This is a genomic window from Vibrio cholerae (assembly GCF_008369605.1).
Classification (GTDB): Bacteria; Pseudomonadota; Gammaproteobacteria; order Enterobacterales; family Vibrionaceae; genus Vibrio; species Vibrio cholerae.
Window position 1 is genome coordinate 357,501 of sequence record NZ_CP043554.1, and the last position, 461,373, is coordinate 818,873.

General features: G+C 48.5%; 396 protein-coding genes, 18 tRNA genes, 3 rRNA genes, 2 other RNA genes and 1 other annotated feature (2 of these 420 running past the window's edge). Of the genes, 278 read left to right on the forward strand and 141 right to left on the reverse strand.

Annotated elements, in window-relative coordinates; translation table 11 throughout:
• From F0316_RS01820 to rrf (F0316_RS01835), 4 genes are all read left to right on the forward strand, one after another.
• Positions 1-2,267 (forward strand): 23S ribosomal RNA (locus tag F0316_RS01820); it begins 620 nt to the left of the window's first position.
• Between the two features lie 129 nt (positions 2,268-2,396).
• Positions 2,397-2,512, forward strand: a 5S ribosomal RNA gene (gene rrf, locus F0316_RS01825).
• 48 nt (positions 2,513-2,560) lie between these two features.
• Positions 2,561-2,636, forward strand: a tRNA-Thr gene (locus tag F0316_RS01830).
• 42 nt (positions 2,637-2,678) lie between these two features.
• Positions 2,679-2,794, forward strand: a 5S ribosomal RNA gene (gene rrf, locus F0316_RS01835).
• A gap of 58 nt (positions 2,795-2,852) precedes the next feature.
• On the opposite strand, the gene F0316_RS01840 is transcribed toward rrf (F0316_RS01835), so the two are convergent.
• From F0316_RS01840 to leuA, 5 genes are all read right to left on the reverse strand, one after another.
• Positions 2,853-3,644, reverse strand: a complete 792-nt coding sequence (locus tag F0316_RS01840) for a DUF547 domain-containing protein (RefSeq protein ID WP_148523451.1) — start codon at positions 3,642-3,644, stop codon at positions 2,853-2,855.
• Positions 3,645-3,744: 100 nt separating this feature from the next.
• The gene (gene leuD, locus F0316_RS01845; RefSeq protein ID WP_069216917.1) at positions 3,745-4,347 is read right to left on the reverse strand and encodes a 3-isopropylmalate dehydratase small subunit; all 603 of its coding nucleotides are present in this window, start codon (positions 4,345-4,347) and stop codon (positions 3,745-3,747) included.
• Between the two features lie 15 nt (positions 4,348-4,362).
• Positions 4,363-5,766 carry a 3-isopropylmalate dehydratase large subunit gene (leuC, locus tag F0316_RS01850; RefSeq protein ID WP_000030313.1) on the reverse strand — a complete coding sequence of 468 codons (1,404 nt, stop codon included), beginning with the start codon at positions 5,764-5,766 and terminating at the stop codon, positions 4,363-4,365.
• Between the two features lie 57 nt (positions 5,767-5,823).
• Complete coding sequence (gene leuB / locus F0316_RS01855; RefSeq protein ID WP_000132137.1) at positions 5,824-6,915, reverse strand: 3-isopropylmalate dehydrogenase; 1,092 nt, start codon at positions 6,913-6,915, stop codon at positions 5,824-5,826.
• A 111-nt stretch (positions 6,916-7,026) separates the two neighbouring features.
• Positions 7,027-8,577, reverse strand: coding sequence for a 2-isopropylmalate synthase (gene leuA, locus F0316_RS01860; protein WP_001064850.1), 1,551 nt, complete (start codon positions 8,575-8,577; stop codon positions 7,027-7,029).
• 382 nt (positions 8,578-8,959) lie between these two features.
• Here leuA and F0316_RS01865 point away from each other — a divergent pair, with 382 nt between their 5' ends.
• The 7 genes from F0316_RS01865 to ilvN all read left to right on the forward strand — a co-directional run bounded on the left by F0316_RS01865 (position 8,960) and on the right by ilvN (position 17,291).
• Entirely contained in the window at positions 8,960-9,595 is a 636-nt protein-coding gene (locus F0316_RS01865; RefSeq protein WP_000175326.1) for a TetR/AcrR family transcriptional regulator, read from the forward strand.
• A gap of 129 nt (positions 9,596-9,724) precedes the next feature.
• Positions 9,725-10,258, forward strand: a complete 534-nt coding sequence (locus F0316_RS01870; RefSeq protein ID WP_033837886.1) for a phosphatase PAP2 family protein — start codon at positions 9,725-9,727, stop codon at positions 10,256-10,258.
• The gene (locus tag F0316_RS01875; RefSeq protein ID WP_001903894.1) at positions 10,255-11,343 is read left to right on the forward strand and encodes an MJ1255/VC2487 family glycosyltransferase; all 1,089 of its coding nucleotides are present in this window, start codon (positions 10,255-10,257) and stop codon (positions 11,341-11,343) included. Before F0316_RS01870 ends, F0316_RS01875 begins: the two co-directional genes overlap by 4 nt.
• A gap of 305 nt (positions 11,344-11,648) precedes the next feature.
• Positions 11,649-12,608 (forward strand): transcriptional regulator LeuO, encoded by a 960-nt coding sequence (leuO, locus tag F0316_RS01880; protein ID WP_140416966.1) that lies wholly within the window; start codon positions 11,649-11,651, stop codon positions 12,606-12,608.
• A gap of 175 nt (positions 12,609-12,783) precedes the next feature.
• On the forward strand, positions 12,784-14,589 hold the full coding sequence (locus F0316_RS01885) for an AMP-dependent synthetase/ligase (RefSeq protein WP_084981097.1): 1,806 nt from the start codon (positions 12,784-12,786) through the stop codon (positions 14,587-14,589).
• A 484-nt stretch (positions 14,590-15,073) separates the two neighbouring features.
• Positions 15,074-16,795: an acetolactate synthase 3 large subunit gene (locus tag F0316_RS01890; protein ID WP_060780603.1), complete on the forward strand. Its 1,722-nt coding sequence runs from the start codon at positions 15,074-15,076 to the stop codon at positions 16,793-16,795.
• A gap of 1 nt (position 16,796) precedes the next feature.
• Complete coding sequence (ilvN, locus tag F0316_RS01895) at positions 16,797-17,291, forward strand: acetolactate synthase small subunit (RefSeq protein WP_001215918.1); 495 nt, start codon at positions 16,797-16,799, stop codon at positions 17,289-17,291.
• Between the two features lie 231 nt (positions 17,292-17,522).
• Here ilvN and serA read toward each other — a convergent pair whose 3' ends face one another.
• The 5 genes from serA to F0316_RS01920 form a co-directional block, all read right to left on the reverse strand.
• Positions 17,523-18,752: a phosphoglycerate dehydrogenase gene (gene serA / locus F0316_RS01900; RefSeq protein ID WP_001151637.1), complete on the reverse strand. Its 1,230-nt coding sequence runs from the start codon at positions 18,750-18,752 to the stop codon at positions 17,523-17,525.
• A 253-nt stretch (positions 18,753-19,005) separates the two neighbouring features.
• The gene (rpiA, locus tag F0316_RS01905; RefSeq protein ID WP_000189749.1) at positions 19,006-19,662 is read right to left on the reverse strand and encodes a ribose-5-phosphate isomerase RpiA; all 657 of its coding nucleotides are present in this window, start codon (positions 19,660-19,662) and stop codon (positions 19,006-19,008) included.
• 109 nt (positions 19,663-19,771) lie between these two features.
• Positions 19,772-20,356: a 5-formyltetrahydrofolate cyclo-ligase gene (locus F0316_RS01910; RefSeq protein ID WP_000132454.1), complete on the reverse strand. Its 585-nt coding sequence runs from the start codon at positions 20,354-20,356 to the stop codon at positions 19,772-19,774.
• 3 nt (positions 20,357-20,359) lie between these two features.
• Positions 20,360-20,543, reverse strand: a non-coding RNA gene (gene ssrS, locus F0316_RS01915) — 6S RNA.
• Between the two features lie 12 nt (positions 20,544-20,555).
• The gene (locus tag F0316_RS01920) at positions 20,556-20,864 is read right to left on the reverse strand and encodes a cell division protein ZapA (RefSeq protein ID WP_000070442.1); all 309 of its coding nucleotides are present in this window, start codon (positions 20,862-20,864) and stop codon (positions 20,556-20,558) included.
• Positions 20,865-21,105: 241 nt separating this feature from the next.
• Between F0316_RS01920 and F0316_RS01925 the strand changes: the two genes are divergently transcribed.
• Genes F0316_RS01925 through F0316_RS01935 form a run of 3 tightly spaced genes read left to right on the forward strand, consistent with a single transcriptional unit; the run spans position 21,106 to position 24,151 of the window.
• Complete coding sequence (locus F0316_RS01925; protein WP_000042179.1) at positions 21,106-21,681, forward strand: YecA/YgfB family protein; 576 nt, start codon at positions 21,106-21,108, stop codon at positions 21,679-21,681.
• Positions 21,682-21,701: 20 nt separating this feature from the next.
• Positions 21,702-22,910 (forward strand): 2-octaprenyl-6-methoxyphenyl hydroxylase, encoded by a 1,209-nt coding sequence (gene ubiH, locus F0316_RS01930; RefSeq protein WP_149560161.1) that lies wholly within the window; start codon positions 21,702-21,704, stop codon positions 22,908-22,910.
• An 11-nt stretch (positions 22,911-22,921) separates the two neighbouring features.
• Positions 22,922-24,151, forward strand: coding sequence for an FAD-dependent 2-octaprenylphenol hydroxylase (locus tag F0316_RS01935; RefSeq protein ID WP_001914041.1), 1,230 nt, complete (start codon positions 22,922-22,924; stop codon positions 24,149-24,151).
• An 85-nt stretch (positions 24,152-24,236) separates the two neighbouring features.
• Here F0316_RS01935 and F0316_RS01940 read toward each other — a convergent pair whose 3' ends face one another.
• Both F0316_RS01940 and ygfZ read right to left on the reverse strand, forming a co-directional pair.
• Positions 24,237-24,443: a DUF1107 domain-containing protein gene (locus F0316_RS01940; protein WP_001235990.1), complete on the reverse strand. Its 207-nt coding sequence runs from the start codon at positions 24,441-24,443 to the stop codon at positions 24,237-24,239.
• 633 nt (positions 24,444-25,076) lie between these two features.
• Positions 25,077-26,048, reverse strand: coding sequence for a tRNA-modifying protein YgfZ (ygfZ, locus tag F0316_RS01945; protein ID WP_149560162.1), 972 nt, complete (start codon positions 26,046-26,048; stop codon positions 25,077-25,079).
• A gap of 152 nt (positions 26,049-26,200) precedes the next feature.
• On the opposite strand from ygfZ, the gene F0316_RS01950 reads away from it, so the two are divergent.
• Positions 26,201-26,461, forward strand: a complete 261-nt coding sequence (locus F0316_RS01950) for an FAD assembly factor SdhE (protein WP_000287742.1) — start codon at positions 26,201-26,203, stop codon at positions 26,459-26,461.
• 49 nt (positions 26,462-26,510) lie between these two features.
• Positions 26,511-26,855, forward strand: a complete 345-nt coding sequence (locus tag F0316_RS01955) for a hypothetical protein (protein ID WP_000925735.1) — start codon at positions 26,511-26,513, stop codon at positions 26,853-26,855.
• Between the two features lie 24 nt (positions 26,856-26,879).
• Here the strand turns inward: F0316_RS01955 and nadB are convergent, their stop codons facing one another.
• Positions 26,880-28,487, reverse strand: a complete 1,608-nt coding sequence (nadB, locus tag F0316_RS01960) for an L-aspartate oxidase (protein WP_172626034.1) — start codon at positions 28,485-28,487, stop codon at positions 26,880-26,882.
• 505 nt (positions 28,488-28,992) lie between these two features.
• Here nadB and rpoE point away from each other — a divergent pair.
• From rpoE to F0316_RS02035, 14 genes are all read left to right on the forward strand, one after another.
• Positions 28,993-29,565 carry an RNA polymerase sigma factor RpoE gene (rpoE, locus tag F0316_RS01970; protein WP_001005346.1) on the forward strand — a complete coding sequence of 191 codons (573 nt, stop codon included), beginning with the start codon at positions 28,993-28,995 and terminating at the stop codon, positions 29,563-29,565.
• 31 nt (positions 29,566-29,596) lie between these two features.
• Positions 29,597-30,217: a sigma-E factor negative regulatory protein gene (locus F0316_RS01975; RefSeq protein WP_000763844.1), complete on the forward strand. Its 621-nt coding sequence runs from the start codon at positions 29,597-29,599 to the stop codon at positions 30,215-30,217.
• Positions 30,214-31,179 (forward strand): sigma-E factor regulatory protein RseB, encoded by a 966-nt coding sequence (rseB, locus tag F0316_RS01980; protein WP_000734779.1) that lies wholly within the window; start codon positions 30,214-30,216, stop codon positions 31,177-31,179. Before F0316_RS01975 ends, rseB begins: the two co-directional genes overlap by 4 nt.
• A complete protein-coding gene (locus tag F0316_RS01985) occupies positions 31,176-31,646 on the forward strand; it encodes a SoxR reducing system RseC family protein (protein ID WP_000988005.1) in 471 nt (156 codons plus the stop codon). The genes rseB and F0316_RS01985 overlap by 4 nt, the downstream gene beginning before the upstream one ends.
• Positions 31,647-31,758: 112 nt before the next feature.
• On the forward strand, positions 31,759-33,552 hold the full coding sequence (gene lepA, locus F0316_RS01990; RefSeq protein WP_000680632.1) for a translation elongation factor 4: 1,794 nt from the start codon (positions 31,759-31,761) through the stop codon (positions 33,550-33,552).
• Between the two features lie 91 nt (positions 33,553-33,643).
• Positions 33,644-34,540, forward strand: a complete 897-nt coding sequence (gene lepB / locus F0316_RS01995; RefSeq protein WP_000024071.1) for a signal peptidase I — start codon at positions 33,644-33,646, stop codon at positions 34,538-34,540.
• 31 nt (positions 34,541-34,571) lie between these two features.
• The gene (rnc, locus tag F0316_RS02000) at positions 34,572-35,249 is read left to right on the forward strand and encodes a ribonuclease III (RefSeq protein WP_001885893.1); all 678 of its coding nucleotides are present in this window, start codon (positions 34,572-34,574) and stop codon (positions 35,247-35,249) included.
• Positions 35,242-36,216 (forward strand): GTPase Era, encoded by a 975-nt coding sequence (gene era, locus F0316_RS02005; RefSeq protein WP_000774938.1) that lies wholly within the window; start codon positions 35,242-35,244, stop codon positions 36,214-36,216. The genes rnc and era overlap by 8 nt, the downstream gene beginning before the upstream one ends.
• A 69-nt stretch (positions 36,217-36,285) precedes the next feature.
• Positions 36,286-37,011, forward strand: coding sequence for a DNA repair protein RecO (recO, locus tag F0316_RS02010; RefSeq protein WP_001279487.1), 726 nt, complete (start codon positions 36,286-36,288; stop codon positions 37,009-37,011).
• Positions 37,008-37,739 carry a pyridoxine 5'-phosphate synthase gene (pdxJ, locus tag F0316_RS02015; protein WP_000095364.1) on the forward strand — a complete coding sequence of 244 codons (732 nt, stop codon included), beginning with the start codon at positions 37,008-37,010 and terminating at the stop codon, positions 37,737-37,739. Before recO ends, pdxJ begins: the two co-directional genes overlap by 4 nt.
• 3 nt (positions 37,740-37,742) lie before the next feature.
• Positions 37,743-38,123, forward strand: a complete 381-nt coding sequence (gene acpS / locus F0316_RS02020; protein WP_000635064.1) for a holo-ACP synthase — start codon at positions 37,743-37,745, stop codon at positions 38,121-38,123.
• Positions 38,124-38,379: 256 nt separating this feature from the next.
• A complete protein-coding gene (locus tag F0316_RS02025; RefSeq protein ID WP_000621298.1) occupies positions 38,380-39,672 on the forward strand; it encodes a hypothetical protein in 1,293 nt (430 codons plus the stop codon).
• A gap of 9 nt (positions 39,673-39,681) precedes the next feature.
• On the forward strand, positions 39,682-40,092 hold the full coding sequence (locus F0316_RS02030) for a hypothetical protein (RefSeq protein ID WP_001271111.1): 411 nt from the start codon (positions 39,682-39,684) through the stop codon (positions 40,090-40,092).
• Entirely contained in the window at positions 40,085-41,377 is a 1,293-nt protein-coding gene (locus F0316_RS02035; protein WP_000132093.1) for a GGDEF domain-containing protein, read from the forward strand. The genes F0316_RS02030 and F0316_RS02035 overlap by 8 nt, the downstream gene beginning before the upstream one ends.
• Here F0316_RS02035 and barA read toward each other — a convergent pair.
• A complete protein-coding gene (gene barA / locus F0316_RS02040) occupies positions 41,365-44,148 on the reverse strand; it encodes a two-component sensor histidine kinase BarA (protein ID WP_000194270.1) in 2,784 nt (927 codons plus the stop codon). The two genes, F0316_RS02035 and barA, sit on opposite strands and share 13 nt — an antisense overlap.
• Before the next feature lie 171 nt (positions 44,149-44,319).
• Here barA and rlmD point away from each other — a divergent pair, with 171 nt between their 5' ends.
• The 5 genes from rlmD to eno all read left to right on the forward strand — a co-directional run bounded on the left by rlmD (position 44,320) and on the right by eno (position 52,129).
• Positions 44,320-45,642 carry a 23S rRNA (uracil(1939)-C(5))-methyltransferase RlmD gene (rlmD, locus tag F0316_RS02045; RefSeq protein ID WP_000090458.1) on the forward strand — a complete coding sequence of 441 codons (1,323 nt, stop codon included), beginning with the start codon at positions 44,320-44,322 and terminating at the stop codon, positions 45,640-45,642.
• A 63-nt stretch (positions 45,643-45,705) separates the two neighbouring features.
• The gene (gene relA, locus F0316_RS02050) at positions 45,706-47,922 is read left to right on the forward strand and encodes a GTP diphosphokinase (protein ID WP_000226858.1); all 2,217 of its coding nucleotides are present in this window, start codon (positions 45,706-45,708) and stop codon (positions 47,920-47,922) included.
• A 99-nt stretch (positions 47,923-48,021) separates the two neighbouring features.
• Complete coding sequence (mazG, locus tag F0316_RS02055; RefSeq protein WP_000019237.1) at positions 48,022-48,837, forward strand: nucleoside triphosphate pyrophosphohydrolase; 816 nt, start codon at positions 48,022-48,024, stop codon at positions 48,835-48,837.
• Between the two features lie 274 nt (positions 48,838-49,111).
• Positions 49,112-50,749: a CTP synthase gene (locus tag F0316_RS02060; RefSeq protein ID WP_000210846.1), complete on the forward strand. Its 1,638-nt coding sequence runs from the start codon at positions 49,112-49,114 to the stop codon at positions 50,747-50,749.
• Between the two features lie 78 nt (positions 50,750-50,827).
• The gene (gene eno / locus F0316_RS02065) at positions 50,828-52,129 is read left to right on the forward strand and encodes a phosphopyruvate hydratase (protein WP_000036741.1); all 1,302 of its coding nucleotides are present in this window, start codon (positions 50,828-50,830) and stop codon (positions 52,127-52,129) included.
• 101 nt (positions 52,130-52,230) lie between these two features.
• On the opposite strand, the gene F0316_RS02070 is transcribed toward eno, so the two are convergent.
• Positions 52,231-53,442, reverse strand: coding sequence for a multifunctional CCA addition/repair protein (locus tag F0316_RS02070; RefSeq protein ID WP_033928836.1), 1,212 nt, complete (start codon positions 53,440-53,442; stop codon positions 52,231-52,233).
• A 92-nt stretch (positions 53,443-53,534) separates the two neighbouring features.
• Between F0316_RS02070 and F0316_RS02075 the strand changes: the two genes are divergently transcribed.
• A complete protein-coding gene (locus tag F0316_RS02075; protein ID WP_033928835.1) occupies positions 53,535-55,124 on the forward strand; it encodes an AAA family ATPase in 1,590 nt (529 codons plus the stop codon).
• Positions 55,124-55,894, forward strand: a complete 771-nt coding sequence (locus F0316_RS02080; RefSeq protein WP_033928833.1) for a general secretion pathway protein GspB — start codon at positions 55,124-55,126, stop codon at positions 55,892-55,894. The genes F0316_RS02075 and F0316_RS02080 overlap by 1 nt, the downstream gene beginning before the upstream one ends.
• A gap of 73 nt (positions 55,895-55,967) precedes the next feature.
• Here F0316_RS02080 and F0316_RS02085 read toward each other — a convergent pair whose 3' ends face one another.
• The 3 genes from F0316_RS02085 to F0316_RS02095 form a co-directional block, all read right to left on the reverse strand.
• Positions 55,968-56,576 (reverse strand): TIGR04211 family SH3 domain-containing protein, encoded by a 609-nt coding sequence (locus tag F0316_RS02085; protein ID WP_000733229.1) that lies wholly within the window; start codon positions 56,574-56,576, stop codon positions 55,968-55,970.
• Between the two features lie 166 nt (positions 56,577-56,742).
• Positions 56,743-58,005, reverse strand: a complete 1,263-nt coding sequence (locus F0316_RS02090) for an inorganic phosphate transporter (RefSeq protein ID WP_000404204.1) — start codon at positions 58,003-58,005, stop codon at positions 56,743-56,745.
• 142 nt (positions 58,006-58,147) lie between these two features.
• Positions 58,148-58,828: a TIGR00153 family protein gene (locus tag F0316_RS02095; protein ID WP_001911782.1), complete on the reverse strand. Its 681-nt coding sequence runs from the start codon at positions 58,826-58,828 to the stop codon at positions 58,148-58,150.
• 205 nt (positions 58,829-59,033) lie between these two features.
• Here F0316_RS02095 and F0316_RS02100 point away from each other — a divergent pair, with 205 nt between their 5' ends.
• The 4 genes from F0316_RS02100 (at position 59,034) to hldE (ending at position 66,757) form a co-directional block, all read left to right on the forward strand.
• Complete coding sequence (locus F0316_RS02100; RefSeq protein WP_000447090.1) at positions 59,034-60,551, forward strand: CYTH and CHAD domain-containing protein; 1,518 nt, start codon at positions 59,034-59,036, stop codon at positions 60,549-60,551.
• Between the two features lie 484 nt (positions 60,552-61,035).
• On the forward strand, positions 61,036-62,292 hold the full coding sequence (locus F0316_RS02105) for a methyl-accepting chemotaxis protein (RefSeq protein ID WP_000224551.1): 1,257 nt from the start codon (positions 61,036-61,038) through the stop codon (positions 62,290-62,292).
• Between the two features lie 124 nt (positions 62,293-62,416).
• Positions 62,417-65,263 (forward strand): bifunctional [glutamate--ammonia ligase]-adenylyl-L-tyrosine phosphorylase/[glutamate--ammonia-ligase] adenylyltransferase, encoded by a 2,847-nt coding sequence (gene glnE / locus F0316_RS02110; RefSeq protein ID WP_149560164.1) that lies wholly within the window; start codon positions 62,417-62,419, stop codon positions 65,261-65,263.
• A gap of 63 nt (positions 65,264-65,326) precedes the next feature.
• Entirely contained in the window at positions 65,327-66,757 is a 1,431-nt protein-coding gene (gene hldE / locus F0316_RS02115) for a bifunctional D-glycero-beta-D-manno-heptose-7-phosphate kinase/D-glycero-beta-D-manno-heptose 1-phosphate adenylyltransferase HldE (RefSeq protein ID WP_000805771.1), read from the forward strand.
• A 117-nt stretch (positions 66,758-66,874) separates the two neighbouring features.
• On the opposite strand, the gene tolC is transcribed toward hldE, so the two are convergent.
• Positions 66,875-68,191, reverse strand: coding sequence for an outer membrane channel protein TolC (gene tolC / locus F0316_RS02120; RefSeq protein WP_000735334.1), 1,317 nt, complete (start codon positions 68,189-68,191; stop codon positions 66,875-66,877).
• A 231-nt stretch (positions 68,192-68,422) separates the two neighbouring features.
• Between tolC and nudF the strand changes: the two genes are divergently transcribed.
• The 6 genes from nudF (at position 68,423) to parC (ending at position 75,432) form a co-directional block, all read left to right on the forward strand.
• Complete coding sequence (gene nudF / locus F0316_RS02125) at positions 68,423-69,049, forward strand: ADP-ribose diphosphatase (RefSeq protein WP_149560165.1); 627 nt, start codon at positions 68,423-68,425, stop codon at positions 69,047-69,049.
• A 6-nt stretch (positions 69,050-69,055) separates the two neighbouring features.
• A complete protein-coding gene (locus tag F0316_RS02130) occupies positions 69,056-69,502 on the forward strand; it encodes a DUF1249 family protein (RefSeq protein WP_000080926.1) in 447 nt (148 codons plus the stop codon).
• 30 nt (positions 69,503-69,532) lie between these two features.
• Positions 69,533-70,345 carry a 3',5'-cyclic-AMP phosphodiesterase gene (cpdA, locus tag F0316_RS02135; protein ID WP_170831658.1) on the forward strand — a complete coding sequence of 271 codons (813 nt, stop codon included), beginning with the start codon at positions 69,533-69,535 and terminating at the stop codon, positions 70,343-70,345.
• 1 nt (position 70,346) lies between these two features.
• The gene (gene yqiA / locus F0316_RS02140; protein ID WP_000126995.1) at positions 70,347-70,934 is read left to right on the forward strand and encodes an esterase YqiA; all 588 of its coding nucleotides are present in this window, start codon (positions 70,347-70,349) and stop codon (positions 70,932-70,934) included.
• A gap of 328 nt (positions 70,935-71,262) precedes the next feature.
• The gene (gene parE, locus F0316_RS02145) at positions 71,263-73,143 is read left to right on the forward strand and encodes a DNA topoisomerase IV subunit B (RefSeq protein WP_055029068.1); all 1,881 of its coding nucleotides are present in this window, start codon (positions 71,263-71,265) and stop codon (positions 73,141-73,143) included.
• 3 nt (positions 73,144-73,146) lie between these two features.
• Positions 73,147-75,432, forward strand: a complete 2,286-nt coding sequence (parC, locus tag F0316_RS02150) for a DNA topoisomerase IV subunit A (RefSeq protein WP_149560166.1) — start codon at positions 73,147-73,149, stop codon at positions 75,430-75,432.
• A 48-nt stretch (positions 75,433-75,480) separates the two neighbouring features.
• Here parC and yacG read toward each other — a convergent pair whose 3' ends face one another.
• The 8 genes from yacG to nadC all read right to left on the reverse strand — a co-directional run bounded on the left by yacG (position 75,481) and on the right by nadC (position 82,667).
• Complete coding sequence (gene yacG, locus F0316_RS02155; RefSeq protein ID WP_000162865.1) at positions 75,481-75,678, reverse strand: DNA gyrase inhibitor YacG; 198 nt, start codon at positions 75,676-75,678, stop codon at positions 75,481-75,483.
• Positions 75,679-75,835: 157 nt separating this feature from the next.
• Positions 75,836-76,576 (reverse strand): cell division protein ZapD, encoded by a 741-nt coding sequence (gene zapD / locus F0316_RS02160; RefSeq protein ID WP_000207194.1) that lies wholly within the window; start codon positions 76,574-76,576, stop codon positions 75,836-75,838.
• A 31-nt stretch (positions 76,577-76,607) separates the two neighbouring features.
• Positions 76,608-77,216 carry a dephospho-CoA kinase gene (gene coaE / locus F0316_RS02165; RefSeq protein ID WP_000011557.1) on the reverse strand — a complete coding sequence of 203 codons (609 nt, stop codon included), beginning with the start codon at positions 77,214-77,216 and terminating at the stop codon, positions 76,608-76,610.
• Positions 77,213-78,088, reverse strand: coding sequence for a prepilin peptidase (locus F0316_RS02170; protein WP_000418747.1), 876 nt, complete (start codon positions 78,086-78,088; stop codon positions 77,213-77,215). Before F0316_RS02170 ends, coaE begins: the two co-directional genes overlap by 4 nt.
• 57 nt (positions 78,089-78,145) lie before the next feature.
• Positions 78,146-79,372, reverse strand: a complete 1,227-nt coding sequence (locus F0316_RS02175; protein ID WP_119779472.1) for a type II secretion system F family protein — start codon at positions 79,370-79,372, stop codon at positions 78,146-78,148.
• A 42-nt stretch (positions 79,373-79,414) separates the two neighbouring features.
• Positions 79,415-81,103 (reverse strand): type IV-A pilus assembly ATPase PilB, encoded by a 1,689-nt coding sequence (pilB, locus tag F0316_RS02180; protein WP_149560167.1) that lies wholly within the window; start codon positions 81,101-81,103, stop codon positions 79,415-79,417.
• A 6-nt stretch (positions 81,104-81,109) separates the two neighbouring features.
• On the reverse strand, positions 81,110-81,532 hold the full coding sequence (locus F0316_RS02185; RefSeq protein WP_000649339.1) for a pilin: 423 nt from the start codon (positions 81,530-81,532) through the stop codon (positions 81,110-81,112).
• A gap of 244 nt (positions 81,533-81,776) precedes the next feature.
• Positions 81,777-82,667, reverse strand: a complete 891-nt coding sequence (gene nadC / locus F0316_RS02190) for a carboxylating nicotinate-nucleotide diphosphorylase (protein WP_000665267.1) — start codon at positions 82,665-82,667, stop codon at positions 81,777-81,779.
• A 297-nt stretch (positions 82,668-82,964) separates the two neighbouring features.
• On the opposite strand from nadC, the gene ampD reads away from it, so the two are divergent.
• Positions 82,965-83,510, forward strand: coding sequence for a 1,6-anhydro-N-acetylmuramyl-L-alanine amidase AmpD (ampD, locus tag F0316_RS02195; RefSeq protein ID WP_000567318.1), 546 nt, complete (start codon positions 82,965-82,967; stop codon positions 83,508-83,510).
• Positions 83,511-83,804: 294 nt separating this feature from the next.
• On the opposite strand, the gene fldB is transcribed toward ampD, so the two are convergent.
• The gene (gene fldB, locus F0316_RS02200; protein WP_000690112.1) at positions 83,805-84,323 is read right to left on the reverse strand and encodes a flavodoxin FldB; all 519 of its coding nucleotides are present in this window, start codon (positions 84,321-84,323) and stop codon (positions 83,805-83,807) included.
• A gap of 137 nt (positions 84,324-84,460) precedes the next feature.
• Between fldB and xerD the strand changes: the two genes are divergently transcribed.
• The 3 genes from xerD to recJ are packed head-to-tail and all read left to right on the forward strand — an operon-like array spanning position 84,461 to position 87,936.
• Entirely contained in the window at positions 84,461-85,369 is a 909-nt protein-coding gene (gene xerD / locus F0316_RS02205) for a site-specific tyrosine recombinase XerD (RefSeq protein WP_001287472.1), read from the forward strand.
• Between the two features lie 16 nt (positions 85,370-85,385).
• Positions 85,386-86,138 carry a bifunctional protein-disulfide isomerase/oxidoreductase DsbC gene (gene dsbC, locus F0316_RS02210; protein ID WP_000115049.1) on the forward strand — a complete coding sequence of 251 codons (753 nt, stop codon included), beginning with the start codon at positions 85,386-85,388 and terminating at the stop codon, positions 86,136-86,138.
• Positions 86,139-86,196: 58 nt separating this feature from the next.
• On the forward strand, positions 86,197-87,936 hold the full coding sequence (recJ, locus tag F0316_RS02215) for a single-stranded-DNA-specific exonuclease RecJ (RefSeq protein WP_000570151.1): 1,740 nt from the start codon (positions 86,197-86,199) through the stop codon (positions 87,934-87,936).
• Positions 87,937-87,980: 44 nt separating this feature from the next.
• Here recJ and F0316_RS02220 read toward each other — a convergent pair whose 3' ends face one another.
• Positions 87,981-89,885, reverse strand: a complete 1,905-nt coding sequence (locus tag F0316_RS02220) for a bifunctional metallophosphatase/5'-nucleotidase (RefSeq protein WP_000751244.1) — start codon at positions 89,883-89,885, stop codon at positions 87,981-87,983.
• A 483-nt stretch (positions 89,886-90,368) separates the two neighbouring features.
• Between F0316_RS02220 and pdhR the strand changes: the two genes are divergently transcribed.
• From pdhR to lpxC, 19 genes are all read left to right on the forward strand, one after another.
• Entirely contained in the window at positions 90,369-91,139 is a 771-nt protein-coding gene (gene pdhR / locus F0316_RS02230) for a pyruvate dehydrogenase complex transcriptional repressor PdhR (RefSeq protein ID WP_000331318.1), read from the forward strand.
• A gap of 49 nt (positions 91,140-91,188) precedes the next feature.
• Positions 91,189-93,849, forward strand: coding sequence for a pyruvate dehydrogenase (acetyl-transferring), homodimeric type (gene aceE, locus F0316_RS02235; RefSeq protein ID WP_001281964.1), 2,661 nt, complete (start codon positions 91,189-91,191; stop codon positions 93,847-93,849).
• Between the two features lie 18 nt (positions 93,850-93,867).
• On the forward strand, positions 93,868-95,760 hold the full coding sequence (gene aceF / locus F0316_RS02240) for a pyruvate dehydrogenase complex dihydrolipoyllysine-residue acetyltransferase (protein ID WP_172625946.1): 1,893 nt from the start codon (positions 93,868-93,870) through the stop codon (positions 95,758-95,760).
• Positions 95,761-96,027: 267 nt separating this feature from the next.
• On the forward strand, positions 96,028-97,455 hold the full coding sequence (lpdA, locus tag F0316_RS02245) for a dihydrolipoyl dehydrogenase (protein ID WP_000031534.1): 1,428 nt from the start codon (positions 96,028-96,030) through the stop codon (positions 97,453-97,455).
• Between the two features lie 173 nt (positions 97,456-97,628).
• Positions 97,629-98,030: RNase P RNA component class A (rnpB, locus tag F0316_RS02250), an RNA gene on the forward strand.
• A gap of 181 nt (positions 98,031-98,211) precedes the next feature.
• Complete coding sequence (gene rsmH, locus F0316_RS02255; protein ID WP_000127220.1) at positions 98,212-99,162, forward strand: 16S rRNA (cytosine(1402)-N(4))-methyltransferase RsmH; 951 nt, start codon at positions 98,212-98,214, stop codon at positions 99,160-99,162.
• A 9-nt stretch (positions 99,163-99,171) separates the two neighbouring features.
• A complete protein-coding gene (ftsL, locus tag F0316_RS02260; protein ID WP_001137975.1) occupies positions 99,172-99,492 on the forward strand; it encodes a cell division protein FtsL in 321 nt (106 codons plus the stop codon).
• Positions 99,489-101,231: a penicillin-binding protein 3 gene (locus F0316_RS02265; protein WP_000725937.1), complete on the forward strand. Its 1,743-nt coding sequence runs from the start codon at positions 99,489-99,491 to the stop codon at positions 101,229-101,231. The genes ftsL and F0316_RS02265 overlap by 4 nt, the downstream gene beginning before the upstream one ends.
• 16 nt (positions 101,232-101,247) lie before the next feature.
• Positions 101,248-102,735, forward strand: a complete 1,488-nt coding sequence (gene murE / locus F0316_RS02270) for a UDP-N-acetylmuramoyl-L-alanyl-D-glutamate--2,6-diaminopimelate ligase (protein WP_162796422.1) — start codon at positions 101,248-101,250, stop codon at positions 102,733-102,735.
• Positions 102,732-104,090 carry a UDP-N-acetylmuramoyl-tripeptide--D-alanyl-D-alanine ligase gene (locus tag F0316_RS02275; protein WP_149560169.1) on the forward strand — a complete coding sequence of 453 codons (1,359 nt, stop codon included), beginning with the start codon at positions 102,732-102,734 and terminating at the stop codon, positions 104,088-104,090. The genes murE and F0316_RS02275 overlap by 4 nt, the downstream gene beginning before the upstream one ends.
• On the forward strand, positions 104,087-105,169 hold the full coding sequence (gene mraY / locus F0316_RS02280; protein WP_000587839.1) for a phospho-N-acetylmuramoyl-pentapeptide-transferase: 1,083 nt from the start codon (positions 104,087-104,089) through the stop codon (positions 105,167-105,169). Before F0316_RS02275 ends, mraY begins: the two co-directional genes overlap by 4 nt.
• 23 nt (positions 105,170-105,192) lie before the next feature.
• Positions 105,193-106,515 (forward strand): UDP-N-acetylmuramoyl-L-alanine--D-glutamate ligase, encoded by a 1,323-nt coding sequence (murD, locus tag F0316_RS02285; protein ID WP_172625947.1) that lies wholly within the window; start codon positions 105,193-105,195, stop codon positions 106,513-106,515.
• Between the two features lie 16 nt (positions 106,516-106,531).
• Positions 106,532-107,728 (forward strand): cell division protein FtsW, encoded by a 1,197-nt coding sequence (ftsW, locus tag F0316_RS02290; protein WP_114774357.1) that lies wholly within the window; start codon positions 106,532-106,534, stop codon positions 107,726-107,728.
• Positions 107,715-108,776, forward strand: a complete 1,062-nt coding sequence (murG, locus tag F0316_RS02295; RefSeq protein ID WP_001038920.1) for an undecaprenyldiphospho-muramoylpentapeptide beta-N-acetylglucosaminyltransferase — start codon at positions 107,715-107,717, stop codon at positions 108,774-108,776. Before ftsW ends, murG begins: the two co-directional genes overlap by 14 nt.
• 13 nt (positions 108,777-108,789) lie before the next feature.
• Positions 108,790-110,250: a UDP-N-acetylmuramate--L-alanine ligase gene (gene murC, locus F0316_RS02300; protein ID WP_149560171.1), complete on the forward strand. Its 1,461-nt coding sequence runs from the start codon at positions 108,790-108,792 to the stop codon at positions 110,248-110,250.
• Between the two features lie 181 nt (positions 110,251-110,431).
• Entirely contained in the window at positions 110,432-111,214 is a 783-nt protein-coding gene (locus F0316_RS02305; RefSeq protein ID WP_000608980.1) for a cell division protein FtsQ/DivIB, read from the forward strand.
• Positions 111,207-112,469 carry a cell division protein FtsA gene (ftsA, locus tag F0316_RS02310; protein WP_000169466.1) on the forward strand — a complete coding sequence of 421 codons (1,263 nt, stop codon included), beginning with the start codon at positions 111,207-111,209 and terminating at the stop codon, positions 112,467-112,469. The genes F0316_RS02305 and ftsA overlap by 8 nt, the downstream gene beginning before the upstream one ends.
• A 30-nt stretch (positions 112,470-112,499) precedes the next feature.
• Positions 112,500-113,696: a cell division protein FtsZ gene (ftsZ, locus tag F0316_RS02315; RefSeq protein WP_000462806.1), complete on the forward strand. Its 1,197-nt coding sequence runs from the start codon at positions 112,500-112,502 to the stop codon at positions 113,694-113,696.
• 97 nt (positions 113,697-113,793) lie between these two features.
• On the forward strand, positions 113,794-114,711 hold the full coding sequence (gene lpxC, locus F0316_RS02320) for a UDP-3-O-acyl-N-acetylglucosamine deacetylase (RefSeq protein ID WP_000621097.1): 918 nt from the start codon (positions 113,794-113,796) through the stop codon (positions 114,709-114,711).
• 104 nt (positions 114,712-114,815) lie between these two features.
• Here the strand turns inward: lpxC and F0316_RS02325 are convergent, their stop codons facing one another.
• Positions 114,816-115,289, reverse strand: a complete 474-nt coding sequence (locus F0316_RS02325) for a DUF721 domain-containing protein (RefSeq protein WP_001204648.1) — start codon at positions 115,287-115,289, stop codon at positions 114,816-114,818.
• A gap of 353 nt (positions 115,290-115,642) precedes the next feature.
• Between F0316_RS02325 and secA the strand changes: the two genes are divergently transcribed.
• From secA to dapB, 3 genes are all read left to right on the forward strand, one after another.
• The gene (secA, locus tag F0316_RS02330) at positions 115,643-118,354 is read left to right on the forward strand and encodes a preprotein translocase subunit SecA (protein ID WP_054104085.1); all 2,712 of its coding nucleotides are present in this window, start codon (positions 115,643-115,645) and stop codon (positions 118,352-118,354) included.
• A 149-nt stretch (positions 118,355-118,503) separates the two neighbouring features.
• Entirely contained in the window at positions 118,504-118,902 is a 399-nt protein-coding gene (gene mutT, locus F0316_RS02335; protein ID WP_000821181.1) for an 8-oxo-dGTP diphosphatase MutT, read from the forward strand.
• A 114-nt stretch (positions 118,903-119,016) separates the two neighbouring features.
• Positions 119,017-119,826, forward strand: coding sequence for a 4-hydroxy-tetrahydrodipicolinate reductase (gene dapB, locus F0316_RS02340; protein WP_149560172.1), 810 nt, complete (start codon positions 119,017-119,019; stop codon positions 119,824-119,826).
• 87 nt (positions 119,827-119,913) lie between these two features.
• Here the strand turns inward: dapB and F0316_RS02345 are convergent, their stop codons facing one another.
• On the reverse strand, positions 119,914-120,042 hold the full coding sequence (locus tag F0316_RS02345; RefSeq protein ID WP_149560173.1) for a 1-deoxy-D-xylulose 5-phosphate reductoisomerase: 129 nt from the start codon (positions 120,040-120,042) through the stop codon (positions 119,914-119,916).
• Between the two features lie 266 nt (positions 120,043-120,308).
• On the opposite strand from F0316_RS02345, the gene carA reads away from it, so the two are divergent.
• Both carA and carB read left to right on the forward strand, forming a co-directional pair.
• Entirely contained in the window at positions 120,309-121,448 is a 1,140-nt protein-coding gene (carA, locus tag F0316_RS02350; RefSeq protein WP_000045131.1) for a glutamine-hydrolyzing carbamoyl-phosphate synthase small subunit, read from the forward strand.
• Between the two features lie 16 nt (positions 121,449-121,464).
• A complete protein-coding gene (carB, locus tag F0316_RS02355; RefSeq protein WP_001126441.1) occupies positions 121,465-124,695 on the forward strand; it encodes a carbamoyl-phosphate synthase large subunit in 3,231 nt (1,076 codons plus the stop codon).
• An 89-nt stretch (positions 124,696-124,784) separates the two neighbouring features.
• On the opposite strand, the gene F0316_RS02360 is transcribed toward carB, so the two are convergent.
• Positions 124,785-125,267 (reverse strand): hypothetical protein, encoded by a 483-nt coding sequence (locus tag F0316_RS02360; protein ID WP_149560174.1) that lies wholly within the window; start codon positions 125,265-125,267, stop codon positions 124,785-124,787.
• A gap of 305 nt (positions 125,268-125,572) precedes the next feature.
• Here F0316_RS02360 and F0316_RS02365 point away from each other — a divergent pair, with 305 nt between their 5' ends.
• Complete coding sequence (locus F0316_RS02365) at positions 125,573-127,096, forward strand: hypothetical protein (RefSeq protein ID WP_149560175.1); 1,524 nt, start codon at positions 125,573-125,575, stop codon at positions 127,094-127,096.
• 328 nt (positions 127,097-127,424) lie between these two features.
• A complete protein-coding gene (locus F0316_RS02370) occupies positions 127,425-128,210 on the forward strand; it encodes a TSUP family transporter (RefSeq protein WP_000423591.1) in 786 nt (261 codons plus the stop codon).
• Here F0316_RS02370 and F0316_RS02375 read toward each other — a convergent pair.
• The 10 genes from F0316_RS02375 to gltB (F0316_RS02420) form a co-directional block, all read right to left on the reverse strand.
• The gene (locus tag F0316_RS02375; protein WP_000923492.1) at positions 128,140-129,000 is read right to left on the reverse strand and encodes a LysR family transcriptional regulator; all 861 of its coding nucleotides are present in this window, start codon (positions 128,998-129,000) and stop codon (positions 128,140-128,142) included. The genes F0316_RS02370 and F0316_RS02375 overlap by 71 nt on opposite strands.
• Before the next feature lie 150 nt (positions 129,001-129,150).
• The gene (locus F0316_RS02380) at positions 129,151-129,771 is read right to left on the reverse strand and encodes a TRIC cation channel family protein (RefSeq protein WP_000381501.1); all 621 of its coding nucleotides are present in this window, start codon (positions 129,769-129,771) and stop codon (positions 129,151-129,153) included.
• A gap of 82 nt (positions 129,772-129,853) precedes the next feature.
• Positions 129,854-130,684, reverse strand: a complete 831-nt coding sequence (gene btuF / locus F0316_RS02385; protein ID WP_149560176.1) for a vitamin B12 ABC transporter substrate-binding protein BtuF — start codon at positions 130,682-130,684, stop codon at positions 129,854-129,856.
• The gene (locus F0316_RS02390; protein WP_000447406.1) at positions 130,685-131,638 is read right to left on the reverse strand and encodes a cobalamin biosynthesis family protein; all 954 of its coding nucleotides are present in this window, start codon (positions 131,636-131,638) and stop codon (positions 130,685-130,687) included.
• A 12-nt stretch (positions 131,639-131,650) separates the two neighbouring features.
• Positions 131,651-132,346 (reverse strand): 5'-methylthioadenosine/S-adenosylhomocysteine nucleosidase, encoded by a 696-nt coding sequence (gene mtnN, locus F0316_RS02395; RefSeq protein WP_000689865.1) that lies wholly within the window; start codon positions 132,344-132,346, stop codon positions 131,651-131,653.
• A 71-nt stretch (positions 132,347-132,417) separates the two neighbouring features.
• Positions 132,418-132,852, reverse strand: coding sequence for a DUF1499 domain-containing protein (locus tag F0316_RS02400; protein ID WP_001882072.1), 435 nt, complete (start codon positions 132,850-132,852; stop codon positions 132,418-132,420).
• 186 nt (positions 132,853-133,038) lie between these two features.
• Positions 133,039-134,451, reverse strand: coding sequence for an FAD-dependent oxidoreductase (locus F0316_RS02405; protein ID WP_149560177.1), 1,413 nt, complete (start codon positions 134,449-134,451; stop codon positions 133,039-133,041).
• Positions 134,452-134,469: 18 nt separating this feature from the next.
• Positions 134,470-138,933, reverse strand: a complete 4,464-nt coding sequence (gltB, locus tag F0316_RS02410; RefSeq protein WP_001240196.1) for a glutamate synthase large subunit — start codon at positions 138,931-138,933, stop codon at positions 134,470-134,472.
• A 527-nt stretch (positions 138,934-139,460) separates the two neighbouring features.
• Positions 139,461-140,930, reverse strand: a complete 1,470-nt coding sequence (locus tag F0316_RS02415; protein ID WP_149560178.1) for a glutamate synthase subunit beta — start codon at positions 140,928-140,930, stop codon at positions 139,461-139,463.
• The gene (gltB, locus tag F0316_RS02420; RefSeq protein WP_162806001.1) at positions 140,931-145,475 is read right to left on the reverse strand and encodes a glutamate synthase large subunit; all 4,545 of its coding nucleotides are present in this window, start codon (positions 145,473-145,475) and stop codon (positions 140,931-140,933) included.
• A 579-nt stretch (positions 145,476-146,054) separates the two neighbouring features.
• On the opposite strand from gltB (F0316_RS02420), the gene F0316_RS02425 reads away from it, so the two are divergent.
• From F0316_RS02425 to arcB, 3 genes are all read left to right on the forward strand, one after another.
• A complete protein-coding gene (locus F0316_RS02425) occupies positions 146,055-146,993 on the forward strand; it encodes a TIGR01212 family radical SAM protein (RefSeq protein WP_069730989.1) in 939 nt (312 codons plus the stop codon).
• Positions 146,994-147,060: 67 nt separating this feature from the next.
• The gene (locus F0316_RS02430) at positions 147,061-148,800 is read left to right on the forward strand and encodes a diguanylate cyclase domain-containing protein (RefSeq protein WP_149560180.1); all 1,740 of its coding nucleotides are present in this window, start codon (positions 147,061-147,063) and stop codon (positions 148,798-148,800) included.
• Between the two features lie 106 nt (positions 148,801-148,906).
• On the forward strand, positions 148,907-151,264 hold the full coding sequence (arcB, locus tag F0316_RS02435; RefSeq protein ID WP_060779836.1) for an aerobic respiration two-component sensor histidine kinase ArcB: 2,358 nt from the start codon (positions 148,907-148,909) through the stop codon (positions 151,262-151,264).
• Positions 151,265-151,322: 58 nt separating this feature from the next.
• Here arcB and arcA read toward each other — a convergent pair whose 3' ends face one another.
• A complete protein-coding gene (gene arcA / locus F0316_RS02440; RefSeq protein WP_001194426.1) occupies positions 151,323-152,039 on the reverse strand; it encodes a two-component system response regulator ArcA in 717 nt (238 codons plus the stop codon).
• A 314-nt stretch (positions 152,040-152,353) separates the two neighbouring features.
• Here arcA and F0316_RS02445 point away from each other — a divergent pair, with 314 nt between their 5' ends.
• Complete coding sequence (locus F0316_RS02445; RefSeq protein ID WP_019828698.1) at positions 152,354-152,737, forward strand: DUF3293 domain-containing protein; 384 nt, start codon at positions 152,354-152,356, stop codon at positions 152,735-152,737.
• Between the two features lie 29 nt (positions 152,738-152,766).
• A complete protein-coding gene (locus F0316_RS02450) occupies positions 152,767-153,252 on the forward strand; it encodes a putative 4-hydroxy-4-methyl-2-oxoglutarate aldolase (RefSeq protein WP_001204903.1) in 486 nt (161 codons plus the stop codon).
• Here the strand turns inward: F0316_RS02450 and F0316_RS02455 are convergent.
• The gene (locus F0316_RS02455; RefSeq protein ID WP_000035220.1) at positions 153,249-153,674 is read right to left on the reverse strand and encodes a hypothetical protein; all 426 of its coding nucleotides are present in this window, start codon (positions 153,672-153,674) and stop codon (positions 153,249-153,251) included. The two genes, F0316_RS02450 and F0316_RS02455, sit on opposite strands and share 4 nt — an antisense overlap.
• 407 nt (positions 153,675-154,081) lie before the next feature.
• Here F0316_RS02455 and thrL point away from each other — a divergent pair, with 407 nt between their 5' ends.
• From thrL to thrC, 4 genes are all read left to right on the forward strand, one after another.
• The gene (gene thrL / locus F0316_RS02460; protein ID WP_001925859.1) at positions 154,082-154,195 is read left to right on the forward strand and encodes a thr operon leader peptide; all 114 of its coding nucleotides are present in this window, start codon (positions 154,082-154,084) and stop codon (positions 154,193-154,195) included.
• Positions 154,131-154,249 (forward strand) — a sequence feature (Thr leader region). It overlaps the preceding gene by 65 nt.
• Positions 154,250-154,279: 30 nt before the next feature.
• Positions 154,280-156,739, forward strand: a complete 2,460-nt coding sequence (thrA, locus tag F0316_RS02465; RefSeq protein WP_057555015.1) for a bifunctional aspartate kinase/homoserine dehydrogenase I — start codon at positions 154,280-154,282, stop codon at positions 156,737-156,739.
• A 20-nt stretch (positions 156,740-156,759) separates the two neighbouring features.
• Positions 156,760-157,716, forward strand: coding sequence for a homoserine kinase (thrB, locus tag F0316_RS02470; protein ID WP_000118017.1), 957 nt, complete (start codon positions 156,760-156,762; stop codon positions 157,714-157,716).
• The gene (gene thrC / locus F0316_RS02475) at positions 157,713-158,993 is read left to right on the forward strand and encodes a threonine synthase (protein WP_000780993.1); all 1,281 of its coding nucleotides are present in this window, start codon (positions 157,713-157,715) and stop codon (positions 158,991-158,993) included. Before thrB ends, thrC begins: the two co-directional genes overlap by 4 nt.
• 80 nt (positions 158,994-159,073) lie before the next feature.
• Here thrC and grcA read toward each other — a convergent pair whose 3' ends face one another.
• Positions 159,074-159,451, reverse strand: a complete 378-nt coding sequence (gene grcA, locus F0316_RS02480; RefSeq protein WP_032474751.1) for an autonomous glycyl radical cofactor GrcA — start codon at positions 159,449-159,451, stop codon at positions 159,074-159,076.
• Between the two features lie 345 nt (positions 159,452-159,796).
• Here grcA and nfo point away from each other — a divergent pair, with 345 nt between their 5' ends.
• From nfo to F0316_RS02495, 4 genes are all read left to right on the forward strand, one after another.
• Positions 159,797-160,657, forward strand: coding sequence for a deoxyribonuclease IV (gene nfo / locus F0316_RS02485; RefSeq protein ID WP_000273042.1), 861 nt, complete (start codon positions 159,797-159,799; stop codon positions 160,655-160,657).
• 72 nt (positions 160,658-160,729) lie between these two features.
• Entirely contained in the window at positions 160,730-160,852 is a 123-nt protein-coding gene (locus F0316_RS20300; RefSeq protein ID WP_254898439.1) for a hypothetical protein, read from the forward strand.
• Between the two features lie 173 nt (positions 160,853-161,025).
• Positions 161,026-161,706 carry a uracil-DNA glycosylase gene (gene ung / locus F0316_RS02490; protein WP_000004498.1) on the forward strand — a complete coding sequence of 227 codons (681 nt, stop codon included), beginning with the start codon at positions 161,026-161,028 and terminating at the stop codon, positions 161,704-161,706.
• A gap of 89 nt (positions 161,707-161,795) precedes the next feature.
• The gene (locus tag F0316_RS02495) at positions 161,796-162,347 is read left to right on the forward strand and encodes a hemerythrin domain-containing protein (RefSeq protein ID WP_000979818.1); all 552 of its coding nucleotides are present in this window, start codon (positions 161,796-161,798) and stop codon (positions 162,345-162,347) included.
• Between the two features lie 143 nt (positions 162,348-162,490).
• On the opposite strand, the gene F0316_RS02500 is transcribed toward F0316_RS02495, so the two are convergent.
• Positions 162,491-162,670, reverse strand: coding sequence for a DUF3545 family protein (locus F0316_RS02500; protein WP_000343854.1), 180 nt, complete (start codon positions 162,668-162,670; stop codon positions 162,491-162,493).
• 692 nt (positions 162,671-163,362) lie between these two features.
• Here F0316_RS02500 and F0316_RS02505 point away from each other — a divergent pair.
• The 5 genes from F0316_RS02505 (at position 163,363) to F0316_RS02520 (ending at position 168,139) form a co-directional block, all read left to right on the forward strand.
• Positions 163,363-164,793, forward strand: a complete 1,431-nt coding sequence (locus tag F0316_RS02505; RefSeq protein WP_149560181.1) for an alanine/glycine:cation symporter family protein — start codon at positions 163,363-163,365, stop codon at positions 164,791-164,793.
• A gap of 163 nt (positions 164,794-164,956) precedes the next feature.
• Positions 164,957-165,730: a peroxide stress protein YaaA gene (yaaA, locus tag F0316_RS02510; protein ID WP_142610633.1), complete on the forward strand. Its 774-nt coding sequence runs from the start codon at positions 164,957-164,959 to the stop codon at positions 165,728-165,730.
• A 29-nt stretch (positions 165,731-165,759) separates the two neighbouring features.
• Positions 165,760-165,900, forward strand: coding sequence for a DUF5363 family protein (locus F0316_RS19825; protein ID WP_001913748.1), 141 nt, complete (start codon positions 165,760-165,762; stop codon positions 165,898-165,900).
• A complete protein-coding gene (locus tag F0316_RS02515) occupies positions 165,872-166,696 on the forward strand; it encodes a TatD family hydrolase (RefSeq protein ID WP_172625948.1) in 825 nt (274 codons plus the stop codon). Before F0316_RS19825 ends, F0316_RS02515 begins: the two co-directional genes overlap by 29 nt.
• A 186-nt stretch (positions 166,697-166,882) precedes the next feature.
• Positions 166,883-168,139, forward strand: coding sequence for a NupC/NupG family nucleoside CNT transporter (locus F0316_RS02520; protein ID WP_000051831.1), 1,257 nt, complete (start codon positions 166,883-166,885; stop codon positions 168,137-168,139).
• Between the two features lie 312 nt (positions 168,140-168,451).
• On the opposite strand, the gene F0316_RS02525 is transcribed toward F0316_RS02520, so the two are convergent.
• Positions 168,452-168,634 carry a hypothetical protein gene (locus F0316_RS02525; RefSeq protein WP_001911798.1) on the reverse strand — a complete coding sequence of 61 codons (183 nt, stop codon included), beginning with the start codon at positions 168,632-168,634 and terminating at the stop codon, positions 168,452-168,454.
• Between the two features lie 107 nt (positions 168,635-168,741).
• Here F0316_RS02525 and deoC point away from each other — a divergent pair, with 107 nt between their 5' ends.
• The 4 genes from deoC to deoD all read left to right on the forward strand — a co-directional run bounded on the left by deoC (position 168,742) and on the right by deoD (position 173,001).
• Entirely contained in the window at positions 168,742-169,521 is a 780-nt protein-coding gene (gene deoC, locus F0316_RS02530; RefSeq protein ID WP_001292544.1) for a deoxyribose-phosphate aldolase, read from the forward strand.
• An 87-nt stretch (positions 169,522-169,608) separates the two neighbouring features.
• On the forward strand, positions 169,609-170,955 hold the full coding sequence (deoA, locus tag F0316_RS02535; protein ID WP_149560183.1) for a thymidine phosphorylase: 1,347 nt from the start codon (positions 169,609-169,611) through the stop codon (positions 170,953-170,955).
• 17 nt (positions 170,956-170,972) lie between these two features.
• The gene (locus F0316_RS02540) at positions 170,973-172,193 is read left to right on the forward strand and encodes a phosphopentomutase (RefSeq protein ID WP_000816440.1); all 1,221 of its coding nucleotides are present in this window, start codon (positions 170,973-170,975) and stop codon (positions 172,191-172,193) included.
• A gap of 82 nt (positions 172,194-172,275) precedes the next feature.
• Positions 172,276-173,001 (forward strand): purine-nucleoside phosphorylase, encoded by a 726-nt coding sequence (gene deoD / locus F0316_RS02545; protein WP_000224887.1) that lies wholly within the window; start codon positions 172,276-172,278, stop codon positions 172,999-173,001.
• 81 nt (positions 173,002-173,082) lie between these two features.
• Here the strand turns inward: deoD and F0316_RS02550 are convergent, their stop codons facing one another.
• Positions 173,083-173,706, reverse strand: coding sequence for a YtjB family periplasmic protein (locus tag F0316_RS02550; RefSeq protein WP_000349084.1), 624 nt, complete (start codon positions 173,704-173,706; stop codon positions 173,083-173,085).
• Between the two features lie 102 nt (positions 173,707-173,808).
• Between F0316_RS02550 and serB the strand changes: the two genes are divergently transcribed.
• Positions 173,809-174,789: a phosphoserine phosphatase gene (serB, locus tag F0316_RS02555; RefSeq protein ID WP_000339691.1), complete on the forward strand. Its 981-nt coding sequence runs from the start codon at positions 173,809-173,811 to the stop codon at positions 174,787-174,789.
• Positions 174,790-174,993: 204 nt separating this feature from the next.
• Here the strand turns inward: serB and F0316_RS02560 are convergent, their stop codons facing one another.
• Positions 174,994-177,333: a PilZ domain-containing protein gene (locus F0316_RS02560; RefSeq protein WP_102786984.1), complete on the reverse strand. Its 2,340-nt coding sequence runs from the start codon at positions 177,331-177,333 to the stop codon at positions 174,994-174,996.
• A gap of 130 nt (positions 177,334-177,463) precedes the next feature.
• On the opposite strand from F0316_RS02560, the gene radA reads away from it, so the two are divergent.
• Together radA and fusA are read left to right on the forward strand one after the other, a co-directional pair.
• Positions 177,464-178,840, forward strand: coding sequence for a DNA repair protein RadA (radA, locus tag F0316_RS02565; RefSeq protein WP_032074635.1), 1,377 nt, complete (start codon positions 177,464-177,466; stop codon positions 178,838-178,840).
• Positions 178,841-179,110: 270 nt separating this feature from the next.
• Positions 179,111-181,198: an elongation factor G gene (gene fusA / locus F0316_RS02570; RefSeq protein ID WP_000774532.1), complete on the forward strand. Its 2,088-nt coding sequence runs from the start codon at positions 179,111-179,113 to the stop codon at positions 181,196-181,198.
• A 113-nt stretch (positions 181,199-181,311) separates the two neighbouring features.
• Here fusA and F0316_RS02575 read toward each other — a convergent pair whose 3' ends face one another.
• The 3 genes from F0316_RS02575 to chrA form a co-directional block, all read right to left on the reverse strand.
• Positions 181,312-182,997: an AMP-binding protein gene (locus tag F0316_RS02575; RefSeq protein ID WP_000615855.1), complete on the reverse strand. Its 1,686-nt coding sequence runs from the start codon at positions 182,995-182,997 to the stop codon at positions 181,312-181,314.
• Between the two features lie 205 nt (positions 182,998-183,202).
• Positions 183,203-184,357 carry an HD-GYP domain-containing protein gene (locus tag F0316_RS02580; RefSeq protein ID WP_060779845.1) on the reverse strand — a complete coding sequence of 385 codons (1,155 nt, stop codon included), beginning with the start codon at positions 184,355-184,357 and terminating at the stop codon, positions 183,203-183,205.
• A 135-nt stretch (positions 184,358-184,492) separates the two neighbouring features.
• On the reverse strand, positions 184,493-185,635 hold the full coding sequence (gene chrA, locus F0316_RS02585; protein ID WP_095481756.1) for a chromate efflux transporter: 1,143 nt from the start codon (positions 185,633-185,635) through the stop codon (positions 184,493-184,495).
• Between the two features lie 382 nt (positions 185,636-186,017).
• Between chrA and F0316_RS02590 the strand changes: the two genes are divergently transcribed.
• Positions 186,018-189,092 carry a beta-galactosidase gene (locus F0316_RS02590; RefSeq protein WP_149560184.1) on the forward strand — a complete coding sequence of 1,025 codons (3,075 nt, stop codon included), beginning with the start codon at positions 186,018-186,020 and terminating at the stop codon, positions 189,090-189,092.
• A gap of 11 nt (positions 189,093-189,103) precedes the next feature.
• Here F0316_RS02590 and F0316_RS02595 read toward each other — a convergent pair whose 3' ends face one another.
• Entirely contained in the window at positions 189,104-190,111 is a 1,008-nt protein-coding gene (locus F0316_RS02595; RefSeq protein ID WP_000201003.1) for a substrate-binding domain-containing protein, read from the reverse strand.
• Between the two features lie 158 nt (positions 190,112-190,269).
• Here F0316_RS02595 and F0316_RS02600 point away from each other — a divergent pair, with 158 nt between their 5' ends.
• Positions 190,270-190,614, forward strand: coding sequence for a tRNA-binding protein (locus F0316_RS02600; RefSeq protein WP_000376454.1), 345 nt, complete (start codon positions 190,270-190,272; stop codon positions 190,612-190,614).
• Here F0316_RS02600 and F0316_RS02605 read toward each other — a convergent pair.
• From F0316_RS02605 to F0316_RS02615, 3 genes are all read right to left on the reverse strand, one after another.
• Positions 190,611-191,162, reverse strand: a complete 552-nt coding sequence (locus F0316_RS02605; RefSeq protein WP_000275214.1) for a gamma-glutamylcyclotransferase family protein — start codon at positions 191,160-191,162, stop codon at positions 190,611-190,613. The two genes, F0316_RS02600 and F0316_RS02605, sit on opposite strands and share 4 nt — an antisense overlap.
• Positions 191,163-191,181: 19 nt before the next feature.
• Positions 191,182-192,123, reverse strand: coding sequence for a zinc transporter ZntB (locus F0316_RS02610; RefSeq protein ID WP_000394861.1), 942 nt, complete (start codon positions 192,121-192,123; stop codon positions 191,182-191,184).
• A 231-nt stretch (positions 192,124-192,354) separates the two neighbouring features.
• Positions 192,355-193,806 carry a RimK family protein gene (locus tag F0316_RS02615; RefSeq protein ID WP_149560185.1) on the reverse strand — a complete coding sequence of 484 codons (1,452 nt, stop codon included), beginning with the start codon at positions 193,804-193,806 and terminating at the stop codon, positions 192,355-192,357.
• A 203-nt stretch (positions 193,807-194,009) separates the two neighbouring features.
• Between F0316_RS02615 and F0316_RS02620 the strand changes: the two genes are divergently transcribed.
• The gene (locus F0316_RS02620) at positions 194,010-195,101 is read left to right on the forward strand and encodes a GNAT family N-acetyltransferase/peptidase C39 family protein (protein WP_000354940.1); all 1,092 of its coding nucleotides are present in this window, start codon (positions 194,010-194,012) and stop codon (positions 195,099-195,101) included.
• A gap of 162 nt (positions 195,102-195,263) precedes the next feature.
• Positions 195,264-196,448 (forward strand): NnrS family protein, encoded by a 1,185-nt coding sequence (locus tag F0316_RS02625; protein WP_001918833.1) that lies wholly within the window; start codon positions 195,264-195,266, stop codon positions 196,446-196,448.
• An 81-nt stretch (positions 196,449-196,529) separates the two neighbouring features.
• Here the strand turns inward: F0316_RS02625 and dapD are convergent, their stop codons facing one another.
• The 3 genes from dapD to F0316_RS02640 all read right to left on the reverse strand — a co-directional run bounded on the left by dapD (position 196,530) and on the right by F0316_RS02640 (position 199,207).
• Positions 196,530-197,561 (reverse strand): 2,3,4,5-tetrahydropyridine-2,6-dicarboxylate N-succinyltransferase, encoded by a 1,032-nt coding sequence (dapD, locus tag F0316_RS02630; protein ID WP_000312989.1) that lies wholly within the window; start codon positions 197,559-197,561, stop codon positions 196,530-196,532.
• Between the two features lie 307 nt (positions 197,562-197,868).
• Positions 197,869-198,177: a YebG family protein gene (locus F0316_RS02635; RefSeq protein WP_000268537.1), complete on the reverse strand. Its 309-nt coding sequence runs from the start codon at positions 198,175-198,177 to the stop codon at positions 197,869-197,871.
• A 115-nt stretch (positions 198,178-198,292) separates the two neighbouring features.
• A complete protein-coding gene (locus F0316_RS02640; RefSeq protein ID WP_000146408.1) occupies positions 198,293-199,207 on the reverse strand; it encodes a LysR family transcriptional regulator in 915 nt (304 codons plus the stop codon).
• Positions 199,208-199,317: 110 nt separating this feature from the next.
• Here F0316_RS02640 and F0316_RS02645 point away from each other — a divergent pair, with 110 nt between their 5' ends.
• The 4 genes from F0316_RS02645 (at position 199,318) to recD (ending at position 209,992) form a co-directional block, all read left to right on the forward strand.
• The gene (locus F0316_RS02645; protein WP_149560186.1) at positions 199,318-200,286 is read left to right on the forward strand and encodes a TDT family transporter; all 969 of its coding nucleotides are present in this window, start codon (positions 199,318-199,320) and stop codon (positions 200,284-200,286) included.
• 251 nt (positions 200,287-200,537) lie between these two features.
• On the forward strand, positions 200,538-203,984 hold the full coding sequence (recC, locus tag F0316_RS02650) for an exodeoxyribonuclease V subunit gamma (RefSeq protein WP_149560187.1): 3,447 nt from the start codon (positions 200,538-200,540) through the stop codon (positions 203,982-203,984).
• Between the two features lie 264 nt (positions 203,985-204,248).
• A complete protein-coding gene (gene recB, locus F0316_RS02655) occupies positions 204,249-207,875 on the forward strand; it encodes an exodeoxyribonuclease V subunit beta (protein WP_149560188.1) in 3,627 nt (1,208 codons plus the stop codon).
• Positions 207,872-209,992 (forward strand): exodeoxyribonuclease V subunit alpha, encoded by a 2,121-nt coding sequence (gene recD / locus F0316_RS02660; protein ID WP_149560189.1) that lies wholly within the window; start codon positions 207,872-207,874, stop codon positions 209,990-209,992. The genes recB and recD overlap by 4 nt, the downstream gene beginning before the upstream one ends.
• A gap of 29 nt (positions 209,993-210,021) precedes the next feature.
• On the opposite strand, the gene F0316_RS02665 is transcribed toward recD, so the two are convergent.
• Entirely contained in the window at positions 210,022-210,207 is a 186-nt protein-coding gene (locus tag F0316_RS02665; RefSeq protein WP_000859478.1) for a hypothetical protein, read from the reverse strand.
• A gap of 226 nt (positions 210,208-210,433) precedes the next feature.
• Positions 210,434-211,771, reverse strand: a complete 1,338-nt coding sequence (gene argA, locus F0316_RS02670) for an amino-acid N-acetyltransferase (RefSeq protein WP_000702681.1) — start codon at positions 211,769-211,771, stop codon at positions 210,434-210,436.
• A gap of 270 nt (positions 211,772-212,041) precedes the next feature.
• On the opposite strand from argA, the gene F0316_RS02675 reads away from it, so the two are divergent.
• The 4 genes from F0316_RS02675 to csdE all read left to right on the forward strand — a co-directional run bounded on the left by F0316_RS02675 (position 212,042) and on the right by csdE (position 214,974).
• Positions 212,042-212,446 (forward strand): DUF2850 domain-containing protein, encoded by a 405-nt coding sequence (locus tag F0316_RS02675; RefSeq protein WP_001140312.1) that lies wholly within the window; start codon positions 212,042-212,044, stop codon positions 212,444-212,446.
• A gap of 70 nt (positions 212,447-212,516) precedes the next feature.
• Positions 212,517-213,623, forward strand: coding sequence for a murein transglycosylase A (gene mltA, locus F0316_RS02680; RefSeq protein WP_149560190.1), 1,107 nt, complete (start codon positions 212,517-212,519; stop codon positions 213,621-213,623).
• A gap of 97 nt (positions 213,624-213,720) precedes the next feature.
• The gene (gene tcdA, locus F0316_RS02685) at positions 213,721-214,536 is read left to right on the forward strand and encodes a tRNA cyclic N6-threonylcarbamoyladenosine(37) synthase TcdA (RefSeq protein WP_001208552.1); all 816 of its coding nucleotides are present in this window, start codon (positions 213,721-213,723) and stop codon (positions 214,534-214,536) included.
• Between the two features lie 6 nt (positions 214,537-214,542).
• A complete protein-coding gene (gene csdE / locus F0316_RS02690; protein ID WP_172626035.1) occupies positions 214,543-214,974 on the forward strand; it encodes a cysteine desulfurase sulfur acceptor subunit CsdE in 432 nt (143 codons plus the stop codon).
• Positions 214,975-215,043: 69 nt separating this feature from the next.
• On the opposite strand, the gene csdA is transcribed toward csdE, so the two are convergent.
• The 4 genes from csdA to F0316_RS02710 form a co-directional block, all read right to left on the reverse strand.
• Positions 215,044-216,255: a cysteine desulfurase CsdA gene (gene csdA, locus F0316_RS02695; protein WP_095477927.1), complete on the reverse strand. Its 1,212-nt coding sequence runs from the start codon at positions 216,253-216,255 to the stop codon at positions 215,044-215,046.
• Positions 216,242-216,847, reverse strand: a complete 606-nt coding sequence (locus F0316_RS02700) for a DJ-1 family glyoxalase III (RefSeq protein WP_172625949.1) — start codon at positions 216,845-216,847, stop codon at positions 216,242-216,244. The genes csdA and F0316_RS02700 overlap by 14 nt, the downstream gene beginning before the upstream one ends.
• Positions 216,844-217,734: a 2-dehydropantoate 2-reductase gene (gene panE, locus F0316_RS02705; RefSeq protein ID WP_149560192.1), complete on the reverse strand. Its 891-nt coding sequence runs from the start codon at positions 217,732-217,734 to the stop codon at positions 216,844-216,846. Before panE ends, F0316_RS02700 begins: the two co-directional genes overlap by 4 nt.
• Positions 217,735-217,873: 139 nt before the next feature.
• Positions 217,874-218,674: a nucleoside-specific channel-forming Tsx family protein gene (locus F0316_RS02710; protein ID WP_001232267.1), complete on the reverse strand. Its 801-nt coding sequence runs from the start codon at positions 218,672-218,674 to the stop codon at positions 217,874-217,876.
• 327 nt (positions 218,675-219,001) lie between these two features.
• Here F0316_RS02710 and F0316_RS02715 point away from each other — a divergent pair, with 327 nt between their 5' ends.
• From F0316_RS02715 to F0316_RS02725, 3 genes are all read left to right on the forward strand, one after another.
• On the forward strand, positions 219,002-219,583 hold the full coding sequence (locus F0316_RS02715; RefSeq protein WP_000391276.1) for an LON peptidase substrate-binding domain-containing protein: 582 nt from the start codon (positions 219,002-219,004) through the stop codon (positions 219,581-219,583).
• 90 nt (positions 219,584-219,673) lie between these two features.
• Positions 219,674-220,258, forward strand: a complete 585-nt coding sequence (locus tag F0316_RS02720; RefSeq protein WP_000483036.1) for an RNA polymerase sigma factor — start codon at positions 219,674-219,676, stop codon at positions 220,256-220,258.
• On the forward strand, positions 220,255-220,935 hold the full coding sequence (locus F0316_RS02725) for a ChrR family anti-sigma-E factor (RefSeq protein WP_000120276.1): 681 nt from the start codon (positions 220,255-220,257) through the stop codon (positions 220,933-220,935). Before F0316_RS02720 ends, F0316_RS02725 begins: the two co-directional genes overlap by 4 nt.
• A gap of 87 nt (positions 220,936-221,022) precedes the next feature.
• On the opposite strand, the gene F0316_RS02730 is transcribed toward F0316_RS02725, so the two are convergent.
• The 4 genes from F0316_RS02730 to F0316_RS02745 all read right to left on the reverse strand — a co-directional run bounded on the left by F0316_RS02730 (position 221,023) and on the right by F0316_RS02745 (position 224,768).
• Entirely contained in the window at positions 221,023-222,411 is a 1,389-nt protein-coding gene (locus F0316_RS02730) for an AmpG family muropeptide MFS transporter (RefSeq protein WP_000250605.1), read from the reverse strand.
• Positions 222,412-222,479: 68 nt separating this feature from the next.
• Positions 222,480-223,028 carry a peptidylprolyl isomerase gene (locus tag F0316_RS02735; RefSeq protein WP_001140219.1) on the reverse strand — a complete coding sequence of 183 codons (549 nt, stop codon included), beginning with the start codon at positions 223,026-223,028 and terminating at the stop codon, positions 222,480-222,482.
• Complete coding sequence (locus F0316_RS02740) at positions 223,021-223,596, reverse strand: YajG family lipoprotein (protein ID WP_000737547.1); 576 nt, start codon at positions 223,594-223,596, stop codon at positions 223,021-223,023. The genes F0316_RS02735 and F0316_RS02740 overlap by 8 nt, the downstream gene beginning before the upstream one ends.
• 41 nt (positions 223,597-223,637) lie before the next feature.
• The gene (locus tag F0316_RS02745) at positions 223,638-224,768 is read right to left on the reverse strand and encodes a methyltransferase (protein ID WP_149560193.1); all 1,131 of its coding nucleotides are present in this window, start codon (positions 224,766-224,768) and stop codon (positions 223,638-223,640) included.
• A gap of 164 nt (positions 224,769-224,932) precedes the next feature.
• Between F0316_RS02745 and F0316_RS02750 the strand changes: the two genes are divergently transcribed.
• The 13 genes from F0316_RS02750 (at position 224,933) to F0316_RS02810 (ending at position 238,287) form a co-directional block, all read left to right on the forward strand.
• Positions 224,933-225,253, forward strand: coding sequence for a BolA family protein (locus tag F0316_RS02750; protein WP_000613858.1), 321 nt, complete (start codon positions 224,933-224,935; stop codon positions 225,251-225,253).
• A gap of 484 nt (positions 225,254-225,737) precedes the next feature.
• Entirely contained in the window at positions 225,738-227,078 is a 1,341-nt protein-coding gene (locus F0316_RS02755; protein WP_044127586.1) for a Na(+)-translocating NADH-quinone reductase subunit A, read from the forward strand.
• Positions 227,079-227,083: 5 nt separating this feature from the next.
• Entirely contained in the window at positions 227,084-228,331 is a 1,248-nt protein-coding gene (locus F0316_RS02760) for an NADH:ubiquinone reductase (Na(+)-transporting) subunit B (protein ID WP_000523294.1), read from the forward strand.
• Positions 228,318-229,091 carry a Na(+)-translocating NADH-quinone reductase subunit C gene (locus F0316_RS02765; RefSeq protein ID WP_000157902.1) on the forward strand — a complete coding sequence of 258 codons (774 nt, stop codon included), beginning with the start codon at positions 228,318-228,320 and terminating at the stop codon, positions 229,089-229,091. Before F0316_RS02760 ends, F0316_RS02765 begins: the two co-directional genes overlap by 14 nt.
• Entirely contained in the window at positions 229,091-229,723 is a 633-nt protein-coding gene (locus F0316_RS02770; protein ID WP_000092895.1) for an NADH:ubiquinone reductase (Na(+)-transporting) subunit D, read from the forward strand. Before F0316_RS02765 ends, F0316_RS02770 begins: the two co-directional genes overlap by 1 nt.
• A gap of 7 nt (positions 229,724-229,730) precedes the next feature.
• Positions 229,731-230,327: an NADH:ubiquinone reductase (Na(+)-transporting) subunit E gene (gene nqrE, locus F0316_RS02775; RefSeq protein WP_000401432.1), complete on the forward strand. Its 597-nt coding sequence runs from the start codon at positions 229,731-229,733 to the stop codon at positions 230,325-230,327.
• 33 nt (positions 230,328-230,360) lie between these two features.
• Positions 230,361-231,587, forward strand: a complete 1,227-nt coding sequence (gene nqrF, locus F0316_RS02780; protein WP_000103964.1) for an NADH:ubiquinone reductase (Na(+)-transporting) subunit F — start codon at positions 230,361-230,363, stop codon at positions 231,585-231,587.
• A 145-nt stretch (positions 231,588-231,732) separates the two neighbouring features.
• Positions 231,733-232,737, forward strand: a complete 1,005-nt coding sequence (locus F0316_RS02785; RefSeq protein ID WP_149560194.1) for an FAD:protein FMN transferase — start codon at positions 231,733-231,735, stop codon at positions 232,735-232,737.
• Between the two features lie 16 nt (positions 232,738-232,753).
• Positions 232,754-232,987 (forward strand): (Na+)-NQR maturation NqrM, encoded by a 234-nt coding sequence (gene nqrM / locus F0316_RS02790; RefSeq protein WP_001091359.1) that lies wholly within the window; start codon positions 232,754-232,756, stop codon positions 232,985-232,987.
• 108 nt (positions 232,988-233,095) lie between these two features.
• Positions 233,096-234,178, forward strand: a complete 1,083-nt coding sequence (dinB, locus tag F0316_RS02795) for a DNA polymerase IV (protein WP_149560195.1) — start codon at positions 233,096-233,098, stop codon at positions 234,176-234,178.
• Between the two features lie 245 nt (positions 234,179-234,423).
• Positions 234,424-235,194, forward strand: a complete 771-nt coding sequence (locus tag F0316_RS02800) for a YggN family protein (protein WP_001888598.1) — start codon at positions 234,424-234,426, stop codon at positions 235,192-235,194.
• Positions 235,195-235,257: 63 nt separating this feature from the next.
• The gene (locus F0316_RS02805; protein ID WP_149560196.1) at positions 235,258-236,775 is read left to right on the forward strand and encodes a diguanylate cyclase; all 1,518 of its coding nucleotides are present in this window, start codon (positions 235,258-235,260) and stop codon (positions 236,773-236,775) included.
• Between the two features lie 156 nt (positions 236,776-236,931).
• On the forward strand, positions 236,932-238,287 hold the full coding sequence (locus tag F0316_RS02810; RefSeq protein ID WP_000079385.1) for a sodium-dependent transporter: 1,356 nt from the start codon (positions 236,932-236,934) through the stop codon (positions 238,285-238,287).
• 68 nt (positions 238,288-238,355) lie between these two features.
• On the opposite strand, the gene F0316_RS02815 is transcribed toward F0316_RS02810, so the two are convergent.
• The 3 genes from F0316_RS02815 to F0316_RS02830 all read right to left on the reverse strand — a co-directional run bounded on the left by F0316_RS02815 (position 238,356) and on the right by F0316_RS02830 (position 242,568).
• Complete coding sequence (locus F0316_RS02815; RefSeq protein ID WP_134987292.1) at positions 238,356-239,444, reverse strand: succinylglutamate desuccinylase/aspartoacylase family protein; 1,089 nt, start codon at positions 239,442-239,444, stop codon at positions 238,356-238,358.
• Positions 239,404-240,294 (reverse strand): 30S ribosomal protein S6--L-glutamate ligase, encoded by an 891-nt coding sequence (gene rimK, locus F0316_RS02820; RefSeq protein WP_149560197.1) that lies wholly within the window; start codon positions 240,292-240,294, stop codon positions 239,404-239,406. Before rimK ends, F0316_RS02815 begins: the two co-directional genes overlap by 41 nt.
• 801 nt (positions 240,295-241,095) lie before the next feature.
• Entirely contained in the window at positions 241,096-242,568 is a 1,473-nt protein-coding gene (locus F0316_RS02830; protein ID WP_001288790.1) for an aminoacyl-histidine dipeptidase, read from the reverse strand.
• 877 nt (positions 242,569-243,445) lie between these two features.
• Here F0316_RS02830 and F0316_RS02835 point away from each other — a divergent pair.
• The 14 genes from F0316_RS02835 to pgpA all read left to right on the forward strand — a co-directional run bounded on the left by F0316_RS02835 (position 243,446) and on the right by pgpA (position 255,895).
• Entirely contained in the window at positions 243,446-244,738 is a 1,293-nt protein-coding gene (locus F0316_RS02835; protein WP_000890417.1) for an NCS2 family permease, read from the forward strand.
• Positions 244,739-244,775: 37 nt separating this feature from the next.
• A complete protein-coding gene (gene gpt / locus F0316_RS02840; RefSeq protein ID WP_000037415.1) occupies positions 244,776-245,240 on the forward strand; it encodes a xanthine phosphoribosyltransferase in 465 nt (154 codons plus the stop codon).
• 96 nt (positions 245,241-245,336) lie between these two features.
• Complete coding sequence (gene frsA / locus F0316_RS02845; RefSeq protein ID WP_001287570.1) at positions 245,337-246,584, forward strand: esterase FrsA; 1,248 nt, start codon at positions 245,337-245,339, stop codon at positions 246,582-246,584.
• Between the two features lie 133 nt (positions 246,585-246,717).
• Complete coding sequence (gene crl, locus F0316_RS02850; protein WP_001293331.1) at positions 246,718-247,107, forward strand: sigma factor-binding protein Crl; 390 nt, start codon at positions 246,718-246,720, stop codon at positions 247,105-247,107.
• A 120-nt stretch (positions 247,108-247,227) separates the two neighbouring features.
• Positions 247,228-248,361: a glutamate 5-kinase gene (gene proB, locus F0316_RS02855; RefSeq protein ID WP_000210573.1), complete on the forward strand. Its 1,134-nt coding sequence runs from the start codon at positions 247,228-247,230 to the stop codon at positions 248,359-248,361.
• 11 nt (positions 248,362-248,372) lie between these two features.
• Positions 248,373-249,623, forward strand: a complete 1,251-nt coding sequence (locus F0316_RS02860) for a glutamate-5-semialdehyde dehydrogenase (protein ID WP_000366562.1) — start codon at positions 248,373-248,375, stop codon at positions 249,621-249,623.
• Between the two features lie 99 nt (positions 249,624-249,722).
• Positions 249,723-250,172: a transcriptional regulator NrdR gene (nrdR, locus tag F0316_RS02865; RefSeq protein ID WP_000543544.1), complete on the forward strand. Its 450-nt coding sequence runs from the start codon at positions 249,723-249,725 to the stop codon at positions 250,170-250,172.
• A 25-nt stretch (positions 250,173-250,197) separates the two neighbouring features.
• Entirely contained in the window at positions 250,198-251,301 is a 1,104-nt protein-coding gene (ribD, locus tag F0316_RS02870) for a bifunctional diaminohydroxyphosphoribosylaminopyrimidine deaminase/5-amino-6-(5-phosphoribosylamino)uracil reductase RibD (protein WP_149560198.1), read from the forward strand.
• A gap of 4 nt (positions 251,302-251,305) precedes the next feature.
• Positions 251,306-251,959, forward strand: a complete 654-nt coding sequence (locus F0316_RS02875; protein ID WP_000493874.1) for a riboflavin synthase — start codon at positions 251,306-251,308, stop codon at positions 251,957-251,959.
• Positions 251,960-251,999: 40 nt separating this feature from the next.
• Complete coding sequence (gene ribBA, locus F0316_RS02880) at positions 252,000-253,109, forward strand: bifunctional 3,4-dihydroxy-2-butanone-4-phosphate synthase/GTP cyclohydrolase II (RefSeq protein ID WP_001122865.1); 1,110 nt, start codon at positions 252,000-252,002, stop codon at positions 253,107-253,109.
• Between the two features lie 265 nt (positions 253,110-253,374).
• Positions 253,375-253,845, forward strand: coding sequence for a 6,7-dimethyl-8-ribityllumazine synthase (ribH, locus tag F0316_RS02885; RefSeq protein WP_000864130.1), 471 nt, complete (start codon positions 253,375-253,377; stop codon positions 253,843-253,845).
• Positions 253,845-254,315 (forward strand): transcription antitermination factor NusB, encoded by a 471-nt coding sequence (gene nusB, locus F0316_RS02890; protein ID WP_000501296.1) that lies wholly within the window; start codon positions 253,845-253,847, stop codon positions 254,313-254,315. The genes ribH and nusB overlap by 1 nt, the downstream gene beginning before the upstream one ends.
• Before the next feature lie 90 nt (positions 254,316-254,405).
• A complete protein-coding gene (thiL, locus tag F0316_RS02895) occupies positions 254,406-255,380 on the forward strand; it encodes a thiamine-phosphate kinase (protein WP_001973101.1) in 975 nt (324 codons plus the stop codon).
• Positions 255,377-255,895, forward strand: coding sequence for a phosphatidylglycerophosphatase A (gene pgpA, locus F0316_RS02900; RefSeq protein ID WP_001283263.1), 519 nt, complete (start codon positions 255,377-255,379; stop codon positions 255,893-255,895). The genes thiL and pgpA overlap by 4 nt, the downstream gene beginning before the upstream one ends.
• 40 nt (positions 255,896-255,935) lie before the next feature.
• Here pgpA and F0316_RS02905 read toward each other — a convergent pair whose 3' ends face one another.
• From F0316_RS02905 to map, 3 genes are all read right to left on the reverse strand, one after another.
• Positions 255,936-256,319, reverse strand: coding sequence for a DUF3461 family protein (locus tag F0316_RS02905; RefSeq protein ID WP_000483924.1), 384 nt, complete (start codon positions 256,317-256,319; stop codon positions 255,936-255,938).
• Positions 256,320-256,594: 275 nt separating this feature from the next.
• Complete coding sequence (gene glnD / locus F0316_RS02910; RefSeq protein WP_001146858.1) at positions 256,595-259,225, reverse strand: bifunctional uridylyltransferase/uridylyl-removing protein GlnD; 2,631 nt, start codon at positions 259,223-259,225, stop codon at positions 256,595-256,597.
• A gap of 104 nt (positions 259,226-259,329) precedes the next feature.
• Positions 259,330-260,172: a type I methionyl aminopeptidase gene (gene map, locus F0316_RS02915; RefSeq protein ID WP_000023305.1), complete on the reverse strand. Its 843-nt coding sequence runs from the start codon at positions 260,170-260,172 to the stop codon at positions 259,330-259,332.
• Between the two features lie 340 nt (positions 260,173-260,512).
• Here map and rpsB point away from each other — a divergent pair, with 340 nt between their 5' ends.
• The 22 genes from rpsB (at position 260,513) to F0316_RS03025 (ending at position 284,047) form a co-directional block, all read left to right on the forward strand.
• The gene (rpsB, locus tag F0316_RS02920) at positions 260,513-261,241 is read left to right on the forward strand and encodes a 30S ribosomal protein S2 (RefSeq protein WP_000179228.1); all 729 of its coding nucleotides are present in this window, start codon (positions 260,513-260,515) and stop codon (positions 261,239-261,241) included.
• A 131-nt stretch (positions 261,242-261,372) separates the two neighbouring features.
• Complete coding sequence (gene tsf, locus F0316_RS02925) at positions 261,373-262,215, forward strand: translation elongation factor Ts (protein ID WP_000301490.1); 843 nt, start codon at positions 261,373-261,375, stop codon at positions 262,213-262,215.
• Between the two features lie 187 nt (positions 262,216-262,402).
• A complete protein-coding gene (gene pyrH / locus F0316_RS02930) occupies positions 262,403-263,134 on the forward strand; it encodes a UMP kinase (RefSeq protein ID WP_000210548.1) in 732 nt (243 codons plus the stop codon).
• A 53-nt stretch (positions 263,135-263,187) separates the two neighbouring features.
• Positions 263,188-263,745 (forward strand): ribosome recycling factor, encoded by a 558-nt coding sequence (frr, locus tag F0316_RS02935; RefSeq protein WP_000606619.1) that lies wholly within the window; start codon positions 263,188-263,190, stop codon positions 263,743-263,745.
• Between the two features lie 91 nt (positions 263,746-263,836).
• Complete coding sequence (gene uppS / locus F0316_RS02940; protein WP_001180543.1) at positions 263,837-264,589, forward strand: polyprenyl diphosphate synthase; 753 nt, start codon at positions 263,837-263,839, stop codon at positions 264,587-264,589.
• 17 nt (positions 264,590-264,606) lie between these two features.
• Positions 264,607-265,449 (forward strand): phosphatidate cytidylyltransferase, encoded by an 843-nt coding sequence (locus F0316_RS02945; protein WP_000813568.1) that lies wholly within the window; start codon positions 264,607-264,609, stop codon positions 265,447-265,449.
• A 48-nt stretch (positions 265,450-265,497) separates the two neighbouring features.
• A complete protein-coding gene (gene ispC / locus F0316_RS02950; RefSeq protein WP_001229026.1) occupies positions 265,498-266,706 on the forward strand; it encodes a 1-deoxy-D-xylulose-5-phosphate reductoisomerase in 1,209 nt (402 codons plus the stop codon).
• A complete protein-coding gene (gene rseP / locus F0316_RS02955; RefSeq protein WP_000129779.1) occupies positions 266,703-268,061 on the forward strand; it encodes a sigma E protease regulator RseP in 1,359 nt (452 codons plus the stop codon). Before ispC ends, rseP begins: the two co-directional genes overlap by 4 nt.
• Positions 268,062-268,109: 48 nt before the next feature.
• Complete coding sequence (bamA, locus tag F0316_RS02960; protein WP_001240969.1) at positions 268,110-270,521, forward strand: outer membrane protein assembly factor BamA; 2,412 nt, start codon at positions 268,110-268,112, stop codon at positions 270,519-270,521.
• 14 nt (positions 270,522-270,535) lie between these two features.
• The gene (locus F0316_RS02965) at positions 270,536-271,045 is read left to right on the forward strand and encodes an OmpH family outer membrane protein (RefSeq protein ID WP_000794125.1); all 510 of its coding nucleotides are present in this window, start codon (positions 270,536-270,538) and stop codon (positions 271,043-271,045) included.
• Between the two features lie 9 nt (positions 271,046-271,054).
• Positions 271,055-272,110, forward strand: coding sequence for a UDP-3-O-(3-hydroxymyristoyl)glucosamine N-acyltransferase (gene lpxD / locus F0316_RS02970; protein WP_000210026.1), 1,056 nt, complete (start codon positions 271,055-271,057; stop codon positions 272,108-272,110).
• A 105-nt stretch (positions 272,111-272,215) separates the two neighbouring features.
• Positions 272,216-272,647 carry a 3-hydroxyacyl-ACP dehydratase FabZ gene (fabZ, locus tag F0316_RS02975; protein ID WP_001027757.1) on the forward strand — a complete coding sequence of 144 codons (432 nt, stop codon included), beginning with the start codon at positions 272,216-272,218 and terminating at the stop codon, positions 272,645-272,647.
• A gap of 1 nt (position 272,648) precedes the next feature.
• Positions 272,649-273,437, forward strand: a complete 789-nt coding sequence (gene lpxA / locus F0316_RS02980; RefSeq protein ID WP_000581103.1) for an acyl-ACP--UDP-N-acetylglucosamine O-acyltransferase — start codon at positions 272,649-272,651, stop codon at positions 273,435-273,437.
• A 160-nt stretch (positions 273,438-273,597) separates the two neighbouring features.
• Entirely contained in the window at positions 273,598-274,737 is a 1,140-nt protein-coding gene (gene lpxB / locus F0316_RS02985; protein ID WP_001081520.1) for a lipid-A-disaccharide synthase, read from the forward strand.
• Positions 274,738-274,761: 24 nt separating this feature from the next.
• Complete coding sequence (gene rnhB, locus F0316_RS02990; RefSeq protein ID WP_001085474.1) at positions 274,762-275,382, forward strand: ribonuclease HII; 621 nt, start codon at positions 274,762-274,764, stop codon at positions 275,380-275,382.
• A gap of 38 nt (positions 275,383-275,420) precedes the next feature.
• Positions 275,421-278,900, forward strand: coding sequence for a DNA polymerase III subunit alpha (gene dnaE / locus F0316_RS02995; protein WP_001909664.1), 3,480 nt, complete (start codon positions 275,421-275,423; stop codon positions 278,898-278,900).
• Between the two features lie 54 nt (positions 278,901-278,954).
• Positions 278,955-279,914 carry an acetyl-CoA carboxylase carboxyl transferase subunit alpha gene (accA, locus tag F0316_RS03000; protein ID WP_000055726.1) on the forward strand — a complete coding sequence of 320 codons (960 nt, stop codon included), beginning with the start codon at positions 278,955-278,957 and terminating at the stop codon, positions 279,912-279,914.
• A 139-nt stretch (positions 279,915-280,053) separates the two neighbouring features.
• A complete protein-coding gene (tilS, locus tag F0316_RS03005) occupies positions 280,054-281,376 on the forward strand; it encodes a tRNA lysidine(34) synthetase TilS (RefSeq protein ID WP_149560200.1) in 1,323 nt (440 codons plus the stop codon).
• 35 nt (positions 281,377-281,411) lie between these two features.
• Positions 281,412-281,735 carry a c-type cytochrome gene (locus F0316_RS03010; RefSeq protein ID WP_000513614.1) on the forward strand — a complete coding sequence of 108 codons (324 nt, stop codon included), beginning with the start codon at positions 281,412-281,414 and terminating at the stop codon, positions 281,733-281,735.
• A 376-nt stretch (positions 281,736-282,111) separates the two neighbouring features.
• On the forward strand, positions 282,112-282,636 hold the full coding sequence (locus F0316_RS03015; RefSeq protein WP_001210058.1) for a phenolic acid decarboxylase: 525 nt from the start codon (positions 282,112-282,114) through the stop codon (positions 282,634-282,636).
• A gap of 159 nt (positions 282,637-282,795) precedes the next feature.
• Positions 282,796-283,134: a nitrogen regulatory protein P-II gene (glnB, locus tag F0316_RS03020; RefSeq protein ID WP_000717795.1), complete on the forward strand. Its 339-nt coding sequence runs from the start codon at positions 282,796-282,798 to the stop codon at positions 283,132-283,134.
• A 67-nt stretch (positions 283,135-283,201) separates the two neighbouring features.
• Positions 283,202-284,047 (forward strand): endonuclease/exonuclease/phosphatase family protein, encoded by an 846-nt coding sequence (locus F0316_RS03025; protein WP_114724802.1) that lies wholly within the window; start codon positions 283,202-283,204, stop codon positions 284,045-284,047.
• A 16-nt stretch (positions 284,048-284,063) separates the two neighbouring features.
• On the opposite strand, the gene F0316_RS03030 is transcribed toward F0316_RS03025, so the two are convergent.
• Together F0316_RS03030 and gloB are read right to left on the reverse strand one after the other, a co-directional pair.
• Entirely contained in the window at positions 284,064-285,662 is a 1,599-nt protein-coding gene (locus F0316_RS03030; protein WP_114724803.1) for a LysM peptidoglycan-binding domain-containing protein, read from the reverse strand.
• A 71-nt stretch (positions 285,663-285,733) separates the two neighbouring features.
• On the reverse strand, positions 285,734-286,492 hold the full coding sequence (gloB, locus tag F0316_RS03035) for a hydroxyacylglutathione hydrolase (RefSeq protein ID WP_000939287.1): 759 nt from the start codon (positions 286,490-286,492) through the stop codon (positions 285,734-285,736).
• Between the two features lie 37 nt (positions 286,493-286,529).
• On the opposite strand from gloB, the gene F0316_RS03040 reads away from it, so the two are divergent.
• The gene (locus F0316_RS03040; RefSeq protein WP_000801253.1) at positions 286,530-287,261 is read left to right on the forward strand and encodes a class I SAM-dependent methyltransferase; all 732 of its coding nucleotides are present in this window, start codon (positions 286,530-286,532) and stop codon (positions 287,259-287,261) included.
• Positions 287,262-287,337: 76 nt separating this feature from the next.
• Here the strand turns inward: F0316_RS03040 and rnhA are convergent, their stop codons facing one another.
• Positions 287,338-287,808 carry a ribonuclease HI gene (rnhA, locus tag F0316_RS03045; protein ID WP_001041876.1) on the reverse strand — a complete coding sequence of 157 codons (471 nt, stop codon included), beginning with the start codon at positions 287,806-287,808 and terminating at the stop codon, positions 287,338-287,340.
• Positions 287,809-287,864: 56 nt separating this feature from the next.
• On the opposite strand from rnhA, the gene dnaQ reads away from it, so the two are divergent.
• Together dnaQ and F0316_RS03055 are read left to right on the forward strand one after the other, a co-directional pair.
• Positions 287,865-288,608 (forward strand): DNA polymerase III subunit epsilon, encoded by a 744-nt coding sequence (dnaQ, locus tag F0316_RS03050; protein WP_001098047.1) that lies wholly within the window; start codon positions 287,865-287,867, stop codon positions 288,606-288,608.
• Between the two features lie 8 nt (positions 288,609-288,616).
• Positions 288,617-289,876: a TIGR03503 family protein gene (locus F0316_RS03055; RefSeq protein ID WP_000944348.1), complete on the forward strand. Its 1,260-nt coding sequence runs from the start codon at positions 288,617-288,619 to the stop codon at positions 289,874-289,876.
• A 146-nt stretch (positions 289,877-290,022) separates the two neighbouring features.
• On the opposite strand, the gene fadE is transcribed toward F0316_RS03055, so the two are convergent.
• Positions 290,023-292,467, reverse strand: coding sequence for an acyl-CoA dehydrogenase FadE (gene fadE / locus F0316_RS03060; RefSeq protein WP_000404358.1), 2,445 nt, complete (start codon positions 292,465-292,467; stop codon positions 290,023-290,025).
• 317 nt (positions 292,468-292,784) lie between these two features.
• Between fadE and lpcA the strand changes: the two genes are divergently transcribed.
• Both lpcA and F0316_RS03070 read left to right on the forward strand, forming a co-directional pair.
• Positions 292,785-293,360 carry a D-sedoheptulose 7-phosphate isomerase gene (lpcA, locus tag F0316_RS03065; protein WP_000284054.1) on the forward strand — a complete coding sequence of 192 codons (576 nt, stop codon included), beginning with the start codon at positions 292,785-292,787 and terminating at the stop codon, positions 293,358-293,360.
• 62 nt (positions 293,361-293,422) lie between these two features.
• A complete protein-coding gene (locus tag F0316_RS03070; RefSeq protein ID WP_149560201.1) occupies positions 293,423-294,268 on the forward strand; it encodes a class II glutamine amidotransferase in 846 nt (281 codons plus the stop codon).
• A 140-nt stretch (positions 294,269-294,408) separates the two neighbouring features.
• Here F0316_RS03070 and purN read toward each other — a convergent pair whose 3' ends face one another.
• Positions 294,409-295,047: a phosphoribosylglycinamide formyltransferase gene (purN, locus tag F0316_RS03075; RefSeq protein WP_000836541.1), complete on the reverse strand. Its 639-nt coding sequence runs from the start codon at positions 295,045-295,047 to the stop codon at positions 294,409-294,411.
• Between the two features lie 2 nt (positions 295,048-295,049).
• Complete coding sequence (gene purM, locus F0316_RS03080) at positions 295,050-296,090, reverse strand: phosphoribosylformylglycinamidine cyclo-ligase (RefSeq protein ID WP_095467190.1); 1,041 nt, start codon at positions 296,088-296,090, stop codon at positions 295,050-295,052.
• Positions 296,091-296,256: 166 nt separating this feature from the next.
• On the opposite strand from purM, the gene upp reads away from it, so the two are divergent.
• Both upp and F0316_RS03090 read left to right on the forward strand, forming a co-directional pair.
• Entirely contained in the window at positions 296,257-296,883 is a 627-nt protein-coding gene (upp, locus tag F0316_RS03085; protein ID WP_001887652.1) for a uracil phosphoribosyltransferase, read from the forward strand.
• A gap of 347 nt (positions 296,884-297,230) precedes the next feature.
• Positions 297,231-298,652, forward strand: coding sequence for a sensor domain-containing diguanylate cyclase (locus tag F0316_RS03090; RefSeq protein ID WP_042982057.1), 1,422 nt, complete (start codon positions 297,231-297,233; stop codon positions 298,650-298,652).
• A 95-nt stretch (positions 298,653-298,747) separates the two neighbouring features.
• Here F0316_RS03090 and rluF read toward each other — a convergent pair whose 3' ends face one another.
• From rluF to F0316_RS03105, 3 genes are all read right to left on the reverse strand, one after another.
• A complete protein-coding gene (gene rluF, locus F0316_RS03095) occupies positions 298,748-299,734 on the reverse strand; it encodes a 23S rRNA pseudouridine(2604) synthase RluF (protein ID WP_000082230.1) in 987 nt (328 codons plus the stop codon).
• Between the two features lie 65 nt (positions 299,735-299,799).
• A complete protein-coding gene (gene smrA / locus F0316_RS03100; protein WP_000076435.1) occupies positions 299,800-300,378 on the reverse strand; it encodes a DNA endonuclease SmrA in 579 nt (192 codons plus the stop codon).
• A gap of 180 nt (positions 300,379-300,558) precedes the next feature.
• Positions 300,559-300,699: a DUF3149 domain-containing protein gene (locus F0316_RS03105; RefSeq protein WP_000348347.1), complete on the reverse strand. Its 141-nt coding sequence runs from the start codon at positions 300,697-300,699 to the stop codon at positions 300,559-300,561.
• Between the two features lie 229 nt (positions 300,700-300,928).
• Between F0316_RS03105 and F0316_RS03110 the strand changes: the two genes are divergently transcribed.
• Positions 300,929-301,005: transfer RNA gene (locus F0316_RS03110), tRNA-Pro, on the forward strand.
• 173 nt (positions 301,006-301,178) lie between these two features.
• On the opposite strand, the gene F0316_RS03115 is transcribed toward F0316_RS03110, so the two are convergent.
• Positions 301,179-302,045 carry a TraB/GumN family protein gene (locus F0316_RS03115; RefSeq protein ID WP_172625950.1) on the reverse strand — a complete coding sequence of 289 codons (867 nt, stop codon included), beginning with the start codon at positions 302,043-302,045 and terminating at the stop codon, positions 301,179-301,181.
• 446 nt (positions 302,046-302,491) lie between these two features.
• Between F0316_RS03115 and F0316_RS03120 the strand changes: the two genes are divergently transcribed.
• Positions 302,492-305,143, forward strand: a complete 2,652-nt coding sequence (locus F0316_RS03120; protein WP_149560203.1) for a beta-N-acetylhexosaminidase — start codon at positions 302,492-302,494, stop codon at positions 305,141-305,143.
• A gap of 126 nt (positions 305,144-305,269) precedes the next feature.
• Here F0316_RS03120 and F0316_RS03125 read toward each other — a convergent pair whose 3' ends face one another.
• Both F0316_RS03125 and copA read right to left on the reverse strand, forming a co-directional pair.
• Entirely contained in the window at positions 305,270-305,710 is a 441-nt protein-coding gene (locus F0316_RS03125; protein ID WP_000831716.1) for a DUF411 domain-containing protein, read from the reverse strand.
• A gap of 8 nt (positions 305,711-305,718) precedes the next feature.
• Positions 305,719-308,439: a copper-translocating P-type ATPase CopA gene (gene copA / locus F0316_RS03130; protein WP_216364821.1), complete on the reverse strand. Its 2,721-nt coding sequence runs from the start codon at positions 308,437-308,439 to the stop codon at positions 305,719-305,721.
• A gap of 200 nt (positions 308,440-308,639) precedes the next feature.
• Here copA and gltX point away from each other — a divergent pair, with 200 nt between their 5' ends.
• Together gltX and F0316_RS03140 are read left to right on the forward strand one after the other, a co-directional pair.
• On the forward strand, positions 308,640-310,064 hold the full coding sequence (gene gltX / locus F0316_RS03135; protein ID WP_044127693.1) for a glutamate--tRNA ligase: 1,425 nt from the start codon (positions 308,640-308,642) through the stop codon (positions 310,062-310,064).
• A gap of 295 nt (positions 310,065-310,359) precedes the next feature.
• Entirely contained in the window at positions 310,360-311,325 is a 966-nt protein-coding gene (locus F0316_RS03140) for an OmpA family protein (RefSeq protein ID WP_000731531.1), read from the forward strand.
• An 87-nt stretch (positions 311,326-311,412) separates the two neighbouring features.
• On the opposite strand, the gene F0316_RS03145 is transcribed toward F0316_RS03140, so the two are convergent.
• On the reverse strand, positions 311,413-311,919 hold the full coding sequence (locus F0316_RS03145) for a Fe3+-citrate ABC transporter substrate-binding protein (RefSeq protein ID WP_001895039.1): 507 nt from the start codon (positions 311,917-311,919) through the stop codon (positions 311,413-311,415).
• Between the two features lie 615 nt (positions 311,920-312,534).
• On the opposite strand from F0316_RS03145, the gene F0316_RS03150 reads away from it, so the two are divergent.
• From F0316_RS03150 to F0316_RS03160, 3 genes are all read left to right on the forward strand, one after another.
• Complete coding sequence (locus F0316_RS03150) at positions 312,535-314,598, forward strand: TonB-dependent siderophore receptor (protein ID WP_123162893.1); 2,064 nt, start codon at positions 312,535-312,537, stop codon at positions 314,596-314,598.
• Positions 314,599-314,901: 303 nt separating this feature from the next.
• The gene (locus tag F0316_RS03155; RefSeq protein WP_000064345.1) at positions 314,902-315,717 is read left to right on the forward strand and encodes a siderophore-interacting protein; all 816 of its coding nucleotides are present in this window, start codon (positions 314,902-314,904) and stop codon (positions 315,715-315,717) included.
• A gap of 245 nt (positions 315,718-315,962) precedes the next feature.
• The gene (locus tag F0316_RS03160) at positions 315,963-323,216 is read left to right on the forward strand and encodes a non-ribosomal peptide synthetase (RefSeq protein WP_172625951.1); all 7,254 of its coding nucleotides are present in this window, start codon (positions 315,963-315,965) and stop codon (positions 323,214-323,216) included.
• Positions 323,217-323,345: 129 nt separating this feature from the next.
• Here the strand turns inward: F0316_RS03160 and F0316_RS03165 are convergent, their stop codons facing one another.
• Complete coding sequence (locus F0316_RS03165; protein ID WP_000739490.1) at positions 323,346-324,479, reverse strand: flagellar assembly protein FlgT; 1,134 nt, start codon at positions 324,477-324,479, stop codon at positions 323,346-323,348.
• Positions 324,480-324,639: 160 nt separating this feature from the next.
• On the opposite strand from F0316_RS03165, the gene F0316_RS03170 reads away from it, so the two are divergent.
• Both F0316_RS03170 and flgP read left to right on the forward strand, forming a co-directional pair.
• Positions 324,640-325,275 carry a FlgO family outer membrane protein gene (locus F0316_RS03170; RefSeq protein ID WP_000759070.1) on the forward strand — a complete coding sequence of 212 codons (636 nt, stop codon included), beginning with the start codon at positions 324,640-324,642 and terminating at the stop codon, positions 325,273-325,275.
• 7 nt (positions 325,276-325,282) lie between these two features.
• Positions 325,283-325,720 (forward strand): flagellar assembly lipoprotein FlgP, encoded by a 438-nt coding sequence (gene flgP, locus F0316_RS03175; RefSeq protein ID WP_001885771.1) that lies wholly within the window; start codon positions 325,283-325,285, stop codon positions 325,718-325,720.
• Positions 325,721-325,829: 109 nt separating this feature from the next.
• Here flgP and F0316_RS03180 read toward each other — a convergent pair whose 3' ends face one another.
• From F0316_RS03180 to flgA, 3 genes are all read right to left on the reverse strand, one after another.
• On the reverse strand, positions 325,830-326,255 hold the full coding sequence (locus F0316_RS03180; protein ID WP_000729365.1) for a flagella synthesis protein FlgN: 426 nt from the start codon (positions 326,253-326,255) through the stop codon (positions 325,830-325,832).
• A gap of 103 nt (positions 326,256-326,358) precedes the next feature.
• Complete coding sequence (flgM, locus tag F0316_RS03185) at positions 326,359-326,682, reverse strand: flagellar biosynthesis anti-sigma factor FlgM (protein WP_000907265.1); 324 nt, start codon at positions 326,680-326,682, stop codon at positions 326,359-326,361.
• Between the two features lie 130 nt (positions 326,683-326,812).
• The gene (gene flgA, locus F0316_RS03190) at positions 326,813-327,580 is read right to left on the reverse strand and encodes a flagellar basal body P-ring formation chaperone FlgA (protein WP_001892962.1); all 768 of its coding nucleotides are present in this window, start codon (positions 327,578-327,580) and stop codon (positions 326,813-326,815) included.
• 56 nt (positions 327,581-327,636) lie between these two features.
• Here flgA and F0316_RS03195 point away from each other — a divergent pair, with 56 nt between their 5' ends.
• From F0316_RS03195 to flaC, 15 genes are all read left to right on the forward strand, one after another.
• Positions 327,637-328,563, forward strand: coding sequence for a chemotaxis protein CheV (locus tag F0316_RS03195; RefSeq protein ID WP_000145786.1), 927 nt, complete (start codon positions 327,637-327,639; stop codon positions 328,561-328,563).
• 10 nt (positions 328,564-328,573) lie between these two features.
• A complete protein-coding gene (locus F0316_RS03200) occupies positions 328,574-329,401 on the forward strand; it encodes a protein-glutamate O-methyltransferase (RefSeq protein ID WP_000125387.1) in 828 nt (275 codons plus the stop codon).
• A 218-nt stretch (positions 329,402-329,619) separates the two neighbouring features.
• Positions 329,620-330,015 carry a flagellar basal body rod protein FlgB gene (gene flgB, locus F0316_RS03205; RefSeq protein WP_001007983.1) on the forward strand — a complete coding sequence of 132 codons (396 nt, stop codon included), beginning with the start codon at positions 329,620-329,622 and terminating at the stop codon, positions 330,013-330,015.
• A gap of 4 nt (positions 330,016-330,019) precedes the next feature.
• Positions 330,020-330,436 (forward strand): flagellar basal body rod protein FlgC, encoded by a 417-nt coding sequence (gene flgC / locus F0316_RS03210; protein WP_000051919.1) that lies wholly within the window; start codon positions 330,020-330,022, stop codon positions 330,434-330,436.
• Positions 330,437-330,453: 17 nt separating this feature from the next.
• Positions 330,454-331,161 carry a flagellar hook assembly protein FlgD gene (gene flgD / locus F0316_RS03215; RefSeq protein ID WP_000929365.1) on the forward strand — a complete coding sequence of 236 codons (708 nt, stop codon included), beginning with the start codon at positions 330,454-330,456 and terminating at the stop codon, positions 331,159-331,161.
• A 28-nt stretch (positions 331,162-331,189) separates the two neighbouring features.
• Positions 331,190-332,494, forward strand: coding sequence for a flagellar hook protein FlgE (gene flgE / locus F0316_RS03220; RefSeq protein WP_000122824.1), 1,305 nt, complete (start codon positions 331,190-331,192; stop codon positions 332,492-332,494).
• A gap of 182 nt (positions 332,495-332,676) precedes the next feature.
• Positions 332,677-333,426, forward strand: a complete 750-nt coding sequence (flgF, locus tag F0316_RS03225) for a flagellar basal-body rod protein FlgF (protein ID WP_000373284.1) — start codon at positions 332,677-332,679, stop codon at positions 333,424-333,426.
• A gap of 19 nt (positions 333,427-333,445) precedes the next feature.
• Positions 333,446-334,234, forward strand: coding sequence for a flagellar basal-body rod protein FlgG (flgG, locus tag F0316_RS03230; RefSeq protein WP_001182097.1), 789 nt, complete (start codon positions 333,446-333,448; stop codon positions 334,232-334,234).
• Between the two features lie 23 nt (positions 334,235-334,257).
• The gene (gene flgH / locus F0316_RS03235) at positions 334,258-335,034 is read left to right on the forward strand and encodes a flagellar basal body L-ring protein FlgH (protein ID WP_001911822.1); all 777 of its coding nucleotides are present in this window, start codon (positions 334,258-334,260) and stop codon (positions 335,032-335,034) included.
• 90 nt (positions 335,035-335,124) lie between these two features.
• Positions 335,125-336,210, forward strand: coding sequence for a flagellar basal body P-ring protein FlgI (locus F0316_RS03240; RefSeq protein WP_149560206.1), 1,086 nt, complete (start codon positions 335,125-335,127; stop codon positions 336,208-336,210).
• 10 nt (positions 336,211-336,220) lie between these two features.
• On the forward strand, positions 336,221-337,159 hold the full coding sequence (gene flgJ, locus F0316_RS03245; protein ID WP_000609502.1) for a flagellar assembly peptidoglycan hydrolase FlgJ: 939 nt from the start codon (positions 336,221-336,223) through the stop codon (positions 337,157-337,159).
• A gap of 178 nt (positions 337,160-337,337) precedes the next feature.
• Positions 337,338-339,212, forward strand: coding sequence for a flagellar hook-associated protein FlgK (gene flgK, locus F0316_RS03250; protein ID WP_000135479.1), 1,875 nt, complete (start codon positions 337,338-337,340; stop codon positions 339,210-339,212).
• Between the two features lie 12 nt (positions 339,213-339,224).
• Entirely contained in the window at positions 339,225-340,418 is a 1,194-nt protein-coding gene (gene flgL, locus F0316_RS03255) for a flagellar hook-associated protein FlgL (protein WP_001897485.1), read from the forward strand.
• A gap of 407 nt (positions 340,419-340,825) precedes the next feature.
• Positions 340,826-341,965 (forward strand): flagellin A, encoded by a 1,140-nt coding sequence (gene flaA, locus F0316_RS03260; RefSeq protein WP_000154828.1) that lies wholly within the window; start codon positions 340,826-340,828, stop codon positions 341,963-341,965.
• 554 nt (positions 341,966-342,519) lie between these two features.
• Positions 342,520-343,653, forward strand: a complete 1,134-nt coding sequence (flaC, locus tag F0316_RS03265) for a flagellin C (protein WP_000290380.1) — start codon at positions 342,520-342,522, stop codon at positions 343,651-343,653.
• Between the two features lie 293 nt (positions 343,654-343,946).
• Here flaC and F0316_RS03270 read toward each other — a convergent pair.
• The 21 genes from F0316_RS03270 to lolB form a co-directional block, all read right to left on the reverse strand.
• Positions 343,947-344,031, reverse strand: a tRNA-Leu gene (locus tag F0316_RS03270).
• A gap of 41 nt (positions 344,032-344,072) precedes the next feature.
• Positions 344,073-344,147 (reverse strand) — tRNA-Gln (locus tag F0316_RS03275).
• Positions 344,148-344,185: 38 nt separating this feature from the next.
• Positions 344,186-344,270 (reverse strand) — tRNA-Leu (locus F0316_RS03280).
• 43 nt (positions 344,271-344,313) lie between these two features.
• A tRNA-Gln gene (locus tag F0316_RS03285) sits at positions 344,314-344,388 on the reverse strand.
• A 17-nt stretch (positions 344,389-344,405) separates the two neighbouring features.
• Positions 344,406-344,491: transfer RNA gene (locus F0316_RS03290), tRNA-Leu, on the reverse strand.
• A gap of 22 nt (positions 344,492-344,513) precedes the next feature.
• Positions 344,514-344,590: transfer RNA gene (locus tag F0316_RS03295), tRNA-Met, on the reverse strand.
• A 25-nt stretch (positions 344,591-344,615) separates the two neighbouring features.
• Positions 344,616-344,700, reverse strand: a tRNA-Leu gene (locus F0316_RS03300).
• Positions 344,701-344,741: 41 nt separating this feature from the next.
• Positions 344,742-344,816 (reverse strand) — tRNA-Gln (locus F0316_RS03305).
• 26 nt (positions 344,817-344,842) lie between these two features.
• Positions 344,843-344,927: transfer RNA gene (locus tag F0316_RS03310), tRNA-Leu, on the reverse strand.
• A gap of 41 nt (positions 344,928-344,968) precedes the next feature.
• Positions 344,969-345,043 (reverse strand) — tRNA-Gln (locus F0316_RS03315).
• A 17-nt stretch (positions 345,044-345,060) separates the two neighbouring features.
• Positions 345,061-345,146: transfer RNA gene (locus F0316_RS03320), tRNA-Leu, on the reverse strand.
• Between the two features lie 23 nt (positions 345,147-345,169).
• Positions 345,170-345,246 (reverse strand) — tRNA-Met (locus F0316_RS03325).
• 77 nt (positions 345,247-345,323) lie between these two features.
• Positions 345,324-345,398, reverse strand: a tRNA-Gln gene (locus F0316_RS03330).
• 27 nt (positions 345,399-345,425) lie between these two features.
• Positions 345,426-345,510, reverse strand: a tRNA-Leu gene (locus F0316_RS03335).
• Positions 345,511-345,534: 24 nt separating this feature from the next.
• Positions 345,535-345,620 (reverse strand) — tRNA-Leu (locus F0316_RS03340).
• A gap of 28 nt (positions 345,621-345,648) precedes the next feature.
• Positions 345,649-345,725 (reverse strand) — tRNA-Met (locus F0316_RS03345).
• A 277-nt stretch (positions 345,726-346,002) separates the two neighbouring features.
• Entirely contained in the window at positions 346,003-347,094 is a 1,092-nt protein-coding gene (gene ychF, locus F0316_RS03350) for a redox-regulated ATPase YchF (protein ID WP_000505884.1), read from the reverse strand.
• 10 nt (positions 347,095-347,104) lie between these two features.
• The gene (gene pth, locus F0316_RS03355; RefSeq protein ID WP_000081943.1) at positions 347,105-347,695 is read right to left on the reverse strand and encodes an aminoacyl-tRNA hydrolase; all 591 of its coding nucleotides are present in this window, start codon (positions 347,693-347,695) and stop codon (positions 347,105-347,107) included.
• Positions 347,696-347,864: 169 nt separating this feature from the next.
• On the reverse strand, positions 347,865-348,809 hold the full coding sequence (locus F0316_RS03360; RefSeq protein ID WP_001113134.1) for a ribose-phosphate pyrophosphokinase: 945 nt from the start codon (positions 348,807-348,809) through the stop codon (positions 347,865-347,867).
• A gap of 30 nt (positions 348,810-348,839) precedes the next feature.
• Complete coding sequence (gene ispE, locus F0316_RS03365) at positions 348,840-349,712, reverse strand: 4-(cytidine 5'-diphospho)-2-C-methyl-D-erythritol kinase (protein WP_000581234.1); 873 nt, start codon at positions 349,710-349,712, stop codon at positions 348,840-348,842.
• Positions 349,709-350,326: a lipoprotein insertase outer membrane protein LolB gene (lolB, locus tag F0316_RS03370; RefSeq protein ID WP_000993148.1), complete on the reverse strand. Its 618-nt coding sequence runs from the start codon at positions 350,324-350,326 to the stop codon at positions 349,709-349,711. The genes ispE and lolB overlap by 4 nt, the downstream gene beginning before the upstream one ends.
• A gap of 158 nt (positions 350,327-350,484) precedes the next feature.
• On the opposite strand from lolB, the gene hemA reads away from it, so the two are divergent.
• The 8 genes from hemA (at position 350,485) to ybaK (ending at position 358,622) form a co-directional block, all read left to right on the forward strand.
• On the forward strand, positions 350,485-351,744 hold the full coding sequence (gene hemA, locus F0316_RS03375; protein ID WP_000054219.1) for a glutamyl-tRNA reductase: 1,260 nt from the start codon (positions 350,485-350,487) through the stop codon (positions 351,742-351,744).
• 29 nt (positions 351,745-351,773) lie between these two features.
• Entirely contained in the window at positions 351,774-352,862 is a 1,089-nt protein-coding gene (gene prfA, locus F0316_RS03380) for a peptide chain release factor 1 (protein ID WP_000647701.1), read from the forward strand.
• Between the two features lie 3 nt (positions 352,863-352,865).
• Positions 352,866-353,726 carry a peptide chain release factor N(5)-glutamine methyltransferase gene (gene prmC, locus F0316_RS03385; protein ID WP_041048865.1) on the forward strand — a complete coding sequence of 287 codons (861 nt, stop codon included), beginning with the start codon at positions 352,866-352,868 and terminating at the stop codon, positions 353,724-353,726.
• Positions 353,726-354,109 (forward strand): SirB2 family protein, encoded by a 384-nt coding sequence (locus tag F0316_RS03390; protein WP_000272895.1) that lies wholly within the window; start codon positions 353,726-353,728, stop codon positions 354,107-354,109. Before prmC ends, F0316_RS03390 begins: the two co-directional genes overlap by 1 nt.
• Before the next feature lie 15 nt (positions 354,110-354,124).
• Entirely contained in the window at positions 354,125-354,937 is an 813-nt protein-coding gene (locus F0316_RS03395; RefSeq protein WP_000933142.1) for a SirB1 family protein, read from the forward strand.
• A gap of 19 nt (positions 354,938-354,956) precedes the next feature.
• Positions 354,957-355,808: a 3-deoxy-8-phosphooctulonate synthase gene (gene kdsA, locus F0316_RS03400; protein ID WP_000400335.1), complete on the forward strand. Its 852-nt coding sequence runs from the start codon at positions 354,957-354,959 to the stop codon at positions 355,806-355,808.
• Positions 355,809-356,344: 536 nt separating this feature from the next.
• Complete coding sequence (gene ushA / locus F0316_RS03405) at positions 356,345-358,006, forward strand: bifunctional UDP-sugar hydrolase/5'-nucleotidase UshA (RefSeq protein ID WP_149560207.1); 1,662 nt, start codon at positions 356,345-356,347, stop codon at positions 358,004-358,006.
• A gap of 133 nt (positions 358,007-358,139) precedes the next feature.
• On the forward strand, positions 358,140-358,622 hold the full coding sequence (ybaK, locus tag F0316_RS03410) for a Cys-tRNA(Pro) deacylase (RefSeq protein ID WP_000186559.1): 483 nt from the start codon (positions 358,140-358,142) through the stop codon (positions 358,620-358,622).
• Between the two features lie 70 nt (positions 358,623-358,692).
• Here ybaK and F0316_RS03415 read toward each other — a convergent pair whose 3' ends face one another.
• Positions 358,693-359,946 carry a uracil-xanthine permease family protein gene (locus F0316_RS03415; RefSeq protein ID WP_000786152.1) on the reverse strand — a complete coding sequence of 418 codons (1,254 nt, stop codon included), beginning with the start codon at positions 359,944-359,946 and terminating at the stop codon, positions 358,693-358,695.
• Positions 359,947-360,166: 220 nt separating this feature from the next.
• Between F0316_RS03415 and F0316_RS03420 the strand changes: the two genes are divergently transcribed.
• Positions 360,167-361,330 (forward strand): DUF2066 domain-containing protein, encoded by a 1,164-nt coding sequence (locus F0316_RS03420; RefSeq protein WP_149560208.1) that lies wholly within the window; start codon positions 360,167-360,169, stop codon positions 361,328-361,330.
• A 163-nt stretch (positions 361,331-361,493) separates the two neighbouring features.
• Here F0316_RS03420 and F0316_RS03425 read toward each other — a convergent pair whose 3' ends face one another.
• From F0316_RS03425 to bepA, 4 genes are read right to left on the reverse strand one after another with little or no spacing between them, the layout of a single operon-like run.
• A complete protein-coding gene (locus tag F0316_RS03425) occupies positions 361,494-361,910 on the reverse strand; it encodes a DUF2069 domain-containing protein (protein WP_162813442.1) in 417 nt (138 codons plus the stop codon).
• 23 nt (positions 361,911-361,933) lie between these two features.
• The gene (gene wrbA, locus F0316_RS03430) at positions 361,934-362,494 is read right to left on the reverse strand and encodes an NAD(P)H:quinone oxidoreductase (RefSeq protein WP_000623698.1); all 561 of its coding nucleotides are present in this window, start codon (positions 362,492-362,494) and stop codon (positions 361,934-361,936) included.
• Entirely contained in the window at positions 362,491-362,841 is a 351-nt protein-coding gene (gene arsC, locus F0316_RS03435; RefSeq protein ID WP_149560209.1) for an arsenate reductase (glutaredoxin), read from the reverse strand. Before arsC ends, wrbA begins: the two co-directional genes overlap by 4 nt.
• Positions 362,842-362,863: 22 nt before the next feature.
• Positions 362,864-364,318: a beta-barrel assembly-enhancing protease gene (gene bepA, locus F0316_RS03440; RefSeq protein WP_000667946.1), complete on the reverse strand. Its 1,455-nt coding sequence runs from the start codon at positions 364,316-364,318 to the stop codon at positions 362,864-362,866.
• A 183-nt stretch (positions 364,319-364,501) separates the two neighbouring features.
• Between bepA and F0316_RS03445 the strand changes: the two genes are divergently transcribed.
• The 3 genes from F0316_RS03445 (at position 364,502) to mlp24 (ending at position 367,857) form a co-directional block, all read left to right on the forward strand.
• The gene (locus tag F0316_RS03445) at positions 364,502-364,738 is read left to right on the forward strand and encodes a sulfurtransferase TusA family protein (RefSeq protein ID WP_000433304.1); all 237 of its coding nucleotides are present in this window, start codon (positions 364,502-364,504) and stop codon (positions 364,736-364,738) included.
• Complete coding sequence (locus F0316_RS03450; protein WP_000462611.1) at positions 364,731-365,795, forward strand: AI-2E family transporter; 1,065 nt, start codon at positions 364,731-364,733, stop codon at positions 365,793-365,795. Before F0316_RS03445 ends, F0316_RS03450 begins: the two co-directional genes overlap by 8 nt.
• A 190-nt stretch (positions 365,796-365,985) precedes the next feature.
• Positions 365,986-367,857, forward strand: coding sequence for a methyl-accepting chemotaxis protein Mlp24 (gene mlp24 / locus F0316_RS03455; RefSeq protein WP_001212589.1), 1,872 nt, complete (start codon positions 365,986-365,988; stop codon positions 367,855-367,857).
• A gap of 101 nt (positions 367,858-367,958) precedes the next feature.
• Here the strand turns inward: mlp24 and bcp are convergent, their stop codons facing one another.
• Positions 367,959-368,426: a thioredoxin-dependent thiol peroxidase gene (gene bcp / locus F0316_RS03460; protein WP_001094790.1), complete on the reverse strand. Its 468-nt coding sequence runs from the start codon at positions 368,424-368,426 to the stop codon at positions 367,959-367,961.
• Between the two features lie 14 nt (positions 368,427-368,440).
• Positions 368,441-368,983, reverse strand: a complete 543-nt coding sequence (locus tag F0316_RS03465; RefSeq protein ID WP_000191995.1) for a glycine cleavage system protein R — start codon at positions 368,981-368,983, stop codon at positions 368,441-368,443.
• A gap of 277 nt (positions 368,984-369,260) precedes the next feature.
• Here F0316_RS03465 and dapA point away from each other — a divergent pair, with 277 nt between their 5' ends.
• From dapA to tnpA, 3 genes are all read left to right on the forward strand, one after another.
• A complete protein-coding gene (dapA, locus tag F0316_RS03470) occupies positions 369,261-370,139 on the forward strand; it encodes a 4-hydroxy-tetrahydrodipicolinate synthase (protein WP_000491214.1) in 879 nt (292 codons plus the stop codon).
• A gap of 57 nt (positions 370,140-370,196) precedes the next feature.
• Complete coding sequence (bamC, locus tag F0316_RS03475) at positions 370,197-371,216, forward strand: outer membrane protein assembly factor BamC (RefSeq protein WP_000672772.1); 1,020 nt, start codon at positions 370,197-370,199, stop codon at positions 371,214-371,216.
• A gap of 158 nt (positions 371,217-371,374) precedes the next feature.
• A complete protein-coding gene (gene tnpA / locus F0316_RS03485; protein ID WP_149560211.1) occupies positions 371,375-371,812 on the forward strand; it encodes an IS200/IS605-like element IS1004 family transposase in 438 nt (145 codons plus the stop codon).
• Positions 371,813-371,930: 118 nt separating this feature from the next.
• Here the strand turns inward: tnpA and F0316_RS03490 are convergent, their stop codons facing one another.
• From F0316_RS03490 to F0316_RS03505, 4 genes are read right to left on the reverse strand one after another with little or no spacing between them, the layout of a single operon-like run.
• Positions 371,931-372,143: a DUF2897 family protein gene (locus F0316_RS03490; protein WP_000404231.1), complete on the reverse strand. Its 213-nt coding sequence runs from the start codon at positions 372,141-372,143 to the stop codon at positions 371,931-371,933.
• Position 372,144: 1 nt separating this feature from the next.
• Positions 372,145-372,819, reverse strand: coding sequence for a M15 family metallopeptidase (locus F0316_RS03495; RefSeq protein ID WP_001961251.1), 675 nt, complete (start codon positions 372,817-372,819; stop codon positions 372,145-372,147).
• Between the two features lie 2 nt (positions 372,820-372,821).
• On the reverse strand, positions 372,822-373,955 hold the full coding sequence (gene dapE, locus F0316_RS03500; RefSeq protein ID WP_149560212.1) for a succinyl-diaminopimelate desuccinylase: 1,134 nt from the start codon (positions 373,953-373,955) through the stop codon (positions 372,822-372,824).
• A 30-nt stretch (positions 373,956-373,985) separates the two neighbouring features.
• Positions 373,986-374,333 (reverse strand): ArsC family reductase, encoded by a 348-nt coding sequence (locus F0316_RS03505; RefSeq protein ID WP_000156592.1) that lies wholly within the window; start codon positions 374,331-374,333, stop codon positions 373,986-373,988.
• 250 nt (positions 374,334-374,583) lie between these two features.
• Here F0316_RS03505 and F0316_RS03510 point away from each other — a divergent pair, with 250 nt between their 5' ends.
• A complete protein-coding gene (locus F0316_RS03510) occupies positions 374,584-374,871 on the forward strand; it encodes a winged helix-turn-helix domain-containing protein (protein ID WP_000423624.1) in 288 nt (95 codons plus the stop codon).
• Positions 374,872-374,937: 66 nt separating this feature from the next.
• Here F0316_RS03510 and F0316_RS03515 read toward each other — a convergent pair whose 3' ends face one another.
• Positions 374,938-375,294, reverse strand: a complete 357-nt coding sequence (locus tag F0316_RS03515) for a DUF2956 domain-containing protein (RefSeq protein ID WP_000799589.1) — start codon at positions 375,292-375,294, stop codon at positions 374,938-374,940.
• A gap of 143 nt (positions 375,295-375,437) precedes the next feature.
• Between F0316_RS03515 and F0316_RS03520 the strand changes: the two genes are divergently transcribed.
• The 18 genes from F0316_RS03520 to fliJ all read left to right on the forward strand — a co-directional run bounded on the left by F0316_RS03520 (position 375,438) and on the right by fliJ (position 394,367).
• Entirely contained in the window at positions 375,438-375,902 is a 465-nt protein-coding gene (locus F0316_RS03520; protein ID WP_149560213.1) for a DUF2919 domain-containing protein, read from the forward strand.
• A gap of 65 nt (positions 375,903-375,967) precedes the next feature.
• Positions 375,968-376,876: a Dyp-type peroxidase gene (locus F0316_RS03525; RefSeq protein ID WP_000477170.1), complete on the forward strand. Its 909-nt coding sequence runs from the start codon at positions 375,968-375,970 to the stop codon at positions 376,874-376,876.
• 123 nt (positions 376,877-376,999) lie between these two features.
• Entirely contained in the window at positions 377,000-378,136 is a 1,137-nt protein-coding gene (locus F0316_RS03530; protein WP_001251949.1) for a flagellin, read from the forward strand.
• A 288-nt stretch (positions 378,137-378,424) separates the two neighbouring features.
• Positions 378,425-379,558, forward strand: coding sequence for a flagellin D (gene flaD / locus F0316_RS03535; RefSeq protein WP_000290371.1), 1,134 nt, complete (start codon positions 378,425-378,427; stop codon positions 379,556-379,558).
• Positions 379,559-379,792: 234 nt separating this feature from the next.
• Positions 379,793-380,923: a flagellin B gene (gene flaB, locus F0316_RS03540; protein WP_000996996.1), complete on the forward strand. Its 1,131-nt coding sequence runs from the start codon at positions 379,793-379,795 to the stop codon at positions 380,921-380,923.
• A gap of 73 nt (positions 380,924-380,996) precedes the next feature.
• The gene (flaG, locus tag F0316_RS03545; RefSeq protein WP_000405330.1) at positions 380,997-381,458 is read left to right on the forward strand and encodes a flagellar protein FlaG; all 462 of its coding nucleotides are present in this window, start codon (positions 380,997-380,999) and stop codon (positions 381,456-381,458) included.
• A gap of 21 nt (positions 381,459-381,479) precedes the next feature.
• A complete protein-coding gene (fliD, locus tag F0316_RS03550; RefSeq protein WP_148548485.1) occupies positions 381,480-383,480 on the forward strand; it encodes a flagellar filament capping protein FliD in 2,001 nt (666 codons plus the stop codon).
• Between the two features lies 1 nt (position 383,481).
• Positions 383,482-383,787, forward strand: a complete 306-nt coding sequence (locus F0316_RS03555) for a flagellar protein FliT (RefSeq protein WP_000387035.1) — start codon at positions 383,482-383,484, stop codon at positions 383,785-383,787.
• Between the two features lie 10 nt (positions 383,788-383,797).
• Positions 383,798-384,208 carry a flagellar export chaperone FliS gene (gene fliS / locus F0316_RS03560; protein WP_001214990.1) on the forward strand — a complete coding sequence of 137 codons (411 nt, stop codon included), beginning with the start codon at positions 383,798-383,800 and terminating at the stop codon, positions 384,206-384,208.
• A 231-nt stretch (positions 384,209-384,439) separates the two neighbouring features.
• Positions 384,440-385,906 (forward strand): sigma-54 dependent transcriptional regulator, encoded by a 1,467-nt coding sequence (locus F0316_RS03565; protein WP_001190986.1) that lies wholly within the window; start codon positions 384,440-384,442, stop codon positions 385,904-385,906.
• A gap of 111 nt (positions 385,907-386,017) precedes the next feature.
• Positions 386,018-387,073, forward strand: a complete 1,056-nt coding sequence (locus F0316_RS03570; protein WP_001881834.1) for a sensor histidine kinase — start codon at positions 386,018-386,020, stop codon at positions 387,071-387,073.
• 2 nt (positions 387,074-387,075) lie between these two features.
• Entirely contained in the window at positions 387,076-388,509 is a 1,434-nt protein-coding gene (locus tag F0316_RS03575; protein ID WP_019829359.1) for a sigma-54-dependent transcriptional regulator, read from the forward strand.
• Positions 388,510-388,584: 75 nt separating this feature from the next.
• On the forward strand, positions 388,585-388,896 hold the full coding sequence (gene fliE / locus F0316_RS03580; protein WP_001234824.1) for a flagellar hook-basal body complex protein FliE: 312 nt from the start codon (positions 388,585-388,587) through the stop codon (positions 388,894-388,896).
• Positions 388,897-388,911: 15 nt separating this feature from the next.
• Positions 388,912-390,654 (forward strand): flagellar basal-body MS-ring/collar protein FliF, encoded by a 1,743-nt coding sequence (gene fliF / locus F0316_RS03585; RefSeq protein ID WP_149560214.1) that lies wholly within the window; start codon positions 388,912-388,914, stop codon positions 390,652-390,654.
• The gene (gene fliG, locus F0316_RS03590) at positions 390,647-391,693 is read left to right on the forward strand and encodes a flagellar motor switch protein FliG (RefSeq protein ID WP_001030089.1); all 1,047 of its coding nucleotides are present in this window, start codon (positions 390,647-390,649) and stop codon (positions 391,691-391,693) included. The genes fliF and fliG overlap by 8 nt, the downstream gene beginning before the upstream one ends.
• A gap of 92 nt (positions 391,694-391,785) precedes the next feature.
• Positions 391,786-392,586, forward strand: coding sequence for a flagellar assembly protein FliH (fliH, locus tag F0316_RS03595; RefSeq protein WP_000012402.1), 801 nt, complete (start codon positions 391,786-391,788; stop codon positions 392,584-392,586).
• Positions 392,587-392,589: 3 nt separating this feature from the next.
• On the forward strand, positions 392,590-393,909 hold the full coding sequence (gene fliI / locus F0316_RS03600; RefSeq protein ID WP_149560215.1) for a flagellar protein export ATPase FliI: 1,320 nt from the start codon (positions 392,590-392,592) through the stop codon (positions 393,907-393,909).
• 14 nt (positions 393,910-393,923) lie between these two features.
• Complete coding sequence (gene fliJ, locus F0316_RS03605; protein ID WP_000367979.1) at positions 393,924-394,367, forward strand: flagellar export protein FliJ; 444 nt, start codon at positions 393,924-393,926, stop codon at positions 394,365-394,367.
• A 20-nt stretch (positions 394,368-394,387) separates the two neighbouring features.
• On the opposite strand, the gene F0316_RS03610 is transcribed toward fliJ, so the two are convergent.
• On the reverse strand, positions 394,388-394,510 hold the full coding sequence (locus F0316_RS03610; protein WP_149560216.1) for a PTS glucose transporter subunit IIABC: 123 nt from the start codon (positions 394,508-394,510) through the stop codon (positions 394,388-394,390).
• A 35-nt stretch (positions 394,511-394,545) separates the two neighbouring features.
• Here F0316_RS03610 and F0316_RS03615 point away from each other — a divergent pair, with 35 nt between their 5' ends.
• From F0316_RS03615 to flhB, 9 genes are all read left to right on the forward strand, one after another.
• Positions 394,546-396,555 carry a flagellar hook-length control protein FliK gene (locus tag F0316_RS03615; protein ID WP_172625952.1) on the forward strand — a complete coding sequence of 670 codons (2,010 nt, stop codon included), beginning with the start codon at positions 394,546-394,548 and terminating at the stop codon, positions 396,553-396,555.
• A gap of 34 nt (positions 396,556-396,589) precedes the next feature.
• The gene (gene fliL, locus F0316_RS03620) at positions 396,590-397,093 is read left to right on the forward strand and encodes a flagellar basal body-associated protein FliL (protein WP_000796799.1); all 504 of its coding nucleotides are present in this window, start codon (positions 396,590-396,592) and stop codon (positions 397,091-397,093) included.
• 7 nt (positions 397,094-397,100) lie between these two features.
• Positions 397,101-398,150 carry a flagellar motor switch protein FliM gene (gene fliM / locus F0316_RS03625; protein ID WP_000130773.1) on the forward strand — a complete coding sequence of 350 codons (1,050 nt, stop codon included), beginning with the start codon at positions 397,101-397,103 and terminating at the stop codon, positions 398,148-398,150.
• A 70-nt stretch (positions 398,151-398,220) separates the two neighbouring features.
• Positions 398,221-398,631, forward strand: coding sequence for a flagellar motor switch protein FliN (gene fliN / locus F0316_RS03630; protein WP_001129786.1), 411 nt, complete (start codon positions 398,221-398,223; stop codon positions 398,629-398,631).
• Between the two features lie 3 nt (positions 398,632-398,634).
• A complete protein-coding gene (gene fliO, locus F0316_RS03635; protein WP_149560218.1) occupies positions 398,635-399,024 on the forward strand; it encodes a flagellar biosynthetic protein FliO in 390 nt (129 codons plus the stop codon).
• The gene (gene fliP, locus F0316_RS03640) at positions 399,002-399,901 is read left to right on the forward strand and encodes a flagellar type III secretion system pore protein FliP (protein WP_000831828.1); all 900 of its coding nucleotides are present in this window, start codon (positions 399,002-399,004) and stop codon (positions 399,899-399,901) included. Before fliO ends, fliP begins: the two co-directional genes overlap by 23 nt.
• Positions 399,902-399,913: 12 nt before the next feature.
• Positions 399,914-400,183 carry a flagellar biosynthesis protein FliQ gene (gene fliQ, locus F0316_RS03645; RefSeq protein WP_000187051.1) on the forward strand — a complete coding sequence of 90 codons (270 nt, stop codon included), beginning with the start codon at positions 399,914-399,916 and terminating at the stop codon, positions 400,181-400,183.
• 8 nt (positions 400,184-400,191) lie between these two features.
• Positions 400,192-400,974 carry a flagellar biosynthetic protein FliR gene (fliR, locus tag F0316_RS03650; RefSeq protein WP_000456297.1) on the forward strand — a complete coding sequence of 261 codons (783 nt, stop codon included), beginning with the start codon at positions 400,192-400,194 and terminating at the stop codon, positions 400,972-400,974.
• A 9-nt stretch (positions 400,975-400,983) separates the two neighbouring features.
• Complete coding sequence (gene flhB, locus F0316_RS03655) at positions 400,984-402,114, forward strand: flagellar biosynthesis protein FlhB (protein WP_000840984.1); 1,131 nt, start codon at positions 400,984-400,986, stop codon at positions 402,112-402,114.
• Between the two features lie 143 nt (positions 402,115-402,257).
• Here the strand turns inward: flhB and smrB are convergent, their stop codons facing one another.
• Positions 402,258-402,818: an endonuclease SmrB gene (smrB, locus tag F0316_RS03660; protein WP_000041524.1), complete on the reverse strand. Its 561-nt coding sequence runs from the start codon at positions 402,816-402,818 to the stop codon at positions 402,258-402,260.
• Between the two features lie 66 nt (positions 402,819-402,884).
• On the opposite strand from smrB, the gene prmB reads away from it, so the two are divergent.
• Together prmB and aroC are read left to right on the forward strand one after the other, a co-directional pair.
• Complete coding sequence (gene prmB, locus F0316_RS03665; RefSeq protein WP_000357782.1) at positions 402,885-403,817, forward strand: 50S ribosomal protein L3 N(5)-glutamine methyltransferase; 933 nt, start codon at positions 402,885-402,887, stop codon at positions 403,815-403,817.
• A gap of 229 nt (positions 403,818-404,046) precedes the next feature.
• Positions 404,047-405,132, forward strand: a complete 1,086-nt coding sequence (gene aroC / locus F0316_RS03675; protein WP_000918434.1) for a chorismate synthase — start codon at positions 404,047-404,049, stop codon at positions 405,130-405,132.
• 81 nt (positions 405,133-405,213) lie between these two features.
• On the opposite strand, the gene F0316_RS03680 is transcribed toward aroC, so the two are convergent.
• On the reverse strand, positions 405,214-405,837 hold the full coding sequence (locus F0316_RS03680; RefSeq protein WP_000927466.1) for a trimeric intracellular cation channel family protein: 624 nt from the start codon (positions 405,835-405,837) through the stop codon (positions 405,214-405,216).
• Between the two features lie 368 nt (positions 405,838-406,205).
• Here F0316_RS03680 and F0316_RS03685 point away from each other — a divergent pair, with 368 nt between their 5' ends.
• From F0316_RS03685 to F0316_RS03695, 3 genes are all read left to right on the forward strand, one after another.
• Entirely contained in the window at positions 406,206-406,736 is a 531-nt protein-coding gene (locus tag F0316_RS03685; RefSeq protein ID WP_001016498.1) for an elongation factor P hydroxylase, read from the forward strand.
• Positions 406,737-406,774: 38 nt separating this feature from the next.
• On the forward strand, positions 406,775-407,038 hold the full coding sequence (locus F0316_RS03690) for a YfcL family protein (protein WP_000582706.1): 264 nt from the start codon (positions 406,775-406,777) through the stop codon (positions 407,036-407,038).
• A 207-nt stretch (positions 407,039-407,245) separates the two neighbouring features.
• Complete coding sequence (locus tag F0316_RS03695; protein ID WP_149560219.1) at positions 407,246-407,773, forward strand: NADPH-dependent FMN reductase; 528 nt, start codon at positions 407,246-407,248, stop codon at positions 407,771-407,773.
• Between the two features lie 78 nt (positions 407,774-407,851).
• On the opposite strand, the gene mnmC is transcribed toward F0316_RS03695, so the two are convergent.
• Positions 407,852-409,867: a bifunctional tRNA (5-methylaminomethyl-2-thiouridine)(34)-methyltransferase MnmD/FAD-dependent 5-carboxymethylaminomethyl-2-thiouridine(34) oxidoreductase MnmC gene (gene mnmC / locus F0316_RS03700; RefSeq protein ID WP_162806064.1), complete on the reverse strand. Its 2,016-nt coding sequence runs from the start codon at positions 409,865-409,867 to the stop codon at positions 407,852-407,854.
• 126 nt (positions 409,868-409,993) lie between these two features.
• Between mnmC and fabB the strand changes: the two genes are divergently transcribed.
• From fabB to F0316_RS03715, 3 genes are all read left to right on the forward strand, one after another.
• Positions 409,994-411,205 carry a beta-ketoacyl-ACP synthase I gene (fabB, locus tag F0316_RS03705; RefSeq protein WP_000832701.1) on the forward strand — a complete coding sequence of 404 codons (1,212 nt, stop codon included), beginning with the start codon at positions 409,994-409,996 and terminating at the stop codon, positions 411,203-411,205.
• A gap of 203 nt (positions 411,206-411,408) precedes the next feature.
• Entirely contained in the window at positions 411,409-412,554 is a 1,146-nt protein-coding gene (locus tag F0316_RS03710; RefSeq protein WP_172625953.1) for a 4-phosphoerythronate dehydrogenase, read from the forward strand.
• Complete coding sequence (locus F0316_RS03715; protein WP_149560221.1) at positions 412,538-413,551, forward strand: aspartate-semialdehyde dehydrogenase; 1,014 nt, start codon at positions 412,538-412,540, stop codon at positions 413,549-413,551. Before F0316_RS03710 ends, F0316_RS03715 begins: the two co-directional genes overlap by 17 nt.
• An 82-nt stretch (positions 413,552-413,633) precedes the next feature.
• Here the strand turns inward: F0316_RS03715 and fcrX are convergent, their stop codons facing one another.
• Positions 413,634-414,086 carry a ferric iron uptake transcriptional regulator FcrX gene (fcrX, locus tag F0316_RS03720; RefSeq protein ID WP_001282826.1) on the reverse strand — a complete coding sequence of 151 codons (453 nt, stop codon included), beginning with the start codon at positions 414,084-414,086 and terminating at the stop codon, positions 413,634-413,636.
• A 365-nt stretch (positions 414,087-414,451) separates the two neighbouring features.
• On the opposite strand from fcrX, the gene F0316_RS03725 reads away from it, so the two are divergent.
• A complete protein-coding gene (locus tag F0316_RS03725; protein WP_001044404.1) occupies positions 414,452-414,952 on the forward strand; it encodes a DUF4442 domain-containing protein in 501 nt (166 codons plus the stop codon).
• A gap of 3 nt (positions 414,953-414,955) precedes the next feature.
• Here the strand turns inward: F0316_RS03725 and F0316_RS03730 are convergent, their stop codons facing one another.
• Positions 414,956-415,834 (reverse strand): LysR family transcriptional regulator, encoded by an 879-nt coding sequence (locus F0316_RS03730; RefSeq protein ID WP_001959153.1) that lies wholly within the window; start codon positions 415,832-415,834, stop codon positions 414,956-414,958.
• Between the two features lie 114 nt (positions 415,835-415,948).
• On the opposite strand from F0316_RS03730, the gene F0316_RS03735 reads away from it, so the two are divergent.
• Entirely contained in the window at positions 415,949-416,389 is a 441-nt protein-coding gene (locus F0316_RS03735; protein ID WP_044127230.1) for a CidA/LrgA family protein, read from the forward strand.
• 5 nt (positions 416,390-416,394) lie between these two features.
• Positions 416,395-417,084 carry an LrgB family protein gene (locus tag F0316_RS03740; RefSeq protein WP_000107910.1) on the forward strand — a complete coding sequence of 230 codons (690 nt, stop codon included), beginning with the start codon at positions 416,395-416,397 and terminating at the stop codon, positions 417,082-417,084.
• Between the two features lie 74 nt (positions 417,085-417,158).
• Here the strand turns inward: F0316_RS03740 and fldA are convergent, their stop codons facing one another.
• The 3 genes from fldA to F0316_RS03755 form a co-directional block, all read right to left on the reverse strand.
• Positions 417,159-417,686 carry a flavodoxin FldA gene (gene fldA, locus F0316_RS03745; RefSeq protein WP_000179037.1) on the reverse strand — a complete coding sequence of 176 codons (528 nt, stop codon included), beginning with the start codon at positions 417,684-417,686 and terminating at the stop codon, positions 417,159-417,161.
• 48 nt (positions 417,687-417,734) lie between these two features.
• Positions 417,735-417,956, reverse strand: coding sequence for a DUF2788 domain-containing protein (locus tag F0316_RS03750; RefSeq protein WP_000965050.1), 222 nt, complete (start codon positions 417,954-417,956; stop codon positions 417,735-417,737).
• A gap of 95 nt (positions 417,957-418,051) precedes the next feature.
• Positions 418,052-418,825, reverse strand: a complete 774-nt coding sequence (locus F0316_RS03755) for an alpha/beta fold hydrolase (RefSeq protein ID WP_149560222.1) — start codon at positions 418,823-418,825, stop codon at positions 418,052-418,054.
• 92 nt (positions 418,826-418,917) lie between these two features.
• On the opposite strand from F0316_RS03755, the gene seqA reads away from it, so the two are divergent.
• Together seqA and pgm are read left to right on the forward strand one after the other, a co-directional pair.
• Positions 418,918-419,451, forward strand: coding sequence for a replication initiation negative regulator SeqA (seqA, locus tag F0316_RS03760; RefSeq protein WP_000848402.1), 534 nt, complete (start codon positions 418,918-418,920; stop codon positions 419,449-419,451).
• 108 nt (positions 419,452-419,559) lie between these two features.
• On the forward strand, positions 419,560-421,206 hold the full coding sequence (gene pgm, locus F0316_RS03765; RefSeq protein WP_149560223.1) for a phosphoglucomutase (alpha-D-glucose-1,6-bisphosphate-dependent): 1,647 nt from the start codon (positions 419,560-419,562) through the stop codon (positions 421,204-421,206).
• Positions 421,207-421,261: 55 nt separating this feature from the next.
• Here pgm and F0316_RS03770 read toward each other — a convergent pair whose 3' ends face one another.
• A complete protein-coding gene (locus tag F0316_RS03770) occupies positions 421,262-422,029 on the reverse strand; it encodes a DUF1853 family protein (RefSeq protein ID WP_149560224.1) in 768 nt (255 codons plus the stop codon).
• 64 nt (positions 422,030-422,093) lie between these two features.
• Here F0316_RS03770 and F0316_RS03775 point away from each other — a divergent pair, with 64 nt between their 5' ends.
• On the forward strand, positions 422,094-422,852 hold the full coding sequence (locus tag F0316_RS03775; RefSeq protein ID WP_162796662.1) for a Nif3-like dinuclear metal center hexameric protein: 759 nt from the start codon (positions 422,094-422,096) through the stop codon (positions 422,850-422,852).
• Between the two features lie 51 nt (positions 422,853-422,903).
• Here the strand turns inward: F0316_RS03775 and F0316_RS03780 are convergent, their stop codons facing one another.
• Positions 422,904-424,193 carry a citrate synthase gene (locus tag F0316_RS03780; protein WP_000763930.1) on the reverse strand — a complete coding sequence of 430 codons (1,290 nt, stop codon included), beginning with the start codon at positions 424,191-424,193 and terminating at the stop codon, positions 422,904-422,906.
• Positions 424,194-424,588: 395 nt separating this feature from the next.
• Between F0316_RS03780 and sdhC the strand changes: the two genes are divergently transcribed.
• The 8 genes from sdhC to sucD all read left to right on the forward strand — a co-directional run bounded on the left by sdhC (position 424,589) and on the right by sucD (position 434,159).
• Entirely contained in the window at positions 424,589-424,981 is a 393-nt protein-coding gene (gene sdhC / locus F0316_RS03785; protein ID WP_000043019.1) for a succinate dehydrogenase cytochrome b556 subunit, read from the forward strand.
• Positions 424,975-425,319: a succinate dehydrogenase, hydrophobic membrane anchor protein gene (gene sdhD, locus F0316_RS03790; RefSeq protein ID WP_000238620.1), complete on the forward strand. Its 345-nt coding sequence runs from the start codon at positions 424,975-424,977 to the stop codon at positions 425,317-425,319. Before sdhC ends, sdhD begins: the two co-directional genes overlap by 7 nt.
• A complete protein-coding gene (sdhA, locus tag F0316_RS03795) occupies positions 425,320-427,086 on the forward strand; it encodes a succinate dehydrogenase flavoprotein subunit (protein ID WP_000155078.1) in 1,767 nt (588 codons plus the stop codon).
• A gap of 14 nt (positions 427,087-427,100) precedes the next feature.
• Positions 427,101-427,811, forward strand: a complete 711-nt coding sequence (locus F0316_RS03800) for a succinate dehydrogenase iron-sulfur subunit (RefSeq protein ID WP_000772966.1) — start codon at positions 427,101-427,103, stop codon at positions 427,809-427,811.
• Between the two features lie 88 nt (positions 427,812-427,899).
• Positions 427,900-430,710 carry a 2-oxoglutarate dehydrogenase E1 component gene (sucA, locus tag F0316_RS03805; protein WP_000551472.1) on the forward strand — a complete coding sequence of 937 codons (2,811 nt, stop codon included), beginning with the start codon at positions 427,900-427,902 and terminating at the stop codon, positions 430,708-430,710.
• A 28-nt stretch (positions 430,711-430,738) separates the two neighbouring features.
• On the forward strand, positions 430,739-431,953 hold the full coding sequence (odhB, locus tag F0316_RS03810; protein ID WP_002053240.1) for a 2-oxoglutarate dehydrogenase complex dihydrolipoyllysine-residue succinyltransferase: 1,215 nt from the start codon (positions 430,739-430,741) through the stop codon (positions 431,951-431,953).
• Positions 431,954-432,120: 167 nt separating this feature from the next.
• On the forward strand, positions 432,121-433,287 hold the full coding sequence (gene sucC, locus F0316_RS03815) for an ADP-forming succinate--CoA ligase subunit beta (RefSeq protein WP_001048578.1): 1,167 nt from the start codon (positions 432,121-432,123) through the stop codon (positions 433,285-433,287).
• Entirely contained in the window at positions 433,287-434,159 is an 873-nt protein-coding gene (gene sucD / locus F0316_RS03820) for a succinate--CoA ligase subunit alpha (protein ID WP_000025475.1), read from the forward strand. Before sucC ends, sucD begins: the two co-directional genes overlap by 1 nt.
• A gap of 106 nt (positions 434,160-434,265) precedes the next feature.
• Here sucD and znuB read toward each other — a convergent pair whose 3' ends face one another.
• Positions 434,266-435,048, reverse strand: coding sequence for a zinc ABC transporter permease subunit ZnuB (znuB, locus tag F0316_RS03825; protein WP_000571528.1), 783 nt, complete (start codon positions 435,046-435,048; stop codon positions 434,266-434,268).
• Positions 435,041-435,829: a zinc ABC transporter ATP-binding protein ZnuC gene (znuC, locus tag F0316_RS03830; protein ID WP_000996145.1), complete on the reverse strand. Its 789-nt coding sequence runs from the start codon at positions 435,827-435,829 to the stop codon at positions 435,041-435,043. Before znuC ends, znuB begins: the two co-directional genes overlap by 8 nt.
• Before the next feature lie 83 nt (positions 435,830-435,912).
• Between znuC and znuA the strand changes: the two genes are divergently transcribed.
• The 5 genes from znuA (at position 435,913) to F0316_RS03855 (ending at position 443,846) form a co-directional block, all read left to right on the forward strand.
• Entirely contained in the window at positions 435,913-436,797 is an 885-nt protein-coding gene (gene znuA, locus F0316_RS03835; RefSeq protein ID WP_002053233.1) for a zinc ABC transporter substrate-binding protein ZnuA, read from the forward strand.
• A gap of 202 nt (positions 436,798-436,999) precedes the next feature.
• Positions 437,000-440,344, forward strand: coding sequence for an AraC family transcriptional regulator (locus tag F0316_RS03840; protein ID WP_172625954.1), 3,345 nt, complete (start codon positions 437,000-437,002; stop codon positions 440,342-440,344).
• Between the two features lie 771 nt (positions 440,345-441,115).
• Positions 441,116-441,346 carry a FeoA family protein gene (locus tag F0316_RS03845; RefSeq protein WP_000777870.1) on the forward strand — a complete coding sequence of 77 codons (231 nt, stop codon included), beginning with the start codon at positions 441,116-441,118 and terminating at the stop codon, positions 441,344-441,346.
• The gene (gene feoB / locus F0316_RS03850) at positions 441,343-443,619 is read left to right on the forward strand and encodes a Fe(2+) transporter permease subunit FeoB (RefSeq protein ID WP_149560226.1); all 2,277 of its coding nucleotides are present in this window, start codon (positions 441,343-441,345) and stop codon (positions 443,617-443,619) included. The genes F0316_RS03845 and feoB overlap by 4 nt, the downstream gene beginning before the upstream one ends.
• Entirely contained in the window at positions 443,616-443,846 is a 231-nt protein-coding gene (locus F0316_RS03855) for a FeoC-like transcriptional regulator (RefSeq protein WP_000602537.1), read from the forward strand. Before feoB ends, F0316_RS03855 begins: the two co-directional genes overlap by 4 nt.
• A gap of 255 nt (positions 443,847-444,101) precedes the next feature.
• Here the strand turns inward: F0316_RS03855 and F0316_RS03860 are convergent, their stop codons facing one another.
• A complete protein-coding gene (locus F0316_RS03860; RefSeq protein ID WP_032471184.1) occupies positions 444,102-444,530 on the reverse strand; it encodes an HIT family protein in 429 nt (142 codons plus the stop codon).
• A 106-nt stretch (positions 444,531-444,636) separates the two neighbouring features.
• The gene (argS, locus tag F0316_RS03865; protein ID WP_001025277.1) at positions 444,637-446,370 is read right to left on the reverse strand and encodes an arginine--tRNA ligase; all 1,734 of its coding nucleotides are present in this window, start codon (positions 446,368-446,370) and stop codon (positions 444,637-444,639) included.
• A gap of 199 nt (positions 446,371-446,569) precedes the next feature.
• Here argS and F0316_RS03870 point away from each other — a divergent pair, with 199 nt between their 5' ends.
• Entirely contained in the window at positions 446,570-447,166 is a 597-nt protein-coding gene (locus F0316_RS03870; RefSeq protein WP_138039746.1) for a VOC family protein, read from the forward strand.
• On the opposite strand, the gene F0316_RS03875 is transcribed toward F0316_RS03870, so the two are convergent.
• Positions 447,163-449,934 (reverse strand): insulinase family protein, encoded by a 2,772-nt coding sequence (locus tag F0316_RS03875; protein WP_041048822.1) that lies wholly within the window; start codon positions 449,932-449,934, stop codon positions 447,163-447,165. The two genes, F0316_RS03870 and F0316_RS03875, sit on opposite strands and share 4 nt — an antisense overlap.
• A 198-nt stretch (positions 449,935-450,132) precedes the next feature.
• Between F0316_RS03875 and sixA the strand changes: the two genes are divergently transcribed.
• From sixA to F0316_RS03925, 10 genes are all read left to right on the forward strand, one after another.
• Positions 450,133-450,600 carry a phosphohistidine phosphatase SixA gene (sixA, locus tag F0316_RS03880; RefSeq protein WP_000708357.1) on the forward strand — a complete coding sequence of 156 codons (468 nt, stop codon included), beginning with the start codon at positions 450,133-450,135 and terminating at the stop codon, positions 450,598-450,600.
• Between the two features lie 331 nt (positions 450,601-450,931).
• Positions 450,932-453,025 (forward strand): flagellar biosynthesis protein FlhA, encoded by a 2,094-nt coding sequence (gene flhA / locus F0316_RS03885; RefSeq protein ID WP_000673273.1) that lies wholly within the window; start codon positions 450,932-450,934, stop codon positions 453,023-453,025.
• Positions 453,026-453,059: 34 nt separating this feature from the next.
• Positions 453,060-454,547, forward strand: coding sequence for a flagellar biosynthesis protein FlhF (flhF, locus tag F0316_RS03890; protein WP_001885028.1), 1,488 nt, complete (start codon positions 453,060-453,062; stop codon positions 454,545-454,547).
• 13 nt (positions 454,548-454,560) lie between these two features.
• The gene (locus F0316_RS03895; RefSeq protein ID WP_000182546.1) at positions 454,561-455,448 is read left to right on the forward strand and encodes a MinD/ParA family protein; all 888 of its coding nucleotides are present in this window, start codon (positions 454,561-454,563) and stop codon (positions 455,446-455,448) included.
• Entirely contained in the window at positions 455,441-456,175 is a 735-nt protein-coding gene (locus F0316_RS03900; RefSeq protein ID WP_001030417.1) for an RNA polymerase sigma factor FliA, read from the forward strand. The genes F0316_RS03895 and F0316_RS03900 overlap by 8 nt, the downstream gene beginning before the upstream one ends.
• 45 nt (positions 456,176-456,220) lie before the next feature.
• Positions 456,221-456,589, forward strand: a complete 369-nt coding sequence (cheY, locus tag F0316_RS03905; RefSeq protein WP_000697869.1) for a chemotaxis response regulator CheY — start codon at positions 456,221-456,223, stop codon at positions 456,587-456,589.
• Positions 456,590-456,644: 55 nt separating this feature from the next.
• Entirely contained in the window at positions 456,645-457,364 is a 720-nt protein-coding gene (locus F0316_RS03910) for a protein phosphatase CheZ (RefSeq protein WP_000624259.1), read from the forward strand.
• Between the two features lie 9 nt (positions 457,365-457,373).
• A complete protein-coding gene (locus tag F0316_RS03915; protein ID WP_001903359.1) occupies positions 457,374-459,755 on the forward strand; it encodes a chemotaxis protein CheA in 2,382 nt (793 codons plus the stop codon).
• Between the two features lie 26 nt (positions 459,756-459,781).
• Entirely contained in the window at positions 459,782-460,915 is a 1,134-nt protein-coding gene (locus F0316_RS03920; protein WP_000985860.1) for a protein-glutamate methylesterase/protein-glutamine glutaminase, read from the forward strand.
• 9 nt (positions 460,916-460,924) lie between these two features.
• A protein-coding gene (locus F0316_RS03925) for a ParA family protein (protein WP_000637668.1) crosses the window boundary here: on the forward strand, positions 460,925-461,373 show its 5' portion. 328 nt of this gene lie beyond the right edge of the window; the window shows 449 of its 777 coding nt (coding positions 1-449); its start codon is at positions 460,925-460,927; the stop codon falls past the right edge of the window.

The following is a 461,373-nucleotide window of genomic DNA, read 5'->3' on the forward strand; positions in this document are numbered from 1 at the left end:
AGCGAGTCTTAACTGGGCGCTCAGTCTCTGGATATAGACCCGAAACCGGGTGATCTAGCCATGGGCAGGTTGAAGGTTGAGTAACATCAACTGGAGGACCGAACCGACTAATGTTGAAAAATTAGCGGATGACTTGTGGCTAGGGGTGAAAGGCCAATCAAACTCGGAGATAGCTGGTTCTCCCCGAAAGCTATTTAGGTAGCGCCTCGGACGAATACTACTGGGGGTAGAGCACTGTTAAGGCTAGGGGGTCATCCCGACTTACCAACCCTTTGCAAACTCCGAATACCAGTAAGTACTATCCGGGAGACACACGGCGGGTGCTAACGTCCGTCGTGGAGAGGGAAACAACCCAGACCGCCAGCTAAGGTCCCAAAGTATTGCTAAGTGGGAAACGATGTGGGAAGGCTCAGACAGCTAGGATGTTGGCTTAGAAGCAGCCATCATTTAAAGAAAGCGTAATAGCTCACTAGTCGAGTCGGCCTGCGCGGAAGATGTAACGGGGCTAAGCAATACACCGAAGCTGCGGCAATATCTTTTAGATATTGGGTAGGGGAGCGTTCTGTAAGCCGTTGAAGGTGAATCGTAAGGTTTGCTGGAGGTATCAGAAGTGCGAATGCTGACATGAGTAACGACAAAGGGGGTGAAAAACCTCCTCGCCGGAAGACCAAGGGTTCCTGTCCAACGTTAATCGGGGCAGGGTGAGTCGACCCCTAAGGTGAGGCCGAAAGGCGTAATCGATGGGAAACGGGTTAATATTCCCGTACTTCTGACTATTGCGATGGGGGGACGGAGAAGGCTAGGTGGGCCAGGCGACGGTTGTCCTGGTTCAAGTGCGTAGGCTTGAGAGTTAGGTAAATCCGGCTCTCTTTAAGGCTGAGACACGACGTCGAGCTGCTACGGCAGTGAAGTCATTGATGCCATGCTTCCAGGAAAAGCCTCTAAGCTTCAGATAGTTAGGAATCGTACCCCAAACCGACACAGGTGGTCGGGTAGAGAATACCAAGGCGCTTGAGAGAACTCGGGTGAAGGAACTAGGCAAAATGGTACCGTAACTTCGGGAGAAGGTACGCTCTTGATGGTGAAGTCCCTCGCGGATGGAGCTGACGAGAGTCGCAGATACCAGGTGGCTGCAACTGTTTATTAAAAACACAGCACTGTGCAAAATCGCAAGATGACGTATACGGTGTGACGCCTGCCCGGTGCCGGAAGGTTAATTGATGGGGTTAGCGCAAGCGAAGCTCTTGATCGAAGCCCCGGTAAACGGCGGCCGTAACTATAACGGTCCTAAGGTAGCGAAATTCCTTGTCGGGTAAGTTCCGACCTGCACGAATGGCGTAATGATGGCCACGCTGTCTCCACCCGAGACTCAGTGAAATTGAAATCGCTGTGAAGATGCAGTGTACCCGCGGCTAGACGGAAAGACCCCGTGAACCTTTACTACAGCTTGGCACTGAACATTGAACCTACATGTGTAGGATAGGTGGGAGGCTATGAAGACGTGACGCCAGTTGCGTTGGAGCCGTCCTTGAAATACCACCCTTGTATGTTTGATGTTCTAACTTAGACCCATTATCTGGGTTGAGGACAGTGCCTGGTGGGTAGTTTGACTGGGGCGGTCTCCTCCCAAAGAGTAACGGAGGAGCACGAAGGTGGGCTAATCACGGTTGGACATCGTGAGGTTAGTGCAATGGCATAAGCCCGCTTAACTGCGAGAATGACGGTTCGAGCAGGTGCGAAAGCAGGTCATAGTGATCCGGTGGTTCTGTATGGAAGGGCCATCGCTCAACGGATAAAAGGTACTCCGGGGATAACAGGCTGATACCGCCCAAGAGTTCATATCGACGGCGGTGTTTGGCACCTCGATGTCGGCTCATCACATCCTGGGGCTGAAGTCGGTCCCAAGGGTATGGCTGTTCGCCATTTAAAGTGGTACGCGAGCTGGGTTTAGAACGTCGTGAGACAGTTCGGTCCCTATCTGCCGTGGGCGTTGGAAGATTGAAGGGGGCTGCTCCTAGTACGAGAGGACCGGAGTGGACGAACCTCTGGTGTTCGGGTTGTGTCGCCAGACGCATTGCCCGGTAGCTAAGTTCGGAATTGATAAGCGCTGAAAGCATCTAAGCGCGAAGCGAGCCCTGAGATGAGTCTTCCCTGATACTTTAAGTATCCTAAAGGGTTGTTCGAGACTAGAACGTTGATAGGCAGGGTGTGTAAGCGTTGTGAGGCGTTGAGCTAACCTGTACTAATTGCCCGTGAGGCTTAACCATACAACACCCAAGGGGTTTTGTAGTGGACTCAAAGCTAAGCGCATAAGAATGTGTGTGAGAACGAAGACAGCTTTCCAGAATTGTTGGTTATCACTTTTTAAGAAAAAGTGAAATCAAAAACAGAATTTGCTTGGCGACCATAGCGTTTTGGACCCACCTGATTCCATCCCGAACTCAGAAGTGAAACGAAACAGCGTCGATGGTAGTGTGGGGTTTCCCCATGTGAGAGTAGAACATCGCCAGGCTTTAATTTACAAAACACGTTACTTATAACGTGTTTTAAATTTTTGTGTGCTGATATGGCTCAGTCGGTAGAGCGCATCCTTGGTAAGGATGAGGTCCCCAGTTCGATTCTGGGTATCAGCACCATCTATTTCGATGCTTAGCTTAAAGCTGACATCACAAAATTTGTTTGGCGACCATAGCACTTTGGACCCACCTGATTCCATCCCGAACTCAGAAGTGAAACGAAGTAGCGCCGATGGTAGTGTGGGGTCTCCCCATGTGAGAGTAGGACATCGCCAGGCTTGATTTACGAAGCCGCTGTAGAAATACAGCGGCTTTTTGCTATTTCACTTTTCTGTATTATTTCTTTTCTTTCGCATCGTTCAGTTTCCAATCATATTGATAGTCGATGTTGCCTGAATAAAGGGATAGCTCAGGACGATACTGCGCAAGGTGAATAAGAAGATCTTCTTTATTACCAAAATCAACGGCAAACCAGTCATAAATAGAGGAGAGGATTAAGGTGTCATTGTTTAATGTTGCTCCCTTACTGCTATTGATAAAGGTATGTGCTGCATTACTAAGTAGTTGCTCTGAGTTTTGTGCGGTGAAGGCTTGGGATTGCAGATTTGGGCAGCCTAAGCTGGCACAATTGACCGCATAATGGGTTCGTGGATCTTTCCAGATAGGGCGTAAAATCTTGTGCTCAATATCATTGAGGGTGAGGGTTTGTCCTGCCACAGTAAAAACTTTTTCATCCCACGGTCCAAAACTGAATAGGCTCCCTAGTTTGGTTATGGACGCGACTGGGTAGTTATCCAAAATTAATTTCACTGTCAGAGCGTTGTAGAGATTAACCCAATAAGCATATTGCTCTTGGCGGTTAAATTCTCTTGGATCCAATTTTGAAAGTTGATCTAAGTAATCATTGAGTAGCGTTTTATCTTCCTTTGTTACTTCTGCATAACGAAAGAGGGCGTTCTCTCCCACTTGGACAAGATGGCGATCGAGGATGCTTTGCCAAGCTCGGTGAGAGACGCTTGCCGTATTACTGTCGTTGCTCGCTTGCCAATAAGACCAAAGCTCCGCCTTTGGCGCTGCGTATACTATGTTGGAAAAAATCAGAATACAGAAAGCGAAGAGTGTTTTCATATCAGAGTAACCTTATCGTGAGATTGTGATTAGCTAGACCCGATGGCAACGCATTTTCTTTCGCGATAAAAAAGGCTGCGATTTGGCAGCCTAGAAATGCTTATTTTAAGAAGCTCGGTATCTTGGCTTCATACTCCGCAATTTTTGCTTCGTGCTGTAGAGTCAGGCCGATATTGTCTAAGCCATTGAGTAGACAATGGCGACGGAAATCGTCAATCTCGAAATGGTAGGTTTTACTATTCGCGGTTACGCTCAGCGCTTCTAAATCGACGGTAATCGTTGCACCTTCCGTATCATGAACATAGCTAAAGAGCTCATCCACTTCTTGCTCGGTTAAACGAACGGGCACCATCTGGTTGTTGATCGAGTTACCATAGAAAATATCGGCAAAGCTTGGGGCAATCATGACTCTGATGCCGTAATCCGCTAATGCCCAAGGGGCGTGTTCGCGTGAGGAGCCGCAACCAAAGTTCTCTCTTGCGAGCAAGATGCTAGCGCCTTGGTAGCGAGGTTGGTTCATCACAAATTCTGGGTTGGCTTTTTCACCTGCATCGTCCAAAAATCGCCAGTCGTGGAACAGATGTTTGCCAAAGCCAGTGCGATTCACTTTTTGCAAAAACTGCTTTGGAATGATCGCATCCGTATCGACGTTGGCGGCATCAAGAGGAACGACTAAGCCGGTGTGTTGCTGAAATCCTGACATGGGGTTCTCCTTGAATTAAAACTGACGAATATCAACGAAGTGACCTGCAATCGCCGCGGCGGCTGCCATTGCTGGGCTAACTAAATGAGTGCGACCATCACGTCCCTGACGTCCCTCAAAGTTGCGGTTTGAGGTAGACGCGCAGCGTTCTCCTGGCCCTAAGCGGTCATTGTTCATGGCTAAACACATTGAGCAACCCGGCAAGCGCCATTCAAATCCTGCTTCAATAAAGATCTTATCTAAGCCTTCCGCTTCGGCTTGCGCTTTCACTTGTTCGGATCCGGGCACGATCAATGCTTGGACATGAGAGGCGACTTTTTTCCCTTTGGCTACCGCTGCCGCAGCGCGCATATCTTCGATGCGCGAGTTGGTGCATGAACCGACGAACACTTTATCGACCTTATAATCGGAGAGCATTTTGCCGGCTTCAAGTCCCATGTAAGCCAGAGCTTTTTCTGCTGAGCTGCGTTCAACAGGATCGGCAAACTGGCTAGGTGATGGGATTGGCTCATCAACGGCAATCACTTGGCCTGGGTTGGTACCCCAAGTCACTTGCGGTTTGATTTCACTGGCCTCAAGCGTCACGACGGCATCGAACTGTGCATCATCATCGGTTTTTAAGGTTTGCCAATAGTCGACTGCGGCATCCCAATCACTGCCTTGTGGGGCAAACTTGCGGCCTTTGATGTAGTTGAACGTAGTTGCATCAGGGGCAATCAAGCCTGCTTTCGCACCAAGTTCAATCGCCATGTTACACACGGTCATGCGACCTTCCATGGAGAGATCGCGAATCGCTTCTCCACAAAATTCCACGACATAGCCTGTACCGCCAGCGGCAGTTGTTTTACCAATGATCGCCAGTACGATGTCTTTAGCGGTGATGCCGGGAGCCACTTTACCACGCACTTCGATTTTCATCGTCTTAGCGCGGCCTTGCTTTAGGGTTTGGGTAGCCAGTACGTGTTCTACTTCTGAGGTGCCTATCCCAAAGGCAAGCGAGCCGAATGCACCGTGAGTTGCAGTGTGTGAATCGCCACATACAATCGTCATGCCGGGGAGGGTAATACCAAGCTCAGGTCCCATCACATGCACAATGCCTTGGTACTTGTGGTTAATGTCGTACAGCGTGACGCCAAACTCTTCGCAGTTTTTGGAAAGCGTTTGCATTTGGATGCGCGCCATTTCACCTGAGGCATTGATGTCTTTGGTGGTGGTGGAGACGTTGTGATCCATGGTCGCAAAGGTTTTGCTAACTTGGCGTACTGGGCGACCTTTTTCACGCAAGCCATCAAAGGCTTGTGGAGAGGTCACTTCATGGACTAGATGACGGTCGATGTACAAAATCGGCGTTTCACCCGGTGCGGCAACCACCACATGGGCATCGTAAATTTTTTCGTAAAGAGTTTTGGCTTTTGACATTGCTTCTTCCTTGAGCTCAGTGAGCTAAAGAGGAGTGGGGTAACCCCACTCTCAAACTTATGAATTCAAAATATAGCTTGCGATTTTATCGCCCATTGCTGAGGTCGATAGGGCTGGTTTATTGCCTGCGAGATCCGCCGTCAGTTCACCTGCTGCTAATGCTTGGCTAACCGCGTTTTCAATATCACGCGCTGCCGCTTCTTCGCCCAAGCTGTAACGCAGCATGAGCGCAGCAGAAAGGATCTGCGCGACAGGGTTGGCGATGTTTTTGCCTGCGATATCTGGCGCGCTGCCGCCTGCAGGTTCGTACAAGCCAAACTTGCTCTCATTCATACTGGCCGAAGGGAGCATGCCCATGGAGCCTGTGATCATCGCGCATTCATCAGAAAGGATGTCGCCAAAAATGTTCGAGCAGAGCATCACATCGAACTGTGCTGGATCTTTGATAAGTTGCATGGTGGCATTATCGATGTACATGTGTGAAAGCGAGACATCGGGATACTCTTTGGCAATCTCGCTGACCACTTCGCGCCACAGTATTGAGCTTTGCAGCACGTTAGCTTTGTCGATAGAGCAGACTTTCTTACGACGCAAGCGAGCCGACTCAAAGGCGATTCGCGCGATACGTTCAATTTCAAAACGGTGGTAAACCTCAGTATCGAACGCTTTTTCATGAGCGCCTTCACCTTCACGGCCTTTGGGTTGACCAAAGTAAATGCCGCCAGTCAGCTCACGCACCACCACAATATCGAAACCGCGAGCAGAGATATCAGCACGTAGGGGCGAAAAGGCTTCCAGACCTTGGTGGATCTGCGCGGGGCGCAAATTACAAAACAGTTGGAAGTGCTTACGCAGTGGTAGCAAAGCACCGCGTTCAGGTTGCTCGTTAGGTGGCAGATGTTCCCATTTTGGCCCTCCGACGGAACCAAACAAGACCGCATCCGCTTCTTCACAGGCACGCAGAGTGCTTTCTGGCAGTGGGCAACCATGGTTATCAATCGCAATACCACCAACATCGTGCTCTTCACGACTGAAACGAATGCCGTGTTTTTGCTCAATCGCATCCAACACTTTGTGGGCTTGTGCCATCACTTCCGGGCCGATACCGTCGCCGGGTAATACGGCAATTTTGTAATCTCTGTCTGTCATGCGAGTCCTTTATGATCGATTTTTAAGTTGTGTTTGTGTCGCCTAAGGTTCTTGAATACTGAAGCTACTCAGGGTTAGCAGTAACTTCAGTAGAGCTAAGGAGTATGAGCATTAAACCGTAGCGACGCTTTTTTTCTGTTTAATCTGGGCGATTTGATCCGCGCGATGAATGCTATTGATAACATGCAACAAGGCTTGACCGGAAGCTTCAACGATGTCGGTTGAGACGCCGGTACCGTGATATTTACGCCCTTTGTAGTTAGCGATGATATCCGCTTGACCAAGACCATCTTCACCTTCGCCTTTGGCGGTGAGATCGAATTTATCGAGTACAATCTCATACCCTGTGATGCGATAGATACACTGATATAACGCATCGACTGGACCATTACCAACAGCGGCTTCGCATTTTTCTTCACCGCCACACAGCAACTTAATACTGGTGGTGGCCATCACGCTACCCGATTGCACGCTCAAGTAATTGAGTTTGTAGAAGTCATCTTCTTCACGCAAATTGGAGAAATGCATCAAGGCCTCTAAATCGTAATCAAACACTTGGCCTTTGCGATCTGCCAGCTTCAAGAAGTCTTCATACAAGGCATCCAAATTGTATTCATTTTCGTTGTAGCCCATTGAATCCATATGGCTTTTCACTGCGGCACGCCCACTACGGCTAGTGAGGTTCAGTGCTTGGTTTTTGAGGCCTATCGATTCGGGAGTCATGATTTCGTAGGTATTTTTGTTTTTGAGCATGCCATCTTGGTGAATGCCCGAAGAGTGGCTAAACGCATTGGCTCCGACAATCGCTTTGTTGCTTTGAATCGGCATGTTGCAAAGCTGGCTGACAAGCTTGCTGGTACGGCTGATCTCGTCGTGTTTAATGCCTGTGGTTACCCCGAGCAACTCTTGACGGGTTTTGATGATCATCGCGATCTCTTCCAATGCGCAGTTACCCGCACGTTCGCCAATACCGTTGATGGTTCCCTCTACTTGACGAGCTCCCGCTTGAATAGCGGCAATCGAGTTGGCTACCGACATGCCTAAGTCGTCATGACAATGCACGGAGATGATCGCTTTATCGATATTGGGCACTCGGTTAAACAGCGTTTGAATAATGCCGCCAAATTCGCTCGGCACTGTGTAGCCGACCGTATCTGGAATATTGATGGTACGCGCACCGGCATTGATCGCGGCTTCGACCATACGGCACAAGTTATCGATAGGTGTGCGGCCAGCATCTTCACAAGAGAACTCCACATCATCCGTATATTGACGCGCATGTTTCACCGCTTTGACTGCCATTTCGACGACATCGTCATAGCTGCGGCGCAATTTGTCTTGTACATGGATAGTGGATGTGGAGATAAAAGTGTGAATACGAAAGGCTTCGGCGACTTTCAAGGCTTCTGCCGCGGCATCAATGTCTTTCGCAACGGCTCGCGAAAGGGCACAAACACGGCTATTTTTGATGTTTTTAGCGATGGTTTGTACCGATTCAAAATCGCCCGGAGAGGAAACGGGGAAACCTGCTTCGATAATATCTACCCCTAAGCGCTCCAGTGCGTAGGCGATTTGCAGTTTCTCTTTTACCGTCAGGCTGGCAGACAAAGCCTGCTCTCCATCGCGTAATGTGGTATCGAATATAATCACCTGATTGTTCATGTTTGCTTCCTCGCACTGAGAGTTAACGGCTAACTTCCTGAATATTGTTGTAAAAATCGGCTATAAAAAAACCCGCATCAGCTGCGGGTTTTTTATCTTGTGTGGTATTTTTCGTCCACAGCCTACCCGCGTGATGGTTCCACGATCAGTAGTAGGCCTAGCAGGAGAGAAAAACGCATTGTCATCTGTAACAATCCACACAATTAAGTTAACAGATTAGTACCGTACTCGACACAATGCGTCAACCCCAAAGTTGATTTTTTATTCATCTTGATAAGTATTTGAGTGTAACACTGAGAAACGAGCAGTTGAAAAGGCAGGTAATTTGAAGAAAAAGTATCCGAGTATTTATAATTCATCGACTGATGAATAAGGAACTCTGATGACATTACGTAAAGTCGGCCGACCAAGCCAACAGACTCAAGCTCGTGACCAGTTGATCATGCATGCCCGTGAGCTTTTCTCTGTCATGCCTTATGACAAAGTTTCGACACGTTTGATTGCGAGCAAAGCGGGCGTCGATATCAGTTTAATTCGCTATTATTTTGCGAATAAAGCTGGCTTATTTGAGACCATGTTGCGTGAAACTTTGCTACCGATGAAAGCGCAGCTCGGGTTGTTGGTTGCTGAGAGTAGTCACCAAAATCTGACCGATTTAATGCGTACTTATTATCGAGAAATGTTCAAAATACCGTATTTCCCACGTCTGATTATGCAGGTGATGAATACGCCTGGTAGCGATATGAAAAAGCAGTTGATTGAGAAAGTGGTTCTCGATATTACGCGTCCGATTCAGGAAACTTTGTTTGAGAAGCTGATTGAGCGAGGCGTGATTCGAGAAGGTATGGATCCGCAACTGTGCAAAATTTCTTACCTAAGTTTAATGATTTTTCCTTTTATCGCTCCGCCAGCCCTACTTAAGATTCATGGGGTTGAATTATCACAAACCTTCCTTGAAAGCTTGGTTGAGCACAACATTCAGCTAATGGAACAAGGGTTTATAACGAGAATGGGATAAGCTCTCAACATAGAGTGCATACCTAGGCTGACCGCTCGCTTGTCACCATTTCGACAAACAATTTTCACCTGACTGTCATTTGCTGCCGATAAGCTCAAAGCATCACCTCACCAGAAGGAAGGATGTGTGATGAGAGCTATGGAACCGATCGCTAAACTCGATTTAGCTTTTTCATTACTCTGCTTACAGCATAAGTACAATACGCGAGTCGCGAGGCTCAGTAAGTCAATTTCTCATACAGGAGATGGGCATCTTTACGCGCTGATGGGCATTCTAGCTTGGTGCTTAGATGAGACTCATGGGCTGCTGTTTCTCGCGGTTGGCTTGCTTGCGTTTGCTATTGAATTACCGATTTATTGGTTGCTGAAAAACAGTTTTCAGCGCCGACGTCCACAAGAACTTTCCGCCTTAGTCACGGCTTATATCACGCCGAGCGATCGCTACAGCTTACCGTCGGGACATACCGCCGCCGCCTTCGTCATGGCGACATTAATTGGTTATATCTATCCTCATTGGTATGCCGTCGCACTTTGTTGGGCAGGTTTAATTGGCTTGGCGCGAGTGTTATTAGGCGTGCATTTTCTAAGTGATGTGATCGCTGGAGCTTTGCTTGGGATGGGCAGCGCAACCTATGCAATGAGCGTAATGGAGAAAAGCATTTGAAAATACTGTATGGCGTTCAAGGAACCGGGAATGGGCATATTGCGCGTTCAAGAGCCATGTGTGCGGCACTTAAGCAGCAGCAAGTTGATGTGGATTATCTGTTCTCAGGACGTCCTGTTGAGAAGTATTTTTCAATGGAATGCTTTGGTGATTTTGCGACTCGACGAGGGCTGACCTTTGCCACCGAAAATGGCCACGTCAATTACGTTAAAACGTTACGTAAGAATAATCTGTTGCAGTTTTGGAAGGAGGTGAAGCGCTTAGATCTTTCTGGTTATGACCTGATTTTGAACGATTTTGAGCCAGTGACGGCTTGGGCTGCCAAATTACAAAATATTCCCTGTATTGGAATTAGTCATCAGAATGCCTTCTTGTATCCAGTGCCATTAAAAGGTGCTTCTTGGCTGGATAAAGCGATCTTGCGGCATTTTGCGCCAGCCCAGTACCATTTAGGTTTACATTGGTACCATTTTGAACAGCCGATTTTGCCTCCCATTATTTATGCGCCGGAGCAGCCGCTGAGTCAGCAGAACTTTATATTAGTCTACCTTCCATTTGAAAATGTGAATGAAATCTGTGAGTTACTGTATAGATTTACCAATATTCACTTCATTTGTTATCACCCCGAGGTGCCAGAAAACGAGTTGACGGAAAATGTCGAACTGCGTCGTTTGCATCATGGTGATTTTCAGCATCATTTACACCAATGCAGCGGAGTGATCACCAGTGGTGGTTTTGAGTTGCCTTCGGAAGCTTTAGCGTTAGGCAAAAAATTATTAATGAAGCCATTGGCTGGCCAATTTGAACAGGTGAGTAATGCGGCAACCCTTGAAACACTTGGGCTGGCAAGTGTGATGGAGTTTCTTGACCCTGCCTGCTTACGTCTGTGGCTTGATGAGAAACAGGCTGAGCGAGTGATCTATCCCGATGTGGCTCACTTTTTAGTTGAATGGATTCTCAAGGGGAAATGGGAAAATAGTGAAGTACTTTGTCAGCAACTTTGGCAAAAAGTCGATTTCCCCAGTTACGCAATTTTGGGTAATGAACTGACTAACTCAATGAGTCCTTCGTTAAAACATTTTTGACGTGAATATTAGTCTTCAGTAAAGGATGTATCTATTGTTCAAATTAATAATTAATAAAAACCCATTAAAAATGCATTTTTATAGATTTTTATAAAAATTAATCGTATTGATTATTAAGGCTTTTTTTAAGTAATGACTAAAATAAACTGACTTTTTGTCAATGCTATTGCATAGCTTCGAATGATTAGCCGATATTACTTGCCATCCACCAAATATCTGGGCGGTAAATATTACAAACAGCGCTTATCTTTCCACTGGCGATTTATGCATATTTATCGCTAGTGACGACACTGTGAGGCATGCAAATGTTAGATAAAAAAGACGCAATGAGTGCCATTGCGAGTTACCGCATGGAAAGCACCCTCCGAGGCGTAGACCTCAATCTGTTAACCGTTTTCGATGCAGTAATGCAAGAGCAAAACATTACGCGAGCGGCACACAACTTAGGTATGTCACAGCCTGCGGTCAGTAATGCCGTGGCGCGTTTAAAAGTGATGTTCAATGATGAGTTGTTTATGCGCCAAGGGCGTGGCATTCAGCCAACCCAGCGTGCTCGCCAACTGTTTGGCCCGATCCGTCAAGCTTTGCAATTGATCCGTAACGAGCTACCGAGTTCAGTTTTCACACCGGAAACCTCAACGCGTCTGTTTAAGCTCGCGATCTGCAGTCCTTGCGATTTACGCTTTGCTCCTCAGATCATGGCATCGATTGATGAATTAGCACCGAGTGTACAATTGCATTTGGATGCAGAGTTTGATCGCCAAATCGCAGAGCGCATGCGTTATCAAGAAATTGATTTTGTGATTGATTACGCTCGATTTGATGATCAAGGTTTTTCAAGCACTGAGATTTTCCAAGATGAGTTGGTGGTGGTGGCATCAAAACTTCACCCTCGTATCCAAGGAAGTATCACGGCCGAACAATTGAGTGCGGAAAAACACGCAAAATTGTCCAAAGTGCATGGGCAGCGTAGTTTCTCTGAACTGGCGTACCGTGATTTTGATTGCCAGTCTTATTACGAAGGCACCAGCCTGAGCAATGTGTTGTATGTGGTCGGTCAGTCTGAACTGGTGACCATTGCTCCACGTTGGATGGCGGAAAATGCGGCCAATCGTGATGAGTTGCAAATCCTCGCTTTCCCATTTGCTGAGTCCAAAATCTCGGGTTATCTGAGTTGGCATGAGTCGAGTGAAAAAGACAAAGGCCATATCTGGCTGCGTGACCAACTGATGGTGATTTGTGGCGAAGTAGTCGCGAATCGCTGATCCTTTGTTCATTCTATGTTTCTAAAGCCTTGGGCAGTAAAAACTGTCCAAGGCTTTTTTGTTACAGAATGAGTTTTAATCGATAACTTTGACGTTAGTCAGTTGTGTTTTGGCCTTTGAAATGTACACTTGTGCGCTGAAAAAGGCTTACAGGTGTAAGCTACAGGTAAGAGATATGACGAACTTAGATTTCCACATCGTTAAACGGATCCGCCAACGTATTGCCCAAGGGGGTGATAACGCCGCGCTAAAACATAAACAAAACGGCCAATGGCAAGCAATCAATTGGCACCAGTTTGGTGAACAATTGGATGAACTCTCGATGGCGTTGTTAGCTCAAGGCATCGGTGTACAGGACAAAATTGCGATTTTTTCCAACAACATGCCACGTTGGACGATTGCTGATTTTGCCGCTTTACAGATCCGTGCGGTAACGGTTCCTATCTATCCTACCAATACGCCAGAGCAGGCGGCTTACATCTTACAGAATGCGGATGTGAAAGTGGTTTTTGTGGGTGAGCAGGCACAATTTGATGCTGCACTCAGCCAATTTGAACAATGCCCAGAGCTGCGTCTGATTGTGGCTATGAATGCCAATATCGACCTCAAACAAGCCAGTTGTGCGATGCATTGGGATGAGTTTGTTGCTCAAAGTCACCATCAAGATCGAGCGCCGTTGGATGCCTTAATTGAGCAGGCCAACTATGACGATCTGTTTACCCTCATTTATACCTCAGGTACTACCGGGACGCCGAAAGGGGTGATGCTGGATTATCGTAATATCGGTGCTCAGCTAGAGGGGCACGATCAGCGCTTGAATCTGACTCAAGAGGATGTCTCACTCTGTTTCCTGCCACTCTCTCATGTCTTTGAGCGAGCATGGACGGCGTATGTGCTTTATAAAGGTGCGACCAACTGTTACTTGCAGGACGTGGCTCATGTACGTGAAGCTTTAGCTGAAGTCCGTCCAACCGTGATGTGTGCCGTACCGCGCTTTTATGAAAAGATCTTCTCAGCAATCCATGAAAAAGTCGCTAAAGCGCCGTTTGTACGCAAGGTTCTTTTTACTTGGGCTGTCAATATGGGGGCGAAAATGGCGGTGTGCCGTCAGCAGCAGCGCCAACCTTCTTGGATGCTTAAACAGAGCCATCAATTCGCTGACAAGCTGGTGTTGAGTAAGCTGCGCGCTTTGCTTGGGGGAAGGATCAATTTCATGCCTTGTGGTGGCGCTAAGTTGGATGAAACCATCGGCCGTTTTTTCCATGCAATTGGCATCAACGTCAAGCTTGGTTATGGCATGACCGAAACCACGGCCACGGTTTCTTGTTGGGATGACCACTGTTTTAACCCAGATTCGATTGGGCTTTCTATGCCGGGAGCTCAAGTCAAAATTGGCGAGAACAATGAAATTCTGGTTCGTGGTCCTATGGTGATGCGTGGCTACTACAAGCTCGATAAAGAAACCGCCGAAAGTTTTGATGAGCATGGTTTTCTGAAAACGGGTGATGCGGGTCATATTGATGAAAATGGTAATTTATTTATTACCGATCGCATTAAGGAACTGATGAAAACCTCAGGTGGTAAATATATTGCGCCGCAGGTGATTGAAGGGGCGATTGGCAAAGATCATTTTATAGAACAGATCGCGGTGATTGCCGATACGCGCAAGTTTGTCTCGGCTTTGATTGTGCCTTGCTTTGATTCATTGGAAGAGTACGCCAAAGAGCTGAACATTAAATATCATGACCGTTTGGAGCTTATCAAACATAGCCAAGTGCTGGAGATGTTTGAAAAGCGCGTTAACGATTTACAAAAAGAGCTGGCGAAATTTGAACAAGTGAAGAAGTTTAGATTGTTGCCAAAAGCATTTTCGATGGACAGTGGTGAGCTGACACCGACCCAAAAACTGCGTCGTAAAGTGATTAACGATCGCTATCAGGATGAAATCGAAGAAATGTACCAAGATTCTCCGAAAAAATAGCGCGATCAAGCTGTTATCTGAATGTTCTAAACACCTCTTGGCGAAAATCGCTCAGAGGTGTTTTTATATCTGCAATACGATGACCCATGCCCTTGCTACCTGAAGCGACAAGCTTCGCTCATGCCAATCACATTGTCTTTTGGTGTTGATGGAAGCGTGGAAGCCGATACTCCGGTGTGCTGGCAAAATAATCTACTTTTTTTTAACTGCTCAATGGTTGTTCGACCTAAAAGCAAGGTAAAGGTTGAAATGGAATGCTTAATCACCGTCTTATTTTCGAGTCTGCTGTAAAAGTGCGCAAATTGGGGTTAGACCAGTTGCTAAGAAAGCGTTACATTTGTTGCGTAACCTCGCGGCTGTTATGACAGACGCAGGACATAGCCGAAAGCGGAGCGTTTTCGAATTAGGCTACAAATAAGCCCTAAACTATGTAAAACCAACCCTTTTGCCGACCGAGCACAAGGTATGTTGGTAAGGAGACAAGATGGAAATGCTATCTGGCGCAGAGATGATCGTCCAATCTCTGATCAATGAAGGTGTGGAGCAAATCTTCGGATATCCCGGCGGTTCAGTACTCGACATCTACGATGCCCTTCACGAAAAAACCGACCAAATTAAACACGTTCTGGTTCGTCACGAACAAGCCGCAACACATATGGCTGATGGCTATGCGCGCGCCACTGGAAAACCGGGCGTAGTGCTCGTCTGCTCAGGTCCGGGCGCCACCAATACGGTGACTGGGATTGCAACCGCCTATATGGACTCGATTCCGATGATTGTGATCTCCGGTAACGTAGCCACTAATCTTATTGGTAACGATGCATTTCAAGAGTGCGATATCGTCGGCGTGTCTCGCCCTATCGTTAAGCACAGCTTTTTGGTGAAAAAAGCCGAGGATATTCCTGAAACCATCAAAAAAGCGTTTTACATCGCGTCAACGGGGCGTCCTGGTCCTGTGGTGATTGACGTGCCAAAAGATGTGATGAACCCGCTTAATAAGCTGCCTTATGAGTATCCTGAAACCATCAAAATGCGCTCTTACAACCCAACGACGGCTGGCCACAAAGGACAGATCAAAAAAGGGTTACGCGCACTGCTCGATGCGAAAAAGCCAGTACTGTACGTCGGTGGCGGGGCGATTATTGCTAATGCAGATCAGCAAATTCGCCAACTTGCAGAGGCTTTAAATCTGCCCGTGGTCAGTACTTTGATGGGATTGGGCGTTTTTCCTGGCACTCATAAAAACTCACTGGGTATGCTTGGCATGCATGGTGTGTATGAAGCCAATATGGCGATGCATAATGCAGATCTGATTTTTGGGGTAGGTGTGCGCTTTGATGACCGTACGACTAACAACCTAGAGAAGTACTGCCCCAACGCGAAAATTATGCATATCGATATTGACCCATCATCGATTTCTAAAAACGTGAAAGTCGATCTGCCGATTGTTGGTTCTGCCGACCAAGTATTGGATGGCATGCTCAAGCTTCTGGAAGAGAGCGCTGAGCGCAATGATGCGGCAGCATTGGATAGTTGGTGGAATGAGATCCAAGTGTGGCGTGATCGTCAGTGTTTGGCTTATGAAACCTCAGCAGAACGGATTAAGCCTCAGCAAGTGATTGAAACGCTATATAAAATCACGGAAGGTAAAGCAATTTTGGCCTCGGATGTGGGGCAGCACCAAATGTTTGCGGCACTCTACTATCCGTTTGATAAGCCGCGTCAGTGGATTAACTCTGGCGGGCTAGGCACCATGGGTTTTGGTTTACCTGCGGGAATGGGCGTGAAATTCGCCATGCCAGAAGAAGAGGTACTGGTCGTGACCGGAGATGGCAGTATTCAGATGAATATTCAAGAGCTATCGACCGCACTGCAGTACGACATTCCAGTAAAAATCATTAACCTCAACAACCGTTTCCTTGGAATGGTGAAACAGTGGCAGGATATTATTTATCAAGGTCGTCACTCTAACTCATACATGAGTTCTGTGCCGGATTTTGCGGCGATCGCAGAAGCTTATGGTCATGTTGGGATCCGTATTTCTCACCCTGATGAGCTGCAAGCTGGGCTGGAAAAAGCGTTAGCGATGAAAGATCGTCTGGTGTTTGTCGACATTAATGTCGATGAAACTGAGCACGTTTACCCAATGCAAATCAAAGGCGAAGGGATGGACAAAATGTGGTTGAGCAAAACGGAGAGAACCTAAGATGAGACACATTATTTCACTGCTATTGGAAAACCAACCGGGTGCGCTGTCTCGTGTTGTCGGGCTCTTTTCCCAGCGCGGGTACAACATTGAAACGCTAAACGTATCACCGACCGATGACGAAACCCTTTCACGGCTGAACATTACAACGAAAACCGATGAAATGCAGCTAGAGCAGATCCAAAAGCAGTTGCATAAATTGATTGATGTTTTGAAAGTGCAGGAAGTGACGGAGTGTGAACACATCGAGCGTGAGCTGATGCTGGTCAAAGTCAAGGCCTCTGGTTTTGCACGTGCGGAAGTTAAACGTACGGCGGATATTTTCCGCGGCCAGATTGTTGATGTCACAGCTTCACAATACACAGTGCAACTGGCCGGTACGAGCGAGAAACTGGATGCTTTTATTGAGGCGATTGCGGAAGTGACGGAAGTTATCGAAGTGGCACGAAGTGGTGTGGTAGGCATCGCGCGTGGTGAACGAGCGCTCAGAGCTTAGTTTATCTCCTTCCTACTTGAAGCTGCAGCGGTGTTGGCTACGTTGGTTCACCCCAATCACATAGTGTATCTATGCTTATGGGGATGAACTCACTTGCCGCCTGCCTGCAACTCCAAGTCGTTTGGATATAGTCTTTATAATTACAAGCAAAGCACAAATAAAAAACCAGCCGAAAGGCTGGTTGTTATATTCAGGATTCAGGATGGGTGAGCGATGTCGCCCACCCATCAATCAGTGCAGAATACGGGCGCGAATCGTGCCGTCGATCGCTTTAAGCTTAGTTAACGCTTCTTCAGAGCGAGCCGTTTCCACATCGATGACCACATAGCCGATTTCTGCGGTGGTTTGCAGATATTGAGCCGCGATGTTGATCCCTTCTTCGGCGAAGATGGTGTTAATTTGGGTCAAAATGCCCGGACGGTTGGCGTGAATATGCAGTAAGCGAGAGCAGCTACGATGCTCTGGCAGTGACACTTCAGGGAAGTTGACACTAGAGAGCGTTGAGCCGTTATCTGAGTATTTAGCCAGCTTGCCAGCCACTTCAATGCCAATGTTCTCTTGTGCCTCTTGGGTTGACCCCCCCACGTGTGGTGTCAAAATCACGTTATCAAACTTCATCAGTGGCGATTCAAACGGCTCTTTGTTTGATGCCGGTTCTTCTGGGAATACGTCAATCGCCGCCCCTGCAATATGACCAGATTCGAGCGCATTGCACAGAGCCGGGATATCGACCACAGTACCGCGTGCGGCGTTAATGAAGATAGCACCCGGTTTCATGCGTGCAAACTCTTCCGCACCCATCATATTTTTAGTGCCAGCGGTTTCCGGAACATGCAGTGATATGACATCACACTTATTGAGTAGCTCGCTTAAGGTATGCACTTGGGTAGCGTTACCGAGCGAGAGTTTGCTTTCAATGTCATAGAAATATACGTGCATCCCCAAGTTTTCAGCAATGATCCCCAACTGAGTACCGATATGACCGTAACCGATAATGCCTAGGCGTTTCCCCCGTGCTTCATAAGAGTTATCTGCACTTTTTTTCCAGATCCCACGGTGAGCAAGTGCGTTTTTCTCTGGAATTCCACGCAGTAACAGTAAAATTTCGCCGAGCACCAGTTCCGCCACACTGCGAGTATTGGAGAATGGTGCGTTAAACACTGGAATACCGCGTTTGGCGGCGGCATTAAGGTCGACTTGGTTAGTACCGATACAGAAACAGCCAATCGCCACCAGTTTCTCTGCCGCATTGATCACTTTCTCCGTCAGATTACTGCGCGAGCGGATCCCGACAAAATGCACATCTTTGATAGCTTCAATCAGCTCAGCTTCTTCCAGCGAGCCTTTATGGTATTCGATATTGCTGTAACCGGCCGCTTGCAAAACTTCCACCGAAGAGGGGTGAAGTCCTTCAAGAAGGAGGATCTTAATTCTGTCTTTTTCCAGTGAAACTTTGGCCATTTTATCGTCCTTAAAACTATGGGAAGGTGGGCTAACAGGCGCTTGGGTTCGAATGGTTCGAATTTTGGTCGTAATTTAGAAAAGCAAACGTTTTCCTTGTGCGCCTTCTGCTCACTAAATTAACAAACTTTTTTTGCTTTGGGTAAGAAAATTACGGAATAAGGCATAATTTTCTTAGAGAAAAGGATAAAAAACGGCACACAGCGGTGCCGTTTGTAAGCAAATAACGGAATATGGGGAGAAATGCCCGATATTACTCTTCGATTTTTGCACCTTGTGGTGTGCCAGTGATGACCACATCAGCCCCGCGATGAGCAAAGAGACCCACGGTCACAACCCCTGCGATGCCGTTGATCTTGCTTTCGAGATCTTTGGGATGGGTGATCTTCATGTTGTAGACATCCAGAATAACGTTACCGTTATCGGTGATCACACCTTCACGATACACAGGATCGCCACCGAGTTTTACCAGTTCGCGCGCGACATAAGAACGCGCCATTGGGATCACTTCAACAGGTAGAGGGAAGTTGCCTAGAACATCGACCGCTTTAGTGCCATCGACAATACACACAAATTTCTTAGCAATCGCAGCGACGATCTTTTCACGCGTCAGCGCTGCACCGCCACCTTTGATCATGTCGCGTTCTGGGTTGATCTCATCAGCACCATCGACATAGATGTCCAGTTCCGATACATCGTTACAGTCATAAACACGGATGCCGAGCGCTTCCAGTTTCGCAGTCGAAGCAATTGAGCTCGAAACCGCGCCTTTGATTTCGTCTTTGATAGTGCCTAAAGCATCGATGAAGTGATTAACGGTTGAGCCCGTACCAACACCGACAATGCTGCCTTTTTCTACGTATTTCAGAGCAGCCCAACCGGCGGCTTTTTTCATTTCATCTTGAGTCATGCCTATCTCCTGAGTATCGATTTGCGGGTATGTTGCGCGGCGCGATTATAACCCCAAACCGGAAGCAGAAGTAATCACTTAGGCTGAGCTAAACTGAGCAATTATTCGACTACCACTGCCAAACCTTGCTGGGGGTCACTATTTTTCGTAACGGAATATCCCAGCTTGCAGTGGGCAGCTGCTCGACTTGCTGGCAATCGTGCGCAAGACCAATCGGCATCGCGCCTTGCTGCGTTTTAAACCAAGGTGCGAGAGTGCGATCGTAATAGCCGCCACCCATTCCCAAACGTTGGCCTGATTGATCAAACGCCACCAAAGGAGTACCGATAATATCGAGCTCTCGAACCGGGCAGATCAAACGTTGGTCGAGTTTAGGCTCTGCGATCCCATAGCGATTTTTGTTCATTGGTGTGTGTGCTTGGTAGTGCAGAAACAGCAAGTGACCTTTTGCGAAAGGGTGTAAAACTGGGAGATACACTTGTTTACCTTGCTGCCAAAGCCATTCGATCAGTGGCTGGGTATTGAGCTCACCATCATTGGCAAGATACAGGGCAATACGCAGCGCGGCAGTCACTTCCGGTAAGCTGGAAAAGGTATGGATAAGTTGTTGGCTGGCCGTCTGTTGTTCAAACGCTGAGAGTGATTGTCGACGCTGACGAATTTGCAGGCGTAGGTGTGTACGAGAATCTGTCATAGAGGGAACCCCGGGATGCCGTTGAGGATCGTAGCCCTTGAACCATCAGGTTCAAGGCGGATCAGTAATGGTAACCGCAGGCTTCTCGGTACAAGCCGAGCTTGCTCAATAGCTACCCAATACCAACCCTGTTATGTTGCTTATCGGCTCAGGGACATAAATCCGCTGACGAACACCCCAGGGTAAATCAATGCTGTGTTTATTGCTTTCCTGGCTTCACATTTTTCAATGCAGCTTCTAATGAAGCGGCGAGCTGTTCCATGCGCTCGCTAAGTTGTGACTGAGTGCCCGCATTTTCTTGCTGTTTCGTTTGTAACTCGTAACAGATGTTGAGTGCGGCAATCGTCAACAGTTTCACCTCATTGGTGACTTTAGTTCGCTCTGCCATTTCTTTCAAACGATTATCGAGATCTTGCGCAGCTTGAAGCAAAGACGCTTCTTGACCTGCTGGGCAGTTTACCCGGGTCACTTTGCCCAAAATTTCAATGTCAACCGCTTGATTACTCATGATTAATGAACTCTTTTAGCATAACTAAAGATGAGTCAACTCAGGTGACCATCGAGGTGGAACTATAGGTAAACCCAAAACAAGATTCAAGCCTTTCCCGTCGCAACCCGAGAAATGGACGTTTGAAAACTCACGATTTGGACAATTTGTGCAAAAGCTAAGCACCAACTGCAGGCGAGCGTTTTCGCTCTGGCAATGAAGTGGTAGGATTGGGCTACCTTTCTCGGTTAGTGAATCCAATATGAGCAAAAATAGACTTCCTGCTTACCCAGCTTTAGCCAATGAGCTGCGTAGCGCTTCTCTCGGTATTAATCCTGCCGAGCTACAAGGGTTACTGACAGGGATGTTGTCCGGCGGTTTAAGCCTCAATGATAAAAGCTGGCAACCCTTGGTTTTCGATTACACCAACGATGGCATGGGCTGGCCAATTGGTGCATTAGCCAGCGCAGAGCAGATTCTACTGGCGATGAGTGCGCAGTTGGTGGATACCGATTTTGAGCTTTCATTGCTCCTACCTGAAGGTGAGGGCGAGGAAGCCTTGTTTGAGCTCGCGGATGCGGTTGCGGAATGGATTAACCACTTTATTTCTGGATTAGGTTTGAGTGGCGCTAATCTGAAGCACGCCTCTGTTGAAGCGAAAGAAGCATTAGAGGATCTGGAAGAGATGTCGAAATTAGGCATCGATGAAGAGGATGACTTAGCCGAGCAAGCAGAATTATTGGAACAAGTGATCGAACATATCAAAGCATGTGTATTGGTATTACATGCGGAATTTGGTGTCAAACCAGAGCAAGACATTAAGCCCACCGTTCACTAAGTCAACAGAAAGGAAGCGCAATGACGGACACCCAGCAGCCCAATATCAGTAAGCCTATCAGTTTTGATGTAATCATTGCGGGTGGTGCAATGGCGGGGGCAACATTAGCGCTCGCGTTGCAGCACCTCAGCCAAGGTAAACTGAAGGTCGCCGTGATAGAGGCGTTTGCGACCGATCATTCTGCGCATCCTGGTTTTGATGCGCGCAGCATTGCGCTCTCCTTCGGTACGGTACAGATTCTGCGGGAGTTACAACTTTGGCCGAGCCTACAGCCTTTTGCGACTTCGATTAAACATATCTATGTCTCGGATCAGTCTCATGCAGGGATGACGGATATTCACTGTGAGACGCTTGGGGTTAGCGCTCTAGGTTATGTGGTTGAACTGGCGGATGTGGGGCGCGTTTACGCCGAGCGCATGGCTCAGTGTTCTGCCATCCAACAATTTGTGCCAAGCCGAGTGGTGAATATTACCCGTGAACAAGAGTCGGTCACGGTCCAACTCAACACTAAAGAGACCTTGCAAGGTAAGCTGCTTGTGGCGGCAGATGGTGCGCTGTCGACGTGTTGCCAAGCACTGGGCCTTGCGATGCAGGAGCACGATTTTGAACAAGTCGCGCTGATCGCCAATATCACCAGCGCGCAACCTCATGCAGGGCGAGCTTTTGAGCGTTTTACACCGCATGGCCCCGTTGCCTTGCTACCAATGAGCCAAGATCGCTTGTCTTTAGTTTGGTGTCTGCCACCAGAGCAAGTTGCGCACTGGCTGCATTGCAGCGAAGCTGAGTTCTTACAAGGCTTACAACAAGTCTTTGGTTGGCGGCTTGGCGCCTTGACCCATGCAGGTGAGAGAAGTGTTTATCCACTGGTTTTGCGCTATCGTGAGCAAACGGTCTCTCACCGTTTTGCTATGGTGGGCAATGCGGCGCAAACCTTACACCCGATTGCAGGACAAGGTTTTAACCTTGGTATTCGTGATGTGGCGACTTTAGCCGAAGAGATTACGCGCAGCGACGATGCGGGTGAGTACGCGCTACTGCAGCGTTATTTTCAGCGTCGCCAAGCCGATCGCACGGCAACCATCAGCCTGACTACAGGATTAGTACACACTTTCTCGAATGACTGGTTAGCGATGCGAATGGGGCGTAACCTTGGTCTAATGGCGATGGATAATTTGCCGTTATTGAAAGCTCCGTTATTGCGCCGCACTCTCGGCATAGTGAACCGTTAATAGGTAAAAGAATGATGCAAAGCGTTGATGTTGTAATTATCGGTGGCGGTATGGTCGGCCTAGCGTTAGCGGCGGCTCTGAAAGAGAGTGACCTACGCATTGCTGTGGTTGAGAACCAATTACCGGAAGAGGCGCTAAACCCGCTGCCGGATGTGCGCGTTTCTGCCTTGAGTCGCTCAAGTGAGATTGTGCTGCGTAATCTTAATGCTTGGGCGGGCATTGAAGCGCGCCGCGCTGCGCCCTACATCGCGATGGAAGTGTGGGAGCAAGATAGTTTTGCGCGGATTGAATTTAAAGCCAATGAGATGACGCAGCCTAATCTGGGACACATTGTTGAAAACCGAGTCATTCAGTTGGCGCTGTTAGAGCAAGTTCAGCAGCAAGCCAATGTGACACTGCATGTGCCTGCGACCTGTCAGAGCATCGCCGTGGGTGAAAGCGAAGCATGGCTAACCTTGAGTAATGGCCAAGCCTTGAGCGCAAAATTGGTCGTAGGGGCTGATGGTGCAAACTCTTGGTTGCGTCGACAAATGGATATTCCTTTGACTCATTGGGATTATGGACACAGTGCCTTGGTGGCCAATGTGCGCACCAGTGATCCGCACAATAAAGTCGCGCGGCAGATTTTTACTGCCCAAGGACCGTTAGCCTTTCTCCCCATGTCTGAGCCGCATATGAGTTCGATTGTGTGGTCGACAGAGCCTTCACGCGCTGAGGCTTTGCTCAATATGAATGATGTGCAGTTTAACAAAGCGCTGACCGCAGAATTCGATGCACGATTAGGCCGCTGTGAAGTAGTGGGCGAGCGGCAGGCTTTCCCACTTAAGATGCGCTATGCCCGTGATTTTGTTGCGCCTCGGGTTGCTCTCGTCGGGGATGCCGCACACACCATTCATCCTCTGGCAGGGCAGGGTGTGAATTTAGGTTTACTGGATGCTGCCTGTTTGGCACAAGAGCTGCTGAGCTTATGGCAGCAAAATCGCGACATTGGTGATGAGCGTAATTTGCGCCATTATGAGCGCTGGCGGAAAGCGGAAGCTGCCAAAATGATTGCGGCGATGCAAGGTTTCCGCGATCTGTTTGAGGGGGATAACCCTGCTAAGAAACTGATCCGTGGGATCGGCATGCGTCTGGTTGGTCAATTGCCGGGTGCCAAAGATGAAATCATGAAACGCGCACTAGGCCTGAAGGGCGATCTGCCTGAGCTGGCGAAGCAGGTTTGGTTAGAGCGTGCCTACTGATTGAATAAAAAGTTGATCAAATAAAAAGGGTTGGCACTGCCAACCCTTTTTACATTAAATCGAATGCTATTGAGTGTTTGCTTGTTTATGCATAAGCGCAACGCAGCTTCATGATCTCTTGATTGACTTCTTTTACGGTCTGATAGTGGCGCTGATCCGCTTTCTCTGGCAGCTTTAACTTGCCATTATCGAACTCGAATTTACCGACGCCAAAGATATAAATCCTACCTTTAAACAGACGGCTCACGTGTTTAGCAATCATACCTGGTGTATAGCGCTTAAACAGTCTCATACTTCGATCCTTGCGTTGTTCTGGCACTGCTTAGTATAGAAAAACCTAAACAAAAATAGTGTGATAGGTTTGGTGGAATAAGCAGTACTTACTGATTATTTGGAATATCTGTGCAGAATGAATCAAAACTGCAGTCAAATATCCAGAATCGTGTGACCAAATTTACAAATTCTTCTGATGTTCTCAGCGGTAACTGATGAACAGCCCGTATTAAGCCAGCCTCTTATGACACTTTAAAGAATAGTCGTAAAAATTCTGAACAGGCAAGTTGATTGTAAAATAATTGTAAAAAAATGCCCGCATTTGGGCGGGCGAATAGTCACAGATGCATTACACAAAAAGTGGATAACTCGAATGCTCAGTTAATTCACTTTCTGTTGACGAGAGAGTGAGCAAACTTGGGTGCTCATTGCTCTCCTCAACGGTTTATAGCCTAGAGGATTGTTTTGATTTTGACTATTTATGTTTTTAATTTAATTTTAAATTCATAAATAAGTATTGGTTTGTTTGAAGAGACTCGCGTGAAGATGCAACGAACAATAGTGTGTTGCAGCGAAGCTGAGAAGGGAGCCTGATGAGGGAGAGTTTGAGCTGCCGATTCAGGCAGCTCAAGTCGGTTTTGATGAATGACCGCTATTCATCACTGAGTGAATAGGGTAGTGGTTGGATATGCCAACGGGTGTCTGGTTGAGCAGCTAGACGCAGCTCCACATCGTGCTCAAGATCGTTGGGCAGGACGATCAAACCGATCGCTATTGAATCGGTAAAACGATAATAAGTCAGTAGTGCGCCCGCGCTACGCCAGTTTTCTCCGACAGCGCGTTCAAGAACCACTGGCTCATCTTGGCTCAGTGGCGCACTCAGATTACCTTTGACTATGTACATGGCGCGCTTATTGATGCCGCGATACTTGGCGCGTGCCACAGTCTCTTGCCCTGTGTAACAACCTTTAGTAAAACTGATACCGTCAACGGCTTGCACATTGAGTGCTTGCGGAATGTGTTCATTTTGAGCCGTTTGGGTAACGACAGGCACGGCCTCTTCAATATCCATGCGTGTCCAGAGCGATTGCTCGACATGCAGTCCTTGCCAAGTATTGACGTATTGCTCCGCCTGTTCGGCATTCACCAACAGCAGCCAGCGCTGTGGACTCATACGCACGGCTGTACCGCCTGCGATACGGCGTACATCGCCAGTCGTTTCACTCACGGTATCAATCCAAGCGTCGGCTTGACTACCCATCACACCTAGAGCGATATCGCTGCTTTCGGTAATCGTCACTTTAGAGAAGATGGCGTATTTCTTCAGTTCGCGCAGTTCGACTTCCATCGCCGATTGCGGTTGAAACATTGCGTAGCCATCGTGATGATGAAACAAGCGAAATACCGACCATACCTTACCTTTGGCATCACAGTGTGCACCAAAGGTGACTTGCTGCTCTTGCAAAGAAACCACATTGCAGGTGACTTGGCCTTGCAGATACGCTTTTTTATCGGCACCGACCAGCGTGATGGCTCCCCATCCAGTGAGATGCGTGAGCATCAGTTCAGGGAGAGGATCGTGAGAAGAAAGATTGAGTACTGAAAAACGATTTTGCCAGTCCATGTTGTTCACCACTGAGGAAAAAAGTCTCGCTATGTTAATCTGGATCAACTTTTTTGTCAGCTTGAACAGGGACTGTGACTGAGTTACTAGTTGTCTGTCTGCACCCTTGTTACACTCCGAATCAAACAAAAACCATAAGGTGAGGAATACTGATGTACACCGCTGAACAAAAAGCGCGAATCAAATGGGCATGCCGTCGTGGTATGTTGGAGCTTGATGTGGTCATCATGCCGTTTTTCGAAGAGTGTTTTGATTCACTGACCGAGTCTGAGCAGGACGACTTTGTGGCTTTACTGGAAAGTGACGACCCTGATCTGTTTGCTTGGGTGATGGGACATGGCCGCTGTGAGAATTTAGGCCTTGCTGCGATGGTGGATAAGATTGTCGCTCATAACCTCAGCAAAGTCCGTTAAGCTTCTGTTTATCCCTTCCTTTTACGCTCAGATCATCGCGCTGCTGATTATGCTGTTGATGCTCTGGGCGTTATTCGTTTCTTCTATTCCCTTGGTGTTGGTGCCCTATTTTGCCGCTTGGATCTGGCGTGGTCATCTCCACAGCCAATGGATGCCGGCGAGTTTGGTCGGCAATGTGGAACTCACCTTTGCTGGCGTATTCGAGCAAGAGGAGCGGCGTGAAACCTTTCATTCGGTACATACGCTTTATGCTCCGCTGTTTATCTGCTTACAAGGGCAGGGCAAGCGTTGGTTTATCTGGCGTGATAGCTGCGATGAAGCCACCTATCGGCAATTGTTAGTACGATTAAAACGGGAGCTCAATGGCTCCCGTGATCGTGCGCAGATCTCTTGATTGCTGTTGCAAGCGGAGAGAGCGTTATTTTTCCGGCACAAGAATCGTTGGGCCACTCTCTGCCAGTTGATCTGGATAGTCCAACGTGTAGTGTAAGCCGCGACTTTCTTTGCGTTGCATCGCGCAACGCACCATCAATTCAGCGACTTGCAGTAAGTTACGCATCTCAAGGAGGTTGTTTGACACACGGAAGTTGCTGTAATACTCGTGGGTCTCCTGTTGCAGTAGCTGAATGCGGCGCATTGCTCGTTCCAAACGCTTGTTGGTGCGCACGATTCCCATGTAGTCCCACATAAAGAGGCGCAGTTCGTGCCAGTTATGCTGCAAAACCACTTCCTCATCAGAACAGGTGACTTGGCTTTCATCCCAAGCTGGGAGTGACTCTGGCATGCTTGCGTTGGGCAACTGAGCAATGATGTCTTGTGACGCTGACCATGCGTATACCACGCATTCTAGAAGAGAGTTTGAGGCCATACGGTTTGCGCCGTGTAAGCCGGTGTAGCTCACTTCGCCAATCGCATATAACTGCTTAAGATCGGTTTGACCTTGCGGATTCACCATCACGCCACCACACGTATAGTGCGCCGCAGGAACGATGGGGATCGGTTCTTTGGTCATATCAATGCCCAAATCCATCAAGCGTGAATAAATGGTGGGGAAGTGTTTTTCGATAAAGTCAGCAGGCTTATGGCTGATGTCGAGATACATACAGTCCGCACCTAAACGCTTCATTTCAAAGTCGATCGCGCGTGCCACGATATCACGCGGAGCCAGCTCCGCTCGTTCATCGAAATCCGGCATAAAGCGGCTGCCATCTGGGCGGCGCAAATAAGCGCCTTCACCACGCAGCGCTTCGGTAAGTAGGAAGTTACGTGCTTCTGGATGGTATAAACAGGTTGGGTGGAACTGGTTGAACTCTAGGTTGGCCACACGGCAGCCCGCACGCCACGCCATGGCAATGCCATCACCAGAAGAAACATCAGGGTTAGAGGTGTACTGATACACCTTAGATGCCCCGCCAGTCGCCAACACCACAAATTTGGCGCGAATCGTTTCTACGTGTTCCGCATTACGATTCCATACATAGGCGCCAACGACTTTGTTGGCATCACCGCCGATTTTATCTTCAGTGATCAAATCCAGCGCATTGTGTCTTTCAAGTACCGTAATGTTGGGATGGTTGTGGGCGTTATCTTGCAAGGACGTCTGCATCGCCATCCCTGTGGCATCAGCAGCATGCAAAATACGGCGATGGCTATGACCGCCTTCGCGGGTCAAGTGGTAGCGTGGGTGGTCGTTATCGCTGTCCTCTTCTTTATCAAAAGGAACCCCGCCATCAATCAGCCACTGCACGCACTCTTTGGCATGCTCGGCAATAAAGCGCACGGTTTGTACATCACAAATCCCAGCACCTGCAATTAAGGTGTCCTGCACATGCGATTCAATACTGTCCGATTCATCAAAGACTGCTGCAATACCGCCTTGTGCATAAAAAGTCGCGCCTTCACTGCGCGGCCCTTTGCTTAATACAATCACTTTTCCGTATTGAGCGACCTGTAAAGCAAGCGATAAGCCTGCTGCGCCACTTCCTATGACTAATACATCACATTGATGCTCTCGGTCTGCATTCATAAAATTGCCAATTCCCAAACTGTAGCGAGTCATCCAACTCGACATTTCTTTAAATTCCTCAAAGAGTTGTTTTCTTTAGAGGAAAAAAACACCGCATCGATTGAGCAGACATGCCACTGTGCACAATCAAGTGGCAAGAAATTATCGAAAAATTCGGATCGTTGATACGGTATAAGTCCTGCTATTATCATCGCGCTAAATGCAATAGTTTGTAAATCTTATTGTCATGTTAGCGGTTGCACTCTATTAATCCGCTGCATTCACCACTATATAAAGAGTGAAGCGCACGTGATGTATGGGGAATACCTATCTACGCGAGAGGCAACGGGTGAAAATGCTGCCTTGATAAGGTTTTGAGTAAAATATTTCACCCAATAATGAACTTTCTCGATAATGCCGAGTCTCTAAAGGTGCTCATGCAAGTAGTGGTGTCAATATTACAATTCGCATAATGAGTACCCATATCTGAGAAGGTAGGGGAATAACAATAGGAGTGACCGCTCGAATGAACGAGCAACTGACCGATCAAGTGTTGATTGAGCGAGTTCAGAATGGGGATAAGCAAGCATTTAACCTTTTGGTTTTGAGATATCAAAATAAAGTGTGCAACCTTATTTCCCGGTATGTAAGCAATTCCGGTGATGTGGCTGATGTAGCGCAGGAAGCGTTTATTAAAGCGTATCGAGCCATTCCAACCTTTCGTGGCGAGAGTGCGTTTTACACTTGGTTGTACCGTATTGCTGTTAATACCGCGAAAAATCACATTGTTGCGCAAAGCCGACGCCCACCCGCAAGTGATGTTGATGCTGAAGAAGCTGAATTCTATGAAGGTGGTGACGCATTAAAAGAATTATCGAACCCGGAGAACATTACGTTGTCCAAAGAGTTGAAGAAGACTGTGTTCGATGCAATTGATGCGTTACCGGATGATTTAAAAACGGCAATGACGTTGCGCGAGCTTGATGGCTTGAGTTACGAGGAAATTGCGGAAGTGATGGATTGCCCTGTTGGTACAGTGCGTTCACGAATTTTCCGCGCTCGTGAGGCGGTAGAGAAGAAAATCAAACCTCTTCTGTAACGCAAATTCCGTAATGACTATGGTGAATAGAATGGCTGACAAAGAAAAACTTTCAGCACTCATGGATGGCGAGATGATCGACAATGAGCTGATTTTAGGATTGGCTCAGGATCAAGATGCACGTGACACGTGGAAAAACTATCATCTGATCGGTGATGTACTCCGTGGAGAGGCACCGATTCACAAAGAATGGAATATCGCTGAAAGTGTCGCCTTGGCGCTGGAAAATGAGCCTGCGCACAATCCGCTACACCACTCAACGAACGTGATTGACTTGCAACAGGCAAGACTCGAAGCGCAGCCTAAACCTCAACAGGCTAAACGCCAGTTGCCTGCTTGGTTGTCTCAGTTTGGTCAAGTCGGTATCGCCGCTTGTGTCTCGTTGGCGGTTATTTTCGGCGTACAACAGTATGGCGGACAAAGCTCAGGTGTGGAAAATGAACTGCCTGTGCTGCAAACCATTCCTCTTGCTGGAAGCGCTGAGCCAGTGAGTTTGACTCGTGATTCGGTGGAAAAGCATGCGCCAGACAGCAGCATGCAAGAGCAACGTCGCCGCGTAAACGCCTTGCTGCAGGACTACGAACTGCAATTACGCCTAAACAGTGAGAATAGTGCTTCTCACCAACACCCAGTTGAATCGGTTGTGGAATGAAGAAACTTTTGATCAGTGCGCTGACACTGTTCTGTGTAAATTCAACTACCGCCTTTGCAGAGGAAGAGTCTGCAGAGGCGTTGTTGTATCAGATGAATGAAGCCAGCCAACATCTCAATTACGAACTCTCATACATCTTGGTTAAGAAAAACAGCATTGAGCCCTTGTTGTATCGTCATGCACGGCAAGATGATCAACAACTGGCGCATTTGGTGTACTTGAGCGGCCCCGTGCGTGAAGTGATCCGCCGGGGTGATGAAGTGAGTTACATCGAGCCGGGTGTCGAGCCTTTTACGATTGAATCGGGCAATATGGTGGCTCCAACCATCCCCATGTTGAACACGGATGTGGCGGAGTTGAGCCGCTACTATGACTTCGTGAAAGTCGGACGCGCCCGAGAAGCAGGGGCGGCGTGCCAAGTACTGCGCGTGGTCCCGAAAGATGGTTTACGTTACTCGTATGTTGTCTGGGTCGATGAAAAAAGTCATTTGCCTTTAAGGGCGGATTTGCTGGATCGCGATGGCGAAGTGCTTGAGCAGTATCGCACCATTTCATTTTCGGTCAGCGAGCGTTTGGCCGAAATCATGGCAGGGCTAAACAAGGTGCAACTGCCTGAAGTCCTTAAGTTGCCAAAAGGCAGTGTGCAAGAGACCTTCTGGCAAGTCACTTGGGTTCCTGATGGTTTTCAAGCCATGGAGCTGAATCGTTATCGTATGGCAATGACAGAGCGTTTGGTGGAAAGCCAGATGTATTCGGACGGCCTGTTTAATTTCTCAGTGTATGTCTCTGCCAGTGATAACTACTCACTCAAAGGTCAATTGGTTCGACAAGGCCGCCGTACTTTGCACAGTGTCGTCAAAGGTGAGAATGAAATTTCGGTAGTGGGCGATATTCCTCCTGCGACTGCGCAACGTATCGCTCAATCGGTGATGTTTGGTGTCGGTGGAGTGAAAGCGCAATGATGACGGCATTGGCTACGGTGACCAAAGTGGTACCCGCTCAACAAGGATTTCAAGTGACGCTGAGTTGTGAACAGCAAACCAGTTGCAGCAGTTGCCAATCCTCGAAAAGCTGCGGTACGGGCATCGTCTCTAAAGCGTTCGGTAACAAAACCCTATTCTGGCGTTTACAAACCACACAAGCCCTAGAAGCGGGTGAGGTGGTCGAGATTGGTTTGCCGGAAAAGAGCGTGCTGCAGTCGGCGGCGCTCGTCTATTTATTACCGCTGTTTTTCATGATGCTGGGTGCATGGCTTGGCGATCAATGGCTGGCCCCTATGTTGGGTTTTGGAGAGGGGATAGTGATCCTTACTGCACTGCTCTTTATTGCGCTCGGTGTATGGGTTGCCAAACATTATGCGAAAGTGCTGGAGCTACGCTCTCAGCAGCAAGTGGTTTTGTTACGAAAACTGGGTATCCCGGTTGCCTAAATTATGATGCGAACCCCAACGAAATTGGGTAGAATCGCCCAACTTGAATGAATAGCCGCCAACGCGGCTTTTCTATGTCCTTATTATTTAAGAGTTTAGTCATCCCAAACCTATGAAGCACATTCGTAACTTTTCGATTATCGCCCACATTGACCATGGTAAATCGACTCTATCTGACCGTTTAATCCAAGTCTGTGGCGGCTTGAGCGATCGTGAAATGGCCGAGCAAGTTCTTGACTCTATGGATCTGGAACGTGAGCGTGGCATCACCATTAAAGCGCAGAGTGTGACTCTCGACTATACAGCGAAAGATGGCCAAACCTATCAACTGAACTTTATCGACACCCCAGGGCACGTTGACTTCGCGTACGAAGTATCACGTTCATTGGCGGCGTGTGAAGGCGCACTGTTGGTGGTGGATGCGGGGCAAGGTGTAGAAGCACAAACCCTAGCAAACTGCTATACCGCGATCGAAATGGATCTGGAAGTCGTGCCCATTTTGAACAAGATTGACCTGCCGGCGGCAGAGCCAGAGCGTGTGGCGGAAGAGATTGAAGACATCGTCGGTATCGATGCGATTGATGCTGTGCGTTGCTCGGCGAAAACCGGTGTGGGCGTGGATGAAGTTCTCGAGAAAATCGTTTCTGCCATCCCTGCGCCACAAGGCGATCCTGATGCACCGCTGCAAGCGCTGATCATCGACTCATGGTTTGATAACTACTTAGGCGTGGTTTCTCTGGTTCGTATTAAAAACGGTAGCCTGAAGAAAAACGACAAGATCAAAGTGATGAGCACTGGCCAAACTTGGGGTGTGGATCGCTTAGGTATTTTCACACCAAAACAAGTGGATACCGATTCACTCGACACTGGCGAAGTAGGCTGGGTGGTGTGTGGTATCAAAGACATCATGGGCGCACCGGTGGGGGATACCCTGACCTTAGCGAAGAACGGTTGTGAAAAAGCGCTGCCGGGCTTTAAAAAGGTGAAACCTCAAGTGTATGCGGGCTTGTTCCCAGTCTCATCTGATGACTATGACAACTTCCGTGATGCACTGGGTAAACTGAGCCTTAATGACGCGTCGCTGTTTTATGAGCCAGAAACGTCGGCAGCGCTCGGCTTTGGTTTCCGTTGTGGCTTCCTTGGTATGCTGCACATGGAGATCATCCAAGAGCGTTTAGAGCGCGAATACGATCTCGACCTCATCACCACGGCACCAACCGTAGTGTATGAAGTGCTCAAGACCAACAAAGAGATCGTCTACGTTGATAGCCCAGCTAAACTGCCAGCCATCAACGATATCGAAGAGATCCGCGAGCCGATCGCGCGTTGTAACATTCTGGTTCCGGCGGATTACCTGGGTAACGTGATCACCCTGTGTATCGAGAAACGGGGTACTCAGGTGGACATGGTTTACCACGGTAACCAAGTGGCGCTGACTTACGACATCCCGATGGCCGAAGTGGTTCTGGATTTCTTTGACCGCTTGAAATCGACTTCTCGTGGCTACGCGTCACTGGATTACGGTTTCCAACGTTTTGAAATGTCGCACATGGTGCGTGTGGATGTGCTGCTCAACGGCGACAAAGTGGACGCCTTGGCGATCATTACCCACCGCGACAACTCGCAAACCCGCGGTCGTCAATTGGTTGAGAAGATGAAAGAGTTCATTCCTCGCCAGATGTTCGATATCGCGATCCAAGCGGCAATCGGTAACCACATCATCGCGCGCTCTACCGTGAAGCAGTTACGTAAAAACGTACTGGCGAAATGTTACGGTGGTGACGTGAGCCGTAAGAAGAAACTGCTGAAGAAGCAGAAAGAAGGTAAGAAACGTATGAAGCAGATCGGTAACGTTGAGCTACCACAAGAAGCGTTCCTTGCCATTCTGCATGTCGGCAAAGACTAATTTCTTTGCTGGCTTCAGACTTATTGGTTTAACACATGAGTGAAAGGGTTTCGGCTCTTTCACTTTCGTATTTTTTAGATAAGGGAAGTCAATGGCGAACACATTCTCACTGATTTTGGTGATCGTAACTCTGGTCACCGGTATCGTCTGGACACTGGAAAAGCTGGTGTGGGCGAAAAAACGCCAACAGAAACAAGCTCATTTACAGGCGCAAACACCCGATATGCCAGCCTCAGCGCTGGATAAAGTCGCGGCTCAGCCGTGGTGGATTGAAAACAGTGTCTCGATTTTCCCTGTTATTGCTTTTGTGCTGGTACTGCGCTCGTTCATTTATGAACCGTTCCAAATTCCATCCGGTTCGATGATGCCGACTCTGTTGGTTGGGGATTTTATTCTGGTTGAGAAATACGCTTACGGCTTGAAAGATCCGGTATGGCGCACTCAGTTAGTGGAAACGGGTAAACCTGAGCGTGGTGATATTGTGGTGTTCAAATACCCAGTGAACCCTGAGATCGACTACATCAAGCGTGTGGTGGGGATGCCCGGAGATACCGTACGTTACAGCGCAGGTAAAGAGCTGTGTATTCAGCACCAAGGCGAGAGCGAATGCCAAGCAGTTAAACTCTCTAACGTGCAAGAGAGCGAGTTTTACCAAAATGAGATCCCCCTGATCCAGCTGAACGAACAGCTAGGTAAGGTCGAGCACAATATTTTGGTTAACCCATTGAGCATTGATAACGTGGCGAATTATCGCCCACGCAGTGGCGTGAATGAATGGGTTGTACCACAAGGGCACTATTTTGTGATGGGTGATAACCGTGACAACAGTGCTGACAGCCGTTTCTGGGGCTTTGTGCCAGAGCAGAATCTGGTCGGAAAAGCTGTCGCTATCTGGATCAGTTTCGAGTTTGAACGCGCTGAAGACAGCGTACTTCCACGCTGGATTCCTACCGGAGTACGATTCAATCGTGTTGGTGGGATCCACTAAGCCAGCATGAGCTGGCAATAACGTTGAGATTATGACACCTCCAATGAATAAATTAACAAGTAAGCTCGGTTATACCTTTAAGGAGACTGAGCTGCTTAATCTGGCGCTGACACACCGCAGCGCCAATGGTAAGCACAATGAACGTCTTGAGTTTCTGGGCGATTCAATTTTAAGTTTTGTCATTGCTGACGAGCTCTATCGCCGCTTCCCGAAAGTGAATGAGGGAGATATGAGCCGCATGCGTGCCACCTTAGTGCGTGGTAACACGTTGGCGGAGCTGGGTCGTGAATTCGATCTGGGAGATTACTTAAAATTAGGTCCAGGTGAGTTGAAAAGCGGTGGTTTTCGCCGTGACTCGATTCTGGCCGATGCCGTAGAAGCCATCATTGGTGCGATCTACCTCGATAGTGATTTAGAAACCGCGCGCCGCATTGTGCTGGAGTGGTATCAATGTCGCCTTGAGGAGATCAAACCGGGCGCATCACAAAAAGACCCGAAAACTCGCTTACAAGAGTTTTTGCAAGGCAGAAGAAAACCGCTGCCCGTCTACACTGTGACTAATATTAAAGGTGAAGCGCACAACCAAGAATTTACGGTTGCGTGTGAAGTTGCAGGTATGGACACGCCTGTGATCGGTAAAGGCACCAGCCGCCGCAAGGCAGAGCAAGCGGCTGCAGAAACGGCTCTGGAGCAATTAACTCATGGCTGATCAAGAATTTGATATCGATGCATACTTTGCTTCTCGCAGCGAAGGCCAAACGGCGACATCGACACCAGAGGACCAACACTGCGGCTTTGTCGCGATTGTCGGTCGTCCTAACGTGGGGAAATCGACCCTGCTCAATAACCTGTTAGGGCAGAAAATCTCGATTACTTCGCGTAAACCGCAAACCACTCGCCACCGTATTATGGGTGTTGAGACGGAAGGCAAGTATCAAGCCATTTACGTGGATACTCCGGGATTGCACATTGAAGAAAAACGTGCCATCAACCGTTTGATGAACCGCGCGGCCTCAAGCTCGCTGAGTGATGTCAACTTAGTGCTGTTTGTGGTGGAAGGTACTCACTGGACCGCCGATGACGAGATGGTGTTCAACAAGCTGCAAAAAGCCAATTTCCCAGTGGTGCTTTGTGTGAACAAGGTCGATCAGGTCAAAGATCGTAACGAAGTGATGCTGCATATGCTAGAGCTTTCTAAGCGCATGCCGTTTGTCGATATCGTCCCGATTTCTGCTAAACAGGGCAAAAACACCGATGTGCTGAAAAAGCATGTTCGTGAGCACCTGCCGAAAGCTGTGCACCATTTCCCTGAAGAATATGTGACGGATCGTTCACAGCGCTTTATGGCCTCTGAAATCGTGCGTGAAAAGCTGATGCGTTTTACTGGCGAAGAGCTGCCGTATTCGGTGACCGTGGAAATCGAGCGTTTCGATTACAACCCAGATACCGATGGTTTCCACATCAACGCCCTGATTTTGGTTGAGCGTATTGGCCAGAAGAAAATGGTGATTGGTAAAAACGGCGAGAAGATTAAAACCATCGGCCGCGAAGCGCGTCTCGATATGGAAGAGCTGTTTGGCCGCAAAGTCTACCTAGAGACTTGGGTGAAAGTGAAATCCGGTTGGGCGGATGATGAGCGCGCCCTGCGTTCACTCGGCTATATCGACGATCTCTAAACACGAGAGGTGGCAACGGGGTTGCCACCTTTTTCATTTCTACCTTCAACTGCATGATAGAAAGGGAAAATGTCAGACGGACTGCAACGCTGTTTTGTTCTGCACCGCCGCCCTTACAGTGAATCGAGCTTAATTCTCGATGTGTTCAGTGAGGAGTACGGGCGAGTCAGCTTGATGGCCAAAGGCGCGCGCGGAAAACGCTCCAACCTCAAAGGTGCGCTGCAACCTTTCACTCCTTTACTGCTGAAATGGTCGGGCAATGGCTCGATGAAAACTTTGCGCCAAGCCGAACCGATTAGCCTCGGCTTACCGCTTTCCGGCGTCTATCTCTATTCGGCGATGTACATCAATGAGCTGGTGGATAGAGTGCTCATGCCAGAAGTCGCTAGCCCCGGACTATTCCATGATTATCTGTTTGCGCTCACTGAACTGGCGCAAAGCACCAATCCCGAGCCCGCGTTGCGCCGCTTTGAACTCGCCTTACTTGCCGCGATGGGGTACGGCGTAGATTTTCTGCATTGTGCAGGTACGGGCGAGCCAGTTTCACCAGACATGACCTATCGCTATCGTGAGCAAAAAGGCTTTATTGCCTCAGTACGTCGCGATAATCTCACCTTTCTCGGTAACGAGCTCATTGCAATCAGTGAACGGCGTTTTACCAGCAAAGAACAACTGCAAGCGGCAAAACGCTTTACACGTTTAGCCTTAAAGCCGTATCTTGGCGGCAAACCTTTAAAGAGTCGTGAGTTGTTTCGTCAAACAACTCTACCCAGAGCACGGAGTACAGAAGAATGAGCTCAATTTATCTTGGTGTGAATATCGATCACGTGGCGACTTTGCGTAACGCACGCGGCACACAATATCCCGATCCAGTGCATGCAGCGGAAATTGCTGAACGTGCGGGCGCGGATGGCATCACCATCCATCTGCGTGAAGATCGTCGTCACATCACAGATCGCGATGTCCGTATTTTGCGTGAAACACTGCAAACGCGCATGAACCTTGAAATGGCGGTGACGGATGAGATGGTCGAGATTGCGCTGCAAACTCAGCCAGAATATGTCTGCTTGGTGCCGGAAAAACGTGAAGAGTTGACCACTGAAGGCGGCCTTGATGTGCTAGGTCAGTTGGAGCGTGTCAAAGCGGCAACGGAAAAACTCACTGCGGCTGGCATTAAAGTTTCTCTGTTTATCGATGCCGATCGTGAGCAAATTGATGCGGCCAAAGCTTGTGGCGCACCTTTTATTGAGCTGCATACCGGGCACTACTCCGATGCGAAAAGCGATGTCGATCAGCAAAATGAGCTGAAGAAAATTGCAGCCGCAGCGGCTTACGCACACGATTTAGGCATTACGGTGAATGCGGGTCATGGCTTGACCTACCACAATGTCGCGGCGATTGCGGCCATTCCTGAAATTTACGAGCTGAACATCGGCCATGCGATCATTGGTCGCGCGGTATTTGATGGTTTAGCGAAAGCCGTCGCCGATATGAAAGCCATCATGGTTGCTGCGCGTCGATAACGTATGATCGTTGGACTCGGAACGGATATCGCTGAAATCGAACGGGTTGAGAAAGCGTTGGCGCGCTCAGGAGAAAACTTTGCGCGCCGCATTCTTACCGATTCTGAACTAGAGCAATTTCATGCTTCGAAGCAACAAGGGCGCTTTTTAGCCAAGCGCTTTGCCGCCAAAGAGGCGGCTTCGAAAGCCTTGGGAACCGGTATTGCTCAGGGGGTGACTTTCCATGACTTTACCATTAGCCATGATAAGTTGGGGAAACCTTTACTGATCTTGAGCGGTCAAGCGGCAAAGTTAGCCTCGCAGCTGCAGGTTGAAAATATTCATCTTTCCATTTCCGACGAACGCCATTATGCGATGGCGACCGTAATCCTTGAACGTCGTTAATGCGGCGTTCATGCTTTGGTTCATTTCAAATCTTTCATTTTCTGACTATATTTTCCTTACGTGCTTAATTTTCCCCAACGGAAGAATGAGTTTTCTGACTCTTTGCACCCAACGCGTATTTTTGTCTCACCAATCACTAAAATGAAAGATATTGGGTGATGTCATTAATCATCAATGACGATCGAAATGGAGAATATTTCACTTGGCGTGCAGGTTGGCGCCGTGGTGGAAATCGCGCTTGCTTAGGGATAACCCAATGATACGAAGCCTTTTTCAAACACGCCTGATGAGCGGTGTTGTCGGTCTATTAGCCATGACGAGCGGTGCTGCCTTAGCGGCCGACTGGAGCGTCTCTGGTTATGGTTCGATTGGTTATAGCTATGAAAATGAAGAGAATCTCGGTTTCCTGCGCAACATCGCTCAGCCAGATGATTATCAACGCAACGGATCGTTTAAGCCAGATAGCAATATTGGGGTTCAGTTTGATCTGCAGTTAGATCCGCAATGGTCAGTGACCACTCAGTGGGTAATGAAAGAGCGAGTCGAGCAGCGCTTCGATGATATTACTGAGCTGGCTTTTGTGCGTTATACGCCGGATGAAAATTGGGATATTCGCCTAGGGCGCCTTGGGCTTAACGCCTATATCGCCGCTGACAGCCGACGGATTGACTACGCCCACCTTTGGTTGCGCCCTCCCCAAGAGTTTTATGGCGGCATTTTCTATGATGCCATCGATGGGATTGATGTCACTTATCGCAGCCAATGGGATGAGATCACTTGGTCGTTAGGCGCGCAATATGGCCGAATTAAACAGAAACTGCAAAATACCGCTTCCAGCGAAATTTCTGCCACGCAATCCGATCAAACATTAGCTTTGGTGTTTTCACTCGAACAGGATCGTTGGTTTGGACGCCTCTCCTATGTGCATGTCGGGCAACTGAAGGTGGATCTAGACGGTAATTCTCTACTGGGTATTCAAGTCGTCAATCAACTGGCGCAAGCCGGGCTTGGCCCGATCAGCACCGAAGCGGCGCAGTTAGCTGAGCAAATCAATCTTCAAGAAGAAACCATTGAATATTGGCAATTGGGTTTTGGCTATCGAGGCGATCAGTGGTCACTCCAATCAGAAATTTATACCATCCTTGGTGAGAAAGCCGTGGTTCCTGAAGGGGTCGGTGGCTACGCCATTGCTGGGTATACTCTCGGCAATGTCACACCTTATGTTATCTACGGTCGGTTTAACCCGAAAAATCCGCCCTACCAAGCGCAGTCTGATTGGGGGTTATCCCCTGTCAATGGCGCGCAATTGGCAGAGGTACAGAAATGGTTGATTGGTGGCATTAACTCCACTTACATCGATCAGCAGACGTTTTCACTCGGAGTCCGCTGGGACGTCACTGCTCAGATAGCTTTGAAAGCACAATATGATTACATCCAGATTGCCGATAATGGTTATGGATTATGGGCCATTCCTTTAGAAGCGGATTTGCAGGGTCTGCAGGGGCGGGATGTGCAGCTGTTTTCTGTCAGCGTTAACTTTGTGTTTTAGGAGGACTCAATGCGATATTGGTTACTCCTCATTTTTTTCCTGAGTCCATGGGTTTCGGCTTCCGCTGAATTGTATGTGGTTGCTAGCCCGAAGAGTCCGATTATGGAGATTAATAAAGAGCAGTTATCCGCTTTATACCTTGGACGTAATCGCGTGGTGGGCAACACTTACATTAATCAGGTGTTAGATCGGAGTGGTACGGTGCGTCAGCGCTTCTTTTTGCAGGTGACCAATATGCAAGAGAGCCAAATCAACGCTTATTGGGCCAAACTGAAATTCTCAGGGCGGCTGCGTGCGCCGGAATCTGTGGTGAGTGAACAAGAGCTGATTGCCAAATTAGAAGAGAATCCGTTCTCGATTGGCTATACCGATCAAGTGCCCAGTGACGCGCTGAAAGTATTACTGGTGCTCTATGACTGATCAAACGCGCACTTCGCCACTGGTTAATCGCTTGCTAAAGATGATTTCACTGTGTGCGCTTGGGTATTTGCTGATCATTTTGGCCATCATTATTCCACGCGGCATACAGAGTGTTGAGCAGCAAAAACAAGAGCTGGAAGAGAAGCTTGCGCTCTCCTTGAGTAACTCGGCGGCCATTGCACTGTATGTGAATAATTACGATATTGCCTCAGAGGTGATGGATGCGCTGCTGCTCCATAAAGAGATCAATGCGGTTAAGTTAGCCAGCGTGGATGGCATTGTCTTTGAACGAACCACCATGCCCACAACCTACAAAGAGCAGAATTATTGGAGTGATGCGAACCGCTACCGATTAGATTCTCCCGTAGATGGTAATTTGATTGGCTATCTGATGATTCATGAGGATCATCAGGTGATTCGTCAGCAAGCCATTAATCAGATTCTTGATCAGATAGCCGTGGTTTTGATCCAGTTTCTCGTGACTTTTATTGCGCTTATCTGGATCGTTCGCCGCTTGGTCGGTAAACCCCTGACGGATCTTTCACAGGCGTTATCCGAAGTGCGCCCAGATCATGATCGCAAAGTGGCGGTAGCCGCAGAAGATCACCACAACGAGATTGGTTTGGTGGCCAAAAGCATCAATGAATTTATCGACGCTTCCCATCAAGCTTTACTGCGTGAGCGCGAGCTGCGTCAACAGATTGAACGTTGGGAAAGCTACTATCGTACCATTGCCGAACAAGACACGCTGACGGGACTAAAAAACCGTTTAGGTTGTGAGAAGTTCGTGCTCCGCAAACAGCGTGCTAGCACCACCATGGTACTGCTATTGATTGATTTGGATGGTTTTAAGCAGGTGAATGATACCTTGGGGCATGCGGCTGGCGATGAGGTATTACGTGAAATCGCTAAGCGTTTTTATGCCTTGGCGCAAACGCACTTTTCTGATTTTGTGGTCGGACGGCTCGGTGGTGATGAGTTTGCTATTTACATTCCGCTGGATGAATTTGTTGCCGAATCTATCGAGCGGTTTGCGGCTCAGTTGATCGAATCCTCCTCTGAGCCGATTGCATTGGGTCAGCAGAGTGCGCAAGTGGGTTGCAGTATTGGGATTAGTCATATGAACAGTCTGCACATTGACTTAGAAAAACTGCTGCTACAAGCCGATAAAGCCATGTACTGGGTCAAATACAGAGGCAAACATGGATATCATATTTATCGAATGGGGGAAGAGATCCTGCCTCTTCCCAGTGCGAAAGAACTCAAGCAGGATCAGTTCAGATAGTCGCGAGAGGCTTCGAGCACTTTCGCCATCTCATCTTGCAGCTCAAATAACTCAGGCTCTAACTCATCGATGCTCGCCCCATTGCGCAGCGCTTGCTCCAAACTGGCGCAGATTTTTCGCAGGCGCGGTACGCCGCTGTACGAACAACTGCCATGCAACTTATGGATATGATGCAGCAGATCGCTAGCGGGGTATTCTTCATCCTCAAGCGCAGTATTGACCACAGTTTCGACTTCCCGCAAATAATCGACCAACATGCCGAGCATCTCTTTGGCGAGATCCTCTTTATTGGCGGATTGGCGCAGCGCGACAGGCCAATCAATAATGGCCTCTTCTGCTGGCGGTGATGAGGGTAAGGCGTTAGATATGACCGCGGCACCATCGGGTGGGGTCACTTTCGCGACCTGTTTACTGCGCGTGTGCGGGCTCCAATGCACCAACACTTGTTGCAGAATATGCTCTTCAATCGGTTTGGTCAGGTAATCATCCATCCCCGCTTTCAGTAGACGGTCACGCTCGCCTGCCATGGCATGTGCGGTGACCGCAATGACTGGCGTATCACGATACCCTTTGAGCTGCTTGATCGCTTTACAAGCGGTCACTCCATCCATGTGCGGCATTTGAATGTCCATCAAGATGATATCGAACTGACGGCTCTGAGCTTGCTCAATCGCCTCCTGACCGCTGGTGCAAGAGACCACGTACTCAACCCGCTCTTGCAATAGCGCAGTGATGAGTTTGAGGTTGGCTGGATTATCATCGACCGCCATGACGCACAGCGGAAGCTTATCGGCTTGAGGTTTGGGCAAACTGGTATTGGCGAGTTGCGGCTGTTGCGCTGCCAAGGTTTGTAGCAGTTTTTTGCGAGATAAAGGCTTACTGATGCATTTTACTGGGTAGCGCTGCATCAATTGGTCGGCGAGCGCCAGTTCTGTGCTCGGCACACCGACAATCACATTGTGGGTCATGGCTAACGCGCGTTGCACCCAAAGCTCCACCAAGGTCGGATTGGTCTCTTTACTAGGCGCTAAGTTGAGCAGTACATAGTCGTAAACGTGTTGCTCTTCCGGAATCGCTGAGCGGTACGTCACTTCTAAACCACTTTGGACCAGCGTTTGCTGCACAATCGCAGCAGCTTGCATATTGGGCTCAATCAGCAGTAAGTGGCGATGATTGAGCGAGTCCGCGTTATAACCGTCATTGAGAGGCAGCTCTGTGGTATGCAGGCGCAGCGTGAACCAGAAGGTTGAACCTTGGTGCAAACGGCTGGTGAGGCTGATTTCTCCGCCCATATGGCTGACCAGTTTTTGGGTAATCACCAGCCCAAGTCCTGTACCGCCATAACGGCGTGAAATACTGGCATCCGCTTGGCTAAAGGCTTGGAATAACTGAGCTTGCTGGCGCTCAGAAATGCCAATTCCGGTGTCGCGCACCATAAATTGTAGGTCGATCACATCATCGCGTAGCGCGCGCATTTCCACGCTCACGTCTATATTGCCACGCTCGGTAAACTTAATGGAGTTACCGACCAAGTTGGTCAAGACTTGCTGAATCCGTAGCGGATCGCCCACCACGCCGCGCGGAATTTTCGGGTCAATCTTGAGGGTGATTTCTAACCCTTTTTCATGCGCGCTGGTGGCTTGCAGATTAACCACCTCTTCCAATACTTCTTGGAATTCAAACGGAATATTCTCCAAAGCCAGCTTACCGGCTTCGAGTTTGGAAAAATCTAAAATGTCATTGATGATGGTGAGAAGGTTATTGGCTGATTTTTCAATGGTTTGTAGATAATCTGCTTGGCTGTTGGTCAACTGGGTTTTCAGCATTTGCCGCGTAAAACCAATCACACCATTGAGTGGGGTGCGCAGCTCATGGGACATGTTAGCCAGAAATTCGGATTTCACTCGTGCCGCTTCTTGAGCGCGCTTTTTGGCAATATCGAGTTCAACGTTTTGAATCTCAAGCTGTTCAAGGGTTTCTCGGAGATCGGACGTCGCTTGGTCGATACTGTGCTGCATTTCGACATGGTATTCGGAGAGCGATACCGCCATCGCGTTGATGCCTTTTTTCAGCGTATCCAACTCGCCGTGCATTTTACCTTCAATCCGCACATCCAAATGGCCGCGACGAATGCGGTCGACCATATTTTTCATGTGAGTGATTGGGCGAGTCACATCGTACATCAAGCGCGAAGCAAATACCCCTGACAGCAAAATCCCGATCACTAGCACTAAACCAGCGGAAAAAATTTCCTGATACTGTTGTAAACGCAGTGAGGAGAGATCCAGTTCTATCGCAATATAACCCATCACCGGTGTGGCGGGATTGGCATCGCCATTGTCGAGCACGGTACGTTCAGAAATGATCGGCGTTCGTAATATCAGCGTGTTCTCGTCAATCGCGGAACTACTCAGAAACGGGATCGGCTTATCCTTGGGATACATCAGCTTTTCGAAATTGGGGTGGAAGTTCGAGGTGACAAACAGCTCATGATTGGCATCAAACACCGCGATGCTACGTACTAACTTAGAATTTTTACGGTGGGCATAGCTGATAATGCGTCGCACCGATTCTCGGCTTTGCATACGCAGCGCATCTTCACTGGCGATCGCTAATGGCTCAATGATGCTGGCACCGGAATTGATCACTTGAGTTTCTAAATCGTGATAACGGTTAAAAGAGAACAGAGCGCTAAGCAGCAGACCAATAATCAGGGTAGGTGCCAAAGTGAGCGTCATAACGCGGGCGCGCAAGCCATATCTTTGAGTCATTATTGTCTAAACATTGTGGTGTGGATATGGGAAAATACCCCGCACAAATCGGATTGCGTGGGGAAACGTTGACGTTAGCTTAATCAACTCCCTCATCTTCGACAATCTCCCCCGTGCAGAATAGTGATGCCGGGGCGAAAACAAATCTATTTCAACACTTGAGCACAGAGTATGGCACGTTTCTTTCAACCGAAAAAGCACAGCACGTTAGACACAAAGCATCAGCCGGTCACTATTGAACGGTTGGATCACCAAGGCAGCGGACTGGCCTTTTTACACAAGAAACCCTTGTTTGTTGACGGCGCTTTGCCGGGGGAAGAGGTGCTGATTCAGCTCACTGAAAACAAGAGCAAATACGCGCGCGGTCAACTGATTAAAGTGTTGAAACCCAGCGCTGAGCGTGTTGCACCTTTCTGTGCGCATTATGCGCAATGTGGTGGTTGTGATTTACAGCATCTTGACCGAGCGGGACAAATCCATCACAAGCAGCAAGCCTTAAGTCAATTAATGGTGAAGTTTGCAGGGCAGAGTCTTGCTCTGTCTGCGCCAGTTTGTTCTGATGATCAAGGCTACCGTCGTCGCGCACGCTTAAGCCTGATGTGGGATAAGAAAACTCAGCAACTACAATTGGGTTTTCGCCGCAAGCAGAGCAAAGCGATTGTTAATGTGACCGATTGCCCCGTGCTGGAGCCGAGTTTAAATGCGCTGTTGCCTGACTTGAACGCTTTGTTGAGTGAGTGGAGTCAACCTGAGCGGTTGGGGCATGTCGAATTGGTGAAAGGGGATAACACTCGCGTGTTGGTGCTGCGCCATTTAGGCGCGCTGATTGAACAAGATCAGCAGCGTTTGACTGACTTTGCTTCGCAAAACCAACTAACCTTATATCTGATGCCGGAAGCAGGCGAGTTGCAACATGTGCAAGGTGAAGCGCCATACTGTGAAGAAACAGGCAGCCGCTTAAGTTTCTTGCCCAGTCATTTTATTCAGGTCAATCGCGCGGTGAATCAGCAAATGGTCGCGCAAGCCTTGAATTGGCTTGAGGTTAGCCCACAAGAACGCGTGCTCGATCTCTTCTGTGGCTTAGGGAATTTCACGCTGCCGCTGGCCAAACAAGCGCAAGCGGTGGTGGGTGTTGAAGGTGTTGATGAGATGGTGCAACACGCCACTCATAACGCGAAATTGAACCAAATCAATAATGTGGCGTTTTATCAGGCCAATTTGGAACAAGATATGACGAGCGCCTCATGGGCGCAGCAGAAATTTGCTAAAGTACTGCTCGACCCAGCCCGCGCAGGCGCAGAAGGGATTGTGGATCAACTCTCTGCGTTAGGTGCCAAGCGGGTTGTGTACGTGTCGTGTAACCCTGCGACATTAGCACGAGACAGTCAAAGCTTGCTGAGCCAAGGATTTCGCTTAGAGAAACTGGGGATGCTCGATATGTTCCCGCACACCAGTCATCTCGAGTCCATGGCTTTGTTTGTGAAAAAGGGCTAGCGATTGAACTCCTGATACGAGCGTCAGTCGAAGGCTAAAAATACAATTATTAGGACGATATCAATGGTTGCGGTACGAAGCGCACACTTAAACCCAGACCAACAGTTTGAGCTAGAAACATGGATAGCCAGCCTGACCCAAGAGGGGAAAACGGCCGCTAAATTAACCGCAGTGTATCGCGATTGCGAGCAACTGTTGGCGGGCAATCCACAAGGGCCTCTGCTGCTTTGGCGTGGGCGGGAAATGATCGAAATTTTGATCACCCTATCGATGGACCGCCCAACGTTGGTGGCGGCTTTGCTATTTCCGATCGCCACCAGTGGTGTGCTGGATAATGAGTCGCTTGAAGAGGGATATGGCCGCGAAGTGGTTAAACTTATCCACGGCGTGGAAGAGATGGCGGCGATTGGCCAGCTCAACGTCACCATGCATGGCAGTGAAGCGTCAGCGCAAGTGGATAACGTGCGCCGTATGCTACTGGCGATGGTGGATGATTTCCGCTGCGTGGTGATTAAGCTTGCCGAGCGGATCTGCAACCTGCGTGAAGTGAAAAACGAGCCAGATGAAGTGCGCCGCGTGGCTGCCAAAGAGTGTGCCAACATCTATGCGCCACTGGCTAACCGCCTTGGCATTGGTCAGCTCAAATGGGAAATTGAAGACTACGCGTTTCGTTACCAACAACCGGATACCTATAAACAGATCGCCAAACAGCTTTCTGAGCGTCGTATCGTGCGTGAGCAGTACATTCGTGATTTTGTCAGCGACCTGCGTGCTGAGATGAAGCAATCCGGGATTAACGCTGAAGTCAGCGGTCGCCCGAAACACATCTACAGCATCTGGCGCAAAATGCAGAAGAAAAGCCTCGCTTTTGATGAGCTGTTTGATGTGCGTGCGGTGCGGATTATTGCTGATAAGCTGCAAGACTGTTATGCCGCGCTTGGCATTGTGCACACTAAATACAAGCACTTACCCAACGAGTTTGATGACTATGTAGCGAACCCCAAACCGAACGGTTACCAGTCCATTCATACCGTGATTTTGGGGCCGGAAGGCAAAACCATCGAGATCCAGATCCGAACCAAGCAGATGCATGAAGAGTCAGAGCTTGGGGTAGCGGCACACTGGAAATACAAAGAGGGCAGCAGTGCAGCACGCAGTGGCTACGATGAGAAGATCACTTGGCTGCGTAAACTGCTCGATTGGCAAGAAGAGATGTCCGATTCGGGCGAGATGCTCGACGAACTGCGCAGCCAAGTGTTTGATGATCGCGTCTACGCCTTTACCCCGAAAGGCGATGTGGTTGACTTACCTATGGGCGCGACCCCGCTCGATTTTGCCTACCACATTCACTCCGAAGTGGGGCATCGCTGTATTGGCGCGAAAGTGGCAGGACGTATCGTGCCTTTCACCCACAAATTGCAGATGGGCGATCAGGTTGAAATCATCACCGCCAAAGAGCCGAATCCATCACGCGACTGGTTGAACCCATCGCTTGGTTTCGTTCATTCAGGGCGTGCGCGCGCCAAGATTAATGCTTGGTTCCGCAAACAGAGCCGTGAAAAAAATCTCGAAGCGGGACGGGAAATTCTCGAAATCGAACTGGCGAAAATCGGTGCCAATCTCAAGCACGCCGAGGCGTATGCGCTCAAGCGCTTTAACGTCAATAGCGTGGATGAAATGTACGTTGGTATCGGCAGTGGCGATCTGCGTATCAATCAGATCGTGAACCATATCAATGCGTTAGTGAATAAACCGACCGCTGAGGAAGAAGATAAGCTCGCGCTGGAAAAACTGCAGGAAAACAAAACCCTAACACCGAATCGCCCGCATAAAGATGCGGTGGTGGTGGAAGGGGTCGATAACCTGATGACCCACCTTGCGCGTTGCTGTCAGCCAATCCCAGGCGATGAAATCCGTGGCTACATTACCCAAGGCCGTGGTATTTCGGTGCACCGCAGCGACTGCGAGCAGCTCGAGGAGCTTAGCCTTCATGCACCAGAGCGGATCATTGATACCGTATGGGGCAGTGGTTTTGTAGGCTCTTATCTACTGACCGTACGTGTTGAAGCGATGGAGCGCAGTGGCTTACTGAAAGACATCACGACTTTGCTGGCCAATGAGAAAGTCAAAGTGGCGAGTATGAAGAGCCGCTCCGACTATAAACGCCAAATCATCATCATGGATTTCGATCTTGAGGTGAACAACGTCGAAGCTTTAGCGCGCGTTTCTAAACGCATCGAGCAGATCAAAGATGTTATGTTGGTCAAACGCTTAGGTTAAATCCAACGCAAACAGCGAGGTGTGAAGTGAAAACTTCCACCTCGTTGCTTTTTCAACGTCAATACGTTTAGGCGCTCAATGCCTGATGTGAGGAAAGCCATGTCACACCCGATTGAACAACTCGAACAGATCATGCGCCGCTTGCGTGACCCAGAACAAGGTTGCCCGTGGGATAAAGAGCAAACCTTCGACACCATTGCACCTTACACCATCGAAGAAACCTTTGAAGTGGTGGATGCCATCACCCAGCGCGATTGGCCTAACCTGCGTGAAGAGTTGGGAGATTTGCTGTTTCAGGTGATTTTCTACAGCCAAATGGCCAAAGAACAAGGCCTGTTTGAGTTTCGTGATGTGGTGGAAACGGTCAACGAGAAACTGACCCGCCGCCATCCTCATGTGTTTGGGGATGCCACCTTTGAAAATGACGCGCAAATTCACGCCAATTGGGAAGCGGAAAAAGCCAAAGAAAAAGCGCAAGCAGGCAAAAGTGAGCAAAGTATTCTAGACTCTGTACCACGTTCGTTGCCCGCTTTATCGCGTGCCTACAAGATCCAGAAAAAGTGTGCTCAATACGGATTTGATTGGGATAGCCTTGGTCCGGTTGTCGACAAAGTGCACGAAGAAGTCGAAGAGGTGATGGAAGAAGCGCTGCAAGTGGATGTGGATACGCAAAAAGTTGAGGAAGAGCTAGGCGATCTTTTATTCGCAACCGTCAATTTAGTGCGTCATTTAGGTCATGATCCTGAAATGGCGCTGAGTAAAGCCAACGCCAAATTTGTGCGCCGTTTTCAAGGTGTTGAGGACAAAGCCAGAGCGAAAAATAAGCCGCTGCACGCGTTCACTTTGGCGGAACTCGACGGATTTTGGGATGAAGTAAAACTTGAAGAAAAACAGGCAATAAAGTCATTTTCCTGACGGAGTGTGAAAAATAACAATCAATCTACAGTCAAGCTTAATGGTTGATTAAGCAGCAAATTTGTCTTGTGCGAAAAAAGAGCGCGCTTTGAGACAAAAGTGACTCAGATAATGTGCCCAACACAGTGTTTGCTTCAATTTGGTTTGATTTGAAGCAAAAAATAAAAAATTGAGTGTGATAGATTTCACGTTGTGGCAATGGGGGCCTTCTGGTATAGTTTCGTCCCGTCCAGAAGAAATCCATTTCCCTCATTCAACCAATTTCAGGTTAAACATGACGACAAATTATATTTTTGTTACTGGCGGGGTTGTATCCTCTCTAGGTAAAGGTATTGCAGCAGCATCCCTTGCAGCGATTCTTGAAGCTCGTGGTCTTAAAGTGACCATGATGAAGCTTGACCCTTACATCAACGTTGACCCGGGCACCATGAGCCCAACTCAACACGGTGAAGTGTTCGTTACGGAAGATGGCGCAGAAACCGACCTAGACCTTGGTCACTACGAGCGTTTCATTCGTACCAAGATGACCAAGCGCAACAACTTTACCGCAGGTCGTGTTTACGCTGATGTTCTGCGCAAAGAGCGCCGTGGCGACTACTTAGGTGCCACGATTCAGGTTATTCCTCATATCACTAACGCGATCAAAGATCGTGTGATTGCGGGTTCAGAAGGCCACGACATCGCTATCGTTGAAGTTGGCGGTACTGTGGGTGATATCGAATCACTGCCATTTATGGAAGCGATCCGTCAGCTTGCCATCGAAGTGGGTCGTGAGCACGCTATGTTCATGCACCTGACGCTGGTTCCTTACCTAGCGGCAGCGGGCGAAGTAAAAACGAAGCCAACTCAACACTCAGTAAAAGAGCTGCTTTCTATCGGTATTCAGCCAGATATTCTGGTTTGCCGTAGCGATCGTATGATCCCAGCCAACGAGCGTAAGAAAATTGCTCTGTTCTGTAACGTGCCTGAAAAAGCCGTTATCTCAATGAAAGACGTGGATTCTATCTACAAGATCCCACAACTGATCCGCTCTCAAGGGTTGGATGATTTGGTGTGTGCACGTTTTGGCATTAACGCGCCAGAAGCGGATCTCTCTGAATGGGAACAGGTGATTTACGAAGAAGCGAACCCAACCGGTGAAGTGACTATCGGTATGGTTGGTAAGTACACTGAACTGCCAGATGCTTACAAATCGGTCAACGAAGCCCTGAAACACGCCGGTCTGAAGAACCGTCTGAGCGTGACCATCAAATACGTAGATTCACAAGACGTTGAAACCAAAGGCACCGATGTGCTCAATGGTTTGGATGCGATTCTGGTACCGGGTGGTTTTGGCGATCGTGGTATCGAAGGCAAAATCCGTGCAGCGCAATATGCACGTGAAAACAAAATTCCTTACCTTGGCATCTGCTTGGGTATGCAAGTGGCACTCATTGAATACGCGCGCAATGTAGCGGGTATGGAAGGTGCACACTCAACCGAATTCAATAAAAACACCAAATACCCTGTGGTTGGTTTGATCACGGAATGGGTAGATGGCGAAGGCAATGTCGAAGAGCGTAGCGAGAAATCAGATCTGGGCGGTACCATGCGTCTAGGTTCACAGCTATGCCACCTTGAGAAAGGCACTAAAGCGTACGAGTTGTACGGTAGCGCAACCATTCATGAGCGTCACCGCCACCGTTACGAAGTCAACAACCTGCTGCGTCCTCAGATTGAAAAAGCAGGTTTGAAGGTTTCTGGTCTGTCAGCAGATAAGAAGCTGGTTGAAGTGATTGAGAACCCTGCTCACCCATGGTTTGTGGCAGCGCAGTTCCACCCAGAGTTCACCTCAACCCCACGCGATGGTCACCCTCTGTTTGCTGGCTTTGTAAAAGCAGCGGGTCAGTTCCAACGCGGTGAATTGAAGTAAAAGGATACGGGTAGCCACTTTAGCAGTGTGGCTACCCTTTTAGTTTTGACATTTAAATTCAATTGAGAGGAAACATTAATGTCTAAGATCGTTAAAGTTCTAGGTCGTGAAATCATCGACTCACGTGGTAACCCAACGGTAGAAGCAGAAGTTCATCTAGAAGGTGGTTTCGTTGGTATGGCAGCAGCTCCATCTGGTGCTTCTACTGGTTCTCGTGAAGCGCTTGAACTGCGTGACGGTGACAAGTCTCGTTTCCTAGGTAAAGGCGTTCTGAAAGCGCTGGCTGCGGTTAATGGTCCAATCGCAGACGCTCTGGTTGGCAAAGATGCAAAAGATCAAGCAACTATTGACCAAATCATGATCGACCTAGACGGTACTGAGAACAAGTCAAACTTCGGTGCAAACGCGATTCTAGCGGTTTCTCTAGCAAACGCGAAAGCAGCAGCGGCAGCAAAAGGCATGCCTCTATACGAGCACATCGCTGAGCTGAACGGCACTCCTGGCGTATTCTCAATGCCTCTACCAATGATGAACATCATCAACGGTGGTGAGCACGCTGACAACAACGTAGACATCCAAGAGTTCATGATCCAACCTGTTGGCGCAAAAACTCTGAAAGAAGCAGTACGTATGGGCGCAGAAGTGTTCCATAACCTAGCTAAAGTACTGAAGTCTAAAGGCTACAACACTGCAGTGGGTGACGAAGGTGGTTTCGCTCCTAACCTGAAATCTAACGCAGAAGCGCTAGAAGTTATCGCTGAAGCGGTTGCGGCTGCAGGTTACAAACTGGGTACTGACATCACACTGGCGATGGACTGTGCGGCTTCTGAGTTCTACGACGCAGAGAAGAAAGAATACAACCTGAAAGGCGAAGGTCGTATCTTCACTTCTAACGGTTTCTCTGATTTCCTAGAAGAGCTGACTGAGAAGTTCCCAATCGTTTCTATCGAAGACGGTCTGGACGAGTCTGACTGGGAAGGTTTCGCATACCAAACTGAGAAACTGGGTAAGAAAATCCAAATCGTTGGTGACGATCTGTTCGTAACTAACACTAAGATCCTGAAGCGTGGTATCGACAACGGTATCGCTAACTCTATCCTGATCAAGTTCAACCAAATCGGTTCTTTGACTGAAACTCTGGCTGCGATCAAGATGGCAAAAGATGCTGGCTACACTGCAGTTATCTCTCACCGTTCAGGCGAAACTGAAGACGCAACTATCGCTGACCTAGCGGTAGGTACTGCTGCAGGTCAAATCAAGACGGGTTCTATGAGCCGTTCTGACCGTGTTGCTAAGTACAACCAACTGATCCGTATCGAAGAAGCTCTGGGTTCACGTGCTCCTTTCAACGGTCTGAAAGAAGTGAAAGGCCAAGCTTAATTTTAAGCGAGCGCCTTCGCGACTGTTGACGATAACAGTCTAGCGATAAAAAACGCCCTGCATTGCAGGGCGTTTTGCTTTCTACGGTTGCAGGCAACGAACTACAGAGCCTCGATTGCCGATACGCGCCGTTTATCCAACTCTTCTTTGATATGCTTGCCTTGAAAGCCATCCGCAATCACGGCTTGAACTTCTACGCCAAGGGCGGCGTGGTAGGCGCGCAGGAAAATCTCACGCTGTGGATAGGGCTCAGCTTCTAAACCTAAACGGCCACGATGATCTGCTTCACAACACAGTAGCACTTGCTCAAGACGCTCCGGTTTGCGCCACACATCCAAAAGCCCCAGCACTTTAAGCTTGGTAGCAGGCTTTAACTCGTCCGCACGATGGATATTGGAATGCTGCGCGCACACCGCGAGCGCTAAATCACGAAACTCATTAGGCACGCGAATGCGCTCGCACAATGATTCAATGATGTTAAGCCCGGTATGGCAGTGCAATTTATGGCTTGGCCATTCAGAAGGTGGGGTCACGCCTTTTCCTAAATCATGCACTTGCGCGGCAAAACGCACGAGAAGGGAGTCAGAAAGTTGTGCGGCTTGTTTGGCGACCATTAACGTGTGAATGCCGGTGTCGATCTCTGGGTGCCATTTTTCTGGTTGTGGCACGCCAAACAAGCGATCGATTTCAGGCAGCACCACCGCCAATGCGTCGCAATCACGTAACACCTGCAAAAACACTTCGGGATGATGGGTCGAGAGCGACTTATGCCACTCTTGCCACACACGCTCGGCGGTTAAGTGCTGCAACTCGCCCGATTGCGCAATCTTCGCCATTAACTGCATCGTCTCTTCGGCAACGGTGAAACCTAGGTGATGCAGCTTGGCCGCAAAGCGCGCCACGCGCAGCACACGCAAGGGATCTTCCACAAACGCGGGCGAAACATGGCGCAGCACTTTCGCGGCGAGATCGCGCTGACCGCCATAAGGATCAATCAGTTGCCCAGAGTTATCTTGCGCCATCGCATTGATGGTCAGATCGCGGCGCAGCAGATCGTCTTCCAAAGTCACGTCTGGAGCATAGTGGCAAGCAAAACCGGTGTAACCTACGCCGGTTTTGCGCTCGGTACGGGCAAGGGCATGTTCTTCTTTACTGTTCGGATGCAAAAACACCGGAAAATCTTTCCCGACGGCTTGAAAGCCTGCCGCTAACATAGCTTGTGGGCTACTGCCGACCACTACCCAATCACGGTCGTAAACCGGAAGTTGCAGCAATTGATCGCGCACTGCGCCGCCAACGAGGTAAATTTGCATCGTAGAGTCTCAAAAAATTGCATGAATGACATTGGCTAATCTTAGTCAGCAATGATACGTTGCACCCACTGCGATGAATAGGGTCAACAAGCATGTATCTGAACTTCTTTGGGTTTGACGAACTACCGTTTTCTATCGTCCCCAATGCGCGTTATCTCTACCTGAGTCAGCGTCATCAGGAAGCCATAGTACACCTGCAAGCCGGATTGGGCGATGGCGGCGGCTTTGCCATGCTCACCGGAGAAGTCGGGACGGGAAAAACCACTGTCGCGCGAGCGATTCTGGCGAGTTTGCCAGGCAAAACGCGCGCGGGGATGATCCTCAATCCCACTTTCTCGGATCTGGAGCTATTGGAAGCGATTTGTGATGAATTTGAGGTCAGCTATCCGAAGAAGGCGACCTTAAAGAAACTCACGCAAGTACTGCATGAGTTTTTGTTAGCCGAGCATGCGCAAGGCATACAAGTACTTCTGATGATTGATGAAGCGCAGCACTTGGCACCGGATGTGTTGGAGCAGCTACGCCTGCTGACCAATTTGGAAACCGAGAGCCATAAACTGCTTAAAGTACTGCTGATTGGCCAGCCCGAGTTGCAAGAAAAACTGCGTTTGCCGCAGTTGCGCCAGCTCGCCCAGCGGATCACTGGGCGCTACCATTTATTGCCATTGAATGAAGAGCAAACGGCCGACTACATCCGCTTTCGGATTGAGCAAGCCAGTGGTAACCCTGAGCTGTTTAATCGTAAAGCCTGTCAGTGGATTGCAGAGCAAACTCACGGTATTCCGCGCTTAATCAATCTGGTGTGTGATGCGGCGTTAAAGCAAGCGTATCAAGCGGGTGAACCAACGCTGAGCCTAGCGAGAATTAAGCTCGCCTGCCAAGAGGTGATGAGCTTTCAATCTTCTGTTTATCAAGTAGCCTCGGCCAAACCTCCTGTCCCTAAGCTCTCTTATCTCTCCAGCGCATTGGGGGGGATAGCTCTGGCCGTCGTACTGGCATGGCAATTACCGCCTCAGCTTGATCGGGTTATGCAACACTATTTTCCGTTACCTGAAGTGGTGCCGCCGACCGAACAGAGAGTTTTCCCGCAAGCGTTACGCACTGCGTTACTCAACTCCACGAGCAGCGAGCATGCCCTTGAAACTCTGTATGCGGTCTGGGGCTATCAAGCCTCGGTGCTGGAGCAGTTTTGCCAAACTCAAGCAGATGCGGTGCTTTGGTGTGAAGAGCAGACGGGCGATTGGTCAACGCTACAAACTTACGATTTGCCCGCTGTACTCACTTTAATGATGGATGATGTGCCCACTTACGCGGTGCTGTATCGCTTAACGGGCGATCAAGCGGAGCTGTTGGTGGGAGGCGAACGTTATCGTATTGCCCGCCAATGGCTAGAGCCGTTATGGAATGGGCAATTTGCTCTACTTTGGCAAGCTGGCTTTTCTAGAACATTAAAGCAGGGAATGCAGGGAGCCGATGTTGCCTTGCTCGAGAGCAAATTGGCGCAAGTGTTAGGTGAACCTGAACGCCCGCGTGAGCAATTTGATAAGGATTTGTCGCGTAAAGTTGAGTTATTCCAACGTTGGCAAAACATGCATGTTGATGGTATCGCAGGAAGACAAACCTTACGCCGCCTTGAGCTATTGACCCAGCAGCAAGCGCCGAGTTTGAAGGAGGAAGGCTAATGTCAAAAGTGATGAATGCCTTGAAGCAGTCTCAACAAAAGTATCTGCAAGCTCAGCCTGTCAGTCGTCGCACTTATACCGAACAAGAACCCACAGCGATGAATCCGTCACGCTGGTTGCATTTAGCGCTGTGGCTCGTGCCGGGGTTAGTGACAATAGGCGTGATGACTTACCAACGCTATGAACTAGTGCAGCAGGAAGTGGCTAATCGACAAACCGAGCCGACAACGGTGCAAGTTGATGCGCCATTAGAGCGTTTAGCGTATCCCGAATTTCAGGATCTGCAACCTACCTTTGTCGAATCAGGACTCGATGAACCCTATCCAGAAGAGGATGTGACCGCGCTAGCCGACAACATTGTGGCTCCACCGGCGACAATCCAAGCATCTGGTCAGCAGAGTGCGTCAAATCAGGCGTTGGGCGATCTCGATTTAACTCAGCTTTCCCCTGAATTAGCGTTGCGCGTGCAGGCGATTATGCGCGATCAATCCAGTGAACCTGCCACCCCTAGCACACCAACCTCTGCGGCGGTGTCATTAACCCAGCACAGTGATCGTTATCAAGGGCAGCTTCCCGCACTGAATTTTCAGATGCACGCTTTTTCCAGTAATGAACAAAAACGCTGGATAAAAGTGAATGGGGTAGAGTATCGCGAAGGGGATATGCTGACACCAGAAGTGAAGCTAGAGAGTATCAAACCACAAAGCAGTGTGATTATTTTTGGCGGAGAGGAGATTGAGATCCCGGCACTGTATGATTGGAAAGGGTAAAGGTATTGCTTTCAACGAGAAGAAAAACAAAACGGTCACATGAGTGACCGTTTTGTTATGTGATAAAAGTGGTCTATGCCCAACCCGCAGGATGGCGTTTACGGCGAGGAATAATATGTGGTAACACCAAGCCAAGCAGTAAACCGATACCAGCAACACCACCACCGTAGGTGAAGTATTTCAGTAACAGATCTTCTTTTTGCGTATCGAGCTTGGCGCGCAGTTCACGAATTTCGCTTTGTGAATCGGTCAACTGCTTGCTGATGTCGGCATAGTTACGCTCTAGATCGGCAATTTGTTGGTTACGCAGTTCAAGTGATTCCGCTAATCCTGCTTTTTCACTATCGGCATTTTGGCGAGCATTGGCTAACAGCTTTTTCACTTCCTCTAGCTCTTTTTCTAGCGCCGGTAAGCGCAGAGTATTGCTCACTTCACGAGTGATAAAACGGCTTTCAACCCAACCTGTACGGCCGCGCTCATCAGCAATGTGGCTATAACCACTCTCTTTGTTCACCTCAATCAGCTTCACCTTTTCTCCGGCGTCAATGCTGCCGAGAATACGGTATTGGTTACTTGGGCCTGAATGCATGTAAGTAAAGAGTTTGTCCGCGATGTAGCGGTCTTGCGCGAACGTTGGTGCAGCCAACATGGAAAAGAGCACCATGCAGATCAGTTTTTTCACAGTAAATCCCTTATTTTAAAGATAGATTTGGCGATAAGTCTCATAAAGTTTGTGGCAAATAGTATGCAGTTTTAGCAAGCGCTGCAACAAAGAAGGGAGGCTAAGCCTCCCTTTCTGTGCGTTTGAGTCAATAATGACAGTTCGCTAACACTGAGCTTACTGCGGCTTAGCCGACAAACACTGCTTGAATCGCGTAGAAGAAAACCACGGCTAAGAGTGCGCCTGCCGGTAGAGTGACGACCCAAGAGGCTACGATGTTACGTACCACTCCTAAGTTCAGTGCAGCAATACCACGTGCGAAACCAACACCCAGTACTGCACCAACCAGAGTTTGCGTAGTTGAAATCGGTAAGCCTGTGCCTGACGCCAGTACGACGGTTGAAGCGGTTGCTAGCTGGGCTGCAAAACCACGGCTTGGCGTCAATTCTGTAATGCCAGTACCGATGGTTGCCATCACTTTGTGACCTAATGTTGCGAGACCGACGACGATACCAAAACCACCCAGAGGAAGAATCCACCATGCGATAGAGCTCTTCGCGGCCACTTCACCCATGTGTTCAACGGTTGAAACCACCGCAGACAAAGGACCAATCGCGTTCGCTACGTCGTTTGAGCCATGCGCAAAAGCCATAGCACACGCGGTGATCACCATCAGGATACTGAAGATGCTTTCCACGCCCGCGAAACCATGGTCTTCATCGCGATTAGCAAATTTCTTCTGAATGTAGAGATAGCCGCCGACCATCACGATGGCAGAAACCACCGCGGACCACATCCAAGCTTCTGAGCTCGAAAGATGCAGGCCGACGTGTTTAAGACCTTTTTTGATGGTAACCAGAGCAATCACCATAGTGGTGATGAACATGTATACCGGCACGAAACGCTTGGCATTGATCAGCGGTTTTTCTGTATCGAAAATGAGGCGTTGTGCGCTGACAAAAATGAGGTACGCAAAGAAGCCTGAAATCACCGGAGTAATAATCCAACTGCCGACAATGCCTTTTACTGAGCTCCAATCGACCGCTTCTGTACCGACAGAAACGCACGCGAAACCAATAATAGCGCCGATGATAGAGTGAGTGGTAGAGACTGGCCAGCCCATGTAAGACGCCACCAGTAACCAAGTGCCTGCGGCAAGAAGCGCTGACATCATGCCGTAAATCAGAACATCGGGTTTATCTGCGAAGAGAGAGGTTTCAATCACCCCATTACGGATCGTTTCTGTCACTTCACCACCGGCTAAGTAAGCGCCTGCGAATTCAAAAATCATCGCAATAATAATGGCTTGTTTAACGGTGAGTGCTTTTGAACCTACTGAAGTGCCCATTGCATTGGCAACATCGTTTGCACCAATACCAATCGCCATCAAGAAACCGAAGACAGCTGCCACAATAATCAAGACGGTGCCGTAGTTCGCAAGGATTTCCATCGTAATACCTAGTTGTTGATAACAAGCGGAGCAACCCAAGCTTGTTTTTGACGCAGATAACGACCTTCAGCGTAGAAAATACTCATCGCCTAGCAGGTCGTCATACTGTGGTTGCTCTTCGTTATTTGGTTAACTTTTAAATTTAAGAACGAGAAAGCATAAGCTCTAAGCGAGCACCAACGCGCTGCGCTTGGTCGGCAATGCCGCCCACCCATTCCAGAATTTTGTACAAGAACATGACATCAATTGGATTCATTTTCGATTCGATGGCCATCAGCTGTTGGCGTAGGCGAATCTGCATGGAATCGGTGTCATCTTCAATCACATCCAGTTGATGGATCATTTCAGCCACGAGAGTTACCTCACGACCTTTGAATCCAGTTTCCAATAACTCGTCGAGCTCGTTGATCACATTCTGCGCTTGGTTAGCCGCATCTAAGCAACGTCTAACATAAGCAATGAAGTTTTCTTGGAGAGGCTCAGGGATGACAAGCTGACGGCCATATACACGGCCCGCAATGTCTTTGGCGAGGTTTGCTAATTTATCTTGTTGAGTCAGTAGTTCCAGCATGTCACTACGATCAACCGGCATGAATAGACCGCGAGGAAGTTTAAGGCGGATTTCACGCTTTAACACGTCAGCTTCTTTCTCTAGGTGAGAAATCTGTGCACGAATTTCGCCCGCTTTTTCCCAATCACCTTTGTTACAAACTTCAAAGAAATTGATCAGGTGTGAGCAACATTCATTCACACACACTACGTGGCGTTGCAAAGGCTTAATCGGGGACTTTGCAAATAACCCCATGATTGTATTTACTGGCATGGTCATTCAACCTAATAACTATAACCTTGAAATAACATACACCATAATATGGTGAAATGTTGAGCGTTGGCTATAAAGGCGCGCATGTTAACCCAAACACCGTCGCAATAAAACTGTTTTAGATCATGATTGGGCCGATATTTCTCTCTTGCTCCGGTGTCTATAAGGCAATATCCTGTCGGCATCTGCATCGAAAGGGATAACTATGGAAACCGAGATAGAACTGAAGTTTTTTGTTTCTCCAGATTTTTCAACCATCTTACGCGCGAAGATTTCTGAAACCAAAGTTCTTCAGCACAGCTGTCGGGAGTTAGGAAACACGTACTTTGATACCCCCGATAACTGGTTGCGTCAGCATGATATTGGACTGCGCATCCGTCGTTTTGATGAGGTGTATGTCCAGACGGTGAAAACCGCAGGTCGTGTGGTCGCCGGTCTACATCAGCGTCCGGAGTTCAATGCCGAACATCACAGTAATGAGCCCGATCTTTCGTTGCATCCTGCCGATATCTGGCCGCAAGGAAAAGAGCTGACTCAGCTACAAGCCGAACTCATGCCGCTCTTTTCGACCAACTTCACTCGTGAACAGTGGTTGATTAGCATGGCTGATGGTAGCCAAGTGGAAGTCGCCTTTGATCAAGGTCTTGTGGTGGCGGGTGATCGCCAAGAGCCGATTTGTGAAGTGGAGCTGGAACTTAAGTCTGGTCAAACCGATGCACTGTTTACCTTAGCGCGCCAGCTTTGTGAGCATGGCGGTATGCGCTTAGGGAATCTTAGCAAAGCCGCTCGTGGCTATCGCCTCGCCGCCAATTATTCGGGTGATGAAATCCAACCCATGGCCTTGGTCAGTGTCGATAAAAATGACACCGCCGAGTCTTGCTTTATCCGTGCACTGGAACATGCGCTGGCGCACTGGCATTACCATGAGCAAATCTATACCGAACGTGAAAACGTGGCGGCATTGCACGAAATTCGTCATGCAGTGAGTTACCTGCGCCAACTGCTTTCCGTCTACGGCGGCATCATTCCGCGCCGCGCCAGCGCGATTTTGCGCCAAGAGCTCAAATGGTTAGAGCAAGAGTTACAGTGGCTAAAAGAGTTTGAATATCTGGAAAGTTTGCAAGAAGACAAGGGTTACGCGCTGCGTAAACTGGATGCGCGTAAGTTTTTAGTCACCGCGTTGAAAACCTTGCAAGAGAGTCTGCCACAGCGTGAAGATACACTGCGTTTACTGAGCAGCGCCCGTTATACCGGCTTGTTACTGGATCTAAGTCGTTGGGTGCTGACGCGTGGTTGGCAGCCGTTTTTAGATGACAAAGCACGCGAAAAAATGGCGCAGCCGCTGGAAGCGTTTTCCGTAAAACAACTTGACCGCACATGGGCGGAGTTGATGGAAGCTTTTCCACCGGGTAAAACCTTAACCGTACAAGAATACCTCGATCAGCAGTATCGCCTAATGCGTAACCTTTACACTGGGGTGAGTTTTGCAAGTTTATACGATGCTGAAAACCGTCAGGCATTTCGGATGCCGTGGGCGGATTTGTTGCACGGTATTGATGATTTATTGCGCCTCAAACCATTAGAGCGTTTGGTGGATCTGCTACAAGGTGAAGAGCAAGATCAACTGAAACGTTGGCTGATTCGTCAAGAGAACTCCATTTTGCATGCGATGGAGCAAAGCCGCACGATGGGTGTTGAAGCGCATCCGTATTGGCGTGAGTAGCTCTGGTTAACGTATTGATATAGATAAATAAGGGAGGCGGGTGCTTCCCTTTTGTTTTTATCGCTTTTCCCCATCTTGGTGATACTTCACTATGCATGCCCACATCTCGTTATCGCGAGAAAAGACTCTAGATACGTCAGTTTATGCCGATAACACATAGTGAGTTTGATGAGTGATGGATAGAGACAATATCCCCTTCCTACTTGAAGCTGCAGTGGTGTTGGCTACGTTTGTTCATCCCAATCACATAGTCTGTCTATGCCCATGGATATGAACTCACTTGACGCCTACCTGCAACTCCAAGTCGTTTGGGTATAAGTCAAAGATCACAAATAGCGTGATGAATAAGAGAATTAGCGATAACAAACTGATGGGTTTTGTTTCATTTTTGATATTATCGGCTTTCATACGAGGCTCGAAATAATAGGTTGCTGATCTTTTGCATCCTCACTCAGTGGCAATCAAAAAGAATGGAGAACTGACAATGGCAACGATGTCGTTTAAGCCGTGGGAGCGGGTAATTACAGATGTTCGTCTCGTCCCGAAAATGGTGATGCTGATGGTATTCAGCACGGTGTTGATCATTGGCAAGCAGCTTTGGGACGCAGATATCTTTTACCAATCTTTATTGGCGGCTACCAACAGTGTGGAAGTCGCACAGCAGCACTACGATAACTATCTGGTGCAAGTGTTCTGGCAAACCTTGTTACTGATTGTGGTGTTTGTGGTGCTGTTGCTGTTTGCCGCGCGCGTCATGCTGCGACAAACTCAGTATCTGAGTGATGTGATCAAGCTGATGGCGCAGCGTAACCTCTCAGAGCCGATCAAAATGGATTGTAAAGATGAGTATGGGGATGTCGCGCGCGAGCTGGAGAAAACCCGCCGCCAGCTACAAGACCTGATCAAGTTGCAAATTGATGCCTCGCAAGAGCTGACCTCGCTCACTGAAGTGATGACCCTGAGCATGTCGGAGACCAAAGATTCAGCGCAAGAAGAGTTCAACGAAATTGACCAATTGGCTACGGCGATGAGTGAGATGTCGTCAACGGTTCAAACGGTCGCGGAACATGCGCAGAACGCCTCTTCCTTAACCGAAAATGCGTCTCAGCAGGCTCAAACCGGTCAGCAGTTTGTCAAAAGCACCATCAGTAAAATGAGTGAGCTTTCGAAAGACATCAGCTCTTCTGCGCAAGCCGTCAATCAGGTGGAAGAGCGAGTGGTGGCGATCAGCAGCGTAGTGGGCACGATTCGCAGCATTTCAGAGCAAACCAATTTGCTGGCACTGAACGCGGCGATTGAAGCAGCGCGAGCAGGAGAAGCCGGGCGCGGTTTTGCCGTGGTTGCCGATGAAGTGCGAAATTTGGCGCAGCGTACCCAAAATGCGACTGTTGAAATCCAAGAGATGATTTCACAGCTGCAAACTAGTGCCAATAGCGCTGTGAATTTAATGGAAAAAAGTGTGGTGCAAGCGGCGGATGGGGTAGAGCTCATCACCAACGCTGGTAGCGAGTTGGATGGCATCGTTAATCAGGTTCAATTGCTCAATGACATGAACTTCCAAATTGCCGCGGCAGCAGGTCAGCAAAGCAATGTGGCCGAAGAGATGAACGAAAACCTCAACAATGTGCGTGAGTTGGTGGAAGGTTCGGTCACTGTGATGACTGAGCTGCTCGAAACCTCAGAAATCATGCAAAGTAACGCTGAAGAGCTGGATAGAAAAATTACCGCATTTCGCGTGTAGACCGAGCTATTGAGCAAAACCGCAAAAAATTATTCGTCAAGCGCCCACAACTGCTCTGTGGGCGTTTTTTTTTCCGCCAGAGTTTGCGATATAACTAGTGAACATTCAAAGACAAGGAAGCATCATGTCACTGCCCAGATCGCTTTTACCGACCGCCGAATTGCATTATCAATCACTGATTTCTGAACATCCACACATCGCCAATTGGCCTTCGCCTGTACTGAATCAATTGCGCTATGTACTCGGTTTAAGCCAGTTTGTAGCCCAAACCTTGCAGCGCGATGACCAACTGTGTCAGGTGCTCCCCTCGTTATTAGCCGAGCCAAGCCGTGAGCAAGATTATCGCAGTGAATTAGCGCAGTGGCTCGCCGAGTGTCAGGATGAAGCGGTCGCGCAGAAGCGTTTACGCCAGTTTCGTAACCAAGAGATGGTGTATATCGCATGGCGGGATTTTTGTGCGAGCTGGACATTAGAAGAGAGCCTTTCTCACCTTTCCCAACTGGCGGAAGCGCTGATCTTTGAAAGCTATCAATGGCTCTATCAGCGCTGCTGTCTTGAAATGGGCACGCCTTGTAATGCGCAAGGCGAAGCGCAGCCCATGCTGATCATCGGAATGGGAAAACTCGGTGGCGGTGAGCTCAACTTCTCCTCTGATATCGATCTGATTTTCACTTATCCTGAAAATGGCGAGACGCAAGGCGCGCGCCGTTCGATTGCCAATGCGCAATTTTTCACACGCTTAGGTCAGCGCTTGATCAAGCTACTGGATCAATCCACACCGGATGGTTTTTGTTACCGAGTCGATATGCGCTTGCGCCCGTTTGGTGACAGCGGCCCACTCGCGATGAGCTATGCCGCATTAGAGGATTACTACCAAGAGCAGGGGCGTGACTGGGAACGCTACGCGATGATCAAAGCGCGAGTGATGGGGCGGGAAATGTACCCGCAATACCAAGAGCTGCGCCAGATGCTGCGCCCGTTTGTGTTTCGCCGTTATATCGATTTCAGTGCCATTCAATCCCTACGCCGAATGAAATCCATGATCAGCAGTGAAGTGCGCCGCCGTGGTTTGAGTAACAACATCAAGCTCGGTGCGGGCGGCATTCGTGAAGTGGAATTTATTGCGCAAGTGTTCCAATTGATCCGCGGTGGCCGCGAGCCAAGCCTGCGCAAACGCGGCTTGCTAGAAACTTTGGATGCGATTGCGGAGCTTGAACTGCTAACGCGCGAACAAGTGCAAGATTTGCGTGATGCTTACCGCTTTTTGCGCCGCTTAGAAAACTTGCTGCAAGCGATGGCCGATAAGCAAACTCAAACGTTACCGGATAAAGAAGACGATCAGCTGCGTCTGGCGATCGCAATCGGATTGGCCGACTGGCCAAGTTTACAGCGTGAGGTGAGCGAACACATGCAGCGCGTGCATCGCGTGTTTGCCACCTTGATTGGCGAAGAAGACGAAGAAGAGGAACACACGGTAGCTCGTCATTTCCATGAGCTGTGGGATATGGCGCATAAACCGGACGTGATTGAACACATCATTGAGCAGGATCTTGGGTTGAGCGAAGCAGGTGAGCAAATTCGCACCATCACCCAATTTAAAGATGATCTGGCTAAACGCACCATTGGCCCGCGTGGGCGCGAGGTGCTTAACCGGTTAATGCCGAAAGTGTATCAGGCCGTGTTTGCTCATCCCGATGCAGAATTTGGGTTGTCGCGCGTATTGGCATTGCTGCACAGTATTGCCACACGCACCACTTACCTTGAACTGCTCGATGAGCATCCCGCTGCTTTGGTGCAATTGGTGCGCTTGTGTACCGCTAGCCCAATGATTTCCGAGCAGCTCGCGCGTTATCCTATCTTGCTTGATGAGCTGATTGATCCACAGCATCTGTATAACCCAATTCCATTGGAGTCTTATCAAACCGAGCTGCGGGATTTTCTGGCGCGCATTCCAGAAGAAGATATGGAGCAGCAGATGGAAGGGCTGCGCCAATTTAAGCAGATTTCGATCCTGCGCATTGCCGCAGCAGATATCGCAGGCGTGCTTCCGGTGATGAAAGTGAGTGACCACTTAACCTATCTTGCCGAAGCGATTGTTGAGGCGGTTGTGAGCCAAGCATGGCTGCAAGTGAGCAGTAAATACGGTGAGCCGACCCATCTTAAACATCGCAATGGCCGAGGTTTTGCGGTGGTGGGCTATGGCAAAGTCGGAGGCTGGGAGCTGGGTTATAACTCCGACCTCGACATCGTATTTATGCACGACTGCCCAGTTGAGGTGAACACGGATGGTGAGAAAAGCATTGATGGCCGCCAGTTCTATCTACGTTTAGCGCAGCGCATCATCCATATTTTCTCTACCCGCACAGCCTCGGGCATTTTGTATGAAGTCGATACCAGACTGCGCCCCTCTGGTGCATCCGGTTTGCTCGTGAGTCCAACTGATGCCTTTGATGAATATCAGCGTCAAGAAGCATGGACTTGGGAGCATCAAGCCCTAGTTCGCGCGCGGATGATCTATGGTGATGCGCCGCTGCAACAAGCGTTTGCCAACACACGGCATCAGATTCTCTGTTTGCCCCGAGAGGAGCACAAGCTTAAACAAGAGGTGGTCGAGATGCGGATCAAAATGCGAGATCATCTCGGCGGTAAAAAAGCGGGGCGCTTTATGCTCAAGCAAGATGAAGGCGGGATCACCGATATTGAATTTTTAGCGCAATATCTGGTCTTACGCTTCAGTCATCAACAACCTAAGTTAACGCGTTGGTCGGATAACGTACGCATTTTTGAATCCTTGATGAACCATCAAGTGATGAGCGAGTCACAAGCGCTGGCTCTGACTCATGCCTACACCAGTATGCGCGACCAGATTCATCGCCGTAATTTACTCAATCAATCGGCCGATGTGCGAGATTCACAATTTGTGGTTGAACGTGAACAAGTGATACAAGCTTGGCAGCAGTGGCTCGGTTGAGCACTTCTGCCACCTTGGCGGCTGTGATAAACTCCGCCCCAATCTGAATATTGGAGATTGAGAATGAAACCAGTGCTACCTGACTACAGCAAAGCGGGTGTGTTAATTGTCGGTGATGTCATGCTTGACCGTTACTGGTATGGCCCAACGGGACGTATCTCGCCGGAAGCACCAGTACCTGTAGTGAAAGTAGAGCAGAGTGAAGAGCGTCCGGGCGGTGCCGCTAACGTTGCGATGAACATCGCTTCTTTAGGTGGTCACGCGCACATCATTGGTCTGACAGGGCAAGATGAGCCGGCGAATGTGCTTGCCAACAAGCTAACCTCACTGAAAGTCCATTGTGATTTTGTGGCGCTGCCGGATTACCCGACCATCACTAAATTGCGTGTATTGAGCCGCGGTCAGCAGTTGATCCGTCTCGATTTTGAAGACAAATTCGAAAACACGGATGCGCAGCTTATCTTATCGCGCATGGAAAGTGCGCTACCTAAAGTGCGCGCGGTGATCTTGTCTGACTACGCGAAAGGTGCGTTAGAGCACGTACAGCAGTTTATTCAGAAAGCTAAGGCAGCTGGTGTACCTGTGTTTATCGATCCTAAGGGCAGCGACTTTGAACGTTATCGTGGTGCATCGCTGCTTACGCCAAACATGTCTGAATTTGAAGCTGTGGTCGGCAAAGTCAAATCTGAGCAAGAGCTGGTTGAAAAAGGTTTTGCCCTGATTGAAAAGTTCGATCTCGGCGCATTACTGGTGACTCGTAGCGAACACGGTATGACGCTGCTGCGCCGTGGACTGGAACCTTTCCATTTACCCACCCAAGCCAAAGAAGTGTATGACGTGACAGGCGCCGGGGATACGGTGATTTCTGTGCTTGCGGCGTCGGTTGCGGCAGGTAAAGCGCTGGATGAAGCTTGTGCTCTGGCTAATGCTGCCGCCGGTGTGGTGGTCGGTAAACTGGGTACGTCTACTGTTTCTACCATTGAATTGGCGGAAGCTGTGCACGGCAGCAAAGACACTGATTATGGCGTGATCAGCGAAGATGCTCTGATTGAAGCCGTGAAAAAAGCGCAAGCGCGCGGCGAAAAAGTGGTGATGACCAACGGCTGCTTTGACATTTTGCACGCAGGCCATGTTTCTTACCTTAACCATGCAGCAGAGCTTGGCGATCGCTTAATCGTTGCGGTGAACACCGATGAATCGGTGAAACGCTTGAAAGGCCCTGGCCGTCCGGTCAACAGTACCGATCGTCGTATGGCGGTATTGGCGGGTCTTGGCGCGGTGGACTGGGTCGTGCCATTTAGCGAAGATACACCACAGCGTTTGATCGCAGCCGTACTGCCAAACCTACTGGTGAAAGGTGGCGACTACAAACCAGAAGAGATTGCGGGTGGCAAAGAAGTGATTGCCGCGGGTGGTGAAGTCAAAGTATTGAACTTTGAAGAAGGCTGCTCAACCACCGAAATCATCGAAGCGATCAAAGGTGGTCGTGGTTAACGTGGATTAATAAGTAATATGATACTTATCAACTACTTAAGCGACATATAGCAAAAGGGGCCAAGTGGCCCCTTCATTTATTTCATGATTTATTTCATGCAGCTCAAAAGAGATGGATTACTTCTTCGCGACTTTTAGGCCTGCGTTGACATCCATCACGTCTTGCTCACTCAGAGTACCAATCGCTTGGCGCAGTTGCAGCACACTGAGAATGTAGTCATAGCGAGCATTCGAGAGATTTTTGTTCGCATCATACAGGCGACGTGTGGCATCGAGTACATCGACAATGGTACGCGTACCAACATCAAAACCTGCTTCGGTCGCTTCCAGTGCTGACTTCGCAGAAATCACTGCCTGCTCATAAGCACGCAATGCACCAATTGAAGCGTTGATGTTGTTGTTGTATGCACGCACATCTTTAACCACTGAGCGGTAAGCGGCTTCCAGATCTTGGCTGGCGGCTACATACGCAAATTCAGCTTGTTTGGTCAGTGACGTGGTGTTGCCACCTGTGTACAGCGGCACTTTGAGGTTCACGCCGATTTTGAAATCGTTGTACTCTTCGCCTGAAGTGTTTTTCGCATTGTCGTTGCTATTGTTGCCATAGTTGTAACCACCATCTAAGGTCAGTGATGGCAGATGGCCAGAGCTGGCAAGCGAAATGTTGTCACGTGCGACATCTTGGCTGATACGAGCAGCAAGCAGCGATAAGTTTTGCTGTTGCGCTTTTTCGATCAACGCTTCGCTCGATTCGGTCGTACGACTCGCAGCAAAACGTTTGGTATCGAGCACCGCAAGCTTAGAGTATTCCTGACCCGTAATTTCACGCAGAGCTTCATAGCTATTGGTGAGGCTGTTTTCCGCCAACACTTCATCGGCTAATACACCATCGAATTGTGCCTGTGCATCATGTACGTCGGTAATCGCTGACAAACCGACTTCAAAGCGTTGTTTGGTTTGCTCTAATTGGCGACCCACGGCGGCTTTTTCGGCGCGCACGAATTCAAGGTTATCTTGAGCGCGGAGCACTTCAAAATAAGCCTTCGCCACACGTAAGATTAAGCCTTGTTGCGTGGCAGCGTATTGAGAGTCTGCTTGGCGGGCTTTTTTCTCAGCCGTGTCTAAGCTTACCCAGCTAGAGCGTTGGTACAGTTCTTGTGAAAAGTTGATGCCTGCAGAGAGAAGATCACTTTCGCGTGGGTCTTGATCACTGCGGTTGATGTTGTAACCCGCCGTCAGATTAATTTGTGGTAAAAGGGCACTACGGCTAGAAGTCACCGCTTCAAACGCAGCATCACGTTGAGCCGCTACGCTGAGTAATTGGGGATCATTTTCTTTTGCTTGGTTATAAATCTCTGCCAGGTTTTCTGCCCAAACGGCAGAGCTTAGTGTGCCTAGCGCAGCACTAACAAATAATGGAAGCAGTTTTTTCATCGGTCCTATTCCTGACGTGATGTGAAAGGATTTATTCCTCAAGAGTTTAACTCAAATTGATGGTAATTCACTCGAAACTTTGCACTTTTTTACACTTAACTATCCAACTGTGCAATAAAAATTATGAGCCACTTAAAAAATAAGATAATTTTTATATAAAAAGTTGAGCCATCACTTGGTAGTCGGCAAATTCCACGAGTAAACTATAAAGTTCATCAATAGGAGGTACGAATGCAAGACGCGAATCAGCAGCCAGTCTCTTTTAATAAGAAAGATGTCGAAATCCTTAATAAAGAGACACTGTTTAAAGGCTTTTTCCGCATGGTGAAGTACCGTTTTAAGCATAAACGTTTTGCGGGAGGCTGGAGTGTGCCTGTCGAGCGGGAAATGTTTGAACGTGGCCATGCCGCGGCGATGTTGCCGTACGACCCTATTCGTGACCAAGTGGTGATCATCGAACAGATCCGCGTCGGTGCGCTAGAACATGCACAGCCTTGGCAACTGGAAATTGTCGCTGGAGTGATTGATACCGATGAGAGTGCTGAACAAGTCGTGCGCCGTGAAGCGGTAGAAGAAGCAGGGCTGACTGTAGGCAGAATTGAAAAAATTACCTCTTATTATCCTTCTTCTGGGGGATGTTCTGAAAAATTGGATGTCTTTATAGGTGAAGTCGATTGTTCACAAGCGGGTGGCATTCATGGTTTAGACTGTGAAGGAGAGGACATCAAAGTGCATGTGATGAGTCGGACTGAAGCGTATCAATTGGTCAAAGATGGGCGAATTGAAAATGGGGCATCAATCATTGCCTTACAGTGGTTGGCGCTGAATTATCAGCCATTACAACAGCAATGGCTGTAACGAGTAATGAGTCAATTGACAGTTAAAAAACCGTATCATGTTGATCTCCCTGAATTAATGCGGGTATATGAGACCAACTACGCCAAACTGAATGCTCTGCTGCCTGCGCAGCCGGAGGTCGGAGAGGTGCGTTGTTACCAAGCTGCTCAAATGACCTATCAACTGCAAGTGCTAGAGGTCACAAAGTACACAACTTTGTTGGAGGTCTGTCAAAGTGATGACTTGTCAGTATTTCCATTGCCGACCATGTCTGTCAGGCTGTACCACGATGCTCGCGTGGCCGAGGTTTGCAGTAGTGAACAGTTAGGTCGAGTGCAAGCGCGCTATGATTATCCGAACGAAAACATGGTGCAACCCGATGAAAAAGCGCAACTGAATCGCTTTTTAGGCGATTGGCTGACTTTCTGCCTCAAGCATGGCATCAGTCGCAGTCCAATCACCCTATCACAATAAATAACAGAGTTAGGTTTACCGATTTTGAAAGTGTCGTCTCAATCAGAGGATTCATCAATCAAGCTTATTCAGATCACGGACACCCATTTGTTCGCGGTGGAAGATGGTAGCTTGCTCAGTGTGAATACGGCTGACAGCTTTGCGGCTGTGGTTGCGGCCATTGGTGAAGAGCAGGTCGAATTTGATGCTATTCTCGCCACCGGGGATATTTCGCAAGACCACACACCCGAGTCTTATCAACGCTTTGTGCGCGGTATTCAGCCGCTAAAAAAAGCGTGTTATTGGCTGCCCGGTAATCATGATTACAAACCGAGTATGCACAGTGTACTGCCCACTCAGCAAATTCAAGCCGTTGAACATGTGCTGCTGGGGGAGCATTGGCAAGTGGTGTTACTCGATTCGCAAGTGGTTGGCGTGCCGCACGGCAAACTGAGTGAGCAGCAGTTACAACTGCTGGATAACAAGCTGACCGAGTACCCAGAGCGTCACACTTTAGTGCTGCTGCACCATCATCCGCTCTTGGTGGGAAGCGCTTGGCTTGATCAGCACACACTCAAAGAGAGCGAGCGTTTTTGGGATGTCGTCGCCAAGCACAGTAATGTGAAAGCCATTTTGTGTGGCCATGTGCATCAGGATATGGATCGTATTCACCTTGGCGCGCGTGTGATGGCGACCCCCTCAACCTGTGTGCAGTTTAAGCCTAATTCACAAGATTTCGCGTTAGATAACTGCTCACCCGGCTGGCGTGAATTAACCCTTCACGCGGATGGACAAGTGAGCACCCAAGTGAAGCGACTTAAACAAGGCCGATTTTTACCTGATTTTAACTCGAACGGATACTGATATGACTGCTCGTCCTGCTTTGCTGCTCTACATCCATGGCTTTAACAGCTCACCGTTGTCACACAAAGCGCAAGTGATGCAGCAGTATTGCCAGCAGCACAGGCCTGATATCAAAGTCGTGGTGCCCAAGTTACCAAGCTTTCCAGCGCAAGCGGCGCAGCATCTGTTGTCTGTCGTGGAGCAATATCGCGCGCAATATCGGATCGGGTTGGTCGGTAGTTCATTAGGCGGTTATCTCTCCACTTGGTTAAATGCCCAATTTGGCTTTCGCGCGGTACTGATCAATCCTGCTGTGAAGCCTTACGAGTTATTAGCCGATTTTCTCGGTGAGCAGGTTAATCCTTACACCCAAGAGCATTACGTGCTCGAAGCGTGTCATATTGATGAGTTGAAAGCGCTCGATACGCCAGTGCTGAAACAGCCAAGCGATTTTTGGCTACTGCAGCAAAAAGGTGATGAAGTGCTGGATTATCGACAAGCGGTTGAGAAGTACCAAGCGGCTAAACTGACCGTGGAAGAGGGCGGTGACCACAGTTTTGTGGATTTTGAACGTTACCCAGAGCAGATTATTCACTTCCTTGAACTTTGATTGATGACTGACTTTTGTTGTTTTCGGATTCAATCTGCGTTTTGCTGCGCAAAGCCTCATAAATTTACCTGATCCTTGCGCTGTGCCCTTGACATCAGAGGGCGGCTTCCAGACTATGTTGCCCTTAGACTTTAGCGCCAACTGTGAGGCGGTGTAAGGGCAAAACGCGAGCTTGCTTGGTCAGTGTCCTCTCGCTCCCATCGTTCAGCTTGCTGAAATGAACACCTGAAATAATGCGATTTTTCGCACAAATTATGCACAAAAAATCAGGTTTTCACACGGCGCTGATAAAGTTACCAATCATTGAGCAAATAAAGCATTCCGTATTATGACTGAACAATATAATGCTGGGGCCATTGAGGTTCTCAATGGCTTAGAACCAGTGCGTCGCAGACCGGGAATGTATACCGACACCACGCGCCCCAATCACCTTGGGCAAGAAGTGATCGACAACTCCGTCGATGAAGCGCTGGCCGGATACGCCTCCAAAATTCAGGTAATTCTTCATGCCGATCAATCGCTCGAAGTGATTGATGACGGGCGAGGCATGCCCGTCGATATTCACCCTGAAGAGAAGGTCTCAGGGGTCGAGCTTATTCTGTGCAAACTGCACGCCGGTGGTAAGTTCTCCAACAAAAACTACCAATTTTCCGGTGGCTTGCACGGGGTGGGTATTTCGGTGGTGAATGCGCTCTCCAAACGGGTAGAAGTGGCGGTTCGCCGTGATGGTCAAGTGTATGAAATTGCCTTTGAACATGGCGATAAAGTGACTGAGCTGACGGTTACGGGGACTTGCGGTCGTCGCAATACCGGTACTAGCGTGCATTTCTGGCCAGACACCAAATATTTTGATTCACCGAATTTCTCTGTATCGCGCCTGATTAATAACTTGCGCGCCAAGGCGGTACTTTGCCCCGGTTTAGAAATCATCTTTACCGATAAGGTCAATAACAACGAGCACCGCTGGTTGTACGAAGATGGTCTAAAAGATTATCTGGCCGAAGGGGTGAAAGGTTATACCTTACTGCCGGAAGAGCCGTTTACCGGCGAATTTACTGCGCAAACCGAAGCGGCAACGTGGGCGGTGATTTGGCTACCCGAAGGTGGCGAGCTGATCACCGAAAGCTACGTTAACCTGATCCCAACCGCGCAAGGTGGTACCCATGTCAACGGTTTACGCCAAGGCTTGCTGGATGCGATGCGCGAGTTTTGTGAGTTCCGCAATCTGCTGCCACGCGGGGTAAAATTGACAGGCGAGGACGTGTTTGACCGCTGTGCTTATGTACTGTCGATCAAGATGCAAGATCCGCAGTTTGCTGGCCAAACCAAAGAGCGCCTCTCTTCACGCCAATCGGCGGCGTTTGTCTCCGGCGTGGTGAAAGATGCCTTCAGCTTGTGGCTTAACGAAAAACCGCAACTGGCAGAGCAGTTAGCCGAAGTTTGTATTGCCAACGCGCACAGCCGAATGCGTGCCAGCAAGAAAGTGGTGCGTAAGAAGATCGCTTCAGGCCCTGCCTTACCGGGTAAATTGACCGACTGTACAGTGCAAGACCTTAACCGCACCGAACTCTTCCTGGTGGAAGGGGATTCAGCGGGCGGCTCGGCGAAGCAAGCGCGGGATCGTGAATTCCAAGCGGTGATGCCACTGCGCGGTAAAATCCTCAATACGTGGGAAGTTTCTGCCGATCAGGTATTGGCTTCACAAGAAGTACACGACATCTCAGTTGCATTGGGGATTGACCCTGACAATGATAACCTCGAAGCACTGCGTTACGGCAAAGTCTGTATCCTTGCCGATGCGGACTCGGATGGTCTGCACATTGCGACCTTGCTCTGCGCCCTATTTACCCGCCATTTCCGAGCGTTGGTGAAAGCGGGTCACGTCTATGTTGCCATGCCGCCGCTCTACCGCATCGACTGTGGTAAAGAGGTGTTCTACGCACTCGATGATCAAGAAAAAGAGGGCGTGTTAGAGCGCCTGAGCCAGAAAAAAGCCAAAGTGAACGTGCAACGCTTTAAAGGCTTGGGTGAAATGAACCCGCTGCAATTGCGTGAAACCACGATGGATCCCAACACTCGCCGCTTAGTGCAACTGACCATTGATGATGCTGAAGCGACCGACGAAATGATGGATATGCTGCTGGGTAAAAAGCGTGCGGATGATCGCCGTACTTGGCTGCAACGCAACGGCGATATGGCAGAGGTGTAACGAATGTCTACAGAAATCAGCTTTGATGGCGTTGAACAGCTGCCGCTGCGCAAGTTTACCGAAGACGCTTATCTCAACTATTCGATGTACGTCATCATGGACCGTGCGTTGCCTTACATTGGCGACGGTTTAAAACCGGTTCAACGACGCATCATCTACGCGATGTCTGAGTTGGGTCTCTCGGCATCGGCCAAATACAAAAAATCAGCACGTACCGTGGGTGACGTACTGGGTAAATACCATCCGCATGGCGATTCGGCCTGTTACGAAGCTATGGTGTTGATGGCGCAGCCATTCTCTTATCGCTATCCGTTAGTGGATGGTCAAGGTAACTGGGGTGCACCGGACGATCCGAAATCGTTCGCGGCCATGCGTTATACCGAAGCCAAACTGTCAAAGTTTGCCGAGATTCTGCTTAGCGAATTAGGCCAAGGCACCGTAGATTGGCAACCAAACTTTGACGGCACCATGCAAGAGCCGAAAATGTTGCCAGCGCGTCTGCCGCACATTCTGCTTAATGGTGTCACCGGCATCGCGGTAGGTATGGCGACCGACATTCCACCGCACAACGTGCGTGAAGTGACGGATGCGACGATTCACCTCATCGATAATCCTAACGCGCCGCTGACCGATTTAATGCAGTACGTCAAAGGCCCTGATTTCCCGACTGAAGCGGAAATTATCACCCCAACGGTTGAGCTAGAGAAGATTTACCGCTCTGGCCGTGGCAGCATCAAAATGCGTGCTGTGTGGTGCAAAGAAGGCTCGGATATCGTGATCACCGCGCTGCCGCATCAAGTCTCTGGCGCGAAGCTGCTGGAGCAGATCGCCGCGCAGATGCGTGCTAAGAAACTGCCGATGGTGGAAGACTTACGCGATGAATCGGATCACGAGAACCCAACGCGTATCGTGATCGTGCCGCGCTCAAATCGCGTCGATTGCGATCTGCTGATGAACCACTTGTTCGCTTCAACGGATCTGGAAAAGAGCTTCCGCGTTAACCTGAATATGATTGGTCTCGACAATCGTCCTCAGGTCAAAGGCTTAGTGCAGATCTTGAGCGAGTGGATCTCCTTCCGCCGTGAAACGGTACGCTCACGTTTGCAATATCGCCTCGATAAAGTGCTGGCTCGTTTGCACATTTTGCAAGGTTTGCTGATCGCTTATCTCAACCTTGATGAAGTGATTGAGATCATCCGCAACGAAGACGATCCGAAAGCGGTGTTGATGGCACGCTTTGATCTGACCGATCTTCAAGCGGACGCGATCTTAGATACCAAGTTACGCCACTTGGCGAAACTGGAAGAGATGAAGATCCGCGGTGAGCAAGATGAGCTGGAAAAAGAGCGTAAAAAACTGGAAGAGCTACTCGGCTCTGAACGTCGCCTCAATAATCTGCTCAAAAAAGAGATCAAAGCGGATGCCGACAAGTTTGGCGATGATCGCCGCTCACCATTGGTCGAACGCGAAGAAGCCAAAGCGCTGACCGAGCGTGATTTGATGCCAAGCGAAGCGATCACCGTCGTGCTGTCTGAAAAAGGCTGGATCCGTCACGCCAAAGGTCATGATGTGGATTGCCAGAGCCTGAACTACAAAGCAGGCGATAATTACCTGACCCATGCCTGTGGTAAGAGCAACCAGCAAGCAGTGTTCTTGGGCAGTGATGGCCGCAGTTACTCGCTCGAATCGCACACGCTGCCATCAGCGCGCGGTCAAGGTGAGCCGATCACGGGGCGTTTGAACGTAGCGGAAGGCACCACGATTCGTCAGGTTGTTATGGGCGAAGAAGATCAGCTCTGGTTGGTGGGTTCAGATGCCGGCTACGGCTTTGTGTGTAAAGGCGATGACCTACTGTCGAAAAACCGCAGTGGTAAAGCGCTGATCAATTTGCCAGAAAACTCGGAAGTGATGACGCCACAAGTGATCGCCGATCTCGATAACGATGAGATTTTAGCCATTACTAACCAAGGGCGAATGTTGCTGTTCCCGATTAAGGATCTGCCGCAACTGAGCAAAGGTAAAGGTAACAAGATCATCAACATTCCTGCGGCGAAAGCGAAAACCCGTGAGGAAGTGCTGTCCAACCTGATGGTGTTGCCACAAGGCGCATCGATTACCCTGTATGCAGGCAAACGTAAGCTAGGCTTGAAGGTGAGCGATCTGGATAACTTCCGTGGTGAACGCGGTCGTCGTGGCGCTTTGTTGCCCCGTGGCTTGCAACGCGTGACCGCGATTGAGATTGAAACCTCAGCGGAGCCAGAGTCAACCCCGCATTCGGAAGATGAATAGACTAGAGGAGCCATTTGGCTCCTCTTTCTTTACTCTCAACCCCGTGAACTAATACTGATCTTCTGACCAGCCATCGCTGTCGGACATATCCGGTGCGCCGGGAATGGCTTTCTCTTCATCTGCCCATTCGCCAAAATCAATCATTTGACACTGCTTACTGCAAAATGGACGGTGTGGGCTCTGCTCGCCCCATTCCACATCGGTGCCACATTGTGGGCATTTCACTATGGTGAGTTTTTTGGTCATAACGCAGTCCTATTGAAAAGCAGCCATGGCTTATCCCCTTAAAACCGGCAACGCCAAGTTGTGTGGGGATACTTTTCATCAAAGCCAAGCTGATAATGTATTTTTGGTTCGCAACATTGTTTCGAGAAAAAGTCGTTTCGAGAAAAGGTCGCGAGTTTTAGCAGCACACCGCCAAATCAAAGGCGATATCTTGAGTGCAGGCTTGCCCGCTGTGAAAATCGATAAACTTGATAGCAAAACGGTTTTTGTGCCCAGAAATCATCGGGTACACACCGTATTCGAGCGGAATCGCAAGGCGTAGGATATTGGCATCTTCCGCATCACTTTGGTAGAAACCGTTGCTTGCCATGCGTGAGCGGTAGTGGCCGGTTTCGCGAGTCAATTTAAGCCAGAGTTTGAGTGCATTCGAAAGCGGCGTCACGGTTTGCATCCACTGCTGGGCATCACGCATTTTGCGATCCAGCGGCAGATGCAGCCAGTAGTGCAGCGCTGGCAGATCAAAACAGCAGGAACCACCCGGTAAATTAAAGCGCTGACGAATCGCACTCAGGAAACGGTCTTCCTTGAGTGATTGGCCAAAACGCTCGGCACTCATCAGATCCCGATGAACTTCATCGACTTCGGCGAGCAGCGAGTTAAGCATCTCTTGATCTACGCCTTCTACATGGAGCCAACTGCGGTATGTTAAGCGCTGCTTTTCCATATCTTTAGCCAGTTCACTTTTCAGTTGGATCTGCTCAAAAATCTCCAGCATATCGAACAGTGAGCGGAAAAAGAGCTGATGTTGAATCCCATCACTGAAAGTGGACGCTCGCTCCATCTGATTGAGCAGCGCTTCGACACGCAGGTAGATGCGCGTTTTTTCATTGAGAGGGTGTTCAAACTGGTGCGTAGTCATTGGGCTAGCCTTGGATTCTTTGCGCTTATTCTCACAAATTTTGCCTGCTCATGGCTAGATACTTTTGGTGCAATAGTGTGATTTGAGGCAAAAGTTTCTGGTTTTCTGCGTCATTTTTGAGCACATCATCAGCAATCGCCAAACGCTGAGCGCGTGAGGCTTGCGCAGCAAGGATAGCCTCAGCTTGTTCGCGAGATACCTTATCGCGCGCCATGGTGCGCTCAATCTGTATTTTTTCATCCACATCGACCACTAACACGCGATCGGCCATGGTTTGCAGCTGGTTTTCGACCAACAGGGGCACAATCAACAGCGCATAAGGTGAGGTCGTTTGGGTAAGCGCGTTGCGCATACCTTGGCGGATCATCGGATGCAGCAGTTGGTTTAGCCACGCTTTTTCATTAGGGGCGGCAAAGATGCGTTCACGCAGCGCGGCGCGATTGAGTGAGCCATCAGGGTGCAAGATGGCTTGCCCAAAATGGGCAGCAATCGCTTTTAATCCTTCGGTTTCCGGTTTAACCACGTCACGTGCGATCACATCGGCATCGACCAGATCAATGCCAAACTGATCATGAAATAGATTGGCGACCGTGGTTTTGCCACTGGCGATGCCGCCGGTCAATGCTACGACAAAACTCATAACGGTTGTCCTACCCAAGTGGTGAAGTACCAATCAATTACCTTATCGCCCCACAGCAAGGCAAACCATCCCGCGATGGCGAGATAAGGGCCAAACGGAAAGGCCATATCGATACCTTTTTTCTGCTGGCGCAGTTGGATTAAACCGAAAATCACCCCAACCACCGATGAGAGCAGTACGATGACAGGCAACTGCTGCCAACCCAGCCAAGCGCCGAGAGCGGCGAGCAATTTGAAATCGCCATAACCCATGCCTTCTTTACCTGTCAGCAGTTTAAATAGCCAGTAAATCGACCACAGCGAGAGATAACCCGCCATGGCTCCGATCACCGCATCACTGAGTGAAACCGGAGAAAAGCCAAGCAGTGCCAGCGCAATACCGCCCCACAGTAAAGGTAGCGTTAATTGGTCGGGCAGCAACAGGGTATCGAAGTCGATGAAGGTCGCCGCAATCAATACATAGCTGAAAAACAGCAGCGCCACGGCAAACACCCCGAACGGAAAGTGAGTAGCAATCACTAAGCTCATGAGGGCAGTGAGTAGCTCAATCAAGGGATAACGAGCGCTGATCGGCGCTTTACAGTGTGAGCATTGACCGCGCAGCGCCAGCCAACTCAGTAGCGGGATATTATCAATGACGCGAATCGGCGTTTGGCAGTGTGGGCAAGTGGAACGCGGCAAACTGAGGGTCAGTTTACCCTCTGGTGGCGTGATGCCATATTCAGGAAAACTCGCCGCACATTCCGCGCGCCATTCACGCTCCATGATTTTGGGTAAGCGATAGATCACCACATTGAGAAAGCTGCCGACAATCAAGCCAAACAGCGTGGCGAGCACCGGAAACAGCCAAGGGTAGAAGTAAAACAGTTCCATTCTCTTGCTCTAAGCGAAATGAGGGCGCGCTCAATGGGCACGCCGTTTGTCGCCATACTAACCCAATACACTCATTAAGTTAAAGATAGGTAAGTACATCGCCACCACTAAGCCGCCCACGACTGTCCCAAGAAAGACGATGATCAGTGGTTCAAGAATCTTGCCCAAGTTATCGACCGTGTTATCGACTTCAAATTCATAGATGGTCGCGACCTTGTTGAGCATGTCATCTAATTGACCAGACTCTTCACCGATCATCACCATTTGCAGCACCATTTCGGGAAAAGCTTCGGTATTGCGCATGGCAATGTACATCGGCATACCCGCAGCGGTATCGCGGTACACCTCATTAATCGCGGTTTCAAAGTGCACATTGCCGGAGGTTTTGGCCGTGGTTTTTAAACTGGCGAGGATCGGGATCCCCGCAGCAAAGCTGGTGGCGAGGGTGCGGCTGAATTTGGCGATGGACGCTTTGGCGAGTACATTGCCAATAATCGGAAATTTCAGCCCCAAGCGACTGGTTTTCAAACGGATCTGGAAGGAGTTTTTACGCAGCGCTTTCAAGCCAAAAATGGTTGCTGCGATGGCGATAAATGCCCATAAACTGTAAGCCTGCACCCAGTGTGAGAGTTTCAGCACTTGCTGCGTAAACCAAGGCAGTTCAGCACCAAAGCCTTTAAACATGCTTTCAAATTCTGGGATGACCATGGTGAGCATTAAGTAGGAAACTCCGAGCGCGACCAACACTACCATACTCGGGTAGATGAGCGCTTTGATCACCTTGGCGCGTAGCTGCTCGCTTTTCTCGCGGTAGGTGGCCAAACGCTCAAACACCTCAGGTAAGTTACCGGACATCTCTCCGGTTTCGACTAAGTCGACATACAAGGTATCAAAATGGGCGCTGGCGGTGCGCATCGCCTTGGAAAGCGGCGTGCCCGCTTCCACGCTTTTGGTGATTTGCGCCAGAATCGATTTCATCTCAGCTTTACGGTGATTATCGCCCACCAACTTGAGGGCTTGCACAATCGGTACGCCCGTGGTGAGCATGGTCGCCAACTGCCGAGTCAAAATCGTGATGTCTTTGCTTTTCACGCGATGGGTTAGGCGCGCCAATAAAGAGACACTGCCTTTTTTCAGTTTTTTGATCTGAATATGCTGATCTTTGAGCTTATCGCGCACCTCGATTTCGGAGATGGCGAGCATCTGGCCGGAAACTTTTTTGCCGTTGCTGTTGATGCCTTTCCAGCGATAATTTTTCAGAGGTAAGGTTTGGGTCGCTTTCATATTGAGGCTCGTGCTGACAGGTTAGGTTATCGAATAAAACAGTTAAAAATAGAGCACACGCTGCAGCTCGGCAAAGCTGGTGATGCCTTCGCGCAGCTTTTCAAGGCCGGACTCTTGCAACGTTTGCATGCCATTGGCTTTGGCTAAACGTTCAATTTGATGAATGCTGGCGCGTTGCATAATGGCCTCCGCCAGCTCGGTATTAAACGCCATCACTTCATAGATCCCAACGCGCCCTGAATAGCCGCCCGTACACTCGTTACACCCCGCCGCATTGGCTTCATACAAGATTTCATTGGGCTGAAACGCAAATTGGCTTTGCAATAGGGCAGAAGGGCGCACCGCGATTTTGCAATGTTTACATAGGCGGCGCGCGAGGCGTTGGGCGATGATTAAACTGAGTGATGACGCAAGGTTAAACGGCTCCACCCCCATATTGGCTAAACGAATTACGGTTTCAGCGGCTGAGTTGGTGTGCAGGGTGGAAAGCACCAAGTGACCGGTTTGTGCGGCTTTTACCGCGATTTCTGCAGTTTCCAGATCGCGTATTTCGCCGACCATCACTACATCAGGGTCTTGGCGCAGAAACGAGCGTAGCGCTTCGGCAAAGCCAAAGCCGATTTTCGGCTGCACTTGCACTTGGTTAATCCCAGAGAGGTTAATTTCCACCGGATCTTCCGCGGTGGAGATATTGATCTGTGACGTGTTAAGAATGCGCAGCCCAGTATAGAGCGAAACGGTTTTGCCGCTGCCGGTGGGGCCGGTCATCAAAATCATCCCTTGCGGTCTTTTGAGGGCGTTGAGATAGAGCTGCTTTTGCTGCGGGTTATAGCCGAGCTTATCAATATCCAGATTAGCGGCGCTGCTATCGAGCAGACGCAGCACGATTTTTTCTCCCCATAAAGTGGGAAGCGTGGATACACGCATATCAATGGCGGTATCGCGGCTTAGGCGCAGTTTAATCCGGCCATCTTGTGGCAAGCGGCGCTCGGCAATATCTAATTTGGAGAGAATTTTAATCCGCGCGGCTAAACGGCGGCTTAAATGGCTAGCCGGTTGCTGAGTTTCGACCAAGATCCCATCGCAGCGCAGGCGGATCCGATACTGGTTTTCATACGGCTCAAAATGAATATCCGAGGCACCTTTACGTACCGCATCGAGCAGCACTTGGTTGATAAAGCGACTGACGGGGGATTCATCTTGGCTGAGATCTTCAATAGATTGCAGCTCGTCATCACTGACTTTAACCAGATTGGCGAGCTCATCTTGGCTGATCTCTTTCCCTTGGTTGGCAGCGCCTTGAATCGAGCGGCCATACAAACGGCGAATCGCCGCTTGCAGCGCGCGGTGATCGGCCAGTGCCAGTTCAACTTGTAATCCTGTGGCAAAACGAAACTCTTCTTCGGCTTGCAGTAAGGTCGGGTCAGAGACGGCGAGCAGCAATAAATTGCCTTGCTTGGCAATCGGCAAGGCATCGTAGCGGGTAATCAGTTCACGCAGCCCAAGCTGTTGGCACAGGGGGGCGTAGTCGTAGCGGCTAAGGTCGGTTTCCGGCAAGCCGAAAATATGGCTCAGTTGTTCGGTGAGTTCTTGGGGGGAGAAAATCCCTAAACCAAGCAGCGCCTCGGGCACCGACGTCCCCGAGGCGCTAACCTGCGTAACCACCGCTTGTTCTTGCGTTGCGCTGATTAACTCAGCCTGACGCAAGATAGCAACAAGGTTGGTGAGCATTGGTTATTATTGGCAACCATCAATAGCCGGAACATTTGTAGTTTTCGCACATTTCCATCCAGTATCTTCTCTAGTGAAAGTCAAAGTATCATTACTTGTCATAGAGCTATTAGCACCAAATTCAAACTTAAGTGTTGGCTTGGAACTTACGAGCTCAGATGTGATAATGCCGAGGTTATTTGCACCACTTAATGATCCTAAATCTGTTGAAAGATTAGCTGCGGCCGTTATTCCTTTTTCTTGATAGAAAAGTTCAGCTGGGGTGATCAATGCTCTTAATGTTGCTAAAGCAGAAGCAGCCTCCGATTTTTTTACATAATCTTTATAAGCCGGAATTGCGACAGCAGCCAACACACCAATAATCGCCACCACAATCATCAATTCAATTAAGGTAAAACCTTGCTGTTGTTTGTTTTTATACGCTTTCATAATTCCCTCCGTAGGTGTTTGCGTATTAAGCGCAGTGAGCATATGCCTTGCTACCCAAGGGGGGAATCGAGTCGCGAGCGCTCTTCGAGTGAGTTAGGGTTTTAACCTATTGATTTGCAGCGTGAATACAAAAAACCGCGAGTGACTTAAAAGCTTATGCTGTGAAATGGGTGGGTAGAAAGAAAAACAGGAGACTTGAAGTCTCCTGTTAACTGTTTGAAATGTTTGAAGTTAGTCTCAAGTGTTACGACTTAAAACGCATCGACAGATCAAGGGCTTTGAGGTGTTTGGTCAGTGCGCCGACTGAGATGTAATCCACACCCGTCTCGGCACACTCTTTGAGATTATCCAGCGTGATATTGCCGGAGTTCTCCAGCGCGGCACGCCCGGCGTTAATCTTTACTGCTTCACGCATCATCTCAAGACTAAAGTTATCGAGCATAATGATGTCGGCACCGGCGCTGATCGCCTCTTCCAATTCGGCCAAGGTTTCGGTTTCCACTTCCACCGGTTTGCCGGGATTGAGCTGTTTCGCTGTGCTAATTGCCTGACGGATCCCGCCACAAGCAATAATGTGGTTTTCTTTAATGAGGTAAGCATCAAACACGCCGATACGGTGGTTATAACCGCCGCCGCAAGCCACAGCGTATTTCAGTGCGCTGCGCAGGCCGGGAATGGTTTTGCGGGTATCGAGCAATCGACACTGGGTGCCTTTGAGCTCTTGCACATAACGCGCCGTAGCCGTGGCGCAACCGGAAAGGGTTTGGATAAAGTTCATCGCGTTGCGCTCACCGGTGAGCAGAATACGCGCAGGCCCAGTTAAGGTACACAAGGTTTGGTTGGGCGTAAGCGTTTCACCATCTTGCACATGCCATTCAATGCTCACTTGGCCGCCGAGCTGCTTAAACACTTCATCCGCCCACAACTGGCCGCAAAACACCCCCGCTTCACGAGTGATGATGGTCGCGGTGCTGATGCGATCGGCTGGAATCAGGCTTGCGGTAATGTCGGCCGCAGGGTCAAGTATGCCACCTAAATCTTCCTTTAGGGTGTCGATCACGCTGCGGGTAATATCGGCAGGCAGTTGCTGTTTCAGGTACGCAAGGCGATCCTGACTGTTGTGAGTCTCTTTCATCGCAAGTCGAATGTCCGTGTTATTTGCTGTGTTAAACCAAACCGCGCCATGATACTGGCTGGCGCGTAGAAATTCAGCTTCTAATCTCGTAATTTGTTATGTGTAAGGTAGAATCGGGCGCAGGTTATCCTCTTCCTACTTGAAGCTGCAGCGGTGTTGGCTACGTTCGTTCACCCCAATCACAGAGTTTTCCTATGCTCATGGGGACTTACTTGCCGCCTAGCTGCAACTCCAAGTCGTTTGGGGATAGGTTGGGAGTCACTCTCCATCGACAAGATATCAAAGCAAGGAGTAAGGATGATTGATAGTCAAGGCTGGTACCGCCTCGCCAGAAAAGTACCTTCTCCACATTGTGATGTGCGCCATGATAGTGAGGATATTTCGCTACTGGTGGTGCACAACATCAGCTTGCCCCCCGGCCAGTTTGGCGGCCCGTACATTGAGCAGTTTTTTCTGGGCGAGCTGGATGCCAATCAACATTCGTTTTTTAAGGTGATCGCCAAGATGCGCGTCTCGGCGCACTGCGTGATCCGCCGTGATGGTGAGGTGGTGCAGTTTGTGCCGTTTCATCTGCGCGCGTGGCATGCGGGTGTTTCCTCTTTTGCAGGCCGAGCCAAGTGTAATGATTACTCGATTGGTATTGAGCTGGAGGGGAGTGATTTTGTGCCGTATACCGATGCGCAATATCAGGCGCTGACTGAGCTGACCCAAGCCTTGATGGTGCGCTACCCGCACATCACGTTGCCGCGCATTACTGGACATCAATATATTGCGCCGCTGCGTAAAACCGACCCCGGTTTGGTGTTTGACTGGCGGCGTTTTCGGGCTGGGTTGAAGTCATAGGTTTTAGTTGGTGCGGAATACCCCCTCCCAGCCTCCCCCTAGAAGGGGTAGGAGCAAAGGTTGCAGCTCTAGAAGGGGATGAGCCAAAAACTGTTCCCTCCCCTTTTAGGGGAGGGTTAGGGTGGGGTATTTAGCGCTCGCGGTGCTTAAGTTGCTGTGTTTTGCTTGGTTTGGTGTGAAATACCCCCTCCCGATCTCCCCCTATAAGGGGGAGGGGTAAGGGTGGTGCTTGGTTGAGTTCCCTCCCCTTTTAGGGGAGGGCTAGGGTTGGGTATTTAGCGCTCACGGAGGCGCTTAAATCGCGTCGTGATACTCGGTCAGCACTTGCTCGACCCAAGTCGCGATGCGTTCGTCACTCAAGTCATATTGTGAATCTTCATCGAGCGCGAGGCCGACAAAATGGCTGCCATCTTCAGTCAAAGCCTTGGAGGCTTCAAAGTGGTAGCCTTGATTCGGCCAGTAGCCAAGCAGGTTAGCTCCGCTCTTCTTGATCTGGTCGTGCAGCAGCCCCATCGCATCCAGATACCATTCGCCATAGCCTTCTTGATCGCCTAAGCCGAACAACGCGACGTACTTGTTTTTTAGCGACACGCCACCGATGTGATCCCATACCGCACTCCAGTCCTCTTGGATTTCACCAAAATCCCATGTTGAAATGCCCAGCAGTAAAAGATCGTAATCACTCATTAAAGTGAGAGGCGATTCTTTTACGTTGTGGATATCCACCAGTTCTTCACCCAGTATGGCGCGAATTTTCTCCGCGGTCATTTCGGTGTAACAGGTGCTTGAGCCATAAAATAGACCAATCTTCATCAATAATTTGTATCTGTCTGCGAAGGAATGGCAAATTCTAACCATAAAAATGATCGGAATGCAGCCAATATCCTGCATCCTGCGTATTTTTATGCTATTAAACGCCCAGTAAAAAGAGAGCTAGAGCTGAGGATAGAGTGAGCGAAGCCTTATCTCCCGACCAAGGGTTGGTGGAACAATTTTTAGATACCATGTGGTTTGAGCGCGGTTTGGCAGAAAATACCGTGGCGTCTTATCGTAATGACTTGAGTAAGCTATTAGAGTGGATGGCCCAGAACCAGTATCGGCTCGATTTTATTAGCTTTGCTGGTTTGCAGGAGTATCAAAGCTGGCTGTCGGAGCAAAATTACAAACCGACCTCGAAAGCGCGCATGTTGTCGGCGATTCGTCGCCTGTTTCAATATCTGCATCGGGAAAAGGTGCGCGCTGATGATCCGAGTGCGCTGTTGGTGAGCCCGAAACTGCCAACGCGCTTACCAAAAGATTTGAGCGAAGCGCAAGTTGAAGCTTTGCTGAGTGCGCCAGATCCGCAAAGTCCACTTGAGCTGCGTGATAAAGCCATGTTGGAATTGCTGTATGCTACGGGACTGCGTGTGACAGAGCTGGTCTCACTGACCATGGAAAACATGAGCTTGCGCCAAGGTGTGGTGCGAGTCATGGGCAAGGGCGGTAAAGAGCGTTTGGTGCCTATGGGCGAAAATGCCATTGAATGGATTGAAACTTTTTTGCAGCAGGGACGGTCTTTACTGCTGGGGGAGCAGACGTCGGATATCGTTTTCCCCAGTAGCCGCGGTCAGCAGATGACCCGGCAAACCTTCTGGCATCGCATTAAACACTATGCGGTTATTGCAGGAATTGATGTGGAAAAACTCTCGCCGCACGTATTGCGCCATGCGTTTGCCACTCACTTGCTCAATTATGGGGCCGATCTGCGCGTGGTGCAGATGTTGCTTGGGCATAGTGATTTATCCACGACACAAATTTATACTCATGTCGCCACTGAGCGGCTTAAACAACTCCACAACGAGCACCATCCAAGGGCTTGAAAATAAGGTGATTTTCATGAGCGTACTGCGCCGACTAACATGGCTGGCATTTCCTTTACTGAGTATGGCATTCAACGTACAAGCGAACACAGCACCAGCACAATTGAATAAAGCCGAGCTTGAGCAGCGCTTTGCCAAACTCGGATTGCAAGTGGAAGAGATCAAACCGTCTGATATCAATGGTTTGCTTGAAGTGCAAACGTCTGGCGGTGTGTTGTTCTCTTCGCCTGATGGTGAGCACTTTATCGCGGGTACTCTATATGCGCTGGATGGTAATGGCGGTTATGTTGATGTGCTGGCTAAACGCCAAGCGCCACTCAACGCCAAGAAAATTGCCGCATTGCAAGACAGCATGATTGAGTTTAAAGCGCCCAATGAGAAATACGCGATCACCGTATTTACCGATATCACGTGTGGTTACTGTGTGCGTCTGCACAGTCAGATCAAAGAGTACAATGATCTCGGCATTACGGTGCGCTATCTCGCCTACCCGCGTCAGGGGCCGCAAGGTCAAGTCGCGGATCAAATGGCGGCCATCTGGTGTTCTAACGATCCGAAAGCGGCGATGCACGATGCGAAAGTGAATCGTAAAACCATTACCGCCGATAAAGATATCGCCCAATGCCAAAAGACCATCGCGCAGCACTATATGCTGGGTCACGAGCTCGGCATTAGCGGTACTCCAGCGATTTTCTTACCCAATGGTGAGATGGTTGGCGGCTATTTGCCTGCGCCACAATTGCTGCAACGCCTGCAAGCCACACAATAGTTTTTCATTTTCGACTAATTAAGGAAACAGGCCAGAGGCAACTTTGGCCTGTCACAGCATGATAGAAATCCAGCGACGCCCCGAACCTGATCTCTCACTTCTCCCCGACCACATCGACCCACTATTACGTCGGCTTTACCTGAGCCGTGGTGTAAGCAACGTGGCACAACTTGAAAAAGCCGCCAAAGCGCTGCACTCATTCAAACAGTTACATGGTATTGATCGTGCGGTTGAGTTGCTGTTCGCGGCGATTGCTGAGCAAAAACGCATCATAGTCGTCGGTGATTTTGATGCCGATGGCGCAACCAGTTCGGCACTTTCCGTGCTCGCGCTGCGTATGCTCGGTAGTCGTAATGTCGATTACTTAGTGCCAAACCGTTTTGAAGATGGTTATGGTCTGAGCCCTGAAGTAGTTGATCAAGCGATTGAGCGTGGCGCAGAGATGATCATGACCGTGGATAACGGCGTTTCATCACTGGAAGGGGTGCGTTACGCCAAACAGAAAGGGCTGCAAGTGGTGGTCACCGATCATCACTTACCGGGACAAGAACTCCCTGAAGTCGATGCCATGGTAAACCCGAACTTGCAGCAGTGCGCTTTTCCTTCTAAAGCGCTGGCTGGGGTAGGGGTTGCTTTCTATTTGATGATGGCACTTTGCGTGCACATGCGTCAGCAAGGTTGGTTTGCAGCGCAAGGCATGGCTGAACCGAAATTGATGGAACTGATCGATTTAGTGGCTCTCGGTACGGTCGCCGATGTAGTGCCGCTTGATGACAACAACCGTATCTTGGTGCACCAAGGTTTGCAGCGTATTCGTGCGGGTTTAGCGCGTCCCGGTATTCAAGCTCTGATTGAAGTCGCCAAACGGGATGCGCGCCGTTTGGTCGCCGCTGATTTTGGCTTTGCGCTTGGGCCGCGGATTAACGCCGCAGGGCGTTTGGATGATATGTCGTTCGGCGTTGAACTTTTGCTGTGTAACAACATTCACGCTGCGCGGCGTATGGCGAGTGAACTGGACAGTCTCAATCAAACCCGAAAAGAGATTGAAGAGGGGATGAAGCAAGAGGCTGTCGCATTTTGTGAGCGCTTGCAACTGAGCGATGATCGCGAGCTGCCTTACGGTTTAGTGCTGTTTCAGCGCGATTGGCACCAAGGGGTGATCGGTATTCTCGCTTCGCGCATCAAAGAGAAATACCACCGACCCGTGATTGCGTTTGCCGAAGGTGGTGATGGCAAGCTAAAAGGTTCGTGCCGCTCGGTTCCCGGTCTGCATATGCGTGATGCTCTAGATAAAATTGATACGCAAAATCCGGGCATCATCCTCAAATTTGGTGGTCACGCGATGGCGGCTGGATTAACCATTGAAGAGCAAAATTTTGAACGTTTTTGCCGATTGTTTGACCAGCTAGTGCGTGAAGAGCTGGATGAAGCAGCACTCAAAGGCATCATCCTCAGCGATGGTGAACTGAAACCGGAAGAGTTTTCGCTGCATACCGCCGAATTACTGCGTGCTGGTGGCCCATGGGGGCAAGCGTTTCCTGAACCCCTGTTTGATGGCGAATTTAAAGTGCTGCACCAAAAACTGGTCGGCGAAAAACACCTCAAACTGATGCTTGAACCGCTGTATAAAGGCTTTCCAACCAATGTGATGATCGACGGGATTGCGTTTAATGTCGACCTACGTCGTTGGCCGGATGCCTCAGTCAAAACGGTACGTTTGGCGTACAAACTCGACATCAACGAGTTTCGCGGTAATCAATCATTGCAACTCATGATTGATCATCTGGAAGCGAAATGATTGAAAACAACGCCCTCTCTCATAAAAAGAGGGCGTTTTCGTTATTAAGGATTAAGTGCTTCCAACAAAATCAGTTCACGTTTTAGCGTGGTTTTTTCATTCTCTGGCGCACTTTCTAGGCGCGATAGGCGCTGCGTAATCGCCGCGTTTTTCGCTTCTGAGTTTTTCAAAATCAGGTCTTGGACATTAATTGATTCAATATTGGTGTAACGGCCATCAGCGCTGGCAGGGACATCCATTTTTCCACTATTAATCAGCTCTTTAACGATCTCCCGTTCCTTCTCAAATCCTTCTAAACCAGACAATTTCCAGCGTTGCATCGGTTTACCTTCATACTTACCTTGCTTTTGCTCGGTGAGGTATCGAATGGTGAGGTTGCGAATCGTGCCTTGTTCTTCTCCGTATTCAGCTTCAGTGTCAAACAGCACTGGGAATTGTTGTCCTTCCAGTACGCCGCCTTTCTTAGTGAGATGTCCCATACGGTAGCTATTCATGCCTAGACGAATTTCACTGTTGTCCTTTACTGGTGTGCCATCTGCAAATTTTAAGTCGGTAATACGTTCACCTGCTGGTTGAGTCAGATCGATGGTGTAAGTGACTCCCGCAAAAAAATCGTTAGTGGAGTATTTTGACGCACGACGTTCAGGGTTAAAGCTGTAAGTGACGTCACCGGGCTTGACGGAGTTGAAGTAGCCTGCCGACCATTCCATATATTGTTTCAACTCTTTGCCTGTCATTTGGTAAACCGTAATTTCACCGCCAGCATATTGGTAGTTGTAGGCGATGTCTTTGGCTTTGATCGAGCCAACGTCTAACTTGGCATTGTCGTTATCAATTTGTAGCGCAATCACATTGGCTTTGGGCGCATAGAAAAAGCTGGCTTCTTGGAATAGAGCACTGATGCCTGTGTCTTGCACATGCACTTGTGGGATGCCACGAATTTCGTTTTCTGGCACCAAGTTCACCCCACTCAGTTGGGCAATTTCGCGGTTCGCCATTTCACGTAAGCGTTTATGGTAAGGCTCGTAGAGCGACTCCATTTTGCTGTCAGAGGTAATGTCTTTGATTTTGTAGGTCAGACTATCTTTATTGATGAGAGTGAACTTGCCATTTTGCTCTTCAAATTGCAGGTCGATACGCGATAGCGCACGGCCGTATTTGTCAGGCTCGGTAATGATCACGCCATTCACCACGGCTTTATCAATCAGCGTATGCATGTGACCTGCTACAATCGCATCGAGCTCAGGGTTGCCGTTAGCTATGTCAGTAACACCGGTATTGGTGATGTCGTTTTCATTCTCAATCCCCATGTGTGCCACTAATACAATCGCATCTACCTGCGGATCAATTTGTTTGATGATCTTTTGCACTTCGAGAGTTGGGTTAGTGAAGGTCATGCCTTCGAGCCGATTTGTCCCTTCAGCAAACACTTGGGTCATTGGAGTATCCATACCGATCACCCCAATCTTGATGCCACCACGTTCAATAATGGTGTAACCGGGTAGGAAAGGATTACCATCAGGACGTTGGATGTTACCCGCCAGAGAGCGCCCTTTAAATTGAGTTAAGGAGCGATTAAGGACTTTGAGACCAAAGTCGAACTCATGATTACCGAGAACCCAAACGTCGTACTTCATTTCGTTGAAGCCCAGCATCATCGGATCAATCGCTTCATCTTTGAAGGTTTCAACAAAGTTGCCCTGAATGGTGTCGCCCGCATCAACCAAAATTACGTTAGGTTGCTCTTGGCGGATGGTTTTCACCTTGGTGGCAATTTGGCTCAAGCTGCCACTTAGATTGAGTTTATCCGCAGAGTAATCCCAAGGCATGAAATGGCCGTGCAGATCTGAAGTACCCAAAATGGTGACATTATGGATATCTCCATTGGCGGCCAAGGCCGGAAAAGCAAAGGAGAGCGCGATAGCGCTGGTTAAGATTGTTTTTTTCATTGTCAGTCACGTTATCAGTTAAAACCCCATGCATACTAACTAATTGAATAATAACTAAACGTGATTGGTGTTGGTAAAACAATGAAATAGCCTAATAGTTTGCATTGAGTTGTGAGATTTGAGCAACTTTATAGCGACGAAGATGATCCTATGTCCTCCTTCTCAACTGGATTTAGCGCCTCGCTAAAAAATCAGAAATATTTATCTTGCTAAAAAATCTTCATTTTTCTTCAAAATCAGCAGTGTACTGACACTTCTAGCCCATCAAGTCCCCATCTGTATATGAGTTGTAATTGGTCTGACCAATATTTTTGCTGTTTTAATCAACTATTGTTGCTGGATTGTTAGAGCGTGAGCGGTTCTATGATTTAGGTCAATTTTCGGCTGGACACTGGCGTTTTAATTATGTTAATTTCTGCACCAACTTAAAATTGGTATTACCAATTGCCAGCAAGAAGAATAAGAGTAGAAGAACAATAAATTATGGCTTATCAAAGGATCCGTCAGCCAAAGCTCTCCGATGTGATTGAACAAGAACTGGAGAGACTGATAGTGGAAGGAACACTCTCACCCGGTCAGCAACTTCCTCCGGAACGCGAACTGGCCAAACAGTTTGAAGTGTCTCGCCCCTCGATCAGAGAAGCCATACAACGCTTGGAAGCCAAACGCTTGCTTACCCGCCGTCAAGGTGGCGGTACATTCGTTAGTGACCGAATTTGGCAGAGCTTTTCTGATCCTCTGCTAAATTTATTGTCTAGCCACTCCGAAACTCAACTGGATCTGCTGGAAGCGCGTCATGCGCTGGAAGGTATTTGCGCCTATTTTGCGGCGTTGCGTGGTACCGAAGAAGATTTTGCTCGTATTCAGCACTGTGTCACGCGTATCGCGGAGGCTCAGGCATTGAATAATGTGGATGAAGAAGCAGAGCGGGTGATGGCCTTTTTGATTGCCATTACTGAAGCGGCGCACAACGTTGTGTTACTGCACATCGTACGCAGCCTGAGTCCACTGCTTGAGCAGAATATTCGTCAGAATTTTAAACTCTTACATCGCCGCCCTGAAGCGGTAGAGAAAGTAAGCAAACACCGGGCTAACATTGTGGATGCGATTGTTTCGGGTCAGCCGGAAAAGGCACGTGAAATGTCCCATTCTCACTTAGCTTATATCGAAGAAACGTTGTTGGATTTGACTCGTGAACAGACTCGCCGTGAGCGATCTCTGCGTCGAATTCAACAAGGTAATGAGCCGCAATAGCGGCCATTGCGATTCAACTTAAATCCAACCAACAGAAGGATAGATCGCCATGTCTGACATGAAGCATGACGTAGATGCACTGGAAACTCAGGAGTGGCTTGCTGCCCTTGAATCCGTTGTCCGTGAAGAAGGCGTAGAGCGTGCGCAGTACCTGCTTGAACAAGTACTGGAAAAAGCGCGTTTGGATGGGGTAGACATGCCAACAGGCGTGACCACCAACTACATCAACACGATTCCTGCGGCGCAGGAGCCTGCTTACCCAGGTGACACCACGATCGAACGTCGTATCCGTTCAATCATTCGCTGGAACGCGATCATGATCGTGCTGCGTGCATCGAAGAAAGATCTGGAACTGGGTGGCCACATGGCTTCTTTCCAATCTTCCGCTGCTTTCTACGAAACCTGTTTCAACCACTTCTTCCGTGCTCCAAACGAGAAAGACGGTGGCGACTTGGTTTACTATCAAGGTCACATCTCTCCAGGGATCTACGCGCGTGCTTTCGTTGAAGGCCGTTTGACCGAAGAGCAACTGGACAACTTCCGTCAGGAAGTGGATGGCAAAGGTCTTCCTTCTTACCCACACCCGAAATTGATGCCTGAATTCTGGCAATTCCCAACCGTATCTATGGGTCTGGGTCCAATTTCTGCGATTTATCAAGCTCGTTTCCTGAAGTATCTGAATGGTCGTGGCCTGAAAGACACCACGGCACAGCGCGTATACGCCTTCCTTGGTGATGGTGAGATGGACGAGCCAGAATCACGCGGCGCGATCTCTTTTGCTGCGCGTGAGAAGCTGGATAACCTATGCTTCCTGATCAACTGTAACCTGCAACGTCTGGACGGCCCTGTTATGGGTAACGGCAAGATCATCCAAGAACTGGAAGGTCTGTTCCGTGGCGCAGGCTGGAACGTTGTGAAAGTGATCTGGGGTAATGGCTGGGACAAACTACTGGCGAAAGATACCACAGGTAAACTGCTGCAACTGATGAACGAAACCATCGACGGCGACTACCAAACGTTCAAAGCGAAAGATGGCGCTTACGTTCGTGAGCACTTCTTCGGTAAGTACCCAGAGACTGCAGCACTGGTTGCTGACATGACTGACGATGAGATCTTCGCTCTGAAACGCGGTGGTCACGAATCATCTAAACTGTACGCGGCGTTCAAGAACGCTCAAGACACCAAAGGTCGTCCAACCGTTATCCTAGCGAAAACCGTTAAAGGTTACGGCATGGGTGATGCGGCAGAAGGTAAGAACATTGCGCACCAAGTGAAGAAGATGGATATGACCCATGTTCTGGCGATGCGTAACCGTCTAGGCCTGCAAGATCTGATCTCTGATGAAGAAGTGAAGAACCTGCCGTACCTGAAACTGGAAGAAGGCTCAAAAGAGTTTGAATACCTGCACGCTCGTCGTAAAGCGCTGCACGGTTACACGCCTCAGCGTCTACCTAACTTCACGGGTGAGTTAGTGATCCCTGCGCTGGAAGAGTTCAAGCCACTGCTGGAAGAGCAGAGTCGCGAGATTTCTTCAACTATGGCGTATGTACGTACTCTGAACATCCTGCTGAAAGATAAGAACATTGGTCAAAACATCGTTCCTATCATCGCGGACGAAGCGCGTACGTTCGGTATGGAAGGTCTGTTCCGTCAAATCGGTATCTACAACCCGCACGGTCAGAACTACACTCCACAAGATCGCGATATCGTTTCTTACTACAAAGAAGCGACGTCAGGTCAGGTACTGCAAGAAGGTATCAACGAGCTGGGTGCCATGTCATCTTGGGTTGCGGCGGCAACGTCATACAGCACCAACAACCTGCCGATGATCCCGTTCTACATCTACTACTCTATGTTCGGTTTCCAACGTGTTGGCGACATGGCGTGGATGGCGGGTGACCAACAAGCGCGTGGCTTCCTACTGGGTGCTACTGCAGGTCGTACCACGCTGAACGGTGAAGGTCTACAGCACGAAGATGGTCACTCGCACATTCTGGCGGGCACAATACCAAACTGTATCTCTTACGATCCAACCTTCGCTTACGAAGTTGCGGTAATCCTGCAAGACGGTATCCGTCGCATGTACGGTGAGCAAGAGAACGTGTTCTACTACCTGACACTGATGAACGAAAGCTACGCTCACCCAGCAATGCCTGCTGGCGCTGAAGAAGGTATCCGTAAAGGTATCTACAAGCTAGAAACGCACGCTGGTAACAAAGCAAAAGTTCAACTGATGAGCTCAGGCACCATCATGAACGAAGTACGTAAAGCGGCACAAATTCTGAGTGAAGAGTACGGCGTAGCGTCTGACGTTTACTCTGTGACTTCATTCAACGAGCTGGCGCGTGATGGTCAAGCGTGTGATCGTTTCAACATGCTGCACCCAGAAGCAGAAGTGAAAGTACCTTACATCGCACAAGTGATGGGGACTGAGCCTGCTATCGCAGCGACTGACTACATGAAGAACTACGCGGATCAAGTACGTGCGTTCATTCCTGCACAGTCTTACAAAGTGCTGGGTACGGATGGTTTCGGCCGCTCAGACAGCCGTGAAAACCTACGTCGTCACTTTGAAGTGAATGCTGGCTACGTGGTAGTTGCAGCGCTGAATGAACTGGCAAAACGGGGTGAGGTTGAGAAGTCTGTGGTTGCAGCAGCAATCAAGAAATTCGACATCGACACTGAAAAAACCAACCCGCTGTACGCTTAATTGAAGGTAGGAAAAGTAATGGCAATCGAAATTTATGTACCTGACATCGGTGCGGATGAGGTTGAAGTCACTGAGATTCTCGTCAAAGTCGGCGACAAAGTGGCTGAAGAGCAATCTCTGATCACGGTTGAAGGCGACAAAGCTTCTATGGAAGTTCCTGCGTCTCAAGCGGGTATCGTTAAAGAGATCAAAGTAGTGGCAGGTGACAAAGTGTCTACTGGCTCTCTGATCATGGTCTTTGACGCGGAAGGTGCAGCAGCGGCTGCACCAGCTCCTGCGCCTCAAGCGGCAGCACCAGTTGCTGCAGCTCCAGCGGCCGCTGCACTGAAAGAAGTGCAAGTACCAGACATTGGCGGTGATGAAGTTGAAGTGACTGAAATCATGGTCAAAGTGGGCGATGTGGTTGCGGAAGAGCAATCTCTGATCACCGTTGAAGGCGACAAAGCGTCAATGGAAGTACCTGCACCTTTCGCTGGTACGGTTAAAGAGATCAAAATCGCTGCGGGCGACAAAGTATCTACAGGTTCACTGATCATGGTGTTTGAAGTAGCCGGCGCTGCGCCAGTTGCAGCACCCGTTCAAGCTGCGGCACCAGCGGCAGCTGCTGCTCCAGCTGTTGCAGCACTGAAAGAAGTTCAAGTACCTGATATCGGCGGTGACGAAGTGACCGTAACGGAAATCATGGTTAACGTGGGCGACAGCATCAGCGAAGAGCAATCTCTGATCACCGTAGAAGGCGATAAGGCTTCTATGGAAGTACCAGCACCTTTTGCTGGAACTCTCAAAGAGATCAAAGTGGCTGCAGGCGATAAAGTGAAAACAGGTTCGCTGATCATGGTGTTTGAAGTTGCTGGCGCAGCGCCAGTCGCGGCACCAGTTCAAGCAGCAGCACCAGCACCTGCGGCAGCGCCTGCTCAAGCATCGGCTCCTGCGGCGGCTGCACCTGCAACAAGTGGTGAATTCCAAGAAAACCATGAGTACTCACACGCTTCTCCAGTAGTACGTCGTCTGGCTCGTGAATTTGGCGTTAACCTAGCCAAAGTCAAAGGCTCTGGCCGTAAGAACCGTATCCTGAAAGAAGACGTACAGAACTACGTGAAAGAAGCGCTGAAACGTCTGGAATCTGGCGCGCAAGCAACTGCTTCAGGTAAAGGTGATGGCGCAGCGCTGGGCTTACTGCCTTGGCCAAAAGTGGACTTCAGCAAGTTCGGTGATACCGAAGTGCAACCACTGTCTCGCATCAAGAAAATCTCGGGTGCTAACCTGCACCGTAACTGGGTGATGATCCCGCACGTGACCCAATGGGACAATGCAGACATCACTGAGCTAGAGAAATTCCGTCAAGAGCAAAACGCGATGGAAGCGAAGCGCGACACAGGTATGAAGATCACTCCGCTGGTGTTCATCATGAAAGCCGCTGCGAAAGCGCTGGAAGCTTTCCCTGCGTTCAACTCTTCTCTGTCTGACGATGGCGAAAGCTTGATCCTGAAGAAATACGTGAACATCGGTATCGCAGTGGATACACCAAATGGTCTGGTGGTTCCTGTGTTTAAAGATGTGAACAAGAAAGGTATCTACGAGCTGTCAAAAGAGCTGGCTGAAGTCTCGAAGAAAGCCCGTGGCGGTAAGCTGACTGCCGCTGACATGCAAGGTGGCTGTTTCACTATCTCTAGCCTAGGTGGCATTGGCGGTACAGCGTTTACCCCAATCGTTAACGCACCTGAAGTGGCTATTTTGGGTGTGTCTAAGTCTGAGATGAAGCCAGTGTGGAACGGCAAAGAGTTCGCGCCACGTCTGCAACTGCCACTGTCACTGTCTTACGATCACCGCGTGATCGACGGTGCAGAAGGTGCACGCTTCATTACTTACCTGAACGAGTGTCTAAGCGACATCCGTCGTCTGGTACTGTAAGCGCATTCTCGGGTGGCGAAAGCCACCCGATTTTATGGTTATCTGCCAATTTGACGTTGAAACTGATTTTCCGTTGAATTGTTGTCTAGCTCACAGGCTACATGGATTTACTTTTCACACCATTAACATCTCTGTAAACTGTTGCGGTCTGAAAGTAATCGTTTTACATGCTTGATTTGAAACATTCGTTTTTGATTCGTTTGTAAATAAAACAACTAGATAGAACACCCATCAGCCTGTTAGGGATATTGACTACAAGAGGTCGAAATGAGCAAAGAAATTAAAGCCCAAGTCGTGGTGCTTGGTGCCGGTCCTGCTGGTTACTCCGCCGCATTCCGCTGTGCAGACTTAGGTCTGGATACCGTCATCATCGAACGTTACAACACGCTAGGTGGTGTGTGTTTGAACGTTGGTTGTATTCCTTCTAAAGCACTGCTGCACGTGGCAAAAGTGATTGAAGAAGCCAAAGCGCTGACTGAGCACGGTATCGTGTTTGGCGAGCCAAAAACAGACATCGACAAAGTTCGTCTGTGGAAAGAAAAAGTGATCAATCAGCTGACCGGTGGTCTGGCTGGTATGGCAAAAATGCGTAAAGTGAACGTAGTCAACGGCTACGGTAAATTCACTGGCCCGAACACCATTGAAGTGGAAGGCGAAGAGGGCAAAACTGTCGTAACTTTCGATAACGCGATCGTTGCAGCAGGTTCTCGTCCAATCAAACTGCCATTCATTCCGCATGAAGACCCACGTATTTGGGATTCAACCGATGCGCTGGAACTGAAAGAAGTGCCTGGAAAACTGCTGATCATGGGCGGCGGTATCATCGGTCTGGAAATGGCGACTGTTTACCACTCACTGGGTTCTAAAATTGATGTGGTTGAGATGTTTGACCAACTTATCCCTGCTGCGGATAAAGATATGGTTAAAGTCTATACTAAACGCATCAAAGATAAGTTTAACCTGATGCTGGAAACCAAAGTTACCGCCGTTGAAGCGAAAGAAGATGGTATCTACGTTTCAATGGAAGGTAAGAGCGCACCAGCACAAGCTGAGCGTTACGATGCGGTTCTGGTTGCAATTGGTCGTGTACCAAACGGTAAACTGCTGGATGCTGAGAAAGCGGGTCTGGAAGTGGACGAGCGTGGCTTTATCCGTGTGGATAAGCAAATGCGCACTAACGTTCCGCACATCTTCGCGATCGGTGACATCGTGGGTCAACCAATGCTGGCACACAAAGGCGTGCATGAAGGCCACGTAGCCGCAGAAGTGATCTCGGGTAAGAAGCACTACTTCGATCCAAAAGTGATCCCATCCATCGCTTACACTGAGCCAGAAGTGGCTTGGGTTGGTAAGACAGAAAAAGAAGCGAAAGCAGAAGGCATCAACTATGAAGTGGCGACTTTCCCATGGGCAGCCTCTGGCCGTGCGATTGCTTCTGACTGTGCAGACGGTATGACTAAGCTTATCTTCGATAAAGAGACTCACCGTGTTATCGGTGGCGCTATCGTAGGTACTAACGGTGGTGAACTGCTGGGTGAAATCGGTCTGGCGATCGAGATGGGCTGTGATGCAGAAGACATCGCACTGACCATTCATGCTCACCCAACGCTGCATGAGTCTGTGGGTCTGGCCGCTGAAGTCTTCGAAGGCACCATCACTGACCTGCCAAACGCCAAAGCGAAAAAGAAAAAATAATTTCTGATTCACTGGTTTGGTTAAACAGTGTTTGATTGAAGAAACCGCTGCTTGCAGCGGTTTTTTTCGTCTTTGATTCCCAATTGAATGCAAAGTAAGCAGTTAAACCGAGATTTGATGCGCTGGCGGATTGTTTCTGGACTCTGCTCACACTTCTCGCTACAATCCGCCGCGGAGTTGACTGGGTAGTCGCTGCCTTATTGACGTCCCTTGGCCTATCGCCAGGGAGACTGATAAGGGGGAGGAAAGTCCGGGCTCCATAGAGCAGGGTGCCAGGTAACGCCTGGGGGGCGCAAGCCTACGACAAGTGCAACAGAGAGCAAACCGCCGATGGCCTCTCCTTCGGGATGGGATCAGGTAAGGGTGAAAGGGTGCGGTAAGAGCGCACCGTGCGACTGGCAACAGTTCGTAGCAGGGTAAACTCCACCCGGAGCAAGACCAAATAGGCCTCCACATAGCGTTGCTCGCGTTAGGAGGCGGGTAGGTTGCTTGAGCCAGTGAGTGATTGCTGGCCTAGAGGAATGGCTACTACCGCGCAAGCGGAACAGAACCCGGCTTATACGTCGACTCCACCTATTGCAGACCCATCATAGCCTTGTGTTATGGTGGGTTTTTTGCTTTTTGCTGACTCAGGTCGTAGCAAAACCATTAAACTTAGCGCAAAGTCACGTCCTGTATACGCTTATGGCTAGCGGTAGTGTCTGAAATCGGTACACTAACCCATATGACGGGCATGCCCAGCACAACGAGAAAATCATGACTGCTTCTTTCCAACACATCTCTGTATTATTGAACGAATCGATTGAAGGATTGGCGATCAAGCCGGATGGTATCTACATCGATGGCACCTTTGGCCGCGGTGGTCACAGTCGCACCATTCTCGCTCAGTTAGGCCCAGAAGGTCGTCTGTACAGCATTGACCGTGATCCGCAAGCGATTGCCGAAGCGCAGAAGATTGATGATCCGCGTTTTACCATCGTCCATGGCCCTTTCTCGGGTATTGCCGAATACGCACAGCGTTATGATCTGGTGGGTAAAGTCGATGGTGTGTTGTTCGACCTCGGCGTTTCTTCACCGCAGTTGGATGATGCCGAGCGCGGTTTTAGTTTTATGAAAGATGGTCCACTCGACATGCGTATGGATCCAACCAGTGGTATGCCAGTTTCCGCGTGGTTGGCACAAGCCGACTTGGATGACATCACTTGGGTGATTCGCGAGTTTGGTGAAGATAAACATGCGCGCAGAATAGCTAAAGCCATTGTCGAATATCGGGAAAACGAGCTCAACGAGCCCTTGACGCGTACTAGCCAGTTAGCAAAACTCATCTCCGACGCGGCGCCTAAAAGTTTCAAAGAGAAAAAGCACCCTGCCACCCGCGCTTTTCAAGCTTTTCGGATCTACATCAACAGTGAATTAGAAGAGATTGATACCGCATTGCGCGGCGCTTCTGACATTCTGGCTCCACAAGGCCGCCTGTCCGTGATCAGTTTCCATTCACTGGAAGATCGCATGGTGAAACGCTTTATGCGTAAAGAGAGCCAAGGCCCAGAAGTGCCACACGGCCTTCCTTTGACCCAAGAGCAAATTCGTGCGCTCGGCAGTGCCAAGATGAAAACCGTGGGTAAGGCACTCAAGCCATCGGATCAAGAAGTCGAACTTAACCCGCGTTCACGCAGCTCTGTTCTGCGCGTGGCAGAAAAACTGTAGAGGGTTACTATGCCTCGTCAGTCGCCGCCGAACCTCGCGAAGTTAATTGCCCTAGATCTACTGACGGTAGGTCGGGTGCCCTTGCTGCTTTTAGTGCTGATTTTTAGCTGCGCTATGGGCGTGGTGTTTATGACTCACCATACCAGACAGGCGATCAGCGCTAAAGATCAAGCCTTTATGGAGCGTGAGCGGCTCGATAACGAATGGCGTAACCTGATTTTGGAAGAAACTGCTTTGGCTGAGCACAGCCGAGTACAACAATTAGCAAGAAAAGATCTGGAGATGAAACGTCCAGATTCAGACAAAGAAGTCGTGATCAACCTTAAATGAAGAAGAAAGCCCCAGCCAAAGCCTCCCGAGTTTCTCCCCGTGTTACCACGGCTGAGCCTGCACCTATCTTTATCCGCTGGCGTTTCTATCTGCTGCTGTTTTTTGTGCTAACGGCGTTCTGCGCTTTGGTTGCACGAGTGGCTTATATCCAAATTATTGAACCTGACAATCTGATTAAAGAAGGGGATTTGCGCTCGATTCGCGCCAAAACCTTGCAATCAGCGCGCGGCATTATTTCTGATCGTAATGGCGAAGCGTTAGCGGTGAGTGTGCCAGTCGAAGCGGTCTGGGCCGATCCTGTCGCTATTTATAAAGAAGGCGGTCTGGTTGAGAAAGACCGTTGGTATGCGCTCGCCGATGTGCTCGGACTGGATCGTCAGGAGATGATGAAGAAAATCGAGGATAACCGTTCGCGCCGCTTTATCTATCTGCAACGTCAGGTGAGCCCTGCGATGGCCAAATACATCCGTGAACTTAAATTAGCGGGGATTGGCCTAAAAGAAGAGTCACGCCGCTATTATCCCGCAGGTGAGGTGAGTGCCCACTTAGTCGGGGTGACCGGAATTGATGGCCACGGTCTTGAAGGGGTAGAGCGCAGCTTTGATAGCACCTTAACCGGTGAGTCAGGTAAGAGCGTGACGCGTAAAGATAAGTTTGGGCGAGTGGTGGAAAACATTGCCCTAGAAGAGCGTGAAGAAGGTAAGCCTATCCAGCTCACCATTGACCAGCGCTTACAAGCGATCGCTTTTCGTGCCGTGAAACAGGCGATGGCGGATTATCGTGCTACTTCTGCATCGGCAGTGATGTTGGATGTGAAAACCGGCGCGGTACTGGCGATGGTGAATGCGCCTTCTTACAACCCGAATAATCGCAACGACTGGCAAAGTTTTAAAATGCGTAACCGAGTGATCACCGATGCGTTTGAGCCCGGTTCAACGGTTAAGCCTTTTGTGGTCTTGGCGGCGCTCGCCAATGGTATCGCCGACAAAAACACCATCATAGATACCGGAGATGGCACCATGCAGATTGGCGGTAGCCGCGTGCGTGATACCTCCAAAGTTGGCAAAGCCGATCTCACGCTGATTTTGAAAAAGTCGAGCAACATTGGTGTGGCTAAATTAGCCTTAGAAATGCCGTTAGAGGCGTTATTGGGCATGTATAGCTCGGTGGGCTTGGGCGAAATGTCTGGCTTGGATTTGGTGGGCGAAACGATCGGTATTTTCCCGAATCGCCGCCGTTGGTCACAGTTTGAAATCGCCACCTTATCATTTGGCTATGGTTTGGCGATTACGCCTATTCAGTTAGCTCACGCCTACGCGACCTTAGGCAACCATGGTAAATACCAACCTATTCATATTATTAAAGGTGATCAACATGGCGAGACGCGCCAAGTGGTTGATCCTAAATATGTCAATCAGGTGCTCGAAATGCTGGAAACGGTAACTCAGCCGGGCGGAACGGCAACGCGTGCGGCGGTACCGGGGTATCGTATTGCGGCCAAATCCGGTACGTCACGTAAAGCGATTGCGGGCGGTTATAGTGATGAATATTTTGCCTATACCGCAGGGGTGGCTCCGGTGAGCGACCCAAGAATTTCACTGGTGGTCATGGTCAATGAGCCGCAAGGCGACTCTTACTATGGCGGCGCAGTGGCCGGTCCGGTTTTCTCGGAAATCATGAAGGGCGCATTACAAATCCTCAACATTGCTCCTGATGAAAACCGCTTCCAAAACAAATAATAGTGTGAGACGGAACATGAACACGCATTCAGCGATCTCCGAACTGATCGCGCCATGGCTAGAGCTGACCGACCCTAAGTTGGCCGCGCTGGTCATTACTCATCTTGAACTGGATAGCCGCCTGATTAAATCGGGTGATACCTTTGTCGCTATTCAAGGCCATGCAGTGGATGGTCGCCAATTTATCGATAACGCCATTGCGCAAGGTGCCAATGTTGTGTTGGCAGAAGCCGATGCTCAGCATCTCAATGGGTGGGTTGAGTATCGTGCAGGTGTCCCCGTCATCTATTTGGCTGAACTTGGTCAACATCTGTCAGAGTTGGCTGGGCGTCTGTATGGCGGCCACCACAATCAACTGATTGGCGTGACGGGCACGAACGGTAAAACCACCATCACCCAACTGATTGCTCAATGGCTCGAATTGCTCGGTCATAAAGCTGCCGTGATGGGCACCACGGGGAACGGTTTTTTAAATGCGCTTGAACCTGCGGCCAACACCACAGGTAATGCACTACAAATTCAGGCTACTTTACGTGATTTAGCCGAACGCGGCGCGCAATATACAGCGCTGGAAACCTCGTCTCATGGTTTAGTGCAAGGGCGCGTGAAAAAGCTCCATTTTGTGGCCGGTGTCTTTTCCAATTTGAGCCGTGACCATTTGGATTATCACGGCACTATGGAGGCTTACGCCGCCGCGAAATTCTCTCTATTTAGTGAGCATGCCTGCCAAAACGCGATTATTAATGTCGATGATGCGGTCGGCGCGCAATGGGTCAAACAATTGCCGCAGGCGATCGGGGTTTCTTTAGTGGCGAAACCAAACACAGCGCAAGCCATCTGGGCGCGCGAAGTGGCATACGCTGAAAGCGGTATTACGCTGAACTTTGAGAGTTCGTGGGGAGAAGGCGAACTGCATGCACCACTGATTGGTGAGTTCAATGCCTGTAACTTGTTATTGGCGTTGGCAACCTTGCTCAGCTTGGGTTTTGAGAAAAGTGCACTGCTCGCCACTGCGCCAAAGCTGCGTCCTGTCTTAGGGCGGATGGAGCTGTTCCAACGTGAGCAAAAAGCCAAAATGGTGGTTGATTATGCGCACACGCCGGACGCTTTAGAAAAAGCACTGCGCGCGTTACGTGTGCATTGCGCGGGTCAGTTATGGGCGATTGTGGGGTGTGGCGGCGATCGTGATCGCGGTAAACGTCCGATGATGGCTGCGATTGCTGAGCAGTTTGCCGATCGCGTGATCCTGACCGATGACAACCCACGCAGTGAGTCGCCGCAAGCGATTGTAGCGGATATGGTAGCTGGACTGACTCACCCCGAGCGCGCTCATATCGAACACCACCGTTTCCAAGCCGCGAGTTATGCGCTTCAGCATGCAGGCGCACAAGACATCATCCTGCTCGCGGGTAAAGGACATGAAGATTATCAGGTGCTGGCCAACGAAACGATTCACTACTCGGATCGTGAAACCGCCCAACAGTTACTGGAGTTACAACCATGATTCGCGTAATGCTTTCTCAGCTCTGCTCAGTATTGAATGCTCGTTTAATTGGTGAGGATCGCGCGGTCAGTGCCGTATCGACGGACAGTCGTGTAATTCCCGCCGAAGCGCTGTTTGTTGCCTTGGTCGGTGAACGTTTTGATGCGCACGATTTTGCCTCTCAAGCGGTAACTGGTGGGGCGATTGCTCTGTTGGTGCAGCGCGAACTCGATGCAGAGTGTTCACAACTGGTTGTTGCCGATACCAAACAGGCCTTAGGTCAGCTTGGCTCTTGGGTGCATGCGCAGTGTCAAACGCCTACGGTCGCGATCACCGGAAGCTGTGGCAAAACCACGGTCAAAGAGATGGTGGCCAGCATTTTAAGCCAGAAAGGCCAAGTGCTTTACACGCAAGGAAACTTCAATAACGACATCGGCGTTCCGCTGACTCTGCTGCGCTCAACGGCCGAAGATGATTATGCCGTGATTGAATTAGGGGCGAATCATGTAGGTGAAATTGCCTACACCACCGCCTTGGTTAAGCCGGATGTTGCCCTAGTCAACAATGTAGCGGCAGCGCACTTAGAAGGTTTTGGCTCGATGGATGGCGTTAAACGCGCTAAAGGTGAAATCTATCAAGGGTTACAGGCGGGTGCCGTGGCGATTGTTAATTTAGACAGCAACGGTGGTGACTACTGGAAAGCGGTACTGGCGGACAAAACCGTGAAAACATTTTCCGCTACCGATCACAATGCTGACTTTTATCCACGTGATGTGCGGTTAAATGCGCTCGGTATAGCTAGCTTTACTTTGGTTACCCCGGTTGGTGAAGTGGCTGTTGAGTTGGGCATCATGGGCCAACACAACGTGGCCAATGCACTGGCTGCTGCGGCCTTATCACTGGAAATGGGCGCGAGCTTGGCGGAAATTGGTCAAGGTTTAGCGCATTTATCCAAAGTGAAAGGTCGAGTGGATATGGCACAGTTGCGTGACGATATCACGCTTATTGATGACAGCTATAACGCTAGCGTGCCAGCCATGAAAGCGGCGGTGGAGCTGTTAGGCAGCTTTTCCGCTGTACGCTGGTTAATTTTGGGCAATATGGCGGAGTTGGGTGATGAAAGTCTTGCACTTCATCAGCAAGTCGGTGAACATGCTGCACCATTCGGTTTTGAGTTTGTCCTGACGTATGGCAAGGACGCAAAAGTGATCAGCGACCTTTGCCAAGGGCATCACTTTGCTACTCATCAGGACATGATGACATTTATTGAGCAGCACATAGAACAACAGGGTCGTACTCAAGTATTGTTGGTGAAAGGTGCCAACAGTGCAGGGATGAGTAAAATTGCCGCTGCTCTCAAGGAGAAATTTGCATGATTATTTGGCTTGCTGAACTGCTCCAGCCATATTTTTCGTTTTTCCGTCTGTTCGAATATCTCTCATTTCGCGCCATTGTCAGCATTCTGACTGCGCTTGGGATCTCGTTGTGGATGGGGCCGCGCATGATTAAGCGCCTACAAATGCTGCAGATTGGGCAAGTAGTGCGTAATGAAGGGCCTGAATCTCACTTCAGTAAACGCGGTACTCCGACCATGGGTGGGGTGATGATCCTTGCCGCGATCACCATCACTGTACTGCTGTGGGCCGATCTGACTAACCCTTATGTTTGGGCTGTGCTTGCGGTACTGCTCGGTTACGGTGCGGTCGGTTTTGTCGATGATTACCGTAAAGTGGTGCGCAAAAATACCGATGGCTTGATCGCGCGCTGGAAATACTTTTGGCAATCTGCGATTGCTTTAGTGGTTGCGTTTGCTCTGTATGCGCACGGCCAAGATACGGCGGCAACGCAGTTGGTGGTCCCTTTCTTTAAAGATGTGATGCCACAGCTGGGCTTGATGTACATAGTGCTGACCTATTTCGTGATTGTTGGTACCAGTAATGCGGTGAACTTGACCGATGGTCTGGATGGCTTGGCGATCATGCCAACCGTATTGGTTGCAGCCGGATTTGCGGCGATTGCATGGGCGACCGGTAACGTTAACTTCGCGAACTATCTGCATATCCCTTATATTCCTCACTCTTCTGAGTTGGTGGTGGTGTGTACCGCGATGGTCGGTGCCGGTTTAGGCTTTTTATGGTTTAACACCTATCCAGCCCAAGTATTTATGGGCGATGTCGGCGCGTTGGCGTTAGGTGGCGCGTTAGGTACGATTGCGGTACTGGTTCGCCAAGAATTTGTGTTGGTGATCATGGGCGGCGTATTCGTGATGGAAACCCTGTCAGTGATTTTGCAAGTGGGCTCTTACAAACTGCGTGGACAACGTATCTTCCGTATGGCACCGATTCACCATCACTACGAATTAAAAGGCTGGCCAGAACCACGTGTGATCGTGCGTTTTTGGATCATCTCTATCGTTTTAGTATTGATTGGCTTAGCGACACTCAAAGTTCGTTAAGTGGATTAAGGATGTCAATTTCAATGGACCGTTGGCAAGGCATACAGCATGTGGTCGTCGTAGGGCTCGGGATTACCGGGCTCTCTGTCGTTAATTATCTGCGAAAATATCATCCGTCGGTAACCGTGCAGGTTATCGATACGCGCGAAACACCACCGGGGCAAGAGCAGCTTTCGTCGGACGTTGCACTGCACCGTGGCGGGTGGAATATTGAGTGGTTACTCAATGCCGATTTGGTAGTCACCAACCCAGGCATTGCGTTGGCGACGCCGGAAATCCAACAAGTGCTGGCTGCTGGAATTCCTGTTGTCGGTGATATTGAGCTCTTTGCATGGCATGTGGATACACCCGTTATTGCGATCACTGGCTCAAATGGCAAAAGCACCGTCACTGATTTAAGCGGTGTGTTAGCCAATGCTGCTGGTGTGAAGGCCGCGGTAGGCGGCAATATTGGGGTTCCGGCACTGGATCTGATTTCTCCAGACGTTGAACTGTATGTGCTTGAGCTATCAAGCTTCCAATTAGAAACTACCTCTAGCCTAAAACTGAAAGCGGCCGCGTTTCTCAATCTTTCTGAAGATCATATGGATCGTTATCAGGGGATGGAGGATTATCGCCAAGCCAAACTGCGCATTTTCGGTCATGCTGAAACCGCAGTGGTGAATGCCGATGATACTCAAACTTTTCCTGACCACGCGGCGCATCTGCAAGTGGTGATGTTTGGTGTCGAGCAAGCGGCACAATTTAGCCTTGCTCAACATCAAGGCCGCGAATACCTTTTTGCGCGCGATGAGGCCGTCATGGCGTGTGCTGAGCTGAGTTTAGTTGGCCGTCATAACGTGGCAAACGTACTTACCGTGTTAGCTTTGCTGGATTCTGCCGAAGTAAACTTCCGTTTGGCTTTGGATGCACTCAAGTCTTACACGGGTTTGACACACCGCTGCCAAGTGGTTGCCGATAATCACGGCATCAAGTGGGTCAATGATTCTAAGGCGACCAATGTTGCGAGTACGCTGGCAGCATTGTCGGGATTAAAAATCGAAGGCCAACTCTATTTGTTGGTTGGTGGCGTAGGTAAAGGGGCGGATTTCACGCCGCTCGCCCCCGTATTGTCGACATTGCCTGTGCAATTGTGCTGCTTTGGTGTGGATGGCCATCAATTTATGCCACTGCACCCTTCGGCTCGGTTTTATGACTCGATGGAGAGCATAATTCGCTCAATTCGCCCGCAATTAAAAAGTGGGGATATGGTGCTGCTCTCTCCCGCTTGTGCGAGCTTTGATCAGTTCAAAAACTTTATGGCGCGTGGGGATATTTTTGCCCAACTCGCTCGGCAATATGCATAAGCGTTAGGTAAGTCACTTGTTTTTATCCGGATCTTTCACAAAACTGAGCCACTGGTTGAGAACCCCCTCACCAGAGGCGCTGTTTGACCGTCAATTGGTCTGGATTGCTTTTGGCTTGATGCTGATTGGTTTGGTGATGGTGACATCAGCCTCATTTCCCATCAGTTCTCGCCTAACCGATCAACCGTTTCACTTTATGTTTCGTCACGCCATCTTTCTGCTGTTGGCTTTTCTCACCTCAAGCATGGTGTTACAAGTCCCTTTAGATCGTTGGATGAAATACAGCTCGTTACTACTCGGCATCTCCTTTTTCTTATTGATTGTCGTACTGGTCGTGGGCAAATCGGTCAACGGTGCATCACGTTGGATCCCGCTCGGTCTTTTTAACCTTCAGCCAGCGGAAGTGGCTAAGCTGTCACTGTTTATCTTTATGTCCGGCTATCTGGTGCGCAAGCATGATGAAGTACGGCAGACTTTCTTTGGCGGCTTTTTAAAACCTATCATGGTGTTTGGTACGCTCGCGGTGTTGCTGCTCGGTCAGCCGGACTTAGGTACCGTGATCGTAATGCTGGTGACACTGTTTGGCATGCTGTTTATTGCCGGCGCGAAACTCTCTCAGTTTTTGGCCTTGATGGTGGCAGGAGTGTTAGCGGTGGTCGCGCTGATTGTCGCTGAACCTTATCGTGTACGCCGTGTGACCTCGTTTTTAGATCCGTGGGAAGATCCCTTTGGTAGCGGTTACCAGCTGACTCAATCCTTGATGGCGTTTGGCCGCGGTGAGTGGTTTGGGCAAGGATTAGGCAATTCGATTCAAAAACTCGAATATTTGCCTGAAGCGCATACTGACTTTGTATTCGCCGTCTTGGCCGAAGAGCTTGGCTTTATCGGCGTGGTATTAGTGCTCGTGCTGATTTTCAGTTTGGTACTGAAAGCGATTTTTATCGGCAAAAAAGCCTTTCAACATGATCAGCAGTTTGGCGGCTACCTCGCGTTTGGCATCGGTATTTGGTTTGCGTTTCAGACCTTAGTGAACGTCGGTGCGGCAGCGGGTATGGTGCCCACCAAAGGCTTGACTTTACCACTGATCAGTTACGGTGGTTCCAGTTTAATTATTATGTCAGTGGCGGTGTCGATTTTACTGCGCATCGATCATGAATGCCGTTTAGCGGATCGCCACGCACCAGAAGAAATCACAGTTGATGAACAAGAATAAAAAATTAATGGTGATGGCCGGAGGAACCGGCGGTCACGTATTTCCCGGTTTGGCTGTCGCCAAACAACTACAGCAACAGGGTTGGCAAATTCGTTGGTTGGGAACGGCTGACCGAATGGAAGCGGAATTGGTTCCTAAGCACGGCATTGAGATTGACTTTATTCAAGTCAAAGGGCTGCGCGGCCAAGGGCTGATGCGCTTACTCAAAGCACCTTTCCAAATTGTGAACGCGATTTTGCAAGCGCGCCGCCATTTGCTGGCTTATCAGCCAGATGCAGTACTCGGCATGGGCGGTTATGTGAGCGGACCCGGCGGGATTGCCGCTTGGTTACTGGGTATTCCAGTGGTGTTGCATGAGCAAAATGCGGTTGCTGGGCTGACTAACCAATGGCTGGCTAAAATTGCACGGCGTGTATTTCAAGCCTTCCCCGGAGCATTTGCTGACGCGCCTGTGGTGGGTAACCCAGTACGTCAAGATGTCGTACAACTTGCCGCGCCAGAGCAGCGTTTTGCCACGCGTAACGGTGCCATTCGAATTTTAGTCATGGGTGGCAGCCAAGGTGCCCGTATCCTAAACCAAACCTTGCCAGCGGTGATGGCGGCATTAGGTGAGGGTTATGAAATCCGTCATCAAGCCGGTAAAAACAGCCAACAAGACGTGGCTGAGGCTTATGCTGCTGCTGGAGTGGAAAGCGCGCAAGTCACCGAATTTATTGATGATGTGGCAGATGCATACGCTTGGGCGGATCTGCTCATCTGTCGCTCAGGCGCATTGACCGTCTCAGAGGTCTCAGCGGCGGGCGTTGGGGCGATTTTTATCCCTTTCATGCATAAAGATCGTCAGCAAGCACTCAACGCTGATCATTTAGTGGCTTGTGGAGCCGCCAAAATGATTGAGCAGCCCGAATTGAGTGTGGAAAAGCTGACCCAGATGGTGCGCGAACTCGATAGAGCACAATTATTGTCCATGGCACAGAAGGCGCGCCAAGCCGCCAAATTAGATGCTGACAAGGTGGTGGCGCAAGCGATCATCGCCATTACCGAATAACGAGAACAGAATTATGACGATTAAACATACCCAAGACCTCGCCCAAATTCGCGCTATGGTGCCAGAGATGCGCCGTGTAAAAGCGATCCACTTTATTGGTATTGGCGGGGCGGGGATGAGCGGGATTGCGGAAGTGCTGCTCAATGAAGGCTATCAAATTTCAGGCTCCGATCTGGCCGCGAATGCGGTCACTGACCGTTTAGCTGACAAAGGCGCGACCATTTTTATTGGTCATGAAGCGCACAATGTTGCTCACGCAAGCGTGGTCGTGGTCTCGACGGCTATTAATGAACAAAACCCTGAAATCCAAGCGGCGCGTGAAAAACGCATCCCGATTGTTCGTCGTGCTGAAATGTTGGCAGAGCTGATGCGTTTTCGCCACGGTATTGCGGTCGCGGGAACTCACGGTAAAACCACCACGACGGCACTCGTCACTCAGATTTATTCTGAAGCAGGATTGGATCCGACCTTTGTGAATGGTGGTTTGGTGAAAAGCGCTGGCACGAACGCACGTTTGGGTTCTAGCCGCATTTTGATCGCCGAAGCGGATGAGAGTGATGCTTCATTCTTGCATCTGCAGCCAATGGTGACCATAGTGACCAATATCGAAGCGGATCATATGGATACTTATGGCGGCGATTTTGAAAACCTTAAACAGACCTTTATCGATTTTCTGCACAATCTGCCTTTTTACGGCCAAGCGATTTTGTGCATTGATGATCCGGTGATTCGTGAGCTTATTCCGCGTGTTAGCCGCCAAGTGATCACTTATGGATTCTCAGAAGATGCCGACGTGCGCATTGAAAATTACCGCCAGAATGGTCAGCAGGGCCAATTTACCGTGGTACGTAAAGGCAAAGCGAATTTGGATATCACGCTCAATATCCCCGGCCGTCACAATGCGCTGAATGCCGCTGCGGCTATTGTTGTGGCTACCGAGGACGATATTCGCGATGAAGCGATTTTACGCGCGATGGCCAATACCCAAGGCACAGGTCGCCGTTTTGACCATCTTGGAGAGTTTGAAACCGGGAATGGCGTCGCTATGCTGGTGGATGATTACGGTCACCACCCCACTGAAGTTGACGTGACGATTAAAGCGGCGCGTAATGGCTGGGCAGAAAAACGCTTAGTGATGATTTTCCAGCCGCATCGTTACACGCGAACTCGCGATTTGTATGATGATTTTGCCAACGTACTTGAGCAAGTTGATGTACTGATCATGCTCGATGTCTATGCTGCTGGTGAAAAGCCTATCGCAGGTGCTGATGGGCGATCTTTGTGTCGAACTATCCGCAGCCGAGGCAAAATCGATCCGATTTTTGTGCCGGATAGCCAAACCTTACCTTCGGTGCTTGCCAATATCTTGCAGGATGGTGACTTGGTACTGACGCAAGGCGCGGGCGATGTCGGGAAAGTAGCAAGGCATTTAGCCGCGCTTGAACTCAATATCGGGCGTATGCAACAGATTTAAAACAGCCTAAAGGTTGTCTCATTGGTGAATTCCTTGGTATCAAGCCCAGATTTCTGATGTTGGGTATTTGATACTTTGGATCACCTCAGTATAATCCGGAGGTTAAAGTCATTGCTTTAACCCTCTATGACGCTACGAAATAGGGAATCAAATTGCCAGTCGATAACAGGATCACCGGGCTTTGATCAACAAGGTACTTTTAGAAGGCCAGAGAATCACCCGCTCACCACAAGTTAAACAACATGCCTGTGGTGCGAGTTTTTTTCTGGTGGTGCTATTGCTGATAGGTGGTTTGCTGTATTCGACGATCAGTTGGATGTGGGACGAACAACGTCTGCCTCTCTCTAAACTCGTTTTACAGGGTGACTTACATTATGTTTCTGCTCTCGATGTTCAGCGGGTATTAGCACGCTTAGATCATATCGGGACATTTATGTCACAAGATATTAATGTTCTGCAAGAGAGTGTGCAGTCGATCCCGTGGGTTTCCCATGCATCGATAAGAAAACAGTGGCCAGATACGATTAAAGTCTATTTAACCGAATATCAGGTTGAAGCTCTGTGGAATGCGAATGCGTTATTAGATAAAAATGGCACGGTATTTTATGGCGATATTGCACGAGTAAATGGTGAATACGTCAAATTATATGGGCCAGATGGCACTGCGCCACAAGTATTAAAAGCATGGCGAGATTACAACCCGAAATTTGCTCAGCTAGGTTTAAATATCTCTTCATTAGTATTAAATGATCGACGAGCTTGGCAAATTATTCTCGACAATGGTATTCGTCTGGAATTGGGGAAAGAGTCATTAGAAGAACGAATATCGCGCTTCTTTTTGCTCTATAAACAATTAGGTAATAAAGCTGAACAAGTCAGCTATATCGACCTCAGGTATGATACTGGAGCCGCGGTGGGTTGGTTCCCTGAACAAGAGTTAACACAAGAGAAAAACGATGACTAAGACTGTCGATGACAACATTATTGTTGGTCTGGACATAGGCACTGCCACCGTCTCCGCTCTCGTGGGTGAAATACTCCCTGATGGTCAAATCAATATTATTGGCGCTGGCAGTAGCCCATCTCGCGGGATGGATAAAGGCGGCGTGAACGACCTTGAATCGGTAGTAAAATCGGTCCAACGGGCGATTGATCAAGCGGAGATGATGGCTGAATGTAAAATCAGCCATGTGTTCCTTTCGATTTCTGGACGGCACATTGCCAGCCGTATAGAGAAAGGAATGGGGACGATTTCGGATGAAGAAGTCTCCCAAGAAGATATGGATCGCGCGATCCATACAGCAAAATCGATCAAAATTGGTGAAGAACAGCGTATCCTGCATGTCATTCCACAGGAGTTCACCATAGATTATCAGGAAGGCATCAAGAATCCGCTGGGTTTATCCGGGGTTCGCATGGAAGTGAGTGTGCACCTGATCACTTGCCATAATGATATGGCAAGAAACATTATTAAAGCGGTTGAACGCTGCGGTTTAAAAGTTGAACAATTGGTGTATTCCGGTTTGGCGGCTAGCAACGCAGTGATTACGGAAGACGAGCGCGAGCTTGGGGTCTGTGTGGTTGATATTGGTGCTGGCACCATGGATATCGCCATTTGGACCGGCGGTGCCCTGCGTCATACCGAAGTATTTTCTTACGCAGGCAACGCGGTAACCAGTGACATCGCGTTTGCTTTTGGTACGCCAGTCAGTGATGCGGAAGAAATTAAAGTAAAATATGGTTGCGCACTGAGTGAATTGGTCAGCAAAGACGACACGGTCAATGTACCGAGTGTCGGCGGCCGTCCATCAAGAAGTTTGCAACGACAAACCTTGTCGGAAGTGATTGAGCCTCGCTACACTGAATTAATGGGGCTGGTCAATCAAACCGTGGATTCGGTGCAAGAATCCCTACGCAAAGAAGGCATCAAACACCATTTGGCTGCCGGCGTTGTGTTGACAGGGGGCGCAGCACAAATAGAAGGTTTAGTGGCATGCGCAGAACGCGTATTCCGCAATCAAGTTAGGGTGGGTAAACCGCTGGAAGTGAGTGGCCTTACCGACTATGTAAAAGAGCCGTATCATTCTACGGCAGTGGGATTGCTTCATTACGCAAGAGATAGTCAAATCAGCGACGATACTGAATATCAGGAACCTAAACGACCCTCTATGACAGGTTGGATAGGCCGCTTGCGCAACTGGATACAAAAAGAGTTTTAACCTGAGAGACAGGAAAAACGGAGATAACACATGTTTGAACCGATGATGGAAATGTCTGACGATGCGGTAATCAAAGTCGTTGGAGTGGGTGGCGGCGGCGGTAACGCGGTTGAACACATGGTGCGTGAATCCATCGAGGGTGTGGAATTCATGAGTATCAATACTGATGCTCAGGCACTGCGCAAAACGAGCGTTGGTACTGTTATTCAGATTGGTGGCAATATCACCAAAGGTCTAGGTGCAGGTGCGAATCCACAAGTGGGTCGTGATGCAGCACTAGAAGATAAAGAACGCATTAAAGAATTCCTAACTGGTGCCGATATGGTATTTATCGCAGCAGGCATGGGTGGCGGTACAGGAACCGGAGCTGCACCAGTGATTGCCGAAGTGGCAAAAGAGCTGGGCATTTTAACGGTTGCTGTAGTAACCAAACCTTTCAGCTTTGAAGGCAAAAAGCGTTTGGCTTTTGCTGAGCAGGGAATTGAAGAGCTATCTAAGCACGTTGATTCACTGATCACGATTCCAAACGAAAAACTACTCAAAGTGTTGGGTCGTGGTATCACGTTACTGGAAGCCTTTGCGAGCGCGAACAACGTACTTAAAAATGCAGTGCAAGGCATCGCTGAACTGATTACTCGCCCAGGCATGATTAACGTCGACTTTGCGGACGTACGCACTGTGATGTCGGAAATGGGTCACGCCATGATGGGTAGTGGTGTTGCAAGAGGTGAAGACCGCGCGGAAGAAGCTGCTGAAATGGCAATTTCAAGCCCGCTGCTGGAAGACATCGATCTTGCTGGTGCACGTGGTGTTCTGGTGAATATTACTGCCGGCCTAGATATGCGACTGGATGAATTCGAAACTGTCGGTAATACTGTTAAGGCGTTTGCCTCTGACAATGCAACTGTGGTTATCGGTACTTCGTTAGACCCTGATATGGCAGACGAAATCCGCGTAACAGTCGTGGCAACTGGTATCGGTAACGAGAAAAAGCCAGATATTACTCTCGTTGCAGGTGGGAAATCTAAAGTTGCACCTGTATCGGCTCCGGTGACTTCTCGCGTGGAAGAGAAAGCGGCACAGCCTTTGCATGAAAGAGTTGAAGTGAAAACTCAACCAGCAGCAGCGCCATCGCACTCTTCGGCAAGTCAGAGTGTCGCGCCAAAGCCAGAAAAAGAGAGCGGATATCTTGATATTCCGGCTTTCCTGAGACGTCAAGCTGACTAAAATATCAGCGTAATTTGACAGTGTTCAGAATTCTGGTAGGATGTCGGTCGGTGTTGTGCCGGCCGTTCATTGTGGCTAAATAAATCGAGGCAACTAGATGATCAGACAACGTACTCTGAAAGAAATAGTGAAAACAACTGGGGTGGGCTTACACTCTGGTCGTAAAGTTACGCTGACTCTTCGCCCGGCCGCAGCCAATACGGGGATTATTTATCGTCGTACTGACGTCAACCCACCAGTTGATTTTCCTGCCGATCCGGCTTCTGTGCGTGACACCATGCTTTGTACCGCTTTGGTTAATGATCAAGGTGTACGAATCTCTACCGTAGAGCATCTTAATGCTGCTTTAGCAGGGATGGGGATCGACAACGCGATTATCGAAGTGGACGCCCCAGAAATTCCAATTATGGATGGCAGTGCGAGTCCTTTTGTTTACTTGCTGCAACAAGCGGGTATTCAAACACTCAATGCACCAAAACGCTTCATCCGTATCAAGAAACCTGTACGCATTGAAGATGGCGATAAGTGGGCTGAATTTGTTCCATTTAACGGCTTCCGTATGGATTTCGAAATTGAGTTCAACCACCCAGCGATTGATGGCGATGACCAACGCCTCGTGTTTGATTTCTCTTCACAAGGCTTTGTGAAAGAAATCTCTCGTGCGCGTACCTTTGGTTTTATGCGTGATATCGAATATCTGCAATCACAAAACCTCTGCTTAGGTGGTAGCTTTGATTGCGCGATCGTGCTGGATGATTACCGTATCCTGAATGAAGAAGGACTGCGTTTCGATAACGAGTTTGTGACTCATAAAGTGCTGGATGCGATTGGTGATCTCTACATGGCTGGTCATGCGATTGTTGGTGAGTTCCGTGCCTACAAATCAGGCCACGGCTTGAACAACCAACTGCTGCGTGCGGTATTGGCCGATCAAGAAGCATGGGAATGGGCAACCTTCGAAGAAGAAGTGGGTTCACCTGTTGCTTTTGCTGAGCCGAACATGGTTCTCGCGTAAGCCATTCATAAAGAATAATCATAATAAAGCCAGACTGATGTCTGGCTTTATTTTTTCTTTTAAATTCAATGATATTTAAACTCTATTCGTTGAGTGTAACCTGTTCAATCGTCTTTCTGATTTGCTTTCGCTAAACGCGCTAAGCTCTGTAAGCGTTTTTTGACTTTATCTGAAGCTTGATCGGCAATCGCGAGCAGCACATGAGCGGCATGTTCAGAGAGCGGTGGGCGAGGATTTGCCGCCCGAGCATCCTCAGAGGTGATTTTGCTTTGCCGATACAACTCAGGATTGACTCGCACTTCGATACTGATCAAATGGCCAAACCCGTTTTGCCTAAGCTGAGTCAAAATATGTAAACGCTCATAATCGACTTTCATTTTGAGCGCTGCGCTGGCTGCTTCAAGCACCAAATTGCCACCGCGCACATTGGCGGCGCGCACTTGGGTTTTTAAGCCTTTGGGCAGGATTTCTTGTAATTGGCGATTAATAAGCAAAATCGCTTTTGCATGCTCTTGGATCTGCTTGAGTTTGGATGCCTGAATCAACTCATCGGTAGCGGTAGGGCGGTGATCACGCATCGGATTCTCCTTTGGCTGGTGTGACGCTATTCTAACGCGCTTCTTGGCGCACCGAAACGTACATCTTAGTTTGCTGAGATGAATTAAAAAGCGCGAGAAACCTTGTAAACATTGGGCTTAGTGCACAAAACCGCAAGCTCGTATTCAACAAATCATAGAGAACCTTGGTTGTTGAGACAAAAATTCCTTAAACTAGGCGGCACTTAATTAACTGCGTGCCTTGAAAATAAACGCTGTCATCACAATATCTCACACAGATGACTTATCTCAGTATCCTTAGTTGAAAATAGGTAGAGACTAAAGACATTCCAAGGTCGATAGACAGCGATTTAGCACAGAGAGATTCACAACAAATGATAACTAAGCTACTGACAAAGGTGATTGGCAGTCGCAATGACCGCACACTGCGCCGTTTACGCAAGATTGTAAAAGAGATTAATAACTACGAACCCGCCTTTGAAGCCCTCTCCGATGAAGAGCTAAAAGCGAAAACTGTCGAGTTCCGTCAACGCATTGAACAGGGCGAAAACCTTGATCAACTGTTGCCAGAAGCTTTTGCCACCGTGCGCGAAGCTTCTAAGCGTGTGTTCGGCATGCGCCATTTTGATGTACAGCTGATTGGCGGTATGGTGCTGCATGGCGGTCAAATCGCTGAGATGCGTACGGGTGAAGGTAAAACGCTAACCGCAACGCTGGCTGCTTACCTGAATGCCCTACCTGGTAAAGGCGTACACATTGTTACAGTCAACGATTACTTGGCCAAACGTGACGCAGAAACCAACCGACCACTCTTCGAATTCTTAGGCATGACCGTGGGCGTGAATATTCCCAACATGCCGCAGCCTGCTAAAAAAGAGGCTTACCAAGCCGACATCCTGTACGGTACCAACAACGAATTTGGTTTTGACTACCTGCGCGATAACATGGCGTTTCGCCCTGAAGATCGCGTGCAACGTGCTCGCTTCTTTGCTGTGGTCGATGAAGTGGACTCTATCTTAATCGATGAAGCACGTACCCCGCTGATTATCTCAGGTCCTGCGGAAGACAGTTCGGATCTCTACATCCGTATCAACAAGTTGATCCCGCTACTGCAAAAGCAAGATAAAGAAGATTCGGAAGAGTACCGCGGTGACGGTCACTTCACCGTGGATGAAAAATCTAAGCAGGTGCATCTGACCGAAACGGGTCAAGAGTTCGTTGAAGAGCTGCTAGTGAAAAACGGCATGATGCAAGAGGGTGATACGCTTTACTCTCCCGCTAACATTAGCTTGCTGCACCACGTTAACGCGGCATTGCGTGCGCATGTTCTGTTTGAAAAGAACGTCGATTACATCGTGACATCCGATGGTGAAGTGGTGATCGTTGATGAACATACCGGTCGTACTATGCCGGGTCGTCGCTGGTCTGATGGTCTGCACCAAGCAGTAGAAGCGAAAGAAGGGGTGAAGATCCAGAACGAAAACCAAACACTGGCATCGATCACTTTCCAAAACTACTTCCGTCTGTATGAAAAGCTGTCTGGTATGACGGGTACCGCTGATACCGAAGCGTTTGAATTCCAACAAATCTACGGTTTGGAAACGGTCGTTATCCCAACCAACAAGCCGATGGTGCGTAACGATATGCCGGATGTGGTGTATCGCTCCGAAGCGGAAAAGTTTGCCGCGATCATTGAAGATATCAAACAGCGCGTTGAGAAAGGTCAACCTGTGTTGGTGGGTACGGTTTCGATTGAGAAATCAGAATTGCTCTCCAATGCACTGAAAAAAGCAGGCATCAAGCACAATGTTCTGAACGCGAAGTTCCATGAAAAAGAAGCGGAAATTGTTGCTGAAGCGGGTAAACCTGGCGCAGTCACCATCGCAACCAACATGGCGGGTCGTGGTACGGATATCGTATTGGGTGGCAGTTGGCAGGCCAAAGTAGAGAAGCTGGACAACCCAACTCAAGATCAAATTGATGCGATTAAAGCTGAGTGGAAGCAAGTGCACGATCAAGTGTTGCAAGCGGGCGGCCTACACATCATTGGTACTGAGCGTCACGAATCTCGCCGTATCGATAACCAGCTACGTGGTCGTTCTGGTCGTCAAGGTGATGCGGGTTCATCGCGTTTCTATCTCTCAATGGAAGATACTTTACTGCGTATTTTCACCTCTGATCGTATGGCGGCATTGATCCAAAGCGGTATGGATGAAGGCGAAGCGATTGAGTCAAAAATGCTCTCTCGCTCGATTGAAAAAGCGCAGCGTAAAGTAGAAGGCCGTAACTTCGACATTCGTAAACAGTTGCTGGAATACGATGACGTAGCGAACGATCAGCGTAAAGTCGTTTACGAACTGCGTGATGAACTGATGAGCGCAGATGACATCAGCGACATGATCGCGCAAAACCGTGAAGATGTGCTGAACGCGGTGATGGATGAGTACATTCCGCCACAATCTCTGGAAGATATGTGGGATATCAAAGGGTTGGAAGATCGCCTAAAGAACGATTTCGATCTACCACTACCGATCCAATCTTGGTTAGATGCTGACAACAAGCTGTATGAAGAAGCGCTACGTGAGCGCATCATCGAGCAAGCGGTTGAGGTTTATAAAGCCAAAGAGCAAGCGGTTAGCCCTGCGGTGATGCGTAACTTTGAAAAATCTGTGATGCTGCAAACGCTAGATACACTGTGGAAAGAGCATCTGGCGGCGATGGATCACTTGCGTCAAGGTATTCATCTACGTGGTTACGCACAGAAAAACCCGAAACAAGAGTACAAGCGCGAGTCGTTTGAACTGTTTGAAGATCTGCTTGAGTCACTCAAATCGGATGTGATCACTGTCTTGTCCAAAGTCCGTGTTCAGCAGCAAGAAGAAGTGGAGCGTATGGAAGCTCAACGCCGCGCGCAAGCTGAAGAAGCGGCGCGTCATGCACAAGCGCAACACGCGAGTGCTGATGATGCTGAGCAAGACGAGTCGAACCAGCCAATGGTGCGTGATGAACGCAAAGTGGGCCGTAACGAACCTTGTCCATGCGGTAGCGGTAAAAAATACAAACAGTGTCACGGGCAAATTAACTAAGCCAGTTTCACCTTATTAAATAAAAGAGTCGCTAAGGCGACTCTTTTTATACCCAAACAACTTGAAGTTACAGCCAACACCGCTGTGGCTTTGAGTAGGAAAGGTATACAACTGAAATTCACGTCAGCCAGAAATACAGGAGTCGCCCCTTGAAACGCATCCACATTGTTGCAGGGATCATCTTCAACTCAGATCAGAGCGAAATTTTCATCACCAAACGTCCCGACCATCTGCATAAAGGCGGTTTTTGGGAGTTCCCCGGTGGTAAGGTGGAAGCGGGAGAAAGCCGAGAGCAAGCCATGGTTCGTGAGCTTGAAGAAGAGATCGGCATTACCGTGACGGAGCAACAAGCTTTCCAACATTTTGATTTCGACTATACGGACAAATCGCTGAGCTTCGATTTTATGCTCGTGACGGCTTTTGATGGTCAGCCTCATGGCCGTGAAGGCCAGCAAGGCGGTTGGGTGAAAATTGCCGATCTGGCCAATTACCGCTTTCCTGAAGCGAATGATCCGGTGGTGAAGCAAGTGATTGCTCAATTTGGTTAAGTGGTTTTTTCCTCGCTTGGCCAAGTCGTGAGGCTAGCCAGAGTGGAAGATAGTTGGTAGTTTAAGTCTACAAATTGGAACTGCCTCAAGGCAGTGGAGAATGGAGACAGCAAGATGGTTAGAATTGCGATTGCGGGTGCCGCAGGACGTATGGGACGCAATCTGGTAAAAGCAACACACCAGAATCCGCTTTCCGAATTGGGCGCGGGCTCTGAGCGTCCAGAATCCTCATTAGTGGGCGTTGATATTGGTGAGCTGTGCGGTATTGGTAAACAAGGTATTGTTTTAGTCGATAACCTAGAGCAAGCCGTTGAACAGTTTGATGTGATTATTGATTTCACTGCGCCTGCCAGCACCTTAGCTAACTTAGCCTTGTGTGAGCAGCATGGTAAAAAACTGGTGATTGGCACAACGGGCTTTACCGATGCTCAGCGCCAAACCATTGAACAATCAGCAAAGAAGATCCCGATTGTCATGGCGCCCAACTACAGCGTTGGTGTCAACTTGGTGTTTAAACTGCTGGAAAAAGCCGCCAAAGTGATGGGTGACTACTGTGATATCGAAATCATTGAAGCTCATCATCGCCATAAAGTCGATGCGCCTTCGGGTACCGCGATTGGCATGGGCGAAGCGATTGCCCATGCGATGGGTAATCAACTGAGTGATGTGGCGGTGTGCGCGCGAGAAGGGATCACCGGTGAACGTTCACGCAATGAAATTGGTTTTGCTACGATTCGTGCGGGAGACATCATTGGTGAGCATACCGCCATGTTTGCCGATATTGGTGAGCGAGTGGAGATCACCCACAAAGCCACTGACCGAATGACGTTTGCCAATGGTGCAGTCAAAGCTGCCATTTGGCTCGCGGAGCAACCCGCCGGTTTCTACACCATGACCGATGTGCTCGGATTGAATGACCTCTAAATACATAATTATGCGCCAGCGAACTGCTGGCGTTTTTTTTATCCTTAAAACTTGATTAAAAATCTTCTCATCCATTTTCAGCGAAAGCTAAGCTTGTTTTGTTGTTATTTTATCTTCTTGGTGTGTGTTTTGTGGTTTTGTCTCTATTTTTTGATAAAAACTTAGCTTGTTAACGATTGCTTTATGTGTGGTTGTTTTTTTGCCACCTATTTCCATTTTTTAAATGTTCTTTCTCACCGAGTGGGGGATGAATAGACAGGAATGACAGAGTAAAGATGTTTTTTTGGTGGTTTTGATGAATAAATTCATCAGACTCTCGTAAAGATAAATTAAATTTTTAGGCTTGTGTTGACAGCCTCCGATCACATCCCTAGAATATCGCCAATTTGTCTATAGCATCCTAATGCATGAACTCGTGGCTAGTAGGAAGACGAATTTGCAAAATAATTTATTTTTGATGCATTTTTATTCTGGAGGTTGTCTTGAGTAAATCAGCACTGTTAGTCCTAGAAGATGGGACAGTGTTCCGCGGAGTGTCCATCGGGGCAGATGGTATTTCCGTCGGTGAAGTCGTTTTCAATACCTCGATGACGGGGTACCAAGAAATCCTCACTGATCCTTCTTATTCCCAGCAAATCGTTACTCTTACTTATCCTCACATTGGCAATACCGGAACCAACTCCGAAGACGAAGAATCCACAGCGATTCATGCTCAAGGCCTTGTGATTCGCGATCTCCCTCTTATCGCTTCTAACTTCCGCAGTGAACAATCCCTCTCTGATTATCTCAAGTCACAAAACATTGTCGGTATTGCTGACATTGATACCCGTAAACTGACTCGTATCTTGCGTGAGAAAGGCGCACAGAACGGCTGCATCATGGCGGGCGATAATCTGGATGAAGCATTAGCACTGGCGAAAGCGAAAGAGTTTCCGGGCCTGAAAGGCATGGATCTCGCGAAAGTGGTTTCCACCAAAGAAGCGTATGCGTGGAAACAAGGCTCATGGACGCTAGAAGGCGGCCTACCTGAAGCGAAAGCGGACAGCGAACTGCCTTACCATGTTGTGGCTTACGATTTTGGTGCGAAGCGTAACATCCTACGTATGTTGGTGGATCGTGGTTGCCGCTTAACTGTGGTGCCAGCGCAAACCTCTGCAGAAGACGTGCTCGCCCTTAATCCAGACGGTGTGTTTCTATCCAATGGCCCAGGCGACCCAGAGCCATGTACTTATGCGATTGAAGCCACACGCGTTTTCCTTGAGAAAAACATTCCTGTTTTTGGGATCTGTCTAGGTCACCAAATTCTGGCACTCGCCTCCGGCGCGAAAACAGTAAAAATGAAGTTCGGTCACCATGGTGCAAACCACCCAGTGAAAGATTTGGATCGCGGTGTGGTGATGATCACCTCACAAAACCACGGTTTTGCAGCCGATGAAGCGACTCTGCCTGACAACCTGCGTGCAACCCACAAATCGCTGTTTGATGGTTCACTGCAAGGGATTCATCGTACCGACAAGCCAGCGTTTAGCTTCCAAGGTCACCCAGAAGCAAGCCCAGGTCCACACGATGCAGCACCGCTGTTTGACCACTTTATTGAACTGATTAAACAATTCCGCGCTTAATTTGGAGTAGTAGATAATGCCAAAACGTACTGACATTCAAAGCATCCTTATCCTTGGTGCGGGTCCAATTGTTATCGGTCAGGCTTGTGAGTTTGACTACTCAGGCGCGCAAGCGTGTAAAGCCCTGCGCGAAGAGGGTTACCGCGTTATTCTGGTTAACTCAAACCCAGCGACCATCATGACTGACCCAGAAATGGCCGATGCGACTTACATCGAGCCAATCCATTGGGAAGTGGTGCGTAAGATCATCGAAAAAGAGCGCCCAGATGCGATTTTGCCCACCATGGGCGGCCAGACTGCGCTTAACTGTGCGCTGGCACTGGAAAAACATGGCGTATTGGCTGAGTTTGGCGTTGAGATGATCGGCGCAACCGCCGATGCGATTGATAAAGCGGAAGACCGCTCACGCTTTGATAAAGCGATGAAATCAATCGGTCTCGAGTGTCCTCGCGCTGATACCGCAAAAAGCATGGAAGAAGCGTACAAAGTCCTCGATATGGTCGGCTTCCCATGTATCATCCGTCCTTCTTTCACCATGGGCGGCAGCGGCGGCGGTATCGCTTACAACCGTGAAGAGTTTGAAGAAATCTGTACTCGCGGTCTGGATCTTTCACCGACCAATGAACTGCTGATCGATGAATCGCTGATTGGTTGGAAAGAGTACGAGATGGAAGTGGTGCGTGATAAGAACGACAACTGCATCATCGTCTGTGCGATTGAAAACTTTGACCCAATGGGCATCCACACTGGTGACTCGATCACTGTCGCTCCAGCACAAACGCTGACTGACAAAGAATACCAAATCATGCGTAACGCCTCTTTGGCGGTACTGCGTGAAATCGGCGTAGAAACCGGCGGTTCAAACGTTCAGTTTGGTATCAACCCGAAAGATGGTCGCATGGTGATCATCGAGATGAACCCACGTGTATCACGCTCTTCGGCGTTGGCTTCCAAAGCTACGGGTTTCCCAATTGCGAAAGTGGCGGCCAAACTGGCGGTGGGTTTCACACTCGATGAGTTGATGAACGACATCACAGGCGGCGCAACGCCAGCTTCGTTCGAACCGACCATCGACTACGTAGTGACTAAGATTCCTCGTTTCAACTTCGAAAAATTCGCCGGTGCCAATGACCGCCTGACCACACAAATGAAGTCAGTGGGTGAAGTGATGGCGATTGGCCGTAACCAACAAGAATCACTGCAAAAAGCACTGCGCGGCTTGGAAGTCGGTGCGGCTGGTCTGGATGAGAAAGTGGATCTGGACGCGCCAGACGCTCTGACCAAAATTCGTTATGAGCTGAAAGAAGCAGGCGCAGAGCGTATTTGGTACATCGCTGACGCATTCCGTGCTGGTATGTCAGTGGATGGGGTATTTAACCTGACCAACATTGATCGCTGGTTCCTAGTGCAAATCGAAGAACTGGTGAAGCTGGAAGCGGAAGTAAAAGCCGGTGGCTTTGCGGGCTTGAACCAAGACGTACTGCGTAAGATGAAGCGCAAAGGCTTCTCTGATGCGCGTCTGTCTAAACTGCTGGGCGTGAGCGAAAACGAAATTCGTCGCTTGCGTGACCAATACAACATCCACCCAGTTTACAAGCGTGTGGATACCTGCGCGGCAGAATTTAAGTCAGACACGGCTTACATGTACTCTACTTATGATGAAGAGTGTGAAGCCAATCCGACTGACAAAGACAAGATCATGGTACTGGGCGGTGGTCCAAACCGTATCGGTCAAGGTATCGAGTTTGACTACTGCTGTGTACACGCCGCGCTTGCCCTGCGTGAAGATGGTTACGAAACCATCATGGTTAACTGTAACCCAGAAACCGTATCAACCGATTACGACACTTCAGATCGCCTCTACTTTGAGCCTGTAACTCTAGAAGATGTGCTCGCTATCGTGCGTGTTGAGAAGCCAAAAGGCGTGATCGTGCAGTACGGCGGTCAAACACCACTGAAGCTGGCGCGAGCGCTGGAAGCGGCGGGTGTACCGGTAATTGGTACCAGCCCAGATGCGATTGACCGTGCGGAAGACCGTGAACGTTTCCAACAAGCGGTACAGCGTTTAGGCCTCAAACAGCCAGACAACGCAACTGTAACCGCTATCGAGCAAGCGATTGAAAAATCGCGTGAAATCGGTTTCCCACTCGTGGTTCGTCCCTCTTATGTTCTGGGTGGCCGTGCGATGGAGATTGTGTACGATGAGCAAGATCTGCGTCGTTACTTCAACGAAGCGGTGAGCGTGTCGAATGAATCACCAGTCCTGCTGGATCGCTTCCTTGATGATGCAACCGAAGTGGACGTGGATGCGATTTGTGACGGTGAACGCGTGGTGATTGGCGGCATCATGGAGCACATTGAACAAGCGGGTGTTCACTCAGGTGACTCAGCCTGTTCTCTGCCGGCTTACACCTTGAGCCAAGAAATCCAAGACAAGATGCGTGAGCAAGTTGAGAAGCTGGCGTTTGAACTCGGTGTTCGCGGCCTGATGAACATTCAGTTTGCGGTCAAAGACAACGAAGTTTACCTGATTGAAGTAAACCCACGTGCTGCGCGTACTGTGCCGTTTGTTTCTAAAGCAACCGGTGCTCCGCTAGCGAAAATCGCGGCGCGCGTGATGGTTGGACAAACTCTGGAGCAACAAGGCTTCACCAAAGAGATCATCCCACCTTACTACTCAGTTAAAGAAGTGGTTCTGCCGTTCAACAAGTTCCCGGGTGTTGACCCACTGCTTGGCCCTGAAATGCGCTCAACCGGTGAAGTAATGGGTGTGGGTGCCACGTTTGCTGAAGCCTATGCTAAAGCAGAGTTGGGCTGTGGCTCGGTTTACCCTGAAGGTGGTCGTGCGCTACTTTCGGTGCGTGAAGGTGACAAACAGCGTGTGGTGGATCTGGCTTCTAAGCTAGTGAAACTCGGTTACCAGTTGGATGCGACTCACGGTACTGCAGTGATTCTGGGCGAAGCGGGCATCAACCCACGTCTGGTTAACAAAGTGCATGAAGGTCGTCCACACATTCTGGATCGCATCAAAAACCACGAGTACACCTACATTGTGAACACGGCTTCTGGCCGCCAAGCAATTGAAGACTCAAAAGTACTGCGCCGTGGTGCATTGGCTCACAAAGTGAACTACACCACCACACTGAACGCCGCCTTCGCAACTTGTATGTCACACACGGCGGATGCCAAAGCATCCGTCACTTCAGTACAAGAGCTGCATGCGCGTGTAAAAGCGAACCAAGCTTAATTGGTATTACAACAAGAGAGGCTCAAGGCCTCTCTGACAACCTCTTTGCCCGCTCGTCAGCGGGCTTTTTTATGCACGGATTTTGCGGTTCAGTTTGATGTAGCGTCTGTGGCTGCCAATGTCGCGGCTGTGTCGAGCTTGCCATCCTTATCAACCAAAACCAGACGTTGATGATCACTTGAGAGTTTGACCCATTTGATCTGCTCGATTTCTGGCTGACGCCAATTCAGGATAAACAGTGATGCATTCTCATCTTGCTCAAAGCCGCGCTCGGTATTGAGTTCCCCAAGCGTTACCTGCCCATCAACAGACATCCGATAGCCATCACCGTGACCAATGATCTCCAAGCTGACGGATTTACCATCCACCACGCCATAGTAGGTCACACCATCGAAGGCATCGTAGGCAATATCATCCATGCTGTGATCACAACTTTGCGTTGCCTGCTGGTAAGCACCTCCCGCATCTAAACAGCGATCTTGAGCGATAAACTCCCGTCCCCAAAATTGATAAAGCAAGCCGATGGAGACAAGGCCAATGCCCAGCAAAGCCGTGATGCTCTTTTTACTCATGAATATTTCTCTGTTGTTATGTGGTGAAAATTGCCATGCATCATAGTTAAGTTGTGGATGTTAGCCAAACATTCTTCTATAGATAGACGGAGAAGTAACAGTGTTTTCTCAAATAATAATAAATGTTTACGATCGTACTTGTTTAAATGTACATTTTTTATCAATTCCTCCCCTTTTTATACCTGTGAATATTTTAATCTATTTTAAATTTATTTAAGGTTATTTTTGTTGAAAATAAGAGAGAATTTCATAGAATGATGTGGTTTTTATTCTAAAATGTTCAATGTCTATTTGAGGAGATAATCTTGGGGTTAGATACGGCTTATATACCAGCAAGAAAGCAAGATATAGATTTTTTTGTTGGTGATGTTATACGGGAACCGGATTTACTGGATAGTAGAATACAACTCATAACTCAATCTAAAAAAGATAGAGACTTTTTGAGACAAAGTGTATACGCTAATATACTTTCTGAAAATGAAGAACAGTATTTTGATAAATGTTTAGGGGATTCTGCCTGTAGTATTTTGACGTATCTACACCCTTATTATTATGATAGGGGGCGTTCTCTTATGGATATGCTTTCTAATGAGGGTGGTCTTCCCCAATCTATTTCAGTGTTGTTTGATGATTTTTCTTTGTGCTTTCCAAACGTAAAACATTCTGGTGATTCTTACGATATAAATTATCGTTCTGGTATTTATATTAAAGAAGATAATGTCGGAAAGCTGTTTAGATTACTTTCTGACAAAGAGTTGTGGGAAGATTTAAATCTTGATGAGTCGAGCGGATTGTTATCAGCGCTAAAATATGCTGAAAAGCATGGGACAGGAATTGTTGAAGTATTTGATATTCATATTCCTATGACTGGTGAATTTTATTCTAGCATGTTTAATCTTCGAGCTGCATATCTAAATAATTTGGATAATGAGCTTGCTGAATGTGACTGTGTTAATACAGGATTTACGATAGGAATACCTGTACCTTCTTCTAGCATCATAACTTTTGATGATTTGGGTAAGATTATCTATGAATGGATGGATAATGAGTATCTATTACCCATGCATGAAAACTCTCCAGTGAAAGATAAAAAAATACAAGGTGTTATTTATATGTCACTAATATATGAAGACACTACACCAATTATCATAATTGGAACTAAACAAAATGTTTTTATTCATGATGCTGATGACTATTTTGAAAAATTAAGACTATCACTGTTTGAATGTTTAAATCAACATAATCTAGATATTAACTTTTTCATTTCAACTCATGGTGAAGGTGAGGTTCCAGAGGAAATACGCTCAATAGAAGAAGCGGAAGTTTTATATAGGATGAAACCAAGTTTTATATTTGGTGGCCATGAATGGTTTTTTATATTTGATAAACAATGTATTGAAATGAACCTTAGCCTAAAAGGTAATCTTGAAGTTTTATTGAATGGTAATAAAATAGACCAATATAAAGTGAGCTTATCTAAGGATCATCGAACTGTTTATTTTTCGGATGGTAACTGGTATACGATATTAGTTAAAAATACAAACGTTTTTTCAGGAGAGTTTGATATAAAGCTTCACAAAGGACTATTTTTACAAGCACACTTCAAGTTGCTTCAAGGTTCGAAAGTCTATCCTAAACTAAAAAATTTGCTATTGAAACTGGGAGAAATGCTGACGATCATATTCTTTATTATGATTTTTATTTTACCTAGACCATTCACAATGCTTCCATTGTTAATTCTGCTGATTACAATGTATAAATACAATAAGAGGCATCATCTAATGCTTATTCCGGTTGAAGGAGTAAATGATTCTGATGATTATGAGTAGTACAACGTAATGAAAATCTAAAGAATAGAATGTTTTATCCGATAAGAAACTATTATAATTGATATCATCAAACTAATTAAACTTGGCTATAGAGCTTCTTTGAGTATAGTAGATTATATTATAGTCATTATTCCTGTAGTGCTCACTGATGATTAATTTTTTAGTGACTAGGTTAAAAACTCGTAAGCTATATTGCCCAGTATTTAAGGATTGACTCTGGGCTTTATATCGATGAATAAATGGAATAGATTGTTGTCTTGCGTTTCGCTGTTTTGATGTTTTGAGCAGTGATACTGTTGGGCTTTGTCATTCAAGATGTTGATTAGAAATGGAACTTTCACTGGAAGTATTGGGGCTGCTGTTTTTAGTGGCGGGCGTTGCGGGATTTATTGATGCCATGGCGGGCGGTGGCGGTTTGCTGACTTTACCAGCCTTGCTGGCCGCAGGGGTTCCTCCGACTCAAGCTCTGGCGACCAACAAATTGCAAAGCTCCTTTGGTAGCTTTTCGGCCACGCTCTATTTTGTGCGCAAGGGCGTTGTGAGCCTAAAAGCGATGCGATTGGCGATTGCTTGTACTTTTGTCGGCGCGGCGCTTGGCGCAGAAGCGGTGCAATATATTGATGCCACTTTGCTAACCAGCCTTATCCCCCTGTTACTGCTCGGAATTTCGCTCTATTTCTTATTGGCTCCGACCACCAAAACGCACACAGGGCCTGCGCCTTTATCCGAAACCGCGTTTGCTTTCACGGTGGGTTTTGGTATCGGTTTTTATGATGGTTTTTTTGGCCCCGGTACTGGCTCAATTTTTACCGTCTGCTTTGTGGCTTTGGGGCATTTTAGTTTAGTGGAAGCCACCGCTCGCACTAAGGTACTCAATTTTACGTCCAACATTGCCGCGTTGACCTTCTTCTTAATCGCTGGTTTGCCGATTTGGGAAATTGGCTTAACCATGGCGGCAGGCGGATTTATCGGCGCTCGTATGGGCGCAAAAGTGGTGATCAGCAAAGGGCAGCGTTGGATCCGCCCGTTGGTGATCACCATGTCTATGCTGATGGCGCTAAAACTGCTTTGGGAACAGCATCATGCAGCGCTGTTATCAATGCTTGGACTCTAGAGCTGCGATACCGGCTGGCGCGCAGACAAATATGAATCGGCCGAGTAAGGTCTGCTAATTCAGCAAAATCAAAGCAGTGTTGGGGCTCAATTTTTAGGGTACTGACAATCGAGCGTGGCACTAGGGCGGGTAACATGCCGCCGAGCGCGAGCTGCGCCGCCGCGGTGTAAGAGTCCATCTCCATCGCGGGTCGAATGCCTTGTTTGTGCAGCATAGCCGCTTGATAGGTATTGGCGGGATTGGCCAAATCATTGGTGATAAGCTCGCTTGGCAGTGCGTGCAGCGGCGCTTGGCTAATCACGGTAAATGGCTCATCACCTAGATGAAAGGTCAGCAAACCGTGATTGGCGGGCAGATAACCGGCACAAAAGCCCAAGGTGGCTTTGCCAGACTGCACATTCTCGACAATTCGCGGTGTGTGGTTGGTGGTGATCACCCAATGCGGATCTTGCTTGCGATGTTGCCCCATCGTCTGGCCAATATAACCCGCGACTAACGTCTCCGAGCAATCCATACGCAGCAGCGTGTTATCTTCCAGTGTCTGCTGCTCGAAAATCAAGCCATGCAACTCATTAAAGGTGGGGCCGATGCTGGCAATTAATTGCTCGGCATCCGCGGTCAATTTGATATGTCGCCCCGCTGGAACAATCAGTTTCTTGCCGAGTTTTTTCTCTAAGTTCGCAATGCGTTTACTGACTGCCGACTGGCTGATATAGAGCTGACTACCGGTACGGCTCATGGTTTTTTCTTTGCTGAGCACCAGTAAGGTTTCAATGCCTTCGAGTAACATGTGTTGATGACAAATGGGAATAGATGCGTGGATTGTATGTGGAATCTCAAGCGAGGTCGTGCATTAAGCTCACAAAGTGAACTGAGCTTTAAATATGGGGAGATTTTCGGGATAGCGGCACCTCGCATCGGGCGTTAGGTGCCGAGCCTGTTATTTGGTCAGGGCAAAGGTTGGCAGAGAAAGGTGCCAGCGGATCGCTCCGAGACGAATTAAGAGCGTGGAAAAAACGCCAGAGAGCAGAGCGGTCGAACTGCTATAGCCCATCGCCAGTGCGGTAGTGTGGAAAATGCCACCGATAATACAGGCGGTCGCGTACACTTCACTGCGCAGCACCATAGGAATTTCTCGGGCGAGGACATCGCGGATAATTCCACCGCCGCAGCCCGTTATCACGCCCATAATGATCGCGATTAAGGCGGAATCTTGATAGATCAGCGCTTTTTCAACCCCGATCCCGACGAAAACCGCAAGGCCAATCGCATCGCACACGGGCAAAATCCACCACGCGAGTCTTTTCGGGCGACGCACCAGTAGCATGGTCAGGGCGCAGGTGATCATAATCACCCACAGGTAGTTGGTGTCTTTGATCCAAAATACCGGAGTGGCTCCGAGCGCCATATCGCGAATCGTGCCGCCACCAATCGCGGTCACGCTGGCGAGGACCATGACGCCAAACGGATCCATTTTCAAACGCCCCGCTAAGAGCACTCCAGAAACCGCAAAAACGGCAGTACCAAACATATCAATCAGATAAAGCAGAGAAGTATCCAAAGCGGTCTCACTATCTACACAACGATGAAAAATATCGAGCAGGCAAATTGGGGCGGATTTTACGAGATTTAATCCGCTAAAGTTACTGCTTTTGTGCAATTTTGAGGTATGTGCACACTTGCTCTACCGCATCTAGGGTTCTTGGGGTCGGGCGGTTTAACCAATCGGCATTGAGTGCCCAAACCTGATTGTTTTGCACGGCGCTGAGCTCTGCCTGCCAAGCTCGCCACATATGGCCGTTGGCTATCGCATGCTCTGAGGTAAAAATCACTTGCGGCTGTTTAACCAAGACTTGCTCTATGCTCACTTGCGGATAGGGCACCTCACTGTCGGCAAAAATATTGACGCCCCCACAGAGGCTAAATACTTCACTCGGCCAGTGACCTTGAGCCAAGGTAATGATGGGTTTTTCACTGAGTTGATAGAAATAACGGATCGGCTGATTGCTCGCGTATTGCGTGCGTAAATCCTGTAAACGTTGTCGAAAGTCGTGTGCCGCTTTTTGCCCAACCTCAGGGTTGGCCGAATAGTGACTCAATGCTTCGATATTATCGGCAATTTCATCCAGTGTTTTGGTTTGTGAATCGTAAATCGTAAAACCGAGTTGGCGCAGTTTGGTCAATTCACGCGGTGGATTGCCCGCCGGCCAAGCGATGATCAAATCGGGTTTGAGCGTCAGGATTTTCTCGATATTGATGGTTTGATGATTGGCGACGTGCTCCAGTTCGAGCGCTTGTGGCGGATAGTCGCTGTACTCGCTCACCGCAACCAACTTATCACCCAAACCGGCGGCATAAGCAATTTCTGTCGCGTGAGGGGCAAGGCTGATGATGCGCTCGGCGGGAAAAGGCGCAGCCAATAAGCTTGGGGTGATGAACAGAAACGTGCAGGCGATAAGCCGGATAACAAGCATTTATACTCCGCGATAAATCAGTAGTAACAGTAAACTTTCTAGCGCAATCCAGACAAAAATACGCCACGCGATAAGGCTTTGCACTTGCGCAATATGAATCGCCGCTGGGGCGATGCGCCCGCCAATTTTGGCGCGTACGCTTTTTTGCTCACCATAAATGGCAGGGCCGCCTAAGGCGAGCTGCAATTTATTGCCAACTGCACACAGTAGCCAAGCGGGTCCCGGCAGTGGCCAACTGCGGCTTTGTTTAAGTACCGCTTTGAAAATCGTCCCCGCTTGTTTACCGAGAATGATCAACAGACTAAATAGGCGCAGTGGCAACCAATCAAGCAGGGCGAGAATACGCACCGCAGTAAAACCAAACGGTTGGAAGGTGGCGCGCGACGGTGACCAAGCACGAGCCAGCTCGGCGATTAAGCGATACAAGAATGCGCCGCTGCCGCCCAGTACTCCATACCAAAACAGCACGCCAATCACGTTACGGCCAAAGCCCATGACTAAGGTTTCCACTCCCGCCTTGCCAAGCCCCAGCGCGGACAGTGTCGTGGTCTGGCGATTGACAAAAGGTTGTAATAAGGCGCGTGCTTGTGGCTTGTCCTCTTTCGCGAGAGCTTGTGCCAGTTGATTGGCTAAAGTCTCTTGGCGTCGCCAATCTAATGACAGAAGCAGCAGCGCTAAATCAAACAGTTGTGGTTGCCAGACTAAGGGTTTGAGTGCCCAAAGAAGTGCCATCGTCGGGAAAATCATCAACCCCCATGCGAGGGCGCCAGACAGGAGATTTTGTGCATAACTGGCTGGTGTGTTGACCTTACTTGCCAGCAGTTCAGCAAACTTGTGCCACAAAGTGACTGGATGCGCAGCATGAGGAATAGGCAGCAGCAGATGAAATAAGAGTGCGCCCCACATCACGAGGAGCGCACCATTGGCATAAAAGTGGGAAAACCCAGTTTCCATTAATGAACTCGCTTATTTGAGCAGTTCGACCATTTTCAGCACCATAGCGGAAGAGCTTTTGGCGGCCAGTGGCAAGAACTCTTCAAACGACAGTGGCGATTCTTTATCAGCAACGTCAGAAATCGCGCGAACCACCACAAAGGGCACCTTGAATTGGTGACAAGTTTGCGCAATCGCAGAGGCTTCCATTTCTACCGCAACAACGCTTGGGAAATGTTGGCGAATAAATTGCTGACGTTCAGCGGTGCACACAAACGCATCACCGGTACAGATAAGGCCGCGCACCGCATGAGTATTTGGCAATTGAGCCAGCGCTTGTTCCGCCACTGTCATCAATTTCTCGTCGGCTTTAAAGGCGGCGGGTTGGCCAGCCATTTGGCCAATTTCATAACCAAACGCAGTCACATCCGCATCGTGATGGCGCACTTCGCTTGAAATGACCACATCACCCACATTCAAACTTGCGTCAAAGCCGCCCGCAGAACCCGTATTGATCACCATATCCGGCGCATACTGGCTAATCAGCAAAGCGGTGCCTAATGCTGCCGAGACTTTACCAATGCCTGATTGCAGTAAAACGACGTCGACACCTTGGATTTGACCGCTGTAAAAAGTACAACCGGCTTGGTTAACTTCTTGCACGTCTTCGATGAGATCTTTCAGGATGGCGACTTCTTGTTGCATTGCGCCGATGATGCCGATTTTCATAGGGGCTCTCTTTCATCTATCAATAGGAAAACAGGCCGCAGTGTAGCATGAGCGAACGCAATCGATCGAGATTAGGGTTGCTCAAGTAAACCAGACAGCGTGAGCTTTTCGCGCAGCTCTTCAGCGCGGCGACGATTCACTCCAAAATCACTGTAGCCAATCCGCGATTCAGAGCGAACCCATAAGTGATCTTGTTCGATTTTGAGTTCCAGATCATCGACGAAGCGGAATACTTTGGAGGTGCATTCGATACGGAGATACTGGGCATTTTTTTCAGCGGTCACTGCACCAGGAAGAGAAAGGGCAATCCGTTCAACCTGCTCAATCGTGACCCCAGGGCGCAAAATAAACGGTGCAAGGTTAAATTTATCCCGCTCATCTTGAGTTGAAACACAGTTCGGTCGATTGGCGCAAGGCGTGGCGGTGCGGTCTGGCATAGAATCGACTCCCTGACTGCAGGCGGTAAGCGAAAAGGCAGCAATAATGGCATAAAACGATGGGTGCATGTTGGTAAGCTCACTCTCATCTCAGATCCCCCATTCACATGAGGTGGCAGATGGAGTGTCCGCCACTGCAAATCGTTTAGGGTTATCAATCTATTTTGTGCTCATTATAGGTAGCAAAAATAAAAAAGGATCCATAACACTATGAATCCTTTGTTGTTTACTTCGATCTAATCCCAAAACTGTGAGCTAGACTCCAAGATAGTCGAGAATTCCCTCGGCAGCTTTGCGTCCTTCATCAATGGCCGTGACCACTAGATCCGAGCCGCGAACCGCATCACCACCGGCAAAAATCTTGGGATTGGTGGTTTGATACTGGTAAGTCTGCTTGGCAGGGGCTTTGATGCGTCCCCATTGATCGAGCTCGACATCAAACGGTTCTAGCCAAGCCATTTTGTGCGGTTGGAAACCAAACGCCATGATGACGGCATCGGCAGGCAAGGCGTGCTCGCTGCCTGCGACCGGTTCAGGTTTGCGACGACCTGCCGCATCCGGTTCTCCAAGCGCGGTTTTGACCACTTTCACGCCAGTCACTTGGCCTTGGGCATTCACTTCAATTCCCAGCGGCTGCAAGTTAAACATGAATTCAACGCCTTCTTCTTTGGCGTTTTTCACTTCACGGCGTGAGCCTGGCATGTTTTCTTCGTCACGGCGATAAGCACAAATCACGCGAGATGCGCCTTGGCGAATCGAGGTGCGCACGCAGTCCATCGCCGTATCACCACCGCCGAGCACCACGACATTTTTTCCTGCCATATCAATGAACGGCGTATCACTTGCAAGCTCCATCACTTTATAGGTATTGGAGATCAAAAACGGCAGTGCATCATAAACGCCGGGGGCGTCTTCGTTGGCTAAGCCAGCGCGCATATATTGATAAGTGCCGACGCCGAGAAAAACCGCATCGTACTCATCCAGCAGTTGTTGCAGTGTGATGTCTTGGCCGACTTCGACATTGAGACGAAACTCGATACCCATCTCGCTAAAAATGCGGCGACGATTTTCCATTACCCCTTTTTCAAGTTTGAATGAGGGAATGCCAAAGGTGAGCAGACCGCCGATTTCGGGATAGCGATCAAACACGACAGGTCGTACCCCGTTGCGAACCAGAATGTCCGCGGCGGCAAGACCAGCTGGGCCCGCGCCGATGATCGCGACTTTTTTGTCGGTCCAGACCACGTTGGACATGTCGGGTTTCCAGCCCATTTCGAAGGCAGTATCCGTAATGTATTTTTCGATGTTGCCAATGGTGACGGCACCGAAATCCGCATTCAAGGTACATGAACCTTCGCACAGCCTATCTTGCGGGCAAACCCGGCCACACACTTCAGGCAGGCTGTTGGTCTGGTGCGCCAAATCGGCCGCTTCGAGAATGCGTCCTTCATTGGCGAGCTTTAACCACTGCGGAATGTAGTTGTGTACTGGGCACTTCCATTCACAGTAAGGGTTACCACAATCGAGGCAGCGATCGGCCTGCGCAGTGGCTTGTTGCTTAGTAAAGGGCTCGTAAATTTCGACAAACTCAATTTTGCGGATGTGCAGCGGTTTTTTGGCCGGATCCACACGATTGACATCGATAAATTGGTAAACGTTTTGGCTCATCAATCAGGCTCCTTCCAATTATTGTGCTTGCACGCGCAGTTCGGCTGCGCTGCGGCTCTGATGGCCGAGCAGGGTACGTAAGTCCGCTGCTTGTGGTTTGATCAGATAGAACTTCGGAATCCATTCATCAAAGTTCGCCAAAATTCGCTCTGCGTGGGCGGAACCAGTCTCTTCGAGATGTTCAGCAATCAACCCGCGCAGATGCTCTTGATGGATATACAAGTCGGTCAAGGCAACCGCTTCAACGGATTCATCATTGACGCGGCCTTGGAAATCGCCATTCTCATCGAGTACATAAGCAAAGCCGCCGGTCATACCTGCGCCAAAGTTCACGCCTGTTGCGCCTAAAATGGCGACGATGCCACCGGTCATGTATTCACAGGCGTTATCGCCAGCGCCTTCAATCACGGCAATCGTGCCGGAGTTGCGCACCGCGAAACGCTCGCCAGCTTTACCTGCGGCAAACAGTTTACCGCCCGTTGCGCCATACAAGCAGGTGTTGCCGATAATGGTTGCTTCGTTACACACAAAAGCGGTGCCTTGGTGAGGGCGAATCACAATCTTGCCGCCTGCCATGCCTTTACCGACGTAGTCGTTGGCATCACCGGTGAGATACAGCTCAAGACCACCTGCGTTCCAGACTCCGAACGATTGCCCTGCGGTACCATTGAGGACGACCTTGATGGGGGAGGTGGCGACGCCGAGATTGCCATAACGTTTCGCGATTTCACCTGACAGACGCGCGCCAATCGAACGGTCGGTGTTGATCACGTTGTAATAGAGCTCCAGCGATTGCTGGTTTTCCACGGCTGCTAGCGCATCTTCGACGATTTTCTGGTTAAGTGCCCCTTTATCAAACGGCGTGTTCGGTTCGGTGCAGTACAGTGGCAGATTTTGTGGTGACACAGGTGCTTCGAGCAGATCGGAGAGATCCAATTTGCTCTGTTTCGCGGTCATGCCTTCTACCACCTCCAACAGATCGGTACGGCCGATGAGATCGGTGAGCTTCTCAACGCCCAATTCGGCCAGATAACCGCGCACTTCTTCAGCTAACCCTTTGAAATAGTTCATCACCATCTCTGGCAGACCTTTGAAGTAATCTTTGCGCAGCGTTTCATCCTGCGTTGCCACACCGGTTGCACAGTTGTTGAGGTGGCAAATACGCAAGAATTTACATCCCATCGCCACCATAGGCGCAGTACCAAAACCAAAACTTTCCGCGCCTAAAATCGCTCCTTTGATCACATCCAATCCGGTTTTCAAACCGCCATCGACTTGTAGACGGATCTTGTGACGCAGACCGTTGGCGACCAAGGCTTGTTGCGTTTCCGCCAAACCGAGCTCCCAAGGGCTTCCTGCATATTTTACAGAGGTGAGCGGGCTGGCTGCGGTGCCGCCGTCATAACCTGAGATGGTGATAAGGTCGGCGTAGGCTTTTGCCACACCAGTGGCAATCGTGCCAACGCCCGGCTCAGAGACGAGCTTGACCGAGACCAAGGCCTTCGGGTTGATCTGTTTAAGATCGAAAATCAGCTGCGCCAAATCTTCAATCGAGTAGATATCGTGATGTGGCGGCGGCGAAATCAAAGTCACACCGGGAACGGAATAACGCAGTTTGGCGATCTCCGCCGTGACCTTATGTCCCGGAAGCTGACCGCCTTCACCGGGTTTTGCCCCTTGCGCCACTTTAATTTGCAGCACATCCGCATTGGTTAAATAGTGCGGTGTAACCCCAAAACGACCAGAGGCGACTTGCTTGATACGTGAGTTACGCTCAGTGCCAAAACGGCGTGGATCTTCACCACCTTCACCTGAGTTGGAATAGCCGCCTAAACGGTTCATCGCGGTAGCTAACGCTTCATGGGCTTCTGGGCTTAACGCGCCAATCGACATGGCGGCGGAGTCAAAGCGTTTGTAGAGATCGCTCGCGGGCTCGATATGCTCCAGTGGCAGCGGTTTATCCGAGGTTTTCAAACGCAGTAAATCGCGCAGCATGGCGACAGGGCGCTGGTTGACTTGCTGAGCAAACTCACGGTAATCCATGGTTTCGCCGGATTTGACCGCTTTTTGTAGTGTGCCAACCACATCTGGGTTGTAGGCGTGGTATTCGCCACCGTGAACGTATTTGAGTAAACCACCGTGTTCGAGAGGCTTACGTTTTGCCCATGCTTTACGCGACAGATTAAACAGATCTTGCTCAAAATCGTCGAAGTTCGCGCCTTGAATGCGAGTGGTAACCCCTTTAAAGCAGAGATCAACCACATCGCTGTGCAGCCCCACCGCTTCAAACAGTTGTGAGCAGCGATAAGAGGCGACAGTCGAAATGCCCATTTTGGACATGATTTTGTACAGACCTTTGTTGATGCCGTATTGGTAATTCTGCATCACTTCGCGATAGCTCTTTTGCAGCGCGCCATCATCAATCATTTTGCCCAGTGTTTCGTAGGCGAGGTAAGGATAAACGGCCGTGGCACCAAAGCCGATCAGCACCGCAAAATGGTGTGGATCGCGCGCGGCACCGGTTTCAATAATGATGTTGGCATCGCAGCGTAAATTGGCTTCCACCAGACGAGCTTGTACTGCACCGACCGCCATTGCAGCGGGAATCGGCAGACGATCCGCGGTTAATGCGCGGTCGGAGAGCACCACTAAAACGGTGCCTTCGCGCACCACTTGTTCGGCTTTGTCACACAAATCCAACACCGCTTGTTTGAGATTTTTCTCTTGCGGATCGAAGTTGATGTCAAGAATGGTGTTGCGATAGTGCTGATCGCTGAGCGTCAGTAGCTGCTGCATATCTGAGTAGAGCAGGATCGGCGAATCAAAGGTCACGCGATGGGCGTGACCATCGGTTTCGCAAAATACGTTCATCTCTTGGCCGATGCTGGTGGCCAGCGACATCACATGTTTTTCACGCAGTGGATCGATCGGTGGGTTGGTCACCTGAGCGAATTTTTGCCGGAAGTAATCGCTGATCAGGCGCTCTTTGGAAGAAAGTACCGCCATCGGCGTGTCATCCCCCATGGAACCGACTGCTTCTTGCGCCATATCGCCCAGCACGCGCAGGATTTGATCGATCTCTTCGTTGCTCATCGCAAACTGCTTTTGATAGGTTTTTAGCAAGTCTGCATCAAAGCTGCGCTCACCAACCTTATCGTCGGGCAACTGTGAAAAGGGCGTGAGTTTATAGACGTTATTTTCCATCCACTCACGATAGGGGTGACGGCTTTTTAGGTCGTTATCAATTTCGCTCGATTGCCAAATTTTGCCTTTGCGAGTGTCGATCACCAGCAGCTCGCCGGGGCCAACCCGACCTTTTTCAGACACTTCATCCGGTGCGTAATCCCAAATCCCGACTTCTGAAGCGAGGGTGATGAGCTTATCTTTGGTGATCACATAACGCGCAGGACGCAGGCCGTTACGGTCAAGGTTACACGCGGCGTAACGACCATCGGACAGCACGATCCCCGCCGGGCCATCCCAAGGCTCCATGTGTTTGGAGTTGAAATCGTAGAAAGCACGCAGATCCGGATCCATATCCGGATGGTTTTGCCATGCGGGCGGAACCAGCATGCGCATCGCACGGAAGATATCCATCCCGCCGGCTAAAAACAGATCCAGCATGTTGTCTAGGCTCGAAGAGTCCGAACCGGTTTCATTCACAAAAGGGGCAGCGCTTTGCAAATCGGGCAGCAGCGGTGACGCGAACTTATAAGCCCGAGCGCGTGCCCACTGGCGGTTACCTTCAATGGTGTTGATTTCGCCATTGTGCGCCAGATAGCGAAACGGCTGAGCCAGCGGCCAGCGTGGCTGAGTATTGGTGGAGAAACGTTGGTGGAACAAGCAAATCGCCGATTCCATACGCAGATCGGCTAAGTCGAGATAAAAGCGTGGTAGGTCTGCGGGCATACACAGGCCTTTGTAAACCAACACTTGAGTCGAGAGCGAGCAGATGTAGAAATCGCGATCATCCGTAATCTGTTTTTCAATGCGACGACGCGCAATATACAGACGGCGCTCAACATCGCGCTCACGCCAACCGGCCGGGGCGGAGATGAAGACTTGTTGAATATCGGGCAAAGAGTCGAGGGCTATCGGGCCAAGCACTTTCGGGTTGGTGGGCACTTTGCGCCAACCTGCCACGCTTAAGGTTTCTTTAGCGAGTTCTTGGTTAACAATTTGCTGTGCCAGCTGCGCTTTGTGTGGATCTCGGCTGAGAAACAGCATGCCAATCGCGTACTGTTTGCTGAGTTTCCAATGTTGCTCTTCTGCGATCAGGCGCAAATAAGAGTCAGGTTTTTGCAGCAACAGACCACAGCCATCACCTGTTTTACCATCGGCGGCGATACCGCCACGGTGAGTCATGCGATCAAGTGCTGAAATCGCGGTACGAACGAGTTTGTGACTGGCTTGCCCTTCCATGTGCGCGATCAAGCCGAATCCACAGTTGTCTTTTTCAAGACTTGGATCGTATAGAGCCATTGCAATTCTCCCTTTGCATCTCTGTCATCCAGACAGTAAATGACTATTCCCTTACTCCTTGAAACAGCCTCGGTATTGGCGGTGTCTGTCTACTCCAATCACATAGTTATCTATGCTGATGGGGATTCATCCACTTCCGTTTAACGATGGCTTCAAGTGGCTTGGGTATAACTATTCATTTAAATCTTTATAATTTGAATATTTAACTAACATTTCAGGTTAATTAATTAACATTTTTGCGGGATTTTATTTTCACCGAATTCACAACCTATAGCTTATTGTACAAAAGGTCAAGTTATTGGTTGAAAATAGGGTTTGCAGGGTATTTGCCGAGGAATACTTCAAATAATGTCATTATATTCAATGGGATAGTTTTCTCTCAGTTACAGATAACTCAAGGTTTTATCCCGTGTGATGAGAATAGGCATAAAAAAGGCCAGCAGGGAGTGCTGGCCGAAGTAAAACAATATGGAAGGAAACGGTTCTGTTGACACGGATGAGGATGCATCACCCGCGCCAACAGAGGATTATGCTGACAGCATGAGTGAGTCCGCTTTTGCCTCAAGATGGGTATTGCCCATCAAGAAGGTGTCAACGGCTCGCGCACATTCGCGCCCTTCGTTGATACAGCGCACCACCAAGGATTGGCCTGTACGCATATCACCTGCGGCGAATACGCCTTTTTGGTTGGTCGCAAAATCTTGCGTCGCCACATTGCCGCGCTCATCAAGCTTAATCCCCAACTGAGCAAGCACGCCGTGTGGCTCTGGATGCAAGAAGCCCATCGCCAGAAATGCCATATCACAAGGAATGACGCGTTCACTGCCTGCCACTTCGTCAAAGCTTGGTCGCTCACCGGGGGCTGCATCTTTCCAAACGATGTCAGCGATGCGTAGACCCGTCACTTCACCTTGTTCATTACCAATGAACTCTTTGGTGAGGATGTTCCAATGACGCTCACAGCCTTCTTCATGAGAGGTAGAGGTGCGCAGAATCATCGGATATTGCGGCCAAGGCATATTCACTGGGCGCTTTTGCGGTGGGATCGGCATGATCTCCACTTGAGTGATACTCGCAGCGCCGTGGCGGTTAGAGGTGCCGACACAGTCGGAGCCAGTATCGCCGCCTCCGATCACTACCACATGTTTGCCTTTAGCGTGGATCTCTTCCCCTTTCAGATCCATGCCATTGGCTCGGCGGTTATTTTGCGCGAGGAACTGCATCGCGAAGTAAACGCCTTTCAGATCACGTCCGGGAATGCGCAGATCACGTGGTACGGTTGAGCCGCCCGTCAGCAATACCGCATCAAACTCCTGACGCAACTGTTGAGCGTTGATATCTACACCGATATGCGCATTGACCACGAACTTAACGCCCGCTTGCTCCATCAGATTGATTTTGCGATCGATCACATCCATACCGAGTTTGAAATCGGGAATGCCAAAGCGCAGCAAGCCGCCGACTTTTTCATCCCGCTCAAACACGGTCACGCTATGACCCGCGGCATTCAACTGCTCCGCCGCGGCCAGCCCCGCAGGGCCTGAGCCAATGATGGCGACCGTTTTTCCGGTGCGTGAACGTGGCGTTTTCGGCTTGGCATAGCCTTCTTGGTAAGCACGTTCCACAATGGTTTTTTCAATGTTACAGATGGTGATCGGATCTTGGTTGATGCCAAGCACACAAGCGGTTTCACAAGGTGCAGGGCAGACACGACCGGTAAACTCTGGGAAGTTGTTGGTCGAGCTCAGAATATTCCAAGCCTCTTCCCAACTGTCGCGATACACTGCATCGTTAAACTCGGGAATGATGTTGCCAATCGGGCAGCCGTTATGACAAAACGGCACGCCACAATCCATACAACGTGAAGCTTGCTGATTGATCTTCTTACCAAACTCTTGGTTAAGAACAAACTCTTTGTTGTTTTTGATGCGCTCTGCCGGGTCGATTTTTTTCGGCAGTTCACGACCAAATTCTAAAAATCCGGTAGCTTTACCCATTTATACCGCCTCCGCTGCTAATGTGGCTTGTTGCTCCTGTGCTTTACGCTTTTGCAGTACCGCTTTGTAATCACGCGGCATGACCTTGACCATCGTGGCTAGGCTTGCGTCAAAGTTGGCAAGGAAAGCTTTGGCCACTTCACTTCCTGTGAATTGAACATGCTTGGTTAACATCTCTTTGAGTAGGGCTCTGTCTTCCGCTTCGATAGGGTCCAGATCAACCAATTCTGCATTGAGCTTAGATTGGAAGTCGCCAGATTTATCCCACACGTAAGCCACGCCGCCACTCATACCTGCGGCGAAGTTACGGCCGGTTGAACCGAGGATCACTGCGACACCGCCGGTCATGTATTCACAGCCGTGATCGCCGATACCTTCCACCACCACTTTGGCACCTGAGTTACGCACGCAGAAACGCTCGCCCGCTAGGCCGCGAATGTAAGATTCGCCAGAGGTTGCGCCGTAGAAACAGACGTTACCGACCACAATGTTCTCTTCCGGAACTATGGTGGCGTTACGGTTCGGGTAGAGCACCAGCGTGCCACCAGAAAGACCTTTGCCCCAGTAGTCGTTAGCATCGCCTTCCACTTCAAAGTAAACGCCTTTAGTGAGGAATGCCCCGAAAGATTGTCCCGCACTGCCGTTGAATTTCACCTGCATTGGCTGTGGTAGACCTTGGTCTTTGTAAACCTTACAGATTTCGTTAGACAACATGGTGCCGGTACTGCGATCGGTGTTGATGATCGATAACTCTGCTTTGACCGCTTCACCACGCTCAAGGGCAGGCGTTGCTAATTGGATCAAGGTGCGATCCAGTACGCTTTCGAGCTGGTGGTTCTGCTGAGTCTGGCAGTAAATACCATCTTCGCTGCGCGGCTGCTCAATAAAGAGGATCGGCGACAGATCGAGGTTTTTGTACTTCCAGTGGCCAATATCATCACGCACTTTGAGTTTGTGCGCTTGGCCGACCATTTCGTTAATGGTGCGGAAACCGAGCTCAGCCATGATTTCACGCAGGCCTTGTGCCATGTATTGGAAGAAGGTCACAACGTCATCCACACGGCCAGCAAAACGCTCACGCAGAGTTTTGTTTTGTGTGGCGATACCGACAGGGCAAGTGTTTTTATGACACTTACGCATCATGATACAGCCTTCAACCACCAGTGCAGCGGTGGCCACGCCCCATTCTTCAGCGCCCAACAGTACCGCAATCGCGATATCGCGTGGGGTTTTCATCTGTCCATCGGCTTGCACCACAATGCGGTTACGCAGGCCGTTTTTGAGCAGAGTCTGGTGGGTTTCTGCCAGACCCAGTTCCCAAGGTAAACCGGTATGACGGATAGAAGAGATGGGTGATGCACCCGTACCGCCATCGTGACCGGCAATCAGTACTACGTCAGCTTTGGCTTTAGCCACACCCGATGCGATGGTGCCGACACCGGCTTCAGAAACCAGTTTGACGTTGACCCGGCCTTTGCGGTTGGCGTTTTTCAGATCGAAAATCAGTTGGGCTAAGTCTTCGATAGAGTAAATGTCGTGGTGCGGTGGTGGCGAAATCAGGCCGACTCCCGGTGTGGAGTGACGAGTTGCCCCGATCCATTCATCGACTTTATCACCCGGTAGCTGGCCACCTTCGCCCGGTTTCGCCCCTTGCGCCATCTTGATCTGGATTTCATCCGCGTTGGTCAGATAGTAAGAGGTCACGCCGAAACGGCCAGATGCCACTTGCTTGATCGCTGAACGCTCTGAATCACCGTTGGCATTAGGCTCAAAACGCATTGGGTCTTCACCACCTTCACCGGAGTTGGATTTCGCGCCTAAACGGTTCATCGCAATCGCCAGTGTGGAGTGCGCTTCGTAAGAGATAGAACCAAACGACATCGCACCGGTTGCAAAGCGCTTCACAATGCTCTCGATTGGTTCCACTTCCTCAATCGGAATGGAACCGGCTGGATTTTTCACAAAATCAAGCTGGCTGCGCAGAGTAACGGCTTTATCGCCTTGGCTATCCACCGCGGCTGCGTACTTCTTGAACTGCTGATAATTTTTGTGGCGAGTCGATTCTTGCAGCAGGTGAATCGTTTCTGGGTTGAACAGATGCTGCTCACCACGCTGTTTCCATTGATACACGCCGCCGACATCCAGCACTTGCAGTGGGATTTCACGCGTTGGGTAGCCAATGCGATGACGAACTAACACTTCTTTAGCGATGTCGTCGAGGGTCAAACCTTGAATACGGGTGATAGTGCCAGTGAAGTATTTATCGACCACCGCTTTACTGATCCCGAGCGCTTCAAAAATCTGTGCACCGTGATAAGACTGCAGCGTCGAAATCCCCATTTTAGAGAAGATCTTCAAAAGACCGCCGTTCACGCCTTTGCGGTAATTCTCGAAGTATTTCTCTACCGATACGTCGGCATCAAGTTTCTTCTGACGCTTGAGGTCAACAATGGTTTCCACCACTAGATACGGGTTGACTGCGTTTGCACCGTAGCCGAGTAGAGTTGCAAAGTGGTGCGTTTCACGCGCATCACCAGTTTCCACCACAATGCCGCATTTCGAACGCAGACCTTTGCGGATCAGGTGATGGTGCACCGCACCGACAGCCAGCATGGCTGGGATCGCGGCGTGGTTGGAGTTTACCGCGCGGTCGGTCAGCAAAATGATCGAATAGCCATCAATCACCGCATCTTCCGCGTATTGGCAAATACGTTTCAGAGCGCGTTCGAGCTTGCCCGGTTCATCGCTGGCACGAAACACGATATCCAAGGTTTTGGCTTGCAAGTGCTCGTTATCAATTGCACGGATTTTCTCAAGCTCAGCATTAGAAATGACCGGCGATTCCAATTCGACCTTACGACAGTGCGCTGGGGTTTCTGCCAGCAAGTTTTGATCGCGACCGATATAAGTGTTGAGCGACATCACCATGCGTTCACGGATCGGGTCGATCGGTGGGTTGGTCACTTGGGCAAACAACTGCTTGAAGTAGTTGGAGAGATGCTGAGATTGGTGTGACAGCACGGCGACCGGCCAGTCTGCCCCCATCGAACCGAGCGGCTCATAACCGGTTTGCGCGAGAGTCAGAATGATGTCATTGACCTCTTCGCTACTCACCCCAAACGCTTGTTGGCGATGGAGGAGACGCTCTGGCGACGGTTGGCTGTGTACGTTGTCGGCATCCGGCAGTTTTTTCAAACTGAGTAGGTTTTCTTCTACCCATTTTTCATAAGGCTGCGCCGAAGCGATACCGTCTTTCACCTCTTCATCCGAGATGATGCGGCCTTGTTCTAGGTCGGCAACAAAAATACGTCCCGGTTGCAGACGACCACGGTATTCCACATTGGCCGGATCAATTTCCACGACGCCAGATTCGGAAGCCATGATCAGAAAATCGTCTTTGGTGACGGTATAACGAGACGGACGCAGACCGTTACGATCCAGCGTGGCGCCCACTTGTACCCCATCGGTAAAGCACACTGATGCTGGGCCGTCCCAAGGTTCCATGACGTTAGCGTGGTATTGATAGAAGGCGCGGCGCTTGGGATCCATCGCTTTGTTTTCTTGCCATGCTTCTGGGATCATCATCATTAGAGCGTGAGGCAAGCTGCGACCGGAAAGCACCAGCAGTTCGAGTACCATGTCAAAGTTAGCAGAATCGGATGCGCCTTCTTGGCAGATAGGTAGCAGCATATCGATTTCAGCTTGAGTAAACAGTTTGGATTGTAAAATCGCCTCGCGCGCTTTCATCCAGTTTAAGTTACCGCGAACCGTGTTGATCTCACCGTTGTGCGCGATGTAGCGGAAAGGCTGAGCCAGTCGCCATTTCGGGAAGGTGTTGGTAGAGAAACGCGAGTGCACCAGCGCTAACGCCGTCACCATGGTCGGATTTTGCAAATCGAGGAAGTATTGCGGTACTTGCTCTGTAGTCAACTGACCTTTATAGACCAAGGTTTTGTACGACATCGAGTTGATATAAAAATCATCACCGATGTTCGACACGCTCTCAAGGCAGACGCGAACTGTGTAGTTACGCAGCACGTACAGCTTGCGTTCTAGCTCGTCAGGCTGCATACCCGGGCCGCCAGAAATAAACACGTGTTCAAATTGTGGTTCGGTACTGAGGGGGTCGGCACCCAACATGCTGTTATTGGTTGGTAAAACGCGGTAGCCAATCACATCCAGATCAAGGCGTTTGGCATTGCGTTCTAGAATGTCGCGGCATTGGGCGCGTTTATGTTCATCTTTCGGGAACAGCACCACACCAACACCGTACTTTTCGAATGAAGGCAGCTTGATCCCCAGTTTAACCGCTTCTTCGAGTAAAAATTCGTGAGGTTTTTGCAACAAAATACCCGCACCGTCACCGCTGCAAGGGTCACAACCCTGACCGCCACGGTGTTCCATGCGTGCGAGCATGTCCAAAGCTTGAGTGACCACCTGATGAGACTTGCGATTTTTCAGGTGAGCGACAAAGCCGATGCCACAAGCATCATGCTCCAGCTCAGGCGTATAAAGACCACGCGAACGTTGCGCTTTATCTACCATAGATACATCCTTCCAGTTATTGAGGACGCAACCGCACTGAGTGTGCACTCAGTTATTCCCGCCACGCATCAAGCAGCATCCGCTGAATGAGTCGCTTGGGCGATACGTCCTGTCCTTTTTTGTTTTGAGTGAAATCTGCTTAGGGAGCAGATCCGCGTCCTTTCCGTCTCTCACAGGAAATATATTGTGAGAAAGACAATCCTTAGTGACATTCCTGTTGTCGAGCCACTTTACTAGTGGATTCTTTTGGTAGGTGTGGAATATCACCGATAGTCTGCCGCGTTTTTTGTAATTAATTGAGCAAAAAAGCACGGAAAACTGAAAGTATCCTACAATTTTGCTGGCGCAAATTCCAACGAAAAGTCTGCGGTTTGGTTTATTTTTTTACAGCTAGATGAATGTTTTGTTTAACAAACTAGCAACAAAATGCAAATGGTGTTTATTTTATGCCTATTTATTGATTTGACGCTGTTTGAAATCAAACGCGAGGGATTAAAATTTGTGACCAATTCGATTGGAAATGTAATTAAATTACACGGATGGTAGTGAGAGATATTTGTATTTAGATTGAGCGAGCCGATGCATTTACATCAACTGGTGAACACCATAGGTCAAGATTTACAACGCCGTTATGGAGAGAAGGTCCATAAGTTAACGCTGCATGGTGGATTCAGTTGTCCGAATCGCGATGGCACGATAGGCCGTGGCGGCTGCACTTTCTGTAATGTGGCGTCGTTTGCCGATGAAGAGACTCAGCAGCAGAGTATTCAAGCGCAGTTGAAAGATCGGGCGGGGGAGATCAAACGCGCCAAAAAATACCTCGCTTATTTTCAAGCTTACACCAGCACGTATGCGGAAGTGCAAGTGCTGAAATCCATGTACGAACAAGCCCTAGAAGAAGCGGATATTGTGGGGTTGTGTGTTGGCACTCGTCCTGATTGTGTACCGGATGCGGTGCTTGAGTTGCTCGCCGATTATGTGCAGCAAGGTTATGAAATTTGGCTTGAATTGGGTTTACAGACGGCGCACGATCAAACTTTAAAACGCATTAACCGTGGCCACGATTTTGCCTGCTACGCAGAGATCACAGCCAAAGCCAGAGCATTAGGTATCAAAGTGTGTACTCACTTGATTGTTGGGTTACCCGGTGAAGGGCGCACTGAAAACCTCACCACGTTACAGCAAGTACTGAAGGTAGGTACCGATGGCATTAAGTTGCACGGTTTACACATAGTGGAAGGGAGCACTATGGCCAAAGCGTGGCGAGCGGGGCGTTTAACTGTGCTCGATCAGGATCAATATGTGTCCATCGCTTGCGAGATGATCCGTTTTACACCCCCAGAGATTGTTTATCATCGAGTCTCTTCTGCAGCCCGCAGGCCAACGCTACTTGCCCCGTTGTGGTGCGAAAATCGCTGGTGGGCGATGACAGCGATTGGCCAAAGATTGGAAAAAGAAGGGGCTCAGGGCTCGTTGCTCGGTACGCCTTTTGAGTATTCACCTTTGAACTTAAAGTAATAATCCGCAGCAAAGTCAGATAATCTTTTGTACTATTTAAAGAATCATCAATAACACTGCTGAATGCATGCCTGAATTTCTCTCTGAATTTGTACGTTTCTTGTTCGCTGCCGGGCTTGTGCTTGGTGGTGGGTTATGGCTTTTTTCAGGATGGCAGCGCTATGTTCAACCTCAACAGTGGATTCAGTTACTTCACCATGCACCGTCAGGGATGCTCTTGGTAGGAGAGGATCGCGTTTTACGTGCCAATCTTGCCGCGTATTTGTTACTGGGGATCCGCTTGGTGGGACGTCACTATCTGTTTTCTGCCGAGCAGAGTGAAGAGAGTCAGCAAGCTTTTTATCGAGCGCTCGCCAGCAGTGCACAGCAAAAGCGTTCCGTCCCTCTGCTTTGGCCTGTGCCGGGCAATTTGACCCAAACTCTAGAGATCTCAGCTTCGCTCTTACGTCGTTGGCCGAAGAAATTATGGCTAGTGAATGTGATTGGTTTTGAGTGTCCCAGCCATGACATTCAACAAGAGCGCCACTCACTGGCGATAGCGCGCACGGCACTTGATTCCCTCTCCGAGCTGATTTTTATTAAAAGTACCGAAGGCCACTTAATCGCAACCAACCGAGCGTTTGATCAGTTTTGGCAAGGCCGGATTGAAGAGGGCAGCGCTACTTTTAAAGGCATTATGAAAGGGCGCACGAGTCAGCGTTGCTGGACTGTGACGCCTGATGGGCGCAGCTGTCTGTTAGAAACCTACCAACGGGTATTGATGTCGCCGCAAGGTGAAAATATTGGGCTACTTGGCATCAGTCATGATGTGACCGACTGGTACAACATGCAGCGTCAATTAAGAGAAGAGATGGAAAAACGCCGTGACACCGAAGTGGCATTGGCACAGCGCGATACGATTTTACAAAACATCTTAGAATCTAGCCCCGATTCGATTGGTATCTTCAATGAAAACATGGTCTACCAAGCCTGTAACCAGCCGTTTGTGGAAGCTCTCGGGATCGCGGAAGTGTCAGATCTGGTTGGTAAACGACTGCAAGATGTGATCCCCGAGCACATCTATGCGCGTCTTTCCGATACGGATAGCCAAGTCTTGCACCAAGGTAAGTCTCTGCGCTACATCGACAGAATTGAACGCTCGGATGGTGAGTTTATCTGGTTTGATGTTGTGAAATCGCCTTTTCGAGATCCGGCTTCGGGCACCAATGGCGTGCTGATCATGGCGCGAGATGTGTCGGAGCGCTATCTCGCCGCTGAACAATTAGAAGCCGCCAACCAAGAGCTGGAACGCCTAAGCTTTTTAGATAGCTTGACTCATGTTGCCAATCGTCGTCGTTTTGATGAACAACTGCATACCCTCTGGCATTTGCATGTGCGCGAAGGCAAACCATTAAGCATCATTCTGTGTGATGTCGATTATTTCAAAGATTACAACGACGCTTATGGCCATTTGATGGGCGATGAGACGCTCAAACAGATAGCGATTGCCTTTACTCAAGTCGCCAATCGCCATTCTGATTGTGTTGCCCGCTACGGGGGAGAAGAGTTTGGTATTTTACTGCCCAATACACCACAATCCGGAGCAATACTGGTCGCAGAGCGAATCCATGAGAAAGTTCGTGGATTAGCGATTCCACATGATCATTCTAAGGTTGCCGATAGGATTACCGTCAGCTTAGGCATAGTGACGCTTATTCCTCGGGCTGAGGATGTACCTGAGCAAATGGTTGAGCTAGCGGATCGGGCTTTATACCAAGCCAAAGCGAATGGCCGCAATCAGACCTCGATTTATCAACCAAACCACTAAAACTGTGCGGTTCGCCCTGTCACAGCGCCAAGAAGTGGATAAGTGCTGCTAACGTTTGTGTGGGAAAAAGGCTAGACTAAGTGCTCTTTATCTGACGGAGCAGTGAATGAAACCGATGAAAAATCTCGCCCAGTATTACGTTGATTTGTTAGTCAAATTGGGCATTTTACGTTTCTCCATTCTCTTAGCTCTCGCCTTGGTTGCTTTGGCTGTGGTGGTACAAGTGGGTATCACGCTGATCCTCAACGGTTTCGTCGATGATATCGACATTATCCGCTCGGTATTCTTTGGTTTACTTATCACACCTTGGGCAGTGTACTTTCTTTCTGTGGTAGTCGATCAGCTTGAAGAGTCACGCCAACGCCTCTCGAAATTGGTGTCTAAACTCAAAGACATGCGTTCGCGCGATCAAGAACTCAATCAAAAACTTCAGCAAAACATCGTTAAACTCAATCAAGAAATCGAAGAACGGATCAAGGCAGAAGAGGCACGCGAAGAAGCGATGGCTGACCTTGAAAATGAAGTGTATCAGCGTGAAAAAACCCAAGTGGAATTGGCCGAACGTACCGCTTTGCTACGCTCTTTCATCGACGCATCTCCCGATTTGATCTATTACCGCAACGCCAAAGGTGAGTTTTCTGGCTGCAACCGAGCGATGGAAGAGCTGACCGGAAAGCGCGAAAGTGAGCTAGTGGGGTTAACGCCTTGGGATGTTTATCGCAAAGAGATTGCTCAATCAATTGTCGAAACGGATCAGCAAGTTTTTAACAACAACACCGCGATTACTTACGAGCAGTGGTTGGAGTACCCTGATGGTCGTAAAAGCTTCTTTGAACTGCGTAAAGTGCCTTTTTACAACAAAGATGGCCGCCATCTTGGCTTGGTCGGTTTTGGCCGTGATATCACCGAGCGTAAACGCCATGAAGAATCATTGGAGAAAGCCAGCCGCGACAAAACCACGTTTATTTCTACCATTAGCCATGAGCTGCGCACTCCGCTTAATGGTATCGTTGGTTTGAGCCGGATGCTGCTCGATAGTCCATTGAGCGGTGAGCAGCGTAAGCATTTACAAACCATTAATGTCAGTGCTGTGACGCTGGGTAATATCTTCAACGATATTATTGATATGGATAAGTTTGACCGCCGTAAATTAGAACTTTTCCCTGCAGCCCTCAACTTTGAAGAGTTTGTAGCAGAAATTGAAGTGTTGGCGGCCTTAATGGCGGAGCAAAAAGGGTTACGCTTTGATTTAGAACGGTTAACTGACTTGCCTTCTTTAGTGGAAGTGGACTCGACACGTCTGCGTCAAGTGTTATGGAACCTACTCAGTAACGCGATGAAGTTCACCAAAGAGGGCGGTGTGGTGATGACGGTCAGCGCGGAATGCGATGCGCAGCATGCAGAGATCACGATTGAAGTTGAAGATACCGGGATTGGAATTCCGGAAGCGGAACAAGAAAAAATCTTTGCCATGTATTATCAGGTCAAGTCAGGCAAAGATAACTTACATGCGGTGGGGACTGGCATCGGCTTAGCCGTATCACGTCAGTTGATTAAGTTGATGGGCGGCGATATCAGCGTCAACAGTGAAGAGGGTTTTGGCAGCACCTTTACCGTAACGATCCGAGTCCCCTTGTTAGCTGAAGCGCCGATTGAGATTGAGCCACAGGAGCCGCAAACTGAGCTGAATATTTTCATGGTCGAAGACATTGAGCTCAATATTACGGTTGCTCGTTCATTACTTGAAAGTATGGGGCATAAGGTGACGGTCGCCATGACGGGCGAAGAAGCGATCCAAGGCTTTAACCCAACAGAGTACGATCTGGTGTTCCTCGATATTCAGCTACCGGATATGACAGGCTTCGATATCGCTCACTATTACCGCACCCATTACTCCTCATTACCGCCATTAGTGGCATTAACTGCCAATGTATTGAAGGATAAAGAAGAGTATCGTCAAAAAGGGATGGATGCTGCGATAAGCAAACCTTTATCGGTAGCGGCGGTGCGAGAAGTGATTGCGAAGATGACGCAACATCATGCCGGTGAGAGCGTCGCTAAAGTGAAATCAAATAAGGAAAAAGAAGTACCAGACGATCTCTATCAGCAGTTACTGGATCTCGAGATGCTGCAATCCTATGTTGAGATTGTCGGTAGCCAACCCGTGATTGATAGCGTGCACTTATTCGAACAATCCATGCCAGCCTATCTTGCTGTATTGGACTCGAATATGGTGGCCAAAGATCAAGAAGGCATTGTCAGTGAAGCCCATAAAATCAAAGGTGCGGCAGGCTCTGTCGGGTTAAAACGCATTCAAAAGATTGCTCAGAAAGCGCAATCGCCGGAAGCTCCTGCATGGTGGGAGAACATCAGTGACTGGGTTGAAGAGATCAAAAACGAATATCAGTCTGACATTGCTGTATTGAAGCGCTGGCTGACTCAGCAAGCAAACGCAAAGCAGTGATAAAAAAAGACCCTAGCCATTGGCTAGGGTCTTCTCTAATTAGATATAAAAGAAGAGGTTAATCTTCTAAATCACCACAGAAGCGGTAGCCTTCACCGTGAATGGTGGCAATGATTTCTGGCGTACCTGACACAGATTCAAAGTGCTTACGGATACGGCGGATCGTTACATCAACAGTACGATCGTGTGGTTTGAGTTCACGTCCAGTCATCTTTTTCAAGAGATCGGCACGAGTTTGAATTTTGCCCGGATTTTCACAGAAGTGAAGCAGAGCACGGAACTCAGAACGTGGCAGCTTGTAGCTATCACCATCAGGGCTCACCAGTGAACGGCTGTTGATGTCCAGTTCCCAACCATTAAACACGTATTTTTCAACGCTACGTTTTTCTTCTTGTGTGGTGCCCGCATGCATTGAGCGGCTCAACAAGTTACGTGCGCGAATGGTTAGTTCACGTGGGTTGAAAGGCTTGGTGATGTAATCATCTGCGCCGATCTCTAGGCCCAGAATCTTATCTACTTCATTGTCGCGACCGGTCAGGAACATCAGCGCTACATCCGCTTGTTCACGCAGTTCGCGTGCAAGCAGCAGGCCATTTTTACCTGGCAGGTTGATGTCCATAATCACCAAGTTAATTGGATAATCGGACAGCACTTGGTGCATCTCTTCACCATTGCTGGCCTCAAAAACAGCGTATCCCTCTGCTTCAAAAATACTCTTAAGAGTGTTACGAGTTACTTGCTCGTCTTCGACGATAAGGATCTGCGGGGTTTGCATTAGCGTTACCTAAACTTGTGAAAAAATCGTGCTAGTAGAAGTCATTCTAGGCAAAAAGATTACATACCGGTTAGTGATGTTAACAATAAAGTAAAAAATCTAATTTATGTCACTACTTTTTGTCCGCCATCCTTGGTGTAACTAGTGTTGAGACTCCCATTCTCAAGAGGTTCTACTAGTCTATGGGGCGGATTCTATAATGTTAACAGCATGCTAACAACGCCCGAATGTTAATTCCAATCACTTTGTTGATTTACATCAAGAGTTAGAATGTAACAGATATTAAGAACAATCACGAGTTGTAAAATTACCAAATGATCAAGATTGACGCTAGCCTTTGGCAGGCCTACCAAAGCGTGAAATTTGCCTTTGAAAAGCCAGTAAATTGGCCATTTTACTGCATAATTACCGCATGGAACCCCGAGAGTATTCGCTTGTCAGATGATGAGAATTGCGTAAATAATCAACGTTTACAGCAATGCTTGATCGATTATGATTGGGTGAAAGTGAGGGTAGGAGACGCTCATTTTCACTGGTTTGAAGAGAGTTTTGCGGTCGTAATGCCGCTTTCAGAAGCCCGAAAATTGGCGCAGAGATTTGCTCAAAACGCGATCTATTTTGTACAAGACGGCGACCTTTATCTCTGTTCTTGTGTTGATGAGAGCGAGCTTCATCTCGGGCCAATGGGGAAACAATAGATCTGAAAAATAAAAATCATGGAGGAATGATGAGAGATATAACCCCAGATCTTTGCGATAAGTACGAATCGCAAGTCACTTTACTCAATTTACCGCTGCAAAATTTTGGTCAACGCAGCGCATTTTGGGGCGAAATAGTGACAGTTCGTTGCTATCACGACAACTCTAAAGTACGTGATGTGCTCAGCCAAAATGGCAAGGGCAAAGTATTGGTTGTGGATGGTCACGGTTCATGCCACAAAGCCTTAATGGGTGATCAGTTGGCGATTTTAGCCATCAAAAATGATTGGGAAGGCGTAATTATTTACGGCGCAGTGCGTGATGTGGTCGCAATGTCTGAGATGGATTTAGGCATCAAAGCATTAGGCACAAGTCCCTTCAAAACCGAAAAGCGCGGCGCAGGGCAGGTGAATGTCACTTTGACGATGCAAAATCAGATCGTTGAACCGGGCGATTATTTGTATGCCGATTGGAATGGTATTTTGATGTCAGAAACGGCGCTTGATGTAGCTTAAAAGCGAAAACCGACACCAAACTCGACGGCTTGCTGCCATTCTTGGTAGTCCAGCGTGGCATGCAAGTCGAGATTTTCGGTTAATTTTAATCGGCTCGACAATTCGGCGGATACCACGGCTTCTTGGTTTTTACTTTCCACCTTGGGTGAGGCAATTAAGGTGCTTTTGAACGAGAGACGTTCGGTAAATTGATAGCCAATGCCACTCAACCAACCCTGCGCCCCATTATCCAACCGATTATGAATGCGAGCACCGACATACAGGTCGATATCGTTAAACAGGTTATAAGCGTAACCACCATCAATCGTCCAACTATCAAAGCTTTGGCTGCTGTTATCGCTGGCAATAAATAATTTGTGCGGCGAGGCATTGCTCTCTGAGGGCAAGGCAGGAAGCAGCTCTGCTCCGGCAAATGGAGCCATTAAGGTTATCAAACAGAAAAAAGCAGTTTTCACGATAGCCCCGGATGTACCAGCCAAGATTGATAGGTACGCTCAATTTAAGCATAAAAATACATACATTCCACAAAGAGTTTTATAGCATTTTGTTATTTCTATATAGGCAGATTGTTGGTGGCTTGCTATCTGGTTGTGCCGATTGAAAAACTCATGATGACCTCCCTAGATGAATGCGCAGGTTAAATTGTGGCGTTATTGACGAGGCTCGCCCTTTTAATTACAGCATCAGCCTATTTTGAGCGTGATACGCTCACTAGTTGCCCACTTATCACCTCAAGTCGTTTGAGTATGCACAGTCGAAGATTTTTAAAATCCTCAATAAAAAAAGCAGATTTTCGTTGACGACTTGAACGCAAATGAGTTAAACGTATTTGCAAGCAAACACACAGATAGACAGAAAAACCGTTATGTTGAATCACAGCCTAATCGTAATGACCACCATTATTACCATTACCGACACGTCGCATGTTGGGGCAGGCTGCTGAGCGCAAAATTTCACAAAAAAGGCCTGTATCCCAACCGATACAGGCCTTTTTTTATACCCGCTTTTTATGCATTTGGAGGAAGGGATGCGAGTATTAAAGTTTGGAGGTTCATCGCTGGCGGATCCGGAGCGTTTTCTACGCGCTGCCGATATCATCGCGAATAACGCACAGCAGGAAGAGGTGGCCGTTGTCCTCTCTGCTCCGGGAAAAACCACCAATAAATTGGTGGCAGTGATTGAAAGTGCTTTACGTCAGGGAGAGGTGGAAGCGCAAATCGTAGAGCTAGAGAGCTCATTCTATGCCTTGCTTGATGGCATTAAAGCGCAGCTCCCGAATTTGGATGACAGTGCTTATCAACAGCAAGTGCACTCTTCCATGACTCAATTACGTCAGTTTGTGCATGGCATTACGTTGCTCGGTATGTGTCCAGACAATGTGAATGCGCGCATTATCAGTAAAGGTGAACGCGTTTCCATTCAATTGATGAAAGCGGTGATGGAAGCCAAAGGTCTGCCAGCGAATTTGGTTGATCCTGTTAAATACCTGCTTGCCAAAGGGGATCATCTTGAAGCCATGGTCGATGTGGAAATCTCGACTCAGCGTTTTAGGCAAGCACCATTACCGCAACAGCACGTCAATATCATGCCGGGCTTTACTGCGGGTAATGCGCAAGGTGAGTTGGTCTGTTTAGGGCGTAACGGTTCGGATTACTCAGCCGCGGTACTGGCTGCCTGTTTACGAGCGGATTGCTGCGAGATTTGGACGGATGTGGATGGCGTTTACAACTGTGATCCACGTTTAGTGGATGATGCGCGTCTTTTGAAATCCCTTAGCTATCAAGAGGCGATGGAGCTTTCTTACTTCGGAGCATCTGTGCTGCATCCGAAGACCATTGCACCGATTGCTCAATTTCAAATCCCTTGCCTGATCAAAAACAGTTTCAATCCACAAGGTGCGGGCACCTTGATTGGCCAAGATACTGGCGAAGATAAACTCGCGATCAAAGGCATCACCACTCTGAGCAATCTCACTATGGTCAACGTTTCTGGTCCAGGAATGAAAGGCATGGTGGGGATGGCGAGCCGCGTGTTTGGCGCGATGTCAGCGGCAGATGTGTCGATCGTGCTCATTACTCAATCTTCTTCGGAATACAGCATCAGTTTCTGTATCGAAGCACAACATAAAGCTTTGGCACAGCAAGCGCTGGCGGATGCATTTGAACTGGAACTCAAAGATGGCTTGCTTGAGCCGGTTGAGTTTGTCGATAACGTCGCCATCATCACGCTGGTTGGTGATGGTATGCGCACCTCTCGCGGTGTCGCGTCGCAATTTTTCTCATCTCTGGCCGAAGTACACGTCAACGTGATTGCGATTGCCCAAGGCTCTTCTGAGCGTGCGATTTCAGCGGTGATCCCCGATGATAAGATTTCAGAAGCGATCAAGGCTTGTCACGAAAACCTCTTCAACTCTAAACACTTTTTAGATGTGTTTGTGGTCGGTGTTGGTGGCGTGGGCGGTGAGTTGGTGGATCAAATTCAGCGTCAACAAGCCAAGCTTGCGGAAAAAGGCATCATGATGCGTGTTTGTGGCCTCGCTAACAGTAAAGGCATGCTGCTTGATAGCCAAGGCTTGCCGTTGGAGCAGTGGCGCGATCGTATGGTCAATGCGGATCAAGCGTTCAGTTTAGAGAATCTAGTAGCTTTGGTGCAGCGTAATCACATCATTAACCCAGTATTGGTGGATTGCACGTCCAGTGATGAAATTGCCAATCAGTATGCGGATTTCCTCGCCGCGGGTTTCCATGTCGTTACCCCGAACAAGAAAGCCAACACCGCTAGCATGAGTTATTACCATCAGTTGCGTAATGTGGCGCGTCATTCACGCCGTAAGCTAATGTATGAAACTACAGTTGGCGCGGGTCTGCCCGTTATCGAAAACTTGCAAAACCTAATTGCAGCAGGGGATGAGCTGGAAAAGTTCAGCGGCATTCTCTCCGGCTCGCTTTCCTTTATCTTCGGCAAATTGGATGAAGGCATGACCTTAAGTCAAGCGACTCTGCTCGCTAAAGAAAAAGGCTTTACTGAACCAGATCCGCGCGATGATCTCTCTGGTATGGACGTGGCGCGCAAGTTACTGATTTTGGCGCGTGAAGCAGGGTACGAATTGGAGCTGAGCGATGTGGATGTTGAACAAGCACTGCCCGCTGGCTTTGATGCTTCAGGCAGTGTTGAGGAGTTCATGGCTCGTTTAGCGCAAGCTGATGCCGCGTTTGCCGAGCGAGTAGCGCAAGCCAAAGCCGAAGGCAAAGTGCTGCGCTATGTGGCGCAAATCGTCGATGGCCAGTGCCAAGTGCGGATTGTCGCGGTTGATGAAAACGATCCTATGTTCAAAGTCAAAGAAGGTGAAAACGCGCTGGCTTTCTACAGCCGTTATTATCAGCCAATCCCATTGGTATTACGTGGCTACGGCGCGGGTTCTGAAGTGACTGCTGCAGGCGTGTTCTCAGATGTGATGCGTACACTCGGTTGGAAATTAGGGGTTTAATAGAAATGAGTTCAGGTGACATGAGTGTTGTGGTGTACGCACCCGCTTCCATCGGTAATGTCAGTGTCGGATTTGATGTGTTGGGGGCCGCGGTGTCCCCGATTGATGGCACGTTACTCGGCGATCGAGTGAAAGTGGAAGCTGGCGCAGAGGCTTTCACACTGAAAACGGCGGGGCGATTTGTCGATAAGCTTCCGGCTAATCCGCAAGAAAACATTGTGTATGACTGCTGGCAAGTATTCGCGCGTGAGCTAGAGAAAAAGTCGGTGGTACTGAAGCCTCTGACCATGACGCTAGAAAAAAATATGCCGATTGGTTCAGGGTTGGGCTCCAGTGCTTGCTCGATTGTCGCGGCTCTGGATGCGTTGAATCAGTTTCATGCCAGTCCGCTTGATGAAACTGAGCTTCTGGCTCTGATGGGGGAAATGGAAGGCAAGATCTCTGGCAGTATTCACTATGACAACGTTGCTCCCTGCTATTTAGGTGGTGTGCAGCTCATGCTGGAAGAGCTTGGCATCATCAGTCAATCCGTACCGAGTTTTGATGACTGGTATTGGGTGATGGCCTATCCGGGGATCAAGGTGTCCACGGCGGAAGCGCGTGCCATTTTGCCTGCGCAGTATCGCCGCCAAGATATCGTGGCGCATGGCCGCTATCTGGCAGGATTTATTCACGCTTGCCATACTCAGCAGCCTGAATTAGCGGCAAAAATGATCAAAGACGTGATTGCCGAACCCTATCGTGAGAAACTGCTGCCGGGTTTTGCTAAAGCGCGCAGCTACGCCGCTTCGGCTGGCGCACTGGCAACGGGCATTTCGGGCAGTGGTCCGACTCTGTTTAGCGTGTGCAAAGAACAAGCAGTGGCTGAACGTGTGGCACGTTGGCTTGAGCAAAACTATGTGCAAAATGAAGAAGGATTCGTCCACATTTGTCGTCTAGACAAGCAAGGTTCGAAAGTAACAGGAAGTGAGCTATGAAGCTGTACAACATAAAAGAAAATGATGAACAAGTCTCCTTTGGTCAAGCCGTTCGCCAAGGGTTAGGCCGCAATCAAGGCCTGTTTTTTCCGGCACAATTGCCGAAGTTTGACGATATTGATGCGCTATTAGCCGAAGATTTCGTCTCTCGTAGCAGCAAGATTTTATCGGCGTTGATTGGCGATGAACTGCCTGCGGATAAAATTCGCGCTATGGTGGATTCCGCCTTTCAATTCGCCGCACCGATTGCCAAAGTGAAAGAGGGCGTTTACGCGCTCGAATTGTTCCACGGGCCAACGCTCGCGTTTAAAGATTTTGGTGGTCGCTTTATGGCCCAGTCTCTGGCGGCGGTCTCGAACGGCGGAAAAATCACGATTTTAACGGCGACATCCGGTGATACTGGCGCTGCTGTTGCGCATGCTTTTTATGGCATGCCAGACATTAATGTGGTGATCCTCTACCCGAAAGGCAAAATCAGTCCGCTGCAAGAAAAGCTGTTCTGCACATTAGGTAAAAACATTCACACCGTGGCGATCAATGGTGACTTTGATGCTTGCCAAGCGCTAGTGAAACAAGCTTTTGATGACGCAGAGCTGCGCCAACAGATCGGTTTGAATTCCGCCAACTCGATCAACATCAGCCGTTTGATGGCGCAAATCTGTTACTACTTTGAAGCCGCTGCGCAGATGAGCAAAGCTGAGCGTGAAAATCTGGTGATTTCAGTGCCTAGTGGCAACTTTGGTAACTTAACCGCAGGGCTGTTAGCCAAAGCATTGGGTTTACCGGTGAAGCGCTTTATTGCGGCAACCAATGCCAACGATACAGTGCCACGTTACTTGGAAACGGGACGTTGGGAACCCAAACCCACGGTAGCAACAACGTCAAATGCGATGGATGTCAGCCAACCGAACAACTGGCCGCGTATCGAAGAGCTCTGCCAACGTATGGGATGGGGCTTAGAAACGCTGGGCAAAGGCGCGGTTTCTGACGAGGAAAGTGCTCAAGCCGTACAAGAACTTTACGATCTAGGCTACTTGTGTGAACCGCATGGTTCGATTGCTTACCGTGTATTGGAAGAGCAGCGCCAGCCGCAAGAAACGGGGCTGTTCTTATGTACCGCGCATCCCGCCAAATTCAAAGAAGTGGTGGATGAGATTTTAGGTACCGACATTGCTCTACCAGCGCCATTGGCAAAGCATGCGGCGATGGAATTGCTCTCACAAGAGCTGAATGCCGATTTCGCAGCGCTGCGTGCGTTACTGGTGAATGTGAAATAATCCGCGGATTTGAGAAAGGCGAAGATAATAAAAAACGGTGCTCATTGAGCACCGTTTTAGTATGGATTCTTTACTGACGATTACAGAGATTCAGTGAAGGTACGCGCGATAACGTCGCGTTGCTGCTCAGCAGTCAGAGAGTTGAAACGCACGGCGTAGCCAGAAACGCGAATAGTCAGCTGTGGGTATTTTTCTGGATGCGCAACCGCATCTTCCAGAGTTTCACGCTTCAGTACGTTTACGTTCAAATGTTGACCACCTTCGATACGTGGTGCCGCTTCGATAGCCACTTCACGGCTTTCGAATTGACCAAGATCGTTGATGCTAACCACTTGATCAGCTTCAAAGCCTTTCAGCGCAGCAACACAGCGTGCTTCATTCTTTTCGCTATCTAGCAACCAGACAGAGTTCAGTAGGTCGTCGTTAGCAGCTTTAGTGATTTGGATACCTTGGATCATTGCTTTCTCCTAGTCCACATCAAGTGGCGTTATTGGTGTTAATTTTCAGATCTTGTTGAGCTGGCTATTATATAGCAAATATCCATACTGCTGATATTGATTTAGGTCAAATTACAACAAAAAACCATTTTTATACTGGGGTTTGGTTTTTGATTTGTATCAATAAATGCTTTAAAAACAATGATGATTAAATTTATTTTAAATAATAAAAAATATTTAAGTTGTATTTTGTTGTAATTTTACTACAAAATTGTAATCCAACTTGACCCGTGCCAGAGAAAATCAGAAAGTTAGTGCTGTGAACTGAAAGTCCGAAGTCATTTAGCAACAATAAGAAGTCGTAATATGTATGAGAAGTTAATCGGGGCACATGTATCGGCCTCTGGTGGTGTCGAGCTAGCGCCAGTTCGAGCTCATGAAATCGGAGCGAATGCTTTTGCTCTCTTCACCAAAAACCAGCGCCAATGGGCAGCTAAGCCACTGGAAGCGAGCAGCATTCGTGCTTTCAAAGCCAATTGTAAAAAATGGGGATTTGGCAGTGAGGCGATTTTGCCGCACGACTCTTATCTGATTAATTTAGGGGCTCCAGAACCCGAGAAGCTCGACAAATCACGAGCCGCTTTTGTCGATGAAATGCTGCGTTGTGATCAGTTAGGGTTAACTTTGCTTAACTTTCATCCCGGTAGTCATTTACAGCAGGTCTCTGAAGAGGCGTGTTTAGCGACAATTGCTGAGTCAATTAATCTTGCGCATCGTCAAGTACCGAATGTGATTGCGGTGATTGAAAATACCGCAGGGCAGGGGAGTAACTTAGGTTGGCGTTTTGAGCATCTGGCGGCAATCATTGACCAAGTTGAGGATAAAGAGCGGGTTGGAGTATGCCTAGATACTTGCCACACCTTTGCCGCAGGGTATGACTTGCGTACGAAAGCCGCGTGTGATGAGACATTCGCTGAGTTTGAGCGAGTGGTCGGTATGCACTATTTGCGCGCAATGCACATCAATGATTCAAAAGGTAAGCTGGCTAGCCGCGTTGACCGCCATCATTCCTTAGGTATGGGAGAGATTGGCTGGGAGTGTTTTGAATATATCGCGCAAGATGCTCGATTTAACGGTATCCCTCTGATTTTAGAAACGATTGATCCTGACATTTGGGCGACTGAGATCGCAACGCTACGCAAATTTTCGACGCAAAAAGAGAATTAATCGGCAAACTTCACAGATTTGGCATCTTTCTTTCATCATGCTCAGGGTCAGCGTTGTAAGAAGGATGCCGCTATGAACTCATTAACTCAAACTGCTTCACCCAGTTCCAGACCCGCCGCTCGTCGCCCGGTTCCTAATCGACACGTCAATGGGCAAGGGCATCATCGTGCTCCACAGCCGCAAAAACCGCATTAAGATAACAAAAACCGTATTCAGATGAATGGCTAAGCAATCTCTCTCTTTAACAGGAGAGCGAGGTTGCCTTCCGCTTGTGAATATTGAAGTCGGTGCACTTATTTTCGCTTAGCTGCAACTGAGCGTGGTTTGGGTATACAATGCCAACAGAAATCATAATTTAAGGTATTGATATGTCTGAATCACTGACGTGGCATGATGTCATTGGTAATGAAAAGCAGCAGGCTTACTTTCAACAAACTCTGCAATTTGTCGAAAGCCAGCGTCAAGCCGGAAAAGTTATCTATCCTCCCGCTAAAGATGTGTTTAACGCCTTTCGCTTTACCGAATTTGGTGAGGTGAAAGTGGTGATCTTGGGGCAAGATCCTTATCACGGCCCTAATCAGGCGCATGGTTTGTGTTTCTCTGTGCTACCGGGTGTCAAAACACCGCCCTCGTTAGTCAATATTTATAAAGAGTTAGCGCAAGATATCCCTGGATTTCAAATCCCACCTCATGGCTACCTACAAAGTTGGGCACAGCAGGGCGTTTTGCTACTCAACACCGTATTGACTGTTGAACAAGGCATGGCCCATTCTCATGCGAATACCGGCTGGGAAACCTTCACGGATCGTGTGATTGACGCCTTGAATCAACACCGAAATGGGTTGATCTTCCTATTGTGGGGATCGCACGCGCAGAAAAAGGGCCAGATGATCGATCGCCAGCGCCATCATGTCTTGATGGCTCCGCACCCTTCACCGCTTTCGGCGCACAGGGGCTTTTTAGGATGTCGGCATTTCTCTAAAACCAATCAATTGCTGCAAGCGCAAGGTATCGCTCCCATTAACTGGCAGCCCGAGCTCGAATCTTAATGCAGTTGGCGTTTTTTCGACCAGTTTCAAAGCCGATATATCAATCCTTATGTACACTTTACCTTAGTACAAGTATGGAGATTGATAAGATGATGATGGAACGAATCCGCCGCGAGCACAGTTATATGGTGCGTTTGTTGTCGATTTTACGCCACAAATTGGATCTGGTGAAAAGCGAGCAACCGATCAACTACAGCCTTCTGAAAGAAATCGTTGATTATTTAGCAAGCCATTCAGAGAAAGTGCATCACCCGAAAGAGGACATTCTGTACCGACACTACATGGCACATTACGGCGATGAACAGCAAGTGGCTAATTTGGAGCGTGAACATCAAGAGTTGGCGCAAATTACCCATCAGTTTCTCGATGTCATGGAGATGATTTTAAACGATGCGGTTGTGCCACAAGATGTGTTTATTGAGCAACTGGAGGCCTTTTTACAAGGTCAAAAACAGCATTTAGAGTTGGAAGAACAATCGATTTTGCCATTGATTAATCAAACGTTTGAATTAGAAGATTGGCAGAGCGTTGAGTCGCAATGGCAAAACAACGATGATGATCCGGTATTCGGTGAAACGATCGCTGAGCGATATGCACTTTTGGCTCGCCGTGTTCGTAAAAGTGAGAGTGAATACACCTAACCAATCAAAGGTATACCATGCAGGATTGCTTCAGTTTCACATGACGCTGCGTTGTCTAGAGAAGCTTGCTGTGGATAGCCGTTCTCACTTAAAGTCTTAAAAACAACAAAGGCACGCGAAACGTGCCTTTGTTGCTCAATCCTTTAAATTTTTATGTCGTCAGCGTCGAGGCAGACATCCATATCCAACAACTCTTTCTCTAGTCGTTTACGATCTCGAATCGCTTCGATCTCGCGCCACATCCGTTTTACAGGTTTAGAACGGCTAGTACGAATTTTCGAGATTTCCATTTCCAACAGCTCATCAAAGTGCAGTTCGTCCATAAGTCGCCTCATTATTGTTGTCATCATTCCTTGAGTGCTCTCTAAATAGCACACCTTGGCGAAGCGTAACTATGATTTGTTTCTCATTTGTTTCGTTTTAATGAAGCTTTAGTGAGCTTTTGAATAGAATTTCACAGTTTTCACCCTGTGTTATCGATGGAAAACTGAACAAAAAATTGAGGCAATCGATTAACTGGTCGATTTTTTTGTGTTGCTGAAATGTTGTTTTTTACGTTGCACGGAATTGTGTTGGTTGTTTTTTGTTCGAACAAACAGGAAATATGACACTCTCCTGACAAAATTTACTGGTTCGCACAGGCATGCTGCGATTCCCAAAGCGTGAGATTTCATTAATGCAACAAAGCATTTGTGGTGAATAAATGTACTGATTTGTGTGCTTTTTGTTTTCGTTTTGTTCTTTTTTTGTGACTCAAATGGTTTTGTTGATGTTAATAAAGCGTGATTTTAAGGTGAAAAATAACATTTTGATGCAATCCTGTTCATATTGATTTTTGCGGATTGAGGTTGCATTATCCGCCCGTCAAAAAATAGGCTGGGTGCTTTTCGAGGTCTCTTCTGCTCGAGAGTGCCATGACATACACGGCAAAAAGATAATCTCAATACCGTATCCGTGTAACAGAAACTCTTACTCATCGGAGTCAGAGCAGCTCATCACTCTATGCGAGGTTCCTGTGACAGACTTAATTAATTTAATGAATGACCTACTATGGGGTTCCATCTTGGTATACCTATTGGTCGGGGTCGGTATCTACTTCACTTTGCGATTGGGTTTTATCCAATTTCGTCATTTCACCCACACTTTTACCGTCCTCAAAAATAGCCGTAAAGCGGATAACGCTGGCATCTCCTCTTTCCAAGCGTTATGTACCAGCCTTGCCGCACGTGTCGGTACGGGGAACATGGCCGGGGTTGCGGTTGCTTTAACCGCTGGTGGTCCTGGCGCCATCTTCTGGATGTGGTTGATTGCCATGTTAGGCATGGCGACTTCTTTCGCTGAAAGTACCCTAGCTCAGTTGTATAAAACGCGTGACAAAGATGGCAATTACCGCGGCGGTCCAGCGTATTACATGGAAAAAGGCCTTGGTATGCGTTGGATGGGGGTGCTGTTCTCCATCTTCCTGATCATTGCGTTTGGTTTGGTGTTTAACGCGGTGCAAGCCAACTCAATCACCAATGCGATGAAAACGGCTTTCGGTTTTGAACCCATGCTGATCGGTATTGGTATCGTGTTGCTGACCGCTTTCGTGATTTTTGGTGGTATCCGTAAGATTGCACGGACGGCAGAGCTGATTGTGCCTTTCATGGCGTTTGCTTATCTGGCGATTGCTCTGTTTGTCGTGGTCATGAATTATGAGAAAGTGCCTGATGCGATTAGCCTGATTTTCAAAAGTGCCTTCGGTTTACAAGAAGCGGCTGCAGGTGGCCTAGGCTATGCGATTGCACAAGCTATGATCAACGGTGTGAAACGTGGCTTGTTCTCAAACGAAGCGGGTATGGGTTCTGCACCTAACGCTGCGGCTTCTGCAACGCCATATCCACCACACCCAGCGTCACAAGGTTACGTGCAAATGCTTGGTGTGTTTATCGATACGATTGTGATCTGTACCGCGACAGTGGCGATTATTCTCATGTCTGGTGAGTATGTACCGCATGGCGAGTTAACGGGTATTGAGCTGACTCAGCGTGCACTCAGTTCACAAGTAGGGGATTGGGGCGGTATCTTTATCGCATTTGCGATCTTCTTCTTCGCTTTTACTTCGATCATCGCCAACTACTCATATGCCGAAACCAACCTGATTTTCCTTGAGCACAACAATAAGAAAGGCTTAGTGCTGTTTCGTCTCGTGTTCTTAGGCATGGTGATGTTTGGCTCGTTGGCAACATTGCCAACGGTGTGGGCGATGGCGGATGTCTCGATGGGCTTGATGGCGATTGTGAACTTGGTGGCTATCCTCCTGCTCTCAGGCATCGTGATTAAACTGGCGAAAGATTACAACCGTCAGTTGGATGCCGGCAAAGTACCGACCTTTGATGCCAATGATTACCCAGAGTTGAAATCTCAGCTTGAAGATGGCATTTGGAATAACAACAAAGCGTCATAGACAGCGCCGATGTCAGAAATTGAAAAAGCCATGCAGACACCGCATGGCTTTTTTTGTACCCTAGCTTGCGTCATCTTATAACAAATCTAATCACTTGGAATAACGATCCGTGCTGTCGTTTCAAGTCGGTTGATAACACGCTCAACAAAAGATAGGAATTATTATGCTGATTGTCGTTTCACCTGCGAAAACGCTGGATTATGAATCTCCCGTTTCAACCTCAAACTTTACGCAGCCTGAATTAACCGCGCATTCGGCAGAGTTAATTCAAGTCTGTCGTACTTTGTCATCACAGGATGTTTCTGAGCTGATGAGCGTCAGTGATAAGATTGCCGGACTCAATGTGGCTCGATTTGCGCAGTGGAGTGAAACCTTCACTCTCGATAACGCACGACAGGCGATTTTCGCTTTCAAAGGTGATGTGTACACTGGGCTGGAAGCGGAAACACTCTCGTCACAAGATTTGGATTTTGCCCAGCAACATCTGCGTATGCTCTCTGGCTTGTATGGACTGTTGCGCCCGCTGGATTTGATGCAACCTTATCGTCTAGAAATGGGCACAAAATTAGCCAACGCGCGTGGTGCGAATCTGTATCAGTTTTGGGGGAACATTATTACGGAGAAGCTCAATCAAGCGATTGAAGCACAAGGTGATAATGTACTGGTAAACCTTGCCTCTAATGAGTATTTCAAAGCGGTCAATCCGAAGCGATTGAACGCGCAAATTGTGACGCCAATCTTTAAAGATGCCAAAAATGGCCAATATAAAATCATCAGCTTCTTTGCGAAGAAAGCACGCGGCATGATGGCTCGCTACATCATTGAAAATCGAATTAGATCGGTAAAGGATTTAGAAGGTTTCAACACTGCGGGCTACTATTTTGTGGCAAGTGAATCAACACCCACCGAGTTGGTGTTTAAGCGCGAAGAGCAATAACCTCCAAGGTTCAAAATAAGGAACACATGATGTGGCTATGGTTAAAACGTTGGATTGCGAAATACGATGCTTGGTGCCAAAGCATGGGGTTAACGCCGGGGCAAAAGCGCAGTTGTGTTCCTTATCGAAAAGATCCGGCCAATGAACGAGACGATTCCACCTCCGCTTGAATGGTCGTTGTTCGACACCCATTGCCACTTTGATTTTCCTCCGTTTACTGCCACCCCTGAGCTGGAATTGCGAAAAGCGGCGCAGCATGGGGTTAGGCGGCTTGTTGTGCCATCGATTGGGCCGCAAGATTGGCAGGCGGTGACTGAGCTGGCGCAGCGCTTTCCTTCAACCATTTATTATGCGTTGGGATTTCATCCACTCTATTTAGATGCCTCTTCACCGACCCATTTACCTGCGTTAGAAAAGGCTCTAATGCAGGCAGAACAGGCTTGCGTAGCCGTTGGGGAGTGCGGTTTAGATGGCATGATAGACGTCGATGTGGCGCTACAAGAGCAGATGCTGATCGCCCAACTCTCTATAGCTTCACAGGCAAAACTGCCCGTGATTTTGCATAGCCGACGTACTCACAATCGATTGTTACAGTTATTGAAACAGCAGCGTTTTCAACAAGGTGGTGTGCTGCATGCTTTTTCTGGCAGTGTGAAAGAAGCGCAGCAGTTTGTAGACCTTGGGTTTAAGATTGGTGTGGGAGGCGTCATCACTTACCCAAGAGCCAATAAAACTCGGCAAGCCATCGCAGCGTTACCTGTAGAGCACATAGTGTTAGAGACGGATGCGCCTGATATGCCACTGAATGGTTTTCAAGGTCAAGCTAACCATCCCGCTCAATTAGCCAAGGTTTTAGAAACACTCGCCGAGCTAAAAGGTGTTTCAGCACAATATCTCGCGCCAATCCTCTGGCAAAACAGTCAAATTCTGTTTGGCTTGTGTGAACAAAACCGAAACAAGATGTAGCGTTAATGACGCATCTGTCACTAAAAGTTGAGTGGTGTCACAGATATTAGTGAACGCGTGATGAATCTTATCCGAAAGTGTGAATCCTGCATTACTTTCTCTCTGTGCCCGTGAGTATAATTGCCCCCGCTTAATCGCTCCATTTTGTAACACGCCAACATTAAACTAATAAGGAAGTCATAAACTATGAGCCTGTTTATGAGCCTCATCGGCATGGCAGTTCTGCTAGGAATCGCAGTTCTACTGTCAAGTAACCGTAAAGCTATCAATCTAAGAACTGTGGGTGGCGCTTTTGCTATCCAATTTTCACTGGGTGCATTTATTCTGTATGTGCCTTGGGGCCAAGAGCTACTTCGTGGCTTTTCGGATGCCGTATCGAATGTTATTAACTACGGTAACGATGGTACTTCATTCCTCTTCGGTGGACTGGTATCAGGCAAAATGTTTGAAGTGTTTGGCGGCGGCGGTTTCATTTTCGCATTCCGCGTACTACCAACACTGATCTTCTTCTCAGCACTGATTTCTGTACTGTACTACTTGGGTGTTATGCAATGGGTTATCCGCATTCTTGGCGGTGGTCTGCAAAAAGCACTGGGTACATCACGCGCGGAATCTATGTCTGCGGCTGCGAACATTTTCGTGGGTCAAACTGAAGCACCATTGGTTGTTCGTCCATTCGTTCCAAAAATGACTCAATCTGAGCTGTTTGCGGTAATGTGTGGTGGTCTGGCTTCTATCGCAGGTGGTGTACTTGCGGGTTACGCTTCAATGGGCGTTAAGATCGAATACTTGGTAGCAGCGTCATTCATGGCGGCACCGGGTGGTCTGCTGTTCGCAAAACTGATGATGCCTGAAACTGAAAAACCACAAGACAATGAAGACATTACTCTTGATGGTGGTGACGACAAACCGGCTAACGTTATCGATGCGGCTGCTGGCGGTGCTTCTGCTGGTCTGCAACTTGCTCTGAACGTTGGTGCAATGTTGATTGCCTTTATCGGTTTGATTGCTCTGATCAACGGTATGTTGGGTGGCATCGGTGGTTGGTTCGGTATGCCTGAACTGAAACTGGAAATGCTACTGGGCTGGTTGTTTGCGCCTCTGGCTTTCCTGATCGGTGTTCCTTGGAACGAAGCAACCGTTGCGGGTGAGTTCATCGGTCTAAAAACCGTTGCTAACGAATTCGTTGCTTACTCTCAGTTTGCGCCTTACCTGACTGAAGCGGCACCAGTGGTTCTGTCTGAGAAAACCAAAGCGATCATCTCTTTCGCTCTGTGTGGTTTTGCGAACCTTTCTTCTATCGCAATTCTGCTTGGTGGTTTGGGTAGCTTGGCACCTAAGCGTCGTGGCGACATCGCTCGTATGGGTGTCAAAGCGGTTATCGCAGGTACTCTATCTAACCTGATGGCAGCGACCATCGCTGGCTTCTTCCTCTCTTTCTAATTCATAGAGACAGAGTTTTATAGACGCCGTTTAAATTCACCCCGTAGCAAGTGATTGCTGCGGGGTGTTTTGCTTTTAGGTGCCCCGAGTTTTAGGGGGGGACCTAGGGGTAATGTTGTAATGGATTGCAGAGCTGAAGCCTTGTGTTGTAAGGGATTGCCCTTTAAATTTCAGCTGTTTTTTTTGAGATACAAACCGTTTGCGTTTCGCGCAGCACTACCGTTTTGCGACAAATATCTATACTGTAGCCATGGATAAAAAACGAGTGGATTGACGATGGAATACACCACGCGTTTGACCGTGAGCTTAGGCTCAGGTGGCGGGCTTATCTAATGGAATATGGATGAGTTTTCGCTGGCTCTCAGCATGACTAAGAGTATGATGAGCGCCGGAGGCAATCGCCTTGCCTGTATGCAGTAAAATACCGCAAACGCAGATTGTTGTGCCATTGACCAAACTGGTACTGTGCGGTGACAAGGATAGCAATTGGTGCATGAGCACTGAGTCTTCAAGGAACCAAGTCCGTTCATTTGTGGCTGCTCAGCAGAAAATAGCACTCTGCTGGGGAGTGAACTAGATGACTATATTGATCGGAGATAGAAATGAGCGAATTAAAAGTAGCAGCTCTACGTGCACTGAAACTGATGGATCTCACCACGTTGAATGACAACGATACGGATGCCAAAGTGATCCAACTTTGTCATGATGCGAAAAGTCCAGTCGGCAACACGGCTGCCATTTGTATTTACCCTCGCTTTATTCCTATTGCTAAGAAGACACTTCGCGAGCAAGGAACCCCTGAAATCCGTATTGCTACGGTAACCAATTTCCCTCACGGTAATGACGATATTGAAATCGCCGTTGCTGAAACGAAAGCCGCTGTTGCTTACGGTGCTGATGAAGTGGATGTGGTATTCCCATATCGCGCTCTGATCGCAGGCAACGAGCAAGTCGGTTTTGATCTGGTGAAACAGTGTAAAGCCGCTTGTGGCGACAAAGTGCTACTGAAAGTGATCATCGAAACTGGTGAGCTGAAACAAGAAGCGCTGATCAAAAAAGCCTCTCAAATTTGTATTGAAGCTGGCGCAGATTTCATCAAGACCTCAACCGGCAAAGTGCCAGTGAATGCGACACCAGAATATGCGCGCATGATGCTGGAAGTGATCCGTGATATGGGCGTAGCCAAAACCGTCGGTTTCAAACCCGCCGGTGGTGTTCGTACCGCAGAAGATGCGCAGCAATATCTGGCGATGGCCGATGAGATCCTCGGTGGCGATTGGGCGGACAGCCGTCACTACCGCTTTGGTGCATCAAGCCTACTGACCAACCTTCTGAATACATTAGAAGTGACAGACCAAAAGGCAGATCCTGCCGCTTACTAATATCCATTGTGTCTGAGAGCAGCGCGAGGCTTCGCGCTGCTTAACCTCTTTACACTACGCAGTTTCTTTGGGAACTGGGAGGCAGCTATGTCTTTATCTCAAGCAAAGTATTTACCTCAAGAAATTATCCGCAGAAAGCGTGACGGTGAAGTTCTCACCAACGATGAAATCAACTTCTTCATTCAAGGTGTAGCGAATAACACTGTCTCTGAAGGGCAAATTGCCGCGTTTGCGATGGCGATTTTTTTCCGTGAAATGACCATGCCTGAGCGTATTGCACTGACGTGCGCGATGCGCGATTCCGGTATGGTGATTGATTGGAGCCACATGAATTTTGATGGTCCGATTGTGGATAAACACTCCACGGGCGGCGTGGGCGATGTGACCTCACTGATGCTTGGCCCTATGGTGGCAGCCTGTGGCGGTTATGTGCCGATGATTTCTGGCCGCGGCCTTGGTCACACTGGGGGGACGCTCGACAAACTTGAAGCCATCCCCGGCTATAACATTACCCCAACCAATGACGTGTTTGGCAAAGTGACCAAACAAGCCGGCGTGGCGATCATCGGCCAAACTGGCGATCTGGCTCCGGCGGATAAGCGTGTGTACGCAACGCGTGATATTACCGCGACGGTGGATAACATCTCGCTGATCACCGCTTCAATTCTTTCTAAGAAACTGGCGGCTGGCCTTGAATCGCTCGTGATGGATGTGAAAGTTGGCTCTGGTGCTTTCATGCCAACTTACGAAGCGTCTGAAGAGCTCGCCAAATCGATCGTGGCAGTGGCCAACGGTGCAGGCACCAATACCACGGCGATTTTAACTGATATGAACCAAGTGCTGGCGTCCTCTGCTGGTAACGCGGTGGAAGTGCGTGAAGCAGTACGTTTCCTCACTGGCGAATGCCGCAATCCGCGTCTGCTGGAAGTCACTATGGCGTCGTGTGCGGAAATGCTGGTACTTGGCAAGTTAGCCAAAAATACCGCGCAAGCACGTGAGAAACTGCAAGCAGTGCTGGATAACGGCCAAGCCGCCGATCGTTTTGGCAAAATGGTCGCAGGCCTCGGTGGCCCAAGCGATTTTGTTGAAAACTACGACAAGTATCTTGCGAAAGCTGAGATTGTTCGCCCAGTTTACGCTCAGCAATCTGGCGTTATTTCTGCGATGGATACCCGTGCCATCGGCATGGCGGTGGTCGGCATGGGCGGTGGCCGCCGCGTGGCGACCGATCGTATCGATTACGCTGTCGGCTTTGATCGGTTTATCCGTCTGGGTGAAATCGCCGACAGCAACAAACCTTTAGCAATGATTCATGCCCGCAATGAAGAGCAGTGGCAACAAGCTGCCAATGCACTACAAAGTGCGATTAAAGTGGGCGGAGATTACGTACCAACACCGGATGTTTACCGTCAAATTCGAGCTCAAGACGTGTAAGTTCGGGGGAGTGAGCAATGAAAAGAGCATTTATTTTAGTTTTAGACTCGTTTGGCATTGGCGCAACAGCGGATGCACAAGCCTTTGGTGATGTCGGTTCTGATACCTTAGGCCACATCGCGGATCAATGTGCGCAAGGTTTGGCGGATAACGCAGAACGTAAAGGCGCATTGCAACTGCCGAACCTTTCTAAGCTGGGTTTGGCGATGGCGCATAAAGAGTCGACCGGACGTTTTGCGCCGGGGCTGGATGAGCGTGCGGATATCATCGGCGCTTATGCCCATGCCGCAGAGCTGTCATCAGGCAAAGATACTCCGTCAGGTCACTGGGAAATTGCTGGTGTGCCAGTGCTGTTTGAATGGGGTTACTTTAGCGATAAGCAAAATAGCTTCCCGAAAGAGCTGACCGATCGCATTTTAGCGCGCGCGGGTTTGGACGGATTTTTAGGCAACTGCCACGCCTCTGGTACGCAAGTGCTGGATGATTTGGGCGAAGAGCATATGCGTACGGGCAAGCCGATTTTCTACACCTCGGCAGATTCTGTATTCCAAATTGCCTGCCACGAAGAGACATTTGGTTTAGCTCGTCTGCTGGAGCTTTGCCAAATCGCTCGTGAAGAGCTGGCGGATTACAACATCGGTCGCGTCATTGCGCGTCCATTCGTTGGCCCGGGCAAAGGACAATTTGCTCGTACCGGTAATCGCCGTGATTTGTCGGTTGAGCCCCCTTCAGCCACAGTGTTGCAAAAGTTGGTGGAAGAGAAGCAAGGCCGAGTGGTGTCTATCGGTAAAATTGCCGATATCTACGCGTACTGCGGCATTACCGACAAAGTCAAAGCGACGGGCATTCCAGATCTGTTTGAAGCGACTTTAGAGCAGATCAAACAAGCCGGTGATAACACCATCGTATTCACTAACTTTGTGGATTTTGACTCGGCTTATGGTCACCGCCGTGATGTCGCAGGTTATGCGGCGGCACTGGAGTATTTCGATAAGCGTTTACCTGAAGTTCTAGCGCTGATGCAGGAAGATGACATTCTGATTTTAACTGCCGACCACGGCTGTGACCCAACATGGCCGGGCACTGACCATACTCGTGAACACATTCCGGTACTGGTTTATGGCAAGAAAGTGGCTCCGGGTTCATTAGGTCGTCGTGACACTTTTGCTGATATCGGGCAAACTCTGGCAAGCTACTTTGGCACTTCGCCAATGGATTACGGTAAGAACTTTTTATAATACGCATACCCTAAGGCTAGCTTCAGTCTTAGGGTTTTGTTGAATGATGGCGATTGAGCCAACAAACCAAAGGAACGAAAACATGGCAACTCCACATATTAATGCGCAAATGGGTGATTTCGCTGACGTTGTACTGATGCCGGGTGATCCGCTGCGCGCGAAATACATCGCAGAAAACTTCCTCGATAACGCAGTTCAAGTATGTGATGTGCGCAATATGTTCGGCTACACAGGCACTTACAAAGGCCGCAAGATCTCTGTGATGGGGCATGGTATGGGTATCCCATCTTGCTCAATCTATGTAACCGAGCTTATCAAAGATTACGGCGTGAAAAAGATTATCCGCGTCGGTAGCTGTGGTGCAGTGAACGAAGGCATCAAAGTGCGTGATGTGGTGATCGGTATGGGCGCGTGTACTGACTCTAAAGTCAACCGTATTCGCTTCAAAGATCATGATTTTGCTGCGATTGCGGATTACAAGATGGTAAAAGCTGCAGAAGAAGCGGCCAAAGCACGTGGCATTGACGTGAAAGTTGGCAACCTGTTCTCTGCAGAACTGTTCTACACGCCAGATCCTTCCATGTTCGATGTGATGGATAAATACGGCATCGTTGGCGTAGAAATGGAAGCGGCAGGCATTTACGGTGTAGCGGCGGAATACGGCGCGAAAGCACTGGCGATCTGTACTGTGTCTGACCACATCAAAACGGGCGAGCAAACCACCTCAGAAGAGCGTCAAAACACCTTCAATGAGATGATTGAAATCGCACTGGACTCTGTACTAATTGGCGATCAAGCGGGTTACTAATCTTTGTACTCGTGTTATCTCTGAATACAAAAAAACCTCAGTCAGTACTGAGGTTTTTTATCACTCAATTTATTTTTCCTGTTACTCATTCAAAGACTGTTCGGCTTGCTTGAGCAGTAAGTTCTCACCTGTTGGTTTTTTCGGTCTGCGTCGTAGTAACAGCGTCAGTAGTACACCGCTGACAAAACTCATCAACAGCATCCAATACATATTGTGGTCGCTCTTACGATAGTGGTGGTCTGAAATCGCCGTCACTTTACCGGTTTCAAAAGTAATCCGTACAAAACCAATTAAACTACCGTCGTGAACTACGGGTTCAACTAATTGTTGGCGGCCAATGCTGGCAGTATGCAGTGGCGTATCTAAACCCAGCACTTCACGCACACTGAGCGCAGAGTCACTCGCAGCCAGCAATACGCCTTCAGAATCATAAATCGAGGCATCGAATACCAGACGATCAGTAGCAAGCTGGTTAGTGAGTGCTAACAGACGTTCCTGATCTTGATCGGCAATCATACTTCCCGCAGACATCGCCGCTTGAGTAATCAGAACTTTGGTTAAGGTTTCCAACTGGTTGGCTTGAATGCGTTCATTGCCTTTACTGATCACAACGCTGTTTTGGATGGTGATAAAAAACATGACTGCGACAGCGAACACCGTTGCCACGCGCACAACGACTCGGAATGAAAAAAGTGAACCATCCATGATGAGAGAAACCTACAAAAAACCAACTGCGCTCATATTGAGACTTGCGTTTTTAAATTGCAATAGGGTAACGTCTGGCTATACCGAATAAGGAAAGTGGACATGGATGCTTTAACAACTTTACCGATCAAAAAACACACAACGCTACTCAATCGTTTTCCTGAAACGCGTTTTGTCACCCAATTAGCGAAAAAACGTGCCAGTTGGATTGTGTTTGGACATTACCTAACTCCCGCTCAATTTGAAGACATGGATTTCTTCACCAATCGCTTCAATGCCATCTTAGATATGTGGAAAGTGGGACGTTATGAAGTCGCATTGATGGACGGTGAGCTGACGTCTGAGCATGAAACCATTCTTAAAGCGCTAGAACTCGATTACGCGCGGATTCAGGATGTGCCCGATCTCACCAAGCCGGGGTTAATTGTGCTGGATATGGACTCGACCGCGATCCAGATCGAATGCATTGATGAAATTGCTAAGCTTGCGGGAGTCGGGGAAGAGGTCGCTGAAGTCACTGAGCGCGCGATGCAAGGTGAGCTGGATTTTGAGCAGAGTTTACGTTTGCGAGTCAGTAAACTTAAAGATGCTCCGGAGCAGATCCTAAGCCAAGTACGCGAAACCCTGCCGTTAATGCCTGAATTACCCGAGCTGGTGGCAACGCTGCATGCCTTTGGTTGGAAAGTCGCGATCGCCTCGGGCGGCTTTACCTACTTCTCTGATTATCTCAAAGAGCAGTTGTCGCTAGACTATGCACAGTCTAACACTCTAGAAATTGTGAGCGGCAAACTGACTGGACAGGTGCTGGGAGAGGTAGTCTCTGCGCAAACCAAAGCGGATATTTTGCTGACGCTTGCTCAGCAATACGATGTGGAAATTCATAACACGGTAGCGGTTGGTGATGGCGCAAATGATTTGGTGATGATGGCGGCCGCAGGGCTTGGGGTGGCATACCATGCCAAACCTAAGGTTGAAGCCAAGGCGCAAACGGCGGTGCGTTTTGCAGGATTAGGTGGCGTCGTGTGTATCCTTTCTGCCGCACTGGTCGCTCAGCAAAAACTGAGTTGGAAAAGTAAGCCTTAGCCGACACATGGAACTTAGGTTAATCAAATAAGCCACGTTCAGTGACGTGGCTTATGTTTGGAAGAGATATACCCTTCCTACTTGAAGCTGCAGGAGTGTTGGCTACGTTCGTTCACCCCAATCACATAGTCTGTCTATGCTCATGGGGATTCACTCACTTGCCGCCTACCTGCAACTCCAAGTGGTTTGGGTATAGCGCTAGTATCAGGTCAACTCAAGTCGGATCAACACTTCCTCAGTAATATCGACCAATTCACCATAGCCGACTTGTGCCAGCATCTCTTTTTCTAAACTTTTGGCGTGGTGTGGGCTGATCTCAGCCAGCTCGGTCAAATCGCTGCGTAGCAAATTCGTGATCGGTGCAAACACCGGAACACCACTCACCCTGAGTGCGTAGAATTCGCCCATCGCTTGCCCTTGGCGGATAAAACGGATGCGTTCACGAGTATCGGCAAAGTCACTCAACAAACGTGATTCCACGGATTGAATGCGTGTTCCGTATTTCACCGCACTCAAATACACCTCATGGTATTGCGGTACCGCGCCTTCAATCCGTTTCATTGGCGTTGCGAGTAACGAGTTGGTATGCCCCTTAAATATTGGTTGCAGAGTAATTCGATTCTCACTACCCAATTTGGCCAACAGCGCCAGATGTGGTGGAAGTGGGTAGTTCACCCCAATCACTTTGGGTTTAAGATTACTCCCAACCTTTTCAACAAAAAATGGCGTACTCACCATTTTATCGAGCAGAATATTATGCAAACTTTCGAGCAGGGCATTGCTCGGAAGTATCTCTTCTTTTTTCAATAGTTTGTCTTGGTTGTGCTCAATGATGCTATTAAAGAAAGCAATGGTTTTGAGGGTTTGTAAATTCTCCTCAATAACCAGTTGTAAACGGCGTCCTTCTGGACCGATACGCACCACTTTGTAGGGGGCATTGTCTAAGGGAAGGCTTTTGTCGTACAACTTGAGCTCAAGGTAATCGACCCAGACTTGATCGTTGGCTTTGACATCCAGTGGGGCATCTAACAGCAAACTGAGCCCACGCTTAGAGAGATCAACCGTTGCTCCCGTGACCTTGAGTGTATCTTTGCTCACTTGTACTGGTGTTCTAAACCGATAACGCGGCTCTTTGCGCCGTGAGCGCGCATCAAAATAGATACCCATAGGCGTACCGACGACCTGACGTGGGTGGCGGAAATCATTCAGTGCGCTGCTCGGTAAATTGGGTTTTTCAACCAGTAAATAGTCGTGTGCGGCTTCAGTATCACTGATTTCTTGCAGTACACCGCAATGAGTGAGCAAACGGGATTGGTCAGCTAATTCACGAGAGTGTTCGGCGAGCGTTTTTCGCTCTTCATCGGAGAGTTCAAACACAAACAGTCGAAACGCTTTCCAGCTATCGCGTTTAGCGCCAATATGCCAAAACAGCTTGCGCTGCTCTTGGGTCGCCTCTGGCATCAGCATAGAGAAAAATAAAGTCTTGTGTTGGTGCTCATGCTTAAAGGCGTATAACACATTATTGCTGCCCCGAACGCCCGGAGCGGTTAAGTGTGCCATGCGTTCTGGTTTGAATAAGGTGCCAAGTGCTTGCTGGTTACGCTCATCGTGCCAATATTGCCAAATGGGGCGGTTATTCTCGGTGAGTAACGCCAGCTTGAGTTCGTTGCCACTAAAAAACAGCGGTAGATTACAGGTGTGTTTGAGGTACATGTGCTCATAGCCACGAGTACGGGCACGAATGATCTTATCTTGGTTGTCGTGGCGTGCTTTCTGCGTATTAGTCTGAATCGCTTCCTCGATGACTTTTTCAATTACATCGGTATCACTGAGTTTCAATACCCGCAGAAATTTAATCGCATCACTGTCATAGGACTCATCGACGCCGAGAATCCGGTAATCGATACTTTTATGCAGTCCCACCACGTTTGAGGTTTTATTTAAGTCAGAAAAATAGACTTGAATCACCTCGCCCAATTTGTAGTCAAATGCTGCTGGCACTTTTAATTTGGCCCCAGAAGGGGAGAGGTCAACACTCAGACCGTGTACTAATTGCTCGTTCTTCAGATGGATTTCGATCTGGCTGGAGATTTTTAAGCGGTTTTCTTGGCGTTTGAGGTCGTATCCGAGCTTGACCGGCTCAACTTCAAAACTCGTATCTTTCGGCTGATCTGTTTTCGGATCGAGTTTGCCTTGTTGCTTCATGACTCGGAAATTATTGCGCGTGTTATTGACCGCTTCCCACACCCCTTCGGTATAAGCCCCAAATTTCTTGAGACTTTTTTGGTAAGAGTTGAACGCCACATCATCAAGCCAGTGTTGGCGGCCATCAAAATGGTATTCCCGACACTCTCCTTGAACTTTGCCACGTAAATCAATGCTTTTTGTACAAGGTGCCATTAGGCGGTTCAGTTCCATTTTGACCAATAATTTGGCCGAAGGCGGGTGCCCTTCGGTCATTTGCGACAAAAGGTAGTCAAGGTCACCGGAACGATAAACGGGTATAAGCCTTTCAACCAGAGAGAGAATTTCGGTCTGTTGCATACTTTTCTGTTAAAGTGTCTTCCATTCTGATGCATCGGCATCAACATACTAATCTTTAGCGATATGTTGCAGCCGTTCCACTTTTTCTTAAAGTATTACGCCTGATAAGTGAGAGCAAGTTCGAGGATTGATTGTGAAAGCTAAGCGCGCCTATGTATGTAATGAATGTGGAGCGGATTTTCCGCGTTGGCAAGGACAGTGTAATGCCTGTGGTTCGTGGAATTCGATTTCAGAAGTTCGTTTAGCGGCTTCACCGCAAGTGGCGCGCAATGAAAGGTTGGTCGGTTATGCGGGAGCCCTTGAAGCGAAAGTACAAACTTTGGCTGATATTGATTTACAAGAAGTGCCTCGATTCACCAGTGGCTTTAAAGAACTAGATCGCGTACTCGGCGGCGGAATTGTGCCGGGTGCGGCGATTTTGATTGGTGGTAATCCGGGCGCGGGTAAATCGACCTTACTACTGCAAACCATGTGTTTACTTTCCGGACAGATGCCGACGTTGTACGTGACGGGCGAAGAATCGTTGCAGCAGGTCGCGATGCGTGCTTCACGGCTTGGTTTGCCGAAACAGCATCTAAAAATGCTCTCAGAAACCAATGTGGATCGGATTTGCCAGATTGCTGAGCAAGAAAAGCCGCGCATTATGGTCATCGATTCGATTCAAGTGATGCATGTGGCGGATGTGCAATCGTCGCCGGGGAGTGTCGCGCAAGTGCGTGAGTCGGCCACGGCGCTTACGCGTTATGCCAAACAAAATAATGTGGCGGTATTTATTGTCGGCCACGTAACCAAAGATGGTACGTTGGCGGGACCTAAAGTTCTTGAACACATCATCGATTGCTCGATTCTGCTTGATGGTGATACCGACAGTCGTTTTCGTACACTTCGTAGTCATAAAAACCGTTTTGGTGCGGTCAATGAACTCGGTGTGTTTGCGATGACTGGACAAGGGATGCGTGAGGTGAGTAATCCATCGGCGATTTTCCTTTCTCGTGGAGAAGAAGCCACATCTGGTAGCTCAGTGATGGTGGTGTGGGAAGGAACTCGCCCACTCTTAGTCGAGATTCAAGCTTTGGTCGATTACTCACAACTCGCTAACCCAAGACGCGTGGCGGTTGGCTTAGAACAAAACCGTCTCTCTTTATTACTCGCCGTGCTGCATAAACACGGTGGTTTGCAAATGGCCGATCAGGATGTGTTTGTGAACGTAGTCGGTGGCGTGAAAGTGACGGAGACCAGTGCAGATTTAGCGCTACTCATGGCGTTATTGTCGAGTTTTCGTGATCGTCCGCTGCCAAAAGATGTCGTGGTTTTTGGTGAAGTCGGATTGGCTGGAGAAATTCGTCCCGTACCCAGTGGTCAAGAGCGCCTTAACGAAGCCTTCAAACATGGTTTTAAGAAAGCGATTGTGCCGATTGCCAATATGCCGAAAGGTGGTATTGAAGGTATGCAGATCCACGGTGTGAAAAAGCTTTCTGATGCGATCGCGGCTTTTGATGAGCTGTAATGGGTAGTTGGTTTTGAACACGAATGACGCCAAAAAGCACAGCGTAAAAATATCATGGTTGCGCCTCGCGAGCCGTTTGAGGATCACCTATAGTTTCTCAGCGATAGGCACTCGTTCATCCCCTTGGCTACTTGAAACTGCTGCCGTGTCGGCTGCAACGCTAAGTCGCTAGGGCATATTTTTTTTCAGCAAGTGCATGCAGGGGTATCAGTCTTGACAGATTGTGATATACTCTGCGCGCACTTTATACCTTATTAACAGAGTAAGACAATGGCAGATTTATCATTATACAGAAACATTGGTATCTTCGCGCACGTTGACGCGGGTAAGACCACTACCACTGAGCGTATCCTGAAGCTGACTGGTAAAATCCACCGTCTGGGCGAAGTACATGACGGCGCTTCAACGATGGACTTCATGGAACAAGAAGCTGAGCGTGGTATCACTATCCAGTCTGCTGCGACTACCTGTTTCTGGAAAGGTCACCGTTTTAACGTAATCGACACCCCGGGACACGTTGACTTCACCGTTGAAGTATACCGTTCTCTGAAAGTTCTTGACGGTGGTATCGGTGTATTCTGTGGTTCTGGCGGTGTTGAACCTCAGTCAGAAACTAACTGGCGTTACGCGAACGAATCAGAAGTATCTCGTCTGATCTTCGTTAACAAACTAGACCGTATGGGTGCTGACTTCTTCCGCGTAGTTGAGCAAGTGAAGAAAGTTCTTGGCGCAAACCCACTGGTTATGACTCTACCTATTGGCCGCGAAGATGAATTCGTTGGTGTGGTTGATGTACTAACTCGTCAAGCGTACGTATGGGATGACTCAGGTCTTCCAGAAAACTTCGAAGTGAAAGAAGTTCCAGCAGACATGGTTGATCAGGTAGAAGAATACCGCGAAATGATGATCGAAACTGCTGTTGAGCAAGATGACGAGCTGATGATGGCTTACATGGAAGGCGAAGAGCCAACTGTTGAGCAAATCAAAGCATGTATCCGTAAAGGTACACGTGATCTCGCGTTCTTCCCAACTTTCTGTGGTTCTGCGTTTAAAAACAAAGGTATGCAGCTAGTTCTGGATGCAGTTGTTGACTACCTGCCTTCTCCAACAGAAGTTGAGCCACAACCACTGACTGATCCAGCAACGGGTGAGCCTACTGGTGAAGTAGCAACAGTATCTGTTGATGCACCACTAAAAGCGCTAGCGTTCAAGATCATGGATGACCGTTTTGGTGCCCTGACCTTCGTTCGTATCTACTCAGGTAAGATTAAGAAGGGTGATACCATTCTTAACAGCGCAACAGGTAAAACTGAGCGTATCGGCCGTATGGTTGAGATGCACGCAAACGACCGTAACGAAGTGGAATCTGCACAAGCAGGTGACATCATCGCGATCGTTGGTATGAAGAACGTTCAAACTGGTCACACTCTATGTGATCCTAAGCACGAATGTACTCTTGAGCCAATGATTTTCCCAACACCAGTTATCTCTATCGCTGTTAAGCCTAAAGATAAGAACGGTTCTGAGAAAATGGGTATCGCGATTGGTAAGATGGTTGCAGAAGATCCATCATTCCAAGTTGAGACTGACGAAGATTCTGGCGAAACCATCCTGAAAGGTATGGGTGAGCTGCACCTAGACATCAAAGTAGACATCCTTAAGCGTACTTACGGCGTTGAGCTGGAAGTGGGTGCTCCTCAAGTTGCTTACCGTGAAACTATCACTAAAGCAGTTGAAGATAGCTACACGCATAAGAAACAGTCTGGTGGTTCAGGTCAGTTCGGTAAGATCGACTACCGTATCCGTCCAGGAGAGCAAAACTCTGGCTTCACCTTCAAGTCAACCGTTGTTGGTGGTAACGTTCCTAAGGAATTCTGGCCAGCCGTTGAGAAAGGCTTCAAGTCTATGATGGATACCGGTACTCTTGCTGGCTTCCCTGTACTTGACGTTGAAGTTGAACTGTTCGATGGTGGCTTCCACGCAGTTGACTCATCTGCAATCGCATTTGAAATCGCAGCGAAAGGCGCATTCCGTCAGTCAATTCCAAAAGCGGCTCCTCAGCTTCTTGAACCAATCATGAAAGTGGATGTGTTCACTCCTGAAGATCACGTGGGTGACGTTATCGGTGACTTGAACCGTCGTCGTGGCATGATCAAAGACCAAGAAATGGGTCTGACAGGCGTACGCGTTAAAGCAGACGTACCACTATCTGAGATGTTCGGCTACATCGGTTCTCTACGTACAATGACTTCTGGTCGTGGTCAGTTCTCTATGGAGTTCTCTCACTACGCACCATGTCCAAACAACGTAGCTGAGCAAGTTATTGCTGAAGTTAAAGAGCGTAACGCGAAGAAGTAATTCTTTGTTTTAAAGCTTAAAAAGCCCCGTAAGTGAAAGCTTACGGGGCTTTTGTTTTCCTGCCAGCGAGGACGGCTCGACAAACAAGGCCGTCCGCTTAGCGTGCTAAGTCCTTACTCTTCCCAAACGACGAGCTGACCTTTAGGCCAGTTTTGGCCGACATCGTGATATTTCTTCTCTAGAACATGACGTTTGATCTTGAGCGTTGGCGTTAAGATGCCGTTATCAATGCTCCAAGGATCTTTAATCATTAACACCCCTTTAATTTGTTCGTGAGATTCCAATTCACTATTGATGCGTGCTATCACTTTTTGGGTGGTGCGTTCATAACGCGCACGATCAAAGTGAGGGAAATTGTGCGGAACGGCTAACAAGATGGGGGCTGGGAGACCAGAGCCGATCAAGCACATCATCTCAACTCGGCTGTATTCAAACAGCTTTTTCTCGATAGGAACGGGGGCTACGAACTTGCCTTTAGCGGTTTTAAAGGTGTCTTTTTTACGACCTTGAATGGTTAAATAGCCTTCACTGTCCAATGACCCGATATCGCCAGTATGTAGCCAACCGTCATCGTTAAAGCTTTCGGCTGTCGCGGTGTCATTTTTATAGTAGCCAGCAAACAAGCCTTTGCTGCGGACTAAGATTTCTTCATCCTCCGCGATTTTCAGTTCAATGCCCGGTCCTGCATTACCCACAGTACCGATTTTGTCAGCACGGAATGGATAGTTGAGAGTGCTGTATGCAAAGGATTCCGTCATGCCCCACGCTTCGGTAATGTTTAGTCCGACACTGCGATACCATTCGAGTAATGCAGGAGAGACTGGTGCGGAGCCACAACCGAGCACGCGAGCTTGATCTAGCCCTAAACCATCGGCCAACTTACGTTTGATGAGTGAGTTGACGAAGGGGATTTTGAGCAGAATATTCAGCTTTTTCTGCGGCAGTTTATCTTGGATGCGTTGTTGGAACAGTGTCCATAAACGAGGTACAGAAATGAACAGGGTTGGACGGTGCATTTTGACATCTTCGATAAAGGTATCGAGAGATTCCGGAAATGCGGTCAGTACGCCACCGATGATCGATGAGCCAAAAATATAAACCCGCTCAGTGATATGAGCGAGTGGCAGATATGAGAAAAGTCGATCGTTTTCTTCGATGCCTATGTGGTTGATCAGTTGTTGGGCGGACCAAGTAAATGCGCCATAAGTGAGCATGGCACCTTTCGGTTGTCCTGATGTACCAGAGGTATAAACGATGGACATCAGTTTTTCATCAAAGTGGGTGGGGCGCTCTTCACTGGGTTGATGCTGTTTGATCAGCGTTTGAAACTCATATTGGCATTTGGCTGCCGAAGGATAAGGAAGCGAGATACTGATAAGATTAGGACGCTCTGCTAACACATGCGCAGTGGCTTTATTATCATCCAGCTTGCCGACGATCAGGATTTTACTTTCACTGTGCTCAAGGCAGTAATCGATAGTCTCACTGCCTGCTGTCGGGAAGATAGGCACACTGATGTAATCCCCGAGCATCATGGCTAAATCGCAAATAAACCATTCCGCACAGTTTTTTGAAATTAATGCAACTTTATCGCCCGGCTCAGCCCCTAAGGCTCGCAAAGCGGAAACGAGGCGTAGAGCCTTATCCGCAACTTCGGCGTAAGTAAACTCAACAAATTGGCGGTTAATAATCTGTTTTAGGTACACCTCATTCGGACGCTCTTTAGCCCAACGCAGCAACATCTCATTGGGTGGTGGGAGAGCACAAGGAGGGTGATTGAACTGATTAGGCTGGATCATTCTCAAACTCCGGGTAACGTTGTTATTATGTTAATTTATTGTAAAACGTAGCATGGAGAGCGTATTTCATCGAACCTTTTTGCATAAGAGAAGTGTAAAACTTTACGATTTGTTGACGAGATCAAACAAGACTCTGAATCTAATCAGTGGATTACTTACCCTAAGCGGTTCAATTTTGTCGATGCACGTGATTGGGAGGATGCGCTCAGTGGGTGATTCCCTGATCCTTGGGATCTTGTTCCGGGAAACGGGCAACGATCTCTTTAAGCTCTTCTTGATTCTCACGCAGGGCATTCACACAATGACGATCTAACTTGCCATCGCTGACCATTTTTTCCAGTTCCAATAGGGCATGAGGAATGGATTGCGCTTGTTTGTAAGGGCGATGTGCGGTCAGGGCATCAAAGATGTTAGCGACCGCTATAATGCGTGCTGGGATAGGAATTTGGTCACTGACTAGACCAAATGGATAGCCGCTGCCATCCAAAAATTCATGGTGATAAGCCATGATTTCTCGCAAAACGGCCAAACAAGGATGGTGAGGTGTACCTAGCTTTGCAATCACTTCATTGAGTAAATCAATGCCGTATTCAATATGGTTATGAACTTGCTCTTTTTCATGGTTGGCCAGTGAAGCGCGTTTTTGCAGAAGGTCGGCTGGCAAGGCCAATTTCCCAAGATCATGGCAAGTGGCAAACTGGCTGATGTTTTCTATGAGCTCATCATCGAGCGCATACTGATCTGCGACATCGAGTGCGATGATCCGCGCGTAACGGCTGATCCGCTCTTTATGTTGCTTGATGTGAAGCCAGTGCTCGGGAGATTGAGTTTCAATTTGGTGTACATGGTCAACCAACTGATGGATTAAGGCGTATTCACCACAGATGGATTGTTGGATGAGCGATAAATAGGTTTCTAGCCGTTCAACGACTGACGCAGAAAAATAATGGCTCATTGAAGCGTTAAAAAATAGGAAACCGACGAAGGTGTGTTGATCAAAAACGGGTTTCACTAACGAAGAGCAATATTGCTGTTCCAACAACCAGCGGTTATGAGGTGTATGGCTTTTGGTTTGATTCGCGAGATCGTGAATAATGCGCAGTGCACCGGACTCTTTGCTCTGTTGTAAAGAAGGTAAGTTGGCGAGTGGTAACTCATAATGCACAAAGTCATGACTGACCGGAGAGCTGTCGGCACAGGTTTTAATCGAGTCTTTCTTCTCATCGTACAGAGCGAATGAAATCCTTTGGATATCAGGCAGCTCTACCCGAATTTTCTCGAGCATATTGGTTAAATAGGTATTGAGCGAACCCACCGATGGGTAATAGCGAAACTGACCGACTTTGGGTTGCATCTGCATATCACCGCCCTTCCTTGCTAGCTACTCATTAAGTTTAGACAAGGTTTTGTGGATTGCCGCATTAGGGCGGTGCTTTTCTATGTCTGTTTTACTACTCGAGGTCTGTTTTACTACTCGATCACATCCCGTTGCTTTTTAGATTAAGCCGCTGAGCACACCAAATAACAAGGCGCTCCCCACCATGCCAATTAAAGGAAGTCGCAAGACTTTAAACAAGAAGAAGCCGACTAACAGGGCTGCCCAATCGAGTGGGGCATGTACTGTGCTACTCCAAACGGGTTGATATAAGGCGGCGAGCAGTAAACCGACCACACAGGCGTTTACTCCTTGCATGGCTCCTGCAACTTTCGGGCGCTGAGCCAATGCCGACCAATTTTTGAGTACGCCGAGTAGCAATAAAAAACCGGGGAGAAACACGGCTAAGGTTGCAATTAAAGCGCCAACCACGGGCATCTCTGGTGTCAGCACATAGCCAAGGTAAGTGGCTAAGGTAAACATTGGGCCCGGCACCGCTTGGGCTGCCGCGTAGCCCGTCAGAAATTGATCGGTCGATAGGCTGTCACCTAAGGCATTTTGCAGCAAGGGAAGAACTACATGACCGCCACCAAACACTAAGCTTCCTGCTTGGAAGAAATGGCCAAACAACTCAACCAGCGGTGAGCTTGCAGCCAATAGCGGCAGCCCGAGTAATAAACTTGCAAAGAGCAGCAGTGAAAGCCAAGAGGGGCGAAAAGCCTCGAGCGAAGAAGACGCTTGCGGCGCTAAGCGGGCTTGGCCGACCAATGCGGCAAGCAGTAACACCGCAAATTGGGTGAGTAAACTGGGGGCCAGCGTAATCGCAACCGCAGTAAGAACACATAACCCTGCAGTAAGGCGTTGCTGACAAAAATTGCGATACATGGTTAAACAAGCATCGGCCACCACTATGATCGCGAGTAGCTTCAAGCCATGAATCACTTGTTCAAACAGTGGGGTATCAAGGAGATGGCTGCTTAGCCCCGCGAGCAGCAGCATGATGAGCACGGAGGGAAGGGTAAAACCGAGAAACGCTGCCCAAGCGCCAGCCAGACCACCACGATGATAACCAATCGCAAAACCAACTTGGCTAGAACCGGGGCCAGGAAGGAACTGGCTCAGGGCCACAAATTGTGCATATTCTTGCTCGCTAACCCAGCCTAATTTTTCCACAAAAGTATGACGAAAATAGCCAATATGTGCCGCCGGGCCACCAAAGCTCACCCAACCTAAAGCAAAAAAAGTTTTAAAAATCGTCAGCATAATGATCTGAAGTCATCCGTAATCAATGGAAGGTCAACATCCGTAGGAGCATAGGTTATGGAGAGTCAAAGCGCAGAACAACTCCGAATGTGTAAAAAATTACACCATTATGATGGCAATCGTATGAATCGATTCAGAAATAGAAAAATTGGGTCAATATCGACCTCTATTTAAATTGTGGAAACGTTTACACAATTGGTGAGTGGTTCACAGAATCGGTGTTTGAAAGTTTGTTAGACTTTTTCGCATCTGCAGTATGTCATCATTCCTATTCAAAGCTGCGAATCTTATTGAATGACTTCTTTACTCCTCGGCTTGAGGGATGTACGCCGTAGAGCAAAGGCGTTATTGGCTTGTTGCTTCGCGTATTCAAGAGGATCTTATGCGCAACTTCTCCGATATTCTTCTTAGCCAAGATTGGCAAAACCCGCACATCGTTAAATGGCACTGCCGTACACCCCATGTTCCTTTGCACAGTTATCGCACTGAGCAGGAGGCTCGTTTGGCTGTTGGGGGGAGTCGCCAATCTCTAAATGGTCAGTGGCGGTTTGCTCTGTTTGAGAAGCCAGAAGCGGTTGAGCCTGCGGTGATAGACCCGGATTTCGATGATAGCGCTTGGGCGCACATTCCTGTACCGAGTAACTGGCAGATGCAAGGCTTTGATAAGCCGATTTACACCAACATCCAATATCCATTTGCGGATCGGCCGCCTTACGTGCCGCAAGATAATCCAACTGGCTGTTATCGCCACCGTTTTACACTGGAAAAACAAGCGCTAACCGAGTCCATTCGCATTGTATTTGATGGGGTCAATTCGGCATTTCATCTGTGGTGCAATGGTCATTGGGTCGGTTATTCGCAAGATAGCCGCTTGCCTGCCGAGTTTGAGCTCACCCCTTATCTACAAGAGGGTGAAAACCTGTTGGTGGCCATGGTGCTGCGCTGGTCTGATGGCTCTTATTTGGAAGACCAAGATATGTGGTGGCTGAGTGGCATCTTTCGCGATGTGTATCTCTATCGCAAGCCGATACTCGCGATTGAAGATTTCTTTATTCGAACAGAGTTGGATGCGCTTTATCAACACGCTGAATTGCGAGTAGAAACTCGCTTAAGCCAAGTGACTCGTCATCATCAAGTGCAAGTGGCTTTATTCGATGCACAAGGTGAATGCGTGGCGCGTTCACAAGCCTTACATACCGGTCAACGTGTGGTGGATGAAAAAGGAGCATGGCACGATAGAACCGAACACAGTTTAGCGATTTGCTCTCCGACACTGTGGAGTGATGAAGCACCTTACCTTTACCGCTGCGTGATCAGTTTGCTTGATGAAGATGGCGCGCCGATTGAGTTTGAAAGCGCAGCAGTGGGTTTTCGCAAAGTAGAAATCGCTCAGGGGCTACTGAAGCTCAATGGTCAGCCGCTGCTGATTCGCGGGGTGAACCGTCATGAACATCACCCAGAACTCGGGCATGTGATGGATGAAGCAAGCATGCGCCGCGATATTGAATTGATGAAACAGAGCAATTTCAATGCGGTGCGCACCGCCCATTACCCCAATCACCCGCGTTGGTATGAACTGTGTGATGAGTACGGTTTGTATGTGGTGGATGAGGCCAATCTCGAAACCCACGGCCAATTTCCGATGAGCCGACTTTCCAATGATCCACAATGGGTGAATGCCTATTTGCAGCGCATGATTGGCATGGTGGAGCGCGATAAAAACCATCCTTGTGTGATCATTTGGTCACTCGGCAATGAATCGGGGATTGGTACCAACCATCACGCTATGTATCAGTGGACGAAACAGCGCGATCCATCGCGTCCTGTACAATACGAAGGGGGCGGCGCTAATACGGCGGCGACCGATATTGTTTGCCCGATGTACGCGCGGGTCGATCAGCATCAGCCGCATCCTGCGGTTCCCAAATATGCGCTGAAAAATTGGATCAGCTTGCCGCAGGAAAACCGCCCCCTCATCTTGTGTGAATATGCTCATGCGATGGGCAATAGCTTGGGCGCGTTTTATAAATACTGGCAGGCGTTTCGTGAGTTTCCTCGTCTGCAAGGTGGCTTTATTTGGGATTGGGTCGATCAGGGCATTTCCAAATGGGATAGCGAGGGGTGCCACTATTGGGGTTATGGCGGTGATTTTGGGGATACGATTAACGATCGCCAATTCTGCATAAACGGTTTGCTGTTTCCAGATCGCACGCCGCATCCGGCTTTACATGAAGTCAAAAAAGTCCAGCAGCCGTACCAGTTTTCGCTGAACTATCCCAAGCTCACCATTCACAATGAGCGCTTGTTTGCAGCGCTGCCGCTGGAGTTAGTGGTCTGTGTGCTGTGCGATGGGCAAGAGATTAAGCAAGAGCGTCAGCCGCTCGATATTGCGCCGCGCGGCACAATCACGCTGGATTTAGCGTCGCTGCCAATGTTGCCAGAGCATGAATACCATCTCAATGCAGTCTTGTTGTGTCGTGAGGATCAGCCTTGGTCTAAGGCTGGGCACTGTATTGCTAGTGAGCAGTGGTGTTTGCAGCCACAAAGAAGCATGTTACCTAAAATCACACACGCTCCGCTGCCTCAATGGCAGCAAGATGGGGATAAGGTGCGCGTCGAGGCGGCCAATCAGCAATGGCAGTTTAACCGCCAAACTGGGCTATTGGAGCAGTGGTGGCAAAACGGTCAGCCTGTGTTGAGTGAACCGCTGCGCGATAACTTTTACCGCGCGGTGCTGGATAACGATATTGGTACCAGCGAAGCGCAGCACCTTGACCCGAACAGCTGGATCGCACGTTGGCATGCGGCGGGCTTAGATAAGCTGCGTGTAGAATGTGACGATCTGCGAGTCACCACCTTGACCGAATGCGTCGAAGTAGTGGTCGATGTCGCCCATTACCATCAGCAAGCGTTAGCGATCCGTACCCGTTGGCGTTACCAAATCTTCGGTGATGCGCGGGTAGAACTGAATGTTGAGGTGAAGGTGTGTGCCGATTTACCGCCGCTGCCAAGAGTGGGGTTAACGCTCGCATTGCCAGTGACAGAAACCCCAGTGTCTTGGTTTGGTCGCGGGCCGCATGAGAATTATCCAGATCGTTTACAAGCGGCGCATGTGGGGCGATACACTGCCGCGGTGAATGAGCTGCATACACCGTACATTTTCCCGAGCGAAAATGGTTTGCGTTGTGATACTCGCCAGCTACAAGTGGGCGCTTTGGTGGTGGAAGGGGATTTTCACTTCTCGCTCAGTCGCTACTCACAAGCGATGTTGGATAAAGCCAAACACAGCAACGAGTTGGTGGCGGGCGATAAGTTGTATCTCAATTTGGATGCGCAGCATATGGGGGTGGGCGGCGATGATTCGTGGAGCCAAAGTGTGCACCCTGAATTTTTGCTCACTCAGCCGCACTATCAGTATCAGCTCACCTTACGTGTGAAAGCGTCATCCCCTCAATAAGCCAGAGAGCCTTAAGGCTCTCTTTTTTGTGCCACGCTGTCGCGGCGAACGATGGTGGGCGAAAAGATCATCGGATCATTTTCACGCGGCGCATCGGTTGCCAAAGCAAGAGCCAATTGAGTGGCTTTTTCCGCCATCAGTTGAATTGGGTAGCGCACGGTCGTCAGGCGTGGGCGCAAGTAGCGCGAAATCAGGGCATCGTCAAAACCAATCACCGAGACATGTTCAGGAACCGAATGCCCATTTTCCTCAAGCACCAACAGGGCTCCGGCGGCCATATTGTCGTTGTAGGCGACCACTGCGGTAAAAGGCAGTGATTTTACCAGTAGGTTAGTCATCGCCTGTTCGCCGCCTTCACTGTCTGGGCTGGCTTTTTCAATATAGCTGCTGCTTAGGGTGATGCCATGTTCGCTCAAGGCTTGTTGATAGCCCGCAATACGCTGGTCGGCATCTTCTATTTGATGAGAGGAGCTGATGCAAGCAATGTTTCTATGTCCTTGACGGATGAGAAAATCGGTTGCTAAATAAGCACCTTTCTGGTTGTCGAGTGAAATACAGCGATCGGCGAGCTGAGGAATATGGCGATTGATCAACACCAGCGTTTTTACCTCGTTGGCGTACTCAATCAGCTCTTCATCGGGAAGCGCTTTGGAGTGGATGACCAAGGCATCACAGCGGCTGTTGATGAGCAGTTCCAGCGCGCGGCGCTCTTCTTCCGCTCGGTGGTAGCCGTTGCCGATCAGCAAATGTTTTCCTTCGCGGTGGGCGACAGTGTCGACGGCTTTGACTAAAGTTCCAAAGAAGGGATCAGAAACATCGCTGACCAAGACCCCTATGGTATTGGTGCTTTGATTGACTAAAGCGCGAGCGGCGGCGTTCGGACGATAGCCGAGTTTGTGCATCGCACTGGTCACCGCATCAATCGAGGCTTGGCTAGCTTTCGGGGATTTGTTGATGACGCGTGAAACCGTTGCCACAGATACACCGGCTTCACGCGCTACGTCTTTTATGGTTGCCATAAGATTCCTTCTCTATCACAGGCGCAATAGTAGCGCTCTCTGTGAAAACAGCGCAATTGTAACTGAGTACATAAGAGTGAATTGTGAGCCATGACGCTTGTTCAACAAGGATTGGCGTAAAGTGTAAACGTTTTTAATGATTAAGAAGGATAAGAGTTATGGACTCGGCGTTTTTGACGGTAGGGTACGATGATTTTGCGCGGCTGGATTTACGCATTGGCACCATTGTTGAGGCAAAGCTTCATCCCCGTTCGACCCGCAACTATATTGTGCAGATTGCATTGGGAGAACAGATGTTGCAAGCCGTCACCGCGTTAGCACCTTATTACTCGGCAGAACAATTACTCAATCAACAAGTGGTGGTGCTGTGCAATCTCAAACCGAGCTTGGTAGCTGGTGTAGAATCCCACTGCATGCTGCTGTGCGCGGAAACGCAAGATGGGGAAGAGAGTGTATTGCTCACCCCACAACGGGTTATCGCCAATGGGGTGAGAATCGTTTAGCGTACTGCGGCAATCAGTTGATCAATCAAGCCATGCTGCTCCGGTTTCACCCCCGCCAAGTTGCCGTATTTGGGGGCGTGACGGTCATTGTCTAACGGATGCTGCCAGCCCAAGGTTTGCTCGACAAATTGCCGTGCAAACGCTTCGGAAAACTCAAGGCAGCCACTGAGTACGGTATCGACATAGGTTTGCACGATCGGGCTTTGTGAACAGGGCGGTTGATGCTGCTCGGTGACGTAAATCCAAATCGGTTTTTCAGGATCAAAATGCTCTTGTGTGTGAATACGATCCGCAGTTAACGCGATGCGCTGATAACCGCGCTCACGGCGATCAAACTCCGCTAACGCAACCTCATCAATTTCCAACAGCACACCATTAATTTGCCCGTCACCTTGATGAACCACTAAGGGTGAAAGAATGTAACTGTCATCGATTTTGCCAAAATAGCGCACCAATCCGGTTGCGCTGGCGGGAATGGCACGCCCAGTCTGACCGGTTAAACGGCGTGAGGCAGAATTAATCAGGCTTCCATAGCCAAAGATGTACATGATGAGTTCCTGTAACGATTTACGATTGATTATCAAAAAAGCGCAGACGGCGCAAAATCCAAAACTCTAAGCCGAAAATCAGCCCAAGTCCTGCGCAAAATAGCCCAAATGCGATGGGCGATTCAGTCCCCGGAATGCCGCCAACGTTCACGCCTAACAAACCCGTTAAGAAACTGGTCGGCAGGAAAATTGCCGCGATCACGGAAAACAAATACGTGTTCTGGTTCATCTTCTCTGCATGGTACTGGCGCAGCTCACCTTTGATGATTTCCAGCTCACTCAAGAAGAAGTCCAAGGTTTCGTTAATCCGCGTTACCGTGTTGACGCTGTGGCGCAAACGTAAATGTTGGCTCTGCGCCAGGGCGACTTCCGAATTGAGATAATCATCCAAGGCGTATTGCTGCGGCTTAATGAAACGCTTCAATTTGAGCAGTGATTTATGGGTTTGCATCAACTCATTGCTGAGTTCGAGCTCGTCATCAAACTGAGTGATACGCTCTTCAATCTGGTCGAGATAGAGGTCAATGTTTTTATTGATGGAATCGACCACGTGCACAATCAGCTCTGCTAAGTTCGATGGGCCTTGGCCGGCTTCAAGCGCTGCGCGTACAGTGCTGATCGCTTTAGACGGTGTTTTACGCGTCGAGATCAACGCGCCGTGATAATAGAGAATACGCACACTGAGCATGTCCGCAGGATCCGCGTTATCGTTAAGATTCACCCCACGCAAAATCAGCAGAAAGTTCTGTTCATCATACTGCTCAAACAGGGGGCGAGTATCTTCGGCCAACAAACTGTCGATCACCGAAGAGGGAACATTTTGGTCGAGTAACCACTCGCGCAGCCCTTTAGCGTCGCGTTGGCAGTGATACCAATCACCCGCTTGTAGCTGTTGCAATTGAGCAGGATGCCGTTGTGGCGCGGAATCGCCAAAACGCCAGTGATCGATGAGAAACTCCATGGTGATCCTTGTTTCAAAACCTTGATGGCAAGAAAGTAACAATGGAGCGATAAAGAGTCAAAGCCCAGAATATTTCTGGGCTTTGACTAGAGGAGGATATTCCCTTCCTACTTGAAGTTGCAGCGGTGTTGGCTACGTTCGTTCACCCCAATCACATAGTCTATCTATGCTCATGGGGACTCACTCACTTGCCGCCTACCTGCAACTCCGAGTTGTTTGGGAATAAACGGTTTAAAAACCACGCATCTGAATGCGACGTAAGAACTCGGTCATGATGCGATCGTAGAGCAGATCGCCCAAGAAGGCGTCTTCCACATGGTGATCGATACTCGGGTTATCGTTCACTTCAATGACATACACTTGGCCATCTATCTCTTTAAGATCCACACCGTAGAGTCCGCCACCAATCAGGTTTGCGGCTTTGACCGCCACATCGACCACATGCTTCGGTACTTGTTTGAGATCGAGCGTTTCAAAGCCACCTGCGGTCACGCGGCCGCTGTTATGGTGTTGGTAAATCTGCCAGTGGCCACGGCTCATCATGTACTTACAAGCAAAAATCGCTTGACGGTTCATCACCCCGATACGCCAGTCAAAGTCGGTCGGCATAAAGGCTTGCGCCAAAATCAGCGCGCTTTTCTCAAACAGGGTGCCGGCTTCTTTCTCCAGCTCTTGCTCATTGCGCACTTTCACCACACCGCGAGAAAAGGCACCATCAGGAATTTTCAGCACCATAGGGAAATCCAACCGCTCCATCAGCCCGGTTTTCCACTCTGGGTCAAAACTGCGGATGATCACGCTCTTCGGTGCGGGCACCTTGTTGGTTTCCAACAGCTCAGTCAAAAATACCTTGTTGGTGCATTTCATGATCGATTCAGAGTCATCCATCACCACTAAGCCCATCTTCTCAGCGGTTTTCGCGAAGCGATAGGTGTAGTTACTGATGTTGGTGGTGGCGCGAATAAACAGACCATCAAATTCCCCCAGACGCGACAAATCATCCGGTGAAATAGTTTCCAAGTTCATACCCAAACGGTTGGCGGCGCGGTGGAAACGTTTGAGCGCAGAAGCATCAGACGGTGGCATTTTTTCATCTGGGTCGACCAGCATTGCGATGTCGTAGCGGTACTTCTTCTCTTGTTTTGGGCGACGCCACACTTTGGTAGAGAACATTTCTAGCGACTCAATGAAGAAATCCTGCTCGGGGTCTTCTAAGTCTTGAAACGGGAAGGGGGCGATTTTGATGATCTGCCATTGCCCTTGGTATTTGTGCATTTCCAGTTCAATCACGGGCACCATGAACTGCTCAAACAGGCGGCGCGCCAGTTTTTCTAAGCCTTTTTGTGGAGTGCGGCCAAAGTAAATTTTAGTGCTGATCACATCTGTGCCGCTGCTCAGTTTGTGCATCTTGATCAGGCCGGAAGAGAGGAAAAACGGCTGATTGATGTCATTGATCGCCATCACGCGAGGGATCACGCGGTGGCCACGGGCTTCGGCCATCAAGGAAACATAGTAACCGCTACTCATGTAGCCGTAATCGCGACACAGGTTGACTACCTGTACACTGCGGTGATTGAATTTCCAGTCAGTATCGAGATATTGATCGACACTAACAACTTGTTCTGAAGGGAAATATTGTTGCCAGTCACTGACCTGATCGGTCACGATTAAAAGGTTAGCCATCGGTATATTCTTCCTATTGTCATAGGTTTATGCCCTTCCTACTTGTCATGGCAGCGGTGTTGGCTAGGTTCATTCACCCCAAACATAGAGTGAACTATGCTCATGGGGATGAATTCACTTGCTGCCTACCTGCAACTCCAAGTCGTTTGGGGCTATTATGTGAGTCGCAATCTCGTCAATCCACTCATTACTAAGGATGTTGAATGGACATTCGTCGTGCCAATAGCGCTGATCTCAATGCGCTCAATGCGTTAGAACAACAGCTTTTTGACGGGGATAGAATCTCTCCTCGCCAAATGAAGCGTTTTTTACATTCCGACCATGCGGCGTTATTCGTGGCAGATGCCGGCGACCAGCTGGCGGGATATGCATTGCTTCTATTTCATCAAGGTACACAGCTATCAAGATTGTATTCGATTGCCGTAAAACCTGAATTCAGAGGGCAGAGAATTGCTCAGAGTTTAGTCGAGCAATGCGAGCGTGCTGCTCTTGATCAAGGCTCAACTACATTACGGCTGGAAGTGCGTGAAGACAATACCGCCGCCCTAAAATTATATGAAAAGATGGGCTATAAAACCTTGAAGTTGCTCATCCATTACTATGACGATTTGTGCGATGGGCGCAGAATGCAGAAAAGGTTAACGCCTCAAGAGTCCAAAGTCTTGCTACCGATGCCTTTGTATGTACAAACCACGCCGTTTACGTGTGGCGCAGCCTGCCTGTTAATGAGTTTTGCCTGCTTGGATAAAACTTTTGAGCCGAGTCGCACGCAAGAGATGCAACTGTGGCGTGAAGCCACCACGATTTTTATGGCGGCTGGGCATGGTGGCTGCAGTGGCCAAGGTTTGGCGCTGGCCGCCGCAAGACGTGGCTATCATGTTGAGCTATGGAACCAATCTCGATCAACGCCTTTTATTGATAGCGTACGTGACCCCAACAAAAAGCAGATCATTGAGTTAGTGCACCAAGATTTTTGCCAGCAACTTGCTGAGCAAGATGTGAGTATGATTGATGCGCCACCATCGCAAGCCCAGCTCGAAGAGTGGGTACGGCAAGGTGCCTGTGTGCTGCTGCTCATTAGCACGTACCGTTTTGATGGCAAGAAAGAGCCGCACTGGATTGTGCTCAGTGGTTTGAGTGATAAGTTCTTCTTTTTCCACGATCCGCATGCAGAATCGGAAGAGCATGTGAGCGGTTCGGGTTATATTCCGGTGGGCAAAGCGGCACTGTCGCAAATCATCGGCTTTGGTAAGCAAAAGCAGATCGCTTGTGTGGTGATCACACCTCGCCTATAGAGTTTGAGTGAAACACACATCAAAAAGTCATAATGACTCGATTTTTTGGTGTCATTATGACTTTTCCTTTTTCTAGTCTATTGATTTTAAATATGAATTATCTTGGCTTGGTTTGTGCTCATCACTGGTTCGGTCTGTGATGAAGTCGGCGAAGGAGCCAAAGTGATCAACATTATCGATAAACGTGTCGAAGAGCGTATTCCTGCTGTGCTGCGGTTGGGGTTTCGTCCTTTCTTTTTGCTTGGCAGTATTTATGCCGTGATTGCCATCCTCGCGTGGGTTTGGATGTTTCAAGCTGGGCAACCGCAACTATTGCAAGTCCCCGCGCTATGGTGGCATGTGCATGAGATGTTGTTTGGTTTTGCAATGGCGATTGTGGCCGGATTTCTGCTTACGGCGGTGCAAAACTGGACGGGTATTACTGGCACGAAAAGTCACCGTTTAGCTGGTATTGTGGCTTTGTGGCTAATGGTGCGGATTCTGTTTTGGTTGCCCGTGCCGCTGTGGTTAACGTCGAGTATTGAAGCTCTATTTCTTCTGGCGGTGGCCTATGAAGTGGGGTTACGGGTGGTAAAAGCCAAAGGTTGGCGCAACCTATTTTTTATCCCTCTGTTTCTGTTGGCGATTGCCGCTAACTTTGCCAGCTACGCCACCATTAAAGGCATGCCGCCATTCCCGAGCAGTGCGGTGTGGCAAGCCATGCTGTGGTGGTTTATGTTGCTGCTTTCAGTGATGGGCGGGCGAGTGATTCCGTTTTTCACCGCAAGACGTTTCCAGTTTACAAAAGCGGAGCCGATTTTGGCTTTGGATGTGATCGCTAACGGTAGCTTACTGGCGCTGTTTGTACTTAGTTTCTTCCCATTGACCATGGCACAACTCGGCCAGCCTTTGATGCTGGTAGCTGGCGTCGCGCAATTGATCCGCTTTTTACGTTGGCAGCCTTGGCGTACTTTCAGTGAGCCTTTGGTGTGGTCACTGCATGCTGCCTATCTGTGTATCCCGCTGAGTTTGCTGCTGCGTGGGGGAGTGAGTAACGCTTGGCTGAACCACAACTTACTGCATTTATTTGCGATAGGTGCGCTCTCAGGCCTAGTTTTAAGCATGATTGCGCGTGTCACTATGGGGCATACGGGACGAGCGATTTATCAAGGCCCTAACATGCAATGGGCATTTATCGCTTTGTTGCTTGCCGCTGTCGTGCGTGGTGTCGGTGTGGGTTTGCTACCGCAGCAGCTGCTGATTTGGGTGAACCTGAGCGCCGCGCTGTGGGTTATTGCGTTTGCTCTGTTTGTGCTGCGCTTTGGCGCAATGTTGCTGAAACCAAGAGTGGATGGTCATCCCGGTTAAGCGTATTGAAATGCAAGATTTGAGATAAAAAAATGGCTTGGAAATCCAAGCCATTTTTCTTGCATCACGAACGTATCAAGATCAGTTGTTCTTGTGCAGTTCGCTGTTGAGTTCCACGGCCGATTTGTTGGCCAGACACTCAATTTGTCCAGTCAGTGAGTTACGACGGAACAGCAGATCCGAAACGCCAGCCAGATCGCGTGCTTTAACGATATCGACTTGGTTGCCATCTTTATCCAGCGTGCGCACTTTGGTGCCAGCCGTCACGTACAAGCCTGACTCCACAGTACAGCGATCGCCAAGTGGGAAGCCCAAGCCGGCGTTTGCACCAAGCAGAGAGTTTTCACCAATCGATACCACTACTTTGCCGCCGCCAGACAGCGTACCCATGATGGATGCGCCGCCGCCGATGTCTGAGCCATTGCCCACCACAACACCCGCAGAGATACGGCCTTCAACCATGCTCACGCCAGTGGTACCCGCGTTGAAGTTGATGAAGCCTTCATGCATGACTGTGGTGCCTTCACCCACATGTGCGCCAAGACGAACGCGAGAAGTGTCCGCGATACGAATGCCTGCAGGGACCACGTAATCGACCATTTTCGGGAATTTGTCGACGCAATCAACCGTCAGCACTCGGCCAGCCAAACGCGCTTCGATTTGGCGCTCTGCCAGTTCTGGTAGATCAATAGGGCCTTCATTGGTCCATGCGATGTTGTGCAGCAGACCGAAAATGCCATCCAGTACCGTACCGTGTGGTTTAACCAGACGGTGAGAAATCAGTTGTAACTTGAGGTAACCTTCAGCCACGCTTTGTGGCTTGTCATCGCTGGCCAGAATCACCAGCACGAGAGGCTGTTTGGCATTGGCAGCTTTATCAGCAAATGCTGCGCTTGCAGCTTGTTGATGAGCGGCGAAAACAGCGGCTAATTGCGCGCTTTGTGCCGCGGTAACGTCTAGCGCTTGATTGCCTTCTTGGTAACCTGCAATCGGTGCTAATGCTGCAACCAAAGCGTCGCTAGGAGCCAGAATAGGGGTTGGGAAGAAGGCTTCAATAATTTTTCCATCACGATTTTTGGTCGCGGTTGCTAGACCTAAAGCAAAGTACGCCATGTGTATTCTCCATCATCAAATGTGGGTTGAGCTGTTTGCCCGCTTGTCATACATGGACAAAGCAAAGGCATTGAGTTGAGCATCCACAGCTCAACCGATAGGTGGTTCATCATAAAGAGTGGATGAGCAGGATAAAAGACCGTAGAGGCAATACGTCTGTAGAAGAATGCATTTTGTCTTTTTAAAGTGATCCCCGTCCTACTTGAAGCTGCAGCGCTGTTGGCTACGTTCGTTTTTCGCAGTACTTCGTTTGTGAGCCAACCTCAGCAAATAAAAAACCGCTGGTTTCACTCAGCGGTTTTCTTGATTAGGCAGCGTCGTCGACAGACTCATCGTCATCACTGTCTGCAACCGCTTTCGGCTTCTTGCCCGTTGCTGGAGCAGGTTTACGCTTGGCTCCCAGTGCGCACAGTACGTCTTCTTTGTTTTGAGCCAAGAACATCGCCAGCTCTTCTTGCTTGGCTTCATCTTCGATCAGAGCACTTTTACCCAGCAGTTCGAACAACTCGTCTGCCATATCCAGCATTTTGTCATAAGCGTCAGCTTCGGCTTTCGAGGTAAAAGTCATTTTCTCTTCTCCGTTGCGCTCCACCACGTACTTCACGATAACAGCCATGGTTAATCCTCTAGTTTGTCGCTAAAAATAACTGGCTGTTTATACAGTTTTCATTCACTAAAGTCCAGTTGCGACCACCAAAATGCGCGCTGAGTCATATCCCTTGATTCACTGATTAATCGAGTTGCAGTAGGGCGCTTTGGCTCGCCCATTGGGGACAAAATTCAATGAACTGCCGTAGCAGTGGGTTTTGGTATTTCTCTTTATGAACCAACATCCAGAAGCGACGTTTCATGTCGAGCGGGACATTGAGAATCACTACTCGCCCATCTTGTTGAGGCGTTTTCGCGGCTAATCGAGACAAGCAACCTAGCCCTAAACCGGAAGAGACACTATTGATCAGCGCTTCGGTGGTATTGAGTTCAAACGCTTCAATCCAGTGCTCGATGCGCGGCGCAATCACACGTAAGAAAAACTCGCGCGAGCCAGAACCTGCTTCACGCAGCACCCAATCACTGTGTTCAAAATCGCTCATGACCAAGCGCTCTTGCTGTGCGAGAGGATGATCGGGCGCACAGATGATACACATCTCATCTTGGCTAAACTGAGTAGAGATGAGCTCGGGATGCAGCGTTTTGCCTTCAATCAGGCCGATATCGAGCTCGTAATCGACCAGCTTTTGGCACACTTGCGCTGAGTTGGAAATAAACAGGCTTTGTGACGGATGAGGATGCAACTGCCTAAAAGCACTGATCAGATAAGGTGCAACTTGATTACCTATGGTGTCACTCGAACCGATGCGCAGTTTGCCGGTAAGCACCTGCTGCTCTGCAAACAAACGGTCGATATCTTTGGCGCGTTGCAGCAGTTCATCGGCCATTGGCAGCAGTTTTTGCCCTTCTTGATTGAGCACCAAGCGGTTGTTGACGCGATCAAACAGTGCGTGACCAAGCTGTTTTTCCAGTTCAGACAGCGCCACACTGACCGCCGCTTTGGAGAGGCACAGCACTTCTGCGGCGACAGTCAAACTTTTATGTTGAGTGATGGTGGTGAAAACCCGCAATTGTTTGAGCGAAATATGGCTAGCCATGGCGACCGTTTAGTTTTATTGAACATGTGTTAGAAATAATTAGATAGTTGAAAACAAAGTGCAAGCGTAAGATGCGTTTATTAACCGATAACCATCAATAGAGAGACAGTATGATTCGAGCAGCAAAAGCGAAAGTGATGGGAGCGCCGACCCCAATGGCCGGCCTCGCGCTAGGGATTGCGAGCTTGGGATGGAGTTGGGAAAACATGATTGCGGCACACGGTGTCGCGAAGTGGGTGGGTGCAGCAATCGCCAGTGTGCTATTGATTGTGCTGGCCTTTAAATTTTTATGGCACGGTCACTTGTTACGCCAAGATTTGGCGCATCCGGTAGTGGGCAGTGTGGTGCCAACCTTTGCCATGGCAACCATGGTGGTATCGGCGTCATTGGGGCATTTTTACCCTGTGGCTGGCGATGCTTTGTGGCTGTTTGCCGTGGGCTTACACATTCTGTTTTTGGTGAGCTTTTTGTATCACCGCGCCCAAGCGTTTGAGCTGCACCACATGGTGCCAAGCTGGTTTGTGCCTCCCGTCGGCATTATTGTCGCTGACGTTTCTTTCTCGGGCCATCCTGCGTTAGCGCCAATTGCCTACGCGTGTTTAGTGTTTGGCATGCTGGCTTACGCCGTGATGCTGCCTATGATGATCTATCGTTTTATTTTTACACATGAAATTCCAGATGCGGCGAAGCCAACATTGGCGATCATGGCTGCGCCAGCCAGCCTCTCTCTGGCGGGGTATTTGACCGTGGTGTCCGAGCCTTCACCTGTGATTGTGGCGCTGCTGTTTGGGATTGCGGTGCTGATGACCGCCATCATCTACTTGGCGTTCACGCGCTTACTGCGTCTGCCTTTTAGCCCCGGCTACGCGGCATTCACCTTCCCGATGGTGATTGGTGCGACCGCGCTGTTTAAAATGGCGCACTGGATGGAAAATATCGGCGTGGCAGAGCATTACGTAGCACAAGTGCATTGGTTAGCGAGCCTTGAGCTGATCGTAGCCACGGTGGTGGTGAGCTATGTTGCGATTCGCTATCTGGCCTTTTATCAACCACACAAAGTGTTAGTGGGTTCTCGTTAACCATAACCTTCCTACTTGAAGTTGCAGCGGTGTTGGCTACGTTTGTGCACCCCAATCACATAGTTTGTCTATGTAGTTTGTCTATGCTGATGGGGACTCACTCACTTGCCGCCTACCTGCAACTCCTAGTTGTTTGGGTATATCAAGTGGTTTGGGTATATATTGAGATCCTGCCTCGCGCTTTTTTATCCTTCCTGACATGCACTTATGCTACTCTCAGCTCATGATGAGTCGAGCAGCATGAGTGCATTGTGTTTACTGTCTACCACTCCAACCAAGTTGAAACGCTGAAGATCCTGTTGGTGCATTTAATCAAAAATGAACCGTTGGACGATCCCTTTATTCCTGAGAGCATTTTGGTGCAAAGCCCCGGCATGTCGCAGTGGCTGAAAATGGCGCTGGCCAGTGAATTAGGGGTTGCCGCGAATCTTGAGTTTCCTCTACCGGCAACCTTTATCTGGCAGATGTTTACTCAAGTGTTGCCCGATGTGCCGCAGCGCAGCGCCTTCAATAAAGAAGCCATGAGTTGGCGTTTGATGGAGCTACTGCCTAAGCTGCTTGACCGCACCGAATTCCAACCGCTGCAACGCTATTTACAAGACGATGAAGATGATTCTAAGCGCTTCCAATTAGCGGAAAAAATTGCCGATATTTTTGATGGTTACTTGGTGTATCGCCCCGATTGGATTTTAAGTTGGGAAGCGGGAGAAGAAGTCGCGGAAATCGCTGACCAACACCCGTGGCAGCCGATTTTGTGGCGTGAACTCTACGCTTACACGCATAAGCAAGGGCACTCGATTTATCACCGTGCCAACCTCTATCAGCGGTTTATTGAGCAGTTGGCGAGTGGCAACTTTGATCGCAGCACATGGCCTAAGCGGTTGTTCATCTTCGGTATTTCTGCGCTGCCGCCCCGTTATATTGATGCGCTGCGCGCGCTGGGTGAGCATATCGACGTGCACCTGATGCTGACCAACCCTTGTCAGCACTATTGGGGCGACATCCGTGACCGAAAATATCTGGCGCGAGTGGCAGCGCAAAAACGCAAACTCCTGCAAATTAACGGTGAGCAAGTCACCATCGGCAGTGAAGTCTCGCCGCTCAAAGGCGATGTGGAAAGCTATCTGCAAGAGTCGCTTCATCTGAATCATGCGGTGGGCAATAGCTTACTGGCTTCGATGGGCAAGATGGGGCGCGATAATCTCTATCTTCTGGCACAAAACGATCAGTCCGAATTAGAGCTGTTTATTGACATTCAACGCGACTCGCTGCTGCATCACATCCAAGCAGATATTTTGCATCTGCAGGAGCATCAAGACGATGCCAAGTTTGCCAGCAGTTGCCATAAACCTTGCATTGCGGCGCAGGATGATTCCCTGCAGATTGCCTTGTGTCACAGCCCAATTCGTGAAGTGGAAGTGCTGCACGACCGACTACTGGCCGAGTTTGAGCGTGACCCTAGCCTGAAACCGCGCGATGTGATTGTGATGGTGCCGGACATTAACGCCTACGCCCCTTACATTCAGGCGGTGTTTGGTAACGCACCCGGCGAGCGTTTTATTCCGTTTTCAATTTCCGATCGCAGCGCCGATCAAGAAAGCCCGATCTTAACCGCCTTCTTGCAACTGCTCGCGCTGCCGCAATCGCGCTGTCTGGCGTCAGAACTGCTTGAGCTACTTGAAACCCCGGCGATTATGGCTCGGTTTGCGATTGATGAAGAAGAGTTCGCCATCGCTAAACGTTGGGTCGAAGAAGCGGGCATTCGTTGGGGGCTGAATAGCGACACGGGTGCGGAGTTTGAACTGCCCGCCAGTGAACAAAATACGTGGCAGTTTGGCATTGAGCGTATGTTACTGGGTTACGCCATGCCGGCTGAAGCGGGGTTGTATGAACTTGGCGGCCAGTGGCTTGCCCCCTATAACCAAGTGCAAGGTATGAGCGCCGAGTTGGCGGGTAAGCTCGCGCACTTTGTACAAACGCTCAGCGAGCTGCGTAGCCAACTGGCGCAAACCCAAAGCATGGAGCAGTGGCGTTATTGGCTCAACGAGCTGCTGGAGCGCTGTTTTAGTGTCGATCTGCAAGGTGAGCTGGCGCTGAAAACCATCCGCGATAGTTTGGTGAACCTAAAACAGCAGTTGGCCGACGCGGGCTACCAACAAGCGATTTCACCGGCCATTATTCGCCAAGTGCTGACCAATAAACTCTCCGGAACTCGGATTAGCCAACGATTTTTAGCGGGACAAGTGAACTTCTGTACCCTGATGCCGATGCGTTCGATCCCGTTTCGCCGAGTGTGCCTGCTTGGCATGAATGATGGCGTTTATCCACCCAATGAAATGGTCGAGGGGTTTGATCTGCGTAATGTGCAGCGCCGAGTCGGCGACCGTTCGCGGCGTGAAGAGTCGCGCTACCTGTTCCTCGAAGCCTTGTTGTCAGCCAAAGAACAGCTGTATATCAGCTATGTCGGCCGCTCGATTCAAGATAACAGCGAGCGCGTGCCTTCAGTGCTGGTCAGTGAGCTTTTGGAATATTGCGAGCAGAACTACTGCTTGGCTGGCGATGAAAATCTAGAAAGTGATGACTCCGGACGCCGCTTGGTTGAGCACTTAACCACTCAGTATCCTATGGTGCCGTTCAGCCCGCAGGCGTTTATCGCCGGCAGTTTTGCCCGTGAATGGCTACCTGCCGCGCGCCGCCAAGGGCAGAGTAGCGCCGATTTTCTCACTCCACTCAGTGATTATCTGCTCGAAGTGAGTTGGCCGATGGATCTGGATCTGGTTGAGCTGCAACGTTTTTGGCGTCTGCCCGTTGAGTATTTCTTCAAACGCCGCTTGAAAGTGAGCTTTGAGCCGCCGCTGGCCGTGCTGGAAGATGATGAGCCGTTTGCTTTGGATGGATTGAGCGCGTATCAGCTGCGTGATGAGTTGGTGGAAAATCTGCTCGCTTGCTGTGATGGCGCAGAGCGTGACCAAGTGGTGGCGCAGTTTGCTAAGCAGCAACGAGCGCAAGGCAAGTTGCCGATGGCGGCGTTTGGCGATCTTGAATTGGCGCAAAGTGCGCAGCAAGCTTTGGCGCTGGCGGAAAAAATTGGCTTTTTGTGTCACCAACCACTGGAAGATGAAGAGATTGATCTGCGCTTGCAGCCCTTTGACGATGGCCGAGAAGTCTTGCTGCGTGGTTGGCTCGTGAAGCGTTATCAATCTGGCTTGGTGCGTGCGCGCAGTGGCGCGATTCGCTCGGAAGATTTATTAGCCGCATGGATTGATCATCTCTGCTTGGCGGCGAGCGGCAAAGCCGTCACGACCCATTTGATTGGTTATGAGCGCAAAGAAGGAGTGCAGCACCAAATGCTGCCACCACTTAATGACGCGCAGCAAGCCAAGGCACTACTGAGTGAACTGGTGGCGCTGTTTTGCCAAGGCATGAACCAGCCTTTGGCTTATTTCCCGAAAACGGCGTTGGCTTGCGTTGAGGCGGGATTTTCCCGTGGCAAATGGCAGGAAGATGAAGAGAAGTCCTACAAGAAAATGGCGGACACCTTCAACGATAGCTTTTACATCAAGGGTGAAGGCGGTAATCGCTACATCGCGCGTATTTGGCCGCAGTGGAGTGATGAACTGGCAAAAACGCTGCGCCAATTGGCAATCACCGTGCTGCAAACACCGCGTTTACAAGTGCAAGATGCCGAACAGGTTTAATCATGAATGACGTGGGAAGTGGGTGGCCGCCAGAAAATCATTATTGGTGTAGGGCGTTCGCTGTACGGCCACAGGTCAGAGGGACCTAAATTCTTGTGTAACAAATGAATTTGTTAACGTGCGCGCAGTGTAAAGCGCCGCCTTGGCTTGTGCCGTGAAGTGGATCCCATAAGCCCATACTCAATAACGGTTTTTAGTTTAATGCAGAGAAATATTCGTTTTAGGTCACATCTCTGTCGTCGGTAGATAGAAGGATTAAGGCTGATGAGTGCCGATTCAAATAAGCTGGCTGTTACGCTCGATACGTTGCGCTTTCCTTTGCATGGAGCGCGACTGATTGAAGCTTCGGCAGGTACCGGAAAAACCTACACCATTGCCGGACTCTATCTGCGTCTGGTGCTTGGGCATGGTTGCGCGGAAACTCGCCACGCGCATCCGCTAAGCGTTGATCAAATTCTGGTGGTGACTTTTACCGAAGCGGCCACCGCCGAGCTGCGTGATCGTATTCGTCGCCGCTTACACGATGCGCGCCTCGCTTTTGCCCGCGGTGCAAGTGACGATCCACTGCTTCGCTCCCTGCTGGCTGAATTTACCGATCACAACTTAGCCGTCTCTTTGTTGCTGAGTGCTGAGCGACAGATGGATGAAGCAGCGATTTTCACCATCCACGGTTTTTGCCAACGCATGCTAACGCAAAATGCGTTTGAATCGGGCAGTCGCTTTGAAAATGAATTCGTCACTGATGAAAGTCGTCTCAAAGCCCAAGTGGTGGCCGATTATTGGCGTAGACAGTTCTACCCCTTGCCCATTTCCCTCGCGAGCGAAGTGCGCCGCTTATGGCCGGCGCCCTCTGCGCTGTTGGCTGAGATTGCCGGTTATCTTTCTGGGCCGCCAGTCAAACTGACCACACCTTTAATGGAAGGAGATTTGGCCGCGCTGCAACAAGCGCAGATAGCGCGCATTTCCGAGATTAAGCAGCACTGGTTAGCGGAGCGAGAGGAGATTGAGCCCGCCGTAACTGGCTCTGACCTGCACAAAAATAGCCAAAATGCGCTGCTGCGCCGTTTGCCGATTCTGGATGCTTGGGCGCAAAGTGAAACGCACGATCTGCACGTGCCGTCGGAGCTTGAAGAGTTCACCCAAAGCGGGTTGCTTGCCAAATCGAAGAAAGGCAATCCGCCACAATTAGCGCTGTTTGAACGAATAGAAGCGTTTCTTGCTGAGCCTGTGTCACTCAAAACACCGCTTTTGGTGCATGCGATTCATCACTGTCGCTATTGGTTGGCGAAAGCCAAATCCACCCATCATTGGCTCTCGTTTGATGACTTGCTCACTCAACTCAGCGCTGCGCTCGATAATGATGAGCAAGGGCTATTGGGCGAGCGGATCCGCTCGCTTTATCCGGTGGCGATGATCGACGAATTCCAAGATACCGACCCGCTGCAGTACAGCATTTTCAGTCGGCTGTATCTAGACTATCCGCAGTGTGGCTTGTTGATGATCGGCGACCCGAAACAGGCGATTTACGCCTTCCGTGGCGCCGATATTTTCACTTACATCAAAGCGCGCAATCAGGTGAGCGCTCACTACACCTTGGGTACGAACTGGCGCTCCAGCGCAGCTATGGTGGCGGCCGTGAACCAAGTGTTTAGCTCTGCGACTCATCCGTTTATTTACAGTGATGACATTCCCTTTCAGCCCGTGGCAGCAAGCCCTGGTGCTGATAAACGCCATTGGTCACTGGAGGGGCAAGTACAACCAGCCTTGACCTATTGGTGGCCGGAAGATCTCGATAAACCACAAAGCAAAACCGATTACTACGCGCAAATGGCTGAGGCGTGTGCAGCGCAAATCCAGCATATTTTGACTGCTTCGGCCTCTGGCGCGGCAACCTTTCATCGCGGCGAGGCGATTGAAGCGGGCGATCTGGCGGTGCTGGTGCGCACCGGTAATGAAGCGCGCATGGTGCGCGATGCACTCAGTCAGCAAGGTATCGCCAGTGTTTACCTTTCCAACCGTGATAGCGTGTTTGCCAGTGATGTGGCACAAGATATTGAACGCTTGCTGCTTGCCGTGTGGCAGCCAGAAGATGAACGCTTGCTCCGTGCGGCCGTCGCCTCGAATCTGTTTGCGTTAACCGCCAGCGAGCTGGATGCGCTGAATAATGATGAAAACGAATGGGAACAGTTGATTGCGGAGTTTCGCCAATATCGCCGTTTGTGGAGCGAGCGCGGCGTATTGCCGATGCTGCGTGCAGTATTAACTCAGCGCCACATTGCCGAGCGTTGGCTGGCGGAAAGTGAAGGTGAGCGCTGGCTCACCGATTATCTGCACATCAGCGAACTCTTGCAGCAAGCGACGCGTGAGATCGATAGCGATCAGGGCTTACTGCGTTTTCTGACTCAGGCGATGGCGGATGCTGCGCAAGGGCTCGGTGGCAGTGATGAGCAGATCCAGCGCCTCGAATCCGAGCGGCGTCTGGTGCAGATTGTCACCATCCACAAATCAAAAGGGCTTGAGTACCCGCTGGTATTTTTACCGTTTGTGATGAGCTATCGCGAGAGCAGTGAAGGCAAATATTACGATACTGAATCGGCCACTACTTGGGTCGATTTAACCGGCAATGAAGACGCGTTAGCCAAAGCCGATCAAGAACGTTTGGCAGAAGATTTACGCTTGCTGTATGTGGCGCTCACTCGCGCTGTGTATGGCTGTTTTATTGGGATTGCGCCACTGCGCAACGGCAATTCGAGCCAAGAGCCGACCTCGGCGCATCGCAGTGCGATGGGGTTTCTGCTGCAAGATGGTCAAGAAGGTGGTATCGCGGATCTGCAGCAAGCGCTGCTTAAACAGTGTGAAAACTTACCGGATGTCGCGCAATGCCCTCCACCGAAGCGTTTCGAACAAGCGTATCAGCCACCAAAATTGGACGAGCGAGAGCTGACTGCCCGTGAGTTAAGCCAAGCGATTGATCGCCGCTGGCGAGTGACCAGTTACTCAGGCTTGGTGATGCAATCAAGTCATGCTCGCCATGATCCTTTGCAAGATATTCCCCTGCTTGAAGTAGGCGGTTTTGATCTTGATAGTGCGCAAGAGCGTGATGGAGCGGCGCTGGAATCTGTCGAGCGCTCGATTTTCAATTTCCCGCGTGGCGCACGCCCCGGCACTTTCTTGCATTCGCTGTTTGAAGAGGTGGATTTCCAGCAATCGGCACACAGTGAACCCAATACTAAAATCATCCTTGATTTGATGGAAAGTGAGCAGATTGAAAGCGAGTGGCTGCCGGTGTTGCAACAGTTGGTTGACACCGTATTGAGCACGCCACTGGATGGTAAAGCGCTGCGCTTACAACAAATTATGGCCGCCCAGCGTCTGACCGAGTTGGAGTTTTTATTGCCGATCGAAGTGTTGGATGCGCCAACCCTGAATCGCATCACCCAGCGTCACGATCCGCTTTCGGCACAGGCGGGCGATCTCGGTTTTCATGCGGTGCAAGGCATGCTCAAAGGCTTTATCGATCTGGTGTTTCAATATCAAGGGCGCTATTACGTGCTGGACTGGAAATCCAACCATTTAGGTGACGATCCTGCGGCGTATCATCCACAGCGTTTGGGCAGTGCGATGGCCGATCACCGTTACGATCTGCAATACCAGATTTACGCGTTAGCGCTGCATCGCTTTTTGCGCAGCCGTTTAGCCCATTACAATTACGAGCAGCATTTCGGCGGTGTGTTTTATCTCTTCTTACGCGGGATGGATGGGCGCACTGATCAAGGTGTGTTCCATACCAAGCCAAGCTTGGCCTTGTTAGATGAGTTAGATGGATTGATTGCAGGGCGTGAATTGGCACAAAGAGCGAGTAAAGCTGGGCAGATGGAGCTTGATTTATGATGTTTTGGGATAGTGAAGTAGCGAAACGTCTGCTGGCACAAGGCGCGCTGCGTCCTTTGGATGTGCAGTTTGCCCGCTTTATTGGCAAGCAAACCGCATTGGCAGGGCACAACGCTGCAGAAAGTGAGCTTTTGAGTGTACTGAGCGCTGCGCTCAGTGCAGAACTTGGGCGTGGACACATCTGTTTGCCACTGTGGGATGCACAAGGTAATCGCTGCGATCTGGCAGCGCTGATTGGTCTTTATGGTGAAGCGAGTTTGCAGCACAGTGAACTCTGGTTAGCGTTAGACTGGCAAGCCTTACTGCAAGCCTCGCCGTTGGTGGGGAAGCAAGGTGAAGCGGTGCCGTTAATGTTTGATGGCGCAAGGCTCTATCTGCATCGCTACTGGCATTATGAAAAGCAACTGGCAGCGCGATTGACTGAGTTGGCCGCACCCCAACGTTTAAGCCCTGCTGAACTGGCTAACTTGCGTGAACGCCTGAATACCTTATTTGCCCGCGACTATTTAGGCTTGTGGCAAGCACTACAACAAAAGCCGCTGAGTTCGGTCGAGCGGATTCAACTGCTGAATGATCGATTGGATGTGGTGGAGTCGGATGCGCTGGATTGGCCAGCGATTGAAGCTGTAGTCGAAAAAGCGCAGCGTGCCGCGGATTTGCAAGCTTTAGAGCAGCTTATTCCGCTTACTCACTGCTTAAACTGGCAAAAAGTGGCGGCTGCCGTCGCGCTCACGCGCCGTTTTGCGGTGATTTCCGGTGGGCCGGGAACCGGCAAAACCACCACAGTGACCAAGCTTCTGGCGGCGCTGATTAGCCAAAGCATGGCGCAAGGTAAAGTGCCAGAGATCAAATTGATTGCTCCAACCGGTAAAGCCGCGGCACGCTTAACCGAATCGATGGGTAAAGCGGTGAGTCAGCTGGCGATAGAGCCGGAGATCGCCGCGGCGATCCCAAGCACTTCCAGCACCATTCACCGTTTGCTTGGCGCGATTCCGGGCAGCGCTGAGTTTCGTCATCACGCACGTAATCCACTCCACCTTGATCTGTTGGTGGTGGATGAAGCTTCCATGGTTGACTTGCCTTTGATGGTGAAACTGGTCGAAGCGCTGCCCAAGCACGCTCGGTTGATTTTACTTGGCGATAAAGATCAGTTGGCCTCGGTAGAAGCGGGGGCGGTGCTCGGTGATATTTGTACCTTCCTGAACCAAGGTTACGGCAATGAGCAGGGCGCGCAGTTGGCTGAACTGACGGGGTTTGCCACTCTGCGCCAAACTGCCAGTAAGACGGTGAATCCGGTGGCGGATTGCTTATGCATGCTGCAAAAAAGCTATCGTTTTGATGCACGTTCTGGCATTGGCCAACTGGCGAAAGCGATCAACAGTGGATCTCCGGTGCGCGTTGAAGCGGTGTGGCAACAGTCGTTCAGCGATATTGAACATTTTGCCCTTAGTGGCGAGCATTATCAGCAACTGCTGCAAACCTTAGTGCAGGCTTATCGTCCTTATCTGAATTTGCTCAATCAATCGACTGAGCAATTTGAGTCGACAAAGCAAACCATGCTCACACTTGCCAAATCAGCACTTGATGCGTTCAGTCGCTGCCGATTGCTTTGTGCGCTGCGTGAAGGCGATTTTGGAGTGATGGGGCTGAACACTCGCATCGAACGGGCGTTGAATGCTCACAAGCTGATTAAAACTCAAGAAGAGATCTGGTATCACGGGCGGCCGATCATGGTCACGCGTAACGATCATGGTTTGGGGTTATACAATGGCGATATTGGCTTGTGTATGCGCGATCGTGACGATGATCAGGGCAGACTTAAAGTCTATTTTGAGTTGCCGGATGGCAGCATTAAAGCCGTGTTGCCGAGCCGAGTCCCGCAACATGAAACCGCGTATGCGATGACCATACATAAATCGCAAGGCAGCGAATTTGATTTAACTTTGCTGATTTTACCGCCGGATTACAGTCCGATTCTGACGCGTGAGTTAGTTTACACGGGGATCACAAGGGCGAAAAAACAGCTCAAATTGTATTGCGATAACAAGGTATTGCAGCGGGCAATTAAAGTGAAAACCCAACGGGCGAGTGGCTTAGTGGCAAGGTTGGAGCAGTAAATGCTCCGCCATTCCGTGGCGGCACAGCATTAAAGGTTGGCAAAAGCTTTAGTAAAGGTGATGCTGCGGATCTGGTAACGTTCACGCGATTGGAGCAGAAACGTTTTGAGATTATCACTGACGGGAAATACGCAGTGCACATCAAGCCCGGAGAGGAACTCAGCGTCAGCCATGTCCCAAAAGCTTTGTAGAGAATTACAAATAACGGTTTTCATAGACGATTTGCTCTTAGATACGGAATGTACTCATAAAAGCAATCCATGCGTGAATTGAGAAAGATCTCAAGCGTCAAATCCTGACTCGATGATTGAACAACATTTAATCAAACGCGCGCATTCTACCGATCTCTCTCACAAAATAAAAGCGAAAATCGAAGAAAAAAGATGCAACAATTTGCATCTTTTGTTCACTTCTGTTCACACGCTTTTCAACCTGTTGAATTTAAAGCTGCAGCATCAAAATTTTTGAGCGGCGTTGGTAGTTGTATAAGCTCTTTTTCGCCATCGGTAACGCTTCGACATCGACTTCATTGAAACCTTGTTCACGGAACCAGTGTGTGCTGTGAGTGGTTAGCACAAACAGGTGACGAATGCCCATTTGCTTGGCTTGATGCTTGCTGTGCACCAATAAATGCAATCCGCGGTGACCATCACGATATTCAGGATGAATCGCGACACAAGCCATCTCAGCCATGCGTTCCTCTGGATAAGGGTAGAGTGCCGAGCAGCCAATCACTAAGCCATCTTTGTCGATAATGGTGAATTTATGGATCTCTTGCTCCAACTGTTCACGAGAGCGGCGTACCAGAATGCCTTGCTCTTCCAACGGGCGAATCAAATCAAAAATACCGCCGATGTCATCAATCGTGGCTTGGCGGATCTGCTCGGCACTCGCCATTACGATCTGGGTGCCGATACCATCAAACGAGAATAGCTCTTGGATTAATGCACCATCTTCTTTGTAACTCACCAAGTGGCTGCGTGGCACACCCGCGCGGCAGGCTTTTAAAGCGGCACGCAAAAAACGCATGGTGCTGAAACACTCTTCATCATCTGGCGCGCACTCTTGCTCCATGTTTTTGACGAGGCGTTCAACATCGCTTGGGAATAGTTCAGCAATCGCGTTGCCTTTGGCATCGATGATCCCTTGCTGTGGGCAAAAGCCGATCAGCTTGTCGGCTTTAAGTTTTATCGCCACTTGGGTCGCCACTTCCTCAGAAAGCAGATTGAAACACTCACCAGTGACAGAGCTGGCAATCGGGCCAAGCAGCACAATCGAACCTAAATCCAGCATACGGTTGATGCCTTCCACATCAATCCGGCGAATGCGTCCGCTGTGGCAGTAATCGACACCTTCATCTATACCTAGTGGTTGAGAGATGATGAAATTGCCGCTCACAACGTTGAGTTGAGTGCCCGCCATTGGCGTATTGTTAAGGCTCATCGAAAGACGCGCGGTGATCGCGTGTTGTAGTTGTCCGGCGGCTTGCATCACTAAGCCGAGTGAGGATTCATCGGTGATCCGCACACCTTTGTGGTATGGCGTATCACGTTGATTTTTTTCAAGGATTTGATTGATTTGTGGCCGAGCTCCGTGCACGAGTACCACTTTAACGCCAAGGCTGTGCAGCAGAGCGATATCGCTGATGATGTTAGGAAAATTTTTATCGGCAATCGCTTCTCCTCCCAGCATAACAACCATGGTTTTCCCACGGTGGGCATTAACGTAGGGCGCTGACTGGCGAAATCCTTTGACGAGAGCGGTACTGCGAATTTTCACGGCTGAACATCCTTGGTGTTTAAATATGCGCAAATAATGACTTTTTATTCTTTGTTGGGCAAGTGGTTTTTTATATGACCGATAGAATCCTTGGTTTATTGCAGACCCGTTTATTGCAAGCCCTATGGGGCAAAATAAATGGGATGTAAAACAGAAGGATGACAAAAGTATGAACAGTAAGGTTGAACGCTGCATCAATCTGTATGAGCAGTGCAGTTAATGGTGCAAAGCCTCGCCCCAAGAGGCTTGGATAAAGTGAGATAAAGCGGTATGGCAAAAACGGAAAGCAAAAGTAAGGCCTTGAGCAAAGAGCGTTTATTGCTCTTGCTCGCGATTTTAGGCACCTCCTACGTTTTGATGCTGTACAGCAACATCTTTGGTCGTCTGCAAGAGCAGTGGTTTCCTAAGTCTGAGCTATATGGAATATGGGTTGAGCAGAATGTTGCCCCTTATGCGGCACAAAAAATCACCATTGGCACTCAAGGTATTGTGTTGAATGGGCGTTTAGTCACCACCCATTTTAACTACGATGGCGCTCGACTCGAATTTACGGTGAATGGTCAGCCGTATCAGTTTGAGATCATGCTGGAGAAAAAGCAGATGAAACAGCGTTCGTCCGCTAACTATCAGCCAGTTTATCAATTGTCAGAAAAAGTAAAAAATAATCGCTATTAATCAAACGCCAATTGCACAGTTTCACTGACTTTGTCATGCTCTTGGCAAACATAAACCATGGATCTCTTTTGTGAGTAAACGTCTTCTTTCTCTCGCCAGTTTGGCACTGCTGTTTGGTTGTGCTCAGCAACCTAACGATCGTGCTCAGCAATACCAACAACAAACATTTCCACACATTTTGAATCGTGCCGATGTGGTTGAATCCAATAAGCCGCGTGACTATACCGAATTCAGTAAACAGAGTGAGTTGGTCGTGCAAGGCTCAGCCTCCATGGCCAAGATCTATCGACCGCTGTATGAACAATTGAATGAGTGGGTTCTGCAAAGCGGAGATCCTGCCACTTTAGCGCAATTTGGTATTCAAGTAGCGCAGTTAGGTGGCGGGGATAAGCAAGGTAACGTATTGTTTACTGGCTATTTTTCCCCTGTGATTGAGCTGCGTCATCAACCCGACAGCGTGTTTAAATATCCGGTTTACGGCTTGCCAAAATGCAACAAAAACTGCCCCACTCGAGCGGAGATTTACCAAGGTGCGCTGGATGGTCAAGGTTTAGAATTGGGCTATGCGGAGAACTTGATCGATCCTTTCATCATGGAAGTGCAGGGCAGTGGCTTTGTTCATTTTGGGGATGACGATACTTTGGAATACTTCGCTTACGCGGGTAAAAATAACAAGGCTTACGTCAGCATTGGTAAAGTGTTGATTGAACGCGGTTTGGTTGAGCGCGAGAAAATGTCGCTCAAAGCGATCAAAGACTGGGTGCTGGCCAACGATGAAGCAACCGTACGTGAACTGCTTGAGGAAAACCCTTCCTTCGTATTTTTCAAACCCAGCGCCGCGGCACCTGTGAAGGGCAGCGCCGGCATTCCTTTATTGCCGATGGCATCGGTTGCAGGGGATCGTTCAATTTTGCCTATGGGGACGCCAATTCTAGCGGAAGTCCCCTTGCTGAATGCCGATGGCACTTGGTCTGGCGCACATCAACTGCGCTTGTTGATCGTGCTTGACACAGGCGGTGCTGTGAAACAAAACCATCTCGACTTGTACCACGGCATGGGACCTCGTGCAGGGTTAGAAGCGGGGCACTATAAGCACTTTGGTCGTGTGTGGAAACTCGGGTTAGAAAACTCGCCTACCCAAGCACCATGGGCATTGCCGCCAGAAAAACAACAATAATTTTTCCTGATACTGTGCTGGTAGCAAACTGGACATTTTTGTGAAGAGTGCGTATAAATCGCACTCTTTATTTTTCAGCTAGAGTGGAAATGTGGTTATGCGTGAACTCGATACTCCTGCCTCCGACAGTTACAACCAACGTTTTGGTGGTACGCGCCGTTTGTATGGTTATAACGAAGTCGACATTTTACGTGCCGCGCACGTGTGTGTGATTGGGATTGGTGGTGTCGGTTCATGGGCGGTAGAAGCTCTGGCGCGAACGGGTATTGGTGAGTTGACGTTGATTGATATGGATGATGTGTGTGTCACTAACATCAACCGTCAAATCCATGCCATGACCGGGACGATTGGCAAAAGCAAAATTGAAGTGATGGCGGAGCGCGTTAAGCTCATCAATCCAGAGTGCAAAGTCAATTTGGTGGATGACTTCATCACGCCGGATAATCAACATCTTTATCTCAATAAATCCTTTGATTATGTGTTGGATGCGATTGATAGCTTGAAAGCCAAAGCTTCTCTTCTGGCTTACTGCCGCAGCAACAAAATCAAAGTGATTACGGTCGGAGGTGCGGGCGGACAAACCGATCCAACGCAAATCACTGTGGCCGATTTGACCAAGACGATTCAAGATCCACTGGCGAAAAAGCTCAAAGATCGCCTGCGTCAGCACCATAACTTCCCAACCAATCCAGCGCGTAAATTTGGAATAGATTGTGTGTTCTCGACCGAGCAACTCAAATACCCACAAGCCGATGGTTCGGTATGCGCGACCAAATCAACCGCAGAAGGTCCAAAACGTATGGATTGCGCCAGCGGATTTGGCGCTGCGACGGTAGTGACGGCGACGTTTGGTTTTGTCGCGGTGGCGCGTATTGTCGATAAACTGATTCAAAAGCATAAAGTGAAGGCGTAGGGCATGATGAGTCAATTTCCAGCTCATCCGTTTGGTGATGAAATTAATGCACAAACCATCTTAGAGACCATGCAAACTCTGTACGGTTGGGAAGATCGTTATCGCCAGATCATCCAATGGGGTAAGCTGCTGCCTGTGATGCCAGAAGTGCTGAAAAGTGAGCAAGTTCTTGTCTCTGGCTGTGAAAGTGAAGTGTGGCTAGTAGCCGAGCAGCAAGGGGAACAGTGGTTTTTCTGCGCGGATTCCGATGCTCGGATTGTGCGCGGTTTGATTGCGATTGTGTTGGCTGCGCTGAATGGCAAAACCTCTGCAGAAATTAGCGCGTTTTCGATGGATGACTACTTTGCCGAGCTTGGTTTGCTGGCGCATTTAAGCCCATCACGCGGTAATGGTTTGCAAGCGATTGTCGCGACGATTCAGGCCAAAGCACATCACTAACGACATACTTTTTCCAAGCAAAAGAGCCTCATAACCATGGGGCTCTTTTGCTATCAGTTCTGCCGATGTTTACAGCAAATCGACCGCTTTATGGATGGCGGCGATCAAGCGTTCCACCTCTTCTGCGCTGTTGTACACTCCGAAAGAAATTCGCACCGTCCCTTTTACGCCAAACGCATCCATCAAAGGATGAGCACAATGGTGCCCCGCACGAACGGCAATTCCTTGTTGATCGAGTAAGGTGGCGAGGTCTTGATGATGTACACCATCCATCACTAAGCTCAGCACACTGGTGTTAGGCTGATAACCGAGCACGCGAATATCATCGATTTGCGAAATAGCTTGGTAAGCTTGCTGTTGCAGTTGATGTAAGTGCGCTTCCACGGCGGCTCGATCAAGACTTTGATACCAGTCAATCGCGGTGGCCAGAGCAATAGCACCTGCCACATTCGGCGTGCCTGCTTCAAATTTTCCGGGCAAGCCGGTAAAGGTTGTACCATCAAACGAGACCTTTTCAACCATCTTGCCGCCGCCATGCCAAGGTGGCATCGCTTCTAAAAGCGCCGTTTTGCCGTACAGCACACCAATGCCCGCTGGCGCATACAGCTTATGGCCGGAGAATACATAGAAATCCGCATCCAGCGCTTGAACATCGACGGTTTCATGGACTATGCCTTGAGCGCCATCGATCACCACAATCGCGCCTTGTTGATGTGCGGCTTGGATGACCGCTTCAATCGGCTGGCGAGTTCCCGTGATATTGGTGATATGGGCTAGGGCAACGATTTTGCAGCGTGGTGACAGCAATTGCCGAAAGGCAGCAAGGCCAAATTCACCCGTTGTTGTCATCGGGATTTTGACCACTTTCGCGCCCGTTTGCTCAGCGACCATTTGCCACGGCACGATATTGGCGTGGTGTTCAGTTTCACTGACCAGAATCTCATCCCCAGCTTGTAATGTGCTGCGGGCATAACTTTGTGCAATGAGGTTGAGTGCTTCGGTAGCACCGCGCGTCCAGATAATATTTTTGCTGCTTGGCGCACCAATAAATTGTGCGACTTGTTCACGCGCGCCTTCAAATTGGCTGGTGGCTTGCGCTGTCAAACTGTGGCTACCGCGATGTACATTGGCATTGTGCTGGCTGTAGTAGTGGCTGATGGCATCAATCACACATTGTGGTTTTTGTGTAGTGGCCGCACTGTCGAGATAGACCAGCGGGTTACCGTTGACGATTTGTTGCAGCGCCGGAAACTGCGCGCGGATTGCATCAAGATTGAGCATCAATAAAACCTGAAAGTTCGGTCAGTTGTTGAGGATGAAGAACCATGGGGGCGGCAACGTGTTGCGCCAATTCCACGCCTGCAAGCAGTGCAATCATGGCGAGCGCAAACTCCAGAGCGGTGCCTGGCCCTTGGCTGGTGAGTAAATGTTGCGTGGCATAATAACAGACGCGCTGACGACTCAGACGGTCTGAAGGAATATGCTCAAAAAAGTTGGGGTGACAAGTCATGCGTGCGCCGACAAATTTCTGCTGTTTGGCGAAAACCAGTGCAGGTGTCGCACAAATTGCGGCAACCAGTTTGCCTTGTTGTGAGAACGCATCAATCAGTGCAAGTAGCGGTGTACTATTGGCAAAAGCTTGCGCTCCGCCCACACCTCCGGGTAGTGCCAGTGCATCAAACTCTTCTGCCGAGCACGCTTCAAGCGTCTGCTCTGCCGTCAGCCAAACACCCCGTGAGCCTTGCACTTGTAACTTGTCGCCGACCGCTGCCATGGTGACCTGAAATCCTGCACGCACCAAAGTATCGACGATGATGACAGTTTCCATCTCCTCGCTGCCATTGGCGACGGGGACGAGAATTCGTTTGCTCATGCCTTGCTCCAACTCTGCTCTAAGGTTTTGATTTGTTGATATAACGCGCTGTTTACCGGAGTTGCAATGCCATGCTGTTCGCCTTTGCGTACTACGTAACCGGTAATAAAGTCTATCTCGGTTGGACGTCGGTGGAAAACATCTTGATGCATGGAAGAGAGATTGGCCGCCGTAGCTTGGATAACTTGATAAACCCCATCACGCAGTGCTTCAGCCTCACCGCTTATCGCTTCTGCCTGCATAACGGCTGTCACCTCATCTAAAATGGCAGTGATGATCGGCGTAAATTCAGGTGCAGCTAATGCACCGTTGGCGCATTGATGAATCGCGGTTAGCGGATTTATCGCGCAATTCACCGCGAGTTTGCGCCACAAAGCCTGTTGGATCTCTGGATTCCATGTCACTGGAGCGAGTGCGTGATTAAAAACGTCTGCGATAAAATCACAACGTGCACCGAGAGGATTGTAGGGGCCGATCTGGGTTTGCCCTAAGCCAGTATGATGAACTTGGCTACGCGTCATTTTTAGTGCACCGTGGGTTGTGGTGGCAAGCACAACCGGGAAGTTGGCCACAGATTCGTGGATAGTTTCAACGGCGCCCATGCCATTGTGCATAAACAGCAAAATGGTTTCTCGATTCAGATGGGGGAGCAAAGGCTGTAATGCCGCTTCCACTTGCCAAGCCTTGACGGTGATCAGCAGTAAATCGGCATGGATGAGCGTGTCTAAATTTTGATTACGAAATGAAATGGGCGCTTCTTCATCGAGCTGGAGCGTTATGGTCGGCTGAGCTTGACGGCTCCATAGCGCGACTTGATGACCTGCACTATGTAAGTGCAGCGCCCACAAAGAGCCGACCGCTCCCGGGCCAAGTACCACAATATTCATCTCTGTCCCCTGCTGAAAATCGAATGCGCCAAGGATAACGAGGGGAGTTTTGAAAGCAATAAAAAATGGCGCGAAGTCGCGCCATTTTTACTGTTTTGGCTCTTTTCCTGTTTAGGAAGGAGCGTGCAGATGTCTACAATTAGAACTTGTAAGTTACTGCTACGTAGTGGCCAAAGCCTGTTGACTTGAAGCCATCGGTATCTTTGATCCCGTAAACGTCTTTGTAGCCTTTTAGACCGTAGCCTACAGCGAAACGATCTGAATGCCAGTAGATACCGTTAAACATCGCACCGCCGTTGCTGGCTGTTGAGTATTCATCTTTAAGGCCGAATTGGTAATCGATATAACCTTGGTAAGAGATGAATGAACCGTTCTCGAAGAAATAGAAAGGTTTAAACCAGTTGGTCGAGATTTGGAAGCCGTTCCAATCTTTGCGGTTGCCATCATAAGTACCGTATAGGTTCAGGCCAACTTTGCCAAACCATGGAACCATCACATCAGAACCAAGACCAATTTTCTGGTTGTTTACAGAAAATGCGTTGGTTTTAAAATCTGTACCATCCCATTCGAATAGTGATGCAACGTAAACTTCTTGTACTGGACCGAAAGACATATCAACGCCAGTCAATGCATCCAGAGACATACGTGGAGCAAACTTCATGAAGATTTTTGGATCGCCAACTTTGTCACTGCTTTTGTTCGTTGCTAAGTTAAACACGTCAACGTAACCGTACAGATCAAAGATACCAGAACGACCGCCAAATTCCATTTCCAGATAATCATGAGATGATTTGCCTGGAAGTTCGTCGAATGCACCCATCAGGTTAAATTGCATCCACTTGTAATCGTTTTTGTGGATATCGCCATCTGAGTAGTCAGCAGCCAGAACAGGTGCTGAAGTTGCTGCCAATAGGCTTAAAGCAAGAAGTGATTTACGCATAAGGGGAACTCTCTGTAAGTGTGTTGTGTATGGCGGCCGCTTAACTGCAGCTCGTTCAACTGGCGGGCATAATAACGATAAAAATCGCAATTAAAAGTGATAAGAAGTGCAAAATTAAAGGCATTGAGTGATAGAAATCACACCTTTGTTAATTAATTTTGAACTTATTTTGTATTTCACAATTTTGCATTTTTATTGTGATCTTAATCGCTTTGGTTGAGGGTTGACTAAACTTATACGCTAATCGATAAACCAACAAATTCAGTGAGTGATCGACGAATGAACTCTTTTCGTATACCTAAGTAAATTTATGAAAAGGAGTGAGTAATGGAAGAGATAATGTTGTTTCCACTTAGCTCCGTCGTACTTCCTGAAGGGAAAATGAAGCTGCGAATTTTTGAACCGCGCTATCAGCGTATGGTCGCTCAGTGCAGTAAAACGGGCAGTGGATTTGGTCTCTGTTTGTTCGATAGTAAGTCGAATAAAAATGCAAACGAATTATCTGAGTTTGGGACTTTAGTCAAAATCGTTGATTTTGAAACGTTAAGTGATGGTTTGCTTGGGATCACAGTCGTCGGTATACGACGTTTTGCGATTCGCAAAGTTCGGGTTGAATATGACGGTTTGCGGATTGCTACAGTACAGTGGTTTCCGGATTGGCCAAGCCAAGAATTGTTAGAGCGGGAGCGTTTTTTAGGCGAGCAATTGCAGGAAGTCTATCGGCAATTTCCACAAATTGGTGAGTTGCACAGTTTGTGCTTTTTTGATGATGCGAGCTGGGTCTGTCAACGCTGGCTAGAACTGCTACCTTTAAGCAAAGGACAGTTTGATGTGCTGGTTGGGCAGCGAGATTGCCATGCTGCCTTAGCTTTTTTACAGCGTACCATTGAATCGCATCTCGACACGTGAACAATTTGCTTGTGACGAATGATCTCAAGTGGTAACACTGACGTATAGGCTTACTAGGGTGTTCGCCTGAGTCATTAAGGATGAGTTTATATGTTTAATCCATCACCTCATACGTTTGGCCGCCAAGAGTGGCTAGAGTGTATGGAAAAAGTTAAAAGCAGGGACACACAGGCTTTTGCTCTGGTATTTAGCTATTACTCGCCGAAATTGAAACAGTTTGTGATGAAGCATGTCGGTAGTGAACAGGTAGCGTTGGAATTGGTTCAAGAAACCATGTCAACCGTATGGCAAAAAGCCAGTCTGTTTGATGGGCAGAAAAGCTCTCTCGCGACTTGGATTTACACCATAGCGCGTAACCTAAGTTATGACTTGCTACGTCGACAAAAGGGGCGTGACGCTTATGTGTTGGTCGATGATATTTGGCCGGAAGATTATTGTCCGCCTGATCTGGTTGATCACTACGCACCGGAACAAGATCTGCTCAAAGAGCAGGTGATGAAATTTCTCGACCGCCTGCCAGAAGCACAGCAGCAAGTGATCAAAGCGGTCTATTTAGAAGAAATCCCCCAGCAAGATGTGGCCGACATGCTCGACATTCCACTCGGCACTGTGAAATCACGTCTACGCCTTGCGGTAGAAAAGTTAAGATTATCAATGGATGCGGAGTCCTTATGAGTTATCACCCTAATTATGCTTTACTCGCAGCCTATGCTGAGGGCGGTCTTGATTCTGCGCATGGTTTGGCGATTTCTGCTCATTTGGAAATCTGCCCACATTGTCGTGACTTGGTGCATGAGATTGAGGCAGAACTTGGTGAGTTACTCAATCAGCAAGCGGCCTCTTCTGTCGCCTTGTCAGACGATGCCAACTGGCAAGCGATGTTCGATTCGATTGTGGCCTTGCCGCAGCAAGCGGCATCGAACACTCCCGTTAAAACCACACCGGTAATGGTGACGGTAAACGGTAAGCAGATTGCGATTCCCAAAGTCTTAGCCCGTTTGGTTAAACCTGAGCAGCAGTGGCGCAGCTACGGTGGCAAAGTGTTCAGTTTGCCTTTGCAGTCGGAAGATAATGTACGGATGAATCTGATGTACATTAGCCAAGGGGTTTCTATTCCTCAGCACACCCATAAAGGGTTTGAGTCGACCTTGGTGTTGCACGGTGGTTTTAGTGATGAAAATGGTCATTACGATGTGGGTGATTTTATGCAGCATGATGGTCAAATCTGCCATTCGCCAAGCACACCGCAAGATCAAGACTGCCTTTGCTTAACCGTATTGACTGAGCCTATGGTCTTTACCCAAGGGGTTGCGCGGATCTTTAACCTGTTTGGCAAGGGACTTTACCCGTAACCGTTGATGAGCCTGAAAATAAACAAGGGAGCGATGAAGCTCCCTTGTTGGTTTAGTGAAGGGTTTATTTGGTGAATGGTGTGCGCCTTACTGGATGATTTTATCCTCAGGCGGTAACTCTTCTTTATGCTGCTTCGCGTTTTCTAGCATCTTAGTGAAGTCATGACGTAGCGAGTAAAGCATGATCAAACTTGGGATCACCATTACCGCGGTCAAAATGAAGAACAGTGACCAGTCGTTCAGAAAATCCGCTAACTCACCACTAAACGAAGCGATAGTGGTTCTGCCTAAATTACCTAATGAAGCCAGCAACGCGTATTGCGTGGCGGAAAAAGCCTGTCCAGTCATTAAGGTCAGGAAGGAAACAAAGGCTACCGTTGAGAAGGCAGAAGTGAAGTTATCGACGAAGAGAGTCGCTAGAAATAGATGTTCATTAGGACCAACTTTGGCTATCCAAGCAAACATCAAGTTACTGGACGCCATGGCGATGCCACCAATCATTAATCCTCGCACAATACCGAACTTGATATTGACTAAGCTGCCAAGCAAGGTGAACAAAATGGTGATACCCCAACCGAGTAGCTTAGAGTAGTAGCCAATCTGTTCGTTGCTAAAACCAATTTCTTTGTAAAAGGCAATCGACATGCGTCCTAAGAAGGCTTCGCCGATTTTGAACAGAAAGACAAACAGCAGCAGTGTCAGCGCAACACGAAAACCATTACGGCGGAAAAAGTCGATAAACGGCTCTAAGACCGTGACGGTTAACCAACTAAGCACCGGATTGCTGACAACCTGTTGGTGGCGTTCTTCAGCAAGTTGCTGTAATTGATCCCGCTGAGTGTGTGGCTCACCTACCAGCAAGGTAAACAACATCAATAAGCCAACCACTCCTGCCATAATGTAGTAAACCCCATTCCAGCCAATGCTATCGGCATTGACGAAAGCGAAGTAGCCGGGAAGCGAGTAACCCGTCCACCAACCGACGACCGCCATGGCAGATGCTTGTGGCAATTTGGTTGATTCACTTTTTGGGAAGGTATCTATCCGGAAGGCATCGACAGCCACATCTTGCGTCGCCGAGGCAATCGCAATCCCCAAAGCGAACATGGAAGTCAGCATAAGATTGTTGGCTGGGTTAACACCTGCGATGAGTAACGTACAGACTAGAACGATGGATTGGCAGAAAAAGATCCAGCTTCGGCGCTGACCAAGCATCGAATGCAGAATGGGTAACTTGACTCTATCGACCAGTGGTGCCCAGAGAAAGTTGATCGCGTATACCGCAAACACACTGCCAAAATAGCCGATGGCAGCGCGGCTGAGTCCGGCATCTTTCAGCCAACCTGTCATGTTGGAACCAATCAATACCCATGGGAAGCCGCTGGCACAACCCAGCATAAATACCCAGAGCAAGCGTCGATCAAAATAGCTAACAATAAGTTCTAGCCAAGAGTGGGACCGGGGTTGCTGAACCATAACGAGTCCTTTTGCATGTGATTATGATGATTGCCGCACTCCCGAGATCAGGAGTGCGGTGAGGCAGTTTAAGGTAAGCGAGTGACTTTATTAATGACGATGGGTGTGACAGGAACGTTCTGCATTCGACCTTTATTTTGAGTCGGTTGCTGAGCCATTTTTTCAATCACATCAAACCCTTCGATCACTTGACCAAACACCGCATAGCCCGGCGGCTTTGCGGCATAGTTCAAGAAATCATTATCCACCAAGTTAATGTAAAACTGTCTTGTTGCCGAATTCGGGTTTTGCGTACGAGCCATGGCAATGGTCGCGGTATCATTACGCAAGCCATTGCTGGCTTCATTCTCGATCGGGGCGTAAGTCGGTAGCTGATTAAGATAAGCATCAAAGCCACCTCCTTGCGCCATAAAGCCTGGGATTACGCGATGAAATTGGCTGCCGACATAGCTGCCGTCATCCACATAGCGTAAGAAATTCGCAACCGAGATCGGTGCTTTTTCTTGATTCAGCTCAATCGTGAAATTGCCGAGTGTGGTTTCCACTGCGACTTTGGGACCCGCCCACACGCAACTGCTGACCAGTGCTACGGTTGCCAATAGCCATGACTTAGCCATTAAAGCGCTCCTGCATGTAGTTTTGCAGCTCGGCATCGTTAGCGATCTCTTTGAGCACAGTGTTGATCACGTCATTGAGTACGGTTTCAATTTCATCGTTAGAGGCACTGAGAACGCCAGTACGTTTTGCGGTGCCTGTGTAGCTTTTCACCAACTTGCCTCTTGGTGTTTCAGCCGTGATTTCCAATACCACGCTGCCATCCATTTGGTTTTCCATGATTGAGTGCTTCACTGAGACCAAAAGTTCTTGGATTTCGAGAGTGATGGTGTTTTCACTATTGACGCTGAGACGGAAACCTTGCGATCCAAACTGTTCAGCCAGGGCGTTTTCTAGCGTAATGCGCACATTTTGGCGTGGATGAATGGGCTCAATATTGTTACGACCACTATCGACTAAAGCCACATATTGCGCTGAACGCACATCTTTGCTGACCAGCGAAAAGCTGCTGTTATTCACAATCGCATTTTGGCTTAATGCCGCTTGAGGGTTAACGTTGATTTGACTCTGCTGAGGAGCAGAACAAGCGGTAAGTAAAGCGATTGAAGCCGCAAGAACCAGTTTTTTCATGGTTAATTCCTTTCGTTTTATTGTGCACACAGCCGCAAGGCTCAAGATTTAATAGCTTGTAAGATAACAAATTTACTGTTGTTGGCGATCACTCTAACATGACTTTTACCAAACAATCTTGCCAGTTTTACATCGTAGCCGAGGTGGCGATTGCCGATCACCCATAATTTCCCGCCTTTTTTCAGAACATGCTTTGAGTCACAGAACATTTGCCACGCGATGTGATCCGTAATGGTTTGTTGTTGATGGAACGGCGGATTACACACAATCATTGAACTGCTGTGCGCTGGGAAACCATCTAGACAGTTGTTGGCGATACAGTGAATATCTCGTTTACCGAGATTGTCGTGTAAGTTTTTTTGTGCGGAGGCGATCGCCATAAAGCTTTCATCAACACAGGTGATCTTCGCTTGTGGGTTTAATTGTCCGAGACGAACCGATAACACGCCATTGCCACACCCAAGATCAATAAAGTCTTCCAGAGTCGGATCGGCTGGCAAATGCTCAAGGATAAATCTGGCACCCAGATCTAAACTTTCACCCGAATACACATTCGGTAAATTAGTGAGGGTGATAGCATAGGGCTCAACGCTCCAACCGCATTCAGGGTTAACCTCATTAGCGGGATTCACCGTCGCAGAACTGAACACTAAACGATGTTTTTTCCACGCCAGCGAAGTTGTGGTGGGGCCTAGATGCTTTTCAAACAGATTCAAGGTTGATGTATGAATCTCCTTCGCTTTATTCACCGCAATGATCGGGATGTTCGGCGAAAGGGCTTTACGCAGTTGGCTCAGGATCCACACCAGATGACGATTACTCTTGGGCAGTTGCAGTAGCACGACAGAGGCATCACTAGGGACCGGATCCAACGTCGTCAGTAACTGAACTGGCGGACGCTGATTTTGCTGCAAATTCGCTTGAGTCGCTTGATGGGCAATGTAGGAGTCACTCATCATGCTGACTTTGTGTTTTTGACTAAACCAACAACTTAAAGTGCCGAAATGGTCATTAATGATCACTATGTGGCTAGATTCTGGGAGAGCGAATTGTTCCACATGCTGGATGAGGTACTCATCGCCGGCATCCCAAGCTTGCAAGGTTTCGTTATTGCGCTTTGGGAAACGATGAAGAGTGAGCGTCTGCTCAAGCAAAGTAAGCTCAGTTTTCATATTGCTCGTGTTTCTAGTAAATTGACGGCGCATTGTCTCAGATGGCAATAAAACAGCAAATGAAAACCTAGGTTTTTGCATTTTTAGCCACACGTAAGACCCGCTATGGTCTATTCTCAATTTGTCATGTTGTCGACACTCAAGTGTTCAACAAGGAAAGCAATATGATTCAAGATGTTATTGAAAAGAAGCTGAGTGATGAATTTCAGCCCGAGTTTCTGAAAGTGATTAATGAAAGTGATATGCACAACGTGCCGCGAGGTTCGGAGAGTCATTTTAAGGTCACTGTAGTGAGTGAACGCTTTGCCGGCCTGCGTCCTGTCGCTCGTCATCGTTTGGTCAATCAAACCTTGGCGGATGAGTTAGCGAATCATATCCACGCGCTCGCCATTCATACCTACACGGCTCAAGAGTGGCAGCAAATGAATCAGGAAAGTCCAGAAAGCCCAATGTGTTTGGGGGGCTCGCGCAAAAGCGCTCAATGATAGGTTTGATACCTATAACGCCTGATTGGATTTTGAGCAAATTATTAACACGGTTTAAACAAATGAGTTCGAATATTTCAGGTTATGCAGGGGTTTAGTGGCTTAAGTCAGTCAATAGGCCCACATAAAATAGGCCTTAGTGAGTTTGTGCGATGCTTCAAAAATATGATGATTTCTTAGCCTTTCACTCCGGATTCGTTTGAAATTAAACAGTGATTCAGGGCATTGGTCATGGCATCAAGTTCCCAAAAGATGCTAGACTACAGCACCTGACAAATCCCCCACATGATTTGTGATGGGATTTTTAAAAGGATGTTGCGATTTTAATGGTTCAAGCCATTAAAAACGGACACAAACAATGTCGTGTCTACCGAGGTAAGGATTCCGCTAGCGTTGTTCAGTTGTAAGGACAAGGCAAACGGAGTGCGCCTCGAATTTGCGCAATGAAAGAATCTTTTTCCCGATAAAAGTAGTGCAAGTGCGTATGATTACAATAAAAAAGGGATTGGACCTTCCTATCGCAGGAACTCCTTCCCAGGTGATTAGTGATGGTAAAGCCATCAAAAAAGTCGCCTTGCTTGGCGAAGAGTACGTGGGCATGCGTCCTACTATGCATGTCCGCGTAGGTGATGAAGTAAAAAAAGCTCAGATTCTTTTTGAAGATAAGAAGAATCCGGGTGTGAAATTTACTTCACCAGTCAGCGGTAAAGTGGTTGAAATCAATCGTGGTGCAAAACGCGTTCTTCAGTCTGTAGTGATTGAAGTGGCGGGTGATGACCAAGTGACCTTCGACAAGTTTGAAGCCAATCAATTAGCCAGTTTGAATCGCGATGCGATCAAAACTCAGCTGGTTGAGTCTGGTCTTTGGACTGCTTTCCGTACTCGTCCGTTCAGCAAGGTTCCAGTCATTGATTCCACTTCTGAAGCCATTTTTGTCACTGCTATGGATACCAATCCGTTGGCAGCTGAGCCGACCGTTGTGATCAATGAACAATCTGAAGCCTTCGTTGCTGGTCTAGATGTGCTTTCCGCACTGACAACTGGCAAAGTGTACGTTTGTAAAAAAGGCACCAGCTTGCCACGTTCTCAACAGCCGAATGTTGAAGAACATGTCTTTGACGGCCCACATCCTGCAGGCTTAGCTGGCACTCACATGCATTTCCTCTATCCAGTAAGTGCAGACCACGTGGCGTGGAGCATCAACTATCAGGACGTGATCGCAGTTGGTCAACTCTTCCTGACGGGCGAGCTATACACTCAGCGTGTGGTTTCTCTTGCCGGCCCGGTGGTGAACAAACCTCGTTTGGTTCGCACTGTCATGGGCGCATCACTAGAGCAACTGGTGGACAGCGAAATCATGCCTGGCGAAGTACGCATCATCTCTGGCTCTGTGCTGTCTGGTACGAAAGCCACTGGACCACACGCTTATCTTGGTCGTTACCACCTACAGGTCTCTGTTCTTCGTGAAGGACGTGATAAAGAACTGTTTGGTTGGGCGATGCCGGGTAAGAACAAGTTCTCTGTGACTCGCTCTTTCCTTGGTCACCTATTCAAGGGCCAAGTGTACAACATGACCACAACCACTAATGGTAGTGATCGATCTATGGTTCCAATCGGTAACTATGAGAAGGTCATGCCACTAGATATGGAGCCAACCTTGTTGCTTCGTGATCTGTGTGCTGGTGACAGTGACAGCGCGGTTCGCTTAGGTGCTTTAGAGCTGGATGAAGAAGATCTAGCACTGTGTACGTTCGTTTGCCCGGGCAAATACGAGTACGGTCAGCTCCTGCGTGAGTGCTTAGACAAGATCGAGAAAGAAGGGTAATTTCCATGGGCCTTAAAAAGTTTCTTGAAGACATCGAGCATCATTTTGAGCCAGGCGGCAAACACGAGAAGTGGTTTGCCCTGTATGAAGCAGCGGCGACGCTGTTCTATACACCAGGTCTGGTAACCAAAAGAAGCTCGCACGTTCGTGATAGCGTTGACCTAAAACGTATCATGATCATGGTTTGGCTTGCCGTATTCCCAGCGATGTTCTGGGGTATGTACAACGCTGGCGGCCAAGCTATTGCAGCACTTAACCATCTGTATTCAGGTGATCAACTCGCGGCGATTGTGGCGGGTAACTGGCACTACTGGCTAACCGAAATGCTTGGCGGAACCATGTCAAGCGATGCTGGTTGGGGCAGTAAAATGCTGTTGGGTGCAACCTACTTCCTACCTATCTACGCTACGGTGTTCATCGTCGGTGGTTTCTGGGAAGTGTTGTTCTGTATGGTGCGCAAGCATGAAGTCAACGAAGGTTTCTTCGTTACCTCTATTCTGTTTGCTCTGATTGTTCCGCCAACTCTGCCTCTGTGGCAAGCTGCACTGGGTATTACCTTTGGTGTTGTGGTTGCCAAAGAAGTGTTTGGTGGTACAGGCCGTAACTTCCTTAACCCAGCGCTGGCTGGCCGTGCTTTCCTGTTCTTTGCTTACCCAGCACAGATCTCAGGTGACCTAGTATGGACTGCGGCAGATGGCTACTCAGGCGCAACTGCGCTGAGCCAATGGGCACAAGGTGGTGCAGGTGCACTGATTAACAACGCGACTGGTCAAACGATCACTTGGATGGATGCTTTCATCGGTAACATCCCAGGTTCAATTGGTGAAGTGTCTACTCTGGCACTCATGATTGGTGCGGCGTTCATTGTTTATATGGGAATTGCTTCATGGCGCATTATTGGCGGCGTGATGATTGGTATGATCCTGCTGTCGACACTGTTTAACGTGATTGGCTCAGATACCAACGCAATGTTCAACATGCCTTGGCATTGGCACCTAGTATTGGGTGGTTTCGCATTCGGTATGTTCTTCATGGCGACTGACCCAGTTTCTGCGTCCTTCACCAATAGCGGTAAATGGGCTTACGGTATTCTGATCGGTGTTATGTGTGTGCTGATCCGTGTTGTGAACCCGGCTTACCCAGAAGGCATGATGCTGGCGATCCTATTCGCGAACCTATTTGCGCCACTGTTTGACCATGTGGTTGTAGAGAGAAATATCAAGCGGAGATTAGCGCGCTATGGCAAGCAATAACGATAGCATTAAAAAGACGCTGTTTGTTGTTATCGCGTTGAGCCTAGTGTGCTCAATCATTGTATCGGCAGCGGCTGTCGGTCTGCGTGACAAGCAAAAAGAAAATGCGGCATTAGACAAGCAGAGCAAGATCCTGCAAGTGGCTGGCATTGAAGCGAAAGGCAGTAAACAAATCGTTGAATTGTTCAATAAAAGCATTGAACCACGTCTGGTTGACTTCAACACGGGTGACTTTGTTGAAGGCGATGCTGCTAACTACGATCAACGTAAAGCAGCGAAAGAAGCCTCTGAATCTATCAAGCTGACCGCTGAACAAGATAAAGCGAAGATCCAACGTCGTGCGAATGTTGGTGTGGTTTATCTGGTGAAAGACGGCGACAAAACCAGCAAGGTGATTCTGCCTGTACACGGTAACGGCCTATGGTCGATGATGTACGCGTTTGTAGCAGTAGAAACTGACGGTAACACGGTTTCAGGTTTGACCTACTATGAACAAGGTGAAACACCGGGATTGGGTGGCGAAGTTGAAAACCCAGCTTGGCGTGCTCAATGGGTCGGTAAAAAGCTGTTTGATGAAAACCACAAACCTGCGATCAAGATTGTCAAAGGTGGTGCACCTCAAGGTTCAGAGCATGGCGTAGACGGTCTGTCTGGCGCAACTTTGACCAGTAATGGCGTACAAAACACCTTCGACTTCTGGTTGGGTGATATGGGCTTTGGTCCATTCCTGACAAAAGTTCGTGACGGAGGTCTTAACTAATGTCTAGCGCAAAAGAGCTGAAAAAGAGTGTGTTAGCCCCAGTTTTGGACAACAACCCGATTGCGCTGCAAGTTCTGGGTGTGTGTTCTGCACTGGCGGTAACCACTAAGCTGGAAACGGCATTTGTTATGACGCTAGCGGTAATGTTTGTTACTGCATTGTCTAACTTCTTCGTTTCTCTGATCCGTAACCACATTCCTAACAGTGTGCGTATTATCGTACAAATGGCGATTATCGCTTCGTTAGTTATCGTGGTAGACCAGATTCTGAAAGCGTATCTGTACGATATTTCTAAGCAACTGTCGGTATTCGTTGGTCTGATTATCACCAACTGTATCGTAATGGGTCGTGCAGAAGCGTTTGCAATGAAGTCTGAACCAATTCCTTCTTTCATTGATGGTATTGGTAACGGTTTAGGATACGGTTTCGTGCTGATGACGGTTGGTTTCTTCCGTGAGCTTTTAGGCTCAGGTAAGCTATTTGGCTTGGAAGTTCTGCCTCTGATCAGCAACGGTGGTTGGTATCAGCCAAACGGCCTGATGCTACTCGCACCTTCAGCATTCTTCCTGATCGGCTTCATGATTTGGGCGATTCGCACGTTCAAACCAGAACAAGTAGAAGCGAAGGAGTAAGGTTGTCATGGAACATTATATTAGTCTGCTGGTGAAATCGATTTTCATCGAGAACATGGCACTCTCTTTCTTCCTAGGGATGTGTACATTCTTGGCGGTGTCGAAGAAAGTTAAGACATCATTCGGCTTAGGTATTGCGGTAATCGTAGTACTGACTATCTCTGTACCAGTTAACAATCTGGTGTACAACCTTGTGCTTAAGCCAGATGCACTGGTTGAAGGGGTAGATCTTAGCTTCCTGAACTTTATTACCTTTATCGGTGTTATTGCGGCATTAGTACAGATTCTGGAAATGATCCTCGATCGCTTCTTCCCGCCTCTGTATAACGCACTGGGCATCTTCCTTCCGCTGATCACAGTAAACTGTGCGATCTTCGGTGGTGTGTCTTTCATGGTGCAGCGCGACTACAGCTTTGCTGAATCTGTGGTATACGGTTTCGGTTCTGGTGTGGGTTGGATGCTGGCTATCGTCGCTCTTGCAGGTATCCGTGAGAAGATGAAGTATTCAGACGTTCCTCCAGGTCTGCGTGGTTTAGGTATTACCTTTATCACGGCTGGTTTGATGGCGTTGGGCTTCATGTCTTTCTCTGGTGTTCAACTGTAAGTCGGGTAAACCGCAGCAATAAAGGAATAGTTAATGTCTACTATTATTTTTGGTGTAGTGATGTTTACCCTGATTATACTGGCTTTGGTTCTGGTGATTCTGTTCGCCAAATCCAAGCTAGTACCAACAGGTGACATTACAATTTCTATTAATGGCGATCCTGAAAAAGCGATCGTAACCCAACCGGGTGGTAAGTTGCTGACTGCACTGGCAGGCGCTGGTGTATTCGTATCTTCAGCTTGTGGTGGTGGTGGTTCATGTGGCCAATGCCGTGTAAAAATCAAATCAGGTGGCGGTGATATTCTGCCGACAGAACTGGATCACATCAGCAAAGGCGAAGCCCGTGAAGGTGAGCGTTTGGCGTGTCAGGTTGCTGTAAAAGCAGATATGGATCTGGAACTGCCAGAAGAGATCTTTGGCGTGAAGAAGTGGGAATGTACGGTTATCTCTAACGATAACAAAGCCACTTTCATCAAAGAGCTGAAGCTTGCGATTCCTGATGGTGAATCAGTACCATTCCGTGCGGGTGGTTACATTCAGATTGAAGCGCCTGCGCACCATGTTAAGTACGCCGATTTTGATGTACCTGAGAAATACCGTGGTGACTGGGACAAATTCAATCTGTTCCGTTATGAGTCTAAAGTGGATGAGCCAATCATCCGTGCATACTCAATGGCGAACTACCCAGAAGAGTTTGGCATCATTATGCTTAACGTGCGTATCGCGACTCCGCCGCCAAACAATCCAAATGTGCCACCAGGCCAAATGTCTTCTTACATCTGGTCACTGAAAGCCGGTGATAAATGTACGATTTCGGGTCCGTTCGGTGAGTTCTTCGCGAAAGACACGGATGCAGAGATGGTATTTATCGGTGGTGGTGCGGGTATGGCGCCAATGCGTTCGCATATCTTTGACCAACTTAAGCGTCTGAAGTCTAAGCGTAAGATGTCTTACTGGTACGGTGCGCGTTCTAAGCGTGAGATGTTCTACGTGGAAGATTTCGATGGCTTAGCGGCTGAGAATGACAACTTCGTATGGCACTGTGCTCTGTCAGATCCTCAACCAGAAGATAACTGGACAGGCTACACCGGTTTCATCCATAACGTACTGTATGAAAACTATCTGAAGGATCACGAAGCTCCAGAAGATTGTGAATACTACATGTGTGGACCTCCGATGATGAACGCGGCAGTGATCAACATGCTGAAAAACCTAGGTGTAGAAGAGGAAAACATCCTACTGGATGACTTCGGTGGTTAATCGATAACTCGCTACACTGCGATGGCTGGCTCGTTCGAGTCAGCCATTGTTTTTTACAAATCGGATATTGAAAGTGTCGATGGTTATCTGGTTTAGGGCATCGGTATTTCCCATATCAATTTTTAACTATGAAAGGAGTAAACAAGTGAGAAATTGGCTTGTTGCATTAGCTTCTCTTCTCTTGCTGGCTGGCTGTGAAAAGCCCGCAGAGCAGGTACATCTCAGTGGCCCAACCATGGGAACCACTTACAACATCAAATACATTCAACAGCCGGGCATTGCGGATTCGAAAACACTGCAAACCGAGATTGATCGACTCCTTGAAGAAGTGAACGATCAAATGTCGACTTACCGTAAAGACTCTGAGCTTAGCCGTTTTAACCAGCATACCAGTAGCGAACCTTTTGTCGTTTCTACCCAAACGTTAACCGTGGTGAAAGAGGCGATTCGTTTGAACGGTCTTACTGAAGGTGCTTTAGATGTGACCGTCGGACCTTTGGTTAATCTGTGGGGATTTGGCCCTGAAGCCCGTCCTGATGTGGTACCAACCGATGAAGAGCTGAATGCACGTCGTGCTATTACTGGCATTGAGCATCTGACGATTGAAGGGAATATGCTGAGTAAAGATATTCCTGAACTGTATGTCGACTTGTCTACGATTGCCAAAGGTTGGGGAGTAGATGTGGTCGCCGATTACCTTCAATCTCAAGGTATCGAAAACTACATGGTAGAAATTGGCGGAGAAATCCGTTTGAAAGGACTGAACCGTGATGGTGTTCCCTGGCGTATTGCGATAGAAAAGCCAAGTGTTGATCAGCGTAGTGTACAAGAGATCATCGAACCGGGTGATTATGCGATCGCAACCTCCGGTGATTACCGTAACTACTTTGAGCAAGATGGCGTTCGTTACTCGCATATCATCGATCCAACCACCGGACGCCCAATCAATAACCGCGTGGTCTCTGTGACGGTACTGGATAAGTCTTGTATGACGGCGGATGGCTTAGCGACAGGCTTAATGGTCATGGGCGAAGAGCGTGGTATGGCTGTCGCAGAAGCTAATCAGATCCCGGTTTTAATGATTGTGAAAACGGATGATGGCTTTAAAGAGTACGCATCAAGCAGCTTTAAACCGTTTTTAAGTAAGTAATAGTGAGCATAAAACAATGAACACCTTTTTGATTACTTTTGGTTTCTTTCTGGCCGTGATTGCCGCCATGGCCGTTGGTTACATTTTCCAACGTAAAGTGGTGAAAGGCAGTTGTGGTGGTTTAGGTGCAGTGGGCATCGAAAAAGTCTGCAATTGCCCTGAGCCTTGTGATGCACGTAAAAAACGTGAAGCTAAAGCAGCCGCCCGCGCCGAGCGTCTTGCGGCTTGGGAAAAAGATCGGATCGCATAATCCGTGCTATCGCATCAAAAAGCTCGCTCCGGCGGGCTTTTTGTTTATCAGACTTTCCTTATCGATGGCTTATTATTATACTGTTTATATATACAGTATTGGTGGGCTATGCAAGACAGAATTCGTAAAATTATCCATGTCGATATGGACTGCTTTTTCGCTGCCGTTGAAATGCGGGATAACCCTGCGTATCGAGAGATACCACTGGCCGTGGGCGGACATGAAAAGCAGCGTGGAGTGATCAGTACATGCAACTATCAGGCGCGCAAATTTGGCGTTCGTTCTGCTATGCCTACCGCTCAGGCATTAAAACTCTGCCCACAACTGCATGTTGTCCCGGGGCGGATGTCTGTCTACAAAAGTGTTTCTCAACAAATCCAAACTATTTTTCAGCGTTATACCTCGTTGATTGAGCCTCTTTCACTTGATGAGGCCTATCTTGATGTCAGTGAATCGACTGCCTATCAAGGTAGTGCGACCTTAATTGCTCAAGCGATTCGACGTGATATTTGGCAAGAGTTGAATTTAACGGCGTCCGCTGGTGTTGCGCCGATCAAGTTTCTTGCAAAAGTTGCGTCCGACTTAAATAAACCTGATGGCTTGTATGTGGTGACGCCTGACAAAGTTCAGGAGATGGTCGATAGTTTGCCGCTGGAAAAAATACCGGGAGTCGGTAAGGTGGCGTTAGAAAAGCTGCATCAAGCCAGTCTTTATGTCGGAGCGGATGTAAGGCGAGCGGATTATCGCAAGTTACTGCATCAATTTGGGCGTTTAGGTGCTTCGTTGTGGAAAAAAAGTCACGGCATTGATGAACGTGAAGTGGTGACTGAGCGCGAACGAAAATCTGTCGGTGTGGAGTACACCTTTAGCCAAAACATTTTGACGTTTCAGGAGTGTTGGCAAGTGATTGAACAGAAATTGTATCCGGAGCTAGATGCTCGTTTGAGTCGGGCTCATCCACAGCGAGGCATTATTAAACAAGGAATTAAAGTGAAATTTGCTGATTTCCAACAGACAACCATTGAGCATGTTCACCCTGCATTAGAGCTCGACTACTTCCACGAGCTGTTAGAGCAAGTGTTAACTCGCCAGCAAGGACGAGAAATTCGCTTACTTGGTTTAAGTGTCATGCTTAAGCCGGAATTGCAGATGAAACAGCTATCGATGTTTCCGAGTGATGGATGGCAATAGGCCGATGCCTCTCTTAAAACAGACATCATGGAGTGAGGTGATAAAGAGCGTTATCCTTTCGTCGCCTAATGCAAATCGTTTGGTATAGTGTGTTTGTTATTGATATACCACTCTAAATGAATGAGAGAGAGTTCAACTTTGGGTTCCTTTATCAGGGGGTTGATTTGATGAATTGAACAATAAACGGCAGGAAAGTGTCATTTTTGACGTTTTATTGGCGTAGTATTCATCAGGATTGATTATAGTTGGCAAAAAATCGGCCAGAGAACACCATGAAAAAATCGTTTTTAACCTTAGCGCTATTAATGAGTTCCTCCACTTGGGCGGCACAATGTCAGGTGGATATCCAAAATGAAGTGCATCTTAATACTCAACGTATTGAGATCCTGCGTACCAGCAGTGATAAAGCGCTGATCGATAAGCAGAACAATCTTTATATTCAAGGTAAGAGAGTTTCGCTTAACGCAGATCAGCAGGCAGCGGTACGTCAGTATCGTGAGCAGTTGACCAGTTTACTGCCAAAAGCTCAGCGATGGGCAGACGATAGTTTGAAGCTAGCCAATCAGTTAGTTGACGATGTTGCACTCTCTTTAGAGGCCCCACAAGCGTTTAATAATGTGAAAACCTCTATGGCCACCTTGTTTGCTGAAGCGAAAGCTGAGTACTTTAAAAATGGTGATTTGGTTGTTCCCGCTGAAACGTTTGCTGCAATGCAAGCTCGATGGCAACAGAAATTAGCGCAGGGAAAAGAAGTCCTCACGCAGCAATTTTTTACCAGTGCGTTTGATGTGATGGCGAATAAAATGCAGCAGGAGGGCGGGGTGAATCTTAGCCAGCTTGGTAAAAACATGGCGGATTTAAAAAACAAATTGGACAGCAAGCTAAAAGAACAAAGCTCGACGTTTGAGAAACAAGGACGAGAGTGGTGTGATTCGCTGAACAAAATGACGCAACAAGAACAGCAATTACACAAAAAGATCCCTCAACTAAAGAACTATCAAGTCTTCACCATCTAAACTGATAAGAGCGTGACCTGCGCTCTTTTGTTCTAAGTAAAGGTTTATTATGACGATGGTGATATGAATTTAAATAACTTTAGCCTACGCTGGCTAACGACACTCAATGCGTTAGCGGTGGTGTTAGGCTTTTTAATGTTTTATCTGACCTTTAAATATTTCTGGTCACATGATCGTGAAGTTGCGCAAGTGCTGCAGTTACAACAGGCCGAGCTGCAGCGGGTTGAAACCTTGTTGTCGTTAGAACGTAAGGCGATGGGGGCTTCTTTGGCAGATTATGCCGCTTGGGATGAAATGGCAGACTTCATTGCAAAACCCACCCTTGAGTTCACACAAAGCAATATTGGAGAGCACGCTTTCAGTTCACAATTCCTCGATGGCGTATTTATCTATGATCCTGAGGGCAATTTGGTTTGGGGCAAGAAATATGACGCAGCAACGGGGCAGAGCTCTAGCTATGAGCACTTATTGCCGGATTTTTCACGTATTTTACAGCAGGCGACACGTTTAAGTGTGAATGAAATATCGACTTCCGTTCGTTATATGGTGGTGGAGGATGAGCCCTATTTAGCTGCCACCGCTCGTGTCTGTGACAGTGATGGGAAAGGGTGTAACAAAGGTTTCTTAATCTTTATTAAAAAAGTCCGCGCCCAGTTTGCGAATGTGGTTGAGCAAGCCACTGGTGTCGATATTGAAGTCTTAACCTGTAAAAATGATGCGCCCTTACCGCAAGACGAAGTGGATGTTTCATACATCAAGCAACTCGATTACAGCGGTAATTCCAGTGTGTTGTTTAAAATTAACCATCACATTAAGCATCCTCCCTTCATTCGAACCGAAGAAATTCTTGCTTTGCTGTTCTTTTCACTGGTGATGTACTTAGTCAATTTATGGGTGGTGATTGCCTTGATCAAACCGATCACGACCGCCAGTCAAGTGTTGCAACAATTTAAAACATCGGGCGGAAAAATGCCGGATGCGAGTACTTTTATCTCATCGGAGATGAAAGAATTTGCCACTACGATCAACCGAATCGTCGGACAATTGGAGGATAGTCAACAAGTGTTACGTTGGCAGTCTGAGCATGATCCACTAACCCGCATTTCCAATCGTCGCCATTTAGAAAAGCAGCTTAAAAGTTATTTGAGCGATCGTCCGCAAGCCTATGTGGTGCTGTTTCTTGTCGATATCGATTTTTTCAAACGTTTCAATGACAGCTTTGGTCATTTGGCTGGTGATGAAGCCTTATGTTCCGTGGCTGATGTGCTCCAATCGGTGGAGTTCCATGGCGAGAAAATCGTGGCGCGCTTTGGGGGAGAAGAGTTTTGTGTTGTTTTGGCTTCGGACTGTGCATTTGATGCAGAACAGTATGCACAACAGATGAGAAGCAAAATCGAGCAGCTCGCGATTGCTAATCCGGTTGATGCACTCTGCCAATATCTAACGGTGAGCATTGGTGGTGTGTATGCTATTTCTCCAAAGATGGAGTCTTATCTCTCTTTGTTCCATCAGGCGGATATGGCACTTTATCATGCGAAAGAACACGGACGAGATCGATACGTTGTGCGAAACTTTGTCTAAATTTTAAACGATACATCATTTGAAATTTGATTTGAGTCGATAAAAGTAAAGTGATTGGGTGATTTTTCAGCGAATGATTCTGTTGCTGATTGAGTCAATCTCCGCTTTGTATTAATGTACTAGTTAACTAGTGTGTTGGTATCGTGAGTCGTCGTAATGGCACAATCAAATTCTCGTGAGACATTCAGCTCTCGCCTCGGTTTTATTCTTGCGGCTGCTGGAGCTGCAGTCGGTTTAGGTAATATTTGGGGGTTTCCTACTCAAGCGGCCAGCAATGGTGGCGGCGCATTTTTATTGGTCTACCTTATTTTGATCTTTGTGGTCGCCTTCCCGATGTTGGTGGTGGAAATGGCGATTGGCCGCTATGGCCAAGCTAACCCTGTCGATAGTATGCGTTCACTCACCTCTCAACCTGCTGCGAAAAAAGTCGGTGGATTCGTTGGTTGGATCGGACTCAGTGTACCCAGTGCCGTCTTGGCCTTTTACAGCATTGTGGGTGGCTGGATTATCTGTTTTTTACTGGGAGCCATGACCGATCTGTTTGGTTTCACCGCGGCAAGTGCGTGGCTGAAAGGATTCAGTGTCGAACGTAATCTTTTTGGTACGCTGATTTTTTATGTGTTAACGATCTTGATTGTGCAGGGTGGCGTGAAGCAGGGGATTGAGCGCTGGTCAACCCGACTCATGCCTGCTCTATTTGTGCTGTTTGCCGTGCTGTTTATCTACATCATGACTCAGCAAGGGGCTTGGGAAGGATTGAAGCATTATCTGATCCCTGATTTTGAAAAAGTGTGGGATCGTAAATTGATCTTGGCGGCAATGGGACAGGGATTCTTCTCATTAACCATTGGGGGTTGTTCGATGCTGATTTACGGCTCTTATCTGAGTAAGAAAGAGAACTTGCCGAAAATGGCGATGAGCGTGACCTTGGTGGATACAGCGGTGGCTTTTATTGCCGGTTTGGTTGTGTTGCCAGCAATGTTTGTGGCAATGAATAAAGGCGTGCAGATTTATGCGCAAGATGGCTCTTTGCTGAGCTCTGATACTTTAGTCTTTACCGTATTACCTTTGATGTTTGATAGCTTGGGCTTACTGGGACAGATTTTCGCCATGGTGTTTTTCCTTCTGCTCACCATCGCTGCGCTCACTTCTTCTATCTCTATGCTTGAATGTCCGGTTGCACTGGTGGGTGAGCGTTTCAATACTCGCCGTACGCCAACCAGCTGGGTATTGGGCGGTTTGATTGCCCTGTTTAGTGTGGTGATTGTCTATAACTTTGGTGCCCTGTTTGGTTTGGTTGCCACTCTAGCGACGCAATATTTGCAGCCTACTGCCGCCTTAATGTTCTGTCTCTTTGGTGGTTGGGTATGGCAGCGTGATGCCAAAATGAAAGAGCTGCAAGCCGGATTTCCGGAACTGCAACAAAGCTTATTTGGCAAAATCTGGCCTTGGTATGTGAAATTTGTCTGCCCGGTTTTAGTGGCGACAGTGATTTGGGCTTCGTTTGGCTAAATAAAGCGCGGCTGGCGTAAGAAAAAGCCCTCATGATGAGGGCTTTTTCTATTGAGCAGATGCGGTATTTAGAGAGTGACAAGATGTCCTGTGGTTAAGGGCTCCAAATCGGCTTCCGTTAACTCTTCGATAAACTCTTCGACCACTTGTTCGATAAGGTCATCAGCTTTATGAAAATAGGCGAGATGGAACACCGCATCACCTTCATTGACTAAGGGGAGCGTTTGTTGCCCAATCACGATGCCGCTCTTGTTGGCTCGAATCTCCACTTCTAGCTTGCCAAGTGGGGAGTTGATGTAAGCTAACACTTGGCCTTTTTCGACCTTATCTCCTAAAGACACCAATGTACGTAAAATACCGTCGGCTTCGGCACGTAGCCAACTGGTTGATTTTGCAATGATCGAGTTAGGTATCTTTTTACGGCCAGGACGCAGCATACCGATGGACTGCATCACTCGCTTGATACCGATGATCCCAGCATTGATGGCAATCGGATCAAAACGCAGAGCTTCCCCCGCTTCATAAGTTAAGACGGGGATCTGCTGCTTTTCCGCTTCACTACGCAGTGAACCATCGCGTAAAGGTGAATCAATGATCACTGGAGTAGCAAAGGCTTGTGCAATGCGCAGGGTTTCGCTGTTGCTCAGATCGGCACGAATTTGCGGTAGGTTGGTTCGGTGAATCGCTCCGGTATGCAGATCGAGGATGTAATCACAACGCTCGGCGACTTGGGAAAAAAAGGTGTGCGCCATACGTGAGGCTAGAGAGCCTTTTTCACTGCCGGGAAAGCAGCGATTTAAATCACGACGATCGGGTAAGTAGCGTGATTTGTGAATAAAACCGAAAACATTGACGATAGGCACCGCAATCACTGTGCCTTTGAGTTTTTTTTCATCAAGTGTATTGAGCAGTTGGCGGATGATTTCTACGCCATTGAGTTCATCACCATGAATGGCGGCATTGATCATCAAAACGGGGCCGGGAGATGCGCCATGGAGAACTTCGATGGGGATAGAAAGAGGGGAGTCGGTATACAGTTTGGCGGCTTCGAGTTCGATAACTCGCCGAGAAGAGGGGGGAATGGTTTCCCCCAAAAATGAAAAGCCGCTGTGCTTTTTAGCCTTTGCCACGAGTTTTAGTCCTTTTACTGGCTGCATTTTTCTCTATGAATTCGACGATCATACCCGCAATGTCTTTCCCCGTCGCGGCTTCAATGCCTTCTAAACCCGGTGAGGAGTTTACTTCCATAACCAGCGGGCCGCGGGCAGAACGCAGCAGATCTACGCCCGCTACATTCAATCCCATAATTTTGGCCGCTTCAATCGCCGTTTTACGCTCTTGAGGGGTGATTTTGACCAATGATGCCGTACCACCACGATGCAGGTTCGAGCGAAACTCACCATCTGCGCCTTGGCGCTTCATCGCTGCAATCACTTTATCACCAATCACAAAGCAGCGAATATCCGCACCGCCTGCTTCTTTGATGTACTCTTGCACCATGATATTGGCTTTGAGTCCCATGAACGCTTCAATAACACTTTCCGCCGCAGTACGGGTTTCTGCCAATACCACGCCGATGCCTTGTGTGCCTTCTAATAGCTTAATCACTACTGGCGCGCCGCCGACCATATCGAGCAAGTCTTTGACATCATCAGGCTTACTCGCAAAACCGGTGATGGGCATTCCAATGCCGCGACGAGAGAGCAACTGCATGGAGCGCAGCTTGTCACGAGAGCGAGTAATCGCAACGGATTCATTGGCTGGGTAAACGCCCATCATTTCAAACTGGCGCAGTACAGCAGTACCGTAGAAAGTGACAGAAGCCCCGATGCGAGGAATCACGGCATCAAAACCGGCTAGCTCTTCGCCTTTGTAATGAATCTCCGGTTTGTCAGAGTTGATATTCATGTAGCAGCGCAAGGCATCAATCACTCGAACTTCATGGCCACGCTGTTTGCACGCTTCTATCAAACGCTTGGTCGAATACAGCGAAGCGTTACGCGACAGGGGGGGGTAGGGGGGGGGGAAATGGGGGGGGGTTTGGGGGATATGAAAATATAATGGGGGAGATGAATGTGGTAGGGGGGGGATGGGGGGGGGGGGGGGGGTTTAGGGGGGGGGGGGGGTTTTGGGGTTTTTTTTGGGGTTTTTTGGGTTTTTTTGTTTTTTTGGGGGGGGGGGGGTGGGGGGGGGGGTGTTGGTGGGGTGGGGGTTTAATGGATGGGTAGAAGATGTTTTTGGTTTTATGGGGTTGATAATTTGGATGGATGAGTAGAAGTTATTTTATTTGAATGTGGGTAGATGGATGGTGAGATTGGAATTGGGGAATAATATTGGAAGGTGATTTAGTAAGGGGAGGAAAAATAATTTAATAATATAGGAGATTGATAGGAAGATATATAAGGATAGTAGGTGATTGAAGGGGATGAGGGGTGTGAATTTTATTAAATGGTAGAAGGAAGGTGTTAGAGAATAGGGTTAAGGGATAATTTAGGGAGAGAAGTGATGGGGAGAGGTTGGGAGGATGAAAGTTAAAGTTGAGTGGAAGAAAGAAAGAAAAATTATGGGGGAGGGATGAGATTGGGATGTTGGTGTGTGAATTTCAACCGCTAAGGACAAGCAGCACCCTCGAAACAACTCGCATTTGGCCAGTTGTCGCTTGAAGAGAGTTTGGTGAATAACTCTGGGAACTTCAAGGGGGCGAACTCTAGCAGCCAACCTCAAACTCAAGCTAATGAATTAAATTTGCCTTTTCGACAAAAAAAATTGATATAAAAAAGCCGAGTTATGCACTCGGCTTCTTAGCGGTTAGGCTTTCACTGGGATATTGGCGAGCAGCGCCACCATCTGTTGCCAGAACAGATCAACCGTGTCGATCTTCACTTTTTCATCCGGTGAATGTGGGAACTTGATGGTTGGACCGAAAGAGACCATATCCATGTTTGGATAGGGTTTTTTGAACAGCCCACACTCAAGACCCGCGTGGATCACCATGATGTTCGGTTTGTGGCCATAAATGCCTTCATACATATCACGGAAAATATGCATGATTTCAGAATCAGCATCGGGTTTCCAGCCTGGGTAAGCACCAGAAAGCTCCAGCTCTGCCCCCGCAAGTTGTGCCAGCGATTGCAACATGCCCTCGACTTGGTGGCGGCCTGAGTCCATTAGGGAGCGAATCAAGCACAGCACTTTGATTTTGTTGGCTTCTGTGGTGATCACTCCCACGTTGAGTGAGGTTTCTACAACACCTGCAATATCATCACTCATGCGGATCACACCGTTTGGACACGTGTTCAGAGCGGCAACAAAACGTTGTTGAGTGTGCGCGGTCAGCACTTCACTTTGCAGTTCTTTGGCTTCAAGGAAAGTCACCAAGTGAGTTTCAACTTTACCCAGCTCGGCTTTGAGTAGCTCAGTGTAGCGGTGGAATAGGGTTTCTAATTCGGCTACGTGCTGTTCTGGCAAGGCGACGGTGACAAAAGCTTCACGCGGGATCGCATTACGTAGACTACCGCCACGGAATTCGACTAAGCGCAGATCTAATTCTTTCGCATGGCCTGCGAGAAAGCGTGCCATCAGCTTGTTAGCGTTACCACGGCCAGTGTGAATATCACAACCCGAGTGACCGCCTTTCAAACCTTTTAAGATCAGTTGGCGACCAACATAACCAGCAGGGAGCGCTTCACGCTCAATGGAGAAAGTGAACTCGGCGTTCACGCCTCCCGCGCAGCCCATATAGACTTCACCTTCTTGCTCAGAGTCGGTATTGAGCAGAATGTCGCCCTCCAGCCAACCCTCTTTGAGGCCAAAAGCGCCGGTCATGCCCGCTTCTTCATCAATAGTCAGCAGAACTTCAATTGGACCATGTTGGATCTCTTTGGAGGCCAGTACTGCTAGGCAAGAAGCCATGCCGATACCATTATCCGCGCCAAGCGTAGTGCCCTGAGCGGTAACCCATTCACCATCAATATAAGGCTGGATCGGATCTTTGGTGAAATCATGCACTGTGTCTTCATTTTTTTGCGGCACCATATCAATGTGCGCTTGAAGTACCACACCTTTACGATTTTCCATGCCCGGTGTCGCTGGCTTTTTAATAAAGACGTTACCGGTCTCATCACGACGAACGGCCAATCCTTGTTCTTTAGCCCAGTTGATAATGTATTGAGCTAATGCCTCTTCATGTTTTGAAGGGTGCGGGATGGAACAGATAGTGGCGAAAAATGGCCAAATTGGATTTGACGATAACTTACTGATTTCGGTTTGGAACTCAGACACAGATGACTCCTTACTGTAATTTTTCCCGTGTATCCTCTCTCCAGAGCTGGGTCGTGGCAGAGAATTTGCCTGTAACAGGTAGGTACTTTCGTTGCACAGCATATCACTGTGCAGGGGCAGGGTGTAGGTCAAAAGTGGCAGGAAAACGGGTTTTGATCATCGGCTAGCGTCAGGAATAATAAGAAGACGTAACGTGACTGAGGTAGGCAAATGCATCTTCATGCACTTTAACTGTAATTTTTCTTAATAAAGTTGTAATTAAATTACTAAAAAATGCTGACCAAGATCAATTTAAATGATTTTTGTGATTTTAATCACCTTAAGTGTTGTAATTTAATTTCTTGGTGGTATATTTGTGTACAGCTTCGCTAGCGAAGAGAAAACGCTCAAAGGATGAGTCCGATTTATCGCCTCCATGGAACCGAGAAATCAAGTAAACAGTTTTGATTTTAATGGTGATAGTTATGAATAAAGGTTTATCGTCTGCAATGTTCTGGAACCAACACTCTGTGTACACCGGTAACTTTGCATACCCTCGTAGCTTCGGCTACTGATACGCAATTTTTGCGTCTCGAACAAGTTTTGTTCACCCCTAAATTGGAATTTATTGACGACCAAATTTGGTCGATATGATTCACCGCCATCTCACTTGAGGTGGCGTTTTTTTATCCTCAAAAAATCTTCCCTATTCGAACTTGATCGCAACATTCTGTTGGTATTGAGCAATTGACTTATCTTCTGATCGACAGATTCCCTTTTTGGTTAGAAAACCCGCGTACAGTCAGAATTGTGTCTGGAATTTGTTTTTTGATAACTCTATAATCGCCGCCAATCGTTTACGCAACCGTTTACTTTTTTACCACTAAAGGATTCGAACATGCTGGAAAAGCTTTTTAAACTCAGTGAATACGGCACGAACGTGCGCACTGAGATCCTCGCTGGGGTCACGACTTTCCTGACCATGGCTTACATTATTTTTGTTAACCCAGCCATTTTGTCGGATGCGGGAATGGATCGCGGTGCGGTTTTCGTGGCGACCTGTTTGGCGGCCGCGATTGGCTGTTTCATTATGGGTTTTATTGCCAATTATCCTATCGCTCAAGCGCCAGGTATGGGGCTTAATGCCTTCTTCACTTATGGTGTGGTTCTAGGTATGGGACACACTTGGCAAGTCGCTCTGGCCGCGGTGTTCTGCTCGGGCGTGCTGTTTATTCTACTCAGCTTGTTCAAAATCCGTGAGTGGATCATCAACTCGATTCCTCACTCTTTACGTACCGGCATTTCAGCGGGTATTGGTCTGTTCTTAGCTTTCATCGCATTAAAAAATGCGGGCATTGTGGTCGATAATCCAGCAACACTGGTTTCTTTAGGCGCAATCACTTCGCTGCATGCGGTGTTGGCAGCGGTGGGCTTCTTCCTGACGATTGGTTTAGTCTATCGCGGCGTCAAAGGCGCGGTGATGATTGCTATTTTAGCGGTGACAGCTCTCGGTCTCGTATTTGGTGATGTGCAATGGGGCGGCATTATGTCTACGCCTCCGAGTATCGCGCCGACCTTGATGCAACTCGATTTCTCTGCTGTCTTTGAGATCGGCATGATTTCTGTGGTGTTTGCGTTCTTGTTTGTTGACCTATTTGACACTGCGGGCACCTTGGTTGGCGTTGCAACCAAAGCGGGATTAATCGAAAAAGATGGCAAAATTCCACGCCTGAATCGTGCCCTGTTGGCGGATTCGACAGCAACGTCTGTCGGCGCTCTGCTCGGTACTTCAAACACCACTTCTTATATTGAAAGTGTCTCCGGTGTTGCTGTTGGTGGCCGCACTGGTTTAACTGCTGTGGTGGTTGGCATTTTGTTCCTTCTTGCATTATTCTTCTCGCCACTAGCGGGTATGATCCCAGCTTATGCGACGGCCGGTGCACTTTTCTATGTTGCTATTCTGATGATGTCGGGGTTAGTGAGCATTGATTGGCGTGATCTGACTGAAGCGGCACCCACTGTTGTTACCTGTTTGATGATGCCTCTGACATTCTCGATTGCGGAAGGTATCTCACTCGGTTTTATTGCTTATGCCGCAATCAAACTTTTCAGTGGTAAAGGACGCAGCGTCTCTCTCAGTGTATGGGTTATGGCGGCCATTTTTGTCATCAAATACATTTTGGCGGCGTAAGAGAAGACATTATAAAAATTCAATTTAGGTTTATCACATGAGCAAAAAATTCGTTATCACCTGGGACAATATGCAGCATTACTGCCGTGAACTTGCACAGCGTCAAATGCCTGCAGAACAATGGAAAGGTATCTTGGGTGTCAGCCGTGGTGGCTTAGTTCCTGCTGCTATTCTCGCTCGTGAGTTGGGCATTCGCTATGTGGATACGGTGTGTATCTCTAGCTATGACCATGATCACCAGCGTGATATGACTGTTCTTAAAGCACCAGAGCATGACGGAGAAGGTTTCCTGATCATTGATGATCTGGTCGATAGCGGCGATACCGCACGTAAAATCCGTGAAATGTATCCGAAAGCGAAATTTGTGACTGTCTGTGCTAAACCTGCGGGTAAAGACTTGGTTGACGAGTACGTGGTTGATATTCCACAAGACACTTGGATCGAGCAACCATGGGACATGGTGCTGTCTTATGTTGAGCCAGTTAATCGCAAGCAAAAATAGTCTTTTTGCCGAGAATTTGAAAATGACCCTTTCAAGGGTCATTTTTTTTTACTACTGTTAGCCCAACTTAGCGCAACGCCAGTAAAGAGACTTGTTATGTCAGAAGCGAGCAGCAAAAACCTGTCTGAGACCCTGTTTCAAAATCACAAACAAGCTAAAGAGACATCTTCGCTTACCCAATATATGCCAAGCAGTTTAGAGCTGTTAGATACTCGCCGAGAACAATCATCCCAAGCTTGGTACCGTAATTTGCGCCGTTTACAGTGGATTTGGCAGGGCGTTGATCCGGTTGAGCAGGAAGAGATCCTGGCGCGGATTGCCTCTTCTAAGCATTCGCGCACTCACGATGAGTGGCTTGATACTGTGATGGGATATCGCAGTGGTAACTGGACCTACGAATGGACGCGCGTTGGCATGTTACATCAAAAGCAAGCGGCGGAGCGTCAAGGAGAAGAGGCGGCCGATCAAATGTTTGCCGCGGCGCTCTATTACAGCATCGCGGGTTATCCTCATCTTCGAAACGACAACTTGGCTTTACAAGCCCAAGTGCTCGCAAACAATGCCTATCAAGAAGCGGCAAAGCTGACGGGATTTGTGGTTAAGCGCTTAGAGTTTTCCTATCAAAACAAAAAAATTGCTGGTTATTTGCATCTACGTAATACCGATTCTCCAAAGCCTGTGGTGCTGGTCAGTGCGGGGTTAGATAGCTTACAAACCGATATGTGGCGTCTATTTCGCGATTATTTAGCCAAGCGAGATATCGCCATGCTGACCATTGATATGCCGTCACTGGGCGCAAGCTCTCACTGGCCATTGACTGAAGATTCCTCCTGCTTGCATCAAGCGGTACTGAACCAGCTGGCAGATCTGCCTTGGGTGGATCATTTCCGTATCGGGCTGATTGGTTTTCGTTTTGGTGGGAATGCGATGGCGCGGCTGGCTTTTCTCGAGTCGGATAAGGTGAAAGCTTGTGTTTCACTTGGCGCGCCAATTCACGATATTTTCACCTCCCCTAATAAGTTGGCCGCTATGCCCAAAATGTATCTTGATGTACTGGCGTCACGTTTAGGCAAAAACGTAGTCGATGTGCGCAGCTTATCCGGGCAATTGATGGCATGGTCGCTAAAAGTGCAGGGTTTTATGTCTGGCCGCAGAACCAAAACGCCGATTTTAGCACTGGGATTGGAAGGAGATCCGGTATCGCCTTATTCAGACAACCAACTCGTGGCACTCTTTAGCCAAGGTGGGCAAGCGAAGAAAGTAAAAAGTAAAACCATTTCACAGGGATATGAGCAATCCCTCGATTTGGCAATAAACTGGCTAGAAGATGAACTTTGCAAGTGACATTTCCATAAAAGTCATCAAAAGTAAGCAGTAAGTGGCGAATATTTGTTCGTCCAATTCTAAAATCTCCCCGCCGAAGCTGTCGCTTGAGGGAGATAACATGGCTCTCAATTGCTGCTTATGGAGATGAACTATGTCAGAGATGACCAAAACCCCTACCCACTACCGCCTGCTCTCGACCTTGAAAGCGATGGGGCCTTATTTACGCGAAGGGCAGTGTAGTGAGCGATTCTACTTATTTGATTGTCTCGCCTCATGTGTGAATGATAAAAAATCCCCTGAAAAACGCGAGTTTTGGGGCTGGTGGATGGAGTTGACGCAAAATGAGCAAGAAATGTCAGCTTGCTACCATATCGGTCGCTATACGCTTGCGGGAGATTGGGTTGCAGAAGCGATACCAGAATCTGCCCAAGCGGAGGTTAATCATACTCAAGCGGAATTTCACAAAAAGTTAGTCAAAACGTTACGTGAACGTTTCGAAATCTCTGTCACGGTCTCAACCGAGTCCGCGCCATTTGCCTAATTAACCCTGTTCAATCGATAACCCGAAGAAAAAGGTGCTTTTGCACCTTTTTCTGCTTGTGCATTGCAGTGTGGATTGCTAAAACATCGTCTCTTAAAGTTTTTCTCAACAGAAGCAATCATGACCACAAATCAACGAAGCATCAAAGCTCCACAAACGGTTGTTGTGAAGCTGGGAACCAGTGTTCTGACCGGCGGTACTCTTGCGCTGGATCGTGCTCATATGGTTGAGCTCGCTCGCCAGTGTGCTGAACTCAAAAAGCAAGGTCACTCAGTAGTGATCGTGACCTCGGGCGCCATTGCGGCTGGCCGTGAGCATTTAGGTTACCCTGCGCTGCCCAACGCGATTTCCAGCAAGCAACTGCTGGCAGCGGTTGGGCAAAGTCGTTTGATTCAGGTCTGGGAATCGTTATTTGCGATTTATGGCATCAAAATTGGTCAGATGCTGCTCACCCGTGCTGATCTTGATGACCGTGAGCGTTTCCTTAATGCGCGTGACACCATCAATGCGTTAGTTGAAAACGGCATTGTGCCTGTGGTCAACGAAAACGATGCGGTAGCAACCAATGAAATCAAAGTCGGTGACAACGATAACTTATCGGCGCTGGTCGGTATTTTGTGTGGCGCGGATAAACTGCTGCTATTGACTGATCAAAAAGGCTTGTTCACCGCCGATCCACGTAAAGATCCCAATGCCCAACTGATCAAAGAAGTGACCACCATTGATGACACACTGCGCAAAATTGCTGGTGGCAGTGGCACTACACTCGGTACGGGCGGCATGGCCACCAAGCTGCAAGCGGCGGACATTGCTCGCCGTGCTGGTATTGAAGTCATCATTGCGGCAGGTCGTGCGCCCAATGTGATTTTTGACTCCTTAAGTGATGAGCCACAAGGCACGCGCTTCTTAGCTTTGGAAGAAGCGTTAGAAAACCGCAAACGCTGGATTTTGGCAGGCCCAGCGGCATCGGGTGATATCGTGATTGACGATGGCGCAGTGAAAGCGGTGCAAACCAAGGGCAGCAGCTTGCTCGCCAAAGGTGTGGTGCGAGTGCAAGGTCAGTTCGCCCGTGGTGAAGTGGTGCGGGTACTGGATAAGCAAAGTCATCTGATTGCGCGCGGCATCGCGGCCTACTCCAATGACGAGTTGGCGCAAATTGCTGGTAAGCACAGTAAAGAGATCATCGATATTTTAGGCTACGATCACGGCTCAGAAGTGATCCACCGCGACGACATGGTCGTGATTCAAGAATAAAGGAGAGAATGATGGATTTAACCGTACTCGGTAAAGCGGCCAAAGCGGCCTCTTTCCAACTGGCTACCGCCAGTACCGCGCAAAAAAATCAGGCTCTCGCCATTATGGCCGATCAGTTGGAAGCGCAAAGCGCGAGCATTCTTGCTGCAAACGCAAAAGATATTGCGCTGGGGCGCGAAGCGGGTTTGTCTGATGCCATGCTGGATCGTTTGCTGCTCAATGAGTCTCGCTTGCAAGCAATCGCCAACGATGTGCGTAACGTGATCAAATTGAACGATCCCGTCGGTAGCGAAATTGATAGCCGAGTGTTGGAAAACGGCATGTCATTGGCACGCCGTCGCGTACCCCTTGGTGTGGTCGGCGTCATTTATGAAGCTCGCCCTAATGTCACCATTGATATTGCGGCGCTGTGTTTAAAAACCGGTAACGCCGCGATTTTGCGAGGAGGCAAAGAGACGTTTTTCTCTAACATGGAACTGGTCAAAGTGATCCAGTCGGCGTTGGATAAAGCAGGTCTACCAGCGGCTTCTGTGCAGTACATTGAAAAGCCGGATCGTGAACTGGTGACGCAACTCCTGAAAATGGATGATTACGTCGACATGATCATCCCACGTGGCGGTGCGGGCCTGCACAAAATGTGCAAAGAAAACAGCACTGTGCCTGTGATCATTGGCGGCTTTGGCATTAGCCATATTTTCGTGGATGAAAGTGCCGATCTGGATAAATCGGTTGCCGTGATTGAAAACGCTAAAGTGCAGCGCCCATCGGCGTGTAATGCGCTAGATACTTTGTTAGTCCATCAAGCGATTGCCAAACCGTTACTAGACAAACTCATCGCAAAACTGAATGGCAAAGTGGCGTTTGTGGCGGAGCCCAAAGCCAAAGCCTTGATGCATGCCGCGGCTGAGCTGCGTGATGCGCAAGCGGGCGATTTTGATACCGAATGGCTCAGCTACACCTTAGGCGTGAAAGTGGTACAGGATGTACAAGAAGCTATTGAGCATATGCGTGAGCACAATGCGAGCCATTCCGATGCGATCATGACCAACGATCTCTATAACGCTGAGCTGTTTGTGAATACCGCTGGTTCAGCGGCGGTGTATGTCAACGCTTCTACGCGTTTTACGGACGGAGCACAGTTTGGTTTAGGCGCAGAAGTGGCAGTCTCAACACAAAAACTGCACGCGCGTGGCCCGATGGGGCTAGAAGAGCTCACCAGCTACAAGTGGGTGGGCAAAGCCAATTACCTGTCACGCAGCTAAAAATCAAGCAAAGATGTGATGTAAAGGGGCTTCGCGCCCCTTTTTCTTTGGCTCTCAACAGCACATCGGCTACACTGGTTGCCTTGTTATGGAGGTAATATGCATTGTCCTTTCTGTTCTGAAAACGATACCAAAGTGATCGATTCACGTCTGGTGGCTGACGGACATCAAGTGCGCCGTCGTCGTCAGTGTCTGGCTTGTAATGAGCGCTTTACCACCTTTGAAACCGCGGAGTTAGTGATGCCGCGCGTGATCAAATCGAATGGTAATCGTGAGCCTTTTGATGAAGAGAAAATGATTGGTGGCTTGCAGCGCGCATTGGAAAAGCGCCCAGTGAGTGCCGATGCGATTGAACTGGCGATCAGCACCATAAAATCTAAGCTACGTGCCACTGGCGAGCGTGAAGTTCCGAGTAAACTGATTGGTAACTTGGTGATGGAACAGCTGAAAGTGCTAGATAAAGTGGCCTATATTCGCTTTGCATCCGTATATCGTAGTTTTGAAGATGTCCGTGAATTTGGCGAGGAGATCGCCAAACTGCAGGACTAACCGATAGGATTAACTGAAAGCGATTATGCCTATGTTTACCTCTTTTGATCATCAAATGATGTCTCGCGCGATTGAACTTGCGTGGCGCGGGCGTTTTACCACTTCTCCTAATCCTAATGTCGGCTGCGTGATCACTCGCGGTGAGCAGATTGTAGGGGAAGGTTTCCATTTTCGCGCGGGCGAACCCCATGCTGAAGTGCATGCTATGCGCCAAGCCGGTGAGCTTACCCGCGGTGCGACCGCTTATGTCACTTTAGAGCCTTGCTCTCATTATGGTCGCACACCACCTTGTGCTGAAGGGCTTATTAAAGCCGGGGTTGCGAAAGTAATTTGCGCAATGCAAGACTCGAACCCACAAGTGGCGGGGAAGGGCGTACAAATGCTGCGTGATGCCGGGATTGAGGTTGAAGTGGGGTTGTTGGAAGCGGATGCACGAGCACTCAACCGCGGTTTTCTAAAGCGTATGGAAACTGGCATGCCTTATGTGCAGCTCAAAATGGCGGCGAGTCTCGATGGACAAACCGCGCTCGCTAACGGTAAAAGCCAGTGGATTACCTCTCCTGCAGCACGTAAAGATGTTCAGCGGTTTCGCGCGCAAGCCAGTGCGATTCTCTCCACCAGTCAAACGGTGCTGGCGGATAATGCTTCTCTGGCGGTGCGTTGGCACGATTTACCGTCATCGGTACAGGCGCAATACGCAGAAGCGGATTTGCGTCAGCCACTGCGGGTGATTTTGGATCGTCAACATCAATTGCATCCAGAGTTAGCGTTATACCAAACACCTTTACCCGTGCTGCGAGTTGCCAGCGAGAATGCCGAACTCTGTATCTCTGCTGAGAACGGAAAGCTTGATTTGCGTGAGCTTTTGGCACAGCTCGCTCAGCAACACAATGTGAATCAAGTATGGGTAGAGGCGGGGAGCCAACTGGCTCAATCCTTGATTGAGCAAAAGTTGGTGGATGAAATCATTCTCTATTTAGCGCCGAAACTGATGGGCAGTGATGGCCGTGGTTTATTTGGCGCGCTCGGTTTGACGGAAATGGCTGAGGCCATTGAACTCAAAATAGAAGATTGTCGAATGGTGGGGGCAGATTTGCGGATCATCGCCACCCCAAAAACAAAAGATTAGCATTATGTTTACAGGTATTGTTGAAGCGGTTGGCAAGCTGACCGCTATTATCCCCAAAGGCAGCGACGTCACCATCAGTGTGGATGTGGGTAAGCTGGACATGGGCGATGTTAAACTCGGTGACAGTATTGCCACTAATGGCGTCTGTTTAACGGTTGTGGCCTTTGATCAGCGTAGTTTTAGCGCGGATCTGTCGATGGAAACCCTCAAAAAATCGGGCTTTGCACAGTATCAGGTTGGTGATCGCGTTAACCTTGAAAAAGCCATGCTGCCTACAACTCGTTTTGGTGGTCATATCGTCTCAGGGCATGTGGATGGCGTAGGTGAAATCGTCGAGCGTATTCCTGTGGGGCGTGCGGTGGATCTGTGGGTCAATATGCCGGCAGAAATCAGCAAATACGTGGCAGAAAAAGGCTCGATTACCGTTGATGGCATCAGTTTAACGGTCAATGATCTGCGTAAAAACGCGTTTAAACTGACCATAGTGCCCCACACCAGCGCAGAAACCACTATCGATGAATTCCAAGTGGGACGCCGAGTCAATCTGGAAGTGGATGTATTGGCACGTTACATGGAGCGTTTACTGCAAGGTCAACAAGAGAGTGAACCTCAATCGCGTCTGACCATGGCATTTTTGCAACAAAACGGTTTTGCTTAATCTCTGCTCTCAGAGACTTCATAACAATAGGACTGACATCATGCCAATTAGCACCCCACAAGAGATCATTGAAGACATTCGTCAAGGCAAAATGGTCATCCTGATGGATGATGAAGATCGTGAAAATGAAGGCGATCTGATCATGGCGGCCGAGCACATTACGCCAGCAGCGATCAATTTTATGGCAACCCATGGCCGCGGCCTCATCTGTTTAACGCTCACGAAAGAGCGTTGTCGCCGTCTGGGTTTAAATCCCATGGTGCAAGATAATAATGCCCAGTACACCACCAATTTCACCGTTTCGATTGAAGCGGCCGAAGGCGTGACCACCGGTATTTCAGCGGCGGATCGCGCGCGCACAGTACAAGCGGCAGTGGCCAAAGAAGCGAAAGCGGCTGATTTGGTTCAGCCGGGGCATATTTTTCCGCTGGCTGCACAAGATGGCGGAGTATTAACGCGCGCTGGGCACACAGAAGCTGGGTGTGATTTGGCACGCTTGGCTGGTTTAGAGCCCGCGTCGGTGATTGTGGAAATTCTTAATGATGACGGCACCATGGCGCGTCGTCCGGACTTAGAAGTGTTCGCTGAAAAACACGGCTTAAAGCTGGGTACGATTGCAGACTTGATTGAGTACCGCAACCACACCGAAACCACCATTGAGCGTGTCGCGCAATGTAAACTGCCCACTGAATATGGTGAGTTTGAGCTGGTCACTTACCGTGACATCATCGATAAGCAAATCCATTTTGCTCTACGTAAAGGCGATATTACTAGCGCGCCAACTCTCGTGCGTGTGCATCTACAAGATACTTTTACCGATCTGCTGCACAGCAACCGTGCGGCAGAGCGCAGTTGGCCACTTGCGACAGCAATGCAGCGTATTGGGCAAGAAGGTGGGGTGTTGGTGATCCTGGGTCATGAAGAATCGAGTGAGCTCTTGCTACACCGAGTGAAAATGTTTGAGCTGCAAGATAAAGGCGAAGCCCCTGCGATGGCCAAAAAACAAGGCACTTCACGCCGGGTCGGAGTTGGCTCGCAAATCCTTGCTGATCTTGGAGTGAAAGAGATGCGTCTGCTCTCTTCACCAAACAAAAAGTACCACGCATTGGGTGGTTTTGGTCTCAATGTGGTCGAATACGTCTGCGAATAATCGCTATTCCCTTGCTACTTGAAGTGGCAGTGGAGTGAGCGACCTTCATTCCTCCAAGCATAGAACCTACCTATACTGGGGGGATGAACTTACTGTCCGCCTCGCTGCAAAACCAAGTCGTTTGAAGATATTTCATGGCTGGTTTACCGCGTTTTAGCTTGATGGCGGTGCGCGGTGTAAGCCCAAATTTCTGTTAGATATTGCTCACAAATTTGTGCTAGAATCCGGCGATTCTCACTTGATGAACAGAGTTAAAGGAAAGCTTATGAAAGTGATCGAGGGTGGTTTCCCAGCACCAAATGCGAAAATTGCGATTGTGATTTCTCGTTTCAACAGTTTTATCAATGAAAGTTTGCTGTCTGGTGCCATCGATACTCTTAAGCGTCACGGTCAGATCAGTGATGACAACATTACCGTTGTGCGTTGTCCCGGTGCGGTTGAGCTGCCACTGGTAGCGCAACGTGTTGCAAAAACGGGCGACTACGATGCGATTGTCTCTCTGGGTTGTGTGATCCGTGGCGGTACACCGCACTTTGACTACGTTTGCAGTGAAATGAATAAAGGTCTGGCACAAGTGTCTCTGGAATTTAGCATTCCAGTCGCATTCGGTGTGTTGACTGTTGATACTATCGATCAAGCTATTGAACGCGCAGGAACCAAGGCTGGTAATAAGGGTGCTGAAGCAGCACTGAGCGCACTTGAGATGATTAATGTTCTTTCTGAAATCGATTCCTAATGGGGGCCAGTGTGAAACCAGCCGCACGTCGTAATGCACGTCAATTTGCGCTACAAGCAATTTATTCATGGCAAATTACTAAAGAGAATGTTGCGACTATTGAAGAGCAATTTCTAACCAGCGGTAAGTACGATGAAGAAGAACATCGTGCCGCTGAGCCAGCTCTTGCTGCTCCTGAAACCGATGTTTCTTATTTCCGTGATCTGCTGGCGGGTGTGGTTTTAAACCACAATGAACTCGACAGCAAACTGCGTCCTTTTGTTTCTCGTCCGATGCAAGATCTGGACATGATGGAACTGGCGCTACTGCGTTTGGCCATGTATGAAATGACGCGTCGTGAAGACGTACCATACAAAGTGGTGATTAACGAGGCGATTGAACTGGCAAAAGTGTTTGCTGCGGAAGATAGCCATAAATTCGTTAACGGTGTGCTGGATAAAGCCGCACCGCACGTACGTAAGAAAGCGTAATCCGTTTTCCACCAGAAGGTCAGCAGTCGCTGACCTTTTTTCTTGATAAGCTGCGACCTAATGCAGCGTTTCAACCAAAGAGTCTGGATGATGTTTGGTGAATTTAATTTAATCGATAAATACTTTTCCAACCGACAAGCACAACGCAAAGACGTTCACTTAGCATTGGGTGATGACTGTGCCATTGTCAAAGTTCCTGAAAATTCGCGCGTGGCGATCAGCACGGATACCTTAGTTGCTGGAACCCATTTTCTGGCTCAGGCCAATCCGGCTTGGGTCGCGCACAAAGCCTTAGCGTCGAACATCAGTGATTTGGCGGCAATGGGCGCGACTCCGGCTTGGGTTTCGCTTGCGTTGACTCTGCCTGAGATTGATGATGCGTGGCTAACGCCATTTTGCGATGCTTTTTTCGAGTTGGCCAATTACTACAATGTGCAGCTCATTGGTGGCGATACCACCAAAGGGCCACTCAGTATCACATTAACCGTGCAGGGCTTTTTACCCAAAGAGCAGGCTATGCTGCGTAGCGGCGCGAAAGTTGGCGATTGGCTCTATGTCACGGGCGATCTAGGGGATAGCCAAGCCGGCTTAGACGTGATTTTAGATCCGGAAAAGCGCCATTTACCCTTCGCCGATATTCTTGAGCAGCGCCATTACTTATCGACACCACGCATTGTGGCAGGGCAAGCCTTAGTGCATTTGGCCTCTTCGGCGATTGATATTTCCGACGGCCTGATTGCCGATCTGCAACACATTTTGCGACGTTCCAATGTTGGGGCGAGTATTGATGTCAGCTTGTTGCCGCTGTCTAAAGAGCTATTGCAGTTTGTAGACAGTGTCACTAGTGCGCAGCAGTATGCCTTGACCAGCGGTGAAGAGTACGAACTCTGCTTCACCATTCCAGAAGAAAACCGAGGCTCGCTGGAAAATGCGCTCGCCCATTGCGGCACAAAAGTGACCTGTATTGGCCAAATTCGCCCGGCCGGTACGTTTGAGCTGCACAATCAGGGGAAAAAGCTCGATTGGCAACTGGCTGGGTATGATCATTTCAAGGTGAAAGCATGAGCGATCCACGCAGTAATCTCTCCTTAAGTAACCCTTGGCACTTGCTTGCTACTGGTTTTGGCAGTGGCTTGTCGCCCATCGTGCCCGGAACGATGGGCACGTTAGCATCGGTGCCATTTTACTTAATGCTGGCACAGCTCCCTTTGACTCTGTATGCCGTCGTGGTTGTGTTCGCTAGCCTCATCGGCATAAAAATTTGCCAAGTCACCTCAGATGATATGCAGGTACACGATCACGGTTCGATTGTTTGGGATGAATTTGCCGGCTTTTGGATCACTATGCTGATTGTGCCGTTATACCAATTACCGGTTTTCGATTGGAAATGGCTCGTGACAGGTTTTGTGCTATTTCGCTTTTTCGATATGCTCAAACCTTGGCCGATCAGTTGGTTGGATAAGCGTGTGCATGGCGGTTTCGGCATCATGATTGATGATTTAGTGGCTGGGGTAATGGCCGCGATTAGTTTAGCGGCCATCGGCTATTGGTTAGAGTGGTTGCCTGCTGTGCCTGCTTGAGATTCGCTTGTTTAGGTTCCCCTAGGGGAACCAAACTCAGCTAGTTTAACTTTTGCAAATCGGCTTCAATTTCGGCAATTTTACTGGCAACGACCTTTTCCAAGTGGCGTAAATCATTAAGAATTTTCTGTTTCACGTCCACTTCACCCATGACTTCGGGTTTGGTTATCTTGTTCAGCTCATCAATCACCAGTGTTAAATTGCGATTAATTTCAGTGACTTCTTTGTACTGATGACTGCCGCTGTCGACCAATACATTTTTGATCTGCCTTGGATATTTAAACTTGACGCTTTTGGCGAACAGCTCGCCCTTTTGCTTTTTGAAGTAGATCTTTAATACATCTTTATGCGCTTCTTGGCGCAGTGAATAGCGTTCAATTTGCGTAGGTTCATTAATACCCAAGCCAACGAGATGGGGAAACATAGGCAACCTCTTAGTTAAAATAACCCGCACGCCTCTTGATATGCCCTTCCTACTTGAAGCTGCAGCGGTGTTAGCTACGTTCGTTCACCCCAATCACATAGCTTGTCTATGCTCATGGGGACTCACTCACTTGCCGCCTACCTGCAACTCCAAGTTGTTTGGGTATATACATTTACCAAGATGGCACTCAATTTACTGTAGCAGCTGGTTGATGTGCCTGACAGTTCAATAGGTTAACTTGTGCTCAAGATCGCACCCGCACCTTGACCGTTTCGCTACTGAGCGCTAGGAGCGAGCTCTGCGACATGTTCAATCAATTTCACGCGCAAGTGCTGCTCCTCCTCTTCATTGAGGCGCGTGCCTTGGGCGTTGGTTAAAATGAATAAGTCTTCTGCGCGCTCACCTATGGTCGTGATTTTAGCGGCATGCAAATCCAAGTTGAGTTCGGCAAAGGTGGCTCCGACGGTAGCCAGTAGCCCCGGCGTATCCAGCGCGACGAACTCCATTAAGGTGCGCTTTTTACTCTTGGTTGGTAGAAAATCAACCTGAGTTTTGACTTTAAAGTGCTGCAAGTTACGAGGAATGCGCCTTGCCTTTTGCGTGGTAGGACGACCATCTTCCAGTACATGTACCAGATGACGAATCAATGCTTGATGGCGATCTTCTTCAATGGCTTGCCCATTTTGGTCAAGTACCATGAAAGTATCGAGTACATAACCGTCTTTACTGGCCATGATTTGTGCGTCATGCACGTTCAGATTACGCCGGTCGAGCTCGGCAACCACAGTCGCAAATAAAGCAGCCTGATCCTTGGTGTAGATAAAAACTTCCGTTCCGCCGCGAGTGGCTTTTTTGCTGAGTAAAACCAAAGGTTTGCTACTGTCTTCATGGCGTAATAAATGGGTGCAGTGCCACGCGATCTGTTTATGAGTATGGCGCAAGAAATAATCGGCTTTAAAGCGCTGCCATAACACCTCAATTTCACGGCTAGAGAAGCCTTCTTTGCGCAGCAGGGCGGAGGCCATTTGCTGGTTATGACGAATGCGTTCACGGACATCAACGGGGTTTTCTAAGCCGCGCCGTAGCGCGCGCTGGGTTGAGTAAAAGAGCTCTGCCAACAAAGTCCGTTTCCAACTGTTCCAAAGCTCAGGGTTGGTGGCGCAGATGTCGGCGACGGTTAAACACACTAAGTATTCAAGGCGCTCTTCATCACGCACTTTTTTGGCAAATTCGATGATCACATCTGGATCGTAGATATCACGACGTTGCGCGGTGACTGACATCAGGAGGTGATTTTTGACCAGCCAAGCGACCAATTTCGCTTCCGGTTTAGATAAACCGTGCTCAATACAGAAATCAAACGCTTCATCGGCACCAATTTCTGAGTGATCACCGCCGCGTCCTTTACCGATATCATGGAAAATAGCCGCGAGGATGAGCAGCTCTTTTTTCTGAATTTTAGGGTAAATTTCACAGCAAATAGGGTGGCGATCGTGGTTATTGGCATCACTGAATAGATGGATATGTTTGAGTAGACGAATACTGTGTTCATCCACCGTATAGACGTGGAACAAGTCGAACTGCATCTGGCCAACAATCTGGTTCCATTGGGGCAAATAAGCAGCAAGTACGCCCAGCTTGTGCATTTGGCTAAACGCTTTATGCAGTGCGTTGGGGTGGCGTACCAGCTCAATAAACTTTTCGCGTGCGGCGGGAAGGGTGTGCAGAAATTTATTCAGTCGGCGACGAGCCGTGCGCAATTGGCGCATGGTGGCTGGCGCAACCGATTCGATTGTGGAGTCGCTGGCCATATGCAAAAACATATCCAGAATAGTTTCTGGACGAGCTTGAAATAGCGCGGGTTTACGCGCTTCAATCATATTGCCACGGCGTTGGAAGTCATCATCAATAATCACGGCTTCGGCTTCTTCACCATTATTGAGGATCGCTTTATCGAAAATTTTCAGCAGCATTTTGTTGAGTTCAGCCACACGACGCAGGGTGCGGAAAAACTCTTTCATCATCATCTCTATGCCACGGTTGCCTTCACCAAAGTAACCGAGATGACGAGCGACTTGCACTTGATGCGCAAAGGTTAAGCGGTTGTCGTAACGTTTCAGCTCAATGTGCAGCGCAAAACGCACGCGCCATAAAAAGTCTTGGCACTCAACCAGCTCACGGTATTCGGCATCGGTCAGAAAACCAAAGCGGCTCATCTCATACAAGGACGTTGCTCCAAAATGGCGGCGTGCGACCCAACTTAAGGTGTGAATATCGCGTAGCCCACCGGGAGTCGATTTGATGTCTGGCTCTAAGTTGTAGGTGGTGTCGTGATATCGAGCGTGGCGCTCTTTCTGCTCACGCACTTTGGCTTGATAGAAGATTTCACTTGGCCAGAAGGACTCAGAATGGATGACCATTTTGAGACGATGAAAGGTCTCTTCACAGCCGCACAGTAAGCGCGCTTCTTGCAAGTTAGTGGCTACAGTGAGGTCAGCTTTACCGATTTCAGCACACTGTTCCACGGTTCGTACCGCGTGGCCAATCTCCAATTTTAAATCCCATAACAGGGTGAGAAATTGGCTGATTTTATTGGCGACTTGTTCGCTGAGCGGCTGTTGAGATAAGACTAGGAGATCGATGTCTGAGAGAGGGTGTAGTTCACCACGCCCATAACCCCCAACCGCGACTAAGCTCACTTCAACCAGCTCATCAAAGCCAAAAAATTGCCACAAACGGTGGAGTAGCAGGTCCATGTATTCGGAGCGGCCAAGCACTAAGTCGGTCACTGGATGGTGATCGAAAAACTCTTGCTTTTGGTATTCAGTAAAGCTTTCGAGCTGCTGCTTTAAGCTCTCTACCGTGAGTTGGGGTTCTTGAAATGTGATAGGGGATTGATACGGCATAGTGCGTCCATGCAAGCGTTAACACGAATTGAACCAATCTAGCAGATGGCGACGGATAAAAAAATATCCCTGACCAGCAGGGATATTTTCAATCGAAGGATAACTTAGGCGTTATTCAAGATGCGTGGCAGGCTTTCTTCACTGCGTAGCGTCAGGATTTCACAGCCAGTTGCGGTGACCAAAATCGTATGTTCCCACTGGGCAGATTTTTTGCCATCGGCGGTGTAGACCGTCCAGCTATCTTCATCATCAAGACGGCAGCCAAATTTACCGGCGTTAATCATGGGCTCAATGGTGAAAATCATCCCTTCACGCAGCACGGTGCGGTCACTGTTTTTGTAGTGCACCACTTGTGGCTCTTCATGGAACTCAGCACCAATGCCGTGACCACAGTAATCACGCACGATAGAGAATTTAAAGCGCGGGTTGTTTTTGTTGTTGGTCTTGATGTGTTTTTCAATCGTGGTTCCAATTTCGCCCAATTGAACGCCCGGCTTGACCTGTTTCAGTGCGAGGTAAAGACACTCTTGCGCCACATGACACAGGCGCTTGTCTTCAATCGACACATCGCCAATCAAAAACATTTTTGAGGTATCGCCGTGGTAGCCGTCTTTGATAACCGTAATATCGATGTTAAGGATGTCGCCATCACGCAGTACAGCAGGACGTTGGATCTGACCAAAATAAGTATCTTCACTGGCAGGAATGCCGTGGCAGACAATGTGGTTGATCGACGTACAGATTGATTTTGGAAAACCGTGATAATTCAGTGGTGCCGGAATCGCGCCTTGAACTTCAGTAATGTACTTATGACATATCTGATCCAGCTCTTCGGTAGTCACGCCTGCTTTCACATGAGGTTCAATCATTTCTAGAACTTCAGCGGCTAAGCGGCCCGCAACGCGCATTTTTTCAATTTCTACGGCATTCTTGATTTTTATAGACATCGGCTTTCTCTACTCACTTGTGAGCACACAAGGTGCTAGTGGCGCTATTGTAACAATGGACAGATGAAGCGCAAGAAAACAGTCGCCCGGCGCTAAAATCGAGTGGCTAAGTCATGGCTTTGCATTGGCTATCGACGAATTTTTTCTAGCCACACAGGGGCGAAATATGATATAAAGCGCGCCGGAATCCGGGTCCTTATTCTCCCTGTTGGCGAAAAGGATTGGGAACCACAAACCTAATTGTTTAAATCACACACATTCCGACACGTATTCCGGGGTGCTCCAAGTGGAGTCGGATATACGGGGGATGTGGAGGCCTAACCCCATAGAGGATTTTAAAATGGCATCTGTATCAATGCGCGATATGCTGACAGCGGGCGTACACTTCGGTCACCAAACTCGTTACTGGAACCCAAAAATGAAGCAATTCATTTTCGGCGCACGTAACCGCGTTCACATCATCAACCTAGAAAAAACTGTACCTATGTTCAACGAAGCTCTAGCTGAGCTGGCAAAAGTTGGCGAGAAGAAAGGTAAAGTTCTATTCGTTGGTACTAAGCGCGCTGCATCTGAGTCTGTGAAAGAAGCAGCTCTAGCAAGCAACCAATACTATGTTAACAACCGCTGGTTGGGCGGTATGCTGACTAACTGGAAAACTGTTCGTCAGTCAATCAAGCGTCTGAAAGAGCTGGAAGTTCAATCTACTGACGGTACTTTTGACAAGCTGACTAAGAAAGAAGCTCTAATGCGCACTCGCGAAATGGAGAAACTGGAAAAGTCTCTTGGCGGTATCAAAGATATGGGCGGCCTGCCTGACGCTCTGTTCGTAATCGACGCAGATCACGAGCACATCGCTATCAAAGAAGCGAACAACCTAGGTATTCCAGTATTTGCTGTTGTTGATACTAACTCTAGCCCAGACGGCGTAGACTACATCATCCCAGGTAACGACGACGCGATCCGCGCTGTTCAACTGTACCTGAATGCTGCTGCTCAAGCGATCAACGAAGGTCGTAACAAAGACGTAGCTGCTGTAGCTGAAAAAGACGGTTTCGTAGAAGCGGAATAATCTCGGCTCTGAGTGAAACTTAGGCTATCTGCCATGATTGTGTAGCATAGCCCAAGTTATAGTTAGCATTGGGGGCCGATAATGTAGGCCCTCAATTTTTACCCAATCCAGAATTAACTGAGGAATAGAGAATGGCTGTTACTGCTGCTCTAGTAAAAGAACTGCGCGAGCGTACTGGCGCAGGTATGATGGAATGTAAGAAAGCCCTTGTTGAAACCAACGGTGACATCGAGCTGGCGATCGAGAACATGCGTAAGAGTGGTGCTGCTAAAGCTGCTAAGAAAGCTGGCAACATCGCTGCTGAAGGCACCATCATGATCAAAGAAGGCGAAGGCATTGCGGCTCTGGTTGAAGTCAACTGCCAAACTGACTTCGTAGCAAAAGACAGCAACTTCGTAGCATTTGCTAACCAAGTTACTGACGCTGCTCTCGCTTCTAAAGCCTCTGTAGAAGAGCTGCAAGCACAATTCGAAGAAGCTCGTGTTGCTCTTGTTGCGAAAATTGGTGAGAACATCAACATCCGTCGCGTTCAGTACGTTGAAGGCGAAGCTCTGGCGACTTATCGCCATGGCGACCGTATCGGTGTTGTCGTTGCTGGTTCTGCTGACGTTGAAACTCTAAAACACGTTGCAATGCACGTAGCGGCTTCTCGCCCAGAATTCCTGACTCCAGACGACGTTCCTGCTGAAGTGGTTGCTAAAGAACGTGAAGTTCAAGTTGGCATCGCAATGAACGAAGGCAAGTCAAAAGAAATCGCAGAGAAAATGGTTGAAGGCCGTATGAAGAAATTCACTGGCGAAGTTTCTCTGACTGGTCAGCCATTCGTAATGGAGCCAAAGAAAACTGTTGGTGAAATTCTGGCTGAGAAAGGCGCAACTGTTTCTGCATTCATCCGTCTAGAAGTAGGTGAAGGCATCGAGAAACAAGAAGGCCTGAGCTTTGCTGAAGAAGTAGCACTGGCGCAAAAAGGTTAATCCTAGCGCGATTGCTCAGAAAAAGACCGTGGCCATGGCTGCGGTCTTTTCACGATTAAGGTGTTGATTCGTTAATGATTGAATCATAAAGCGTCGACTCGATTAACCGTGATGAATGGATTTTGGCCTAGCACTCAAATCTATCCATGACTGTTAATCCTCAACTCTCTTTGGAAGGTAAACTCCCATGACAACGAACCCTAAACCAGCTTATCAACGTATTCTGTTAAAACTAAGTGGTGAAGCGCTACAAGGCTCTGAAGGTTTTGGTATTGATCCAACGGTACTTGATCGTATGGCTCAAGAAGTAAAAGAACTGGTTGAGCTGGGTGTTCAAGTGGGCGTTGTGATTGGTGGCGGCAACCTATTCCGTGGTGCTGGTCTTGCCAAAGCGGGCATGAACCGTGTTGTTGGGGATCATATGGGCATGCTTGCCACGGTAATGAATGGTTTGGCAATGCGTGATGCGCTGCATCGTGCTTATGTCAATGCACGTCTGATGTCTGCTATCCCACTAAATGGTGTGTGTGACGATTACAGCTGGTCTGATGCGATTCGTGAATTGCGTCAAGGCCGAGTGGTGATTTTTGCTGCGGGTACAGGCAATCCTTTCTTTACTACGGATTCGGCTGCGTGTCTGCGTGGTATTGAAATTGAAGCTGATGTCGTTCTCAAAGCGACCAAAGTAGATGGTGTTTACAGCGCTGACCCGGTAGCCAACCCGGATGCACAACTGTATGATAAGCTGGCTTACAACGATGTGCTTGAGAAAGAACTGAAAGTGATGGATTTGGCGGCGTTTACTCTGGCTCGTGACCATAAAATGCCAATTCGTGTCTTCAACATGAATAAGCCAGGCGCACTTCGTCGTGTCGTTATGGGTGAAGCTGAAGGTACGCTGATCAGCGACGTGCAGTGATCCGTCTGCGAACGAAACGCTCTCGAAACGAAAACAAGAATTAAGGTGATATTGTGATTAATGAGATCAAAAAAGATGCGCAAGAGCGTATGGAGAAAAGTGTTGAAGCACTGAAAAATGGCCTGTCTAAAATTCGTACTGGTCGTGCTCACCCAAGTCTGCTGACGGGTATTTCAGTTGACTACTACGGCGCTCCAACTCCACTTAATCAGGTTGCTAACGTGATTGCTGAAGATGCACGTACGCTAGCGATCACCGTGTTTGATCGCGAATTAACTCAAAAAGTTGAAAAAGCGATCCTGATGTCTGATCTGGGTCTAAACCCAATGTCAGCCGGCACCATTATCCGCGTTCCACTACCACCGCTCACCGAAGAACGTCGCCGTGATCTGGTGAAAATCGTGCGTGGTGAAGCAGAAGGCGGTCGTGTTGCGGTACGTAACATTCGTCGTGATGCGAACAACGATCTGAAAGCGCTACTGAAAGACAAAGAGATTTCAGAAGACGATGAACGCCGTGCACAAGAAGAGATTCAAAAGCTGACGGATGCGGCAGTGAAGAAGATCGATGATGTGCTTGCTGCAAAAGAAAAAGAGTTGATGGAAGTTTAATCCACTGACTTGGTGAACAAAACGCTGTGCTCGCAGCACAGCGTTTTTTTATGCTACTCTTGCGCCTCTTTGATTGTTCGTTGTGTTTCTTATGCAAAATCTATCTCTTTCCCAAGATGTATTGCCTAAACATATTGCCGTCATTATGGATGGTAATGGTCGTTGGGCGAAAGCGCAGGGAAAACCGCGTGTTTTCGGCCATAAAAATGGTGTGGCTGCGGTACGAAAAACCATCTCTACTTCTGCTCGCCTTGGCATTAAAGCCGTGACTCTGTTTGCTTTTAGCAGCGAGAACTGGCGTCGTCCGGAAGAAGAAGTGGGCGTGTTGATGGAACTTTTTATGACGGTTCTTTCAACCGAAATTAAGAAATTGCATAAAAACAATCTGCGTTTGCGAGTGATCGGTGATAAAAGCCGCTTTAGTGAGCGTCTGCAAACGAAAATCGCGCAAGCGGAGCAGTTAACCGCCAGCAATACCGGCATGGTGGTCAACATCGCTGCGAACTACGGTGGACAGTGGGATATCTTGCAAGCTACTCAAGCATTGGCTGAAAAGGTTACCCAAGGTGAACTGCAACCGTCGGACATCGATGAGGCCGTATTTAAGCAGCATTTGACTATGGCTGATCTGCCGGATGTGGATTTGTTGATCCGCACCAGTGGAGAGTGCCGCATTAGTAATTTTATGCTTTGGCAACTTGCCTATGCAGAAATGTATTTCACTCCAGTCTTCTGGCCTGAGTTCGATGAAAACTGCCTGATTGAAGCAGTGACTTGGTTTGTTAATCGTGAGCGCCGTTTTGGCTGTACTGGTGAACAAATCAAGGCATTGATGGAAAACTGAATATAGGACTTCTCAATTTGAAGCAGCGAATCATTACAGCGCTTATTCTGGCGCCTTTGGTGATCCTTGGCATCCTTTATCTGCCTTTTGCTTGGTTTATGTTGGCACTCGCAGTAGTGACCTTACTCGGATTCTGGGAATGGACTCAGTTCGTTAACCAACCATCACGCATGTTAGCCATGATTCCCGCCTTATTGGTTGGTGGTATCAGTGTCGCTTTGATCGACTTTCAATTTCCGGCTATCAGCAATATGAATACGGCGCATTTTATTGTGCTGGGTATCGGTAGCCTTTGGTGGCTCGTCTCAAGTGGACTGGCGATCACTTATCCGCGCTCGCGTCCATTATGGGAGCACTCCAGCACTGTTCGCCACCTGTTTGGCCTATTTACGCTGCTGCCTTTCTTTTGGAGTGTGTTGTTCTTACGCGCCGATACTTACCTTTCCGATCCTCTTTATGGCGCGAAATTAGTTCTCTTCGTCTGTTTTCTGGTCTGGGCCGCAGACAGCGGTGCCTATTTTGTGGGAAAAAGCTTAGGTAAACACAAAATGGCGCCCGCAGTCAGCCCGAATAAAACGATAGAAGGTTTGGTCGGTGGCATCGTCACCGCCATGCTGGTTGGTTATTGGGTAGCAGAGTGGTTTGGTATTCAATTTAGCTCTATGCCTGTCATGCTGCTGATCATCTTATTGACTGTGGTGATTTCGGTTCTAGGAGATTTGGTCGAGAGCATGTTTAAACGTGTTTCTGGGATCAAAGACAGCAGCAATATCATTCCTGGGCACGGCGGCATTCTGGATCGGATTGATAGCCTAACGGCCGCTTTCCCTGTGTTCGCTCTTCTCTATTTCTTGTTCTAATACTCAGGCTGCTTAGGCAGCCTGATGTGAATAACAGCGATCTTCACTATGCGTAAACTAACCATTTTAGGTGCCACAGGTTCGATAGGAGCCAGCACCCTTAAGGTGATAGCCCAAAATCCACAGCAGTTTTCCATTGTTGCGTTAGTGGCTGGGGTCAACGTAGCCAAAATGTACCAGCTGTGCCAACAGTGGCGGCCGAAATATGCCGTTATGGCAACGGCGTCAGCAGCATCTGAGTTGCAAGGCTTGCTCAAAAACCAAGCGATGGCGACCGAAGTGCTGTACGGCGAAGAGGCGATGTGCCAAGTCGCGGCGTTGGATGATGTGGATACCGTGATGGCGGCCATTGTTGGGGCCGCAGGTTTGTTACCCACCATGGCGGCGGTGAAAGCGGGTAAGCGTGTGTTACTTGCCAATAAAGAAGCATTGGTCATGTCGGGACAGCTATTTATTGATGCTGTCGCACAATCTGGCGCTGAATTAATGCCCGTGGATAGTGAACACAACGCGATTTTCCAATGTCTGCCGACTGAAATCCAAACTCAGTTGGGGCGCTGTGATTTATCTCAACACGGTATCGACCATATTTTGCTCACGGGCTCTGGCGGCCCTTTCCGCTATAGCGACCTTGCGACCTTAGATAGCGTGACTCCTGAGCAGGCGATTGCTCATCCAAACTGGTCAATGGGACCGAAAATTTCGGTTGATTCCGCGACCATGATGAACAAAGGCCTTGAATACATTGAAGCTAAATGGCTATTTAACACGTCACGTGAACAGCTCAAGGTGCTCATCCATCCTCAATCGGTGATCCACTCTATGGTGCAATACCAAGATGGTTCGGTGATTGCTCAGTTGGGTGAGCCGGATATGGCAACGCCAATCTCCTATGCCATGGCTTATCCTGAGCGAGTGACTGCGGGAGTACCTGCACTGGATTTTACGCGTTTGCAGCAACTGACCTTTATGGAGGTCGATTTTGCGCGCTACCCGTGCTTGCAATTAGCGATGGATGCGTGTTTCCTCGGCCAACATGCGACAACCTCGCTCAATGCAGCCAATGAAGTGGCCGTTGACGCGTTTTTAAAGCGGAAAATACGGTTTACTGACATTGCACTCATCAATGATCAAGTATTGTCCAAGGTCTGTGCGACCAACACCCAGTTACATTGCCGTGACTTGGAAAGCCTGCTTGAGCTAGATACAATGGCTCGGCATTTTGCCCATCAAGTACTCAAAGAGCGCCAAGCATGACCGACATATTATGGAACTTTATCGCCTTCATCATTGCGCTGGGCATTCTCGTCGCAGTGCATGAGTTCGGACACTTCTGGGTTGCCAGACGTTGCGGTGTGAAAGTTGAGAAATTTTCTATCGGTTTTGGGAAATCGATTTGGAAACGCGTCGGCCATGACGGTACAGAATACTCGATATCGATGATCCCACTCGGTGGTTACGTCAAAATGCTCGATGGACGTGTGGATGATGTTCCCGCCGAACAGCAAGCCATGGCGTTTGATAAGCAGTCACTCTGGAAACGTTCTGCCATTGTGAGTGCGGGCCCCATTTTTAACTTCCTCTTCGCAATCTTTGCCTATTGGCTGGTGTTTATGATCGGCGTACCAGCGGTCAAGCCTGTGATTGGCGAAGTGACACCCTACTCGATTGCGGCTCAAGCGGGCCTTGAGCCGGGTATGGAGATCAAAGCGGTTTCTGGCGTGAATACTCCCGACTGGGAATCGGTCAACATGGGCTTAATTGGTCATATTGGCGATGACAGTATGACGATCACCGTCTCCTCCGCCGAAGGGGTGGGATTGAATGAAATTAAGACAATAAATCTGCGTGATTGGAACTTTGACCCAGAAACAGAGTCTGCTATGGGGGCGCTTGGCTTTAAACCTTTTACCCCTGAGATTTCCAATCAGCTGACCAATGTTTCTGCACAAGGTGCGGGTGAGCGTGCGGGTTTACAAGTCGGTGATACCGTGTTGCAAATCAATGGACAAGCGGTTGAGGCTTGGCAACAAGTGGTCAATGCAATTCAAAGCCATCCTAACGCGCCTATCGCAGTTGTGGTTGAGCGAGCAGGCCAGCAAGTTGAACTCACTTTGATTCCCGACAGCCGTGAGCTTTCGCAAGGAAAAGTGATTGGTTTTGCAGGAATCGCACCAAAAGTCGCAGAATGGCCGCAAAACTATCGATTTGAATTGCAATTTGGTGTATTTGAGTCGCTTGGTAAAGCGGTTGAAAAAAGCGGACAAGTGATTGACCTGACGGTCAGCATGTTGAAAAAACTGTTGGTGGGCGATGTTGGGTTGAATAATCTCAGTGGTCCCATTTCGATTGCTAAAGGCGCAGGAACAACGGCTGACTACGGTTTTGTGTACTTTTTAGGCTTTTTGGCTCTGATCAGTATTAACCTTGGCATTATCAACTTGGTGCCACTGCCGATGCTGGATGGTGGTCATCTGTTGTTTTTCATGATTGAAGCGGTGATCCGTCGCCCTGTTCCGGAAAAGGTGCAGGAAATGGGTTACCGGATTGGTGGTGCCATCATTTTCTCTTTAATGGCCGTTGCAATCTTTAACGATTTTACTCGCCTGTGATTGATAAACATTAGGCAAGAGTTGCAGTAAGGAAGAACTCAAAACAATATGGCGATGAAACAGATTCTGCTCGCGACACTGCTTGCCACGAGCGTGTCGGCGAATGGTGCCGAAAAATTTGTGGTACAGGATATTCAAATTGATGGCCTGCAAAGGGTCGCTTTGGGTGCTGCGTTGCTGAAAATGCCCGTTCGAGTCGGCGACAGTGTCGATTCACAAGATGTCGCAAACATCATCAAAGCGCTCTATTCCTCAGGTAACTTTGAGGATGTCAAAGTATTGCGCGATGGCAATACCTTGATGGTGCAGGTTAAAGAGCGCCCGACCATTGCAAGCGTGTCGTTTTCTGGCAACAAAGCGATCAAAGAAGAGCAACTCAAGCAAAACTTGGAAGCTTCGAGCATTCGAGTTGGCGAAGCCTTGGATCGCACGACACTCAGCAATATTGAAAAAGGCTTAGAAGATTTTTACTACAGCGTGGGTAAATACAACGCGACCGTGAAAGCGGTGGTAACCCCATTACCGCGCAACCGTGCTGACCTTAAGTTTGTCTTTACTGAGGGCGTTTCCGCTAAGATCCAACAGATCAACTTTATCGGTAACCAAGTGTTTAGCGATGAAGAGTTGCTGTCACGTTTTAACCTCAACGTTGATGTCGCATGGTGGAACTTCCTTGCGGATGATAAGTACAAGAAGCAAGTGCTGGCAGGTGATATTGAAGCGCTGCGCACTTACTATCTGGATCGCGGTTATCTGAAGTTTCAGGTTGATAGCACACAAGTGGCCATCTCTCCCGATAAGAAGGGCGTGTACATCACGCTGAACTTGAATGAAGGTGAGCCGTACACGGTAAGCAAAGTGCAGTTCCGTGGTGAGCTGATGGGCAAAGAGGCCGAGTTTACTTCTCTTATCCCATTTGAAATCGGAGAAACCTATAACGGCTCTGCGGTGACTAGACTCGAAGAGAGTGTTAAGAAAGTGCTTGGGGAATCTGGCTACGCCTATCCACAAGTACGCACCATTCCTGAATTTGATGATGAAAAGCAGCAAGTGTCACTGGTGGTTCATGTCGAAGCGGGTAAACGTGTCTATGTCCGTGACATCCGTTTTGTCGGTAACAACAGCACTCGTGATGAAGTCTTGCGCCGTGAAATGCGTCAGATGGAAGGCTCTTGGCTCAACTCAAAAGACATCGAAACCGGTAAGACTCGTCTCAATCGTTTAGGTTTCTTTGAAACGGTAGAAGTGCAAACGGTACGTGTGCCGGGTAGTGAAGACCAAGTGGATCTTGTTTACAGCGTAAAAGAGGCGAACTCAGGCAACGTCAACTTCGGTGTCGGTTACGGTACTGAATCCGGGGTGAGCTTCCAAGTCGGTCTGCAACAAGATAACTTCTTAGGTTCGGGGAACCGCGTTGGCGTGAATGCCATGATCAACGATTATCAGAAAAACCTGACGTTAGAATATCGCGATCCTTACTGGAACCTCGATGGTGTCAGCTTGGGTGGCAAAGTTTTCTACAACCAGTTTGAAGCTTCTGAAGCGGGCATTGTTGACTATACCAACGAAAGTTACGGAACCAGTTTGACTTGGGGTTTCCCATTTGATGAATTGAACCGATTTGAGTTTGGTATTGGTTACACCCACAACAAGATTGGTAACTTAACGCCTTATCTGCAAGTGGAAAACTTCCTTGCTGCGCAGGCGAGTAACATCGACTCTGGCGGTAACTTGTTGACCGATGACTTCGATATCAACTTATCTTGGACGCGTAATAACCTCAATAACGGTTATTTCCCGACGGCGGGTAACCATCAGCGTGCTTTCTACAAAATGACAGTGCCGGGGTCGGACGCGCAGTACTTTAAGCTGCAATACGATGTCCGCCAGTATTTCCCGTTGACCAAGAAACATGAGTTTACCTTACTGCTGCGTGGCCGTTTAGGTTACGGTAACGGTTATGGTCAAACGGATGGAAAAGATAACTTGTTCCCGTTTTATGAGAACTTCTATGCGGGCGGCTTTACCTCATTACGTGGTTTTGGGTCAAACTCTGCAGGTCCTAAAGCGGTGTATCGTGACTACTCGGGTTCGAACAATGGCTCCGATACAGCCACCGATGATTCGGTAGGGGGTAACGCGATTGCTCTTGCCAGCGTAGAGCTGATTGTACCAACGCCGTTTGCTTCAGAAGAAGCACGCAACCAAATTCGTACCAGTATCTTCTACGATATGGCGAGCGTGTGGGATACCGAGTTCGATTATCGTGGTAAAGCGGATTATGGTAACCAGTACTATTACGATTATTCAGATCCAACCAATTACCGCTCATCTTATGGTGTGGCGTTGCAGTGGGTGTCACCAATGGGACCTTTAGTATTCTCATTGGCTAAACCGATTAAAAAGTATGAGGGTGATGACGAAGAATTCTTCACCTTCACCATTGGAAGAACCTTCTAGGAGAGGAACATATTTTGAAAAACATGATCAAAGCAGCCAGCCTTGGCCTGATTATTCTTAGCTCATCAATGATGGCGAATGCGGCTGAAGCAGCGCAGAAAATTGGCTACATCAACACTGCGCAAGTGTTCCAAGCGCTGCCGCAACGTGAAGTCGTTTTGCAAAAGATGCAAGAAGAGTTCAAAGACAAAGCGGCTGAGCTGCAAGCTATCCAAGCGGATGCTAAAACCAAGATTGAGAAGCTCAAGCGTGATGGTCAATTGATGGGACAAGATGAAGTGGAGAAACTGCGCATCGAAATCGGTCAATTGGACAGCAAATACAAGATCAAAGCACAAGCGTTAGAGCAAGCGTCTGCTCGTCGTGAAGCCGAAGAGAAGCAAAAACTGTTCAAAGTGATCCAAGATGCAGTGAAGAAAGTGGCTGAGAAAGAAGGCTACGATATCGTGCTAGACACGAGCTCAATGCAATACGGTAAGCCAGAACACAATCTGTCTGAGAAAGTTATTAAAGCCATTAAATAATCGAAAATTATGACCACACTCACTTTAGCCGAATTGGCTACTATCACCGGGGGGGAGTTGTTCGGTGATCCAACAGCACTGGTCAGTGCCGTTGCGCCTATGGATAAGGCACAGCTTGGACATGTGACATTCTTGTCTAATCCTAAATACAGTAAGCACTTAGGTGATTGTACAGCCACGGTGATCATGGTGAAAGCCAGTGAGCGAGAACTCTGTCCGAGTAACGCTCTGGTGGTTGCCGATCCGTATGTTGCATTTGCTAAAGTGGCTCAGGCGCTAGATTCAACTCCTTATCCTGCACACGGTATTGCACCGAGTGCTGTGATTGCTGAAGATGCAAAGTTAGGTCACAACGTTTCGATTGGAGCAAATGCGGTCATTGAGTCAGGTGTTCAGCTTGGCGATAACGTAGTGATTGGTGCTGGCTGTTTTATCGGTAAACAAGCGCGTTTGGGAGATAACACTAAGCTTTGGGCTAATGTAACGATTTACCACAAAGTGGAAATCGGCTCAGATTGTTTGATTCAATCTGGAACCGTGATTGGTGCTGATGGCTTTGGCTATGCGAATGAGCGTGGCGAGTGGATTAAAATTCCTCAGCTTGGCTCTGTGCGTATTGGTGATCGCGTTGAGATTGGTGCTTGCACCACCATCGATCGCGGCGCGCTGGATGATACGGTGATTGAAGATAACGTGATCATCGATAATCAGCTGCAAATCGCTCACAACGTGCACATCGGATATGGTAGTGCGCTGGCGGGTGGTACAGTAATCGCCGGCAGTACACGCATTGGCAAGTACTGTATTATTGGTGGTGCTAGCGTGATTAACGGCCATATCGAGATTGCTGATGGCGTGACCATCACTGGCATGGGTATGGTGATGCGCAGTATTGAGGAGAAGGGGATGTACTCTTCGGGTATTCCTCTGCAAACCAATAAAGAGTGGCGTAAAACGGCCGCTCGCGTACACCGTATTGAAGATATGCATAAGCGACTGAAAGCTTTAGAAAAGTTGCTTGAGCAATCCGACACGGTACAGCCCGATAACTCTCAAGCTGAATAAGCTGGTTTCAAAGGCTCGCACATTGCGAGTCTTTTCGCTGTTGGGTATTCCCTTATTTTTCTATTTACAAACAGGATGATGACTTTGACTACTGATAAGAAAACGATGAATATCACTGAAATTCAATCGCTTCTGCCTCACCGCTATCCATTTTTACTGATTGATCGCGTGACCGACTATGAAGAAGGTAAATACCTGATTGGTTTGAAAAATGTTTCAGTGAATGAGCCTCAGTTTACGGGTCACTTTCCACAACTGCCGGTTTTCCCCGGTGTATTGATTTTAGAAGCCATGGCTCAAGCCACTGGCCTGTTGGCGTTCAAAACCTTTGGTGCGCCAAAAGAGAATGAACTGTACTATTTTGCCAGCATTGATGAAGCTAAGTTCCGTAAGCCAGTGACACCGGGCGATCAACTGATGATTGAAGTTGAATTCCTTAAAGAGCGTCGTGGTATAGCGCTGTTTAACGGCGTGGCCAAAGTCGATGGTGATGTGGTCTGTTCTGCTCAACTGAAATGCGCACGTCGAGAGTTTTAAGATGATTCACGAAACTGCACAAATTCACCCAACTTCCGTCGTGGAAGAGGGCGCTATCATTGGTGCCAACGTTAAGATTGGTCCTTTCTGTTTTGTCGATAGCAAAGTCGAGATCGGTGAAGGTACTGAGCTGCTATCGCACGTTGTGGTCAAGGGGCCAACTAAAATCGGTCGCTTCAACCGGATTTTCCAGTTTGCTTCAATTGGTGAAGCGTGTCAGGACCTGAAATACGCTGGTGAAGATACGCAGCTCATCATTGGTGATCGCAATACGATTCGCGAAAGCGTCACCATGCACCGCGGTACAGTGCAAGATAAAGGCATCACTATCGTGGGTAGCGACAACCTATTTATGATCAACGCCCACGTTGCGCATGACTGTGTGATTGGCGATCGCTGTATTTTTGCCAACAACGCGACCTTGGCGGGTCACGTCAAAGTAGGCAACCAAGCAATTGTGGGTGGCATGTCCGCCATTCACCAGTTCTGCCATATTGGCGATCACTGTATGCTGGGTGGCGGCTCTATTGTGGTGCAAGATGTGCCACCGTACGTGATGGCGCAAGGTAACCACTGTGCACCGTTTGGTATTAACGTGGAAGGTTTAAAACGCCGTGGCTTTGATAAAGCAGAAATTCATGCGATTCGCCGTGCCTACAAATCCTTGTACCGCAATGGTTTGACCCTTGAAGCAGCCAAGGCTGAGATTGCCCAAGAAGCTGAGCAATACCCTAGTGTGAAACTGTTCCTCGATTTCCTTGAGAAATCTGAGCGTGGCATTATTCGCTAATTTGTTTAGTGAGTGAGCTAACCAAACTATTTAAAGATCGCTGCTGATTCAGCGATCTTTTGCATTTTTGTACTCTGGCGAGTGTCAAAACAGGGGAGATACCACCCAAGTGGCGAAGGCTTGAGTATCCATCAGCGCATGATGAACTGCGGAGGAAACCGTGAATAGACCATTACGGATTGGCATAGTTGTTGGGGAGCTCTCTGGCGACACCTTAGGCGAAGGCTTTATCAAAGCGATACGTGCTCGTTACCCAGATGCTGAGTTTGTGGGCATCGGTGGGCCGAAAATGAACGCACTTGGCTGTCAATCTCTGTTTGATATGGAAGAGTTGGCCGTGATGGGGTTAGTGGAAGTGCTTGGCCGCTTGCCACGCCTGCTGAAAGTCAAAACCGAGCTGGTTAAGTATTTCACTGCCAATCCGCCGGATGTTTTCGTGGGTATCGATGCGCCGGATTTTAATTTACGCCTTGAGCTGAGCCTTAAACAAGCGGGGATCAAAACCGTACATTACGTCAGTCCATCAGTGTGGGCGTGGCGACAAAACCGCATTCATGGCATTGCTGCGGCGACGCATTTAGTGCTGGCCTTTCTTCCATTTGAGAAAGCGTTTTACGACAAATTCAATGTGCCTTGTGAGTTTATCGGTCATACCTTGGCGGATTCGATCCCGTTAGCGTCCGATAAGTTAGCCGCTCGCCAACTGCTTGGTCTGGATGAGCAGCGCCGCTGGTTAGCCGTTTTGCCAGGCAGTCGTGGCAGTGAAATGAAGATGCTCGCGGAGCCTTTTATCGCCACCTGTCAAAAACTGCAGGCGCGCTATCCAGATCTTGGCTTTGTGGTGGCCTTGGTGAATGCCAAACGTCGTGCGCAGTTTGAACAGGCTTGGCAACAAGTCGCTCCTGAGCTGAATTTTGTGTTGGTGGATGATACCGCGCGCAATGTGATTACTGCAGCCGATGCGGTGATGCTTGCCTCCGGCACGGTGGCCTTGGAGTGCATGCTGCTTAAACGCCCAATGGTGGTCGGTTATCGCGTGAATGCCTTTACGGCCTTTTTGGCCAAGCGTCTGCTGAAAACGCCGTATGTCTCTTTGCCGAACATCTTGGCGGGAGAGGAACTGGTGAAAGAGCTATTGCAAGAGCATTGCACCGTCGACAACCTTTACCATGAAGTGAGCCGTTTACTCGAAAGCGACAATCAAGCCTTGATGGACAAATTTACCGAAATGCATCAATGGATCCGCAAAGATGCGGATCAGCAAGCGGCGCAAGCTGTGCTGAATTTGATTCAGAAATAAAATTAACCAGATTGAGAACATACCATGGCGAAGAAACCAAGCATTGAGCTGCCTCCCTTTGAGATTCCTGCAGGTTATGCCTTGATTGCTGGAGTGGATGAAGTCGGGCGCGGCCCATTGGTGGGGGATGTCGTCACGGCGGCGGTGATCCTTGACCCTCATCGGCCGATTATGGGCTTGAATGATTCCAAAAAGCTCAGTGAGAAAAAACGCTTAGCCCTGTTTCCTGAGATTCAGGAAAAAGCCTTAGCTTGGGCGGTGGGGCGCTGTTCGCCGCAAGAAATTGATGAGCTGAACATCTTCCAAGCCACCATGGTCGCAATGCAGCGCGCCGTCGCAGGGTTGCGCATTCAGCCTGATTTGGTATTGATTGATGGCAATAAAATTCCCAAGCTCCCAATGGAGGCGCAAGCCGTGGTTAAAGGCGATCTGCGTGTCGCGCAAATCAGTGCCGCTTCGATTATTGCCAAAGTGATCCGCGACCAAGAGATGGAAGCGTTGGATAAGCAATATCCTCAGTTTGGTTTCGCCAAGCACAAAGGTTACCCAACCGCCGCGCATTTTGCTGCCATTGAGCAGCATGGGGTGATTGAGCAGCACCGTAAAAGTTTTGGCCCAGTAAAACGTGCTCTTGGTATAGAATAGAGCGCAATTGCGTTTCCTAAGATTTGGATACTCCTTGCATGTCAGACCCAAAGTTCATCCACTTACGTATACACAGTGATTTCTCTATGGTGGATGGTTTGTCCAAAGTCCCGCCATTGGTGAAAAAAGTGGCGGCAATGGGCATGCCCGCAATGGCCTTGACCGATTTCACCAACCTGTGTGGCTTGGTGAAGTTTTACAGCACCGCGCATAACTGCGGGGTTAAGCCGATCATTGGTGCCGACTTTACTTTGCAATCGGAAGAGTTCGGTGATGAGCTGACCAAACTGACCTTGCTTGCTAAAAACAATGTCGGTTACAAAAACCTCACCTTATTGATTTCTAAAGCCTATTTGCGTGGCCATGTCCAGCATCAACCTGTGATTGATAAAGCGTGGTTGGTCGAGCATGCCGAAGGGCTGATTGTGCTCTCGGGAGGCAAAAGTGGCGAAGTGGGGCGCGCATTACTCAAAGGCAACCAACAACAAGTAGAAAGATGCATTGAGTTTTACCAAACTCACTTTGCCGATCATTTCTATCTAGAGCTTATCCGCACTGGCCGTGCTGATGAAGAGAGCTACTTACATTTTGCGCTGGATGTGGCAGAGCAGTACGACTTGCCCGTCGTGGCAACCAACGAAGTGGTGTTCATCACTGAAGAGTCGTTTGAAGCCCACGAAATCCGAGTCGCGATTCACGATGGTTATACGCTGGAAGATCCACGCCGTCCGAAAAATTACAGTCCGAAGCAGTATCTGCGCAGCGAAGCGGAGATGTGTGAGCTGTTTGCAGACATTCCAGAAGCGTTAGCCAACAGTGTCGAGATTGCCAAACGTTGTAACGTGACCGTACGTTTGGGCGAATATTTCCTACCTAACTTCCCAACGGGCGGGATGGCGATTGAAGATTTTCTGGTGATGAAATCTCGCGAAGGGTTGGAAGAGCGACTCGAATTTCTTTTCCCAGATCCAGAAGTTCGTGCCAAGCGTCGCCCTGAATATGATGAGCGTTTGCAAGTTGAGCTCGATGTGATTAACCAGATGGGCTTTCCCGGATACTTCTTGATCGTGATGGAGTTTATCCAGTGGTCAAAAGATAACGATATTCCAGTCGGTCCGGGACGGGGCTCGGGGGCGGGCTCATTGGTAGCGTATGCACTGAAAATCACCGACCTTGATCCGCTGGAATACGATCTGCTGTTCGAGCGTTTCTTGAATCCAGAGCGGGTCTCCATGCCCGACTTCGACGTCGATTTCTGTATGGATAAGCGTGACCAAGTGATTGATCACGTAGCGGAAATGTATGGTCGTGATGCGGTATCACAAATCATCACCTTCGGTACCATGGCGGCGAAAGCGGTGATTCGCGATGTGGGGCGTGTGCTTGGTCATCCGTTCGGTTTTGTTGATCGCATTTCCAAATTAGTGCCACCCGATCCGGGCATGACGCTCGAGAAAGCCTTTATCGCCGAGCCTGCACTGCAAGAGCTGTATGACGCGGATGAAGAAGTCAAAGAGCTGATCGACAAGTGTCGAATTCTGGAAGGTTGTACCCGTAACGCTGGTAAACACGCTGGGGGCGTGGTGATTTCGCCCACTGCCATCACTGACTTTGCGCCGATTTACTGTGATGCGGAAGGCAACTTCCCGGTTACTCAGTTCGATAAGAACGATGTGGAAACTGCCGGTCTGGTCAAATTTGACTTCTTGGGGCTGCGTACGCTTACCATTATTGACTGGGCTTTGGGCTTAGTGAACCCGCGTTTGAAAAAGGCGGGCAAACCCCCCGTGCGGATTGAAGCGATCCCGCTCGACGATGCGCGCTCTTTCCGTAACCTACAAGATGCCAAAACCACCGCGGTATTCCAGCTTGAATCGCGCGGCATGAAAGAGCTGATTAAGCGACTACAACCTGACTGTTTTGAAGACATCATCGCTCTGGTGGCGCTGTTTCGTCCGGGGCCGTTGCAATCGGGCATGGTGGATAACTTTATCGACCGTAAGCATGGTCGTGAAGCCATCTCGTATCCTGATGAAAAATGGCAACATGAGTCACTCAAAGAGATCCTAGAACCGACCTACGGCATCATCCTCTATCAAGAACAGGTGATGCAGATCGCGCAGGTACTGTCGGGTTACACCTTGGGTGGGGCAGACATGCTGCGCCGTGCAATGGGTAAAAAAAAGCCAGAAGAGATGGCTAAGCAGCGCGCCGTGTTCCAAGAAGGGGCGGAGAAAAATGGCGTCGATGGTGAGTTGGCGATGAAAATCTTCGATCTGGTGGAAAAATTCGCCGGATACGGATTTAACAAATCGCACTCTGCCGCTTATGCGCTGGTTTCCTACCAAACCTTATGGTTGAAAACCCACTATCCAGCCGAGTTTATGGCGGCGGTAATGACCGCAGACATGGACAACACGGAAAAAGTGGTTGGCCTAGTGGATGAGTGTAAAAACATGGGATTGACCGTGTTGCCACCGGACATCAACTCGGGTCTTTATCGCTTTAACGTCGATGACAACGGCGCGATTGTTTATGGTATTGGCGCAATTAAAGGGGTGGGTGAAGGTCCGATTGAAGCGATTTTGGAAGCGCGCAACAAAGGGGGATATTTCAAAGATCTGTTTGATTTCTGCGCGCGGATTGATCTGAAAAAGGTCAACAAACGGGTAATTGAAAAACTGATCTTGGCTGGCGCGCTGGATAGATTAGGACCACATCGCGCAGCCATGATGGCCTCAGTGGATGATGCGGTGCGTGCAGCAAGCCAACATCACCAAGCGGAAGCGTTTGGACAAGCGGATATGTTCGGTGTGCTCACGGATGCGCCAGAAGAAGTCGAGCAGAAATACACGCAAGTGCCAGAATGGCCAGAAAAAGTGCGTTTGGAAGGGGAGCGCGAGACGCTTGGGCTCTATCTCACCGGCCATCCGGTGGATGAATACCTGAAAGAGCTCACCAAATACACCAGTTGCCGTTTGAATGAAGCCGCGCCAACCCGGCGTGATCAATCCTTAACCGTTGCCGGATTGGTGATTGCAGCACGGGTGATGACCACCAAACGTGGCACGCGAATTGGTTTAATGACTTTGGATGACCGCTCGGGCCGTATGGAAGTGATGCTTTACTCGGAAGCACTCGATCGGTATGCAGAATGGTTAGAAAAAGATAAAATTCTGGTGGTTTCCGGACAGGTCAGCTTTGATGACTTCAATGGCGGACTTAAAATGTCGGCGCGCGAGGTCATGGACTTGGGCAGCGCGCGTGAAAAATTTGCCCGCGGTTTATCGATCTCGATTTTACAGTCGCAGATTGATCAACAATTTTTTGAGCGTTTTAGTCACATACTGGAACCTCACCGCGCAGGAACCGTACCTGTCAATGTATACTACCAGCGCCCTGATGCGCGAGCGCGCCTGACGTTAGGCACAGAGTGGCGAGTCACGCCAAGCGATACATTGTTAGACGAATTAAAGCAGCTACTTGGTCATGATCAGGTAGAACTCGAATTTAACTAAAATTCAGCCAGTGCGCACTGAGGGTGGCATGGCTGAGTCACAAAGGATCGATAGATGAGCCTCAATTTTCTTGATTTTGAAAAACCGATTGTCGAACTGGAAACGAAAATTCAGGCGCTGCGTGATGTGTCTCGTCACAGCACAAGCGCATCCGTAGATCTGGATAAAGAGCTAGAACAGCTTGAGAAGAAGAGCCTTGAGCTGAAAAAGAAGATTTTCAGTGACTTAGGTGCATGGCAAGTCGCGCAATTGGCGCGTCATCCACAACGTCCTTATACGCTGGATTATCTCAAACACATCTTTACTGAGTTTGATGAACTGGCGGGCGATCGCGCCTATGCCGATGACAAGGCGATCGTGGGCGGTATTGCACGCCTTGAAGGTCGTTCGGTCATGGTGATTGGTCACCAAAAAGGTCGTGAAACCCGTGAAAAGGTCAAACGTAACTTTGGTATGCCAAAGCCTGAAGGCTACCGCAAAGCGCTACGCTTGATGGAAATGGCTGAGCGTTTCAATATGCCTATCATCACTTTCATTGATACCGCGGGCGCATACCCAGGTGTGGGTGCTGAAGAGCGCGGTCAGTCGGAAGCGATCGCCAAAAACCTTAAAGTGATGTCAGGCCTGAAGGTGCCAGTCATCTGTAACGTGGTGGGCGAAGGTGGCTCTGGTGGTGCGTTGGCGATTGGTGTCGGTGACTATGTGAACATGCTGCAATACTCAACCTACTCAGTGATTTCACCAGAAGGTTGTGCGTCGATTCTGTGGCGTGATTCTGATAAAGCACCACAAGCGGCAGAAGCGATGGGTCTGATTGCTCCACGTTTGAAAGAGCTGGAGTTGATTGACGAAATCATTGAAGAGCCACTGGGCGGTGCGCATCGTGATCACAAACAGACTGCAGAGAATGTAAAAGCCACGCTACTGCGTCAGTTGGCCGATCTAGATGCACTAGATCACGAAAACTTGCTGGAGCGCCGCTATCAACGTTTGATGAACTACGGTTACTGTTAATTACGGTTACTGTTGATTATTTCATCGCGCAGCGGCGGTGGAATATCCACATATAGAAAGGGTTGGCTTAGGTCAGCCCTTTGGCTTTTCTGGGCTCAAGGGGTAAACTTGAGCCACTTTTCTCAACTCTCTGTGGTTTATGGACGATCTCTATCCCCACTTTGTGCAGCAATTAGCTCGCTATCCTTTTCGCAAACTCCTTCTCGCACTGAGCGGCGGTGTGGATTCGCAGGTACTGCTTGCCCTTCTGGCGCGTGGACGCGATGAGTTTGGTTGGGATGTGGCCGCGGTTCATGTTCATCATGGGTTGAGCCCGAATGCCGATCAGTGGGCGCAGCATTGCCAGCGCTGTTGCCGTGAAGTCGGAATGGCCTGTCAAATCGAATATGTACAGCTGGATGTGGCAAGTGGTGAAAGTATTGAGAAACTGGCGCGAGAGGCGCGTTATCGAGTCCTTGCTCCGCATGTGAATGCGCAGACACTGTTGTTACTTGGGCAGCATGCTGACGATCAACTGGAAACTTTTTTACTCGCATTAAAGCGCGGCAGTGGCCCAAAAGGGCTGGCCGCAATGGCTGCTTATGCCCCGTTTGCCCAGGGGCATTTGCTCCGCCCTCTATTAACCATCTCACGTCAACACATTGAAGCCTATGCCAAGCAGCACAAACTCACTTGGGTTATCGATGAAAGTAATGCAGATATCCGCTACGAGCGCAATTTTCTACGCCATCAGGTGACACCTGTACTTACCGAGCGCTGGCCGAGCATTCGCCAAGCGGTGCAGCGCAGTGCTGAGCTGTGTGCAGAACAAGAAGCGCTGCTGCAAGAGTTTTTAGCTGGAGCATTAAAAAAGGCGATCACTGCTGAGGGCGGATTGTCGATCGCCGTTCTGGCTGAGGGCAGTGAGGGGATGCGTCGACAACTGATCCGAGCTTGGTTTGCGCACCATAGGCTACCGATGCCCAGTCGTCAGCACACGGAGCGTATTTGGTGTGAGGTGGCGCTGGCGAGTGAGGACGCCAATCCAAAATTAAAGTTGAACCATATTGAGGTGCGCCGTTTTCAGCACTGTCTGTACCTCGTGCCACCAGAAAGAGATCTTTCAGGCTGGTGCAGTGCATTAGTGCCTGAACAACGTTTGCCGTTGCCGCAAGGTCTAGGTCATCTTCAGTTGACCAGCAAGGCAGGTGGAAATATCAAGCTGCCTGATGATTTCAGCCAATTATGGGTCAGCTTTGATCCACAAGGGCTAGAGGCTTGTCCGGTTGGGCGGGTGGGGTCGCGCAAACTCAAAAAACTGTTTCAAGAATATGGAGTGCCGAGTTGGCGGCGGCGGCAAACACCTATCCTCATGTACCAAAATAGAGTGGTCTGTGTCGCGGATTTATTCGTAGATCGTGATTGGAGTGGGCAAGATTGTGAGTTGGTTTGGTTCAAATCTCATGATTCTGTGCCAAAATAAATTCATAACCACACATAATCTATAGGTATAATTACATGGGGAAAGCAATGAACAAAATGGTTATAGCCCTCGCTTTGGGTGGCTGCGTTATGTCTGGTGCCGCTTTGGCGGGGGATGTGGCTGCAGGGCAAGCGAAAGCCGCGGTTTGCGCAGCGTGTCACGGCATGGATGGGATTGCCGTTATTCCCGGCTACCCAAATCTTAAAGGGCAGAGTGAGCAATACTTGATTAGCTCCGTTAAAGCTTACAAAAATAAAGAGCGCACAGGTGGCCTAGCTGCAGTGATGCAAGCGCAAGCCATGATGCTCAGTGATGAAGATATTGCTAATCTGGCTGCTTATTACGCCAGCTTGAAGTGATCATTATCCGCTTCGTACTTAAAGCGGCAGCGGTGTTGGCTAGGTTCGTTCATCTCTATCACATAGTGTGCCTATGCTCATGGAGATTAACCCACTTACTGCCTACCTGCAGTGCCAAGTCGTTCGGGAATAACTTCTATTATGCTTCGTTTGGCACCTATCAATGAATACGTGCCCACACCGAAGGTCCGCGAGTGTTATCTGCGGACTTTTTGCCTTTTTCAGCCTTCAATCTTTTTATCTGTGCATTGTTGTGGCACAGCATACAAATCTCACATTCATTTCACTTTTGATTGCAACCAATTCCAATGATTTATGCTCTCAATGCATGGGAATGATCCCGATCGTCATTATGAACTGTCGTAGAGGAGCGGCCATGAGATTTGAACGAAATGATTTAAGTGGATTTTTAGGGAAGAGTTTTATCTATAACTATGATCAGGGTTGGCGTTATGAGCTGTATGTGAAAAATGCGACCACCATAGATTATCGAGTCCATTCTGGGATTGTTGGTGGGCGATGGGTGAAAGATCAAACCGTGCATATCTCGCGAGTTGGGGCGGCCATTTATCGGGTTTCTTGGGCTGAGCCAACCGGAACCAGCGTCGCTCTCACCTTAAACTTAGAGGATTATGTCGTGCATGGTGCAATTTACTTTCCTCGCTGGATTGTTGATGAGCCTGAAAAAATTGCTTGCTATCAAAATGACCATCTCCCTCTTATGGAAGCGTACCGTGATGCCGGGCCTATCTATCCAACCCATGTGATCGATAGCTTTGCGACCTTGATTTATATGCGTGATTGCGGACTCAATAATGAACAAGTGATTAACTGCTCACCCAGTGAGCTTGCTGAGGATTATCCTTTCTGTTTAGCCGATAAAAACTTACTGCCAGCCTAAGTGTGGTCATGGCGTAAGCTGATGAAGGTGGCTTTGGGAGCAAGGAAAAGTCTATAGTGGCTTGAGTAACAAAAGGAAAAATTACTCAAGCACTTTGGTTGATTGTTGGTTATGGCTGACAGATAATGCCGAGCACTGACAGTCGTTTAAGGGATGAACATGAAAAAAATCGAAGCTATCATCAAGCCGTTTAAACTCGACGATGTCCGCGAGGCGTTGGCCGAAGTCGGCATCACTGGTATGACAGTGTCTGAAGTCAAAGGATTTGGCCGTCAGAAAGGACACACTGAACTGTACCGCGGTGCTGAGTATATGGTCGATTTCCTGCCTAAAGTGAAGCTAGAAATTGTGGTCACCGATGATGTGGCGGATCGCTGTGTCGACACCATCATTGAAACGGCTCAAACCGGTAAGATTGGCGATGGTAAAATCTTCATCACCAACGTTGAGCGTGTGGTACGTATTCGTACCGGTGAAGAGGATGAAGATGCAATTTAAGCATCCGTCCCTATGATTACTTAATAATAAGGAGCTCAGGCTCCTTATTTTGTTTGAGGGTAACTGAATGAAAAAACGTTACTGGATGGCTCCATTGTTGATAGCGGCGGCGGGACTGGCCGCTTTCTGGTCTATCTTCACGATTCCTACTCAACCTGAATTAGTCACTATAGGGCGCAATCAGCAAGGCGAACCGCTGTTGTGCTATCAACATCCGCAGTCTGAAGCTTTGGATCTTGATGGAGAGCTCAATCTGCTCGTTTGGAATATCTATAAACAAAATCGTGCCAATTGGTCAACGCAGCTCTCCGAATTGAGTCGTGGTCAGCAATTACTCTTGCTGCAAGAGGCCAATATGACGCCTGCGTTTAAAGAGTGGATTCATCAATTAGGGTGGGATGGCACCCAAGCTCGAGCTTTTGAAGCGTTTGGAGAGGCGGCTGGAGTAATTAATCTCGCTAAAGTGATGCCAACCATGGCTTGTGCTTATACTCAGCTTGAACCGTGGTTGAGGCTGCCTAAATCGGCGATCTACGCACGTTATCGTTTAAGTGATCGGCAAGAGTTAGCCGTAGTCAATCTGCACGCAGTCAACTTCACTTATGGCACCCAAGAGTATCAACAGCAGTTGACCGCACTACTGGATGAGCTACGTGATTTTACTGGCCCTGTGATTGTGGCGGGCGATTTTAACAGTTGGAGCGAGGCGCGTATGGCGCTGCTAAGTACTCAGTTTGCCTCCGTAGGATTACAAGAAGTGCGCTTTTCGCCAGATAACCGCACGACGTTTATCAATGGCTTGCCATTAGATCATGTCTTCTATCGTGGATTGCAGCTTGAAAAAGCAGAAGCGCCCATATCGGACGCTTCTGATCATAATCCTCTGTTGGTTCGCTTTCGCTTACTCAACTAGCCTATTCAGCGCTGTGTTATGCGCTGAATTTGGTCACATCCACATACAGTTTCAGTTGCTGACCCGCCTTGAGATATTGAGTGCTGTTTAAATCATTCCACTTAACGATGTCAGCAGTTTTCACTTTAAACTTATTGGCAATACCACTCAGTGTATCGCCAGAGCGCACTTTGTAAGTTACCGTGCGGATCACGCCACTCGTTGGTTTACTGTCTTTCCAGATCACCAATTTCTGACCTTTACGCAGCGCATCTTTCGGTGCCATGCCATTCCATTTCGCCAGAGATTGGTAAGGCACGTTATACTGCTTGGCGATGGTCCAGAGGCTTTCCCCTGAGTTGACGGTGTGCGTCAACTGATACTGTCCACGTGGCACGGATTGGGTCTTGGCTAAGCGATTACTCACGCTCAGCGCATACGCTTTCTCATCTTTCACCGAGGTTGGTACGAACAGATAGCTACCCACACGAATTTGGTTGCTGGCAATCTGGTTGGCTTCTTTGATCACTTTAGCCGTGGTGTTGTACTTATCGGCAATGGTGCTGAGAGTATCACCCGATTTCACCTTATAGCGAACCACCTTAATCCCTTTGCCGCGGTTCTCTTCCATGGCTAGATTAAAACGTTCAACTTTTTCAACGGGGATCAGCAGTTGATGCGGGCCATTTGGAGCCGTTGCCCATTGGTTATAGGCTGGGTTAAAGCTTTGCAGCTCTTTAACCGTTAGACCAGCATATCGAGCGGCAATCGCAAGATCCAACTGCTCTTTCGGGTCAACGGTGGCTAACACTGGGCGGTTTTCGATTGCCGGGATGGAGATACCGTATTTTTCCTGATTGGCAATCACATCGGCTAGTGCAATCAGTTTAGGGACATAACCGCTGGTCTCTTTAGGCAGATCCAGCGAGAAGAAATCGATAGGTTTACCCGCTTTTTTATTGGCTTTAATGGCGCGGGCCACGCGCCCTTCACCACTGTTGTAAGCGGCGATGGTGTGATACCAGTCACCATCGAAGTGTTGGTTCAAGACGGTAAGATAATCCAGCGCAGCGTCTGTGGCGGCGGCGACATCTCGTCGGCCGTCATACCAGAAATTTTGTTTGAGACCATAACGCTTGCCAGTAGACGAAATAAACTGCCATAAGCCTGCAGCACTGCCGTGGGAATAAGCAAAAGGATCGAACGAGCTTTCGACAATCGGTAACAGCACCAATTCTAGCGGCAGGCCGCGTTGCTCGACTTTTTCAGTGATCAGATAGAGGAAAGGTTCAGCACGACTGGCAATCGCTTGTAAGTGACCTGGGTTTTTGAGAAACCATTCGCGTTGCGCATCAACACTTGGGTCTTTGGGGATGCCGAGCTTGAACTGCATAGCAATGCGTTGCCATACATCGTCTTGTTCTTGTGGTGTCAGCGCGACGCGCTCTTCTTCTACACTCTCCGTTTCGCCAGCAGGCAGAGTTGCAGTCGTTTGCGGCTTACGCTTTTTTTTCACGGTAGCAGATTGAGTGGGCGGGTTTACCGCTTGGTCATCTGATGTGGTCGTATCCACAGGTTGGGGGGATTGACAGCCAACGAGCAGCAACGCCAATACCCAACTGAATTTAACTCGCATGTAACACAGCCCTTATTCTTCATGGCTGCTGATAATACTTGCCACTTTGTCTTGGTGACAAGCGACAAAAGTCAAAATTCATTCTTCCATTCACGTAATGCGGTAAATATTGTGAGCGGATCCAGCGTTGACACTTGGCTAGCCACTGAGCGAATAACACTCGGCTCTTGCGTGCGTAAAAAAGGATTGACCCATTTTTCACGCCCCAATGTGGTGGGGAGCGTTGGCTGATTTTGCGCGCGTAAACGACTCACTTCATCACGATAAATATGCAGTTGTTCGTTTTCGGGCTCTACCGCTAATGCAAAAGCCACATTGGCGGCAGTGTATTCGTGTGCGCTGTAAACTTGAGTCTCTTCGGGCAGGCTGAGCAACTTATTCAATGAAGAAAACATCTGCTCCATCGTGCCTTCAAATACTCGCCCACAGCCTGCAGAAAAGAGCACATCGCCGCAAAACAGCTTGCCATCGCCAACGTAACCGATATGCCCTAAGGTGTGTCCCGGCAGACCGAGTACCATAAAACGTTCATCAAACAGTTCGATTTGATCGCCATCTTCCACCGGATGAGTGAGAGTAGGGATGGGCTCTTGTGCTGGACCTACCACATGGATTTCGGGGAACTGATGCACAAGCTCAGCAACGCCGCCAATATGGTCGTGATGGTGATGGGTGATCAGCACTGCTTTTAAGTTTAAGTCATGCTGTTTAAGGTAAGCGAGGACAGGCTCAGCACTGCCCGGGTCGACCACAGCACAGTCGCGATCGCGATTTTGAATCAGCCAGATGTAATTGTCGTCAAATGCAGGTATGCTTTTGATCTGTAACATGAGTTGTCTCCGGTTACCTTGATGAAGCGGGTGAGCAATGAAACCAGCACGCAGTGATAAAGCGCTTGAAAATCCACACTCATGGGCTCAATTGAAAAATGGCCAATGGGTGAGTGAATCTATTCAGACCCGTTTAGATGAATGGTGCCCAAAACTTTTTGGTTACCATATGTTAAAGCTCGGCGGTCTGAGCTGTGAGCTTGCCAGTTGTACCTGCAATATTCAACACCAAGTACACCTCGATATTGAAAATCCGTTGCATACGGTGATTGCCGATAAATATGAGCTGCCGTTTTTGGAGAAGAGTATTGATGTGGCGATTTTGGCGCATCAACTCGATTATAGTAACGATCCTCACCGTTTATTACGGGAAGTGGATCGAGTCTTGATTGATGATGGTTATCTGATCATCACCGGTTTTAATCCAATCAGTTTTATTGGCTTAGCCAGCCTGATGCCTTGGCGCAAAAACAACTTACCTTGGAGTGGGCGAATGTTTACCCCGAATCGGATTAAAGATTGGCTAAGCGTACTCAATTACCAAGTGGTTGCTTGCGATCAGTACGCCTTGTTTCCGATGCAAAAATACCGACCTTTCTGGACTTGGTTGGAAAACGGCCTCGGTGGCTCAAATTCGCCCTTTGGTAGCCTGTACTTTATTGTTGCGCGCAAACGTACTTGCCCACTCAAGCCGATTCGTTCTAAATGGCGTTTGAAGCGAAGATTATCGCCGATTGGGGTCAACTATCGAGTTAATAGTAAGTCGTAGTCGTGACGCTCTTTTGAACTCTCATTTTGAGTCTCTGTGGTTCAAAATGAGTGACGCTTTGCTGATTGAGCTTCTGTTATTGGGGTTCTGGTTGATAGCCGATATCGTCTTCAGTGGGATTTTCTGCCGCTTGGCGGGCAAGTTCATCACACATTTCGTTTTCACGGTGTCCCGCGTGGCCTTTAACCCAGCGCCATTCGACTTGGTGGCGAGCGGTTTCTTTGTCAAGAGCTTGCCATAAGTCGGCATTTTTCACGGGTTTTTTGTCGGCAGTTTTCCAACCACGCAGCTTCCAGTTGTGGATCCACTGGGTGATCCCTTGGCGAACATACTGACTATCGGTCGTCAGGATCACGCGACAGGGTTCTTTAAGCGCCTGCAGAGCCATGACGGCGGCCAGCATTTCCATTCGGTTGTTGGTGGTGAGGCGATAACCGCGAGCAAGGGTCTTCTCGACTTGTTTATAACGCATCACGACGCCATAACCGCCGGGACCTGGGTTGCCGAGGCAAGAACCATCCGTGAAAATTTCCACCTGTTTGTTCATGATTTGATACTATTGGGTCACGCAAAGAATTGGCATAGTCTGACATAGATATCCTGATGAATACTAGCAACAATGCAGAATACCAACGCATCGTGGTGCTCGATACCGAAACCACGGGTATGAACCGCGAAGGCGGCCCCCATTATGAGGGGCATCGAATTATTGAGATCGGTGCAGTTGAAATTATCAACCGTAAACTCACCGGACGGCATTTTCACGTCTACTTAAAACCAGATCGCGATATTCAATTAGAGGCGATTGAAGTTCACGGTATTACCGATGAGTTTTTAAAAGATAAGCCCGAGTACAAAGATGTCCATGAGGAGTTTTTAGACTTCATCAAAGGGGCCGAGCTGGTTGCCCACAATGCACCGTTTGACGTCGGCTTTATGGATTACGAGTTTGCTAAACTCGGTGGTGCGATCGGTAAAACCAGCGATTTTTGCAAAGTGACCGATACCTTGGCGATGGCCAAGCGGATTTTCCCCGGTAAACGCAATAACTTGGATATCTTGTGTGAGCGTTACGGCATTGATAACTCACACCGAACCCTGCACGGCGCTTTGCTCGATGCGGAGATTCTAGCCGACGTTTATCTATTGATGACCGGTGGGCAGACTTCACTGCAATTTTCATCGGCCACGCAAAATAGTGGGGAATTGAGCGCAGAATCGTTAAAACGTGCCCGTTCAGAGCGAAAAGCGTTAAAGGTTTTAGCGGCTAGCGCCGATGAACTACAAGCACATCAAGATCGTTTGGACATAGTGGCCAAAAGTGGCACTTGCCTATGGCGTAGTTAGGAGAGGTTATGTTGAGGATTCTCGCGGCGATAGTGGGATGTTTGATCAGTTTGAGTAGTCTAGCGGCACAACAATCTAGCATGTCGCTGCTCGATAACCGTTTTCGCGTTGATCCGACCATAACCCAAATCACCTTTGTGATTTACCGCGAAAAAGATTCTCAACCAGTCGTGTTAGTTCGCCCTGATGGCAGTAAGTATTATCAGTGGCGTAATCCTGAAAATGTGCGCTGGTATCAAGAATCCTCGATGGACATCATCTCGATTGAGAATCCTATGCCGGGGCCTTGGCAGGCAATCGGTAAAGTCACACCGAAAAACAACATCAAACTTATCTCCAATCTACAACTCACGACCGACGTCTTTCCGAGCCGAGTGTTTCAAGGGGAAGAATTTAAATTTACCGCACGCTTAACGTCGGACGGTAAACCTTTGCTATTGCGCGATTTTCTAGATCGAGTCAACCTCAAAGTGACCTTTACCAAGTTTGTTGAAAATGAAGATTCTCTCGCTAAGGAAGCGCGACCCATCCCCGAAGTACTCGGAGAATTTGCCGATGATGGTACTTTGCTTGATGAAAAGCCCGGTGATGGCGTGTTCACGGTGGCTTTAAAAATGGCGATTGAACCGGGCAAATACCGTGTACGAATTACCTCAGGAAATGGCGTTTTTCTGCGTGCGCAAGAGCAAGAGGTGTTAGTTTACCCAACGCCGATTTCGACCACTTTCATTCAATCGCGCTTAACGGGCGCACCGCATCAGGTGCTGTTTACGGGAGAGCAGGGGATGATTGAGCCCGGTTCATTAGTGGCTCATATTCGTCATCGCCACCCTTATCAAGATGATTACATCGCGCAGGCGCAATCAGGCAAAGAATCCTTGACCGCTAAGTTGACCATTCCCTATGACGGTCAGTTTGGTAACTACTCTTGGGATGGAAAAGTGTGGGCGACCGAACTTGCTTCACAACGTGAACTCTATTTCCCGATTGGCGATCAAACCTACAGTGTGGTCGATGAGCTTAATATTGCCGAAGTGCGTCGAATTCAGGAAGAAGAGGAAGCTTTACGCCTGAAACAAGAGCAAGAGCTGCTGATTATTCAGATGCGCGAAGAGCAGCGTAGCCGCAACATGATGTACATCATTGTGGGTAATATCGTGGTACTGATCTTGGCATTAGCCGTTTGGTTTGTACTGCGTAAGATCAAAATGAAAAAAGCCGCCGTACCGGAAATGCAGCTAAATATGCCGCCTAAGAAGGGTAAGTAAAGGCGTTGAATTTGCCTTTGACCCTTTGAGGTTTGTTGTTCAAGCGGATTTGAATGAAGGCTCACTTGAGTTTATGAAACATAAGAAAAGGGAGACGTTGTCTCCCTTTTGGCTATTGAAGTGGTGAATACTGCTCAATGTGGAACTTAAGCCACTTCAGCTTTACGTTGTGTGCGCTTTTTTGCGGCCAGCTCTTGTGGGGCAAAGTCATCGACATTGATGGTGTAGAGACGATGCGCTTCCGCTTCGCTCAGTAGTGCCGCTTCCTGAATGGTCAGCACTTTGGCTTCTAAGCCCAGCTTGGCGACTTCATCCAACCCCATAAATGGGCGGCGTTGACCCAGCGCTTTGCATGCTTTTTCAAACAGCGGCTCAGCTTGTAAAATCACATTCAACGCTTGTTCTATCTTACCCGCAGGATTGTTATCACTCGGTGTTAAGTATTGGTGACGACCAATTCTTGAACGTGTTTCACTCGGGGTTTGCAAGATCTGCGCGAGCTTGCTATCGAGCTTGTCACTTGGCGCTTTACGCACACGGCCGAAAGGCATCATGAGTACACGTAATGCGCGGCCAATAATCCGATTTGGGAAGTTAGCCAAGAACTCATCAATGGCGATTTCAGTTTGGCGCAAACTATCTTGTAAGCCCCAATGGACCAGTGGTAAATCTTCGGCTGGACGGCCATCGTTTTCAAAACGTTTTAAGGTCGCTGAGCTTAAGTAAAGCTGGCTCAGAATATCCCCTAAACGGGCAGAGAGACGCTCTCTACGTTTGAGTGAACCGCCCAATACTGCCATGGAGATATCCGCAAGCAGGGCCAAGTTAGCACTGTAACGATTAAGCTGTTGGTAGTAGCGCTTGGTCGCATCACGGGTTGGGGCTTGTGAACCATAACCATCAGTCAAACCAAGCCATAGACTGCGCACTAAGTTGCTGAGCACAAAGCCAACGTGTCCTGCTAGGGCACTATCAAATTTTTCTACCGCATCAGAATTTGGGCTATAAGCCGCTTCCATTTCTCTGAGTACATAAGGATGGCAGCGAATCGCACCTTGACCAAAGATGATCATCGAGCGGGTAAGAATGTTCGCGCCTTCTACGGTAACGGCAATTGGAGCACCTTGATACCCGCGAGCGAGGAAGTTAGCGGGGCCTAAACAGATGCCTTTACCGCCGACAATGTCCATCGCATCAATAATTGAGCGTTGTCCGCGGTGAGTACAGTGATATTTTACGATCGCAGAAATTACCGAAGGCTTTTCACCGAGATCGATACCCGCGACAGTCAGGTTACTTGCCGCATCCATCACATAAGCGTTACCGGCTAGGCGCGCTAATGGCTCTTCAATTCCTTCCATCTGACCGATAGGTTGTTTGAACTGGCGGCGAATACGCGCATAAGCACCTGTAGCGAGTGCCGCAGTTTTAATGCCGCCAGTTGAGTTGGAAGGCAGGGTAATACCGCGTCCCACCGAAAGACATTCCACCAACATGCGCCAGCCTTGGCCTGCCATTTTTGGACCACCGATGATGAAATCCAGCGGCACAAACAGATCTTTGGCACGGGTTGGACCGTTTTGGAAAGGCACGTTGAGTGGGAAGTGGCGATTGCCGATCTCCACGCCTTTAAGATGCGTTGGGATCAAGGCACAGGTAATGCCGAGCTCTTCTTTATCACCGAGCAGTCCTTCAGGGTCGCGCAGTTTAAAGGCAAGTCCCAGCACAGTCGCCACCGGTGCGAGAGTGATGTAGCGCTTGTTCCACGTCAGGCGCATACCTAGAACTTCTTTGCCTTCCCATTGTCCTTTACAAACTACACCGAAATCAGGGATAGAACCTGCGTCTGAACCGGCTTCTGGGCTGGTTAAAGCAAAACAGGGGATCTCTTTGCCTTCCGCTAAGCGAGGTAAGTAATAGTTTTTCTGCTCTTCGGTACCGTAATGTTGCAGCAGCTCACCGGGGCCTAAAGAGTTAGGTACGCCTACGGTTGAGGAGAGAACACCAGAAACGCCGGTCAGTTTTTGCAGCACCAAAGATTGTGCATAAGCTGAAAATTCTAAGCCGCCATACTGTTTTTTGATGATCATGGCGAAGAATTTCTTCTCTTTGAGGAAAGTCCACACTTCTGGCGGTAAATCTGCCAGTTCATGGGTGACTTGGTAGTCGCTAACCATGGCACACACTTCATTGACTGGGCCATCCAGGAAGGCTTGTTCTTCAGCAGACAGCTTCGGAGCTTGGATATTGTGCAGCTTTTTCCAGTCCGGCTTGCCTTTAAACAGTTCGGCTTCCCACCAAACTGTTCCGGCCTCGAGGGCTTCTTTCTCGGTCTGTGACATCGCGGGCAGTACTTTTTTAAACACTGCTAATGCTTTACCACTGATCAACGATTGGCGAACGGATGGCAGACAGAGCACGACGACGGCCGCCAAATAGAGCGCCCAACCGAAAAAGCCAACAGGCCCAAACAGTGAAAGCGCTAGCATGGTGAAAGTCAGTGCTGCTAATGAGGTAAATAGGGATGTTCTTTGATACAGGCATGCGCCGAGTATCAAGAGCATGATTAAGGTAGAGAGCAAGATTTCCATACTGTTTTATCCTTTTTCAGACTCGCGTTTTCTATCAGTAGATACGAAAATCGCGACTCTAAGTTTAGTGGTCTAACCAGTTAAAGTGTAACCAAAATATTAATGAAATGTAAAACGGCATTTTGTCCGAAAGTGATCACGCTAGAGTAATCTCTCTACTCTTGCCGCTTCTTGAATGACTGGATTTGCTAACGAGGAGTAAATCTTGCTTTTTGACTATCGACAGCTTCGCTTGTTTGGGTAAACTCAGGTGGATACTGAATTGAAGTGCCAAGCGCGCGGGTTCGGATAACTAATAATCAATAGAGAGATGCCTCATGTACCAGGATTTAATTAGAAGTGAACTGACCGAAGCGGCAGACGTTTTGCAGAAATTTTTGAGTGATGACCACAACATTGCACAAATTGAAGCGGCGGCTAAGCTGATTGCTGATTCGTTCAAGCAAGGTGGGAAAGTGCTTTCTTGCGGTAATGGTGGTTCGCATTGTGATGCCATGCACTTTGCTGAAGAGTTGACTGGGCGTTACCGTGAAAACCGCCCTGGTTATCCTGGTATTGCGATTTCTGATCCAAGCCATCTGTCTTGTGTGAGTAACGATTTTGGCTATGACTATGTTTTCTCTCGTTATGTGGAAGCGGTCGGAGCGAAAGGCGATGTTCTGTTTGGTCTGTCTACCTCTGGTAATTCAGGTAATATCCTAAAAGCCATTGAGGCGGCGAAAGCAAAAGGCATGAAAACCATCGCGTTAACCGGCAAAGATGGCGGCAAAATGGCGGGTTTGGCCGATGTTGAAATTCGTGTGCCACATTTTGGTTACGCGGATCGTATTCAAGAAGTGCACATTAAGATCATCCACATCATCATTCAGTTGATTGAAAAGGAAATGGCGTAACCCTACGCTCAAGAGCCCGGTATTGACCGGGCTACTGGTTTAAGTAAGGAGTGGTTTAAACCATGTGTGAATTGCTCGGCATGAGCGCGAATGTACCAACCGATATCTGTTTTAGTTTCACTGGCTTGATGCAACGTGGCGGGAAAACGGGTCCGCATCGTGATGGGTGGGGAATCGCGTTTTACGAAGGCAAAGGCTTTCGTACCTTCAAAGATCCCAATCCCAGCAGTCAGTCCAAAATTGCCGAGTTAGTTCAGCAGTATCCGATCAAAAGTCGTGCGGTGATCAGCCACATTCGTCAGGCCAATCGCGGTGGGGTGAATCTGGAAAACACTCATCCGTTTACCCGCGAGTTGTGGGGGCAGTACTGGACGTTTGCCCACAATGGGCAATTGACGGGATATCAAAATCTAGTCACTGGACGCCATCGACCAGTCGGTGAAACGGACAGCGAACTGGCATTCTGTTGGTTGCTGAATCAAATGGAGCAGCGTTACCCCGAAGGGCCACAAGATTGGCCTGAGATGCTGCGCTATATTGCGCAGTGTTGTGATGAGCTTAGAGCTCTCGGTGTCTTTAATATGCTGCTGTCTAATGGCGAATATGTGATGGCGTATTGCACTAATCATTTGTATTGGATTACTCGCCGAGCCCCATTTGGCCGTGCAGCACTGCTCGATGAAGATGTCGAGATCAATTTCCAAGAAGAAACCACGCCGAATGATGTGGTGTCAGTGATTGCCACTCAGCCGTTAACCGGTAATGAAACATGGCAACGGATGAAGCCAGGACAATTCGCTTTTTTCCATTTTGGAGAGCGGATAGAAGACAATGCACATGTGTTGATGGAGGTGGATTTTGCGCCGAATCGACCCGGATGTCAGGCACCAAGCCAACCTCTCGACTAAGCGATATACCTTTCCTACTTGAAGCTGCAGCGGTGTTGGCTATGTTCGTTCACCCCAATCACATAGTTTATGTTGTCTGGGAATAAAGAGTGGTACAAAAAGAAAGGGTTGAATAATTTCAACCCTTTTTCGATTGGAGATTATTCGGCTGCGTAACCGTGTATGCCGAGCGCTTCGCCATCTAAATAAGCTTTGCCGTCTTTCATTGCTAAACGCTCTTCGACAAACCATTTCACGACAAGCGGGTAGATGCGATGCTCTTGATCCTGCACGCGAGCCGTGAGCTCTTCGACCGTGTCATCTTCAAAAATCGGTACTTTGGCTTGCAGAATGACTGGACCGCCATCGAGCTGTTCGGTGACAAAATGCACGCTGGTACCATGCTCTTCATCGCCCGCGTGGATAGCTCGTTGATAAGTGTTCAGTCCCGGATACTTTGGCAATAACGAAGGGTGGATATTGATCATGCGCCCCAGATAGTGGCGAACAAATTCGCTACTGAGAATGCGCATGTAACCGGCCAGCACCACTAAGTCAGGAGCAAATTTATCCATTTGCTCCATCAATGCCGCGTCAAAAGCATCACGAGTTTCGTAAGCTTTGGGATCAATAAAACAGGCGGCTGCGCCAGCCTGTTTGGCACGTTCTAAACCGTAAGCTGTTGCTTTATTGGAAAACACAGCCGTCACTTTGCCATCTTGAATACTGGTTGCACAAGCATCAATGATCGCCTGTAGGTTGGTTCCGTTTCCCGAAATTAAAACAACAATACTCTTCATGCTTAGTTGATCTCTACCTGTGCTTCGTTGCTATTGGCGGCTGCGATTTCGCCGATGACCCATGCGGTTTCGCCTTCTGCTTGCAGTAGCGCAACGGCCGCATTGGCTTGATCTTTTGGCAGTGCAATGATCAAACCGACACCACAGTTGAAGGTGCGGTACATTTCGTGAGTGGTCACGTTACCTTTTTCCTGTAGCCATTGGAAAATCACTGGCCATTCCCAGCTCTTACCATCGATCACGGCTTTAGTACCTTCTGGCAATACGCGTGGAATGTTTTCCCAGAAGCCGCCGCCAGTGATGTGTGAAATCGCATGAATGTCATGTTCAGCAATCAGCTTTAAGCCAGATTTGATATAAATTTTGGTCGGTGCGAGTAAGTGCTCACCAATGGTTTTGCCTGCTAACCGCTCATTCTTATCGGCTTTAGAGACTTCTAAAATCTTACGTACCAGCGAGTAACCGTTGGAGTGTGGGCCGCTTGAGCCAACCGCAATCAGCGCATCACCCACTTGTACCTTACTGCCGTCGATGATCTCTTCTTTTTCGACGACACCGACACAAAAACCTGCCACGTCGTAGTCTTCACCTTCGTACATGCCTGGCATTTCCGCGGTTTCGCCGCCAATCAGCGCGCAGCCCGCTTGCAAACAGCCATCGGCAATACCAGAAATCACTTCAGCAGCCGTATCCACATCCAGTTTGCCTGTCGCGTAATAATCGAGGAAAAACAGCGGCTCAGCGCCTTGAACAATCAGATCATTGACGCACATCGCCACCAGATCGATACCTATGGTGGCGTGTTTTTTCATATCCAGAGCGAGACGCAGTTTGGTACCTACGCCGTCAGTGCCAGAGACTAAAACAGGGTGCTTGTATTTGGTTGGCAGTTCACACAGTGCGCCAAAACCACCTAGGCCACCCATAACTTCAGGGCGACGGGTGCGCTTCACGGCGCCTTTAATTCGTTCAACGAGTGCATTACCTGCATCAATATCGACACCTGCATCTTTGTAGCTGAGAGATGGATTATTACCGCTCACGGGGAAGTTCCTCGGTCTAGTTGGATATGAAAACGGCGCTATTCTACAGGGCTTAAAACAAAAAGGAAAACGTTTGCGTGAGATTTTTATCCGGTTTTACAGTCGGAAATATCCACAAAATGAGTGTATAATCCGCAGGTTTAAATTAATGAAGCCGGAGTTGGACATGAAAATTGTTGAAGTTAAGCACCCTCTTGTAAAACACAAACTTGGCCTGATGCGTGAAGGCGATATCAGCACTAAGCGTTTTCGTGAGCTTGCAACTGAAGTGGCGAGTCTACTGACTTATGAAGCGACTTCTGACTTTGAAACCGAAAAAGTCACGATCGAAGGCTGGAATGGTCCTGTGCAAGTGGATCAAATTAAAGGTAAGAAAGTGACGGTTGTGCCTATCTTGCGTGCAGGTCTTGGCATGATGGATGGTGTACTTGAGCATATCCCAAGTGCGCGTATCAGCGTGGTCGGGATTTACCGTGATGAAGAAACTCTTGAACCGGTTCCTTACTTCAATAAGTTAGCCACTAATATTGAAGAGCGTATTGCCATGGTGGTTGACCCAATGCTGGCAACTGGCGGCTCGATGATTGCGACAATTGACTTGTTGAAAGAGAAAGGCTGTAACCAGATTAAAGTGCTGGTGTTGGTGGCCGCTCCGGAAGGGATTGCCGCTTTAGAAAAAGCGCACCCAGATGTTGAGCTTTACACGGCGGCGATTGATGAGAAGCTGAACGACAAAGGCTACATCGTACCGGGTCTTGGTGATGCCGGTGATAAGATTTTTGGTACTAAGTAATTTTGAATGAGGAAGCCACATGGCTTCCTCATTATCTTTCACCGTTCATAGCCCATACCCCACAGCCAACAGCGATACTCCCTGTCTTTTTTTGCGATCTATTCCTACTTTTATTGCAATGCATTGCCAAAAAGTCGCGGATAAATGAATAGCCCTCACAGCACTGATGCATCTATCAGTTCTTTCTAACGCATCACCGAGAGTTAATGGCAACATAGCCAGTACTCGGTATGGTATATGGATTACGTTTCACTCATTACACTCGCTTATTAGAACAAAGGATGCGCTTCTGTTTTCCACTGATGGAGCAGAAGATTGAAGTAAGCAGTACTAGCAGGATGCTCATTATGACGCGAAAGAAATTTAGTTGGATTCTTGTCACCCTGATTATTTTTGGTTTTTTTGTGACGAGCTTGGTCAGCTATAAAGTGGCTCATGACACGCTTGAAGAGCAAATCAATAAAGATTCACTGCCATTGACCAGCGATAATATTTATTCGGAAATTCAGCAGGATCTGATCCGTCCGATCTTCATTTCATCACTAATGGCTCAAGACACGTTTGTGCGCGAGTGGACTTTGGCGGGAGAGCAAGACCCAGAAAGGATCATCCGTTATTTGCGTGAAATTCAGCGTCAATATCAAACGATCTCCAGTTTCTATATCTCGGATCGCACCGGTCATTACTACCACTACACAGGCATACTCAAACAAGTATCGGAATCGAATTCGAATGATGCTTGGTTTTATCGCGTTAAAAACTCCGCGCCAGATAAGAATTTTGAAGTCAATATCGACATAGATACCGCGAATAGCCAACAAACCGTGGTGTTTGTGAATTACAAAGTGTTTGATTTTGAAAATCGTTTTCTCGGTGTGATTGGGGTTGGGCTGAGCTCTGATGCGGTTTCCGCATTAGTCGAGAAATATCAAAAACGGTATAACCGCCACATCTATTTCATCAATGAGTTGGGAGAGGTGACTTTACACGGATCTCACCATCCGGGGTTTGATCAGATTCAGCAGCGTGAAGGGCTCAAAACCTTAGCCACTCAAATCCTGACCTCTCCGAGTGTGGGTGCTAGCTATTATGCGGACGGACAGAAAGTCTACCTCAATAGCCGTTGGGTCGATGAGTTTCAGTGGTACATCATTGTGGAGCAGAAAGATGAGTTTAATCACGACATCTGGTTTAAAGCGACATTAGGCAACTTAGCCATCAGTGCTTTTGTGGCGTTGGGTGTGCTTGGTTTAGCGCAAATGAGCTTTCGAGGCTATCAAAAACGGCTGGAAGATATGGCGGTACGCGATAAATTGACCGGAGCATACAACCGACAAGTTTTTGAAGAGCTCGTCGATGACGCCATTTCTTTGGCCAATAAAGAGAGCCATCCTTTGAGTTTAGCCGTGATCGATCTTGACCATTTCAAACAGGTGAATGACAACTACGGGCATCCCGCGGGGGATCTGGTTTTACAACGGGTGGTTGCACTGTGTCAGCGTCATATTGCTCAGGTAGGAACTTTGTGTCGGTGGGGCGGTGAAGAATTTGTGGTTTTGCTGCCTCATATGACGCAGCAAGAAGCCTATCAGCGTATGGAGAGTATCCGCGCTGAGATTGCTATGCACGCGAGCCAACCACAAGTTACCGTCAGCATTGGTGTGGTGCAATACCAGCAGAATGAGAGTTTGTTACATCTATTCAATCGCGCGGATCAAGCTATGTATACCGCGAAAAGCGAAGGGCGTAATAAGGTCGTTGGCTTGTGATGGATAAGCAAAGTGGGGGAAGCCAAGACTTCTCCATTTTTGCATTAAAGCCCCCTAGCTAGGCTAGGGGGTTCAGCTTGGAGATAAAACGAAATTTATTTCGATTTTCTGAGGCTTAAGGTGCCACCGGTGCGCGGTGTTGGCTTTGAGCCTGAGGCTGTATTGGATGATGGGCTAGACGGACGACGCTGCGCTTTTTTCGAATTTGGCGCATGGCGAAACTCTTGTGCATTTTTACCATGGTAGGTTTTGGGGTTACGGCGCGCTTTGGATTCTTTGTTGGCTTCACGGCTATCAAACAGCTTGGCATCGGTCGCACGTTTAATCGTGTCACCACTTTGCGCGACTCGTGAGGCTTCTTCTGTACCGCTGGAGTCTTCACACATAGCCAGAATTTCACTCACCTCGGTATCGCTTAAATAACGCCATTTACCGTTTGGAATGCCATCTAGCGTGATGTTCATGATCCGCACGCGGCGCAGTTTAAACACTTCATATCCCAAGGCTTCACACATGCGACGAATTTGGCGGTTCAGCCCCTGAGTCAGCACAATACGAAATGAATATTGCGTCTCTTGAGTCACTTTACAGGGCAGAGTTACCGTATCGAGGATGTTTACCCCAGAAGACATTTGACGGATAAATTCAGGCGTAATGGGTTTATCGACTCGAACCACGTACTCTTTTTCGTGGTTATTTCCCGCACGCAGGATCTTATTCACGATATCGCCATCATTGGTCAGAAAAATCAGGCCATCAGACGGCTTATCTAAACGACCTATTGGGAAAATACGTTTGTGGTGACCAATGAAATCAACGATATTTCCCGGAACATCACGTTCCGTCGTACAAGTAATGCCAGTGGGTTTGTTTAAAGCAATATAAATTGGACGCTCTTTGCTACGCAGAGGTTTACCGTCAATACAAACTTCATCTTGCTCGGTGACTTTGCTTCCCACTTCTGGCTGTAGGCCATTGAGGGTTACTCGCCCTTGCTCAATCAGCTTGTCGGCTTCACGGCGTGAGCAATAGCCTGTCTCACTGATGAATTTATTGAGGCGCTTTTCAGTCGGTTGGGACATACAATCTCCTAACGTTTCACAACGGATGGTGCACAAAATCCGCGCATTCTAACAGCTTTACCTACTTAGCCAAGCCGTTTCTGGTGACGCTCTCGGTTTTCGGCTTTTTTCTCGGCACTCTTACGAAGTAAGACATAAACCGCGCCGGTGCCGCCATGTAAGCGTTGAGCAGAATGAGCACACTGCACTTCGCTGATTTGAGTCAGCCAATGGCTGACAAAACTTTTCATCAGTGCTGGTGGGTTAGAGCGCTCGCCACGGCCATGCACAATCAGTAGGGTGCGAATATCCATCGCCATACATTGGCGAATAAATTGGATAACTTCACTGCGTGCTTCTTTGAGCGTTTTTCGATGTAAGTCTAAGCGTGCTTGAATAGGGTACTTACCCAATCTGAGCTTGCGATATACGCCATCTTGAACGCCATCCCGCTTAAATTCGAGCATATCATCTGGCTTAAGCATGGGGGCATGATCGATGGATAGCGCCTCGGGGTCATGGTCTGCCAAGCTTACTGCCGCTTCTCGCTTAGCCAGTTGAGCTTCGGTGACTTGGTGGGCTTTTTTGAGTTCAACCGTATCATGTGTGATGGTTTTGACATCGCCCATCATTTGTTGAAACAGTTCTAAATCCTCTTGCGACATAACGGCACATCAAAGTTATTTCACATGGTGCTGATTATATACTTCTCATTTAGCAAGTTGCACGGAGTTGTGCGTGGAAGGGAGTGATGTTGAAGATAAATGCACAATAAAAAACCGGAGCAGACACGCAGTCGGCTCCGGTGCATAGCGTTTTTCTATCTTTCAATAGAGGCTAGCGATCTAGTGAGGAGATTTGTCCGTCATCACTTTGTAGATGAAGAAACCGCCATAGAACAGCATAAGACCTAAAGCGCCCAAGATGACTATCATTGAAGAGAGTCCAACTGCATTACCAAAAAGAAGATCGAGCCAGAAGTCCATGTTTCCTCCAAAGTGTTGAAGACGAGTTAACGTTAAATTCTGGCTATATTTGCAGCACTGATCTGGATCAATTGTGTTGCATAGGTTGCTTATATGTTTCTAATGTTGAGTTATGAGTCACATTTTTTACGTGCTTTGCTGCTGTTTTGACCGAACGAGAGAAACTCAACAGAAAGTCTGGCTTCAGGGCTTGCGCTTCAAGAAAGAACGAGTAACATACGCAGCGTTCCGGTGAATAGCGCAGTTTGGTAGCGCATCTGGTTTGGGACCAGAGGGTCGGGGGTTCGAATCCCTCTTCACCGACCATATTTAAGGCCTCAGCATTTATGCTGGGGCCTTTTTGCTTTATCTACTTCTCACTGAAGCCTCAGCGTTGGCGACACTCTCTTCCCATCACATGAACTGTCGATACTTGTTTGGATAAGTTCATCTGCCGCCGACCCACAATGCCAAATCACTTGTTCTACCGAATAGCTGATTTATAAAAATGAGCAGCTTGCCGTTTGGCTTTGGTTAAGTTTCTGGATGCTAAAGCCTTTTTGCTCAAGCATACTGAGCAAGCTCTGCTTGCCAATCAAATGCAAAGTGCCGACGACGACCAGATAAGGTTTGCCTTGTTGTGGTAAGAATTGAGGGTGAGTGAGCTTCTCTGCCCAATCCTGATTACGCTCAGTGAGCATTTGGGCTTCCAATTCAGCGGACATATCGGTGAGTGTGAGCATTTGTAGCAAATTCTTCTCATCTCCTTTTTTCCAGCTTTCAATCATGCACTCGGTGAGTTGGGGATTGTTTTCCCATTGATCGATCAAACTCACCAGTAATTCCTGCCCTGAGTTGGGTAAGTGTGCTAACAGATCCACTTGAAATTGTAAGGTTTCTAGACTGAGTACAGGCAGTTGATGTTGCTCAGCTTGCTGCATGAAATAAAGGTCGATGCCTCGATCGGCTTGATACCCCAGCTCTAAAAATTGGCGCATTTGCAGGATAAGGCTGGCTGACCATGGGGGCTGTTGGCGGATCTGCTGGGCATCCAACCTCAGTTGCTGCGCAATCCCATCCAATACAAACAGTTGTTCATCGCTTAAAACCTGCTCACTACTCAACGTCGTTGCAGGCAAAGTGATGTTGGATTGGTGACGGATATCCGTCTCCACGACTAAGCCTGCGCTTTGTTTTAGCTTTTGTGCGAGTTGGTCAGGCAATGGATAAAGCTGATCGCTGCCCACATGCAGAGAGCCTAAGAGGATGAGTTGTGTCGAACCTTTGGTCGCTGACCAGTACAAGGGTTCTGCGTGAAGAGGTTGGATAAATAGCCATAAAAGACAGCAAGCGAATCGTGTGAGCATGGAATGCGTGAACTCCTTTAGGTTCGGCAAAAACGTTACTTTAGCAGTGAATTAACGGATTTGACGGAGCTTGAATCATGATAAAGCTCACATCTTGTTGATTTGTTCGAGCCAACTCACGATTTGTTGCCGCGATCTTGTGTGATGTCGATCGGCTTTCTTTGCGTAACGCGGATTGTTAAGTGTGATCTGGATTGGAAGAAATCTCGTCAAAAATGAAGTGTCGATTTTGACGTTGATTCTATCTTTTTGAAATTTAAGTTTTTTATCTTGATGTCAATTTGTAAAGTTTGAACATGATCACTTGGCTAAAGGATTAATTTTGCGCTTAGAAAAAAGTGCCGCTAAATATCCCTGAATTTTAGGTAAAGCCATTGGCTGATGTCGTTGTGAGATTGGGTGCAGGCAGAGCATCCCTCATCGTTAACTAATTTAGGGTCATTATTATGCTGAAGAAGAGTCTTATCTCGATCGCGGTATTAACTTCATTAAGTGGCTGCGCACTCAACACTACGTCACCACAAGAGGTGGTAGACACATTAGCGAATAACTTGGATGTGCAATACCAAGTGGTCAACAATCACGGCGCGGATACTGGTTTGGCTTGTCAAACTCTAGAAGCTGAGTGGGCTTCTTGTAACCAAGTGAATATGACCTTGGTTAACCGTGGTGAGGCGGTCAATTCAAAAGATTGGGCTATTTACTTCCACAGTATTCGCTTGATCCTCGATGTGGGTAATGACCAGTTCAAAATTACTCGCGTTACCGGCGACCTACATAAACTGGAACCTACAGATAAGTTTGATGGTTTTGCCGCAGGTGAAACGGTGACTTTGCCGCTGATTGGTGAATACTGGACGCTGTTTGAAACGGACTTTATGCCACGCGCTTTTGTCACCGCACCGGATGCCGAGCCAAAAGTGGTTGCTTCTTTGAACACGGAAGATGTGGACAGCTTTGTGTCTGGCCTAGAGGGTGAAAATCTCAAGCGCACTCCGAGTGACAACAATGTATTCGCTCAAGCGCTGTCTCGCTTTGAAAAGAACAGTGATGTTGCGCTGCAAGATGTGACACACGCACTCATCCCAACGCCACTGCAAGTGAAATCGCATAGCGGATCAGTCTCTATCGCGAAAGGTATCGCGCTGCCAAGCAAAGCGTTTGACGGTGAGCAAATGCAAGCGCTGAATGAGCGTGCACAACTGCTTGGTGTGAACTTAAAAGGCGTAATGCCAGCGCAAGTGGTTATCAACCCTAAATCATTTAAAGGTGAGCTGGCCAAATCTGGCGCTTATCGTTTAGCGATTACGGATAAAGCTGTCAAAGTGACCGCGTTTGACCAAGCAGGAGCCTTCTATGCGATGCAATCGCTGCTGGGTTTAGTCGATATGGCCGATGCCACTCAACTGCCAAAGATTGAAATCGTCGATGCTCCTCGTTTTGATTATCGCGGTGTGATGGTGGATGTGGCGCGTAACTTCCACTCGAAACAAGCGATTCTAGCGACCTTGGATCAAATGGCGGCTTACAAAATGAATAAGCTGCATCTCCATCTGACCGATGACGAAGGTTGGCGTATTGAAATTCCGGGCTTACCTGAGCTGACGGATATCGGCGCTCAACGCTGTTTTGACCCGAGTGAAACAGAATGTGTATTGCCACAATTGGGTTCTGGTCCAAACGCCGATAACTTTGGCTCTGGTTATTTCACTAAGCAAGATTATTTAGAGATCCTGCAATACGCGAAAGCACGTCATATCGAAGTGATCCCTGAGATTGATATGCCAGCGCACGCTCGTGCGGCCGTGGTTTCAATGGAGGCGCGTTACCAACGTTTAATGCAAGAGGGCAATGAGGCGGCGGCCAATGAGTTCCGTCTACTGGATCCGCAAGATACCTCTAACGTCACCACAGTGCAGTTCTATGATCGCATGAGCTTTATCAATCCATGTTTGGACTCTTCCAAACGCTTTGTGGATAAAGTGATCTCTGAGATTGCGGCAATGCATCAAGCGGCGGGTATGCCTCTGACGACATGGCACTTTGGTGGCGATGAAGCGAAAAACATCAAGCTTGGCGCAGGCTTCCAAGATGTGAATACCCAAGAGCCAGTAAGTTGGAAAGGCAACTTGGATCTGAGCAAGCAAGATAAGCCATTTGCGCGTTCGCCGCAGTGCCAAAACTTGATTGCAACAGGTGCGGTGAGTGATTTCGGCCATTTACCAAGCTACTTTGCTGAGCAAGTGTCTAAGTTGGTTGCCGAGAAAGGGATTCCTAACTTCCAAGCATGGCAAGATGGCTTGAAATACAGCGAAGGCGAAAAAGCGTTCGCAACCGAAAACACGCGTGTGAACTTCTGGGATGTTCTGTACTGGGGGGGCTCTGCTTCTGCGTACGAATGGGCTGAGAAAGGTTACGACGTGATCATCTCTAACCCTGACTACGTGTACATGGATATGCCTTACGAAGCTGACCCGAAAGAGCGTGGCTACTACTGGGCTACCCGTGCAACCGACACTCGTAAGATGTTTGGTTTTGCACCGGAAAACTTGCCACAAAATGCTGAAACCTCACTGGATCGTGATGGCAATGGCTTCAGTGGTAAAGGCGAAGTAAAAGGTAAGCCTTTCTATGGTCTGTCTGCGCAGCTGTGGTCTGAAACCGTACGTACTGATGAGCAGTATGAATACATGGTATTCCCTCGTGTGCTCGCCGCTGCTGAGCGCGCATGGCACCGTGCAGAGTGGGAAAACGCCTATAAAGTTGGCGTCGAATATTCGCAAGAGACTCAGTTAGTTAACCATAAAGCGCTGAACGCAGATTGGAATCGCTTTGCTAACGTATTAGGTCAACGTGAGCTGGCTAAACTTGAGAAAGCAGGCATTGATTACCGCCTCCCAGTTCCGGGAGCCAAGATCGAGAACGGTCATTTGGCCATGAACGTTCAGTTCCCAGGTGTCACACTGCAATACTCACTGGATGGTCAAACTTGGTTGGATTATGACGCGAAGCAAGCACCGAAAGTGAGCGGAGAAGTTTGGATTCGCTCTGTATCTGCCAGCGGTGAGCGCACTAGCCGAGTCACTTCGCTGAAATAATCGAACACTCATTTCACTCAATGGATGACGAAAGCCTCCGCATGCGGAGGCTTTTTTGTCTGTAAGAATATTCGCTATAAATCAGATGGTTAGTGCATCATGTTCTAGATTGCGATAAGAATACCATCAGTTCCCTTGATAAGAGCGGTATTCAAAGACTTGGCCGTGCTCATTAAAGGCATACACCGCATAACTGTCTTTCTTATCGCCATATTCCATACCCGGTGAACCCATAGGCATTCCGGGAACCGCGAGCCCTTTGGCATTTTTCGGTGGGTTAGCCAGAAAGTCTTTGATGTCTTGCGCTGGAATGTGACCTTCAAAGACATAACCGCCGATCTCTGCGGTATGGCAAGAAGCTAGCTTAGGTTTTACGCCCAGTTGTTGCTTAATGCTGTCCATGTTGTCATGCAGCACTTCTTTTACCGTAAAACCATTCTCTTCCATGTGTTTGGTCCATTCGGTGCAACAACCACAATAAGGAGATTTGTGATTCACTACCTGAGTAGCAAGCGCTTGTCCTGAAAATGTGACCAATAGGGCGAGTGTCAGCATTGTGCGTTTCATGGTGTACCTCATTGAGAATGTTGATCGAAAGACATTTTGCTCCAGCGCAGGCGATTGGCATTACTGACCACGGTGATCGAGGAGAGCGCCATCGCCGCACCGGCGACAACTGGGCTTAGTAAAAAACCAAACGCTGGGTAAAGCACACCCGCTGCGATAGGAATGCCCAGCGTGTTGTAAATAAATGCGCCAAACAGGTTTTGCTTCATATTGCGCAGTGTGGCTTTTGACAGCTCAATCGCGCTCACCACACTGGTTGGTGATGAGTTCAAAAGGGTCATCTGTGCGCTCTCAATGGCTACATCACTGCCACTGCCCATGGCAATACCAATGTCAGCCAGCGCTAAAGCTGGGGCATCATTAATCCCATCGCCAATCATGGCGACTTTACGGCCTTGTTGTTGCAAAGCTTGAATGTGCTGCGCTTTTTGGTCGGGCAGCACTTGCGCTATCACGTGCGAGATACCGAGCTCTTTGGCAATCGCATTGGCAACCGAAGTGTGATCGCCAGTCAGCATCACGGTATGAATTCCAAGCTCATTGAGCTTACGTACCGCTTGTGCTGAGGTGGGCTTGATCGGGTCGGCAATCGCTAACACGCCTTGCAACATGCCACGATAAGCCACCGCCACCGGCGTCCACGCTTGTGCTGCAAATTTTTCTAGAGTCGATTCAGCCATCGACAAATCAATGCCTTGTTCTTGCATAAAAGCGAGAGAGCCAACCAGCACGGTTTGATTCTGGTAATCGGCTAAGAGTCCACGTCCACGTTGGTTAGTGAATTGGTTGACCTCCACAGGGCGAATATTGCGCTGTTTGGCATAATCACAGATCGCTTTAGCCAGTGGGTGTTCTGATTGCTGCTCAAGGGCATAGGCTAGGGCCAGTAATTGATTTTCATCCCCCTGCACTACATGCAGTGATTGAATGCTCGGTTTGCCTAAGGTCAGCGTCCCTGTTTTATCAAACACCACGGTATCTATCTGACTTGCGGTCTGCAGTACATTGGCATCGCGAATCAAAATCCCCATCTCTGCTGCTTTGCCGATACCCACGGTAATCGAGAGCGGAGTGGCAAGCCCCAAAGCACAAGGGCAGGCGATGATTAATACCGTGGTCGCAACGACCAACATGTAACTGGCTTTAGGATCGGGGCCATACAGATACCAAAGTGCGGCAGACAAGACGGCAATGACAACAACAACGGGCACGAAAACAGAGGAAATCTGATCGGCTAAACGAGCCATCGCTGGTTTACTGCTTTGCGCTTGTCTTACCATCTGGATAATCCGCGCCAGCATAGTTTCCGAACCAATGCCAGTAGCGGTGATCACTAAGCTGCCATCTTGGTTCAATGTGCCCGCTGCGACTTTCGCGCCGGCTTGTTTGAGTACAGGAATGGGTTCGCCCGTGAGCATGGATTCATCCAGATAAGAGTGACCAGTACTGACTACTCCATCGACAGGGACTTGCTCTCCGGGTTTGATGCGCAGTGACATGCCCAGTTGAATATCAGCGACGGCGATGGATTGATCGCCTTGTTCAGTCACCAACGTTGCTTGCTGTGGTTGTAAGTTAAGCAAGGCTTGCAGTGAGCGATTAGTATTGCTTTTGGCTTTGGTTTCAATGTAATGACCCAATGAAATCAAACCAATGATCATTGCCGTTGCTTCGAAGTACACATGACGCGCTGCATCAGGGAACGTTTGCGGCCAAGCCACCACGAGCATGGAGTAAAACCAAGCAGCGCCAGTGCCCAGTGCGACTAGGGTGTCCATGGTCGCTCTGCCATGAGTCAGTGCTTGCCACGCATTCATAAAGAAGTGGCGTCCAGCGGTGAGCAGCAGTGCGAAACAGATGATGCCGATTCCCCCCCAGACCATTTGATCACTGCTATTGCGAATCATCATGTTGCCGCCAAACACGCCCCACAGCATTAAAGGCGCACCCAGAGCGATACCTAATAAGGCACTCTGTTTATGCTCTTTTTGTAAGGCTTCTAATTGCGCTTGTTGTTTGGCTTGCTGCTGTGCTGGGTCATCCAAGATCTCCGCTTGGTAGCCAGAACTTTGAATGGCGTTAAGCAGTGGTTGCGGATTGGCGAAAATGCCTCTCACCAAGGCACTTTGCTCTGCGAGGTTGACTTGTGCACTCTGCACTCCCTCAACAGAAAGCAGGGCTTTTTCCACCGATGCGACACAACTGGCGCAGGTCATCCCCTTAATAAGCAGAGAGAGTGTTTGGCTAGACGCCTCAGTGGGTTCTGTGTTCGAGGAGTTTTCAGCATCAGGCGTGTCGGTTTGCTTCTCATCAAGAGAGGCTGCTGGCGCGAATGTTGATTCTTGTTCTGCTTCTATAGCCTGATAGCCCACTTCCGCCACCAGCGCTTTCACTTGCTCAGCGGTTAAGGTTGTAACCAGTGAAAGCCGCTCTTTACTGACGTGCAGTTTGGCAATTTCTGCCTGCGCGCTGAGGTGCGTGGTCAGTTTATTCACACAGCGACCACAGTTTAAACCTTGTAGCTGATAAGTTTGCTCAGTACCGCCTTGATAACCCAGCGATTCAATACTGGTGAGCACCTCATTTAAGGTGGCATGGGTATGCAGTTCAATCGAGGTTGGCGTCAGCGTTTCGATCTCGACGGTGAGATCTTGATTGAGTTGGCGCTCCAATTTTCGCGCACAGCCCATGCAGTTCAGGCCACGCAGCGCTAAAGCAAAATGGTTCATGATCACTCCTCCTTGCGGAATGTCCACAAGGATAAACCTTAACCTTAAGGTAAGGTCAACCCTTACTTCTCGAACTCATTTTACCAAGAGTCAATTTGCCGAAAATCGTGCGTAGCATCGCGTTAACTCGGGTGTTAGAATACCGCCCAAAATTTCGCATGCTGAGCTCTCAGCAAAAGAATCTCACAAAGGTAATTCAAATGACGGTTAAAACTCGTTTTGCGCCTAGTCCAACTGGGTATCTGCACGTTGGTGGTGCGCGTACAGCACTCTATTCTTGGTTATATGCTAAAAGCCAAGGTGGTGAATTTGTTCTGCGTATTGAAGACACCGACCTAGAACGCTCTACTCAGGCGGCGGTGGATGCCATTATTGAAGGCATGACGTGGTTAGGTTTGGAATGGGATGAAGGCCCATACTACCAAACCAAACGTTTTGATCGTTACAACCAAGTGATTGATCAGTTGTTGGCAGAAGGCAAAGCCTACAAGTGCTATGCGCCGAAAGAGCTGCTGGATGAAATCCGTGCTGAGCAAGAAGCCAACAAAGAGATGCCTCGCTACGATGCGAATCATCCAAAAATTAAAGCGGTCAATGATGCGGCAAAAGAAGGTGAGCCTTGCTGTATCCGTTTCCGTAACCCGAAAGAGGGGAGCGTCGTTTTTGATGACCAAATCCGTGGCCGCATCGAAATCCGTAACGACCAACTGGATGATCTGATCATCCGTCGTACTGATGGCACTCCAACCTATAACTTCTGTGTAGTCGTGGATGATGTCGATATGGGTATCAGCCATGTGATTCGCGGTGAAGACCACATCAACAACACGCCACGCCAGATCAACATTTACAAAGCCATGGGCGCGACCATCCCAACCTTTGCGCACTGTGCAATGATCTTGGGTGATGATGGTGCCAAGCTATCTAAGCGCCATGGCGCGGTTTCTGTAATGCAATACCGTGATGACGGCTACCTGCCAGAAGCGTTGCTGAACTACTTAGTGCGTTTAGGTTGGGGGCATGGCGACCAAGAGATCTTCTCTCGTGATGAAATGATCAACTTATTCAGCCTTAACGCAATTTCAAAATCAGCGTCAGCGTTTAACACTGACAAACTGCTGTGGTTGAACAACCACTACATCAAGACTTCAGAGCCTGAGTATGTGGCGAAACACCTTGAGTGGCATTTCGAGAACCAAGGCATTAACAAAGCGACCGGTCCTGCTTTAGCGGAAGTGGTGAAGTTGGTGGGTGAGCGTTGCAATACCTTGGTTGAGCTTGCGCAGCAATCACGTTACTTCTACGAAGATTTTGCTGAGTTTGATGCTGATGCCGCGAAGAAACACCTGCGTGGTGTGGCGAAAGAGCCATTGATGCTAGCTCTGAGCAAGATTGAAGCTTTGACAGAATGGAATACCGAAGCGCTGCATCACGTGATCGCACAAGTGTGTGAAGAGCTTGAGATTGGCATGGGTAAAATCGGTATGCCACTGCGTGTTGCCGTGACTGGCGGTGGCCAATCGCCTTCTGTGGATGCGGTGATGAACTTGATTGGTCAAGAACGTGTAATTGCACGTATCAAAATGGCACTAGAGTACATCGAAACTCGCGAAGCGAATGTATAGTCGTTTGATTGCATAAAAAGCCAAAGCCGCAGAACAAACTGCGGCTTTTTTATTACCTTTTGAAGTCTTGTTCTAATTCTACCGTTTATAGTTAAGGGTATGTGTTTTAGTCTTTTCTCATTTTTAGCAAAGACGTGACAAAATAATAACCGAAAGGCTCTTTTTCTTTTTATTTCATCCGCTATAGTGATGCCGACAAAAAGGTGATCTGGCTCGAGTACGAGTTAACCTTTTTGAACGGTCGAGGATCAGCGTATAACTCTCGACAATAATCATAAAGAAAAAAGGAAATACCATGAAAAAGCTAGCGGCAATTATTTCAGCGACGTTACTTTTTGCTTCTTCTGCGGCAGTGGCAGAGGTGTATGTCGGAGGTAAGGTCGGTAAATCTTGGTTGGATGACGCGTGTCTAGCTGGTCAATCTTGTGAAGATGATGATCAGGTTGTAGGCGCGTTTCTGGGTTACCAAGCAAACAAATGGCTCTCTCTGGAAGCAGGCTACGACTACTTAGGTAAGTTTACTGCTGCTGGATTGAATGATGAGAAGGTACAAGCGGTAACGCTAGCACCAAAACTCAGCATTCCTCTGACCGAAGGCATTGCGCTGTACGGTAAAGTGGGTGGTGCTTATGTCGATTACGGCAGCAAGGACGACTACTCATACCTAGGTGCAGCAGGTCTAGAGTTCAACACTAACCACAATGTCACTATGCGTTTGGAATACCAAAACCTGACTGACATTAATAACGACATCGTACGTGCACGCGCAGAAACCGCTACACTCGGTATCGCTTATAAGTTTGGTGGTAGTGAAGAGCCAGCACCAGTGGTAGAACAGCGCCCAGCTGAACCTGCACCTGTTGCGGCACCAGTCGAGAAAGTGGCAGTCACCAAAACCTTTACTTTCCAACATCTGGATAGCAGCACATTTGCTACCGCAAGTGCTGAGCTAAAACCAGCAACGGTTCAGAAATTGGATAAAATTGTGGGTTACCTAAACCAATACCCACAAGCAAAAGTAGAAGTAGTTGGTCACACAGACTCAACAGGTTCTGAAGCTTACAACCAAAAACTGTCTGAGCGTCGTGCTCAAGCAGTAGCGAAAGCACTAGAAGCTCAAGGTATTGATGCATCTCGTATTTCAGCTAAAGGTCTAGGCGAAAGCAGCCCAATCGCTTCTAACGCGACAGCAGAAGGTCGTGAGAAGAACCGTCGTGTTGAGCTAGTGATCCCTGAATTCCAGTACCAAGTTACTGAATAATTCACGGTAATCATCAAGATTCAATCTACAAAGGCCCATTCGGGCCTTTGTTTTTTCTGGTGATAACAAAAACCGAGTCGAAAGGTTTTATTTCAGGTCGATACTGTTTAAGCGTCCCATAAACACCAAAATATCTAAGCAATCTTTATGTGCGGCTAATAGGGCTTTTTTGGTTTTCGTGTAGGCGGCCAGTTTTCCGTGTTTATTGATGGAGCAGACCACGCTGCGGAAGTGGCATTTACCTTGTTCATCGTATTCTCGCCAAGCCGCAATATAACAAGCGTCTCTTGCCGTGGGGTTATCCAAGGTCGGCCTAGGTTTATGGATGATTTTGGGTTCTAAGCTGTGTGGTAAGCGAGTCATCAAGTAAGGATCTTTTAGGATTCTACGCCAAAATTTGCCCCACATGGCGGAACCTAATTCGTTGCGTAGCAAAATCGCTTTCTTCAATCCTTTCTTTTCACCAAGCCGTACAAACCCGACTGATCGATGTAAAACCTTATCGTCAGGGGTATGAATATGAATTTTATACGCGGTTTTCGCTTTGGATATAAAGCGGTGTCCGGTATTCGTCTCTAGGTTACTTTTCGACATGATGTGTTTTATAAATAAAACTGTTAATAGTAATAATAGAGGCTTTTGGCTAGCACGAGAAGAAATGTGCTGTAGGAATGACCAAAGATTGACATAGTAAGCTTTACTCTGACCTTGTATCCTCTTCCTACTTGAAGCAGTAGCGGTGTTGGCTACGTTCGCCCCCCCCCCAATCACAGTGTTTATCTATATTCATGGAGATGAACTCTCTTGTCACCTACCTGCAACTCCAAGTCGTTTGGGTATAGTGACGCTATTTACGTTTTCGCTTCTCTCTACTTCCCCTGCAACGCTCTTTCTATCTAAGCAATGTGCTCATAAATGCAAATGAGAATACTTTACATTTGATTTGTGAATTATTAAGATTCTCAATGATGTACGTTCTATGCAACTCAGTGTATTGGTTAAACCGTGGCTCAGTGCATTGTTATTGTATGTTCGTCGGAATACTTGCAATCAAGCGCATGGACTTGAGTCATGGTTTAGCAGTGCTGTTTTGTTTTGCCGCGTACTTTTTCGTTCTGGTATTTGTCATTGAAAACGAAGGAAGCCTCTCATCTCCATACTGGCCTGAGCGCAGTGTAGTGGTTAATTTAGAGTTAAGGAGAAATTCAAATGGCAGCTTTATGCCCAGCGCGAATCAATGTTGCAGAGAAAAAAAAGTTTAAATTGCACACCTTGTCAGCAGTGATGATGGGGCTTTTTACGGGCAGTTTGGCCTATGCGGAAACGCAGACTACGAGTAAACAAGAGCAAGAAATGCCCGTGTTGGTCGTGATTGGCGAAAAAACACAACGCAGTATTTATGAGACGAGCGCGAGTGTCGAAGTGTTTGATCAAGACATGATTGAGAGAACACCCGGCGCAACAGAGATTGATGATCTCCTACAACTGATCCCAAACCTTGTCGATTCGGGTCAAAGCAACAATATGCCCACGATTCGCGGTATCGATGGCTCGGGGCCTTCTGTTGGGGGCTTGGCCAGTTTTGCTGGCACATCACCTCGCTTAAATATGTCGATTGACGGTCGTTCACTGACTTATTCTGAAATTGCTTTTGGCCCTCGTTCACTCTGGGATATGCAGCAAGTGGAGATCTATTTAGGGCCACAGAGCTACATTCAAGGGAGAAATACCTCGGCGGGCGCGATTGTGATGAAGTCTAACGACCCTACTCATCATTTTGAAAGTGCGGTAAAAGCAGGTATTGGCGAAAGCGATTATTCGCAAACAGCGGGTATGATCTCTGCACCTATTATTCAAGATGAGTTGGCATTTCGTTTGAGTTTTGATCAGCAGAAGCGGGATAGTTTTGTCGATCTTGCTGCTTTTGAACCCGCGGGCGATCCTAAAAAAATCGAGATGAATTCGGTGCGCGGTAAGCTGCTGTATGAACCTTCCGCACTCGATGGTTTTAAAACCACGTTAACGCTCTCTCATATGGATTCTCGTGGGCCACAAACAGAAAACATTAATGTGGCGGGTAACGAAGCCTTCCGACCGGTTTATGAGACAGCCTCGTTCACGACGGCGTGGGATATTATCTGGCATCTCAACGACCTCTTCACTTTTGAAAACAATCTGGTGTATGCCGATTTCAGCTATGACCGTTATACCAATCCCAATAGCCGAGGGGATTTCAATACCGATGGTAAAGAATTTCATATCGAACCGTTATTACGCTATATCGCACTGGATGGTAGCGTGAATGCCCTAATCGGGGCGCGTTACTACCAATCTTCACAAGATGATATGTACATTGATGCGACCAGTGCATATCCGATGGATGGCCGCACTAAAGCCAAATCCGTTTTTGCGGAAGTCACTTATGCGTTAACGCCTTCTATCGATGTGAATTTGGCTGGGCGATTTGAAAGAGAGCAGGTTAAGCGAAACGTCTCGCACCCAAGATACAAGCTTGATTACGATGAAACATCCAGCGTATTTCTGCCTAAGCTCGATGTGGCATATACACCAGTGCAAGGGCAGACCTATGGGATTAAAGCGGCTAAAGGTTACAATGCGGGTGGGGCAGGACTAGCCTTTAACTCAATGCAATTTACGGGTTTTAGGCCCTACGAGTTTGAGCAGGAATCGATTTGGAACTATGAGTTTTACACCCGTCACCGTTTCAGCCATTCTGTCGAAGTGTTGACTAACCTTTTCTATAACGATTTCGATAGTATGCAGATGACGCAAACTACATCCAGTGGTGATGTGTTTATCGCGAACCTTGATGAAGCGAGCACTTACGGCGCTGAAATCGGATCACGTTGGTATGCGACCTCTTCACTCGAACTTTTTGCCAACCTAGGGCTTTTGAAAACCGAGTTCAAAGAAACCACCGGAAACACCAAAGAGCTGCCTCGAGCACCGAAAATGTCAGCCAATGTTGGTCTGCTTTATGATTTTGGCCAAGGGTTTGAGTTCAGTAGTAATGCGGCTTATACCGGAAGCTATTTCTCGGAGAGTGGCAATTCAGAAAAATTTGCGATTGACTCATATTGGGTTGCCAATGCTCAGTTAGCCTATGTTTTTGAGCATGGACGAGCAACCTTGTATGCCACTAACTTATTGGATTCTGATAAAACAACGCTCTATCTCTCAACCAATAATACGCTTGACCAACTTAAACAGCAGCCTCGCATGATTGGTGCATCGGTGCAGTTGAATTTCTAAATGATATTTCAAATGGACTGAAACAAAACAACGCCTCTAAGTCAGCGGAGAGGCGTTTTTTTATGTTTGCATTTGAGCCTTGAGCTGAGCTCTGGAGGTTAAACCACATACTAAGAATCTTGGATCCCTTGGTTAAGTTGAACGACTGTTGTGCAAAGTTAGTTAGTGATATACATTCTCATTTGAATTGATTGTTTACAGGGCCGAACCACTGTTTTTCAACTGGGGCAGAACGTTGGGAGGATTGAGTGAATGACACTCCCAGCAAGGTTGGCTAAGGCATAAGATAAATTAGGTGAAAGAATGAGTAACGAAGTCGAGCGCGTTTATCCGAGATTACTGGATTTTGTGCGTAAAAAGTATGTATCAAAAAACCTACTTCGAGTGACACTGACTGGTGAGGATTTAATTGGATTCCCCGAAGATCAAAATGGGTCACACATTAAGGTTTTTTTCCCTAATCAAGCGAGTGGCATACTCCAGTTACCGATTCGTGAGGGTGATAAAGTCATTTGGCCAGAGCATAAACCGGTTCCGCGAGCGTATACCGTTAGACAATACCGAGCACAGAGCAATGAGCTTGATATCGATTTTGTTGTGCATGGAGAAGGAACACCGGGTGGTGGATGGGCGCTAAAAGCTCAAACGGGTTCACAACTCGGTTTGATAGGTCCCGGCGGGCCAGACCCTCTTATTGAGCCAGCAGATTGGCATATTATGGCTGGCGATCTCTCTGCTGTGCCTGCGATCAGTGCCATTTTAGAAAAAATGCCTAGTCAGGCCAAAGGTTATGTATTTCTTGAAGTGGATGATATTGAAGATAAGCATGATATCTCCCATCCAGAACAGATGGTGATTAAGTGGTTAGTGCGCGATCCTAATCAGGCGCAACCCGCTTTGGCGATGGCGATTAAACAACTGCCAGTACCGCAAGGCGCAGAGTCGCTTTCTGCTTTTGTGGCAGGGGAAAATGAGAGCGTTATTGCGTGTCGTAAAATTTTGCGAAATGAATATCGAATCGCAAGAGATAAGATTTACGCCATTCCTTATTGGAAGCGCGGTAAAAACGAAGAGGCGTACCACGAAGAGCGCCATGTGGTGATGGATGAAGAGTTTTAACCTCTGACTCAGCACGGATTTCATTCACCTCGCCTGTTAATGTGGTAAGCCCCTGATGGGGCTTACCAATCCCTCTCTTTTCCCTTCCTACAAAGCTTCTGATGTGTTGGCTACGTTCGTGACTTTTTCAATCTCGAGGCTGACCGATTTCGTTCTTTACATGTAATTGATAATGATTATTATTAACTAAATTTTACACATTAAAGCGTTGCAAGACGATGTGTACCGAGTAAAGGGATGAATCTGTGGGTTTAAAGATGAAAGAAATGACAGCAATGCAAGCGGCTTATTGGCTAGGGCGTCAACACGACTGCTTGCTCGATGGTGTGGCCGCGCATCTCTACGCCGAATTTGATGGTCAAGCATTAAATCGACAGGCGCTAACGCAAGCAGTACGTGCGCTGTACGCGAAACATCCCATGTTACGTTTAGCGATCACCAAGGATGGACAGCAGAGAATCTTGCCTCTCTCAACTTTCCATCAGCTTAAAGTGGATGACCTATCACAATGGAAGCCAGATGAGGTGGAGTCTTTTGTGCATACTAAGCGCCAGCGAATGACCCACCAGATGCTCGATTTAACGCAGGGAAACCCGATTGAGATCAGCTTGACTCTGTTGCCTGAGGGCAAACACCGATTACACATTGATGTGGATATGATTGCGTGTGATGCACAAAGTTTTCGGCTGTTGGTGGACGATCTCACCTCACTCTATTTAGAGGCCATAGAACATCGATTAGAGATCATTGAGTCTGATGTGGTGACTTTTTTCCAATATCTTGATGCTCAGCAAGCCGATCGTGCTTTGGCAAAACGCAAAGAGGTGGATAAGAAATGGTGGCAAGAGCGTCTTGCGACGATTCCCGCCGAGCCAAGTTTGCCTTATCAACCCATGCCAAACGACGCCGTTAGCGCAAACAGCCAAAGGTTTGCACACTGGTTCACTCCAGTGGAGCGCAAAGAGTTGGCCGAGGTTGCGCGGCAACATCATCTCACACTAACCCAACTGACATTGGCACTCTTTTCACAAGTGATTGCCAATGCTTGCCAAGAGAGGCAATTTCGACTCAATGTGCCTACATTCCATCGCGGCAATCGCTCTTTGGATATTGGACACACGATCGGCGATTTTTCCAATTTGCTGATTTTTAGCGCCGATGTGGGAACGACTCAAACCCTGTTGAGCCTGTGTCAGCAAACGGCTAACCAACTGCATCAATTACTTCGCCATGAAAGCTATTCAGGAGTTAGCGTGATGCGCGATTTATCGCGGCAACAGGGTGGGGTGCAGCGTTCACCGATAGTCTTTACCTCAGGCATGGAAATGCGAGACGAGGAGATCTTTTCCGGTCATGTCACTCAGCATTTAGGGCGTATGAATTGGGTGATTTCGCAGGGAGCGCAGGTGACTCTCGATGCGCAAATTGCTCCGGCTTATGAAGGGATTTTGCTCAATTGGGATGTGCGAATGGAAAACTTCGCTGATAAGGACATCACAGCGCTTTTCGCGCATTACGTTGATTTGATCCGCTGTGTGGCGCTGCATCCAGAGATGATGCAGCAAAGCGTACAACAGATTGACGCGCAACTCGGTTATGCTCGCCGCGAGTCGATTCAGGAGATGCCACTGACCCCTTTACAACAAGCTTACTTGCTAGGTCGCTCAACCCAAATTGCCTTAGGCGGCGTCGCGATGCATGAGTTTCGTGAGTATCGAGGTCACATCGACACTCAGTCACTGTACAGCCGTCTGCTCTATCTCGTTGAGCATATTCCTGCCTTGAGAACTCGCATTGATCAAGAGAAATGGATTCAGTGGGTCTCTCCTTGCATAGCGTTAAATTGGCAAGCCATCGATTTACAGCATCTTTCCCGCGAACAAGCCTTATTAGCGGTTGAGCCAGTTAGGCAGCAATATCAACAGCGGATGCATGATTTAACGCGCTCGCCCTGGCAAATCTGTGTGGTGCAACTACCAACAGAAGAGCAAGAGGAGTTTAGCTCCATCGTGTTGACCAGCTTTGATGCTTTGATTGTCGATGGTCGCACCCATGCACTCATTCTTGCTGCACTACTAGGAAGCGAAGAACCCGATATAACTCAGGTGGTGCAAAATGCTCGTGATACTCAGTCCATCTCGCCGCAATTCGCCTCCAAAAAAGCGCAAGATGAAGCGTATTGGAAAAGCAAACTTCATCCTGATTGCCCGCCGCCAGCACTGCCTTGGAAACAAGCATTAGAGACGATCACTACGTCTCGTTATGCTCGTGAAAGTTTGCAAATACCCAAAGAGAGTGTCGGTAAGCTCAATCGATGCGGCATTGAAAATGGCTTATTTCTCAATTCCTTGCTGACAGCAACCATCTTGGACGTGCTCTCCTATTGGACAACCGAAATCGGGATGCGAGTGGGTTTTCCGGTATTAATTCCACGCAGTAATGCGATTGATGGCAATGAGTCATCCTTTGTGATCTTAGAGCATGAAAAATCAACCCAGAGTTTGCTGAGCCAAGCGAGCAAGCTACAGCGTGAGATGCTAGAGGCTCTTGAGTATCTTGCTTTTTCTGGCGTCGATCTTAACCGTCTGTTGATGAATCAAGCGCCGCAAGCTCTGGTGCTGCCGGTTGTGTTAACCAATGGTTTGTCTTGGAAAACCCTGAATCCAGAGGACGCTGTCACTCTGTTCGATGGGGTAACGCAAACTCCGCAGGTGGCTTTAGATATTCGCTTAACTTACGACGAGCAGAAAAACCTTATCATCAGCTTTGATTATGCTTTAGCGGCTTTAGAGACTGAGCTTATCCGCGAGATGTTAAGTGCCTTACATCATCGCTTGAATCAGATCACTTCGTCAGCATCATTGGCCGCGCCGCTTGAGCCATGTATCGACCTTTCACACTACCGTTTTAATAGCGATGAGTCGGCCAGTCACGATTCCGATTTTCTTGCCAAGTTAGCGCAGCAATTGTTTGTCCGCACAGAGGACAAAACCGCTGTGATCTGCGGGGAACAAACCCTCTCTTATGCTCAATTGGGTGAGCAGGTTCAGCGCGTGATGTGGCAGCTCAAAGCGCGAGGGTTGACCTCAGGAAATGTGCTCGCCATTTGCTTGCCACGCAGTGTTGAACATGTTGTCATCAGCTTGGCTTCTGCGCTTTCGGGGATTATCTGGGTACCTATTGATGCCGCGTCTCCCAAAGAGCGTCTGGATTACCTTTTAGAAAATTGTCACGCCGATCTGGTGGTGATGGATAAGCCCTGTGAGTTTGGTAATGTGATCGCTTTTGATGCCTTGATTGAGCCTGTCTTATTCGCCGATGGAGTAGACGTTACACCACTCGATCAATTAAGCCGATTAAGCCAAAGCCAACAAACGGCTTATTATCTTTATACCTCTGGTACTACGGGCAAACCTAAGTGCGTGGTGGTCAATAATCAGGCGACCTCGAATGTGATTGGTCAAACTGGCCAAGCGTGGCATCTCACCAGTGAGGATGTGGTGATGTCAGTGACGCCATTGCATCATGATATGTCGGTGTTTGATCTCTTTGCCACCTTGAGCTTCGGAGCGACGTTAGTTCTTCCCGCTGGGCATGAAGAAAAAGATGCGTTGCAATGGAATCGCTTAATTGAGCGGCATCAAGTGACGATTTGGGTCTCCGTCCCCGCTATCTTGGAGATGTTGCTCTCTTGCACTCAAGCAGGGCAATTACACTCACTTCGTCTGATTGCCCAAGGGGGCGATTACATCAAACCTGCCACCATCGCCCAATTACGCGCTGGTTCAAATCCGCCGCGGTTGATCTCTTTGGGCGGTCCTACCGAGACGACGATTTGGAGCATCTGGCATGAGCTGACGGCGGATGATGTCAGCGTGATCCCATATGGTCGGCCGTTGGCGGGAAACCGTTATTTTATTATGGATGAGATACAACGCCATGTACCGCAAGGTGTGGTCGGCCGTATCTTCACCTCTGGGGTCAATTTAGCGCAAGGTTATCTTGAAGACGGCGAACTGAAACAAACCGATTTTGTCACCGTATTGGATGAGCATGGCCACCCTGTGCGCGCTTTTCGAACGGGCGATCAAGGCTACTACCGTGCGGACGGCAATATCATTTTTGCTAGCCGCATCAATGGTTATGTGAAAGTTCGTGGGGTACGAGTGTCACTGCCGGATATCGAAAAGCAGCTGCAAACTCATCCGGCGCTCGCGAGCGTGGTGGTGGTCGATTATACCGATGTCAATGGCGATACCGCTTTAGCTGCATTATTTAGCGTTAAACCTCAGCAATCAGCATCGAGTCAGGCGTTACGAGAGTTTGCCAAACAATCGCTACCGTCTTCGCATATTCCGAGTCGGTTTATTGCTTTAGAGGCTTTACCGCTTTCTGCGAATGGCAAAGTGGATCGCAAACAGTGCCAAGCGCATGTTCAGCGACAATCGATCTCTGTTGAACCAGTATGTCAACCGAATCAAAGTCAACCTCTCTCACCACCTACCTTGTCATCGGCTTCCTTGAGTGAGTTTGAACAGCGAGTCTGGCGAGAGCATCAACGACATGGTGACGGACGCAATCAATATGCGACCGCTTATCGAATGAGCGGGAAAGTGAATATCGCGCGCTTAATCACAGCGCTCAGTCAGTTGCCCAATCATTTTCCTGTGTTAAACCGACGCTATGTGCTTGATGAGGCATCCGGCTTAACCTTGTACTCGGCGAAGCCAACACCGCTTGAGATCCATTTTGAACATGTTGAGTCAATGGATGAGGCGTTTGAACATCTTGTGCGATGGCAAAATCAGCCGATGGATTTAGCCAAGCAAGCCGCACTAAGTTTTTGCTTGTTGAGTTTGGGGAGCGAAGAGCGAGTGCTTGGGGTGATAAGCCATCAAATTATCAGCGAGCAATGGGATTGGCGGCGCGTATTTGAGTGCGTAACCCATGGGTATAACCAAATCGCCTGTGACATCGATCCTGTGATGGAGGGGGAGGATCTTTCCCTCGGCTTTACCCCTGTGATGCCGCAAACGCCATTATCCCAAGCGTTATTGCCTTGGTTACAGCCTGCGAGTCACGCTACATGGATTGAGCAGAGCTTGCCGAGCGCAAATAGCGCCATCAATACGCTTTGCAGTCGTAAATATCGGATTGCCCTACACAGCAGCGTACTGGCGGAGCATGGTTTAGCGCAGCCGGATAAGCAGGAAGTGCTTGCACTGATCGCCGCGTTATTTACGCGCTACCTTGCCGCAAGTGTGAAACTTGGCCAATTTGAGCTTTACGTTCCGCATGATGTGGAGCGCAAAACGCGTGAGTTGAATGGTTCTATGATTGAAAGCCAGTTGGTACATATCGCCCTTAAAGGCTTTGAGCGTCCGCTTTCGCAACTGAGCCAAGAGATCTTGGATTCGATGCGCCAGCCGTTAATGAGGGGAGGAGTCGCTAGCGAAACTCACGCCTCTGCCGCAGCCTTAGTGACTTGGTTAGTGGATCCTTCAGTGCATCTACAATTGGAGGGTTTGCGCTGCGAAAAATTACTTTTTGCAGCCATGCACCCCAAATTTGAAGTCGCCTTGGGGGTTGGGCTTAATTGCCAAGGTGCTCTAGTGCTTGAGCTGGCGTTAGATGCCACGGTTTCCCCCCATGTCGGAGCCTACTTGCTTGAGCAATTTGTCGCTGCGATAGGTGGGCGAACAATGCCTTCTTCGACAACCTCAGCTTCTCATGTCTCAGCCATTGAGTTGACGTCAAACAATCCGCCAGCCTCAAACGATGTGCATGCGGAGCTGGCAGAGTCTGAGCTTGAGTTGGGCGTTGCAAATTCCTCTGCGATTGAAGCGTGCATATTGGCTGAGTTTCGTTCAGCGCTTGGTGTTGCCGAGATGACGGCAGAGGATGATTTCTTTGATTTTGGCGGACATTCCCTGATCGCAACGCGAGTCATTGGTCGCTTGTTGAGCGAGCAAGGTATTGAACTGCACATCAATGATATGTTTAGTTTCCCTAATGCCAAACAACTGGCGCAGCAAGCCGTACTTCACCGTAAACCCACCAGCACATCATTCGAAGTGAGTGAGGTGGTCGAGTCGTCTAAAGCGCCTTTGTCGTTAGCACAAGCCTCTTTATGGAAGGCGATGAGCAAATACGCCAAGTTTGGGTTGACCCACATCTTCAATCTTCCGTTTGCGCTTAAATTTTTAGATGAGGTCGATGAGCAGGCATTTGGTGAGGCTTTTCACTGGCTTTTACTGCGTCATGCTGGGTTACGAACCCACTTTGGCCTAGAAGATGGGCAGCCTTACCAGCAAGTGATCGAGGCCAGCCATATTGGACATTACCAGTGGTTCTGGACGTCTAAAGATAACGCAGCCCAATCCGTGGCCAGACTACTGGCGCAAGAGGCCGAGCACACCTTTGACCTGAGCCAAGAATTGCCACTTCGGCTCAATTTCGTACGTGATGAACAGACGGGGACGCAATATCTTTCACTTCTGTTCCACCATATTGTGTTGGATGAGTGGTCGATCAATATTTTGATGGATGAATTAGCACAGGCGTATCAACACAGTGTGCAAGGTACTCGTCCACAGTGGCAAACGGAACCCTTACCTTTCCATGAGTTTGCTCGCAAGCAGCGTTCTTCGGCATTCAATCAAACGCATCTTAACTATTGGTTAACCAAGTTTGCCGGTGTGCCTTGGGCACAGCCTCTGTTTGCTGCGGATCATCCTTTAAGTAACCGCACTGGCGTCGAGCTTGGAGAAGGCGGCTGGGTCGAAATAAAATTGCCGAAATCGACCATGGTATCGCTGTATCAATTGGCTAAAGCACGCCATGCTTCGTTGTTTAACGTGATGTATGCGGCGATTTCTGCGTCGGTACATTGTCTCGGCGCACCAGAAAAGCTGCTGGTTGGCACACCTGCTTCCGGTCGGCTGGATGCCGAGTTTTTCGACACAGTCGGTTATTTCACTACCATGGGCGTTCAGTTGGTGGATTTCACGAAAGTACAAACGGTGTGGCAACTCATCGAGCAAGTGAAAAATAGCATTAACCAGTCGATGCCATACACAGATATTCCGATCGATCTGATTGAAGAAGGGCTCAAAGGTGTTGAGCATGAGACGGAAGGTCACATGTTTGAGGTCTTTATACAACTGCATGCAAAAAATAAGCTGCATGGAGAGCTACCGTTGACAGAAGGGCATGCGATCCGCTTCCAACAAGTCGATCCCGATAAAAGTGAATCCGGCTTAGGTTTACAGTTTGAAATTTTAGAAGAGAGGATCGAGCAAGAGCAGACGTTGAGAGTCATGATGAGTTATATGTCGAAACACTATAGCCCAGCTCAAGTCGCTCTGTTGACCAAGGTGACCAGTGGCATGTTTGAGCGGTTTTCCGATTGTATTGCACAAGATATTGCACTGCCGACGCTGAAAAAGCAGGTGAGGCAGCTTGAAGATGAAGCTTGTCGCTCTCAGTCCATGGGGTAGTGTTTTTGTGTCGTGACTCGATATCGTAGTCGTAGGGAATAGGGGGCGAAGGGCGATATTGGCTCCCCCTTTATGACAAGCCCTGAAGTGCCAGTCGTGGCAGTTCAGGGCTTGAACTTGATGATGGAGCTACATCTGCTTGTGCATCACATCGCCGATTTGAATACTGTAGGCGAGCTCAGGTTGATCCACGGTTAATTCCGCTTCATGTTCATATACACGAGACACGGTAAGCGTAATCTCACTTTGGGTGACTTTGTTACGCGGCAACCCTTGTTGGTCGATAAAGGCTCCGGTGTGCCAGAGGCTGAGCTTGTCACCTTGTTTAACACCGTGAATTCGGCCAAGATCCATGGTGGCTGTGGTTCCAAATTTCGCCACAATTTGCGGTAACGTGATCTTACAAGAAATTTCCGATTCAAGGTCGAGCATAATGTTGCGGCTCACACGCAGCATCATTTCACCATAAGCCGATGCCCAGAAACGTGCACTACGCGTATCAATTTGGCTGGTTTTAGGAAACGGCCAGCGTGCAACTTCACGGTAAGTGCGTGTCATCACTTCATTGCCTGTTTTGCCATCAAACACACTGATTTCCATCGCAAACTGGCGATTGATGATGTCATCTTGCAGCGTTTTTTGCTCTATGGTGGCGGTTAAATCAGTGATCATGCCGCCCATGATGTACTGCGCTCCAGCATCTTGCGCGATCATCTTGATCCGCTCCGGTGCTTTAGGGTCAATATCGTATTGGGTTGTGCCGACCGAGACAAAGCTGCGAGATTCTTGCTCTAAGCGACGATTAATCACCTGTGCAAAATCATCACCGACCTGATAGATCTGTCCCATCACTGCTTGCTGAGGTGAGGCCAGATCAATATTGCCGATCAACATGGTTTTTTTGTATTGCTCAACGTGGCAAGCCGTTGCCGATGGGTAAATATCAATGCGGGTGCGCACGTACATCACATTGTTAATCGCTTTGCGTTCTTCAATCAGGATGTAGCGTACCTCATGGTTAGCAAACAGGTATTCTCGACGATCAGACTCCAAGAGCGGCATTAAATTGCTAATGCTGCCAATATCTGCCCCGGCAAAATTTACCGCTTTATACAGCGCATCTTCTAAGGCGTGTAAGCGGGCGACCTCTTCGGAAGAAACAATAGCGGCAGAGCCTGTCACTTCATACCAAGCTGCATGAGCCGATGGAAGTTGAAGCATCATCCAAAGTGCTGAAATGATAGATAAAATATTTTTTTTCATCGTAAGGTCCCAAGTGGGTATAAATTTTGCTTTTCAAATCCTAACTGATGTAGGCATTGCAATTCTGAACCAATAACCGTTTAAGAAAAGCAAGGAGCGTTCCAGTTTAATCGAGTGAGAAGCTGAAACGCGCGCCATAGTATATCTGGAGATGAAGAGAATGAAAAAATGGCTTTCCTTAGTACCCGTCGTTTTACTGACTTCGTGTGCATACGCCCCGATTTATAACGGCAAAGAGCCATACAATGGTTCACAGTTTATGTTGATGGAGAGTCCTCGTCACACATTGGATTTCTTTGTTGAGAGCATGACGGAAGATTTGATGCTCTCAAATACCAGCATTACTGCTCGTACGCCAATTGCGGTGACTTCGTTTGTCGATCTGCAAAATATGGATACCACTAACTGGCTCGGTAACTCGGTCTCGGAAGGATTCATTCACCAGTTTCAGCGTCGTGGATTTAAAGTGGTGGATTTTAAAACCACAGGTTCAATCCAAGTGACGCAGCAGGGCGATTTTGCCTTTAGCCGCGACTGGAAAAACCTTTCTTCAGAGCAAGAAGTCCAGTACGTACTGACAGGGACTATGCTGCGCCAAGAAGGCGGTGTGATAGTGAATGCTCGTGTAGTTGGCATGCACTCACGAATTGTTGTGGCCACGGCACAAGGTTTCTTGCCTGCCGATCGTATCGGCCGAGATTTGGATACGCTCAACAGTATTCGTACCCAAGATGGAGTGTTGATCCGCTCAGATCCAACCATCACTCAGCCGTACACCGTGATTTTACGTCCATAGGAGAACGATGATGAAATCTAGCTTACTACTCCTAGTGGCAGCCTTAGTGATGACGGGATGCCAACCCTTGCAAAGCATGCGCCCTGATGATTGGTTAACGGCGGTTGGCTATGCCAATATCAGCGAGCAGAGAGGGCGTGATGAGGCCGAGAAGCAAGTGCGTGCGATGCGTGCTTCTAAAATTGATGCTTACCGCGAGCTTGCTGAGCAGGTGTATGGTATGCGCATCAGTGGTCGTGCTGAGTTACAAGATCAACGTCTTGGTACGGAACTGACGGCAGGTGCGGTCGATGGTGTGATTCGCGGTGCTGAAGTGGTACGCAGTTATAAGGTTGGGGACAGCTATGTCACTGAACTGAGACTTGATATTCGCAAGATGGACAAGATGCGTGATTACGGAGAAGTTCAACAAGTTCCCGAAAAACGACAAATGACCCTATTCTAGCGCTCACCTCTTCATCTCCCAGAACGTAAAAAGCGGCAATGATTGCCGCTTTTTTGCTTGTTAAGTCTTACTGATTTGTTTGAGTGCTTCGCTTTAAGAGACTCTCTCATCATGCTTTGATATTGGTACCCAAGGTTGAAATAGTATGGGTTTTCCCGGTCGCGCTGTAAGTCATACCAATCTTGCCATGACTTTGTTGCATCAGGTTATTGAGTTTATTGAAGCTCAATTGCGCGCGGGCCAAAGCATCGCCATTAATCAGGTTAGCTTGCTGGCAATCCATGATGATACTGCGGATTTGACTCACCAACTCATTGAGATAAGCATCTTCAGTCAGGCTCGCGACATGCGGATGTTTCGCAATGCGTTGGTCAGTTTGCTGTAATTGATTGACTAAGGTGAGTTTCTGTTTAGCAATGGATTCGATATCGACAGAGATTCGGCTGGTGATCGCAACTTTCTCCGCTTCGAGTACGGTCACGAGTTCTTGCGCATTTTTCAGTTGAAACTCAACCAAGTCTTTTAATGCTGCCATCGCCAAATCGCCTATACATTACAGTGGGATCATCACTCTTTGCTCGTCACTTTTTCGTTATAACAACATACTCGTCAGTGACGCACGCTGGGGACACGTTAGGTTAGAAGCCGCCCAGTTCTTTTTCGAATTTGATCATATTATCGGCCAGTTTTTCAGGGTCAACCACGTAAGAGCCGTTAGCAATCGCTTCTTTGATTGCGGCGACTTTTGCGCTGTCAAAACTGGGTCTTGAAGCCATTTCACTATGCATTTCGCCAATGGCTTTACTTTGTGAGCTCAGCGATACCGCATCCTGACCACTTGCCGATGAGCGCGATACCGCCCCGGATTGAGTGGAAGAGTTGCTGGCATCAGAAGAACGCACATTGGTGCGGCTGGTCGTGTTTAACGACTGTCCTGCGCGTATGTTATCAATACCTGCCATAAATGAGCCTTTTCAATAAACTTTAACGTGTACTGTCAATATCGACCACACAGGTCGAAACTTTAGCGACTTTTTTAACCAAACAGAAAATCACTTGGCACCAGTTTTTCTGATAAGCAAGGTAGAGCTATCAAAACGCGACGGTGACCTCACCAACACCACTGACTTGCGCATCAATTATACGGTTAGATTTGTCATTTTTCACTTTTATCTGCTCTCCCACGACACCATCGGACATCGCCGTCCCTTTGGTTGTGATCGACATACCAGATTTTCCCGCTCGGATGACAACACTTTCATTTCGACACACGATGCACACATCGTTCTGTTCAATCACATCACCCACACGAATATTTTTTTTGATTTTTGCACCAATCACGTTTTCAGGAGTGGAAAAACCTTGCCGCCGGAAACGCAGCAGGTCTACCATACTTAACGTAACATCTTGTGCGGAAATCATTTGTCCCCGACTTAATGGGGTTGCCGCAGTGATAAGTGGGATAGTGATTGTCAGCCGAACCGGCACATAAATACGCCAGTTATCCGGTTTACACTCCACCAATACGGTGATGTTGGCCGCAGAACCATTGCTGGATGATGAATTTGTTGTGAGAGGTTCCGGACAATCGGTCGCGAATAGACGATCGTCTATATTGGCAGCATTGACCACCAACTCACCGCCAGCAGGCATATCCACCGTGCTCAGCACATGATTTTCGGCGGCTTCTTTGATCATTGAAAGCTGTTCCGGCGTGGCTGCATTGGCCGCTAGACTAAAGAAAAATAATAAAAAGCCGATAAAGCTATAAAATATTTCACAGAAAGCTCTACACTTAGTTATGAAATGCGAATGGAGATCGATCTTCGGATGCATTTTTCGTTTCTCTGGTTTCTTCATAGCCTGTAGTAGACTATCACTTTTTTTGGATAAAAGTTTGAGATGGAGATGAGCTTATGACGGGTATTCTTGATTCTGTGAATCAGCGTACGCAACTCGTCGGTCAAAACCGATTAGAACTATTAACTTTCCGTCTTAACGGCCGTCAACGATACGGTATTAACGTTTTCAAAGTTAAAGAAGTCCTGCAATGTCCTAAATTGACCTCAATGCCTAATTTGCACCGCTTAGTAAAAGGGGTTGCCCATATTCGTGGTCAAACGGTCTCTGTGATTGATATGAGCCTTGCCGTTGGTGGTCGTCCGACGACGGACGTGGATAAAAGTTTCGTGGTCATCGCGGAATTTAACCGTACTATTCAAGCATTTCTGGTGAGCTCGGTTGAGCGTATCATTAACATGCGTTGGGAAGCGATATTACCGCCTCCGAATGGGACTGGGAAAAGTAACTATTTGACGGCTGTGACCAATATTGATAATGAATTGGTTGAGATCATCGACGTTGAAAAGATCTTGGCTGAAATCACGCCAGTTAACGAAGATATGGACAGCTCAATCGGTGAACAAATTGCCCAAGTTGAGCAGGAAAAAGAGTTTGTTCGTCGCATTTTGATTGCGGACGACTCCAGCGTGGCACGCAAACAGGTGCAACGCGCCATTGAGTCTATCGGTTTTGAAGTCGTTACCACGAAAGATGGTAAAGATGCTTACGAAAAATTACTGGAAATGCTCAGTGAAGGTCCAATCAGTAATCAAATATCTTTGGTTATCTCCGATATTGAAATGCCAGAGATGGATGGCTATACCTTGACTGCGGAAATCCGTCGTCATAACGAGCTCAAAGATCTTTATGTTATTTTGCACTCTTCATTGAGTGGCGTGTTCAACCAAGCCATGGTTGAGAGAGTTGGGGCAAATGCGTTTATTGCGAAATTTAACCCTGATGAGCTTGGTAATGCGGTGAAAGCTGCGCTAGTTAAATAAAGAGAATTGAATGACTGCTATAACGATTAGCGACCAAGAGTATCGCGACTTTTGCCGATTTCTGGAATCTCAGTGCGGAATTGTACTGGGTGACAGCAAGCAGTATTTGGTGCGAAGTCGTCTAAGTCCACTCGTCACCAAATTCAAGTTAAGTTCGTTGTCTGACTTGTTGCGGGATGTCGTGACAGGACGAAATCGCGATCTGCGCGTAGCAGCGGTTGACGCCATGACAACCAACGAAACCTTATGGTTTCGAGATTCCTACCCATTTACGGTTTTAGCTGACAAATTATTGCCAGAAATGGCGGCAAATAAACGGCCGATAAAAATCTGGTCGGCGGCCAGTTCATCAGGCCAAGAGCCGTACTCCATGGCGATGACGATTTTAGAAGTGCAGCAAAAACGTCCGGGATTGTTGCCAAGCGTGTCAATTACTGCCACAGATATTTCAGCCAGTATGTTAGATATGTGCCGAGCCGGGATTTATGACAACTTAGCTTTAGGACGTGGTTTATCTCCTGAGCGTCGTCGAGTGTTTTTCGAAGATGCTGGGGATGGCCGGATGAAGGTGAAGGATAACGTAAAACGTTTAGTGAACTTCCGTCCGCAAAACTTAATGGAAAGTTACTCCTTGCTGGGTAAGTTTGACATCATTTTTTGCCGTAACGTGCTGATCTATTTCTCGCCAGATATGAAATCTAAAGTGCTAAATCAGATGGCGGCAAGTTTGAACCCCGGCGGCTATTTACTGTTAGGGGCATCCGAATCCCTGACTGGGCTGACGGATAAGTTTGAAATGGTGCGTTGTAACCCTGGTATCATCTATAAACTCAAATAAAGAAATCAATCCATCTCATTTTGCCCGGTTTCTACCGGGCTTTTTCTTTTCTTTCAGACTCTAATGAACAGGAACGCCTTTTCTTGCAAGGAATCGGTTTGGCGTGGAGTTTGCTAAATATTATCCATCTTGCTGCTAATCGTTCCTGTTTTGAAAGTTGGTACGCTAATTGCAAATAATTTCAGCAGTAACGGTCAGTTCTTATCGAAGAGGTAAACATGGCTATTTCTTTTGACAGAGCCCTAGGTATTCACCAACACACGGTGGGCGTACGTGAGCGCAACTCTGAGGTGATTGCCACCAATATTGCGCAGGCCAATACACCGGGATTTAAGGCAAAAGGAATGGACTTCCAGAAGGCATTGCAAGCGGCAAGTTCGGGGGCAAGCATTAGTCTTAGCCGTACCGATAGTCGGCATATTCCTGCCTCTTCAACGGTGAGTGGGGAAATTCTTTACCGCGTACCGACACAGCCGGATACCGGTGATGGCAATACGGTGGATGTAGATTTGGAGCGTAACTTGTTTATGCAAAACCAAATCCGTCACCAAGCGTCACTGGATTTTCTAGGCAGTAAATTTAAGAACTTAACCAAGTCGCTTAAAGGGGAGTAGATAGATGAGCTTATTCAGCGTATTTAATGTCACAGGTTCTGCGATGAGCGCCGAGTCGGTTCGTCTCAATACGACCTCAAGTAATCTGGCCAATGCCGATAGTATTAGTAGTTCAGCGAAAGATACTTACAAAGCTCGTCATGCAGTATTTGGCGCAGAGTTGAGTAAAGCGCGTTTCAACCGCGATCCCAATGTGCCGGTGAAGGTTTTGGGGATTGTGGAAAGTGATAAACCGCTGGTCGCTGAATTTAATCCAGAACATCCACTTGCCAATGATGAAGGCTATATCTACAAGCCCAACGTCAATGTGATGGAAGAGATGGCCAATATGATTTCTGCCTCTCGTTCTTATCAAACCAACGTGCAGGTGGCGGATGCCAGTAAACAGATGCTGCTGCGTACGCTGCAGATGGGTCAATAAGGATAAGGAGTTAACGTATGGCCGGAGTCAATAATGTTGGTCAAAGCGGCTTGTCCTATATTGATCAGCTTAAAGCTCTTCAAGAGCAGAAAAAGCCGGATGAAACCACAGGGCAGAAATCCCTGAAACAAGAAGACTTTCTTTCTTTGCTGACCAAGCAGTTAGCACAGCAAGATCCGTTCAAACCCGTGAGTAACGATCAGATGATTGCGCAGATGGCTTCATTTGCGACCGTTGATGGCATTGGCAAGATGAACACTCAGTTTGAGAGTCTCAACTCATCAATGACCTCTAACCAAGCGCTGCAAGCGTCATCACTGGTAGGGCGTGACGTGCTAGTGCCGGGTGCGGCAGGAATGAAAAAGCCTGATGGCGGTATGGCGGCAATGGTGAAACTGCCGCAGTCGATCGATAACTTGTTCATCCGTATTGAGAATGAAGCTGGTCAATTGGTACGAACCTTTGACGTCGGTGCCAAATCTTCTGGTGATAACCGCGTTGAATGGGATGGAAAAGATCAGAACGGTAATCCGTTGCCGGGTGGCAAATACAAAGTGAAAGCGTCTGGCTTGCTGGATGGAGAGAGTAAAGAGTTTGAAGTCTCCACGTATGCGAACGTCAACAGCGTTTTGTTAGGCAAAGGCGATGGTAACGTACTACTCAATCTGGCTGGTTTTGATGCACCAGTTCGACTTGCTGAAGTACTTGAAGTAGGCAAAGCGTGATAGCGCTAGCTAGATAGGAGAATTACTCATGTCATATGTCTCTCTTAGTGGTTTATCCGCCGCGCAGATGGATTTAAATACCACCAGTAACAACATTGCGAACGCCAATACGTTTGGTTTTAAAGAGTCGCGTGCCGAATTTGGTGATGTGTATTCCACCTCACTCTTTACTAACGCGAAGACGACACCAGGGCAAGGTGTGCAAGCGGCCAAAGTGGCACAGCAGTTCCACGAAGGTTCTAGCATCTATACCAATAACCCACTGGATTTGCGTATCGCGGGTACGGGCTTCTTCGCTGTCGCGAAAGATCGCCTAGTTCCACAGCAAAATGAGCTGACTCGTAACGGCGCATTCCACTTGGACAAAAATAGCTTCATGGTCACAGCGAATGATGAGTTCCTGCTGGGTTATGAAGTAAACCCTGATACGGGTGATGTCTTATCTTATGAGCCTAAGCCAATTAATATTCCGCCGCAGTTCGGTAAACCGAAACAGACCGCGAATATTGACTTAGGAGCAAACTTGCCTGCTAACGGTGATCTCAAAGACCCAGCGCTGTTTGATATTACCGACCCTGAGACTTATAACCGTACGACCTCATCGACCATTTACGATTCTATGGGGCAACCTTATAAGTTAACGACGTATTACTTGAAAGATATGAATCAAGCTAATACATGGCAGACCTACTACACCGTCACTGACAAAACCGGTGAAAAGCCGATTAACGTTGTCGGTGGTGATGCGGCAAGTCCAACAGGCCACGTGGGACATACCATGCGTTTTAACAATGATGGTACGTTGGCGAGCTTAAACAACGGTCAACCGATTGTGACTGAGCCACTGGGGGGCGGTGCCAATCCGGTCGACCTGAACGGAGCTGATGTAAATCAAACGTTGTCATTTAAGTTAGATACGGCGACTCAGTTTGCCGCGCCTTTCGAGTTGACCAAGTTTGATCAAGATGGTGCGACGACAGGCTTCCTGACGAAGATCGACTTTGATGAAAATGGTAGCGTACTGGCTACTTACTCAAACGGCATTAACACCACTCTAGGCCGTGTTGCGCTGGTGCGTGTTGCGAACGAGCAAGGACTGGACAAAAAAGGTGGTACTCAGTGGGATGCTACTCAGTTCTCGGGCGCGAAAATCTGGGGTGAATCGAATAAAGGTTCGTTTGGGTCGATCAGTAATGGTTCATTAGAGCAGTCGAACATCGATATGACGCAAGAGCTGGTGGATTTGATTTCCGCTCAGCGTAACTTCCAAGCCAACTCACGTGCTCTAGAAGTGCACAACGGTCTGCAACAAAATATCCTGCAGATTCGTTAATCCTCTTCAACCCCATTAAGCGGCGGCAATGCGGCTTAATGGGGTTGCCTCTTTGCCCCCTTGCCGCGGCAAATACGCTTATCTCCCTCAGATTTCTCATCTATCAGCTTGTTCTATAAGGAATAATTAAGTTGGCATGCTGCTTGCTTTAACTGCTCTAACTAACGATTTGGGAGCAGATTATGGACCGCGCATTGTTTCTTGCCATGAGTGGCGCAAAACAAAACATGCAAGCGATGCAGCTACGGGCAAACAACTTAGCTAACGTCAGCACGACGGGATTTCGTGCCGATTTAGCGCAAGCTCGTTCTATGCAGGCTTACGGTGAAGGGCTCCCAAGTCGCGTCTTCAGTATGACTGAGCGTCCGGGGCATAACTTTGCCCAAGGCAGTGTGATCACGACAGGCCGCGATCTCGATATCACGATTCAAGGTGATGGCTGGATTTCTGTGCTGGATAAAACTGGCAAAGAGGGACTGACTCGTAACGGCAACTTACGAATCGATGAAACGGGACTGCTGCTTAACGGCAATGGGCATCCGGTTTTAGGCGAAACGGGGGCTCCGATTACCTTGCCTGTGCCGCTAAACAAAGTCGAAATCGGCGGTGATGGTACCATCTCTGTTCGTCCGCAGGGTGCCCCGGCTGATGCGATGGAAGTGGTGGACCGAATCAAGCTGGTTCGCCTCAATGACCAGTCACTGTTTAAAGACGTGAATGGTTTATTTCGCGCCACCGATCCCAACACTCAGTTTGAGGCCGACGCCAGCGTAAAAATTCTCACGGGTGCCCTTGAAGGGAGCAACGTGAATGCGATAGGTGAAATGACCAGCCTTATCGACTTGCAACGTCAGTTCGAAATGCAAGTCAAGATGATGAGCACAGCGGAAGAGATGGACAAAGCTTCCGATTCACTGCTTCGCAGTAGCTAATTTAAGGTAGGAGTTAGGTATGCAACCAGCACTATGGGTCAGTAAGACCGGCTTAGATGCCCAACAAACCAACATTGCAACGATTTCCAACAACCTTGCCAACGCCTCAACCATTGGCTTTAAAAAAGGGCGGGCGGTGTTTGAAGATCTGTTTTACCAAAACATTAACCAGCCGGGAGCACAATCCTCGCAAAACACTCGCTTGCCGAGTGGTTTGATGTTAGGCGCGGGCTCTAAGGTCGTGGCAACCCAAAAGGTACACACGAACGGTAACGTACAAACGACCTCCAACAGTTTGGACATGATGATTGAAGGCGACGGTTTTTTCCAAATTCTGATGCCAGATGGCAACATTGCCTACAGCCGAAATGGTCAGTTCACGTTGGATGATGAAGGCGCGATTGTGACCTCTGGTGCGGGCTACCGTTTACAACCTGAAATCATCATTCCCGAAGACGCTATCTCCATCACGATTGGTAATGATGGTGAAGTGTCGGTTCGTGTCCGTGGTCAGCAGGATAACCAAGTACTGGGGCAGATCACTACGGTTGATTTCATTAACCCCGGCGGTTTAGAGCCGGTTGGACAAAACCTTTACCTACCAACCGGAGCCAGTGGTGAGCCACAAGAAGGGGTTCCGGGCTTGGATGGTTTGGGGGATATTCGCCAATCCATGCTCGAAACCTCGAACGTGAATGTGACGGAAGAGTTGGTCAACATGATTGAAGCGCAGCGTGTGTACGAGATGAACTCTAAAGTTATCTCCGCCGTCGATAAGATGATGAGCTTCGTTAACCAACAACTGTAATTGCTAACTAAGAGATGGCCGCGATGAAACGTCTACTTGCTTCTAGCTTATTGATTCTGCTCTCAGGTTGTAGCTTGATGCAGCCACCGATTGAATCTGCTGAAACCATTCAAGGCACCACGACGGTGGATGCGGTTGAGGGGGACAAATCTGAGAGTAACTCGGGTTTGACCGATGCACTGCGCAATCGTACCGACCCCGTTGCGGGCGATCCTGCATGGGCACCTATTCATCCGAAAGGTAAGCCTGAGCATTACGCTGCGGAAACGGGCTCACTGTTTAACTTGGCGAGCAGCAGTAGCATGTATGACGATTCTAAACCACGTGGTGTGGGTGACATCATTACCGTGACGCTCAATGAAAGCACCAAAGCAGCCAAAAGTGCGGATGCGGATCTGAACAAGAAAAATGATGCTTCGATGGATCCGCTGGCGGTCGGCGGCAAAGATTTGACCATCGGGGATTACAATTTCTCTTACGCGCTGAAAAACGACAATAAGTTTTCAGGGAGCGCAGCGGCTAACCAAAGTAACAGCATGTCAGGCTCGATTACGGTAGAAGTGATTGAAGTGTTAGCGAACGGTAACTTAGTGATCCGCGGTGAAAAATGGCTCACTCTGAACACGGGTGATGAGTACATTCGTCTCAGTGGCACCATCCGTCCGGACGATATCGACTTCGACAATACGATTGCTTCTAACCGCATTTCCAATGCGCGAATTCAATATTCTGGCACTGGAACCAACCAAGATATGCAAGAACCCGGATTCTTGGCACGATTTTTTAATGTCTCTTTATAAGTCGAGCCGCTGGGCTAGTTTATTGACAGCATAGTGAACGGTGAGGCCCTTTGGCCTCATTGTTGTTTTAGAGAGTAAGGTACATCCGCCATGAGAAAATTCACGATTTTATTGATGTTGCTGCTGGCTTCCAGTGCGCAAGCTGCACGGATCAAAGATGTCGCGCAGGTTGCGGGCGTTCGTAACAACCAATTGGTCGGATACGGCTTGGTCACCGGTTTGCCGGGGACTGGCGAGTCGACACCTTTTACTGATCAAAGCTTTAACGCCATGCTGCAAAGCTTCGGCATTCAATTGCCTCCCGGCACCAAGCCAAAAACCAAAAACGTTGCCGCTGTGATCGTCACTGCCGATCTGCCCGCGTTTTCTAAGCAAGGTCAAACCATCGATATCACCGTCTCTTCGATTGGATCGGCAAAAAGTTTGCGTGGCGGTACCTTGATGCAAACTTTCCTGAAAGGTTTGGATGGGCAAGTTTACGCGGTGGCACAAGGTAACTTAGTGGTGAGTGGTTTTAGTGCAACCGGTGCGGATGGTTCAAAAATTGTTGGTAACAACCCCACTGTGGGCATGATTTCCAGTGGCGCGATTGTTGAGCGCGAAGTGCCTAACCCATTTGGCCGTGGTGATTACATTACGTTTAACCTGTTTGAATCTGATTTCACGACAGCGCAGCGTTTAGCCGATGCAGTGAACCAGTTCTTGGGCCCCCAAATGGCTTCGGCGGTGGATGCGGCCTCAATCAAGGTACGTGCTCCGCGCGATCTCAGCCAGCGTGTTGCCTTCCTCTCTGCAATTGAGAACCTTGAATTCAATCCTGCAGACAGTGCGGCGAAAATTATCGTTAACTCACGTACGGGCACCATAGTGGTTGGGCAGAATGTACGCCTCAAACCAGCCGCGGTCACTCACGGTGGGATGACGGTAGCGATCAAAGAAAACTTAAGCGTCAGCCAGCCTAATGCACTGGGTGGTGGTCAGACGGTGGTCGTACCAACCACAGAAATAGAAGTCACTGAAAAACAGGGCAAAATGTTTAAGTTAGAGCCGGGGGTTACTTTAGATGATCTGGTGCGTGCGGTTAACGAAGTGGGTGCAGCCCCTTCCGATTTAATGGCGATTTTGCAAGCGCTGAAACAAGCGGGCGCGATTGAAGGCCAACTGATCATTATTTAAGGAGCCAGCCATGATTAATAATCCCAATGACATTGGCTTTATCCAAGATATCGCCGGACTCGACAAGTTACGCCAAAAGGCGGTGAATGGTGATGAAAATGCCGGACAGTCTGCGCTAACCGCAGCGGCTCGTCAGTTTGAATCGATCTTCACTTCCATGATGCTCAAATCCATGCGTGATGCGAATAGTGACTTTAAATCCGATCTGATGAGTAGCCAGAATGAAGATCTTTATCGCCAGATGCTGGATGAACAGATGGCGAGTGAATTCAGTTCATCAGGTTCGCTTGGCTTGGCCGATATGATCGTTGCCCAGCTTTCGACCGGACAAACGGCGAGCGAGCAAAAAGGGGAGGATGGCTTCCAAGAAGCCATGCGCCGTGTGGAACATGCACGTAAAACCGCCAGTGAGCGCAGCAATGAAGACTTGGTGGCGGCGGTGTATCCGCTGCGTAAAACACAAGCGGTTCAATCGACGCAGTTTGACTCTCGCCATTCGTTTGTTACTAAGCTCAAACCTTATGCGGATAAAGCGGCACGCATGCTCGGGGTCGATTCTTCCTTGTTGATTGCTCAAGCGGCACTGGAAACAGGCTGGGGGCAAAAAATGGTCAAAAATGCCCGTGGCAACAGCAATAACCTCTTTAACATCAAAGCCGATCGCAGTTGGCAGGGGGATAAAGTCGCAACCCAAACCTTGGAATATCACAACAATGTTCCGGTGGTGGAGAAAGCAGCATTTCGCTCTTATGCGAGCTTTGATGAAAGCTTTAACGACTATGTTCGCTTCTTGGAAAACAATCCACGTTATACCAATGCGTTGGATCATGGCGGAAACAGTGAACGCTTTATCCACGGTATCCACCGTGCCGGATACGCGACCGACCCGCAATACGCCGACAAGGTGCTGCGCGTAAAAGCGCAAATTGATCAAATGAATCTGTTATAAATCGCCCGCCGGAATATTTCCGGCGGCATTCTTTCACGCCCGCAATCTTTTCAGCTTGCCAATCCTAACTTGCTATTTTTATTAGAGTAAATCGAACCAATTCAATCTGGCATGCATATTGCTATTACTGTTTAGATTCAGTGAATTTTACTGATTAATATCGGTTTTCGGGGGCAGTATGGCGTCTGATCTTCTGAATGTGGGTACGCAAAGCGTACTGACGGCTCAGAGACAACTCAATACCACAGGTCATAACATTTCCAATGTTAATACAGAGGGTTACAGCCGTCAGTCTGTGATCCAAGGGACCAATGCGCCTCGCCAATACGGCGGTGAAACCTATGGTATGGGTGTGCATGTGGAAAATGTTCGCCGCTCGTGGGATCAATTTGCCGTTAAAGAGCTGAATATTGCCTCTACCGATTACGCTTTTAAGCGAGATACCGAAGAAAATCTCGATATGCTGTCTAAGCTGCTTTCCTCTGTGGCTTCTAAGAAAATTCCTGAAAACCTCAATGAGTGGTTTGATTCAGTAAAAAGTTTGGCTGATTCGCCCAATGATTTGGGTGCCCGTAAAGTGGTGCTCGAAAAAGCCAAGCTCATTTCACAAAACCTGAATGATTTCCATGAGACGGTTCGTTTACAAAAAGACATTACCAACAAAGGGTTAGCTCTTGGCGTAGAACGCATCAACCAACTGGCGTTGGAAATTCGTGATTTGCAGCGTTTGATGATGCGCGTACCAGGGCCACATAACGATTTGATGGATAAGCATGAAAAGCTGGTGTCTGAACTGTCGCAATACACCAAAGTCACGGTCACGCAAAGAAAACATGGTGAAGGCTTCAACATTCATATCGGCAACGGCCACACTTTGGTTTCCGGTACTGAAGCCAGCCAACTGAGAGTGATTGACGGTTTCCCAGATACCCAGCAACACCGTTTAGCCATGGTCGAAGGCAAGGCGCTCAAAGCCATCTCCGCACGTGATATTGGCGGCAAGATGGAAGCCATTTTAGATATGCGTGATGAGCACATTCCGTACTTGATGGATGAAGTCGGTCGTCTCGCACTCTCCTTTTCTCATGAAGTGAATACCTTACAGTCACAAGGTTTAGACCTACGTGGCAATGTGGGTAGCGCTCTGTTTACCGATGTCAATTTGGACGTCATTGCTCGCTCTCGTGTGGTGACCAACAGTAATTCTAAAGCCGATATGGCGGTATTTATTGAAGATGTTAGCCAGCTCAAAGGTGGCGAATACTCCATGCAGTACAACGGCAGTGAATTTGTGGTGACTTTGCCTTCAGGCCAACAAACCGTGTTGCCTGTGGTAAAAGGCAATGTGTATGTTGATGGCTTACGCGTAGAAGTACGTAACCCGCCCCAAGTCGGGGAGCGAATTTTGGTGCGCCCAACTCGTAACGGTGCCGCTGCCATTCGTTTAGCGACTGAAGATGCGACAAAAATTGCCGCACAGAGCTTTGAAGCATCGACCACTTTTGCCCAAGGCAAAGCGAAATTTAAGATTTTACAAGCGGGGGATGTTCGCGAATTTGAAGTGATTGTCTCGCCAACCGGCGATCAATTCGCGGTGACCGATACCAAAGGCAATATTTTACTTCAGCCTCAGCCTTATCCGCCGACTGGGCCTGTGACCGTATTGGGCACGACCTTTGAGCTGACAGAAGGTGCGTTACCTAATGATAAGTTCACGGCAAACCTTGTCCCTTCAGAAGGGGATAACGGCAACTTGCGTAAAATGATCAACATTCAAACCGCAAAACGGATGAATGATAACGAGTCCACCATCATCGATCTTTACCACAACCTCAACACGGATGTGGGGCTAAAAATGGCCACCATGACGCGTTTGACCGATGTGGCAAGACTGGAGAAAGAGGCGGCGCAATCGCGCATCGCTTCGATTTCCGGTGTGAACCTTGATGAAGAAGCCGCCAACATGATGAAATTTCAGCAAGCTTATATGGCTTCCTCACGCATCATTCAGGCCTCGAACGACACTTTCAACACCATTTTGGCGTTGCGATAGGGAGATGGGTAAATGTTAAACCGAATCTCTAGCTTCCATAACTACCAAGCGGTTCAGAACGACATCCGTCGTCAGGAATCGAAAGTGTTTAATAACCAAGCGCAATTGGCGTCTGGTAAGAAGCTGTTGTCAGCGAGTGATAACCCACTGGCGACCCACTACATCCAAAACGTTGGGCAACAAGAAGAGCAGCTGCGTCAGTACCTAGATGCAATAGTGCTAGTCCGCAACCGTCTTGAGCATCAAGAAGTCATCATTGCTAACACCGAAGAGTTTTCTGACTCCGCAAAGCGCACTGTGATGGAGATGATCAACGGCTCATTATCACCAGAAGATCGGGTGGCGCGTGCGCGCGTGTTGCAAGAAATGGCCAATAACTTTATTAACCTCGCCAACGTACAAGATGAATCCGGCAACTATATTTTTGCCGGTACCAAACCCAAAAATCAGCCCTTCTTTCGTGATAACCAAGGCAATGTGACCTACGCGGGGGATGATTATCAGCGCAAAATGAAGATCTCCAACAGCTTGGAAATCCCATTTAATAATCCAGGCAGCAAAGTGTTTATGGAGATCCCGAATCCTTTTGGCAGCTATGAGCCCAACTATGCGCTGCAAGAGGGTTCTGAGCTGCTCTTAGAGCGTGCAGTTAACCTCAATCCCGATGATACCGCATCCTATCGCGTAACGTTTGTCGATATGCCGGAAGGCAAAAATGGCTATCAGTTAGAGCGTAATGGCAGCGTAGTGCAAGCGGGAGAGTTTGATGCGAAAACCGGCATCCAGTTTGAAGAGCTGAATATTCAGGTCAAAGGGCAGATCAGCAAAGGGGATGCGATTGAGCTGACGCCTCGCACCACGTTTAGTGTGTTTGATACTTTCCGTGATGCGATTCGCTACGCCGAAGGGTCGGTATCGGATGCCTCGAATACGGCCAAACTGCATCAGTTAGTTGAAGAATTTCATACCGCCTTTATCCATCTCAATAAAACCAGAACGGATATTGGTGCGCGTTTGAGTACGCTCGATATTCAGGAAGAGCAGCACGAAGATTTCAAAATCAGCCTCGCGAAATCCAAAAGTACCTTTGAGGATCTGGATTACGCAGAAGCCGTGATTGAGTTCAACGAGAACTCGCGAGCCCTTGAGGCATCGCAGAAAGCCTTTGGTAAAACGAAAGATCTCACCCTTTTTAACTACATCTAACCTTCAATGCCTTATGCGCTTAAGCCATATGAGCGAAGTGAGTTGAGTAAAAAGTGGCGCGGAAGTTGCTAATACAACATTGAGCCTTGGTGAAAAGTTGTACAGGGTAACCAAAGCGGCAAGTCAGCGGCAAAATGGATTGCCGCTCACCGAAATCGGCAACTTTGAGTGGCTGATTGAATTAGATAGACAATGTAACTCATTGAAAATAAGCGATGTATATCAATGGGTGTCAAAGAAAATAAAGTTGGCACACTAATTGAATAAAGTACATCAGAGTTGTTGTAACCGGTTTTTAAATCCGCCTTTGGGCCGATTTGGCAAGTTATTCACGGTCAGTGCTTCCAAAAGAGACCAAAGCTGACCGCTTCGCAAATGAGCTTGCGAACTCGATAGGAGAGCAAACTATGACCATTAACGTAAATACCAACGTGTCGGCGATGACCGCACAACGTTATCTGACCAAGGCGACGGGAGAGCTTAACACCTCCATGGAACGCCTCTCATCAGGTAATCGCATTAACAGTGCAAAAGATGACGCGGCAGGCCTGCAGATTTCAAACCGTTTAACGGCGCAATCTCGTGGTTTGGATGTGGCAATGCGTAACGCCAACGATGGTATTTCGATTGCTCAAACCGCAGAAGGTGCGATGAATGAATCGACCAGCATTTTGCAGCGTATGCGTGACCTCGCCTTACAATCGGCGAACGGTACCAACTCAGCGTCAGAGCGTCAGGCTCTGAATGAAGAGTCGGTGGCACTGCAAGATGAACTGAACCGTATCGCTGAAACCACGTCATTTGGTGGTCGTAAGCTACTCAATGGTTCGTTTGGTGAAGCTTCGTTCCAAATCGGTTCTAGCTCGGGTGAAGCGATCATTATGGGACTGACCAGTGTACGTGCTGATGATTTCCGCATGGGTGGCCAATCCTTTATTGCCGAACAACCTAAGACTAAAGAGTGGGGGGTACCACCTACCGCTCGTGACCTGAAGTTTGAATTCACCAAGAAAGACGGTGAGGCAGTGGTGCTTGATATCATGGCCAAAGATGGTGATGACATTGAAGAGCTGGCCACTTACATCAACGGTCAAACGGATCTGTTCAAAGCTTCGGTTGACCAAGAAGGCAAACTGCAGATTTTTGTTGCTGAACCCAATATTGAAGGCAACTTCAATATCTCCGGTGGCTTGGCAACCGAACTTGGCCTCAATGGTGGCCCAGGTGTGAAAACTACGGTTCAAGACATTGATATCACCAGTGTCGGTGGTTCACAGAACGCCGTGGGTATCATCGATGCCGCATTAAAATACGTCGATTCGCAACGAGCTGACCTCGGTGCTAAACAGAACCGACTCAGTCACAGCATCAGTAACCTGTCGAATATTCAGGAGAACGTGGAAGCGTCGAAAAGTCGGATTAAAGATACGGATTTTGCGAAGGAAACAACGCAACTTACCAAATCTCAGATTCTGCAACAGGCGGGGACTTCAATTCTTGCCCAAGCGAAACAGTTGCCAAACTCTGCAATCTCGTTATTGCAGTAGTTCCCGGTACCTTCATTAATGAGCTCAGACGTGGGTATGTAATGAAGGGACTTTGGCAAAGTATGGTTATGGAATGTTAGGCGAGCTCTCTCACTCAAACTGCTCATCTAGCCCCACATAATCATGCGCCCCTAATGGTTAGCCGAAATGTGTTCATTTCTCTTGATCTCCACATTGGCGATGGCTACCACCAAATAGCCCCGGTTCTCTCAAAGGAAAAGGGGCTTTTCTTTTTTCTGCGTTTTACCCCCACCTTTATCTTTCCTACTTTTTCCTATCATCCGCTGAAGAACGGTTCTCGAAGCGTGAGTGGATGCCCCCGGCCATTGTGGATAAAACTTGAGCCTATCAGCCTGATATTTATGTGATTTGTGTTATATCTCTCAAGATGCATAGATTTCAGAGGGTTTAGGGTAAAAAAACATCTTTTTGCTAAAGGATTTATTCAACGAGTCGCTAATAGAGGTAACTTTGAGAGAACTGCTTGGTTTTCCGAGACGTCGGAGACCGTTTGGGAGTTCCGCTACGTCGGAAAATCAATAGGAGATACCACTATGGCGGTGAATGTAAACACCAACGTGTCAGCAATGACAGCACAACGGTACTTGACGAGTGCAACCAATGCACAACAATCGTCAATGGAACGTCTATCTTCAGGATACAAAATTAACAGCGCAAAAGACGATGCGGCCGGTCTGCAGATCTCTAACCGCTTGAACGTGCAAAGCCGAGGTTTAGGTGTCGCCGTTCGTAACGCCAACGATGGTATTTCGATGGCGCAAACCGCGGAAGGGGCAATGAAAGAGACCACCAACATCTTACAACGTATGCGTGATCTCTCCTTGCAATCAGCAAACGGTTCGAACTCAAAAGCTGACCGTGTTGCGATTCAAGAAGAAATTACCGCGTTGAATGATGAGCTTAATCGTGTGGCCGAAACCACCTCTTTCGGTGGTAACAAGCTGCTCAACGGTACATTCGCAACCAAATCATTCCAGATTGGTGCGGATAACGGTGAAGCGGTAATGCTTAACATCAAAGATATGCGCAGCGATAACGCTTTGATGGGAGGTAAAACCTATCAAGCGGCTAACGGTAAAGACAAAAACTGGGGCGTGGAAGCGGGTAAAACCGATCTGACCATCACTCTGAAAGACAAACGCGAAGGCGATGTCACCATTTCGATCAATGCGAAAGAAGGGGATGATATCGAAGAGCTGGCCACTTACATCAACGGTCAAACCGACATGATCAAAGCATCGGTGGATGAAGAAGGTAAGTTACAGCTATTCACTGATAATAACCGAATCGATGGTGCTGCGACCTTTGGTGGCGCACTTGCCGGTGAGTTAGGTATCGGTGCTGCGCAAGACGTGACGGTTGATACTCTGGATGTCACTACGGTTGGTGGTGCACAAGAGAGTGTGGCGATTGTCGATGCTGCCTTGAAATATGTGGATAGCCATCGTGCTGAACTCGGTGCATTCCAAAACCGATTCAACCACGCTATCAACAACTTAGATAACATTAACGAAAACGTTAATGCGTCTAAGAGCCGGATCAAAGATACAGACTTTGCCAAAGAAACGACTGCACTGACCAAGGCGCAGATCCTTTCTCAAGCATCAAGTTCTGTTCTCGCACAAGCCAAGCAGGCACCCAACTCAGCACTGGCTCTTCTAGGCTAGCTCGAGTTGATAGGAAAAAACCCAGCTGCAGCTGGGTTTTTTATTGCCTGTAATTTGTTGGGATTGTGTGGCTGAGAAACGTAAAAGGAAGACGTAAAAGAGAAAACATCAGCAACCATCACGCAAAAGAGCGTATAAATGGTTAGTAATGGTGGCGTTGTGTCTTATGTAAAGGAGCTTAGCTTCCGCCGGAAAGCGGCTTAAGTTATGGATGTGGATGTGGATGTGGATGTGATGCCGCTATCAACAAAGCCCAGATAAAACAAAACCTAGCCGGAGCTAGGTTGTTTATATGGTGCGGAAGAAGAGACTTGAACTCTTACGCCTCGCGGCGCCAGAACCTAAATCTGGTGCGTCTACCAATTTCGCCACTTCCGCAAATTGTATTGATAACTTGATTGCTCAAATCATCGATGTAATGGCAGGTCTGCTAGGATTCGAACCTAGGTATGACGGGATCAAAACCCGTTGCCTTACCGCTTGGCGACAGACCTGCAGTGTTCTGCACGACGATCGTCGTTGCTCTTAATAATGGTGCGGAAGAAGAGACTTGAACTCTTACGCCTCGCGGCGCCAGAACCTAAATCTGGTGCGTCTACCAATTTCGCCACTTCCGCACAAATTTTGTTGATAACTTGATTGCTCACGTCATCGAAATAATGGCAGGTCTGCCAGGATTCGAACCTGGGTATGACGGGATCAAAACCCGTTGCCTTACCGCTTGGCGACAGACCTACAGAATTCGATACATTTGGTGCGGAAGGAGGGACTTGAACCCTCACGTCCGAAGGACACTAACACCTGAAGCTAGCGCGTCTACCAATTCCGCCACCACCGCGTTAAATGCATCAAATTGTAATTGGTGGCTACGACGGGATTCGAACCTGTGACCCCATCATTATGAGTGATGTGCTCTAACCAACTGAGCTACGTAGCCACTCTAAATCTTTTCAGATTTAATATGGTGCGGAAGAAGAGACTTGAACTCTTACGCCTCGCGGCGCCAGAACCTAAATCTGGTGCGTCTACCAATTTCGCCACTTCCGCAAATTGTGTTGATAATCTGATTGCTCAAATCATCGAAATAATGGCAGGTCTACATGGATTCGAACCATGGGATGACGGGATCAAAACCCGTTGCCTTACCGCTTGGCGATAGACCTGCAATGATGATTTACATCATCAAATATGGTGCGGAAGAAGAGACTTGAACTCTTACGCCTCGCGGCGCCAGAACCTAAATCTGGTGCGTCTACCAATTTCGCCACTTCCGCAAATTTTGTTGATAACTTGATTGCTCAAATCATCGAAATAATGGCAGGTCTGCTAGGATTCGAACCTAGGTATGACGGGATCAAAACCCGTTGCCTTACCGCTTGGCGACAGACCTACAGAATTCGATACATTTGGTGCGGAAGGAGGGACTTGAACCCTCACGTCCGAAGGACACTAACACCTGAAGCTAGCGCGTCTACCAATTCCGCCACCACCGCGTTAAATGCATCAAATTGTAATATGGTGGCTACGACGGGATTTGAACCTGTGACCCCATCATTATGAGTGATGTGCTCTAACCAACTGAGCTACGTAGCCATCTTTTCGAGCGAGAGACTATAATACAATCTCGCTCTGACTTCCAATGGTTTTTGCCCCGTTGAAAGTTTGAAAAATGGCAGGTCTGCTAGGATTCGAACCTAGGTATGACGGGATCAAAACCCGTTGCCTTACCGCTTGGCGACAGACCTGCTGTGATGATTAGTATCATCAAAATATGGTGCGGAAGAAGAGACTTGAACTCTTACACCTTGCGGCGCCAGAACCTAAATCTGGTGCGTCTACCAATTTCGCCACTTCCGCAAATTTGTTACAACTCGATGCATTTGGTGCGGAAGGAGGGACTTGAACCCTCACGTCCGAAGGACACTAACACCTGAAGCTAGCGCGTCTACCAATTCCGCCACCACCGCGTGTCAAAAGCAGCAAATTGTCAAAATTTGGTGGCTACGACGGGATTCGAACCTGTGACCCCATCATTATGAGTGATGTGCTCTAACCAACTGAGCTACGTAGCCAAATTTTATTTTCTTAACGAGAAGGCGATGCCTTATCGCTGAGAACGGAGCGCATTATGCGGATATGGGTTAGGAGCGTCAACAGTTTTTTTGAATAAATTCTTTGAAACCAACCGTTCGGGTTTTTTTTAAACAAAGAGGCGTGTTTATGATCAAAAACCATCACCAAAACAACAAATTCATTACGCTTGGAGAGTCATAAAGATCATTTTTTAGAGGCTTATAAATGGCAAAAGCCAACACTTTGGTTGGCTTTTGGTTCGCAGTAAAGCGAGATTTAAACGTTGAAGCGGAAGTGGATCACATCACCATCTTTTACGATGTACTCTTTACCTTCCAAGCGCCATTTACCGGCATCTTTGGCACCTGACTCCCCATTGAATTGGATGTAGTCATTGTAACCGATCACTTCAGCACGAATAAAACCACGCTCGAAGTCTGTGTGGATCTTACCCGCGGCTTGTGGTGCGGTCGCACCGACAGGAATGGTCCATGCGCGCACTTCTTTCACGCCTGCGGTGAAGTAAGTTTGCAGGTTGAGTAGGTCATAACCTGAGCGAATCACGCGGTTGAGGCCTGGCTCTTCAATACCGAGGTCGGCTAAGAACTCATCGCGTTCTTCTTCTTCAAGTTCAGACAGTTCCGCCTCGATCGCTGCACAAACCGCTACCACAGAAGCATTTTCTTTGGCTGCGAACTCAACCACCGCATCCAGATATGGGTTGTTTTCAAAACCATTTTCATTGACGTTCGCAATGTACATGGTGGGTTTTAGCGTCAGCAGGTTTAAATAACCGACGGCCAGTAACTCTTCTTTGGTTAGGTTGACGGAACGAGCCGATTGGCCTTCGCTCAGAACAGGTTGCAGCTTTTCAAGTACCGCGAGTTCAAATTTGGCTTCTTTATCGCCACCTTTAGCGCGTTTGCTTTGACGCAGAATCGCGCGCTCGCAGCTGTCTAAGTCAGCCAGCGCTAATTCAAGGTTGATGATTTCGATGTCTTCCAGCGGTGACACTTTACCCGCCACGTGGATGATGTTTTCGTTTTCAAAGCAGCGTACTACGTGACCAATTGCATCGGTTTCACGGATGTTAGCGAGGAATTTGTTACCTAGACCTTCTCCTTTTGATGCGCCCGCCACTAGACCTGCAATGTCCACAAACTCCATCGTCGTTGGCAGAATGCGTTCAGGTTTGACAATCGCGGCTAAGGCATCCAGACGCGGATCTGGCACAGGCACAACGCCTGTGTTTGGTTCGATAGTACAAAACGGGAAGTTAGCTGCTTCGATGCCCGCTTTGGTCAGCGCATTAAAAAGAGTTGATTTACCTACGTTTGGCAAACCGACGATGCCACATTTAAAACCCATGACTGTAACCTTATTCAGCTTTGAAAGTGTGTAAACGATTTTGTGCTTTGGTGAGGCCATCCTTGAGCAGGATCTCAAGGCAGCGAACAGATTCGTCCACTGCGGCGTCAAGGCACTCTTGCTCTTTAGCAGGTGCTTTGCCGAGCACATAACCGGCTACTTTATCTTTGTGTCCAGGATGACCGATGCCAAGCCGTAGACGATAGAATTCTTTGTTGTTGCCTAATTTGCTTATGGTGTCTTTGAGCCCATTATGCCCACCATGCCCGCCACCTTGCTTAAATTTTGCCACACCGGGTGGTAAGTCTAGCTCATCGTGGGCAACCATGATCTCTTCTGGCTTGATCTGATAGAAATTGGCCAGCGCAGCAATCGCTTTGCCGGAGAGATTCATGAAAGTGGTGGGGATTAACACGCGTAACTCTTGGCTGTTAATCAACAAACGTCCGGTCAGACCAAAAAACTTCGGCTCATTTTTGAGCGTGACGTTATGGATACGGGCTAACTCTTCGACAACCCAAGCACCTGCATTATGGCGTGTTTTCGCGTATTCCGGCCCAGGATTGGCCAGTCCGACAAGGAGTTTGATTGGTTGACTCAAGGCGAATATCTCTTCGGAAACTCAAAAGCGCGGTATGATAGCACACATCCGCCGCGAGGTGCGAGTCACGCAAAAGGCAATAAAAAAGCGCTTCATCGGAGATGAAACGCTTTCGTATCATCGATTCCCGAGCTTACCTGACAGGCAGATAGACTGGGTTACTCAATGATTAGTTAAACATCGCAGAGATTGACTCTTCGTTGCTGATACGACGAATCGCTTCAGCCAGCATGCTTGATAGAGTCAATTGAGTCACTTTTCCTGTCGCCGCCATCTCTTTTGATAGGGTGATAGAGTCAGTCACAATCACTTGATCCAACACAGAGTTTTTGATGTTTTTCGCTGCATTGCCTGAGAATACCGCGTGAGTGGCGTAAGCAAATACGCGTTTCGCACCACGCTCTTTCAGCGCTTCCGCGGCTTTACACAGTGTGCCACCGGTGTCGATCATGTCATCGACAATCACACAGTCACGGCCTTCAACATCACCGATCAGGTTCATGACTTCTGAAACGTTCGCGCGAGGACGACGCTTATCTACGATCGCGATATCGATGTCACCTAGTGCTTTCGCGGTTGCGCGAGCACGCACCACACCACCAAGGTCTGGCGATACGACAACAGGATCTTCCAAGTTACGTGCTTTCATATCTTCCAGCAGGACAGGGGTACCGAAAATGTTGTCTACTGGAACATCGAAGAAGCCTTGGATCTGCTCTGCGTGGAGGTCGATAGTCAGAACGCGGTCAACACCAACGTTAGAAAGGAAGTCTGCAACAACTTTTGCAGTGATAGGTACACGAGCCGAGCGCACACGGCGGTCTTGGCGGGCATAGCCGAAGTAAGGGATAACTGCCGTAATACGGCCTGCAGAAGCACGGCGCATTGCGTCAATCATTACCACCAGTTCCATCAGGTTGTCATTGGTTGGGGCACAGGTGGATTGAATGATAAATACATCGCTACCACGCACATTTTCGTTGATTTGTACTGCTACTTCACCATCAGAGAAACGAGAAACAGTAGCATCACCAAGGGAAATGTACAGGCGATCTGCAATACGTTGGGCTAGTTCGGGTATTGCGTTACCAGCAAATAGCTTCATATCAGGCACGGTGGAAACCTCAGGGTTGCGTCCAGTTTTTTAGTAAGGTCGGATTTTGGCTGATTGGTAGTCAGCCAACGTCTTTCTGAGCGGTGAAACATTGCGCCCTTGGGCGACAAACGCTAAGACGTTGTCAGATAATTGAGCAAAGACGGCCTGTGCATCTTTCCTGCTCGAAAACTCAGCAAAAACGCAAGATCCCGTCCCGGTCAATCTTGACGGCGCGTATTGTAGCAGCCATGAAAGTTGCTTATCAACCTCGGGGTACAGTGATCGGACAATTTTTTCGCAATCGTTTTCGTACGGGGTGGCAAGAAGGCTTGCCAGATCACGCTTTGGCGTGTTTCTCATCAGTTGTGGGTGAGTAAAAATATCTTTTGTCGCGATGCTGACCGCAGGGCGAACCACGAGATACCATTTTTCCTCTGGCTCTACTGCGGATAATTCTTCGCCAACTCCTTCAGCAAAAGCCGCAAAACCACGAGTAAAGACAGGGACATCCGCTCCGAGTGCCAGACCAATCTCAGCCAATTGATCATCGCTAAGTCCAGTCTGCCACAAGTAATTGAGTGCGACTAAGGTAGTGGCCGCATTGGATGATCCGCCACCAATTCCGCCGCCCATAGGCAACACCTTGTGCAGTTGAATGTCTGCGCCGAGTGGCGATTGCGCCGCATTTTTGAGTGCCATCGCGGCTTTGTAAATCAGGTTATCTTCTAACGCGACATCGGCCAGAGCAGGAGAGAGGGTTATATTGCCGCTGCTGTTGGCGGTAATGGTTAACTCATCACCGTGATCGAGAAACTGAAATAAGGTCTGCAGATCGTGATAGCCGTTAGCTCGACGACCTGTGATGTAAAGGAACAGGTTGAGTTTGGCCGGTGAAGGCCACACGGTTGTACCGTGGATCATGGGAGCAGCGTCCATTGTGATATCACCAGTTGAATCGAGGTTTTATTTTGCTGGAGTTTAAGTTTATCAGGCAGCGGAATGGGCTGATGTTGCCACTCAATCGCTTGGTAACGTTGGTATTCCACGTGCCATTCGGCCGTTGAGGCGAGTTTGGTGAGAGTGGCAAGGGTGTTTTGTTCATTCAACTCGTAATGGGTTGCTTGGGTCGGCAAGCCTAAAATCCAATCTTCAAGCTGTTCAACGGGAATATCTAACCCTGTTAAATTGCGGATCAGGCTTTGTGCATCTTGGTCGCGGTAGATTTGATCATCATAAGTTTCGACCCGCGCACCTTGTTCATCGACCTGTAAGTTCAGCACGGTTTGACCAAGAAAATTGCTTAAACGCAGTGAGAGTTTTTGTGGGCTTTTTTGCCATTGAAAGTTGAACGATTGTCGCTGATCGGGCGCGATATAGCCGAGTTTTCCGGTTAATTGATAATGTTGAATTTGTTCTAGAGTGACTTGGTGTGATTGCCATTGAACATTGACGGGTTGTAGCGGTGCGGTGGCACAACCTGCCAAAAGCAACAGACTCGCCAATCCTGGCAGTAGGCGACGTACGAGAGCATTCATAGTGCGTTTTTTATCCAAAGCGAGAGCGAAAACGGGCTAACTATATCATTGATCTCACGAACTCAGGAAAACAAATCCGGTCTGCCCTTTCAATCAAAGAGGGCATCAAGTAAAATTCCGCCTCTAGTCCACCACACATATCTGAGAATCCTCTATAGATGTCTTTGCTTGCCATTGGAATCAATCACAATACGGCGTCGGTAGAATTGCGGGAAAAAGTGGCGTTTGGTCCAGAGAAGCTCTCTTTGGCGCTGAATCAGCTTTCCACCAGTTCACACGTTAAAGGAGGCGTGATCCTCTCAACGTGTAACCGCACCGAAATTTATTGTGATGTGAGATCAGCAAGTAAAAACAAAGTCATCGAATGGTTGTCCCAGTTTCACCAAGTCAGCTTGGATGAGTTAAAACCCAGCCTATACGTTCATGAAGAGCAAGCCGCCATTCGTCATTTGATGCGTGTTGCCTGCGGTTTGGACTCCCTAGTGTTGGGCGAACCGCAGATATTAGGACAAGTTAAGCAAGCTTACGCAGAGGCGAGAGAGAATCACGCCGTCAATCCGGCGACGGAAAAGCTGTTTCAAAAGGCTTTTTCGGTCGCGAAACGGGTAAGAACAGAAACCGAAATCGGCGGCAGCGCAGTTTCGGTCGCTTATGCCGCTTGCACTTTAGCAAAACACATTTTTGAATCGCTGGCCGACGCTACGGTACTGTTGGTCGGGGCTGGTGAAACCATTGAACTGGTAGCAAAACATTTGGCCGGACACCACTGTAAACGGATGATAGTGGCGAACCGCACGCGAGAGCGAGCTTTGAGCTTAGCGCAGCAGTTTGGCGCCGACGTCATCGCATTAAATGAGATCCCTGACTATTTAGCGCAAGCGGATATTGTGATCAGCTCGACCGCGAGCCCTTTGCCCATCATAGGTAAAGGCATGGTCGAAAGCGCGCTAAAGGCTCGTCGCCATCAGCCTATGCTGTTGGTGGATATTGCCGTACCTCGCGATATTGAGCCGCAGGTCGGTAAGCTTAACGATGCGTATCTCTATTCGGTCGATGACTTGCAGTCGATTGTCGATAGCAATATCGAGCAGCGCAAAGTGGAAGCGATTCAGGCAGAAGCGATTGTCAGTGAAGAGAGCGCCACCTTCATGAGTTGGATGCGCTCACTGCAAGCGGTGGACAGTATTCGTGATTATCGTAAGCAAGCCAATGAAGCGCGTGAAGAGCTGCTTAATAAAAGTTTGCAAGCATTGGCAGCGGGTGGCGATCCTGAAAAGCTGCTCATAGAATTAAGCAACAAACTGACCAACAAACTAATTCACACCCCAACCCGAGCGCTACAAACCGCGGCGGAACAAGGGGAACCGGCTAAACTGGCCGTGATCAGACAAAGTTTAGGTCTTGACGATCTGAACTAAATCTCAACTTAGAGTTTAAAGAAGCAACTATGAAAGCGTCGATTTTAAGCAAGCTTGAATCCCTTGTTGAGCGCTACGAAGAGGTTCAGCACCTCCTTGGCGACCCAACAGTTATCGGTGATCAAAATAAATTCCGTGCTCTGTCCAAAGAGTATTCGCAACTGGAAGAGATCACTCAGTGTTTCCAAGCTTACCAACAAGCGAAGGAAGATCTGGTTGCTGCCGAAGAGATGGCACAAGAAGACGATGCAGAAATGCGTGAAATGGCACAGGACGAGATCAAAGCGGCGAAAGCGGCAATTGAGCGCCTGACCGATGAGCTGCAAATTCTGTTGCTGCCAAAAGATCCAAACGATGATCGTAACTGTTTCTTAGAAATTCGCGCGGGTGCGGGTGGTGACGAAGCGGGTATTTTTGCCGGCGATTTGTTCCGTATGTACAGCCGTTTTGCGGAGAAAAAAGGCTGGCGCATCGAAGTGATGTCATCGAGTGAAGCGGAACACGGCGGCTACAAAGAGATGATCGCGAAAGTGAACGGTGACGGTGCTTACGGTACGCTGAAGTTTGAATCTGGCGGCCACCGAGTGCAACGTGTTCCGGCTACGGAAGCGCAAGGGCGTATCCACACGTCCGCTTGTACCGTTGCGGTGATGCCTGAAATTCCAGAAGCGGAAATTCCAGAAATCAAAGCCAGCGATCTGAAAATTGATACGTTCCGCTCCTCCGGCGCGGGTGGCCAGCACGTTAACACCACCGATTCGGCTATCCGTATCACTCACTTACCGACTGGTATTGTGGTCGAGTGTCAGGATGAGCGTTCGCAACATAAGAACAAAGCTAAAGCGATGTCAGTATTGGCTGCACGTATTGCTCAAGCTGAAGAGTCAAAACGTGCGGCGGAAATTTCCGATACACGCCGCAACCTTCTGGGTTCAGGCGATCGTAGTGACCGCATTCGCACTTACAACTACCCGCAAGGTCGAGTGTCCGATCACCGTATCAATTTGACGGTATATCGCCTGACCGAAGTGATGGAAGGGGATATGCAATCCTTGATTGACCCTGTGATTCACGAGCATCAAGCGGATCAATTGGCGGCACTGGCGGATCAAAACTAATCCATGTCAGTCACTATTGAAGCGGCATTAAAAACGGCAACCGAGCAACTGCAGCAAAGCGGCAGTGATTCGCCAGCCCTAGATGCCGCAGTACTCCTTTGCCATGTACTGGCTAAGCCTCGTTCTTACTTGTTGACTTGGCCTGATAAAACCTTGGAGAAGCCTACTTTGGCTTCTCTCGAGCTGCTCCTTGCTCGCCGCAGAGCGGGAGAGCCGATGGCCTACATCCTTGGTGAGCGCGAATTTTGGTCGCTGCCGCTGAAAGTCTCTCCTTCGACACTTATTCCACGTCCGGATACGGAACGTTTGGTTGAATTAGCGCTGGATAAAGCGGCGTTGATTGATGGCGAACTGCTGGATCTTGGCACCGGAACTGGGGCGATTGCGTTGGCTTTGGCTTCGGAATTGCCCACGCGGCAAGTCACGGGGATTGATTTACGTCCGGAGGCGGCAGAGTTAGCAAGAGAAAACGCGACTCGCTTGGCGATCCACAATGCGCAGTTTTTGCAGGGCAGTTGGTTTAGCCCATTAGCAGACGGTACGAAGTTTGCTTTGATCGTCTCCAACCCGCCTTATATCGAAGAAAATGATCCGCATTTGAGTCTGGGCGATGTGCGTTTTGAGCCGAAAAGCGCGCTGGTTGCCGCAGAAAATGGTTTGGCGGACATTCGCCACATCAGCACGCACGCGCCGCATTTTTTGCTCGATGGCGGCTGGCTTTTGTTTGAGCATGGTTACGATCAAGGCGTTGCGGTGCGCACGATTTTGCGTGATTTAGGCTATCAAAACATCATTACCGAGCAAGATTATGCCAGTCATGATCGAGTTACACTGGGACAATATAAAACGGAAAGAGAAGCATAATGTACGAAGGATTAAAACATTTTCACCTGTTCACTATCGGCGTCAGCGTAGTCATGCTGTCGATTCGCTATGTGCTCATGATGATGAATTCAGCCCACCTAGAGCGTAAGTTTTTCAAAATTTTCCCGCATGTGAATGACACGTTATTGCTGCTTTCCGGTATCGGTTTGATATTCATCACTGGATTCATTCCATTTACCGCTGCCGCGCCGTGGATGACAGAAAAATTTACCTGCGTGCTGGCGTACATCGCGCTAGGCTTTTTTGCACTGAAATTAGGTCGTAATAAATTGCTGCGTAGCTTTGCGTTTTTTGGCGCGTTGGGCTGGTTGGCGATGGCTGGAAAAATCGCGGTCGCTAAAGCGCCGATTCTGTTTGGTTAAGCTTAAGGTGCGACCATGCTGAATTTATGTGATGAAGATTTTGATGCGATGGAGTTGGTGGAAGGGGCGCTTGCGCTCAACAAAGCCATTAATCCCGAAACGCAGCTAGAATGGGCTCACATCGAGTTAGCACGTCTGCTAAAAGAAGCCGAACTGGCACTGGTACATGAGCGTGATGAGAAAGCGCGTTTCGAGGCTTTTTTGCGCCTGTTTTATCAAGAGTGGGGCTTTAGCGGCGATCGCGAAGCCTACTTTGATTCTCGCAATGCCTTTATTGATCAAGTATTGCAGCGGCGCAAAGGCATTCCTGTCAGTTTAGGCTCATTACTGCTCTACCTAGGACACAAACTCGGCTTTCCACTCAATGGGATAAGTTTCCCGACTCAGTTTCTGCTGTCGCTCAATTGGCCGGGAGAGCGGCCGATTTATCTCAATCCATTTAATGGCGAGATCGTGTCACAACATACACTGCAAGCTTGGTTAGTTGGGCACAAAGGCCCACTGGCCAAGCTTAAGCCACAGCATTTACAAAGTGTCGATAATCCGACCATTATTGGGCGTTGGTTGGCGCTACTCAAAAGTGCCTTACTGCGTGAAGAGCGCTATACTCTGGCGCTAAGATGTACCGATTTGGCACTCACTTTTGTGCCCGATGACCCATACGAAATCCGTGATCGTGGCTTTATTTACCAACAGCTACAGTGCCATCAAATTGCTATTTCGGACTATCAATATTTTATTGAGCACTGTCCGAACGATCCGGCGGCTGAATTGTTAAAAACGCAAGTCAATGCACTCAGTCACGACAGTCAAGTGACGCTGCATTAACCCAACAAGAGAGATTAAGATGGAACACAAAATTGTCCATGTCGGTGATATTCCGGTTGCCAACGATAAGCCGTTTACCCTATTTGCAGGGATGAACGTACTGGAATCGCGTGATTTGGCGATGCAAATTTGTGAACACTACGTGAAAGTGACCGACAAACTCGGTATCCCTTATGTGTTCAAAGCATCGTTTGATAAAGCGAACCGCAGTTCAGTGCACTCTTACCGTGGCCCAGGCTTGGAAGAAGGGATGAAAATTTTCCAAGAGCTGAAAGAGACCTTTGGCGTGAAGATCATCACTGATGTCCACACAGAAGCGCAAGCGCAGCCTGTGGCGGATGTGGTAGATGTGATTCAACTGCCTGCCTTTTTGGCCCGTCAAACCGATTTGGTTGAAGCGATGGCGAAAACTGGCGCGGTCATTAACGTGAAAAAACCGCAGTTCATGAGCCCGGGTCAAGTTGGCAACATCGTTGAGAAGTTTGCTGAGTGTGGCAATGACAAAGTGATCTTATGTGAGCGCGGCTCTTGCCACGGCTACGATAACCTCGTCGTCGATATGCTCGGTTTTGGTGTGATGAAGCAAGCCTCTAACGGCAGTCCAATCATTTTTGATGTGACTCACTCACTGCAGATGCGTGATCCATCAGGTGCGGCATCGGGCGGTCGTCGTGAGCAGACCGTTGAACTGGCGAAAGCCGGTTTGGCGACGGGGATTGCGGGTCTGTTCATTGAAGCGCACCCAAATCCAGATAAAGCGCGTTGCGATGGCCCATCGGCATTGCCTCTCGACAAATTAGAGCCATTCCTTGCGCAAATGAAAGCGCTGGATGATTTAATCAAAAGCTTTGCGCACATCGATATTCGATAAGCGCGATAGCCTGACTCTATATTGTAAAGCCATCTTCGGATGGCTTTTTCATGTCTATACCCTTCCTACTTGAAGCTGCAGCGGTGTTGGCTACGTTCGTTCACCCCAATCACATAGTCTATCTATGCTCATGGGGACTCACTCACTTGCCGCCTACCTGCAGCTCCAAGTAGTTTGGGTATAACGCCTATCAATACGGCTCTGTTTCAGCAAACGACGGTTTCTGTAGATTAAACGCTTGCGCGCACAAAACGGCTTAAAAGCCCATCCCATTAGTCAAACGTTTGCCTGTGATCCGAGCAGGTTATCTTTTTAACTCTTTCTATTGATTACATTATATTGGCTACTTTTAGGTGATCTACTCTACATAAATATGAAATCAAGCTGTCTCACCAAGTCGGTTACTTTAAACTAAGTCAAGTTTTATCCGCACTCCAAGCAATGTGCTCAAGCGATGTGCTGTGGTAAACGACTGCGCCGTGCGAGCGCCCAACGACATTTCAAGCAGTGGTTTTCATCAGTTCAAAGGTATGACAATGAAACAAGGCCTCATTCTAAAATCCGTCCTCAGTGCAGCCATTATTGCCTCTTTGGCAGGTTGTGCAACTGCACCCGCTCAGCAGTGGGAAGCAGACAAAACCTACAAACTCACTATTCTGCACACCAACGACCACCATGGCCGTTTCTGGCAAAACCAGTATGGTGAATATGGCATGGCAGCACGTAAAACGCTGATTGATCAACTGCGTGCCGACATTGAAGCTCAAGGTGGCAGTGTATTACTGCTCTCGGGTGGTGACATCAATACTGGGGTACCAGAATCAGACCTACAAGATGCAGAGCCTGATTTCAAAGGTATGAGCAAAATCGGTTACGACGCTATGGCGCTGGGTAACCACGAATTTGATAATCCACTTGAAGTGCTGTTTAAGCAAAAAGAGTGGGCGAACTTCCCAATGCTGTCGGCCAACATTTACGATAAAGCGACCGGTAAGCGTCTGTTTGAACCGTACCATATCTTTGATAAGCAATGGATTAAGATTGCGGTTATTGGTTTAACCACCGAAGACACCGCGAAAATTGGTAACCCAGAATACATCGGTGGTATCGACTTCCGCGATCCGAAAGAAGAAGCGAAGAAAGTGATCGCTGAGCTGAAGAAAAAAGAGAAGCCAGATCTTATCATCGCAGTAACGCACATGGGTCACTACCAAAACGGTGAGCATGGTGTGAACGCACCGGGTGATGTTGCTTTGGCGCGCTACTTACCAGCGGGTGAGTTGGATATGATTGTCGGCGGTCACTCACAAGAGCCTGTGTGTATGGAAGGCCCTAATCTGGTGAAAAAGAACTTTAAGCCGGGTGACGAATGTAAGCCTGATATTCAAAACGGCACTTACATTGTTCAAGCTTACGAGTGGGGTAAATACGTCGGTCGTGCGGATTATGAATTCCGTAACGGTGAGCTGAATATGGTCAGCTATAACCTCATTCCCGTTAACTTGAAGAAGAAAGTTGAAGTGAATGGTGAAACTCAGCGTGTGTTTGCGACTTCTGAAATTAAAGAAGACAGCGCAATGCTAGAGTTCCTGCGCCCATTCCAAGAGAAAGGCCAAGAGCAACTGAGCATTAAGATTGCCCATAGTAACGGTAAGCTAGAAGGCGATCGTAACGTGGTGCGTTTTGAGCAAACCAACCTGGGTCGCATGATTGCAATGGCGCACATGCAACGTGCTAAAGCCGATTTTGCGGTAATGAATTCTGGTGGTGTACGTGATTCTATCCAAGCCGGTGACATTACGTATAAAGATGTACTGAAAGTGCAGCCATTTGGCAACATCGTCAGCTACGTGGATATGAATGGTCAGGAAGTGCTGGATTATCTCAATGTCGTCGCTACCAAGCCGGTCGATTCAGGTGCGTATGCCCAGTTCGCAGGGATTTCAATGACGGTTGCGGATGGCAAAGTCTCTAACGTGGTCATTGGTGGCAAACAACTGCGTCTCGATGCGACCTACCGTTTCACTGTGCCAAGTTTTAACGCAGCGGGTGGTGACGGTTATCCAAAAATTACTGACCACCCAGGCTATGTCAACACTGGCTTTGTGGATGCCGAAGTACTGAAAGATTACCTTGAGGCGAACAGCCCAATCGATGTGAACCGTTTCGCGCCAGCGGGCGAGATTGTTTATCGTTAATAAGGTTTGACTCGCAAAGTTGAATTGCGTTTACTGACAGGCGGTGTGCAAACACCGCCTTTTTTGTTTTGCCATACCCATATGGCCCGAGCTCTGCCCATCAGCAGTGTGAGTAAATGAGGACACGTGATTCATGACTCCTGCAATCAATCTTGCAAAGAAAAATAAAATCTCCCATACCATCCATCAGTATGAACATGATCCGAGCCATGCCAGTTATGGCCTAGAAGCGGCGCAGGCGCTCGGTCAAGATCCGAAGCGCGTATTCAAAACCTTACTGTTTTGTATGAATGGCGAGGAAAAAAATCTCGCGGTAGCGATTATTCCTGTCGATCTCAAACTGAATTTAAAGCTCGCGGCCAAAGCGGCCAAAGCCAAAAAAGCCGAGATGGCCAAACCAGAGATTGCTGAGAAAACCACAGGTTATGTGGTGGGGGGGATAAGTCCTCTCGGCCAGAAAAAAGCGCTGCCAACCTTTATTCATCAAAGTGCGCAAAGCCAAGCGACGATTTGTGTCAGTGCAGGTAAACGTGGTTTAGAAATTGAGTTATCACCGCAAGATCTCGCGCGCTTAACTCGTGGCCAGTTTGCGGATTTGTGTCAAGAAGAGAATTAATCGATACCCCTGTAAAAACGGCCTCAAAGGGAGGCCGTTGATTCTAGAAGTGGTGAGAAGTCAGCGAAGATTAATGGCGTGCTTCTTCTTCCATTTGCGCATTGTCCACTACGTGGTTTTCACCTAAGTCGTTTGGCAGAACGAGGTTGAGCACAATGGCGACGATACCGCACAAGCTCACGCCTTGCAGGCTAAAGTCACCCACGCCGAATGCCATACCACCAATACCAAAGACCAGAGTGACGGCCACAATCACCAGATTGCGTGATTTGTGCAGATCCACTTGGTTTTTGATCAGCGTATTCAAACCGACGGTGGCGATGGATCCAAACAGTAGAATCATGATGCCGCCCATGACCGGAACCGGAATGGTTTGCAGCAGTGCACCGAGTTTGCCCACCAAAGCAAGTACGATGGCCGTGATGGCCGCCCAAGTCATGATCGCTGGGTTAAATGCACGAGTCAGCATCACGGCACCTGTCACTTCACTGTATGTGGTGTTGGGTGGCGCGCCAAGCATGGTTGCGGCCATGGTCGCGACCCCGTCACCAGCGATAGTGCGGTGTAAGCCCGGTTTTTTTAGGTAATCTTTGTTGGTCACATTTGAGATAGCCAGCATATCGCCCACGTGTTCGACCGCAGGAGCAATCGCGACTGGGATCATAAACAGGATGGCGTTGATGTTAAATTCAGGGAAAGTGAAGTTGGGTAACGCAAGCCAAGCGGCTTGTTCCACCGCCGCAAAGCTGACGACACCCATTACCAGTGAGAGTGCATAGCCGCTGACAATGCCCGCGAGGATAGGAACTAGCTTAAAAAAGCCTTTAGCGAAGACACTGAATACCACTGTGACCAAAAGTGAAATACAAGAAATCCAGAGTGCGGCTTGTGGATCGACGAGTTGTACGGAGCCATCCCCGGTTTTGCCCAGTGCCATATTCACAGCGGCTGGCGCAAGTCCCAGACCAATCACCATAATCACAGGACCGACAACGACAGGAGGCAGCAGTTTGTGGATGATGGCCACACCACGCACCTTAATAATGCCACCGAGTACGATATACACCGCACCAGCGGCCATCAAGCCACCCATAGTGGCAGGAATGCCCCAGGTTTGGATGCCGAACATAATAGGTGCGATAAAAGCAAAAGAAGAGGCGAGGAAAATGGGGACAGAGCGGCGGGTGATCAATTGGAAAAGCAGTGTTCCTAAACCAGCACCGAACAGTGCAACGTTTGGATCGAGTCCGGTCAGAAGCGGGACCAGAACCAACGCGCCGAATGCGACAAACAGCATTTGCGCGCCTTGTATGGCATTTTTCATCGTATTTTCCCTGAGCTAAATAAAAATTCGCGGGATTCTATCACTTCTGCAATCGATTGCGAGCGAAAAAAGATCAAAAATTGACAGGATTATTGGCTATGTTTAAAAACGACGTGGATCGCGTCGCACAAATTCTGACGCACTCCTGTAACCTCTCGCCTTGCTGAACTTTAGATAGTTGCTTATCATCGTCGTTCAGTAAACAGAATGTAGGTATGGTATGCGCTATTTAGCTGTGTTGATGATGGGATTGCTCACGTTTCCCGCCTTCGCCCTCACTCGAGTCAACTTGTATCAGGCAGAAGTCGCGGTCGATCCGCAGCAAAGTAACGCTGATGCGGCGGCGCGTATCCGTGGTATGGAAGAAGTGATTGTCCGCGCTACTGGTAGCCAAGATGCGCTCAAAAATGATGCTGTGCAAAAAGCTTTGCGTCAGAGTAACCAGTACATCACCCAGATCAGCACTCAACAAGAGGGTGCTCAGTCGGTGATGCGTTTGCAATTCAGCGCGCAGCACATTCGCTCACTGTTAAGTCAAGCTCAGTTGCCATTCTGGCCAGAAAGCCGCAGTAATTTGCTGGTATGGCTGGTGGAAGAAGCCAACTACGATCGCAGCGTGAGTTGGGAACATGCAGATACGCCGTTACTGAACCAAATGAAAGCTCGCGCCCGTGTTCGCGGCTTACCCTTAACGGTTCCGGTTGGTGATTTTGATGATGTAACCGGTGTGCAGGTCTCCGATTTATGGGGCGGCTTTATCAACCCGATCAGCATTGCAAGTCAACGTTATCCGACCGATGCGGTTTTGGTCGTGCGTGCTCAAGGCTCTGAACTGCGTTGGACTCTGTTTGATCAGTTGGCTAACACCATGGTGAGTCAACCGAAAGCGCCTATCTCAGGTCAAGCCTCGGGGGAGCAAGCGGTCACCGAGATGATTGATGAAATCAGTGATTACTACGCGCGTAAAAGCGCGGTTGTAGTAAGCAGTGAATCCTCACAATCGGTATTGGCGCAATTTAGCCCACTCGATAGCGCGCAGGATTTCTTTGTGGTTGAGAATAAACTCAAGCGCTTAAGCTCAGTTGCTTCGCTGGATATTTTGAAGGTTCAAGGTACTCAAGTGACCTTTAACGTGCATTTATTGGCCAGTGTGGAAGAGTTCACTAATGAAGTGGTACGCATGGGGCAGGCAGTATTGATGGAGATGCCGCCAGAAGAGCCCGTCTCTGCAGACAATAATTTGCTGGAAAATAGTTCGCTGGAAAATAGTTCGCTGGAAAATAGTTCGTCAGAAATGCCGGTAGACCCGAGCAACCCAAATAACGCTTCTACTCAGCGACAACCTGTTCAACCTAAAACTCTCTATTTCTCTTGGCAAGGTTAGCCTTGAGAAGAGAGCACCAAATAACTTGAGTTGTCAGGAAGGTAAGGGATAAACCAAAGCAAAAATAGCGCCGAAAAAGGCGCTATTTTTATTTCGATTATTACTTTCCAAGTGGTTTTCATGCGCACTCAGCCAAGCAATGGGTCACCGATAGGCAAAAAGATCATTGGTGGTCAAAATGGGCTTTTTCTTGCTTTTCCACGTCAGAAAGTTTGGTCAGCTTTAAGCCTAACTCCTTACCACGTAAGCGCGCATAAAGGGTATTGCCGATAAATGCCGCAAAAGTCAGTAGCAGCTCAACCAAGGCTAACCAACGCTCCCCGCCATCCACATACAGCAAGGTCAAAGCATGCAAGAAATAGAGCATCAAAACAAAGTTTGCCCAAGCATGGGTATAAGGTTTGCCTTTGAGAATGCCAAACAGAGGCAGTAGCAGTGGAATGACCCAGCCTATCGCGAGCGCGGTAGGATTAAGATGAGGATGTGGTGACAACGTGAGTTGCCATAACAGGATCCAAACCAACAGAGCGAGGTTGGCACTCAGTGCCAGCCAGCGATAAAACGCGGTCCGAGGTTGCATTGCAATACTGGAGGTGGTCATTGTTATCCCTTTAACTGTTTGGCCACATGAGCCAGGCGCTTTCCTAGCTGGCGTGCCAGCTCCGCCTCTTCACTAGAGAGTGTTTTTTGTTGATGGACATGGCTTGCACCATACGGTGTACCGCCGGATTGGGTGGTGTGCAAGGCTGGCTCGGAATAAGGTATCCCTAAAATCAACATGCCATGATGCAGTAAAGGCAGCATCATACTCTGCTGGGTTGTTTCCTGCCCACCATGCAAGGTTGATGAAGACGTGAACACGCAAGCTGGTTTATCAATCAGCGCGCCACTCAGCCAAAGTGGCGTGGTTTGATCCCAAAAATGTTTTAATGGCGCGGCCATATTGCCAAACCAAACTGGGCTGCCAAACGCTAAGCCGTCACACTGTTTCAACTCATCAAGGCTAAGGTAAGGATCGCTGTTGCTTGCCGTGCCATCAAGCTCTGCGACGGTTCGCAGCAAGGCTTGGCAACCTTCTACGGATTCCACGCCGCGGGCAATTTGGCGTGCCAATGCTTGCGTACTACCGTGACGGCTATAATAGAGCACCACTATCGAAATCATAGAATTTCAAGCACTTGTTCTGGTGGTCGGCCATGACGAGCTTGACCGTTGCACACCACAATTGGGCGCTCAATCAGTTTCGGGTGTTCCGCCATCGCGGCAAACAGCGCATCATCGCTCAATTGGCTATCCCCTAAATTAAGCTCTTTATACAGCTCGTCTTTGCAGCGCATCATGGCTCGCACTTCATTCAACCCCAACTGTTGGTAGAGACGCTTGAGTTCTTCCACCGAAGGTGAGGTTTCTAAATACTTAATCACTTGCGGTGCAATGCCTCGGTTTTCGAGTAAGGCTAACGTTTCACGGCTTTTGGAGCATTTAGGATTGTGATAAATCACGACTGACATAACTTCTCCTGTATCAGATTTATTATTGGAGGGATAAAAAGCGCTCGCGTTGCACCATTAACTGGTCAATCCGCGCATCGTAACGGGCTTGCGCCAAGCTACCCAATTCCACCAACTGACTGGCTTGGGTATAAAACTGAATCGCTTTGTTCCAGTTTGCTTGCAGCGCCATGATTTCACCGCGTGCCGCTAAGTCTTCCGCACTGTTGCCTAAACGGCTATTGGCTTCAGACAGCAGTTGCCAACCATTGATGTCATTAGGATTGTCATGGGTGTAACGTTGCAAGATTCGAATGGCATCGGTGAACTTATCTTGCTTGAGCAGCACATTCGCATAGTTAATGGTCAGCACTGAGTTATTTGGCGTCTGCTTGAGCGCCTTTTCTAACAAGCTTTGTGCTTTATCGGCTTGCTTGAGCTCAATATACAAATCGCTGATCGCATCGAGATAAAAATGATTGTCCGGTTGTTCTTTAACTAGCTGGGTCAACAGTGGCTCTGCTTTATCGAACTGTTTGAGATCGAGATAGACCAAGGCTTTGCCGTACTGGATAGACGGCTGTAGGGTGGCGTCGATTTTTTTCTCACTGCGAGCAAACCAATCCAACGCTGCGTCGGCATCAATGCCTGCATAACGAGCGATGATCCGTGCGCGCGCCAAATGATAATCCAAGTGTGGAGCAAGTTTGAGTGGCGGATATTGTCTGGCCCGCTCACGGCTATCGGTAATCCGGTCTTCTGGTAGTGGGTGAGTCAGCAGCATAGGGGGCGGCTTACTGGCGTAGCGATATTCATCAGCAAGGCGAGTGAAAAATTGCGGCATGGCGTTTGCGTCAAATCCGGCTTTGGCTAAGGTCGCGATACCAAATCGATCCGCTTCTTTTTCATTGCTACGCGTGTAGTTAATCTGGCCTTGGATGCTGCCCGCCATGGTGGCGTTGATCGCTGCAATTCCTGCTTCTGGGGCGGCAATCGCCAGCAGTAATGAACCGGCAAGCGCTGCGATTGTCGCGGGAGAGCGACGTGCTTGTTCTTCCATGCTGCGCGCAAGGTGGCGTTGGGTGACGTGAGCAATTTCATGCGCCATGACCGACGCTAACTCACTTTCACTTTGCGCATGAAGGAACAGCCCAGAGTGCAAGGCGACGTAACCACCAAAAAAGGCAAAAGCGTTGATGTTACGATCGCGGATCATAAAAAAGGTGAACGGCGTTTTGACATCGTTGGCGCTGGCGACTAAACGATGTCCTAAATTATCAATGTACTCATTGAGCACAGGATCGTTAATCACAGGTTGGTTATTGCGCAGCATACGCATATAAGCATCGCCATAAATCAGTTCTTGATCTATGGTCAGCGTCGAGCCCGCTACCGTGCCAATATCCGGCAATTCGATAGGATCATTTTGTGCGATGGCAGGAAGACATGGCGCTGCAATGCATAGACATAACAGGGTACGTGTCGGGAAGAATTTCATAATGGCGGTGCATACTCCGAGTTTATCTGCCTGTAAGACATATCCGATGTCTATTGGTTTCTTGATTTGGCGTTCGAGCAGTGAATTTCCTGTCAAAATCGACCACCCATTAACGCCAATTAGGTGTAACCCTGAACGAAAGCCGATACAATGTGCCACCTATATTAAGGATTAAGCGGCAGAATGGAACCGATTATTCTCGATTTGCGGGAGCAGCGTTGCCCTATGACGTTACTGCTGGTTAAACGAGCCGCGGCAGCTCTATCGCCCGGTGAATCGCTGACCATTTTGATTGCCGATCCCGCCTCACAACGTGACATTGAAAAGTATATTGCTCAACAGCCGCTGGATTGTCAGCGCACTCTAAATCACGATCACTGTTCGCTCAAGGTTAGTAAGGAGACTTCGTTTAATGTTTGAAATGGTCAGTCGTTGGTATAAGCGACGCTTCTCCGATCCACACGCTGCCAGCTTGGTGGCGATTTTGTTGTTTGGTTTTATCACCATCTACTTCTTTGGTCATTTGATTGCCCCTTTATTGGTGGCAATTGTACTCGCCTATCTGCTTGAGTGGCCCGTTACTCAACTGCGTCGATTACGAATTCCGCGCACCTTAGCGGTGATCATTGTGATTACGGTGTTCACTGGCTTGATGATTTTGGCGGTGTTTGGTTTGGTGCCAACGATTTGGAAGCAGGTGGGGAATTTAATTAACGACGTGCCGAATATGTACAATGGTACGCAGAAATTCATCACCAGTTTGCCTGAACGTTATCCGGAATTGGCACATCTAGAGATTGTCGAATCGGTAATCGGTAATGCGAAAAACAAAGTGCTAGGCATGGGCGAATCGGTGGTAAAAGGTTCTCTTGCGTCTCTGGTCAGCTTAGCCACGCTAGGGGTTTATCTGATTTTGGTGCCTCTATTAGTGTTCTTCTTGTTGAAAGATAAACAAGAGATGCTGCGGATGGCGAGTGGCATTTTGCCGCGTAACCGCAAGTTGGCGAATAAAGTTTGGGAAGAGATGAACCAACAAATCTCCAACTACATTCGTGGCAAAGTGCTGGAGATTGTTATCGTCGGCACAGTCAGTTACATCACGTTCGCGATTTTAGATCTGCGTTATTCCGTATTGCTGGCAGTCGCGGTCGGGCTTTCGGTATTGATCCCTTATATCGGCGCTGCAGCTGTAACCGTACCTGTTGCGATTGTGGCCTTGTTCCAATGGGGGCTGACCCCGCAGTTTTACACCTTGTTGATTGCTTACGGCATTATTCAGGCTTTGGACGGTAACGTTTTAGTGCCCGTACTTTTCTCTGAAGCGGTGAACCTACACCCGGTTGCGATCATTATTGCGGTACTCGTATTTGGCGGATTATGGGGCTTCTGGGGCGTGTTTTTTGCGATCCCATTAGCCACTCTCGTTAAGGCGGTGTGGAAAGCCTTACCAAGTATTGATGAAGAGCCCGCTTCCTAAAGAGGCCTAGTGGTGAACAAAAAACCAGCATTTTGCTGGTTTTTTATTGTCATTGAGTCCAAAACGAAAATTTCAGACTAAAGTTTGTAGAGAGAGTTGGCGATATAGCTCCTATAACAAAACCAATTTAATCAACACTATTTATCGCAAATGGGCAAATCAGGGACCCAGAACAGAAGGATCGGACATTATGAGGTTTAGTCAGAAGATCGTTGCCGCTTCATCGGCATTACTACTCTGTGTTATTGCACTGCTGTCATTTCAACAGCTCTCCACCGTTCGTGAGGAGATTGAATCACTCGTTCAAGATAGCTTGATGGAGATGGTGAAAGGGGTCAAAAACACAATTGAGTCAGATCTTGCCAGTAAAAAGGGATTAGCGCAGTCGACCACTGAGATTTTACAGCTTGATCCAACCAACAAAGCATTTGCTAAGAGTGTTTTAGAATCCCCCAACCTAAAAGGGAGCTTTTTAGCAATTGGTCTTGGCTATGAATCTGATGCGACCGTGGTCGAAAATGATGATGGTTGGGAGCCGAACGCAGATTACGATCCACGTAAGCGTCCTTGGTATGTGGATGCTAAGCGTGAAAGAAAGCTAGTGGTCACCGAGCCTTATGTCGATATCTCGACCAAGAAAATCATCATCTCTATCGGTACGCCAGTTTATCAGCAGAGTAACTTTGTCGGTGCCATGTTCTATGACGTAGAGCTGACTCAGTTGGCGCAATTGGTTAACTCTGTAAATCTGTTTGATGCGGGTTACCTATTCATCACGACGAAAGACGGCGTTACCATTGCTCACCCGAATGCGGAAAACAATGGCGAAAAATTCAGTCAGTTTTTACCGAATGTCGATCTGAAAGAAGGAACCCAACGGATTGAGCTGGACGGTAAATACTATCTGGTTAAATTTGCCCAAGTGCCATCTGAGAGTTGGTATATCGGCGCTGTGGTGGATGAATCTATCGCGTTTGCGATGGTGGATGATCTACGCCACAGCTCATTGATTTATACCGTTATTGGCGTATTGCTCAGTATCATTGGCTTAAGCTTCCTAATCAAAGTGCTGATGAAGCCTCTGGGTGCGCTGAGTCGAGCCATTGAAGATGTAGCTTCAGGTCAAGGGGATTTAACTAAACGTTTGGACACCAACACCGATATGGAATTTGCAATATTGGCGAAGGATTTCAACGTGTTCTGTGAAACGTTGCAAAAACGTATCCAACACCTAAAAGGGATTGGCGCGGAAATCATGCATGGTACCGAGCAAACGGTACTGGGTGCGCATGAGTCGGCCAGTGCCATGGCGCAGCAATTACAAGAGTTGGAGCAGCTCGCGACGGCAATGCATGAGATGGCGGTAACGGCGACAGAAGTCGCGAATAACGCGCAAGGAGCAGCGGCTGCGGCTCACGAGGCTGATGAAGCTTCACAAGATGGCAGTAAAGTGGTGAGTGATACCACGCGATCGATTGATGCGCTTTCTGCTCGTATCGAACAAGCGGTAGAAGAGGTCAAAGGACTAGAAGTGGCGACCGGAAATATCGAAACCATTTTGAAAGTCATTAACGATATTGCTGATCAAACCAACTTGCTGGCACTTAATGCGGCGATTGAAGCCGCGCGCGCGGGGGAATCGGGTCGAGGTTTTGCGGTGGTTGCCGATGAAGTTCGGACTTTGGCACAGCGTACGCAACAATCGACCACGGAAATTCGCAATATGATCGAACAGTTGCAAAGCGGTGCGAGTGCGGTTTCTGCTGCGATGAATGAGAGTAAGTACACGGCGGATGATGCTGTGCAGAAGGCGCAGCTTGCTAATGAATCTCTGCAACGGATTCGTGGTGCTATCCAACGGATCAGCGATATGAACATGCAGATTGCTTCTGCAGCGGAAGAGCAAAGTCTCGTTGCCGAGGAGATCAACACCAATACGGTGAAGATTAAAGACCTCTCGACTCAGGTGGCGGACTCCGCTAAATCAGCGAGTATGGCCATGGAAGTACAAACCGAAAACGTGCGCGAGCAAGGCAAACTCCTCAACACCTTTATCGTGTAGCGTTTTGACCTACGCATTTCGAATGCCAACAATAAGGCCAGTCAATGACTGGCCTTAATCTTTTCTGTATTTAAACGGACTAAAATCGGCATTTCTACCGATTATTTGCCGCTGAGATAAGCCAGTACCACTTCATGGTGGTTGCTGGTTTTAAACTTATCAAAGACTTGCTCAATCACACCTTGTTCATTGATCAAAAAGCTGATGCGATGTAAGCCATCAAAGATTTTACCCATAAACTTTTTCTCACCCCATACGCCAAACTGTTCAGCAACTTGGTGATCTTCATCTGATAACAGTGAGAAGTTAAGATTATCACGCTCAATGAACTTGCCTAATCGCTTCACGGGGTCGGTACTCACCCCCAGCACTACCACATTGTGTCCTTGCAGCTCCGCTTGAATATCGCGTAGTCCTTGTGCCTGCACTGTGCAGCCTGGCGTCATGGCTTTGGGGTAAAAGTAGAGCAGAACTTTTTTGCCTGCAAAATCCGCAAGCGTTACAGGATTGCCATTTTGATCTGGTAAAGAGAAAGCCGGAGCTGGAGTTCCAGCAGTAAGCGTATTCATAATTATCCCTTTGATTACTGACTGTTTTTTATAAAGTTAAGTGAACCCTGAACATCAAGTGCTGTACATAAGGCATCAAACTCTTCTTGCAACTGCATGAGGTTACAACCTGAGTCCACTCGCGCGCTGATGGCGATGTGGAACTGATTTTGCTCACTGTGCAGTTTGTCTTTGCTGATGGTTTGTGCGCTTAGTGATGCCATACCGATTTGGCGCTGTGCGAAAAATTGGGTGAACTTTTCGGTCAGCCCCAGTTTATCGTCAGACTCTACGTACACTTCCACGGTATAAGCGTGGGTTTGATGATCATGAGGTGATGTACGTTTCATCATGGTGATCAGATCATGCTGTTGGCCAAGCAAAGGTAACGTGGTTTCGACGCGAGTAATGTTGCTTGGGGAGCCAGAAATTAACATCAAAAGTGTAAATTCTTTTCCAAACATAGCGATGCGGCTATCAATAATGTTGCAACCCGCTTGGGTCACTAATCGAACCACTTCGTTACAAATGCCGGGTCTGTCAGTGCCCACGGCGGTGATCACAAGATGCTGAGTCATACTGTCACTTTAGAGATGATTTTTCGGGCATGTTAACACAGTTAAACTAGAGAAAAAGCGTGACCAAGTGCGTTTTTCCGTGCGCTCACCCTGAAAATGACCACAGTTTGACACCCACGACGAAGTGCCGTGTATAAAGGTCACTCGTCTTGCCCGCCATTTATTGAGGGCATCTTATCAATATTCATCCGCATGGTGATTTAAGCCCATTTCTCCGCTTGTCTTTTTTTAGCGCCATGCATTACCATGCTGAGAGTATCAGATTAGGGAGATAGACATGTTTTCAGGAAGTATCGTTGCGTTAATTACCCCATTTACTCCGGACGGTGAAGTCGATTATATCAGCCTGAAAAAGCTGGTCGATTTCCATGTTGATGCAGGAACCGATGCGATTGTTTCCGTTGGCACCACCGGTGAATCCGCGACACTAACGGTCGAAGAACACGTGAAAGTAGTAGCAAAAACGGTAGAGTTCGCTGAAGGTCGTCTGCCTATTATTGCTGGAACAGGCGCAAATGCGACCCATGAAGCGGTCACTTTTAGCCGCCTGCTGAACAACACAGGTATTGCAGGGTATTTGAGTGTCACGCCTTATTACAATAAGCCGACCCAAGAAGGTCTGTTCCTGCACTACAACGCGATTGCGCAAGAAACCGATATTCCCGTGATTTTGTACAACGTGCCGGGACGTACCGCTGTGGATATGCGTCCAGAAACCGTTGCCCGTTTATCTGAAATAAAGAACATTGTTGCACTGAAAGATGCGACCGGTGATTTAAGCCGTGTTGCGAAGCACCGTGAGATGTGTAAAGAAGGTTTTGTCCTACTCAGTGGTGATGATGCCACAGGCCTTGAGTTCGTTAAGCTCGGGGGGCAAGGTGTGATTTCAGTGACCAACAATATCGCTGCTGCCGACATGGCGAAGATGATGCATTTGGCGCTGGATGGTAAGTTTGACGAAGCGGCGATCATCAACCAACGTTTGATGACTCTGCATAAAAATCTGTTTATCGAATCGAGCCCAATTCCAGTGAAATGGGCAGCCCATAAGATGGGATTGATTGCAAATGGTGATCTGCGTCTACCTTTGACGCAACTTTCGGAACCAGCACGCCCAATCGTTGCCCAAGCCCTGTCTGAAGCCTGTATTTATTAAGGCGCGATCCATTACAATGCCGGGGTATCATGACCCCGGCAATTTTTAGGAGTTTCAATGAAGTTTTCTCGCCAGCTAGTTCTCGGTTCACTGGCTGTTTTGGTTTTAAGTGCTTGCTCCAGCAGCCCCACGCAACGACGCCAAGCTAAAGACGATTTCGACTATCTCGAAACCACAGAATTTAAGCCTTGGGTATTGCCACAAGGTGCCACTCCGCAGTTTTATCCTAACTATGATATTCCGCAGGGCGCGTTTCATGGTGGTGTGGGGAATGTGGTCGATATTCGTCCGCCACAACAAGTGTTGGAACTCATCCCAGGTGCTCGCGCAGAACGTCAAAATGGCGAAGTGACCTTATGGATGTTGCGCCAAGATGAAGCGCAAAAAGTGTGGGATACCGCACTGAAAATGATTGCGGAGCGCAAAATCCCTCTTCGTAAGCAAACCGATTCTATGGTGGAAACGGACTGGGTCGATTGGGTATCAGAAGATGAAGATGTGACGATTGGCAGTCGCTACTTAATGTCGATGGTGGAAACCAATAATCGTTATGGCTTTAAAATTTCGCTGATTGGTTGGCGTGAAAATGGTCAAGTGCAAACGGTCAGTACCACCAATAAAGAGCGTTACAACGCCTTTATGACCAACTTGGTCACGACTCGTTACGACTCCGATGTGCGTGCGGAAGCGGCGCGCCGTGCTCAAGAGCTGGTTAAGCAAATTCCGATTACCATGGGCTCAGATCGCAGTGGATTCCCTGTGATCATTGCGCGTACGCCTTACGATGTGCTGTGGCAACGTTTGCCAGAGTTACTGCCCAAAATGGGCTTTACTATTGAAGAGCGTAACCAGTCACAAGGAACGGTTAAAGCCAAATACGCTGCACCAGATGATGAATTCTGGCAACAGGTTGGTGTTAAACCGATTGAGCTTAAATCCGGGACTTACACCTTCCTCTTTGGTGACTTGGGTAACCGTACGTCGATTAACGTGACTGACTCAGCGGGTAAACCGGTCAACGAAGCGCTGTTGAAAGAGATGGTGCCAGTGCTCTCAGCTGTGGTGGATAAGAAGTAATGAAAAAGAAGGGATGCCAAGGCATCCCTTTGTTTTTATTGTCATCCCTAAACCACCGTTTTTAGCGGTGGTGATTGTCCCTAGGGGCTTTTGCCCGAAAATGCGCCCATGTTAGAAGACAAACTCTTATTCACCATAAGTAAGAGGATTCAAATAACATGGGCGACTACAGAAGTTCATCACACGTCTATTGGCGTTGCAAATATCATATCGTTTGGACACCAAAATTTCGTTTTAAGATCTTAAAAGGTAATGTAGCCAAAGAGCTAAATCGTTCGATCTACATTCTTTGTAATATGAAAGATTGTGAAGTTTTGGAACTCAATGTTCAGCCAGATCATGTCCACTTAGTTGCGATAATTCCGCCCAAAGTATCGATTTCGACGTTGATGGGAGTTTTAAAGGGTAGGAGTGCAATTAGGCTATTCAACAAGTTTCCACATATCAGGAAAAAGTTATGGGGAAATCATTTTTGGGCGCGAGGCTATTTTGTGTATACGGTAGGTGTAAATGAAGAAATCATTAGACGGTATGTACGGCATCAAGACAAAAAAGAGCTTGAGCAAGAGCAGCAGTTAGAGTTATTGAGAGACTAACAGCGTCGTAGCCCCCTTTTAGGGGGCTTATATTAAAACCGCCTTCTAAGAAGGCGGATTTTTATTGTCATCCCTAAACCACCGTTTTTAGCGGTAGTCATTGTTTTGCGATTTGTCGTTACCCGTTATCTTTAGGTTCAGAGGGAGTATCCGTGCCTTTGGGTGAGCGCGGATATCTCTTCTGATCCAGCTCATTCAGCCGATCAAGTTCGCTTTTTTTATCCATTTGCCCAAATTTCATGTTGGCGGTGTATTTAAGCGCGGCAATATTCCCGACAATCACGGCGACCACAATCAACGAGATCACCCAAGGGTTAAACAGTATCTCCATGTTATACCTCACAAATATTCGTGATGAAGCGCTGATAAATCTCCGGTAACAGCGCTTGGACTGTCGTTTTTCCTTCCATCGCTACAGCAGAGAGCTGCGCAAGCAATAGGGGCTCGCTCAGTGCTGCTAAGCATTGCTGCGCAGTCTGTTTATGACTGATATGCCAAGGTTCAAAGCCAATGCCTTCACCATGCTGATAGGGTAGGAAAAAACCAAATTGAGCAAGATGTGCGTTTAGCCATTGAGAGAACTCACTTTGATGCCCTTCAAGATATTCCCACGGTTCAAGCAGCAGACTGGTGTTCTCTGGTAAAGCATCGCGGTCATACACATCAAAATCCGTTCCCCAATGGTGACGACTTGCGCCCGGCAAGGCTGACCAGCGTAATATGGCTAACACTTTTTCAGCTTCACTCAGTGTGTTGCTATGCAATGGCTGGCTATGTTCATCGAGCAGCGGTTTTTGACCGAGCATTTTCTGGTTCCAGATCGCCAGTTGGCGTTCAAAGGAGCGAAAACCACTGGCGATACAAAGGTTAAACCCTGCATCTTGCGCCGCTTGCTTGAGTGCTAAAAGATCCGCACTCACTTGCGGATGCACTTGAAACGCTTTTTGTCCGACCATCACGGAGATCAAATGTGTGTCGGTTTGCCCGGTCAGCTGCTCAGGGGTCATAGTTAGCCTAAAAGATGATTTAAGGTTTTTTGATACATATCGGTCAATTTCTCTAAATCCGCAATACGTACACACTCGTTTACCTTGTGAATGGTGGCATTGACGGGACCGAGCTCAACCACTTGTGCGCCCATTTGGGCAATGAAGCGACCGTCAGATGTTCCGCCTGTCGTCAATAACGCAGGGGCTTGACGGTTTACTTCCTCTACGGCTGCGACTACTGCGGCCAGTAGTTCGCCCGTATCGGTCAGGAAGGGTTGGCCGCTGAGAGTCCATTTCACATCGTACTCGAGCCCGTGAGCATCCAAGACCGAATGTACGCGGCGTTTGATCTCTTCATCGGTGAGCTCTGTACTAAAGCGGAAGTTAAACTGCACATCAAATTCACCGGGGATGACATTCGATGCGCCAGTACCCGCTTGCAGGTTAGGAATTTGAAAGCTGGTGGGGGGGAAATAGGCGTTACCTTCATCCCATTGGGTGGCGGCGAGTTCGGCCAATGCGGGGAGCGCTTTATGCACGGGATTATTAGCCAGATGCGGATAAGCAACATGGCCTTGGGTGCCTTTTACCTTCAAATCCCCCGTGATGGAGCCACGACGGCCATTTTTCACCACATCGCCTACGGCTAGGGTACTGGACGGCTCACCGACGATACACATATCGATCAGTTCGTTACGTGCCATTAGCGTTTCTACGACACGGACGGTGCCGTTGATAAAGGGGCCTTCTTCATCAGAAGTGATCAAAAAACCGATCGAGCCTTGATGATCGGGATGTTCGGCAATAAAACGCTCTACCGCCACAATCATACAAGCCAGCGAGCCTTTCATATCTGCTGCGCCACGCCCGTGCAGGAAACCATCAATCACAGTCGGCTCAAAAGGAGGAGTGTGCCACTGCGCCAGAGGGCCAGCAGGCACCACATCGGTATGACCGGCAAAAACAAACAGTGGAGATTGCGTGCCGCGGCGAGCCCAGAAGTTGGTGGTGTCTTCAAACACCATGCTTTCAATTTTGAAACCCAGCGCTTTTAAGCGCTCAATCATCAGATCCTGACATCCTGCGTCGGCAGGAGTAACGGATTGGCGGCTAATCAGATCTTTTGCCAGAGCCAGTACAGGGCTATCTGTCATCCTTGAAATTCCTTGTATTAATCAAAACGCTTAAGAAAAAAGAGCGCGATACTGGGCATCGCTAAAGCCAAGATGCAGTTCATCTTGACGTTGTAAAATAGGGCGCTTAATCATCGCCGGATGTTCTACTAACAATGCCACGGCATTGTCGGCATTCAAAGTGGCTTTTTGCTCATCACTCAGTTGGCGAAAGGTTGTGCCGCGCTTATTGAGTACTTGTTCCCAACCTAATTGGCTACAAAATCCAGCCACCAATTCTGGGGTAATGCCCTCTTTGCGATAGTCATGAAACTGGTAGGCGACGCCCGCTTGTTCTAGCCATTTACGGGCTTTTTTCATGGTGTCGCAGTTCGGAATGCCATACAAAGTGATCGTCATGTTTATCCTTAAATGGGTTTTATTGAAGGCCTGAATGGGTTGCTTCATGGTGTTGAGCTTAGGGCAACCTTGCTTATTGTGCGTTCAATCCTAACAGGAAGGTTCGGCAGAGACAAAAGTGTGATGTAGATATTTCACGCACGGAAAAAATAGCCTACTAAAGTAAATCGATTGGCAAGTTATTGATCAAACGCAACACATCACACAGTAAAACGGAAATAATGAGCACAGCATACTTTAGGAGGTATCAATGGAACTGAGTCCTGTATTCGCAAGGCGCTTATATTTAGCTTTGCTTGTGGAGAGCCTTGAGCGACCCAATGTCCCTAAACTGATTGAAAAGACGGGCTGGCCTCGTCGTACTATCCAAGATGTCATCAAAGCCATGCCGGGTATCGGTATTGAACTGAACTTCGTGCAAGATGGCCGCCGACACAATGATGGCTACTACCAGCTTTCTGACTGGGGGCCCTTTGACAGCCAATGGGTCACCGAACGCAAAAAAGACATTGCGGCAAGCTTAGGGTTTTGTGCTTAAAGCCAGCATCGCTGGCTTTTTCTTTATCCACATTATGCGGCTTGGCACATCATGCGGCTTGGTGCGTCAGCTGTTTTGCCACAACCAGTAACTGATAAAACCTAGCCAACTGAGCGCTAATAATACCCATGCGAGTTTGGCTTGATTGGTATGAGAGTCATCGCCGAGTTCGGATACATAGTCATCCGCTTCGTGGATTTCCTCTGTCGAAGATTGCTTGGCTTTTAACGCTTTTTTACGCAGCTTATCTGCCTGCCGGTGTTTCTCTTTCTGCTGCTTTTTGTATAAAGCAATCCCTTTTTCGATACCTTGAGTGATGAGCTTAGTTTGCTCTTTGGTTTGTCCGGGGCGCTGAGTCGCTTTCGCAATTTTTAACGCCTCTTGCTGGGTTTGTTCTGACGGAATGAGAGTCGTGTTTTTCATTAATCTATACGGTTTAAAAAGCTTAGGACTAAGACTAGCATGTGAGCGCAGGGTAAAAAATGGGGCGAGCTAAGAATAAGCAGTGGTCATTTAGGGGAATTGCGCTAGAGTGAACAGCCTGTGTTTTATGAGTTGAGAAAACCGTGCGTTATTCGATTGAACAGTATGATAGTCAAGGATTTTTAAAAGCACCGATATGGCTATGGCTAGGATGGCTGTTTCTTAATCGAGCTTGGATCATGTTTGTGATGGCGGGGGTGAGCCGCGAACAAGGTTCCCATTTGCTCTCATTGATCTATCCCGATCACTCTTTGTTGTATGTTGGACTTGCGATGGGGGCTCCGGCTCTTGCCTTAATATGGCTCATCACGTTACGCAGTTCGCAGCGGCAATGGGTCAATCAGATTGTCGCGCAAGGTCGTGCGATTTCTTTATTCGTTGTGATAGGCCAATTTGTGCAAACGGCTTTTCACGTTTACTTGCTGCAGGGGGCTTTTCACTGGGCCAACGCATTGACCCTACTCTTATTACTGTGGTTTGGCATTTACCTCGTGCAGAGTCGCCATGTGCGCGACAGTTTAAAAGCCCCCGCGTTGGATAAGGCATGATCATCATCAACGCGATGATTTTTCTTTTTATTACACTGAGCAAAACCGAAAAGTGAGGATTCGTTATGTTTAAGTCACAGACCGCAATCTTGCCAGAAGCTGGCCCGTTTGCCCTGTACACACTACTGAAAGTTCGTCAGAACCACGCCCATGTTTTGCAAGCGCTTAAGGCTTTGCCTGCGTTAGTTGAGGAAATCAATCAAAATCAGCCGGGAGCCGAGCTGACGGTTTCTGTCGCGTTCAGCAAAGGTTTTTGGAGCCATTTTGAGATGGCGTCGCCACCAGAACTGATTGATTTTCCTGAGCTGGGTGAGGGCGAAACTCACGCGCCAAGCACGGATGTGGATGTGTTGATCCATTGTCACGCCACGCGCCACGATTTGCTGTTTTATACTCTACGTAAAGGGATTAGCGACATAGCTCAAGATATTGAAATCGTGGATGAAACCTATGGTTTCCGTTATTTAGACGCACGTGACATGACGGGCTTTATTGATGGCACAGAAAACCCGAAAGCTGAGAAACGCGCGGAAGTCGCGTTGGTGGCCGATGGCGACTTTGCGGGAGGCAGCTATGTGATGGTACAACGCTTTGTGCATAATTTGCCGGCGTGGAATCGTCTCAACTTAGCGGCGCAAGAAAAAGTGATTGGTCGTACTAAGCCTGATTCCGTCGAGCTAGAAAATGTTCCTGCCGCTTCGCATGTAGGTCGAGTGGATATTAAAGAAGAAGGTAAAGGATTGAAGATTGTTCGCCACAGCTTGCCGTATGGCAGCGTGAGCGGCGATCACGGCCTACTGTTTATTGCGTACTGCCACACGCTGCATAATTTCAAAACCATGCTGGAAAGCATGTACGGTGTCACTGATGGCAAAACAGACCAACTGCTACGCTTTACCAAAGCCGTGACCGGGGCTTATTTCTTTGCACCGTCGCAAGTGATGTTGCAGGAACTGACACTCAAGAATCAATAATGCAACACCGTTGCATATTTTTCATGCCAAAGCCGAGCCTAGTGCTCGGTTTTTTGATTAAAGAAAACTCACTTTACACCGATAAAAGAACAAGTAAGCAATCGTGTAAGGAGTGCAGCAGCCATGGCCATGACGGTAAATACCAATGTGTCTGCGCTGGTAGCACAGCGACATCTTAATTCTGCGTCCGAGATGCTCAATCAGTCTCTGGAGCGGCTCTCTTCTGGCAATCGAATCAACAGTGCCAAAGACGATGCGGCAGGACTGCAGATCTCCAATCGTTTGGAAACGCAAATGCGTGGCCTCGGCATTGCTGTGCGCAATGCCAACGATGGGATTTCGATCATGCAGACGGCAGAAGGGGCGATGCAGGAAACCACCCAGCTATTGCAACGCATGCGCGACCTCTCTTTGCAATCGGCCAACGGTTCAAACAGTGCAGCCGAAAGAGTCGCATTACAAGAGGAAATGGCCGCTTTAAACGATGAATTGAATCGAATCGCTGAAACCACCTCTTTTGCAGGGCGCAAGCTGCTCAATGGCCAATTTATGAAAGCCAGTTTCCAAATTGGTGCCAGCAGTGGTGAAGCCGTACAGCTTTCACTGCGCAATATGCGATCAGACAGTTTGGAGATGGGCGGGTTTAGCTATGTTGCGGCTGCGTTGGCTGATAAACAGTGGCAAGTCACAAAAGGTAAACAACAACTCAATATCAGCTACGTCAATGCGCAAGGGGAGAATGAGAACATTCAGATCCAAGCCAAAGAGGGAGACGATATTGAAGAGTTGGCGACTTACATCAATGGCCAAACCGATAAAGTCTCTGCGTCCGTGAATGAAAAGGGACAACTCCAGTTGTACATCGCGGGGAAAGAGACGTCAGGCACCTTGTCGTTCAGTGGCAGTTTAGCCAACGAATTACAGATGAACTTATTGGGTTATGAAGCGGTAGATAATCTTGATATCAGCAGTGCTGGCGGAGCGCAGCGCGCCGTCTCGGTGATTGATACGGCACTCAAGTATGTCGATGGGCATCGCTCAGAGCTAGGAGCGATGCAAAATCGTTTTCAACACGCGATCAGTAACCTCGATAACGTGCATGAAAACCTAGCGGCCTCGAACAGCCGGATTAAAGATGCGGATTACGCCAAAGAAACCACGCAAATGATTAAGCAGCAAATTTTGCAGCAAGTCAGCACTTCTGTGCTCGCTCAAGCGAAACGCCAGCCGAAGTTTGTGCTGTTTTTGCTGCGTAATTAACGTTGCCTGCTCGACTTCGTCTCTAACTCATTGTTCATCTGACTCAAGATCAAGCTCGCTTTATCGTCCATGGTAGAAAAACCTTGAGTGCCAAAGTGCACTTTTTGTGCATTTTATGTGTTTGATGCCTAATTTATCGCCAACCAAACTTTTTTCTTAAAAAATCGAAAATTTTTCCTAAAGGATTTAAAAAACGCGCCGTTATAAAAGGTAACTTTGAGAGAACTACTTTGGTTTTCCGAGACGTCGGAAACCGGATACATCGGAAAATCAATTGGAGAAATCACCATGGCAGTGAATGTAAATACCAACGTAGCAGCAATGACAGCTCAACGTTATTTGACTGGTGCAACCAATGCACAACAAACTTCAATGGAGCGTCTATCTTCAGGCTTTAAAATCAATAGCGCTAAAGATGATGCTGCCGGCCTACAAATCTCTAACCGCTTGAACGTACAAAGCCGCGGTCTGGATGTGGCAGTACGCAACGCGAATGATGGTATTTCAATTGCTCAAACCGCAGAAGGCGCGATGAATGAAACCACCAACATTCTGCAACGTATGCGTGACTTGTCACTGCAATCTGCGAACGGCTCGAACTCCAAATCTGAGCGTGTGGCAATCCAAGAAGAGATCACCGCACTGAATGATGAGCTGAACCGTATTGCAGAAACCACGTCATTCGGTGGTAACAAGTTGCTCAACGGTACCTTCTCAACCAAGTCGTTCCAAATCGGTGCTGACAACGGTGAGGCGGTCATGCTGACCTTGAAAGACATGCGCAGTGATAACCGCATGATGGGTGGTACCAGCTATGTCGCGGCAGAAGGCAAAGACAAAGACTGGAAAGTACAAGCGGGCGCGAACGACATCACTTTCACGCTGAAAGACATCGACGGCAATGACCAAACCATTACCGTGAACGCTAAAGAAGGCGATGATATCGAAGAAGTGGCGACTTACATCAACGGTCAAACCGACATGGTGAAAGCGTCTGTCAACGAGAAAGGTCAGCTACAAATCTTTGCTGGTAACAACAAAGTCACCGGTGATGTAGCCTTCTCTGGTGGTCTAGCGGGTGCTCTGAACATGCAAGCGGGTACAGCAGAAACCGTTGACACTATCGATGTGACTTCAGTTGGTGGCGCGCAACAATCGGTTGCAGTTATCGACTCTGCGCTGAAGTATGTAGATAGTCACCGTGCTGAACTGGGTGCGTTCCAGAACCGTTTCAACCATGCTATCAGCAACTTGGATAACATTAACGAAAACGTGAATGCTTCTAAGAGCCGTATCAAAGACACCGATTTCGCGAAAGAGACTACAGCGCTCACCAAATCGCAAATCCTGTCTCAAGCATCAAGCTCTGTGCTGGCCCAGGCCAAACAAGCGCCAAACGCAGCACTCAGCCTGTTGGGTTAATCCCCACACCGCCAAAAAATCCAGCTTCGGCTGGATTTTTTATTGCATCCAGTTTCATTAATGTGTGCCTAACTTCACGAAAGTGGAGGGGATTTTCTTTTTTTGAAAAAATGCCTGAAATTTCTCTAAAGGATATTTATTTCTCGCCGTTACAGGATACGAGAGAAATGAGGTAAACCGAGGTGAGGTGAGAGACACCAAGGTTTACCAACTTATCCGCCTAAGGAGATCAATATGGCAATTAATGTAAACACGAACGTGTCTGCCATGACCGCTCAGCGCTATTTAAATGGTGCTGCTGATGGTATGCAGAAATCGATGGAGCGTTTGTCGTCCGGCTACAAAATCAACAGTGCCCGAGACGATGCCGCAGGTCTGCAAATTTCTAACCGTTTGACATCGCAAAGTCGTGGTTTGGACATGGCGGTGAAAAACGCCAACGATGGTATTTCCATCGCCCAAACTGCAGAAGGGGCGATGAACGAAACGACCAACATCTTACAACGGATGCGCGATCTTGCGTTGCAATCCTCTAACGGCTCAAACTCTTCTTCGGAACGCCGCGCGATTCAAGAAGAAGTGTCTGCCCTCAATGACGAGTTGAACCGTATTGCAGAAACCACCTCTTTTGGTGGCAACAAACTGCTGAATGGTTCGTTTGGTAGTAAATCGTTCCAGATTGGTGCGGATTCGGGTGAAGCGGTCATGCTTAGCATGGGCAGTATGCGCTCGGATACTCAAGCTATGGGCGGAAAAAGCTATCGAGCTCAAGAAGGCAAGGCCGCAGACTGGCGTGTCGGCGCAGCAACCGATCTGACCCTGAGCTACACTAATAAGCAGGGTGAAGCACGTGAAGTGACCATTAATGCCAAACAAGGTGACGACTTAGAAGAGCTTGCGACTTACATCAACGGTCAAACTGAAGACGTTAAAGCGTCGGTCGGTGAAGACGGTAAGCTACAACTGTTTGCTTCATCACAAAAAGTCAATGGTGATGTGACCATTGGTGGTGGACTGGGCGGTGAAATCGGTTTTGATGCTGGTCGTAATGTGACGGTGGCGGATGTGAACGTTTCAACCGTGGCCGGTTCGCAAGAAGCGGTATCTATTCTGGATGGGGCTTTGAAGGCGGTGGATAGCCAACGCGCTTCATTGGGTGCATTCCAGAACCGCTTCGGTCATGCGATCAGTAACTTGGATAACGTTAACGAAAACGTCAACGCGTCTCGTAGCCGTATCCGTGATACCGATTATGCTCGTGAAACCACGGCGATGACGAAGGCGCAAATATTGCAGCAGGCGAGTACCTCTGTGTTGGCGCAAGCGAAGCAGTCACCATCTGCAGCTCTGAGCTTATTGGGATAACCCTTTGAGCGGTATTGAGCTAGTAAGTAACTTGTGGTTTAAATGTTACTTATAAGGTGGAAGGGAGATTGTTATGGAAATACCATCCTACGCATCGAACATCCAGCCTTACGGCTCACAAAGTGGCACTAAAATTGCTTCAGAAAACGATAATGCAAAAAGCGTTTCGCTTTCAGGGGATAACAGCCGCTCGGTTTCGCGTACAGATAAATTATCTGAACACTTTTCTGAGCAGGTCAGGGCAAGGCAGCAAGAATCGGCAGAGACGGCCATGGCGCAAGCAAAACAGCGCCAACGTCTTAACGAGGAGCAACTTGCCAAGATGGTGGAGCAAATGAATGAGTTTGTGAAATCCATTAACAAAGGCCTGTCTTTCAGATTGGATCGTGAATCCGGGCGCGAGGTGGTTACTATCTACGAAGCCTCGACGGGTGATATTATTCGCCAAATCCCCGAGGAAGAGATGCTTGAAGTATTGCGCCGCCTTGCCCGTGAACAGGATCATCGATCCGGTTTACTGATGGCAAAGGTGTAACACGGTTTTTGAGGTGATTGAATGAGTTTAGGCCCGATGGGGATGAATACTGGCTTTGATATCAATGGCATGGTCAGCAAAATTGTCAGTGCGGAGCGCGTACCTAAGCAGCAACGCATTGACAATGAGCGCACCAACATTGACACCAGTATCAGCGCCTATGGTCGGCTCAGAGAGTCGCTGGATACGATGAAAAATCTGATGACCCAGTTTCGTCAGGAGAAGGCTTTTGCGGTACGCAAAGTCGACACCAGTAACGAACAGGTTGTCTCCGCGACGGCCACCACGGAAGCTATTGCTGGCAACTACTCCGTCGATGTGTTGCAGCTTGCTCAAAGCCATAAAATTGCGTCTGAAGTATTGGACAAAGACGCGAAATTTGGTCCGGGCAAGCTGCATATTTCATTAGGCGATAAGAGTTTTACGCTGGATGTGCAAGGTAACTCCAAGCTGGTTGATATTGTCCGTGGAATCAATGGTGAAAAATCCAATCCGGGCGTGCGAGCCTCCATCATCAATGATGTTGAAGGGCCGCGGCTGATCGTTGCCTCTAACGTGTCAGGCAAAGATCACAGCGTAAAAATGTCCGCTCAAGCGGAACCCGGTAATCCACTTAAGCAACTCGAATACAAAACCCTCGAACAGCGAGTTCGTGATTTAGAAAAAGCGCGTGCGCAAGCTCAGCAACTCATTGCCCCACTCACCCCTGAACAGCAAAAAGTCGCCGCCAAAGTAGCGGAAAAAATTGGCGATGCTGCTCGGCTGGTCGATCAAGAAGTCGCACAAGAAATTCGAAGTGCCGCACAAAGTGCACAAGGTGCGGCCGGAGAGGCGCTCAACGCTGGTGAGTTAACCGAGAGTGCGGTAAAAGCCGCGGCTAACGCCGCCAGTGAAGCCAAAAAATACATCAGACCGGAAGACAGAATTCCGGGCTGGACAGAAACCGCGTCCGGTACCTTGCTCGATTCCTATTGGGAACCGGAAGAAGAACTCGACGCTCAAGGTCAAAAAAAGGCCGCTGACGTTCCCGGGTGGAGCAACACCGCATCCGGTACACTGCTTGATTCCTACGTCACGCCGCAAGAAGCACAGCAAAAGCTAGAACAGAAATTAGCGCAAGAGAAAGCGCAGATTGAAGAGGCGATCCGCAGCGGAAAAATGACGCCAGAAGAGGCCAAAGCTCAAGCGCGCGCGAAACTTAGCCCAGAAGAGCGTGCCTACATTGAACAGGTCGAAAAAGCGCAAGCGGCCTTGAATGCGGCGCAAAGTGCCTTTGATGGCTACGGCGGCATGACCGAAGTGCAATCGGCGCAAGACTCTATGGTGGTGCTGGATGGGGTGGCGACCTTATCGAGCAATAACAACATCATCGAAAATGCGATCGAAGGGGTTAACTTAACCCTCAAAGGCAAAACCGATCGCAATCAGCCACCCGCGGAAATCGGCATTGAATATGACCGCGAACGAGTGCGTAACGACATTGAACAGTTTGTCGCGGCCTATAATCAGTTTTTCCAAACCAGTAAAGAGCTCGCGGGTGTTGATCCACGAACCGGACAAGCCGGCCCTTTAGCGGGTGACAGCATAGTTCGTAGCGCAGACTCACGATTAAAAACGGTCTTCTCATCGAGCATTGAGCAAGCGCCAGAAAACCTCAAATCACTGACTGAGTTTGGGATCACCACCACCCGACAAGGGACGCTAGAAATCAACTATGCTATGCTTGACCGCCAATTGAATAACAACTTCACTAAGTTGGGTGAGTTTTTTGGCGGCAATCAAGGCTTTGCTAAGCGGGTCGAAGATGCGATTTCGAGCATGACTGGGGTTACGGGTTCAATCCGTACCCGAGAAAAGAGCTTGAATGAACAGACTTACCGATTGGATGACGACCAACGTTCTCTCGACCGCCGGATGGAGAGTTTGGAAAAACGGACCCATGCGAAATTCAGTGCCATGCAAGATGCGACCAGCAAGATGCAATCGCAGTTAGCGGGCATGATGAACGCTTTAGGTGGTTAATGTGGAAGCAGAACTGCAACGTTTGAGTGATCTCGATCAACAAATCGCAACTCTTCTTGCGGAAGATGACATTCATACTGAAGATATTTTGCAGTTGGTCGATAACAGGGAACAGCTATTGCATAGCTTGTTAGGCTATTTGGCCGAGCACCCTGAATTGGCAAAGTCCGATTTATGGCTCAAGGCAATTGGTAATACTCAACAACTTGTGGAACAGATGCAGTTAAAAACGGCGGCGATGGGGCAAACACTCCACAAATATCGTCACGGAAATAAATCGGTTCAGCAATACAAAAAGTTTTTATAAGAGGAAGACTATGCGTGGTTCTTTACAGGCGTACAAAAAAGTATCAGTGGATAGCCAGCTAAGTGCGGCCTCACCGCATAAAATCGTCCAGATGTTAATGGCCGGAGCGATTGAGCGCCTGATCCAAGGTAAGGCGGCAATGCAGCAAGGTAACATCCCTGTGAAAGGCGAACGTTTAGGTAAAGCCTTGGATATCATCATTAGCCTACGCAGCTGCTTGTCGATGGAAGACGGTGGCGACATCGCCAAAAATCTCGATCAACTGTATGACTTTATGGTCAACCAAATTACTCAAGCGAACCATAAAAATGATCCGCAAATGCTCGATGATGTGATTGAGATCATCCGTGAAATAAAGTCAGCTTGGGATCAAATTCCACCGGAATATCACAACTTGACTGCCGCTGAAGTGGGTATTTGATTTCTGTCAGAGAAACTTTTAACAGATATCACACCCAGCAAATGCTTGGTTGCCTTATTTGCTGATTTAAATAGAATAGAAGCCACTAACTAGCCAAGTGGCTTTTTTTGTTGCTGATTTCCACAAATTGTCTATCGTTTATTCAGGATCCAGAATCAAAATTAACACCTGAAAATGATGTTCAAACGGTGCAACCACAACTTCTTATAATAAAGGCAAATAATCTCACCTATGCAGAGTTTAGCGAAACTACTTGTGATTGAGGACGATGCCGCGATCCGGCTCAATCTCAGTGTTATTTTAGAATTTGTAGGAGAGCAGTGTGAGGTCATTGAGTCTACTCAGATTGACCAAATCAATTGGTCGGCAGTGTGGGGTGGGTGCATTTTAGGCTCGCTACGTGGTCAAGCGCTTTCTGAACAATTAATCCAATCTTTAACCAAGGCTAACCATATCCCGTTGCTGGTTGCCAATAAGCAGCCTTATTCCTTAGAAGAATTCCCCAACTATGTGGGTGAGTTAGATTTTCCGCTCAACTATCCGCAGCTGAGCGATGCTTTGCGTCACTGTAAAGAATTTCTTGGGCGCAAAGGTTTTCAAGTCCTTGCGACCGCACGCAAAAACACCCTGTTTCGTAGCCTTGTTGGGCAAAGCATGGGGATTCAAGAAGTTCGCCACTTGATTGAGCAAGTCTCGACCACGGAAGCCAACGTACTGATCCTCGGTGAGTCGGGCACGGGTAAAGAAGTGGTTGCGCGTAACATTCACTACCATTCAGGACGCCGTAATGGCCCTTTTGTCCCCATCAACTGTGGTGCAATCCCGGCTGAATTACTGGAAAGTGAACTGTTTGGTCATGAAAAAGGGGCGTTTACCGGAGCGATTACCGCACGTAAAGGCCGTTTTGAACTGGCTGAAGGTGGCACACTCTTTTTAGATGAAATTGGCGATATGCCGATGAGCATGCAGGTTAAACTGCTGCGCGTGCTGCAAGAGCGTTGTTTTGAACGGGTGGGAGGCAACAGCACTATCAAAGCGAATGTGCGAGTGATTGCCGCAACGCACCGTAATTTGGAAGAGATGATTGACGGACAGAAATTTCGTGAAGATCTCTACTACCGCTTAAACGTGTTCCCGATTGAGATGCCCGCCCTGCGCGATCGGATTGATGATATTCCTTTGCTGTTACAAGAGCTGATGACTCGTATGGAAGCGGAAGGGGCGCAGCCCATCTGTTTCACGCCGCGTGCGATCAATTCGATGATGGAGCATGACTGGCCGGGTAATGTGCGTGAACTTGCCAACTTGGTTGAGCGTATGGTCATCCTGTATCCAAACAGTTTGGTCGATGTGAATCACCTGCCGACCAAATACCGTTACAGTGATATTCCGGAATTCCAGCCAGAGCCTAGCCGTTTTAGCTCGGTTGAAGAGCAAGAGCGTGATGTGTTGGAAGGCATTTTTGCAGAAGACTTTAATTTTGAAGAGCCGCAGGAATTTGTCCCTGATATAGATGCGCCGCAAGCGCTGCCACCTGAAGGGGTGAATCTCAAAGAGTTGCTCGCTGATTTAGAAGTGAACCTCATCAACCAAGCATTAGAAGCGCAAGGGGGAGTTGTGGCGAGAGCGGCAGACATGCTCGGTATGCGTCGCACCACCTTGGTTGAAAAGATGCGCAAATACAACATGCAACGCTAGGGAAACCATAGTCAATATATTGGCATTGATTAACGTGTTGATTTTAAACATAAATGGCTTGGCATGACTCTTGCGTGCCAAGCCATTGTTGCATTTAAAAACAGAGAGTGAATGATGAGCAGCGCAGTGCAAGAGCAGCATTCCCATTTGGACTCGTTAGAAGATCAAGTTGAGCGCTATAAACAGGTATTGGATGTGATGCCCGCCGGGGTGATTTTGCTCGATACCCAAGGCATAGTGCGTGAAGCCAATCCAGAAGCGCAGCGTTTACTGGATGTACCACTCGTGGGTGAAAAATGGTACAGCGTGATCCAGATTGCTTTTGCCCCGCGTGACGATGATGGTCATGAAATCTCGCTGCGCAATGGACGCAAAGTGCGCTTGGCGATCTCCGCCTCGACAACGGGTCAGCTCATTTTGATCACCGACTTGACGGAAACTCGCCTATTGCAATCACGGATCAGTGATCTGCAACGTCTCTCTTCCTTGGGACGCATGGTGGCGTCATTGGCTCACCAAGTGAGAACGCCGCTGTCCAGTGCCATGCTGTATGCCGCAAATCTCGCAGCACCGAATTTACCGCCTGCTACTCGTGAGCGTTTTCAAAGTAAGTTGGTTGACCGACTGCACGATTTGGAAAAGCAAGTAAACGACATGCTGCTGTTTGCCAAAGGTGGCGATAACAAGGTGGTGATGCCCTTCTCGATTGGCGATTTGGCCGCCGAATTTATGCCTATGGTCGAAACGGCGCTGAAAAATAATCAGATTGATTACGGTCAAGAAGTCGAAAGTGAAGAGACCATGTTGCTGGGTAATGCCAATGCTTTGGCTTCCGCGCTGAGTAATTTGGTGATGAATGCGCTGCAAATTGCGGGGAAAGGTTCACAAATTGATGTGTTTTTCCGCCCAGTGAATGGCGAACTTAAAATTTCCGTGCAAGATAACGGCCCCGGTGTGCCAGAGTCGTTGCAGCACAAAATCATGGAACCCTTTTTCACCACTCGCTCACAAGGTACAGGCCTTGGCTTAGCAGTAGTGCAGATGGTGTGTCGCGCCCACGGTGGGCGGTTGGAACTGATATCCAAGGAGGGAGAGGGCGCTTGTTTTACCATGTGCATTCCCCTTGAACGTCAGGCAGATAGCTCAAACTCAGAGACTGGAGAGTGAAGATGGCTCAAAGCAAAGTCTTAATCGTAGAAGATGACGAAGGTCTTCGCGAAGCGTTGATCGACACCTTAGCTTTAGCGGGTTATGAGTGGCTGGAAGCCGATTGTGCAGAAGATGCCCTGCTCAAACTCAAATCACACAGTGTTGATATTGTGGTGTCTGATGTGCAAATGGCAGGCATGGGTGGACTCGCTCTGCTGCGCAGTATCAAACAGCACTGGCCGAACTTACCCGTACTGCTGATGACCGCTTACGCCAATATTCAAGATGCCGTCTCTGCCATGAAAGATGGCGCGATTGACTACATGGCCAAGCCTTTTGCACCAGAAGTGCTGCTGAATATGGTCAGCCGTTACGCACCAGTAAAGTCAGATGACAACGGCGATGCTGTGGTCGCGGATACGAAAAGCCTCAAGCTGCTTGCCTTAGCCGATAAAGTGGCGAAGACCGATGCCAACGTGATGATTTTGGGGCCAAGCGGCTCAGGTAAAGAAGTGATGTCACGTTACATCCACAATGCCTCTCCTCGTAAAGAAGGGCCATTTATTGCGATTAACTGCGCGGCAATTCCTGACAACATGTTAGAAGCAACACTGTTCGGTTATGAAAAAGGCGCGTTTACCGGAGCCGTACAAGCGTGTCCCGGTAAGTTTGAACAAGCCCAAGGTGGCACCATTTTGCTCGATGAGATCAGCGAAATGGATCTCAATCTGCAAGCCAAACTGCTGCGGGTACTGCAAGAGCGTGAAGTGGAGCGCTTAGGGAGCCGCAAAAGCATCAAGCTCGATGTGCGCGTGCTCGCAACCAGTAACCGTGACTTGAAACAGTATGTGCAAGCCGGACATTTCCGTGAAGACCTGTACTACCGTTTGAATGTGTTCCCATTAACCTGGCCAGCCTTATGTGAGCGTAAAGACGATATTGAGCCGCTGGCTAACCATCTGATTGAGCGTCACTGCAAAAAGTTAGGTTTACCTGTACCAAGCATTGCGCCTAACGCCATTATTAAACTGCTGAATTACCCATGGCCGGGTAATGTGCGTGAGCTGGATAACGTCGTGCAGCGTGCTTTGATCTTAAGTGAAAACGGCCATATTCAAAGTGAGCACATCTTGCTGGAAGGGGTTGATTGGCATGATGCCAGCAGCTTACAGCAAGCGGTGGCGGGAGAGTCGATGGCTGCGCCGCAGATCAAACCTGTTGCAGAGCCCGAACTGTTTAAGCCCTTAGTGCAAGGTGGTGGGCAAAACAGTAGTTCGCAAAGTTCAGGTTTGGGTGGTGAGCTGCGCGACCAAGAGTTTGCGATTATTCTTGATACGTTGGCCGAATGTCAGGGACGCCGTAAAGAGATGGCGGAGAAGCTAGGTATTAGCCCACGCACTTTACGTTACAAACTCGCCAAAATGCGTGATGCAGGGATTGATATCCCCGGTTGAGGGCATGGCATACAAATTGCTCTTTAGAGTTAGGAATGGAATTTTTGAGTCAAACAATTGGCATCAGAGGTAGCAATGAGACTTGACGGTTTAAATAACGAAATGCAGGCGATGATGTTTGAGGCAATGAACACTCAGCCCGCATCGACAGGTCAGAAAGTTGGCGCTGACTTTGGTGCCATGTTGACCAAAGCGATCAACAACGTCAATGGCCTGCAAAAGACCTCAAGTGATATGCAGACGCGTTTTGATCGTGGCGATGAAGGGATTTCTCTTTCTGATGTGATGATCGCCCGTAATAAATCGAGTGTGGCGTTTGAAGCGACCATTCAAGTACGCAATAAGCTCGTCGAAGCGTACAAAGAACTGATGAACATGCCAGTATAACTTGGGTAATAGACTGTGGCCGATGATAAACAAACAACCGATCTCGCGTTGACCAATAGTGGTGGTGAGCATGCCTTGATGGCAGGCTCTGATATGGACCACGACACGCAGAATCCGGACATCAACGAAAAAAGTAGCAAAATGGACTTTACCGTTGGTGATCTCGATTTATTGCGCCAAGTGGTACTGGTACTGTCTATTTCAATTTGCGTTGCCCTTATCGTCATGCTGTTCTTCTGGGTACGTGAGCCGGATATGCGTCCGCTGGGTGCTTACGAAACCGAAGAACTGATCCCAGTCTTGGATTACCTCGATCAACAGAAACAGCAATACAAACTTGATGGCAATACCATTTTGGTGCCCGTCAGTGATTACAACAGCCTCAAACTCTCCATGGTACGCGCGGGATTAAACCAAAACCGTCAGGCTGGCGACGAGATTCTGATGCAGGATATGGGCTTTGGGGTATCACAGCGTCTTGAACAAGAACGCCTCAAGCTGAGCCGTGAACGTCAACTCGCGAAAGCGATTGAAGAAATGCGCCAAGTTAACAAAGCTCGCGTATTGCTTGCATTGCCAAAGCAGAGTGTGTTTGTTCGTCATAACCAAGAAGCGTCAGCGTCTGTGTTCTTGACGGTACGCACGGGAGCCAATCTTAAACAAGAAGAGATTGATGCCGTGGTCGATATGGTGGCCAGTGCGGTGCCGGGCATGAAACCGAGCCGGGTTACGGTGACCGATCAGCATGGTCGTTTGCTCAGCTCAGGCTCTCAAGATCCCGTTTCTGCAGCTCGCCGTAAAGAGCAAGAGCTGGAGAAACAACAAGAAGAAGCCCTGCGTGGAAAAATTGACTCGGTGCTGATCCCGATCCTTGGTTTAGGTAATTACACCGCGCAGGTGGATATCGAACTCGATTTCAGTGCAGTAGAGCAGACACGTAAAGTGTTTGACCCCAACACGCCAGCCACACGCAGTGAATACACACTGGAAGATTACAATAACGGTAACGTTGTCGCAGGGGTGCCGGGCGCTCTTAGCAACCAACCTCCCGCCGATGCCTCAATTCCGCAAGATGTAGCACAGATGAAAGATGGCTCGGTCATGGGGCAAGGGTCGGTGCATAAAGAAGCGACACGTAACTATGAACTTGATACCACTATCAGCCATGAGCGTAAGCAATCAGGGGTGATTAACCGTCAGACCGTAGCAGTGGCCGTCAAGAGTCGTTCCAGCGTCAATCCTGATAATGGCGAAGTGACTTACACGCCACTCAGTGAAGCGGACCTCAACTCAATTCGTCAGGTTCTGATCGGCACCGTAGGCTATAGTGAAAATCGTGGAGATTTACTGAATGTCCTCAGCATGCCGTTTGCTGAACCCGAAATGGAACAAATTGTTGATGTCCCAATTTGGGAACATCCAAACTTCAACGATTGGGTTCGTTGGTTCGCCAGTGCCTTGGTTATCATCATCGTCATTTTGGTGCTAGTACGTCCAGCGATGAAGAAACTTATCAACCCAGCGGCGGATAACGATGACCAAATGTACGGCCCAGACGGTATGCCAATTGGCGCGGATGGTGAGACAAGCCTCATCGGCAGCGATATTGATGGCGGTGAGTTGTTCGAATTTGGTTCAGGCATTGATCTGCCGAATCTTCACAAGGATGAGGATGTGCTGAAAGCAGTACGTGCCTTGGTGGCAAACGAGCCAGAACTCGCGGCTCAAGTAGTGAAGAACTGGATGCAAAATGGCTAAAGACAATAAAGATGGTGGAGAAGTGGTCGAATCAACCATTGATATCAGTGAAATTCCCGGTGAAGAAAAAGCAGCCATTTTGCTGCTCAGTTTGAATGAAGAAGATGCCGCAGGCATCATTCGCCACCTCGAGCCTAAACAGGTACAGCGGGTGGGTAGCGCCATGGCACGCGCCAAAGACTTAAGCCAAACCAAAGTGTCAGCGGTACACCGTGCCTTTTTGGAAGATATTCAAAAATACACCAACATTGGCATGGGCAGTGAAGACTTCCTACGTAATGCTCTGGTTGCGGCGTTGGGGGCGGATAAAGCCAACAACTTGGTGGATCAAATTCTGCTTGGTACCGGCTCGAAAGGTCTGGATTCACTAAAATGGATGGATCCGCGCCAAGTGGCGAGCATTATTATCAACGAGCACCCGCAGATCCAAACCATCGTATTGTCGTACCTTGAGCCGGATCAATCGGCCGAGATTTTGGCGCAGTTTGCTCAGCGTGACGCTCTCGATTTGTTGATGCGTATCGCCAACTTGGAAGAAGTACAGCCTTCAGCGCTGGCCGAGTTGAACGAAATCATGGAGAAACAGTTCGCGGGTCAAGCGGGGGCACAAGCGGCCAAAATTGGTGGCTTGAAAGCTGCTGCCGACATCATGAACTATCTGGACAACAACATCGAAAGCGTATTGATGGAAGGAATGCGCGAAAAAGACGAAGACTTGGCAACTCAGATCCAAGATTTGATGTTTGTGTTCGAGAACTTAGTCGAAGTCGACGATCAAGGCATCCAAAAATTGCTGCGTGATGTTCCGCAAGATGTCTTGCAAAAAGCCCTCAAAGGGGCAGACGATACACTGCGCGAGAAGATCTTCAAGAACATGTCGAAACGTGCTGCTGAGATGATGAAAGACGATTTGGAGGCGATGCCACCGATCAAAGTGTCCGATGTGGAAGCGGCTCAGAAAGAGATCTTGTCTATCGCTCGTCGTATGGCCGACAACGGCGAGATCATGCTGGGCGGCGGTGCCGACGAATTCTTATAATCAAGTAGGATCGGTGTAAGGCGATCCTATTTCCTTCGATGCATTATTTTGATGAACGTTAAACAAAACTTGCTGCATGATTGAGGATCACAATGTCTGGTGAAAGAAAGCGTGGTTTTATTCGCCCGGGTACAGATGATGCGACGGTCACACCTCAACGTTGGGGGCTGCCGGATTACGGTGCGGAAAGTAACAAAGCGGCTAAACAGACTGCGTTTAATTACGATCCGGGCTGGATCCCAAACTTTGACGAACCGGAGCAGGTCGTCGAGCACGAATTCAGTGAAGAAGAGATTGCACTGATCCGCACTGCCGCTCAACAAGAGGGCTTTGAGGCGGGGCAAGCAGAAGGCTATCAGCAAGGCTTTGAACAAGGTAAGGCTGAAGGTTTCCAAGCTGGTCATCAAGAAGGGCAAACGCAAGGTTATCAAGATGGCGTTGCCGAAGGGCAAGCCTTAATTCAAGAACAAGTCAAAACCTTTATGGCGCTGGCGAACCAGTTTGCTCAGCCCCTTGATCTGCTTAATGCTCAGGTCGAAAAGCAGCTGGTGGACATGGTACTCGCGTTGACCAAAGAAGTGGTGCACGTTGAAGTGCAAACCAATCCACAAGTGATCCTCGATACCGTCAAAGCTTCAGTCGAAGCGCTGCCGATTGCAGGGCACGCGATTACTCTCAAACTCAATCCAGAAGATGTGGAGATCATTCGCCAAGCCTACGGTGAGCAAGAAATCGAAACCCGTAACTGGACGCTACTCAGCGAGCCAGCCTTAAGTCGCGGCGATGTACAGATTGAAGCGGGCGAGTCGAGCGTTAGCTATCGGATGGAAGAGCGGATTCGCAGCGTGCTGAAAAGCTTCTGCGGTATCAACCGTCACCATCCGGGAGAGTAGCCGATGTTAGCGTTAGCCGATCGCCTTGCCCAATACAAAGTCGAAGGACACACCACCCGACCCATGGCTTCGGGAAAGTTGGTGCGTGTTGTGGGTTTGACGCTGGAAGCCACAGGTTGCAAAGCACCCGTCGGAAGTTTGTGTAAAGTCGAAACCATGAACGGCGAGATGGAAGCCGAAGTGGTAGGCTTTTCTGGCGATAACCTCTTTTTGATGCCTAGTGAACAGATCATCGGTGTCCTTCCCGGAGCCAAAGTGACTCCTATCACGACCGAATCAGGCCTGCCTGTCGGTATGGAACTGCTGGGGCGCGTGATTGATGGCGTGGGTAATCCGCTTGATGGTTTAGGTCCGATTTATACCGATCAACGCGCTTCACTCAATGCTATGCCGATTAATCCACTGACACGTAAACCGATCAACGAACCTTTGGATGTTGGCATCAAGGCGATTAACGGTTTACTGACAGTCGGTAAAGGACAACGGATAGGCTTGTTTGCAGGTTCCGGTGTCGGTAAATCGGTCACGCTCGGCATGATGACCCGAGGCACTACAGCGCAAGTCGTGGTGGTGGGGTTGATTGGTGAGCGGGGACGTGAAGTCAAAGAATTTATCGAAGAGATCCTCGGCGTAGATGGTCGCCAGCGTTCCGTGGTGGTGGCCGCTCCTGCTGATTCCTCGCCGTTGATGCGTTTAAAAGGGTGCCAAACGGCTCTGACTATTGCCGAGTATTTTCGCGATCAAGGTTTGGATGTGCTGCTGTTGATGGATTCACTCACGCGTTTTGCGCAAGCGCAGCGTGAGATAGCTCTGTCCGTTGGAGAGCCCCCGGCGACCAAAGGTTATCCACCATCGGTGTTTGCCAAACTACCGGCACTGGTTGAGCGCGCTGGTAATGGCGGCCCACACCAAGGTTCGATCACCGCATTTTTCACCGTATTGACCGAAGGGGATGACTTACAAGATCCGATTGCGGATGCCTCGCGCGCGATCTTGGATGGTCATATCGTGTTATCGCGGGAAATGGCCGATGCAGGACACTATCCGGCGATTGATGTCGAAAAATCCGTCAGCCGGGTTATGCCACAAATCACCACCGATGAGCATTTACTGATGTCGAAAGCGGTTCGGCAGATCCTTTCTGTGTGTCGTAAGAATCAAGACTTAGTCTCGATTGGTGCCTACAAACCGGGCACCGACAAAGCGATTGATGCGGCTTTCACCCTCAAACCGAAATTGGATCAGTACTTGCAGCAAGCCATGAAAGAAACCGTGCCTTATGACATGTGCGTCAACATGCTGCGCCATGTACTCAGCTCATAACTTGGAGCATTGAAATGGATAACGCGTTAGATTTCTTGCTCGAACAAGCTCAGGAAAGCGAAGACAAAGCGGTGTTGGCGCTCAGTAAAGCGCGAAGCGAGCTGGATAGTTACTACCACCAACTGCGTCAAATTGAGCAGTACCGCTTAGAGTATTGTCAGCAGTTGGTGGAGCGCGGCAAATCAGGATTAACCGCCAGCCAATATGGTCACCTCAACCGATTTCTCACTCAGCTCGATGAAACCTTAGCTAAACAAAAAAGCGCTGAGCAGCATTTTCGTCTGCAAGTTGAAAACTGCGAACAGCACTGGATGAACATGCGTCAAAAACGGAAATCCTATCAATGGCTGATGGAGAAAAAACAAACCGAACGTCAGTTATTACAAGAAAAACGCGAACAGAAACAGATGGATGAATTTTCGACCCTGATGTTCAATCGCCGCCGTCTCTCCTCATAAGGCGTAGTTTAAACGTCGTATCACGGCGCGAGCTTCTCCTCCTTGGATGCAATAAAACCTTCACTTGGCTTACTTCTTGCTAGATTTTCACAAAAGGGCGTTAACCCCACGCTGTTACTGATGAGTTGATCTGCGCAGGTCATGCTCAGACTTCAATTCCACTGTGCGAGTAGCGAATATGAATGTGAATCTCACCCCTCCGGTTGAACCGAGTAAAATAGCTCCAACGGCAAAAAGTAGCGCTGCCAGTACGGATGCCGCGGCGACGGAGTCCTCTGGTGGTTTTTTTGCGCAGTTACACGCTCTTATTTTCGGCAGCAAAACCGCTTCGGATGCCCCCGCTACCAGTGTGACTCAGACTGAAGGTGACACCGAAGCGCCAGTGAATACAGAGGCAGCCCTAGAGGCTGATAGTGATGCCGCTTTAATGGCAGAGATGGATGACGCCTTGTTTAGCGCCAGCGAAGTGGAGGCGGCCAGTGAAGAAGGCTTGCCAGTCGATGTCATAAAATCCGCTCAGAAAGCGCCATCATTAGAAAAAGGTGAAGCGATTTCCACCAAAGTGGCACCAGTCAAGCAAGATGAACAAGGTGCAAATGCGCCCATACCGGCTTCGCTTGCCAAATGGGTAACGAACGCGGAGTCCATCGATGACCAGCCTGTAAGTGGTGAGTTACAACGCAAAACTGCACAGGCGATGAGTGAGGGGGATGAATTATTGGGGCGTTTGCAAGAGGCGAACCAAGCGCTCATCAAAACCAACGGCAAAACTTTGCCAGCGCAGCATGGCCAAGCATTGGACTCACAACATCCCGACGGAATACGGAACGCGCCGCCGCCTGAAGCGGTTTTACCGATTGAATCTGCCACGGCAATCTCCAATCGTGCTCTTTCTACCAGTGCTGACCTTGATGCTGCCGCCTCAGACTCGGCTGCCACTGAAGATGAAATAGCACAAGATGAATGGATGGCGAGCGCTCTGATGGGCGGCGCATTAGCAGGCGGATTGTCAGGTGCTTCATTGGCGGCGGCAAACACTGTGCACGCTGAACCGGTTGAGGGGGCAATGCTTGAGGGAGTGCCGCTGACGCAGAATCTCGCTAATACCGCGGCTTTGGCAAGCCCAAGCTCCGAAGTGAGTGAGGCTCTTGCGGCTTCAAGTCAAGCGCTGAAAGCGACGCCATTGACTCAATCAGCGCTCAATCCTGCATCAATCATGGCTGATGAAGGGCTTAATCAGTCAACTTCTGCAACAGAAACGGGCAAAGTGGTGATTCCTTGGGGCACACCAATGCCGACTGACAATGAGTTGGCTGCGCTGACACCAGAGCTGAAAGCCATGCTCGAAGAAGGGGGTAAAGCGAAAGCGCCTGTTCCTAATGCGCTGGCTCAGTCAGTCGCACAAGGGTTAACGCCAGCCCATTTAGCGGCGCAGCAAACGGGCACTGCGGCGCTGCCAATGAATCCCACGGCGGCGACGCCTATCGATATGGCGGCACTAGCGCCTCAAACCGTAGCGGCCAATCCAATGTTAAATCCTGCCGCGACGGTGAATCCTGAGCTTGCCGCCAGCTCTGTCATGCTGGCAGCATTAGGTGGCCGAGCTTTAGCGGGCAGTGACGAACGTCGTGCGGTCAGTGAATCAGGACAAGAAGGCTTAGCCCAGCAAATCGCAGCGGCAGCAGGACAAGGTACGGCGCAAAACCAAGCTCTCAACCGCGCTGAGTCGCAACTGGTACAAACCAATGCTACCCCTGTTCCACTGAATAAAGAGATGGCTGCCGATCAGTTGGCTGAACGTGTGCAGATGATGATGTCGAAGAACTTGAAAAATATTGATATTCGGCTGGATCCACCGGAATTGGGACGGATGCATATTCGCATGAACATGCACGGTGATGGCGCGACCGTGCATTTCACCGTCGCGAACCAACATGCCCGTGAGGCATTAGAACAAACCATGCCAAGGCTGCGTGAAATGTTGGCGCAGCAAGGCGTCCAATTGGGCGATACCTCGGTTCAGCAGCAAAGTGCGGGACAACAGCAGCGTTATACAGGACAAGAGCAGTCTGGTTTTGGTCAAAGCGCACGCAATGAAAGGCTCAATAGCGAAGAAAACCTTGATACTGACATCAAACTTGATTTGAATGTGGCAACAAAGCGTGATGGAATCAGTTATTACGCTTAAACTTATACAAAATTAACCACATACAGAGGCAATTATGGCCGAAGAAGATCTAGGAACAGAAGCTCCCAAAGGGAAAAAGAAACTGTTGATCATCATTATCGCCGCCGTGGTGTTACTGGCTGGCGGTGGTGGTGCCGCATTTTTCATGATGGGGTCAGGTGGCGACGAAGCGGCTGCGGACGCAGAGCAGAAAACCGAACAGGTCGCCGCTCCGACCGATCCGGTGTCTTACGTCAATATTGCTCAGCCGTTTGTGTTTAATGTCACTGGGGATGCCAAAGATCGCTTAGTGCAAATCAAAGTCCAATTAATGGTGCGTGGCAGCGAAAATGAAAACCTTGCACGTTACCACTCGCCTTTAGTGGAAAGCTCGCTGCTGGCGACTTTTGCATCAGCAACGGTGGAGCAATTGCGTACCCCCAATGGCCGCATTGAGCTGCGTGATAAAGCCACCGATGACATCAAAGCCGCGCTCAACCAAGCGGTAGGCAAACCCGTTATTGAAAAAGTGCTGTTTACCGACTTTGTAATGCAATAGGTGAAATGTGACTGATTTATTAAGCCAAGACGAAATCGATGCGCTGCTTCATGGCGTTGACAGCGTCGATGAGGAAGAAGAGGAATTACCCAAATCGGGCCCCAGTGCCACGAATTTTGATTTTTCTTCCCAAGATCGTATCGTCCGGGGTCGAATGCCGACTCTGGAGCTTATCAATGAACGTTTTGCTCGCCATCTGCGCATCAGTCTGTTCAACATGCTGCGTAAAACCGCAGAAGTGTCGATCAACGGCGTGCAGATGATGAAGTTTGGTGAATACCAAAATACCTTATATGTTCCTACCAGTTTGAACATGGTGCGTTTTCGTCCACTTAAGGGGACGGCCTTGGTGACCATGGAAGCGCGTTTGGTGTTCATTCTGGTGGAAAACTTCTTCGGCGGCGATGGCCGTTATCATGCCCGAATTGAAGGGCGTGAATTTACCCCAACCGAACGGCGGGTTATTCAACTGCTGCTCAAAATCGTGTTTGCCGACTACAAAGAAGCTTGGTCGCCCGTCATGGGGGTGGAGTTTGAATACCTCGATTCCGAAGTGAACCCGAGCATGGCGAACATCGTCAGCCCAACCGAAGTGATTGTCGTCAGCTCCTTCCACGTTGAAGTGGATGGTGGCGGTGGCGATTTCCACATGGTTATGCCGTATTCGATGGTAGAACCGATCCGTGAACTGCTGGATGCGGGTGTACAGTCGGACAAAATGGAAACCGACGTGCGCTGGAGTACGGCTCTGCGCGAAGAGATCATGGATGTACCAGTCAATTTCCGAGTGAACTTACTGGAAATGGATATCGCGCTGCGGGATTTGATGGAGTTGCAAGTGGGGGATGTCATCCCGATAAAAATGCCAGAACATGCGGTAATGTTTGTTGAAGAGCTGCCAACGTATCGCGTGAAAATGGGACGCTCCGGTGAAAAACTCGCAGTACAAGTTTCTGAGAAAATCAAACGTCCAGATGTAGTGAAAACGGATCTCGCGTTCCTTGGTAAAGACATCATTGCTGAGTTTGAAAACGCAGAAGAAGATGAAATCGAATAATCCGTTTTACGACGTCGGGATAATAGCCCGATAGCGGCGGATAATGAAAAGAACCAATAGGTAGTTGAAGATGGCAAAAAGCGAAGATGAAAGACTGGCCGAAGAGTGGGCTGCCGCACTGGGGGAAGACCCTAATGCGCCTGATATTGATGTGGATGAAATCTTAGCCGCACCACTTGAAGAGCTGAAAAATACGGCGCCCCCAATTACGGATGACGAGCGCCGTAAGCTCGATACCATTATGGATATTCCGGTGACCATCTCGATGGAAGTCGGGCGCTCTAAAATCAGCATTCGTAACCTGCTGCAATTGAACCAAGGTTCGGTGGTGGAGTTGGATCGGATTGCCGGTGAGTCACTCGATGTGATGGTTAACGGCACGCTGATTGCGCATGGCGAAGTGGTGGTGGTGAACGATAAGTTTGGTATCCGCCTCACCGACGTGATAAGTCAAACCGAACGTATCAAGAAATTGAGATAGCCAATGCGAAAATTGGCGGCTCTGTTTCTCATCCCTGTCCCCGGGTTGGCTGCCACCAGCAGCCAACTGGATTTAGCGACCACCTTGGGGTCGCTTTTGTTCGTTATCGCTCTGATACTGCTACTGGCTTGGTTACTCAAACGCATGCGTGTGCCTGCTTTCGGTCAGCCAAAAGGGCTGAGTATCATCAAACAATTACCCGTTGGCACCCGAGAGCGGGTGATGATCATCCAAGTGGGCGAAGAGCAGTATTTGATTGGGGTGACTACTCAGTCAATTCAATTGCTGGCCAAACTCGATAATCCACTCATACAGGAGGAGCTGCCGGCAACCGCCTTTTCTAACCAGTTGATGCAGCTACTGAAAAAACATGAAACGGACTCAAAGACTTAATTTAACCTCTTGGTTGACGACAGGATTACTCACTTGGCTGCTTTCGGGGTTGCTTGGTTTTACCTCGCTCGCTTTTGCCGAAGAACCACTGAATACCGCAATTCCATCCACCGCTGCCGGAGCTTCCTCTGTCACGGTGACGGCGCTAGAAAAAGAGCAAGGGAATGCCAAAACTATCGCGTTAGGCAGTAGCAGTGGTGGCGGTGGAATTCCGGCATTTACCATGACCACCAATTCCGATGGCAGCGAAGATTACTCGATAAACCTGCAAATTCTGGCACTGATGACCATGCTCGGCTTCTTGCCTGCCATGGTGATTTTAATGACGTCCTTCACCCGCATCGTGGTGGTGATGTCTATTCTGCGTCAAGCGATGGGTTTGCAACAAACCCCGTCTAACCAAGTGATTATCGGTATTGCGCTGTTTCTGACCTTTTTCATTATGGCGCCAGTATTTAACCAGATTAATGAACAAGCGGTGCAGCCTTATCTCAATGAGCAGATCACCGCACGCCAAGCGTTTGATTTAGCGCAAGAGCCACTCAAAGCCTTTATGCTCAAGCAGACCCGAGTCAACGATCTCGAAACTTTTGTGGAAATGTCCGGCGCACAAGTGACCGCGCCTGAGCAAGTGTCGATGGCGGTACTGATCCCTGCTTTTATTACCTCTGAGTTAAAAACGGCCTTCCAAATCGGCTTTATGCTGTTTTTGCCTTTTTTGATCATTGACTTAGTTGTGGCCTCAGTGCTCATGGCCATGGGTATGATGATGCTTTCGCCCATGATTGTCTCTTTGCCGTTTAAATTGATGTTGTTCGTGTTGGTGGATGGTTGGAACCTTATCCTGTCGACCTTGGCGGGCAGTTTTGCCTTGTAGCGGGGAGGGCACATGACACCAGAGATATTTGTTGAGCTGTTTAAAGAGTCACTCTGGCTGGTACTGATCATGGTGTGTGCCATCATCATTCCTAGCTTATTGGTGGGTTTGGTCGTCGCCATTTTTCAGGCGGCCACCTCGATTAACGAACAGACGCTGAGCTTTTTGCCTCGTCTTATCATTACCTTATTAGCACTGATGTTTTTTGGGCACTGGATGACACAAATCCTGATGGACTTTTTCTACAGCATGATTGAACGCATGCCGCAGGTTCTGTACTAGGAGTCCTTATGGAATATCCCGCCAGTGTCGTCCTTGATTTCATTGCCAACTACTTCTGGCCGTACACGCGTATTGCTGCCATGTTGATGGTGATGACGGTCACAGGTGCGCGCTTTGTGCCTGCGCGGGTACGTCTCTACTTAGGGTTAGCGCTCACTTTTGCGGTGATGCCCGCGATTCCTGCGGTTCCTTCCGATATTGCCTTGCTCTCGCTACAAGGATTCATGATCACCTTCGAACAGATTGTGATCGGTGTGGCGATGGGCATGGTCACCCAGTTTTTGGTGCAAATCTTTGTCATGCTCGGTCAAATCCTCGGTATGCAATCGAGCTTAGGTTTTGCCTCCATGGTCGACCCCGCTAACGGACAAAATACTCCGCTACTCGGTCAGCTTTTTATGTTACTGGCCACGCTGTTTTTCCTTGTCAGTGATGGCCATTTGAAAATGATCCAACTGGTCGTCTTCAGTTTTAAAAGTTTACCGATTGGCAGCGGCTCACTGACGACGGTGGATTTTCGTGAGTTAGCGCTGTGGCTCGGTATCATGTTTAAAGCATCATTGGCCGTCTCACTGTCGGGCATTATTGCACTGTTAACCGTGAACCTCTCCTTTGGGGTAATGACACGTGCGGCGCCTCAGCTCAACATTTTCTCGCTCGGTTTTTCGTTTGCGCTCTTGGTGGGGTTATTGCTCTGTTGGTACATCGTCCACGGTTTGTACACCCATTACGATATTTATTGGCAAGAGGCGGAAGAGCAAGTTTGCCGTCTCATTCGCTTAAACTGTTAGGAGGCTGATTTGGCAGAATCCGACGGACAAGAAAGGACTGAAGAAGCCACGACCCGAAGGTTGCAGCAGGCCAAGGAAAAAGGCCAAGTTGCGCGTTCGAAGGAGTTGGCTTCTGTCTCGGTATTGGTAGTAGGTGCGGTTTCCTTGATGTGGTTTGGCGAGATCTTGGCCAAAGGATTGATGGTGGCCATGCAGCGCCTTTTTGAGCTAAGCCGTGAAGAGATTTTCGATCTTGGTAAGCTGTTTGACATCATTGGTGGCTCACTAGTCAACCTGCTGTTGCCCTTGCTCATGATCCTGACCACCTTGTTTATCGCTGCCTTAATCGGTGCGGCGGGGGTCGGTGGGATCAGTTTTTCCGCTGAAGCGGCGATGCCTAAACTGTCGAAAATGAATCCGCTCAGTGGCTTAAAGCGAATGTTTGGTATGCAAAGCTGGGTCGAGCTGCTCAAATCCATCTTGAAAGTGTTGCTGGTGTCTGGCGTCGCTTTTTATCTGATTGAAGCTTCGCAAAAGGATCTGTTCCAGCTCAGTCTTGATGTGTATCCGCAAAACATCTTTCATGCGCTGGATATTCTGCTCAACTTTGTGTTGCTGATCAGTTGTTCGTTACTGGTGGTGGTGGCGATTGATATTCCATTCCAGATTTGGCAGCACGCTGAACAACTGAAAATGACCAAACAGGAAGTCAAAGACGAGTACAAAGACACCGAAGGTAAACCAGAGGTGAAAGGGCGCATTCGTATGTTGCAACGTGAAGCGGCGCAGCGACGTATGATGGCTGCACTGCCACAGGCCGATGTCATTATCACTAACCCTGAGCACTTTTCGGTAGCACTGCGTTATAAGCAGAACACCGATAAGGCGCCGGTGGTGATAGCCAAAGGTGTCGATCATATGGCACTCAAGATCCGTGAAATCGCGCGGGAATATGACATTGCGATTGTTCCTGCACCGCCCTTAGCACGAGCCTTGTACCACACGACCGAGCTGGAGCAGCAAATTCCGGATGGCCTATTCGTGGCCGTCGCTCAAGTGTTGGCATTTGTGTTCCAGCTTAAACAGTATCGCCGCAAAGGTGGTCAGCGGCCGAAACTCAACGAAGAGAACATGCCTATCCCACCGGATATGCGTTACTAACTATCCCCTGCCTACTTGAAGCTGCAGCGGTGTTGGCTACGGCTCGTTCACCCCAATCACATAGTTATCTATGCTCATGGGGATGAACTCACTTGCCGCCTACCTGCAACTCCAAGTAGTTTGGGTATATCGATTTTAATTCACTATTTCTCAGGAATAGACAGCAGCACCAAGAGCGCGCCATCACCGCCAAATTCGAGTGGGGCTTGGTGGAACGCGAGTACATCTGGGTGCTGTGCCAGCCACAGTGGAACATTCTGTTTTAAGATGTGCTTGCCAATGCCATGCTGCACGCAAGCACAATGCACATTCTCTTTTAGGCAGTAGGCGATCATCGCTCCCAATTCGCGTTTCGCTTCTTGCTGAGTCATACCGTGCATATCCAAAAACACATCGGGCACATACACACCGCGGCGTAGCCTTTTCACTTCGTACTTGGAGACATCACTGCGCGCATAACGGGTCGGCCCTTCATCGGTCAGATGAGGCATAAACTCGTCAGAAAAATAGAAATCATTGTCGGAGGCTTCACGCTCGGTACGGCGGATTTCTTTTTGCTTGGGATTTCTGTTTGGTGCGTGGAGTATGGTATCCTGACGCAACTTTTTTACGCCCTTTACTTCGTCACGAAACAGTGAGAAATCGTCGTCAAGATTATCTTTATCGTTGTTGTTATGGGTAATTCGGTGATCGTTTTTGCTCATTAGGGTGACGTGTTTTTGTTACTGTAAATGGATGACGCGGTATTGTAGCGCTTTTTGGAGGCAATTTTGGATAAGATTTTCGTTGAGGAAGCGGTTTCTGAACTGCATACCTTGCAAGACATGATTCGTTGGACTGTGAGTCGATTTAACGCTGCGAACCTGTTTTATGGTCAAGGCACGGACAACGCTTGGGATGAAGCGGTACAACTCATTCTGCCAACGCTCTATCTGCCGATTGATGTGCCTCCGCATGTGCTGAGTTCGCGCTTAACCAGCAGCGAGCGTTTACGTGTGGTAGAACGCGTGATCAAACGTATTAACGATCGTACCCCCGTGGCGTATCTGACCAACAAAGCGTGGTTCTGTGGCCTCGAGTTTTTCGTTGACTCGCGAGTACTGGTTCCGCGTTCGCCGATCGGTGAGCTGATCCAAAACCGCTTTGAACCTTGGTTGACAGAAGAGCCAACCCGCATCATGGATCTGTGTACTGGCAGCGGTTGTATCGCGATTGCTTGTGCTAATGCTTTCCCTGAAGCAGAAGTCGATGCGATTGATATTTCAGTCGATGCGCTGAACGTCGCCGAGCAAAACATTCAAGATCACGGTCTAGAACAGCAAGTTTTCCCTATCCGTTCCGATCTGTTCCGTGATTTGCCACAAGAGCAGTATGACCTGATTGTGACCAATCCACCTTATGTGGATCAGGAAGATATGGATAGCTTGCCGAGTGAGTTCCGTCATGAACCTGAGCTCGGTCTTGCTGCGGGTAGTGATGGCTTGAAACTGGCTCGCCGTATTCTGGCTAATGCCCCACTGTATCTAAAAGAGAACGGGATTTTGGTGTGTGAGGTTGGTAACTCCATGGTGCATATGATGGAACAGTACCCGCACATCCCATTTACGTGGTTAGAGTTTGAAAATGGCGGTCACGGCGTATTTCTGCTGACTCGTGAACAGCTTATCGACTGTGCGGCGGATTTTGCGCTGTACAAAGATTAATGATGACACGCTGAATGGATGCCAACGCCGACCTTTGAGTCGGCGTTTTTTATAGCATATAAACAGCCGAAAGACCTTGGAGAAGGTGGTGAATAACAGCATTAGCCCGTGAAAACGGTCGAATCTGGTCATTTTTAGGACTTTACATCACAAAGCATTAACGCCACTATGAAGCCACGAAGAACAGTTAATCAGTGAAACTGGAGTTTCACTGTGCATTGAGGAAGTCATGGCAGGAAACAGTATCGGACAACATTTCCGAGTCACCACATTCGGAGAAAGTCACGGTATCGCACTGGGATGTATTGTCGATGGTTGCCCACCGGGGCTCACCATCAGCGAAGCGGATTTACAAGTGGATCTTGACCGTCGTCGCCCCGGCACATCGCGTTATACCACCCAGCGTCGCGAGCCGGATGAAGTCAAAATTCTCTCTGGTGTGTTTGAGGGCAAAACCACAGGCACATCGATTGGGCTATTGATCGAAAACACTGACCAACGCTCTAAAGATTATTCGGATATTAAAGACAAATTCCGTCCCGGACATGCGGACTACACCTATCATCAAAAGTACGGTGTACGGGATTACCGTGGCGGCGGCCGTTCATCGGCACGTGAAACCGCCATGCGTGTTGCGGCGGGAGCGATTGCCAAAAAATATCTGCAGCAAGAGTTTGGCATTGAAGTGCGTGCTTACTTGTCGCAAATGGGGGATGTCGCGATTGATAAAGTGGATTGGAATGAGATTGAAAACAACGATTTCTTCTGTCCTGATGTCGATAAAGTGGCTGCGTTTGACGAGCTGATCCGCGAGCTGAAAAAAGAAGGCGATTCGATCGGCGCGAAAATCCAAGTGGTCGCTACAGGCGTGCCGGTTGGACTGGGTGAGCCTGTGTTTGATCGCTTAGATGCGGATATTGCCCATGCCTTGATGAGCATCAACGCCGTGAAAGGAGTCGAGATTGGTGATGGCTTTGATGTGGTGCGCCAAAAAGGCAGCCAACACCGTGACCCGCTCACTCCACAAGGTTTCCGCTCTAACCATGCGGGTGGCATTTTAGGCGGCATCTCCAGCGGGCAAGATATTGTCGCTAATATTGCGTTGAAGCCAACGTCCAGCATTACCGTGCCGGGTGAAACAATTGATGTTAACGGTGAGCCAACCGAGCTTATCACCAAAGGTCGTCATGACCCTTGTGTGGGGATTCGCGCTGTACCGATTGCAGAAGCCATGTTGGCGATTGTGCTGATGGATCATCTGCTGCGTCATCGTGGTCAGAACCAAGGTGTCGTAACGACAACACCGAAAATTTAGTGATGCGCTAAACCCTGTAAAGAGCCCAACGCCCTCGATTGAGGGCGTTGTCATATCCGCTTAATTTACCGTCGGGGCAGACTAGTGAATGGAGTTCTCGGTTTCTAAGTGGAAAGAGGGCAGACGCCATTTAAAACGCACCGCAGCCATCCGCAAAGTGTAACCGACCACCAGAGTCACTACTGTGCTCACCACATCACTGACACCAAATTCAAGCAAGACGAGATACAGTCCTGATGCCAACAGAGCAATCGAGGCGTACAACTCTTCATGCAATACCAAAGGTGGTTGACGGCAGATTAAATCGCGCAGCAAACCACCAAACACGCCAGTGACTACCGCAGAAACTAAACAGATGCCGGGGTGCAGTCCCATGCGCATCGCCACTTGCGTACCGATGATCGAAAACACAATCAGACCTAGCGCATCAAGACGAATAAACAGGCCTTTGAGCTTGATGACCCACTTATAGACCCAAGTGGTCAGCACGCCCGCGACACAAGTAATCGCCAGATATTCAGGATTTTTTACCCAGCCGAGTGGGTAGTGGCCCAGCAAGATATCGCGCACTGTACCACCGCCAATCGCAGTTGCGCTGGCAACCAGCATGACGCCAAACCAGTCCATTTTGCGACGGCCAGCACTCAAGGCTCCGGTCATGGCTTCCGCCGTGATCCCAATGATATACAAAACACTCAGCAGCATGCATCACCTCATTCAACAGCAGAGGATATATACCCTTCCTACTTGAGGCTGCAGCGGTGTTGGCTATGTTCGTTCACCCCAATCACATAGTTTACCTATGCTTCTAGGGATGAACTTATGGGCCGTCTACCTACAACGCCAAGTAGTTTGGTATAGAAAAATTAAGGCGAAATTCTAGGTTTTATCTTAGGGAATAAACAATGATTTTTTATAAGGTGAAGGTGGCTTTAATTAGTAAAACTTATGTCTTGCCGATTGTTCTCATTCCAATTGATTCCTAATAGAAGCCGATGGTTTTAGGTTTAGCACTTTACCCGATGAGAAAAAATCTCCAGAATGCACGCCGTCACCCATATTGACTATGCACTATGAACCATCAATACCAAGACCTCATTGATATTTTCAATCAGACGTTTTACGCCGATTACAACACCAAGCTGGAGTTGGGCGGCGATGAGCCCATTTATTTACCGGCGGATGAACGAGTCAGTTACCACCGTATTATTTTTGCTCGTGGCTTTTATGCTTCCGCTTTGCATGAAATCGCTCACTGGTGTGTGGCTGGGCCGCAGCGGCGTCTGCTTGAAGATTTTGGTTACTGGTATGAACCGGATGGTCGTACTGCACAAGTGCAGGCGGAATTTGAAAAAGTGGAAATTCGTCCGCAAGCTTATGAGTGGATTTTAGCCATAAGCGCAGGCTTTCCCTTTACCGTAAGTTGTGACAACCTCAACGGTGATTTTGAGCCAGACCGTTTGGCTTTTATGAGCAAGGTACACAGTGAAGTGCTCAAGATTCTTGAACAAGGTTTACCGCAGCGGGTAAAGCTGTTGTCGGAGGCGTTAAGCGCTTTTTACCAAACGCCCGCCTTACTGCCTGAACACTTTGCGGTTAAATAACCCTAGGTGAAAACCATTTATCCATTAACGAGAAGCTGATGATTATTGAATTTGAAGAGAAACTGCTGGATCTGATTGATGCACAAGTCGTTAACGCGTCCAGTGATGAGCTGTTTGCGGGTGGCTATTTACGTGGACACATTTCACTTTCTGCGGCGCAGTGTGAAGAGGAAGGGATCACCGAACTTGATGTGCTCAAGCAACGCATTGAGCAAAGTTTAGAGGCGGCACGCTCAGAGTTGAGCCCTGCCGACCGCGCGATTGTGGCTGAGCTTTGGCAACAGCTGGCCGCGCAGGCGTAACCAAACCATCCAGTTTGATCGCGAAAGCCACTATCATTAGGGCAAGCAGTAGGGCAAGGCTTTCGCGATTTCCCACGTTTTCGCTCCACTCTCCAGTGCTAAAAGTGAGTTGTTCAAACTTTCTGAACAACTAAGTAAAAAAATCAGGATTGTTGCGCATCCATTTCCCGACTAATCTTGCTTTAACACTAGTCAGGGGAAACCACCATGAAAATTATTGCCTTCGGTGCCAGCACCAGCTCAACATCTATTAATAAAGCGCTTGCCACTTTTACCGCCAATCTTGTCGATGGTGCACAGGTACAAGTGCTGAATATCAACGATTACTCTGTACCTATGTTCAGCGAAGATCTGGAAAAAGAGATTGGTCAAGCGGAAGGAGCCCAAGCCTTTTTGCGCGACCTTGCACAAGCAGATGCTTTCGTGATTTCGTTTGCTGAGCACAATGGTCACTACCCTGCGGCGTACAAAAACCTGTTCGATTGGGCAACTCGTATCAATCGCGCTCTGTTTGGTGATAAGCCAGCGGTGTACCTGTCTACTTCTCCAGGCCCTGGTGGTGCGAAGTCCGTGCTTGCTGCCGCTACCGCTTCAGCGCCTTTCTTTGGGGGAAACGTAAAAGGATCGGTTTCAGTGCCTAGCTTCTACGATAACTTCGATCTCGAGCAAGGGGTTGTGACCAAGCCTGAGATTGTTGCTGAGCTGAAAGCGGCGGTGGCTAAGCTCTCTGCTTAAGAAAAAATTGTCCATTAAGTCCTAAATGTCTAAAGCCTCGCACTGCGAGGCTTTTTTGATCGGCGTTGATTGCCTTTATCAGACTTTTTGTGTGAGCGCCTTGCCTTTACGCAGCTTTCGAACCCACATCCGACAAGGGTGTAACTGTTCGAGCAGATCCACGCCTAGTGGCATGGGGTCGCCACACATTTGCGAAGCAAGAAGTTCTGCCATCAGCGGCGCGCTACTTAAACCGCGTGAGCCAAGCCCGACCAACGCATAAAGTTGCGGATAGAGCGCGATTGGCTCGGCTTCTTGCTGCTGAGCTAAATCGCGATATTGCTCGGTGATTTTCGAAAATTCGCCGACATTGCCGACAAAAGGCAGATGATCGCGACTCACACAGCGCACGCCTTGGCGTGATTGATTGCCGCTGACATCCACTTCCAATGGCCAAGTTTGCTCAGGCAAGCAGTGAATTAGCTTTTGTGCATTTTCGCGTTGTGCTTGCGCATCAAAAGTCGTATCAAGGTGCTGGCGATCATAACTTGCGCCAATACAGTGATACCCATTTTGTTGGCTGACCGGAGTCATGTAACCATCGTAACAGAGCACGCTGTTGATTTTGCTCAGCGTCTCTGTGGTCGGGATGTGGCTCACTTGGCCTTTCACTTTGCCAAGTGGTAACTCTGCGGTTTGTGACAGGCTGTCAAATTGATGGCCACTGGCAATCACTACACACTGATGTGACATGAGTGTGTCGCCACTGCGCAGTTGCCACAGTTGAGTCTCTGGCTGCCAAGTCAATGCATCAATCGGAGTCTGATAATGCGCAGTGAGCTTGCCCTGCTGCTCTAAAAGATGGATTAAGCCTTGAGTCAGCTCTGCAGGGCAGAGCCAGCCTCCGAGCGGATAATGCACACTGGCTTTATCCACTGGCACGCCGACTTGTTGGTTGGTTTGCTCTGCAGATAAACCATGCACTAATTGTGTTGGGAAATTCCCCTCAAGCATGCTCTTGAGTTTGTGCGTGGCTTTTTCATCCCACATTAATTGAGTCACGCCGCACCAATCGTGGTCAAAGTTTATCTGCTCCGCCGCTTGTTCAATCCATTGGCGGGCAAACAGAAAGGCAGGCGCAAACACTCGTGAAACGGCGTTGTGATCGCCACTGAGTAGCGGATAGACAGCGCCTTGTCGGTTACCGGATGCGCCTTGCGCCGGTTTCTCATCGGCACAGTAAAGCGTGACGGCAACACCGCGTCTGGCTAAGGTTGCCGCTAGCGTGGCACTGGCGATACCACCGCCGATGATGGCCACCTCTTGTAAGCCGTGAGTAGCCTCAAAACGAAATTCGGGTGCGATATTGGTGTAAGGTTTTTTTTCACTCAGGCTGCCGGCGATCATTTCTCGCTTAGTGCCAAAGCCTTTAACCTTTTTCATCGCAAAACCCGCGTCAATCAAGCCGCGGCGGACAAAGCCAGCCGAAGTAAAGGTGGCGCAGGTACAGCCATGTTTCGCCAGTTTCGCCATACCTGCAAACAGGTCTTGATTCCACATCTCGGGGTTTTTGCTGGGAGCAAAACCATCGAGGAACCATGCATCCACTAAGCCTTGCTCTTGTGTTGCGACTTTCGGCAGGCAGTCTTTGATATCACCAAACCAGAGATCGAGCGTGACGAGCCCATCATCCAACACAATCCGCTGACACTCTGGAATGGCTAACGGGTAGTGCTTATGCAGTTTTTGCGCGAATTGCGCCAGTTCCGGCCACGCTTGATGCGCTTGAATTAAATCGCTTTTACTGAGCGGGTATTTTTCAAAACTGATGAAATGCAGCTCTTTGAGTTTGGCATCGGGATTGGCTTCACGAAACGCGACAAACGCTTGCCACACCGCCAGAAAATTCAGGCCAGTACCGAAGCCGGTTTCTGCAATCACAAATCGTCTTTGGTCATCGTTGTGCCATCTTTGTGGGAGATGATTCTGCTCAAGGAACACATAGCGCGTCTCAGCCAGACCATTGACGTTAGAGAAATAAACATCGTCAAATTGATCAGAGACGGGGGTTCCTGCGTCGTTCCAGCCAAGCTGGGCGTGTGAAATGGATGACATAATGAACAAATTCTATGAAATCAGGCTGAATATGGCTCGAGATTGTACGAATTTATGGGAAAGCTGACCACTTCTGTTATCCTTCTTCGATATCATCTAGCCAAATTTACATAATAGGAATGTTACATGAAACGAGTCGTCATCACCGGTATGGGTATTATTTCGAGTATCGGTAACAACGTCGAAGAAGTTTTGGCCTCACTAAAAGCTGGCAAGTCAGGCATCACCGCCTCTGAACAGTTTAAAGAGCATGGTTTGCGTTCACAGGTTTGGGGCGATTTAAAAATCAATCCAGAAGAACATATCGATCGTAAGCAAATGCGCTTTATGGGTGATGCGGCTGCGTATGCATACCTATCTCTTGAACAAGCGATTGCTGATGCGGGTTTAACCCCTGAGCAAGTGTCGAACGACCGTACGGGTATCGTTGCTGGCTCTGGTGGCGCATCTTCTGAAAACCAAGTTATCGCAGTCGATACTCAGCGTGAAAAAGGCGTAAAACGCGTGGGTCCTTACATGGTGCCTCGTACCATGTCTTCTACCGTTTCTGCGTGTTTGGCTACGCCATTCAAAATTCGCGGTGTGAACTACTCAATCAGCTCTGCTTGCGCGACTTCGGCGCACTGTATTGGTAACGCGGTTGAGCTTATCCAACTGGGTAAGCAAGACATCGTGTTTGCCGGTGGTGGTGAAGAGCTGTACTGGTCACAAACCATGATGTTTGATGCGATGGGCGCACTATCCACCAAATACAACGAAACACCAGAAAAAGCGTCGCGTACCTACGATGCCGATCGTGATGGTTTCGTGATCTCTGGCGGCGGCGGCATGGTGGTGGTTGAAGAGTTGGAACACGCTCTGGCGCGCGGCGCAAAAATTTACGGTGAAATCGTCGGTTACGGCGCGACTTCCGATGGCTACGACATGGTTGCTCCATCGGGTGAAGGCGCTATCCGTTGTATGAAAATGGCGATGCAAGGCGTGGATAAGATTGATTACATCAACACCCACGGCACATCAACCCCAGTCGGTGATGTGAAAGAACTGGGTGCAATCCAAGAAGTGTTTGGCGGCAATAGCCCAGCGATTTCTGCAACCAAAGCGATGACCGGTCACGCATTGGGCGCTGCGGGTGTGCATGAAGCCATTTACTCAACACTGATGCTGCACCACGGCTTTATCGCTCCAAGTATTAACATTGATACTTTGGATGAAGCGGCGCAAGGTCTGGATATTGTGACGGAACTGCGTGAGCAAGAGCTGACGACTGTGATGTCTAACAGCTTTGGTTTTGGTGGTACAAACGCAACTTTGGTTATCAAAAAATACCAAGGTTAAGCGCACCAGATCCAACACAGTTTCCAGAACAGATTAGTTTCGCTAATCGAACAGACGCAGACTCTGTCCCATGGAGAGCGGGATAGGATCCTTTTGTTCTGGATGTTTGCCCGGCGGCCTAGGTCGTCGGGTATTTTTATTCTCGACAGCCTCCGTGCTTTTCTGCACAATGCCTGCAACTTTGATTGCCGCAAATTCCCACTATGAAAATTCTGATTGATGAGAACATGCCTTACGCTCAAGCGCTGTTTAGTCAGCTTGGCGAAGTGATCTTAAAACCCGGCCGTACCTTAACCGCCGATGATCTGATTGATGTCGATGCCTTAATGATTCGCTCAGTCACCAAAGTCAATGAAGCTCTCCTTGCTAAAGCGAATCGCTTGAAGTTCGTGGGTACCGCGACCGCGGGTATGGACCATATTGACCAAGCTCTGTTAAGAGAGCGTGGCATCTTCTTCACGGCGGCTCCTGGCTGTAACAAAGTCGGTGTTGCGGAATACGTGTTCAGCGTGCTCATGGTGCTTGCGCAGCAGCAAGGGTTCTCGGTTTTCGATAAAACGGTAGGCATCATCGGTGCTGGCCAAGTGGGTAGCTATCTTGCGAAGTGTCTTTCTGGCATTGGCATGAAAGTGCTGCTCAATGATCCGCCTAAGCAAGCGCAAGGTGATGAGCGAGAATTTACCGAGCTGGAAACCTTACTTAAACAAGCGGATGTCATCACCCTGCATACGCCGATTACCCGCAGCGGTGAGTGGCCAACCCATCATCTGATTGATGCGGCAATTCTTGAGCAACTGCGCAGTGACCAGATTTTAATTAATGCGGCGCGTGGCCCTGTAGTGGATAACGCGGCGCTGAAAGCGCGTTTACAACAAGGCGATGGTTTTACCGCTGTATTAGACGTGTTTGAGTTTGAACCGCAAGTGGATATGGAATTGCTACCACTGCTCGCATTTGCCACTCCGCATATTGCAGGTTATGGTCTTGAAGGTAAGGCGCGTGGTACCACCATGATTTTCAATAGCTACTGCGAGTTTCTTGGCAGTGCACACTGTGCAAACCCAGCAAGCTTGTTACCCAAAGCGCCTGTGCCCAAAGTTTATCTAGAGCGAGCATGGGACGAGGAAACACTGCGTACGCTAACTCAAATTATTTATGATGTGCGTAAAGATGACGCACAGTTTCGCCGCGAGATTCACCAACCCGGAGCGTTTGACTTAATGCGCAAACACTATTGGGATAGACGTGAATACAGCGCGGTGACACTAGCTGGAGGCGCTGATTGCCATTTGGCTCCTTTGGCTAAACTCGGTTTTCAAGTAGAGGTATGTGATGAGCCAACAATTTAATGTTGCCATTTTTGGCGCAACCGGCGCTGTAGGCGAAACCATGTTGGAAGTACTACAGGAGCGTGAGTTTCCTGTGGATGAACTTTTCCTGCTGGCAAGTGAGCGCAGTGAGGGAAAAACCTATCGCTTCAACGGTAAAACCGTGCGTGTGCAAAATGTCGAAGAATTTGACTGGTCGCAAGTGCATATTGCGCTGTTTTCTGCCGGTGGTGAGCTTTCTGCCAAGTGGGCTCCGATTGCCGCAGAAGCGGGTGTCGTGGTGATCGACAACACTTCACACTTCCGTTACGACTACGACATTCCTCTTGTAGTACCTGAAGTGAACCCAGAGGCGATTGCCGAATTTCGTAACCGCAATATTATTGCTAACCCAAACTGCTCAACCATTCAGATGCTTGTCGCGCTAAAGCCGATTTACGATGCGGTGGGGATTGAACGTATTAACGTGACGACTTACCAATCGGTCTCAGGTGCTGGGAAAGCTGGGATTGATGAGTTAGCAGGACAAACCGCTAAACTGCTCAATGGCTATCCAGCGGAAACGAATACTTTTAGCCAGCAGATCGCGTTTAACTGTATTCCACAAATCGATCAGTTTATGGACAACGGTTATACCAAAGAAGAGATGAAGATGGTGTGGGAAACCCAGAAAATCTTCAATGATCCTTCGATTATGGTCAACCCAACGTGCGTACGTGTACCGGTATTCTATGGTCATGCAGAAGCGGTGCATGTGGAGACGCGTGCTCCGATCGATGCAGAGCAAGTGATGGACATGTTGGATCAAACCGATGGTATTGAGCTGTTCCGCGGCGCAGATTTCCCAACTCAAGTGCGTGATGCTGGTGGCAAAGATCATGTATTGGTTGGCCGTGTGCGTAATGACATTAGCCATCACAGCGGTGTGAACCTGTGGGTAGTGGCTGATAACGTGCGTAAAGGTGCGGCAACCAACGCGGTACAAATTGCAGAGCTGCTCGTACGCGATTACTTCTAAGCTTTTCATTAAGTTATAAAAAAACCCACCATTCGGTGGGTTTTTACTATCAGGTTCGGTTTAAAGAGCGTAAAGCCTATGGTTATTTCTTCGGCTTGTGAGCGTTAGGATTGTCTTTGCAGCTACCATCACTGCCACATTTGCCGTACAAATAGAGGCTGTGGTTAGTCAGTTGCACATTGTATTTCGCCGCGATCTCTTTTTGACGTTGTTCAATCACATCGTCAGAAAACTCGATCACTTCACCACAGTCAAGACACACTAGGTGGTCGTGATGGTGTTGCGTTGAAAGTTCAAAAACTGACTTGCCGCCTTCAAAGTGGTGACGAGTGACGATACCTGCATCATCAAATTGGTTGAGAACTCGGTACACTGTGGCAAGACCAATCTCTTCGCCGAGATCAATCAACTTTTTGTACAGCTCTTCAGCACTAATATGTTGGCACTCTGGCTGTTGTAAAACTTCTAAAATCTTAAGCCGTGGGAGGGTAACTTTAAGACCAGCATCCTTTAGCGCTTGGTTATTGTCTGACATATACTTTCCTGTTGATGTTCTGCAGTGATACATCCGTTCTACATGAAATGGCAATCGTATTGGCTGCGTTGTCAAACCCACCTCAACCGTTGCTGTAGTGGGGATCACTCACTTGCCGCTTACCTGCATCTCAATTCGTTTGGGTATAACAGAAGTCAATGTTGCTTTGCATTATAGGTGAGTCACCGCGAACAATAAACCACGAACTTCAAGAGGTTAATGGGAAACCTGCAAAGTCGAGGCAAATCACTGAACAAAGTGCTCTTACCAGTTACAATAATTTAACAACGATAGCATCATTATTAGGCAGCAACCATGATGCATTGATTACTGCTGCCTTACACGAAGTCTAGGGCACTCAGGGTATGAATAAAACACTCTCTAAGCTTTATCAACCGAATATTGTGAAGTGGGCACTAAACTCTTGGCCTCCATTTTGGGGCGCTGGGATCCATATCGAATCGATCAGTGCGGATTTTCGCGAAGTTCGCATCCGCTTGAAATTACGCTGGTGGAATAAAAACGCCAACCGGACTCAATACGGCGGCAGCATTTTCTCACTGACGGATCCCGTTTATGCCTTGATGCTGATGGGCATATTGGGGCAGCGTTATTACGTATGGGACAAAGAAGCGAGCATTAACTTCATTAAACCGGGCGATACGGATCTCTTTGCCGAATTTCGTATCACCCAAGAGATGTTGGATTGGATCTTAGCGTCCACAGCGGAAGGCGATAAATGCTTCCCTGAATTTATTGTGCATGTCAAAAACGCTCGTGGCGAAGTGGTTTCGGAGGTGCAGCGCAAGCTTTATGTGCGTAAAAAACCGCAATACCGCGAAAGTGTCAGCGAGTGTATTGAGTAACATTTATCGGTTTTGGCGTCGGCACAACGCAATCCAAGCTTCGGCGGTTTTTGAAACATAACGTTCGCGATGCCAAACTACGCCCAAACGCCAATCTATAGCCGGTGTGATGGGGTAGATTAATACGCCATCCCCTTGAATCCTTTGACAAAGCGGCGCTGGAAGAAAGCACACGCCAACCCCGCTTTTGACTAATGCCACCAAAAAATCCCACTGGCTACTGCGCGCGGCGACTTGTGGCGTATAGCCCGCCGCTTGGCAGCAGGTATGAATGTGGTCACTTAGGGTAAATTCATGGGTAAACAGATAGAAAGGCTCTTGGCTGATCTGCGCCCAAGTGAGTGTGGTGAGTGATCGCCAGCGAGGAATATCGGGGACCACGGCAAAAATAGGGTAGTGATCGAGGGCAACCGTATTGAGATCGGGATGCTGATTAGGGGAAAGCATGGTCACCGCCACATCAATATCACCGTCTAAGATCGCTTGTTCTATCTTACGTCCGCCATACTCCACCACCGTTAATTCGACGTTAGGGTACGTCTGACGATATTGACGAAATAACCGTGCGTAAACATGCCCCACCATGGGCGGAATGCCTAAACGCAAATGGCCGCGCTGCAGTTGGTTTAAATCCGTGAGTTCCGCGTCCAGTTGCTGCATTTGGGTTAAGATCTGCTGTGCTCTTTGATAGACAATCTCTCCGGCTTCAGTCAGCCAGAAGCGTCGTCCTTCACGATGTAGAAGGGGCTGTTCTAACTCCTGCTCCAAATTACGGATCATCTTACTGATGGTTGGCTGAGTCACAAACAGGCGCTCAGAGGCTTTGGTAAAACTCTGCTGGTTAACCAGTTCAACGAAGTAGCGCAGAGCCCGGATATCCATGTGTTACCTCTTGTATGCCTAAATGGCATGAATTAAATAAATTTAAGTCATTTTATGCTGGTAATCACCCGGAATACAATGTGACCCAGTTCCCATTTTATCTAGGCAACCTTAATGCAAAACGTTACGCGTGCTTTTCAGTTTAAGCATAGCCTACTGATTATCGTTCAAGTGGCGGCACTTTCACTGATTTGGTTTTTTTCCGATTGGTTGGTCAATCAGTTTCACCTGCCGTTACCCGCCAATTTAACGGGAATGCTGATTTTGTTGTTACTGGTTATGCTCAAAGTGGTAAATGTCGAGTGGTTTCGGCGTGGGGCGAGCTGGTTGCTGGCTGAAATGTTGCTGTTTTTTGTTCCGGCTGTCGTGGCGGTGGTGAATTACCAAGACTTAATGCGCCAAGAGGGGATTAAAATTGCTGTGGTTTTAGTGGCCAGCACCATCTTGGTGATCGCATCGACGGCTTGGGTAGTCGATAAAATGCATCGAGTTGAGCTGGTTTTAGCGAGACGTAAACGTCGCCAGATAGCGCTGGCGCGCAGTGTGGAGAAGTAGAATATATGTCGACTTCATTACTCAGCCTTTTCTGTTTTCTGCTCACGTTACTGTTTTACTATGCGAGTAAATTTCTTTATCGACGTAAACGCAGTTTGTTGCTGATGCCGCTGTTACTCGCGCCATTGCTGCTCGTCATCGTGGTGATGATGTTTCATATCCCTTATCAAGCTTACATGGCCGATGCCCATTGGCTATTGTGGTTACTGGGCCCAGCAACCGTCGCTTTTGCCGTTCCGGTTTACGATAACCGGGCGTTATTGCGTCAGCACTGGTTATCCTTATCCGTTGGTGTCTTGGTATCGGTGCTGGTGGCTATTTCAAGTACGGTGTTGTTGGCGCGTTGGCTCAACCTTCCTGACTTGCTGCAACGCAGCCTTGCTATGCGTTCTATTACCACCCCTTTTGCGGTAGAAGCGACGAAATCGATTGGTGGACAAAGTGATCTAACCGCGCTGTTTGTGGTACTGACAGGGGTCATTGGCATGGCTGTTGGTGAGATAATCCTCACCGTGCTTTCTATTCGCTCTCGCTTAGGGAAAGGAGCAAGTTTAGGGGCTTCAGCTCATGGTGCTGGCACGGCTAAAGCCTATCAAATCGGTAATTCAGAGGGTGTGGTGTCCAGCGTAGTGATGATGTTGGCGGGCATGGTAACTGTGGTGATCGCTCCTTGGATTGGACGCTGGTTTTGGTGATAGGCAGAAATTGAAACTCCCCCTAATAAAAAATCCCCTGCTGGGCAGGGGATTTTTTATTTTGACTCTGCAAATTAGTCTTCAAGTTCAGCGAGACACATCTCTTCATAAACTTGGTTAACCCATTTGGTCACGCGTTGCTCAGTTAGCTCTGGCTGGCGATCTTCATCGATACACAGACCGACGAAGTGATTTTCATCCACAAGGGCTTTAGAAGCTTCAAATTCGTAACCTTCGGTTGGCCAGTGGCCGACAATGGTTGCGCCTTTCGCTTGAATGATGTCACGTACGGTGCCCATCGCATCGCAGAAGTACTCTGCGTAATCTTCTTGGTCACCACAACCAAAAATGGCAACAAGCTTAGTTGAAAAATCAATGGCTTCTAGCTCAGGGAAAAAGTCGTCCCAGTCGCACTGTGCTTCACCGTAGTACCAAGTCGGGATACCCAGCAACAGCAGGTCGAAGTTATTGATGTCTTCTTTGCTGCTTTTGGCAATATCTTGTACGTGAACCAGTTTTTTACCGAGTTGTTTTTGAATCATCTTTGCAATAGCTTCGGTGTTGCCGGTGTCGCTGCCAAAGAAGATACCTACACTTGCCATAGAATCATTACCTTTAGAATGTTAAAGAGTCGCGAAGCCTTGCGGAGCTTAACCTAGTCCACTGCCTTCCCAAGTCAATTGAATTATGCCTTTGGCGACAAAGCCTGCGCACCCTAAAAAGAGAACCAACCACACAATACGACGCCCGAAAGGGGGAACATTACCTTGTTTCAACACATCTTTAATCGCCATGCCAATCAAGAAGAAGATTGAGGCAAACAGCAGATCGAGTCCTACAGACTCCAACATGTTCATGTAGTCGTAAAGCATGATATTCCTTTATGCCAAATTGCTTGCGCGCACTATACCACTGTTATCTGACAAAGTTAATGCGCGTAGTGTTTCTCAATTCACACTTGATTGCCTTAAACAGGCACATCAATAAATTTACGGATTGCACGTAAAACTTCAGCGGGTTTTTCCGCGTGCAGCCAGTGTCCCGTGTTTGCGATCACATGAGCTTTGGCTTGGCTAAACTGGGCTTGCACCATGGGCTGATGTTGTGTGGTCAGATAATCCGAATCTGCCCCTTTAATAAATAAGGTTGGAATCCGGCATTTGGCGATGATATCCCAGCCTAAAATCTCTGCATAATGTGCTTTGAGTGCCGCAACATTGAAGCGCCATGTCATCACGTTCTGTTCCGACATTAAAGATTTGCCGAGAAATTGTCTAACGCCTTCTTGCTCAATATGTTGCGCTAAAATTGCCATCACTTCACTGCGTGAGGTGGGCTTTTGCGCTAACACCGCTTCGAGTCCAGCAAACACATTGTCGTGACGCCGTTGGTTATACGCGACAGGTGACATGTCCAGCACCACTAATTGATGGACTTTTTCTGCGGCAATATCGGCTAATTTCATGGCCACTTTTCCGCCCATCGAGTGACCGATCACCACTACCGAAGTGAGGTTGAGGTGTTCAAGCAACTGGTTTACGTCTTGTGCCATCAACGCGTAATTGTGCTCATCACTGTGGAAGGATAGCCCGTGGTTACGCAGATCCAAGCTCAGTACTTGGTGATCGTTTTTCAGATCGCGCGCAAGCAAGCCAAGATTATCCAAGCTACCAAATAAGCCATGGATCAAAACAACGGTCTCACCGCTGCCTTCACGTTTGTAGTTAAGAAGTGCTGACATTTTATCTTATTAGTGATTGGTTTAACGTAGAGTCTCAGTCAAGATCTCGCTATAATCCCCGAAAGTTTAAACATAGAGATTGTGAAAAGCGAATGAAAACAATTGAGGTTGATGAGGATCTATACCGTTACATTGCGAGTCAGACTTTGCATATTGGTGAAAGTGCCTCCGATATTTTGCGTCGTCTTCTCAATGTAGATGGTGAATTAGCCACTGCTGCGCCTGCTGCTGAGCCGAAAGGGATAGTCGTAAGCAAAGATGCCGCTTTCGATACCAAAATTGATGGTGTTAAAGCGATGCGTTCACTGCTGATTTCCGATGAATTTGCCGGGCTAAAAAATGCGATCGATCGCTTCATGCTGATTCTGTCTACTCTTCATCGCATCGACTCTGCGAGCTTTTCTGAAGCGACTATGGTCAAAGGTCGCAAGCGCGTTTACTTTGCTGATAACGAACAGACGTTGCTTGCCAGCGGGCAAACAACCAAACCTAAGGCGATCCCAAATACGCCGTTTTGGGTGATCACCAACAACAACACTAGCCGCAAGCAACAGATGGTTGAACAGGTGATGGTGCGCATGGGCTTCCCAAGCGACATTATTGAGAAAGTTACCCATTCCATTTGAATTTTGCTGATTACAGCCCAAAATTCTGATTCAAGCCTCATAATGCGTAGTGCTACACCGCTATTATGAGGTTTTATTTTATGTGAAATTTAAAGAAAGGATGTCACTATGGCTATGCACCCTCGTGCTGGACAAAAGGCGCGACAAGAGGATCTCCATAATATCCCTGCGCTAGTTGCAAATTACTACCTACTCCAGCCTGAAGCTGGCAATACGGCGCATAAAGTTGAATTTGGTACGTCGGGACACCGAGGTACGGCCGATAAAACCACCTTTAATGAACATCATATTCTTGCGATTGCGCAAGCGGTAGCGGATGTGCGCCGTGAGCATGGTGTGACTGGCCCAATCTTTATTGGCAAAGATACTCATGCGCTGTCTGAACCTGCATTCAGTAGTGTTCTGGAAGTGTTGATTGCCAATGGCATTGAAGTGATTGTGCAAGAAAACAACGGCTACACTCCCACCCCAGGTATTTCACACGCCATTTTAACGTACAACCTGAAGCATACAGATAAAGCGGACGGTATTGTAATTACCCCTTCGCACAACCCGCCACAAGATGGTGGCATCAAATACAACCCACCACACGGTGGTCCTGCAGAAGGTGAGCTAACCCAAGCGATTGAAGATCGTGCCAATGCTTACATCAGTCAGCAGCTTGCTGGTGTAAAACGCATGCCGATTGCGTTGGCTAAACAATCCGAGTTGCTCAAGCAAGTCGATTTGGTTAAGCCTTACGTTGATGATCTGGTCAATGTGATTGATATGGCGGCGATCCAAAAGGCCAAGCTCAAAATAGGGGTCGATCCTCTGGGCGGAAGTGGCATAGATTACTGGCGTCAAATTGGCAACGCTTACCAACTCGATTTAACGCTGGTCAGCGAAGCCATTGATCCAAGCTTCCAATTCATGTCATTAGATAAAGATGGCGTGATCCGTATGGATTGCTCTTCCCCATATGCCATGGCGGGTTTGCTGGCCCTGAAAGATGAATACGACTTGGCTTTTGGTAACGATCCTGACTACGACCGTCACGGCATTGTGACCCCTAAAGGCTTGATGAATCCGAACCACTTCCTCGCGGTGTGCATTGATTATCTGTACCGTCATCGTCAAGGTTGGGCGGGTCATGTTGCCGTCGGTAAAACGCTGGTTTCCAGTGCGATGATTGATAAAGTGGTTGCCGATCTTGGCCGCGAACTGTGTGAAGTTCCAGTGGGCTTCAAATGGTTTGTTGATGGACTCTACTCTGGTCGCTTTGGTTTTGGCGGTGAAGAGAGTGCGGGGGCTTCTTTCCTGCGTCAAGACGGCACGCCTTGGTCTACCGACAAAGACGGGATCATTTTGTGCTTACTGGCAGCGGAAATTACCGCTGTGACCGGCAAAAATCCGCAACAGTATTATGATGAATTGGCAGCTAAACACGGTGATTCTTATTACAGCCGTATTCAAGCCGTGGCGAATGGTCCACAGAAGAATGTGCTAAAGAAACTGTCTCCTGAAATGGTGTCGGCTCAAACGCTAGCGGGAGATGCAATTACGGCTCGCTTGACTCATGCTCCGGGTAATGGCGCAGCCATTGGCGGCCTCAAAGTGACTACGGATTATGGTTGGTTTGCGGCTCGTCCATCTGGCACAGAAGATATCTATAAGATTTATTGTGAGAGCTTCAAAGGAGCTGAGCACTTAAAACAAATTGAATCTGAAGCGCAGCAGATCGTAAACCAAGTGTTTAAAGACGCAGGTTTATAGTGTGATGAAATGAATCAGGGGCGATGAGATCGCCCCTTTTTTATGTCTCTTAACGCTATGGCCACTGGTTTGGCACAATAAACCAGAATTTCCCAGATTCAGATTGGCAATGCACAAACCCATCTGCGTGTTCTGTATAAAGTTCAGAGTCTGCTTTCCGTCCCGTCAACCAATCTGACTTTTCAAGCTGATATAAAGGTTCATCGATTAAGTGCTGCTCACGCTGGAAACACCAATACCCTTGAATCTGGCTAGTATTGAGCGGGTAGCCAAGGCAATCGGTCGGGATTGGCTCATCAGAAAATGGATTGGTATAAAGACGACCCTGCATTAATAAATGTTGTGATGCACCAGCCCAGAGTGGATGTTGTTCAATAAAAAGCGGATGTTGTGATAGTGGCAGTTGGTGGTTGAGCATATGGTCAAGTTTGATATCCAAACGATCTTCGGCATTGGGGCCGTACCAACATCCTTGGTGGAGCAGATAAAATTTGACTGCCACTTCCCAATGTTCATAATGTTCAGTTTTACGGTTTTTAGCTAAAAAATCCAATGAACCGACGGTTTTTCCTTCATTAATGAGCTGAATTTCTTCTGAAACCGCATTGTAAAATGGCGTTTCGGTGAATAATTGAGCGCAAAGATGTTGATAGAGAAAGCCTAATCGTGGATTGCCCTGATAGTCTGGCCACTGTTCTCGTGTTGTTTTGCTAAATGGCGCTTTGCTGACCAAAGGCGCTTTGGCTTGAAATAGGGCAGGGGTGCGAATCACCCAATCCATTAAGTGTTTTAACTCCATCTGATCACCACCACTTTTTGACATATTTCGACATTCTAGCCTGAAATTGTTATAACCACGCCACCTCTGTTGCTCAATGGATTACAAGATGAACAATTTACAGCTAGAAGCGTTGCTAAATGAGACATTGTCCCCACAGTTAATTAAAGATTATTGTCCTAATGGTTTACAAGTCGAAGGTAAAGCGGAAGTCAAACGAATTGTCACCGGTGTGACCGCGAGTTTAGCGCTGATTGACGCTGCGATTGAGCTCAAAGCCGATGCATTATTGGTGCATCACGGTTATTTTTGGAAAAATGAACCTGAGGCCATTCGAGGTATGAAAGGTCGCCGGATACGTACGCTTATCCAAAATGATCTTAATCTGTATGCCTACCATCTGCCTTTGGATATTCATCCACAGTTGGGCAACAATGCTCAGCTTGCGCAGCGACTCGGGATTTGCGTTGATGGTGGATTGGAAGGGCATCCTCAATCAGTTGCAATGTTTGGGCACTTTTTACAACCGTTAACCGGGCAAGAATTAGCTTATCGGATTGGCCAAGTCCTGAATCGTACACCTTTGCATATTGCTCCCGATCAAGCCGATAAGTTGATTGAAACTGTCGGTTGGTGTACGGGTGGTGGGCAAGACTATATTGAACTCGCGGCTAGCCGGGGTTTAGATGCCTTTATTTCTGGAGAAATCTCGGAGCGTACAACCTATTCGGCACGTGAACAGTCGATCCATTACTTTTCCGCAGGTCACCATGCTACCGAGCGCTACGGAATTAAAGCACTAGGGGAATGGCTCGCGGAAAATCACGGCTTTGATGTGACCTTCATTGATATTGATAATCCAGTTTAGAACAATAAAAAAGAGCGAGAAAATCTCGCTCTTTTGCTTTTGAATCAATGATTAACTGCGTTCATGCAAGGGGGTGAAATCGCGCAGTTTTTGACCTGTGTACAACTGACGTGGACGACCGATACGGTTGTCCGGATCGCTGTGCATTTCATTCCAGTGAGCAATCCAACCGATAGTACGAGACATCGCAAAGATCACCGTGAACATAGACACAGGAATACCAATGGCTTTGAGAATGATGCCTGAGTAGAAATCGACGTTAGGATAGAGTTTCTTCTCAATAAAGTACTCATCAGACAGCGCAATACGCTCAAGTTCCATCGCGACGTCGAGCAGTGGATCTTGAATGCTTAGCTCTTTCAGCACTTCATGACACGCTTCACGCATTACAGTGGCACGTGGATCGTAGTTTTTGTACACTCGGTGACCAAAGCCCATTAGACGGAATGGGTCATCTTTGTCTTTTGCACGTCTTACGTATTCAGGAATCTTATCAACAGAGCCGATCTCTTCAAGCATACGTAGACAAGCTTCGTTTGCGCCACCATGTGCAGGGCCCCAAAGAGAAGCGATACCTGCTGCGATACACGCAAATGGGTTAGCACCCGATGAACCTGCCAGACGTACAGTCGATGTCGATGCGTTTTGTTCATGATCCGCATGTAGAGTGAAAATCTTGTCCATGGCACGAGCCACGATAGGATTCACTTCATACTCCTCACAAGGTGTGGCAAACATCATGTGCAGGAAGTTTTCTGCATAGCTCAAATCGTTACGTGGGTAGATAAACGGTTGACCAACTGAGTATTTGTAACACATCGCAGCCAAGGTCGGCATTTTGGAAAGCAGACGATAAGCCGCAATTTCTCGGTGGGTGTCGTTATTGATATCGAGTGAATCATGATAGAAAGCAGCTAACGCACCCACCACACCACACATCACAGCCATCGGGTGAGCATCACGGCGGAAACCGTGGAAAAAGCTCGCGATCTGTTCATGAACCATAGTGTGACGAGTAACGATTTTCTTGAACTCTTCATATTGCTTACGATTAGGGGCTTCACCGTAAAGAAGGATGTAACACACTTCCAAGTAATCAGCGTTATTGGCTAACTGATCGATAGGGTAGCCGCGGTGCAACAGAATGCCCTTAGCGCCATCGATATAAGTAATTTGAGATTCACAGGATGCAGTGGCAAGAAAACCCGGGTCAAAAGTAAAGTAACCGTTTGAGCCTAAAGTACGAACGTCAATCACTTGTGGACCAAGCGATCCATCCATAATTGGCAATTCGATTGGCGCTTTACCTTCGATGTGAAGGGTCGCTTTCTTATCCGCCATAACCATCTCCTTTGTTTATTATTTAATCCGTCCAGGATGTTTTGTGTGTGATTCTTGTACGTCCGATCTTAATCAAAGTCAATTATTCTCCTCTGATGTGTGCACTCACTTTGATTTTTTATACGTATAAAGTTAAAAATCTGTTCTGTGTAGCAAAAATTGTTACAGCAATTGTATTAGAATGTTGCAGTCCGTATAGTGACACAGAAAATTCTGTGAGAGACCTTATAAATTCAAGGCTAGAAAGAAATTTAACTTATAGATTTTAGACTTGGGTGTAACATTTAAACTACAATTAAGTCGCCGATTTGGCGGTTGAAATGTTGAATAAATGTTAAATTATGCGCATTTTCGACCAGAATTCATCCATAACTATAAATGCTCAATGGAGCTGAGTGAGCAAGCCCGTGAAAGAAAGAAAGTCAAGACCTGTTAATTTAGATTTGCAGACCATTCGCTTTCCGATCTCAGCAATCGCATCCATCCTCCACCGTGTGTCGGGGGTGATTACGTTTGTTGCGGTTGGGATTTTGCTTTGGTTGTTATCCCTCTCTCTCTCCTCACCTGTCGGATTTATGGAAGCGAGCAACATTGTTGACAGCTTTTTCGTGAAATTCGTGTTGTGGGGAATTCTAACTGCTCTGGCCTACCACATTGCTGGTGGGATTCGTCATTTATTGATGGATCTTGGTCACTTTGAAGAGCTGGAATCCGGTGCCGCGAGCGCCAAAGTAGCTTTTGCCGCTACGGTTGTATTGTCTCTACTGGCGGGGGTTCTGGTATGGTAAAGCATGTCTCTTCATTTGGTCGTAATGGTGTTCACGATTACTTATTGATCCGCGCTTCAGCGATCATCTTAGTTTTGTACACTATTTATATCGTGAGTTTTTGCGCGTTCACGGACATCTCTTATGTCGCGTGGACTCAATTCTTTGGTAGTACGTTCACCAAAGTCTTCACAATGTTGGCATTAGTTTCAGTATTGATTCATGGCTGGATTGGTCTATGGCAAGTACTGACGGATTACATTAAGTGCTCCAAATTGCGAGCGGGGCTGCAACTTGTGGTCATCGCCGTTCTACTAGGATACTTCTTCTCTGGCCTATTTGTATTGTGGGGTGCCTAAGTGACTATTCCAGTTCGTTCTTTTGACGCCGTAGTAATCGGCGCAGGTGGTGCAGGCATGCGTGCTGCACTACAAATTTCTGAGCAAGGCCTAACTTGCGCACTGCTTTCAAAAGTGTTTCCAACTCGTTCTCATACGGTATCCGCTCAAGGCGGCATTACCGTGGCTTTGGGTAACTCACATAAAGATGATTGGCAGTGGCATATGTATGACACGGTAAAAGGTTCCGACTATATCGGCGACCAAAATGCCATCGAATACATGTGTAAAAACGGTCCGGAATCCGTGATTGAACTTGAGCGCATGGGGTTGCCTTTTTCTCGTTTTGAGAACGGCACGATTTATCAACGTCCTTTTGGCGGTCAGTCAAAAGAGTTCGGTGGTGAACAAGCTGCTCGTACGGCAGCAGCAGCAGACCGTACTGGTCATGCTCTACTACACACGCTTTACCAACAAAACGTTAAACATAAAACCACCATTTTCTCGGAATGGTATGCGCTGGATCTGGTGAAAAACCAAGATGGTGCTGTGCTCGGTTGTACTGCAATCTGTATGGAAACAGGCGAAATTTGCTACTTCAAAGCCAAAGCAACAGTGCTTGCGACAGGCGGTGCAGGTCGTATTTACGCTTCAACCACCAATGCACACATTAACACGGGCGATGGTGTCGGTATGGCTTTGCGTGCTGGCGTACCAATGCAAGATATGGAAATGTGGCAATTCCACCCAACGGGTATCGCGGGTGCTGGCGTTCTGGTTACAGAAGGCTGTCGTGGCGAAGGCGGCTATCTGCTGAATAAAGATGGTGAGCGTTTCATGGAACGTTATGCACCTAACGCTAAAGATCTAGCAGGTCGTGACGTGGTTGCACGTTCAATGATGATCGAAATCCGTGAAGGTCGTGGTTGTGACGGTCCTTGGGGTCCACACATCAAACTGAAACTGGATCACTTAGGTCGTGATGTATTGGAATCTCGCCTACCGGGTATCTGTGAACTATCACGTACCTTTGCTCACGTGGACCCAGTGAAAGAACCTATTCCTGTTATCCCAACCTGTCACTACATGATGGGTGGTGTACCAACGCAAGTGTCTGGTCAAGCGATCAAACAAGACAGCCATGGTAAAGATGTCGAAGTCCAAGGCTTGTTTGCTTGTGGTGAAATCGCTTCTGTATCGGTACATGGTGCCAACCGTTTAGGTGGCAACTCACTGCTTGATCTGGTGGTATTTGGCCGCGCAACGGGTCTACATCTTGGTGAAACTCTGCGTGCTCAAGCTGAGGCTCGCCCTGCGACTGCATCGGATATCGAAGCTTCTCTGGCTCGTACTATGCGCTGGGAAAACAGCAAAGGTGGCGAAGACCCAGTTGTTATCCGTAAAGATCTGCAGCGCTGCATGCAAAACAACTTCTCGGTATTCCGTGAAGGTAAGGCGATGGCTGAGGGGCTGGAAGAGCTCAAAGTCATTCGCGAACGTTTGAAAAATGCTCATCTGGCGGACAAATCAACCGAATTTAACACTCAACGTATTGAGTGTTTAGAGTTGGACAACCTGATGGAAACAGCATTTTCGACCGCAGTAGCGGCAAACTACCGTACTGAAAGCCGTGGTGCACATGCGCGTTTTGACTATCCAGAGCGTGATGATGAGAACTGGTTGTGCCACTCAATCTACAATCCGGAAACGGAACAGATGAGTAAGCGTGAGGTCAATATGACTCCGGTTTACCGTGACCCGTTCCCGCCTAAAGTGCGTACATATTAAGGGAGGTACTCAATATGAAACTCAACTTCTCTTTATATCGCTATAATCCGGATGTCGATAACAAACCCTACATGAAAGACTACATTCTTGAGGTAGAGGAAGGGTCTGACATGATGGTGTTGGATGCTTTGATTCTGCTTAAAGAGCAAGATCCAAGTATTGCTTTCCGCCGCTCATGCCGTGAAGGGGTTTGTGGCTCGGACGGTCTGAATATGAATGGTAAGAATGGCTTAGCATGTATCACACCTTTGTCTGCGTTAAAAGGTGACAAAATTGTGATTCGTCCACTGCCAGGATTACCTGTGGTTCGTGACTTGATTGTCGACATGACTCAGTTTTACGATAACTATGCGAAAGTTAAGCCTTTCTTGATTGCAGATGATGCATTACCCCCTTCAAGAGAGAACTTGCAATCCCCTGAAGAACGGGCGCATTTGGATGGTCTGTACGAGTGTATTATGTGCGCTTGCTGTACCACTTCCTGCCCTTCATTCTGGTGGAATCCGGATAAATTTATCGGACCTGCAGGTTTGTTGGCTGCTTATCGTTGGTTGATTGATAGCCGTGATACCGCGACAGATGAACGCTTATCGAATCTTGATGATGCGTTTAGCGTTTTTCGTTGCCACGGCATCATGAACTGTGTCAGTGTTTGTCCGAAAGGATTAAACCCAACGAAAGCCATTGGACATATTAAGTCCATGTTGATCAATCGTTCAGTTTAAATTGAAAATTGCAGGCCTTCGAGCCTGCCTTTTATAGCTCGGCGATAAGACCGCAGCAAACGTGAAAACTACTGGTTAAGGGAAAAAAATGCACAACGGCGTGATGAAGGCATGGCTCGAGTCTTCACACTTGGCTGGCGCCAATGCAACTTACGTAGAAGATCTCTACGAACTGTATCTAAGTGATCCCGATCTGGTAAGTGAGGAGTGGAAACGTGTTTTTGATGGGTTGCCTGCGCACCCAACGAATGTGGTTGAACAACCGCACTCACGCGTCCGTGACTACTTCCGACGACTCGCTCAAGAGACTAAGCATTACAATGTCCAAGTTAGTGATCCTGAAGTCGATGCAAAACAAGTAAAAGTACTGCAGCTAATTAACGCATACCGTTTCCGCGGTCATGAAGCTGCCAAGCTTGACCCTCTCGGTTTATGGAACCGCCCTGAAGTGGCGGAGCTGAATCCCTCATTCCATAATTTGACCCAAGAAGATATGGAAGAGACCTTCAACGTGGGCTCCTTTGCGATTGGCAAAGACACGATGAAGCTGAAAGATATCTATCAATCCCTACAAAAAATCTACTGTGGCTCTGTCGGTGCAGAATACATGCACATCACCGACACTGAGCAGAAGCGTTGGATTCAACAGCGCCTCGAACCAGTTGTGGGTACCCCTGTATTCAGTAAAGAAGAAAAGCGTACTTTCCTTGAAGAGCTGACTGCCGCTGAAGGTTTAGAGCGTTATCTTGGTGCGAAATTCCCTGGTGCTAAACGTTTCTCTCTCGAAGGGGGGGATGCCTTAGTTCCGATGACCAAAGAGATGATCCGTCACGCGGGTGCTAGTGGCATGCGTGAAGTGGTGATTGGGATGGCGCACCGCGGTCGCTTGAACATGCTGGTCAACGTTCTGGGTAAAAAACCACAAGATCTGTTTGATGAGTTTGCCGGTAAACATGGCGAAGGCTGGGGCACAGGTGATGTGAAATATCACCAAGGTTTCTCCGCTGACTTTGCGACACCGGGCGGTGATGTTCACTTAGCACTGGCTTTCAACCCATCGCATCTTGAGATTGTGAACCCTGTTGTGATGGGTTCAGTGCGCGCGCGTCAAGACCGCCTAGGTGATGAAGATGGCAGTAAAGTGCTACCTATCACTATCCATGGTGACTCTGCGATTGCCGGACAAGGTGTGGTGGCTGAAACCTTCAACATGTCTCAAGCGCGTGGTTTCTGCGTCGGTGGTACAGTACGTATCGTGGTCAATAACCAAGTGGGCTTCACGACATCAAACCCACGCGATACTCGCTCAACCATGTACTGTACCGATATTGCCAAGATGGTTCAGGCACCGATTTTCCACGTGAATTCAGACGATCCTGAAGCTGTAGCTTTTGTCACTCGTCTAGCGCTTGATTACCGTAATGAATTCAAGCGCGATGTGGTGATTGATCTGGTGTGTTATCGCCGTCATGGTCATAACGAAGCGGATGAGCCAAACGCAACTCAGCCGTTGATGTACCAAAAAATCAAGAAGCATCCAACACCTCGCAAGCTGTATGCAGATGTGTTAACTGAGCGTGGTGAGTGCGATCTCGAAACCGCGACTCAACTGGTGAATGAATATCGCGATGCCCTAGATCACGGTGAAGTGGTGGTCAAAGAATGGCGTCCAATGGCGATGCACTCTGTGGACTGGTCACCGTATTTAGGTCACGACTGGCATATTCCTTGGAATAGCGAATATGCGATGGAGCGATTGCAAGATCTTGGTCGTCGTGTTTGCCAATATCCGGAAAGCCATGTGTTGCATAGCCGTGTAGAAAAAATCTACCAAGATCGTCTCTCTATGATCTCTGGCGAGAAGATGCTGGATTGGGGTATGGCTGAAACGCTTGCGTATGCCACATTGCTTGATGACGGTAAGCGCATCCGTATCTCAGGTCAGGACTCTGGTCGTGGAACCTTCTTCCACCGTCACGCTGTTCTGCATAACCAAAACGATGCGAGTACTTATATTCCACTCTCACAGATCCATGCTGGCCAAGGCCCGTTTGAAGTCTTTGACTCAGTATTGTCAGAAGAGGCGGTATTGGCATTCGAATACGGCTATGCGACTGCGGAGCCTAGCGGTTTGACGTTGTGGGAAGCACAGTTTGGTGATTTTGCTAACGGTGCGCAGGTGGTTATTGACCAGTTTATCTCCTCTGGTGAACAGAAGTGGGGGCGTCTATGTGGCCTGACTATGCTGCTGCCACACGGTTATGAAGGCCAAGGTCCTGAGCACTCCTCTGCACGTTTAGAGCGTTACTTGCAGCTGTGTGCTGAGCAAAACATGCAGGTGGTTGTTCCGTCTACCCCTGCTCAGGTTTACCACATGATTCGTCGTCAAGTGGTTCGCCCAATGCGCCGCCCTCTGGTGGTGATGTCTCCTAAATCGCTGCTGCGTCATCCACTGTGTGTCTCCAGTATGGAAGATCTTGCCCACGGTACTTTCCAGCCGGCGATTGGTGAAATTGATGCGCTGAATCCGTCGCAAGTAAAACGCGTTGTGTTCTGTTCTGGTAAGGTTTATTACGATCTCCTTGAACAGCGCCGAGCCAATGAACAGCAAGACGTGGCGATTGTTCGTATCGAACAGTTGTACCCATTCCCTCTGGAAGAAGTACAAGCGGCCATTGCAAATTACACCAATGTGGTGGATTACGTCTGGTGTCAGGAAGAACCGCAAAACCAAGGTGCTTGGTATAGTAGCCAACATAACTTCCGCGCTGCGATTCCAGCGGGTGCTGATCTGAAATACGCAGGTCGTCCCGCTTCGGCATCTCCTGCGGTCGGCTATATGTCGGTGCACATGAAACAACAAAAAGCGTTGATTGAAGACGCTCTGACCCTAGCGTAAGAACGAGAAGTATAAGGAAGATACCATTATGACCATTGAAATTCTGGTTCCAGATTTGCCTGAATCAGTTGCGGATGCCACGGTTGCGACGTGGCATAAAAAGCCGGGTGACATGGTTGCTCGCGATGAAGTGATCGTTGAAATTGAAACTGACAAAGTAGTGCTGGAGGTTCCAGCACCCGATGCAGGTGTTCTGGAAGCTATTTTGGAACAAGAAGGTGCGACAGTGCTTTCTAAACAACTGCTGGCACGTTTGAAGCCAGGCGCTGTAGCGGGTGAACCAACCCAAGACACTCCAGATGCTACTGAGCCATCACCAGATAAACGCCATAAAGCATCACTAACTGAAGAAAGCAATGATGCGCTAAGCCCTGCGGTTCGTCGCCTGCTTGCTGAACATAACTTGGAAGCAAACCAAGTTAAAGGTTCTGGTGTGGGTGGTCGTATTACCCGCGAAGACATCGAAGCTCACTTAGCCGCGAACAAAGCCAAACCAGCTGCGAAAGCTGAAGCCTCTGTCGCAGCACTGGCTCCTGTCGTCGGCCGCAGTGAAAAGCGCGTGCCAATGACACGTCTGCGTAAGCGTATCGCTGAGCGTCTGTTGGAAGCGAAAAATAACACGGCTATGCTGACGACATTTAATGAAGTGAACATGAAACCTATCATGGACATGCGTAAGCAATACCAAGATGTGTTCGAAAAACGTCATGGCATCCGTCTGGGCTTTATGTCGTTCTACGTGAAAGCCGTCACTGAAGCGCTGAAGCGTTACCCAGAAGTGAACGCGTCTATCGATGGTGATGATCTGGTTTACCACAACTACTTTGATGTGAGCATTGCCGTATCAACCCCACGTGGTCTGGTTACTCCAGTACTGAAAAACTGCGATACCTTGAGTTTGGCGCAAATTGAAAAAGGCATCAAAGAGCTAGCAGAAAAAGGTCGTGACGGTAAATTGACCGTAGACGAACTGACTGGCGGTAACTTTACCATCACCAACGGTGGTGTGTTTGGTTCACTGATGTCAACGCCTATCATTAACCCGCCACAAGCGGCGATTCTGGGTATGCATAAGATCCAAGACCGCGCCATGGTGGTGGATGGCAAGATTGAAATCCTGCCAATGATGTATCTAGCGCTGTCTTATGACCACCGTTCAATCGATGGTCGTGAGTCGGTTGGTTTCCTAGTGACCGTTAAAGAGTTGCTAGAAGATCCAGCCCGTCTGCTGCTCGATGTTTAAACTGTCTATTGCTCAGATTTCTGAGTAATGGAGAAAAGGGTCGGACATGCTCAACGTCCGACCTGGCTTTGGCCAAAGATTGGCTACTCGCTCAAGAGTGACCCTACAAACGTAAAGTTCAGCTCAATGGACTCTATGGAAGAACAATAAACAAATGGAACAACACAATGAATTTGCATGAATATCAAGCTAAACAGCTGTTTGCAGAATTCGGTTTGCCTGTACCGGAAGGTTATGCTTGTGATACGCCACAAGAAGCGTTTGAAGCTGCAGGACGCATCAGCACAGCCAAGAAAGTCGTAAAATGCCAAGTTCACGCCGGTGGACGTGGTAAAGCAGGTGGCGTTGAACTGCATGACACTAAAGAAGGCGTAAAAGCGTTTGCACAAAAATGGCTAGGTAAGAACCTAGTAACTTATCAAACGGATGCAAATGGCCAACCGGTTTCAAAAATTTTGGTTGAAGAAGCATCAAATATCGCTAATGAGCTTTATCTTGGTGCGGTAGTTGACCGCTCTACACGTCGTATCGTTTTCATGGCATCGACTGAAGGTGGCGTGGAAATTGAGAAAGTGGCAGAAGAAACTCCAGAACTGATCCACAAAGCGGCAATTGATCCACTGGTTGGCCCACAAGCCTACCAAGGTCGTGAATTGGCGTTCAAGCTAGGCCTGCAAGGTGATCAAATCAAACAGTTCGTGAAAATCTTCATGGGCTTGGGTGAAATGTTTGCTCAATATGATCTCGCACTGCTGGAAATCAACCCGCTGGTGATTACTGCAGAAGGTAACTTGCTGTGCCTTGATGGCAAAATCAACATCGACTCCAATGCGATGTACCGTCAACCCAAACTGCGTCAAATGCACGATGCTTCTCAAGAAGATGCGCGCGAAGCACACGCAGCGAAATGGGAGCTTAACTACGTTGCGCTGGATGGTAACGTAGGCTGTATGGTTAACGGTGCTGGCCTAGCAATGGGAACCATGGACATTGTTAACTTGCACGGCGGAAAACCAGCAAACTTCCTTGACGTAGGTGGTGGTGCGACCAAAGAGCGTGTTGCAGAAGCCTTCAAAATCATCTTGTCTGATACCAATGTAAAAGCCGTACTGGTGAACATCTTTGGTGGCATTGTGCGCTGCGACATGATTGCAGAAGGCATTATCGGTGCAGTGAAGGAAGTTGGTGTAAGCGTTCCAGTGGTTGTGCGTCTTGAAGGTACAAACGCAGAACTTGGACGCAAAGTGCTGGCAGAATCAGGTCTAGATATTATTGCAGCTGTATCTTTGACAGACGCAGCTCAAAAAGTAGTTGCCGCGGCGGAGGGCAAATAATGTCGATTCTTATCAATAAAGACACTAAAGTCATTTGTCAGGGTTTCACCGGTGGTCAAGGTACTTTCCACTCTGAACAGGCGATTGCTTATGGCACACAAATGGTTGGTGGTGTATCGCCAGGTAAAGGCGGTACCACGCATCTAGGTTTGCCTGTATTTAATACCGTTCGTGAAGCCGTTGAAGTGACTGGCGCAACCGCAACTGTTATCTACGTACCAGCACCATTTTGTAAAGATGCGATTCTGGAAGCGATCGATGCCGGCATCAAGCTTATTGTGACCATCACTGAAGGCATTCCTACCACTGACATGATTGATGTCAAAGTGAAACTGGAACAGACTGGCGTTCGTATGATTGGTCCTAACTGCCCAGGTGTGATTACACCGGATGAGTGTAAGATTGGCATCATGCCAGGACACATTCATAAGAAAGGTAAAGTGGGTATCGTTTCTCGCTCGGGTACTTTGACTTATGAAGCGGTTAAACAAACCACAGACGAAGGTTTCGGCCAGTCAACCTGTGTGGGCATCGGTGGCGATCCAATTCCGGGGTCAAACTTCATCGACATCCTGAAGATGTTCCAAGAAGATCCAGCGACAGAAGCGATTGTGATGATCGGTGAAATCGGCGGTACTGCAGAAGAAGAAGCAGCTGCTTTCATCAAAGCTAACGTCACAAAACCTGTCGTTTCTTATATCGCAGGTGTAACGGCTCCTCCGGGCAAACGCATGGGGCATGCTGGTGCGATCATCTCTGGTGGTAAAGGTACCGCGGAAGAGAAATTTGCAGCACTTGAGTCTGCGGGCGTGAAGACAGTAAAAAGTCTTGCCGATATTGGCAAAGCGCTGCGTGAAGTGACTGGTTGGTAATCTACCGCGATTACTTATTCAGATAATAAGAAACCCCGAACACAGCTTCGGGGTTTCTTTTTACTAAATGCCATTTCTTTTTACTAAAAGCTAATGTGATACAGCGTTAAGCGACCCGTTTAAACTGGGTGAGTACAAACAATACCGCAGCAGAAACCACCACCGACGGACCTGCAGGTGTGTCAAAGTGCCAAGATAGCGCCAACCCACCGATCACACTTAATACACCCAGTCCAATTGCCCAAAACGCCATGGCTTCTGGGGTGCGTGAAAGACGGCGAGCAGTAGCCGCGGGGATGATTAACAGCGAGCCCATAATCAAAGCCCCGACAAATTTCATCCCGACGGCAATCACCAAACCGATAAGTAGCATCAAGATTAAACGCATCAGGTCAGTGTTGGTTCCTTCAACAAAGGCCAACTCTTCATTCACGCTAGTCGAGAGAAGGGGTTGCCAGAGGAGATAGACAATCAAACTGACAGTGACGACACCGAACCAGATAAAGGTAAGATCGGATGGGCTAATCGCGAGCAAATCACCAAACAGATAGCTCATCAAATCGATGCGGACATTATCAAGAAAGCTCACCGCAATCATACCGAGCGATAGCGCACTGTGCGCCATAATCCCAAGTAGGGTATCGGTCGCGATGAGTTTTTGCTTTTGCATCGCCACTAAAATGGCCGCCATCCCCAAACAGCAGACCAATAGTGCCAGATACAGATTGATGTCGAGTAAAAAACCGAGCGCCAGACCCAGTAGTGAGGCGTGAGCAAGGGTATCACCAAAATAAGCCATTCTGCGCCAAACCACGAAAGATCCGAGAGGGCCAGCAATAATGGCAATTCCGAGGCCAGCAAGAAGAGAAGGTAGAAGAAGTTCAATCATGTTTGTGGTGACCATGTGAATGATGTGAGCAAGCACTCGCTTTCCCTTTGACCGGTAAGCCAGATAAATCGTGGTGGTGGTGCTCGTGGTGGTGTTGATAAAAAGCCAGCGTGTCTCGGCTTCGATGGCCAAACATCGCTAAATAACTCGGGTGTTTGGCGATGCTCTCCGGCGAGCCAGAGCAACAGACATGGTGTTGTAAGCAGATCACTTCGTCGGTTTTGGCCATCACCAAATGTAAATCGTGAGAAACCATCAACACAGCGCAGCCAAAGCGGTTACGCAAGGTGTGGATCAGGTCGTATAAGTCAATTTGTCCTTGTACATCAACCCCTTGAGCAGGCTCGTCGAGCACAAGCAAGTCGGGTCTTTGTAATAAAGCTCTGGCGAGCAATACACGCTGTGTTTCACCGCCGGAGAGTTTATGCATATCACTACTTTGAAGATGCTCACCTCCCACTAGGCGTAAGGCTTCCGATAGCTCTTGAGTACTAAAACGGCCAGCCAGTTTTAAAAAGCGGTTCACCGTCAGCGGTAATGTGTCATTGAGTTTGAGTTTTTGCGGAACATAGCCGATACGAATTCCCGATTGGCGAATGATTTTTCCTGAACTCAATGATTGTAATCCTAAAATGACTTTCACTAAGGTTGATTTTCCTGCACCGTTGGGGCCGATAAGCGTTGTAATATTGCCTTTGGTGAGAGTTAACCGGATATTGTCAAGCACACGTCTTTGTTCAAAGTCGACGCATATGTCTTGCAATTCAATCAGAATAGCCATGGAATAGAACTCATTTGCAAAATGGTTATGTTATAAAGTAACATTCATGCCCAATAAAAGCCACTAACTGGAGTTTGGCGACCATGTTATCGAGATATTTTTTACTTACTGTCGCAGCACTGTTTGCTCAATCAGCCAGCGCAATCGAAGTTCTGACCAGCATCAAGCCGATACAGATGATCACTTACGAGTTGATGCTGGGGACGGGGACTCCCGATGTACTTTTACCTTCTGGAGCATCGCCGCACGATTATGCGCTACGCCCTTCAGATGTAAAGCGGATTCAACAAGCAGATTTGGTTATTTGGTTTGGTCAGGATCTTGAACCCTTCATGAGTAAACTGTTGGAAGGCCGTACGTCAGCACTAACATTAAGCCAAGTTCCTAATTTAGCACTGCGAGAATATGGCGAGGAGGAGCAGCATGAGCATGATGGGCATCATCACGGGCATTATGATCCTCATTTCTGGTTAGGGATTGGGCCTGTAGGACAAGTTGCAAGTGCAATTACGGCAAAACTGATTGAGCTCGATGCGGATCAGCAGCAGCAGTATCAAGATAATCTTGTTCGCTTTTTAGCGAACCTTGCAGAGCAAGACAACACGATAGGTGAAAAGCTCAAACCTGTCACGACCGTACCTTATTACGTTTTTCATGATGCTTATGGTTATTTCGAACAGCACTTTGCATTAAATAATCTAGGCCACTTCACGGTGAGTCCTGAGCGAAAGCCAGGAGCTAAGACACTGATCGCGATTAAAAAGACGCTGAATGATCAACTCGCCAAGTGTGTATTTTCAGAACCGCAATTTGAGCCAGCGATTATCGAAACCGTTGTTAGAGGCACGTCGGCGAAAATTGGTGTGCTCGATCCACTCGGCAGCTCAATTGAACTCAAAGCGGGTAGCTATTTCGCCTTCCTAAATAGTTTGGCGGAGAGTTACTACGCGTGTTTGTCTCAATCTTAAGTCGACCAATGTCTCTCACATTGTTCTAAATGCGGCTTAAGCCGCATTTTTTTGTATCCAAAACCTAAAAAAGTGGTCTTTCTAAACCTTTCAAACTGCATACCCGCTAGGTATTCGTTAGAATGCATGAGAATTTGTGCTCCTCTAGGATACCGAAACCAATAAAGTACGAATTCTTGAATTGTCGCTGACAGGGGAACTCGTGTTTCGCACATTGTTGTATGGCTGCTTGCTCAATATCCTGATCCCATCCTTGGTATTGGCATTAGATAAATCTATGTCTATTTTCTATCCTTTGCCCATTCAAGAGCAGGGGAAAGTTATTGTTGCGCAAAATCTCTACCTCGGTAGTGATGGGGGGATTTGGGTACATGATGTTCATGGCAAAGTGATGTACTTTGATGGACAAAACGTCTTGCCTCGTCGTGGTTCTGTTCTGCCGCAGTTGTCCAGTCATATTGTTTATGCGAACAGTGCATTTTGGGCTTTTGAGCAACACGAGTTGTTCAGAACCTATCCCGGGGGAGAAAGAGAGCTGATGTTGAGCTTAACTCCGGGAACGCAGATTATTCAGATGGGGGCCTCAAATGGCATGATCTGGATGGTTGATGGGGAAAACTTCTATAGTTATGAGATCCGAAGTGGCCGCGTCGAATCCCTCTCGTTACATGAACTTTATCAGCTCAATAGTGCCAGCAAGGTCGTGATTAACGATGCGCAGTTTTTAGTCTCGAAATGGGCTTTAGCGACTAATGTTGGGGTGTATTTATCTGATGAACAAGGTTTTGCCCATGTAAAAAATTCTGGCAAGCACTTTATCCAAAAGCTCTATTTTTCCCATAAGCGGCGAGAGCTGTTAGTTGGGTCTAAACGTGGCGCGTTAGTCATTGATATTGAAAATAAACGTCCACCACTGGATAGAATTGGTTCCTCCCATGTCCTGTCTATTGCGGAAACCGAGAAAGAGTACTGGATCGGTACAGAAGATGGGCTCTTTGTTTACTCTTTTATCACCGGGAAAATCGTGCAACTTGAGAGTAACAACCAAGATGGCTATGCCTTACTGGGCAAGAAAATCTACGCCATGGTGAATGACTTTCAAGGTGGGATGTGGATAGGAACTGACAAGGGGATTTTTTATTACTCCCTATTTGGTCAGCAGTTTACTCGGTATCCGGCGCAAGCATTATCTAACGACGGAAGTAAAACACCGATCGGTAAAATAGCCGCTCTTAACTCGGATGGAGACTATCTGGCGATAACCGCACAAGGCCTGTATAACTTTAATTTTTCAGATGAGCTACGTAAGCATCTTATCTATCCAGGTAAAGTAAATGATTTTGTGATTGCCCAAGAGCATCTCTGGATCGCGACAGAGAAAGGTCTGGTTCGTTACAATCTCAGTCGTCGTAGTATTGATACGCCCAATTTACCGCTCCCTTTGCTACAAACGGCTATTCAGCATCTGAGCTTAGATAGTGACGGTAACTTATGGGGGACAAGTGATTACCAAATATGGTCATACTCACTCTCTGAAAAAAATTATCGAGATTATGGTTCTGAATGGATGGTGAAGGCTTTTTCTCCATCACGGATCACTCTGCTTGCCGCAGTAAAAGACGGCATAGTGATTGGGACGGAACATGGCGCTTATTCCCTGCTTGAAAAACAGATCCGCTTTGATTTTTCGAGTCATCGCTATGGTGAGATTTTACAAGTTGCTGAAGATTCTTCAGGCCACATTTGGCTTGTTGGCTCTTATGGGGTTTTTCAGTGGCGTAAAGATCAACCCGAAGCTGTCACTGTCGAGTTAATTGAAGAGAATATACAGCCTTTGTGTATTGCTGAGTCTAAGCAGGGGATGTGGCTTATCTCCACCAAAGGGATCAGTTATTACCGTAATCAAGAGCTCACTAAGCATTTTGGGGCTCCTTATGGACTGATCAGTAATGAGTTCTTGTCTGCATCGTGTGCGGTGGGTGAGGAGCAAGATACCTCATCGTTGATCATAGGATCGCATTTTGGTGTAGTGAAAACCAATACAGAAGAATTAGCGGTGTCTAATTTGCCCAATATTCAGGTGACGTTTAGCCAAGTCAGCGTAAATCATACGACCAAGCTTTTGGGGTATCGTATGTCCGAGCCACTGAAAATTGCTTATGGTGATTCGATCAGCTTTCAGTTTGGCGCTTTACCCTCTTCACGCAGCCAATCTTTAGAATACAAACTCAACGATGAACAGCAGTGGCAGCGCTTTGATTGGGCGCTGCTCAATTTTGATCAACTTTTACCTGGTAAGTATCGTTTGAAAGTCCGTAGCGCTAATCCGACACAGCGATACCGAACTGAGGCCCTGTTTGATTTTGAAGTCTTACAGCCTTGGTATATGACCTCCATCGCGCTTGTCGGATATGTGCTGAGCGTGTTGGGGCTATTAGCACTCGCTTTATGGTGGCGAACAAGAATGATATTGGCAGCTAACCGCAAACTCAAAGCGCAAGTGGAGCTCAAAACCAGTCAGTTACGTCATCAAAGTAAAATTGTACTGAGCAACAACCACCAACTTCGAAAGCAACTGCAGCTCCACCATACAATTCTTGGTAACGTTTTAGACAATATTGATGCTTCATTGCGGCACTTATCTTCCTACGCCAAAGTACGAGCATGGAGTGAATTTGAAGCACCGTTCAACAAGGTGAAGCAAGAGTTGGCTCAACTGCATTTTATGCATCGCGGCGATGAGGATGAAAGCAAATATCATGATTTGCATCTTTTGATTGAGTCTGCATTGAAGAGTTGGCAGGAAGAGTACAGTAAAGCCTTGATTAAGCTAACTTACAGTGGTGAGCCTCGCTTTGTGGAAGTCCGACAATTCAACCTTGATGTGTTATTTAATGCTGTATTAACGGATGCGATCAAACGTTTGTATAAGCATCAAGAATTAACCATACAACTTGAAGTGAGAAATGCGCAGGCGGTTATCGTGTTTTCTGATTTTTGTGCCCCAATCCAAAACATAGACAAAACCATGGTGACGTTATCTGGTAGTAGTTATCCGCTTGAAGAGTTAGTCACTCGTAGTGGTGGTGTATTGCATGTGCTCGCGTTGAAAGAGCGTAATGTGATTGAGTTAGCTTGGCCATTGGCAACTTTACCCGAGTTAGAAACCATTCATAAACCAGAAGAAGGGGAACAGGCGGCTAAGGTTGGGATCGATGAGGTGGAGAAAGAGTGGCTAAGCAAAGTCGAGAAACTGATTGAGCTGCATTATAGCGACCCCAATTTCACCACATCCACTGCAGCGCAGGCGCTTTATGTCTCTGAACGCAGTTTACAGCGTCGCTTTAAAGCCGCGACAGGAAAAACCTTCAAAGAGTCGTTAAATGAGGTTCGCTTAGAAAAAGCGTGTCAAAGCTTATTGAGTGGGGCGAAAATCGCACAAGTTGCCTTTGATTGCGGATTTAATGATCCCTCTTATTTCAGTCAGCGTTTCAAACATCATTTTGGATTATCACCAAGCCAATTCATCGAAGATCAAGAAAACTAATAGAGCCCATCTCTATTTCATCTTGTTGTTCTCAAATCGCTTAGTATTGCAGTAAGCCAGCACGGTATTGATCAAACTGAGCATAGGCGGATTTGTGTGATTAGAAAATGAACCCAACCAATGCTCCTTCAGTTTTAATAAATAGCAAAGGTACCCGTGAGAACTTAGCTCGGTAGTCGATAACAGTGCGCTACAAATGTGATGAATTTTGTTCAGACAAACAGAAGCTAACAAGCTTGTCGCTGAATCGGCTCAAGAAAAAAATGCTATCGAAGTGAGTGATGGTAATAGAGGTAAAACAGTAGGAAAAAAATATCGTGGTATAGCCGGGGGGACTATACCACGGGTGTCAACGACACCTTCGCTTGCTGCCGGAGTGGTATGACATGGTCATACCACCTCTGGAATTCTTGTCTCTAGGAGGGATGTCCTTTCAACGAAATCACTATAATCCTATCGACTTATTTTACTTATAAAATTAACGACAACTTTACATAGAAAAACGACAGCAGCTTAATCATGTTTTTAACTTGTTGATTTTAAATATGTAAATGTAACTTGTCGTTTTTTCTATCATGTTGATTTTATGCAGGAGACTTTTCTGACTTGGTCTTTGACGTTTTTGACGAGAAGTTTTTGACAGAATTGACGTTGACTATTACTTAAGCAAACATTGTTTTCGCGCAAGAAAACCTTACCCTGCGTATGGTAAGTTCGTTTAACATTAATAGTAATATTTCTTATTAACACTTCCTTTTCAAAGTTACCTCTATGAAATTGTCACAAATGCAAGCAGGCGAGCGTGGAATCATCCTCGCATTGGATGGACTTTCTGATACGGTCAGAAAGAAACTGATGGTGATGGGCGTTCTCCCCAATACCGAAGTCGTATTAATTCGCCGAGCTCCAATGGGTGATCCGCTTCAAGTTGAAGTACGCGGTGTGTCGATCGCGTTGCGCGAAAATATTGCGGCAAATATTGATGTGGAGAGAGCACAATGAAGTATCAAGTACTCACCGTAGGCAACCCGAATAGTGGAAAAACAACCTTATTCAATGGTCTCACTGGGGCAAAACAGCAAGTCGGTAACTGGGCGGGGGTCACTGTTGAGAAAAAAACGGGTAGTTTTGTGCATGCAGGCGATGAATTTTCACTCACCGATCTGCCCGGAATTTATGCTTTAGACAGCGGTAATGACAGTAACAGTATTGATGAATCGATCGCATCGCGTGCAGTGTTGACGCATCCTGCGGATGTGATCATTAATGTGGTTGATGCGACGTGCCTTGAGCGCAGCTTATATATGACGCTGCAACTGCGTGAATTGCGCCGTCCAATGATTGTCGTACTCAACAAAATGGATGCGCTTAAGCGTGAACGTGTTCATCTCGACTCCAAACAACTAGAAGCGTTTTTGGGGTGCCCTGTGTTGGCGCTTTCTGCCAACAATAAAGAGCAAGTTCGCCGCTTTAAAGAAAAATTGCATAAACTGCTGGTACAAGGGATTGCGTTAAAGCAGATTGAACTTCACTACGGTGCTGAATTTGAGTCATTGATTCATGAGCTAGAACCAATGTTTGCTGAGCAAGCGGTTTCTGCGCGTGCGCTGGCGATTCGAGCCTTAGAAAACGATCGTTTAGTGATTAACGGATTAAAAGAGGCGGAGCGCCAAAATGTAGAGCAACGTCAACATGAGTGCCAGGTTGATATTGATCTTCTCGTTGCCAACGTACGTTATACCTATTTACATGAGCTGTGCACCCACGTGCGACGCACCGAGGGTAAACTGAGCCATAAATTCACCGAAAAAGCCGATCGCGTTATCCTCAATAAGTGGGTTGGCATCCCGTTCTTTTTTGCTGTGATGTACCTGATGTTCATGTTTTCAATCAACATCGGTAGTGCTTTTATCGATTTCTTTGATATTGGCGTCGGTGCATTGTTGGTTGATGGCGGACACCATTTACTGGATGACCATCTCCCCGTTTGGTTAGTGACCTTAATCGCTGATGGTGTTGGTGGCGGTATCCAAACCGTTGCAACCTTTATTCCTGTCATTGCTTGCCTGTATTTATTCTTAGCGGTATTAGAAAGCTCCGGTTACATGTCTCGTGCTGCATTTGTTCTGGATAAAGTGATGCAGAAAATCGGTTTGCCCGGTAAAGCGTTTGTCCCGCTGGTCCTTGGCTTCGGGTGTAACGTACCTTCTATTATGGCAACGCGTACGCTGGATCAAGAGCGTGAACGTAAGCTGGCGGCCTCCATGGCTCCGTTTATGTCTTGTGGTGCTCGTTTACCGGTTTATGCGTTGTTTGCGGCGGCATTTTTCCCGCAAAGTGGCCAAAATGTGGTGTTTGCCCTCTATTTATTAGGGATTGTTGCTGCGGTATTGACAGGTTTGGTACTGAAAAAGACCCTCTATCCTGGTGTCAGCGAGAGCTTAATCATGGAGATGCCGGACTATGAAATCCCAACCTTACAAAACGTGGTGATCAAAACATGGCAGAAGCTGAAGCGTTTTGTATTGGGAGCCGGTAAAACCATTGTTGTTGTTGTGACAATTTTGAGCTTTTTAAACTCAGTCGGTACCGATGGTTCATTTGGTAACGAAAACAGTGATAAGTCCGTGCTTTCTAAAGCAGCTCAATTTGTCACTCCTGTTTTTTCACCGATGGGGATTACTCAGGAAAACTGGCCTGCAACGGTTGGCATCATTACAGGTATTTTTGCCAAAGAAGCGGTTGTGGGGACCTTAAATAGTCTTTACACCAGCACACCTGATGCAGAAGAGGCTGCGGAATACGATTTGCTGGCGAGTTTGCAAGAAGCCTTAATGACGATTCCTGACAACCTTGCAGGGCTCAGTTTCAGCGACCCACTAGGAATTGAAGTAGGGGATTTGACGGATACCGAGGCGGTTGCGCAAGAGCAAGAAGTAGACGGCTCGATCTTTGGTAATTTACACACCTATTTTGCCAATGCTCATGTGGCTTTTGCTTATCTGATCTTTATTTTGCTTTATACCCCTTGCGTAGCCGCGATGGGCGCTTATGTGCGCGAATTTGGTGCAGCTTACGCGCGCTTTATTGCGGTATGGACGATGGGGCTGGCTTACGGTTCTGCGGTGCTCTACTACCAAGCTACCCATATTGCTGAGCACCCAATGTATAGCTTAATTTGGATTGGTGTGATTGTGGGTATCGGATTTGCTACCTACTGGGCACTTAAACAGACAGGGCGTAAGCAAAAGATGATAGAGGTATCTGTCGCGTGATTTTAAATGAACTCAAAGCGGCGATTGAGTCGAAAAATGGCGCGACGAGACAAGAGCTCGCGCGACGTTTTGCTCTGAGCGAAGATGGCATCGATGCGATGCTCGCGGTATGGATTAAAAAAGGTGTCTTATCGCGTCAACAGTACATCAACGCTGAGGATGAGGTGGTGCGAGTGCGCTACGTCATGAATCAGGCAGGATCGCTTGCTGTGAATGTGACTATGTAAAACCTTCCTACTTGAAGGTGCCGCGGTGTTGGCAACGTTTGTTCATCCCAATCGCATAGTGTATCTATGTTCATGGGGATGAATTCTCTTGCTGCCTACCTGCAACTCCAAGTAGTTTGGGTATAGTTGCTTGTGGTATCACCGACTCATAAAAAAGCCGCGTAATGCGGTTTTTTTATGGTCATTCCTAAACACTGCTTTTAGCGGCGATGCTTGATTTGTACTTCGTCTAAGCTGGCGGTGATGACGCAGACACTATGCCGTAAACAGTGCATGTTTTGCGAGTGCATCTCTTAACTGGGTCAGTAATGCCGCTTGCTCTTGCTGAGTACGAAACACGCCTTGTGTTCTGCCCCAAACAGGGCCAGGCCATGCCATATCATGGGTAAAGCGCGCAATATGATGGATGTGCAGTTGTGGCACCATATTGCCTAGAGCACCTAAGTTGAGTTTGTCTGGGGAAAATAGAGTTTCCAGAGTTTGGCAAACCAGCTGCGATTCGACTAAAAACTGCTGCTGCTCATCCATTGGCAGATGGTGTAGTTCACGTAAATCCGCTCTTTGCGGGACTAAAATAACCCAAGGCACGGCAGAATCTTTATGTAACAGAGCAACACAGAGCGGGAAATGGCCGATCACATCGGTGTCTTTTAGCAATTGGGGATGCAGTTCAAAATGCGCCATCAGATACGCCTCCAAATCGATTTTCTATTCTTGGTTGAAGACTGGTTGAAGCCAGATAAGTGAAAAAGAAAAGGTTGGCGATTGGCCAACCTTTTCTCTACTTCAATTACATTCTCTCTAGAGTGTCAATGCCCAGTAGAGCAAGACCTTGCTTGATGGTTTTCGCTGTCAGTGCCGCGAGTTTCAAACGACTCTGCTTAATGCTTTCTTGCTCTGCGACCAAAATTGGACAAGCTTCGTAGAAGCTAGAGAAAATGCCTGCCAGTTCAAACAGGTAGCTACACATGATGTGCGGTTGACCTTCACGCGCGACCGATTGTACCGCCTCTTCAAACTGCAGCAGTTTGGCGATCAAGGCTTTCTCTTTCTCTTCAGTAATTTGGATATGACCTGTTAGCTCATTCATATCCACGCCCGCTTTCGCAAAAACAGAAGCAACACGAGTATAAGCATACTGCATGTAAGGCGCGGTATTGCCTTCAAATGCCAGCATGTTGTCCCAATCGAACACATAGTCTGTAGTGCGGTGTTTAGAAAGATCCGCGTACTTCACGGCCGCCATCGCAACCGTATTGGCGATGTTGGCTTTTTCTTCTGCGGATAACTCTGGATTTTTCGATTCGATCAGGGCCTTGGCACGCTCTTCAGCTTCATCCAGCAAATCCGCCAAACGTACAGTGCCGCCTGCACGAGTCTTGAATGGACGACCATCTTTACCCAGCATCATGCCGAATGCGTGGTGCTCTAGGCTGACGTTTTCTGGGATATAACCCGCTTTGCGTACGATAGTCCACGCTTGCATCAAGTGTTGATGTTGACGTGAGTCGATGAAGTACAACACACGATCTGCGCCCAGTGTTTCATAGCGGTATTTAGCACAGGCGATATCCGTTGTTGTGTACAGGAAGCCGCCATCACGCTTTTGAATGATAACGCCCATAGGCTCGCCGTCTTTATTCTTGAATTCCTCCAAGAACACCACTTGCGCGCCATCATCTTCCACTGCCAAGCCTTTGGCTTTCAGGTCGCTGACAATTTGTGGCAGCATGTCGTTGTACATGCTTTCGCCCATCACGTTTTCGCGAGTGAGGGAGACATTTAGGCGGTCGTAGTTACGTTGGTTTTGAATCATGGTCACGTCAACCAACTTCTTCCACATCTCTAGACAGAATGGGTCGCCACCTTGCAGTTTCACGACGTAGTTACGTGCTGTTTCTGCAAACTGCTCATCTTCGTCATACAGTTTTTTCGATTCACGATAGAAAGCTTCAAGATCCGAAAGCTCCATCGAAACCTCACCCGATGCTTTTTGTACGCGCTCAAGGTTAGCAATCAACATACCGAACTGAGTGCCCCAGTCACCGATGTGGTTAGCTCGGATCACTTTATGGCCTAAGAATTCCAGAGTGCGTACGACTGCATCACCGATGATGGTTGAACGCAGATGGCCTACGTGCATCTCTTTGGCAACGTTAGGCGCTGAGTAGTCAGCCACGATGGTTTTTGGGGCTTCTTGTGCCACGCCAAGGCGTGCATCCGCCAGAGCCGCTTCGGCTTGCGCAGCCAAAAACTCTTCGCTTAAGAAAATATTGATAAAACCCGGACCTGCGATTTCGGTTTTGCTCGCGATACCGTCAAGATTGAGAACATCCAAGACTTTTTGTGCAAATTCTCGAGGATTGGTACCTAACTGCTTGGCAGCGCCCATAATGCCATTGGCTTGGTAGTCACCAAATTGTGCTTTTGCTGATTGGCGAACCAGTGCCGGAGTGCCTGCTGGTGCGCCTGCGGCTTCAATAGCCTGAGAAACTCGATCATTGATCAGTGCTTGGATATTCACACGTTTACCCTTCAATTCAAGGAAATAGGGGAGGAATGCCATCATTTTTGAAGTGAGGCATATCACAATAATATGGTTTAATTGACGGTCATGATAACAATATTCAGTCTAACCACCTAGGGTGAAACACAGGAAATTTTCACCTTTTTCCGTCAATCTTGGTAGTATCGCGTCCAAACTGGCATTTTGAGGCGAACAGATGCAACAACAACTTTATGCGACAGGGCTTGCTCCACAACAACTGCTCGAAAAACTCGACGTATTCATTGCCAAAATAGAGCAGTTGCTTGATCTTTTAGGCTTAGATCTGCGAGCCAATCAGCTAGACCATATTGCGCTGCGAATCAACGATCCGCAATTGGCGCAAGTCGCTCATCAAGCTTGGCTCGCTTATGGTGAAGAGATCTCTTGTGCGCAGATTAATGGCCGCCCGATCATCGTGATTCGTTTTAACCAGCCACTGCAAGTGAGCCATTGGCAAATTGAGTGTCTTGAACTGCCGTATCCTGCGCAAGGGAAAACCTATCCTGAGCAGAGTTGGGAGCATGTAGAATTTGTGATCCCTTCACAAGCTCTGAGTGCAAAGACTTTTTGTGAGGAGTTGAAAGGCGGTTACCCCTCACTGGCGGAAAAATGGCATCAGCTTAATGAACTCGGCATCAAAGTGAAACTGTCGAGCCCACAAGGTGAAGGGGAGCGTTTGGCGAACCCAACCGTTGCGTTCCAGTGGCAAGGGGTGTGTATTAAGCTGCATCCACACCCGTTGCAAACCATTGTGGAATCCGAAAGGGCCTAACCCACATCATAAGCTTTAGGGCGCAGTTGAAACTCTTCCACTGAGCCAATTTCTTGGCCGAGTTGTAAGGCAGGGGCATCGTGATGGGCTCGGCCTTGAGTATGCATAATTAAGCGATGTGCCGTACGTGGTTTCAGTTCATTGACAACGAAGCGTATCATGTCAGCACGGCTAAGATTTTTAAGCTCTTCCAGCACTTTTTCTCGCTGATCGAAACTGAGATCTTTATTGCCAATCGCAACCCATAAACGCTGGGCTCGAATCCGGAGTGTCGGATCGGGCGCGGAAATTTGGTTCCACAATCCCCGTTTACTGCTATGCCATTGATATTCATTGAGTTCAAGCAGAACCATATACAAGGCATTTAAAAACTCATCAATAGAGCGGATCAATTCACTTGGCGGAGCCGATGGTGATTGAACGTATAAGATTAAACCCGGATGGCGGTTTAATGGCATATTGCCCGTACCAACCATATAACCAAGTTGCTGTTTGGTGCGAATTTCGTGGAAGAAGGTGGCCGACATCAGATGATTGGCCAGCGAGTAAAGCGCAATACTGCGTGGGCTGACTTCATGAGATTGGTAATACACCACAATCGCGGAATCATCTTGTTGGCACTGTACTTCACGTTGAAACGTTCCGCTCTTTCCGAGCATAACCAATGGGCGAAGCGACTCTTCATAAGTTTGCCCTTGAACGCGTAGCGCGTCTTTGAGCACTTCCGCCATCTTGTGGGCTTCGGCGGCAGGCCAGTCACCATAGACAAACATTTCGACGTGCAACTGCGACAGAATGGTGTCGACAAAATGGGCTAACTCTTCCACTTGTACATCATCAATTGCGGCTAGTAACTCGGCATAAGGTGGGTTATTGGGTTGCAATAACCCAGTCATCGCATTAAACAGTTGAGAGATGGGTTTATCGTGGGCGGCATTGCGCCAATTACGAGTCATTTGCTGCTTGATGGTGGCAAAGCGCTTAGGCTGGAAATCGCGCTGCGCAAATTTACGTAAAATCACTTCCATCAATTGCGGTAATTTTTGGCTAAAACCTGACAACGTGAGCGTCACGCCACCTTGGTGGGCATAGAGGTTGTAGCCCATCCCCGCTATTTCGGCTTGGTATGTTTCTTTGGCTAACGCATCCAAAAACATCTCCACACACAAACGGGTCATCACGATATTACGACAGTTAGCCACGGCATGCGGGCTGTCGATCGCAACATAAATCACGCCTTTAGGTACTCTGAATTCGGTGTCTTGCTGATGCCAAAGTTTGAATCCGGGTAAGTCCTGCAACACTTGCGGCAGAGTGTGGCTCTCCTTGACCTCTGACGGGTCGAGGTCATAACAGATAAATGGGTTGGGTTCAGGCAGGGAGATGGGTAAATCCAACGGCTGGCGGAATCTGTGCAGTTGTTCAGTAGTGAAAGGGCGAACTGAATAAGGGGTAAAGTACCATTGCGCTTTTTTATCGTACTCACCCCCTTTTGCAATCAAGGTGGCACGCAGGTTCTCTGGGGTGAGATAACTTAAAATATGCAGCAACAAGGCTTCATCGTAGCCTGACATCATATAGTCCCCGTAAGCCGTATCTTCGGGGGCATAATGCTGCATGTTGACCACCAAATGGCTGACCATATCCAGTGGGCGCTGGGTTTCTTGAAAGCGGAAAGCCGACTCAAGTACAGCCCGTTTTTCTTGATAACGCCACGCCTGTAAGCCTTGAGTCGCAATCAAATTCAGCGTTTGGAATAGACTTTGAATAATCTCATCAACATGATCCAATCCTTCCTGAGTCAGCACACAACTGACGGCAAACTCGCGGTAGTTACTGCCACTTACCCCTCCGCCAGCAGAAAGAGTAGTGATCCAACCTTTCTCTTTCAACGCTTCCAGCAAGCTGCCTTCACCCTCATAGCCAATTAAATGCGCAAAATAAGAGAGCGGTTTTTTCTGATAGTAGCTTTCAGTGCTGGGCATAGGAAAAGCGAGGATCAGCTTACGAATCTCTTTGAGAGGCTCAATCTGAATCAAAATTCCCGTATGTTCGCGATCAACAAAAGGAGGGAGCGGTTTGATATCGCGTTGCGGGTTTGGGATCGCGGCAAAATAACGCTCAGCCCATGCTTCGAGTTCGTCAAAACTTTGCGAGCCAATCAGGGACAACGTCATCAACTTGGCTGAATAATGGGACTGATAAAACTCAATAATTTCATCTCGAATAGAGCTGTTTTCGCGATCGCCTAAGGTGTGCTGATTGCCGACTGAGAACTTGCTAAACGGGTGCTGCGGATTAATGGTTTCTTTTTGTACTTGGTAGAGACGGCGTGACTCATCTTTAATTTTCAGTTTGTATTCTGAGTCGACGGCTTGACGCTCTTTATCCAAAGCCTCGGCATTAAACAGCGGTGCGATAAAAAACTGACTGAAACGGTCAAGCGCTTTAGCAAAAGCGTTCGGCAAAACATCAAAGAAGAAACAGGTATGTTCTGTGCCAGTCCATGCATTATTCGAACCGCCATGCTGACTGATAAAAGTTTGAAAATCGCCAACTTTCGGGTATTTTTCTGTGCCCAAAAACAGCATGTGTTCGAGATAGTGAGCCAAACCTTGGCGTTCGATAGGATCGTCAAAGTGCCCGACGTTGACCGCTAACGCCGCGGCGCATTTTTGAACATCAGGGCTTTGGATGAGTAACGTCCGTAAGCCATTGCTCAGCGTAATATATCGGTACTGATGAGTATCATTGGGGCTGATATGCACAGCATTTCTCCGGATTGGTAGGGTCAAAGACGAGTCACAGAACACCAAACTGACACATCGTACTATTATTATTCCTGTCAGTTTAGTCTGTCGCTTAGCTTTTTAATAGACTGTTAACGAAGTCGAAGTCTTTGCTCAGACTGCTGTTATAATCAAAAAAACCAAGCAGCCAGAGACTGCATAGCGTAGGTAGTGTACATGAAGATTTATATTATGCGTCACGGTGAAGCGCAGCAGTTTGCCCCTAGTGATGCACAAAGAGCATTAACCGACCGAGGCCGCCATGAATCCGAAGCTGTCGCTCGTGCATGTGTCAATCAACGAGGCGTGAAGGGTTTCGATCTTGTGTTGGTTAGTCCTTACTTACGGGCTCAACAGACGTGGGAACTGCTCACGGATCATTTCTCTGCCAAAAGAGTGGAAACTTGCGATGGCATCACGCCCTACGGCCAGTCGGATCGAGTATTTGATTACCTATCGGCCTTGATTGAGGTTGAACAGCTCGAATCCTTGTTGCTGGTTTCACATTTACCGCTAGTAGGGTATCTGGTATCTGAATTTGTGGCCGATATGATTCCACCCATGTTCCCGACTTCAGGGATGATTTGTATCGATTACGACCCCATTGCACAGAATGGACAGCCTTTGTGGAATGTGCATCCGTAACCCTATTTCCCATCATTTATCGTGTATATCGAGAGCCTCCTGCGGCTCTCGTTGTTTTTAAGGTTTTGTTTTTTCAGGCGAGATGCCTTAACTGAGATTGCCATAAAATTGACGTAGGGAATGGACTGAAAATTGCATCAACGCGATATACGTTTTCTACTTGAAGCTGCAACTGCGCTGGTTACGCTCGTTCACCCAAGCATAGAGTGAGTCTATACTCATGGGGTTTTTCCTACGGCGGCCGAACTGCAACTCCAAGTCGTTTGGTTATAGCATCGCTACGGCGCAGCCTTGATGTTCCGATTAACCCTTCAGTGACAGCCAGAAATTTATGAAATTTACACTGCCATTTGCGGACAAATTGCCTTCAATTCCACAGCGTAGCATGCCTGCGATCGGTGCTCCGGTCATGGTGTTGGCTGCATTGGCGATGGTTGTCCTCCCAATGCCAGCCTTTCTGCTCGACTTGTTCTTCACTTTCAACATCGCTCTGTCGTTAGTGGTGCTTCTAGTCACCGTCTATACCCGTAGGCCATTAGATTTTGCGGCGTTTCCAACGGTACTGCTGATCGCGACCTTGCTACGCTTGGCACTGAACGTTGCGTCAACGCGAGTCGTTTTGCTGTACGGTCATGAAGGTCCAGGTGCGGCGGGTAACGTTATCGAAGCGTTTGGTAACGTGGTGATTGGTGGGAATTACGCGGTCGGTTTGGTGGTGTTCCTTATCCTGATGATCATCAACTTTATGGTGGTGACCAAAGGTGCGGGACGAATTTCCGAAGTAAGTGCCCGCTTTACCTTAGATGCCTTGCCCGGTAAGCAGATGGCGATTGATGCTGACTTAAACGCGGGCTTGATTGACCAAGAACAAGCGCGTGTGCGCCGTTTTGAAGTCACTAAAGAAGCGGACTTCTACGGTTCGATGGATGGTGCGTCAAAATTTGTAAAGGGTGATGCGATCGCCGGTATTTTGATTCTTTTTATCAACATCATCGGTGGCCTGAGTATCGGGATGATCCAGTATGATTTGGGTTTCAAAGAAGCGATCGAAATCTACACCCTGCTGACCATCGGTGATGGCTTAGTTGCCCAAATTCCATCACTGCTCTTATCGATTGGCGCTGCGATTATGGTTACGCGTCAAAATACCGATGAGGACATGGGACAGCAGGTTATCTTCCAACTGTTTGATAACCCGAAAGCTCTCACCATTACCGCAGGTATCCTGTTTGTTATGGGGATTGTCCCCGGGATGCCACATTTTGCCTTCCTGTTTTTAGCACTACTGGCCAGTGGTGCGGCGTATTGGCTGCACCGTAAACAGAAAACCAAAGCGGAGAATAAAAATCTGCCCGCCAAGAGCGATGTGGAAACCCCGACCCAACGTGAACTGTCATGGGATGATGTACAGCCGGTTGACGTGATTGGTTTGGAAGTGGGTTATCGCTTGATCCCCTTGGTGGATAAAGATCAAGGTGGCGAGCTGCTTGAACGCGTTAAAGGGGTGCGTAAAAAGCTGTCGCAGGACTTTGGTTTCCTTATTCCACCGGTACATATTCGTGACAACCTAGAATTAACGCCCAATAGTTACCGCATCACCTTGATGGGCGTAGCCGTGGGTGAAGCAGAAATTCGGCCAGATCAAGAGTTGGCGATTAACCCGGGACAAGTGTACGGCATGATTGATGGTGAGCGCACTCGCGACCCGGCTTTTGGTCTGGATGCAGTGTGGATACGGGAAGATCAGCGTGAGCATGCGCAGGCTTTGGGCTATACCGTGGTCGATTCTTCCACTGTGCTCGCCACTCATCTTAGTCAACTGCTCACCAATAATGCGGCACAGCTGATTGGCCATGAAGAAGTTCAGAATCTGCTGGAAATGCTCTCGCGCTCCGCGCCCAAACTGGTGGAAAACTTTGTACCAGATCAGCTTTCGCTGGGGGTCGTGGTCAAAGTTCTACAGAACTTGCTGCATGAAGCCATCCCGATCCGCGATATTCGCACCATAGTGCAAACCCTTTCGGAATACGCGAGTAAGAGTCAAGAACCCGACATTTTAACTGCAGCGGTGCGCATCTCACTCAAACGACTTATTGTCCAAGAAATCAATGGGGTAGAGCCTGAATTGCCTGTAATTACCTTAATTCCTGAGCTGGAACAAATTTTGCATCAAACTATGCAAGCTTCGGGTGGTGAATCAGCAGGTATTGAGCCGGGACTGGCGGAAAGACTGCAAATGGCGCTAAGCCACGCCACTCAAGAGCAGGAGTTGAAAGGGGAACCCGCAGTATTGCTGACATCTGGCGTATTGCGTTCAACGCTAGCGAAGTTTGTGAAAAACACCATTCCCAACCTTCGCGTGCTCTCCTATCAGGAGATCCCCGATGAGAAACAAATTCGAATTGTGCAGGCCGTGGGTAATTAATCGTCCGCACGTTTTTTAAAGACGGAAATCTGCTTTGAAAATAAAACGATTTTTTGCCAAGGATATGAAAACTGCGCTGCTTCAGGTCAAAGAAGAGCTGGGCGTGGATGCTGTGATCATGTCGAATAAAAAAGTCGCGGGTGGGGTCGAAATTGTGGCAGCGGTTGATGGCGATACTGCGCCCGCACCAGCCAAGCGTTACAACTCGCAGCCTAGACATGGTTATAACCAAGTCTCACCCTCGGTCGCTCCGACCAAGAGCAGAGAGCTGGCGGATGACCGTGTCAGTTTGCAATCGAGCGCCGACTCTGGCCGTTCTATGACTCAACGCTTTGCTAATATGCTCAAGCAATACAGCTCGGCAGATGAGCAAGAGCATCGTGCGGAAAACGAAGATTCGCTCTCTGCGCTGCTCAAGCGCCAGTCAGAAAATCGTGCGCCACAACGCAATCAGACACAACGTAATCAGAGCAGTGCAGAGCGTCAACGCCCTGACTCTGCGCTCGGTAAGTTGCTGCAAGAAGATGCCGATGCACGCCGTAAGCCTAGGCTGGATCCGACTCGTTATGATCGAAAAGTGCCCGAAGAGCCGATGGTCGCCGTCAGTGAATTAGAATCGATGCGTGAAGAGATGACCTCGATTCGCCGTTTGCTTGAGCATCAAGTTTCCGGATTAATGTGGCAAGAAGTCGAGCGTCGTGAGCCACTGCGTGCCATGTTGATCAAACGCTTAGAGCGCATGGGTGTCTCTTTGGAAATGGCGGACCAATTGGCTTGTTATATTCCAGAAGAAACACCACCCCCTAAAGCATGGAAAGCATTGTTAGGTTTAGTCTCCGACCAAATTCCAGTCGTCAAACACGACATCCTAAAGCGTGGTGGCGTGGTTGCCTTACTTGGGCCAACCGGTGTAGGGAAAACCACAACCGTGGCTAAATTGGCGGCTCGTGCAGCGATGGAATACGGCTCTGACAACGTCGCATTGGTGACCACAGACACTTACCGTATTGGCGCCCATGAGCAATTGTCGATTTATGGCAGAATTATGGGATGTCCTGTAAGAGTTGCTAAAGATTCCAACGAGTTAGCCGATGTAATCTATCAGCTGCGTAATCGTCGCCTGATTTTAGTCGATACCGCAGGGATGGGACAACGCGATGTTCGGTTGTCAGAACAGCTGGATACCTTGATGCAAGAGAGCGGAGAGACTATCCATAGTTACCTTGTTTTGCCTGCGACCGCGCAGCGCAAAGTATTACAAGAAACCATTGAGCATTTCAGAAGGATACCGCTTTCTGGATGCATTATGACCAAACTCGACGAATGTTTGAGCCTAGGCGAATTCGTCAGTGTGGTTGTACAAAATGCGTTGCCCGTCGCTTACATCGCGAATGGACAACGAGTGCCCGAAGATATCGTAATCGCGCAACCCAAATACATGGTCGCAAAGGCAAACGAATTGCTAGAGAAGTCGACTGAAGATGAACCTCATTACTGGACCAGTGATTCAGAGAGATTCTAGGCGGCGGACAGGTATGACAAACAAAATGATATATGACCAAGCAAGCGGCCTACGTCGCTTAACCCAACCGTCAGTGACCAAAGTAATTTCGGTCACTGGGGGCAAAGGTGGTGTAGGGAAATCGAATGTCACCTTAGGCATGGCTATCTGTATGGCAAAACAGGGCAAAAAAGTCATGGTACTTGACGCCGACTTGGGCCTCGCTAATGTTGACGTAATGCTCGGCATTCGCCCTAAACGTAACCTAGGCCATGTTTTAGCCGGAGAGTGCGAGCTCAAAGATGCTATTGTGGAAGGCCCACATGGAATTCGCATCATTCCCGCTACTTCCGGAACGCAATCCATGACCGAGCTCTCTCATGCTCAGCACGTGGGACTGATTCGGGCATTTGGCACGTTAGAAGATGAGATGGATATTTTGCTCATCGATACCGCGGCAGGTATCTCAGATATGGTGGTGAGCTTCTCACGCGCAGCGCAAGATGTAGTGGTTGTGGTGTGTGATGAACCGACCTCAATCACGGATGCGTATGCCCTGATCAAGCTACTGAGCAAAGAACATCAAGTTCAACGATTTAAAATTGTTGCTAATATGGTGAGAAGTTATCGTGAAGGCCGTGAATTATTTGCTAAATTAACATTAGTGACAGAACGGTTTTTAAATGTGAGCTTAGAACTTGTCGCCTGCATCCCACTCGACGACAATGTACGCCAAGCGGTGAAGCGACAAAAAATCGTGGTGGATGCGTATCCACGCTCACCAGCCGCATTGGCGATAAGCTCATTGGCAAACAAAGCGTTGACTTGGCCGATACCGAGAACACCAAGTGGACATTTGGAGTTTTTCGTTGAACGCTTACTTAATCGGTCAGAAACAGTAGGGGAACCTTTCGGTGAATAAAGCGCTGACATACGATCAATACGGAAATCTTAATAGCCAGCAGCTATTTCTTGAGAAGTACTCTGTATTGGTTAAGCGTATCGCTCATCATTTGATTGGTCGTCTCCCGCCCAGTGTTCTGATCGAAGACCTCATTCAAGCTGGCATGGTTGGTTTGCTTGAGGCACAAAAAAATTATGATGGAAGTAAAGGCGCGAGCTTTGAAACCTATGCCGGAATTCGGATTCGTGGGGCTATGCTCGACGATATCCGACGTGGTGACTGGGTTCCGCGATCTGTGCACAAACATAATCGGGAAATCAGTCAAGCGATTGCAGTGCTCGAGGGAGAACTCAATCGCGATCCAACGGATGCTGAAGTGGCGAAGTTTTTAAACATGTCACTAGAGCAGTATCACAGCGTGCTGATGGACATTAACTGTTCACGTATTGTTGGGATAGAGGATCTCGGTGTTTCTGACGACGCGATTTCACCGTTTGAAGAGGGGGAAGATAACTCGCCTTTTCACGGTGTCGCTGAAGAATCTTTCCGTAAAGCACTCGTTGAATCAATAAAATCGCTCCCGGAGCGTGAAGCTTTGGTACTTTCGCTCTATTATGATGAAGAGCTAAACTTAAAAGAAATTGGTGAGGTACTTGGAGTTAGTGAATCTCGCGTCAGCCAGATACTCAGCCAATCTATGCAGCGGCTAAGAACAAAGTTAAGTTCTTGGACTCGGAATGACTAAATATCACTGATCTCAAACTCAGTGGAGGCAATTTTGAATAAAAACATGAAGATCCTTATTGTTGATGACTTTTCAACAATGCGCCGAATCGTTAAAAACCTACTTCGAGATCTGGGGTTCAATAACACGCAGGAAGCGGACGATGGCCTAACGGCATTGCCTATGCTCAAGAAAGGTGATTTTGACTTTGTAGTCACAGACTGGAATATGCCCGGTATGCAAGGTATTGACTTGCTTAAAAATATCCGTGCCGACGAAGAACTGAAGCACCTTCCTGTACTAATGATCACAGCAGAAGCCAAACGTGAGCAAATCATCGAAGCCGCTCAAGCAGGCGTGAATGGTTACATCGTAAAACCATTTACCGCTGCTACGCTTAAAGAAAAATTAGACAAAATTTTTGAGCGTTTATAAGGCTTTTGCTGCGGCAAAAGGTGCTCTATTCACACGCGCAAAAGGCTGATTCAGGATGATTTCATTAGAACAGGCTAAAGAACTCGTGCAACTTTTGGAACAAGGACGGCAAGACGACGCTAATCGCCTTTTCACCTATGTCTACGAGTCTGCCAATAACCCTATGTTTAAAGAGATAGGGATGCTGACGCGAGACTTACACGAAGCGCTGAAAAACTTTCAGATTGATGAGCGCTTCAGTGAAATCGCGACGGATGAAATTCCAGACGCACGGGAAAGACTGCATTACGTTATACAGAAAACGGAAGTCGCAGCGAACAAAACCATGGATGCAGTGGATCGGTGTATGCCGATAGCCGACAAACTACATGAAAGCTTGCTGCTGATTCGCCCTGAATGGAATGGCTTGATGAATGGTCGGATTGAACTGATGCACTTCAAGTCACTATGCCACCGGATTGATGACTTGCTCTCGCAAGTAGAAGGCGACAGCAGTGAATTGCGTGGTGAATTGACTGAGATCCTGATGGCTCAAGACTTTCAAGACCTGACAGGACAAATCATCAAACGTGTGATTAATCTGGTCAATGAGGTTGAAAAACGTTTAGTCGAAATACTGACGGTTTTTGGCGCAGCGCAAAAAGAACAAAAAGCAGATAAGGCGACAGTGGCATCAATAGAACCAGAGGGGCCGATTCTCAATCCTCATGAACGAATTGATGCTGTCTCATCTCAAGACGAAGTTGACGATCTGTTATCGAGTCTTGGATTTTAGGGGTAACGTATGAGCTACGAATTAGACGAAGACATCCTGCAGGACTTTCTGGTAGAAGCCGGCGAAATATTGGAGTTGCTTTCCGAGCAGCTCGTTGAACTGGAAAACAATCCAGAAGACCGAGATCTGTTGAACGCCATATTCCGTGGTTTTCATACCGTAAAAGGCGGTGCTGGTTTCTTGGCGCTCTCTGAGCTAGTGGAGACCTGCCACGGTGCAGAAAACGTGTTCGACATTTTACGAAATGGTCAGCGACACGTTTCTCCTAGCTTGATGGATACCATGCTTAAAGCGTTGGATACTGTTAACGAACAATTTCGTGCTGTACAAGAGCGTGAACCACTGCAACCTGCCGACCCTGAATTACTCGATGAATTGCACCGTTTAAGTAAGCCAGCCTCAGAAGACGAGGATGAGGCTGCAGAAGCGCACTTCGATGAGCCAGAAGAAGAACTGGTTGAAGAGATTATCGAAGAAGTCGTTGAAGACGTTGTTGAAGAGGCAGTGCCCAACGTCGAGACGGAGGTTACAGCAAGCGCATCCAGTGGTGTGATTGATAAAGGCTCTATTGACGATATCAACGAAGATGAGTTCGAAAAGTTGCTTGATGAACTGCATGGTAAAGGCAAGGCTCCAGGAGCTCAGTCTCCGCAAGCTCCCGCTTCTGCGCCAGCGAAAGCCGCATCAGTAACCAGTTCTGATCTCAGCGGTGATATCACGGACGATGAGTTTGAAAAGCTACTTGATCAACTGCATGGCAAAGGCAAAGGCCCATCGATTGAGACAGCAGCGCCTGCTGCTCCTGTAACACCATCGACGCCTAAAGCGACGGAGACACCGAAACCTGCAGCTGCAAAATCAGCGCCCGGTGGCGATGACTTAATGACCGATGAAGAGTTTGAAAAACTACTGGATGAGCTACATGGTTCAGGCAAAGGCCCATCGGTAGAAGAGCTAGAGATGGCGACTCGTCCAGTGGCGTCTAGCCCTGTTTCTAGTGATGCGAAAGCTTCCGCCGAGGCGAGCGCGCCTGCCACTAAGCCAGCAGCGAAACCTGCTGCTCCGGCTACGGCTAAACCTGTTGCGAAGCCTGCAGCGGCAAAACCTGCTGTGGCTAAAGAGGAACCAGCAAAAGCTCCGGCTCCTGCTGCGGTGAAGGATTCTGATGAATCTCGCGAAGTGGCCGCTGCTGGTGGTGCTAAGAAAGCACAAACTGAATCTACTGTTCGGGTCGATACCTCAACACTTGATACCATCATGAACATGGTGGGTGAGTTGGTTCTGGTACGTAACCGACTCTTGAGCCTTGGCCTGAATAGTAATGACGAAGAGATGTCTAAAGCGGTGGCTAACCTAGATGTGGTTACTGCCGACTTGCAAGGCGCGGTGATGAAAACGCGTATGCAACCGATCAAAAAAGTGTTCGGGCGTTTCCCTCGCGTGGTTCGTGACTTGGCGCGTAGCTTAAATAAAGAAATTGACCTTGAGTTACGTGGTGAAGAAACCGATCTCGATAAAAACCTTGTTGAAGCGCTAGCCGATCCTTTGATCCACTTGGTGCGTAACTCGGTTGACCATGGTATCGAAATGCCGGACGAGCGTGCTAAAAATGGCAAGTCTCGTACAGGTAAAGTGATTTTGTCTGCTTCACAAGAGGGAGATCACATACAGTTAGCTATCGTAGATGACGGTGCAGGTATGGATCCCGACAAGCTGCGTGGTATCGCAGTTAAACGGGGAATAATGGATGAAGATGCCGCGAACCGACTTACCAATAAAGAATGCTTTAACCTCATTTTTATGCCTGGTTTTTCTAGTAAAGAGAAGATCACCGATATTTCAGGGCGTGGTGTGGGGATGGACGTAGTAAAAACCGCTATCAATACACTGAACGGCTCGATCGATATTGACTCTACCATGGGTAAAGGGACAAAGATCACCATCAAAGTGCCTTTGACTCTAGCTATTCTTCCTACCTTGATGGTTGGCGTCGCGGGTCATCCGTTTGCACTGCCTCTGGCCAGTGTGAATGAGATTTTCCATCTGGATTTACGTCGTACCAATGTGGTTGATGGTCAGTTGACTATCATAGTGCGCGAAAAATCAATTCCCTTGTTCTACTTACAAAACTGGTTAGCACCGAAGAAAGGCAAAGTACAGCTTCGCCAAGGTCATGGCCATGTGGTGATTGTACAAATCGGCAGTCAGCGCGTAGGTCTGGTTGTGGATACCTTAATTGGTCAAGAAGAAGTGGTGATTAAGCCACTGGATAAATTGCTACAGGGCACCCCAGGTATGTCTGGTGCGACTATCACTAGCGATGGTCATATTGCTCTGATTTTGGATGTGCCGGATCTGCTCAAGCAGTATGCAGCTGCTTCTCGCGTCTGATTAGCTGCACAACGATAAGGATAAACATGGCGATTAAAGTATTAGTTGTTGATGATTCGAGTTTTTTCCGTCGTCGCGTGAGTGAAATCATCAACTCCGAATCGCGCTTAGAAGTCATTGATGTTGCTGTAAATGGGAAAGAGGCCGTAGAAAAGGCCGCTCGACTCAAGCCAGATGTGATCACTATGGATATAGAAATGCCCGTCATGGACGGCATTTCCGCTGTCCGAGAGATCATGGCAAATAATCCAGTGCCCATTTTGATGTTCTCTTCATTGACCCATGATGGCGCAAAAGCCACATTGGATGCACTGGATGCTGGCGCGTTAGACTTTTTACCTAAGAAGTTTGAAGATATCGCGCGCAACCGGGATGAAGCCGTCACACTGTTACAGCAGCGTGTGCTTTCTATTGCGTCGAAAAAGATGTTTCTACGTCGCCCTGCAGCTCCACGCCCTGCGCCTACAACATCAATAGCAGCGAGTTCGTCACTCAGCCAAGAACGAGCGGCAGCTACCTCACCTTTGGGAAACCGACCCTCGACGGCGGTTTCAGCAGCAACTCGTTTTAAAGCTTCGGGTAAAAAATACCAGTTGACCGCAATAGGAACCTCAACCGGTGGACCTGTAGCCTTGCAAAAAATATTAACTAAGCTCCCCGTAAATTATCCACACCCCATAGTGTTGATTCAGCATATGCCAGCGACATTTACGGCTGCTTTTGCTAGCCGTCTCAATTCGCTATGCAAAATTGAAGTTAAAGAAGCGGAAGATGGAGATATGCTGCGTCCGGGTGTCGCTTATTTAGCACCAGGTGGTAAGCAGATGATGCTGGATGGTCGACCCGGTGCGGCTCGCCTACGCATTATCGACGGTGGCGACCGCATGAACTATAAACCGTGTGTGGATGTTACTTTTGGCTCCGCGGCAAAAATCTTTGGTGACAAAGTACTGTCCATGATTTTGACCGGAATGGGTGCGGATGGACGTGAAGGTGCGCGGATGCTGAAACAAGCAGGAGCCACCATTTGGGCACAAGATGAAGAAAGTTGTGTCGTGTATGGCATGCCACAAGCTGTCGCTAAAGCAGGAATTTCAACGGAAGATCTACCGCTGGAGAGAATCGCAGAGCGTATGTTGGTAGAAGTCGGGCTCGCCTAAGGAACCTCAATGATCGTTTGGAGTGTAGCAAACCAAAAAGGTGGGGTAGGAAAAACCACCACAACGATTACATTGGCAGGCTTATTAAGCCAGCAGGGTAAGCGTGTCCTGCTGGTTGATACCGATCCACATGCCTCACTGACTACTTATTTGGGGTACGATTCTGATGGTGTACCAGCCAGTTTATTCGACTTGTTCCAGTTACGTGAATATAACGAAGCTTCTGTTAAACCTCTGATTTTAAATACTGATATTCAAGGTATTGATCTGATCCCTGCCCATATGTCTCTTGCGACACTGGATCGTGTCATGGGAAATCGCAGTGGGATGGGGCTGATTTTAAAGCGTGCACTGCTCGCGCTGCGTCATGTTTATGACTATGTACTGATTGATTGCCCACCTATTTTGGGGGTAATGATGGTTAATGCGTTGGCGGCCAGCGATCGTATTCTTATTCC

Bases quoted from the DNA above. Each gene is read 5' to 3' on its own strand.
- F0316_RS01840 (WP_148523451.1), bottom strand. From the start codon at position 3,644: ATGAAAACACTCTTCGCTTTCTGTATTCTGATTTTTTCCAACATAGTA.
- leuD (WP_069216917.1), bottom strand. From the start codon at position 4,347: ATGTCAGGATTTCAGCAACACACCGGCTTAGTCGTTCCTCTTGATGCC.
- leuC (WP_000030313.1), bottom strand. From the start codon at position 5,766: ATGTCAAAAGCCAAAACTCTTTACGAAAAAATTTACGATGCCCATGTG.
- leuB (WP_000132137.1), bottom strand. From the start codon at position 6,915: ATGACAGACAGAGATTACAAAATTGCCGTATTACCCGGCGACGGTATC.
- leuA (WP_001064850.1), bottom strand. From the start codon at position 8,577: ATGAACAATCAGGTGATTATATTCGATACCACATTACGCGATGGAGAG.
- F0316_RS01865 (WP_000175326.1), top strand. From the start codon at position 8,960: ATGACATTACGTAAAGTCGGCCGACCAAGCCAACAGACTCAAGCTCGT.
- F0316_RS01870 (WP_033837886.1), top strand. From the start codon at position 9,725: ATGAGAGCTATGGAACCGATCGCTAAACTCGATTTAGCTTTTTCATTA.
- leuO (WP_140416966.1), top strand. From the start codon at position 11,649: ATGTTAGATAAAAAAGACGCAATGAGTGCCATTGCGAGTTACCGCATG.
- F0316_RS01885 (WP_084981097.1), top strand. From the start codon at position 12,784: ATGACGAACTTAGATTTCCACATCGTTAAACGGATCCGCCAACGTATT.
- F0316_RS01890 (WP_060780603.1), top strand. From the start codon at position 15,074: ATGGAAATGCTATCTGGCGCAGAGATGATCGTCCAATCTCTGATCAAT.
- ilvN (WP_001215918.1), top strand. From the start codon at position 16,797: ATGAGACACATTATTTCACTGCTATTGGAAAACCAACCGGGTGCGCTG.
- serA (WP_001151637.1), bottom strand. From the start codon at position 18,752: ATGGCCAAAGTTTCACTGGAAAAAGACAGAATTAAGATCCTCCTTCTT.
- rpiA (WP_000189749.1), bottom strand. From the start codon at position 19,662: ATGACTCAAGATGAAATGAAAAAAGCCGCCGGTTGGGCTGCTCTGAAA.
- F0316_RS01910 (WP_000132454.1), bottom strand. From the start codon at position 20,356: ATGACAGATTCTCGTACACACCTACGCCTGCAAATTCGTCAGCGTCGA.
- F0316_RS01920 (WP_000070442.1), bottom strand. From the start codon at position 20,864: ATGAGTAATCAAGCGGTTGACATTGAAATTTTGGGCAAAGTGACCCGG.
- F0316_RS01925 (WP_000042179.1), top strand. From the start codon at position 21,106: ATGAGCAAAAATAGACTTCCTGCTTACCCAGCTTTAGCCAATGAGCTG.
- ubiH (WP_149560161.1), top strand. From the start codon at position 21,702: ATGACGGACACCCAGCAGCCCAATATCAGTAAGCCTATCAGTTTTGAT.
- F0316_RS01935 (WP_001914041.1), top strand. From the start codon at position 22,922: ATGATGCAAAGCGTTGATGTTGTAATTATCGGTGGCGGTATGGTCGGC.
- F0316_RS01940 (WP_001235990.1), bottom strand. From the start codon at position 24,443: ATGAGACTGTTTAAGCGCTATACACCAGGTATGATTGCTAAACACGTG.
- ygfZ (WP_149560162.1), bottom strand. From the start codon at position 26,048: ATGGACTGGCAAAATCGTTTTTCAGTACTCAATCTTTCTTCTCACGAT.
- F0316_RS01950 (WP_000287742.1), top strand. From the start codon at position 26,201: ATGTACACCGCTGAACAAAAAGCGCGAATCAAATGGGCATGCCGTCGT.
- F0316_RS01955 (WP_000925735.1), top strand. From the start codon at position 26,511: ATGCTGTTGATGCTCTGGGCGTTATTCGTTTCTTCTATTCCCTTGGTG.
- nadB (WP_172626034.1), bottom strand. From the start codon at position 28,487: ATGAATGCAGACCGAGAGCATCAATGTGATGTATTAGTCATAGGAAGT.
- rpoE (WP_001005346.1), top strand. From the start codon at position 28,993: ATGAACGAGCAACTGACCGATCAAGTGTTGATTGAGCGAGTTCAGAAT.
- F0316_RS01975 (WP_000763844.1), top strand. From the start codon at position 29,597: ATGGCTGACAAAGAAAAACTTTCAGCACTCATGGATGGCGAGATGATC.
- rseB (WP_000734779.1), top strand. From the start codon at position 30,214: ATGAAGAAACTTTTGATCAGTGCGCTGACACTGTTCTGTGTAAATTCA.
- F0316_RS01985 (WP_000988005.1), top strand. From the start codon at position 31,176: ATGATGACGGCATTGGCTACGGTGACCAAAGTGGTACCCGCTCAACAA.
- lepA (WP_000680632.1), top strand. From the start codon at position 31,759: ATGAAGCACATTCGTAACTTTTCGATTATCGCCCACATTGACCATGGT.
- lepB (WP_000024071.1), top strand. From the start codon at position 33,644: ATGGCGAACACATTCTCACTGATTTTGGTGATCGTAACTCTGGTCACC.
- rnc (WP_001885893.1), top strand. From the start codon at position 34,572: ATGACACCTCCAATGAATAAATTAACAAGTAAGCTCGGTTATACCTTT.
- era (WP_000774938.1), top strand. From the start codon at position 35,242: ATGGCTGATCAAGAATTTGATATCGATGCATACTTTGCTTCTCGCAGC.
- recO (WP_001279487.1), top strand. From the start codon at position 36,286: ATGTCAGACGGACTGCAACGCTGTTTTGTTCTGCACCGCCGCCCTTAC.
- pdxJ (WP_000095364.1), top strand. From the start codon at position 37,008: ATGAGCTCAATTTATCTTGGTGTGAATATCGATCACGTGGCGACTTTG.
- acpS (WP_000635064.1), top strand. From the start codon at position 37,743: ATGATCGTTGGACTCGGAACGGATATCGCTGAAATCGAACGGGTTGAG.
- F0316_RS02025 (WP_000621298.1), top strand. From the start codon at position 38,380: ATGATACGAAGCCTTTTTCAAACACGCCTGATGAGCGGTGTTGTCGGT.
- F0316_RS02030 (WP_001271111.1), top strand. From the start codon at position 39,682: ATGCGATATTGGTTACTCCTCATTTTTTTCCTGAGTCCATGGGTTTCG.
- F0316_RS02035 (WP_000132093.1), top strand. From the start codon at position 40,085: ATGACTGATCAAACGCGCACTTCGCCACTGGTTAATCGCTTGCTAAAG.
- barA (WP_000194270.1), bottom strand. From the start codon at position 44,148: ATGACTCAAAGATATGGCTTGCGCGCCCGCGTTATGACGCTCACTTTG.
- rlmD (WP_000090458.1), top strand. From the start codon at position 44,320: ATGGCACGTTTCTTTCAACCGAAAAAGCACAGCACGTTAGACACAAAG.
- relA (WP_000226858.1), top strand. From the start codon at position 45,706: ATGGTTGCGGTACGAAGCGCACACTTAAACCCAGACCAACAGTTTGAG.
- mazG (WP_000019237.1), top strand. From the start codon at position 48,022: ATGTCACACCCGATTGAACAACTCGAACAGATCATGCGCCGCTTGCGT.
- F0316_RS02060 (WP_000210846.1), top strand. From the start codon at position 49,112: ATGACGACAAATTATATTTTTGTTACTGGCGGGGTTGTATCCTCTCTA.
- eno (WP_000036741.1), top strand. From the start codon at position 50,828: ATGTCTAAGATCGTTAAAGTTCTAGGTCGTGAAATCATCGACTCACGT.
- F0316_RS02070 (WP_033928836.1), bottom strand. From the start codon at position 53,442: ATGCAAATTTACCTCGTTGGCGGCGCAGTGCGCGATCAATTGCTGCAA.
- F0316_RS02075 (WP_033928835.1), top strand. From the start codon at position 53,535: ATGTATCTGAACTTCTTTGGGTTTGACGAACTACCGTTTTCTATCGTC.
- F0316_RS02080 (WP_033928833.1), top strand. From the start codon at position 55,124: ATGTCAAAAGTGATGAATGCCTTGAAGCAGTCTCAACAAAAGTATCTG.
- F0316_RS02090 (WP_000404204.1), bottom strand. From the start codon at position 58,005: ATGGAAATCCTTGCGAACTACGGCACCGTCTTGATTATTGTGGCAGCT.
- F0316_RS02095 (WP_001911782.1), bottom strand. From the start codon at position 58,828: ATGCCAGTAAATACAATCATGGGGTTATTTGCAAAGTCCCCGATTAAG.
- F0316_RS02100 (WP_000447090.1), top strand. From the start codon at position 59,034: ATGGAAACCGAGATAGAACTGAAGTTTTTTGTTTCTCCAGATTTTTCA.
- F0316_RS02105 (WP_000224551.1), top strand. From the start codon at position 61,036: ATGGCAACGATGTCGTTTAAGCCGTGGGAGCGGGTAATTACAGATGTT.
- glnE (WP_149560164.1), top strand. From the start codon at position 62,417: ATGTCACTGCCCAGATCGCTTTTACCGACCGCCGAATTGCATTATCAA.
- hldE (WP_000805771.1), top strand. From the start codon at position 65,327: ATGAAACCAGTGCTACCTGACTACAGCAAAGCGGGTGTGTTAATTGTC.
- tolC (WP_000735334.1), bottom strand. From the start codon at position 68,191: ATGAAAAAACTGCTTCCATTATTTGTTAGTGCTGCGCTAGGCACACTA.
- nudF (WP_149560165.1), top strand. From the start codon at position 68,423: ATGCAAGACGCGAATCAGCAGCCAGTCTCTTTTAATAAGAAAGATGTC.
- F0316_RS02130 (WP_000080926.1), top strand. From the start codon at position 69,056: ATGAGTCAATTGACAGTTAAAAAACCGTATCATGTTGATCTCCCTGAA.
- yqiA (WP_000126995.1), top strand. From the start codon at position 70,347: ATGACTGCTCGTCCTGCTTTGCTGCTCTACATCCATGGCTTTAACAGC.
- parE (WP_055029068.1), top strand. From the start codon at position 71,263: ATGACTGAACAATATAATGCTGGGGCCATTGAGGTTCTCAATGGCTTA.
- parC (WP_149560166.1), top strand. From the start codon at position 73,147: ATGTCTACAGAAATCAGCTTTGATGGCGTTGAACAGCTGCCGCTGCGC.
- yacG (WP_000162865.1), bottom strand. From the start codon at position 75,678: ATGACCAAAAAACTCACCATAGTGAAATGCCCACAATGTGGCACCGAT.
- zapD (WP_000207194.1), bottom strand. From the start codon at position 76,576: ATGACTACGCACCAGTTTGAACACCCTCTCAATGAAAAAACGCGCATC.
- coaE (WP_000011557.1), bottom strand. From the start codon at position 77,216: ATGAGTTTTGTCGTAGCATTGACCGGCGGCATCGCCAGTGGCAAAACC.
- F0316_RS02170 (WP_000418747.1), bottom strand. From the start codon at position 78,088: ATGGAACTGTTTTACTTCTACCCTTGGCTGTTTCCGGTGCTCGCCACG.
- F0316_RS02175 (WP_119779472.1), bottom strand. From the start codon at position 79,372: ATGAAAGCGACCCAAACCTTACCTCTGAAAAATTATCGCTGGAAAGGC.
- pilB (WP_149560167.1), bottom strand. From the start codon at position 81,103: ATGCTCACCAACCTTGTTGCTATCTTGCGTCAGGCTGAGTTAATCAGC.
- F0316_RS02185 (WP_000649339.1), bottom strand. From the start codon at position 81,532: ATGAAAGCGTATAAAAACAAACAACAGCAAGGTTTTACCTTAATTGAA.
- nadC (WP_000665267.1), bottom strand. From the start codon at position 82,667: ATGAAAGAGACTCACAACAGTCAGGATCGCCTTGCGTACCTGAAACAG.
- ampD (WP_000567318.1), top strand. From the start codon at position 82,965: ATGATTGATAGTCAAGGCTGGTACCGCCTCGCCAGAAAAGTACCTTCT.
- fldB (WP_000690112.1), bottom strand. From the start codon at position 84,323: ATGAAGATTGGTCTATTTTATGGCTCAAGCACCTGTTACACCGAAATG.
- dsbC (WP_000115049.1), top strand. From the start codon at position 85,386: ATGAGCGTACTGCGCCGACTAACATGGCTGGCATTTCCTTTACTGAGT.
- recJ (WP_000570151.1), top strand. From the start codon at position 86,197: ATGATAGAAATCCAGCGACGCCCCGAACCTGATCTCTCACTTCTCCCC.
- F0316_RS02220 (WP_000751244.1), bottom strand. From the start codon at position 89,885: ATGAAAAAAACAATCTTAACCAGCGCTATCGCGCTCTCCTTTGCTTTT.
- pdhR (WP_000331318.1), top strand. From the start codon at position 90,369: ATGGCTTATCAAAGGATCCGTCAGCCAAAGCTCTCCGATGTGATTGAA.
- aceE (WP_001281964.1), top strand. From the start codon at position 91,189: ATGTCTGACATGAAGCATGACGTAGATGCACTGGAAACTCAGGAGTGG.
- aceF (WP_172625946.1), top strand. From the start codon at position 93,868: ATGGCAATCGAAATTTATGTACCTGACATCGGTGCGGATGAGGTTGAA.
- lpdA (WP_000031534.1), top strand. From the start codon at position 96,028: ATGAGCAAAGAAATTAAAGCCCAAGTCGTGGTGCTTGGTGCCGGTCCT.
- rsmH (WP_000127220.1), top strand. From the start codon at position 98,212: ATGACTGCTTCTTTCCAACACATCTCTGTATTATTGAACGAATCGATT.
- ftsL (WP_001137975.1), top strand. From the start codon at position 99,172: ATGCCTCGTCAGTCGCCGCCGAACCTCGCGAAGTTAATTGCCCTAGAT.
- F0316_RS02265 (WP_000725937.1), top strand. From the start codon at position 99,489: ATGAAGAAGAAAGCCCCAGCCAAAGCCTCCCGAGTTTCTCCCCGTGTT.
- murE (WP_162796422.1), top strand. From the start codon at position 101,248: ATGAACACGCATTCAGCGATCTCCGAACTGATCGCGCCATGGCTAGAG.
- F0316_RS02275 (WP_149560169.1), top strand. From the start codon at position 102,732: ATGATTCGCGTAATGCTTTCTCAGCTCTGCTCAGTATTGAATGCTCGT.
- mraY (WP_000587839.1), top strand. From the start codon at position 104,087: ATGATTATTTGGCTTGCTGAACTGCTCCAGCCATATTTTTCGTTTTTC.
- murD (WP_172625947.1), top strand. From the start codon at position 105,193: ATGGACCGTTGGCAAGGCATACAGCATGTGGTCGTCGTAGGGCTCGGG.
- murG (WP_001038920.1), top strand. From the start codon at position 107,715: ATGAACAAGAATAAAAAATTAATGGTGATGGCCGGAGGAACCGGCGGT.
- murC (WP_149560171.1), top strand. From the start codon at position 108,790: ATGACGATTAAACATACCCAAGACCTCGCCCAAATTCGCGCTATGGTG.
- ftsA (WP_000169466.1), top strand. From the start codon at position 111,207: ATGACTAAGACTGTCGATGACAACATTATTGTTGGTCTGGACATAGGC.
- ftsZ (WP_000462806.1), top strand. From the start codon at position 112,500: ATGTTTGAACCGATGATGGAAATGTCTGACGATGCGGTAATCAAAGTC.
- lpxC (WP_000621097.1), top strand. From the start codon at position 113,794: ATGATCAGACAACGTACTCTGAAAGAAATAGTGAAAACAACTGGGGTG.
- F0316_RS02325 (WP_001204648.1), bottom strand. From the start codon at position 115,289: ATGCGTGATCACCGCCCTACCGCTACCGATGAGTTGATTCAGGCATCC.
- secA (WP_054104085.1), top strand. From the start codon at position 115,643: ATGATAACTAAGCTACTGACAAAGGTGATTGGCAGTCGCAATGACCGC.
- dapB (WP_149560172.1), top strand. From the start codon at position 119,017: ATGGTTAGAATTGCGATTGCGGGTGCCGCAGGACGTATGGGACGCAAT.
- F0316_RS02345 (WP_149560173.1), bottom strand. From the start codon at position 120,042: ATGGAAATAGGTGGCAAAAAAACAACCACACATAAAGCAATCGTTAAC.
- carB (WP_001126441.1), top strand. From the start codon at position 121,465: ATGCCAAAACGTACTGACATTCAAAGCATCCTTATCCTTGGTGCGGGT.
- F0316_RS02360 (WP_149560174.1), bottom strand. From the start codon at position 125,267: ATGAGTAAAAAGAGCATCACGGCTTTGCTGGGCATTGGCCTTGTCTCC.
- F0316_RS02370 (WP_000423591.1), top strand. From the start codon at position 127,425: ATGGAACTTTCACTGGAAGTATTGGGGCTGCTGTTTTTAGTGGCGGGC.
- F0316_RS02375 (WP_000923492.1), bottom strand. From the start codon at position 129,000: ATGTTACTCGAAGGCATTGAAACCTTACTGGTGCTCAGCAAAGAAAAA.
- btuF (WP_149560176.1), bottom strand. From the start codon at position 130,684: ATGCTTGTTATCCGGCTTATCGCCTGCACGTTTCTGTTCATCACCCCA.
- F0316_RS02390 (WP_000447406.1), bottom strand. From the start codon at position 131,638: ATGGAAACTGGGTTTTCCCACTTTTATGCCAATGGTGCGCTCCTCGTG.
- mtnN (WP_000689865.1), bottom strand. From the start codon at position 132,346: ATGAAAATCGGCATCATCGGCGCAATGCAACAAGAAGTCGCCATCCTG.
- F0316_RS02400 (WP_001882072.1), bottom strand. From the start codon at position 132,852: ATGCACCCATCGTTTTATGCCATTATTGCTGCCTTTTCGCTTACCGCC.
- F0316_RS02405 (WP_149560177.1), bottom strand. From the start codon at position 134,451: ATGAGCCAAAACGTTTACCAATTTATCGATGTCAATCGTGTGGATCCG.
- gltB (WP_001240196.1), bottom strand. From the start codon at position 138,933: ATGGCTCTATACGATCCAAGTCTTGAAAAAGACAACTGTGGATTCGGC.
- F0316_RS02415 (WP_149560178.1), bottom strand. From the start codon at position 140,930: ATGGGTAAAGCTACCGGATTTTTAGAATTTGGTCGTGAACTGCCGAAA.
- gltB (WP_162806001.1), bottom strand. From the start codon at position 145,475: ATGGTAGATAAAGCGCAACGTTCGCGTGGTCTTTATACGCCTGAGCTG.
- F0316_RS02425 (WP_069730989.1), top strand. From the start codon at position 146,055: ATGCATTTACATCAACTGGTGAACACCATAGGTCAAGATTTACAACGC.
- F0316_RS02430 (WP_149560180.1), top strand. From the start codon at position 147,061: ATGCCTGAATTTCTCTCTGAATTTGTACGTTTCTTGTTCGCTGCCGGG.
- arcB (WP_060779836.1), top strand. From the start codon at position 148,907: ATGAAACCGATGAAAAATCTCGCCCAGTATTACGTTGATTTGTTAGTC.
- arcA (WP_001194426.1), bottom strand. From the start codon at position 152,039: ATGCAAACCCCGCAGATCCTTATCGTCGAAGACGAGCAAGTAACTCGT.
- F0316_RS02445 (WP_019828698.1), top strand. From the start codon at position 152,354: ATGATCAAGATTGACGCTAGCCTTTGGCAGGCCTACCAAAGCGTGAAA.
- F0316_RS02450 (WP_001204903.1), top strand. From the start codon at position 152,767: ATGAGAGATATAACCCCAGATCTTTGCGATAAGTACGAATCGCAAGTC.
- F0316_RS02455 (WP_000035220.1), bottom strand. From the start codon at position 153,674: ATGGCTCCATTTGCCGGAGCAGAGCTGCTTCCTGCCTTGCCCTCAGAG.
- thrA (WP_057555015.1), top strand. From the start codon at position 154,280: ATGCGAGTATTAAAGTTTGGAGGTTCATCGCTGGCGGATCCGGAGCGT.
- thrB (WP_000118017.1), top strand. From the start codon at position 156,760: ATGAGTGTTGTGGTGTACGCACCCGCTTCCATCGGTAATGTCAGTGTC.
- thrC (WP_000780993.1), top strand. From the start codon at position 157,713: ATGAAGCTGTACAACATAAAAGAAAATGATGAACAAGTCTCCTTTGGT.
- grcA (WP_032474751.1), bottom strand. From the start codon at position 159,451: ATGATCCAAGGTATCCAAATCACTAAAGCTGCTAACGACGACCTACTG.
- nfo (WP_000273042.1), top strand. From the start codon at position 159,797: ATGTATGAGAAGTTAATCGGGGCACATGTATCGGCCTCTGGTGGTGTC.
- F0316_RS20300 (WP_254898439.1), top strand. From the start codon at position 160,730: ATGAACTCATTAACTCAAACTGCTTCACCCAGTTCCAGACCCGCCGCT.
- ung (WP_000004498.1), top strand. From the start codon at position 161,026: ATGTCTGAATCACTGACGTGGCATGATGTCATTGGTAATGAAAAGCAG.
- F0316_RS02495 (WP_000979818.1), top strand. From the start codon at position 161,796: ATGATGATGGAACGAATCCGCCGCGAGCACAGTTATATGGTGCGTTTG.
- F0316_RS02500 (WP_000343854.1), bottom strand. From the start codon at position 162,670: ATGGACGAACTGCACTTTGATGAGCTGTTGGAAATGGAAATCTCGAAA.
- yaaA (WP_142610633.1), top strand. From the start codon at position 164,957: ATGCTGATTGTCGTTTCACCTGCGAAAACGCTGGATTATGAATCTCCC.
- F0316_RS19825 (WP_001913748.1), top strand. From the start codon at position 165,760: ATGTGGCTATGGTTAAAACGTTGGATTGCGAAATACGATGCTTGGTGC.
- F0316_RS02515 (WP_172625948.1), top strand. From the start codon at position 165,872: ATGAACGAGACGATTCCACCTCCGCTTGAATGGTCGTTGTTCGACACC.
- F0316_RS02520 (WP_000051831.1), top strand. From the start codon at position 166,883: ATGAGCCTGTTTATGAGCCTCATCGGCATGGCAGTTCTGCTAGGAATC.
- F0316_RS02525 (WP_001911798.1), bottom strand. From the start codon at position 168,634: ATGCACCAATTGCTATCCTTGTCACCGCACAGTACCAGTTTGGTCAAT.
- deoC (WP_001292544.1), top strand. From the start codon at position 168,742: ATGAGCGAATTAAAAGTAGCAGCTCTACGTGCACTGAAACTGATGGAT.
- deoA (WP_149560183.1), top strand. From the start codon at position 169,609: ATGTCTTTATCTCAAGCAAAGTATTTACCTCAAGAAATTATCCGCAGA.
- F0316_RS02540 (WP_000816440.1), top strand. From the start codon at position 170,973: ATGAAAAGAGCATTTATTTTAGTTTTAGACTCGTTTGGCATTGGCGCA.
- deoD (WP_000224887.1), top strand. From the start codon at position 172,276: ATGGCAACTCCACATATTAATGCGCAAATGGGTGATTTCGCTGACGTT.
- F0316_RS02550 (WP_000349084.1), bottom strand. From the start codon at position 173,706: ATGGATGGTTCACTTTTTTCATTCCGAGTCGTTGTGCGCGTGGCAACG.
- serB (WP_000339691.1), top strand. From the start codon at position 173,809: ATGGATGCTTTAACAACTTTACCGATCAAAAAACACACAACGCTACTC.
- F0316_RS02560 (WP_102786984.1), bottom strand. From the start codon at position 177,333: ATGCAACAGACCGAAATTCTCTCTCTGGTTGAAAGGCTTATACCCGTT.
- fusA (WP_000774532.1), top strand. From the start codon at position 179,111: ATGGCAGATTTATCATTATACAGAAACATTGGTATCTTCGCGCACGTT.
- F0316_RS02575 (WP_000615855.1), bottom strand. From the start codon at position 182,997: ATGATCCAGCCTAATCAGTTCAATCACCCTCCTTGTGCTCTCCCACCA.
- F0316_RS02580 (WP_060779845.1), bottom strand. From the start codon at position 184,357: ATGCAGATGCAACCCAAAGTCGGTCAGTTTCGCTATTACCCATCGGTG.
- chrA (WP_095481756.1), bottom strand. From the start codon at position 185,635: ATGCTGACGATTTTTAAAACTTTTTTTGCTTTAGGTTGGGTGAGCTTT.
- F0316_RS02590 (WP_149560184.1), top strand. From the start codon at position 186,018: ATGCGCAACTTCTCCGATATTCTTCTTAGCCAAGATTGGCAAAACCCG.
- F0316_RS02595 (WP_000201003.1), bottom strand. From the start codon at position 190,111: ATGGCAACCATAAAAGACGTAGCGCGTGAAGCCGGTGTATCTGTGGCA.
- F0316_RS02600 (WP_000376454.1), top strand. From the start codon at position 190,270: ATGGACTCGGCGTTTTTGACGGTAGGGTACGATGATTTTGCGCGGCTG.
- F0316_RS02605 (WP_000275214.1), bottom strand. From the start codon at position 191,162: ATGTACATCTTTGGCTATGGAAGCCTGATTAATTCTGCCTCACGCCGT.
- F0316_RS02610 (WP_000394861.1), bottom strand. From the start codon at position 192,123: ATGGAGTTTCTCATCGATCACTGGCGTTTTGGCGATTCCGCGCCACAA.
- F0316_RS02615 (WP_149560185.1), bottom strand. From the start codon at position 193,806: ATGGCTAACCTTTTAATCGTGACCGATCAGGTCAGTGACTGGCAACAA.
- F0316_RS02620 (WP_000354940.1), top strand. From the start codon at position 194,010: ATGGACATTCGTCGTGCCAATAGCGCTGATCTCAATGCGCTCAATGCG.
- dapD (WP_000312989.1), bottom strand. From the start codon at position 197,561: ATGGCGTACTTTGCTTTAGGTCTAGCAACCGCGACCAAAAATCGTGAT.
- F0316_RS02635 (WP_000268537.1), bottom strand. From the start codon at position 198,177: ATGGCTGTTATCGTGAAGTACGTGGTGGAGCGCAACGGAGAAGAGAAA.
- F0316_RS02640 (WP_000146408.1), bottom strand. From the start codon at position 199,207: ATGGCTAGCCATATTTCGCTCAAACAATTGCGGGTTTTCACCACCATC.
- F0316_RS02645 (WP_149560186.1), top strand. From the start codon at position 199,318: ATGATTCGAGCAGCAAAAGCGAAAGTGATGGGAGCGCCGACCCCAATG.
- recB (WP_149560188.1), top strand. From the start codon at position 204,249: ATGAGTGCCGATTCAAATAAGCTGGCTGTTACGCTCGATACGTTGCGC.
- recD (WP_149560189.1), top strand. From the start codon at position 207,872: ATGATGTTTTGGGATAGTGAAGTAGCGAAACGTCTGCTGGCACAAGGC.
- F0316_RS02665 (WP_000859478.1), bottom strand. From the start codon at position 210,207: ATGAAAACCGTTATTTGTAATTCTCTACAAAGCTTTTGGGACATGGCT.
- F0316_RS02675 (WP_001140312.1), top strand. From the start codon at position 212,042: ATGGCAAAAACGGAAAGCAAAAGTAAGGCCTTGAGCAAAGAGCGTTTA.
- tcdA (WP_001208552.1), top strand. From the start codon at position 213,721: ATGCGTGAACTCGATACTCCTGCCTCCGACAGTTACAACCAACGTTTT.
- csdE (WP_172626035.1), top strand. From the start codon at position 214,543: ATGAGTCAATTTCCAGCTCATCCGTTTGGTGATGAAATTAATGCACAA.
- csdA (WP_095477927.1), bottom strand. From the start codon at position 216,255: ATGCTCAATCTTGATGCAATCCGCGCGCAGTTTCCGGCGCTGCAACAA.
- F0316_RS02700 (WP_172625949.1), bottom strand. From the start codon at position 216,847: ATGAGCAAACGAATTCTCGTCCCCGTCGCCAATGGCAGCGAGGAGATG.
- panE (WP_149560192.1), bottom strand. From the start codon at position 217,734: ATGAATATTGTGGTACTTGGCCCGGGAGCGGTCGGCTCTTTGTGGGCG.
- F0316_RS02710 (WP_001232267.1), bottom strand. From the start codon at position 218,674: ATGCGTAAATCACTTCTTGCTTTAAGCCTATTGGCAGCAACTTCAGCA.
- F0316_RS02715 (WP_000391276.1), top strand. From the start codon at position 219,002: ATGGAAGAGATAATGTTGTTTCCACTTAGCTCCGTCGTACTTCCTGAA.
- F0316_RS02720 (WP_000483036.1), top strand. From the start codon at position 219,674: ATGTTTAATCCATCACCTCATACGTTTGGCCGCCAAGAGTGGCTAGAG.
- F0316_RS02725 (WP_000120276.1), top strand. From the start codon at position 220,255: ATGAGTTATCACCCTAATTATGCTTTACTCGCAGCCTATGCTGAGGGC.
- F0316_RS02730 (WP_000250605.1), bottom strand. From the start codon at position 222,411: ATGGTTCAGCAACCCCGGTCCCACTCTTGGCTAGAACTTATTGTTAGC.
- F0316_RS02735 (WP_001140219.1), bottom strand. From the start codon at position 223,028: ATGGCTAAGTCATGGCTATTGGCAACCGTAGCACTGGTCAGCAGTTGC.
- F0316_RS02740 (WP_000737547.1), bottom strand. From the start codon at position 223,596: ATGAAAAAACTGGTTCTTGCGGCTTCAATCGCTTTACTTACCGCTTGT.
- F0316_RS02745 (WP_149560193.1), bottom strand. From the start codon at position 224,768: ATGAAAACTGAGCTTACTTTGCTTGAGCAGACGCTCACTCTTCATCGT.
- F0316_RS02750 (WP_000613858.1), top strand. From the start codon at position 224,933: ATGATTCAAGATGTTATTGAAAAGAAGCTGAGTGATGAATTTCAGCCC.
- F0316_RS02755 (WP_044127586.1), top strand. From the start codon at position 225,738: ATGATTACAATAAAAAAGGGATTGGACCTTCCTATCGCAGGAACTCCT.
- F0316_RS02760 (WP_000523294.1), top strand. From the start codon at position 227,084: ATGGGCCTTAAAAAGTTTCTTGAAGACATCGAGCATCATTTTGAGCCA.
- F0316_RS02765 (WP_000157902.1), top strand. From the start codon at position 228,318: ATGGCAAGCAATAACGATAGCATTAAAAAGACGCTGTTTGTTGTTATC.
- F0316_RS02770 (WP_000092895.1), top strand. From the start codon at position 229,091: ATGTCTAGCGCAAAAGAGCTGAAAAAGAGTGTGTTAGCCCCAGTTTTG.
- nqrE (WP_000401432.1), top strand. From the start codon at position 229,731: ATGGAACATTATATTAGTCTGCTGGTGAAATCGATTTTCATCGAGAAC.
- nqrF (WP_000103964.1), top strand. From the start codon at position 230,361: ATGTCTACTATTATTTTTGGTGTAGTGATGTTTACCCTGATTATACTG.
- nqrM (WP_001091359.1), top strand. From the start codon at position 232,754: ATGAACACCTTTTTGATTACTTTTGGTTTCTTTCTGGCCGTGATTGCC.
- dinB (WP_149560195.1), top strand. From the start codon at position 233,096: ATGCAAGACAGAATTCGTAAAATTATCCATGTCGATATGGACTGCTTT.
- F0316_RS02805 (WP_149560196.1), top strand. From the start codon at position 235,258: ATGAATTTAAATAACTTTAGCCTACGCTGGCTAACGACACTCAATGCG.
- F0316_RS02810 (WP_000079385.1), top strand. From the start codon at position 236,932: ATGGCACAATCAAATTCTCGTGAGACATTCAGCTCTCGCCTCGGTTTT.
- F0316_RS02815 (WP_134987292.1), bottom strand. From the start codon at position 239,444: ATGCAGCCAGTAAAAGGACTAAAACTCGTGGCAAAGGCTAAAAAGCAC.
- F0316_RS02835 (WP_000890417.1), top strand. From the start codon at position 243,446: ATGCTGGAAAAGCTTTTTAAACTCAGTGAATACGGCACGAACGTGCGC.
- gpt (WP_000037415.1), top strand. From the start codon at position 244,776: ATGAGCAAAAAATTCGTTATCACCTGGGACAATATGCAGCATTACTGC.
- frsA (WP_001287570.1), top strand. From the start codon at position 245,337: ATGTCAGAAGCGAGCAGCAAAAACCTGTCTGAGACCCTGTTTCAAAAT.
- crl (WP_001293331.1), top strand. From the start codon at position 246,718: ATGTCAGAGATGACCAAAACCCCTACCCACTACCGCCTGCTCTCGACC.
- proB (WP_000210573.1), top strand. From the start codon at position 247,228: ATGACCACAAATCAACGAAGCATCAAAGCTCCACAAACGGTTGTTGTG.
- F0316_RS02860 (WP_000366562.1), top strand. From the start codon at position 248,373: ATGGATTTAACCGTACTCGGTAAAGCGGCCAAAGCGGCCTCTTTCCAA.
- nrdR (WP_000543544.1), top strand. From the start codon at position 249,723: ATGCATTGTCCTTTCTGTTCTGAAAACGATACCAAAGTGATCGATTCA.
- ribD (WP_149560198.1), top strand. From the start codon at position 250,198: ATGCCTATGTTTACCTCTTTTGATCATCAAATGATGTCTCGCGCGATT.
- F0316_RS02875 (WP_000493874.1), top strand. From the start codon at position 251,306: ATGTTTACAGGTATTGTTGAAGCGGTTGGCAAGCTGACCGCTATTATC.
- ribBA (WP_001122865.1), top strand. From the start codon at position 252,000: ATGCCAATTAGCACCCCACAAGAGATCATTGAAGACATTCGTCAAGGC.
- ribH (WP_000864130.1), top strand. From the start codon at position 253,375: ATGAAAGTGATCGAGGGTGGTTTCCCAGCACCAAATGCGAAAATTGCG.
- nusB (WP_000501296.1), top strand. From the start codon at position 253,845: ATGGGGGCCAGTGTGAAACCAGCCGCACGTCGTAATGCACGTCAATTT.
- thiL (WP_001973101.1), top strand. From the start codon at position 254,406: ATGTTTGGTGAATTTAATTTAATCGATAAATACTTTTCCAACCGACAA.
- pgpA (WP_001283263.1), top strand. From the start codon at position 255,377: ATGAGCGATCCACGCAGTAATCTCTCCTTAAGTAACCCTTGGCACTTG.
- F0316_RS02905 (WP_000483924.1), bottom strand. From the start codon at position 256,319: ATGTTTCCCCATCTCGTTGGCTTGGGTATTAATGAACCTACGCAAATT.
- glnD (WP_001146858.1), bottom strand. From the start codon at position 259,225: ATGCCGTATCAATCCCCTATCACATTTCAAGAACCCCAACTCACGGTA.
- map (WP_000023305.1), bottom strand. From the start codon at position 260,172: ATGTCTATAAAAATCAAGAATGCCGTAGAAATTGAAAAAATGCGCGTT.
- rpsB (WP_000179228.1), top strand. From the start codon at position 260,513: ATGGCATCTGTATCAATGCGCGATATGCTGACAGCGGGCGTACACTTC.
- tsf (WP_000301490.1), top strand. From the start codon at position 261,373: ATGGCTGTTACTGCTGCTCTAGTAAAAGAACTGCGCGAGCGTACTGGC.
- pyrH (WP_000210548.1), top strand. From the start codon at position 262,403: ATGACAACGAACCCTAAACCAGCTTATCAACGTATTCTGTTAAAACTA.
- uppS (WP_001180543.1), top strand. From the start codon at position 263,837: ATGCAAAATCTATCTCTTTCCCAAGATGTATTGCCTAAACATATTGCC.
- ispC (WP_001229026.1), top strand. From the start codon at position 265,498: ATGCGTAAACTAACCATTTTAGGTGCCACAGGTTCGATAGGAGCCAGC.
- rseP (WP_000129779.1), top strand. From the start codon at position 266,703: ATGACCGACATATTATGGAACTTTATCGCCTTCATCATTGCGCTGGGC.
- bamA (WP_001240969.1), top strand. From the start codon at position 268,110: ATGGCGATGAAACAGATTCTGCTCGCGACACTGCTTGCCACGAGCGTG.
- lpxD (WP_000210026.1), top strand. From the start codon at position 271,055: ATGACCACACTCACTTTAGCCGAATTGGCTACTATCACCGGGGGGGAG.
- fabZ (WP_001027757.1), top strand. From the start codon at position 272,216: ATGAATATCACTGAAATTCAATCGCTTCTGCCTCACCGCTATCCATTT.
- lpxA (WP_000581103.1), top strand. From the start codon at position 272,649: ATGATTCACGAAACTGCACAAATTCACCCAACTTCCGTCGTGGAAGAG.
- rnhB (WP_001085474.1), top strand. From the start codon at position 274,762: ATGGCGAAGAAACCAAGCATTGAGCTGCCTCCCTTTGAGATTCCTGCA.
- dnaE (WP_001909664.1), top strand. From the start codon at position 275,421: ATGTCAGACCCAAAGTTCATCCACTTACGTATACACAGTGATTTCTCT.
- accA (WP_000055726.1), top strand. From the start codon at position 278,955: ATGAGCCTCAATTTTCTTGATTTTGAAAAACCGATTGTCGAACTGGAA.
- tilS (WP_149560200.1), top strand. From the start codon at position 280,054: ATGGACGATCTCTATCCCCACTTTGTGCAGCAATTAGCTCGCTATCCT.
- F0316_RS03010 (WP_000513614.1), top strand. From the start codon at position 281,412: ATGGGGAAAGCAATGAACAAAATGGTTATAGCCCTCGCTTTGGGTGGC.
- F0316_RS03015 (WP_001210058.1), top strand. From the start codon at position 282,112: ATGAGATTTGAACGAAATGATTTAAGTGGATTTTTAGGGAAGAGTTTT.
- glnB (WP_000717795.1), top strand. From the start codon at position 282,796: ATGAAAAAAATCGAAGCTATCATCAAGCCGTTTAAACTCGACGATGTC.
- F0316_RS03025 (WP_114724802.1), top strand. From the start codon at position 283,202: ATGAAAAAACGTTACTGGATGGCTCCATTGTTGATAGCGGCGGCGGGA.
- F0316_RS03030 (WP_114724803.1), bottom strand. From the start codon at position 285,662: ATGCGAGTTAAATTCAGTTGGGTATTGGCGTTGCTGCTCGTTGGCTGT.
- gloB (WP_000939287.1), bottom strand. From the start codon at position 286,492: ATGTTACAGATCAAAAGCATACCTGCATTTGACGACAATTACATCTGG.
- F0316_RS03040 (WP_000801253.1), top strand. From the start codon at position 286,530: ATGAAACCAGCACGCAGTGATAAAGCGCTTGAAAATCCACACTCATGG.
- rnhA (WP_001041876.1), bottom strand. From the start codon at position 287,808: ATGAACAAACAGGTGGAAATTTTCACGGATGGTTCTTGCCTCGGCAAC.
- dnaQ (WP_001098047.1), top strand. From the start codon at position 287,865: ATGAATACTAGCAACAATGCAGAATACCAACGCATCGTGGTGCTCGAT.
- F0316_RS03055 (WP_000944348.1), top strand. From the start codon at position 288,617: ATGTTGAGGATTCTCGCGGCGATAGTGGGATGTTTGATCAGTTTGAGT.
- fadE (WP_000404358.1), bottom strand. From the start codon at position 292,467: ATGGAAATCTTGCTCTCTACCTTAATCATGCTCTTGATACTCGGCGCA.
- lpcA (WP_000284054.1), top strand. From the start codon at position 292,785: ATGTACCAGGATTTAATTAGAAGTGAACTGACCGAAGCGGCAGACGTT.
- F0316_RS03070 (WP_149560201.1), top strand. From the start codon at position 293,423: ATGTGTGAATTGCTCGGCATGAGCGCGAATGTACCAACCGATATCTGT.
- purN (WP_000836541.1), bottom strand. From the start codon at position 295,047: ATGAAGAGTATTGTTGTTTTAATTTCGGGAAACGGAACCAACCTACAG.
- upp (WP_001887652.1), top strand. From the start codon at position 296,257: ATGAAAATTGTTGAAGTTAAGCACCCTCTTGTAAAACACAAACTTGGC.
- F0316_RS03090 (WP_042982057.1), top strand. From the start codon at position 297,231: ATGACGCGAAAGAAATTTAGTTGGATTCTTGTCACCCTGATTATTTTT.
- rluF (WP_000082230.1), bottom strand. From the start codon at position 299,734: ATGTCCCAACCGACTGAAAAGCGCCTCAATAAATTCATCAGTGAGACA.
- smrA (WP_000076435.1), bottom strand. From the start codon at position 300,378: ATGTCGCAAGAGGATTTAGAACTGTTTCAACAAATGATGGGCGATGTC.
- F0316_RS03105 (WP_000348347.1), bottom strand. From the start codon at position 300,699: ATGGACTTCTGGCTCGATCTTCTTTTTGGTAATGCAGTTGGACTCTCT.
- F0316_RS03115 (WP_172625950.1), bottom strand. From the start codon at position 302,045: ATGCTCACACGATTCGCTTGCTGTCTTTTATGGCTATTTATCCAACCT.
- F0316_RS03120 (WP_149560203.1), top strand. From the start codon at position 302,492: ATGCTGAAGAAGAGTCTTATCTCGATCGCGGTATTAACTTCATTAAGT.
- F0316_RS03125 (WP_000831716.1), bottom strand. From the start codon at position 305,710: ATGAAACGCACAATGCTGACACTCGCCCTATTGGTCACATTTTCAGGA.
- copA (WP_216364821.1), bottom strand. From the start codon at position 308,439: ATGAACCATTTTGCTTTAGCGCTGCGTGGCCTGAACTGCATGGGCTGT.
- gltX (WP_044127693.1), top strand. From the start codon at position 308,640: ATGACGGTTAAAACTCGTTTTGCGCCTAGTCCAACTGGGTATCTGCAC.
- F0316_RS03140 (WP_000731531.1), top strand. From the start codon at position 310,360: ATGAAAAAGCTAGCGGCAATTATTTCAGCGACGTTACTTTTTGCTTCT.
- F0316_RS03145 (WP_001895039.1), bottom strand. From the start codon at position 311,919: ATGTCGAAAAGTAACCTAGAGACGAATACCGGACACCGCTTTATATCC.
- F0316_RS03150 (WP_123162893.1), top strand. From the start codon at position 312,535: ATGGCAGCTTTATGCCCAGCGCGAATCAATGTTGCAGAGAAAAAAAAG.
- F0316_RS03155 (WP_000064345.1), top strand. From the start codon at position 314,902: ATGAGTAACGAAGTCGAGCGCGTTTATCCGAGATTACTGGATTTTGTG.
- F0316_RS03165 (WP_000739490.1), bottom strand. From the start codon at position 324,479: ATGAAAAAAAATATTTTATCTATCATTTCAGCACTTTGGATGATGCTT.
- F0316_RS03170 (WP_000759070.1), top strand. From the start codon at position 324,640: ATGAAAAAATGGCTTTCCTTAGTACCCGTCGTTTTACTGACTTCGTGT.
- flgP (WP_001885771.1), top strand. From the start codon at position 325,283: ATGATGAAATCTAGCTTACTACTCCTAGTGGCAGCCTTAGTGATGACG.
- F0316_RS03180 (WP_000729365.1), bottom strand. From the start codon at position 326,255: ATGGCAGCATTAAAAGACTTGGTTGAGTTTCAACTGAAAAATGCGCAA.
- flgM (WP_000907265.1), bottom strand. From the start codon at position 326,682: ATGGCAGGTATTGATAACATACGCGCAGGACAGTCGTTAAACACGACC.
- flgA (WP_001892962.1), bottom strand. From the start codon at position 327,580: ATGAAGAAACCAGAGAAACGAAAAATGCATCCGAAGATCGATCTCCAT.
- F0316_RS03195 (WP_000145786.1), top strand. From the start codon at position 327,637: ATGACGGGTATTCTTGATTCTGTGAATCAGCGTACGCAACTCGTCGGT.
- F0316_RS03200 (WP_000125387.1), top strand. From the start codon at position 328,574: ATGACTGCTATAACGATTAGCGACCAAGAGTATCGCGACTTTTGCCGA.
- flgB (WP_001007983.1), top strand. From the start codon at position 329,620: ATGGCTATTTCTTTTGACAGAGCCCTAGGTATTCACCAACACACGGTG.
- flgC (WP_000051919.1), top strand. From the start codon at position 330,020: ATGAGCTTATTCAGCGTATTTAATGTCACAGGTTCTGCGATGAGCGCC.
- flgD (WP_000929365.1), top strand. From the start codon at position 330,454: ATGGCCGGAGTCAATAATGTTGGTCAAAGCGGCTTGTCCTATATTGAT.
- flgE (WP_000122824.1), top strand. From the start codon at position 331,190: ATGTCATATGTCTCTCTTAGTGGTTTATCCGCCGCGCAGATGGATTTA.
- flgF (WP_000373284.1), top strand. From the start codon at position 332,677: ATGGACCGCGCATTGTTTCTTGCCATGAGTGGCGCAAAACAAAACATG.
- flgG (WP_001182097.1), top strand. From the start codon at position 333,446: ATGCAACCAGCACTATGGGTCAGTAAGACCGGCTTAGATGCCCAACAA.
- flgH (WP_001911822.1), top strand. From the start codon at position 334,258: ATGAAACGTCTACTTGCTTCTAGCTTATTGATTCTGCTCTCAGGTTGT.
- F0316_RS03240 (WP_149560206.1), top strand. From the start codon at position 335,125: ATGAGAAAATTCACGATTTTATTGATGTTGCTGCTGGCTTCCAGTGCG.
- flgJ (WP_000609502.1), top strand. From the start codon at position 336,221: ATGATTAATAATCCCAATGACATTGGCTTTATCCAAGATATCGCCGGA.
- flgK (WP_000135479.1), top strand. From the start codon at position 337,338: ATGGCGTCTGATCTTCTGAATGTGGGTACGCAAAGCGTACTGACGGCT.
- flgL (WP_001897485.1), top strand. From the start codon at position 339,225: ATGTTAAACCGAATCTCTAGCTTCCATAACTACCAAGCGGTTCAGAAC.
- flaA (WP_000154828.1), top strand. From the start codon at position 340,826: ATGACCATTAACGTAAATACCAACGTGTCGGCGATGACCGCACAACGT.
- flaC (WP_000290380.1), top strand. From the start codon at position 342,520: ATGGCGGTGAATGTAAACACCAACGTGTCAGCAATGACAGCACAACGG.
- ychF (WP_000505884.1), bottom strand. From the start codon at position 347,094: ATGGGTTTTAAATGTGGCATCGTCGGTTTGCCAAACGTAGGTAAATCA.
- ispE (WP_000581234.1), bottom strand. From the start codon at position 349,712: ATGATCCACGGTACAACCGTGTGGCCTTCACCGGCCAAACTCAACCTG.
- lolB (WP_000993148.1), bottom strand. From the start codon at position 350,326: ATGAATGCTCTCGTACGTCGCCTACTGCCAGGATTGGCGAGTCTGTTG.
- hemA (WP_000054219.1), top strand. From the start codon at position 350,485: ATGTCTTTGCTTGCCATTGGAATCAATCACAATACGGCGTCGGTAGAA.
- prfA (WP_000647701.1), top strand. From the start codon at position 351,774: ATGAAAGCGTCGATTTTAAGCAAGCTTGAATCCCTTGTTGAGCGCTAC.
- prmC (WP_041048865.1), top strand. From the start codon at position 352,866: ATGTCAGTCACTATTGAAGCGGCATTAAAAACGGCAACCGAGCAACTG.
- F0316_RS03390 (WP_000272895.1), top strand. From the start codon at position 353,726: ATGTACGAAGGATTAAAACATTTTCACCTGTTCACTATCGGCGTCAGC.
- F0316_RS03395 (WP_000933142.1), top strand. From the start codon at position 354,125: ATGCTGAATTTATGTGATGAAGATTTTGATGCGATGGAGTTGGTGGAA.
- kdsA (WP_000400335.1), top strand. From the start codon at position 354,957: ATGGAACACAAAATTGTCCATGTCGGTGATATTCCGGTTGCCAACGAT.
- ushA (WP_149560207.1), top strand. From the start codon at position 356,345: ATGAAACAAGGCCTCATTCTAAAATCCGTCCTCAGTGCAGCCATTATT.
- ybaK (WP_000186559.1), top strand. From the start codon at position 358,140: ATGACTCCTGCAATCAATCTTGCAAAGAAAAATAAAATCTCCCATACC.
- F0316_RS03415 (WP_000786152.1), bottom strand. From the start codon at position 359,946: ATGAAAAATGCCATACAAGGCGCGCAAATGCTGTTTGTCGCATTCGGC.
- F0316_RS03420 (WP_149560208.1), top strand. From the start codon at position 360,167: ATGCGCTATTTAGCTGTGTTGATGATGGGATTGCTCACGTTTCCCGCC.
- F0316_RS03425 (WP_162813442.1), bottom strand. From the start codon at position 361,910: ATGCAACCTCGGACCGCGTTTTATCGCTGGCTGGCACTGAGTGCCAAC.
- wrbA (WP_000623698.1), bottom strand. From the start codon at position 362,494: ATGATTTCGATAGTGGTGCTCTATTATAGCCGTCACGGTAGTACGCAA.
- arsC (WP_149560209.1), bottom strand. From the start codon at position 362,841: ATGTCAGTCGTGATTTATCACAATCCTAAATGCTCCAAAAGCCGTGAA.
- bepA (WP_000667946.1), bottom strand. From the start codon at position 364,318: ATGAAATTCTTCCCGACACGTACCCTGTTATGTCTATGCATTGCAGCG.
- F0316_RS03445 (WP_000433304.1), top strand. From the start codon at position 364,502: ATGGAACCGATTATTCTCGATTTGCGGGAGCAGCGTTGCCCTATGACG.
- F0316_RS03450 (WP_000462611.1), top strand. From the start codon at position 364,731: ATGTTTGAAATGGTCAGTCGTTGGTATAAGCGACGCTTCTCCGATCCA.
- mlp24 (WP_001212589.1), top strand. From the start codon at position 365,986: ATGAGGTTTAGTCAGAAGATCGTTGCCGCTTCATCGGCATTACTACTC.
- bcp (WP_001094790.1), bottom strand. From the start codon at position 368,426: ATGAATACGCTTACTGCTGGAACTCCAGCTCCGGCTTTCTCTTTACCA.
- F0316_RS03465 (WP_000191995.1), bottom strand. From the start codon at position 368,983: ATGACTCAGCATCTTGTGATCACCGCCGTGGGCACTGACAGACCCGGC.
- dapA (WP_000491214.1), top strand. From the start codon at position 369,261: ATGTTTTCAGGAAGTATCGTTGCGTTAATTACCCCATTTACTCCGGAC.
- bamC (WP_000672772.1), top strand. From the start codon at position 370,197: ATGAAGTTTTCTCGCCAGCTAGTTCTCGGTTCACTGGCTGTTTTGGTT.
- tnpA (WP_149560211.1), top strand. From the start codon at position 371,375: ATGGGCGACTACAGAAGTTCATCACACGTCTATTGGCGTTGCAAATAT.
- F0316_RS03490 (WP_000404231.1), bottom strand. From the start codon at position 372,143: ATGGAGATACTGTTTAACCCTTGGGTGATCTCGTTGATTGTGGTCGCC.
- F0316_RS03495 (WP_001961251.1), bottom strand. From the start codon at position 372,819: ATGACCCCTGAGCAGCTGACCGGGCAAACCGACACACATTTGATCTCC.
- dapE (WP_149560212.1), bottom strand. From the start codon at position 373,955: ATGACAGATAGCCCTGTACTGGCTCTGGCAAAAGATCTGATTAGCCGC.
- F0316_RS03505 (WP_000156592.1), bottom strand. From the start codon at position 374,333: ATGACGATCACTTTGTATGGCATTCCGAACTGCGACACCATGAAAAAA.
- F0316_RS03510 (WP_000423624.1), top strand. From the start codon at position 374,584: ATGGAACTGAGTCCTGTATTCGCAAGGCGCTTATATTTAGCTTTGCTT.
- F0316_RS03515 (WP_000799589.1), bottom strand. From the start codon at position 375,294: ATGAAAAACACGACTCTCATTCCGTCAGAACAAACCCAGCAAGAGGCG.
- F0316_RS03525 (WP_000477170.1), top strand. From the start codon at position 375,968: ATGTTTAAGTCACAGACCGCAATCTTGCCAGAAGCTGGCCCGTTTGCC.
- F0316_RS03530 (WP_001251949.1), top strand. From the start codon at position 377,000: ATGGCCATGACGGTAAATACCAATGTGTCTGCGCTGGTAGCACAGCGA.
- flaD (WP_000290371.1), top strand. From the start codon at position 378,425: ATGGCAGTGAATGTAAATACCAACGTAGCAGCAATGACAGCTCAACGT.
- flaB (WP_000996996.1), top strand. From the start codon at position 379,793: ATGGCAATTAATGTAAACACGAACGTGTCTGCCATGACCGCTCAGCGC.
- flaG (WP_000405330.1), top strand. From the start codon at position 380,997: ATGGAAATACCATCCTACGCATCGAACATCCAGCCTTACGGCTCACAA.
- fliD (WP_148548485.1), top strand. From the start codon at position 381,480: ATGAGTTTAGGCCCGATGGGGATGAATACTGGCTTTGATATCAATGGC.
- fliS (WP_001214990.1), top strand. From the start codon at position 383,798: ATGCGTGGTTCTTTACAGGCGTACAAAAAAGTATCAGTGGATAGCCAG.
- F0316_RS03565 (WP_001190986.1), top strand. From the start codon at position 384,440: ATGCAGAGTTTAGCGAAACTACTTGTGATTGAGGACGATGCCGCGATC.
- F0316_RS03570 (WP_001881834.1), top strand. From the start codon at position 386,018: ATGATGAGCAGCGCAGTGCAAGAGCAGCATTCCCATTTGGACTCGTTA.
- F0316_RS03575 (WP_019829359.1), top strand. From the start codon at position 387,076: ATGGCTCAAAGCAAAGTCTTAATCGTAGAAGATGACGAAGGTCTTCGC.
- fliE (WP_001234824.1), top strand. From the start codon at position 388,585: ATGAGACTTGACGGTTTAAATAACGAAATGCAGGCGATGATGTTTGAG.
- fliG (WP_001030089.1), top strand. From the start codon at position 390,647: ATGGCTAAAGACAATAAAGATGGTGGAGAAGTGGTCGAATCAACCATT.
- fliH (WP_000012402.1), top strand. From the start codon at position 391,786: ATGTCTGGTGAAAGAAAGCGTGGTTTTATTCGCCCGGGTACAGATGAT.
- fliI (WP_149560215.1), top strand. From the start codon at position 392,590: ATGTTAGCGTTAGCCGATCGCCTTGCCCAATACAAAGTCGAAGGACAC.
- fliJ (WP_000367979.1), top strand. From the start codon at position 393,924: ATGGATAACGCGTTAGATTTCTTGCTCGAACAAGCTCAGGAAAGCGAA.
- F0316_RS03610 (WP_149560216.1), bottom strand. From the start codon at position 394,510: ATGACCTGCGCAGATCAACTCATCAGTAACAGCGTGGGGTTAACGCCC.
- F0316_RS03615 (WP_172625952.1), top strand. From the start codon at position 394,546: ATGAATGTGAATCTCACCCCTCCGGTTGAACCGAGTAAAATAGCTCCA.
- fliL (WP_000796799.1), top strand. From the start codon at position 396,590: ATGGCCGAAGAAGATCTAGGAACAGAAGCTCCCAAAGGGAAAAAGAAA.
- fliN (WP_001129786.1), top strand. From the start codon at position 398,221: ATGGCAAAAAGCGAAGATGAAAGACTGGCCGAAGAGTGGGCTGCCGCA.
- fliO (WP_149560218.1), top strand. From the start codon at position 398,635: ATGCGAAAATTGGCGGCTCTGTTTCTCATCCCTGTCCCCGGGTTGGCT.
- fliP (WP_000831828.1), top strand. From the start codon at position 399,002: ATGAAACGGACTCAAAGACTTAATTTAACCTCTTGGTTGACGACAGGA.
- fliQ (WP_000187051.1), top strand. From the start codon at position 399,914: ATGACACCAGAGATATTTGTTGAGCTGTTTAAAGAGTCACTCTGGCTG.
- fliR (WP_000456297.1), top strand. From the start codon at position 400,192: ATGGAATATCCCGCCAGTGTCGTCCTTGATTTCATTGCCAACTACTTC.
- smrB (WP_000041524.1), bottom strand. From the start codon at position 402,818: ATGAGCAAAAACGATCACCGAATTACCCATAACAACAACGATAAAGAT.
- aroC (WP_000918434.1), top strand. From the start codon at position 404,047: ATGGCAGGAAACAGTATCGGACAACATTTCCGAGTCACCACATTCGGA.
- F0316_RS03680 (WP_000927466.1), bottom strand. From the start codon at position 405,837: ATGCTGCTGAGTGTTTTGTATATCATTGGGATCACGGCGGAAGCCATG.
- F0316_RS03685 (WP_001016498.1), top strand. From the start codon at position 406,206: ATGAACCATCAATACCAAGACCTCATTGATATTTTCAATCAGACGTTT.
- F0316_RS03690 (WP_000582706.1), top strand. From the start codon at position 406,775: ATGATTATTGAATTTGAAGAGAAACTGCTGGATCTGATTGATGCACAA.
- F0316_RS03695 (WP_149560219.1), top strand. From the start codon at position 407,246: ATGAAAATTATTGCCTTCGGTGCCAGCACCAGCTCAACATCTATTAAT.
- mnmC (WP_162806064.1), bottom strand. From the start codon at position 409,867: ATGTCATCCATTTCACACGCCCAGCTTGGCTGGAACGACGCAGGAACC.
- fabB (WP_000832701.1), top strand. From the start codon at position 409,994: ATGAAACGAGTCGTCATCACCGGTATGGGTATTATTTCGAGTATCGGT.
- F0316_RS03710 (WP_172625953.1), top strand. From the start codon at position 411,409: ATGAAAATTCTGATTGATGAGAACATGCCTTACGCTCAAGCGCTGTTT.
- F0316_RS03715 (WP_149560221.1), top strand. From the start codon at position 412,538: ATGAGCCAACAATTTAATGTTGCCATTTTTGGCGCAACCGGCGCTGTA.
- fcrX (WP_001282826.1), bottom strand. From the start codon at position 414,086: ATGTCAGACAATAACCAAGCGCTAAAGGATGCTGGTCTTAAAGTTACC.
- F0316_RS03725 (WP_001044404.1), top strand. From the start codon at position 414,452: ATGAATAAAACACTCTCTAAGCTTTATCAACCGAATATTGTGAAGTGG.
- F0316_RS03730 (WP_001959153.1), bottom strand. From the start codon at position 415,834: ATGGATATCCGGGCTCTGCGCTACTTCGTTGAACTGGTTAACCAGCAG.
- F0316_RS03735 (WP_044127230.1), top strand. From the start codon at position 415,949: ATGCAAAACGTTACGCGTGCTTTTCAGTTTAAGCATAGCCTACTGATT.
- F0316_RS03740 (WP_000107910.1), top strand. From the start codon at position 416,395: ATGTCGACTTCATTACTCAGCCTTTTCTGTTTTCTGCTCACGTTACTG.
- fldA (WP_000179037.1), bottom strand. From the start codon at position 417,686: ATGGCAAGTGTAGGTATCTTCTTTGGCAGCGACACCGGCAACACCGAA.
- F0316_RS03750 (WP_000965050.1), bottom strand. From the start codon at position 417,956: ATGCTTTACGACTACATGAACATGTTGGAGTCTGTAGGACTCGATCTG.
- F0316_RS03755 (WP_149560222.1), bottom strand. From the start codon at position 418,825: ATGTCAGCACTTCTTAACTACAAACGTGAAGGCAGCGGTGAGACCGTT.
- seqA (WP_000848402.1), top strand. From the start codon at position 418,918: ATGAAAACAATTGAGGTTGATGAGGATCTATACCGTTACATTGCGAGT.
- pgm (WP_149560223.1), top strand. From the start codon at position 419,560: ATGGCTATGCACCCTCGTGCTGGACAAAAGGCGCGACAAGAGGATCTC.
- F0316_RS03770 (WP_149560224.1), bottom strand. From the start codon at position 422,029: ATGTCAAAAAGTGGTGGTGATCAGATGGAGTTAAAACACTTAATGGAT.
- F0316_RS03775 (WP_162796662.1), top strand. From the start codon at position 422,094: ATGAACAATTTACAGCTAGAAGCGTTGCTAAATGAGACATTGTCCCCA.
- F0316_RS03780 (WP_000763930.1), bottom strand. From the start codon at position 424,193: ATGGCGGATAAGAAAGCGACCCTTCACATCGAAGGTAAAGCGCCAATC.
- sdhD (WP_000238620.1), top strand. From the start codon at position 424,975: ATGGTAAAGCATGTCTCTTCATTTGGTCGTAATGGTGTTCACGATTAC.
- F0316_RS03800 (WP_000772966.1), top strand. From the start codon at position 427,101: ATGAAACTCAACTTCTCTTTATATCGCTATAATCCGGATGTCGATAAC.
- sucA (WP_000551472.1), top strand. From the start codon at position 427,900: ATGCACAACGGCGTGATGAAGGCATGGCTCGAGTCTTCACACTTGGCT.
- odhB (WP_002053240.1), top strand. From the start codon at position 430,739: ATGACCATTGAAATTCTGGTTCCAGATTTGCCTGAATCAGTTGCGGAT.
- sucC (WP_001048578.1), top strand. From the start codon at position 432,121: ATGAATTTGCATGAATATCAAGCTAAACAGCTGTTTGCAGAATTCGGT.
- sucD (WP_000025475.1), top strand. From the start codon at position 433,287: ATGTCGATTCTTATCAATAAAGACACTAAAGTCATTTGTCAGGGTTTC.
- znuB (WP_000571528.1), bottom strand. From the start codon at position 435,048: ATGATTGAACTTCTTCTACCTTCTCTTCTTGCTGGCCTCGGAATTGCC.
- znuC (WP_000996145.1), bottom strand. From the start codon at position 435,829: ATGGCTATTCTGATTGAATTGCAAGACATATGCGTCGACTTTGAACAA.
- znuA (WP_002053233.1), top strand. From the start codon at position 435,913: ATGTTATCGAGATATTTTTTACTTACTGTCGCAGCACTGTTTGCTCAA.
- F0316_RS03845 (WP_000777870.1), top strand. From the start codon at position 441,116: ATGAAATTGTCACAAATGCAAGCAGGCGAGCGTGGAATCATCCTCGCA.
- feoB (WP_149560226.1), top strand. From the start codon at position 441,343: ATGAAGTATCAAGTACTCACCGTAGGCAACCCGAATAGTGGAAAAACA.
- F0316_RS03860 (WP_032471184.1), bottom strand. From the start codon at position 444,530: ATGGCGCATTTTGAACTGCATCCCCAATTGCTAAAAGACACCGATGTG.
- F0316_RS03870 (WP_138039746.1), top strand. From the start codon at position 446,570: ATGCAACAACAACTTTATGCGACAGGGCTTGCTCCACAACAACTGCTC.
- sixA (WP_000708357.1), top strand. From the start codon at position 450,133: ATGAAGATTTATATTATGCGTCACGGTGAAGCGCAGCAGTTTGCCCCT.
- flhA (WP_000673273.1), top strand. From the start codon at position 450,932: ATGAAATTTACACTGCCATTTGCGGACAAATTGCCTTCAATTCCACAG.
- F0316_RS03895 (WP_000182546.1), top strand. From the start codon at position 454,561: ATGACAAACAAAATGATATATGACCAAGCAAGCGGCCTACGTCGCTTA.
- cheY (WP_000697869.1), top strand. From the start codon at position 456,221: ATGAAGATCCTTATTGTTGATGACTTTTCAACAATGCGCCGAATCGTT.
- F0316_RS03910 (WP_000624259.1), top strand. From the start codon at position 456,645: ATGATTTCATTAGAACAGGCTAAAGAACTCGTGCAACTTTTGGAACAA.
- F0316_RS03915 (WP_001903359.1), top strand. From the start codon at position 457,374: ATGAGCTACGAATTAGACGAAGACATCCTGCAGGACTTTCTGGTAGAA.
- F0316_RS03920 (WP_000985860.1), top strand. From the start codon at position 459,782: ATGGCGATTAAAGTATTAGTTGTTGATGATTCGAGTTTTTTCCGTCGT.